Genomic DNA, 461,373 nt, shown 5'->3' with positions numbered 1-461,373 from the left:
AAGGGCGACGATGTTACGGTTGGCCAAGTGCTGATCGAATTTGAGGTAGCTGATGGTCAAGGTAATGTTGATGCCAGTGCCGAAGCGGAAAGCGATGCCAGTGATGCTCCGGAGCCAAGTGCCGCACCAGCGCCAAGCACTGCTTCAGCTGCCCCAGCATCAGCGCCAGCCGCTCCTGCTCCAGTGGCTGCTCCTAGTGCTGCCGACCACTCCCTGCCAGTCCTGGCAATGCCAGCCGTACGTCGCTATGCACGTGAAAAAGGTGCTGACCTGGCTCAGATTGCCGGAACCGGTCGTCATGGCCAGATTCTAAAGACTGATGTTGACGCCTTCTTGGCTGGTGGTACCAAGGCTGCCCCAGCTGCCGAACAAGAAGCTCCTCAAACGGCAGGTGCGGTTGCCATTGAACAGCCAGCACTGCCAAAGGGTTCCGCTGAATGGCCATTGCACGACGAGAAGATGACACCAGTTCGCAAGGCGACAGCTAAGGCAATGATCCGTTCCGTACAGCAGATTCCAATGATTCATGTCTTTGATGACGTGGTGGTTGACAAGCTTTGGGATCACCGCAAGAAGTACAAGGAACTGGCTAAAGAGCATGGCGTTCACCTGACGTTTATGGCCTACCTGACCAAGGCGCTGGCCGTAATCATGAAGGAATACCCAATCTTTAACTCGATGGTGGACATGGCTGACCAAAAGATCGTCTACCGTGACTACATCAACGTTGGTATTGCTACGGACACGGATCGCGGTTTGTTCGTACCAAACGTTAAGCATGCTGATTCTATGAGTCTGTTTGACATTGCGCGTCAAATCAGCGCCAATACCGAAAAGGCTAAGGAAGGCAAGCTTTCTGGCGATGACATGAGCCACACTGGCATGTCGATCACCAATATCGGCTCAATTGGCGGCGGCTTCTTTACGCCAATCATCAACTGGCCGGAAGTAGCCATCCTGGGTATGGGACGCATTGTTGAAGAACCAGTCGTTGTTGATCACGAAATCAAGGTTGCCAAGGTCTTGAAGCTGTCGCTGGCCTGCGATCACCGAGTAATTGATGGTGGTACGGCACAACGGGCAATGAACCGGCTCAAGGAATTATTGAGTGATCCAGAACTGTTATTGATGGAAGGGTGATCAGACATGGTTGTTGGTGATTTTGCAATTGATTTGGATACCATTGTTGTTGGTGCGGGCCCTGGCGGTTATGTTGCTGCCGTTCACGCTGCTGAAATGGGACAAAAGGTTGCCGTTGTTGAAAGTACCTATCTTGGCGGGGTCTGCTTAAATGTCGGCTGTATCCCATCAAAAGCCTTGATTCAGGTTGGTCATAACTACCAAACTGCCAAAAATTCAGCCGATCAAGGCATTGAAGTTGCTGATGCCAAGCTCGATTTTGAAAAGGTTCAGGCATTTAAGAACAGCGTCGTTAAGCGTATGACCAATGGGGTTGGCTTCTTGTTCAAGGAACACAAGATTGATGTAATCAACGGAACGGCCTACCTTAAAAATGATCACAGTCTGCGGGTTATCAGCGGTCAGCATGGTCAAACCTATACGTTCAAGCACTTGATTCTGGCAATGGGCAGTCATCCAATTGAGATTCCTGGCTTTAAGTTTGAAGGCCGCGTTCTGGATTCAACGGGTGCATTGGCATTAAAAGAAGTACCAAAAGAATTGGTCATCATTGGCGGCGGCTACATTGGCAGCGAACTGGCCAATGCTTATGCCAACTTTGGTGCCCACGTTACGATTCTGGAAGGTACCAAGTCAATTCTGGGCAACTATGAGCCAGACTTGGTCAAGGTTGCGCTCAAAGACTTTAAGGCCAAGGGAATTGACGTAATTACCAATGCGATGGCCAAGCAGGCTGAGCAAACCGCAGATGGCGTCAAGGTTACCTATGCCGTTGGTGACCAAGAACATACTGTAGATGCCGATTATGTCGTTGTTTCGGTTGGTCGGCGTCCCAATACTAAAGACATGGGCCTTGAACAAGCCGGTATCAAGCTTGACAAACGCGGCTTAATTGAAGTAGATGCCCAGGGTCGGACCAGCGTCAAGAATATCTTCGCAATTGGCGATATCGTTGCCGGAGCAGCTTTGGCACATAAGGCCAGCTATGAAGGCAAGGTTGCTGCCGAAGCAATCTCTGGCAAGCCAACAACCGTCGACTACCACGCAATGCCAGCGGTCTGCTATCTTGACAATGAGATTGCCACGACGGGTCTGACTGAATCTGAGGCAAAAGAAAAGGGATTGGACGTCAAGACTGCCAAGTTCCCATTCATGGCTAATGGTCGGGCCGTATCCATGAAGGCAACGGAAGGCTTTGTTCGGCTGGTATTTATGAAGGACACGCATGTCATGGTCGGTGCTCAGATCGTGGGGCCGGATGCTTCTGATCTGATCAGTGAGCTGACTTTGGCAATCGAATCAGGAAATGAGATTGATGACATTGCATTGACGATTCATCCGCACCCAACTCTTTCAGAGACATTGATGGATGCTGCCGATGTCGGCCTTGGAATGCCAACCAATATTTAAATTGGATGAAGGGAACAGTGGTGTCGAATGCAATATTTAGCAATGCCTAGTGAGGATATCCGTCGCAATCTGGCAACTGAGCAGTATCTGATGAACAGCGACAAGATGAAGCTGCCATTTATGCTGTTTTATATCGAAAAGCCTTGCATTATCGTGGGACGCAATCAAAACACGATGGAAGAAATCAACGCCGAGTACTGTCGTGAACATGACATTACGATTACGCGGCGTCTGTCGGGTGGCGGTGCGATGTATCAAGATCTGGGCAACATGTGCTTTAGCTTTGTCGTTCCTGCCGATGAGATTCGATTCGGCGACTTTAAGAACCTGGTTAAGCCAATCGTTGATGCACTGCATGACATGGGCGCAACCGGGGCTGAAACCACTGGACGCAACGACATTGTAATTGATGGCAAGAAGTTTTCTGGTAATGCCATGTACACGCGCAACGGCCGGACCTTTTCACACGGGACGCTGATGTATGACGTTGATACCAGCGCGGTTGCTTCTGCATTGCACGTCCCGAAAGACAAAATCGAGTCAAAAGGTATCAAATCGGTACGGGCGCGCGTTACCAACGTTAAGCCATATCTCAAGCCAGAATTTCAGAATCTGACGACGCAGCAGTTTAGAGATGAATTGATCAAACGCATCTGGCATGTCGATTCGATCGAAGAGGCCAAGCAGTTTGAATATCAGCTGACGCCTGAAGATGAAGCAGCGATTTCTGAATTGGAAAAACGCTACTACGATAATTGGGACTGGGTATATGGCAAGTCACCAAAGTTCTCAGTAAAAAAACGGCAGCATTTCGATGGCGGAACCATTGATGCCCGTTTCCTGGTTGAAGATGGTCGCATCAATGACTTGAAGATCTATGGCGATTTCTTTGGTACCGGTGACGTAGCTGATGTCCAAAACGCCTTGATCGGGCAGCCTTATGATCAGGATGCCATGCAGCAGGCACTGGCCAAACTTGATCTGAAACGCTACTTTGTTGGGATTGATCCCGAGGCCGTTATCAATCTGCTGACCAAGCAGCATTAAAATTTCCAGCACCCAGCGACTGTTTTGAACGCCTTAAAGCGGTGAAAGGCAGTCATTGGTCAGCAGGTAAAAGACCGGCGTATTACAGCGTCGGCCTTTTTTATGACATTAAGACTAGAAAGAAGGTGGCCAGATGGGATGGCAGATCGCCAGCAGCCGCTTGACTCATGATTTCAGCGCGCTGCCTTTTAAGATGAAGGAACTCACTTTATTGATCAAGATTACGCCTCAAGTCGACGGCAGCGGTCTGCGCTTGATCCTGCAGAACCGGTTTAATCATACGGCGCTGCTTTTTGATGAGTTTACCGTCAGCCATGATGAAAAGATGAGCGATGCAAAGTCAATTACTCGCGGCAAGCAAAAGCAGATTGCCATTGTCGGCAACGGGGCAGTGCATACGGACGCGCTGCCGTTTGAAGTCATTGCCGGCCAGCCGCTTTATTTTAGAATGCGGGCGTTGCAAAAACAGACCTATGCCGATTTCAGCTGTGTCTATGACGAAACGTTTTATAACGCGATCATGGCAGGAACTAAGAACGCTGCGCCGCATTTGCCGCATAACTGGCAGGCACGCAAAGGCTGGTTCTGCATCAGCTGTTTAGAGGTTTGGACGGATAAAAAAACACCCATTATTGAGCTGACCGGCGATTCCCTGGCAGAAACGGGAATGATTGAGACAGGGCTGATTAAGCAGCTTTTAAATCAGGCTGTAGTAGTCAATACGGGCATCTCCGGCAATCGGCTGCTGCATGATGCCCCGCAAGATGGTCCACTGTATCAGACTTTTGGTCAGTCGCTGATCAAAAGAGCCGCTCAGTCAACCGATCCGCACCCGCATCCAATTGTTGCCTTGATTGGCAGCAATGATCTGGTTTTGCCGCTGATTGACGGTCAGTCGGCTCATGAACTGGTAACACCGGGGCAATATCTAGCCGGGGTCAGTCAACTAAAGCAAATCTTGGATGATCGGCGGTGTCCATTGATTCTGACAACGATTCCGCCATTTTCACCGCATGTGGCTCCACAACAGGAAAACATACTGCTTGATGCTCAGCAGCGGCGGCTTTTGATCAACCAGGAACTGCGGCGGTTTGAGTGGGTCGTTGATCTTGATCCGTGGCTGCTCGGCAACGATGGCGGTCTTAAAGAAATTTATGATTTTGGCGATCATCTGCACTTGAATGCGGCTGGGGGAATGGTTGCAGCACAGGCAATCATGCAAAAACTAAGCCAGCTTGGTTATGATAAAAGATTTTAATGGCTACAGCTGATTTTATTGCCGCTGGTCATAACGATTTGAGGGCATCATAAAAGCCGTCACGGTAAATTCCGTGGCGGCTTTGTTTTTTATCCTAAACTTCAGCGGGCATCTCAATCTGTAAGTCAGCAGCAATTTCCTGCATTTGTTCAATCGTCTTGGCATCAATGTCAACGCCTTGTTTTTGATTATTGGCATAGTTCTTGTATTCACGATCACCAGGGACCCAGATTGTCTTGCCAGGAACATGGTTAAGATGACGAATTCGGTCAAGCATGCTGGTTGCGTTGGCTTTAAGCGTTTCAACGTCACCAAAGAAGGCTGGATCAAACGCAAAGACAAACTGGCTAAAGTCGTGCTTGCCTGTGTTGGTGTCGGCTGAAATGGATCCTTGTGCCAAAATACCGGTCAGAATCTCAACGACAATCGAGTTGCCCATGCCCTTGTAGTTGGAGTTGATCTCAGTGCCGCCCAGCGTCAAGAGGCCGCCGCCTTTTTGTTCTTCTTCAAAGGCCGCGGTTGCCAGGATGCTCTCAGCTTCTTTGGGATCCTTGACGACTTGACGATTCTTGTCAACGACCCAGTCACCGGGCAGCTCAATGCCTTTTTTGTCCGCTAGCTGAATCTTGCCGCCAGCAACCACGGAAGTAGCTCCGTCAAAAATGAAGGGATGCGGTGAGGCCGGGAAGCCAAACGCAAAGGCATTCGATCCTAGAAATGCTTCAGTGGCATTGGTTGGGACTACCAGCGGCCGCGTGTTGGTCAGGGCAATCCCAGCCAGCCCCGCAGCCAGTGCTTTACGAACGTAATAGCCGGCAATGCCGAAGTGGTTGGAGTTGCGAACGACCCCGATGCCGACCCCAATCTGCTTAGCCTTTTCAATTACTTTATCCATTGCCAGACTGGCTGCCAGATGCCCCATGTTTTGGTTGGCATCGACTAAAACGGCGCCGGGCAGCTCTTTTAAAACTTTGGCATGATTTTGAGGTACGATGATGCCGTCATTGATCATGCTGCGATACCAGTATAGTCTTTGGATCCCGTGTGAGGAGATTCCACGCAGGTCAGCGTCAACCAGCGTATCAGCAATTAAGGCGCCATCCTCTTTTCGAAAGCCTAATTTATCAAAAACGTTCTGTAGATAGCTGCGTTCATCTTCCGCGTTGATTCGCATATTCTTTCATCCTTTCATTAAAAAAACGCCCCTGAGCCGGCTGCTCAAGGGCGTTTGTGTTCGCTGTACCACCTTGGTTTGTCATTGCATAACAATGACCTCCATGATTGATAACGGTAATCAGCCGGGGACGTAGCTTGCACCCGTTCCATTTAACAATGAGTTCATTTCGCCGCGTCTGCCAATGCGTGCTTGCACCAGACCACGCTCGCTAAGATTAGAAAAGACGGCTACTATTCTCACTAACTTTTCATTATTTAAATATAAACTAATTTTAGAAACAGATCGTTAATTTGTCAAGCGGCGCAATTAAATTAATCTAAGTAGGGTAAAACTGGTGCTGTTTTGTGCAAACGCTTGCTCAAATCTTGAAAGGGCTTTATAATAAAGTTAACTAAAAGCTGGGAGGCACTAAAATGCAAAAATTTTCTGTCCGACATCCTTTCATGGCTGGGTATGCCGCAACTTTAGCAACTGGTCTGATCTTTTGGGGGATTCGCGGTGTAGTTGGCGCAAATCTGCTGAATCTGTTAGGGATGCTCGCGCTGGTTGGTTTGGCTTTTTATTGGAATAAATTGAATTCCTATGCCAAGCTGGCCTGTGAAAAATATGACCTGCATTTTAATCTGGGCCAAAAGCAGCGGTACAATCCGCACTGGCCGCTGTACTTCAATACGGTACTGTTCGCCGTGGCCGCGGTAACGATCTTGTTTTTGAACGTTTCGTTTTATGGCGCGCGGATCATTGGAGTAGTGATGGCTATTATCGCTGCCAATGCATTTATTCCGCTGCCAACGCGCAAGCTGGCTCAAAACCATGAGATCAGAGAATTGGTCAAGCAGCTCAATGCCAGACGAGAAGCTGAGTTTTACGGTACGGCTAAAGATCGTCAGACCGTCCAGGCAATTGCCAAGCTGGCCAAGTCGGAAAAATAAAATCAATCAATAAGTTAAGCGTCACTAAGCAGGCAGGCTTGGTGGCGCTTTTAAATTACAAGGCATTAGCCTCTCATATAACAGTATAAATTTACCTTAACTAATAACTCAAAAAAATTCAGTAAAATAATCCAATGCCCTTTCTTTGTCAATTAATTATTGCCACACCCTGTCAAAAGGGCTACAGCCATCAATTAATCAAGGTTCACATCGCCGACTAAAGTTTAGCGATGTTGCCGCTGATTAGAAATGTGGTGAATGATAACCTTGTGAAGCAAAGCAATTCTTGAACGACATTTGGGAGATAAATTACCTACTTGGCACGGCTTTTTAGCTAAGAGTAGGAAGTGTATATTTCGGCTTATATAACTTTACCTATTTATGATGTCTTTTTCCGAAGACGATGGTATATAGATTACAGCAGCAATAAAAAGCCCCAATTGAAGGCAACTCCAATCAGGGCAAACGTTTATTTCAATTTCAAGATCTGGGCAATCAAGTTTTCCATATCATCAGGTGCGATTACTGATTCCTTGCGCGGCTGATGATCAAACAGTTCCTTGACTCCAGCCGTTAGTTCACCGCCAACCAGATCATGCAGCTGCTTGATGGCTGGCAGACCTTGCTGTTGAGTATCCTGTCCGGTCAAAGCATGATAGACGGTTTCTGGGAATTTATACGGGCTGGCGGTTGAAACGATAACCATTGGCGTCTGATCATCACTGTTCTTTTGATATTGACGAGCGACAAATGATCCCACAGCGGTATGCGGATCAATCAAATAGCCGCTGGTTTCATAGACATATTTAATCTCACCCGCGACCTGGCTCTGCGTAGCGTAACCAGCCGCAAATTCGGAATCCAGCTTGGCTTTGGCGGCAGCAGTAATCTGGTACCAGCCATCATTTTGTAGCCGTTCCATTAATTCCTTAACGCTGGTAGCATCCTCATCATAAACATCAAACAAAAGCCGTTCTAAGTTGCTGGAAACCAGGATATCCATGGCGGGCGCGGAGGTTAGATGAAAGGCGCGCCGACGATCATATCTGCCAGTAGTGAAGAAATCAGTCAAGACGTTGTTTTCATTTGAGGCACAGATCAGCTTTTTGATTGGCAGCCCCAGTTTCTTGGCGTACCAGCCGGCCAGAATGTCGCCAAAGTTCCCAGTTGGCACGGTGAAGTTGATTGCATCGCCAAGTTTGATCTGGCCTTGTTCCACCAGCTGACCATAAGCGGCGAAATAGTAGACAACCTGTGGAATCAGCCGGCCGATGTTCATTGAGTTGGCAGAGGAGAACTGGTAGCCATTGTTGATCAAGCGCTGGTTAAAGGCCTGGTCGTTAAAGATCTGCTTGACTTGAGTCTGGGCATCGTCAAAATTACCCTTAACAGCCACAGCGGTAAGGTTTTGCCCCGGCTGCCCCAGCATCTGCTTTAGCTGAACTGGACTGACGCCGCCATCTGGATAAAAGACGATTACCTGCGTGCCATCAACATTGGAAAAACCGCGCATAGAAGCCGTGCCGGTGTCGCCAGAAGTAGCAGTCAGAATTACGATGTCGCGATCAACACCATTGAGCTTGATTGCTTTGGTCATTAACTGCGGCAGCATTTGCAGGGCAATATCCTTGAAAGCCAGGGTCGGGCCATGATATAGCTCCAGATAGTTAAAACCGGCTTTTTGTCTACTCAATGGTGCGATTGAATCGTCATCCCATTGGTCAGCGTAGGCCTTGGTTGTGCCATCAGCCAGCTGTTCTGCAGGATAGTCGTTAAAAAACCATTGCAGAATCGTCTGTGCCAATTTCTGATAAGGCAGTTGGATCAATTTTTCCAGATCGTACGCTGGTTTGGGAAAGTCAACCGGAACGTACAATCCGCCATCCGGAGCCAATCCTTGAACAACGGCGTCACTAGATTTTAATGCATCTTTAACATTACCACGCGTACTGCGATAGTTCATTGTGATCCTCCATTCTTAATACAGTAGTGGTTTGGTAGAATTCTTTTAAATATTGTAGCCTATGGATAGTCCATGTTACAATCATAAATATGAAAATTTAATTAAAAACTACCGAGAATGGAGCAGCACTATGGAAACTGTCAAACTGGGAATGCTGGGGCTGGGTACCGTCGGCTCTGGCGTTTTAGAAATGATTGAAAACAATGAGAATAAGATTCGTAATATTATTGGTCGGGAACTGTCAGTCAAGACGGTCGTGGTTCGTCATCCAGAAAAGCATCAAAACGCAGCCACGGTTACCAAGCTGACGACTGAATTTGAAGATGTGCTTAATGATGAAGAAATTCAGATCGTGGTTGAGCTGATTGGGGGAATCCATCCCGCCAAAGAGTATATCGAACAGCTGTTAAGAGCACATAAAAACGTGGTAACTGCCAACAAAGACCTGATTGCATCGTATGGTCCGGAACTGGCAGCGCTGGCTTATGAAAATCACTGTGATCTGATGTATGAAGCCAGCGTGGCGGGCGGGATCCCGATTCTGCGCACGATCGTCAATAGTTTTGCGGCTGATAATATTCTTGAGGTCAAAGGAATCGTTAATGGTACGACCAACTATATTCTGACTCAGATGAATCAAAAGCACTGGACTTATGAAGAAGCACTGAAGAAGGCACAGGAGCTGGGGTTTGCCGAGGCGGATCCAACCAACGACGTGACGGGTAAGGACGCGGCTTATAAAATGATCATCCTGAGCTATTTTGCCTTTGGAACACAGCTTAAGATTGATGATTTCAAAACAGAAGGAATTGATACTCTGAATGCCTATGACGTCAGCCAAGCCGAGTCACTAGGCTACGTTATCAAGCTGGTCGGTTCAGCCAAGGTCATCAATGGCGGCGTGTTTGTTGATGTAGCGCCAACCCTGGTTCCAGAAGATCATCCATTGGCAACGATCAACAATGAGTTCAATGCCGTGATGGTTACTGGCAAGGCTGTTGGGGATACGCTGTTTTATGGGCCAGGTGCCGGTGGTCTGCCAACTGCCAACAGTGTCTTGAGTGATATTACTTCAGAAGTCAAGAATCTGATCATGGGTACCAGCGGCCATGCGTTCAATACTTATCAAAATGAGTATGTACCGGCCGATCCCGACAACGTGCGCTACCCTTACTATCTTTCATTGACGATGCCGGACGTTTCTGGGCAGATGCTTAAATTTACCCGAATCATGGCTGACATTAAAGCCAGCTTCAGTCAGATCGTGCAGGCGCCAATTAAGGATGAAGGCATTGCTCATGTAGCCGTAATCACGCACGAGCTGTCACAAAGTCAATTGGCTGAGCTCAAAAAACAACTGCAGCAGGCCGACTCGATTAAGCTTAATGCGGCTTACAAGGTTTTGGAAAACTAGGGGGAATGATTATGCAGATCAAGGTACCAGCTTCCAGTGCCAATCTGGGACCGGGATTTGATTCAATCGGGATGGCTGTTTCGCTTTACCTTACGCTGGACGTACTTGAACCCAGCGACGAATGGGTTATCGATCACGATTTTGACGATCTGCCGCATGACCAGTCCAATATGATCATCGATACGGCATTGAAAATCAAAGCCGACCTGCCGCCGCATCATTTGAAAATGCAGTCGGCTATTCCGGTAGCTCATGGTCTGGGCAGCAGTTCCAGTGCCATTGTTGCTGGGATTGAACTGGCCAATGCCTTAGGCAAGCTGCAGTTGAGCAATGATGAGAAAGTAGCGATTGCCTGCGAGATTGAGGGCCATCCCGATAACGTTGCGCCGGCAATCTTAGGCGGCCTGGTGATTGGTACCAACGTTAACGGTCATTTCGATGCTATTCAAGCGCCATTGCTTCCTTACGCGCTGGCTGCCTATGTGCCGTCATATAATCTAAAGACTGCCGATGCCAGGGCAGCCCTGCCAGCCAGCCTGACATTAAAACAGGCAACGCATGGCAGTGCAATTGCCAACGTCTTGGTAGCCGGATTGTTTGCCAATCGCTATGATCTGGTTGGTGAATTGATGGAGGCTGACGAGTTTCACGAACAGCCGCGCGCCAAGCTCGTACCGGAACTGGCCAAGATTCGCGAAATCGGCCATGAAGCCGGTGCGCTGGCTACCTATCTGAGCGGCGCTGGTCCGACCGTCATGACGATTATCGATAAACAGGGGATTCCGCGGTTTAAGCAGCTGCTTTTACAGGCCGGCCTTAGTGATCCATTATTGGAAATCGAACCTGATACGGAAGGTGTTCAGGTAGTTGATTAGTTAAAAATGAGAATTAGCTGCTGTTTATTTGTTCGAAAAGACTAAAATACCGAGGAATCAAAAATAATCAATCTTTTTTATGATTAGATGTTGACGAGATAAGATTAGAGTGTTTTAATGTTAACAACAAATTATTGAAAGGAGAAGTAATTATGAAACTTCAATGCCAAAATCGACCAGCGTTTTATTTCGGCTTTGCTTATTATGCTTTCGGATAGCGTTCGTGCTGCTCAGGCGCGAACGCGAGACGTTTAGCGCTTGAGCAGAGTCGCATTTTGGCGCGTCTTTGCCGGGCAACTCAAAATCCAGCAAAGACGAAGCTTACTTCTTCTTTAAATAACCAACCTTAAGTACATCCCTTCATAAAAAGTATTGTGCAGAAGGTCAGCTGGATTGATGAGGCAGACGTCTCAAAACTGGCTGACTTTTTTTTTAGTACCTGACTAAGGGGGATTATTTATGGAGATTGCAAAAAATCAGATCGATACAACCGCTAAAAGACGTCTTTCCGTCAGTCTGTACCTCAACTACTTGGTACACGGAATGGGTTTGATTATTTTGGCACAGAACATGAACAGTCTGGGCACGGCCTGGAATCAACCCATCAAAATCGTTTCTTTCGTAATTTCGGGGATCGGGATTGGCCGTTTGATCTCATACTTGATTACCGGCTTTTTGTCGGATAAGATCAGCCGCAAGTTTTTCGTTGAATTAGGGATGTTCTGCTACGCGGTATTTGCGCTTGGCATGCCAATGACGAAAAACATCTGGATTGCCTACTTCTTTGCCATCCTGGCGGGGGTCGCCAATTCATCGCTTGATGCCGGTACTTACACGACTTTTGTAGAGATGAATGGCGGCAACGGAGCCTACACGATTCTGATCAAGGCCTTCGTTTCCGTTGGTGAGTTCATCTTGCCAATTCTGGTTACGATCCTGGCTGGCCAGGGAATGTGGTTTGGCTGGAGCTTCATGGCAATGGTCATTTTGCTGGCCATCAACTTTTGTCTGATTCTGCCGCTTAAGTTCCCAGTCGCCAATCAAGCTGATGGCAGTGCCGTTAATGAGCGGGAATCTGAGATCAAAGGAGTTGCCAAAAAAGTCATGACTGGCGCGCTGGTTGTCTACGGCTACTCTTCAATGGCTCTGATGATCTGGTTTACGCAATGGATCACGATGTTTGCTCAGCAGACGATGCACATGTCAGATGGCGCGGCCCATTTCTTGCTTTCGCTTTACAGTATTGGATCAATCACTGGGGTTTTGGTACTGTTTGCCTTATTGGGACGCAACGTTAAGGAATCGCGCCTGCTGCTGATCGTAAACGCAATTGCCTTAGCAGCCCTGTTGGTGATCATGCAAAGTGGACAGCTGCTTTTGATGCAGGTTGCCTCGTTCGCATTCGGTTTCAGCGCGGCCAGCGGAATCATGCAGACCGGCCTGACGATCTTCATGAAGCTTTACCCAACGCACCGCGGCATGATTACTGGCGTCTTCTACTTCTTCGGCAGCATTGCTTCGTTTACGGTCCCAATCATTACCGGGATGCTTTCCGACATCAGTATGGCCGCAGTTATGGCTGGTGATCTGGTAATGGCTGGAATTGGGATTTTAGTCGCTGCAATTGTGATGGCTGCTGAAAAGAAAGGGTAACCAATGGAAAATCCAGAATTAAACGATCTGCGCACACAGATCAATCATATCGATGAACAGCTGCTGCAATTGATCGTGCAGCGATTCGACGTTGTCAGAGAAGTAGGGCGAGTCAAACAAACCGCCCATCTGCCAATCAAAGACGCAGCACGAGAGCAAGCGGTTTTGAACCGACTAAAAGCAAAAGTCGATGATGAAGCGCTGCAGCCAGCAATACAAGCTATTTTCCAAACGATTATGGATGAGGCAAAAAAGCTGGAATAATGTTTAACAATAGTCTTTAACTGCTTAACTACGGAACAGGAAAATTAGAAAAGAGGAACATTTATGAATTACTTGACTGCCGGTGAATCGCATGGACCACAGCTGACGGGGATCTTAGAGGGAATCCCTGCTGGCCTGCACTTGGATGTCGATCAGATCAACCAAGCGCTGGCCGCTCGCCAAGGAGGGTATGGACGTGGCAACCGCCAAAAAATCGAACATGACACGGTTGAGATCGTCGGTGGCGTCCGTCATGGCGTAACGCTGGGCTCGCCAATCGCATTGACAGTCAAAAATCGTGATCATGCGCATTGGTCAGAAATTATGAATCCGACATCGCCGGCCACACCAGAAAATACCGTGCGCAAGGTTAACCATCCGCGCCCTGGACATGCTGATCTGGTTGGCGGAATGAAGTACAGACATCGTGATCTGCGTAACGTTTTGGAGCGATCATCAGCACGAGAGACGGCCATGCGGGTTGCAGTCGGCAATATCTGTGAGCAACTGCTGGCCGCATTGGATATTTCGATCGTTGGTTACGTACAGCAGGTGGGCTTTATTGATGCGCGCGGCAACCAACCTGATAACGTCAAGGCAATTGAAATGCTGATTGCCCAAAATGATTTAAGAATCATTGACAACACCAAAGTTGAGGCAATTCATCAATTGATTGATCAAACCAAGCGCAATGGCGATACGCTGGGCGGAGTGATCCGTGTTGTTGCCGAAAACGTGCCAGCTGGTCTGGGGAGTCATGTCAGCTGGGATACCAAATTAGATGGCAAACTGGCCGCAGCCGTAATGGGCGTCAATGCCATGAAGGGAGTCTCAATCGGTGACGGATTTGAAAACGCGGTGCGGCTGGGCAGTCAAGTAATGGATGAGATCAGCTGGGATCAAGAAACCGGCTACTCACGCCTGAGCAATCATCTTGGTGGTTTTGAAGGCGGGATGACTAATGGGATGCCAATTATCATCAACGCAGCGATGAAACCAATTCCGACCTTATACAAGCCGCTGCAGACCGTTGACGTCATCAGCCATGAACCGGTTAAGGCCAATGTCGAGCGCTCGGATACGACCGCGATCGTGCCGGCATCTTTGGTGGTTGAAAATGTCGTTGCCATCGAACTGGCCAAGGCAATTACGGATACGTTTGAATCTGCTAGTCTGGAACGCCTGCAAGCGGAAGTCGCAGCCTGGCGTCAGGAAATGCGCGAATACTAAGGAGGAAACGTCATGAAAAAACTAGTCACGGCACCCCATGGACTGCACGGATCATTGACGGTTCCTGGCGATAAGAGCATCTCACATCGGGCGGTCATGCTTGGTTCAATCAGTCAGGGCAAAACGGTAATCCATCATTTTTTGGCTGGTGACGACTGTCTGTCAACTTTGGCGGCTTTTAATGCCATGGGGGTCAAAAGTGAGCGGGATGGCGAAACCGTCATTATCTACGGCAACGGAATCGACGCGCTTAAAGAACCTGCTCAACCACTTGATATGGGCAACTCGGGGACGACTACCAGATTGCTGATGGGGATCTTGGCGGGCCGTGACTTTGAGACGCGACTCTTTGGGGACGCCTCGCTGCAGAAGCGTCCGATGAAGCGGGTCAGTGAACCTCTGAGTCATTTAGGAGCGCGAATCGAGCTGACCGATAATGGGACGCTGCCGGCAACAATCCACGGACAAAAGCTGCATGGCACTCATTATCAAATGCAGGTAGCCAGCGCCCAGGTCAAAAGCGCGCTGATCTTTGCTGCACTGCAGGCTGATACGCCATCAACCATCATCGAGAAGCTGCCAACCAGAAATCACACTGAGATCATGCTGAATCAGTTTGGGGCCAATATCGAAACCGCCACGGATCAAAAAACGATTCGCGTCGTGCCAAAACCGAAATTGACGGGACAAACAATTGAAGTACCTGGGGACATCTCATCAGCAGCCTTTTTCTTGACGGCAGGAGCAATCGTTGCGAACTCTAGAATCAGACTGGAACGCGTCAACCTTAATCCCACGCGAACCGGTATCATCACTGTATTGCAGAAAATGGGCGCGGATCTGCAGATTGAAGCACTGCCAACCGATGGCGAGCCGTTGGGCAATATTACGATTGCGACCAGTCAGCTCAAGCCGATTCAGATCGAAGCCGAAGACATTCCGGCCGTGATTGACGAGTTGCCATTAGTGGCGCTGTTGGCGGCTTGCGCGGATGGAACCAGCTCGATTCGCGGGGCTGAGGAGCTGCGGGTAAAAGAAACGGATCGAATTCAAACCGTAGTCGCCGAACTGCGTAAACTAGGCGTTGAAGTGGAAGAACTGACGGATGGCATGATCATCAAGGGAAGAAGTCAGTGGGCAATCAATGATGATCAGCTGGACAGCTACGGTGATCACCGCATCGGTATGATGGATGCGATCGCGGCTCTTAAGGCGGATCGACCGCTGCAGCTCGCTAATGCTGATGCAGTCAGCGTTTCTTACCCTGGATTCTTCCAGGATCTAGAACGACTTTTGGGAGGCGACCTGGCATGACGACGGTGTTTGTCAAAGGATTAGGGCTGATTGGCAGTACGCTGATTCGCGCGATTCGGCAACAGCATCCCCAATATCGCATTGTGGGCAGCGATATTTCAACGGCCACGTTGGATTTTGCCATTGAACAAGGACTGATTGATGACGCGGGAACAAATCTATACCAAGCGGATCAAGCCGACTTTATCATCCTTGCCGGGCCAGTCTCAGCAATCGTAAAAGACCTGCATGATCTGGCGCGGTTAGAACTAAAGCCAGGAGTGATCATTACCGATGTCGGCAGTACCAAGCAGACGATTATTGATGCTGCTCAGCCGCTGATTGAGCGCGGCGATATCTTTATCGGCGGGCATCCAATGGCCGGTTCACATGAATCAGGCATTCAAGCTGGTCGAGTTGATCTTTTCAAAGACGCCTACTACTTTTTGATTCCAACCAGCGGCTCAAAGGGCGTTAGCGAACTTAAAGATCTTTTAAGCGGTCTGAACGTCAACTGGTACTTAATTCATGCTCGTCAGCACGATAAGATCGTCGCGCAGCTCAGTCATGTTCCCCACGTAATTGCAACTGCTCTGATGACTCAATCGGCGGCTACTTTTAAGGACCATCGCGAGCTTTTGAAGCTGGCGGCGGGGGGCTTTAAGTCAACGACCAGAATTGCCAAGTCAGATCCGACCATGTGGAGCGCGATCATGCACAACAACCGTGAGCTGATCATTCAACAGCTTGACGAATATCTAAACGAGCTGCAGTCACTGCGGCAGGCAATCGCCGCAGATGACCAAGAAAAGCTTTTTGCCGTATTTTCAAAAGCCAAGGCTGACCGAGAAAAACTCGATCATTAGGAGGAAGCAAAATGGAACTGATTTTGATAGGATTTATGGGAAGCGGCAAAACTACCGTGAGTCGGCTGCTGGGTGAGATGCTGAACACACCAGTTACTGATTTGGACGTTGAAATCGTTCGGCGCGCGGGCATGCCGATCGCAGACATTTTTGCCCAAAACGGCGAGCCATACTTCCGTCAACTGGAACATGATACCTTAGCCGAGATTCTGAAATCTGACCAGGGAATTTTGGCAACTGGTGGTGGAACGCCGATGCGCCCTGACAACCTGGCCATGCTTAAAGACACGCCAACGCCGGTGGTACTTTTGAAAGCCAGCGCGACTGAAACGCTTCGGCGAATTGGCGGTGACAATGATCGGCCGCTGGCACAGTCGCTGGACGAAAAGGGCATTGCCGACATGCAGGCCCAGCGCCAGGTCAACTACAATGCCTGTGCTGATCTGACCATTAAAACGGATGGCTTGAGTCCAGCTGCCATTGCTGAAGAGATTATCAGCTTTTTGAATCTGCCGGTATCAGCGAGTTAAACTTTGGAGCCTTTGTCAAATCGTATCGGCAAGACCAATTCCCTGCTGCCAAAATGAAGTGGGGAATTTTTAATTTTACGAACATCTGTTTGACAAAATTGAGCTGATGCGTTAAGATAATTTTTGAAGATTTTGTGAATTTGTGGATTTCGCCAAGCATAAATGCGACAACGAATGATTCAAAAATTTACAGATTTGCGGAGTGCCGGTCTAAACGCTGTTATTTGCAATGCTCCATGCTGTGAGGTTCGATTCCTCACCTCCGCGATTGCCAAGCACAATTGTTTGGCAGGGGCAGCTAGCCCTCAGTGGTTAAGGAATCTCATGTCAGTGGGCATGGGATTTTTAAAAACAATTTGCATAAACCGCTTACAAAAACTTGATAAAGTGATATCCTGTAGTTTAATCGATTCAGAGGGGGAAGCGAATATGAAGAAAAAAGACATCCGTAAACGACTGGAAGCCCGTTTTGAAGAGCTGAAAGACAATTCTTATGATTCTTATCAGGCAATGCATAAACTCACTAATGACCTGGGTGAAAAAATCGGTCAGGACAACCTTGACTTCTTTGCCCGTCATGTTAAGGGTGGGCTGACCAAAAAGAAGATGACGAATCTGATCTATGCTGCCGCACACCAAAAGCCGCTGGAAGAAGCCGTTAAATTAGATCCGGCTGCCAAGCTGGCCTATCGCATCATCAAACTGCGCCAAGATAAAGGCTGGACACGAGAAACCCTTAGTCATGCAGCTGGCGTTCCGTTAGCTGAGCTTAATGCATTGGAGGAAGCTAAGGCGCCAACCGTCAGCCTGGTTGATCTGCAAAAGCTTAGCAATACTCTTGGTGGCAAGATCAAGCTGTCGTTTAAACCGGAAAAAGAATAGCTGAACTGGGCAAAATAAAAAAGAGATCAATTACTTCGTTGATCTCTTTTAATTATGGTCAGCCAGAAACTTGGCAATCTTAGTCTTGGGATGACCGCTTGCTTACCTATGCTTATCAAAAGCAATCGTTTAGTCAGTAGTCGTGGATTCAGTCATTTCCTCATCAATCAAGGATCCTGGCTTAAGCACGAACGCGTAGACCAGCAGCGAAATAAATACTGCACCGGATACATACCAGAAGAAGGCAGATTCGAGGTGAATCGAACGCAGCCATAAAGCAATGTAGTTTACGGTACCGCCAAACAGGGCCACGGTTAGTCCATAGGGCATCCCTACGCCCAATGCCCGAATTTCAGATGGGAAAAGCTCGGCCTTGACGATGGCATTGATTGAAGTGTAGCCAGAAACGATAACAATGCCTACAATCATTAATAGTAGTGCTTCCAAAGCAGTTGATGCACCAGCCATCAGCGTGAATAGTGGAACCGTGCACAGCGTACCGCCAATCCCAAAGAAAATCAGCAGTGGCTTACGGCCGATTCGATCCGACAGGTGTCCAAATAGCGGCTGCAACACAACCATCACCAGCAACGCCACAAAGTTGATCATGGCTGCCGTTTTTTTAGAAAGACCGGTCGTGTTGATCATGAACTGCTGCAGATACGTAGTGTAGGTATAGAAGCTGATCGTACCGCCAAGCGTCATCCCGACAACCGTCAGTACCTGTTTTGGATAATGGGCTAAAAGACGCAAGGTCCCAGCTTGGCGATTGTTGCGATTACTGGACTTAAACTGATCAGATTCTTCCATTGAAAGCCGCAGCCATAATACAACCATCGCACCAGCCGCGCCAATGGCAAATGGAATCCGCCAGCCAAAGGCATACAGCTGTTGGCTGGTATAGATGGCCTGCAGAATAATCTGTACAAGCAGTGCACTTAATTGACCGCCAATCAGCGTGACATATTGGAAGGATGAGTAAAAACCGCGCCGATTTGGGGATGCCATTTCTGACATGTAGGTTGCCGAGGTTCCATACTCACCACCTAATGAAAGACCTTGTACCAATCGAGTTGCAATCAAGATGATCGGTGACCAGATACCGATTTGCGCATAGGTTGGGACCAACGCAATAACCAATGAACCGGTTGCCATGATCGAAACCGAAAGCGTCAATGCGGCGCGACGACCTTTCCGATCTGCAAAGCGTCCCATGATGAATGATCCCAGGGGCCGCATGAAAAAGCCAATTGCAAAAACACCAGCAGTTGCTAAAAGTTCAGCTGTTTGGTTATTGGCTGGGAAAAAGGCCCCCGAGAAATAGATGGCGAACGAGGCATAGACATACCAGTCAAACCATTCAATCATGTTGCCCAAAGAACCCTTTAAAATGTTGCTAGCAATTTTGCGTTCGCTTCGTTTCACCGTTGTTTGAATCGTTGCTTGCATGTAAAAAACCTCGCTTTCAAATTGATTTTTAAGATTGGGCATAGCTTAACGCATTAAAAAGCATAAGTTAATAGTCTTAAACCAATAACACTGATAATTAAGCATTTAGCGAACCAGACTGATCAATCACTCGCGTTGGTGGCGCTTACGACTGATGATTTTGAAGTGGCAAAGTTTAATGATTCTGAATACCTGCAAAATATAAAACGCCCTGACCAAGCCAAGCAGCTTAGTCAAGACGTTTGTAAAAATTGATTTTGAATTAGGGCGTTATGGGTAGCTAACGCCTTGTTCAATATTATTTTTGAGAATCAAAATATTTTTTTCAATCTGCTTGATAACTTTAATAAACTCATCATCGGCTTGGCCAGTTGGATCGTTTAGCCCCCAATCAACCCGCCATTTAGCCGGTAGATAGGGACATTTCACGCCGCAGCCCATGGTAACGACACCGTCAACGGCTGGCAGTGCGTCAAGCGTCTTGTTAGATTGTCCTGATGCTTGCATATCAATGCCGTAGATTTTCTTCAGCAAGCGGATGGCATCTGGATTGATTTCATCTTTAATATGTGTACCTGCCGAATAACTTTCAAAAACATCCCCGGCAAGTTTTTTGCCTAGCGCCTCGGCAATCTGACTGCGGCAAGCGTTATGCGTACAGATAAACGCAATCTTAGGTTTGGTCACGGCAAGCGCCTCGTTTCTTTTAATTGATCGTAATTTAACTTTCTGAATCATTGTAATTGGTCAATCAGACTTTGACAACCAATCTTATAACTTGTCGTTGAATGATTTTAGCAGAATCCTGCCTGTAACCCCTATCATCTCTGCAGTGTCAATGTTATGCTTATGTTGTAATAGTTGTTGTAAAAAAGAAGTATCAAATACAGAGAGGGGTTTAACGTCCATGAAAGACCAATTTTATCGTCAAACCACCTTGCAGGTTTTAGAACGACTTCACGCAACGCCACAAGGGCTACTGACAACTGAGGCCATGGAACGGCTGCAGAAAAATGGTCCTAATGAACTACCGCAAGGGAAGAAAGTTACGCTTTGGCAAAGAATCATTGCTCAGTTTAAAGACCTGATGATTTTGATTTTAATTGTAGCGGCAATTGTAGCGGCTTTTGCTGGTGAACTTTCGGATACGATTATTATTTTGTTAGTCGTGGTTTTAAATGCTGCATTTGGTGTCTTTCAAGAAACTAAGGCCGAGAATGCTATTGATGCGCTGCAAAAAATGAGCACGCCAACCACGCGCGTCAGACGAGATGGCCAAATTGCCCAGCTTTCCAGCAAGGAACTGGTCGTTGGCGACGTAATTCTTTTGGAAGCCGGGGACATTATTCCAGCTGACGTTCGTTTCTTAAAGACGCAAAACGTTAAAGTCGAAGAAGCAGCGATGACTGGCGAATCTGTTGCCGTAACCAAGGATGAAGCGGTAATTGATGCTGAATCGGCTGCCTTAGGCGATCAGCATAATATGGGCTTTATGAATACCAGTATGACGGCGGGTACGGCCGAGGCAGTCGTAGTTGCTACTGGTAAGGATACCGAGGTTGGCAAGATTGCCCAGATGCTGAACAGTGCCGAACAGACCGTCACGCCGCTGCAGCGCAATATTACTCATCTCAGTAAGATTCTCAGTGTTCTGGTGTTGGCAATTGCCGTCATTATTTTCGCGTTGGGAATGCTGACCAAGCGCGAAACACCACTGGATATGCTGCTGACTGCCATCTCACTGGCGGTTGCCGCAATTCCGGAAGGGCTGCCAGCAATTGTTACGATTACGCTGGCTTTAGGAACCCAAGCCATGGCTAAACGGCACGCGCTGATTCGTAAGCTGCAAGCCGTTGAAACGCTGGGAGCCACTGAAATCATTGCGTCTGATAAAACGGGAACGCTAACTAAAAATCAGATGACGATCGAACAGCTGATGCTGAATGGTCAAGTTACAGCTGCACCTGATTTTAAAATTGATGCCGACTCACCATTGACCAAGGCAATGATCCTGGCTAATGATGCTGAGCGAGGCAGTCAAAAAGAATTATTGGGCGATCCGACTGAAACGGCGCTGTGGCAATTTTATATTGATAAAGGGCTTGATATCGATGAGTTTAGACAGCGCTATCCACGCCTTAATTCATGGCCGTTCGATTCTGAACGTAAATTAATGTCAGTAGCCGTTAATGATAAACAGCCAACTCTTTACCTAAAAGGCGCGGTTGATGAACTGCTAACGCGTGCCGATCGCATTCTTGATGGTGAGCAGGTACGTGAGATGACGGCCGCGGATCGTGAGCAGATTCTTAAAACCAACCATTATTTAGCTAAACAGGCATTACGGGTACTTGGTTATGCTTATCGGCCGCTGACGGATGCTGAGAGTCAAAGTGCCGATCCGGCTGCAGTTGAGCAGTCGCTGATCTTTATTGGACTGTCGGGGATGATTGATCCGCCACGTCCTGAAGTCAAAGCGGCAATTCAAGAAGCTAAGGAAGCCGGTATTCGTCCACTGATGATTACTGGTGATCATAAAACAACGGCACGGGCGATTGCTGAACGATTGGGAATTATTGAGCCAGGTGATGAAAACGGTGCGATTACCGGTCAAGAGCTGAATGAACTCAGCGATCAGGAGCTGAAGGATCAAGTCGCCCAATACTCGGTTTATGCGCGAGTTGCCCCTGAACATAAAGTCCGGATCGTCAAGGCTTGGCAGGCACATGATAAAGTCGTTGCCATGACTGGTGACGGGGTTAATGACGCACCAGCGCTTAAGACGGCTGACATTGGCGTTGGGATGGGGATTACCGGGACTGAGGTTTCTAAGAACGCGGCTGATGTGGTCCTGGCTGATGACAACTTCGCTACGATTATTGCCGCGGTCAAAGAAGGGCGCAAGGTTTTTGCCAATATTCAAAAAGCCATTCAATACCTACTTTCGGCCAATCTTGGCGAAGTCTTGACGCTTTTGATCATGACGATGATGAACTGGTCAATTTTGGCACCGGTCCAGATTTTGTGGATCAACCTGGTTACTGACACTTTTCCGGCGATTGCACTAGGAGTTGAGCCAGCTGAGGGTGACGTTATGAAACATCGGCCACGGGGCAATCAAGGCAGTTTCTTGGCTCATGGCGTCGGTTTCAACATCATCTACCAAGGCATTTTGGAAGGACTCTTGACGCTGGGCGTTTACGCTTTGGGTATTCTCTACCCAGTTCATCAAGGATCCGAGTTGATTCATGCTGATGCATTGACCATGGCCTACATTACCCTAGGCCTGATTCAGCTGCTACATGCCTGCAACTGCAAGTCGTTACAGGGAACGATCTTTAAGACAGGAGAATTTAGGAATCGCTACTTTAACTGGGCAATCCTAAGCTCAACGCTGCTTTTAGCTGGTACGATCTTCATTCCAACTTTAAATCCAATTTTTCATACTACGGAATTGGATCTTGCTCAATGGGGCATCGTAATAGCAGCTGGCCTTTTGATGGTTTTGATTGTTGAAATCGTCAAGGCAGTGCAGCGTCATCAAAAAAATTAAACGTGAAAAAAGCCTCAAGCACTGATTAAATTCAGAACTTGAGGCTTTTATTGGCTTGTCAGTCGTTTTTAACGATCAACGTGCTGCCATTTAGCCGTTTTATCTTCATTGTTGGCAATTCGCTTCATGTTGAATAAGCAGCGCATCAGTGAGATCCAGTCAACGATATTGATCACGTATAGAATCAGGTAGGCTAGCGGCGCGACCATCATCAGTCGGATTCGTTCCCAGAATTTAAGCTCTTCTGGTATAAACGTTGCCATCGCAAAGAGATAGTAGAGGCCAAAAATCGCAAAGATCGTTGAAAAATCGGCAAAGTGATGAATAATGCCGATAATCCAAAGCAGCAGCAGTGGGTCAATCAGCATTAAAAATTCTTCAAAGAAAACTTTTGGCAATTTCCAAAAAGCGAGTGAAAAAGTGTACTTGGCATCGCGATTGAAAATAACGCGGCGATGCTTGAACAAAGCCTTAAAACGACCTTGTTTCCACCGATAGCGTTGTTTGAGCAGCTGAGAAAAACGGCTGACCGGCGGCGTATAGGCGATAACGTCATCCGCATAGCCGAATTGACGATTGCTGTTGCCGAAATGATCGATCATCTTCATCGTAAAGTCGATGTCTTCAGTGATCGAATCAGTGTCATAGCCATCGACTTCCAGCATCGCTGACTTGCGAAAAGTGGAGCCAATACCGCCAATGATATACTCAATTCCCAAAAGCTCCTCAGATCCTTTTAGCCGGTAACCAAGCAGGTATTCGACTTTTTGGACGTATTCCAATAGATTATGGGGACGCGTAATGCGAACGTTCGCACTGGCTCCCAATAATCCAGGATCATCAAAACGCCGGGCCATGTTTGTCAGTGCGGTTGGTGTCAAATAAGAGTCGGCATCAAGCACCATAATCAGATCACCGGTTGCAAATTCTTTTAAGGCATGATTGATTGCAACCGACTTGCCTTGATTATGTTGATGGATGACACGCAGCTTAGGATGTTGTCTGGCTAATTGATCCAAAATCATCCCTGTTTTATCACTGGAGCCATCATCAACCGCGATGACCTCAAAATTAGGATAAGTCTGCCTTAAGACTGATTCAACGCCCCGCCGAATAAACTTTTCTTCGTTAAACGCGGGAATTATCACAGAGAAACGGTGGTCAGCTGGCTTTTTGCTAAGCTGCTGCCGATCAATGCTGTTGATCTGATGCAGATTTGATACAATCAAGCCAACTAAGATGCGGCCGACTGCCAAAATACTGAGCGCAAATACCGTAATAGCGATGATCAATGTCGGGCTGAATTTCATGATGATCCTCCTTTTTAAACGTTAGGAGGAACGTTTCTTGATCTCAACCACAATCAGCGTTATGGCCAGAATCGCCATCAAAATACCAATGGCAGTGGCAAAAATCATACTTACGGTATTGCCTGTCTGTGGTAAAACGGCTGCTAGCGGAGTGGCCATCAGACCTTTGGATAGGTTAGAGTACATAGATTAAAACCTCCTTGTCATTGCTGTTTCGACTATGACTAAAGTATAGCGAGAATATTTGAATTAATTTTGAACTAAAGTTTAAATATGTCTTAATAGTGAATTAAATCACATTATGGATTAAAAATTAAATTGACAAATTGGATATTTATTGGAAACTACTGATTGAGATTCGTTGAATAAAGATGTCTTTGCACAAGCAAGCGCTTTTATGATATTTCATAGATAAACTTATAAAAAAACGTATAGATTAGTATACTGAATATATATTTCAACTTCGCAGTCCTTAGCATTATACTAAAAGTAAGTAAGACGAAAGGGGTTGACTATTTTGAGCAAAAGTATCGTATTTTACTTTTCGGCTACCAATACGACCAAGCAGCGCGCAGAAAAAATCGCATCAAAGCTGGGCGCGGATCTGTTTGCGATTCAAGCTGAAAAGCCTTATTCAGCCACTGATCTGGACTGGCATGATCCTAACTCGCGCACGTCCATTGAACAGCATCAGCATGCCAGCCGGGTTGCAATTAAAGACGATCTGCCCGCCATCAATAACTATGATACGGTATTGATCGGTTTTCCAATTTGGTGGGGAATTCCACCCCGCTTGATTGCCGACCTGATTGATCGTCTGCCGCTCAATGGCAAGCAGCTGGCTGGATTTGCAACTTCCGGCAGTTCTGGTTTTGAACGCGCCCAAAGCTATCTGGAACGAACCGTCAAGGAAAACAACGCTGACGTTCAGGTCTTACCAGGCGCGGTTTTAAATAATGATGCCCAGATGGATGCCTGGTTAAAGCAGCTTAATCTTAATTAATTGGTATTCTGAAATGATGCTGAGCCGCTCTTTTATAAGAGTCTGGCCTGGCATCATTTTTTGTTGGCTATTTTTGAGCAGATTGGTTGCTTTTTAAAAGTCACTTATTTATAGTAAGTGAAACATTAATTATTTTGAATTGGCGAAAGGATGATTGGCAATGGAAAAATTTAAAAACGTGGTAATTGGCTTTGGTAAGGCGGGTAAGACACTGGCTAAGTTTTTGGCACAGCATGATGAAGAAGTGCTGCTGATTGAGCGCTCGGATCAGATGTATGGCGGCACCTGCATCAACGTTGGCTGTCTGCCATCCAAAAATATGATTATCAATGGTCAGCGTCATCTTGAGTTTGCTGACGCGGTTGCCAAACGAGGCACGATGACCAAGCAGCTGCGGAACAAGAACTATCACATGGTTGCTGATGAGCCGCTGGCAACGGTTTGGAATGGTCAGGCCAGTTTTGTCAGCAATCATGAAATAAAAGTCGCCATGGCTGATGGCACTGTGCGACAAGCTACTGCCGAGCGGATCTTTATCAATACTGGTGCCACGCCGGTCTGGCCAAAAGTTCCAGGGCTGGATCCCAGCGAGCGCATCGTCAGTTCCAAAGAAGCCATGGAACTTGCCAAAAAGCCGGCCCGCTTGGCAATTATTGGTGGTGGCTATATTGGGCTGGAATTTGCCGAAATGTTTAATTCCTTTGGCAGCGAAGTAACCATCCTTGACCACCATGCTCAGCTTTTGGGACGCGAAGACGCAGACATCGCGGCTGAAGTAACGAATGATCTTGTCAGCCTTGGGATTAAGATTGAGCTGAATGCTGAATTAACCAGCGCGGCAGATGATGGCCAGCAAGTCTTATTGACCTATCACCAAAACGGCCAAAAATGGCAGACCGAGTTTGATGCCGTGCTGGTGGCTGCCGGGCGACGTCCCAACATCGATGGACTGGGACTGGAAAACACCGATATTGCCCTGACCGAGCGCAATGCCATTCAAGTTGATGATCGGTTGCGAACCACGGTGCCAGATGTCTGGGCTTTAGGCGACGTCAATGGCGGGCCAATGTTTACCTACATCTCGCTTGACGACTTTCGGATCGTTAAAGACCAGCTGTTTGGCCAAGGCAAGCGGACGACTGCTGATCGCAATGTGGTGCCGACTGCATCGTTTTTGACGCCGCCGCTGGCAAACGTCGGAATCAACGAGCGCCAGGCCCAGGCTGCCGGTAAGGACTATCTGGTCTTCAAACTGCCGGTCAAGGCCATTCCTAAGGCGCGCGTTCTGGAGGATCAGCGGGGAGTCTACAAGGCAATCGTTGAGCGTGATACGCATCGGATTCTGGGTGCAACGCTTTATGCTGCTGAGGCCCATGAAACGATCAACCTGATTGCGCTGGCGATGAAGGCGGATCTGCCATACGAAACGCTGCGCGACATGATCTTTACGCATCCAACCATGTCTGAGGCACTGAATGACTTATTCAAGACGCCAGTAAAGTAATTGATTTTTAGGGAAAGCCCCGCTTATCCGTGCTGATTTTGGTACAATAAGAGGAAAAAGCGAGGTCCATGCCATGCCGACTAAAGACGAATATATTGAAAAGCTCAACCTAACGCCACATCCAGAAGGCGGTTGGTATCGTCAGGTCTATCACAGTGCCAAGACGCATTATGACGCTACATCCCTGGCCAGCCGTTATGAGTACACTTCAATCTACTTTATTCTGGATGGAGGCTCGCCATCGCATCTGCACCGGCTGCTTCATGATGAACTATGGTATTTCCATGATGGCTCATCAATTGTCGTCCACTGCTTTTATCCGGATGGCACCTATGAGGCCGTACATTTAGGCCGTGATATTGAACGGGGCGAACAGCTGCAGTTCCGGGTGCCGGCGGGAACGATTTTTGGCTCGGAGGTTTTGGATGCTTCATCGTTTGGGCTGGTCAGCTGTGCCGTGGCGCCCGGCTTTGACTATCACGACTTTGAACTGTTTACCCAGGATCAGCTGCTGGCTAAGTATCCGGAGCAGGCTGAAGTAATCAGGCGGGTCGCGTACCAAAAGCTGCCAGCCGAATAGTAAAAACAGCGCGGAATCAAGTTCGATTCGGCGCTGTTTTGGGTTCCAAGCGTGACGGTGCTTCGTCTAACATTGAAAACGGAACTGTCGCCAGCATGATTATGAGTGCAATACTTCACGATTTCGGGCCTGACTTTGTGAAGAAAATCAGGTTTTAGCTGACAAGGGCCTTAAGTTTACCTACGATTCGCTGCTTTAGGGCCGAAAGTAGGTAAATGTATATTCAGCCGACTTAATTTTACCTATCCAAGTTGTGTGATTCAGTTGCCTAATATTGACGCGCCCACGCACCAGTCATTAGTTTTACCCAGCAACGACTGCCAGCTGGAATCTTATGAAGCAAAAACACTCAGTCAGTTCAAAACTGCTGAGTGTTTTTTGAATATTAAAACAGATCGGTTCTAGTTGCGGCGTGTACGCAGCAAAATGACTGAATAAATCAAGCTGTCAATCAGCGCTGATAGTTTTGCCGCAGAAACTGGTCCATTGGCATTGGCTCATGACCAGTAATGTGCTGGAAATCATCAGTGACGGCATCCATCAACCCCATTGCGGCCGCATGATACATCGAGGCCAGCTCATCGCCATCCCCTTCAGCCCGATAGATGTCTGCAAATTCCGACAAAGAAACCGGAGCATAGCCAATCTCCTGGCCCGTTGCCTCAGACATGATCCGGCTGAGTTCAACCATATTGTAATTCTGCTTTTGCGTCAGCAGATAGATTTGCCGATGATCACGCAGGTAAGGCTTGACGGCAACATTGGCAATTGCTTCGGCGCTGTCATCGCGGGTAATAAAACTCATGGCCTGATCGCCGACTGGATAGATGACGTTTTGCCGCTCAATTAGTTCTGGCAGGTAGGGCACCAGCGGATCGGCATATAATGAGTTTTTGATGACCGCGTAGTTCAGTTTGGTACCAGCGAGCCGAGCGGGCAGGTAGGCATAATATCCTGCCATCTGGAAAGGATTATTGGGCTGATCGGCAATAAAACTGACATCGACCAGATTTTTTACGCCAGCTTTCTGCATTGCCTTTAGCGAGTTTTCAAATTCCAGCACGCGGTTGGCGACGTCATAGGTGATGCTTGGGATGTAGATCAAGACATCGGTATCGGCAAACGCTTTGGTCATTGATTGAACATCATAATAATCGCTTTTAACGACTTCATAGCCCTGATCCAAAAAAACCTGGGCCTTGCTAGGCGTATGGACGGCCAGGCGAATATCTTGGATGTCAACCAAACGGCTCAATTGTTCAACGACTTTGCGGCCTAGATGCCCAGTAGCTCCGGTAATGGTATATTTCATGATTGCTTCTCCTTTTCTGCCTGCTTAACCAAAATCGTATCAATAACGTCTTGCAGCGTGATCTGCTGCAGTTTGGCTTTGGCGGCTGTTTCAGCATGACGATAATAGTCTTCCAGCGTTGATTGAATATTGCCGCCCACGATGCACTGCGGATTGGTATTGTGATCAATGGTAAAAAGCGGCATCTGTCCCTCGGTTGCCAGATAGACATCCAAAAGCGTGATTTTTTGAGGATCTACCAGCAGCTCAGGGTCGGGGGTGCCATGCTTGGTCTTGATGAAACCAGCTTCCTTGAGGGATGTCATTAAACGACGGACGACCACCGGCGATGTTTCCAGCGAGCCAGCAATGTTGGTACTGGAAAGCGTGATTTTTCCTTGATAGATGCAGATGAAAGCCAAGATATGAATGCTGTCGCTGAATCGAGTGGAAACCTTCAAATAATCATCTCCTGTTGTAACTTTATTAGTTATATCTAATATAAATGATTCAAATTTAAAAAGCAACGACTATCAGTAGAATGTTCGAAATGAATTGTTTATTTAACGGAAGTCAAAGCATATCGATTTACAAAGCAGTAAAGATCGAGTAGAATGCAAAAAAGAAACTTTAATGGTTACAGCAAGCAGAGAATACGGTGATTAGATTGATTAAATACGAAAACGTGGGCATGAGATATGGTCAAAACGTCATCTTAAAAGACATTACGCTGACGATCAATGATGGCGAATTGTTTGTCCTGGTTGGTCCCAGCGGCAGCGGCAAGACTACGCTGCTTAGAATGATCAACCGGCTGACGGCGCCAACTGCCGGCAACGTCTATTTGGATGAAAAACGCGTCAAAGACTATGATTTGCGCGAGCTGCGTCTGCATATGGGGTACGTATTGCAGAGCAGCAGTCTGTTCCCTAATCTAACGGTTGGCGAAAACATTGCCATTCAGCTTGAGCAGCAGGGCGTCAATAAAAACGATCGGCGCAAGCGTTCAATGGAGCTGCTTGATCAGGTTGGTCTGCCCGCCAGCGATTTTATCGATCGGCATCCCGATGAGCTTTCGGGTGGTCAGCAGCAGCGCGTGGCGATTGCTCGTTCAATGGCTACTCAACCGCAGCTGATCTTGATGGATGAATCATTCAGCGCGCTGGATCCGGTTTTGCGTGCTCAACAGCAGGATCTGTTGTTAAATCTGCATCGCCAGTCAAGGACAACGGTTGTTTTTGTAACTCATGACATGCAAGAGGCACTGCGGCTGGGCGATCGGATTGCCGTGATCAATAATGGTCAGCTGCAGCAGGTTGGATCGCCAAATGAGATTTTAGAACAGCCGGCCAATCAGTTTGTCGCTGACTTTTTTGCAACGGCGCGACCAAGATTGGGAACCATGACCGCACTTTTATCATCAAAACTAGTGCAAAAAACGTCAGCCACTGATCAATCTGTCGCCGTTGCTACGGTAGCAGAACTGGCAAGTCTCACGCCTGATTCGGCTGGCTGGCTTCATTTTCAATATCTGGGGCAGGATTTTCGAATTCAGACAACTGATCTGCTGCATTATTTAGGACAAAGAGAGGATCGGTAACATGACTGAATTGCTTAATACGATCGTGGCGCAAAAAAACCAGATTGAACAAGCACTGTGGGAGCATCTGTCGCTATCGTTTTGGGCGCTGGTGATTGCCATATTGATCGCGATTCCATTGGCAGTGTCGCTGAAAAACAGTCGACATGCCGGCGAGATTGTCTTGCAGCTGGCCGGCGTGATGCAGACAATCCCCAGTCTGGCGCTACTGGGACTGCTGATTCCGCTGGTTGGGATCGGCAGCGTTCCAGCTTTGATTGCCTTGGTCGTTTACGGCATCATGCCGATCTATCAAAATACCTATTCTGGACTGCGCAGCGTTGACCCGAATCTTGAAGAAGCCGCGACGGCATTTGGCCTTTCGCGCTGGAAAAAGCTGACGCGGCTGGAATTGCCCATGGCGCTGCCCGTGATCTTATCTGGAATTCGCATCTCGTTGGTCATGATTATCGGAACGGCTACTCTTGCTGCTTTGATTGGTGCCGGTGGGCTGGGAACCTACATTATGCTGGGGATCAATCAAAACAACAACGCCTATCTGATCATTGGGGCGGGACTGTCAGCATTGTTGGCGCTTTTGATGTCGGCACTGCTAAAATATGTCGGTGCTTCTAAGAAACATTTGAAACAGGGAATCGTCGTCGCCACGCTTGCTCTGGTCGGATTTGGTGGCTGGCGAGGCTGGAGCAGCTTTCAAAGTAAATCGGAGCCAATCGTGATTGCCGGTAAGCTAGGAAGCGAACCTGATATTTTAATCCACATGTACAAAGATTTGATTGTAAACGATGATCCGCATGCCAAGGTCGAATTAAAGGCTAACTTTGGCGGGACCAGCTTTTTATTCCGTGCGCTGCGCAACGATCAGATCGATATCTATCCTGAGTTTACCGGAACCGTTTTACAGTCGCTGGTTCATGACCAACGATCGACGCCGCATGATCCGGTTAAGACCTACCAGCGGGCGCGGCGTCTGTTGAAGCAGGAGTATGATCTGACGTATCTGAAGCCGATGAAGTATCAAAATGGCTACGACCTGGCCGTCACTGCTGATTTTGCCAAGGAACATCAGCTTACCAAGCTCAGCGATCTGGCTAAAATCAATGATCAGATCACAGCCGGCTTTGATCCGGACTTTGCCAATCAAAAAGACGGCTATCTCGGCCTCAAATCAGCATACAGCTTAAACTTCAATCAGGTAAAGACGATGGAGCCCGCGCTGCGCTATCAGGCAATTGCTGCTGGCCGCGTTAATCTGGTCGATGGCTATACAACGGATCCGCAAGTGCGCCAGTATCATCTCAAAGTACTTAAAGATGATCAGCATTTCTTCCCGCCTTACCAAGGAGCACCATTGATGAAAGCCTCGTTTGCCAAAAAGCATCCCCAGGTTGTTAAAAGTCTGAACAAACTGGCTGGTAAGATTACTGAAAAAGACATGCAGGAGATGAACTATCAAGTAACGGTTCAGCATCGAAAAGCCAGTCAGGTTGCCCATGAATATCTGGTTGAGCATCATTTGATTAAAAAATAACATCATAAATAAAAGTCAGCCGCCACTAATGGCAGCTGACTTTTATGTTTCTTATATATAGATGTTGGTTATTTATAGCTACTGGTATCTTTTTGTAAACATTTTATATAATAATCAACGAAGAAAATTGAATTAGAACAATTTTAATCAAGTCAAACATTTTAATTAATACGAATGGCACCGTTAAGACCGTTGCGCAGTCAGTTACAATCAGTCGGCCAGTCCAGGTTGATAAAGCAATTGGCACCAAAGTTTACGGGCAATGGTCACAGGTTGCTTGGCAAGCGGTTCAGGTTCCAGATCGCGCGGGATACTCACCAAACCAAGCCGTAATTGCTGCTAGGGTTGGCAGGAATGCTGAGCGGCTTAGGCCTTAAAAAGAAGAAACGAGGGGATAGATAACGCCGTACAAAAGAAAGGCCAGTCGCTATCAAGACAAACAGTCGGAACTGCTTGAAACGATTCTTAAGTTAGAGCAGGAACACAACTGGACCCTGGGCTATTTGGCAATGACGACCCAGCTGAAATTTGAAAACTGTTTGAGCTTTACAGCAATCAAGCCGTATAATCAAATTTTATCTATTTACCTTGTATACTTGACAGGATATAGTGCCAAATCACTTGATCTTCCAACCGGCTTTTTAGTTTTAAATAAGGCTGTGTCGAACAGGCGACGATAGCAAAAAAATAAACTGATTTTGAATAACAAAAAAATTAATAAGGAAACCAGATGATCATGCTAAAATAAAGCGCAGAGAAATGGATTAGGAGGGATGAAATGACCCCAGTTGAACAACAAGTATGGGACGCACTTACTGCTGTAATCGATCCTGAGCTTAACGTCAGCATTGTTGATCTAGGTCTGATATATGAAGTTGAAGTCGATGAGCAGGGCCATTGCTGCATTAAGATGAGTTTAACGACGCCTGGCTGTCCGCTAAGCAGCTTTTTGCAAAATGACATCGAAAAAACCGCTCAAAACGTGCCTGGTATTCGTGATGCCCGCGTCCAGCTGGTCTGGTATCCAGTCTGGAGTATTGCCAGAATGTCGCCCAAAGCACGCCGTCAGTTAGGAATTGGAGGTAGCCTGCATGACCATCAAAACCGTTGACTTTAGCCGGCCAGTACACGATCTGGCCCAACAGGATCCTGATTTTGTCGCTATCATGGTCGAAGCCGGCTTTGATAAGATCAAGATTCCTGGGATGCTTGACACGGTTGGCCGTTTCGTCAATATCAATCGGGGCTGTCTAGCGATGAATATTGATAAGCACCTTGTAATCGACACTTTTAAACGACATGGGTATGAGGTGATTAACCATGACTGAACCGCATAATCTCCATCAGCGTCAGCAGCAGCTGGTCAAGATTCTGACTTTTTTAAGCAATGGTGGCAATTTTGATCAGGCCAAGCAGTTATTTGATCAAGAATTTGCCAACGTTGACGTGGCTGAGATTACGGCAGCCGAAAGAGAACTCATTGCCAATGGTCTGGACCCACGTGAGATTCAAAAATTATGCAACGTGCATGTAGCACTGTTTAAGGATGCCATCGCGCCGGGCAAGCCAACCGCTGCTTTTGATACTCCTGGGCATCCCGTCTACACACTGAAACTGGAGAACAAGATCATTGACTCTTTAATCAATGATGAACTGCTGCCCTGTCTTAAAAAGTGGCAGCAAGATGGCGGTGAGAACGAATATCTCAAGCGAATGCAGCAGGCCCTAAAAGATCTGATGACCATCGATCGGCATTATGCCAGAAAAGAAAATACCTTGTTTCCACTAATGGATAAATATGGCATTACGGCACCGCCCAAAGTCATGTGGGGCGTTGACGACGACATTCGCGGCTATATCAAAAAAGCCTGCCAGCTGGTCGCCCAGCAGCCGTTGCCTGATAAATACGTCATTGAGGCAGCCGTAGAAAAAGCCACTCAGGAAGTCTTGGCAATGATCGTTAAAGAAGAAGACATCATGCTGCCAATGCTTGCTGAGGTTGCCACGCCTGCTGACTGGGCCCGCGTACGAGCAGATGAGAATTCAATCGGCTACACGCTGATCTCACCGCCAATCAATTGGCAGCCTACTGAACAGGAGCTTGCTGATGCGGCAAACAAGCCCACCAACTCCGCACTGGGCCGGCAGTTTAATGAAATCGCCAAACAACTGGCAGCCACTGACGCGCAGGTTAACCAAATCACTCAGCCAAATCATCAAGAACCAGCAGCTAACTTGCCAGTTGATCCGCAAGCCAGAATCGATCTGGCAACCGGTCAGCTGAGTCCGGCAGAATTGATCGCGATCTTTAAGCTGCTTCCAGTTGATCTGACCTTTGTCGACGCGGCTGATCAGGTCCGCTGGTATTCAGATATTCCTGATCGCATCTTTCCGCGGACCAAGAGCGTGATTGGGCGATCCGTCTACAACTGCCATCCGCCCAAGGCCCAGCCTAAGGTTAAGAAAATTCTTACCAGTTTTCATGAGGGGACCAGTGATCGCGAAGAGTTTTGGTTTAGTCTGCATGGTGAGCGTTTTATCCATCTGGAATACATTGCCGTTCGTCGTGAAGATGGCACTTATTTGGGCTGTCTGGAGGTTGGGCAAGACGCGACTTATCTGCGCAGCCTCAAAGATGAGAAGCGCCGTTAAGAAAGCAGTGCTGATTTATTGGTTGGCGATAATTTAACATAATATATAAACTGTAAAATTAAAAGCGACTCCTAAATGTAGATAGGGGTCGCTTTTTAGCAGTTCAGTATTTAAAAAAGGTCTGCCTAATCGCAGCAATGTCGTTAGTCTGGGTCAGACAAAGCATCAGCAGAATTCTGGCTTTATAAGAGGTGAGGGTATTGACCCCAACGAAGTGATCGTGCGGGTCAAAAATCGGTTCGTCAAAAACGATTGAATTTGATACCCGTGAGCTGCGTACGATAACCACGCCCTGTTCAGCCAGCGCATCCAGTTTCTGGCGCCAGGCTTGGGAATAGTTGCCGCTCCCAGTTCCAATTACTACCAATCCATCACAGTCTTGTCCTAGTCGTTCTAAAACCTCAACCGGGGCCCCAGCGTAATAGACCGCCACGCCAACTTTAGGCAATGCTGAATATTCAAGCTGCGAAAACTTGGAGTGAATCGTGTGTTTTGATACCGGCCGACTGGTAATAAAGACCTCAGCGTCACGCATGTATCCCAGCGCGGCATGATCGTTCAGACTGCTGAAGGCATCGATTTTATAGTTGTTGATCTTGGCAATATCGCGCGCCGAGTAGATCGTACTGGAAAACAGGCAGACCACGCCGCAGTCATAGGTCTGATCATCTGCTGCCAACGCAACGGCTTGGTAGATGTTGAAAGGACCATCAGCACTGGTAGCAGTTGCCGGCCGCATTGCCCCCGTCAAAACGACTGGCTTGGCGGTATTGACCGTCAAGTTTAGAAAATAGGCCGTTTCCTCAATCGTATCAGTACCATGCGTAACCACGATGCCATCCACATCATCGCGAGCAGCCTGCTGGTTGATGACCTTGCGCAGCTGCAGCCATTTCTGCTCGTCCATTTCATTGGAATCAACGCTCATTAAAGAAATCATTTCAATATTGGCCAATTTTCCTAGTTGGGGCACGCTCTTTAAGATATCAGCTACTGCTACCGTTCCTGCCCGATATTCAGTAGTTCGGCCAGCTTCGCCACTGCCGGCAATCGTACCACCAGTTGCAATAATCACGATATTCCTCAAAATCTCACATCCTTGTTTGATTAATGGTTTTAATGATACAAGAAAGCCATGAAAATTAAAAGCCGATATTTATTTACATAATATTGTAGACGTTAATTATACCGAGTTGACCGGCTGTCTGCTTTTAAATCCGTCTGATTAACAGCTAAAAATCAACAAGCCGATTTTTCAAAATAATCATATAACAGTCTTACGCGTTTTTCTACTGATTAAAAACCTTGATTTAACGGCATTTATGGCAGTTTAGTGTAAGATTCTTTTATCAAAAGTGTCTTACAATTATCGTTTTAACACTAAAAATCAGCCCAAAACAGGGTAAATGCAAAATTTGGCTCTCAGACGCACTGAAATTAATCTGCGTGGGTAGTTGGTCGTTTGAATGTGGCTGAGCGGCGATTATCGAATGAGCGTTTCGTAAGCATTTTAATCAGTTGCCTTGAACGCGTCTAAGCAAGCATGATCAAAATCAACTTGTGAATTAGCGACTTTCTTGACCAGCTGGAATCATAAAAGACGACAGCGATCTGATTGCAGAATTTATAAAGAGCAGTCGAGCAGCCATCATCAGTTCCAAAACAAGAACCAGCTGAAAGCATCTCGATTGAATATTACGTTTTGGATATTATGTAAAGTCAACGCTAATAAAAAGCTTCTGTCTGGCGATGGCTAGACAGAAGCTTGATTATTCATTTTGCGGCGCTTGGTTTGACTGCTCGCTGATTTCTCTTAACGCTGCCTTTTGCTCTTTTTGATCAACGTGCGTGTAGAGATCGGTAGCCGAGGTGCCTTTTTGTCCCAATTGCTGAGAGACCAAAACCTGATCCTTGGTTACGTCATACAGCTCCGAGGCCAAAGTGTGACGCAGCTTGTGCGGGGTCAAGGGATGACCGAATGCCGTCGAATATTTTTTAACCATTCGTTCAATGGCATTGGCAGTGATCCGTCGCGTTTTTCCTTGATAGATCGTCAAAAAGAAGGCCTGGTCCTTTTTAGTAGCCCCGTAGCGCTGAACTCGTAGATCGCGATAGTCCTGTACGTATTTGACTGCCCACGGAGCAATCGGCACGCTGTCTTTTTGGCCACCTTTACGGGTAACGTCCAACATCTGCTGCTGCCAGTTGATATCATTAACGTTGACGTTGGCGGTCTCAGAAACTCGGATTCCAGTCCCCAAGATCAAGGCAACAATCGCGATGTCGCGTTCCTTATTACGCCGGTACGCGGGCAATGAGCGCTTGTCGCATACTTTTGGATAACGGTTTTCAATAAAATCAATAAAATCAAACTTCATCTGACCGCGATACATATGCGCGGCCAAAGCATGGGCGCGATAGTTCAAGGTCTTGGTATCATTTAACGAATTGATCTTGAGCATGACGTTGCGCTCAAAATAGGGTTCGCCATCGTTGTTGTCAGCAGTGATCGTCAAAAACTTGAACAAACTGCGCAGGGCATTGATTGAACGATTGATTGAGGTCGGTGAATTGACGCGTCCCTGAGCATTGGTAGTATGGCGCAGATGATCGATATAAAGCATGATGTCATTGCGACGCAGGTGTTCCAAAACTGAAGTCGGAATTTCTCGGTTTGACTTGGCATCAACCAGGCCGCTGGTGCGCAGCCAATCCATAAACCGACGAATCTCAGTCAGATACTGATAGGTCGTCGTAATGGCATGATTGGTTCCAAGGCGATATTCATTAACATAATCTGGGAGCCGCGACAGTTCCTCATCGATCAGTTTCAAATACTTATCGGCTTCCATGTGTTTCCTCTTTTCTATTTGTTTCTACTATTATATAGTATCAGATTTGCCAGAAAGATTCTTGCTAAGTTTTGAGCATGGTTTGACATAAAATGTGGAAATCGGTAAAGTAAATATTGAGATTGGTTTGACCACCAACTTGTTTGATAAGGGAGTAATCTAAGATGAAGAATCAACATTTAAAACAATCGGTCTTAACGGCAGGAGTCATTGCCGGTGCGGCGTTTTTTGGCGGCGGCTGGCAGGAAGCTCATGCCGATACCGTCAACAATTCCACTGCACAAATTACAACGACTAATCCAAATGTCGCAACTTCGACTACCGATGCGCAATGTGCCGTTGCCAGCGCGCAGGCCGCCGTTTCCCAGGCTCAGCAAAAAGTCGATTCAGCTTCTGCCGCCGTGGCCTCAGCTTCGGCAGCAGTAAATTCAGCGACAGCGGCCCAAAGCAGCGCGGCCAGTGCCGCCAGTGTCGCACAGAGTAATTATGCCATTGCCAGTGCGGTGGCTCAATCACAAATGCCATCCAGTGCTGAACAGGCCGCCACTTTAAACGGCAGTACGATTGATATCAAAAATGCCAATTTAAGTATGTTTGACAATCCATCATCTGATGCGTCAGCCAACGTTAAGAATCAGATTGGTGAAGTCAACGTTACCGAAAACTGGCATTTCAATCAAGCAACACAGAAATACGAAATGGATCCTAGTCTCAAGGATGCTTTAACCGTCGTGCCGACACTGGACGATGAAAGCATGACGCTTGATCCTACTAAGCTGACGCAGGCTCAGCAAAGCGAGATCAGCGATTATGTGGCTGCTTTGATCAATCAGATTCGGGCTAAGTTTGGGCTGACGGCTTGGATCTATAACGATATGACTCTAGCCCAGGCATTGGCAATCGTTAATTATGCCTATAATAGCCAAAACTGGAATACCAACGTAACCCGTGATCATAATCGCGAGCTGGTTTTTAAAACCGTTAATTATCAATACGGTGAGGGAATTGATTCCGTAAAGGCTGATTGGGAAAATATCGGTCTAATGAGTGCTAACGAAAAGCAGCCCAATGTCATCAGTCGAATCGTTAAGACCATGGGCGATTTAAAACGTGTTGCCACGGTCTCGATTTGGGATATGCTGTTTAACGATGCTCACTCGCAAAACAGCCATGCCCGAATGCTGCTGAGTACCAATACTGAATACGTTGGCGTCGCGATGGACAACTATGGAGTCTTACATATCTATGGGCTGATTCCATCGGCACTGCAAAAGGTCAATGAAACACAAACGGCTTTAGCCAATGCCAATAAAGACGTCGAAACGCAAAAAGGAAACCTGAGCAATGCGGAGAAAGAATTAAACGATGCCGTCGATGCCTTGAACAAAGCGCAAGATACCTTAGAGCAAGCCAATCTGCTGATGGCGATTGAAGCCGTTGCCAAGGATGCTAATCAGACGTCATCCTCCCAAAGCACCGCTTCCAGCACCAAGCCGTCCAACAGTAAATCGAACAAGCAGAGCAGCCTTAAAGACGTTACGGTCAAGGCAACCAGTGAGCCAACAAAGGTCAGTCAGTCTAAGCACGGCGACAGTCAGCTCTTAAGCACGTCCAACGCCATTACGACTGCTGAGCCATCGATTTTTGAACGGCTTCTGCCACAGACCGGCAATCGCAATGGCTTGGGCATGACGATTCTGGGCATGTTGATGGGGATGCTGAGCTTTGGCTTTTTAGGTCTGCGCAAGCGTCGCTATTAATCAGAATCATCATTATCGTCCTCAATCGATTGAAGGGAGGATCGCCATGTATCGCTATATCGCAACCGACGTCGATGGCACCATGCTTGACAGTCGGCACCAGCTAAATTCCGCTGCTTTGAATACGGCATTAGGCCAGCTGCAACAGCAAAACGTTTCTTGGATCGTGGCCAGTGGTGACAGCTATCGATTTTTAAAGAAGTGTTTTGCGCCTTGTCCATTGATTGACACGTTTATCTCAATCAATGGCGCGCTGATCGTCCAAAAAGGGCAGGTCGTTTTTGAAAGAACGCACGCTAAGTCACAAGTCAATGAGCTGATCAAAGCAGTCAACGCGTTGCCGGTCACGCCTGACGTAATTTTGCTGACGGGTTGGAACCATACCTGGGGCACCAGGATTTCTGACCTAAAAGCCTGGCCGTTTGGGATCAATATCGATTTCATTGACGATCTGACTCAAGTTAACGATAAGATCTATAACGTTAATCCAATCTGGCTCAATCATCAAGTCACGCCAGACCAGATCCGCGGTTTTGCCCAACAGATGATTGAGCGCTATCCGGTTTATGCAACCTATAGCGGCTTTGGCTGTATGGACGTCTTACCTTTGGGCGTCAACAAAGCAGCCGGACTAAAAGAGCTGATTATCAATGACGATCATGATCAGCTAAAGAGTGTCGTAGCCTTTGGCGATTCGTCAAATGACCGGCAAATGCTGCAGGAAGCCGGTCTGGGGGTGGCCATGAAAAATGCCAGTCCCGATATTTTAAAGCTTGCCAACCGCATCACCAGTTATGATAACGATCATGACGGCGTGCTGCGCGAGGTTCAGTCGATTTTCAACCTATCATGATCGACAAAAACAGGCCCAGCATTGCTGCTGAGCCTGTTTTTCATTAAGCAACGTTATTTAACAAAGAATGCGGTCGGCGCCAGGGCTTGATCCAATTCTGCCGCTGTTAGACGATCACCAACCAGTTCACGAATCGGCCGCTGTTCTTTTAAGGCCTTTTTAACCAGATGGCTGACGGTTTCATAGCCTAAAAGCGGGGAAAGGGCAGTCGCGGCTTCCGCGGAAGATTCAACCATCTGCCGACAGCGCGCCACGTTTACGGTAATTCCCATCAAGCAGTTCTCGTTAAATGTCTGCAAGGCACCATTTAACAGGCGGGCATCGTCAAACAGATCAAAGAACATAACCGGCTCAAAAGCGTTGAGTTCCAGCTGTCCGGCTTCGGCAGCCATGGTGATGGTTGCGTCATGACCGATCACCTGGTAGGCAGTCTGGGTTACGAATTCAGGGATGACCGGATTGACCTTCCCCGGCATAATTGAAGAGCCGGCTTGACGCTGTGGCAGGTTTAGTTCGCCCAAGCCGTTTTGCGGACCCGATCCTAACAGGCGCAGGTCGTTGCACATTTTAGAAAGATCAACGGCCAATGACTTGTAGGCACCCGAAAGCTGAACGTATTCATCAGTGTTTTGCACGCCGTCAATCAGATCTTCACAGCCTTTTACCGGCAGCAGCGTGGCATTTTGCAGCTCAGAGATTACGTTTTTGAGATACTCATGCGTAGCAGTCAAGCTGGTGCCAATCGCCGTTCCGCCCAAAGGCACCGTCAACAGCTGATCACGGGCGGCTTTCAGACGTTTGAGGTCGCGTTCCAACAGTGAGGCATAAGCATGAAACGAGCGGCCAAACGTGGTTGGAATCGCATCTTCCAATTGAGTACGCCCCATTTTAAGCGTGGTTTGGTATTTTTCAGCCAGCTGCTTGAACGTTGCAATTACTTTTTTCAGCGTCAGCGACAGACGATCCGTAAGCTGAATCATGGTCAGATGGCCCGCGGTTGGGTAGGTATCATTGGTTGACTGTGATTTGTTGACGTCATCGTTGGGGTTGACCAGCTGATAGTCGCCTTTTTGGCCACCCAGCAGCTCAATCGCCCGGTTGGCAACGACTTCGTTAACGTTCATGTTGGTACTCGTGCCAGCACCGCCTTGGATCGCAGGGATGGCAAATTCATCTTCATATTCCTCAAAGTGTGCCAACAGATCCTGGCAGGCTTTGACAATCGCCAATGGAACACGCTCATCATCCCAACGACCCGCTTTTTGGTTGGCGCGGGCACAGGCCAGCTTAACGCGCAGGAAGTTCTTGATCAGCTCTCGATCATTGACGCTGCTGACGGCTGGAAAGTTGCCGCGAGCCCGGACAGTATGAATGCCATAGTAGGCAGTTTGTGGGACGCTTTGAATACCAAGTGAATCGTGTTCTTTTCTCATTATTAACACACCTTTCAAAAACCAATTTGCTTTCTCTTTATGGTTTAAGACTTTATCACCAGCTGCCCAACGTGTAAACCAATTTTGGGGACAAACGAATAATCACAAGTTTTGATCGATTTTAGTTGCTTAAAGAAGAAAAAACGGGCCTTTTTTATCTTTATTTTAATCATTCGTTGGATTTCTAATCAGATTCATCGTTTTAAACTAAACTAGACCAATTAAAAACAGTGCCGTCTTGAAAACAAGCTGACACTGTTTTGAGCTGTATTATTTTTTCCACAAAAAGTTGATCAGTAGGGAATCAACCTGTGAGTTGCTGTGTAATTTACTGTGCTGAGCCCGTGCACCTTTAATTTCATGCTCAGTATACGATTTGGCAACTGGCGACACCAGATAGCGCAGCGATTTGGATGAGTTGTTAGGAACCGTGCCATCAGAATTAGAGCCATCCTGCAGATTACCATAGATATTTAAGATCTTGACGCCGGTTGGATAGGTCGTTCGCAGCTTGGTCAGCTCACGATAGAAACGATTGGTTACGGCCGGCTTGCCATCCGCGGCCAGCTTTGATGATGCCTGGTTCTCGCCATTCAAGCCATTGAAATGTCCGGCAATGTCAACTTGTTTTTGCAGTTTCGGCAGCTGTTGGCTATTGGGATGATCCAAAAGGCAATACATAATGTCCATATTGCCCATTGAGTGACCAACCAGATTCATCTTTTTGAAACCCCACTTTTGCTTAGCTGCGCTCAAAACGTTGAAAGCCCACTGTCCATCAGTATGATAGTTGGTTTCCCGCGGGTTTTCATAGTTGACTTCAATAATTGGATTAATGGCGTTGACCTTGATCTGACCATGGAAGGTAACCTTGCCAGTACGGTCGACATTTGCCCAGATAATCGTATTGGTCGCTCCAGCTCGTTTGGCCGCGTTAGCCATGTGTTCTTCAGCATGACGGCTGCTGCCATAGCCATGGAAAAAGAAGGTTGGCGTTTTGGATTGAACGAACTGTTGAGCTGCTCGTGCTCGCTGCCACCAGCAAAGTCCACCGCTAATTACTGCCAATACCAAAATCGTCAGCAGCCACCGCCACTTTTTCAAAAGAAATTCGTGCATCTTCAAGTCCCCCAATTTGAATTTCTTTTAGCATAGCGGTTTTTAATTATTAAGTAAAATAACTTTTACTGATAGTAGGATACGAATTTTTAATCGTAGTAAAACGGGATGACTATTGCTGCTCATTGCCCTTGACAAAGCCAATCATCAGCCCGCCCTGTTCAGCATAAAAACTGCATAGTCCGCGGCATTCGCCAATTACTACGCTGGCATGGGGATACTCAGCCAACAGCAGCTTTTGAAACTGTTCGGCAGCTGCTCGATTCTGCACGTGATCGATTCTGACCGCGCCGCCTTGATAGCCTTTTTGTTCCATCTGGCTGATCAGGGTTTGGCAGCATTTCTTCGGACCACGTGCCTTGGTCAGCATTTTAAAGCTGCCTTGATCCGCCGTACCAATCACGCGCAGGTTCATCAAGTGTGCCACTTTAGCCAATACGGGACTGATCCGACCGTTTGCCGCGAGATTATCCAGTGAACCCAGTGCAAAGATCAGCTCAACTTGCGACATAAATTCATTTAAAGCCATCACGACCCGGTCAAACGACAGGCCGCTATTGATCAGCTCAGCCAGTTTTTCAGCCATTAAATGCATTGCCGGTCCAGCCGAAAGCGAGTCAAAGACCTGAATCTTAGCAGCGGGATGCGACTCAAGATAAATTGCTGCGGCTTGCTGAGCGGTACTATAGCTGCCCGACATTTTGCCAGTAATCGTCAAGACGTAGATTTCATCAGCATCCCCATAAGCGGCCAGCCACTGGGCCAGATTAGGACATGAAGAGGCGGCTGGCTGGCTCGTCTGCTGCAGGGCGGCTGTGAAAGCGGGCAGGTTGAGGGCTTCATCGTCAGACCAGACTTGATCTTCAATTGTCAGGGTGAGCGGAACATTAACGCATGCAACGTTTTTGATGGATTTTTCCAGCAGGTTGGCGCCGGAGTCAACGACGATCTTTTTCATTAATAGTTACCTCGATTACATTAGCGGTTTTTCGAAAACTCTTTACTTGAAGTTTAGTTGATCCAAATTCCAACGTCAAGTTTTTTAAAAACCGGAAAGAGAATATAAGATACTATTAGTTTAATTATCAAGCCTGAGCTATAATATTTTTAATTGATTTGTGAAAGGAAACCATGATGACTAAGAGAGAAGAAAGAATGGCCCAAGACCTGATTGATTTTAAACTGCCGCGCTATCAAGAGTTGCCTAACGTTGGCCTTTATCTGGAACAGACGACCAATTATCTGAATCAGTGCCTCAGTCCATTAGGCGACGTTAAGCTGACCAGCTCCATGATCAGCAACTATGTCAAGCATGGTTTGATCTCGCGGCCGCAAAAGAAGCTTTATCAAACAGAGCAGCTGGCCGAGCTGATGTTTATTGCCGTGGCTAAAAATGTCCTGCAGCTGGATAATCTAAAACTGGCAATTCGGATTCAGCGACAAAGCTATGACACGCAGACGGCCTATGACTATTTTTGCGAAGAGCTGGAAAACGTTTTGAGATATGTATTTGGCTTGCAAAACGAACTGGCCGTAGTTGGACATGACGATACCGAGCAAAAACACATGCTGCGTAACCTGATTATGACGGTCAGCCACAAAGTCTATCTCGACAAGTATTTTCAGACATTATCAGCTGGCGAATCAGTGCTCTCATCGCCCAAACAGTCACAACAATAGCGTCATGATAGTGAAGCAGGCGATCATTCGGCGTTAATGGCAGCTAAAAACTTCTCAAGTTGGACTCTTATGCAAAAAATGCAGTTCAAGCAATCGTCAAAAGTTACAAAGCATCGATCCGGTACCGTTTTGGAATTTACGCGGGGGATCGATCAAGCACTGCCGTAATCATCAAAAAAGCGCTGAATCATCCTTGAGACGGGTAATTCAGCGTTTTAATTATTTCCATAAAAACTTGATTACGGCAGTCTGTACTTGCGGGTTGCGCGTCAGCTGATCATGACCTGCACGCGCGCCCTTGACTGCTTGTTCTTGATAACTCTTGGCTCGTGGCGTTACCAAATATTTCAGCGCGCGTGATGAGTTATTGGCAACTATTCCATCCGAATGACTGCCTTGATTGCCATAAATGTTTAAGACGGCGGTTGACTTGGGGTAGGTCTTTTTTAAGCCAAGCAGCTCATGATAAAGCATGTTCATATGATAGGGGCGGCCGTTTTTCATCAGCTTTGAATCGGCGTTTGGCTGAATATGCGTGCCGTTAAATGGACCAGCAATGGCAACCTGTTTGGCAAGGATTGGCAGCTGACCAGTATCGGCATATCTCGTCAGGCAGTTCAGCAGACCCATATTACCAGTACCAATTCCCACCAGATTCATGGTCTTAAAATGCCACTTTGCCCGTGCTTGTTTGATAACTTGATATGACCATTGCGCAGTTTTAGAATAGCTGCCTTCATGCTTGGCAAACTCGACTTCGATTACGGGCGCCGTTTCTTTTGTCAATTGTCCGCTTAGCCTGACCTTTCCTTGAGCACTGACCTTGGCATGCAAAACGCTTAGCTTCACGCCGTCTTTTTGCGCGGCGGTAACTAATGGCGTCTCGTCACGCTGACTGCCGGTTCGATCATGAAAAATAAACGTTGCTGAATTCGTAGCCGCACGTGCTGGAATCGTCAGCATCATCATTCCCAGTATGATTCCTAAAAGCAGGCTCCATTTCTTTTTCTGCATCCCACTGCCTCCCAATTTAATTAACTTCTATTATATCGTTAAACGGCGTGATTTGACTAAACAACCGGTTTGCATCTAGAATTTAGTTATTTAATCAGCTACCTGGCATGGGAAGCTGAATTGATCGAACATGACTTAAGAAAGGCGGGTGATGCAATGCTCAAGCAGGCATCGACCAACAAAGTAAGACTGCTGGATCTGTTGATGATCACGATCGGCTGCGGCATTTATGCACTGGGATTCGTTAAGATCAATATTGCCAATCGATTAGCGGAAGGCGGGGTTACCGGGATCTCTTTGATCATCTATCATCTATTTCATGTTGATCCTTCCATTTCGACTTTTTGCATCAATATTCCACTGATCGTCATCGGCTATCGGCTATTGGGACGGCGCGCTTTGATCTATACCGTCTATGGCACCATTTGGCTATCAGTATGGATCTGGATTTGGCAGCGCGTCCCATTCACCCTGGATATTCAGCATGACCTGTTTATTTCTGGGGTCTTAGCTGGTCTGATCGGCGGCTTTGGCTCAGGAATCGTCTACCGTTTTGATGGTACAACGGGTGGGTCAGATGTCGTCGCACGGATGTTTGAAAGGCATCGCGGCGTTCCCATGGGGCGTTCGCTTTTAATCTGTGACGCGATCGTTTTAACGGCATCGCTTTCCTATATCGATATCCGTAAAATGATGTACACGCTGTTAGCATCCTATGTCTTTTCCAAGGTGGTCAATTTTACGCAGGCTGGTTCCTATCCTGCACAAGGTTTCATCATTATCTCGACCCAAACCGAGGAGATTAGCAATCAGATCATGTGGCAGCTGGAACGGGGCGTCACGCTGCTGAAAAGCGAAGGTGCCTATTCGCATCAGCCAGGCCAAGCCGTCTATTGCGTAGTGGCCTCTGAAGAAGTCGTGACCTTGAAGCGCTTAATCAATGATATCGATCCGCATGCCTTTATTACTACGTTTGACATCGCTAGCGTGGAAGGCGAGGGCTTTACCTATGATCTGCCCAATCGGTCGCATTAACTGCATTCTCCTAGAACCGGCATGAGTTTTAGGAGATTTTTTTGTTTTGGTTTATACTGATCATATCAACAATAAAGAAGGCGTTAAATTATGCAGACGATTAAAATTGGCGCAACAAATTGGGAAGTCTCAAACGTTGCCTTAGGGATCATGCGGATGGGGACACTGCCCGTTGCTGGGGCTGTTAAGACGCTTCAGGCCGCTCATGAAGCTGGCATCAACTTTATCGATTCCGCTGACATCTATGGCCGTGATCCCAAACTTGGTCGCGGCTCATCCGAAATTCATTTTGGCCAGGCACTCAAGCAAAGTGGGCTACGACGAGATGATTTCTACATTCAATCCAAGGCTGGGCTGTTTGCTGATGAAACGGGCCGCATTACGCGCTATGACTCTTCTAAAAAGCATCTGCTGACTGCCGTAGATGGCATCTTAGAGCGGATGGGCATTGACTATCTGGACTCGTTCTTGATTCATCGGCCTGATCCATTGATGGAACCTGAAGAAGTAGCCGCGGTTTTTGATGAGCTGCAAAAAGCCGGCAAAGTAAGGCACTTTGGCGTTTCCAACTTCAACCCGCAACAGATTGAATTGCTGCAGCATGCCTGCTCACAGCGGCTGTTGGTTGACCAGCTGCAGTTTTCGATCATGCACACGGGGATGATTGATTTTGGCCTGCATACCAATATGACTGATCAAGCCTCGCTCAATCATGATGGGGGACTGTTGGAATACACGCGGCGCAAGCAAATGACGATTCAAACCTGGTCGCCGTTTCAATATGGTACATTTGCGGGAACCTTTATCGACAATGAGGAGTTCCATGAATTAAACGTGGTGTTAAAGCAGCTTGCCGATAAGTATCATGTTTCTAAAAATGCGATCGCGGTTGCTTGGATTCTCAAACATCCCGCAAAAATGCAAGTGCTTTTGGGGACGATGAATCCGCAGCATATTATCGATAGTGCTCAAGGCAGCGAGATAACCTTGACCAACCAGGAATGGTACGATATCTATCTGGCAGCCGGCAACTCACTACCATAAAGGAGAATTGAATTGAGCAAACAGATTACGATTGGCATGATCGCACATGTTGATGCCGGTAAAACAACGCTGTCTGAGGCCCTGCTTTATCAGACGGGAATCATTCGCCGTCTGGGACGTGTTGACAATGGGGATGCTTTCCTGGATTCCGATCAGCTTGAAAAAAAGCGTGGCATTACGATTTTTTCCCACCAGGCCAAGCTTGAGTATGACGACCTGTCCATCACGCTGCTGGATACCCCTGGCCACGTTGACTTTGCCGCTCAGACTGAACAGGCGCTGCGGGTTTTAGACTATGCGGTTTTGGTAATTTCAGCAACCGATGGCGTTAAAGGCTATACCAGAACGCTTTGGCAGCTGCTGACTGAAAACCGCGTTCCGACTTTTATCTTTATCAATAAAATGGATGCTGATACGGCTGATGGTCAGGCTGTCCTTAGTCAGCTGCAGACCGAGCTTGCGCCAGGCTGTTTTGCATTGACGGATTTTAATGGCAATCTTAAACCATTTGATCATGAAGAACTGGCCATGCAAGATGATGATGCACTGTTAGAATACCTGGATCAAGGTCGGCTTTCAGATGAGCGGATTCGGCAGATGATTCAACACCGGCAGCTTTTTCCCTGCTGCTTTGGTTCAGCATTAAAGCTGCAGGGGATCGATGCCTTGCTGGCTTCACTTGCTCAATGGACTCAGCCCCGTGAATTTCCCAGCGAGTTTGCGGCGCGGGTGTTTAAGATCTCACATGATGAACGGGGTGAACGCTTAACCTGGGTGCGGGTGATGGGCGGCAGTCTCAAGGCAAAGACTGCGATTTTACCGGATCAAAAAGCCAATCAGCTGCGGGTATACAATGGCAGTAAGTTTACCATTGTCAATCAGGTTGCATCAGGCGCTACCTGTGCCATTGCCGGACCAACGACAACCTATCCGGGGCAAGGGCTGGGAAAGCTTAAAGACGACACGCAGACGCTTATGCAGCCCGTGTTGAGCTATGCGGTAGACCCGAAAGAAAATGACGTTCACCAATGCTTAAAAGCCATGCAGACGCTGGCTGACGAAGATCCACTGCTGCACGTGGTCTGGAATGAGCAGCTGCAGGAGATTCGCGTTCAGATCATGGGGACCGTACAGCTCGAGATTATGCAGCAGCTGCTTTTAGAACGATTTGATATAGACGTCGACTTCATCAAGGGCGGCATTTTATATCGCGAGACCATCACCGCGCCAATTGAGGGAGTCGGCCACTTTGAGCCATTGCGGCACTATGCCGAAGCCCATCTCTTGCTGGAACCGGCCAAGCGGGGAGCGGGGATGCGCTATGCCAGCCAATGCAGTATCGACGTGCTGAATAAAAACTGGCAGCATCAGATTATTACCAGTCTGGAGCAGACCAGTCCCAAAGGCGTTTTGATCGGTGCCCCGCTGACTGATGTCAAAGTAACGCTGGTCGGCGGCCGCGCGCACGTTAAACATACTGAGGGCGGGGACTTCCGTCAAGCTGCCAGTCGCGCGCTGCGGCAGGGACTGATGACTTTAAAAGCTCGGCAGCAATGTCAGCTTTTAGAGCCGTGGTATCGTTTCCGCCTAATAGTTCCAAGTACTCAGGTTGGTCGCGCGCTTAACGATCTGCAGCGGATGCATGGCGAGGTTGACCCGCTTGGTGACCAGACGACTGACAGCGTTTTGCTGACCGGTCTGGCGCCAGTTGCCCAAATGAGCGACTATGCCACGGTGCTGCGCGGCTATACGCATGGCCAGGGACAGTTGGAGTGTCTACCGGCTGGCTATCGACCATGTCATAATGCTGACGAGATCATTCAGCAGGCGGACTATCTGCCGACTGCCGATCTGGCTAATACGCCGGATTCGGTTTTCTGCGCGCATGGTGCCGGCTATCCAGTCAAATGGGATCAGGTTCCGCAAACCATGCATTGTGACTACTACTGCGACTTTATGCATGTATGAACGTAATCACACCATTAACTGATCTATTATCTTAAAAAGGCCTCAGCAAACACGCTGGGGCCTTTCTGCTTATTTATGATAATGATACTTTAGTTGGATGATTTGAATAGCCGTCTCAGTTACCGCGTATACCATGCGATGCTCGTCATTAATTTTTTTAGACCAAAAGCCTTGCAGATCATGTTGTAAAGGCTCTGGCTTTCCCAATCCGGAAAAGGGATGCCTAATTGTATCACTGATCAGCTTGTCAATACGTTTAACCATTGATCGGTTGGCCTTTTTCCATTCCAAATATTCTTCCCAAGCATCTGCTGTAAAAACAATATTCAGCTTATTCACGACTGTTTAAGCTCTCAAATTCTTCTGGCGTTAAAAAATGTTCCTGCTTGCCGAGCTGTTCAATCGAATGCTTTAAAGCAGCCCTGTTCGCCTCGCTTTTTAGCAGATAGTTAGTTTCTTGCCAAGAGTTGTACTCTTTTTCAGAAATCATTACAACATTCTTATTTTCTGGTCTTGCAACCAAAACCGTATCACCATATTCAACTATATCATCAGCATACTTCTTGAAATTTTTCCGCAATTCTCGTGTCGTTACAGCTTCAATCACGATCATTCACCACCTTGGTTTGTTGGTTTAATTATAACATTTGTGTACACAAAATAGTACACTTTTAATAATCATCATAGTTTTCAGCGACCACTGCAGCTAAGCTATCAATGCTTTTGCACAGGGTTGTTATGGTGTGCTTACGGATGAATGACAACTACTGATAAATAAAAAGCTCTCTGCCGGGGCTATTTGCCTGAGCAGGGAGCTTTGTCATCTTTGCAACGTACCATCGCGGCAGTCTGACTGCTTGAGCTGGTCTAATCGTGCTGATCCAGCCAATCCTGCAGTACTGCTTGATATTCCAAAGGCTTTTCGACAAACGACATATGCCGCGTGCCGTTAAACAGATGCCATTGCGAATTGGGCAGGGCGTCGGCCATCGTCTTGGCAACCAAGGGCGTACAAAGGTCGTTGGTCCCACTGGTGATCAGCGTTGGCACGTGTAGACTGTGCAGCTTGGCGGTATAGTCATAGTCCTTGAGATTGCCGGTCGGCGTAAACTCATTGGGTCCCCAGGCCGTTTGATAGGCCAGTTCGCCAACGTTTTTCTCGCGCCACAGGTATTCAGGAGCATTTTCATCAGGTGCTGCCGCTACGTGCAGTTCCATAAACCGGGTATTGACCCGCTGATAGGCATCACCAGTGAAATCATTGGCTGCTTCAGCTTGAGCAATGACTTCTTGATCTTCCTTGCTCATAAAACTGATCAAACGGTGCTGTTCTTGACCCCATAATTGGGCATCAGAAAGGGTACTTGAAAGAATCAGGCTCTTAATTCCAGCCGGCATTTCATCACAAAGATACATGATTGCCAGCATTCCGCCCCAAGACTGGCCCAACAGATGGATCCGATCCAGATGCAGCCGTTCCCGCAGATTCTTTAGTTCCCGCAGCCAGGTCGCAGCCTGATAGACCTGGGGATGATCGGGCATTGAGGAAAGGCCGCAGCCAATCTGGTCGTACATGATCAATTGCCGCTGATCACGCTCCGCCAGCTCATCTAAAGCCTCAAAGTAGTTGTGTGTCGATCCCGGTCCGCCATGCAGCAGCAGTAAAGGTGCCTTATCGCTGGGCTTGCCAACGATCCGATAATAAGTTCGGTAAGGGCCAAAAGGGATAAAGCCGTCTTTAATCATTAAGATCACTCCTCAAAAACGAATTGACTGCTTTTATTCTAAGATTCATTTTGTCCAGTGACAAGCCGCAGTTAAAGATTGAAATCGCTGAAATGCTAACCAAGGGGCTGCGGTTGGCTGGGCAAAAGCTTGGTCATGTTGTACCAGACTTCACCGGCATGCGCTGACGCTGCGATGCCTTGATTAACATAGCCGTTTTTCTCATAAAATGGCACGCGATCCAGTAAACAGGTCAGCGCGATGTGATGCCGCTGGTTTTGAATTGCCTGTTTTTCTATGGCCTGCAGCAGACTGGAGCCAATCCCTTGGCCACGATAATCAGGATCAACGGCAATCGTTTGAATCATCTGGTTGCCGCCAGGTTGAGCGCGATTTTGTACGTTAGCTTCATACATCCAGTCTTCAATATATTTAAAACGCGCATCAACGACTGGACCGACGATAAAGCCAACGAGCTGATCGGCGTCGCGTGCTGCCAGAAACGTATCGGCAAGCTGATTGATCCGTGCCTGATACTGAGCAGCAGTTCCAGCTTCGGCCTCGTTAAAGCCAAGTCGTTCGATGCGCAGGATGGCTGGCAGGTCTTGGGGATCAACGGCAGTAATTTTAATCATGGCAAACTCCTTAGTTAAATAGATCATGTTAGATATAGATAAATATAGGCATCCAAAACGGTTTTAAAATACAAACGCATTAAAACTAAAATTTTAATGCTACTTTCAAAAAACAGAGAGAACCAGCTACCTTAAAAATGCCCGCAAGTTTTAAACAGCTTGACGAGCATTTTTTAGCTAATCATCGGTCTCGACACTGATCACCTTTTTGTTGACAGCATTGATTTTAACTTCGGTTTTTTGATGACCGTCAACCACGTCAACTTGCCAGATCGTTTGACCATGATCGGTTTCCAGCGTCCATTCGCGGCCTTGACCGGATTTAGCGGCTTTTTCAGCTAATTGATTGGCTTTTTGACGACTGATGACCTGATTAAGCTTGATTGCCGTCTCATGGTCGTCAGCATCAAGTTTTTCAGTTTTGGCAGCGGATAATTTGCCAGTCTGTGCATCGATCTTAGCTGAATATTCCTTTTGTGAATCAAAGCCGGAAATCTCGTACTGATAACAATTATGGTGCTTTTCCAGACTGATTTCGCTGATCTTGGCCTTGGCATATTTTTGCTTGAATTTAGCCAAAGCTTGTTTTTCGTTCAGCTTAATGGTCTGCGCAGCCTGGGCAATTGGCGACGATTTGGTGGTAGCGGCAATTGTACCTCCTGATACCGCGGTCGCCAGCAAAACGGCGGCTGCCAAACGGGTTATCATGCGCGTCATCATTCTTCCTCCTTTGGCTGTTTTAAACTAATTGCTGAAGACAACATCTTTAACTTAATTATACAAAACCGGCGCTGGCTTTTAAATAACCGTGCCTCAGTCATCTGACGGGTTATGGCAGCCATTTTTCGATGATTTCGTCGTTATTGAACTCTTTATTCTGACCATTGAAGACCAGCCAGTCGTTTTTCAGTTTCATGCGCACCAGCTGCCTTAAAATCCGTGTTTCAGAATATGGCAGCGTTTCACGGTTGCTTTCGTTGAGCAGACGCAGCAGCCGGTCAATTTCAAAAAAGATGCGCAGATCCAGCGACTTTTCGCCTTTGTCCAGTTCTGCAAAGTGATCCAGTTCGTGGCGCAGCTTTTCAAACGATGGCTGCTGTGAATCATCGGTACCAAAACAGCGATGCTCATAAAACGCCAGAATCTTTAAGTTCATACGGTTGCGGATTTTTTCCAGGTCAGCTGCCGTCCAGCGCGGATTGTCGATTGCCTCAAATAATGCCTTGCGCCAGGCTGATTCACCATGAAAGGCAATGCGATGCGTGTTGCGGACGATCTGCCAGCTAACCGTAATTGCGACCAGAGCAATCAAAATACTCAAGATCTGCAGTAGAATTCCCATTTTCTTTCAACCCCTTTTAATTTATTATAGCCGGTTATGAAACTAGTGATTCGCTTAAATTAATGCTAGAATTGCCGTGAAGTTTAAGAAAAAGGCGTTGATAGCATGTGTACGGCAATCAGTTTTACAACCAGACAACGGCATCGCTTTGTCGGGCGCACGATGGACTTTCCAACCCGCTCCACGCCATGGCAGCTGGGATATCTGCCAATCGATTATCAATGGCAGAGTCTGCCGGAATGCGACTCATTTGCCAACGATTACGCGATCTTAGGCGGGATGCGCAAAATCAATCACCACTATCTGATTGGCGATGGCTTGAATTCGGCGGGCTTATGGGCAGCTGAGCTATATTTTCCCGGTCCGCAGGTTTATTATGACCATCCCCAAAGCCATCATCTGAATCTGTCGCCACAGGACTTGATCGGCTGGCTGCTGGGCACGCACGCATCAGTTGCCGAAATCGCTGCAGAATTGGACTCGGTAGCACTAAATGGCGTAATCTGGCACGATCATGACATCGTCCATCCATTTCATTGGCTTTTAAGCGATGCCACTGGTACCTATCTGATCGAGCCTACCCAGCTTGATTTAAAGATTCAGCCCATCCAGCTGGGTGTCTTAACCAACAGTCCCTGCTATGCAAAACAGCATCAAAAACTGACTGACTATCTAGGAATCGATCAAGCGGCCAGCGATGCCGAAATAATCATGGCGATTCGCGACTCCAAAACTCCCCCACCCTTAAAGAGAACGCCCACTTCGCGTTTTATCAATGCCTCGCTCAATCTTTGGCAGACATCCCCGATTGAGGATCAGAAAGCTATCAAGCAGGGAGACGAGCTTTTAAAACAAGTCGTGCTTGATCAATTGGCAGGTCATGAGGTTTATACTCATTATCTAGAGATGGTAGACGTTCAAACCCAGACCAGTTATTTTTATGATCTGACCGCGCAGCAACGATTGAAACAGCGGCTGCCAGACTTAATGGTGCGTTTTGATCAGCCGTATCTGTTTGAAAGCTGAATCAAAAAAGCGTCTGGCGGGCTGCCAGACGCTTTGGTTTTGATTGAATGTTTTCTTAAATGCTGTACTGCCCCATAATCGCCATTTCATCCAGAACCTCGCCAATCGTGGCCTCATGCAGCTTGGCATATCTGGGTGCTCCCATCAGCCCATCATCCAGATAATAATCAATAATGTTGCGATAGCCTTCCCCTGGCTGGACTAAAGGATTGCGCTCAATCTGAATGCGCGATTCACGGGTCAGTGGCGGATACTGCCCACGATAGTTTTCATCAAAGACTGCCCGATTCAAGTCGTTGATCATCACGTGATAGTTGCAGATCAACCGGTGCTGATTCATTTTAGCCAGGTCCTTTTTATAAACGTGCTTTTCTAAATACTGCAAAGTCTGAGATGCCACTTTTGGGTCCCATTCTCTTACAAAAGACTGGCCTTTGCGTACCTGCTTAATGGCTTTCTTGGTTGCATCGGTATGCTTACACACTTTTTTAAGTTTCTTTTTCGGCAAGACAACGATGATTGATTCTAAAAGCTGCCAATCTGCTCCAGTAAGTGTCACGTAGATCCCTTCTTTACTTAATTTCAATCATAGTCTTATAAAACTTAAAGTATTATAACATGCTCAAAGTCAAATGGGCTTCAAAATAATTTAATCAATCTTTGATTACGGTCATCAATGCTTAGTAAGCCGGCTGGGCGCTCCTTATATAAGGGCGCTCTTTTTTTATGACTTAATGAGAACTTCTTTGTAAGACATGCTGGCGATTTTAGGTGCAAGCTGGTTAAGTCGGGATGCCGTAAAAGAAAGCCAAATGATTTAATTCAGTTCAGTCCTGCACATAATTTTACATAAGATATCATATCGTCAATAAATTATCGGGATAATAAAGTGCTTGTCGGTATCCGCAGTCTGGTCTGATCAGTTATAATTAAATAAATTAATATTGGGAGGAACCTTATGACCACTGTCTATATTGTTGGCCTGCTATTGATAACCGTTGTGGCGGCCAACATCATTCATCTGCTCTGGCCGGTTTTGCCATTGGCGATTTATCAGATCCTAGCCGGCATCATGCTGAGTATCTTGCCGATTGATACGCATGCCATCGTTTTAGAGCCGGAGATTTTCATGCTACTGATTATCGCGCCATTAATGTTTAACGATGGCCAAAACGTTTCCTTTCGCCAGCTTTCGCAAAATATTCGCCAGATTCTGTCAATGGCAGTCGGCCTGGCCGTTGTCACGGTAATTCTGGTTGGTGGCGGCCTCAAGCTGGCTTTACCGCAGCATTTCACTTATGCGCTGGCCTTCATGCTGGCAGCTATCATTACGCCTACGGATGCCGTTGCGGTTAAGTCTTTGACGACCAATGTTGAGATGCCGAAAAACGTTAATGAGACGCTGGAATACGAATCGCTGTTCAACGATGCTTCCGGACTGGTCTTGTTCAGTCTGGCTACCGGGACCTTGACTTCTGGGGAATTTTCGCTGGGCCACGGCGTCTTAACCTTTTTATACGTGTTCTTTGGCGGGATTATTTTTGGATCACTGATGGGTTGGATGCTGATCGCGCTGCGAACGACGCTGATGCGAACCCACGTCGATATCGGCTCCATCGTTATTCCAATCAACGTTATGACTCCATTTGCCGTCTACTGGCTGGCTGAGGAAATACATCTTTCGGGAATTCTGGCAGTCGTGGCAGCCGGAATCGTGCACAGTATCTTGTACGACCAGCTGCGGCTCACTTCTTCGCGCGTACAGAACGCTACGACGACGCTTTGGAATATCATTGCCAGTCTGTTAAACGGTTTTGTGTTCGTACTGCTGGGGGTTATGCTGCCAGAAGTCGTTCGCCAGACTTTGACCGCCACGATCTTGAAACTGGCTCTCTTAGCACTGGGTCTTTACCTGGCAATGAGCTTGATTCGCTATCTATGGGCACGTTTCAAATTAGTTGATATGCACTCTAAGAATCCGAAACGTGACGGCCTGCTGCTTGCTTTAGGCGGAATTCACGGTACGATTACGCTGGCAATGGCCTTTTCCATCCCCGTGCTAACCGAAAGCGCGCAGCTGGCAACCCGCAATCAGCTGATTCTTTTGGCCGCCATCGTCATTTTGATCAGTCTGACGGTCGGTACATTGGCTTTTCCGCGTCTGCTGCCAGCCAAGACTAAGAACTATACCAACGATGAGTTCCAAGATCAGCTGATTCATACCGTGCAATATGCAATCGATGAACTGAGCGAATCGCCAGAAAACAAAAGAACAGGCGCTTTTGATTGACCAGCTGAGCAGTCAGATGACGCTGACCTTTAAGATCAATCGCAACGTCTATGATCGACTTGCCAGTCAGGCGCGCGGCGTTGAAATGCAGACCCTGGCTGAGCTGCGCGAAAATGGCGTCGTCACTGCCAAAGAAGAGCAGGTTTATAACCGCATGATTGGTCGCGATGCCTTAATGCACAGTCAGCATGGCCTGTTTGCCTTTTTAAGAATCTGGCATTACCGGTTTAAGTGGAAACGTTTGAGTCATAAGCTGCATAAGCATCATCCCCAGACGTTTGCACAACTCCAGAAAATCCACGACGATAAAACCTTACAGGATAAATCCAAGGTCGTTCGTCAGCAGTACTTTGATCGGTTAGAGTCAATCTTTAACATGACCATGACCGATGTCAACGAGTTTCTCGATGAAGTGCAGACGTCCGACAACGTCCATGAAGTCGCGATGGTCCGCCGCATGTATCTGAATCGCCAGCAGACTTTGGATCGTTTCCATTCCCGAGGCGAAATGGACATCAACGTTTTGCGGACATTAGCCATTGAGGCGTTTCAAGATGAGCACAGCTATGTTCAGCAACAGGCTGCCGCTGGGGTAATCTCTAGTGATCTGGCCAACGCATTGAATGAGCACATCTCAAACGATCAATTGGTCTGCATCCAATCATTTGAAGACTAGTTATCCGTGCGACGTCGCAAATCCTTGTCGCATCAAAGTTTTGTTAATGGGATGTCAGATAATATAACTAAGATGATGATTAGGCCGCGTGCAGTTGGTGCTTTCTAGCCAACCAGCCGGCTAGGCGCTCCTTACCAAATAAGAGCGCTCTTTTTATTAGCTCACAGTGTTAGGCTGTAGGCTTTTTATTTATGCTCTGTTTAACAATTAATGATTGACAGTTGACTCTTCTAAAAATTATTTACCCACTTAAAAACATTTAGTTGCAATCGGTGTCATTTTAATTTTATTTAACGTTAAGTATTAAAATCTTTGAATATTTTCTAATTGATTTTTAATTTTTTCAGTACTAGTATTGGTAGCAAGATTATTAATGAATTTGAAAATAAATTAAATAGTGATCGGTTTTTGTTACTTGTCAGATCTGGGGGGTTGATAATATGGATCTGTTTCGCAAAGAGAGTCTAGCCAGCTACATGAAGACTGACGGCCAAATGCCCAAGACCATGAATGCCGGAGATTTAATGGCAATGGGGATCGGCGCTGTCATCGGCAGTGGGATCTTCATCCTGCCGGGAACGGTCGCGGCCAATGATGCCGGTCCAGGCGTGACGCTTTCCTTTTTGGCCGCCGCGGTAGTGTGCGGCTTGGCTGGGATGTGTTACGCCGAGTTCTCATCAGCCATTCCGGTAGCCGGCAGTGCCTATTCATACGGCAACATCATCTATGGCGAGTTCATCGGCTGGATCATGGGCTGGGCACTGGTTTTGGAATACTTGTTGGCCGTTGCCTGCGTCTCGACTGGCTGGGCGGCCTACTTCAACTCGCTGCTGGCCAGCTGCGGCGTCAACATTCCCAAATCGCTGTCTGGTCCGTTTAATCCCGCTGGCGGTACCTATATTAACCTGACAGCGATTCTAAGCGTGCTTTTGATCACCTGGCTGCTTTCATATGGGATGCATGAATCGGTTCGCGTCAACAATATCGCCATTGTGGTTAAGCTTTTAATCATCGTTGCGTTTATTGTGATTGGCATCTTCTTTGTCAAAAAGGCCAACTACCATCCGTTCCTGCCATATGGGGCGCACGGTGCGTTCAAGGGGGCAACAACCGTTTTCTTTGCCTTCTTAGGTTTTGACTGTATCTCGAGTTCCGCGGCTGAAGTCAAGCATCCCCAAAAGAACATGCCGATTGGAATCATTGGTACGCTGCTGATCGCCACGGTGCTGTACATGGGGGTATCGCTGGTTCTGACTGGCATGGTCAACTACAAGCATTTGGACGTTGCCAACCCAGTTGCGTTTGCTCTGCAGTCCGTCCACCAAGGCTGGCTGGCCTCTCTGCTTTCGATTGGAGCGCTGATTGGCATGGCTACCTGCATGTTTACCGCGATCTACGCTTCATCTCGGCTGATCTACTCGCTTAGTCGTGACGGCCTTTTGCCAACCTCGCTGCACCAGTTGGACAAAAAGTCGCACACGCCAAAAATCGCTTTATGGGCCGTTGCCATTGTAATTGCCATTATGGGCGGTTTCGTATCCTTAGATAGTCTTACCAATCTGGTTAATATCGGTACGCTCTTGGCCTTTACGATGGTTTCGTTTGGGATCATCCCACTGCGCAAGCGTGCTGACATTCTTAACGAAGGCGGCTTCAAGGTTCCTTTGTATCCAGTTCTGCCATTGCTATCCGGTTTTGCCTGCCTGTTTATGATGTCGTTTCTATCAAAAGAAACCTGGATCGGGGCCGGCATCTGGTTTGTGATCGGCATGGTACTCTATTTCGGTTATGGATACCGCCACAGCAATATCAATAATTCCATTACCTTACAAGCTTGATTTATTTCAGCAAATCCCGAACTATTTCAAAACAAAAAAGGATGCGGACGATATCGCCTGCATCCTTTTTATCATTTAAATAATTAAAACTTAATGAAAACAAATTAGCTGATCTAATCAAATACTTTTAAAGCTACATAAAGCGTAGTTGACATTATGATCAATCTGGTTAGTATTTGATGGTATTGGCATATATGAAAGATTTTTAGAACTCAGATGCATTGGACGATCCAGGGTTAAATCATCCAATTGCTATTATTTAAACAATCTTTACGGCTAAATTAACTTGTAAGAGTATTTTGAAAAATGAATCGTGAAATCAAGCAGATGCTAAAACTCAGCATCAGCATTGTTTTGATTGAACTAGTCTTCGTTAATCTAGGTGGGATCTTTAATCAACCGCCTACTGAACTAAAAACCAGTTATGCCAGCTGCGCGTCCATACCAATCGATTGCGGACCCTTCAAATTGACCAATCCTCGGAAAAAGGCGCCTATCCCAAAATTAGCGGTCGGCATCTTACCATGGCTGCCTTTCCTAAACAAAACAAGATCTACATTTTAAACAGTAAAAAGGTTGTCTATATTCTCAACGCCAGAGTCAACCTTGCTGCTGGACAACATCAGCTTTTGGTTGGCGATCTTAGAGGTCCATCGATCTTTCATTACGATACTGATGGCAAAGACATTAAGTCCATCAATTGGTTAAGCGTTGGCCAGAATACCGACATTGAGGCGGAACCTAAGCTGGGCAATCATGTTGACGATACGATTCAAGTTTCCAAAAAAGACGCGACCTGGCTCTACAATAATCTGCCCAAAGACGTCCAGCTGAGAATTTATTGATTGGGGAGTGATTAATTTGAAAGAACTGAAACAACTGGTTAAGCGGCATAACTGGCTCAAGCATTTCGGTGTCTGCAACCTTCTAATGTTTTTATTTTTAGTGCTTTATAATTTCACGACTTATTTGGTTCCTTTGATTCACTTAAGTTTGCCAGCAATTTTAGTTACGATGATTCTAGCTGACGTTTTATGCATTACTGGCCAAGTTATCGCTGAATAGCTGCAATGCTTCTCGGATCGATCTGACTTTTCACAGCCTGCAATCAACACAAACATCAATTCAACAGTCTCAGCCTGGTAATTTCCGGCTGGGGCTGTTTTATTTTTCAAGAAAGGTCGTAAAAAATCTCATTTAACCATTGACTTAAAGTTAACTTTAAGGTTTAGCATAAAGACATCAGCTGATGAAATGAAAGGAGGCTGGGAAATGTCATACACCATCTCTCAGGTTGCTCAGATGATGGGCGTTACCCCTTCCACGTTGCGCTACTACGATAAGGAAGGCTTGCTGCCCAACGTTAAGCGCGTCAATGGCATCCGTGTTTTCGAAGATACCGATTTCCCCTGGCTGCGTATTCTAAACTGCCTAAAAGGTACCGGAATGCCGATTCGCCAGATCAAAAAATACGTTGATCTGTGCGCGGAAGGCGATGCAACGCTGGAACAACGCTATGCCATTATTAAAGAGCAGCGTCAGCACGTCCTTGATCAGATTGAGCAGCTCAACTTCTATCTCAAGGAACTCGACTATAAAGACTGGTACTACAAAGAAGCAATCAAGGCCGGTACCGAAAAAGCCGTCTATCATCCCGACAGCATCTCTAATTTACCCCTGGACCAGATTCCAGGAATGAACTATCAAGCAAAACCACCAAGGAGTGATCTTAAGTGACGATTCTTAATGAAGACTACCAGCTAAACAATGGCGTCAAGATTCCCAAACTTGCTTTAGGCACCTGGCTTTTAGATGACGATGCGGCTGAAAAAGCAGTGACTACGGCTCTGCAGCTGGGCTATCGTCATATTGACACTGCTGAAGCCTACGAAAACGAAAAAGGCGTTGGCCGCGGCATTCAGCAATCTGGCAAGGCCCGCGATGAGATCTTTGTAACCACCAAGCTGGCAGCTGAGCTCAAAGACTACGAGTCAGCTGCCCAGGCAATCGAAGAGTCGCTGCAGAAACTGGGACTGGATTACATTGACATGATGATCATTCACAGTCCGCAGCCTTGGAAAGAAGTCAATCAATCCGCTGACCGTCATGAAGCCGGCAACCTGGCCGCTTACCAGGCATTAGAGGACGCCTACCATGCCGGCAAGCTGCGCGCGATTGGCGTTTCCAACTTCAACCAGCACGATCTGCAGAACATTCTGGATCACGCAACGGTTCGCCCAGCCGTCAATCAGGTTCTGGCCCACGTCACGAACACCCCATTTGAACTGATCGACTTTTGTCAGCAGAACGATATTTTGGTTGAGGCCTACTCACCAGTTGCGCACGGCGCCGTTTTAGCCAATCCAGTCTTAAATGAGCTGGCTGACAAATATGGCGTTTCCGTAGCTCAGCTGTGCATCCGCTATGATCTGCAGCTTGGTCTTCTGCCGCTGCCTAAGACGGCCAACCCCGACCATATGAAGCAGAATGCTGATGTTGACTTTGTTATTGGGGCTGATGATCTGGAAACGATGAAGCATCTGGAACACATCAAAGATTATGGGAAAGATGGCTTTTTCCCGGTTTATGGAGGTAAAATCTAATGAAACAAACTGCAGGACACGATGCACTGGGCGAGTTTGCCCCAGAATTTGCTCATTTAAACGACGATGTGCTGTTTGGCGAGGTCTGGTCACGTGAAGACAAACTGTCGCTAAAGCTGCGCAGTATTGCCACGATCAGCGCACTGATTGGCAAAGGCATTACTGACAATTCGCTGCATTATCACCTGGCCACGGCTCGTAAAAATGGCGTCACCAAACAAGAAATGGCTGAACTGCTGACTCACCTGGCTTTCTATGCTGGCTGGCCAAATGCCTGGGCCGCCTTCAATCAGGCCAAAGAAGTCTATGCCGAGGACTTAAAGGATCCTGCCAATGCTCACGGCGGGATGTTCGGGATTGGTCAGCCAAATGACGCCTACGCTCAATACTTTATCGGCCAGTCATATCTTAACGTCTTGTCAAAACCAGGCGATCCTTTGGCAATCAGCAACGTTACTTTTGAACCAGGCTGCCGCAACAACTGGCATGTTCACCGTGCAGCCAGTGGCGGTGGTCAGGTGTTGATCTGCGTTGATGGCGAAGGCTGGTATCAAGAAGCAGGCAAGCCGGCTCAAAGTTTGAAGCCTGGCGATGTCGTTGAGATTCCAGCCAACGTCAAGCACTGGCACGGCGCTAAGAAAAACAGCTGGTTCAGTCATCTGGCATTTGAGATTCCAGGTACCAAAACATCTAATGAATGGCTGGAACCAGTTGATGACGAAGCATACGGAAAACTTGATTGAGCTGATTTCTGTCATATAAAGTAAAGCCAAACTTCAAACAGGCTTCGACTTTAGATCTAAATCCTGCCTTCAGATAATACGAAATAAAAAATGGCCCGGATTGCTCCGCGCCATTTTTATTTATCTAATTATCACTTATGTCGTTTTTGACGATAGCTTATTTTGAGGCCTGGACAAACTGATCATAGCAGTCCAATGCCTTGCCGCCATAAACCGTTGCTGGACCGCCACCCATCATGACAGCAATGCCAATCGTTTCAACCAGTTCATCTCTGGTAACGCCAGCTTTCAGGCACGCCTTGGCATGTTGAACGATACATCCCTCGCAGCGCATGGCAATCGCGATCGCAATCGCCTCTAGCTCCTTAGTCTTTAAATCTAGCGCGCCATCCTTGACGGCAGCATCATGCATAGCGTTAAAGCCTTTGCCGGTCTCGCCCAATGCACCAAACAGATTGCGATTGTTGGCCCGTGCTTCATTCAGCTTTTCTTGATAATCCGTCATTAAAATCACCTCATTGCAGTTCTTTTACCTTCAGAATAGCACGCTGAGGTAGGGATGCAAATAAACTGCCCGCCATTATTGTAAACGCCATCAAAAAACACCGACTATCATAGTAGATGTAAATTTATGCTGTCAAAGCCAGTTTGATCATGCTTACAGCGACTTCCCCAGCCAGCAGGAACGCTCATGTCCGTTGACCACGCCGACTGCCTGCAGATAGGCATAAATCGTAGTCGTGCCCACAAACTTCATCCCGCGCTTTTTTAGATCTTTGGCAATATCATCAGACAGCTGTGATCTGGTTTGACCGATTTCGCGAATTGTCTCCTCTTGCGTCCAATGCCACAGATAATTTGAAAAAGTACCCCATTCTTGTTGAATAGCCATAAAGATCTGGGCATTGCCAACCGCCGCGCGAATCTTTAAACGATGCCGGATGATTCCTGGGTTTTGCAGTAGCCGCTGACAGTCCTCATCATTAAATTTAGCGACCCTGCCAACATCAAATCCCGCAAATGCCTGTTTGAAAGCAGCTCGTTTATTTAGCACCGTTTCCCATGACAAGCCGGCTTGAAACGACTCAAGAAGCAGCATTTCAAACAGCCGGTGATCGTCATGAATCGGTTTGCCCCACTCACAGTCATGATATTTCACGTAAAGCGGGTTTTGCAGGTTGACCCATGAACAGCGCGGACGATCGGTTTTTAAATTATTGTTTGGCATCGACTTCTCCTTAACTTTAACTTTTAAATCTTAAACGCAAAAACAGCGTATCAAAAATCATTTGGCAGGTCAAAACAGGCTGCCACCTTAAAAGTCAGTCGAAGGCTCATTTTCATAAATCCTGCCGCCTTTTAATCGTTTGACGAGATTAAGTGGTCGCTGTTTATTTTTGGGATGCTGATTTTGTAGTCAATTTGCAATCAAGCTAATTTGCATCCCCTGGATAAGCGCTTTCGAAAATATCTAGTCCTAAATTATTTTAGGTAGATTTTACTTTTACAAAACGCGATCAATCCAGTAATGGCAGCGATCGCATAATTGTTAACTGGTTTGGTAAATCGCCAAATAAAACTTGTATTCGGCCGCCAAAGGATTACACTTGATCACAATAAAAGTAACTAATACTTTTTTAATAACTGGTTAAGGGAGAAGTAAAATGGATCAAGGCATTAACGTTAAAAAGACTGCATTTACCACGTTTTTAATTATTGGTACGGCATGGATGTTTGACGCGCTGGACGTGGGACTGCTGTCATTTATCATGCCGATTGTTCGCAGGGCTTGGGGACTGGCTAATTCACAGACCGGATTGATCAGTTCGGTCAGCACTATTGGGATGATCTGCGGCGGCTTTTATTTTGGTCACCTGGCTGATCGAATTGGCCGCAAGAACACGCTGATCATTACCCTGCTGATGTTTTCGCTGGGGAATGTGGTCTTAGCAGCCGCGGTTGGCTTTAAAAGCTTTTTGGTAATTCGTTTCTTTGTTGGAATGGGACTCGGTGGCGAACTGCCAGTAGCTGCTACTTACATTTCTGACTTATACCAGGGCAACAAGCGCTCACAAATGCTGATTATGGCTGATAGCTTTTGGGCGATTGGCTGGCTGATTGCCTCATTTCTGTCGTTTTTGCTCAGCACCACGATTGGCTGGCGGGGTCTGTTACTGGTTACTGCACTGACTGGCTTTTTTGCCATCATGATGCGCCGCAACATTCAAGAAATCAGTCACGTCCAAACGCAGCATGTTGCTTTGGGCCAAGCCTTAAAAAAGTCGTTTCATGGCAAGACCGTTCTGCTATGGATTGCTTGGCTGATGGTAATGTTCAGCTACTACGGGATGTTTATGTGGCTGCCAAGCATTATGCTGGCACGGGGCAACAGCGTCATCGAAAGTTTCGGCTATACGACGATCATTGTGGTGGCCCAGTTGCCTGGATACTATCTGGCGGCTTGGCTTGCCGGCAAAATCAAGATTAAGTATGTTTTTGCCATCTACATGTTGGGAACAGCGCTGGGAGCAATCATGTTCGGCAATGTTTCCAGCAGTACACTGACGGTTCTTGCCGGCTGCATCTTATCGTTCTTCAACTTGGGAGCTTATGGTGCCATTATCGCTTTGACGCCAACATTGTATGAGACTGATGTTCGCGGGACGATGACCGGGATGGCGCAAGGAATGGGCCGAATTGGTGCCGTGGTTGGACCGCTGCTGGTTGGGGTTTGGATTGACCAACACGTCAGCATCAATATGATTTTCTTGATTTTCATGATTTCGTTGATTATTGGTTCGGTGGCTGTCTTGGCATTGCCGGAGCCAGGAAAGAATGAGGGCGCTCATGCTGAATGATTTTCTTCTCAAACAAAAACTGACTGCCTTTTTAAAAGAAGATCTGGAATTTGGGGATGCCAGTCTTGCTCCCCTACCCGATCATGTCATTGAAGGAACGTTTATTGCCAAGGCAGATGGAATTGTCTGCGGTCTGCAGGTTATCAATGCCGTCTATGACCTTTTAGGCGGTGCTGAAGTTGAACTATTGGTCAGCGATGGTGAAAAAGTCGCCAAAAAGACCGAGCTGGCACACGTCAAAGGATCAGCAACCGTTTTGCTGAGCGGTGAGCGCGTTATTTTGAATCTGCTGCAGCACATGAGCGGGATTGCTACTAAAACTGCTCAAGCCGTCCAGCTGTTAGCTGATCCAACCATCAAGATCGTGGATACACGCAAAACGATGCCTGGACTAAGAATGTTCGAAAAAGCGGCCGTACGTGCTGGTGGCGGGTTTAATCACCGTATGGGACTAACGCACGGGATTATGTTAAAAGACAATCACCTGGCATTGGCAGGCAGCGTTGGCAAGGCAATCGATCTGGCCAAGCAAAGCGTTGGACCAATGACGCGCGTTGAAGTTGAGGTCGAAACAGAGAGTCAGCTGCGGACCGCGATTGCTCATCATGCCGACGCGATCATGTTTGATAACCAGGTACCGGCCACGATTAAAGAATGGCAAAAGCTGGTCCCTGCTGGAATTCTTACCGAGGCGTCCGGTGGTATTGATTTGACTACGATTGCATCCTATCGCGGCTGTGGCGTTGACTTTTTGTCTATCGGTGAACTGACCAACCGTGTCGTTCCACTGGATATCAGTTTTTTGGTCAATGGCGCGGTTAAAAGCTGAAAAATAATTTAAAAACAGCATTGTAAACCTTACAGTGCTGTTTTTTCATTTACTGAGGATTTAAATGCCTACTCCATCGTCACAACGGCTTTGATAACCTTGCCAGCGTTGGAATCTTCTCGAGCCTGTTCCAACTGTTCAAATGGATACTTGGTAATGATCTTGTCGATTGGGAACCGCCCTTCTTTGTAGAGTTGAACCAACCGCGGAATAAAGATCTTTGGATTGGAGTCACCTTCACAACAGCCAATTACGGTCCGATATGCCATCAAGACGTCCTTACCAAAGTCAAAGTTCTCAACTTCACCAGATGGCGCCAGCAAAACGATTTTACCATTCAGACAGGTACTTTGAATGGCGTTTTGGATCATGTTGCCATTGCCAGAGGTATCAATGGCATAGTTGACGCCGCCATTTGAGATTGCCTGGACTGCCTGGGCCATCGTTTGACCAGCCGGCAGCTGCTTGCGGTTGATTACGTCGGTTGCGCCCAGTTCCTTGGCCAGTGCCAGACTGTGCTCATTGCCGCCAACCGCAATAATCTGACGGCAGCCCGCCACCTTGGCAGCCATGATCGCGCTAAAGCCAACCGCACCACAGCCAAAGACAGCCAACGTTTCGTCAACGTGGGGACGCAGCGTGTTTAAGACGGCCCCGGCACCAGTCTGAACGCCACAGCCAAATGGTGCAATCATGGCCAGATCAACGTCTTCATCGATTTTTACGATGCTTTCTTCACTGATCGTAGCATATTGAGCAAATGATGATTGGCCAAAAAACATTGCTACCGGCTGACCGTTTTGCGACAGCTTGCTCTGACAATCAGCACCCACGCCGCCAAAATTAATTTCGTTAAATTTTTCACAGTATTGAGGACGGCCTTGAACGCAGCTCTTGCAGTGACCGCAAAAGGCGTATGAAAAGGCTACATGATCGCCAACCGCAAAGTCTTTGACGTTTTCGCCCAGTTTTTCAATGATGCCGACCCCTTCATGTCCCAAAACAATTGGCGACATGCCAAGCGTGCGGCCAAATTCATCAGTGTGGCAAAGACCGCTGGCAGTGATGCGTACCAGGACCTCGTCATTTTTTGGCTCAGCAAGTTCGACTTCTTCAAATTTGTATGGATCCGTAGCTTGACGAACAATGGCAGCTTTCATTTTCATAATCGATTCTCCTTATCTTTACCATGCTCACTAATCTGCTTTGATATGACTAACTGCTTTTGCATCCAGATAACAATATATGTGCTAAGACAAGTGACCATCAGACTTTCCGAATTTAGATAAAACAGCATTATGGTCCTACTAACGTTCGGCTGTATCTATAAAAACTAAGACTCGCATTCACTGCTTAAGTAATGGTTTTGAGAAATGCCGATTAGTACTGGGCCAGTCTTGCACCTATTGTTAATCATTTAACAAGATAAGTTTAGCATTGAACTTGTAGCCTAAGTAGTGCTAAAATATGCCGACACCCGAACTATTTCATTCGGCAGGCAGGAGGGAAAAACTTGAATCTCGATCAGTTAAGAATCTTTATGGAAGTCAGCGAGTTGGGCAGCTTTCAAAAAGTCGCGCAGGCACATTACGTTTCACAACGGGCCGTTTCAAGACAGATGAAGCGTTTAGAAGATGAACTCAACGTCAAATTGTTTACGCGTGGCAAGAATCAAGTTACTCTGACAACGGCTGGCGGTTTCTTTAAGGAGCGCTGTCAGGTTATCTTGAGAATGATCAACGATACCAATCAGGCTGTTCAGCATTTTGACGAACGATCGCGGCATCGCTTAACGATTGGGTACTTCTCACCTTTTGACACTTTGCTGCTGCGCGACTTGATCTTTGAACTGGATGCCAACATTGACGTTTTTATTGCTGAAGCTGGTCCCGAACACGTCATTACCGATGTCTTGATGAATGATCTGGATTGCGCTGTGGTGATGGATCATTACGGCTTTGACCAGGAATTTTCCAAGATGGGCCTAAAAACCGCGTTGCTGCACACGGATCAGATGGTGATCGGCGCCAGTGAACGACTGCCGATCAAAGATGCCGTTTCCATTGAACAGCTGCGGCGCTACCCGATCATCTATTACAGCAATGAAGAATCATCCTATCTCAAGCGGGCCTTTCTAGAAAGTCTGGGATTAAATAGCCAGGCTTTAAACGTCGAGCGCGTCTTTTCGTTTGAACACATGCAGATGCTGGTCAGTCTGGGCAAGGCACTAGCATTTTACCCCCGCGAGCTGATCAAGGCTTACGATAGGACCAGCCGCCACATCCGCTATTGGCCGATCAAGGATGCCTCTGACCAACGCTTTACCTTCAACCTCGTCTACCGCAGCGATAATCATAATCCAGCCCTGCGTCAGCTGCTCGATCAGATTAAAATTACCGATGGGATGCCTAAGCAAGCGTGATTCCATAGTCGTCTGATTGATTAAAAGACGACCCAGACCGCGCCAATTACCAGTGCTGGCAAGAGATTGGCCACGCGAATCTTGTTGCCCCACAAAAGATTGATGCCAACGCAAAAGATCAATACGGAACCGATATAGGAGATGTTGTTCATCACAGCCGTTGTCATCAGTGGCTTAAGCAGCTCGCTAAACAGCGTCACCGTTCCCTGCAGAATCCCGACTGGCACCGCCGCGAATCCACAGCCGCGTCCCATTGAAGCCGCCATTACCAAGACGATTACAAAATCAAGAATCGCCTTGGCAAACAGAATCGAATGGTCGCCCAAGATCCCATCCTCAATTGAGCCAACGATTGCCATTGCCCCGATACAAACGGTCAGCGACGCGGTTACGAACGCTTCGATAAATTCTTGATCATTGGCATTGCCGGTCTTTTTCTTGAGCCATTCGCCAAAATCGGCAAAGCGATCCTCAATCCGCAGCCACTCGCCGATTAGTCCGCCAATCGCCAGGCTGCCAATCAGCATCATGGTTCCCTGCGTTGAAAAGCTGCCATGCTTAAACGTGAGCATCTGTGCCATCGTCCCGCCCAGTCCTAAAAACAAAACGGCAATTGCGGTCGCTTTCATCAAGGTGTCTTGAAAACGAGGCGCGATTCTTTCACCAGCAAGACAGCCGATTATGCCAGCAGCAGCAATTGCAATTACGTTCACGATAGTTCCTAATCCCGGCATTTTTATCCCTCCATTTAAAACCGCCATCCCAGTTCGGAAATGGCGGTTTCTAATTTAATTCTAATAATCACTTTATATCCTAACAAATCATTCAGCTGCTGACTAGTCCAAATTAGCATCCATCAACTAAACCAAAGTCTTGCATCGATACTGCTCCCAATTGTCATCGGCACGTCTTTAGCGTATGATCGATATAAATCTAATTGGATACAATCGACTGCGAGGTAATTATATGCACGATAAACTTTCATTTGCTTCTGACTATCTAGAGGGCGCTCATCCCAGCATCTTAAAACGGCTTGCTGATACCAATTGGCAAAAGCTGCCGGGCTATGGTTTTGATGAGATCTCACTGACGGCTAAGGATAAGATTCGCCAAGCCTGCCACGCTCCCAACGCTGAGGTCGAGTTTTTGGCTGGGGGCACGCAGGCCAATGTCGTGATGATTGATGCGCTGCTGCAGCCCTATCAGGGAGTAGCAACCGCAGATACTGGCCATATCAGCGTTCATGAAGCCGGCGCGATTGAAGCAGGCGGTCACAAGGTTTTAACGCTGCCTGGTCATGAAGGAAAGATTACTGCTGCTCAGATTGCCGAATTGGCTGGTGATTACGCAGCCGATGCCAACCACGATCACATGGTTATGCCAGGAATGGTTTATCTGTCACAGCCGACTGAATTTGGAACGCTGTATACTAAATCGGAATTACAAGCCATTCACGACGTCTGTCAACAATATGATATGAAACTTTACGTTGACGGTGCGCGCTTATCATATGCACTGGCCTGCACGGTAAATGACGTTACCATGGCAGATCTGGCAACGTTATGCGATGCGTTTTACATTGGCGGAACCAAATGCGGCGCCTTGATCGGTGAAGCCGTCGTTATTCCAGACCCAAAACTATTGCCGCATCTGTTTACGATGATCAAACAGCATGGCGCGCTCTTAGCCAAGGGCCGTCTTTTGGGTATTCAGTTTGATGAGCTTTTTAAGGATAACCGCTACATCGACATTGCTCGGCCCGCGATTTTATATGCCGATCAAATTCGCGATTGTCTCAAGCAAAACGGCTACCAGCTCTATGGATCATCACCAACCAATCAGACTTTCTTTGTTATTGAAAATCAGCAGCTGGCTCGTCTTGAAAAGCAAGTTGAATTCAGCTTTTGGGAAAAATACGATGAAACGCATACCATTATTCGGTTTGCCACCAGCTGGGCCACGCAAAAGCAAGACGTTGATCAGCTCTGCAAACTCATGCGTGAGCTTGCTTAATTGCTGTTTAGGTTTCGGGAATGGTTTAGTTGCTACATTAAAATCGGCCATGTTGATGACTCCTAAATTGTTAAAAATCTAAGACTATTACTTTTTAATTTGGCTAATGTTATAATTAATACCCTGCCTTAGTTACTGTAATTTTAATCAAGGGGAAGATTTTAAGATGACTAACAAAACCATTTATTTTTGCGCCGGCTGGTTTACTGACAAGCAAAACCAGGCCTATCAAGCGGCCATGACGGCAATCGAGCAGAATCCAACCATTGACGTTGAAAACAGCTACGTTCCTCTGCAGCATCAGTACAAGAACATTCGCGTCGATGAGCACCCAGAATACCTGCACGACAAGGAATGGGCCACGGCTACCTTTAAGGGCGACTGCCTGGGCGTTACCACGACCGACGTTACGCTGGCCGTCTACATTCCGGATGAAGAAGACGTCGGCATGGGAACTGAGATTGCCTGGGCTAAGGCGCATGGCAAGTACGTGCTGCTGGTAATTCCAGATGAAGAATGGGGCAAGCCGATCAACCTGATGTCATGGGGCTTTGCGGACAACGCCATCAAGATGAGTGAACTGGCCAGCTTTAATTTTAACCAGCCTTCGTTCAACTTCTATGAAGGGGCCGTCTACTAAAATCATTCATATAAACGGCAACAGCGCCAAATTCGGCTTACAAAGCATGAATCTGACGCTGTTTTTTTTACTCTAAGTCAATGTTTTATTTGCGGTAGTTTGCCAGCAGTTCATCAAACGGCTGATACTCTGGCTGCCAGTGCATTGCCGCAACGGCCTGTTCTGCACTGAGATCAGTCTGTGCCAGGCCTTGATCAATCGCTGACTGGGCCACGGCGATCGCGACTTGCTTGGAAAAATCAGTCAATTGGCTGACCGGCGGCAGAACCGGTGCCCCAGGAGCCTTGACGTCAACCAGGCCGCCAAGTGCATGCGCGGCAGCAGCCAGCATCTCATCATTGATAACCCGTGCATTAACGGCCAAAGCACCAAATCCTACGCCGGGATAGATCAAAGCATTGTTGGCCTGGCCAATCTGGTAGTCGATGCCTTGGTATGCGACCGTAGCACTAGGAATTCCCGTTGCCACCAACGCCTTGCCATTGGTCCATTTAATCAGGTCAGCTGGTATGGCCTCGATCTTTTCAGTTGGGTTGGAAATTGGGAAAATGATTGGGCGATCAGCATGTTTGGCCATCTCTTTAATGGCAGCTTCGGTAAAGGCATTGTGAACCGTTGACGTACCAATCATTACCGTCGGCTGAACGGCCTTGATGATTGCCGGCAGATCCGTAAGCTCGCCCGCGTCAACAAACTCATCTCGCGAACGGACAAATGCCTGTTGTTTAGGCGTCAGTCCCGGCGTATCCTCAAAGAGCAGTCCTTGACGATCCACCAGATAGAAATGCTGCTTGGCTTCTTTGGGACTCATTCCCTGCTTGATGAGCTCGTTGTACAGCATCTTGACGATTCCCATCCCGGCAGTACCGGCACCAAATGTCAAGAAACGCTGCTCAGCAATCGACTGTCCAGAAATGTTAAGCGCGCCCAGAACACCAGCCAGCGCGATGACGCCAGTTCCTTGAATGTCATCGTTAAACGTCAAAATCCGATCCTGATACTTGTCCAGAATCTGGGCAGCCGTACCGCGACCAAAGTCCTCAAAATGCAGCAGGCTCTTGGGAAACAGTTTTTCAACCGCGGCAACGAATCGATCAATATACGCAAAGTAAGCCTCACCGCTCAGACGCTGGTGCCGCATCCCCAGATATTCATCATCGGCCAACAGCTGCTGATTATCTGTCCCTGCGTCAATTACAACCGGCAATACCTGCTGCGGATCAATGCCGGCTGCTGCCGTATAGACCATCAGCTTGCCAACCGCGATATCCACGCCGTTAACGCCCCAGTCGCCGATCCCCAAAATGCCTTCTGCGTCAGTAACCACGATCAGACGAATATCCCGCTGATCAGCCGCATTCTGCAGACGCTGTTCAATCGTATCTGGGTCGTCAACCGTCAGATAAGCGGCATCTTGCGGTTGCATGAACCGTTCATTATAGCGTTCGATCGCCTCGGCAATTACTGGATCATAGACGATCGGCATGAATTCATCAATGTGCCGAACCATCAGATTGAAAAACAGCGTCCGATTATGGTTGAAGATTTCCATTAAGAAATGACGCTTTTCAATCAGTGATCCCTTGCTTTGGTACAGTGCATACATCTCGGCAGCCTGCTCATCAATCGTTTTGACACGGGGCGGCAAGAGGCCAATCAAGCCATATTGACGCCGCTCATCTTCAGTAAAAGCAGTACCGCGATTTAAAAACGGATCATTAAGTATTTGAAATCCACGCATTACACTCCATCTTCTTTCAACAAAATTCATCTTTATCTCATATCTCGCAATCGATTATAAAAACTGGCCAACTGCATAGTCAAATATACCCAAATCCATAAATTTTTTTGATATGATAAATTTAAATCCTATCAGGACGGTGTTTGTCGATGAATATTAAAGAATTATATTATTATCATGATTTGGTTAGGACCAAAAATTTTTCCCAGGTCGCAGCAGATTTCAACATCAGTCAGCCAACCGTCACCATGGCTATCAAACGACTTGAAGAAAGCTTTGGAACGACTTTTTTCATGCGTGATCGCTCGCATCATCAATTAACGGTTACCAGTACTGGTCTTCAATTTGACCAGCACGTTCAGCGTATAATTGAAGAACTTGAGATTGCCCAAAAAGAACTGACCCGCGCCAAACAGGAACGCATCAGTTTTGGCCTGCCGCCAATCATCGGCAGCTGGTACTTTCCCCGCTTCACCCCGGCGCTGCTGCAGGCAGGACTGCTCAATCGGCTGGAAGTCGTTGATCATGGTTCGGCCTCACTGCTGCAGCTGCTGGCAAAAGGCGAGCTTGATCTGGCGCTGTTAGGCTCACTGCAGCCATTTCAACAGCCGAGTCTGCGAGCCTGTGTGATCGATAAGGCACCGATTAGAATTATTGTGGCTAAGGATCACCCTTTGGCAGCTTTTGAAGATGGCGTATCATTTGCTCAAGCCGCACAGTATCCGTTTATTACGCTTGATGACGAATACGTTCACGCTCAAGCTTTCCGCCAGGCTGCTTGTCTGGCTCGTGTGCGTCCCAAAATCGTTTTTAAAACCAGCGATGTGCAGATTTTAAAAGCGTTGGTCGCCAATCATTCCGGAATCTCTTTTTTGACGGATCTGGCGCTGGATGACAATGATGGGCTGGCAGCCTTACCATTGACGGATGGCAGTCAGCCTGAGTTTATTATTTCACTGGCGGCCCGTGCTAATCGGCTGCTGACGCCTAACGCCCAAAGACTATGGTCGATTCTGGAAACGCCGCTTTATAAATGACTAATATCGCAATCTGAAAGGAGATGTCTAAATGAATCTACTGACGTTACCGGCCTATCGCTTGGCAGAAATGATCCGCCAGCACCAGCTTACCAGTCGTGACCTGGTTGAAATGGCACTAAATAAGATTCAAGTAGAAAATCCTACCCTCAATGCCGTTGTTCATTTAAGAGCAGCAGCCCTAAAAGAAGCCGACCAGCTAAAAGATCACGGGCAGCCGTTTTTAGGCGTCCCCTTGCTGTTAAAGGGACTCGGTCAGCGAATGAGAGGCGAGCCTGATACTAACGGCAGCCGACTGTTTCGCAATCAACTGGCTGCTGAAACCGATAATTTTGTCAAAGCACTTCAAAATGCTGGCTTTATCATTATTGGTCAGACAAATTTTCCGGAATTTGGCTATAAGAACATTACTGATGCCAAACTTTTTGGTCCAGCCCGCAATCCTTGGAATCCGCAGTTCACGCCCGGCGGCTCATCAGGTGGTGCCGGCGCGGCCGTGGCAGCTGGCTGGGTACCAATCGCTGCGGGCAATGATGGCGGCGGCTCGATCAGAATTCCGGCCAGCTGGTGTGGCGTCATTGGCTTGAAACCAACTCGTGGCCGCATGCCGGTTGGTCCTGGCAATTGGCGGTCATGGCAAGGCGCATCGATCAATTTTTCATTGACGCGGTCGGTTAAAGATACCGCGCTTTTGCTGGAGAACCTCCAAACCGTTCAGCCCGCTGCCGTCTTCCAAACCCCGCTACTCAATCCAGATGCCTTTAAACCAAACGATCACTCACGTCTAAGAATCGGCTGGACCACTACCTCGCCAGTAAAAACCCCGGTTACAGAAGATGCCGTGCAAGCCGTCAAAAACGCGGTCGCTTTTCTTCAAGACCTGGGCTATGACTGTCAGCCCTATGAAGATCCGATTGATGGCCGGCAGCTGATTGATAGTTATTATTTGATGAATGAAGGCGAAACGGCTGCCATGTTTGCCAGCATTGAACAATCAATCAAACGTCCCGTCAAACAAAATGAGATTGAATTGGTTACCTGGGCACTCTGGCAAGCCGGTAAGAACGTCACCGCTACTGAATATATCAATGCATTGCACATCTGGGATCAGGCCAGTGCTCTCCATGCTAAACTGCACGAAGAATTTGACGTGCTTTTGACTCCGACAACGGCTGGCCGCCCTTATCGCATTGATGAACCGCAGCATGCTGCTGTCTTCGATGAGCGTCTGCAAAAGATCAATCAACTGACAGCACAAGAACAACGCCAGCTGATATATGATCAATGGCTTGACTCGCTAAGCCGCACGCCATTTACGCAAGCCGCCAACCTGACTGGTGAGCCTGCAATCTCATTACCCACTCACATTGCTAAAGACGGTCTGCCGCAGGGAATTCAATTAACTGCCAATAAAGGTCGCGAAGATGTTCTGCTACAGCTGGCTAAATTATTTGAAGACTATGGGATGCTTAAAACGCTCAGCTGATTCATCGCTATAAAAATACAACAGCCCTCAAAACACCTTAAACATCAGGTGCCTTGAGGGCTGTTTGATATCTAACCCAGTCGCAAGAATCGAACTTGCATCGTTTGGCAACCGCTCTTCCTTTGAGCTAGACTGGCATTCAGACTTGCGCATTGGTTTGCGTGGCGTGAAGTTAATAGTTGATTAGGCAACGTGCTCGACAAGGCTTAGCCAAGACCCATCGATCATGACCTCTTGTCGCTTAAACAAGGCACGGGCTGGGATCGGTACCCACCAGCTTTTGGTCAGCATAAGCATTCATCAAGTATTGATTGGATGCCGCCGTTTGACCGACTCGGACCGACCTCGATGCTTATAGCTGCATCACTGCAGCATCACGGCGAACGTTTTTAGTGACGTTCCACTTTGGGTCTTAGGTTGTCAGGTCTAATTGACTGTGGATGGGATATTGCAAACGCGCATCGGATCGTGCCTTAACTTATTAACCTCTTACCTGACTGACTGGGAACACGGCTTTTTTTTCACCGCGATCAAGACTCACTACAAGCCTTGATGCTAGGAATCAAACAGCTATCGTTGCCTGACGCCTTGGTTCATTGATAAGCCAGCCAGCTGGGCGACTCTGCCAAAGCCTCATGCACCAGTTTCAAGTCAATCCTCAAAATAAATTGAGAAATTAGTATAGGCTACAGCTGATAATCCATTATGTCAATAAAAAAGATCATCTATCGAAAGCAGATGACCTTCCATAAATATTTTGATTTGAGAACTAAAAGTCCAGCTGCAGCTTTTCCAGTTCGCTCCAGGCAGCGTTCTTGGTTTCGTCAGTCGGTACGGCCTCGCCATCAACTGAGATGTCGGCCCGCCGCAACAAGACCTTACCATCATTCAAGACTTTTTGAATCAGGTAGGCTTGAGCACAGCGCCAGTCGTTGATGCGAACCAATACTGCATCATTCATGGCTTTTACGACTTCTTTCTTTGTCATGATATCAATTCCTCTCTCTGATGATCAACGATATCCCGATGACGATCATCAAGTCATTGCCTCAACGCCAGTTTTTTCAGTTGTCAAGACGTTTTGAGATATCGGAATCAAATTATTCCATCTTTGCTGCTGAAAGTCAAATTAAAGTTGTAAACGTAGCCGATTCTTAAGCTGGTTTATGAATAGCTAAAGCCGGTGGTGTCTTATTTTGTTTTTGTAGTTTAGTTAAGGTAAATTACTACTAGTTTATTAAATGGAAATTGATTTCAATTTCTCACTCCCCTGCTCACAATTGAGACTATAATAAAAGCAAGTATTTGATTAAAGGGGGATCCATTATGCGCTATGACTATGATGGTAAAAACGTTATCGTAACCGGTGCGACTGGCGGAATCGGTAAGGAAGTCGCTAAAGGCATCATTGCTGGCGGCGGCTCAGTTGCCTTGATTGGCCTAACGCTTGATGAAGCAAATAAAGTCGCTGCTGAGCTTGGCGAGCACGCCCATCCTTATGCCATGGATCAAAGCAATCGCGATGCCGTTGATGCAGCCTTTCAGCAGATCTTAAATGACTTTGGCCGCATTGATGTCTTGATCAACGTAGCCGGCATCATCAGCGCCAAATCGTTTGATGAATTATCGCCAGCTGAATGGGATCGGACGCTGGCCGTCAATCTAACTGGCCCTTTCAATACCGTTCATGCTATCTGGGAACACTTCAAGAATAATGGCGGCGGCCGAATCGTCAACGTTTCTTCCGTAGCCGGTAAAATTGGGGGCGGCTTGTTGGGAACGACGGCCTATGCATCGTCCAAAGCTGGTTTAAACGGCTTTACCAAGGCAATTGCTAAAGAAGGCGCTAAGTATGGCATCTACGCCAACGCGGTCTGTCCTTCCTTTACCCACACTGGCATGACGGCCGCATTGGAAGCTGATCCCCAAAAACGGCAACGGGTCTTAAGTATGATTCCGCTTGGCCGTGGCGCGGCACCAGCTGAAATTGCTCAAATGATCCTGTTCTTTGGCTGTGACGCGGCCAGCTTTATTACCGGCGAGATCGGCGACTGTGATGGCGGGATCGTGATGGACGGCTAGTCTTGATCAACTAAAAGGCACTAAAAAGAGGCACTCGGCTGCTTTGAGCAGAATGCCTCTTTTATTTATTTGATGCGCCATCTTAAAGTCCTGCAACTATTGGGTTCGCCCATCATCGTTACGGTGCTGCCGTTTCCAGTTCTTGATCTGAGCCAGGCGCCGTTTAAAGCGAATCTCATTGCCCTGCTCGGTTGGGTAATAATACTGATGCCCCACGAGATTAGCCGGCATCGTTTCCATCGCAGTCATTTTAGCCGCCGTATCATGCGCGTACTGATAATCTTTGCCATAGCCCAGTTCTTTCATGAGTTTGGTGGTTCCATTGCGAATCTGCAGCGGTACTGGCTCATTGGCCGTTTTTTCAACGTCTTCTTGGACTTTTTGCGTGGCAGCATAGACCGCGTTGGATTTAGGCGTAGTCGCCAGATAGATTACGCATTCCGTCAAGTGAACGTTGCATTCCGGCATTCCCAGAAACTGACAGGCCTGGTAGACATTGACCGCGACGTTTAACGCATTGGTATCGGCCAGGCCAATGTCTTCACTGGCAAAGCGTACCAAACGCCGCGCAATATATAATGGGTCTTCGCCACCATCCAGCATGCGCGTCAGCCAGTAGATGGCCGCGTCAACATCAGAGTTACGCATGGATTTATGCAGTGCCGAGATTAGATTATAGTGCTGCTCGCCTTTTTTATCATATTTAAGCGTTTTATGACCAAGCAGCTGCTCCAACAGATTGTCCGCTGCCGTAAGCCGACCGTTTTCATCAACCTTACCATTATCAACCAGCATTTCCAGTGTGTTGAGAGCTGTACGGGCATCGCCATCCGCAAAAATCGCCACTTGTCTCAATAAACGATCATCAATCTGAATCGGACGCGCAAAGCCAGTCTGAGCCGCGCGCTGCAGCATCTTTTGCAGATCATCCGTTGACAGCGGCTGCAGCACAAAGACACGGCAGCGCGAAAGCAGAGCAGAATTGATCTCAAACGATGGATTCTCAGTCGTCGCGCCAATCAACACGATGCTACCATTCTCAACGTAAGGCAAAAATGCATCCTGCTGTGCCTTGTTGAAGCGATGAATCTCATCGACAAATACGATCGTTCGCTGACCATAAGCCGCGTTTTGCTGCGCTTGGACCATAAGCTCTTTGATTTCTTTAATGCCGCTGGTAACGGCACTGAACGAGATGAATTCCGACTTGGTATGCCGTGCGATTACCCGTGCCAAAGTCGTCTTGCCCACGCCAGGCGGCCCCCAAAGAATCATTGAGGGCACGCGATCAGCATCAATCAAGCGACGCAGCATCTGGTTAGGTGCCAAAAGATGCTGCTGGCCAACGATCTGATCCAAGGTCTGGGGACGCATACGACTAGCCAGTGGTTCGTGCGTTGCCTGTTCAAAAAGCGATTCTTGATGCATTTGATCACCTCTTAAAAAAGCCTTCCGCATGACGTTATGCAAAAGGCCATTCATATTTGATTAATTATAGATAGGACTGCAGAACATGCAAAACGGCATCATGATTGTTGTCTTCATCAGCCGTAAAATCAGCTGCCTGTTTGACCGTTGCACTGGCATTCCGCATTGCCCAGCCGACTCTGGCCATTTTAAGCATGGTCACGTCATTGCCGCCATCACCAAACGCCACCAGATCATCAGCCGTCAGTTGCCATTGAGTAAGCATCTTTTGCAGCGCTTGAGCCTTATCAACACCAGGAATCATTAAATCAACCGAACCGTTGCCGCTTGGCGTGATCTTTAACCGCTTGCCAAACCGGCTGCGCAAGGTCTGCAGCTGGCCTTTCAGTTTGTCTGGCTCAACAACAAACGATATCTGATAGAAACGATCGGCTGGCAGCTGCTTGAAATCTTCAATAAAAATATGATTGGGAAAATAAAACTGCAGCCGCTTGAGCCGTGATGCTGAAACGTTTGGCGAGATATAGCCGTGCTGATGACCTGAAAGCGACGGCACCAGATCCATTTTCTCGACCATAAACGGAATCAGTTCGTCAATTACCGTAGGATCCATGGTCTGCACCATCAGCTCCCTGTCATGATCAATAACGTGCGCGCCGTTTTCACTGATAAAGGTCAGCTGTTCATGCCGAGTTGGAAAGTATTTCAACAGACACTCATACTGATCACCGCTAGCCACGATGACATGTACGTCTTGGGCCAATAGTCGATCCAACAGCTGGCTGAACAGTTTGCGATCAAAAGTCTTGTCATCACGCAGAAACGTGCCATCCATATCAAAGGCCACCGCTTTAAAAGGAAATGCCATTTTCTTCTCCTTCAAATTATCGTTTATGTCAATTATGACACAAAAAAGCTACTTATCCAAATGAGCCGTGTCAAACAGATAGCCAAAGCCACGTGCCGTCTTGATCCATTCAGGGCGATGCGGATCTTTTTCGATTTTATCGCGCAGGTGACTAATGTGAATGTCAACCATGCGGGAAGTGCCTAAAATATCGTAGTTCCAGACGCCGTTCAACAATTGTTCGCGGCTGATGACCTGATTGCGATTATCATAAAGGTATTTAAGCAGCTTAAACTCTTTCGGGGTTAAAATTACTTTTTGATCATTGACATAAACACAGCGATGATCAAAATCCAGTCTTAAATTACCAATCGTAACGTCATCACGGTGAGGGCGTCGTGGCTTGTTGTTAGATGATTCTTCTGAGTTTAATTGACTATAGACCCATAAGCGCTGTCTGATCAGTGGTACCAGCAGTTCAGCATCATTGAGCGATCTTGGCAGGCAGTCATCGGCATGAAAACGAAACAGCTTGCGTCGCACCTTAGGCTTATACGCCTCGCCCATGATGATGATCGGGCCATTCATCATCTGACGCATGACGTCCAGCGTTGCTAAAATCGTGTCCAGCGGTGTAGCGTCAAAATCCCATAGAATTCCACTGTATGGGTGCTTTTTGATTTTGGCTACCCCTTCTACCGCGGTGGTCGTCTGGTGCAGCAGCCATCCCTCATCCGCAAACGCGGCGGCAATTGCTCCATATAAAGCCATGTCTTTGCTAATGAGCAGAAAGTGTCGCTGCTCCATGATTCTCCATCCCCTTTTCTCTTCCAAGTCTAATCAAGTCTAATTAAAACGCAATATTTACGAAATTTCGATAAAATCCGATAATTTTACCTCAGATTTACATATTTTTTACATTAGACAAGTATAGTAATGAAAGAAAAATGCCCCATAAAGGAGAGAGATCATATGAACGAGATTTTTAACGACGAGCTAAAAAAACTGCGTGGCCGGTTTATGGAAATGGGGATCAACACCTCCGAACAGATTTATAAGGCAACCAAGGCGTTCATTGATCGCGACGTGGCACTAGCCAAAGAAGTCAGTGAAAACGACCGATTGATCAATGATGGCGAAACCTATCTGGAAAAGCACGCCTTTAAACTGATGAATATTCAGAGACCAAAAGAAAGCGAGTTCCGTTCAATCATGAGCATCCTCAAGGCCAGCTCAGATTTGGAACGAATGGCTGATCATGCCTCTCATATTGCCAGAGACGCCATCCGCATCAAAGATATGGACCAACACTGGCCAGATATTGAAAACGACATCGCTCAAATGGCTGAAACCGTGCGTCACATGTTGGAAAAAGCCCTTGATGCCTATGTCTACACTGATGAACAGACGGCTTATTCTGTTGCCAACATGGATCTGGAAGTTGATAAACAATACGTGCAGGTCCATGAAAAAATCATCAACCGCATGCACGCCCATCCTGAACTGATTAAGGATGGCAGTCACTACATTACCGTGATTCATCTGCTGGAACGGATTGGCGATCACATTGTCAACCTGGTCGAATGGGTAATCTACGCGGCAACCGGTAAAATCACGGAGCTTAATCCTGGCAAGGCTGATCCCGAACTGGTCAATCGTGAGCTTCAAAAACAGGCTGAAGAACAGGAAAAGTGAGCCAACCAAAATAAAAAATCTTGATTCTGCGACCGTAAAGCTGTTTACAACGATGGCTTTGCGGTCTTTTTGCGGCTTAATGATCCTTGATTGATTGGGTGATGTGTTATTATAATCATATTCAATACGATTAAATGCATGAAGAGAGAGGGATTGCAATGCTTTACAACGCGGCATTAGTTTTGGAGGGTGGAGCTTTTCGCGGCCAGTACACAGCTGGCGTCTTGGATTGCCTGCTCAAGCATCACATCGAGTTTAAAAGCGTGATTGGCGTTTCGGCCGGGGCCTTATGCGGTGCCTGTTACGTGGCCAAGCAGTATGGGTATGTAAATCACGTCAACACCAGCTACCGTCATGATTCTGACTATGTTTCGCTCAAACGCGGCCTGCATCACGAAGACATTCTCAATCTGGACTTTTTGTTTGATGACCATGGCTGGGACTGGCATCAATTTGACCATCATGCCTATGAGCGCTCCGCATCGAACTTTACAGCGGTGGCAACCTCAATTGAAACTGGCGAGCGAATTGACTTTGTAAACTACCGGCGGGAAGGTTTGGTAACTGCTCTGAAGGCTTCCAGTTCAATGCCGTTTTTAGTTGAGCCGCAGCTGACTGATCAAGGACCTTGTCTAGATGGCGGAATTGCTGATTCGATCCCGACTGATCTGGCTAAGGAACAAGGATTCGATAAGATCGTCGTCGTCAGAACGCGTGAGGCAACTTATCGCAAAAAGTCTTCCAGTCCCCTGGTCAAGGCGCTTTATCGTCGCCAGTACAAAGATTATCCGGTTTTTGCCGAAGAAGGCATCAACCGGCCAGAAGTATATAATCAGCGATGCAATGAGATTGACACTGCTTTTGCCAATCAAGAGCTTTACTGCATTACGCCACAAAAACCGGTTAAGGTCAGCCGATTTGAAAATAACGTCAAAAAACTGGCCGGCTTTCATGATGAGGGATTGCTTGAAATGGAACAGCAGCTGCCTCAGTTGATTGCCTACCTTGAACGCTAAACTAAACGTCGTCTTCTTTAGAGGCGGCTTTTTTTGTTGACAGAGCTGTTTTATCGTGACTGATTCTCTACTTGAAAGCCGCGGTCACCAGCTTTTTTAATGAATCATTTCTTTTATCTGTGTGGCCGTTGCCTAATCACGAAAATAGTATTGACTGCCCAATGACGGCTCTGACAGCAGAATGTTCAAGAACTGCTGAACATCAAATGACTTAGCCAGCGCCAATAAGATGATCTTAAGGTCTTTAATCTGACGACGTGCCCGCCGATTTGTCTGCAGACTGGCAACCAGCCGCTGCGCATCGATCTGGTCAAGCTCAGTCAGTTCAATTACGTGCAGATAGTCCTGCAGAATCGATTGGTCAAAAACTTTCAGCTGGCGTTCAGCAGTTGCTTTAAGCCGTAATGCATCGATCAAATAGTCAATGGCCTCGAGAATCTTCTTTAAATTGAATCTTTCAAAATCGATCGTTTCAACCTCATGCCGTGCTGCCTTGGCCAGACTCATCGTTGACGCTGCCGGACCTTTATCATCTACATGGGCACTGATTTTTTGGCGGAACCGATCAATCAGTTCTGGCTCTGGCATCGGTAAGCCATCCCCAGCCAATTACGGCCAGATTCGTTCGTCATCCTCGACTCTGACCAACCGCAATGTTGCACGGTCATATTCAGCATGACCAAGCCAAAATGAATCATTGATTGCCAATTCTTTACCCACATCGATAGCAGAGTCGCGCCGGTCCCAGACTGAGGCGTGCTCATTGACCTTGACCACGAATTTTTTTAGTGTCCGACTGTAGTAGCAAGACGCATTGTTTTTGCCATCTACCATTAATGCAAAATGTTCTGGTGTTTTGGGATCATTCCCCTGCTGTTTGGACGTGCTTGTTTGCAAAGCCATTGAATCAACAGCTGTCGGTGAATCAATGGCGATTGTTTTATCATTTTTGGTTTCTGCTTGGGGGCATCATCAGCTGGCACATCAGCACTGTCAGCTGCAGCAAGCGATAATTGCGTTGCATCATCATGCGCGAGATCATAAATCCAAAAGGCCTCGGCACGTTTCTTAGCAAACAGCGTAGGGTAGTGGGACCTCAGTTTAGGATAGTCGGCAGCCAGATCCGCAGCCGACTCCCAGGTAAACTGCCGCTCGCTTTTTTGGGTAAAATTTTGGCTGACTGACCAATACCAGCGCGTGTGACTAAGCGATCGATACAGCAACGCAAATGACATCTTGATTCCTCCTTAAGCTCTATCAAAACATATGTTCGCTATTTATATTTTAACAGGCGAACATACTTTTAGCAATCTTATTTTTGAACAGCCGATCAGCTTGATTTGAGAGCGCTGCAGACTAACCTGATTTAAAAACCAGTAATTCATTAAAATACCTTAATATTTTCAGTGGCAAGGTTTACAAAAATCTATAGTAAAATAGAAAGGTGTACTTTTTATTTTAAGGAGCAATTTCAATGAACTTCTCATTCGAAAAGCGTGATCATCGCATGCTGTATCTGAAATATACGATAATGTTTGCCTTGATTGCGCTGTTCATGTTCGGCAGCTATGCTATCACCGGACATACGTTGATCTGGAATAAGGATGCCTTAAATCAGCACGTACCGCTGCTCGGCGAATATCGTAAAGTCGTTCTGGGCTGGCTCCATCACCCAACACGGCCATTAAACTGGTGGTCTTGGAACATGGGACTGGGCACCGATACTTTCCAGGTCTTTTCCTACTATACGATTGGTGACGTTTTCGCCTATCTGGCATTATTATTCCCAGCAGTTAAACTAACGCTGGCCTATCAAGTCATTACCGTTGTGCGAACGTACTTTGTCGGTTTGACGTTCTGCTGGTTTGCTGGCCATTTTTCTTTTCGCGACCACGTTATTCTAGGTGGTGCCATAGTCTATATGGTGAACTCATACCTGTTGTATGCCAGCATCGCCCAACCGTTTTTCATGACGACATTTATTCTGTTTCCGATTCTGGTCGTCCAGCTTGAGCGCGTCCTGCAAAACGGCTCAGCCTGGCCGCTTACCTTGGCTTTTTTGTGGATGTTGGTCAACAACTACTATCTAGCGTATGTTTTAGGAATCGGCACTTTTATCTATCTGGTACTCCGCGTGGCAACTCATTATCGAACCACGCTTAGCTACGGCAAAACCCTGGCTAAGCTGGCCTTTGCCTCAATTACCAGCATTCTAGTCGCAGCCTGCCTTTTGGTTCCAGAAATCATGGCCGTTATGAATTCCACTCGTGCCGGTTCTGAATTTGCCAATGGTCTTAAACACTATCCGCTCTACTACTATCTGTTTCTGCCCAAACAGCTGATCAATGGTGACCAGTGGACGTTTATGTTCTGGTCGGCATTAGGCTTGGTCAGCATTGCCTTTATCGCGATCGTCTATCTTTATACGCGAACCCGCGAATTTCCGCTTTTATCAATCAGTCTGGCACTGGCATTGGTTATGCTGCTGATTCCGGCAGTGGGGGCATTTTTCAATGGCATGATGGCGGCCTCCAATCGCTGGACGCTGCTGATCTATCTGCCGATTGCCATGACGGTCTGCCTGCTTTTGCAGAATGCGACCCGTCTTGATCGGCATACGCTTTGGATCTTAACCAGCGCGACCGGCATCTATCTGGTCGTCTTGGTGGCAACCTATATTTTCCAAAACGATACGACCATGTTTATGCCGATCATCTTTTTGATCATGTCGCTGTTAATGCTTTGGATTATTAACCTGCATGGCACGCCGCATCCTGATCGCTGGCTGGTTACGATTATTTTGGCCAACGCTGCCTGCAACGCGCTGTATGTCGGTACGCCTTATAACGGTAATTTCGCCAACAGTACATTGGTGCGCGGTCAGTATCAGTCGATTGCCGAAAATCGCTATGGCGGCTTGGAAAAAGGCTTAAACGACGGCTCATTTTTCCGGGTCTCCACGATCTCCAACAATCAAATTACTTCTGGTGGGCTTTTGGATAATGATCTGACCTCAGGGATGCACAATATCGATTCATACTACTCCCTGCAAAACAAGTACTTGGGACAGTTCAGCACCTCGCTGCAAAACACTCAGTACCAAGCCAACGTCCCTTTGCGTCAGGTTGATGACCGAACCGTTTTGAATAATTTCTTTGGCGTCAAGTATCTGTTCGTACAAAGCAACAGCGAGAACGCCAATAAGATTCCAGGCGGCTATTTCCTTGATGCTACTACCGAACCCAAAATCAACTATGACGTCGGGCAGCCTACCAACCCGACCGATCAGACACAGCTGGTTCCAACCGCGACTAATCGCTATCGGACGAGTAATGCCTTTCCGCTGCTTTATTGGCAGGATTCCTACATCAGCCAAAAGACCTACCAGAAACTGTCGCCTACTGCCAAAGAACGTGCCTTGGCCAGTGGGGTTACGGTCAGCTCTAAAAACAGCGGCGCTACTAACGGAATGAAGACTGCCAATTTGAAAGGCAACGTCATCAAACTTAAGTCGCAGCTGGTTTCAAATCGTTTGAACAAGATCAAGTCAACCGGTCTTAAATATACTGACAGTCTGGAAACCTATCAGCTGCAGCTGCCGCAGTTGACCAGCAAGGCATTCAAAAAACAACTCAAAGACAGCGAACTGCACGTTGAGTTTGCCTCGATCAAGTATCAGCCATTTTCAATGAAACAGCAGATTGCCTATGAGCAAAAGCATGAAGAGCAGCAAGCTACCAATCCGGGCGATATCGTCAATCATCGCTTTAACCAATATAAATTCTGGCGCTATCACATTTTAAACGGCTCACCGGATATGAGTTTTGCCATCAAGATTTCCGGTCGTTTGGGCTCAGAAACCATAGAACAGCCTAAACAGAGCAAGCTTTCATTTTTCAAGCTGGTCAAAAACGGCACGATGAACATTGGCTACTTTGCTAAAGGAATGCCAACCTCTTTAACTCTCAAGCCTTCTAAGCTGGGGACCTATCAATGGCAGTATCAAGTAGTTGCCGAAAAACTGGGGACCAAATACAATCAAGAAGTTCGCCAGATTCAAAAACATGCGCTTAAAAACGTTAAATTCAAGCGCAATCAACTTTCGGGAACGATTACGACTTCGCGGGTCGGTATTCTGACCTCTTCGATTCCTTATTCAACGGGCTGGACGGCGACCGTTGATGGCAAAAAGGCCACTCTGTTACGGACCAACCAGGCTTTTGTCGGTCTGCGCCTGCCTGCGGGAACTCATCGCGTTGTCCTGCACTACCACGTACCAGGTTTAGCCCTAGGATGTAAGATAAGTCTGTTTGGTTTGATCTGGATGCTTTTGGCTGCAGTTGCCAGTTGGCTGATCAAACGTCACGATGCCAACAAAGCTTCAGCATAACGGTTCAATCAACAGGTCTAAAACTGCCAATAGCGCTATACCAGGCTTCAAAGCTTGATATAGCGCTATTTTGATTATCAATCAGTTTCAGTTGAGCAGACTGCCTCTACATACATGGGGAATACAACCACTAAAATTCAACGCAAAATTGAAGCATTGATCACGCCAAACTATTGTCACTTTGCCACAAACGAATTATTATTTAATTAATTACTATACTATTGGGAAAATTAACTATGAATCCTCTATTGGGAAAATTAACTATGAATCCTCGCAAACACAAAATTCTGTTACTCTATCAGCTGTTTATCGCGCTGATCGCCTTAATTTCAATTCTGCTGCTGTTGTTTGACTGCGCTCATGCCATTAATCTCAGCCAGTCGCCTTACGTTTGGATCGATCGCGGTATCTGGGCAATTCTGGTAGTTGACTACTTTGCACGTCTGGCAATCGCAAAAGACAAAATTCAATTTTTCAAGGAAAATATCTGGGATCTGCTCTCAATCATCCCGACCAACTCAATCTTCACGCTATTCCGTTTTGTCCGTGTCGCCCGCGTCTTTCACATGCTGCGTGTCTTGCGGCTTTTACGCCTGGTTGGTCTGACGGTCCGCTTAAAACGATTCTTTCACACGGATGGTCTGATCTACTACCTTTACCTTAGCTGTGGAATTCTGTTTATCGCGTCCGGCATGTACAGCATCTCAGAGGGCGTTTCGTTTTCAACGGCCTTTTGGTGGGCTTTGACGACTGTTTCAACCGTGGGCTATGGCGATGTCTCGCCGACTACGCTCTGGGGACGGATTGCCGCAGTTTTGCTGATGGTCGTAGGCGTCAGCATCATTGGACTTTTGACCAGCACGATCACGACTTATTTTGAACCAACCAATCCGCATGAGGTCACCAAAAAAGAAATCGCCAAGCTGCACGCCGAAAATAGGCAGCTGCATCAGGAACTGTTGGAAATCAAACAGATGCTTAAAGAACAACAGCACCATGACGTTAAATAAAAAACAGTACCGTATTGAACATTTTATAGGCACTGTTTTCTTCTAAAATTGCATGATAAATCAAATTCATTGATACGGTTTGGCAGCAGACTTTCCTGCGGTCAGGCCGTTTTTTATCTGAGTTCATTTGAGATATGATTGCTGCTTTGTTTCTTATCATTATATGGATGCCTTTCTTACCAGATCTGCTTAAAATCGTTTTATCAGGCTTCCAACACAAGTTTTCTTGAGGCACTAACTATGAATTGCCACTTTTTTACTCTCTCGTTATAATCAGCATCATTTTCTTGGTCGCTGTCATTATTTTATTGACGCCAAACATTCACTTAATTATTGGTTCGAATTTGATCTATTATTTTTAGTTAATGTAAATTAATGCTGTTGCTATTTAGTTTAACATTACGAAAAGTTTGAATCATAATCGGGCGTAACTCATCACAGAGCAACTGATGAATCTTGCGCGAATGCTAAGATCTTCTGCACCCATTTTACGAAAATATAAAATCGTCGGTGCCAATTCAATTTATCAAAGACATCAAAAAAGGCCATCCAAAAGTGATTGCCTCACTAATCAGATGACCTCAAATGGCTAATAATATTGTCAAGCTCAGTGCTTAATGACATTGCATTGATCGAACAGGACATTTTTGACATTATTAACTGACTACCAGTATAAATTAATTATACGATATTTAATGTTTATTAAAAACCCATCATGAAACTGTTAAACAAATTTTAATAAAACGTATATTAGGTTATCGATTGAAATAGCGAACATACTCTTCAGCCGCTACATCTCGGTCTGAATTAATCAAAGGCGAAAACAACAGGCCAAGTCCAACATAAAGCATGATGCAGGCCCAGACGATTGGCTCCCAGCTCTTGATTGGCCAGCTGCCAAAACAAATACCGACTACAAAAGCAGCCACGATCAGCAGTACAGCAACGGCCAAAGCAGCATTGCGCATCCGCTGCCAGTATTTGCCATAGGGGTAGACAAACTGCGAGATCCAGATTTCTAGTTCCTGACCAGTAGCCCCGCCTCGCCAGATTCGCAGCATTTTCTCATGAGTCTCATCCCAGACAAACGTATCAACCCGCTCATAGCTAACAGCAGCCGGTTTGCCATCGGGACGCTGCTCGTGACCATTTTGGCGCGTCGTCAACTCAAAAATCGTTCTTTGACCTTCCAGCTTGACTTCACGACAGCGCACCAGATCTAATTGCATGTCTAATTCACGCCGACTTTCATACACGCGCTGCTCGCATTCCCGCAAAAAGGCCTTGGATTCCAGTGGCGTCATGTACTGATCCATGATTCCCTTAGCTGCATCACGATTATTATTGGCCAGATGCTCGCTGGCAGCTTCAAGCGTTTTGTGAAAACCGTTAAAGATCCGCAAGCCGCGCAGTGCCTCAGGCGAATCCAACGGGAGAATCTGCCAAGAGATCGGATGCCGCTGCGACAGCACGTCTAGCCGATGGCGCCGCATCCGTCGACAAAAATCGCCCCACAAAAAGCCAACTGCCAGCATTAAAAACAAGCCTAATACTAAAAGGCAGAAAAGCCCCCAGCCGTCAGACATCATTAATAAACTTGTCATAGTCTCACCTTCCGCATGGTTTGATTTAATTATAGTCGATTATTAGATTTGCTGGCTAGAGAAATAGGCAAAATATTCAAGATCTAAGTTATCAGTGCGAAACCGTTAAAATCATTAAACTTAACAAACGTCTTTTCATCAATCAACAATTTGCTATTCATAATTCACTGTTCACAATTCATTCTTTACAATTCACTATTTACATTGATACAGGTTACTGAGCGATAGATAAAATGCCTTAATATCAGTGATTTTCACTATTATTATACCTATTGTTAACTGTTTATTTTTTACAATTCACTGTTCACAATTCATCATTTATATTGTATTAGTTTATTTCAAAAGAAAACAGCGAATCCGCGTTCAAAACTGAACATTGGATGCGCTGTTATTAATTCAACAGTATTAGGCAGCTGCTGACTCTCTCTTTACCAATCATCTAATCACGATTTTAGCCAGTCTGTCCTAAAACCGGCTATCATTCTCTGACTAACTATGCTGGTTTAATTCTACTGATTCTCGTCTTATTTTCAAGTATTTAGCCTTGGCATGAAAATAAGATCTTCATTTTGAAAATTCGAAAGCCTATCGTTTAACCACACGAAAAGAAAAATCATTTATTTTGAAAGCGATTTCTTGACAAAAGTAGGCGATATGATATGCTAATAACATAATTTGTTAAAGGGAGGCCGCTAATATGGTCGAAGATGAATACACTTTGGTTTTGGTAAAACCGGATGGCGTAAAGACGCGTCACATCGGCGACATTATTACTCGCATCGAACGCAAGGGATATCGGATTGAAGCGTTGAAGATGATCAACGCTACCCAAGATGAACTTGAGCGCCACTATTACGATAAGACTGACAAACCGTTCTGGCCGGAAATCCTTACTTACATGATGGAAGGCCCGATCGTCGGCATGGTCGTTTCCGGAACCAATGTCGTTGAAGCCATTCACAATATGGCCGGGGCTACCAATCCTGGTCAAGCTGAATGGGGGACGATTCGTGGTGACTTCGGTCGTGAATGGCCAGATGGCGTTTTGCGAAACGTTATTCACACTTCTGACACCGTTGATGGCGCAGCGCGTGAGATTAAGATCTGGTTTCCCGAATTTAAATTCTAATTGATTTCAATCCCGGCTTGATCTTTGAAGTCGGGATTTTTGATTGCGATAAGGCGCCTCAAGACCGTTGAATCAGTCCTAAGGCGCCTTTTCTCTTGTGCCAATCAATCGTTTATTTTGTTGAATGCTTGCGGCTATTGTGCATCCCCTGCCAGCCGCGCTTTAGTTTCTGCGTAAACGTCAACGCTCTGACCATATGCTGAGGATCAACGTGTTTGCGAACAGCGCGCAAAGTTGCCTTGGTATTCTTGGCGGCAAAGATAAACTCACCGTTATGCCGTGTTCGAATCTTAAAGCGAGGAATCCAATGCCCGCCAAATACCAATGAGGCAATTACCAAGTCAATCTCATCCCAAGGAATCTGGATAAAATTGCGGACGTCACGGTCATCATAAAATTCAAAGCCGCGATCGCCAATCATAATCTTGCCATATGATACGGGCCCCATAAAAGATGTGCCGTCTGTTACGTATTCAACTTTGGCATTGATTGATTCAACCATTTCACTCACCTTACAGCAGGCCGCAGACGTGACCCAAGATCCCTAAGACAAACAAGCCAATGATAATAACGATTGGCGAGACTCGTTTTTTAAGCAGCCACATGCAAAGGAACGTCAGCAGCAGTCCAGCCAGCCCAGGAATCAGCTGGTCCAGATTATCCTGCAGCGTCGTAACCTTATAGCTGGTCAATGACAGGCCCTTGCCCATGTTCCATTCAGTCAATACTTTTTGTACCGAATGAATATTGTTTGGCAGCTTGCTCCAGTCAATGTAGGCGCCTTTTTGCAGCGGCGTCTTGGAAACGACTGGCGTAAACTTGATCGTAACCCAGCGCTCAATCAGGGTCCCTAAGATAAACATCCCCATCATCGCCGCGCCACGCGTTACCTTTTGCAAAAGACCGCCAGAAACGTCATCAGTGATCTTAGAGCCGGCATGGTAGCCAAATTCCTGCGTGTACCACATAAAGGCAATCCGCATGGCGTTCCAAAGCAGGAAGAACAGGATTGGTCCAACGATATTGCCAGAAATTGCCATTGAGGCCCCCAGACCAGCAATAATTGGCCGTGCCGTGTACCAAAAGACTGGATCCCCGACACCTGCCAATGGTCCCATCATACCGACCTTGACCCCTGAAATAGCAACGTCATCAACAGCAGTCCCATTAGCCTTGTCTTCTTCCAACGCCAGGGTAACCCCAATAATCGGCGAGGCCAGATAAGGGTGCGTGTTGAAGAATTCCAAATGGCGCTTCAAAGCTGCTGCCTGATCGTCCTTGTTCTTGTAAAGCTTTTTAATGGCGGGAATCATTGCGTAGGCATAACCACCATTTTGCATTCGTTCATAGTTCCATGATCCTTGGAGAAACGTTGAGCGCCAGCAGACGTCCCAGCGATCGCGCTTGGATAGTCTAATTTTGTTTTCCGTCTTATCTGCCATAATCAGTCGCTCCCTTGAATTTTAATAGTCATCTAAAATGTCGCCCAATGGATCACCGGTATCGTTGCCCGAGCCGCCATTGCTGCCAGAACCGCCCTTGGATTCCAAAGACAGGTACATCAGCGTTAATGCCAGACCAATCGCCCCAATTGCGATCAAGGTAAGTTCTGAAACGGCAGCCAGGGCAAAACCAATCATAAAGAACGGCCATACTTCTCGACTGGCAATCATGTTGATAACCATTGCATAACCAACGGCAACCACCATTCCACCACCAATCGTCATCCCATCAGTCAGCCAGGCCGGCATGGATCCCAGAAAGGCGCGGACGGCACTGGCAGGAACAAACAGCATGGCTGCTGCTGGAATCGCAATCCGCAGCCCTTGGAGACTGACGGCCAGCATCTGCCATAGATCAACACCGCGGAAGTTTGCTTTAGCGGCTTCTTTGTCCATGATATGAATAATTGCAACGGAAATCGTCCGAACGATCATCGTTAAGAATAAGCCAGCTACCGCCAAAGGAATGGCAACCGCAATCGCCGTTCCGATCTGTTTGATCTCACCGCCACTTTGAATAAAAATAATCGTCGAGGCCACGGCTGCCAAGGCTGCATCCGGTGCCACCGCAGCCCCGATGTTGGCCCAGCCCAGAGCAATCATCTGCAAAGAGCCGCCCAGCATGACGCAGGGAACCAAATGGCCAGTTACTAAACCAATTAATGTGCAGGCAATCAGTGGCTGATGGAATTGAAATTCATCCAAAACACCTTCCATACCAGCCAAAAATGCCACAATCACAACTAAGATCATTGAAATCGCAGACATAATCAAAACCCCTTATTTCTTTTGTTCATCGATCAGCTTTTGAGCCTTGTCCAGCAAAGCGTCCATGTCCTCAGCATTGCTGGAGGGAACCTTTTTGACAATGAACTTAATTCCCAGCTGTTTGAGCTTTCTAAAGGTATCAACGTCTTCTTGGTTCATGGCCAAGACCTGGTTCACGTTGACCTTTCCTTCTGAATAGGCCATTGAGCCGATATTAAGCTCTTTGATGCCGACCCCGCCCTCAATTGCACGCAAGGCATCCTCAGGCGTCTCAAACAGCAGCATGGCCCGCGTATCGCCAAAACGCGGATCCTTATCGACCTTGATCATTTTGGCAATGGGGACCGTATTGGCATGAACGCCGGTTGGAGCTGCCTGTTTGATCATATTCTTGCGCAGCTTGTCTTTAGCGACGTTATCAGAAACAACGATAATACGGTTGGGATTGGTTGCCTTGGTCCAACCGGTTGCTACCTGACCATGCAAAAGTCGGGAATCAACCCGTGCCAGAACGTATTTGATCTTACCATCGCCGATAACGGTACCTTCTGGAATAGCTCCCTTGATGGCTGGCTTGGCACTGGCTGGTGCAGCTGGCGCCTTGGTCTTTGGCATCAGTTCTTCTGGCAGAGTCTTGATGCCATCCTTAGCCGTTTCAACGATATGTGTAGCAATTTCTCGGGCTGAGTTCATGGTCATTCGCGAGGCCAATGCTTCAATCACCATCGGCAGGTTCATCCCCGTTACGATTGCCCAGGTATCCTGATGCTTTTCAAACAGACTCGAGGCTTGATTAAATGGCGTACCACCCCACAAGTCAACTAAAAATAAAACCTGCTCTTGATCTGAAAAGTCCTTAATGGCATTTTCAAGCTTGGCATGAATATCATCCGGTCCCTCATCCGGCTTCAAAATTACATGCGCCACATCCTGCTGCTGACCAAAGATCATTTCCGCCGATTGATTGATCCCGTCAGCAAAACCACCGTGACTTGTTAATACAATTCCTACCATATGAATCCCTCTATCACTATCAAATTATTCCAAATCGATCTACAGCACTGACCACAGTTTATAAAAACATCTGGTCATGAAGTAAATATTCATCACTTCCCTTTTAAAAATCCCACTTACCAATATCATGTAAGCGCGTTCTTATATAAATTATCATTTTAAATGCAATTTGACAATGTGCCATTAAACGTTCAATTGCATTTAAGATTCCCTAAAGGCATGCAAAATAAGCGCTGATGAACCTTATCATGCCGGTCAAAAAATTTTTTTGCAAACGTTTGTAATGAATCGAAGCAACCGCTTGCAACTAATTCAGAATCAGATTTGAAATTTTTATTCATAAAATTATGCAAAAAAAGGTCATGTTCAATTTAATTGAACATGACCTTTTTAACAGAGGCGGTATGTGGGATTCGAACCCACGCATGTCGGACCCACAAACCGATGTGTTAACCAAACTTCACCAATACCGCCATAAGTGGAGGAGGGTGGATTCGAACCGCCGAACCCGAAGGAACGGTTTTACAGACCGTCGCGTTTAACCACTTCGCTACTCCTCCATAATAAATGGCGCGGGACGGAATCGAACCGCCGACACACGGAGCTTCAATCCGTTGCTCTACCAACTGAGCTACCGAGCCATTTACGGTCCGTACGAGACTCGAACTCGTGATCTCATCCGTGACAGGGATGCGTCCTAACCAAAACTAGACCAACGGACCAAGAATAATCGCGGCAGGGGGGATCGAACCCTCGACCTCCCGGGTATGAACCGGACGCTCTAGCCAGCTGAGCTACACCGCGATAATCCTAAATCGGGAAAACAGGATTCGAACCTGCGACCCCCTGGTCCCAAACCAGGTGCTCTACCAAGCTGAGCTATTTCCCGAAAAATGCACCCAGAAGGAGTCGAACCTTCAACCTTCTGATTCGTAGTCAGACACTCTATCCAATTGCGCTATGGGTGCAGAATAATAATTGGGCTAGCTGGGTTCGAACCAGCGCATGACGGTACCAAAAACCGTTGCCTTACCACTTGGCTATAGCCCAATCATGATAAATGGAGGATACAGGGCTCGAACCTGTGACCCTCTGCTTGTAAGGCAGATGCTCTCCCAACTGAGCTAATCCTCCAACAATGACCCATGCGGGATTCGAACCCACGATACCAGCGTGAAAGGCTGGTGTCTTAACCGCTTGACTAATGGGTCATATCAGCATGGCAATGCCCTATCCTCGCAGGGAGCGATCCCCCAACTACTTTCGGCGCGTTGAAGCTTAACTTCTGTGTTCGGCATGGGAACAGGTGTATCCTTCAAGCCATCATCACCACACTAATCCTTTTCAGGATTGAGAGCTTGCACTCTCAAAACTAAACAATATCTATTCTTCTCACGTTCAATCGAAACACCCTAAACTTGGTTAAGTCCTCGACCGATTAGTAATGGTCCGCTCCATGCCTCGCGGCACTTCCACTTCCATCCTATCTACCTCATCATCTCTGAGGGGTCTTACTTCCATAAGGAATGGGAAATCTCATCTTGAGGCGAGTTTCACGCTTAGATGCTTTCAGCGTTTATCTCATCCATACATAGCTACCCAGCGATGCTCCTGGCGGAACAACTGGTACACCAGCGGTATGTCCATCCCGGTCCTCTCGTACTAAGGACAGGTCCTCTCAAATTTCCTACGCCCGCGACGGATAGGGACCGAACTGTCTCACGACGTTCTGAACCCAGCTCGCGTACCGCTTTAATGGGCGAACAGCCCAACCCTTGGGACCGACTACAGCCCCAGGATGCGATGAGCCGACATCGAGGTGCCAAACCTCCCCGTCGATGTGGACTCTTGGGGGAGATAAGCCTGTTATCCCCAGGGTAGCTTTTATCCGTTGAGCGATGGCCCTTCCATGCGGAACCACCGGATCACTAAGCCCGACTTTCGTCCCTGCTCGACCTGTCTGTCTCGCAGTCAAGCTCGCTTGTGCCTTTACACTCTGCGAATGATTTCCAACCATTCTGAGCGAACCTTTGGGCGCCTCCGTTATCTTTTGGGAGGCGACCGCCCCAGTCAAACTGCCCACCTGACACTGTCTCCCACCACGATCAGTGGTGCGGGTTAGAGTGATCATAATGCAAGGGTAGTATCCCACCAACGCCTCTGCCAAAACTAGCGTCCTGGCTTCTATGGCTCCTACCTATCCTGTACAAGCAGTACAAGCACTCAATATCAAGCTACAGTAAAGCTCCATGGGGTCTTTCCGTCCTGTCGCGGGTAGCCTGCATCTTCACAGGCAATTCAATTTCACCGAGTCTCTCGTTGAGACAGTGCCCAGATCGTTACGCCTTTCGTGCGGGTCGGAACTTACCCGACAAGGAATTTCGCTACCTTAGGACCGTTATAGTTACGGCCGCCGTTTACTGGGGCTTCAATTCAGGGCTTCGCCGAAGCTAACTCTTCCTTTTAACCTTCCAGCACCGGGCAGGCGTCAGCCCCTATACTTCATCTTACGATTTTGCAGAAACCTGTGTTTTTGATAAACAGTCGCCTGGGCCTTTTCACTGCGGCTGATCTTGCGATCAGCACCCCTTCTCCCGAAGTTACGGGGTCATTTTGCCGAGTTCCTTAACGAGAGTTCGCTCGCTCACCTTAGGATACTCTCCTCGACTACCTGTGTCGGTTTGCGGTACGGGCAGTTGATTATTCGCTAGAAGCTTTTCTCGGCAGCGTGACATCAACGACTTCGCTACTATAATTTCGCTCCCCGTCACAGCTTGTCAACCCGCTGATAAGCATTTGACTCATCAACTGACTTGCTGCTTGGCCGGACACTTCCAATCGTCCGGATCGCTTAGCCTTCTGCGTCACTCCATCACTCAAGCACAATCAACTGGTACAGGAATATCAACCTGTTGTCCATCGTCTACGCCTCTCGGCCTCGACTTAGGTCCCGACTAACCCTGGGAGGACGAGCCTTCCCCAGGAAACCTTAGTCATTCGGTGGACAGGATTCTCACCTGTCTTTCGCTACTCATACCGGCATTCTCACTTCCAAGCGCTCCACCAGTCCTTACGGTCTGACTTCATCGCCCTTGGAACGCTCTCCTACCACGCATCCTGATGGATGCATCCATAGCTTCGGTAATATGCTTAGCCCCGGTACATTTTCGGCGCAGAGTCACTCGACTAGTGAGCTATTACGCACTCTTTAAATGATGGCTGCTTCTGAGCCAACATCCTAGTTGTCTGTGCAATTCCACATCCTTTTCCACTTAGCATATATTTAGGGACCTTAGCTGATGATCTGGGCTGTTCCCCTTTCCACGATGGATCTTATCACTCACCGTGTGACTCCCGAGTAAAAATCAATGGCATTCGGAGTTTATCTGAAGTCAGTAACCCATGACGGGCCCCTAGTCCAAACAGTGCTCTACCTCCATGATTCTAAACCTCGAGGCTCCCCCTAAAGAGATTTCGGAGAGAACCAGCTATCTCCAAGTTCGTTTGGAATTTCACCGCTACCCACACCTCATCCCAACCATTTTCAACTGATACGGGTTCGGTCCTCCAGTGCGTTTTACCGCACCTTCAACCTGGACATGGGTAGGTCACCTGGTTTCGGGTACATAACTGCGTACTTCGTACGCCCATTTCAGACTCGCTTTCGCTACGGCTCCGGTTTTTCCACCTTAACCTTGCACGCAATCATGACTCGCCGGTTCATTCTGCAAGAGGCACGCCGTCACACGTAAATGTGCTCCGACAGCTTGTAGGCACATGGTTTCAGGAACTGTTTCACTCCCTCCCGGGGTGCTTTTCACCTTTCCCTCACGGTACTGGTTCACTATCGGTCACTAGGGAGTATTTAGCCTTGCGAGATGGTCCTCGCGGATTCCGACGGGGTTTCACGTGTCCCGCCGTACTCAGGATCCTGAACTGAGAGTGTGACGTTTCGTTTACTGGGCTATCACCATCTTTGGCGTCGCTTCCCAACGACTTCAACTACGTCGCACTTTGGTAACTCAAATGTTCAGTCCTACAACCCCAACAAGCAAGCTCGTTGGTTTGGGCTCTTCCCGTTTCGCTCGCCGCTACTCAGGGAATCGAATTTTCTTTCTCTTCCTGCAGCTACTTAGATGTTTCAGTTCACTGCGTCTACCGCCTGACAGCTATGTATTCACTGCTCAGGCAATCATCGACTAAGATGATTGGGTTTCCCCATTCGGAAATCTCCGGATCAAAGCGTACTTACCGCTCCCCGAAGCATATCGGTGTTAGTCCCGTCCTTCATCGGCTCCTAGTACCAAGGCATTCACCATGCGCCCTTCATAACTTAACCTTGATGATCTTACGATCACCTCAGTTATTGAGTATGCGATTAATTTCGTTAATAAAACTCAAATAACGCGGTGTTCTCGGTTTAATTGTGAATAAAGAAATAAATATTATTTAGTTTTCAAAGTACAAGCTGAGGGTAGACCCCTCAAAACTGAACGCAGTTTCAACGAATGTGCAGGTTTCCGATTAATTCCTTAGAAAGGAGGTGATCCAGCCGCAGGTTCTCCTACGGCTACCTTGTTACGACTTCACCCTAATCATCTGCCCCACCTTAGGCGGCTAGCTCCCCGAAGGGTTACCCCACCGACTTTGGGTGTTGCAAACTCTCATGGTGTGACGGGCGGTGTGTACAAGGCCCGGGAACGTATTCACCGCGGCATGCTGATCCGCGATTACTAGCGATTCCGACTTCGTGCAGGCGAGTTGCAGCCTGCAGTCCGAACTGAGAACGGTTTTAAGAGATTAGCTTGCCCTCGCGAGTTCGCGACTCGTTGTACCGTCCATTGTAGCACGTGTGTAGCCCAGGTCATAAGGGGCATGATGATCTGACGTCGTCCCCACCTTCCTCCGGTTTGTCACCGGCAGTCTCACTAGAGTGCCCAACTGAATGCTGGCAACTAGTAACAAGGGTTGCGCTCGTTGCGGGACTTAACCCAACATCTCACGACACGAGCTGACGACGACCATGCACCACCTGTCATTGCGTTCCCGAAGGAAACGCCCTATCTCTAGGGTTGGCGCAAGATGTCAAGACCTGGTAAGGTTCTTCGCGTAGCTTCGAATTAAACCACATGCTCCACCGCTTGTGCGGGCCCCCGTCAATTCCTTTGAGTTTCAACCTTGCGGTCGTACTCCCCAGGCGGAGTGCTTAATGCGTTAGCTGCGGCACTGAAGGGCGGAAACCCTCCAACACCTAGCACTCATCGTTTACGGCATGGACTACCAGGGTATCTAATCCTGTTCGCTACCCATGCTTTCGAGCCTCAGCGTCAGTTGCAGACCAGACAGCCGCCTTCGCCACTGGTGTTCTTCCATATATCTACGCATTCCACCGCTACACATGGAGTTCCACTGTCCTCTTCTGCACTCAAGTCTGACAGTTTCCGATGCACTTCTTTGGTTAAGCCAAAGGCTTTCACATCAGACTTATCAAACCGCCTGCGCTCGCTTTACGCCCAATAAATCCGGATAACGCTTGCCACCTACGTATTACCGCGGCTGCTGGCACGTAGTTAGCCGTGACTTTCTGGTTAGATACCGTCACTGCGTGAACAGTTGCTCTCACGCACGTTCTTCTCTAACAACAGAGCTTTATGAGCCGAAACCCTTCTTCACTCACGCGGTGTTGCTCCATCAGGCTTGCGCCCATTGTGGAAGATTCCCTACTGCTGCCTCCCGTAGGAGTATGGACCGTGTCTCAGTTCCATTGTGGCCGATCAGTCTCTCAACTCGGCTACGCATCACAGCCTTGGTAGGCCGTTACCCTACCAACAAGCTAATGCGCCGCAGGTCCATCCCAAAGTGATAGCCGAAGCCATCTTTTAAATTTGAATCATGCGATTCAAATTGTTATGCGGTATTAGCATCTGTTTCCAAATGTTATCCCCCGCTTTGGGGCAGGTTACCTACGTGTTACTCACCCGTCCGCCACTCGCTGGTAAACCAACGTCAAGTCCGTGCAAGCACGTCCAATCAGTTGGGCCAACGCGTTCGACTTGCATGTATTAGGCACACCGCCGGCGTTCATCCTGAGCCAGGATCAAACTCTCATATAAAATATAAGAACTTGAAAAGCTCAAATTTAAATTAAGCGAATTGACTTCGCAAATGTTTTTGCATCAATCGTAATAATTGATGACCCTGCACATTTGTGTTCGTCGAAACTGTATTCAGTTTTCAAAGGTCTACCGTTGCTCGCTTATTTCAAGCAAGCAACTTTATTATTTTAACAGGTTGTCATTTCAAAGTCAAGAGCTTTTTTTATTTGAAGGCATTAAAGATAATTCAAACAAATTCAAGCAAAATGACTTTAAAAATTTTAAGCGTTCATCAACGCGACAACGATATATTACTATACCGACTAAACTTGCTTAAGTCAATAGCTTTTTTACATTATTTTTAGCTAAACCGGATTTTTATCGACAGCTCGTCTTGAAACGCAAGAAAACTGTCGATACCGCAGCCGAATTCAGCCAGTCAATAATTACTACAAGATTGATTACCATTTCAAGCTGCCGACAGGCTTTTAACGCCGTCTCCAGTTGATTTTTTACGTCAGCATTCCAGCGGCGCGTCAAAGCCCGATTAGCAGATAGTCTGCCATGCTGAGCTGATAGTGGCTGACAAAAATGAAAAATGATGCAGCATTCAGCTTGGCGAAAGTTTAAATGTCACATCATTTTTATCAAGTCGTTGATTGATCTTATAAATTTCGATTACTGCTTAGAATCAGGCTCCAATGATTTTAGTCAGCCTGCAAAACGGCACCGTTGGATTCAATTAAAACTTGATTAAAACTTGGGCAGGAATCCCACGATTTTAATCGGGGGAGGAATGCCCCTTTATTAGTGCAGTAAGGCGCTATTTTCTTTTGAGAGGTGGTCTGCCAGCGTTACTTTTAGTCGTCCTCTGGTTGGCAATATAACGCTCTACAACCTCTTTACTCATGTTTCCCAGTGTCCCCATGTAATAGCTACGTGACCACAAATGGCCGCCTCACCCAGTATTGCCTTTGCTTGATTTCTGGATGATTACGTAGGAATATTCGCGCGCTGCCCCCCTTCAGTGCCTTAACGATATTAGTTGCTGAATACTTGGGCTTAAAACTGATCAACATATGAACATGATCTGGCACCACTTCCATTTTTTCTATCGTAATATCATGAAGATCGGCAATGCGCCTAGAATATCTTTCGTATCGTTGACTAGTGCTGGCGTTGTAAATGTGGCATTCCGATATTTAGTAGTACAATTGAAATTAGTAAAGGGGGTGAAATGACATGCCGAAAAAAGATGATTTGCCATATATGATGGGGCTAAAGTTACGCTTATACCCAAATTGGAAACAAGAAAAGATTTTGTGGAAGAATCTGAATGCTTCACGGTTCATTTATAACCAATTGTTAGCTAATAGTTGGACTGATAGTAGAATTATCAAAAACAAACTTGATAAGCGATACCCAATTCCAGAAGCATATTGGCGTTATGACAAGAACGGTAAGGTAATTAAGAAGAGCCAAAAACGGCCGACTGGTTTAGCTCGTATCACTGCTCAACGATATCCTTGGCTTGGTGATGATGATCTTGATAGTGATATGTTCACCAATACCGAAGTTAATTATAAGGCCGCTTGGAATATGTTTCGGAAAGTACACACTGCCGGAAAACCAAAGTTTAAGCGAAAAAGCCGTCCTGTTCAGTCATATTCGACTTCCAATCATTATTCGAGTGCAACCGTAAAGAAACACGGGGGCGCTCCTTCGCTTTATAATGGGTCAATCAAATTTTTAGATCATAACCATATCCAGCTACCGAAGTTAGGTCCTATTAAGGTGAAATTACACCGTTCATTACCAACTAATCGGTTGGTACGGATTGCCACTGTTACAATTAAGCACTACGCGACCGGGCAATGGACTGTTTCATTACTGCTTAAAAGTGATGAGCCGTTCCACCAAGCTTTACCCAATACCAATCAAGCAGTTGGTATTGATCTAAACACCGAAAACTTTCTTACTACCAGTGATCAGAAGCAGGTTGCTAATCCCCACTATTATCGTGCCCTCAAAAAGCACTTGGCAAAACACCAACGGATTCTTTCTCGCCGGGCAAGGCGTGCCAAAAAAGAGCATCGTCCTTTGTGGGCAAGCAAGAATTACCAGCAGGAGAAGCTGGTCGTCGCCAAAATCCATCAACGGATTCGTAATCGGCGCCTAAACTTCCTTCATGAAACCTCGACTGCACTAATCAAGAGCCACGATTTGGTAGTTGCGGAAAACTTGAAGAGTAAAAATATGCTTAAAAATCATGCCCTGGCAATGAGTATTTCCGATGTTGGTTGGCGGACCTTTTTGGGTATGCTGGAGTATAAGGCCCCGCTGTATGGGCGCACGTTTGTCGAAGTTAATCCAGCTTACACAACCCAAACTTGTTATGATTGCGGCTTCGTGATGGGCAGCAAAGGTACCAAACGATTGACTCTTCATGATCGTGAATGGACTTGTCCTAACTGCCATGTTCATCACATTCGTGATCACAATGCTGCTTTGAATATCTTAGCGAAGGGTCAACGCTTGCTAACCAGACCCGACCAAAATCTAGAAGCAATTTATTAGTTTTAGAAAAGGACGTTTGGAAACTTGCGCCCCTAGATTAAGCGTTAGCTTGATCTTAAATGGCCTAGTTATTGGCTGTAAGACATAGTGCCATCCGAAGATAATTTATTATCTGAGATGTTGCTACGCTGGCTTTATCTAGGCAAATTGTAGCTAGTAACTCATTCAGCGATGAACTGATAGGTGAAGTCTACAAGCCCCCGAATTTTATTCGGGGGTAGCTTGACCCTTATCGTAGGCACCCATTCCAAATACCATGATATCCCAAAGTTGTGCAGCGTTAGGACGGTCTTTTTTGTAATCTATGCCTTTAGCGAGTCCGGTCCTGGCTCAGAAGCGATAATCATCATATCGCCTTTGATCGTCCATTGGTCTGCCAGGGTAGTAATAATAAAGTGCTGCCCTTTCTTTAATGGATATACCTTACCACCAACCGTAATTGATCCTTGATCGTCCAGAACCGCGACCAGCGCGTAGGGACTCTGGACGCATTTGAATGTGGCCGTGCCATTCTTAAGCAGTCAACGATAGACAGCAAAGTAGTTGGTTGATACAAAACGCGTTACTTTAGCATCGCCAACCTCATATGCTTCTGTACTCAGCACTGGATCGTGGAAAGACACCGTCGTACATCGATTCCTTAATCTGCAGCGGCCGCTTTTGGCCAGTCGTTTGGTCAACACGATCCCAGTCATAGAAGCGATAGGTCGTATCACTGCTCTGCTGTGTCTCTAAAACCATGATGCTCTTGCCAGAATTTTTATGCCTAAGCTGAACAAATTGAAACAATGCAAATCGTATGCAAAGCTTATCAGACAATTGAAGCCAAGATTGTCATCTTTTTTGACTGAATTGTTAAAATCTGCCTGCCGAGGTATCGCTTTCATGGTATATTTAACTTAGCTAAGCGAGCTTTTGCATCTGAAAGGAGCTGATGAAAATGAGTCTCAATATGTTTGGCAGTCCTGCTTCCTACATTCAAGGAAGCGATGTTTTATTTAAGAGTACTGAATATCTGGCACGACTTGGCAATCGAATCCTGCTGCTGGCTGGACCTACCTCATTGCGCATCGTTGGCAATGAGTTTGGCGATTATTTGATCAACAACGACTTTACCGTTACCAAGGTTCAGTTCAATGGCGAATCATCCGAAAATGAGATCAAGCGCGTCTCTAAAATCGGCCATGACAACCATGTCGAAATGGTGATCGGTCTGGGAGGTGGCAAAACGATTGACGCCGCCAAGGCCATCGCCGACAATCTGAGTGTCAAAACCGTTATTTTGCCGACCGTGGCCTCAACTGATGCGCCTTGTTCGCGGCTGTCAGTTATCTATCAAGACAATGGCGAGTTTGACCATTATCGTTTCTATAATCAGAACCCCGACCTGGTCATGGTTGATACCAAAGTCATCGCCACGGCACCAGCCAAGTTTTTGGCATGCGGCATGGCTGACGCCTTGGCAACCAACATTGAAGCCCAGGCCGTCAAAAAATCGCATGGGCTCAACATGCTAGGCGAGCATCAGACGCTGGTTGGCCTGGCAGTTGCCCAGGAATGCGAGAACACGCTGTTTGCATATGGCGACGAGGCTTATGCCGCTGCCATTGCCCATGCCGACACCAAAGCATTTGACCGGATCGTTGAAGCCAATACGCTGATGAGCGGTGTTGGCTTCGAATCTGGTGGTCTGGCTGCGGCTCATGCCATTAATGATGCTCTTAGCGTTTTGAATGGTCCGGTTCATGAGCGGCTGCATGGCGAAAAAGTTGCATTCGGTCTGCTGACGCAATTGATGCTGGAGGGCGCGGCAACCGAACGTTTCGAAAAATACTTCCACTTCTTAAAGAAGCTGCATCTGCCAACCAACTTTGTCGAGCTGGGAATCGAGGACCCAAGCGAAGCAAACCTGCTGAAAGTCGGCAAGGCAGCCTGTGCCCCAAACGACACCATGAATCGCATGACGTTTGAGGTTACGCCGCTGGACGTCGTTAATGCCATGCGCGGCGTTGACGCCTACAGCATTGCCAAATACAGTGCCACTCACCATTAAGTGTTTTGATATACAAAAAGCACCGTGCCGACATCAGTCAAGCGCGGTGCTTTTAGTTATGCTAAGTCCTTATCCCATGACTTCAACAATGGGGTAAGGACTTTTAATATTCAGTCAGCACGCTGCAGCCATCGCGGCATGCTGTTTCTGACGGCTATTTAGGCAGCTGCTAAAACGAATAGTGCTGATAGTTGCCAAATTCGACATCAGCTCGTGAAATACTGATAAAGCTGTCCGGATCAACGTTATGAACCATCTTGCGCAGCTCGTTTAACTGAGCCTTGGGCGTACATACCAGAATAATATCAGTGGGTTCATTGGTATAGACGCCAGTTCCATGCAAAAGCGTTGCCCCATGCACGAAATTGCGCAGCTGTTCCGAGACGGCAGCTGATTTCTTGGTATAGATCGTAACCGAGACGTCTTCTTGCAGGACGAAGGTATGATCCATCATCAGGCTGGTCACCAGCATCCCGATCAGACTATAGACGATCCGGCTGGGACCAAAGCATAGGACGGTTACCACCAGAATCGCGCCATTGATCAGGTTGTTCAGCATCCCGACTTTTTTATGCAGCTTTTTTTGACAATAAGTTACGACGATATCGGAACCACCAGTCGTAAAGCCCTGGTTAAAACACAGCCCAATCCCGATTCCCAAGATTGCCGCACCGATAATCGTATTGGTCAGCGGGTCGTTTACCAAGGTGGCCGTTGGAATAAACTTTAAAAAGACAACGTTAAAGCCAACCGCCAGCATTGAAAATAAGATATAGCTAAAGCCGAATTCATACCAAGCAAACACAAACAGTGGCACGTTCAAAACCGCGACCAGTAGACTCATACTGATATGCAGACCACTTTGTAAAAATAAAGCCTGCAGCAGCTGTGAAACCCCCAACAGACCAGCCGAATATGAGTTGGCATGCGACAAAAACATATTGATTGCCATTGCCGAAAGCACCCCATAACATAGCGCCACGGCAATTTTAATCAGGATTTTTTGATCGCGTTTTTTTGCGTTACTGCTCATAAAATCCTCTCCCATTTCGTTAATATATCGACAATGCTATTTTAACTTTTTTTAGACCAGTTTAATACCTGTGCACCAAAAAAAGCCCGACGAAATCGTCAGACTTTTTCAAGCAAATGCAAAATCAATCAGCCGGCAATCAAGACTTCAGTAACCAGCAGCGCGCCACCAAAGACCAGCACGAAGACAACGACTGGCCAGACAAACCGGAGCCAGTGCGAGTACTTCATGTCAAGCATCTGCAAGGTTGCCATTACCAAACCAGTTGGCGCTAAGAACAGCATTGCGTACTGACCAAATTGGTAGGCAGTTACGACAATATAGCGTGGAATGTGTACCGTATCAGCCAACGGAGCCATGATCGGCATTGCTAATACAGCCAGACCGGATGAAGATGGTACGATGAAGCCCAGCACAAAGAAGATCATCATCATCATTAAGATAAAGAAGACCCCGTTCATGTGCGATACCAGCTCGGAAGATACATAGAGAATCGTATCAGAAATGTAGCCATTGTTTAGTACCATATTGATCCCGCGCGCCAGCCCAATAATCAGGGAAACGCCGACCAAGCCGGATGATCCTTTAACAAAGGCATCAACAATCCCAGTCTCGCCAAGACCATCTTTACCAAAACAGTTAATAAACATTAACGTAATGGCAATTGCCAAGAAAGAAGAAGCCATCTGAGGGAAACCCCATCCCTTAGCCATAACGCCCCAGATCATAATTGGAAAGGCGCAGGCAAACATCGTCAGGGTAATCTTTTTCTTAAAGGTAAAAGTCAGGTCCTTTTCCTCGTCAGATACCACTGACCACATCTTGTCAAACTTCTGCTTGTCTTCATATGAGTATGAAAATTCTGGATTAGCCTTAACCTTGCTTGAATACCAATACAGGTACCCGACCAAACAAACTGCCGCCACAATCAGACCGATTACCCGGCCCAGCAGACCTTGAGTAAACGTTGTTCCGGCAGCATTCGAGGCAATTACGACTGAAAACGGATTGATCGTTGAGAAAGTCGTACCTACCGAACTGGCTAAGAAAATTGCCCCGACACAGACAATCGAGTCATACCCCATAGCAATAAAAATCGGCACCAGAATTGGATAAAACGCCACGGCTTCTTCTTCGATTCCGCAAAGCGTACCCCCCAGAACCAGCAAAATGGCAACCAAGAAGACCAGAATAAATTCATGTCCCTTGGTTTTCTTGGTTAGGGACATCAACCCCGATTCAAAGGCCCCGCTTTCTTTAACGACACCAATCAGGCCACCCAGCACAAAAATAAAAATCATAATATCAGTTGCCTGCATCGTTCCTTCAACCATGCTGGTGAAGATCGTGTAAAGCTTGGCTGGGTGCTGCTTAAGACGTCGATAGGTATTGGGAATCGAAACCGGCTTGCTGATGGCGCCCGATGTAAACTGCTTAATATCAATCTTAACGTTTAATCTATCAAGCGTTTTTTGCGTAGCCGGCAGCGTTTTTTTCTGTCCCAATGAGGTCGTTTCTTGAAGATGTCCGCCAGTATACTGCAGCTTAGAATAACTGCCGGCTGGTACGCACCAGGTGAGCATTACGGAAATTACCGTCAAGAAAAACAGGATCGTAAATGCTCCCGGCATCTTCAATTTAAATTTTTTCTTTTTTGGTGTTGCTGCTGTGTCCATTCTTATCCCCCCGAATACATAAATTTTATCAAGCAGCCCGATTTGACAGTTTTTAAGATAAATTTTCCACTGTCGCGTCGATATTATCTCATCACGCCCCTTTGTAAACGATTTCAATAAACATCTAGAGCATACCAGGCTGTTTCAACAATCTTCAAGCTTAATCAAGAATCTTCAGCAAAGAAATTATTTCGCGTTTTAAAACAGTTTAAAGCCAATCGCTCCGTTGTCCTATTCTCAATGTTGATTCGCTCAACTTCAAAAAAACTCAAAAAATTGATCAAAAACGGCTGTCTGCACCGCTAGCGCTAACAATCCTCGCTGCCCGGATCAAACAACTAAAAAGCATCAGCCAATGAATCATCCTGCTGATGCATGGCAAGTTATTAAGTTAGTCAGCATCTATCATTGAGCGGGCATACCAAAAGTCGGTCTGTTGATCTGGTCCAATTGTAAACGTATGCGTGCCAGCCTTTTTAAAACCGTACCGCTCATAAAAATGCCGTGCTCGCTCATTATGTTCCCAAACACCTAGCCAGACCGTTGCGACGCCAGTTTGACGCGCCTCATCCAGTGCTTTTTCCATAAGCTGACTGCCCAGGTGCTGATCCCAGTATTCAGGAAGCAGGTAGATGCGCTGAAGCTGCATCGCATTGTCAAAGAGCTGATCGGTTTGTGCCGCACGCCAATTCAGCTTCATATAGCCAATCGGTCTGCCATCAAGTTTCAAAAAATAGGTCCGACTGTCGGGATTACTGAGCTCGGTGCGCAAAATCGTTAAGGCATATGCCTCATCAGTATATGCTTTAACGGCTTGGGGTTCATGGTATGGTCCAAACATGGCAGTAAATGATTTGGTGGCAATTTTTTGAAGCGTGATCACGTCTTTTTCATTGTCGGCTGCTACTGGAATGATTTTTGTTTTCATAATCGGTATTCCTTCCAAAGATTTAAAATACACGCTCTCATTGTATGCGCTTTCTAAATCTTTGACAATCTGCAACCGATTAGGCCAACCGTACCTTGTCTTACCCTGGCCAGCACGCTAAAATAAAGGCAAACTTCAGTCGAAATGAGGGATAAACATGATCAATCCATTTAACCCAGGCTTTGGCAATATCTCACCCAGCTGTATCAAACGGCCAGCCATGCAGCAAAAACTGCTTGATCAAGCCGATCAGCTGCAGCAAGGATTTCGCTCAATCTTCATCGATGGTCCGCGTGGCTGTGGTAAAACCGTTTTTTTAAATGATCTTGGCGATGCAATGCTGGATCGTGATGGCTGGATCACGGTTGATCTAGAGCTGCACGATGATTTTTTAAGCACACTGGTCGGGGCAATCTATTATCAAGCCAGTGCCGCCATTACCAAGGAACTGGACGTCCTGGACTACGATACTCCCAGCGAGATGTTCATTCAATACGTTGAAACGCTTACCAAGTATCAGCAGCGCCTTTTTATCACCGTTGATGAAGCCAATCAGCCAACCGAATCACTGCTCACTCTGCTTCAGCTATGCCAGCAGCTGGGCAATCACGGTAATTCGATCATGGTCGTGCTGGCCGGAATCACCAGCCGGATGCCGCAGTTTTTAGGCGATGACAACTTTGCCGCGCTGGTTCAAAAAAGCAGGCGGCTGACCTTGCCCATGCTTGATCTGGATACGGTGGCCAATCAATATCAGCAGATTTTTACCGAGGCCCATCGCGTCATTGAACCTGAAGTCCTGCCAAACATAGCGGCAGCAACTGGCGGCTATGCCTACGCGTTTCAGATTCTTGGCTCGCTGCTGTGGGAGTCTGGTGTTAAAAAAATCAATCCGGCTGCGTTTGAAAAAATTATGCCCGACTATCAACAACAGCTATTCAGCAATGCCTACCTACCGATCGTTGATGAACTGACAACCGGTGATCGTGAGGTAATCGAGATTCTGGCCCATGAGATCAGCAGCGTCGTTGATGAAGGCTTTTTAAAAGAGCAGATTGACGATACCAGCACAGCCGCACCAGTCTGCCTGCAGCATCTGATTGAAAACCAGATCGTCAGTCTTCCCCAGCCAGGCCAGGTCGCGTTTGCGCTGCCATACTTTCGGGAATTTGCCATTAAAAACGAGGCACGTATTGCTTAAACGGCGCTTAATGTCAAATTCCGCTATCCAGCCAGGCTAGCCAGCGATGACAGTAAGCCATGAATACTTTTGACGGGACTGAAACAACGACACGGAAAAGAGGATCCTTATTGAATGCAGATCAATTAAGCGCGGCTAATAACATCAGACTGAATCGTCAGGCCAAAGAACCGCTCTATGCTCAGCTTTATGATGCACTGCGCAGCCGGATTGTCAATGGTCAGCTGGCTCCCGATCGTCGTCTTCCGGCGGTTCGAGTTTTGGCTAAGGCGCTAGGAATCAACCCTGGGACAGTCGTCAGTGCCTATCGTGAACTGGAGAAAAATGGCTATATCATCAGCCGGCGTGGTTCTGGCAGCTTTGTTCAGGAAGGCATGGCGGATTCGTTACCCGGCCAAGCTCAGATTCCATATCTGTCGCATTTTCCGGCTGACCGTTCTGACCAGCCGCTGATCGACTTTGCCAGCTACTCGCTCAACCCCGACCGTTTCTCAACGACGGCCTTTAAGCAGGCGGTCAACTACATCCTGGATCGCGATGGCGGACACGCTTTTGTAATCGAAGACGAGATGGGCTATTATCCCCTGCGCGAATCGCTGGCTGCCGAACTGGCCCAGCGCTGGATTAAAACCACGCCCCAAAATATTCAGATTACCTCAGGATCACAGCAGGCGATTGATATCTGTGCGCGCGCGCTGATCAGACAGGGCGACTGCGTGATGGTCCAAAATCCTACCTATCCCGGGGCCGTGGATGCTTTTAAGGCTTGCGGCGCCAAAGTAATTGGTCTGAATTTTGATCATGGCACGCTGATTGACGAACTGGAAAAAATGCTTAAAATCATCCAGCCTAAGATTCTCTATCTCATGCCCAACCTGCAAAACCCCACCACAAACTCGTTGAGCCGCTTAGAAAAAGCTCGCATCATCGGACTGGCTCATCGTCATAATTTTTGGATTATTGAAGACGATTATGGCTCTGGCTTGGCGTATGACAGTAATACGCTTCATACCATGAAAGAACACGATCCCGATGACCGCATCATCTATGTCCGCAGTCTTTCACAGATTTTCGCCTCGGGGATGCGGCTGGGCTATCTGGTATCGCCGACTCGACTGATCGAAAGCTTTGCCGGCGTTAAGCGGATTGCCGATATCTCAACTTCGGGACTGTCCCAGCGCATCTTTGACTATTACCTGCGAAACCGACTCTGGCGCAAGCACCTTACCGGCCTAAAACTGGCCTATCATCAGCAGTATCAGGCAGCCGGCAAACTCTTGGCTGAATCATTTGGTGATCGTTTAAGCTGGCAGCCGGCTGATGGTGCCGTGTGGTTCTGGCTACAGCTCAATCTGCCCATGACGGCAGCTGAATTCTGCACGGCCGCGCAAAATTCAGGCGTCTTGATTGAAAATGGCGACCGCTACTACATTCATGCCGCCCCGCATAACCGGATTCGCCTGTCCTTGGCTCCAGTTAAAGAAGCCGATATTGCCGTGGGGATCAAGCGGCTGGCTGAACTTGTATCCCAATAAGTCATTTCAAAAATAAAACAGCGCCGAATCAGTGATCACGCGCTGTTTTTTTATAGTCAATAAATTCTCGGTCGTCGTGGCAGGAACCGCGGCGGCCTTTAACGGTTAGCTAAACCGCAGTGACAGGCAGGTCAGGCCCCCATCGATCTTGGCAAATTCTGACATGTCGGTCTCGTAAACCTTAAAGCCGTTTTCAACCAACAATTGATGGACGCCAGGGAAACCAGCCGGCATTATCACGCCATTGCCAGTGTTGATACAGTTGACCGCGTAGTCTTCACCAACCGGTACCTTAAGCTGATCAAAATCCTTAAAGTAGGGACTATCAATATATTCACCAGCTACCAGCAGCTTGTTGTCACCCATATAAGTCGTGCCGGTCTTTAGATGCAGAACCTGTTCAACCGGTACCGCCTTGACCGTCTTGCCAAAACGCGCGGCAATCTTAGCAAACTGATCAATGCCGGCTTGATTGGTCCGTGCCGAAAGCCCCACATAGATCAGATCATCGTCAACTGGCATGACATCCCCGCCTTCCAGAGTTCCTGGAGCAGTAATCTCAAAAATCTGGTCATGCTCAAAGAACTGATCAAGGACTGGGCGGATGAATTCACGTTCTTTTTGTCGCGTACTGCGGGCTGGATTGGTAACGACCGCAAAATCATCAAAGACAACGGCCGGATCCTCAACGAAACATGAGTCCGGAAACTGCTCTAATGGCTCGAGAACCGTGACCGCGATCCCCAGCTTTTTGAGCAGCTCAACATAGGCATGGTGTTCAGCCACTGCCTTTTCATAGCTTGGCTTGCCAGCATCAGCATAGTCGTCAATTCCATCCACGACTGACTTGCCTGGCGTTCTGACAATTGCCTTATCAAATAGCATGATCATTCCTTCTTTCCAAATAATGCAATGCGTTCGATAAGCCAAGTATATCTTTTCAAAGAAACGCTTTCAAGTTTGTTTTCTACCGAATCTTATGCGGAATTGACAGGCCATAATACTGATGCATCGCCATTTGATCAGCCTGCTTGATTTTTTGATGCTTGATTCGCGTCGCCGCTTCTTCATAAGAGCAGCCCAGCAGCTGAACGGTTTCGATTAAGGCATCCAGATCCTCGCTGCCCAGTCTGATCGTGGCCAGCGGTGCTTCTTCCAGCCGATATTCGTTAAACGCCGTCCCATTGGCCTGTGCCAAAGCCTCAGCAATCCGGTTGACCTTTTTTAACAGCTGCCGTCCAACTGCTTCACTAACGATCAGCGCCTGCTTTTGATCAACTGTTCTTAAAATATGGTCATCAATAGTCAAATAACGATGACTGATTGAATTAATCAGCCTAAATTGACGCTTACTCACGATATCCCTCTTTTGATGCCACCTGCTGAACAAACGTCGCTGTCAGATCAATTGCAGCCGGTTGGCGAGTTTTCATGAAAATATCATAAGCAAACACGTTGTGCAAATTCGATTTTGATTGCTTTAATCAAACCAGCTGCGGCTGATATTTTTGGATCCGTATCCAAGTTTTAGATAATGAGCGTTTCTGGCTAAGTCATTTAAAAATTGACTATTTTATTATCACCTGTCCCAGCCGCTTTTCGTTTCAGCAATCAATTTACTTATGAAGTTTTTTTCAGATATCATTGTTTTTTCAGCTCGGCACTGTCTATTTATTCCCGTCAACAATCCTTGTCAACTGTCATTTTGCCCTAGTCAGCCATTATCTTTTGTCGATTCTGCTAATTATCGATTAGTGATCTTTGTCAGACCCGAACTTCATGATTTCTTCAAATTTGTGGTTTAGGGCATTTTCTGCTAAGATAGCGGCAAAATCTTTCAAGGAAAGGACCACCATGCTCAGGCGTGGCTCAAACCTATTTTTAAATGAAGTCGTCATCTACTATTATTTTGTCTTACGTCCTTTGCATCGCGACGCTTGTCTTAGCGAGTGCCATTATCTTTTTTGTCCGCCGCCAGCTGCCTGCCCGCAGTCTAAAGCACTGTCAAAAACTGGTCGATCATGAGCGGGCACTGCTCACGATGGGATTTGTGGCCTTTGCTGCCAGCTTGGGACTGTTTTTTATCAATTATACCTGTGCACTGTTGGCCAACGTTTTTTCAGAAGGTTTTATGATTCTGGCATTAATGACCACGATCTTAATTACGATTCGCAGCTCGTTTTAAAAAAAGCCCTCGTTCCGTTATTTTGGAACGGGGACTTTTTAACTGCCGCTGAGCATTAAAATTTACACTTACTAAAAATAAGTATAAACTGATAAAAAAATCAAAAGCGAGGTTCTAATCATGAAACTTACCTTTACTCCTCAAGCTCAGCAGCGACTGCAAAAATACCTGCAGCCTGATTCCAAACTGATTCTGGACTTTGATGATGGCGTCGGTCCATTTTCCAAGCTAGGCAACTGCTCTTTGGATGCCAATTTCAAGTTGATCATTGTAAGCAAAGACGCCAAGCTTCCTGACTTTAACGCCCAACTCGACTCAAACCTAGGGCCGATCTGGTATAAGGATTACACAGCATCGCAACTGGATGAAAAAATGGAAGTCCGTTTCAACCAAACTTATTTCACGATGCCTTTGGTCAGTGAGCAGCGCACGATGACGGACAACCTGGAGTTTTTGGATCTGCAGGAAGGCTTTCGTACTGAATCAGCATTTAATGGCGCCCACGACTGCTAGCTGCGATTTGCTTTCGACTGATTCTGGTGCTGACGACGATACTCCGAGACGCTTTTGCCGGTCCACAGTGAAAAGGCTCTTAAAAATGAGTTCAGTTCCTGATAGCCAAGCAGAAACGCAATCTCGTTCGTGGTAATGTCAGTATTGATTAAATAATGAACGGCTAAGCTTTCTCGCGTACTGTTAAGCTGTTTTTGGAAAGTCGTCTTTTCTTCTTTGAGCTTGCGCTGCAGAGTTCTTTTGGAGATTCCCAGCTCACGGGCAACGTCATCAATCGTCGTTTCGCCGCTTGGCAACAGTTCAGCTAAAGCACTGCGCACCCGTGACGAGGTAGAGTCATCAATTTCAAGGTCGGCCAGGCGTTTGGTCAGCTCCGGCTCAAAATAGTTCCACATCGCGGCATTATAGCTGACAAACGGCCACTGCAGGTCTGCTTTGGAAAAACTGATCTGATTGATGCTGCCTGATTCAAGCTTGATTCCTGCCAACTCAGCCAAGGCAGAATCAGGTTTAGCTGCATTCAAGACTACTTTGACCGGCGTTACTTCCTGCTTTGTCGCGCGCCTAAAAAGGCCCATTCCGCGACCGCTAAAAACGCGGGAATCTTTAAGCTGGCATCCCCGGGCAGCAGCTCAACCGTAACTTGATCGGCTGATGACGTGATCTGATAAGTCATCGGGCCGATCAATTTTTTATATTCAGCCAGCCTTTTAATGCACTGCTCGCCATTATGACTGCAGTAGGCGGCAAAAATCGGTGGTGAAAAAGTCTCGATCTGGTCTGCCGTCGCCATCTTTACCGCCAGATCGTCCATCGTCTTTAATTCATCAATTGCCTGCATAAAGCGATAGTACTGTTCCTCTTTCATGGTGATCCGGTCATGATTCAAAGTGTCTGCCGGCAGCTCTGCCTGGCGCAAAACGGCCTGAGGATCCAAGCCATAGTGCCGTAAGAGATCATCATAGCGGCCATCAATCAAAAAATAGTTCATTTAAATTCCCGCCTTTGCTTAACGTTTAGTGAATGACTATATGATACACGCCTACTCTGTCATAATAAACATCGAAACGCGTCATCTATTTATCAATTCGTGCCACTTTTGATTAAATTTTCTGACAGCTACCACCCACTTACCAATCAGAGCTCCGAGCCAACCACCATCGACTAAAGTCACGAGATTTCCGGCTAGCAATAATTAAAACAGCGCGGCATCAAGCTTTAAAAGACCTGGTATCGCGCTGTTTTTTGCAGGTTTATTCTTTTAAGAAGTTGGGATCTTCATAAGCCGGGTGCGGGTAGGTGTAAAATCCTTCACCGGCTTCAACGCCATAGTGACCGGCATCGATCATGGCCTTAAGCTTGTCGGCAATTACCTTTTGCTCTGGCGTATCAGCATGGGAGCTGAAAATTGCCCAAACCGTCCGCAGACCAATCACGTCCATCGACATAAACGGCCCCATTGGCGAACCAGTTGAATTCATCCAGTCCTTGTCAATCGTGATCGGATCAGCCACGCCCTTTCCCCAAAGGCCCAATGCTGCGTTTAAGAATGGTACGGACAGCGCGTTCATGATGTAGCCATGCTGTTCCTTTTTCAAAACGATCGGCAGCATCTTGATTCCCTTGGCAAAAGCCACGACTTCTTGAATTACCGCCGGATCGGTCTTGGCATTGCCAACGATCTCAGCCGTATTGAAGACCCAGATATGGTTGGCAAAGTGCAGATGCAGGAACTTTGTCGGCCGATCAACCAGTTGAACCAGCTGACTTGGCACATAAGTCGATGAGTTGCTGGCAATAATCGCTTCTTTTGGCAGGACCGAGCAGAGCTGCGCGTAGAAATCCTTTTTCATGTCCAGATTTTCTGGTACGGCTTCAATTACCAGATCGGCATCCTTAAATGACGTTTCCCAATCATTGGTAATCGAAACGATATTTTTCAAGCCGGCGTCAAACTGTTCGTCGGTCAGCTTTAGGTCATGCTTATAAAATGGCCGCAGCGCCGCAATTCGTTTTTCGGCCCGTTCTGGATGCGGATTCCAGATGCGAACCTGATAGCCGCACAGCGCACTTTGATAGGCAATCTGACTGCCCAGCGTTCCGGCACCGGCAATCGTTACGTTTTTAATTGACATAATTAACAACCTCGCCTTCTTTTGATAGTTCAAAATGTATTTTTATTATAAACCTACTTGTGAATTTTTGAAAGCGTTTCAAACGATACAAAATGTTGATAATCGATTGACATTGTTGACTTTTTACTAATAATTCAAGTTGACAAAGCTTGTGAAGAATGATTACTTTTGATGCTGACACCGACCTGCAGCTCGATGATCAGTTTTTTTCCTGGTACCCAGCATGATAGCTGTCCGCTTTAGTTATGCGGTCTGCTTAACATCCTTGACATTGGTGCGTGCCTGTCAGTTGAAACGTTTGCGGTTGCTGCACTGTCAAGCAATGTTAACAGCACTGGTTAGTCGGATTTAATTATCCTTTTAAAAAATTTTTGACTTTTTTCTGATTTTTACTGGCATTTTCTAAATTATGTGTTAATATAATTAAGTACTTATTTGTTAAGTCATTCCGGCATAGCTCAGTTGGTAGAGCACCTGACTGTTAATCAGGTTGTCGTCAGTTCGAGTCTGACTGCCGGAGTAATTAAAAACAGCAGTGTCTGAAGCGGCACTGCTGTTTTTTTGTATCAACTATCAGCGGACTGGCGGCAAATGATCATTAGCCAACTAAGTGTTCGTTTAATAACCTTCTAATGCAACTTCTTGGTTTTGGCCATTTCGTTGGGAATCGGCTCCTTTTGTAATGTATAATCAATGCTGAATTCATTAGGGTTTCCTAATGCTCAGTGCCGCATTCAAAATTCAGTATTCTAATAATATTAAGGGGAAAAATTCAATGCAGACACCAAGATTGCCAAAATACTTAATGCTGTCCAGTTTTGCACTTTTAACGGCAACCACCAGTCTGATTTTCAACGATCATGAAATCAAGGCTGATACTGCTGAAAATACGGCAGCTACCGCCGTGAGCACAACCGTCAGCAATACCGTTGTCTTAAACAGCACTGCACAAACGGACATCGCAAGCAGCGCGGTCGCCGATGATACCGCTAGCCTCAGCGACTCCGCCTCGTCAGCAGCCGGCGAGCAGCGCGCCAGTTCTTCAGCCGACGTCTTGACTGAGGTCACGACACCGGATACCGGCAACGTAACCCAGTCCGATGCCAGCTGGACGTTAAAGGGGCTTGGCAACTACACTTTTGCTCAGGTCGATTACTACAACTCCAATCAGACTGCCCAGCCGGCTGGTCAATTATCAATCAATGCCAGCGGTCAGCCGCACAGCTACTTTCCAAACGCTCAATATGCTCGCATTACGGTCAGTCGCGGCTCAGAAACGCTTTTTGATCAAACCTTTATCGGCGATCAGAACTATCGATTCAAGCAGACACTGCAGCTTCAGGCCGGCGATATCTTAAGCATTGAGCATGCCGAAGCCAAGACGCGCTACACTACCAATAACGATGCCACGATGAAGACCTCGGCTTTGGGTGATTTGAGCCGCTTCGTTTTCGTCGTGGCTAATAATCTTTCGTTAAAAAACATCAGCGACTATGCCTATCTGGATGTCAAAACCAAACAGCTGATTGATAATGGCGCGCTGGCTTTTGGCGCATCGGCCAGCGATGTTGCGACCCTGCAGAATCAGCTTGATAACCAGCAGGCTGATTTGACGACCGAACAAAGAGCACTGCTGCAGACACGCCTGGATCAAGCTAAAGCACTGCTTGCCAACACCACCAACAGCATTAACGTTGGCCAGACCATGACCTACCAAGGCTTCGTATTGTCGCCTGATGCCAGCATTACGCAGACCAACAAGGAAGGCCGCTATATGGGAACCTACCATGATCGGCAGTCATTAGGCATGGTACTGTCGGATGGCGCTACGCTCAAGATCCGGCGCATTAACAACGGCTACTCGGGCAGCGTTTCAATTCAGCTGATTGGCGATTCTTCTAAAAAGATCGTGACGCAATCGATAGGTACCGACTGGGTCGAGATTACGGCCAATGGCGATGCCGCGGTTTTCCTGCGTACACCTGAAAACGCGCAGACGACCGGACCGCTGTTGGAATATGAGCTGGTTTCCGGAACGGCCAAGGAACTGCCCGTCTTTACTGCTGACAGTGACCAGGCTGCCGTCTTAAAGCAATGGGACCAGAGCAAAGCCGCTTTTGCCTTGATGGATGCCAACAACATTGAGATTCTGATTCCTTATCAAGATATCAAAACGGTTAAAAATACCGATATGAACAGTCTGATTGATCAGTACGACAATCAGGTCTTCAAGCTTTATGATGAACTGACCGGCATCCCAACCAATACCGTTCGTGATCAGCCGGTCAAGGGACGCTATTTTGCCTTTGCCGATCAAGATGGAATCGGTGCTGCCTACTGGTCGGTCAACTACACGGCCGCCAACAGCAGCTCAATTGCTTCTTATCTAACGATCAACTGGCTGCCGCTGCATGAAATCGGCCACGGCTATGAAGTCCCAGCCAGTGATATGTACATCATCGACTCATTCAACAACATTTACGGTACGCTTTATCAAAGTCAATTCAACAGCAACTTCACTACTGGCAGCTGGATCTTCGGGACTTCCAAAGACAGCATCGTGCAAAGCGTGGTGGATTCAGTCCTGACCAAAAAGCAAAGCTGGGCGGATCTCGGCTATCGAGAACGACTCGTACTGTGGATGAATCTAGCCTACAACCTAGAAGGCACGGACGCGTTCAAGTACTTCAACATTGATCATCGCGCCAATGCCATTGCCGGAAAGACGGTTAACCAGATCGGCAAGGACTGGATCAGCGTCTATGCTCAGCACTATCAGCTTAACGTGACGCCTTTCTTTGCAACGATGGGCGTAAGCGTTGATGACGTAACGGCGCTCAATTCATTGAACTACCCCGCCGTAGCCATGCTTACTCAAGTCGTACCGGACGATCAATTGACGACGGTCATGCAAAAGCTGGGCTGGGATCAGGATTTTCTAAAGTCTAAGGTCGCCCTGATTACCAATGAGCAACTCGCACAAACCGGCCTGACCAGCCACATTATCTTAAATCTAAGCAATGCCGACAAGCTGATTGGCTCTTCCATCAAGCTGATGAACGGTACGCAGACGATCGCGACGATTCCAGTCACTTCAAATACGGTTGATCTGGGAACGCTGGCCAACGGAATCTATACACTGACTACTGACAATCCAAACGTCAAGCTGACTGATCAGTACCTCTACGTTAAAGAAGATGCGACGGTCAATGAAACCGTTGCATCATCCAGCCAGATTCTGCCAAGCATTGCCAGTCTGTTTACCGATGATACCTACCAAAAACTGGCCGATACTGCCACGGTTGAGCTGATCAACAATGCGCGCAGCATGCTTGACGACCTGCAAAACGAGACGATCAAAAACGCCAACGAGCAGCTTTTGGAGCGCGCGGACGGCCTGATCGGTCAATGGGAGTTTAACGGCTACGGCGGCTCATTTGCCTCCTATCGCTATTTGAATAACGATGGCACGCTTTTGGCAACCTTTACCAATCGCCAGCCAAATACCAACTATGGCGCTAATACCTACGTTACGGTGACCGTGACTGACGCCAATGGCAATCAAACCTACCAAAAGATCTTCTATGGCAACGTTGCTGAAACTGCCGGTACGACTGCAATCAAGCTTAATGCCGGCGATATCTTAACGTTTGACACTCATGACGGCATGCAGCTGGTCGCGCCGGAAAGTCTTAAAGGCAGCAATTCGCGCAAATTCGTCTATGAGGTTACCAAGAATCTGCATCTGCGGCTGGCCGGTACCAATTCCCAACCGATCATCACCGCTCCAGCTACAGTCACTATCAAACAAGGGGGCACGTTTGACCCGTTGGCAGACGTTATGGCAACCGATGCTGATGATGGTACGATTACGCTGACTGCTGCCAACGTAGCCGGCACGGTAGACGTCAATACGCCTGGCACCTACTCCATTACCTATACCGTTACCGACAGCGATGGTGCAATCAGTGAGCCGGTCACGACCATCGTCACGGTTGAAGCAGTTAAGACTCAAATTACAATCAATTATGTTGCTGATGATCAAAACGAGACTCAAGTTGCCAGCCAAACCTTAACTGGTGATATGGGTACTACGCAGTCCTACACGATCAGCATTCCAGAAAACTATGAACTGGTCGGAAGCGATCTGCCGGCGGACGGCTTACTGACCTTTAATAAGCAGCCGACTACCTACACCGTACATCTAAAGACCGCGGTGAAGGCATCTGATACGCCTGCTGATCCTGGCTCCAATACCACGAGCGATTCTGATTCGCAAAGTGCTGCTCTCCCTAACGATACTCCGGCTGATTCAAACGGTTCGGCCGCTGACAAGCCAAGCGTGCCTGATTTCAGCAGTTCAGTCGCCGATACGCCTGCTCTCCCTGGCGATACTCCGGCTGATTCAAACAATTCGGCCGCTGACAAGCCAAGCGTGCCTGATTCCGGCAGTTCAGTCGCCGATACGCCATCCCCATTGGTTATTGCCGACAATTCAACTAACCCAACCGTTGCTATTGATCAAACATCCGAAGCCAGCACCTCAAACCGACCAGCTAACCAAGCCACCGCTAATCAGCAGCTGCCACAGACCGGTAATAAGAATTCGGCTCTGCTCGGTTTAGGACTCTCTGCTTTAGCTGCTATGTTGGGAATTGGTGGCAAACGATTGAAACGGGATTAAAAACATTAATAATCCAACTCGATACGGGTATTTATTGATGATTTTGAGACCTAACTATGGCATTCTGAAGTCAGTGTGATATAATGCAAACATAAATCATGACGAACGCACCTCGTCTGGTTTGGGCATGGAACGATTGCCTGCTGATGCAGACAACAACGCGACGATTGGTTGACAACCCCTGTGATGGCTGTGAGTGGACAGCTGCATTCAACCAATCCTCCCCATAATAAAAAGTCGCGCAATCCATTGTCAAAATTATCAGGACCCCCCCTGGTATGAGAAAGAGCCGCTAAGAAACTCCCCTGTTTCTTAGCGGCTCTTTTGTTAATCATGAATTACGGCTTTAATATCGTCGTAATCAAAGTTATCAGCAGGCATTATACAAAAAATCCTGTATAACACATATGATAAAAGGGTGTGTCAATAGTTTTATGTAAAAAGGAATCTTCCCGTGCGGATAAGGAAGCCTGGTTTTCAAAACATTGATAGGCTGCTGTTGCAACGCAAGAGAATTTTCGTTCAATGCTCCTCGGCCGCGTTGCCATAAAATCCTGCTAAGCACTGATTACGGTAACGATTAAAAAAAACTGCAACCAGATTAGCCTTGCATTGAATCAACGCCGCTAGCCATGAGTAACGTTCCCTCTCAAAAGCAGTATTCGGACCAGCTCTTTAAGTCATGATCATTGACCATCCCTAATGCTGCCCAGCATCAGTCAAACGTCATGGCAACAACCGATGTATTTAGTCGTCTCAATCTTGACTGCTTTTCACCAGCTTAAATCAATCACCTCTCTGCCGCATCGATTTTGAGGCAGAGGGGATTGATTTTATCAGTCATCATGATCATCAGTAAGCAGCCGTGCCAGTTTTCGAGCCAGATTCTGCCGCTGCAAGGGCGTCATCTTAGCCAGCAGCTTATCAATCAGTGCCGGCGTCTGATTAAAAACGTCGGCCAGCGCATCAACCAACCGCTCATCATCGGCCAGCGCCATCAATTCCTGTACCAGCGTATCCACCTGACTGCCGGCAATCTCTTGACGGCTCACTGGTGCATCGTCTTTAGCTTCCAATTGGGCCTGGGCTGCAGCTGCCTTAAAAAAAGCCCTTACCCGATCGCCGCCGTCACGAACCGCTTGACGATACAGATCCTCATCCAGCGTGGAATAGACGCCTGCCACTTTAATGAACGCCCCAAACGCCAGCATGGCATCAATTACCAGCTGCACGTTCTCGGCTTTGACCTGCCCATGCTCTAACAGCCATTCAAACAGATAGGCCGTGGGGGCGGTCAAGTCGCTGGTCAGGGTTTCTGGATGGCTGGCAATCAGATAGCGATTCAGATAAACATCAGCCAAACGCAGATACTGCTGCATCCTGGTATCGTCAACCATTTCCGTCTGTTCCAGGTAGTCATGATAGCGCCGTAAAAAGACATCATTGACCTGGCGCATTTCCCGTACGATCGCGGCATACCCCGTCCAAGCAGGCGTTTTTTGAATCTGATCATCCCATTGATGGAACAAGCGATAATCAAACTCCCATGCCGATTTTTCTGCCATACTGCCTTTTCTTTGAGCCGGCAGACGCCATTCTTGGTTGATCTGATCTTTAAAACGAACAGCTGGTGCGATTTTAGGTTCTCTTAGATCGCAAAAGACCTTCGTACTGCTGCCCAGCGTTAAGGAAAGAATCCCCAATTGATTGAGCAGCTGGTCATCATCCAGTCTTTCAACGTCAATCTTGGCCAGCTCGGGCGCGTATGCACGAAAAGCTTTTTCAACCAGGAAGTCGGCGGTCATGTTTTGATAGCTGACCTCACCGTGCGCAATGCAGTTGACGTATTCAGTAAGCTTGATGGAACTGATTCCCATCCCAGCCATTACAAACATTAAAACCTGTCTTAAAACCGAAACGGGACTGACTTTTAGAAACTCGGCACCCGGCAGCACGATTGGCATCTGCGTATTGCGGTTGATACACAGCAGCATGCCATAATCCTGCATGGCTACCTCACGAATGATCCAGTCGCATAATGACGTTTCTGGAACGTATTGCGGCTTTGGAGCACTAATCAGCGTCTTTTTAAATGCAGGGGTGAGTCTTTTGCTGACAATTAGCATTTGTTAACACCACCTCTTGTTTGATTTATCAAGATATTACTACCTATTAAGGATAACGCAATTCAGGAAACATTTTCAACCGCTTTCAGCAAAATCTGTCGTATATTCTGGTAAAAGAAAGACAAAATCTGCTTTTAAGCCATTTTTCATTCCAACAAAAAAAGCATCAGCAGTTTCAGCTGATGCTTTTGAATGTTGACGGTTGGCTAATTAAACAAATGCAGCTTCTCGATTCGCTCAACGGCTTCAACCAGGCGCTTAGGCTTAATCAACAGACCAATCCGGACATATCCTTCGCCATGCTCACCAAAGCCATTGCCCGGTGCTACCGCCACGCCTGCCTTATCCAACAACAGATCGGCAAACGTCTCACTGGTAAAGCCTTTTGGCACCGGCATCCATGCATAGAAGGTTCCCTTTGGCACATAGGCATGCCAGCCGATCTTTTCAGCTGCTTGAACGAAGGCATTGCGCCGTTTTTCGTAGCGGTGCACGATCTTTTTAATCTCGGCATCACGCTCCGGCTTCTTTAAGGCATCGATCGCAGCATACTGCAGGGCCGGGAATAGGCTGACAAACAGGTGATCCTGAATCAGGTTCAACGCATGAATGATATCTGCATTGCCCACTGCAAACGCGATTCGCCACCCGGCCATGTTAAACGTCTTGGAGTAGGTATAGAATTCAACACCGACTTCCTTGGCACCAGGCGTCTCCATAAAACTGACCGGTGCCTGATCATCAAAGCCCAGCGCACCATAGGCAAAATCGCTGATAATGCCAACGTGATACTTCTTAGCCCATTCAACCAGCTTGACGTAAAATTCCTTGGTTGCCACGGCGCCGGTTGGGTTGTTGGGATAGTTCAGATACATAAACTTTGCCCGCTGTGCCGTGGCTTCTGGAATCTTATCCAGGTCCGGCAAAAAGTCATTTTCAGCCAGCAATGGGAAGGTTTCAAACTTAACCTCGCCTAAAGCCGCTCCCGACCAGTAGTCAGGATAGCCGGGATCAGGCAAGAGCAGCGTGTCGCCTGGATTCATCAGCGCCCATGGCAGTTCAACCAATCCAATCTTAGAGCCGCCTAGAATCGCAACCTCGGTATTGGGATCAAGATGCGCACCATATTTTTCTTGATAAAAATCAGCTGCAGCCTGCTTAAACTCTGGCAGCCCTTGAAACGGCGAATACTTGTGCGTCTTCGGATCTGCCACCCACTTTTGGGTACTCTTGACGATATATTCTGGCGTTGGCTTATCTGGATTGCCCTGTCCCAGGTTGATGACGTCCACGCCTTCTGCTACCTTGGCATTTACTTTGGCAACCAGATTGGCAAAGAACTGTTTTGGCAGCGTGTCCAGTAGTTTTGATTGTTGAAATTCCATTATGATCTTCCTTTCAAAGTTTAGTCATGTCAATACGGCAAGATTTAGTCATACAGATCTGGACGCCGATCCTTAAATACCGGAATCGGACCACGCACCGTCTTTAATTCGTCCAGATCCAGCTCAGCAAGCGTTAGGCCTGCTTTTTCACCTGCATCGGCAATCACGTTCCCCAACGGATCAACGACCAGCGAGTGCCCATTGTAGCTGTTTTCGTCGTCATGACCAACGCGATTGACCGCAACGACAAAAGCCTGATTCTCAATTGCGCGGGCCTTGACCAGTGCCTCCCACTGTTCAATCCGCGGCGTCGGCCATTCAGCTACGACATAGATTACATCGGCACCCTGTTTGGCTACCGTCCGAAACCATTCTGGAAACCGCAGATCATAGCAGATGAAACTGGCACTCTTGACGCCTTTTAGTTCAAAAAAGCTGCCTTGACTGCCTGCTTGAATGAATTCGTCTTCATGCATCAGACCAAACAGGTGCACCTTGTCATAGCTGCCGGTTAGGTTCCCGTTTTGATCATAGATATAGGTCGTATTGTAGTATTGACCGCCAGCACGCACGGTTGCCACGGATCCACCCACGATGGCAATCTGATTTTCCTTAGCGGCACGAGAAAGCGTCTGCTTGGTTCGCCAGCCATCCTGATCAGCCAGCCGTGCCAATTCAGTCAAGGCATAGCCGGTATTCCACATTTCAGGAAATACCACCACGTCTGCGCCTGCTTTAGCCGCGTCTTTGACTGCCTGCGTAACCGTCTGATAGTTGCGGTCAGGTTCGCCCAATGCAATATCGATCTGGGCAACAGCTACCTTGAACGTCATAAAATCACTCCTTTTAATAAAAAAGCCCGCCCTGGTTAAAGGACGAGTTTTTTCGTGATGCCACCTTTATTTGCCGTCTTGTCGCCAAAACAGCCTTATCAAGTCATTGACTCAGCGAGATAACGGTCGCTTGCCGGTACTGACTACTCATTTCGCCAATACGCCATTAATCCAGGACCATCTTCATTGCCAAAGTCTGCTCTTTTCCACCAGCCAAGAGCTCTCTGAAAGGCTTAAAGCGACTACTCATCCCAGGGGCATCGTTTCGTTTTAATTATGAGTTAATTCTAATCACTTTTTAATGAATGTCAAGGCTTATTTTTAAAATCAACAAAGGCTCATTGGCAGTCGTCATTTTGCTCAGTCAGTACCATGTTTTTGATTGATGCGGTTTAAGAAAATCATCAATCCACAGGCAACCCCGGCATAAACAGCACCGCCTGGCCCAACCGCGCTCAAGCCATGCATCTTAACCAACAGACTGCCCGTTGCCGATCCTAACGCAATGCCAAAATTGGAAAAAATCGAGTTGATCGAAGACGCCATGACTAAAGAAGCCGGATAGTCATGAGTAGCGATATCGATAAAATGCAGCTGAATCGGTGAATTGATCAGATACATCAGCATGCCGATCAGCATAATCACAATCATGGCAAGCCACCGCCAGTCAAGGCTGATCGCCAGCATGGCCAGCAACATGAGCTGCAGACCATGCACAAGCGGCATTTTGCGCAAGCCGCCCAGTTCAACCAGCCGGCCAGAGAACTGATTGCTAAACAAAGACATCAAGCCATACAGAAATAAAAGCAGCGTGATCGCGCCGGTCTTAAAATGCAGTGGTCCTGCCAGCAGCGGTCTTAAATAGGTGTAGAAGGTATACGTCGCGGCTAGGTTAAACATTGGCAGCAGCATCCCGATATAGATGCGGCGATCACCAAAGATTCTAAACTGATCGCTGAAACGCTGCGATGCCCCCTGTCTGAGATCAATCGGCAGACTGGCCCGCATCATAAATAAGATGACTAGGCTGACGATAACGATCACACCAAACGTGGCCCGCCAGCCAAAGTGCATTGAAATCCAGGTACCCACTGGAACGCCAAAGACTGAGGCAATTGAAAAACCAGAAAAGATCCAGGCAATCAGCCCCGCCCTTTTTTCAAGCGGCGCCAGACTGTTGGCAAATGTCGTTGCAATCGAGATGATTACCCCAGAAACGATTGCCGTGATCACCCGCGCAGCTACCAGAATCGGATAGCTGGGCGCGGCCATCACCATTGCATTGCCTAGAATAAAAACAATCCATAATACCAGCTCGACTTTCAGCAGACTGCGCGTTCCAATCAGCATCGTAATCAAAGGCGTACTGATTGCATAAACCAGCGCAAAGATCGTTACCAGCAGTCCGACAATGGTTACCGGCTCATGAAACGTCTTGGCAATGTCAGGCAGGACGCCGACGATAATAAATTCGCTAAAGCCAAGCGCAAAGGCAATCAAGACCAATACCAGGCTTTGCATTCGATAATTCTTCACTTTTTTCTCCCTACTCCATAAATTCAAATTATTTTTAGTCTAGTCCTGTTTGAGTTAGTTAGCCAGTCCATCAATAAAAAAGATCCCAGCTGCCTAAAGCTTGAGACCGGGATCATCTTAAAATATGTATCAGTTTTTGGCATTTAAGAACTGCTTGCAGATGGCAACGATGCGCTCAGCAGCATGACCATCTCCATATGGATTAGGAGCCTGCGCCATTTTTTGATAGACGGTCTGATTACCAAGCAGCTCCTCCATTGCCTGGGCGACACGGTTCGGATCCGTCCCTACCAAACGCAGCGTGCCGGCCTTGACGCCTTCTGGACGCTCGGTCTCGTCACGCAGCACCAGCACCGGCTTGTTTAACGAGGGCGCCTCTTCCTGCACGCCGCCTGAATCGGTCATAATCAGATAGCTGCGCGCGGCCAGATTATGAAAGTCAACCACGTCTAAAGGAGCAATCAGATGCACACGGGGCTCGTCTTTAAATACCGCCTGGGCAGCCTGCTGCACCTTGGAACTTAGATGCACGGGATAAATGACCTCAACATCGGGATGCCGAGCAACTTCTTTTTTTATAACCTCAAAGACTCGCTGCATGGGGGCGCCTTGGTTTTCGCGCCGATGCATCGTCAGCAGAATGATGCGCTGCTGGGGCGAGATCTTAGCCAGAACGTCATGGTGATAATCGCTTTGAACCGTATACTGCAGAGCATCAATCGCGGTATTGCCGGTCACGAAGATCCGACTGGCACGATGATGCTCCTTTAGCAGATTGGCTTGACTGAGCTTGGTTGGCGCAAAATACAGATCGGCCAGGTCATCGGTCAATTGGCGATTCATTTCTTCTGGATATGGCGAATACTTGTCCCAGGTACGCAGACCAGCTTCCACATGACCAATTGGAATCTGATGGTAAAACGCACTAAGGCTGGCCGCCATGGTCGTACTGGTATCGCCATGCACCAGAATCAAGTCGGGCTTTTCCTGCTGCAAGACGCGCTCCATCCCCAGCAGCACCCGACTGGTAATCTGGGTCAGCGTCTGATTGGGCGCCATAATCTTTAAGTCGTAGTCAGGTTGAAAATCAAACACTTCAAAAACGGTCTGCAGCATTTCACGGTGCTAGCCAGTCGTTACGACCACTGATTTTAAAGCCGGGTCTTGGGCCAGCAGCTTGATTACTGGCGCCATCTTGATTCCTTCCGGCCGCGTGCCGATTACCGTCATAATCTTCATTTTAGTTCAGTCCTTCCAAAGTCGCGTCATAATAGTTTTTACGCGTCAGGGGGTGGCTGAAGATGTACTTTTGACTGTCAAACAGATTGTCATAGCCTTCGCCACGATGATGACTGACGGCCAAAAAGATCGGTGCCGAAAAGCTGGCCGACTGATGCTTAACCAGACGTTGGCCGCTTAACGAGTAGCCGGCCGTGACATATTGCTGATGACTAAAGAAACGCAGCATCTTCTTTAATACTTTTGAGCGCGTGGATCATCAGAAGCCGCCAACATCATTGGTACCCGGCAGGCATTAAAACTATAATTGCCGTCCTGCTTGGTAGAAATCGTATTGGGTTTGACTGGTTTGGCCGAGTCGCGCGTAATCCAGGCAAAATCAGGAACCAAGCCGGTGTGATGCTGACGGCTCAGATCAACCAGCCGATCCAGCATTGTATTGTTGACGGTCTGCCAGCGCGAATCGCCCGTTGCCTTAGCCAAGATCTTAAACACATAGGGCATTACATCAGAAGTACGCATCAGCCGCCAATACGCTGAGTCTTTGGTCACCCAGTCGCCAACCGTCAACGCTCTGGTCTGTGGATTATACTCATAGGCCAGAATGTCGCTGCTCAGTTTCTTAGCCAGGCTGCGATAATAGTCTGCTTTTGACGGCCACTGTCGAGCTGCTGCCACTAATGCCACGTCAATATATACATCGCCATCGGTTGCACTGTTGACGTCTGCTACCCACTGATGATGCCGGTTATAGTACTGTCGCCAAGACATCAGATAAGTGGGCGTCTGATGCTGATCGCCAACGTAATCACGATGCGCCAGCCAGTAATTGACAAAGCGATCAAAATCTTTTTGACTCGCCCAGCCTTTTTTAGCGGCCATGATCGTAATCCACATGCCATAGCCCCGTGATTCGGACAGTGCGACCGGTTTTTGATGGTTGTTGTTCGTACTGGTATTGACAAACGACTGATCAGCTCTGGGATGCATGACATAGCTTTTTTCCCAGGTCCGATACATGTTCTGCTGCAGACAGACTGGATTGGTCACCCGCACCCACAGCAAGGTTCCCAGATAAACCGCGGCAATCAAGCCAACAAAGATTCAGGTATATTTATTGAGCTTCATTGCAATCTCCCATCATCAATCATCAAAGCGCTTGGTCTTTACCCAGACGTTGCCGTTACGGTGCAGGATCGCATCTAAAGTTACCGAGATGACCGCATGAACGGAAACGACGATAAACAGCTGCGAATAGGTAAAATAAGAGGCAAGGGCAAGCCAAAGCTGACTGGTAGTCGCCTGACCAAACTGCGACGACATGGCAATACTGATCTGTAAAACGTACAGGTTGATCATCAAAAGCCAGTTGAATAAAAGCAGCTGCGCAATTAAGATGTTGCTTTCGCCAAAAGTAAACGGCACCGTCAGACTAGGCACTACCAACCGCAAAAGCAGCGTGACCACGTTGGCAAAAAAGATCACATCCGATAAAACGATCGCCACATTGAACCAAAAGAACGTCTCCAGCTTAACGCGCCAGTTGCTGCGGTCAAACAGATGTCTAAAATTATGGATCACCACCTGATAGTTGCCCTTTGCCCAGCGCAGTCGCTGAAAGTAGTAGTCATGCACTGTCTCAGGCTCCTGCTGAAAGGCCTCCGAGTTATAGGCCAATGCAATCAAGCGGTTCTGCTGCATAATCTTAAACGAGATGTCGGTATCTTCTGTCAGCGCCCCATTGCGCCATCCGCCAATTGATTTGACGAAGCTGGTCTGAATGATGAAATTGGTTCCCGGAATCCGGCCAATCTTAAACATGTGCCAGATGCCGCAATGCTGGATTCGCTGGGTTACGACGATTTCTTGATTAATACAGCGCGTCAGAAAGTTCTGCTGTGCGTTTCGCGTTTTGTTGCGGCCAAACACCGCCACATAGCGTTCAGGTTTTTCTAGCGCTTTTTGTACCAGAAAATACAGGGCATTACGCTCGGGAATGGCATCCGCATCATAAACACCAATATATTCGCCATGTGCAATCTTTAGAGCATCGTTGAGCACCCCTGCCTTGCCGCCCGTACCGTGACGATTGATGATCTTGACGTTGCGGCCAAAATAGCGGGGCTGCGCAATTAATTTATGCATTTCTTTTAACGTGTCGTCGCTGCAATTATCGGCATACAGCAGCAGCTCGGCCTTGTCCTGGGGGTAGTTGAGCTCCAAAATCGCCTTGGCAGTCTGGGCAATCACGATTTCTTCATTATGAGCCGGCACGACCAGGGTGATCATGGGATAGCGTTTCAATGGCAAGACATCAGCACGAATCTGGCTGTGCTTGAGCCAAAAACTGGTTGCTCCGCTCAGCGTAATGATCGACATCAACAGTGAAAGCCAGATTGACACCAACGTCACGACCATCATTATTTCACTGATCATCAGCCGACTTCACCCCCAGTTCCTTTAATCGCCGCTTGATGTGTTCTTTAGGCGGCAGCTTTAAAAGATCATCTTTGGCCTGCGTCAAATCGTTTTGACCAAGCCATGCGTTTCCATCTCTTCAATGCGATAATAGATGATCCAGTTACAGATAAACAAAACAACCATTGCCAGTAAAAAAAGCATCGTAATTACCGTGGCCAGCAAAAAAAGATCCTAACCATCGATCACATTTCCTTTCAGATATTCGGTCACAATGTCAGTCTCCATCTCACGCTGCAGGTGCCGACCAACTTTTTCAAACGTCATGAAGTGCGCCACGTTTTGACGATCGATTTTTTGCGTTCCCAATTTATACTGAGCCGCGGCCCCATTGACTTCAATCTCGCCAAGCAGTCTTTTGGTTTGATCATTCAGCTGCTTTAAGACCCGATCCGACAGTTCATTCGAAATAATCATGAACGTGGCGTTGCCAAGATAGTAAAGCGATTCAGAGGGCAGCCGATCAAGCTTCAGAACCCAGGCAATCTCTTGGAGCATCTGATTATATTCCTGCTCATGAAACTGTTGAAACTGGGTGCTGTGTGCCCAATGAATGGCTGATACGTTGATCCAGAGGTTGACGTCGTCGCGATCATGAATATACAGTATGCACTTTTCATACAGCTTGACCGCATTATAGCGAGTCAGCAGCTTAGTGACGGGATCATAGTGGGCCGCGTATGACTGAATCTCGCTGCGGTTTTTGTCCAGCCAGCCCCAGCCAGTGATCATTTCTCTGGCGACTAAAGTTAACGAGGCAATCACGGGAAAAGTGAACAGCAAGGCCAGCTTGATCGGTGCCGCGATCACTACATAACCAAGCAGCAGAATTGCACTGCCCAGCGTCGTTAATGCAATGATCAGCCAACTGATTAAGATGCTGGGAATCATCATCTCTACCAAAACGCCCAATCCAATCATAACGGCCATGGCAATCATCATATTGGTCTGGTAAAGCGATGACCAGATGATCAAGGCCATCGAAGCAATGATTACCATCATAATCGCCAATTGAAAAACAGAATCGAATGTCGGCGAAACATTGTCATCCCTCCATACTAGTTTTTGATTGATAAAGATAAAACGTACTATTAATATAATTATTTTTACTAAAAGTTACATCGGTATACTTACTGATCAAAAGCTAACTATAAGTGATAGCAACGATCTGATAAAATCCAAACGGCCTTATTCCTATAATTATTTTTATAAATAAATTTTTCCTAATTTTTGATTAAGCAAGCTGTAAGCAATGGCTTGATTTTATTGTGTTTCCGAATTCTTATCCGGTTTTATCGATTACGTAAATATGGTTCGCTGGGTCTGGCCGGCATTGGCGATATTTGTCGCGGATTTTAATCAATCAAAAAAACTGCCAGCTAAGCAGCTGACAGTCCGTATTTCATTAATTATAAAACGTTGGCTGAAAAATTAATGAAACTAAACTCAATAATCGTTCGCATTACTTGTTTTCATTAACAGCATCAGACAAGGCCTTACCCAGACGCTTCAGACCTTCTTCGATCTTGTCTTCCTGCATGTTGGAGTAGTTCAGACGGAAGGTGCCTGGTTCTGGCTTACCGGCAAAGAATGGATCACCGGGCACGAAGGCAACCTTTTCCTTCAAGCACTTCTTGAACAGCTCAACCGTATCCGTAACCCCAGGAACCTTAACCCAAAGGAACATCCCGCCTTCTGGATTCGTGTACTTGACACCTTCTGGGAAGTACTTCTTCATGCCTTCAATCATCAGGTCTTTGCGCTTGCCATACAGAGCACTGATTTGGTCAACGTGCTTGTTGATGTCGTTTTGCGCAAAGAATTCAACAACCGCCCATTGTGCCAATTGATCAGTGTGCAGGTCGGTTGACTGCTTCAGAACCGTCAGCTTGTCGATAATTTTCGGATCACCCAGAACCCAGCCTAAACGGAAACCTGGTGCCAGAATCTTGGAGAACGTGCTCATGTACAGTACATGGTTGGTGGTGTCAAATGACTTGATGGCTGGTACGTGTTCACCTTCAAAGCGAATATCGCCGTATGGGTTGTCTTCCAGCACCATAACATCATATTCAGCAGCCAGTTCGGCAATCCGCTTCCGACGATCAACCGGCATCGTCTTGCCAGTTGGATTTTGGAAGTTGGAAACCGTGTACAGCAGTTTGGCCTTTGGGTGGTTCTTCAGCGCTTCTTCCAGGGCATCGACACGCAGCCCTTGATCATCTTGAGCCACAGAAACAAACTTGGCGCCATAGGAACGGTAGACATCCAGCGCACAAAGGTAGGTTGGATCCTCTACCAAGACTTCATCGCCTTCATCAATAAAGGCCTTGCCGACCAGATCCAGCACTTGTTCAGAACCAGTCGTTACCATGACGTTTTCTACCTTTGAATCAATACCTTCACGTTCCTTAACGCGCTTGGTAATCAGTTCGCGCAGTTCCGTTACCCCGCGCGATGCACCATATTGCATGGCTTCGCGGCCGTGTTCGTCAAAAACCGTATCGACCGCTTTTTTCATTTCTGCGACGGGGAACAGTTCTGGCGCTGGCAGGCCCCCAGCAAATGAAATTACTGATGGATCAGCCGCTGCTGCCAGGATTGCACCAACTGCGTCCGTACCATCTGCTGGAACCCGTTTTGAAAATTGAACCATTCCGATCACTCCTATTCATTCTTAGAAACAAATTATTAATGAATCTCATTAAATTTTAATATGGCTATTATAATAGTCGCATTTTTTTAATTCTGCAAGTCCTTTTGCTAAAAAAATTAAGTCGTGGCGATCTATCAGTTGACATGACGGCGCAGACTCTGCATCAGTAGTTGTTTGGCAGTCGCTGAAACCGTCATGCCATGGTTTTGGGCATACTGCTGCAGTTTCTGATAGGCAGCCATTTCTTCCGGTGTTTTCCAAATGATTCCCGTTACTTGGCCATGTTCTTTTTGCATTTTTTCACCTTCTGTTGGTTTTTGTCTATTTTAACATTTTTATGGCTCAAAAATTATCGTGAGTGGTTTCACAAAATCTTTTGAAATGCTTGAACCACTGCCTGGCTTTTTTTATACTTGTATTTAGAAACTAGAAATGAGGGGATCAAATGGATTACTTGATCGGCGTAAACATTGGCACCACCTGCACCAAGGCAGTTTTATATGACCAGGACTTCAATGCGTTGGCAAGCGCGTCTCGTTCACATCATCTATTCCGCGATGAGCCGGAAATGTTAGAAGAAGACCCAGACGAAATCTTCGACACGGTCGTTGACACGCTGCACGAGGTCGTTGGTAAGGCAGATCTAAACAACGGCACGCTGCGGGGCGTCTCTTTCTCAAGCATGATGCACAGTCTGATTGGCCTAAACCGCGTCAATAAGCCACTGACGCGCGTATTGACCTGGGGCGACAATCGTGCAGCCAAGTACGCGGCCGAAATGAAGCAAAACGGCGCAGGACTAAAGATCTATCAGCGTACGGGCATGCCAACTCATCCAATGGCCCTGCCCTATAAACTGATCTGGCTTAAAAATGAGCACCCCGAGATTTTTGAGCGCACGACCTGCTGGCTGGGCATCAAAGACTATGTTTTCTGGCGGCTGTTTGGCGTTTTGAAAACCGATATCTCATCAGCCAGTGCTTCAGGTCTGTTAAATCTAAAAGAGCTTGACTGGGACAAGGAAACCCTCAAGCTGATTGGCATTTCGGCCGACCAACTGCCGCAGCTGGCCAGTCCATACGAACAGGTACGGGGACTGCGCAGCCAGATTGCCGCTAAGATTGGTCTGCCAATAGATACGCCATTTATCCTGGGCGCAGCTGACGGACCGATGGATAATCTAGGGGTTGGCGCTTTGGATCAAGGAACCACGGCTATTACGATTGGCGATACTTCCGGAGCGGTCCGGGTAATTACTGATCAGCCGCGCTTTGACATCGAAGGGCGCTTGTTCTGCTATGCCCTGGATGAGGAGCACTGGGTCGTTGGCGGTCCCATCAATGCCGGCAATACGGTATTCAGTTGGGCTGGCGACAAATTGTTTGCCCCAGAAAAGCAGCTGGCCAACATGATGCATGAAGAAAGTCTGGATGTTGTGGCCAAGATTGCTAAAACGATTCCTGCTGGTTCAGACGGTCTGATCTTTCACCCCTTCTTAAATGGCGAGCGGGCCCCCATGTGGAATGCCAACGCCCGGGGTTCATTCTTTGGTCTGACGCCGCACCACACTCGGGCACACATGGCACGGGCCGTTTTGGAGGGAACCGTCTATGAGCTTTACGCGATCAGTCTAACTCTGGAAACGGTCGTCGGCGAACCACGGCAGATCATGGCAACTGGTAATTTTGCCCGGTTTGGCCTGTGGCGGCAGATCTTGGCCGATGTCTTTCAAAGTCCCGTGGCCATTCCGCAAGAACAGGACAGCCGAACCTTGGCCGCCGTAGTCATGGGTATGAAGAGTCTGGGAATGATCAAGAAAATCGATGTCATTAAAGAACACCTTAAAAAGGCCGCAACCTGTCAGCCTGATCCGGTTACCTATGATATCTATCAAGCGCTGGTACCAATCTATGTTCAGCTCAGCAGCGATCTGCAGCAGGAATACAATGCCATTGCCGACTTTCAGCATAAGTACTGTCACTTTAACTAATTACAAAAAAGAGCGCGTTTTACCGTGCTCTTTTTTTGTCAGCAATGCTATTTCCCCCAAAGTGTCTGCATGACGTAATCCAGGATCGCCTTTTTTTCATGCAGCTGACGATGAGTGGTTTTGGGATACCAGCGCTGTACGTATTTGACCGGGGTATTTTTAAACAGCGTTGCCATCATTTGCGACTGGATGTTGGGAACCTCGCCATCCGTCTTTTGATCAGCCTCTTTACCCATAATATTGTAGACGGCCTCATTTTTAGCAAACCGTGCTTTTTTTACCTGCCGCAGCAGCTGCTTGAATTTCGCGTCCCGCGACTTTTTAAACAGCCAGGCCGTATACTTGGTATTGGTGCCAAAGCTTTCTTCTACCGGCACGCCCAACAGTACGATTTTTTGAAACGCGATTTCTTTTTGTAGTCTCTGATTGCTTAGATAGGCGTGGAGAAATTCCGTCCCACCATAAGAATGCGCGACGATATTCAAACGCTTGACGTGATAGCGCTGATGCAAAACGATCAGAACCTGCGTCAGCTGATGCATCTGCGGTTTGAACGAAACGTTATAATTCCAGTCATACAGAATCTGGATCAGCGGATTTTTCTTACCCTTGAGACTGCCCTTAACGCGCACCTGACCAGTCGGCGAGACGCGCACGACCATGGCACTTTGCGCGATATTTTCATTTTGAGCACGCTTGATAAACGTATTGAAGGTAATCGTGTTGCCGCCCTGTCCTGGGATCAAAAGCGTCGGCGTATCGGTATAGCTGACATCGGAGCGTAGCTGATGCATGTTCAAGGGCTGGCTGGGCGTTCCCTTCAATAAATAAAGCTGAACGGCCATCGCAATTATGATAATGCCAAAAACCAGGTACCACACCCGTTTTAAGACTATCTTGATCACCAGCTGCTTTTTATTCAGCATTACCATCATCCCTTATCATCAAACTAGCCTAATTATAACGCACCGCTGGTTGAGCAAAGATTAAAAAAGACTCAAGGCCGATTCGTTTTCAATGCGTTTTGAAGCCAAACGTGCTATAATCTTGCCAACAAAATCAAGTCGCGTTTATAAAGGAGATGACCGTATGCTGATCATTTTGGAGAAAATTGGCTGGGGAATGCTGACACTGACCGGTTTTGTCGGTGGCATTATTGGGTTGGCACTGCCCGTAATCCCTCAAGTACCATTTTTCCTGCTGGCGCTGTTTGCGCTCTCTAAGCTGTCGCCTCGCTTCCATCGCTGGCTCACGAGTCGCCATTGGTATCAGCGCATGGTCGTTCCAGTATTGGAAAAGTTCCATACCAAGCGCCAAACCAAAAAGCGCGTACTGATCAAAGCGGAACAAGACTAAGCAAGCTGATCAAACAAAAAGGATTTTAGCCTCATGCTAAAATCCTTTTTATCTTGACTGTTTGTTTTTAGGGACGTCATGGCTAACCATAGTCATCGCTGCCAATGCCAGACCGAAAACGATCAAGAAGACATCAAAATAGCCAAACCAGGTTGACCAGCTGCCTTGATATAAAATCGCTGACAAAAAGATCAGTACTCCGCCCCAGAAGAAAACGTCCTTATAAAATTCTCGATTAAAACGCATCTGACAAACCTTCCTTGAGTTAATTGTTTAATTAAACTATCTCTAGAAGATATTGTAAACCCTTTCGACCGCTAATTTCAATTCAAAACTAAAAGCGGCTGTTCAAAGATGATTGCCTAGCCAAACAGTCGTGCCCAAAAGCCCTTCTTTTTTCTTGGCGGTTCGGCAGCTGCTGAACGTTCCGGCTCCGCTGCTGCTTCCTTGGCAAAGTCGGCGTCTTCAAGATAGGGATCGGGCTCGCCAATCCACTTGAAAAAGGCATCCTCTTTGATCTCCATAAACTTGCCGCGTTTGCCGTTGATGCCATCGACACAGATCTCAACCGGCAGCGCGTTACGATACTCTTCAATACTATCAGCACTGAAGCCGTTAAAGGTATTGAGCTTAGAGATGTCAAACAGCAGACTGTGCTTATCGGCATAGTGCTTAAAGTCCTCAGTCTGCGTCAGATACAGCTTGGCCCACCGACTCCGCGCGCTTTCGCGAAAATCGTCGCAGATGGCATCGGCAAAGAAGTCAGGCAATGGCAGATCCGCCATCTCATAATATTCTTTGAAAAGCTTGCGCGTATTGGCCAAAAAGTCCAACCGCCCCGTCTGTTTATCAAAAGTCCGCCATGGCGTCTCGTCGTCACTGAGCAGCGTGGCCATCCGAACGACAAAATCCTTGAAGAGCGTGTTGTTTAGGGTCTGCCGGACGTTGTAGATATATTTGTTGGCCTCGCCTTTTTGCGCCTCGTCAATCACCTTGTCGATCTGCAGGTAGTAGGTCCGGCGCGCCGTTTCTCGCAGCATGGTGAACCCGGAGTCATAATTGGTCGTACCAATCAAAGGCGCCACGGCATGTGGATGGTTGACCAGATCATTCATGGTGTCAACGATCAGATGCCGACTGTATTGATCCTGCTGGAAGAAATAGGGCTCGATCTCATCGACCAAGACTGGGTAGGTACTGCCGGTTTTCATATAGTGCTCTAACGCCTGAACCGTCTTCAGCTTCTTTTGCGGCGTCTCGGTTGGATAGATCGTACCAAAGTCAATCAGCGAGCGGTCCGTATTCCAGGTCAGCTGATTGATGATTCTAAGCAGCGTTGACTTGCCTGAGCCTGCCGTAGCTCCCAACACCAAAAAGTTGGGAACGTCATTGCCGTCTTCCGGATTGAGACTGGCCTTAGAGCGAATCTCCCATAAAAATGGCGCCGTAAAGCTGTATAAAATAGCCTCATAAAAGCGCCGGCCATAATCAGGCGTGTAGTCGACCACGTACTTGGCATAGCCCTGCATAACGGCATCAATGCTCTTTAAGCCGTCGCGGATCTCGCTGATGGTGGCCAGCTTGCCAAATGGAATTGGATAGGTTCCCGCATCGTTTGGCACGTACAGGCCGCTGTTGTCATTGGCCAGATTCCGCTCCATTGGCCGATCATACAAAAACGTGGTGTATTTTTTCTCGGCGGAGCGTTCCTGCGGCGTCATATCAGTCATCAGCGTCTGCCGCACTCGTTTATAGATCTTTTCGCGCGTCTTGAGCGTTGGCTTGGCAGCTCGTGGCGAGACCGAGTCCTTTTGCAGGTTGAAGATGGCATCCTGTTGATGAATCGAACGCTCCAGCTCATCTTTTACCAAGGCTCGATCAGTCGTAATGTCGCGCATGGCCTTGGTAATCTCCTGGCCAACGATTCCCCGGTCGATCTGCTGCTGGACGTCATGTGAGATCAGCTCGGTCATATCAGCAATCGCGATTTGGTCAGTCGTCTCATTGCCAAGAATGATCACGTTACCGACGTCTTTACCAGCTTTTTGATCCTTTTTCATGGCATCCAGCTGTTTTTGCGCGGCACTCAGCAACTCAGTGGAAAAATAATTTTTTAAAACTGGTTTAAGATCGTTCTTAAACCGTTGCATAAAATTAGCATATAAGGGACTATTATCAAACACCAGTATTTCTTCAAGCTGATTATGATGCTCATCAAAAGAAGCCGCGGTCAGGTTGATGCTGCCCAGAATTACCCGCGTTTGAGCGCCGGTATCATCGCTAAGCAGATAAAAGCGTGAATGAATGGCCTGCACGGGAGCCTGCTCAACCGTGTACAGACCATTCAGCACGTTCAGCTGATTCTGCCCGCTCAAAGCCTCAAACAAACGCGCCGGCTGCTTATTGGCAACGGCCAGCAGTGCATTCGTCAAAGCACCTTTAGTGGCCGTCTCATCCGCAGTCTGTGGCGTTGTCTGTTCTGGAGCACCTAGGGCAATTTCAACTTGGATAAAGTCGCTGAGATGCTGATTAAAAAAGTCGGCATCCAGCTCCCCGGTAACCGCCGTCAAGCGACTGAAGCGGCGAGTGTCAAACAGCTGACGAATCGTCAAGCGTGGCACCTCTTGATTATTAAAAACGTAGTGGACCCGTCGTCTTTGACTGGCCGAATTTTGCGTCGTCGTACTCATAAACTGGTTCCTTCTTCGTCATCGTTTTATACTATGTTCCATTTTGCTGTATTTTTATAACGTTTGCAAGTTTTGGCCCTAAAGAATGACAAGCAAATTTGTGTGCACTCACCAGGATTTTATTTTATGCAAAAACCAAATTACTCAAAAATTCTGTGAATTCTATAATATGTGCATTAATTGTAAAAATTGTTTCTTGAAACCGTTTATTCGTAACGTTAAAAATTTCAAATTTTTTAGTTAGATTTAAAAAGAGGGGGTGCCGGAAATTTTAAATATAGGCGAGAATATCAGAGCCTTCCGTAGAAGCCTCGGGATAACACAGGAAAAACTTGCTGAAGAAAGCGGTTTGTCTGTCAATTTCATCTCACGATTAGAGAGAACAAGTGATCAAAACGTCAGCATCAAAACGCTTAACAAGATTGCCCACGCCATGCAAATCTCAACTGCACAATTGGTCGAGGACAGTCAGCGTGACCGCGAAACCTCTCTTTCAGTTAATCAGTTAATCTACCAGCTAAAATCGATGGATCCACAGCAGGCTGATAAAGCAGCCTATGCGATTTTACAGTTGATTGACGCGATTAAAGATACACAGTAAAAAAACAGTCGACGTAATTTTTCGTCGACTGTTTTTTATTAATTGCTTGCCGTTACGGCGCCAGTTGCGTAATTGACTACAATATTATTTTGAACGTTGGGCACGAAGACATTAAACTCAAGACTGCCGTCACTGGACTTAGCTTCAATATGTGCGCCTGATGGAACCAGATTGGCACCATCATAAATATCGGTTACCCGATAGCGCACCTTCTTGTTTTGATCAAGTGCCTTTCTAACCAGTCCTTCATAGTAGTTCTGCCCGGTTGAGCTCTCGCTGGCTGCCTCATTGGCCCAAGCCGTCTGCGTGGCGATGTTTTTCGGATTCGACTCTGAGGCATCAAATCCTGAAATTCCGCCAACCAGCGCGTAACCCAGCAAGTGGCCGCGGTCATAGGCATGCGATGGACCATTGGTAAGATTCGTTGCCTGTAAAAAGCCCTCTGGTTTCCAACTGGTAGCGCCGTTGCCGGTCTGGTCACGACTGCGATACTGACGCGTCGTCTTGTTCAGCCAGGCCTCGCCTCGCCAGGCTCGCCCGCGGCTGTCGGTATAGTTGACGGCATATGGCGCGCTGCTGACGCTGGCATTCAGCTGGGTCTGGTTATTATTGACAATGTATGCACCATGCCCATTCCAGGTCAGACTGCCGCCCAGCTGCTGTTTAACGCCTTCTGACAAAACCGAGGCGGCCTTGGTCTGACTGGGCGTGATCAGCGTACTGGAACCCTGCTGACTGCCAGTTGAGCTGCTGGTCTTGTTAACCAGGCCATTCAGCTTTTCTTTTAACTGACTGGCTAAAACGGCTGAACTACTGGAGGTGCTGGTAGCCGTGGCTGAATTGTCAGTCTGCGTCCCCGGCTTGATCAGACTGCTGAGGGCAAACAAAACTACGAAAGCCGTCAGCCAATGCAGGACTCGACGCGTTTTCTTCTTCATTTATTTCTCCTTGACTATCAAATGATTATTAATATTGCAGTTTCTCATGTTTAAAGGCTTCTTTGACCATCCTGCCCAACAGCTTGGTACTCTCGGTCAGCGAGATCTGCGCCATCTGATCGTTGACTTGCGTCAGTTCGGCACTGATCTCATCGATTGTCTGTACGCGCGCGTCGGTTTGGGACTGCAGCTGACGACAGGCCGCCATAACCGTCTGCTCAAAGCCTTCTTCCATCATTTCATAGCGTTGATAGTTCTGATCGCCCAGCGCCGCCAGCGTATGCGTCAGCCAATACATATTCTGCAGATCAAAGTCGCTGGTCGTATTCTTATATGGTGCCGGCGTGTCTTCAACGTTGGCGTAAAACGGCACCACGGCATTAAACGTATTGGGACCGAATGCCAGCCAGTGCACGCCCGCAATCGAGGCCGGTACATGGTTTCTGATCTGCAGCATGTGAATTTCAAGATTGCGGTTTAACGCGATCGGTCGATATTTGTGCTGATCGTTTGCACATCCCTGACCATATGGATCAAAGTCGGTATGCTGAAAATGCATGCTCATTGCCTGCTTGATGTCTTCAATCGCCAGTTTGCGCTTTGGATGACAGACAAACGGCAGATCCTGGTCAGTCGGAAGTTTTTGTTCCTCATCGCTCAGCAGCTTTTGTACGTACCAGGCGCGCGGATAATTATAGCGGGCATCGCTGGCCGTACGACTGCCAAAGATCTCGCGCAGGTTCAGGCCATGTTCAGGATTCAAGTGATAACGATTGATAAAAGCCGGCAGATCAGCGGCATACATAGTCGCATCGCTTTCAAAGTCATAATCGGTAATGTTGAACTGATTGGGCGCGATCACATAGGCATCATCGGGAATCTTTAAAGCCGCCCAATGATGACCGCCAATCGTTTCAAAATACCAGACCTCATCTTGATCACTAAACGCAATACCATTGGATTCATAAGTGCCATATTTTTCCAAAAGATGGCCCAGCCTTTTGACGCCTTCGCGAGCCGATTTGATATAAGGCAGTACCAAGGTGACAAAATCCTCTTCGCCAATCCCGCTGTCCGAATTGTACGGGTCGGCTCCCAGTACACGGGCATTGGTCGTAGCGGTTTCGGTTGCGGTCATGGCAACATTGGCGGCATTGATACCACCGGCCGCAAAAACACCAGCACTATCGTCAGCATCGGGCACGGCCGTATACTTGAGCGGATTTTCCGGCAGCTCAAGCGTAAAGCTGGTCGTCTTAGAGGCATAGTGGCGCGGCTGCTCCTCTGGCTTGACGACAACAAAGCGCTGTGGATCAAACGCGTTGCCATAGTCTTCTTGACGACAGATCAAAGTCGATCCATCAATCGTGGCTGCCTTTCCAGCCAAAAAAGTCGTACAGGTATGTTTCACTGCGATCCCTTCCTTAATTTCATAATTATTAAAAATTATAGCATACTGTCCCTGCTAAAAAGCGCCTGGCCAATTGACCAGACGCTAATTTAATTTCCATTAATGTTTCTTTAAATGATGCTCATTTTCAAAATCAGCTTCTTCGCTGGCCTCGGGTTCTTCATGCTTGCGGACCCGAATAAAGTAGATCAGCGACATGATTACCAAGAAGACTACCCCGACCGAAACTGAAACCCGCGTATCTGGATTGATAAACATGAATGCCAGAATAATCAGCAGGGCTGCCGTGGCAAAATAGTTGTAGAACGGATACAGCGGCATCTTAAATGGGTGGTTATTCATTAGATCGGCATTTTGTTTTCTAAACTGCAATTCAGAAAGCAGGATAACGAACCAAGGCACCATCCCGGGCAGAACCGAGGCACTGTAGACGATAACGAACAGGTTGGAAGCCGTTTTGCTCATCTGCGTCAAAATGGTGTTAAGGATAAAACCAATTAAAATCCAGCCGGCAATCGTCAAAATCGCGACGTTTGGCACCACGCGCTTGGACAGCTTAGAGAAGAATGGCGAAACCTCATGATCAACCGACAGCTTAAACAGCATCCGGCTGGCACTGTAGATTCCCGAGTTGGCACCCGACATTGCTGCCGTCAACACGACAAAGTTGATCAGACCAGCTGCTCCCGTGATGCCGACTTTTTCAAACGTTTCAACAAATGGGGAGCCAACCGCGCTCAGCTGATTCCAAGGATAGATGGAAACGATCACGAAAATAGCTCCAATGTAGAAGATCAAGATTCGCCAGATCACGGATTTAACCGACTTAACGATGGCTTTTTGCGGTGAGGCCGTTTCCCCTGCCGCAATCCCCAGCAGCTCGATCCCTTGATAAGAGCCAGCAATCACTGCCAGCGAGAAGAAGAAGCCTTTCCAGCCATTCGGGAAAAAGCCGCCGTGCGACCAAAGATTGGACAGACCGACTGGATGCCAGTTGTTGCCCAGACCAAAGACGATCACCATTAAGCCGACCACGATCATCAAGATAATCGTAACGACCTTAACCATGGCAAACCAAAATTCCAATGATCCATAGGCCTTTGCCGAAACCAGATTGGCCAGCGTCAAGATAACGATCAGAATAATGCCGGAAAGCCAGTCTGGCAGATTTGGCCACCAATAGTTCAAATACTGCGACATTGCAATGACGTCCGAGATCCCGACAATAATGAACTGAAAAACGTTGCTCCATTTAACCAGATATCCCGACAATGGATTGATGTATTTAGTACCATAATCGGCAAACGATCCCGTACCTGGATTTAAATAGATCATTTCCCCCAAAGCCCGCATCATGGCATATAAAACCAGACCAACTACGGCATAGGCCAACAGAACGGATGGACCGGCCCATTTAATGGTTGAGGTGGCCCCCATAAACAAACCACTGCCAATCGTCCCACCGATAGCAATCATTTCCATCTGTCCAGTCGTCATTGACCGGCGCAGATGATTGTTGTTCTGCTCTTCCATAATAAAACTCCTTTATTTTTAACCAAACAAAAAGCCGATCGAATCCACCTATCTCAATCCCACTTAAGATTTAGCAAGTGGTTGAGCGGATTCGATCAGCTGTTGGCTGCATTATTGATATCCAGATTGAAGAACTCAACCACTTTAAATTGTTGTGGTTGAGGTGGAGGTTAGCTGAATTAGGTACATTTCACATAGCATGTTTAGCATTTCAACTTCCTCCTTAAAACTTAGTACGCTATTAGAATAGCATTAGAAAACAATTTATGCAACTCATTTATCCATGTTTAAGAAATTAGCGACGAATCTGGCCATTACCGATGATCTGATACTTGATCGTCGTCAGCTGCTCCAGCCCCATTGGTCCTCTGGCATGCAGCTTTTGCGTACTGATGCCGATCTCAGCCCCAAAGCCAAACTGACTGCCATCCGTAAACCGCGTTGAAGCGTTGATATAAACGCAGGCTGAATTGATTCGGTTCAAAAAGGCCTGACCACGTTCTAGATTATCAGTAATAATGGCTTCTGAGTGGTGAGTACTGTGGGCATTGATATGCTTGACGGCATCATCAAACGAATCAACGACCTTCACTGCCATGATCAAGTCATTATATTCAGTATCCCAATCGGCTGCACTGGCTGGCTGCATGTCAACGATCGCCTGGGCCCGCTCATCACCACGCAGCTCGACGCCATGAGCCCGTAGACTCTTGGCCAGGACCGGCAGATAAGCAGCGGCCACGTCTTGATGGATCAACAGCTTTTCGGCCGCGTTGCAAACAGATGGCCGCTGCACCTTGGCATTGACCACGATTGCCTGTGCCATTTTCAGCTGCGCGTCCTTATCGACATAGATGTGGCAGTTGCCGGCGCCGGTTTCGATTACCGGAACGGTTGCCGTCTTAACTACGCGCTGAATCAAGCCGCGGCCGCCCCGGGGAATCAAAACGTCCAGATAATCGTCAAGGTGCATCAAATCGCCAGCCGTTTCATGACTGGTATCCGTTATCAACTGTACGCTGTCTTTTGGCAGATCCTGGTCTGACAGTGATTGCCGCAAGACATTGGCCAAAGCGGCATTGGTATGCAGTGCTTCCTTACCGCCCCGCAGAATTACGGCATTGCCGCTCTTAAACGTCAAGGCTGCAGCATCAACGGTAACGTTTGGCCGCGCCTCAAAGATAATACCGATTACGCCTAAAGGAACGCGTTTTTGCAGAATCTGCAGTCCATCAGCCGTATACCAGCCCTTATCAATCTTGGCAACGGGATCTGGCAGCTGCGCGACTGTCTTTAAGCCGGCTGCCATGTCTTCAATGCGCTTTTCATTGATCAGCAGCCGATCGGTAAATTTCTTGGGCATATCAACGGCCTGCTGCATATCAAGCTGATTGGCCGCGATGATTGCTTCTTTAGCAGCTAAAAGGTCCTGGGCCATCTGCAAAAGTGCCTGGTTTTTGGCAGCCGTATCCAGTAGCATCAGTTCCTGTTCGGCTGCCTGAGCACGCTGGCCCATTTTAATCAATGTCTCGTTCATTTAAAATTCCTCCTTGTCAGTTGCTAACGGCTTGATTGAATGCCGGCCAAAATGCGTGCCAATTGGCTGACCATTGACCACCTTTAAGATTACCCGCGGATCCTGACCATTGCACAGAACCATTTGCCGATCCGCGTTTAAAATCGTTTCGGCAGCTTTAAGCTTGGTCACCATTCCGCCCGTGCCAAAGCGCGTTGACGAACCGGTCGCGCTCAATCTGATTGCCGGGGTGAGTTCTGCAACGTTTTCAATCAGCTTGGCATCGGCATTTTTGTGCGGATCCTTATCAAACAGACCATCAATATCCGACAAAACGATCAGCAGGTCGGCCCCGATCCGCGTGGCTACTAAAGCCGAAAGCTCATCATTGTCGCTGAAGGTCGTGTGATGATCCAGCTCGTCGACACTGACGGGGTCGTTTTCATTAATAATGGGAACGATCTTTTGCTGCAGCAGGGCCTCAATCGTATTCAAGACGTTGGTGCGATTAAGCGGATATTCCAGATTGTCGCGCGTCAACAAAAGCTGCGCGATTCGCGTCTGATAGTCCAAGAAGCGCTGAGAATAGATGCGCATCAATTCGACTTGGCCTAAAGATGCCAACGCCTGCTGCTCAGCAATAGCTGCCGGCCGCTGCGTTTTATTCAGACTGGCCAGCCCCGCCCCCATGGCCCCCGAAGATACCAAGACGACCTGGTAGCCGGCATTGTTCAGTGCAGACAGCGAATAGGCCAAGCGATCAATTGAAGGCAGATTGATCCGCCCGTTTTTCATTACCAGACTGCTGGTCCCTACTTTGACGACCAGCCGCCGAATCATTTTTGCTTCCATATGCTTACCTCGTTAAGACAAAAAACACGCCCTTAATCGAGACACCAGTGACGGCGGTACCATTCTCGTTTAAAGACGTGCTTTACCCTTTTAAAAAAATATTTCAATGTAGTCAGCTCGCGACAGGATTTCGGATGCTTGCTCGCCTTTGCAGCTACCGGCGATTCTCTGAACGATCCTTAATTGATTCGCGATGATATTATCTGAACTATAAAATGCTTTTTGCCAATTGTCAAGCAGATGGCTTAGTAAATTGCCGAGTGGACGACGCGTTCGATATCATCAACGATCTGTTCCGGCGTCAGATGATACCATTCATAGAGTACTTCCAGCGGCACGTTGTCAGCAAACTCACGTGGCGCGCCAAAGTTTAAGACTTTCATGTTGGTTGGTCCATAGTAGCGGTCGATCGTTTCGCCAAAGCCGCCGCTTAAATTACCGTCTTCAATCGTAACGACGATGTCATGATCCTCTTGCAGATAGTGCAGATCACGCTGGTCAATGCTGGTAACTGACTTAGGATTGATCAAGGTGGCATCGATATTGAGCTTTTCCTTCAGCTGCCGACAGACCTCTTCACCCAGCTGCCAGAAACCGCCCACGGCCATGATAGCAACCTCGCTACCATGATGAGCAATGTCATAGTCAATCGTCGCATAGCTGTCTTGGGAAGGCGTGCCGTGCAGCAGTTCGTGTTCTGGCTGCCGGATAACCACTGGCGTATCGTTTTGCTTTAATGCCCAGCGCAGCATGGAGATCATTTCTTCGACGTTGGTTGGCGCCAGATATTCAATGTTTGGCAGACTGCTGATGTATGAGATGTCAAACGTGCCTTGATGTGTGGCCGATCCCGAAGAAATCGTGCCCCCACGAACGATCATGACAATTGGATATTCGTTTAAGGCCACGTCATGTACCAATTGATCATAGGCGCGCTGTAAAAACGTGCTGCTCTCAAAAAGAACCGGCCGCGCGCCGCCAGCTGCCATAGCCACCGCTGTCGTTACCGAATCTTGTTCAGCAATTCCAACATCAAAATAACGATCAGCATGGGCAGCTTTAAAGCGACCGAGATCAAACATCCCAGGAATCGCAGCATTAATGGCAACAACCGGCTTACCAGCTTCAACCTGGGCGTTAAGCTCATCAATCACGGCCGCGCTGTAGCTTTCTTTTGGTGCCGACTGCTTGCTTTCACCGGTCTGCAGGTCAAATGGTGCCCGCCAGTGGTATTTCTTTTGATCATCGATGGCTGGCTGATAGCCCTTGCCTTTTTGCGTATTAACGTGCAAAACGATTGGATGGTCGATGTTTTTGACCTCTTTAAAGACATCAATCATCGTCTTTAGATCGTTGCCGTCTGCCACGTAGCGATAATCCAGCCCCATGAACTTAAAGATGTTGTTGGCCGATTGTCCCTGCGTGTCGCGTAATTCCTTTAAGCCGCGGTACAAGCCGCCTTGATCTTCATCAATCGACATCTGATTGTCATTGACCAAAATGATCAGATTGCTCTTAAGCTTGGCAGCGTTATTTAGGCCTTCAAATGCAAGCCCACCGGAAAGTGAACCATCGCCAATGACGGCTACCACGTTTTCATGACTGTCAGGACTTACCAGATCACGAGCCTGCGCCATCCCGACTGCCAAAGCGATTGACGTGGAAGTATGCCCCACCTTAAAGAAATCATGCGGACTCTCACTTGGATCGGTGTAGCCGCTGACATCTTCATAATGATCAGGATCCAAAAATCCCAGTTTGCGGCCCGTCAGCATTTTATGTGCATAGCTTTGATGCGAAACATCCCAGATCACTTTATCGTGTGGGGAGTCAAACACATAATGAAACGCAATCGTCAGCTCCATCACGCCCAGGTTAGGACCGACATGCCCGCCGACTGCACTGTCACGTTCAAGCACCAGCTGCCGCATTTCTTGAGCCAATTCCTTGAGCTGATCCAGGTTCATCGATTTGATGTCTTGGGGCTCATTGACTTCGTTTATCAGGAAATCCGGATGTTGATTCATTTCTTCCACCTCTCAAATTTACAAACGATCTTCTTAGCTATCTATTTTACAACACTTCATGAAAGAAAGAAAACGGTTGGTAATTCCTTTAATTTGACGGCAACCAAAAAGATTCGTAACATTAAGTAAGCATTGTTTTAGAAAGGAGGAGCAGGATGTCAAACCAAGCCATCGAAAAGCTGTCACCATTTAAAAACCTGACTGACGAACAGGCTCAGCTGGTCGATGAGGTGATTTTTTTTGCCAAGCAGCACTTAACGCAGGATTTTCCCGCTGTCTATACGATCCTGGGTGATGCCGGCACCGGTAAGAGCGTCGTCTTGTCGCACCTGTTTGCTCGTCTGCAGCAGGCCGCCCGGGTTCAGTCAGACAGTCCTTTTTACGGGACGCACAACTATTTTTTGGTCAACCATCCCGAAGTCCTCAAAGTCTACAAACAGATTGCCGGACCGATCAAAACTTTGTTAAAAAAAGACTATCAGCGGCCAACCTCGTTTATCAATCAGCTGGACAAAAACAACGCCAGTGCCGACATTGTAGTTATTGACGAGGCGCATCTATTGTTAAGCAAGCCTGATCACTATAATAATTTCTACCATGAAAATCAGCTGCTTGAGATCATTAAGCGCGCTAAGGTCGTTGTTTTGGTATTTGATCAGTATCAGGTTCTGCGCATGAAGAGCTTTTGGACTTTGGATCGCTTAAATGAGCTGATCGCGCCTTATCCACACCAAAGCTATCAGCTCAAGCACCAGTTTCGCATGACGGCTTCTGACGATCTGATTGCCTGGTTCAACCAGCTGACCAACGGCTTGATTGAGCCCCTGCCTAAAAACGCTTGTGATCACTATGATTTTCGTATTTTTGACGACGCGGAAAAGATGCGGCAGCTGATCGTCAAGCGCAACCAAGAAGTCGGCCTGTCCAGAATTCTTTCAACATCTGGCTATCCTTCAACCCTTGATGGCGGCAAGCACTACATCTGTGAAGGCGACTTTAAAATGCCTTGGGACCAGTACAACTTTACCGCCACACCATGGGCTGAGCTGCCGCAAACCATTGACGAGGTCGGCTCAATCTATACCTGCCAGGGTTTTGATCTCAATTATGCCGGCATCATCATTGGGCCAGTAATCAGCCAAAAGCCTGGTACCAATCAGCTGCAGGTCAATCTGGATCGCTTTACCGATACCGAGGCCTTTAAAAAGCGTGCTGACTTGACGGATCCCGACCAGATCATTCATTATGAGAAGCGAATGATCCTAAACGCCTTAAACGTAATCTTAAAACGCGGCGTTAAAGGAACCTATCTGTACGCTCATGATCCGCTGCTGCGCCAAACGCTTTTTGAGCTGAGCCAGGCACTGAACGCCTAACCGATAGAAAGAAGATGCCCCGATGCCTCAAAAACTACATCTTAACAGTCGCTGGCTGACGATTCTGGCCGGCATCTTTGCCATGATCGTCTTGATTAAGGTCGGTTTTGACTACTGGCCAGAAATCAAGCTGCTGATGCATCCGACCCACGAACACCGCGTCATGCTTACTAAGATGATTCGTGATCACGGGGCCAAGGACTTTCTGCTTTTAATGATGGTCATCGCGCTGCTTAATGCGATCCCAGGCATGTCGATTGCTGCGGTATGTATTTTAGCCGGCGTCTGCTATGGACCTTGGATCGGCCTTTTGATCAGCTGGAGCGGCAACATCCTGGGAAATCTGGCAGTTGCCTTGCTGTTTAGCCGCGTGCACCTGTCACAAAAACTCAAGAAGCATCAGCTGCTGCAAAAACTGCTCAACCAACCCCACCCGCGTCTCGGCTTGATTATCGGCTATATGATTCCAGCCATTCCCAACGCACTGGTCAACTACTCGGGAGTCCGGCTTAAGGTCTCACCGACACAGATGCTACCCTTGATTGCGCTGGGAATGCTGCCGTGCTCGTTTGTCTACTCGTTTGGCGGCAATGCAATTTTTAGCGAGAACCTTGCTCAGCTGGTGGTTTTCGCGATCTTAATCATCATTTTGGCGCTTGTTTCAGTTGGTGCCCACCAGCATCATAAACGCGCCAGCAGTCAAATCAAACAAAAACAGCTGAGCGACTAAAACGGAAATGCGACCCAGCGTCCATTCCCGCTTTCTTTTTGCCAAATTATTTTAATAAGGAGTTTTTTATGAGTTCGCAATCAAAACGGACCATCTTGATTTTATTGGTCTGTCAGTTTCTAATCTGCCTTGGCATGAGTCTGATCTTCCCCGTCATGCCATTTATCAAAAAAGAGTATGGCTTTTCAGCCTTTGAAATGGGATTGATGTCTTCGTTGTTTGCCTTGGTTCAATTCATTGGCTCCCCAATCGTCGGGCGCATCTCTGACAAAATCGGTCGTAAGCCGTTGATCGTCTGGGGACTGTTGGTTTTCGGCCTGGCCGAGTTTGTTTTTGCTCTGGCTGGTCACCTTTTCTGGTTCAATCTTTCACGGGCGTTTGATGGACTGTCAGCAGCCATGGTCGTGCCGACTTCAATGGCATTGGCTGCCGATCTGACCTCATTGAAGGACCGTGCCAAGGTAATCGGCTGGCTGTCGGCTTCCTTTAGCGGTGGGCTGATTCTTGGGCCCGGCCTTGGCGGCATCTTAGCCAACTTCGGCTATAAGGTGCCATTTTGGATTGCCGGTATTCTTGGACTGATCAGTACTCTGGTGGCCTGGCTTTTACTGCCAAGCGATCAAAATGAGGAATTCAAATCGCATACCGAAGACGTTCAAAAGGATCTGCAGGACAGCACTTGGACGCAGGTTAAGTCGCTGCTCAGTCCGGCAATGACGACCGCGTTTTTAATGATTTTTGTCGCGGCATTTGGACTGGCCGGCTTTGAAAGCATCTACAGTCTTTACGTCAATGAGGTTCACCAATTCGGGCTGGGCGCAATTGCCACCGTTCTGACGCTAAACGGGATCATCTCTTTGATTCTACAGGTCTTTTTCTTTGAACGCATGGTACTCTGGCTAGGCGAGGTCAAGCTGGTGCGCTGGGCTTTTTTGCTGAGTGCAGTTGGAACGGTCGTTGTCATTTATGATCACTCGCATTGGCAGATCATCATCGCCACCCTGGTCGTATTTGAAGCCTTTGATTTGCTGCGGCCCGCAATTACGACGCTTTTGACCAAAATGAGCGAGCAGAATCAAGGTCTTTTAAACGGCATCAACATGTCACTGACCAGCGTTGGCAACATTATCGGTCCTTTGATCTCTGGGGCGCTGCTGGATATCAACTACCAGTACCCGTACCTGGTCGTGGTAATGTTTTTGGTAGTTGCCTTTTTGATCAGTTTTGTTTTGAGCAGAATGATTGCTCGCCATCAGTTTGGCTAATATAACACTAAAAATGGCACTGGCTGCAGATCCAGTGCCATTTTTTAATCAAGGTCGCTGCTTTGCTAACGGCGACCATCAATCAGGTTATGCCAGTTATACGCAACGTTGAGCTGAGCTGCCAGCCGTGATGCGTAGTCGTGATGGCGTTCGGCATCTTTTAGCGCTATGTCTAAGGCCTTTAGATTATCCGTAACGATGCCATCGACTCCCATTAAGGCAGCCTGACGCATGGTATCAGGATCATCAACCGTCCAGACGCAGATTGGCTGGTGCTTAAAATGCAGCTGCGCAATCAGCAGTGGATTGAGCATCGAATATTCAACGTTCCAGCCGACATGTCTTGATGGCCAGCCTAAAACGTAGGGCTGAATCGCCATGACTGCAAGCTTGGGATTCAATCGATGCAGCTTTTGGACCGCGTAAAGATCCATTGAGTGCAGCCAGGCATGATTCTGCTGCAGCTGTCTGCCATAGCGTTGGTTGAAATGCTGCAGCATCCGTGGCGAATCAGCCGGGGTCGTTTTGATCTCAACCAAAAGTTTTTGCCGGTGTTTTTGGGCAAATTCCAAGTACTGATCGAAACTAACCAGGTGTGCGCGGTGCCCGTTTTCATCAGCCGCCAGCCCCTGCAGCTGCTTAAGAGTTAATTGACGCGGCTTGCGGTTGATCCCCGTCAACTGGCGCAGATTCTCGTCATGCATCACTACGAATTTCTGATCGGCCGTTTCGTGAACGTCAATCTCAATATAATCAGGATGCAGCTGCCGTGTTTTTTCCGCAGCCGGCAAAGTGTTCTGCACGCCATCTTTCTGCGTGACGCCCCGATGCGAGATAGCCACGGGCTGATGCCAAGCGGCCGGCAGACTGACGACACTGGTCATTAAGATCAACACTGTAATCACCAGCCAGCTTCCTTTGCCCAGCCAGATGGGAAAATCAGCTGCCGGCAGATTTTTAAACCTTTCATCTGATGATTGCCGGCTAAGCACCATGACCACCAGCGCGCCGGCCAACAGCCAAAAACCGCCGCCAAGCATCAACGAGCGAAAAATGATCGCGATTCCCCACACCCATTTCCCAGGAAATATTTCCAACCCGCTTAAAATCAGCAGCAGCAAATGATTAAGTCCCCAGCCAAGCAGGCTCAAAATCAGCACTCCGCCCAACGTACTCAGCACGTTTGCTAATCCTTGCCAGCCAGCGTTTGGGTTTTGCCGTGCCTGTTTAAGCGTGATCTGATCGGCTGCCATTGCAACCAAGTCAGGCAGCGTTAAAAAACCAATCGTCAGCACCACCAGATAGAGCAGCACTGCTATGATCAGCAGCCAGGTTTTGCGCGTCAAAAAATCAAGCATCAATGCCGGATAATTTAGGTGTCCCCAACGCAATGCACAGAACAACCCCTGGCCCAGCGGCATCAGCCATAAAAAATTGACCAGCACCAGCATTTCCCAGTCTGGTCGCAGCCAAAAGGACATGTCTTTCAACAACACCGACCAGGCAAAACGGCGCTGACTAAGCAGAGTGATGCCGTAAATAGCCAGCCCCCAGACGATGCTTAGCCAGACCAGCCATAGACAAAGACCGCCAAGACTCCCCAGCAGGACCAGGGGATGCGCCGCTAAAAGCTCCATGGCCGTCAGCTTGGAGACGACTGGTACCCGCCCTTGCTGCATCAGACTAGTCATGATCAGTTTAAAAAGCGGCCCGACGATTACTTGATCAATCAGCACGATCATCAATAAAAAGCCGCTATAGCTCAGCCAATGACCAGTATATTCGGCCAGATTGGCTTTGATTTTTCCCATCAACAAATATCCTTTCAATTATGATTCATTATCATCTTAACCCAGGCCGTCGCAAAGTAAAAGGACTCGCTCGTTTGATACGAGGAGTCCTTTGCTGTTTTTCTTAGTTTTGCTGTTTTTCTGCCTTGAAGCCATGCTTTTGTGCATTTGCATAAAAGGCCCAGGCAACCAGGCCAAAGAAGATTGGTCCAAATACCGTCCAAAATGCGGTTTGATAGTCATGATCCAAGATTGGCTGCAGACAGGTAAAGATAATGCCGATCGCTACGACTAGCCAAACGATCGCTGAAGCCCAGTTGGCCGCCCGCTGCGTCTTAAAGAACACAAATGGCCGATCCAGGTCCTTGATCTTCTTAAAGAATGGGAAGGCCCCGACTAAGAACAGGTATGGTGCCGAGGTTGCCACGTTGGACATATCAGTCAGAATCAGATAAAACTGTTGCGCGGCCGAACCACCAAAGCTGACGGCAAAGATGATCACACAGATGACGATTGCCTGCATCCACATGGCAAAAGCTGGCATATCATGCTTGTTGAGCTTAGTCATCTTAGCTGGCCAAAGTCTTGGATCAGAGCCCATGATAAAGGACTTGATCGGTGAATAGACCATCACGAAGAATGAGCCAATGTAAGCCAGCCACATTGCCAGACCGGTAAACCGCGTGAGGAGATTGCCCAGCAGCACCGCCGTGGCATGCGACAGCCCCAAAGAACTGCCCAAGACCAGCCCGACGTTGTTCATCAGGGCGTAGGAGATGTTGCCAAGGTTGACGTTTTCTTTACCTAAAACGCGCTCCCAGTTGGTTGACATCCCCCACATAAAGATCATCAACGCATATAGAACCGTAATTACGATCATGCCGATCATCAATGCTCTTGGGAACGTCTTTTCTGGTTTTTCAACCGAATCCATGACGCCCCCCATTGACTCCATGCCACCATAGGCAAAGACGGCATAGACCATGAACGAAACGACGGCGACTCCAGATTGGAACTGTGGATTAGGCGAAGCAACAAACGAGTGCAGGCCATGAATCGGCTGCATCATCGCGCCATGATTGCAGATCCAAATGATTAGACTGGCGACAATAAAGACACCGCTTAAGATCATGACGAAAGTTCCGCCCACGGCCCCAACCTTGGCAATCTTGTCGACCCCGCGGCTGCCCATGTAGGTAACGAAAATCATCCACAAGATAGCCAAAATGCCGACAAACTGCGTGGAGGTCAAGCCAAAGAAATTCCAGTTCTGCGTTTTGTCTGAACCAAAGAAAAAGGCTGACATTGGAATCCAAACCTTGGCAGCTGTCGAGACCATCCAGACAACCCATGAACACAGCCAGATAAAGGTTCCGATAAAGGCCATCTTTTCGCCAATTGAAACCTTCAGCCATGAATAGATGCCCCCTTTGGCACTCTTCAAAGCCGAGCCGTATTCAGCAAACATCAAAGACGATGGCAGGAAAAAGAACAAAGCTGCCAGAATATACCAAATAATCGAGGCATAGCCCATTTGATCATAAGCAACGGTCGTATTGGCGAAACCAAATACGCACGTAAAAATCATCATGGTCAAATTAGCCAGCCCGATTTTCTTTTTATCTTGCTCCATTGCAAAATAACCCCTAACTTAATGAATAATTGCTGCCTAAACCAGTTAAGCTTATATGCATAATTATACTACTTTTATTTGATTTTAGGGGCAAAAGCAGAAAACAGATCCCACTTTTTGTTTAAACCAACAAAAAAATCTTAGATGAAACGAATATAAAATGTATTTTATACGCACATTCCCAGCCAGGCAAATCCCAGCCCACCCAGTACGCTGATCAGCATGTATCCCCACCAGCGAGCGGTTTTGCCTTCATCAAGCATCGCCAGCAGCTCTGTATTAAAGGTCGAAAAGGTCGTATAGCCACCCAATAATCCAGTCGTTAAAAAAAGGCGCAGACTGTCTGTCATTGCAATGTTTGACAGCCACCCAATCAAAAAAGAGCCGGTCAGATTAATGAATAAAGTTGCGATTGGCCAGCCAGATCGGCCCCATTTTTTCCAAGTCAGCGTCAAGATCCAGCGCAAGGCTGCCCCCAAGCTGGCTCCCAAACCGATTAAAAGTATTTCCGTCATGGTTTTACTCCTGATTCAAGCGCAGTGCCAGTTTAAAGCCGCCTAGTGCCATCAAAAAGCCGCCCAGCAGGTTAATCGTCAAAAAGCCGACGCCAGCCAAAAAAGAATGCTGCAGCAGTTGAACCGACTGCAGCGAAAACGTGCCAAACGTCGTAAAAGAACCGACTAAACCAGTACCGATTCCTAGATTCAGCCAGCCGGTCAGCTGCTCTTTTAAGACGGCATGATAGGTTAGAAAAGCCAGTAGAAAACTACCAACCAGATTAACCAGAATCGTCCCCCAAAAGCTGCCCCAGAGCTGACCGCAGCCTGCGCGCAGACAGCCACCGACAAATGCAAACAGCATCACGCTAAGCAGATTTTTAGTCAAGATTACTCACTTCCCTTTTGAATTCAAACAGTCTGTTTAAGCTTATCATAGACTGTTCAAGCCAGATCATGAGTTCTATAATTAATTCGATCAATAAATTGAAATGAGGTCTCAACCTATGAAAATGCGTCGTATCGATCACGTCGTCCTAACCGTCAGTGATCTTGAACAGTCCCGCCGTTTCTATCATGAAGTCTTTGACATGCCGGTAATCGACCAGCAGACCAAGCCTGGTGTCGTTACCCTGCGCTGTGGGCATCAGCTGATTCGCCTGCAAAAAGCCGATCGTGATGCCCTGGTAGCCCGCAAGCCAACCATTGGCAGTGCGGATCTCTGCTTGGTTGCCAATGACCCGATTGATGCTATTTTGCACCACTTAAAAAGCTACTATGTCGATGTAATTGCCGGCCCAGTTGATCGGCTTGGCGCAGAAGGTCCCATGCAGTCGATCTACCTGCACGATCCCGACCAAAACCTGATTGAAATTGCAGTTTATGAAAATAAATAATTTCTACTTGGCAAATTAAAAAAATAGGCTTAAACTTTTAAAGCTTATCTTAAATTTCAAGAGGTGAAGAAAAGTGAGTGAAGCTATTTACATGCGCAAGGCTACTTTAAACGATCTGGATACGGTAATGGAAATCGTTGAAAATGCCCGCGCGCTTTTGAAGGCTGACGGTAGCGAACAATGGCAGGGAGAAGACGGCTACCCGACGCGCTTGACCTTTCAAATGGATATCGAAGGCGGCTGCTGCTGGCTTTTGATGTATGGCAACGAAATCGTTGGGACGGCAACTCTGATGACGCAAGGCGATGCTCATTACATGCATATCGTCAATGGTAAATGGAATCGTCCTGGTCACCCGTTTGCCACGATTCACCGCGTTGCAATCTCTGGCAAATACCGCGGTAAGCATTTTGCCAACTACATTATGAGCCATATGATCACGCTGGCTTATGACGCTGGGGTCCGCAACTTCCGCATTGCTACTCACGATAAAAACGACCGTGTTCACAACCTGGTGCAGAACTTCGGCTTCGTTAAGCGGGGACAAGTCTACACCGGCCCAACCGATCGCGACCTGCGCAACGTCTATGAACTGAATCTCGACTAAAAACAAGTACTCTTCGTCAACGCGGGGAGTGCTTGTTTTGCTATAATGAAGCTAATGATTTATCAAATAAGGACGTGATTTTTCTGAATGAAGAAAATACAACGATCAGCCAAAAGACTCGTCTCAAGCAGATCATTAAAGTCTTAAATCAACATTCGTTTCTAACCAACTTTTATCGGCAAAAACACCCAGAAGAGATCCGGCAGGCTTTAGAGGAGCTGGGGCCAACCTTTATTAAGATCGGTCAGCTGCTGTCGACTCGCCCCGATCTGGTCTCACCAGACTACATCAAGGAACTGCGTCAGCTGCAAGATCAGGTTGACGTTGACTCATATGCGACCGTTGAACAGACTTTTGAAGAACAGACCGGCAAGCGAATTGAAGATGTTTTTCAGACATTCGATCAGACGCCTTTTGCCTCAGCTTCAATTGGACAAACGCATCATGCCACGCTTTTTGATGGTACGAAAGTCGTCGTCAAGGTCCAGCACCCTGCCGTTACTCAATTAGTGCAGACCGATCTGGCATTGTTTAAACGCGCGTTAGGCATGGCCGAGCACGTTCCAATTGATTTTTCGGTAATTGATCCTAAACGAGTTTTAGACGAGCTGAGTACATCTTTGCTTCATGAGATCGATACGACGACTGAGGTTCAAAACGGCCAGGAATTTTACCGGCTCAACAACGGCTTTGATATCATCGAAGTGCCCAAAGTCTATCCTCAGTACTGCACGCAAAAGATTCTGGTCAATGAAGCCATGCCGGGAAAAAGCATCAAGCATTTGATGAACGAAAAAATGCCGCTTGATGAAACCAGCGCGGCCAGGCTTAAAGAACGCAATCATTATCTGGCGCATGTTCTGGTCGAAAATTTTATCAAGCAGGTTTTCGAGGATCATTTTTTTCATGCCGATCCGCACCCAGGCAATGTTTTGTTTTACGACCTGCCCAAAGATGATCCCAAGCGCAATGCAATGGCAAAGGATCTCAATTACCAAAAACAGCTGGGCCGTCACGAAATCGAAATTCAAAAGGATCATCCCTTGCCGCCCTATCGCTTGGTCTACCTTGACTTTGGCATGATGGGACGCCTTTCACCTAGTTTAACGGACGGCATTGCTCAGGTTGTAATCGCCCTTAACACCAAAAGCGCCCGCCAGGTTGGTCAAGCAATTCTCGGCATCTGTAATCGGACTGGCGAGGTTGATGAGCAGGAATTCTATAGTCAGCTGACCGGTTTTTTGGCTCCTTATCTCAACACGGGCTTAGGCGGTATCGATCTGCCGGCAATGCTGTTTCAGATCATCTCGCTGTGCCGACAGAACAATCTGCAGGTCAAGCCTGAAGTCACGCTTTTGATCAAGGCATTCAGCTCAATTGAAGGCATCGTAGCCGCGCTTGATCCTGAAATGTCATTGATGGAGGTTGCCAAGCCATTTGCCAAAAAATATCTGCTCAAGCACTTCAACTGGAGGGACTCACTAGAAAGCAGCATTTGGCAGGCCCGGCAAACCGCCCTCGATTCGATAGCTATTCCTTCGCGCATCAATGATCTGCTGGAGGTTTTAAGTACTGGTCAAGCTAAGATCAACTTCCAGTACAAAGATCAGGCTCGTGTCTTACGAAATCTGGAGCGCATGCTGAATCGGCTTTTGATCGTCATCGTCTTAGCGGCAATCATCTTGGGCTCTTCAATTCTGGTTGAAGGCAGTGCTGGTCATCCCGCCATCTTCAAGCTGGGGACGGCCGGCTACACGATTGCCATCATTATCATCATTGGCCTTTTTTTAGGCGAGCTGTACCGCTATCTTAAGAAACATCATAAAAAACGCTTCTAACGAAAAATTCCCGCTCAGATCGAACGGGAATTTTTTAATGCAGAATTTTATTTAAATCCAGCGCGTAAAACTGGAGAATCTTATCAATCATCAAGACGTCATGATCGGCCAAATGAGGCTTAGGATGCTGCAGCTGCAAGAGATCGCACATCCTGGCCAGACTGATGCCTGAGCTTTTCTCAAATACGTCGCTGCTGATGATCTTCTCTAGATCCAATGGCTGAATTCTGGTCCAAGAACGACTGGTTTCCGCCAGCTGCAGGCGATTGGCCTCTTGATTGAGCACGCTAAGATCCAAGCGATTGTCCCAGCTGACCAGGTAGTCGGGCTGCACACGATCGATAAACCTTAACACCTTTTTCAAAACGCTGGCTACCGTAAGCCGTTCTGCTTCTGAATAGCGCAGATCAAGGCGTTTCAACAGACTCAGCTGATCTTTGGGCGTCATTTTGCTGCTGAACACATAATAATTGAATGTATCATTCTGACCATAGACACGGCCGGCAATCTGGCCCAGCCGCGTGGTTCCCGGCATCTGGGGCTGGCCATCGCAATAGAACTCCAGATCAAGACTGAGCAGCCTGGCTGGACCATTAACGATTTCGTGAACCTGTTTGAGCGTCGTGACCGCGTTGGCAGCTGACAAGGCGTTTTTCGGCTGGTGCTGCCAATTGGGCCGTTCCAAACTAATCAGTTCGCTTAGGCTGGTTTTACTGTTTTCCACGCCATCCCCTCCAGTCGTCTTATTGCCGATGCCTGGACAGTCCCTTCTTGACCGCCTTGACCAACAGTCCGATTCCCGCAAACGCATCGACCATCGTACCGCGCTGATTGCCTGACAGAATGGTTCCCGGCGTGCGCTTGTTTTGCTGATCAAATTGAATCGAGACGTTTTGACTGGGTCCTTTTTGCTTTACCGGTCGCGGCAGCACCTCGATTGGCACCTTGACCGCTGCTTGTGAGGCATCTGGATACTCAACCATGATCGTTGCCTGCGTCAGTCCCGGCGTTTCTAGCACCGGCTTTTTCTGCCAGCTAAATCTGGTTTCTGGCGGCAGCTCGCTTAAATTGGCGATTCCTTCTCTGGGAGCCAGCGAATCACCTGACATATAGACGATTTTACGCGTTTCGATTGCAAACTTGCCGGCCATCGCAATTCTGGTCATAAAAATTCTCCTTTCAGTATTCAAGCGTCAAAATCTTGACCTGACTGCCCTCACCCAAAAGCCAGGTCAGCATTCGCTTCTGCATGGCCAGTTCTTCGGGCGGCTCGCCTTGAAAGACGAACAGAATTACCTGCTTGAGCTGATGAGCCGTCTTGAACAGATCACTTAAGATGCCGTGATCAGCCCGCAAAGAATGGCCCATGATAACAATCGTGGCAATGTCTTCTGGATAGACGTCATTGGGCAGTTTGATCTTAAACGGCCGAAATGCATTTGCCGCGGTATAGGCCAGCACCTGAGGATCAATGCGTTTTTTAGCACAGCGGCTGGCAATCGCATCAATCAGCCACTGGCGCCGCGTTTGCCACTGCTCAAAAAAGCGGGTTGCAAAATAGCGGCTGGTAACGGGCATATCGCTGTCAAGCGTATAGAGCAGCGAGATAATCTCTTGATCGCCAAAGACCGGATACAAGCGCCGCCAGCCATAATAATAGGCATCATAGTTTCTAAAGGCAGCCAGTGTTTTTTCATCAAGCGGCTGCCAGCCATTCTGCTGCCAGGCCCAGCGTTTAAAATCAAGAATGTCGCGTCGGTAGCCCTTGGTCGTACTGGCATATTCATAAGGCTCGCGTGCCAACACGTCATCATTGTCAACCCCAAGAATGGTCTGACCTTCCAAAAGCGACCCATGCAGATAGTAGATATTCGCTGGCCAGACGTCATATAGCTGCTGTGCCGTATCAGTATAGTTAAAGTTTAAAACCGCGCCAGCCTGACTTAAAAATTCCCGCGCGGTTTGTGAACGCGTAGGGTCGCTGACTAAGACGCGTTCTCGCTCCGTCCGCAGATAACGGGAGAATTCATGCTCAAAGCGGCGAATCGCCCGCGTGCTGCGCTGCTGAACCATCACGCCCGCTCCTGGCATCTTACGCGTCGCACTTAGCTGATAGGCATTTTCAGCCGCCACGCGAATCTGGGCCTCGACATCCGACCAGCGGACCTGCTGACTGCGGGCGCGGCGATTAAAATGAACGATCTCATCCAGCGGCGTCGTTCCCACGTGCTGCCAAAAATCCTGATAGCGGCTCTTAAAGCCATGAAAAAGATCAAAGCCATTGCCAAGAACTACCAGCAGCTGATCTTGATCATGGTGCTGGTCAACGAACAATGACTGATCCAGCTCTGGGGGCACGATCACCAGCGACACTTCCTTTCAGCGCGTCTTGCCGATAGCATCATTGTTTAGACAAGACTTGACGGTATCAGTTCATATCCTCACAGCGCATTCCCGGAACACAGTCGCAGGGAACCTCAACCGGTGCCACTGCGGCTTTTTGGGTCAGCAGTTCCTGCAGCTGCCTGATGTCTGCTTGGCTGAGCGTGGCCCTTTCAATCACATGTGCCAGCGTCTTGCCAACGTGCATATCGCACAGATTATCGAACAGATCATCCGCAGCTTCGTTCATCGTCGGCTGTTCTTCAACGCATGGCTCATAGACAAACGCCCGCCCAACCCGCGTAGTTTTTAAGGCGCCTTTTTGAACCAGCCGGCGCAGCAGCGTTTTGACCGTGGCCGGTTTCCAAGCTACCTTGCCCTGCAGAATCTCGATCATCTGCGTACTTGTAACATGCTTGAGCGTCCAAGCTACCCGCATTACCTGCCATTCTGCCGGCGTTATCGAATTTTCCAAAAAGATCTTCCTTTCTCTACTTTAAATTGCGTTTAAAGCCCAGCATGCTACTCAACGCCGCAGTAGCCGGCTTGCTTTTTTTGGTTGAATCTGGTTTTGCTAATGTCGCCGTCTGGACCACTCCTGATTGGCCTTGAGTATGGGACGCATCATCATGACTGTTTTGAGCCGGCTTAGTTTCAGCTTCGGTATCGTTTTGATCGTCATCATTTTGAAGCATCCCGGCATCGTCATCCCTTGATTCAGCTGTGATCGGCGAAGCAGTTGAACCCTCAGACATCGGCACGAACGCCTCGATTTCTTCGCCATTTAACGTTTCATAGGTTACATCAAGCTGACTGACCAGGCGATCAGCCAGCATCTGCGTCGTCTGCGGATCAGCCAAGGCAGTCTGAGCCTCCTTAAATGCCAGATCAAACGCAGCCTGTCTGGAGTCATAGGACGCTTGATAGCGCTTGGTTTGATCAACACCGGTCATTTTAGCGACTGCTTTTTTCAGCTGCGTCAAATCACTGGTCTTGCCATTAAGGGCCTTGCGCGCTTTTAACAGTTCACTGGTCGTCAGGTCAATCGTCTCTTGGGCTGCCGACTGGAAATCAGGCGCGAGCTTTGACAGATCAGCAACCGTGACGTTCAGTTCATGGTTGGCCGCGGCTTGACTCAGCAGCTGCTTAGCCTGATCAAAGCTGGCTTTAAAGGCCTGCCGGTGTTTGGCATCCGCGTTCAGATACCGCAGCGTGGTCAGATCGTTTTGAGCGTTTTTGAAAACCAATACTAATTGACTAAAGTCGCTTTCAATCCCACTGAGTGCCGTTGCTGAATGCTGCAGCTTTTCAACGGTTTGATCAACCTGCGACTGTAACACGAATTCATCGGTCTGAATGATTTTTCGCGCGGCCGTCAACGCTTTGTTCAGCTCTTCTTTTGCCAACGGACTGGCATTGACATAACGAGCCGTCTCCATCAACAGCTCAGCGTCACTGATTGCCTGCCGCAAAACAAAAGTCGTCGTTTCTTGACCATCGAGCTTTGTAACGGCATGTGCCAGACTTTCCTGTACTTTTAAAAACTGCTTGAGCGTCACGTCGCGGTTCTGCTCCAGATCCTGCAGCTGTGCATAGGCGGCATCGAATGGCGCTTTTTGGCTGGCATTTTGATAGCGCGCGCTTTGTTTCAGCTGACGCGCTGCCGTGACCAAGATCTGCCAGTGCGCATCATCAATCAATCTAGCCGTCATCTTTTCACCATCTTCCTTTTGTATGAATGCTTTTATTCTATTATGGACCATTTCTTACATAACAAAAAGCGATTTTGCTGAATGCTGACCTTTTTATTTGCTATAATGATTGCAAAGCTAATTTTGAAAGGAAAATTGCAAAATATGGAAGTTAGTACCAGTCCCATAACACTTTTTACAATTATATTCATTCTGCTTTTAGCAGCGCTGTTTACCCTGTTGGAATATTCCTTGATCAAGGTTCGTCCAACCGAATTAAAAGAGCTCAAACAGACATCCAGCGTTCGGCGCGCCGAAAATATGATTGAGCACCTGACGGAATACCTGTCTACGGCTCAAGTCGGGGTCACGATGACGTCACTGATCTTAGGTTGGATTGGTGAGGCCTACATCACTGAATTGTTGGAAAAAGTCAATATCTTCCCTAAATCAGTGGCCAATGATTTCAGTTCGATCATCGGGATTCTGCTGTTTACTTTCCTGCACGCGGTCTTTACCGACTTGGTTCCTAAAAACATGGCAATTGACCAGCCAGTTAAGATTCTGTTGGCGATTGCCCACCCAATGACGTTTTTCCACGTAATCTTCTATCCTTTGATTTGGCTGTTTGACTGGACGGCTAAGATCATTACCAAACTGCTTGGTTTCTCAGTCAACCCAGACGAAGATATCTACACCCAAAACGAAATCGTCACCTTATCACAGGAATCCGAGCGTGCTGGTGAGATGGATAAAGAAGACGTCGTATTTATGGAACGCGCCTTTCGCATGAACGACAAGGTTGCTGATGACGTCATGGTCGACCGGACGCAGTTGAGCGTAATCGACATTACTGCTACGGTTGCAGACGCCGCTCAGCTTTATTTCCAAAAGAAGTACACGCGTTTCCCAGTCGTTGCCAATAACGATAAGGATCACATCTTAGGCTATATCTTCAGCTATGACATCATGCGGCAAAATCAGATCAACCCTAAGCAGGCTATTCGTTCGATCATGCGTAAGATTCCAATCGTCTACCAAAGCGAGGAATTAACGGACGTCTTACAGATCATGATGAAAAAACAGGTGCCAATCGTTGTTGTTCAAGACGAATATGGTGGTACGGCCGGGATTATTACCGACAAGGATATTTATGAAGAATTGTTCGGTACGGTTGGTGAAGAAATCGATCATGTTTCTTCTGACATGATTGAAAAGAAAGAGCCGGATTCAAAAGGCAACTCAACCTACCTGGTATCCGGTAAGATGCCGCTTGACGACTTTGAACGCTACTTCAACGTCCGGATTCCCCAGTTTGACCAAACCGACGTCTCAACTTTGACTGGCTTTTTCTTGGAACGTCAATACGACTTAAAGGTGGGACAACCCGTTAGAGTCGAAGATTTCAGCTTCACGCCATTGGATTTGAAGAATGCTTACGTCAGTCAGTTCAAGGTAGTTCAAATCAAGCCGAAAAAGAAGCCGGCCAGCACTGATGAAGCTGATACCGATAAAAAGCGGCGACTAAAGCGCGATCGCAAGGATGATTCTGCAAACGACAGTGATGACTAGCCAAAATTTACAAAGACTTTACTCGTGAAAGCGGGTCAAAGTCTTTTTTTGATGCTAAAATTGAGATGCTCCAATGGTTTTGCCACATCAGTAGTTTATTCATGACTACTTCCCCATTTTAGGGGGTCATTTTATGCACGATCGAATCCTTATACCTGTTACCACATGTTCTTTTAACCGTGAAATCGATCCAGCATTTGCCAATCATCTCAAACGGCTGATCCAGGCTCATTCCAATGCCAGCTTTATGCTTTTGTACATTTTTGAGCCACGCGACTGCCGCAGGCTGGCCGCCGGATTGCCAAATCTTGATCCAGACTTAATGATAAACCTGGCCGCGCACCAACTGACGCAAATTGAACGCTTGCTTCAAGGTGTCGGTGCCCACCAGATTGAGCATCAATTGGCAGTTGGCGATCAATATTTGGTTGTCAGCCAGTTGATTCAAGAAAACGGCTTTGAGCCGGTCGTTGCGCCTTGGCAGCCAAAGTGGTGGCAACGCGGTTGGCGGCATCTGTCCCGTCCTGCTCACTTAATTACCAATGACCTTTTGCTCTTAAACGTCCAATAATCATCAAATAATTTATCAGCATCGTCGACTCGGATTGTTTCGGGTCGGCGATGTTTTGTTTTAAATTCTGTAAACTGCCACGACCAACATCCAAACAATCGCCATTCAATCATTGATCTGTCGCGCCTGCTTGCCCTGGTTAATTTTATTAAGCAGTTTCCTTTGTAATTTTTAGGTTATTTTAAGCTTTTTAGCGTTAATTAAAACTATCTACCTGCCAACGTTTAGCGATAATTCGAACTATTATAGTTTTAACACCGGTTATTGTTCGCTTAATAGTGTGAAATAAAGCTGATCAGCCGTCTTTATTTAATTAGTTGTTTGCTTTGTATCGTTTTTGTAAATTTGAACCTTACGTGTTTTTTACGGAAAACCGTCTTTTTTCTTTACGTTTCTGCCTTAAATTATAAATCGTACTCAGGTACATGCTTTATTCATGGGATTTATTCATGGGATATTGAGAAAGGAAGCAAATAACATGAACAAGAAGTCACTTATCTCTTTAGCTGCCGTCGCTACTTTAGGTTTTAGCCTGTTTGGCGGTACGGTAGGCACGGTCCACGCTGCATCTGACAGCAATAAGATCAGCATTGTCGGCTCAACGGCTCTGCAGCCACTTGCCGAAACGGCGGCACACAGCTACATGAGCAAAAACTCTGGCGTCAACATCGATGTCCAGGGTGGTGGCTCCGGTACTGGTTTGAGCCAGGTTCAATCTGGTGCCGTTTCAATTGGTAATTCTGACATCTTCGCTGAACAGCAAAGCGGCATCGATGCCAAGAAGCTGCAGGATCACAAGGTCGCCGTTGTCGGGATGGCCCCAGTCGTTAACAAGAGCCTGAAGGTCAACAACCTGTCAATGAGCCAGCTGCAAAAGATCTTCACTGGTAAGATCACCAACTGGAAGCAAGTCGGCGGTCCAAACGAAAAGATCACCGTTATCAACCGTGCTAAAGGCTCTGGTACGCGGGCAACGTTTGAATCAGCCGTTTTGAAGGGCAAGACGGCCATGAAGACTCAAGAACAAGACTCCAACGGCACGGTTCAAAAGCTGGTTGCCAACACGCCTGGTGCCATCAGCTACCTGGCCTTCTCATACACCAAGTCTGACAAGATCAAGGCTTTAAAGGTTGACAACGTTGCGCCAACTGACAAGAACGTTGAAAACAACTCTTGGAAGATCTGGTCCTATGAACACATGTACACTAAGGGCGCTGCCAAGGGTCAGACCAAGAAATTCTTGAACTACATGAACTCCAAGGAAGTTCAAAGCAAGGACGTTAAGAACCTTGGCTACATCAGCATTCACGACATGAAGGTTACCAAGAACGCTGACGGTCAAGTTACCAAGAAATAACCACCGCGTCAATCAATAAAGGAGAGAAACTGGAGGAAGCAAGATGAATGAACAAGATCAACTGATGCAAAGCAGTTTTCAAACCAGGCAGGACCATTGGGGCAAATTGGTCAGCTATTTCTGCATTACGGTAATTGGACTGCTGGTCATTTCAATTATTTACTTCATCGCCGCACGAGGCTTGAACATGTTTATTAAAGATGGCGTCAGCCTCAAGGACTTCCTAACCGGTATGACCTGGGATCCAACCGTTACTGACGCGCATGGCAAGCCAGAAGTCGGAGCCTGGTCAATGATCTTTACCTCATTTGCCGTTACGATTCTGGCCACGCTGGTCGCAACGCCGCTCGCTTTGGCCGTTGCCATCTTCATGACTGAGCTGGCCCCTAAAAAGGCAGCCTCATTCATGCAGTCGGTCATTGAGCTTTTGGTGGGGATTCCATCCGTCGTTTACGGGTTCGTCGGCTTAGTCGTCGTCGTTCCCTTTATCCGCCATCTTTTCGGCGGTACCGGGAGTGGGATCTTGGCAGCCGTTACGGTGCTGTTCGTCATGGTGCTGCCAACGATCACTTCCATGTCAATCGACAGTCTTAAAAACGTGCCCAAAAACTATCGTGAAGCTTCAATCGCATTAGGGGCCACGCTTTGGCAGACGATCTACAAGGTAATTCTGCGCTCAGCCATTCCCGGGATCTTGACCGGCGTTATCTTCGGGATGGCACGAGCATTTGGTGAGGCCCTGGCCGTTCAAATGGTTATCGGTAACGCGCCTTTGATGCCAGAAAACCTGATTTCGCCAGCCTCAACTCTGACCAGTACTTTAACGGTCGGCATCGGCAACACCGTTATGGGAACCTTGCCAAACGATGCACTCTGGTCTTTGGCGCTGGTCTTGATGCTGATGTCTTTGGCCTTCAACCTGCTGGTAAAACTGGTCAACAAGAAAGGAGTCTCACGCAATGCTTAATGCCAAAAAAGCCAATCAGCTGGCAATGGGCATCATTTATGTCTTAGTCGGTCTGGTGGTCTTGATTCTGTTTGGTCTGCTGGGCTATATCATCTTAAGCGGTCTGCCGCACATCAGCTGGAAGTTTTTGAGCTCAGCTGCCCAAAGCGTTGGTGAAGGCGGCGGGATTCGCGACCAGCTGTTCAACTCGCTGTATCTGTTGGTTCTGACGCTTTTGATCTCCACGCCGCTTTCAATTGGCGCTGGGATCTTCTTAGCCGAATACGCGCCTAAAAATGGCGTTACAGAAGTCTTTAAGACCGCGATCGAAATTTTAAGCTCGCTGCCCAGCGTGGTAGTTGGTCTGTTCGGCTATCTGTTTTTCGTAATCAAGCTGCACTTGGGCTTTTCGATTATCTCAGGTGCCATTGCCTTAACATTTTTCAACCTGCCGCTTTTGACGCGAAACTGCGAAAACGCTCTAAATGACGTCTCACCGCTGCAGCGCCAAGCCGGTCTTTCACTGGGACTTTCTCGCTGGAAGACCATGACTAAGATCATGCTGCCCGAAGCCTTGCCTGGTATTTTAACCGGGGTGATTCTGGGGGCTGGCCGAGTCTTTGGTGAAGCCGCTGCTTTGATCTACACTTCTGGTCAAAGCGCACCAACCGTCGACTACAGCAACTGGAATCCATTTTCCGCAACCAGCTTCTTAAATCCGACTCGTCCTGCTGAAACGCTGGCCGTCCACATTTGGAAGCTGAATACTGAAGGGCTGGTTTCCAATGCCCATGCAATCTCCAGTGGGGCTTCGGCCGTACTGATTATCGTCATCTTATTGTTCAACCTGGGTGCTCGCTACTTGGGCAACCACGTCTACAAAAAGATGTCGGCTCGCAAATAAACTAGAGGTGAAAACAGATGGCTGAATATTCTTTTGAAGATACCTACACGCTGCCTGTCAAAGAACCATTGGCAATGCAGACTAAAAACGTCAGCGTATACTACGGCAAGCAGGAAACGCCCTCGCTTCATCAGGTCAGCATGGACTTTGCCGAAAACAAGATTACGGCTTTGATCGGTCCATCCGGTTCTGGGAAGTCTACTTATCTGCGCTGCCTTAACCGAATGAATGATGAGCTGGGCCGCATTGATGGTGAGATTCTGTATCGGGGAATCAATCTGAACTCCCCACAGGTTAACGTTTACGAAACCCGGCGTGAAATCGGCATGGTTTTCCAACATCCAAATCCATTTGCCAAATCGATCCGTGAAAACATCACCTTTGCGCCGAAGCTTTATGGCATCAAAGACCAGCAAAAGCTTGATCAGATTGTGGAAGAATCGTTAAAAAGCGTGGCCCTCTGGGATGAGGTCAAAGATTCGCTTGATCGCAGCGCGCTTTCCCTTTCTGGTGGTCAGCAGCAGCGGCTTTGCATTGCCCGCTCACTGGCCATGGATCCTAAAATCATTTTGATGGACGAGCCAGCCAGTGCCTTGGACCCAATTTCGACTTCTAAGCTGGAAGAAACGATGCAGACTCTGAAAAAGGACCACACGATCATCATCGTTACGCACAACATGCAGCAGGCCGCGCGCTGTTCTGATTACTGTGCCTTCTTCTACCTGGGACATGTCCTGGAGTTCAACTCCACTAAAGACATCTTCAGCAACCCTAAGATCAAGGCAACCAATGATTACGTATCCGGTAACTTCGGCTAGGAGGGCATCATGGAAAAAATTCTTAAATGTAAAAACGTGGTGCTCAAATACGGCACTAAAGAAGCACTGCATGGCATCAACATGGAGATTGAGCAAGACAAGATCACGGCTTTGATTGGTTCGTCTGGCTGTGGCAAGTCGACACTGTTAAAATGCTTTAACCGCATGCACCTTGATGATAATGCCACGGTTGAAGGACAGATTCTGTTTAATGATCAAGACATTTATGATCCAAAAGAAGATATGGTTGAGCTGCGGCGACGGATTGGCATGGTCTTCCAACAGCCAGTTCCCTTCCCGCTTTCCATCTATGATAATGTCGCCTATGGACCACGCATCGGCGGCATCAAGGATAAGGAACAGCTGGATCAGATCGTCGAAGAAAGTCTCAAACAGGCTGCCTTATGGGATGAAGTCAAAGATGATCTGAAAAAAAGCGGTCTGGGTCTTTCCGGTGGTCAGCAGCAGCGACTCTGCATCGCCCGCACGCTGGCCGTCAAGCCGCAGGTAATCTTACTGGACGAGCCAACCAGTGCCTTGGACCCGATTTCCAGCGGTTTGATTGAAGAGACGCTGATGAAGCTAAAAGATGAATACACGATCGTCATCGTGACGCATAATATGCAGCAGGCTGCCCGAATCTCTGACTACACGGCATTTATGCTCAATGGTTCTTTGATTGAGTTCAACTCAACTAAGCAGATGTTTGAAAAGCCAGACAACCAGCTGACTGATGACTACTTGAATGGGCGCTTCGGCTAAAAGGAGTTTATAATGGGAGATCAAAATCTAGCAGAAATCTTAAAGGTAAAAAAGCAGTTCGTTGCCATGGGGACACTGGTCAGCTCGCAGATTCACCAAGCAACCAAATCCTTTCTGGAACATGATACGATCCTAGCCAAACAGGTAATCTCCAAGGATCAGCAAGTCAATCAAACTGAGGTCGAACTGGAAAAGAACGTTTTTGACGTCTTGATTCGCAAAAATCCCATGGCCTCTGATTTTCGGGAAACCATGTCAATTCTAAAGGCCAGTTCTGACATGGAGCGAATTGGCGATGCCGCGATCCGCATTGCTCGTCAAACGCTGCGCATGTCTGACAAGCCAACCTTTACTGCCGCTGAAAAGCTGATTCAACAACTGACCTACCAAGTGCGTCAGATGCTGGACAAGGTTGATGAGGCCTACGTCAATGATGATAGCGACGCTGCCTATGCCGTTGCCAGCGAAGACATCAAGGTTGACCGCCTCTACCTGCAGCTGCGGCAACTGGTTTTGAGTCAGCAGGTTAAAGACAAGCAGCAGCTAAAGGCCTCTGACGTCTACTTGATCATTAGTCGTCAGTTGGAACGCGTCGGCGACCATATCGTCAACGTTGCTGAATGGATCGTTTATGCGCAGACCGGCAAGATCGTTGAATTGAATCCCGGTAAAAACGACCCTGAACTGATCAAAAAATAATCCACCTTCCCCTGTTTTCCATCCTAAACCACGAACGACAAAGGCCATCTTCAGCTGTTTGAAGATGGTCTTTTTTGCTAGTCACGATTTTATGGCACCGGATATTCCTGTTTTGTTTGCCTGTAGACAGGATCCAAATCAATTTTCAAGGGTATCGGACATCCCCATTTTGCTCATCATCGCGCTGCGTTTTTAATGATTTTTCTAACCTTAGACATTGGCTGTCTAGCGATATCGACTGCTTTTGTTACTGAGTTATGGCAATATCCGTTTACTCACAAATCATAAGTCTGACAGCGGTTTTACGACTATCTGCCTGCTGACTTTGTAAAGAAAATCAGTTTTTAACTGGCTGCGGATCTGCAACTACCTACTATTCGCTGATTTTGAATCGAAAGTAGGTACCTGTATATTTTGGTCTACCTATAGTCCCTTGCCAACTTTTTTAATCAGCTGATGATGGTAGGAATTAACCCGCAGGCGAGGCACTTGGTCAAAAATCGCCGCCAAATGCGTATCCTTAACCAGCTTGACTTGATGCGTCGCCTGCCACCATGGCGTATCGCCCTGCCAATGCTTGAGCGTCTGCACCGGATAGTACTTAAGATCCTGATAGAGCGAGCCGCCGTGAAAGACGTTGATCAGCTGAGCGCCCCGGCAGATGCCCAGCACCGGGATGCCGCGCTTTTCAGCCAGCTTTAACAGCCGCATGTCAAACTGATCGCGCGCCTGCCAGACCGTGCCTTGTTCAGGCTGCGGCTCTTTGCCATAACTTTCCGAATCAATATCTTAACCGCCCGAAAGAATCAAGGCATCAACCAGTTCCAGCTGAGACTCGGTTACATCGGCATCCTCATTGAATGGAATAATCATCAGAACACCGCCATTTTTGATGACCGCCTCGCTATAGTCCTTGTTGACGTAGCTGCGGCGATAGCCAACGAAAGGACCGACATTTTTGGTCAGTTCGCTGCCTGAAATGCCAATTATCGGCTTTTTCATAATTTTTCTCCTTTACAAAATAAAAGGGACTACCAGCTCACCGCCAGTAATCCCTTGACTCGATCAGCAACCTGTCACGGCTGCATCATTTGGTCATGCAATCTGATGGCAGAGCAAAAAACACGCGGCAATGCATGCAGCATGAACAGCCCATTTTTTGCATCATCATTTGAATTGCCATCAGTTCACCTCATTATTTTTTAATAATCTAAGAATATCCTAACCAGCAGCGTTTGTCAATTCAAACCAGGTTAGTCCTTATCATGATGATCATCTTGTTCTTTCGGCATTCCCTGATGATCGCTCAAGTCGATTACCATGGAACGCGTTTTTTTCGATTGATTGCTATCTTGCGGCGGCTGCCAGTTAAAATGCCGAATCACCAGCGAAAGCGGCGGAATCAGCAGCATGTACAACAGGGCCGTCAGCAGCGTCGCAGGCAGGGCCAGCCGCATAAAAGGCATGATGCCCATTCCATGAGCAAATGCATCCCCTGCAATGCCGCAAAGCACCTCGGCCGTAATCCATTGTGAGATGCCGGCTGCCACGCCGACTCCAATCGCCTGCCGATGGGTTACCTTAACGTCGCGTGGCAGCTGCCAGCCAATCAAGGCACTGACCATCACCATGTCAACGGCCATATCCAGAACCGTCATCCAATCGGCCTTGCCAAGCAAGAGCAGAATGACCGTTCCCATCGTCGTAATGCCGGCACCCCAGCGCAGATTCAAGCCAACCATTGCACTCAGCCCAATGACTCCGGCCAGCTCAATGGCAACCTGTCCGCTCGGCAGTGGCGTTGACAGACGCAGCAGACCAACGATCACCATTAAAGCCGTTAGTCCAAGTGCCCAGAGACAGTCTTTTGTTCGCTGCTGCATAGGCTTAGTCCAGTGGCTTTTTAGCCGTATCCTGCATCCAAGCCAGTGCCAGCGCGCCCTGCCCCAGGTGAACGCCGATTACTGGGCCAAAATAGCTCAATTCAAAGCGAATGTTGGGGTGATCAGCCTGCAGCTTGTCCAGCCATTTTTGCCCTTCTTCAGGACAGTTGGCATGCAGCACCATTGCCCGTACCGGATAGTCGAGCTTGGCCACGTCTTCGTCAAAGATCTGTTCACAGCGCGCCTTGGCCTTTTTCATTGAGCGCACCTTTTCAAATGCTTCAATGGCATAGTTTTGCGTGTGCATTGTCAAAAGCGGCTTGATCTTTAGAATTGAGCCGATAAAAGCCGACGCATTGGAAAGACGGCCGCCCCGCACCAAGTTCTGCAGATCGTCAACGACAAAGACATTATTGAACGTATCCTGATATTCGCGCAGCTTTTTTAAGATATCATCCAGATCATCGCCTGCCTGAGCTAATTGAGCGGCTTCCAAGGCCAGATAGCCCATCATCTTGACCGTCAAGTGCGAGTCAAACGGGATGATCTTGATCGTATCCTGCATGTCTTGGGCAATCTGCGTAATCGTGTTGAGCAGGCCTGAGATCGCCTTGGTCAGGTGAATGCTGATGACGGCATCGTAGCCTTCATCAGCCAGCTTTTGATAGGTTTCCATCAAAAGACCGATCGATGGCTGCGAGGTGCTTGGAAATGACTTTGAATGAGCCAGTTTGTCGTAAAATTCTTCAGTCGTAATGTCGACGCCTTCTTGATAGCTCTGGCCGTCGATCACCAGTGGAATCGGCACTACCGTAATCTGATTCTCCGCAGCTTCTTGTGGGGTTAAATAAGCGGTACTGTCGGTTACAACCGCGATTTTCATTTAGTTTTCCTCCAGTATGATTGCAGATTTAAAATAATATTTTAGAAAAATAATAGCATGTTAAAAACTGCCGGCCTCAAAACAAGGTCTGCATTTTAATAGGATAGCACATTCAACTCACAAAACCAATTATCCAGTAATTCCAGTTGCCTTAATTTCATAAATCGTTGGTCTGATTTGGTTTTAGATGGCAATCAACGTTATAATAGACTAGTTATGCAAAACAAAGGAGGAACGCAAAAATGCCATTTGACGGTTTCTTTACTCATGCTATGGTTCACGAGCTGAATCAAACGCTGCAGGGCGGCCGCGTCTCCAAGGTCAACCAGCCCTATCCTGCCGAAATGGTGATGGTAATCCGCGCCAATCGCCATAACTACTCCCTGCTGATCTCGGCCAATCCATCCTATCCACGCATTCAGATCACGCAGATTCCTTATCAAAATCCCGCTGTTCCCAGCAATTTCGCCATGACCATGCGTAAATATCTGGAAGGAGCGCTGGTGAAAGAAGTCGCCCAGATTGAAAACGACCGGATCGTTAAGCTGACCTTCTCGACTTTAGATGAGCTGGGCGACCCATTGGAACTGGTGATGATGGTCGAAATCATGGCGCGCCACAGCAACGTTACGCTGGTTAATGCCAAGACCGGCAAGATCATTGATGCCATCAAGCATGTCGGCAGCGACGTCAACCGCGTCCGCCTGCTTTTACCGGGAGCAGTCTTCATCATGCCGCCTAAACAGCCGCGGTTCAATCCTTACCTGCCCAACCAGATTTATTCTGACCTGGTTCGCGAGCTAAAAGATGATCCGGCTCAGCTTGCCAAAAAACTGCAGGCCAGCTATCAGGGACTGGCACCGGAAACTGCTAGCGAACTGGCGGCCGAGCTTGTGGCCAGCGACAGTCTGCCAAGCGCCTACCAAGCCTTTTTGCGCCATTTTGAGTCACCGACACCGGTCTTGATTACCAATGAAAAAAACAAGACCAGTTTTGCCGCGTTCGCCCCAATTGATACCCAGAAGCTAAGACTACAGTCGTTTGCCACGCTTTCTGAGCTGCTCGATGCCTACTATGTCAACAAGGCACAGTCTGATCGTACCAAGGAATTAGCCGGTCAGGTATTAAAAGTGGTGCATAGCGAACTCAAAAAAGACCAGCGCAAGATGAAGAAGTTTCAAAAAGAGCTGGCTGATGCTGCTGACGCCGACCGCTATCGAATCCGAGGCGAACTGCTCACTACCTGGCTGCATCAGGTTCCCCGTGGCGCCCAGTCAGTTGAGCTGCCTAATTTTTATGATGAGAATCGACCGCTTAAGATCACGCTGCAGCCTGATCTGTCGCCTTCTCGCAACGCTCAGAAATACTTCACGCGCTATAACAAGCTCAAGGCCTCAGTTAAATACGTCAATGAGCAGATGGCCATTACACAAAAAGAAATTGATTATTTTGAAACGATTCTCAGTCAGATCGACCTGGCCAATCCCAGCGATGTTCAAGAGATTCGGCTTGAGCTCCAGCAGCAGGGATACATCAAGACTAAGCATAAAAAAGGTAAAAAGCAGCGCAAGATTCCCGTTTCCAAACCTGAAGTCTTCCATGCCACTGATGGTACGGTCATTTTGGTCGGCAAAAACAATCTGCAAAACGACCGGCTGAGTTTTAAAACGGCCAATAAAAACGAAATCTGGCTGCACGTCAAGGATATGCCTGGCTCGCATGTCGTGATTCGCGATACCAACCCTAGCGAAGAAACGATCCTGCAGGCGGCTCAGCTGGCAGCCTGGTTCTCTAAGGGGCGTGACTCTGCCCACGTACCGGTTGACTATCTGCCGGTAAAGAACCTGCATAAGCCAAGCGGTGCCAAGCCTGGTTTTGTAACCTTCCGTGGCCAAAAAACGCTGTCGGTAACGCCAAAAAAGCTGCCGAACTAAATAAAAGGACTTTGATGCATTGCCACCAAAGTCCTTTTATTTTAATAATTGCCGACAAACATGCCCTCAGCTTTTGGTGGTTGATATTCGCCAAAGTAGTCGGCAAAATCCAGATCCAGGTAATCGCATAAATCCTTGACCTCAGTCATTGTCTTATCAATGACCGGAATCCCGTTTGCCTTACGATCAGCCATGGCCAGGATCTCTTTTTCACCATGCGTATAGATCTTGTCGTGACCATTTGCCTTAGCAGAATCGCGTAGCTTTTGCAGATATTCAGAAAGGTGCTGACTGATTGCTTCACCATCACCAAATGCGTTGAGATTGATGGCCATAAAGCCGTGGCAGATTCCTGACTTGCCATTTTGCATGGTTGATTCAGAGGTCGTACCCATTGAAAGAATCGATGAGAAGATCTCGGCGACCATCCCATTGCCATAGCCCTTATGCGACCCCAGCGTTTCCGTATTGCCACCCAAAGGCATGATGCCGCCGCCGTTTTTGTGAACGATATTGTCCAAGACTATTGCCGCATCGTTGGTTGGCTCGCCTTGTGCATCCAAGGCCCAACCGTCTGGCAATGGCTGATCCAGCTTATTGTACATCTCCAGCTTGCCCCGGGTAACGACCGTCGTTGAGGCATCAAACAAAAAGTCATAAGGCCATGCTGGCACGCACCAGGCTTGTGGATTGGAACCGATCATTGCTTGTCTGCCAAACGTTGGGACCATGATGGCCTCGCTGTTGGTGCAGGAAAAACCGAGCATGCCTTCTTTAGCGGCCATTTTGGCATAGTACCCGGCAATACCGTAATGATTTGAATTACGAACCGAAACGATCCCAACGCCCGCTTTCTTGGCTTTAGCGATTGCCAGTTCCATCGCGAAATGCGCATTAAGCTGTCCCATGCCATCATGGCCGTCAACTACCGCCGAGACTGGAGTTTCAAAAACGATTTCTGGCTTGGCATCAACTTTCATCGTCCCTTTTTGAATTCCCTTATAGTAGCGGACCATTCGCTGCATGCCATGACTTTGAATACCATACATATCGGCAGTTAATAAAACGTCGGTAATGATGGCAGCCTGTTTCGCGTTAAAACCAAACTTTTGAAAGGCATCCATGCAAAGACGATCAAGCTGTTCGTAGGAAAATTTTACGACTTTATTTTCATTCATTTTGCAAGCTTCTTTCTGTTTATAAAACGCTTCACGACTTAACATGGTTAAATCATAACATATTTTACGGATTAATTTAAGCGCTTTCGTTAATAAACATCAAATATTTTTGTATTTATTTATAAATTTAAAAACGTTTGCAAAATTAAAAGAACCAGACATCTTGACCTGCCCGGTTCTTTTAGTTGCTATTCAAAATCATCATCACTCAAAAACTGCATCTGACCACCCAAAACTCGGTTGATAGTTGGCTTTTCATGAACAAGATGCAGCGACTTGAACGGAAAGACTGCCCGATAGACTGCCATTTTGGTTTCGCCTTTAGGAACCAGCGCTTCATTTAAGGCATCGCCATCCAGCCGGCCCAATGCCATGCGTACCGTAATTCCCGGCAGATTCAACTTTAAGACCTTCGACAAAAAGGCAATTTCCGGCAATGGCATATGCTGAACCAAAAGCTGCTTAAAGGTACCATCGAAACGACGTACAAAAACAACTTGATAAAGTCCTGGTGCCTTCTGCTCACTAATAGCCTGACCACCTTGCTTTTCCAGCAAAGCAAAATCATGCGGCGTCAAGCGGGCCGGAAAACGCTGCGCAGTCGGCTGATAGCTCAGATCATCGGTTGACTGCAGATCTGCCGTAATGCCCAGCGGATAGATGAGCTGACCGTCAAACAGTGCGTTAAAACTGTCCAGCGGCTCACCGACCGTTAATGAAGTTGGGCGCTGATCTTCAGGAATCTCGGCAATCTGGATGTTTTTGGCAATTGGTCCCAGCTGGTCGATCAATTCATGACGACTAGCCGGAATCAATACGACTTCCGGATGCTCAACGTCCAAAACCGCACGAATGTTTTCTGACTGCAGCGGCTCCAGATAGCGCTTGCGAGCCAGCATCGGCGCCAAGGTTACCGAGCTGGGATTGTCATTGATGATGACGGTCTGGTAGCCATGGTCGCGCAATTCACGCAGCGTGTTGGCAACAAAATAGTCACAGGAAGTTCCGTTGCCCAGCCGCAATGGTCCCGTGCCTACAACGACTGCGGTTGGCGAAGGGCTTGGATTGGCCTCATCCTCCATTTCATACGTGGAATAAAAAACGTTAGTGTGCTGATCAAATTCGCCCGCAGAAGGCTCCAGCTCCTTAAAGGTTCGGTGAATGACATGCTCGTCTCGCATTGCTACCACCTTAGTCGTTGGCCATTGCCAGATCTTAGCAATGCTTTCATCGCTCATGCCGCAGTATTTGGCCTTGACCAACAGCTCTGCATCGCCAGGATGGCCCTTGAGCGCATCTTCAATCGCCTGCATCTGACGCAGACAGGCAAAGTAATAGGCATCGATCTTAGTCAGCTCGGTCAGCTCATCATCAGTGTAGCCGCGCTGCAAAGCTGCCAACAGCGTAAACAGACGACCGGCATGCGGATGGATCAAAAGCTGCACCAGCTCATCATCGGAAAGCTGATCCTGTTTTGCCAGGCGTGAATCCTGCTCTATTCTTGGAAAGTCACTGATTGCCTTAAACATGGCTTCAGTCAGACTGCGACCAACGCCAATCATCGTCCCCGTTGACTTCTTGCGCGTGCCAAGCTGCCGATCTGCATCGGGCAGTTCGGCAAACGGCCAGACTGGCATCCGGACGGCAACGTGATCCATAACCGGTTCCGTCACGGCCGCGTGCTTATAGTAGCCGTGGTCAAGATGAACGTCACGCAGCGTCTTGCCGGCATATAATTCGCCACAGACGACCTGCAGGGCATAGCCGGTTGCTGTTGCCGCAAAAGCCGTTAAGCGGTCAAAATAAGGATTGTTTTTGATCACGTAGAATTTTCCGTTAGCTTGATCAAGCGCAAATTGAACGTGATTGACGCCGACGATCCGCAGTTTGCGCGTTATGGCAAATGCCGTATCGCGCATGTCTTGAATCTCGCGGTCAAGCAGCGTCTGGGCCGGAAGTACTGCAATTGAATCGCCAGCATGAATGCCAATCGGATCGATATCTTCGACGCAGGCCAGCTGCATCATCGTCCCAAAGCCGTCTCTTAAAACTACGATCTCGATTTCCTTAAACCCAGCCAGGCTCTGCTGAACTGTAATCTGACCCGAGCGTGACTGTCTGAGACCAGTTGCCACGGCCCGCTTAAGCTCATCTTGATCATGTACCAGCGAACGCCAGCCCGCTCCTTTGGGTAATACAGAGCGCACGATAATCGGATAGCCGACCCGTTGGACCATCTCCAGTGCATCAACGTAATTATCGACTTTAGAGATGGCCTTGGTAGGCACGTTGAGATTATGCAGCGTCTTGCCGAGCAGCATTGGGTTGTTGATCTGACGAATCGTAGCTTCAGGTACTCCCAAAAGCTCAATGTCATCGGCCTGCAGAATGCCGGTCTCGCTGACTGCCTGAATCAGCTCAAACGCACGCCGACCGCCCAACGTTGGCAGGATTGCATCAGGATGATACTGCTTGATCGTGGCAACGACATTTTCAACCGTCAGTGACTTGATGCAGGCATGATCGATGGCATCCGGACAATCCAAGGTAAAAGAAAATGGATTGTCATCAATGAGGATCGTCTCCCAGCCCTGCTCTTTTAAGACGCTGGCAACCTGAAAAGCCGCGGCATCAAGCTCATCGCCATGCTCAATGCTGTCGGCGCCGGCCCCAATCAGAAGAACCTTTTTCATCGCTATCCCTCCTCACGCTGCTTCATAATGTCCATGAATTCATCAAAAAGATTGTTGGTTTCATCCGGACCAGGCGCGCCATCAGGGAAGAACTGCACCGAAAAAGCCGGATAGTGACGATGCCGCAGTCCTTGAACCGTGCCATCAAGCATGTCGACATAGGTAATAAAAAGCTGCGAACGATCGACTGAGTTGCGCCGAATCACATAACCCTCACCTTGAAAGGCAAAAACAATGTGATCGGTGATGATCTCTCGGATTGGATGATTCATGCCATGATGCTCGGTTGCCAAACGCTCAACCTTACACCCATTCGCTAAGGCAAACAGCTCGTGCCCCAGTCCAATGGCAAACATAGGGACCTTAGCCTCAACCTGCCGAATCATTTCCAAGACTGATCGTTTCAATGATTCAGGGTTTCCTGGGCCGCTGGAGAGCACTACGCCATCCGGATCCAATCGCAAAATATCATCAACGCTGGCCGTATATGGCAGCACGGTAACATTGCACTTACGCCGCGAAAGCTCCCTTAAGATCCCGTTTTTAAGGCCAAAGTCAATCACGACCACGCTGCGGCCAATATCTGGATTGGGAAATGGCTTTGGCGTGGCAACCTGAGCAACCTGCTGATTGGTCAAAACGGTAGCGTGCAGCTGATCAAACGCATGATCATCAGGGACTGGAACGATACTGCCCTTCATTGGCTGGCCAACCTTTCGCAGGTGCCGCACGATGGCCCGCGTGTCAACGTTGGTAACCCCAGGAATATTCATCTGCTTTAAATACTGATCCAGAGTCGTTCCATGACGCCGTTCCTTTAAGGGTGCCAAATTACGGCAGATGACGCCTTTGATTGAAGGTACGATTGATTCATAGATATTGCGCTGAATTCCATAATTGCCAATATTGGGGTTGGTAAAAACGACAATTTGATTATGGTAGATTTGGTTGGTAATGATTTCTTGATATCCCGTCATACTGGTATTAAAAACCATCTCGCCAAAAGTTACGGCAGGCGCGCCAAATCCCTCACCCTCAAAGATGGAGCCATCCTCAAATATCAAATATCTTGCTGTCATCCAATCTCATCTCACTTTTTAAGCCGTCTCAAAACTATTCATCACGGCGGTCGGTTTTGTCCAAATGTTCAAGCATCTTGGTAAAGTAGTCCGGCAGCGGCGCGGTAAACGTCATCTCTTGACCGCTGCGGGGGTGCCGAAAGCCCAACAGACCAGCATGCAGATACTGTCCCGGTCCAGCCAGGGTTTTGCGTGGCCCATACAGTGGATCGCCAGCCAAGGGATGCCCGATATAGGCCATATGAACGCGAATCTGATGTGTTCGTCCAGTCTCCAGCCGACATTTGACCAGCGTATAGTGCTGATAACGCTTCAGTACTTTAAAATGCGTTACGGCATGACGGCCATCCAAGACAACTGCCTGTTTCTTGCGGTCTTTTTTGGAACGACCCAGCGGCGCATCAATCGTTCCCTGTTCCTCTTTGATCACGCCATGCACCAAGGCGACGTACTCACGCTGGTTGGTCTTGGACTTCAGCTGCGCGGCCAGACTGCGGTGTGCCAGATCATTTTTGGCCACCATCAACAGGCCCGAGGTATCCTTATCGATGCGGTGGACGATTCCTGGCCGAAACTCACCATTGATCGTCGACAGCGGCGAATGATACAACAGTGCGTTGACTAGCGTATGACTGGGATGCCCAGGCGCGGGATGCACTACCATTCCGGCCGGTTTATTGACGACGATCACATCATCATCCTCATAAACGATATCCAAGGGAATGTTTTCTGGTTCCAGATCAATGGTTTGCGGTTCTTCAGGTATGATGCGCACCATATCGCCCACTTGAAGCTTGTACTTGGTTTTAACGGACTGCCCATTAACGGTAACGTGACCATCCTCAATCCATTTCTGCAGCTGCGAGCGGGAAACATCACTTAGAAAATGGCCCAAAACCTTGTCAATGCGGCCGGTCAGATCAGTATCAATCTTGATTTGGCGTTCTGAGTTCATTTGTGATCATCCTCTTTCAAAACTACGATCAGCATGATAAACACGCCAACCGTTAAACAGGCATCGGCAACGTTAAATACTGGAAAATTGACGTTTCTTAGGGCAAACATATCGACCACGTATCCTTGACTGAGCCGGTCGATAAAATTACCGACTGCACCAGCCATAATCAGCGAAAGTCCTGTCATTATCCAGGCAGAGCGGCGATTTTTCCACATCAGATAAGCTACCACGATAATTGCAGTTACCGTTACGACCGCAAAAAACCACTGCCGCCCTTCCAACATGCTCCAAGCTGCCCCGGTATTATGCAAATTATCCAGATCCAGCAGTCCCGGAATGAACGTTCGGCTACTATTTAACGGGATATTGCTGGTTACCCAGTGCTTGACGATTTGATCGACAATGATCAGACCAACGCTTAAAATCAAAGACCATGGCAGCAGCGATTGTTTTTTCAATTGATTCTTTTCTGTTTTATTCATGTTCATTTTTTACTGCATTACCCAGCGTAATCTTTAAAGAGTCGATTGAGCGCGCGGAAAATGAAAAGGTCATGACCTCGCCATTAACCGTGATCGTCATGGTATGCTTGGTAAAGCGAGGCTGGCGAATATCTTTAAGCGGAATGACCAAAAAACGATTCTGCAGCATACGATCAAATACCATTTTGGTCGGCGTTACCAAAACCGTGCGCCGGCCAATCGCCAAAACTGCTAAAATAATAAAAAGCGCTAAAAGCAATGCCGTAATCCAGTTAAAATGGGTAATCTCCAGCCAGACCACGACACCGGCAATGCCAATCAAAAGCATCCAGCACCATTGAATGATTGCCGAGGTTAGATCCGGCTGGTAAAAGTAGCGTTTTTCTTCTTCCAAAATATCACTTCCTAATGTCAATGAGGTAATCAAATGATCAAACTATATACCGATGCTGCCACCAAAGGCAATCCTGGCCCCACCGGACTGGGAATGCTGGTTGTCAAAGACGGCCAGCAGCAGCAGCTTAAAGCTTTTTTGCCGCGGGCTTCTAATCATCAAGGCGAATTTGCCGCGGCGATTGAAGGCTTTGCCTATTTAAAAAAACATTTTTCCAATCAAGAAACCGTGCTGTTTTATACCGACAGCCGCCTGCTGAGCGACGCTGTGGGCAAAGAGCATGCGCGCCATTATGAAAACGAGCTGAACGAGCTGTTAACCAGCATGGACGGTTTTAAAACCGTCGTAGTCCAGTGGGTCCCCGAAAAAGAAAATCAAGGCGCCCACCAGCTGGCCAATCAAGCTCTGCACGAACAGATCAATCAGTCTGACCATCAGTAACCAGTATATCAAACTTTCTTACGGTCTGATCAACAATCCGTCAGTCGCTAAAATTTCTTAAATGCCCTCATCTTACTATATGTAAATTAAGAATTTATGCATTATTTTTAGTCAAAAAATCGCCCTGCCTTGCTTCAGACAGGACGATTTTTTTGCGACTATTTGGGTTACTCAATTACAATGTAGGATTTGATCGTCTTACGGTCAGCCATATCACGATAGGCTTCGTTGATCTGATCCAGCGTGTAGGTTTTGGTAAACACTTTGCCTGGATTGATCTGCCCATCCAAGACCGCCTTTAAAAGCACGTTTTTATCATAGGTCGTCACACTTGCCGAACCACCAGCCATTGCAATATTGTGGGCAAACAGCGTGAATGGATCGACATTGCTGTGCGGCACGCCGATTCGACTGACGTGAGCGCCATTGTGAACTACTGCCAGACACTGATTGATTGAAGCTTCTGTACCGACACAGTCTAATGCCGCGTCAGCACCACCGCCAAGCAGCTCCTTGACCTTTTTTACTCCTTCATCGCCACGTTCAGCAACATACGCCGTCGCGCCAAATTCCTGGGCCAGTTTTTGCCGATCCTCATGACGACTCATGATAACGACCTGCGAGGCTCCCATCATTTTAGCAGCAATTACGGCACATTGACCAACCGCGCCGTCACCAACGACAACAACACGATCGCCATGCTTAACCTCAGCCGTTCGTGCGGCATGATAGCCAGTTGCCATCACGTCGGCCAACGTCATAAACGACTTCATCATGCCTTCGCTATAGTCTTCTGGCTGACCAGGAATCTTAATCAAAGCCCAGTTGCCATGCTTAAAGCAAATATATTCGGATTGAAAACCCTCGCTCCAGTTATCATAAAGAACGCGCTCGTCGCAGGTGCCATCATAGCCGGCCAGACAGGCAGCACAATGTCCACAGCCATGCGTGAATGGAGCAATAACAAAATCACCTGGCTTGACCGTTGTAATCGCACTGCCGACCTCTTCAACGATCCCAAGCGCTTCGTGACCGCTGTTAACTGAGTCGTTGGCTTTTTGATCACCTGCTGAGTAGGCCCATAGATCTGAACCGCAGGCACAGGTCCGAATCACGCGAATAATTACGTCATCATCGGCCTGCAAGGTTGGCTTGGCAGCCTCTTTAATCACCATTTTACCGGGTTCAGCAAAAATTGCCGTTTTCATCCAAAATTCCTCCTTACGATTTCAGCAACCGGATACATCGACTTAGGTACAGCTTAATCCTTAAAGCGTACTTTAAGTCAACCCGTTCAGTCGTTAAAAACAGCACGATTCGAATCATCTGACTTTAATCTTAGGCTATTGATAGCGTCCCGTTACGCTGGATCGCTTTTAATATCAGCTCGGAAATTTTTCAAAAATAAAAACCGACCACCACCACGGGCAGTCGATTCTGCTTAATAAATTTAATGATTGAGCCTAAAGTGCCTGCGTAGCAAATGAACGACTCTCCAAAGCCTTCAACAGGGCATTGACCGTATCAAGCGCCGTCAAAAGCGGGATATTGTGCTCAATTGCCGTCTGCCGAATCACAAAGCCATCCGAAGCCTTTTCATAGTCATGTTCCATGGTATTGATAACCAGATCCACGTCATTGTTCTTTAAGACGTCCAGAATGTTGGCCCGCTTGGTGTCCTCTTCATGCAGCTTGCCAACCGTCGTAACGTGCAGACCGTTTTGCTTCAAGAAGTCTGCCGTGCCATCCGTAGCCAAAATCCGATAGCCAATCTTGGCAAAGCGCTTGGCCAGTGGCAAAATCGTCTCTTTATCACGGTCCTCAATCGTCAGTAAAACATTGCCATAGTCCGGCAGATGCATCTTGGCACCTTCAAATGCTTTATAGAGTGCCTTTTCAAACGTGTAGTCGCTGCCCATGACCTCGCCGGTAGATTTCATCTCAGGTCCCAAGTAGCTGTCAACGTCATCCAGCTTGTTGAAACTAAAGACTGGTGCCTTAACATGAATGGTCTTTGACTCGGGGTAGAGACCATCTTGATATCCTTGACTGGCCAATGACTCGCCCAGGATTACGCGGGTTGCTACCTGAGCCATTTCAATTCCCGTAATCTTGCTCAAAAACGGTACCGTCCGGCTGGCCCGTGGATTGACTTCCAAGACGTAGGCCTCGTGGTTATGAATAATAAATTGAATATTCATGATGCCCACGCACTTCAAAGCTACGCAAAGCTTCTTGGTAGCGGCCACGATCTGCTGCTTAATATCGTCATCAAAGCTTTGTGGCGGATAGACGGCCATTGAGTCGCCAGAGTGCACGCCGGCGCGTTCGATATGCTCCATGATCCCCGGCAAAAGAACCTCTTTGCCGTCACAGATGGCATCAACCTCACATTCACGCCCTTCCAGGTAGGCATCGACTAAAATCGGGTGATCTTCAGCGGCTGGCGCGTTTTGGCTGAGATATTCATGCAGTTCTTTTTCATTGTAGACGATCTCCATTGCCTTACCGCCTAAAACGTAGCTTGGCCGTACCAGAACTGGGTAGCCGATCTCCTTGGCCGCTTTTAAGACGCCTACTCCAGTCGTGGCCGTTAACCCAATCGGCTGCTTGAGCTGCAGATCCTTGATGACTTGATCAAAGACTTCCCGGTCCTCGGCCGCATCCAGATCCTTAACCGTGGTCCCCAGAATCTTGACGCCATGCTCAGCCAAGCCCGCAGCCAGATTGATCGCTGTCTGACCGCCAAATTGAACGATCACGCCCATTGGCTGCTCCAGATCGATCACATTCAGCACGTCTTCCAGTGTCAACGGTTCAAAATAAAGCTTGTCAGAAACCGAAAAGTCAGTTGAAACCGTTTCGGGATTGGAATTCATGACGATCGCCTCATAGCCCAGTCGTTGAATCGCCTTGACGCTGTGGACGGTAGCATAGTCAAACTCTACCCCCTGACCAATTCGAATCGGACCCGAGCCGATAACCAAGACAGACGGCCGCGCGCTTTTGATGCTTTCATTTTCATGATCATACGTACTGTAGAAATATGGTGTCTGCGACTCAAATTCAGCCGCGCAGGTATCAACCATCTTATAGACTGGTACGATGCCGTTTTGCAGCCGCAGCTGACGGACGCTGTCGGCATCAGTCTGCCAGAGGTCGGCAATCGTTGGATCAGAAAAGCCGTACTGCTTAGCCAGTTTTAACACGGCGGCGTCTTTAGGGCTGGCCTTGATCTGATCTTCCAGTTCCACGATATGTTTTAAGATATCCAAAAAGTAGACGGTAATCTTAGTCAGCTCATGCAGGTCTGCTAGGCTGTAGCCACGCCGCAGCGCCTCAGCCAGATAAAAGATTCGATCGTCTTGAACGTGCACCAGCTTATCTTCCAGCTCAGTATCAGATGCGGACTGCGCCTCCTTTGAAAACAGGTCCTTTTGATCGATTTCCAGGGAGCGAACGGCTTTTTGAACGGCCTCCTCACAGTTGCGGCCGATTGCCATAACTTCACCGGTTGCCTTCATCTGACTGCCCAGACGACGATCAGCATGCGTGAACTTGTCAAATGGCCAACGCGGAATCTTGCAGACTACATAGTCCAGTGCCGGTTCAAATTCGGCAAACGTCGTCCCAGTAACCGGGTTCTTGATCTCATCTAAGGTCAACCCCACCGCGATCTTGGCTGCCATCTTGGCGATTGGATAACCCGTTGCCTTGGAAGCCAATGCTGAAGAACGCGAAACCCGCGGATTGACTTCGATCACGTTATATTGATAGCTGTTAGGATCAAGGGCTAATTGCACGTTGCAGCCACCTTCGATCTTGAGCGCCCGAATCAGTTTGAGCGCGCAGTCACGCAGCATCTGATATTCACGATCAGAAAGCGTCTGGCATGGAGCAAAAACGATTGAGTCACCCGTATGAATACCGACCGGATCAAAGTTTTCCATACAGCAGACTACCATGGCGTTGTCCGCTGCGTCACGCATCACCTCAAACTCAATCTCCTTATAGCCAGCAATTGATTTTTCGATCAGACACTGAGTTGCCGGCGAAAGATCCAGACCATTAGCAGCAATCGCTTTTAGCTCGTCATCATTATGACACATGCCGCCGCCAGTACCACCCATTGTAAAGGCCGGCCGCACGATCACCGGATAGCCGATCTCATGAGCAAACTCAAGCGCTTCTACAACCGTGCCCACTGTCTTGGAAGCAGGTACCGGTTCGTTTAAGCGCTGCATCAGCTCTTTGAATTTTTCACGGTCCTCAGCCTCATCAATTGAAGCCAGCTTAGTGCCCAGCATCTGGATGTTAAGTTCATCTAAGATACCGGTCTTGCCAAGTGCTACGGCCAGGTTTAAGCCAATCTGCCCACCCAGCGTCGGCAGAATTGCATCTGGATATTCCTGGCGAATAATTCGTGATACCGATTCGACCGTTAATGGCTCAATATAGACGTGATCGGCAATTTCCGTGTCCGTCATGATCGTGGCGGGATTGGAATTGACCAGCACCGTTTCATAGCCTTCCTCGCGCAGGGCCATGCAGGCTTGAGTTCCTGAATAATCGAATTCCGCGGCCTGACCAATAATAATTGGCCCCGAGCCGATTACCAAAATTTTATGAATATCTGTCCGTTTAGGCATTGGTGCGTGCTTCCTTTCGTTGATCTACCATGCTGATAAAGTCATCAAACAAACCATCGGCATCATGCGGACCCGGCGCGGCATCCGGGTGGAACTGAACCGAAAAGGCCGGATATTGACGATGACGCAAACCTTCAACCGTCCCATCATTGATCTCGACATGCGTGATCATCAGTTTTTCTTTATCAACTGAAGCGGGATCAACCGCGTAGCCATGATTTTGTGAGGTAAAGACGATCTGACCGGATGCAATGTCTCTGACCGGATGATTAAATCCACGATGACCAAATTTCATCTTGTAGGTGCTGGCCCCGTTAGCCAAGGCAAAAATCTGATGACCCATGCAGATGCCAAATACTGGCAGGTGTTTCTCAATCTCAGCCACCATTTCAGCTGCGGCCGTCATTTCTTCGGGATTGCCGGGACCATTGGAAAGCAAAACACCATCTGGATGCAGATTCAAGATTTCTTGAGCCGTTGTTGAATATGGCACCACGATCGTATTGCAGTCTCGTTTGGCCAGTTCCCGCAGAATACTGTGCTTGGCGCCAAAATCAACTACTACGATATTGCGCTTGGTTCCCGGATTAGGATAGAGCGTCTTGGTTGAGACCTGACTGATGATGCCTTTAGTTGGATTTTGACGCTTTAATTCTTTAACCACGCTGTCAGCATCGGTGATTGAATCGGCAATTCGTCCGCGCAGCGTGCCAAAATGACGCAGCTTGCGAACCAGCTCACGCGTATCGATTCCCTGCAGGCCTGGAATGTTCATTTTTTCTAAAAAGCCAGGCAACGTGTCCTGCATGCGCCAGTTGCTAGGAATCCGCGCCACCTGTCGACAGATGACGCCTTTGATCTGCGGCTGCAGTGATTCAAAATCATCCAGCGTGACACCGTAATTGCCGATCAGCGGGTTGGTAAACACCAGGATCTGATTGGCATACGACTGGTCGGTAATGGCCTCTTGATAACCGGTCATCCCCGTAGTAAAGACGACTTCGCCAGTGGTCTGCACATCGGCACCAAAGCCCTCGCCCTCATAGATCGAGCCATCCTCCATAATCAAATAACGTTTCATTGCAATCTCCCTTTTCTAAACAATCTCACTCAATCAGGCCTGTGCCAATTCACCCTGCTTGATCAAAACGACGCTGTCTTGTCCATCAGTCTCGCTGACGTTGACCTTTACTCGTTCCTGCATGGACGTTGGAATGTTTTTGCCGACAAAATCAGGCCGAATCGGCAGCTCACGATGACCACGATCAACCAAAACCGCAACCTGGACGCGCTTGGGCCGCCCTTGATCCATAATTGCATCCATGGCTGCCCGAATCGTCCGGCCGGTAAAGAACACGTCATCGACCAACACCACGCGCTTATCATTGATGTCAACGCCCAGCCTTAGATTTTCCTTAGCGGTGTCTGGTCGTCGATCGTCGCGATAGTTGGTAACGTCCAGCTCACCAACTGGTACCGCAACGTTTTCCAGTTTCTGCAGCTGATCAGCAATGCGACGCGCCAGATAGACTCCGCGCGTCTTAATACCGATCAGGACCAAATCCTGGGTTCCTTTGTTGCTTTCGACAATTTCGTAGGTGATTCGCGTTAAGGCGCGTTTCATGGCCATCGCATCATAAAATTCTTTCATTTCGCCAAACTCCTTACAAAATTTGTCCAATAAAAAAGCACTGCTCCACGACTCGTGAACCAGTGCTCCAACATATTGTTTAAAAGCGCGACCAAAACGTCGACCAAATTTAAACGATGCTGCCTTGCTAGCCTCACGGGACTAAATTTAAAGGACATATAGATTGTTATTTAATTTAATGGATAGCTATACGTTTGTCAAGCATATTTTCTAAATTTCTGTTTATTGTTTCAAAATCAAGCGCTTACATATTAATCAAAGAAATGCTTTTTTTAAGGTTAAAACTACTGGATTTCGGCTATTTTAACGTTTATCACTGCCGATATTCCCTTTTATTTAAATAAATTAAATCATTTTACTTTAATGGTTTAATAATTTTTATTCATTTTTTATACATATTCAGCAATAAAAAAGTCCGATGCGATCTGGCATCAGACTTGCTGACTATTCAGTATAATAAAGCAGGCAACAGGCACCCAAGCCCGTATGCGTTGCAATAATCGGCACTGTTTCGCGAACGACGATCGGCAGCTCTGGACAGATAGCCTGAACCCTTTCTTTAAGCCGCTCAACTTCACTCATGCCTTCAACATGCGAGATGCCAACACCCAAAACCTTAGGACCATTGGCCATCTCATCTAAGATCTTATCCCATTCCTTATGGATCGCTTTCATGCCGCGACCCTTGGAAGCTACGTGGATCTCGCCATCATAAACCTGCAACATAACCTTGATGTTCATAAACCGAGACAGCGCACCGGCAAACTTGCTGATTCGACCACCCGCTACCAGGTTGTCGAGATTATCGATTGCCAGATACAGCTTGCTCTTTTGCAAAACGTCCTTCATCTTGGCAATTGCGTCATCAACCGTTCCGCCGTCTGCAATCACCTTGGCGGCTTCAATGATTTGAAAGGCCATGCCGCGGTCAGTTGACTGGCAGTCGTATACCGTTACCTTGGTCTTGGTTAAGTTGGCAGCCTGTTCAGCAGCATGAACCGTGCCACTGATCGATGCCATCATCGTCACGCACAGAACCTCGCTGCCATCTGCCCCCGCCTGATCAAAGGCATCAACGAACTTGCCAATTGGCGGCTGCGAGGTTTTCGGCAGCGACTTGGCATTTTTCATCATCATTGGGAACTGATCGTTGGTGATCGTTTCGCGTTCAACATAAACCGTCCCGTCAATCATTACTGACAGTGGTACGATCGTAATATCATATTTTTTAATTTCTTCATCGGTAAGGCCAGCTGAAGAGTCAGCCACAATTTTAATCTTTGACATGGAAATTACCCACTTCCTGATCAAGTTTGATATAATGTATCTAGTATCGTAAACTAGATACATTATTTTAAAGACTAAATACATTATAAACTTAGTCTGCCGGGCATGCAAACTGCCTTGATAATTAACTTTAGTATAGCAGAAATAACGGCTGATTTCATTGCCGAGCACTTTTATGAAAGGAGTATTCAGCTTGCATATGAAAAACTCAACCTCACGTCGCCAAACTCTTTTAATCGAAATCGCCAATGCCATTACTCACGGTGTTGGCGCGGCCCTGGCCATTGCCGGATTGGTGATCTTGATCGTGCGGGCGGTACATACCGGCAGCCCCATGCGCATCGTTACTTTTTCAATCTATGGCGCGGCTTTAGTCCTGTTCTTTTTAGCCTCAACACTGTTTCACTCGCTGATCTTTACTCGTGCTAGACGGGTCTTTCAGATTCTGGACCACGATATGATCTACCTGGTCATTGCCGCCAGCTACACGCCGTACTGTCTGGTGGCCATTAAAGGCTGGCAGGGCTGGACGCTGTTTGGCATTATCTGGGCCATGGCGATTTCCGGCATCATCTATAAAAGCATCTGGTTTCAAAAAAAGAGCAAATGGTCGACGATTTTCTACGTGATCATGGGCTGGATGTGCGTACTGGCATTCTGGCCGCTTTGGCACGCCTTGGGACCAGTTGGCTTTGGCCTGCTGCTGGCGGGAGGCATCACCTATACGCTGGGCGCCCTGCTCTACAGCATGCCAACCCGTTACACGCATCTGATCTGGCATCTTTTCGTCATGGTCGGTACGGCATTCATCTACTTTTCAATCTTGTTTTACGTCTAATCTTTAATCCAATGCTCAAAGCGACAGTCGGGAACATCCGGCTGATCGCTTTTTATTTTCTCCACATCTGCCAAACGCCATCCCCGATAGTCAATGGCCGGCATTTTGGTATCGCCGCCAAAGCGCCGTTCAACCACCGTCCGATAAAGGTCGCCAGCTAATGGCAGCAGCGTTTGATAGATCTGTGCTCCGCCAATGACAAAACAGCGCTGGCCAGCCAAACGATCCGCTAGCAGCTCCTTTAGCTCTTCGACACTGTGTACCACCGTAATCTTGGCATCGTCTAGTTTTTGATGCGTCAAGACGATATTTTCGCGCTTCGGCAGCGGCCGGCCGATCGACTTGAACGTATTGGCACCCATAATTACCGGATGATTGAGCGTCACGGCTTTAAAATGCTTCAAATCGGCAGGCAGATGCCATGGCATAGTGCCGTTTTTGCCGATATAGCCGTCTGGATCCTGCGCCCAGATAAAGTCCAGCTGATTCATAAAAACACCCCTTAAACGGCAACTGGGGCCTTGATCCCGGCCTCGTGCTCATAGTTTTCCAGCTTAATGTCTTCCATTTCATACTGATCAACTGGTTTTGGATCGGCCGGCAGAATCAGTTTTGGTGCTGGATGCGGCGTCCGTGAAAGCTGTTCTTTAATCTGCTCAATGTGATTGCTGTAGATGTGCGCATCTCCTAAAGTATGCACGAACTCGCCCACGCCCAGGCCGCACTCCTTGGCAATCATGTGCGTCAAAAGCGCATAGCTGGCGATATTGAATGGCACGCCTAAGAAAATATCGGCACTGCGCTGATACAGCTGACAGCTCAGCTTGCCATCATTGACGTAGAATTGAAACATCGTGTGGCAAGGCGGCAGTGCCATGCTGTCCACGTCTTCTGGATTCCAGGCCGAAACGATCATCCGGCGTGAATCTGGCGTGGTCTTGATCTGTTCGATGACTTTGGCAATCTGATCAATGTAGTGGCCATCGCTGGTTTTCCAGTGCCGCCATTGTGAGCCATAGACCAGCCCCAGATCGCCATATTTTTGCGCAAACTCATCATCATTCAAGATGCGATCGCAAAAGGCCTTTTTTTCTTCAAGATAGACCTTTTTAAATTCGGGATCCTTAAGCCAGCGGTGACCAAAATCCGTCATATCAGGGCCTTGGTATTCTGGACTTTCCACCCATTTTTTAAAAGCCCATTCATCCCAGATATGATTCTTGTGCTGCAGCAGGAAGCGAATGTTGGTATCGCCGCGCAAAAACCACAGCAGCTCGCTTTTGACCAATCCAAATGGCACAAATTTGGTGGTTAGAATCGGAAAACCGGCGTTGAGATCAAAATGCATCTGATAGCCGAAAACCGAGCGCGTTCCCGTCCCCGTCCGATCGCTCTTTTCGTGCCCATGCTCTAATACGTAGCGGGCCAGATCCAGATACTGCTGTTCATTGTCATTGATTGCCATGTCTAATCTTCCTTTCGCTGTTCAAATAAGTTCCATTCTAACATATCGTCGGCTGACTGGCTCTTGATTAGAACCGCCTATTCATCCACAAACTCGCTGAGGTATTCCCAGCGTGCGGTTTTTTCTGCCAAAGCTTTTTGAACCCCATTCAGTTCTTTTTGCAGTTCCGCCAGTTTGGCGTAGTTATCGCCATTAACTGCCATTTCTTCTTCAATCTGCTTTTGGCGTGTGTCCAGCTGATCGATTTCTTCGTCAATGTGATCCCATTCCAGTTTTTCGGCATAGGTCAGCTTGGTCTTTACCTTGGCAGTGTTGGCCGTTTTAGCAGGGGCGGCCGTTTTCTTGGCGGCTGCCTTGGCCGCGGATTTAGCTGCCTGAGCCGCCTGTGCATCAGCTTGGGCCTTTTTGAGATATTCAGTGTAGTAGCCGCGGTAGCGCTCAATCTTGCCTTGACCACGGAAGATCAGCAGATTATCAGCCACCTTGTCCAAAAAGTAGCGGTCATGCGAAACCGTAATGACCGTTCCAGCGAAATCGTCCAAATAGTCTTCCAATACCGTCAGCGTGCCAATGTCCAAATCGTTGGTCGGCTCATCCAAAAGCAGGACGTTTGGCTGCTGCATCAAGATCTTTAACAGATACAGTCGCCGCTTTTCACCACCAGAAAGCTTCCGAATCAGCGTTCCATGCATAAATCGCGGAAACAAGAAACGCTCCAGCAGCTGCGTAACGTTGACCCGATTGCCGTTTTTATCGACCACGTTGTCAGCTACTTCAGTCAGATAGCTGATCATACGCTTGTCTTCATCAATGCCTTCCGTCTGTTGCGTGTAATATCCCAGCTTAACGGTCTCGCCAATCTTCAAAACGCCAGAATCAAGCTTGGTGCGGCCAGCAATCACATTTAAAAGCGAAGTCTTGCCGGCACCGTTTTCGCCGGTAATGCCGATTCGATCGCCGGCCTGCACCAGCCAGTTGAAGTCGTCTAAAATTTCATGATCGTCATACTTAAGATTGGCATGCTGCATTTCAATGACGTCTTTGCCCAGTCGCTGCGAGCCCAGTTCAATCGAGATGTCCTCATCAACTTTAAGCTTGCCCAGGTTGTCCTTGAGTTCGTTAAAACGATTGATCCGGCCCTTTTGTTTGGTTGAGCGCGCCTTAGCTCCATGCCGCATCCAGGCCAGCTCTTTTTTGTAAAGGGCCTGCCGCTTGCGCTCGCCTTCCTGTGCCAGTTCAACCCGGGTCGCTTTTTGGGCTACGAAGTCCTGATAGTTGCCGTCATAATGATAAAGCTTGCCAAACGACAGCTCCCAGATATGATTGGCAACCTGATCCAAAAAGTAGCGGTCATGCGTAACGACCAGCACGGCCCCGCGATAGCTGGCCAGATAGTCCTGCAGCCACATGATCGAGTCGATGTCCAAATGATTGGTTGGCTCATCCAGCATCAGCAGATCAGGTTCTTGAATCAAAACCTGGGCCAGGCCAACCCGCTTGCGCTGACCACCGGAAAGCTCCTTGATTTTTTGGTTGGCGTCATTGATTTTCAGCTGCGTTAAAATCGTCTTGACGCGGCTGTCGGCTTCCCAGGCGTCCTCTTGATCCATAGCAGCCTGCATCTTGATAAATCGATCGCTTAATCTGGAATCTTCAGGATGCGCGCTATAATCCAGCAACGCTTTTTCATATTGCCGAATCGTTTGAAAGACTGGCTGCCCGCCAGCAAACACGGCATCCATGATCGTTTTTTCTTCATCCAGGTCCGGCTGCTGTTTCAAAAAACCAATCGAATAGTCGCTGGGTTTGATGATCTCGCCGGCCTCAGGACTAACCGCACCACTGATAACGTTTAAAAGCGAGGTCTTGCCGCTGCCGTTGGTGCCGATCAAGCCAATGCGGTCCTGTTCGTTGATAATGAACGAAACGTCTTTAAACAGTGTCTTTTCACCATACGTACTGGTTAAATTTTCAGCTCTTAATGTTTTCATTGCCATCCTCTTTTGTTAATTGTGCCGCTGCCGCTAATAACGCGTTTTGATCGTTGGGCAGCTTGCGATCCAAGACCTGCTGCTGAAGCTGATGCAGAATCCAGCCCATCTTCGGCCCCGGTTTGACGTGCGCCAGCTTAATCAATTGGCCGCCATTGACTGCCAGTTCCTTGGCGCTTTTGATCGGCAGTGCCTGGTAGCGATCACGCAGGTCAAGTTCTTCTTGCGACTGACCAAATAATGCCGCGACTCGATTGGCACTGATCAAAAGCTTTTCTCCAGTAGCAAACAGAATTGCTGGCGTCAGCTGATCATTTAAAATCGCATCGGCTGCCAAAACGATTTTCTGCACGGCGCCGATCAAATCATTGGAAGTCTTCCAAGCTTTTAAAAAGGCATTGCGCTGGGCATGATCCAGCTGCATGACCAGCATCAGCACCGCCCAGGCCTCAGCTTCTGTTTTCAGCTGCCATGGCTTTAGGTCCAGCAGCTGATCAAGAGCAGGCTTTTGATCAGCCAGCTTTGGACAATAACGGTAAAGATCGGTCTCAATCAGATCGGTCAATCCGGCCACGGGGTTCTGTCCTAACAGCAGTTTTTCAAATTCAACCCGAATCCGTTCCACGGCAATCTTTTCCAGCAGTGGCGCGTTGTCTTTGATGCCCTGTTTGGTTGGTTCGTCAATCTTAAAGTTTAGCTTGCTGGCAAAACGAACGGCCCGCATCATCCGCAGCGCGTCTTCATGAAAACGTTCAGCCGGTTCACCCACCGCCTTGATCAAGTGCCGCTTTAAGTCGCCCAGCCCATCAAACAAATCGATGACCTCGCCGTTTTCCTTCAACGCCAGGGCATTGATCGTAAAGTCGCGCCGCTTTAAGTCTTCTGCCAGTGAGCGGACAAACGTTACCGAATCTGGACGGCGAAAGTCCTGGTAGCCAGATTCAGTTCGAAAAGTGGTCGTTTCGTAGCCAACGCCATGATCTAATATCATGACCGTCCCATGCTCAATGCCAGTATCAACCGTACGATTAAAGATCTGCTTGATTTCGGCCGGATAGGCGCTGGTGGCAATGTCGATGTCATGAATCGGATCGCCCAAAATCGTATCGCGCACGCAGCCGCCGACAAAATAGGCCTCATAGCCAGCCTGTTCAATTCGCTGCAGAATCGGCCGTGCTGGTTCAAAGACGGCCGGCAGTTTTTCGATTTTCACGGATATCATTTCCTTGTTTCGTGGATTTGGTTGTCATAACCAGTCCTAACCATTTTAGCAAACTTTCCAGGACTCGAAAACGAGATCTGCAATTTAGCCAACTTTATCAATCTCTCCCTAGTAATTATTATCTAAGAACATTGATTCGACCCAGTCGACTTGAAATCAATCCCAACAGCCCGGATTGGTTTATAACGGCAGCTGCAATCGGTTATACTTGCTTTCGGTTAGGTTTCGCGTTATTGTTAAGGTAAATCATTACTACCTAAAATAAATCAGAAAGGATCTTTTTATGGATCAATATCCTTACCAGACTGCCTTTCATCGAGAGCTTAAAGCCATTGGCCGCGCGCAGATGACCATTGATGCCTATGATGCCACGCTGCGTCAATTATTTAACTATCTCGAGGATCAGCGTCCGATCTATGCTCATGATCCCAGTGCCAACAACGTAACGGAAACCGATGTCCGAGCCTACCTGAACTGGCTGCGTGACGAGCAGGACATTACCCTGGCGACTTTTAACAAGGTGCTTTCTCAGCTCAGCCGCTATTTCCGCTTTTTGTTTACTCATCAGCTGATCGACAACTATCCCACGCTGACGATTCATGGCAAGGCAACCAAGCCCAATCAGCATCTTTCCACTAAATGGCTGCTCAAGCTGGACGACATTCTCGCCGACGATCAGCTGCAGCTCTACACGCGCGCCGTTTTGTTTTTAAGCAGCCGCGGCTATACGGTTGCTGAGTTTCTGCAGCCAGGATTTGGCGACGTATGGCGCAGCCTGCAACCAAAAAACGCCGTCGAACGAGATTTTATGAAGACCTTTGCTGCCTATATCGCACCGATCCAGCAGCTGCAGAACTGCCAGGATATTTTTTTAAAGCAACGGCTGAACCGCGAGCATCCCTGGATCAGCAATGCCGGTTTGTTTAAATACCTCAAAGCCGATGAGGACTACCTGGGCTTTAAGCTGGCTCCCAAGTATCTGCATCAAAGCTATATTCTTTATGAGATTGCTCGGCATCGCGATGCCACGCCCCAAGAGCTGCAGACTCGACTCAGATTAAATCCACAGTCCCTGCTCTATTATCAGCGTCTCTTGCTGCAGCTAAAATAAAAAGGTTCCGCATGATACGGAACCTTTTTTATTTAGAACATTTCTTGATCCAGGCGCTCCTGCATTTCAGTATCAGCGGGATTAAGCCGTACGTAATGCTCCATTTCATCGATCATCAAGTCACGCTGCCCAGTTTCTTGGTAAAAGCTGATCAGACTCTTTAAAAAATCAACGTTTTCATTATAGCTTGGCATCGCTGCCTGATAGAACCGCTCGGCCAGGTCGTATTTTTCCAATGCCTGATAGGAGACTGCCAGATTCCAATCCAGCTGGGGATCGACTTCATCTGCCTTGACCAATGGGGCCAGCAGCTTGACATTGACCTGGTGCTCGCCCAGCTTGATCAGCAGATTGCTGTATTCCAAAGTAATCGTCAAATTGTCCGGATCCAGCTCATGAGCCTGCTGCAGATATTTTTGCATCAGTTTAAAATCGCCAACGTGACTGGCCATTCTTGCCGCCAATGCAAAAAGATTCTCATTGTACTGATCAACGCCCAGACCTTCTTGAACGGCTTTCAGACCGGCCTCATACTGCTGCGTCTGCTCATAGGCCCGCGCCAAGGCAGGATAAGCCGAGGCGTACTGGTCATCGTCTTTGATCAGATCAGTCAGCGTTTCAATGGCATCCTTGAATTCACCCAATTCCAGCTGCGTCAGTCCGGTTTGAAAACGAACGTCGCTGGTCTGATATGCTGGTGCAACCTGTTTGAGATAGCCCAGTGCCTGCTCATAATGACCGCTTTGTGCGTAGGCCATTCCTAAGCGCGCCGCAATATCAACCTTGGCAAACTCTACGGCACCGGTTTGAATCAGTGCAAAATAAAACGGCACTGCTTTGTCAAATTGACCCACCAGATAGTAGAACTCACCCATGGCAAACAAAACGGCCGGCTCTTCTGGGGTTGCTTGATAGGCTTGTTTGAGCTTGGCTTCCGTTACCTCAAACTGCCCCTCGGTTTGGTAAAGGTCTGCCGCCACCAGCAGTGCCTGGACATAAGCTGGCGAATCAGGCGCAATCTGCGTCAGATAGGCCAATGCCTCATCGTTATGACCATTATCGATCGCAATCTCAGCCAGCGCGGTTCGCAGCTCATCTTCATCCGGATAGCGCTCCAGCAGCTTCAGATAGGCGCGGCGGGCTTGCGGCATCAGGCCCAGCGCGTATAGCTGTTCCGCCAGATTGAACAGAATCTCATCATCATCTTTGCGCAACGCCCAGGCAAATTCTTTTTGGGCTTCTTCCATGTTGCCATCTTCAATTGCCTGCAGACATTTTTCGGAAAAGGTCACGCTATTTTCCCCCTTAATTTAATCATGCCTTTTTAGTTTAACATAAAACAGCGTCAGCACTCGTGATAAAGTCCTATCAGTCAGAGATACCAACTTTGAGTGCTTTATCAAATCCAAATAGTGGTCATTTTAAATCCATGATAAGAAAAGCGACGACCGTTAAAAACGATCGTCGCTTCATTTTTTTATCGTCGTTAATTACTTAACGGCGTCCTTCAAAGCTTTGCCCGGCTTGAATGCTGGAACCTTGCTTGCAGGGATTTCAATTTCTTGTCCAGTTTGTGGGTTGCGACCTTTACGTGCGGCGCGTTGCCGTACTTCAAAGTTACCAAAACCGATTAATTGAACCTTTTCACCCTTGGCCAGAGATGCTTGGATGGAACTGAAGACAGCGTCTACAGCAGCCGTAGCATCCTTCTTCGTCAGACCAGTTGCCGTAGCAACGTCGCTAACCAGTTGTGCTTTGTTTGCCATGTGTTTCACCTCCCACCATTGACGATGGAAATTCCCTCGTCATAGGATCAGTTAATTTTGAGTGGTCCAAAATTAACGAAACAATAACGTGCTCACGCATCATTTCAAAAACTAGATTAGCATAGTGAAACCGCGCTGACAAGCGGTTTAACGGACTTTTTAAATGAAATTTCAATTAAACGCCGATTTGCGAACGTTATCATTAAAATTTAGCTGATTTAGCCGTTTCCAATTGCCAAAAGCTGATAAAAGCCAACATCATCTAAGATTAGTCCGGTTTGGTTTTAGGAACAAAAACCGCTGTCGATCCTATGGCACAGCCTACTTTCGCTTCCGTTTGATCAGATGAATCGGCGTACCTGAAAAATCAAACGCCTGCCGAATCCGATTTTCTAAATAACGGGCATAAGAGAAGTGCATCAGGTCGGGATCGTTTACAAAAATAACGAACGTTGGCGGCTCAATTGCCACCTGAGTTGCATAATAGACGCGCAGACGGCGACCATTCGTGCTTGGCGTTGGATTAGCCGCAATCGCATCCATAATGACGTCGTTGAGCACGGATGATTGAATCCGACGACGACAGTGATCATAGACCTCTTCAATCATCTTTGGCAGCTTGATCAGCCGCTGGCGGGTTTTGGCTGAGACAAAGATAATCGGCGCGTAGCTGAGATACTGGAACTCTTGGCGAATCAGATTGGTAAAGTCAGTCATCGTGCGCTGGTCGCGATCTGGAATCGTATCCCATTTGTTGACTACGATAATGATCCCCTTACCAGCCTCATGCGCGTAGCCGGCAATATGCTTGTCCAGCTCGCGAATGCCCTCTTCGGCGTTTAAAACGACCAATACCACGTCACTGCCATCAATCGCCCGCATCGAGCGCATCAGAGCATAGCGTTCGGTATTTTCATAAAGCTTGCCTTTTTTCTTGATCCCAGCCGTGTCAACCATCGTAAACTCACGACCATCAGCCTTAAAATGAGTATCGATCGCATCACGCGTCGTCCCAGCAATATTGGATACGATTACCCGGTCTTCACCCAGCATGGCATTGACGATTGAGGACTTGCCAACGTTGGGCCGGCCAATCAAGCTGAAATGAATCGTGTCATCTTCTTCATTAGCGGCATTTTCGGGGAAGTTTTTGATGACGGCATCCAAAAGATCCCCGACCCCGACGCCATGGACACTGGAAACAGGGTATGGTTCGCCCAGACCCAGCGAGTAGAAGTCATAGACATCCGAGCGTCGTTCTGGATTGTCAACCTTATTAACCGCCAAAACGACCGGCTTATCGGAACGATACAGAATCTGCGCAACCTGCTCATCGGCATCAGTAACCCCACTGCGCACGTCAACGACCATTACGATTACGTCGGCTTCATCAATGGCTACTTCAGCCTGTTCGCGAATCTGAGTTGACAATGGCTGATCAGACATTTCAATCCCACCAGTATCAATCAAGCTAAAATGCTTGCCCAGCCATTCGCCGTGGGCATAGATACGGTCACGCGTAACGCCTGGCGTATCTTCAACAATTGAGATTCGTTCGCCGGCAACCCGGTTGAACAGCGTGGACTTGCCAACATTGGGGCGTCCAACGATGGCAACGATTGGATTTGCCATAAAGCGGCACCTTCTTTCTAATTAGATTTAATCTGTTCTTAAATAAAACTTTCCGACTTGCGCCTAAAAAGTCTTGATGAAAAAACAAAGCTGGGAAAAATCCCAGCTTTGCTCTTAACGCAATGTTAAATTACTTGCGAGCGTTCTTCAGTTCATCACCGATCAGATCGCCCAGCGTAAAGCCGTTTTCTTCTTCTGGCATGTTGGCCTTGTAGTCGTTGTTACGACGACGAGGACGACGGTTGCCGCCACGGTGGCCTTCGTTGTTGTCAGAACCAGCTGGCTTTTCTTCCAATGCCTTGATGGACAAGCCAAGACGTTGGTGTTCAGGGTCAACGTTCAGAACCTTAACCTTGACTTCTTCACCTGGCTTCAGAACATCAGCTGGCGTAGCGATGTGCTTGTGGGAGATTTGGGAAATGTGTACCAAACCTTCAACGCCAGGGAATACTTCAACAAAAGCACCAAAGCTGGTCAGGCGCTTAACAGTACCAGTCAAGACAGCACCAACTGGAGCCTTGTCTTGAATGTCATCCCATGGTCCAGGCAGCGTTTGCTTGATGGACAGAGAAATCCGTTCGCGTTCTGGGTCAACGCTCAGAACCTTAACCTTAACGTCTTGGCCAACTTCCAGTACGTCAGATGGCTTGTCAACGTGGTCGTAGGAAATTTCGGAAACGTGAACCAGACCGTCTACGCCGCCAAGGTCGATGAAGGCACCAAAGTTAGTCATCCGAGCTACCTTACCTTCGACAACGTCGCCAGGTTGCAGTTCAGAGAAGACCTTCTTAGCAGCTTCTTCGTGTTGAGCTTGAACGATTTCCTTGTGAGAAAGGATCAGGCGGTTGTCGCTTGGTTCAATTTCAACAATCTTGAATTCAAGTTCTTGACCCTTGAATTGGTTCAAGTCTTCAACGTAGTGGTCAGTAATCATTGAGGCAGGTACGAAACCACGAACGCCAGCATCTACAACCAGACCACCCTTAACAGCTTGGGTAACCTTAGCCGTGATCGTTTCACCAGCTTCGAATTTCTTTTCCAGATCGTCCCATACCTTCATGGCTTCCAAGCGCCGGTGTGAAAGCAGGTAGCTGCCGTTTTCCTTGTCGCTGCCAATCTTGGAGATGACAACCAGGTCCAGTTCGTCGCCGACCTTCACAACCGTGTTGATGTCTTCAACGGGCTTGGAAGACAGTTGGTTAGCCGGGACAACCCCTTCAACACCTGAGTCTTCAATACCAACGATCGCTTGACGATCATCAATTTGCAGTACCTTGCCCTTAACAACATCGCCAACCTTAACTTCTTTGATGCTGTCGAGCGCTTCTAACATCGCGTCTTTGTTTTCGTTTTCAGCCATTAAAAAAAATCCTCCTTGCAACAATCAACTCTAGCCACTATTTTACTAGAGTTGAACCAAGTTTACCAGTGTTTAGAATTAATTGTCCTGATTTTTTTTAATCAGTGCGCTAATTTCATCAACTACCTGATCAATCGTTAAGCTCGTCGTATCAATTAAAATCGCATCTTTAGCCTGGGTCAGTGGCGAGACCTTGCGCGTTGAATCTTTTTGATCACGCAGTTTGATGGCTGCTTCCAGCTCGTCCAGTGATTGCGTTGCCAGACCTTTTTGCAGATTTTCCTCATAGCGACGCCGGGCTCGCTCATGAGCACTGGCAACCAAAAACACCTTGACCTGAGCGTCTGGCAAAACCGTCGTGCCAATATCGCGACCATCCATCACGATCCCGCCAGCCTGAGCAATCTGCCGCTGCTGTTCAACCATTTGAGCGCGGACTTCTGGAATGGCGGCAACCGCTGAAACGTTGGCCGCGATCTTTTCTGTTCGAATATCTTTAGTGACCTCATGACCATCAACGAAAACACGCTGATCAGGCTGACCGGGCTCAAACGTGATCTTGATTCGGCGGGCCAGATCGATTACCTGCTTGGTATCGCTGACGTCAATTCCATTTTCCAATGCTGCCCACGTTACCGAACGATACATGGCACCGGTATCGCAGTAGACGTAGCCAAACCGCTTGGCAATAATTTTTGCGACCGTGCTTTTTCCTGATGAGGCTGGACCATCAATGGCCACTTGCAATCCTTTTTCCATAAGTTTTCAAATTCTCCCCTTATTTGACCCGCAGTCGCTGACCTGGATACAGCGGCGTATTGGGTGATATGTTGTTAAGGCTGGCCAGCTCCGCAACTGTCAGCCCATTATTGGTTGCCACGCGATAGATGCCCTGTCCTGAGCCAACCGTCGTATACTTTGCACCACTCTCACTGGTTGATGAGGTACTGGCAGCCGCACTTGAAGATGAGCTGCTCTGGGCACTGGTAATGCTGGTTGAATCCGCTTGACTGCTGCTTTTGGCTTTAGCCGTCTTGGTTTTGGCAGTCTCAGCAGCGCTTGACTTGGACTTGGTTTTAGACTTCGCGTGGCTGGATGCTTTTTTTGCCTTGCTCGATACAGACTGAGCAACCTTTTCCGTCTGCTGCGGATGATTGAATGACTGCTCATGATGAACCCAATAAATAATTGGGGTTGCTGCTAAAATCACGATCAAGACGATCAGTATCGTCGTGATGCGTGAATTATGCGAGCTTTGTTTGCGATGGGCCGTTCGCGACAGGTGACCGGAATCATCAAGATCTTGATTGTCTTCAAAGGTCTTGTCCCAAAGTTTGCCGGCCTCTTGGCGATGGTCTTCACGTCGTTCACTCATTAACGAACGCTCCTTTATATTTCAGTGATTGAATCGATTGTAGCGCAAAAAAGCCATGCCTGTCTAGCCAGTTTTCGATTCCTTAGCAAACAGAAACTGCAGCCGCTTTTGCCAATCCAGCTGATCGCTGACGACCGGATCCACCGCGGCCGGCAGCTTAAGATCATTCAGCTGCCAGTCGTTTTGATGACAATCACAGCAGTTGGGACAATCAGCTGGCGGTTCGCCAAAATAACGCATGATATTGGCACGACGGCACTTTTTTTCACTAACGTAGCTCAGCATGGCTGCCAGCTGCTGATTGACCAGGTGGCCTCTTTTTTTGAGCATCGCGGTTAATCGTGCATAGTCCCAGCCATGGCTAAGATAGAACTCAATCAATTCGGCTTGCGGCCCCAGCGCATTTCCCGGCAGCTTTTTTTGCTGGATTTTTTCCACGACTGCTTGGCTTGGCAGTTCAATCTGACTGAGCTGTCTTTGAATCTGCTCATCACCTGGCGAATACATCAACAGCGCGAGGGCTGGTTTTTGATTGCGACCCGCCCGTCCGATCTCTTGTACGTAGCTTTCCAGACTGCCAGGCAGATGATAGTGAATCACATAGCGAATATCGTCTTTATCAATGCCCATGCCAAAAGCACTGGTAGCACAAACGACCTGCAATTGTCCCTGCATGAACTGCTGCTGAATGCGAAAGCGATCAATTGCCGAGATTCCAGCGTGATATGCCGCAACCTCAAGTCCAGTCATTTCACCCAGCCAGTCTGCCAGCTCATTGGCCAGCTTGCGGCTGGAAAAATATATAATCCCGCTGCCACCCAGCTCATGCAGCCATTTAGCCAGCCGCTGCCGCTTTTGCTGATCATTTTCAACCTGATCGACTGCCAAAAAGATATTGGGACGGTTGACCGAACGAATCACCCGCCTGACGTTTTTTTCATCAAGCCCCATTTTTTGGAGAATATCATTTTGAACCCGCGGCGTGGCAGTGGCTGTCAATAACAGGATCGGCGGCCGCCTCAAATCATTTTTGACTTCTTTTAGCAGCAGATACTCGGGACGAAAATCAGGACCCCACTGCGAGATGCAATGTGCTTCATCAATTACCAACAGACTGATCCGACACTTTCTTAATGCATGCTTGATTGAAGGCTGAGCCAGGATTTCCGGCGAGGCGAAGATAAAGCGATAAGCCGCCAGCCGGTTTAAGACCTGCTGACGCGAGCGGCCCGTTAAAGTAGCGTTCAACATCACGACTTGGCGCTCACCATGCTGACGCAGGCGGTCGACTTGATCCTGCATTAAAGAGATCAGTGGCGAAACGATCAAGACGCTGCCCGGCATCAGATAGGCTGGCAGCTGATACAGCAGCGTCTTGCCGGCCCCCGTTGGCAGAACCGCCAAGACGTCATTTTGATTCAAGACGGCTTGAATCGTTTCCTTTTGGCCTGGCCGAAATTCATCAAAGCCAAACTGCTGCTTCAGTGTTTGATACAGCCGCTGCTCATCCATTGTGCTCACCTCCCTTAATAATCTGAAAGAGCCGGTATTCAAAGAAGCTCTGTTCATTTTGCAATTTGTCGGCTGGTGATTGCGGCTCGAGGATCGGCGGCAGAAATTCCCAGGTAGCTGGTTTGCCATGATACTGCGCGGCCAGCCGGTCAATTTGTGCTGGAGTCAGCAGGCGGTCAAGCGGCAGCGCCTCTGGCATAAAGATTGCTGCTTCCAGAATATGTTCACGAATGGTCCCCAGCTTCAAACGCCTTCTTTGACTGATCTGTTCAAGCGAAAGCCCCTGTTCAAACATTCTTAGAGTAATCGTGGCACTGTGATTGAGCGGCGTATCATGCAGATGATCGTACAGCAGACTTCTTAACAAACCTGCTGGCTGACTGGCTGCCAGATAGCCGATTCCCAGCCATACATCCCGCTCCATGATCATGACTTCATCGACTGAGATTTTTAAAGCCTGTGCTGCCTGATCAATCGTCCAGCCGGTCGTTTGATAGCCGGGCAAAGAAAACACCAGCAGCTTGGCCAGTCTTTCATCCATTTTAGCCAGCGCAGCGGCGGCCTGCTGCAGTTCTGCTGCCCAGTCGTCAACGATCCGATTTCGATTTCCATAAAACCATTGACGGACAAAATATAACTCAGCCGGGGCCAGATTCAAGGGAACGTAATGCCTTTGTCGGTAGGCATACTGACTGACCGCCTGTGTTGCCAGCAAGACGCGTGGCGCCAGCTGATCAGGCCGCGCCAGCCAAGACCAGTTTCCAAACCGCGGCTGATAATGCGTTTTTAAAAATTTTTCTTTTTCAGCAATGCCGCTGGGAGTAAGCCATGCCGTCTGATCATTCATTTTGATCAGGCCAGCCTGTCGCGTTTGAACGAGCCATTGCTCAAATTCGTTGACCGTGAGTCTTGGATTGGACCCCAGCCACTTTAAGACGCCATATTCGCGAGCCCAAAACAAAGTTGCAACGGTGCGCTTGTTTTTGACGGTATTGCGCAAAACCGCCGTTCTCCTGGGCTGATCGGTCAACATCTCAATAAAATAGCTCTTCAATTTTTCACCCCCTTGAAATACTATATGTAAATTATACGAAATTTCACCAAAATAAAAAACGACTGCAGCTGATCGATCCCCGCAAGCCAATTGCAATCAGTTCGCGGATCATCATTAACAGTCGTTTTATTGATCAATCTTACATTTGATGCTTAGCCAGCCAATTGGCAAGCCGCATTGCCAACAGCGAGGAGACCCCGCCAACCAACAGACCCTTGATAATATTGAATGGGACGACCCCGATTGCCACCAAGGAAGCAATCGGCATCGTTGGCTTCCAGCCCCAGATTTTCATATAAAGCGGCGTCAAGACCCACAAGTTCAAAAGCGACATAATCACCGTCAAGGCCAGCATTCCCGCGCCGGTTCCCAGTAAATAGCGCTGTGCCGGCTTAAGCGACGTTCTCTTGGCCGCCCATGCAAATGGCAGCAGCAGCGCCAAAGATGAAATAAAGTCGCTGCCCACGCCCAAAAGCTCGCCAATTGAAAAGCCATAGACCAAGGCATGGATCAAGCACTTAACGGCTGCAATAATGATGCCGCTGACCGGTCCATAGATCAGCGTTCCCAATAATACTGGCACGTCAGAAAAGTCCAGCTTTAGGTATGCGGCAACTGGAATAATTGGAAACTCCAGCATCATCAAAACAAATGCCAATGCGCTCAAGCAGGCAATCCCGGCCAGGCGCTGAATACGAATGCTAGAAACTGTCATGATTAAAACCTCCTAATAATTGAAGGTCATCTCCGGGGCTGATCGCCCAACAAAAAAGCCGCAGATGAAAACGGTTCATCTGCGGCAAACATTGCTTTCGTTTGAGCGAAAATCTTCTATATACCAGACTGTACTGTCGGCACCTGGAATTGCGCCAGGTTCCACCGATAACGAAGGACGTCATCGGGTTGCGGGCTTTTACCGCCGGTCGGGAATCGCACCCTGCCTTGAAGATAAACCTATGATTAAATTAATTTCATGATCGACTAAACTATAGCATAATCATTCCGCGTCTTCAATCAAAAGTTTACAGTTTTTTTAAGGCATTGATCTCATCCATTTTCAGCTCACGCCACTGACCGCCAGGCAGCCCCTTAAGATTTAGAATGCCATCGCTTTCTCGCGTAAGTTTTTCAACTGGATGACCAACTGCCTTGAACATCTTTTTGACTTGATGATAACGACCTTCATGAATCGTCAGGCGCACGATTGAGACGCGATGCTGCTTGTCAACGCTCAAAAGCTTGGGCTTGGCTTCCTTGGTCCTTTTACCGTCAATCACAACGCCATGACGCAGCTGTTCCAGATCGTGGTTGGAAATCAAGCCCTTGACCTTGGCAACGTACGTTTTCTCAATCTCGAAGCTGGGATGCATCAGCTTGTTTGCCAAGGCACCATCATTGGTTAAAAGCAAAACACCGGTCGTATCATAGTCCAAGCGGCCAACCGGATAGATGCGTGCAGTTACGCCACCTTCTTTTAAGATATCGACCACCGTCTTGCGGCCGCGCTCATCATGGGCCGACGTGATTACGCCGCGGGGCTTGTTAAGCAGATAATATTCCGGCTGCTCGCGCTCCAACGGTACCCCATCAACCGTTACCTGATCACTGGAGCTGACCTTAGTGCCCAGTTCGGTGACCAGCTTGCCGTTGACCTTGACGTGACCTTCGACGATCAGTTTTTCCGAAGCCCGCCGACTGGCTACCCCAGCTTCAGCCATTGCTTTTTGGAGTCTTTCCATCTTCATTTTCTAACGATTCCTTTCTCATTTGTCGTGACTGCAGAGCTCTTAAAAAGATATCACCATCCAGATCTTCTGGCTGTAGATTCTTATCAAGTTCTGGCAGCTCGTCTAAAGTCGTCAGCCCAAAGTAGTCCAAAAAGGCCGGCGTCGTAACATATAAAAACGGTCGTCCCGGAACTGCCAGCCGACCATGCGTCTCAACCAAGCCGCGAGCCGTCAGTTTCTGCAGCGAACCAGAGCTCTGCACGCCACGGATCTCGTCAATCTCAAGCCGCGTCAATGGCTGCTTATAGGCAACAATGGCCAGGACCTCTAACAGCGTCTGCGTCAATGGCGTCGTCAGCGGTTCCTCAAAATAATGCTGCATGACGTCTGCAAGCTGGGCCTTGGTTGCCAAACGATAAACCGAGTCGCTGTCCAAAAGCGTCAAGGCACAGTTTTCGTCTTGTTGATATTTTTCTTTGAGCTGAGCGATCATTTCCAAAATCGCGGGTTTTAGATATCCCGTTACCTTGGCCAGATCGCCCAGTGAGATTCCTTCATCGCCACTGATAAACAGCAGCCCTTCAATTTCAGCTAATGGATTCAAGCTTAATCTTCCTCACTTAGTTTTCCTGGCGTCAGAATCAATGGAGCAAAACGCGCTGCCTGATGCAAGACGATGCGACGATGCTTGGCCAGTTCCAAGACTGCCAGAAAAGTCGTTACCAGATTATCACGCGTCTTTAAGTCGGCAAACAGCTCTTCAAAAGCAACTGCCCCTTGGCTGACACGCTGCATGACAAAGCGAATTCGTTGCTCAACGGTGGTTTTTTCCGGTGCAACGGTAGCCGTCTCTGGTTCAAGCGACTGATGTTTTTTTAGAACCTGCTCAAAGGCTTCCTTAAGCTGTTCAATCGTCGTTCCTGGCGCCGTATGCGGATGGATGAATTCTGACGGGACCGCCATTGCCGTGCGCGTAAACTCTTTTTGACGAAAGGCTTCTTTATCCTTAAGCTTTTCTGCCGCCTGCTTATAGCGCTGATATTCCAGCAGCTGCTCAACCAGTTCCTCACGCGGATCTTCTTCAATCGGTTCCTCATCTTCTGACACCGGTGATTTGGGCAAAAGCATCTGACTCTTGATGGCCATCAAAGTTGCCGCCATGACGAAATATTCCCCTGCAACTTCCAGCTGATGGCGCTGCATCTGCCGCAGATACTGCATGTATTGGCCTGTGATCTCAGCAATCGGAATATCATAAACATCCATCTCCGACTGCCGAATCAAGTGCAGCAGCAGATCCAGCGGGCCTTCAAAGTCAGCCAGTTTGATATTGGGCTGATAAGGATGCTGCAGCAGCTGATTTTCATTGTTTTTCATGCATCTTCTCCCAGTTCGTAATCAAAGGCTGCGTTGCCATGGTTCCCATCAAGCGACGATTGGCATATTTCTGATGTAGGGCCGTCAAAAAAGCATAAACGTTTTTGCCAGAACGCTCACTTGGCAGGAAAGAAATCCGCCGAATCAAGACATACTCTGGCCCTAATTCAACAATCGCCGCGCCGCTAAAATCGCCATTCTCATCATTTTGCCATAGATAAATCGGATTACCAACGCCTAACGACCAGTCGACTTCTTCAGCCACGCGGTCATAGTCATGCAGTCCTGGAATAAATGACAGAATACCCAGAATGATTTTACGATAATCTTTACGATACGGTACCAGCATCATCTATTCCTCCTTGTCAGCTGATCGCGGATGATACTGACGGTATTGGGCAGCCAAATGAATATCGGCAGCTGGTGCATAGCGTTCCGTCGTATTTAGCGACTGATGACCAAGCATCACTCGTACGGCTCTTAGGTCGGCACCATTGGCCAGCATCTCATGGGCAAACGTAGCCCGCAAGACATCTGGCGTCACGTCTAAGTCAATCCCCGCCTGACTGCCAGCCGCCCGCAGTTTTTGCCAGATTGCCTGCCGCGTCAATGCTCGGCCACGATTATTCAAAAAGAAGACATCGGTATCATCACGTATCAATTCCAGCCGTGCCTCGCTTACATAACGCTTCAGCCAATTGCCGCAGGTATCACTGATTGGCACGACTCGCCTGCGTCCAGCGCGATCATGCGGCATGACCAGCTGAGCATTAAGATCAATGTCAGCCATTTTTAAACTCAGCAGCTCATTGACGCGCATTCCGGTTGCGTACAATAGCTCAAAGATTGCCCGATCACGCAGTCCAGTCCGATTTTTGACATTGGGGATGCTTAAAAGACTGGCAGCCTGAGCAGCAGATAAAACCGGCGTTGGCTTAGCCGGAGCTGCCGCAGTCGTCAGCTGTGCCAACGGATTACTGTCGACCTGACCCGTCTGACGTAAAAACTTATAAAGCTGACGCAGACTAACGATATGACGATTAATAGTTTCTTGAGCCACGCCTTGTTTTTTTAGTTGATCCAAAAAAGCCAAAATCGCGGTTTGATCAACTTCCTGCCAATCTGCATGCTCATCTCGCAGATAGCGGATGGCATCCTGAAGATCCCGCTGATAGCTGGCAATGGTGTTTTGGGCCAGTCGCCGTTCAATACGCAGCTGTTCGATATATTCAGCAGCAGCTTGCTGCAGCGGTGCTTTATTCATTATTCATCATCTGGATCCTTGATTAATATCAGCTTGCCATTGACCATGCTGACCAGCCGAGCTTTCAACAGATGGCCGACCGCACGCTTGAACTGGCCCTTGCTGATGCCAAACTCTTGACGAATTGCCTCAGGATCGCTCTTGTCGGTAAATGGCAGCGTGTGGTCTGGCGTCCGGCGCAGCATTTCCAAAAGCATCTGGGCATCTTCGCCAATTGCCTGGTAGGCACGCGGCTTTAGTGAAAGGTTAAGACTGCCATGACTAGATAGACCGATTACTCGTGCCGAGACCTGCTGACCCAGCCGCGGTTCTTGATCCCGCTCGCTTGGGTGAATAAAGCCCAGGCAATAGTCATCGGTAATAGCAAACGTCCCCGCCATCTTCAAGCGGTAGACAGTTGCCTTAACGTCCTTGTTTTTCATCCGAGGATCCGGACGGTTGGCAATGGCTTCGAAAACGCCTTCATCTGCCAGCTGGCCCCAGATTCGATTTTTTTCGTCAACCTTAAGCGCCATCATCAAGCGGTCGCCTTTTTGCGGCCATAGATGCTTGAGACTTGGCAGATCATCCAGTGACACGACGATATCTTTATTGGGCAGACCAATATCGACAAAAACGCCTAAGTCGCGGCGAACACCGACAACCGTCCCAAAATCATAATGGTCGACTTGAATCGTTGGAATATGCTGGCAGGTCATCTGCAGCTGGTGATTTTCATTTTCATAGACAAAGCCACGAACGGAACCGCCAATATGCAGGGCCTGGGGACTTTCATCCTTTGGCAGGCGATAGGTTTGACCGTTACGCGCAGGCTGTACGAAATAATCATGGTCGTTTTCGTCAATCATTACGGCATCGACGACTTTGCCAAGTACTGAATTTATCATTTTATCATCCTTAATTTTCTCAGTTGGGTATCTAGCTTATTTTACATAATATTAGAACAAAATAAAAGCAAAGGAGTAAAAAAACCGCCTGTCTAATGACAGACGGTTTTTTTGGATGAAATAATCAAGACTACTTGATCGTTTCAACCCGCATCAGGTTGGTTGCACCTGGCGTGCCCATAGGAACACCGGCAACCACGATGATCTTGTCGCCCGACTTGGCAAAACCAAGTTCAACTGCCTTCTTAGCAGCCAGAGCAAACATTTCATCAGTGTCAGCTGGCTTGTCAACAACGTATGGTTGAACACCCCAGTTAACCATCAGACCGCGTTCAGTCCGTTCATCAAACGTCAAAGCCAGAATGTCGGCGTTTGGACGGTACTTGGAAATCATGCGGGCCGTGTAGCCTGAAGAAGTAGCGGCTACGATAACCTTGATGTCAAGGTCCTTAGCGGCTTGAGCAACTGCAGAACCAATCGTTTCCGTAACGTCGCTCTTGTCAAAGTTGAACGTTTCCGTACCGAACAGGTCCAGGTTGTTTTCAGCCTTAACATCGATGCGAGCCATCGTAGAAACGGCTTCTACTGGCCAGTCACCGTTGGCACTTTCACCAGACAGCATCGTTGCATCAGTACCATCAAAGACAGCGTTGGCAACGTCAGAAACTTCGGCACGCGTTGGACGTGGGTTTTCTTCCATGGAGTCCAGCATTTGGGTAGCCGTGATAACTGGCTTGCCCATTTCGTTGCAGCGGCGAATCATCTTCTTTTGTACCAATGGCACGTTTTCAGCTGGGATTTCAACACCCATGTCACCACGTGGAACCATCAGACCATCAGCAACTGCCATGATTGCTTCGAAGTTGTCGATACCTTCTTGAGATTCGATCTTAGGGAAGATTTGAACGTCTTCCATGTTCTTTTCCTTCAGCAGTGCACGAATGTCTTCGATATCTTCTGGCTTACGAACGAAAGAAGCGGCAATGTAGTTGATACCTTGTTCCAGACCAAAGCGAATGTCGCTGGAGTCCTTTTCCGTGATACCTGGCAGGTTGATGGAAACGCCAGGTGCGTTGACACCCTTGCGTGAACCCAGCAGACCATGGTTTTGAACCGTGCAGACCAGTTCATGGTTGGCTTCGTCCTTTTCGTCGATGATCATGTCGATCAGACCGTCATCAAACAGAACGTGGCCGCCAACGTGAACGTCGTCGTACAGACCTGGGTAGGTAACAGCAATCTTTTCGTGCGTACCTTCAATAGAGTCGTCCATTGAGATCCGAACCTTGTCACCAGCATTGAATTCGATCTTACCGTCTTTTTCAACAGTAGTACGAATTTCAGCACCCTTAGTGTCCAACATCAGACCAACGTGCTTACCGGTGATTTCTTGAGCCTTCTTAACATTGTTCATCCGGCCCAGGTGTTCTGGGTGATCACCGTGTGAGAAGTTGAAACGGAAAATGTTGGCACCAGCATTGATCAGCTTTACAATCGTGTCAACATCAGTACTTGCAGGACCAAGGGTACTTACAATCTTGGTTTTCTTCATAAGTGACATCTCTCCTTTGCATTAATGCAGAAACTGCGCCATTGCGCACCTCATTTGCACAACACTTATCATAGCACTTTTTAAATTCGTTGTCTTTACTAATTACATCAAGAAAGCGCTAACAATTCAATTATTTTTGACGCTGGCGACAAACCGTTTTACGACGTGGATTGATAGACCACGTTGCTGACTCCCAAAAGATCAATCAGCCCTTTTTTAGTCGCCTCATCCCCACTGAGCCACTGACTGCGCGGAAGCAGACGCGTCTGCCGCGTTTCGGGATAGTAGACCATCACCGGCACGTTGCCATGGTGACTGCTGATAAATTCCTGCAGCTGGGCGGTCAAGCGCGGCGTCAGCGCATTCTTTCTCAGCTGCAAAAACCAGCGCGTCTTAGCTGGCGCCGATCCACGCTCACCAGCAGAAGAGGCCAGCTGAATGTGACTGGCCAGCAGCTGCAGACTGCCATTACGATTTTCCACTCGGCCGCTGATAATCAAAACATTACGTGCAGCGATCAGTTCTTGGTAACGCTGAAACTGTTTGGGAAAAACCGTTACCTCAATGCTGCCCGTTTCATCTGAGGCACTGACGAATGCCATCGGCTGACGCGTTTTTTTGGTATTGATCGTTTTAACGTGGCTGACGTAGAGAATCAGGGTCGCGTTCATCCCTTCTTTTAGCTGGGCGACCGTAACCGCGTGCAGCTGACCAGCCAATGATCGATATTGACTGACCGGGTGTCCTGACAGATACACGCCCAGATACTCATGCTCTTTTTCCAGTCGCTGGGCCAACGGATACTCAGGACGAGCCGGAATCATCGTTTGAAAGGTGTCGCTGCCTAAAAGCGCCTGGTTGAACTCGGCACCTTCAATTAAATCAGCCAAAGCATCAATCATTTCAGCACGATTGCTGCCCAAACGATCAAACGCACCGGCATAGATCAGCGGTGCAATCAGCTCAGGCTTTCTAAATCTGACGTCAATGCGGCCGATAAAATCAGCCAGGCTGGCAAACTGGCCATCCTTTCTTTTTAGGAGAATCTCGCTGATCAGATCACGACGCACGCCCTTGATCATGGACAGACCAAACAAGACGCGTCCTTGGTACAGACTAAAATCAGCCTGACTAAAATTGATGCTGGGGCCGGCAATGACAACGCCAAATGATTTGGCATCCTCAAAATAGGCCCGCATCTTTTCTGATCCCGCGTGAGCATTCAAAAGCGCGGCAAAAAAAGCCGGCGCAAAGTGACATTTAAGATAGGCCATTTCAAAAGCCATCATTGAGTAGGCCACGGCATGTGAACGGTTGAAACCGTAATTGGCAAACCGATCAATATATTCAAAAACCTGTTCAGCAACCGGTCTGGAATAACCATTGGCAACTGCTCCGTTAATAAAGCGTCCCCGCATCCGTTCCATCACATCGGCTTTTTTCTTACTCATGGCACGGCGCAGCAGATCGGCCTGTCCTAAAGTGAAACCCGCCATTTTAGCGGCCAGCTGCATTACCTGTTCTTGATACACTAGAATGCCATAAGTCGGTGCCAGAATCGATGCCAATGAAGGATCAGGCAAAGTGACCTTTTCACGCCCTTCTTTCCGCGCAATAAAATGGGCAATGTTATCCATTGGACCGGGCCGATATAAGGCATTGACTGCTACGATCATCTCAAAGTTTTCTGGATGCAGCCGAATCAAGACCTGACGAATCCCACTTGACTCAAACTGAAAGATCCCTCCCGTTGCTCCTTTTTGAAACAGCTTTAAAGTCAGCGGATCGTTGAGATTGATCTGATGCAGGTCAAAGTCAGGCTGGCTTTTTTCAATCAGCTGCAGGGCTGAATCCATGATTGACAGATTGCGCAGGCCCAAGAAATCCATCTTCAAAAGTCCCAGTGCCTCAACCGTGTCTTTAGGAAACTGCGTCATTAAGAGGCCATCGCTGCCGTTTTGCAGCGGAACCAGCTGATTCAATGGTGCTTGCGACAAGACGACTCCAGCCGCATGCGTCGAGTAGTGTCTGGGTAGTCCCTCAATGCGGAGTGCCGTCTTCATCAAAAGTGCATTCTGCGCAGAATCACTGAGCAGATTATTAAGAGCCCGTGATTCGTTCAATGCCTGCTGCAGCGTAATCTTAGGCAGGTTGGGAATCGCTCTGGCTAATTCATCGATGGCATAGACCGGCATACCGAAAACGCGGCCCACGTCTCTGACGGCCTGCTTAGCACCAAACGTCCCAAAAGTAATGATCTGAGCAACTCTGGCATGACCATACTTTTGATGAACGTATTGCAAAACCTCATCACGCCGATTATCTGGCAGGTCCAAGTCGATATCCGGCATCTGAGCTCGTTCTGGATTTAAGAACCGTTCGAAAAGCAGCTGGTATTTTAGGGGATCGACTTCAGTAATCTCCAGCACGTAGGCCACTAGCGAACCAGCTGCCGACCCACGCCCTGGGTCAGTCGCCAGCTTTTTTTGGTGGGCAAAGCGCATAACGTCCCAGACAATCAGAAAATAATCATCAAAGCCCATTTCATGAATCGTGGTCAGTTCACGCTGCAGGCGCTTCTCATAATCGGTTGGCGAATAACCAGCTGCCAATGGACGCTTTTTCAGACCTGCCAAACAAAGCTGCTTTAGATAATCGGCCGCGCTTTGCTGGTTTGGCGTAGGAAACTTAGGCAGGATAGGCGTTTGAAACCTGATCTCAACATTGCATTCCTGCGCGATGATTGCTGTCTGAGCAGCCGCACCTTCAAATTCAGAATCCAAAAAGGCCTGCTGCAGCTGTTCTCTGGTTGGCAAGGCGTGACTGATCGTATTCTGAGCCTGGAAAAACGGGTTGGTCATTTTGGCACCCTCATTAATATGTCTTAAAACATCGGTCGCAAAGGCATCATCATTTTCCAGATACTCGATTTTAGGGGCTGCTACCAGTGAAACGGCATATTGTCGCGCCGTTTGTCTGATCTGTTCGCGCTGAATGGCATCAAGCTCCAGATCAACCCCCAGCCAGCAATGTCCTGCCGTCTTCTCAATCAGTGCCGGCAGCCATTGGTCAATCATCGTTTGATCAAGCGTCAGCGGCTGAGCAGGCAAAATCAGATCCAGGTCCATTAAAAACGGCTCGATCTCCTGCTGCGTCAAAAAACGTCCCTGTGCTTGTGTCTGCTTTAAAGTCGACAGCTGCATCAGGTTAACGTAGCCAGCCTGCGTACGGGCCAAAAACAAAACTTCCAAGCCCTGCGTGGTCATTGCCATGGTTTTCAAATGCAGCCGCAACCCCAGCAAAGGCTTAATGCCCGCCGCTTTGGCAGCATTATAAAAATCAATTGCCCCATACATCACGTTCCAGTCCGCCAAGGCAACCGCCCGATAGCCCCTGCTTTTGGCTCCTTGAACCAATTCAGTCGGGCGCAGCGGACTCTGCAGGAGACTGTATGTGCTGATCACGTTGAGCGGCACAATTTCCATTTGGCATCCATCCTTTCCTTAAAAATTATAGCAGAAGCCAATGCCGAAAAGCGCGCTGCAGCGTTAATAAAAAGCCAGTTGACTGGTGTGTATCCAATCAGCTGACTTTTCATTGATTTAGCCATGTTTTTTCATCCAGTCCAAAATTTCTTGATAAACTGCCAGCCGCCGCGATGGCTCATTTAATACCTGATGTCTTAAAAATGGATAGATGTGAAGCTCTTTGTCGCGCGACGAAATCTCACGGTAGCTGTCCATTGAATCCGTGACGCTGACAACGCCATCTTCGGCACCATGCAGAATCAAGACCGGATCGACAAAATCGGCCGCATGTGTTCGATTAAAAGTCACCAGATCCATCGCCGCATTCAGCAGCGAGCCTTTAATCTCAGTCAGGTTCAATGGATCGTCTTGATAGTCTTGCCGCATCCAGGCACTGCTGTTGCTGCGATCACCAAAGCTGCCACTGATCGTTTCATCATCGCCAAAATGACGAACCGGACCAAAAATCTGATGGTGATAGCGCGTCAAGGCTCCTACCGAAATAATGCCATTGACCGTCTGGGGATATTTGGCGCCAAATGCCATCGCCGTACCGCCGCCCAGACTGTGTCCAACCACAAAGATCGGCAGATGAGGCGTGTTTTTCTTGGCCCAGTCAACGACGGTTTTAAGATCATCAGGAAAATGATTGAAATCGCCATAAACGCCATGTGGTCCAGGTGTCTGACCGTGACCACGATGATCATAGCGATAGACGGCAACATGGTGACGAACGAAATAATTGGTCATATAGTCATAACGACCTTGATGCCCCCCCAGGCCATGAACGATAACCAATACGGCAGCCGGCGCCACGGGTAGGTTTTGGCGAACGAACAGCTGTTGATCATCGATAGTCTCTAACAGCAGCTGCGAGTCACCGAGCGATGCTGACATAGTTTCTTCCTCCCTTAATTAGAAAATTATTGGAATTATAACATCATTTTCACATTCAAAGCGCCATTTTATGGATTTATTCGGCTTAAAAGCGTTCCGCCAAATCTGATCTGAATTCCGCAAGCTCAGTCAGTCCTGGAACCATGAGTCAGTGAACCGACCTGGGAACGCTTTTTCTTTTCTTACCAGGCATCTTGGCACCTGAGTCAGTTGCTTAATAATGCCTTAGATTATCAATACTCAAGTCAGATTTTTTATGTTAGAATAGTTTTGTATCCAACTAAGGGGTGAACTAAAATGCGTACAATTGGCAAAGAAATTATGATCATTATCTGGAGCTTTATTCTGGGTGACGTTTTGGGCTACATTGCCGGTCAACTGGAAAGCTGCACGGTTAATTACGTAACTACTGGTATTGTTGCCGTTGTTGTAGCATTATTGGCAACCAACTGCATTTCCCTGATTTCAAAGCAGGCTAACCCAGAAAAGGCTGCTAAATAATTTTACTCAGCAATTATAAAAAGAGCACTGAAAGTCTTCAGTGCTCTTTTTGTTTTCTGCTTAGCGCTCAAAGCCGCAAAGCGTATAGCCATCAGCAATTGCCTGTCCCTGCGTCATTGAATCAACGGTTTTGGAACGGGCCAGGGCGCGGCAGTTGCGGTTCAGATGATATTTGGTGCCATTAGGCGTGACATAGACGGTGGTCTGGTCATTATTGCCTTGGCTGGGTGCTTGACTGTTTGCAGTTTTAGAAACGGCCGGCGTTGAGCTGACGTTCTGGGCACTATTGTCAACCGTACTGGTCCCATCAGCATAGTTGAGCGTTACGCCATCCTGCACGTTAAAGATATAGACGTTGAACTTGATGGCCTGACTGTTGACTGACTGAGCCTGCATGTGCACGCCCCGCGCCAGCAGCTCATCGCCCCGAAAAATCGGCGTCACCTGATAGCGGACATAGTCGTTAGGATGCGTCCGCAGATAGTCGGCAACCTCATCTTCATAGCGAACCATCTCAGGATCATTGAGCGAGCGCGTTCCAGTAATCAGATTTTTCCAGTTGTTGTTTTGACCCGTCAGCTGATAGCCGATCAGATGCGAGCGGTTATACAGATAGCCGCCCTTGATCTTTTTGTTGTGCCAGCCAGTGGGCGTGACGTTTAACGGCTCGCGCTTGGCTTTGGGCATCAAAGAACGATTCAGCAGCGCGTTGGCTTGCGTTGCGCGATTTAAGCGATCCAGATTGCCGTATTGCTGCCAGGCGCCATGACTGGTATCCAGATCCTCACTGGTAAAATCCGGCTGACCATTATTGACACTGATGGTCTGCGTTCCTTGATAGTTAAGCTGAGCCAGCTGCTCATCAGACTGGCTGGAAGACGCAGCGGCCTGTTTTTTTACGCGCTGCGACTGATGTTTTTTGGCTGCCTTAACGACTGTTGACTGCACCGGATGCGATCCAGTCGGCATTAGTGGCGTCTGGATGCCGATTCCCAGTGCCAGCAGCGGCATCAGCAGCAGCTTTAGTATTTTTTGTTTCATTAACTACTCCCCCAATAATAAAAGGAGCGATTTCATTCAACCGCTCCATCCTTAAAACCATAGTAACACGTTTTAATTAGTGACGCGACGCCTTTTACATCATTTTCAAAGTATAAAGTCAGCTAAACTTTTCTTGAGCTGCTTCCAATTGCAGTGACTAAATCGTGGCCAGCGGCTGTTTTTGGCGCGGTGATGGGAAGGCTTGTTCCAGCTCCAACAACTCCGCGTCACTAAATTCCAGCTCGCCAGCCGCTACGTTCTGCCAGGCATGCTCAGGGTTGCCGGTCTGAGGAATCGTCAGCGTATTGCCGCAGCGAATGGTCCAGGCCAGCATGATCTGATAAATCGTGGCCTGATGCCGAGCAGCCAGTTTTTGCAGCGTTGGATCAGCAGTCAGCCGACCACTCAAAGTATCGCCTTGTGCAACCGGCGAATAGGCAATCAACGGCAGTCCTTGATCTTTTTGCCAGGCCAGCAGATCATATTCAATCCCCCGCCGATCAAGATTATAAAGATCTTCGTTCGCCGCGCAGTTATCGCCGTTTGGCAGGGCATACAGCTCTTTTAGATCAGCCACGTCAAAATTAGAGACGCCCCAGGCTCGAATCTTGCCAGCCTGCTTGACCCGCTCCAGTTCGGCCACGGTTTCAGCCAATGGGACCTGTCCGCGCCAATGCAAAAGATATAAATCAAAATAATCCGTGCCAACGTTTCTTAGACTGCGATCCAGACTCTGCTCCAGCTGCGCGTGGCTCGCGTGCTGTGGCAGGACCTTGTCAATGATAAACAGGTCTTGCCGATCAAACGGCTTGATGGCTTCGGCAACCAGACGCTCGGCCCTGCCATTGCCATACATCTCGGCCGTATCGATGACCTGCGCACCGGCTTTAATGCCTGCCTGCAGCGCTTGAATCTCCATCGTACGCTTAGCAGGATCATCTCCCATGTGCCAGGTGCCCAGGCCGACTGCCGGTAATACGCGCTGATTGATCGTAACGGTTTGCATGACTCATCATCCTTTCCAATTCAGGCTGTTTCTTAAAGCATATCACCAATGAATCAATCATCACAGCGCTTTCAACCAATTCCAATTAAAAATCCCTGCCACTCAGCTGCGACAGGGATTTTATGCCTTAAACAACGAAAGCTATTTAATCGACGACTGGGCCGTCAGTTTAACGATCTCCAGCAAAACATCCAAGGCTTTTTCCATAGTCTACAAAGAAACGTACTCAAAGCGCGAGTGCATGTTCTCGCCACCCGCAAACAGGTTTGGCGTTGGCAGCCCCAGATAAGAGATCGTGGAGCCGTCCGTACCGCCCCGCACTGGATAGATCACTGGCTCAATATCCAGATTCTCCATCGCCTGCTTGGCAATTGCAACGACTTCCATGTGATCCTTGAGCGCGTCCTTTAAATTATAGTATTGATCGTAAAGCTTCATTTGAATCCGCTCTCCACCCAGCTGTTCGTTTAGCTGTGCAACGATCTGTTTGAGATTCTGCTTGCGCTCTTCGAATTTTTGGCGATCATGATCCCGAATCAGATAGGTCATTTCGGCATGGTCAACGCCGCCGTTGAACTTGTAGAGATGGTAAAAGCCTTCGCGACCGGCCGTCTCCTCAGCACGATCGTGTTCTGGCAGACGGTTGTGCAGATCGATGCCGACTTGAATGGCATTGATCATCGTTCCCTTGGCAACCCCAGTGTGGACGTCCTTACCAGTAATCGTAATCTCGGCTTGAGCAGCGTTAAAGGTTTCATACTCTAACTCTCCCAGTGGACCACCATCAACCGTATAGGCAAAATCAGCCCCAAAGTCCTTAACGTCAAAGTGGTCGGCACCAGTACCAATCTCCTCGTCCGGCCCCAGACCGATCTGAATCGTGCCATGCTTGATTTCAGGATGCTTCAGCAGATATGACGCCATCGTTACGATCTCAGCCACGCCTGATTTGTCATCAGCGCCTAAAAGCGTGCGGCCATCCGTCGTAATCAGCGTCTGATGCGCATATTTTTTCAATGATGGGAACTCGGCCGGTGAAAGCTGGTAGCCGCTGTCCGACAAGGCAATGTCAGATTGACCATCATAATCGTCAATCACCTGCGGCCGGACATGGTCGGCATTAAAGTCCGCCGTATCAATATGGGCAATCAAGCCAACAACCGGCGCGTCATGATCAAGATTGCTGGGGATCGTTGCCAACAGATATGAGTTTTGCGGATGAATGCGCACGTTGCTCAGTCCCAGGTCTTGCAGCTCTTGCGCCAGCTGTTTTAAAAAGGCCGTTTCTTTAGGACTGGAAGGCACCGTGGCTGATTGTGGATCTGAGCGCGTTTCAACTTGAACGTATTTCAAAAAACGCGGCAGCAGTTCAGAATATTTTTCTTCAGTCAAATCGATCACCTTTTCTTTATGAATTAGTCATTACTACCAATACGTCAACTTTATCACTTTTTCAATAAACAGAGCAGGCAAAGTCAGCCTATTTGACGATAAACTTAAACGGCTCCGTATTGATCTCAGAGGTTATGATCTCAAAATCCCAGTCGTTTTCCTGGCGCCATTTTTTAAGCAGACTGGCCAGCTGATCCTGACAGACGGCTTCGATATGATGACCGGCATCAACCACCGTTAAATGGCTGGCAATCATGTCATGAGCAAAGTGATAGCTCACATCTCCAGTTACATACGCATCAGCCCCGCGCTTTTTCGCCAGCTGCCAAAAATCCTGTCCGGAGCCGCCCAAAATCGCCACTCGCTTGATCAGCTGCTTTTGATCGGCTGGATTAACGATCAAACGGGCCCCATTAAGCTGAAACTTTTCCAGACACCATTGACCAAACGCCGCTGGACTCATTGGCTGCAATAAGTCGCCCAGCCGTCCCATTCCACAGTCGCGTCCCGAGATCGGATCAATCCCCGTAATCTGCAGCGGCTCAACGTTGGTCAGCTCTAATTGGGCCGCCAGCCAATCGTTCATCCCGCCATTGGCATTGTCAAGGTTGGTATGTGCCGCATAAACCGTAATACCATGCTCCAAAAGCGTTTGATACATGGCAATCTGCGGGTCGCGCACATCCAGGGTCTTAACGGCATGAAACATGGCTGGATGGTGATTGAAGATAAAGTCAACGTTTTTTTCAATTGCTTCTTGAACGACTTCTGGGCGGCAGTCCAACGCTGTCATGACCCGTTTGACCGGTCGTTCGGGATTACCCAGCTGCAGGCCGACATGATCCCATGATTCAGCCAAAGCCGGATTGGCAAACATTTCAAACCGTTGAATAATGTCGTTTCCAGTCGTCATTTGATCACCTCTTTAATCATCTGCATCTCGCGTTCAAACTCCTTGATCTTGGCAACTGGTGGCTGGGCCGCTTTTTTCATCTGTTCAATGGCAACTTGCTCTCGCTCAAGCTCGGCCAGCCATTCTTTTCGAAAAGCAGGCTGATCCTGTTCCAATAAGAAAGGACCAAACTTAAGCTCACGGTCGTTATAGGTAAATGGAACGATCGAAGGCTCAGCCACGATGATCTCATAAATATGGTCATCTTCTTCAAGCACTTCTTCAGCTATGATCTGCCATTGATTAGCCAAGAGCCATTCTCTGACGCGCTCACCACCAACGTTGGGCTGCAGGATCAAGCGCTTGACTCCGGCAAGTTTTTGCGTGTCGGCAGCCAGAATCTTGGCAATCAAGGTTCCGCCCATCCCAGCAATCGTAATCGTATCAATGCGATCATCAGCTTGAATTGCCGCCAGTCCATCGGCAAGCCGCGGCTGAATCACGTTGTCAAGCTGCAGCTGCTTGATCTCATGCGCGGCGTTTTCAAAAGGTCCTTTGACAACCTCCCCAGCAACGGCATACTCAATCTGTCCGTTTAATGCCAGGTGTGCCGGCAGATAGGCATGATCAGAGCCAATATCGGCCATGCGGGCTCCTTTAGGTACATAGCTGGCAACGCGCGCCAATCGTAATGAAAGATGGTTGGCATCCATAAATAAATCTTCCTTCCTGGTTCCAAATTATATTTCCAGTATAACAAAAAATCCGTCCCGCAATCAGCCAGACGGATTTTCAGTTTAAGTTGATTCTAGTTTCAAGACATCGCTTAGACCAGACCCAGTGCTACCAGACGCTCGGCATTTTCAACCGTATTCCAGGCAGCGCCCTTCAACAGATTGTCAGCAACGACCCACATGTTGAAGGCACCCTTGTTTTCATAATCAGGACGAATCCGGCCAACAAACGTCTCCCGCTTGCCGACTGCGTTGATTGGCTGTGGGTAGATCTGATGAGCAATATCGTCTTCCAAAACGTTGCCAGGGAAGTCAGCCACTACGCGCATAATATCTTGAGCCGTAGCCGATTCATCCTCAACCGTAAAGTAGACGCTTTCGCCATGCGCGATTGGCACCGGTACGCGGACACAGGTAGCCGTAACCTTAATGTCTTGTGAATTCATGTCGCCAAGCATGATCTTCTTGGTTTCATGAATCATCTTCCATTCTTCATGCGAGTAGCCTGATTCCTCCAAAACGTCAATTTGCGGCAACAGGTTAAAGGCCAGTGGATAATGCTTCTTGTCGCCCTTGGTTGGCAGAATATGAGCATCCGCCTGCATGTCCTTGCCATCCAAAAAGTCTTGGGCTTCTTGATACATTTCGTTTAAAGCGGATTGACCAGCACCCGAAGCTGCCTGATAAGTGGAAACCACGATCTGCTTTAAGCCAAAGTTGCGGCGAACTGGTTCCAAAGCCATTACCATTTGAATCGTCGAACAGTTGGGATTGGCCACGATGCCATGATGATCCTTCAGAGCGGCTTCGTTGACTTCTGGTACGACCAACGGCACATCCGGCTCCATCCGAAAGGCGCTGGTATTGTCAACACAGATTGCCCCGCGCTTAACGGCTTCTGGCAGAAACTTCTTGGAAACCGATCCGCCAGCAGACGACAATACAATGTCAACACCGTCAAAGGATTCAGGGGTCGTTTCCTCAACGGTTACCGGCTGACCCTTAAACTGCAGCGTCTTACCGGCCGATTTTTTGGATGCCAAAAGCTTAACATGCTTAACGGGAATCGTAGACTGGGCTAATTGTTCAATCATCCGCGTGCCGACCGCCCCCGTGGCACCCAGAATTGCGACATTGTATTGCTTACTCATAATATAATCGCTCCTTTAGTTCTTTGCGTTAACCTTTTCAATAAATGGCTTCATGCGCTCCATGGCAGTATGCAGGTCCTCATCAGAAGCCGCGTATGACAGCCGTACCCAGCCGGCACCACCAGCACCAAAGGCATTACCTGGCGTAACACCGACCTGGGCTTCCTTGGCCAGATCCAAGGCAAACTGCATGTCATCCGTACCATAGTTGGCTGGAATCTTGGCGAAGATGTAGAACGCGCCTTGTGGTGGAACCGTTTCGATGCCCATGTCGTTTAAAGACTTCAAAACATAGTCACGCCGTTTTTGGTAGATGGCCCGTGCCTTAACCGGATCCTCATCCCCATTGGTGTAGGCTTCAATGGCTGCTGCCTGTGTTGAGTCGGTAATTGAGGTTACCAAGAATGAATGCAGCTTGGTGATGTTGTCGATTGCTTCTTTAGGACCGGCAAAATATCCCATTCGATAACCAGTCATGGCATGCGACTTGGACAGGCCAGAGATAAAGATGGTCCGGTCCGGCAAAAGCGTAGCCATTGACGTGTGTTCCACACCATAAACCAGATCACTGTAGATTTCATCAGCAAATACGTACAGATGATGATCGGCAATAACCTTAGCCAGGCCTTCCAGCACTTCGCGTGGATATTCACGGCCGGTTGGGTTGACTGGGTAGTTCAGCAAAACGGCTTTAACCGCTGGACCTTCTTTTTTCAAAACGTTTTCCAGCAGCTCAGGCGTCAAGACAAAATCGTCCTCAGAAACGTCAACCTGCACCGGCGTCCCACCTGCCAGAGAAACCAGCGGGAAGTACAGCGAGAAGGCTGGTGTTGGAATGATCACCTTGTCGCCTTCATTGATCAGAGAAAAGATCGTCGCTGCCAGAGCCTCGGTTGCACCAACCGTAGCAACGATTTCGGTTTCTGGGTCATAGTGCACGCCGCGCGTCCGTTCCAGATAGCCGCTGATGGCTTTTCGCAATTCAATCTTGCCGCGGTTGGAGGTATAGTGCGAATCATTTTCAACAATACTTTGCACGGCTGCCTGCTTAACGTGTTCAGGAACGTTAAGATCAGGTTCGCCAATCGTCAGTTTAACGATGCCTGGAATCTTGGAGACGTGAGCATCAAAAGAACGAATTCCAGATGGTGAGATTGCGGCCACGCGTGGGTTGACCGTTTCATTAAGATCTTTTGCTAGAGTTGGCATAAACAAATTTCCCCTTTACATCAAAGAATATTTTCCAAACCGACAACCAGTTCATTCAGCGACGCAACCTTTTGCAAGGCTACCTTAACGCCGCTCATAAACGAGCCCCGATCAAATGAATCCTGGCGAATGGTCAATGCCTCGCCAGTGCCGCCAAACAGCACCTGCTCATGGGCAATGTAGCCCGGCAGACGGACCGAGTGAATGCGAATGCCTTGATAGTCGCCACCGCGGACGTTGGCCAGCGTTTCGACCTCATCTGGATTGCTTTCGTGCGGCTGACGATTTTGTGCCATCATCTTAGCCGTACTCAATGCCGTTCCTGATGGTGCGTCTTTCTTATCGGCATGGTGCATTTCAATAACCTCGACGTCTGGGAAATACTTGGCGGCTTCCTGGGCGAACTTCATCAGCAAGACCGCCGACATGCCAAAGTTAGGTGCGATCAGGCCACCTAAATGATTGGCTTTGGCAAGGGCCTTGAGTTCGGCTTCCTGTTCATCAGTCAGACCAGTCGTGCCAACCACGGGGCGCATCCCGTGATTCAGCGCGAATTTGACGTTTTCATAAACCGCACTGGGAACAGTAAAGTCGATCCAGACATCAGCTGCTTGATCGGGAATCGCTGCTAAATCATTAAAGATCTGGACATCGTCATTTAAGTTATAGCGTTCCGGATCGTTACGGTCGGCTTGTGGCGAAAAAGCGGCAACGATTTGAAAATCCGCCATGCCATTGACCAGATCAACGGCCTTTTGTCCCATTGCACCAGCAAACCCGGCGATCAGTACACTAGTCATCAACATCACCCTTTCCAAGATTCAATGGCAACTCATGAGCCAGCGCATCGGCAGGCAATGACAGCGCCTGTGCCAGCTGCTGCTTTTCGTTGTCGTTCAGAGTAGCAATCGGCAGACGGCAGCCACCCACGCCAAAGCCTTGCGCGTTTAAGACCGCCTTGACTGGTGATGGTGATGGGTACATGAACAGCGCGGCCATTCTTGGCGTCAGCCAGCGCTGCAGACGTGCGGCCGCCTGCCAATTACCATTATACAATTGATCATACATTTCCCGCATCTGGGCACAGTAATTATGCGAAGCAACCGAGATCACGCCATTAGCTCCTAAGACGCGCGCCGTCAATGCTTGAGCGTCTTCGCCGGTAAAGACTTGGAAATCCTCGTCCTTGTGATCGATCACGTACTGCATCTCTTCCAGCGAGGCACATTGCTTAACGGCCTTGATGTTTTCATGATGTGAAAGCTCCACGATCGTTTCGGCAGCCATCTTAACGCCGGTTCGACCAGGAATGTTATAGATCACGATTGGCAACTTGGACTGATCTGCTACCGCCGTAAAGTGGGCAATCATGCCACGCTGATTAGGCTTGTTGTATGGCGGTACCACGACCAGCGCATAGTCAATGCCTTCGATCTCAGCCACCTCATTGGTAAAGGCAATAGTTTCGGCAGTATTGTTGCTGCCAGTGCCGGCAATCACCGGAACACGGCCATCAATGATCTTAGCAAACTCACGATACAGCGCCAGCTTTTCGTCATGGCTGAGCGTTGGCGTCTCACCAGTCGTACCGCCAATGACAAAACCGTTGCTGCCCTGTTCGATCAAATGGTTGGTCAGCTTGGCCAAACTGGCAAAGTCCAATTCATTTTGTTCATTAAATGGTGTTACGATGGCGGTTAACAAATCAGCATCTTGTAAATTCATAGTTAAATCCCCCTAGTTTTGCATACGATAGTTCAAAAATCCGGTAATAGCATCCACGCCCCGTTTAATAGCGCGTTCATCCGGTTTTAAGGTCGCCGAATGCAACTGTGAGTCATCTTCAACTCCCAGCCAAAACATGGTGCCGGGGAACTTGGCCAGCAGATAGCCAAAGTCTTCACCGGTCATTGCCGGCGCAGTTTCGATAAATTCAACGCCAGCAGCCTGTTTCATATATTCAATAAAGCGTTTGGTCAGTTCGGGATTGTTTTCAACGGGCCAGTAGCCACCTTGATTCAACTGCAGGTCGACTTTAACGTTAAAGCTTTTGGCAATTCCTTCGCAGACGTCTTTTAAACGCTGATCGATCTTCAAAATCATTTCCTGCGTCAGACCGCGAATCGTGCCTTCCAGATGGGCATGACCGGCAATCACGTTGCGGATCGTGCCGGCTTCAACCTTACCCAGCGTGATCACACCGCTTTGAATCGGATCAATGCTGCGTGAAATGATCGTCTGAACCTGCATGATCAAAGACGCCATCGCCACGACCGTATCATTGGCATCCTGCGGAAAGGCCGCGTGACCGCCCTTACCGGTAATATCAATGTTGACTTCAGTCGTGCCGGCAAACAGCGTGCCCATGCGACAGCCAATCGCGCCAGCCGGCAGGTCCGGATTATCGTGCAGACCGTAGAACTCATCTGGTCGCCACTTGCCATCAAACAGTCCCTGCTCATAGGCCAGCTTGCCGCCGTTTTCGCTTTCTTCGGCTGGTTGGAAGAAAAACAGCAGATTGTCTTTTGGCTGATGCTCACTGAACCAGCTTAAAACCCCCAGCGCAACCGTCATGTGGATGTCGTGGCCACAGGCATGCATGACGCCGGGATGCTTGGAAGCAAACGGCAGGCCGGTCTGTTCTGCTACCGGCAGCGCGTCGATATCGGTTCGATAGCCGATCGTTCTAGTTGGCTGACTACCGTGTACCAACACCATCAATGCAGTTGGCAATTTTTCCGGTTGGCGAATCTCCAGATGAGTCTGGTTAAACCCTTTAATCGTATCCAACAAATAGGCATGCGTCTGTTTTTCCTGCAGCGCCAGTTCTGGAATCTGATGCAGATCGCGGCGAATCTTGATTAATTGTGCTTCATTTAATTCTGTCATCGATCATCACAGCTTCCGCAAGTCTTCTTCCAGGCCCGTCTTTGATTCGGTCTTGTCATCAACGTTCTTGATAAACTTAGCAGGCACACCGGCGACGACCGTGTGAGGAGCAACGTCTTGGGTTACGACGGCACCGGCAGCAATCACAGCCCCTTCGCCAACATGCACGCCTTCAATTACTACGGCATTGGCACCAATCAAAACGTTGTCATCGATTCGGACCGGTTCAGCTGAGGCTGGTTCGATCACGCCGGCTAAAACCGCGCCCGCGCCGACGTGACAATGCTTGCCGACGATTGCCCGGCCGCCCAGCACCGCGCCCATGTCAATCATGGAGTCGGCACCGATTTCTGCACCAATGTTGATGATTGCCCCCATCATGATAACGGCATTGTCGCCAATCAAAACCTGATCCCGAATCAAGGCACCAGGTTCGATCCGCGCGTTGATTCCCTTCAGATCCAGCAGCGGCACGGCTGAATTGCGGGCATCGTTTTCCACGCGATAGTCTTCAATCTGCGCAGCATTGGCAGTCAAGAATGGCTTAACGTCGGCCCAGTCGCCAAACAAAACGCCGGTACGGGCTTCTAAAAAGCTTTGAATAGATTCCGGAACGTCTATGGCAGCCAGATCACCCTTGACAAATACCTTTACGGGCGTCTTCTTGGGTGCATTGCCGATGTAGTTGATAATGCTTTGTGCGTCTAATTGTGCCATTTAGATTAACTCCAATCTTTTTTCTACTATATTATTAATATCTTATTTTAAAAGTGATTTAGGCTTGTGGGTAGGAACGGTCAAGATGAACCAGATCGTCAAGCGATTCGCGTTCAATTACCAGGTGAGCCTGACCATTTTCAGCAAAGACCACTGCCGGCCGCGGATTGCGGTTATAATTAGAAGCCATCGCATATCCATAGGCTCCCGTATCCAGCATTGCCAAAACATCGCCTGGCTTGGTTTTTGGCAGTGGCTGATGCTGACTGAGAATATCGCCTGATTCACAGTACTTACCGGCCAGCCGCACCGTTTCAGCGTTTTCCGCCTGCGGATCGGCAGCCAGCACCGTTTCGTATTCCGCCTCATAAAGCGCTGGCCGAATGTTGTCGCCCATCCCGCCATCGATCATGACATATGGCAGCAAGCCGGGAACGTCTTTACGCGAGCCCACTGTATAAAGGTTATAGCCGGCGGGACCAGCGATTGAGCGGCCTGGTTCGATCCAGACAGCCGGCATCTTCAGATTCAGCTTTTGCGTTTCTTCCTTAATAGTTTCGATGATCGCTGCCACAAAATCTTCTGGCTTCAATGGATGGTCGGCGCTGACGTAGCGAATCCCGAAGCCGCCACCGACATTGACGATTTCTGGCTCATAGCCAAACTCGTCGCGCCAGTGAGCTGCAATCTCAACCAATTTAGCAGCCGCCATCTGAAAGCCATTTAATTCAAAAATCTGCGAACCGATATGGGCATGCAACCCTTTCATATGCATTCGTGGACTGGCCAGAATCTTTTGCAGGGCTTCATCAGCCTGACCGGACTGCAGATCAAAGCCAAATTTGCTGTCAACCTGACCAGTTTGAATATACTTATTCGTATGTGCGGAAATCCCCGGTGTGATCCGCATCATAACGTCGATTGACTGATCACGACTGGCCAGTACTTCATTAAGCAGCTCAATTTCATGGAAGTTGTCGATCACAATCATGCCCACATGGTGATCAACGGCCATCTCTAATTCGGCCCGCGATTTGTTGTTGCCATGAAAAGATACGTTTTCCATTGGGAAGTTGGCTTTGATTGCCGTATAGAGCTCACCGGCCGAAACCACATCAACATGACCGCCTTCATGAGCTACAACCTGATACATGGCAATCGCGGCAAACGCCTTGCTGGCATAGCTGACCGCGTAGTCAACCTGGCGCTGCTCAAACACCTTTTTAAAAGCACGAATCTGGCGGCGAATCTGGGCCACGTCGTAGACTACCAGCGGCGTGCCATATTCCTTGGCTAGTTCGAGCGAGTCAACACCGCCAATCGTCAAATGACCTGCTGCGTTGATCTGATCCGGTGCAATCTGAGAATTCATAATCTAAAACCTCCGTTGTTCTGACGGGGAAAACGCTAAGAAAAAATCCATTGTTCGTGCGCACACAAACAACGGATCCCATTTTCAAAAAGCCACCCACTGCGGCTGTTGTCAAATTTAATCTGATTGGTCGATAGCGCTCCGCGAAGTTTTTCTCCGCGACAGTCCGTGACTTGTTCAGCCACGCCCCAGCAATCAAGCCGCGACCCGGTCTGAAAGCTTCGGCAATCGCCCCTTTCCTGTACGATCATTGTCTGGTCTGCGACTAACATACGGTACTCATGTTGACTGCGCCTCTTCGATTTAATAGTTAGTCTATAATTAAGTTTAATAATCGTCAAGTAAATTCTGATAATTTTTCTCATTTATTTTTTCTACTATGATTTGTAAAACGTTTATGCTATCGAATTTTAAAAAAGCAGACTTGCAAGGATGTCAATAAATGTTAGAATCCTATTAAATTAATTTGCGTTCTTTATTATTTTCAACGCACAAAGGAGTCTGTAATATGAAAGTTGTAAAGTTCGGTGGTACCTCATTGGCTACGGGGGCTGCCGTTAAACAGGCATTGAACATCATCACGGCTGACCCAGCTCGTCAAATCGTTGTGGTTTCGGCTCCTGGTAAACGACACGACGGCGATATCAAGGTAACCGACCTTTTGATCCGCTATGCCAATGAAACGATCAACGGAGAAGATACCGCCAAGACGGTTCAAGAAATTTTCGAGCGCTACGAAACGATCGGTCACTTTTTTGATCTGCCAGATGAAAAAATCAAGATCATCAAGGAACTGCTGGTTGATCTGCCTAAAAAAGACTACCCAAACGATGAATATCTGCTGGCCGCTTTCAAGGCCCACGGTGAGCGGCTTAATGCCCGGCTGATCGCAATGATTATGAACCACCTGGGCATCAAGACACGGTTCGTTGATCCAACTGAAGCCGGCATCATGGTTACAGGGGCACCCAACGACGCAATCGTCAATCCAGAAACCTACCGTAATCTGGCCGGTTTCAAGTATGAGGTCTATGATCGGCTGGTCTTTCCAGGATTTTTTGGCATCACGCCTTCTGGTCATATCGCAACGTTCTCACGGGGCGGCTCTGACATTACCGGCGCGATCCTGGCCCGGGGCTTTCACGCGCGACTGTATGAAAACTTTACCGACGTGGATGCAATCTTCTCGGCCAATCCAAACGTGGTCGACGATCCTGAGCCGATCCGCACAATGACCTACCGTGAGATGCGCGAGCTTTCCTACGCCGGCTTTTCGGTCTTCCACGATGAGGCCTTGATTCCTGCTATTCAAGGGCAGATTCCCATCAACGTCAAAAACACGCATGCCCCAGAAAAGCCTGGTACCATGATCGTTCCCGAAAAGGGCTTCAAACCAGAAAACATCATCACTGGCGTCGCTTCAGGCAAGCATTTTTCAGCACTCTATCTGCACAAGTATCTCTTGAACAAAGAAGCCGGCTTCACCCTGCGCATTCTGGATATTCTGGAAAAGCACAACGTTCCTTATGAGCACATGCCATCTGGGATCGATGATATTTCGATTATCTTTGACAAAAAGTTTTTGAATGATCAATTGATTGACGTTTTGTGCGATGAGATTCAAAATAAGATCAATCCCGATCGTCTGGAATGGATTGACGACTACTCCATTACCATGATCGTCGGTGAAGGAATGCGTGATCGCGTTGGCGCTGCTGCCGGCATTCTGCAGCCATTAGCCGATGCTCACATCTCGCTGCAGATGATCAACCAAGGGGCCTCTCAGATCTCAATCATGCTGGGGACCAAGCGGGCAGATGCCGATAAAGCCGTCCAGGTCATCTATCATCAATTCTTCGCAAATTAATCAGACAAAGAGGTATTTTTATGACGGAACTACTAAAGGTTCATGGATCGCAAAACCAATTCTTTATCCTGGATCAGACAACGCTGGAACAACCACTCACCGATGCTGAGCTGCAGACACTTGCTCCTAGAATCACCAATCCCCAGACTGGCCTTTTAGGCGGCGCGGATGGCATTCTGGTTGTCAATCAGCCAACTAAAGCCGGAGCCCTGGCGCAAATGCGTGTCATCAACGCCGATGGCAGCGAAGCATCCATGTGCGGCAATGGGCTGCGTACCGTGGCCCGCTATCTGGCCGAAAAATTTGATCAAGACGAGTTCCAGGTTGATACGCGCGATGCCAACCTGCTTGTTCGGCGCCAGCCTGATTTTGCGCCGGGCGTACCTGCTTTTGCCGTTGAGATCTCACCCGTCCGCTTTAACAAAGAAGCACTACCGTTTGACAATCTGGGCCATGAACGGCTGCTTGATACGCTGGTTCCCGAGTTTATTCCTGGACTGCGTTTTACCAGCATCGCGGTTCCTAATCCACATCTGATCAGTTTTGTTTCAGCCGCTGAATTGTCCGATAACGTTTTAGGCGTCTTAGGTGAACGACTGAATGGTCAAAACCCATATTTCCCTGATGGCGTCAACGTAAACTTTGCCCAGATTCTGAATGAAAACGAGCTGTTCGTACGGACGTTTGAACGCGGTGTCGGCTTTACCAATGCCTGCGGGACCGGGATGTCAGCAACCTCATTGGCCTTCGCGCTGACGCATCCTGAACTGGCGCATTTCGACGTGCCAATGACCATCTACAACCCTGGCGGCATGGTCAAGACCATCGTTCACCACCAAGCTGATCACTACTGGATTGAACTGGTCGGCAACGCCACCTTCACGCATCATGTTACGGTTGCCGAAACCGAGCTGCATCAAGCAAGCTTTGCGGATGCTCAGACCAGCGCAACTGGCGAAGAAACGGCTTATGAAAAGTTTGTCGCAGATTTACCGCACGTTAATGATCTACAAATTGGAAAATAAGCATTGACAACGAACATTAATATTGTTTACACTTAGTTTATCAATTATTATTCAACCTTTAATCTGGTCCCGTGAGGCCTCCAAGGATGTTCGTTAAAATAAAATCTTCTCCCTTTTTTAGGGAGGACATTATTTGCATCGTCACTGGTCTCACTTGGCCAGTGACGATTTTTCTTTGGGGGTAACACCATGCAAAACGACAATGATCAGATTACCAGCATCGCGATGCATCAACGCAAAACCTCAACCTGGGATATGTTTGCAACCTGGGTTGGTGCCAATGCCAATAACGGCACGTGGTTTGTCGGCGGGGTTTTGGCAGCTTGCGGTTTTTCAGTCGCCATGAACGTGCTGGTTCTGTCATCGGCACTTTCTTACGTCTTCTTGAGTCTGATTGGCTACATCGGCTATCAGACCGGTGTCTCGACCATGGCCGTCAGCCGGGCATCATTCGGGGTGCGCGGCAGCTATCTGCCATCTTTGGTCAACCTGACGCAGTTTATTGGCTGGACAGCCGTCAATACGTTTATTGCTGCCCAATCCGTCAGTCTGCTTTTAAACGACCTGCTTGGCTGGCCAGTCTGGGGTAAGCCAGGCGGTTGGAAAGGCATCGTGGCTGGGATCGTGGTAATGAGTATTTTACATATCATCAGTATCGCCAGCGGCTCGCGTTCCGTTCAGATGATTGAGCGTTTGGGAATCATCCTGGTTTTGATCTTTGTCATCTGGGAATCGGTAGTCGTCTTAAAGACCGTCCCATTCTCGCATATCGTTAAATGGCAGGTCCCAGCCAGCGCCAAAATGGCTACCGGAGCCGCCATCGACTATGTAGCGGCCTTCAATCTGGCCTGGGTTACGGCAGGGGCTGACTTCACTCGTTTCACGCCAAAGAAGCACAATGCGACGCTGACGCCATTTTTCGGTGCCATGGTCGGGGTAATCTGGTTTGCCTTTATCGGCTTGATCTCAACCATCAGTATCGCCATTACCTCTGGTGCCTATAATGCCAACAACTCCGATCCAAGTACGATTGCCAGTCGGCTGGGGCTGGGGGTCGTTGCGCTGCTGGTTATCATCCTGACTTCGATGACCGCCAATGCCGTTAACCTGCTGGCAGCCGGCTCGGCACTTTCCAACATCTTCACCAACATCAAGCTGAAGTACTCGCTTTGGATCGTTGCCATCGTCGCCACCATCGTTACCTTTATTCCAATGATTGTTGGCAGTTTCCTTGACACGTTTACCGCTTTCTTGGATTATGTAGGTATGGTACTGGGACCAATCATCGCCATCATCTGTACCGACTTCTATCTGCGCTGCCACCAGAAATACGACGTCACGCAGCTGGCCAAGAAAAACGGCAGCTACTGGTACTCGCACGGAATCAACTGGTCAGCCGTAGTTACCTGGATCATCGGTACGGCACTGTTCTTAATGCTGCATAACGTTGCTGCACTCAAGAACACGATCGGGGCAACGTTTTTGGTCATGCTGATCAGCGGTGCCATCTACTATGTCTTAATGCTAATTTTTAATCGAAAGGTCGCTTAATCTATGCTGATTCAAAACGTTCATGTAGATAACCAAAAAGATGCCGTTGACGTTCGGATTGAAGATGGCAAGTTTGTAGCCATCAAGCCTGGTCTGAGCACTAAACCAGGCGAAGAAGTCATCGATGGCCAAGGCAAGGTGCTGCTGCCGCCATTTATCGACTCTCACGTTCACCTGGATGCCACGCTGACGGCCGGCCAGCCAGAATGGAACGAAACCGGTACCTTGTTCGACGGGATTCGCATCTGGTCAGAACGCAAAAAGGATCTCACCATTCAAGACGTCAAGCAGCGGGCTAAAAAGACACTGCTCAATATGGTCGGTCACGGAATTCAACACGTGCGCAGCCATGTTGACGTAACTGACCCGCATCTGATCGCACTACAGGCCCTTTTGGAATTAAAGCACGAGATGCAGGATGTGGTTGATCTGCAATTGGTTGCCTTTCCACAAGAAGGCATTCTCTCCTACCCGCATGGTAAAAAGCTGATGAAGCAGGCCGTTAAGGAAGGCGCCGATGTCGTTGGTGGTATTCCGCACTTTGAGTTTACGACTGAATACGGCTGGAAATCAGTTAAGTTCCTGGTCAAGCTGGCTGAAAAATACGACAAGCTGGTTGACGTCCACTGTGATGAGATTGATGATCCGGCTTCTCGCAACCTGGAAGTCTTAGCAACAATGGCTTATAAGACCGGTCTTGCCGACATGGTCACCGCCAGCCACACGACGGCGATGGGATCATACAATGATGCTTACACCTACAAGCTGTTCCGGCTGCTGAAGATGTCAAACATCAATTTTGTCTCCAATCCACTGGTCAACATGCACCTGGGCGGCCGTTTTGACACCTATCCAAAGCGGCGCGGTCTGACCCGGATTAAAGAGCTGGATGCTGCCAACATCAACGTTTCGTTTGGTGAAGACGACATTCAGGATCCATGGAACCCGCTTGGTAATGGCAACATGCTGGACTCTGTTTCAATGGGAGTCTATGCGGCTCATCTGATGGGCTACAGCCAGCTGCAGGACTCATTCAAGTTCGTAACCTACAATGCCGCTAAGACGCTGCATATTGCTGATCGTTACGGCATTAAAGAAGGTCTGGAAGCCAACTGCATCCTGTTGAACGCTGAAGACTTCTACAACGCTTTAAACAAGCACGTTGAGGTTCTCTACAACATTCGCCGTGGCAAGGTGCTGGCCAAGACCACCCCGGCTGAGACGACGCTTAACCTGCCTGACAGTCTGAAATAAGAATCATTAATACGATAAAAGGTCTGCTCCTCAATTCAGGAGCAGACCTTTTATTATCGATTATGAAGATAAGCTGATTATTCCAAGAAGTCCTTTAATTGCTTGGAACGTGATGGGTGGCGCAGCTTACGCAGAGCCTTAGCTTCGATTTGACGAATCCGTTCCCGCGTAACGCCAAAGACCTTGCCGACTTCTTCCAGCGTACGCGTTCGCCCGTCATCAAGGCCAAAGCGCAGCCGCAAAACGTTTTCTTCACGATCGGTCAGCGTATCCAAGACGTTCTCCAGCTGCTTTTTCATCATTTCATAAGCAGCATGATCGGCAGGACTGGTAGCATCCTGGTCTTCGATAAAGTCGCCTAAATGCGAGTCATCCTCTTCACCAATCGGCGTTTCCAAAGAGACTGGTTCTTGGGCAATCTTGAGAATTTCGCGGACCTTCTTGGTTGGCATGTCCATTTCAGCACCGATTTCTTCAGGCAGCGGTTCCCGACCCAGATCCTGCAGCAATTGACGCTGAATCCGGATCAGCTTGTTGATGGTTTCGACCATGTGCACTGGAATTCGAATCGTCCGCGCTTGATCAGCGATCGCCCGCGTAATAGCCTGCCGAATCCACCAGGTCGCGTAGGTTGAGAACTTGAATCCCTTCCGGTAGTCAAACTTTTCAACGGCCTTCATCAGACCCATGTTACCTTCTTGAATCAGGTCCAAAAACTGCATGCCGCGGCCAACATAACGCTTGGCAATGGAAACCACCAGACGCAGGTTGGCTTCCGCCAGTTCCTGCTTAGCCTGCTCATCGCCTTTTTCGATCCGTTGAGCCAGAGCAATTTCTTCGTCCGCCGTCAGCAGGTTAACCCGCCCGATTTCCTTAAGATACATCCGTACGGGGTCATTGATCTTGACGTTGGTTGGGGCAGCGGTATCCTTTAAGGCCTTGTTGGACAGTTTTTCCGTGGCCTTCAAAGCGCGCGGATCTGGATCACCCTTTTCGTCAACGACGCTGATCCCGGCATCTTCAACGTTTTGAAGCAGATTATCCATTCCTTGGGCATTCAAGCCAAACGGAGTCGCGATCTGGTCAGTCAAGTCATCGTATTGAATTTCCTTGGCTTTCTTATAGCTTCTGATCAGCTTGCCCACGGCTTTGTCGTATTCAGTCTGATCAAAGTCGGCTTTGTTGGAAATTACCATGTCTTTCTTTTTGCTGTTTGCCATTATTAACTAGTCTCCTCCGTTTTTAATCGTTGCTGCTGACTATAAAGCTGAATGAGCTCAATCGTCAGCTGGGTGATTAGTTCGTGATCGCTCCGTGCCTTGGCTTCCTGCAGCGCCAATTTGGCTTGAGCGATCTTCTGTGTTAAAGGTGTCTTTTGCATGATGATGCGCAGACAGTCGTCAATTGCAGCCGGTGGAACTGCTGCTGCATTCAAGCCATCCAGCTGTGTTAAAGTCGCTTTTAAAGCCGGATCGTCCACGTAGTCTAAAAAACTGGCTAAATCATACTCATCATGCTCGGTAAAGTAATTCAAGGCCTGCTGATAGAGTTCCTGATATTGATCATGAACAAAGGCAAAATCAGGCATTGCCTTTAGCTGAGCCCTGGTACCATAGTCATGAAGCACAGCCGTCAGCAATAAGCGCTCTGCCCGCTCAGTCTGATCAAGTGCCAATGACTGCTGCTCGGCTGCCGTCAGCGTGACTGCCTGTGGTGCTGGTTGTGCTTGAGCGCGCCGCTTTTGGCCGTAAGCCGGTCGCTTGTTAAACGACCGACGCTTACGACGCTTAGGGGCAGCCGGCGGATTATCAGGCCATTGTGATGCTGACGGTGCCGTACCTGGCTGAGCAGCCGGCTGTGTTTGAAGCTGAGTCGTTAGCTGCTGCTGAAGATTTTGCGGATTGACCTGAAACTCCCTGGCCAATTCCTGTACGTACAGATCTCTGGCAACCGGATCACCGACCTTGGCAATTACGCCGATTGCTGCATTCAAATAGCTCAAAAGCTCGGCCTGATTGCTCAGATTCAGTCCTTGCCGCAGATAGCGCAAGCGAAATGCAGTCGGTGTTTCTTCGGTATTTTTCAGATAATCGCGAAACTTAGCCCCGCCATTTTGCTGAATGTATTCATCAGGATCTTGTCCGGTTGGCAGCTGCACGACGCGAATCTTAAGCTGACTGGCAACCGCACTGGCCTCGATCAGCTTCAGCGCCCGCTCAATGGCGTTTTGTCCCGGTGCATCGCCATCGTAGCAAATGTTCAGCTGATCGGTCGTCTTGACGATCATCGCCAGCTGCTCATCGGTTAGACTGGTCCCCATAGAAGCAATGCCATTATGAACACCGGCGCCATATGCCGAAATAACATCCATGTAACCTTCAAAAAGCAGCAGTTTCCCATTTTCTCTGGCTGCTTTTCTAGCTAGATCAAAATTAAAGATCAAACGACGCTTGTTAAAAATCGGCGTTTCTGGACTGTTGAGATACTTCGGCGCGTCAGTATTTTTTTGCAATAGCCGCCCTGAAAAGGCAACCGGTCGTCCCTGCCCATCCTTGAGCGGAAACATGACTCGATCATGGAAACGATCATGCAGACTGCCGGAGCGATCCTCGGTAAACAGTCCTGATCGGCGCAGCAGCTGATAGTCATGTCCTTCTTTTTCCAAAACGGCCTTTAAGACCTCTTCTTTAGGAGCATAACCGAGATTAAACTGATCAATCTGCTCTTGAGTCAGGCCGCGCTTTTGCAGATAGCGGCGGGCAGGCTCGCCAGCTGGCGTGTTCATCAAAATATGATGATAGAGTCGCATGGTTGTTTCATGCAGCTTAATCAAGCGCCCCTGCTGCGAATCCGGTGCCTGTTCCGTTTTAGGTTCGGCACCGGCTTGAAAATCAGTTGGCAAGGCCACGCTGCCCAGCTTGGCAACCTGCTCAACGGCTTGCGGAAATGATAGGTGATGCAGCTCCATCAAAAAGTCGAAGACTGAACCTGAGCGATGACAGCTAAAGCAATAAAAGAACTGCTTTTGCTCACTGACTGAAAATGATGGTGTGTTATCTTCGTGAAACGGACAGTGCCCAACCAGGTTCTTGCCTTGCCGCTGCAGCTGAACGTCTTGACTGATGACATCAGCAATATCAACGGACTGCCGCACCTGATCGATCAGTTCCTGTGAAAGTCGCGCCATTCGTTCACCCCATTTCCCGCGAATAGTAGCAAAAGGTCGCCTCCAGATGGAATGCGACCTTCAACGACTTCAGGCAGCATCTGCTTTTAGACACTACCTAATATACCTATTTAACATGATACCACAAGTCTGGGACAATACAATTCATTTGCTTGATAAACCGCAACTATTTAACGATCAACTTGTCAAGATTACCAAGTGCATACACATCATCAGCCAGCTGCTGCAAAAGGGCCAGCCGGTTGCTACGGATGCTTTCGTCTTTGTCCATGATCATGTTCTCTTCAAAGTAGTTGGTGATTACTGGTGCCATTGCTCGCAGGTCAGCAAAGTTTTGTGCCAGCGTCTGCGTATCCCACTTCTTGTCTAAGGAAGCCACCAGATCAAACAACTCGGTTTCCGATGGGTTTTGGAACTTGGCCGGATCAACTGCTGGTACGCCATCCTTAAAGTCAGCCTTCTTGGCAATCCGCAGTACCCGCGTCAAGGCTTCAACGTCTTCTTTAAAGCCATCATCGTCCTTGTGCGCGTCAAGCGTCTCGGCTGCTGCCAGAACGTTGGCAATGTCAGCCGATTTGGTATCCACAACGGCATCAATCACGTCATAGCGCAGATCCTGCGTGTTGAAGAACTGCTTGAGCCGATCCAAGAAGAAGGCGTGTACCTGATCAGCATTGTGCGAAACGTCAAATTCCGGCGTCAGTCCTTGAGCTGCCAATGCTTCTGCAAATTCATCGGCCATCCCCATTACCGGCAGATGCCAGCCGCGCGCAGCAATGATCCGTACGATCCCGTAAGCTTGTCGCCGCAGTGCATATGGGTCATTGGAGCCGCTTGGAATCATATCAACGGCAAAGAAGCTGATGATGCTGTCCAGCTTGTCGGCAATTGCCAAAATCGCGCCGATCTTGCCGGCTGGCAGCTCGCCTTCAGCAGAGATTGGCATATAGTGTTCCTTAATGGCTGCAGCGACGTCAGCTTTTTCACCAAGCAGCTTGGCATAGATCTCACCCATGATCCCTTGCAGCTCGGCAAATTCACCCACCATCTGCGTCGTCAGGTCAAACTTGTAGATGTGAGCGGCTCGATCAAGGTCTGCCAGCTCTTCATCACTAAGGTTCAGCTTTTGACCAAGCAGCTTGGCCAAGACCGCCGTCCGTCCCATCTTGTCATACATGGAGCTGATCTTGTCATGGAAGCTGACCTTCTTTAAACGAGCCACGTATTGGTCAATCGTAATCTTTTGGTCCTCTTCATAGAAGAACTTGGCATCTTCCAGACGTGGTACCAGCACCCGTTCGTTACCCTTGATCACGTTTTCCAGGTATTCGCTGTTACCATTGCGGACCGCGATAAAGTGTGGCAAAAGCTTGCCCTCATGATCACGAACACAGAAGAAGCGCTGGTTGTCCTTCATGGAGGTAATCAGGACTTCTTCAGGCAGGACCAGATATTTTTCATCAAACGAACCGGCAAATGAGGTTGGCCATTCAACCAGGTTGTTGACTTCTTCCAGCAGGTCTTCATCCCAGTCGATGATCCAGTCGTTTTCCGCCAAGATCTCGTCAATCTGAGACTTGATCAGGTTCTTGCGCTGTTTTTGATTGGCAATCACAAAGTCGTTGTTCAGTTCAGCTTCGTAGTCTTCGGCATGCTTGATCTCCACGTCATGACCCAGGAAACGGTGACCACGCGTCATGCGGCCAGCTGTTACGTCCAGGATCGAAAATGGCACGATTTCATCATCCAAAAGCGATACCAGCCAGCGAATCGGCCGAACGAACTGCAATGAGTGACGACCCCACTTCATCATCGTTGGGAAGTTCATGGCTTCGATGACGTCCTTTAAGCCAGGCAGAACCTCAGCAACCGGCTTGCCGTCAACGTGCTTTTCAACGTAGACGTATTCAACGCCCTTGATCTCTTTAAACTCGATGTCATCAACACTGACGCCTTGACCGCGCGTAAAGCCAATCGCTGCTTTGGTCCAGTTGCCATCTGCATCCTGAGCAATCTTTTTAGCCGGGCCCTTAACGGATTCGTTGACATCAGGCTGTTTGTCGGCTAACCCGGTAATCAGAAGAGCCAAGCGACGCGGCGTGGCAAATTCTTGAATCTTTGCAAAGTCAATGCGCTGTTCCTTTAAGTATTGAGCAACGCGTTCGTGCAGCTGCTTGATGCTTGGCGTTACGACATGCGCAGGCATTTCTTCCAGCCCAATTTCCAACAGATATGAATGTGCCATTTACTTGTCCTCCTTCTTGGCCTTGGCAGCTTGCTTGGCCGCCCGTGCCGCTGCTTTTTCAGCCAGCTTGGTGTATTTTTCGACCGTTGCCTGGCGTTCCTTTTCATCATGAATCAATGGGAAGCCCCGTTTGCGCCGTTCTTCGACAAAAGCCTTGGCAATCGACTTGGCCATGATCCGAATTCGGTGCAGGTAGCCGGCCCGTTCCGTTACTGAAACCGCCCCGCGTGCATCCAGCAGGTTGAACGTGTGGCTGCACTTCAAGACATAGTCATATGCCGGGTGGACCAGTCCCAGTTTGATCAGACGCTTGGCTTCGGCTTCATAGTCATTGAATTCTTGAAGCAGCATGTCTTGGTTGCTTTCTTCAAAACTGTACTTGGAGTGCTCATATTCTGGTTCCTTGAAAATGTCGCCATACTTGACGCCGTCTGCCCATTCCAGATCATAGACACTGTCAACGTTTTGAATGTATTCAGCCAATCGTTCCAGGCCATAGGTAACCTCGGCAGCTACCGGATCCATCTGCAGCTCACCAACGACTTGGAAATAGGTAAACTGCGTAACTTCCATCCCATCGAGCCAGATTTCCCAGCCAACACCGGCACAGCCCATTGATGGGTTTTCCCAGTTGTCTTCAACAAAACGAATATCGTGTTCCAGCGGCTCAATGCCCAGCTGCTTCAAACTGCCCAAATAGAGCTCTTGAATATTGTCTGGTGATGGCTTCATCAAAACCTGGAACTGGTGGTGCTGGTAAAGACGATTGGGGTTTTCGCCGTAGCGCCCATCGGCAGGCCGCCGAGAAGGTTCAACGTAGGCAACGTTCCATGGTTCAGGTCCAATTGCCCGCAGGAAAGTGTATGGGCTCATCGTCCCGGCACCTTTTTCGTTGTCGTAGGCCTGCATCAGCATACAACCTTGGTCGGCCCAATATTTTTCAAGAGTAAAAATAATCTCTTGAACGGTGAGTTTCTTTGACATAATCTGACTCCTTTCAACGTAAAAAGCCCCTACAATGGCCAGCTGGACTGGTCATTGCAGGGACGAAGTTAATTCGCGGTTCCACCCTGCTTTTCTGCACCTTAGACATGCAGAACAGCTTAATTAAGCGACTGTTAAAGTGCCACGCTGCTTGATCGTTATCATGGCTTCCACCATCCCATGATCGCTTTGGTTCGACAGTAAGCAGCGATTCTTTGTCATCGTCGATTAGATTTAAATTTAGTTGCTCTTTTATCATAGACAACTACTTTACACTTGTCAATTTTCAGAGCGAAGATTTTTCAATTGATTTTCCCAGGTCGCCATTTGATCGATGAACCGCTTGCTCTTTAAGTGCAGCCCGAGCTCATCGTCATAAATGCGATCCAGCGTATAGCGCAGCCGATTCTTAACGCTTTGATCAACCTGAATCTGATTGACCTGCGCCAGATTCAAAGAGGCAAACAGCTGCAGATAGCCAACCGTCCGGCGATCCAAGTGAAACCGACGCTCATCCAGGTTCCAGTGCCGACTGCACAGCATCCCCCCATTGGCTTCGGAAAAATCCAGCGGGCGATCGTTCAACCCACAGATCGTGCAGCAATCCCAAGTCTGCGCGGCTCCTAGCAAAGGCAGAAACTGCACTTCTAAGACGTTAGCCACGATCTGAGGGTCCTGTCCTTTATCGATCAGCTCGAGCGCGGCCGCCACTTGATTAAACCAACCGCCAATCGATCGGCCCTCTTCAAACGTCGCGTCTACCAACTCGAGAATATAGGTAGCATAGGCACTGCGCAGGGGATCTTCGCCCAGATGAACGTATTGACGCGTATCACGCGCGGCACTCAAATAGCTGAGCGAGCCATCATCAGCCAGCCAGCCGGTATACTGTCCATGCGTAAAAGGCAGAATATCGCTGGTGATCTTGGCATGCGAACGATTGCCGCCTCGGACGAAAAACATCATCGGTCCGCGCTTGTCAGTCAAAAACTTGACCAACAGATCACGTTCTTTATACGGGCGCCGATACATTACGATGCCGGCAAAGGAAGTATTTTCCCGCGCCATGCTCTCAGCTCCTTTTAATAGTCGTTGCTGCGGTAGCCGTAGTCTTTGAGCATTGCCGATTTATCGCGCCAGCCGGGAACCACCTTGACCCACAGCTGCAGATAGACCCGATCACCCAGCAGATGCTCGATGTCTTTTCTGGCCATGGTCCCGATTTGTTTAAGCATCTGCCCTTTTTTACCGATGATGATGCCCTTTTGTCCCGGCCGCTCAACGATGATATTGGCATTGATGTGTACCGTCTCATCATCTTGACGCTTGACCGACATGACATCGACGGCAACGGAATGCGGCACTTCCTGACGCGTCAGCATAAAGACCTTCTCACGAATCATCTCGGCAATAACGAAACGTTCAGGGTGGTCGCTGATCTGATCGCTTGGGTAATATTGCGGACCATTTGGCAGCTGGTCGACCAACTTGTTGATCAAAGCATTGACGTTGTTGCCATTCAATGCCGAAACCGGAACGACATCGGCAAACTTAACCGTGCCATCCTCAAACTGCTTGACGATTGCCGGCAGCTCATTTGGATGCACCTTATCGATCTTATTGACGACCAGATAGATTGGCTTTTGTACCTGCTTAAGCCGTTCCATGATGAAGTTGTCGCCAGGACCGCGCTTTTCATCAGCAGCGACCACATACAAGACCGCGTCGACCTCATCCAAAGCCGAAAGCGTTGAGCGCTCCATAAAGTCGCCCAGCTTGGTCTGCGGTTTGTGGACCCCCGGCGTGTCGATGAAGACGATCTGAGCCTCATCAGTAGTGTAGATCCCTTGAATCTTATTACGCGTCGTTTGGGCAACGTTGCTCATGATGGCAACCTTTTGTCCGACGACATAGTTTAAAAGCGTTGACTTGCCGACGTTGGGCCGACCAATCAGAGCAACGAAACCAGATTTATAATTTGGATTATCCATATTTTTCCCTTTCCTAAATGCCTAACAAATTCTTGAAGCGCGGCCAAAAAATCAGCAGCCCAACCAAAACCGCGTAAAAAGCCGCCAGCAAGACGACCCCAGCGGCAATATCTTTAGCATATTTAGCATCAAGATCATAGTGATGGTGCACGACCAGATCAACCAGCTCCTCAACGATCGTATTGGCAAACTCAGCCGCAAACACGACAAAGATTGCCGACAGCAGCCACAGCCACTCAAAAACGTTGACCTGCATCAAAAAGGCCACGATAATCACCAAAACGGCCGCGATGATATGGAACCGCATGTTGCGTTCTTTTTTAACCACATCTTTGACTCCATCCCAGGCATGTCCCAACGCCTGGATGAAATGACGATTTTTTTCGACCTGATGCTTATCTTGGGAGCCCATAGCCATTTAAAATCTCCTCTTGCAGCTTAAACATTTTTTCTTCATCGGCTTTTTCTTCATGATCATACCCATTCAAATGCAAAAAGCCATGCACGATCAAAAAGCCCAGCTCACGATCATTAGAATGACCCAAAAACTTAGCCTGCTCGCCAACCTTATCGATTGAGATGAACAGGTCCCCGAGGTTTTCCGGAATCTGGGCCGCCAGTTCTGGATCCAGCAAGATCGGCGAGTCGTCGCTGTCATCCTCTAAGGCAAAGCTTAAAACGTCAGTCGCCCGATCAACGCCGCGATATTGAGCATTCAGTTCTCTGATTTGCGGATTGTGAACAAACGTCAGGGAAACCTCCGTATTGTCCTTTAACTCAAGGCACTTGGCCGCATATTCCAAAATATCGTGCGCCAGCTGCAATTGATCTTGGCTGACGGCATGGTCACCGGTTTGGTCGTAGATTTCAATATTCATTATTTTTTCTCCAAAGTCTGTTGCTCATCATTTTCATAGGCCGTAATGATGCGGGCGACAACTGGATGCCGAACCACATCTGCTGCGCTGAATTGAACGAATTCGATTGAGGGTACGTTCTGCAGAATTCGGGGTGCCGAGATCAAACCGCTGCGAGTTCCCCTTGGCAAGTCAATCTGCGAGACGTCACCGTTGACGACCATTTTCGAACCAAAGCCAAGCCGCGTCAGAAACATCTTCATCTGCGCATTGGTGGTGTTTTGTGCCTCGTCTAAGATTACAAAGGCATTATCCAGCGTCCGTCCCCGCATGTATGCTAATGGTGCGATTTCAATCGTGCCGCGATCGATCAGGCGTTCCACGTGGTCAGCGCCAAAAATCTCATTTAACGCGTCATAGATTGGCCGCAGATATGGATCAACCTTTTCCTTCAAGTCACCAGGCAAAAAACCTAGACTCTCACCGGCTTCTACGGCTGGCCGCGTCAGGATGATTCGCTCAACCTCGCCACGCTTTAAAGCAGCTACGGCCATGGCAACTGCCAGATACGTCTTCCCCGTTCCGGCTGGTCCAATCCCAAACGTAATGTCATTATCCTTGATGGCATGCACATACTGACGCTGACCAAAGTTTTTGACGCGAATCGACCGGCCTTTGCGATCCTTAATAATCGTTTCACTGTACAGATCGCCAAAGTACTGCAGCGTACCGCGACGAGCCATCTTCATCGCACTGACGATATCCGTGCTGCTTAAGCTGATGCCATGATGCAGCAGATCTACAAGCTGCTCTAAAACGTCATAGGTCAGATGAACGTCCTCATCTTCACCGCTGATTTTCAGATCGGTACCAAACGGATTGATGGTTACGTTCATGCCTTCTTCTAAAAGCACCACGAATTTGTCTTGCGCGCCCAAAAGTCCCAATTCAACTTCAGGGCTTTCAATGCGAAAAGTCATTTCTGTCAAACGAAGATTTCCCCTTTGCTTTTGATTTAATCAATACCATCAAAAATTATAACATAGCCGGCTGCAATGCGCATAAACCGCAACACGGCAAAAGAAAATCGTTGATAGCACTTGACTTAGAGCAGAAAAAAAGCACTGCCCAAGTCGGTACAGTACTTCTTATCTGGAGCAAACCCGCTACTGTCAGCAGTCCGGTATCTCAATTCTTATTTTTGCAGGGCATCCTTAACGGTTTGGTTGACTACTTTGCCATCAGCCTTGCCCTTAACCTTTGGCATAACCGACTTCATTACCTTGCCGAAGTCCTTCATGCTGTCAGCACCCGTAGCTTGAACGGCCTCGTCAACGATTTGCTTGATTTCGTCATCAGAAAGCTGCTTTGGCATGTACTTTTCAACAACGCTCATTTCAGCCTTGGTCTTGTCAATGAGATCCTGACGCTTGGCAGCAACGAATTCTTCCAAAGCTTCCTTGCGCTGCTTGTATTCACGCGCCAACAGCGAATTTTCTTCTTCTTCGCTTAATTCATGACCCAGCTTGATCTTTTCGTTTTGAACCGAAGCCTTAAGCATCCGGACCGTGCTCAAGGTTTCCTTGTCCTTGGCTTTCATTGCGGCAACCATGTCTTTAGTCAGCTTATCCAATAGACTCATTTCAAGTTCCTCCCGTTTTTCTAAATTATACAAAAAAGCCCCTGGTGAATGAGACATTCGCCCAGGAGCTGCAGCATTCTAGTGACGGCGCTTGTTCTTGCGCTTCCGAGCTGCTTCAGATTTCAACTTACGTTTTACGCTTGGCTTTTCGTAAAATTCACGCTTGCGGTATTCTTGCAGCGTTCCGTTCCGTGAAACCGTACGCTTAAAGCGTCGAAGAGCGTCGTCTAACGATTCATTCTTGCGAACGATAGTCTTTGACATTGTTGATTCCCTCCCTCCGAGCTTAGAATTCCGTACTGTTGCGATTAAAAGCGTCTAATTGACTGCTTCAATCTTATCACTACGAATGATATTATACTTAATCCAAAAAAGAGCGTCAACTGCTTTTTTGAAAAAATTTCAACTAATTTTCAGAATGGCTTAGTCGTTCTACAAACTTTGAATCAAACTGATTGTTTATGATCATCTTGATCTCTTCACCATACGGAGCGACTTTCTTTTTAGGATTATCGGCCAGTGGAACCCAGGGCGTCTCCATAATTTTAGGCACCTGTTCCAATTGCGGATGATGGGCAATATAACTGAGCGCCTCAAAGCCAATCGTTCCCATCCCCAGGTTTTCGTGGCGGTCTTTATGGCTGCCCTGTGGATTCTTAGAATCGTTTAAGTGAATGACCTGCAGCTTTTCAAGGCCCAAGACATGATCAAATTCTTCCAAGACGCCATCAAAGTCGTTTTTGACGTTATAGCCGGCATCATTGGTATGACATGTATCAAACGTTACCGAGAGCTTTTCGTTATAGACAACCTGATCCATGATCTCGGCAATCTGCTCAAATGAAGTGCCGACCTCAGTTCCCTTACCAGCCATGGTTTCAATCGCAATCTGCGGCTTTTGATCGGGCGTGATGATCTCATTTAATCCTTGCGCAATCTGATGTAAGGCTGCTTTGGCCCCAGCACCGACATGAGCTCCGGGATGCAGCGTAATCTGCGTGGCACCAATGGCCGCGGCCCGTTGAACCTCTTGACGCAGGAACTCAACGCCAAAAGCAAAGTTCTGCGGCTTGAGCGTGTTGCCCAGATTAACGATATAAGGCGCATGCACCACCAGATGACTGAAACCGTGCTCTTCAATGTAGGCCCGACCTTCTGGAATCTTCATTTCATCAAGCGGCTTGCGTTTGGTATTCTGCGGCGCACCGGTATAAACCATAAACGTATTTGCCCCATAGCTGGCTGCTTCTTGAGCAGAACCAAGCAGCATTTTGGGCGCTTTAAGACTGACGTGTGAGCCAATCAGCATTTGATCGCATCCTTTCTTTAATAAGCGAGTCTCTTTATTTTAGCGTATTTTATCGCTACAATAAAATTATTGACTCGTTCGCTGTTAAGGAGGAATTTCTATGGCGAAAAAACGCATCTACGTTCCCAAAAACAAGACCAATGGCGAAAAGAAAGGCGACCGTAAGATCTGGGTGGAAAACGTCAAATTTTTAACAACCGCCGAGTATCACGAACTGCAAGAAGCCATTCGCCAATATTCACGTCCCGAATTGGTCAACCGCAATCTGCTTTTGATCTCGATTGCGCTAAACAACGGACTGCGCGCCTCTGATGTCGTGACGCTGCGAGTTGGCCACGTTAAAAACAAGACCCAAACGCGGATCATCGAGCAAAAAACCGGTAAGGCCAAGACGCTTTACTGGAACAACTGTCTGGCTGAGATCATAAACTACTTAAACGAGCTGGACTTCAAAGACGATAACGATTGGCTGTTTCCCGGCCGCCAAGACGGTCACTTCTCCGTGCATGGCTTTTATCAAATGCTGCAGCGAATCGCGCGTAAAACCGGCAACGAAAAACTGGTGGCCAAACTGGGAACGCACTCGTTTCGTAAGACGTTTGGCCGTCAACTGTATAAAGATGGCGTCAATATCGAAATCATCTCGCAGCTGTTCAACCACTCTTCTGAACGCAATACCCGCCATTATCTTGGAATCGAGCAAGAGGATCTGGACAAGGTCGTCCGCAACTTCAAGCTTGAATAATCGTAGTCAAGATCCGCTATTGTAAGGCTGTAAGGCGCGCACCAGCTTCATAAGCTTACATCCACTGCTGGCTGATTCTTGTTAATTATTGGATCACAGCCAACTTTAGGCGGGGCTGATTAACGCTGATCATTTTAAGGCCAACTCATCATAAGTCCAGACTCTTGCCGCGGTTCTTTCAAGGTACTTTGGGCTGTACTTTGCTGGCTAAAGATTCTTGACTTAGTGAAGAAAATCCAGTTTTGAACGATTGCCCGCTCTTAATTTACCTACTTTGCGCCGATTTTTAGTCAAAAGCAGGTAATTGCATATTCCCCCACCTTAATCAAAAAGGATCCGCTAAACCAGCGGATCCTTTTTAATAACTGATTCGGTTAGTCTTCTTTATCTTCATCTTCAGCTGGAACTTCCAGACGCAGCTCTTCCAACTGTTGTTCACTGACGCGAGCTGGTGCCGCCGTCAAAGGTTCAACGGCCTTTGAGTTCTTAGGGAAGGCAATCACATCACGAATGCTGTCAGCCTGCGACAGGAACATTACCCAGCGATCCAGGCCAATTGCCAGACCACCCTCTGGAGGCATTCCCAGTTCCAATGCCTTGATCAAAAAGCCGAAGCGTGCTTGAGCCTTTTCTTTGCTGTAGCCCAGGGCCTTAAAGACCTTTTCTTGAATTTCAGGGTCGTGAATACGGATAGAACCCCCACCGATTTCCTGACCGTTCAAAACGATGTCATAGCTTTGCGCGTGCGCCTGATGTGGGTCTTCGCCATCTTCCAGATAGTGCAGATCCTCAGGGTTAAGCATCGTGAATGGGTGGTGAGCCGCGATCCACTTACCAAAGCCTTCATCATATTCAAACATTGGCCAGTTAACGATCCAGACGTAGTTCCATTGGTTAGGGTCTTTTAAGCCGAGTTCTTCAGCAAAGTGGTTTCGTAGGTAGCCTAATGAATCGCAGACCACGTGGAACGAACCGGCAACGATTAAGATCAAGTCGCCTTCCTTGGCATCAAGCGCCGCATTTAATTCAGCAGCTTGGTCGTTTAAGAACTTGGCAACGGGACCATTGTAGCCATCCGCGCCTACCTTGACCCAGGCCAGTCCCTTGGCATTGTAGCGCTTGATGTAGTCTTCCTGCTTGCTGATGTCTTTACGGGAGTATTTGTCAGCTCCACCAGGTACGACAATGGCCCGGACATAGTTGCCAGCTGCCACCGTACTGCTGAATACCTTAAACGAGCTGTCCTTCACCAGATCACTGATATCATGAATCAGCATTTCAAAACGCGTATCCGGCTTGTCGGTACCGTACTTGTCCATTGCCTCTTGCCATTCCATACGTGGGAAAGGCGTCTTAACGTCAATGTCCAAGACTTCTTTCATGACGTCTTTGATCAGGCCTTCTGTCATCGCTTGAATGTCTTCTGGCGTGGCAAAGCTCATTTCAGTATCGATCTGCGTAAATTCTGGCTGCCGATCGCCCCGCAAATCCTCATCACGGAAGCATTTGGCAATCTGGTAGTACTTGTCGACCCCAGCTGCCATCAACAGTTGCTTAAACAATTGTGGCGATTGCGGCAAAGCATAGAAGCTGCCTGGGTAGACCCGTGAAGGCACGATGTAGTCACGCGCCCCTTCTGGAGTAGAGCGCGTCAGTTCTGGCGTCTCAACGTCTAAGAAGCCGTTCTTTTCAAAGTAGCGGTGAACGACATGCGTAACCTTGCTCCGCAGCATCAAGCGCTTCATCATCTCAGGACGGCGCAGATCAAGGTAGCGGTATTTCAGACGCAGTTCTTCAGAAGCATCAACGTCGTCCACGATTTCAAACGGCATTGGCTTGGACTTGGCCAAAATGCTGGCTTCTTTAACTTCAATCTCGATCTTACCCGTCTTCATGTCAGGGTTGACTTCCTTACGAGCCCGCACCAGACCATGCGCTTCAATAACGTATTGGTTCCGTACCTGGTTGGCGATCTCAAATGCCGCTGGATCAATCTTTTCATCAAAAACCAGCTGCACGATGCCAGAGCGATCCCACAAGTCGATAAAGATCAGACCACCCAGATTGCGTCGCTTGGCAACCCAGCCTTTTACGACGACTTCTTGGCCAATCTGCTGTTCGCTGGTCTCACCAGCATAATTGGTACGCTTCATTTTTTATTACCCCTTTGTCTGTTCTTGATAAACGGCTTTAAAATCGGCAAAAACGCGGTCCAGCGGTAAAGTAGTCTCTTCACCGGTGGCCATTACTTTAAAGTGAACCGTACCGCTTTCCAGTTCTTTTTGGCCAATCGTCAAAACGACTTTGGCATTTTCCTTGGCCGCCGTCTTAAACTGCGCTTTTGGCTTACGGTTCAAGTAGTCGCGTTCGGCAACAAAGCCGGCATCCCGCGCTGCTTCAACCAGTTTAAAGCTGGCAGTGTTGGTTGTCTCGCCAATGCCCACGACATAAACGTCTAAATCAGGATCCACTTTTTTAAGCAGTCCTTCTTCGTTAAGCAAAAGCATCAGCCGTTCTAAGCCAATCCCAAAGCCAACCCCTGGCGTATCCGGACCACCAAGCTCTTCAACCAGTCCACTGTAGCGGCCGCCGCCACAGATCGTCGTATAGCCTTGACCAAGCGACTTTGCCTGAACCATAACCTCAAAGATCGTGTGGTTGTAGTAATCCAGTCCCCGCACCATGGTTGGGTCAACCGTGTAGTCAATGTCCAGCTCATCCAGCATTTCCTTGACCAGATCAAAGTGCTTTTGGGCATCATCAGTCAAATAGTCCAGAATCGATGGCGCATCGTCAACAAACTGCTTGTCGCGTGGATCCTTGCTGTCTAAGACCCGCAATGGATTCTTTTCCAGACGTTCTTGAGAGTCTTCGCTCAGTTCATCGTAGTGCGGCTTTAAGTAGTCGATCAGTGCTTGACGGTAGGTATCGCGCGTTTCTTGATCGCCAAGCGTGTTGATGGCTACGCGCAGACCCGTTAACCCCAGCTGCTTGAACAGGCGCAGCGCCATGGTCATAACTTCAACGTCAACGGCTGGATTGTCGCTGCCGAATGCTTCAACCCCGATCTGGTGGAACTCACGCTGCCGACCAGACTGCGGCCGCTCATAGCGAAACATTGGTCCCATGTAGTAGACCTTGTAAGGCTTGTTGTATTCAGGGCCGTACAGCTTGTTTTCAACATAGGCCCGGACCACGCCGGCCGTACCTTCTGGGCGCAGTGCCACGTGACGATCGCCCTTGTCTTTAAAGTCATACATTTCTTTGGTAACGACATCAGAAGTCTCACCAGCCGAGCGGGCAAAAATATTGTAGTTTTCAAAAATTGGCGTGCGAATTTCACGGTAGCCATAGCGCGCAAAGATTTCACGAGCCAGTTTCTCAACGGCTTCCCACTGAGCGGATTCGCCCGGCAAGATATCAGCCGTGCCTTTTGGGCGTTGATAGCGCATTGTATCTCTCCTCCATTGATCAATCAGTCGATTTAAAAAAGCACCCCTGCTGCTGCAAGGGTGCTTGAATGCACGGTACCACCTTGGGTTTACTCTTGGGTAACGTAGCTTCGACGGGGTCATGACCCTGCCTCCAAAGCGTCACTCGGCAGCCAATCGACAGGGCTTGCACCAATTCCCCGCTCGCTGAAAGCTATGGCAGACCGAACATTCTTTTTCATCGGCATCTCTAAATTTAATTACCTACTTAGCCTACTAGGCTTGAGCTGTTTAGTCAATAGGCCAGCCCCGAATTAGTCTTGATTTTCCAATTGATGCTTTCTAAACTTATCTTAATGATTCATGATAAAGGAGCAAAAATCTTGAAGTTTCATCGTCCTGCCAAAGCTGTCCTGGTTGCGATCAGCATGGCATTAATTGCAATTGTCATGGTGGTCGCGCTGACGTTTTCGCGGACGACCACCATTGAAACCAGTGGGCTCAACGTCCGTACCGGTCCTGGGCTTGACTATGCTACGATCGGCACCGTTAAAAAAGGCCAGCGCGTAACGATTCTCAAAACACGCAACTCATGGTACAAGATTCGGCTCAGCGATCAGCGTTTTGGCTGGGTTGCCAGCTGGCTGGTTCATCCCAAAAACAATCTCAAGCACGTCTCAAGCCTTTCCGAAGCTACGATCGTAATTGACCCTGGCCATGGTGGTTCTGACTCTGGTGCCGAATATAAAAACAGTACCAGCAAGCGCTACATGGAAAAGACCTATACGCTGCAGCTGGCCAATCGCGTTGCGCAGGAATTGCGGCTGCGGGGCGCGCACGTAATCATGACGCGCGACTCGGACCGTTACGTTGGCCTCAAACCGCGACCAGCCCTTGCCGAAAGCATGCATGCCGATGCCTTTATCAGCTTCCATTTCGATTCTTCGCCGGCTCGCAACGAAGCCTCGGGATTTACGACCTATTATTACCATAAGGGCGCGTCCAAAAAGCTGGCCAAGGCACTGAACAAGCAGCTGAACAACCTGCCATTGACTAATCGCGGCATTGAATTTGGCAACTTTCTGGTCATTCGCGATAACACCCGTCCAGCCGTGCTTTGCGAAATGGGCTATATCAATTCAACTAAAGACTTTAATCAAATCAAAAACGCCAGCTATCAGCAAAAGATCGCCCGCGATATTGCCAAGGGATTAAATAACTACTTTAAAAACTAGACAGAAAGGATGTTGGTCTTATGTCTGCATATCAGCTTAATCAAAAATGGCTCAGCCAATTGCCGTTTCGCCAGGTTGAGGATTGGCGACCGGTTGCTGGTGGCGACATCAATGCCGCCTATCAGATCAAGGCTGATCAAAGAACCTATTTTTTAAAGGTCCAGCCGCGTCATCCGGCCAGCTATTTCAATCACGAAAAACGCGGTCTGGAAGCAATCGGCGCGCTCGTCAAAACCCCGACGCCGCTTGCTCAAGGACAGATTCAAGGCGATGCCTACCTGGTGCTTGAATGGCTGGAAAGCGGCAGCGGCTCACAGGCTGATCTGGGGCGGGCAGTTGCCAGAATGCACGCCCAGCATGCCAAGCAGTTTGGCTTTTATGAAAATCACACCACCAGAGCGTTGGTTAAAAACAATGCGTGGAATGACAGCTGGCGCGACTTTTATCTCAAACAGCGGCTGGATCCAGAAATTACCGTCGCTAAGAAAAACGGGCGCTGGAATGACTGGCGCGAGACTCACTATCAAAGAATGTGCCAAGCCTTCAGTGACTATTATGATCAGCACCAGGTCATCCCCAGTCTTTTGCACGGTGATCTCTGGGCAGGCAACTATATGTTTGATGATACCGGTCAGCCAGTCTTGATCGATCCGGATGCCGTCTATGGTGATCGTGAGTTTGATCTGGCTATGACCACGATTTTTGGCGGCTTTGAGCCTGCGTTCTACCAAGCCTATCAGCAGGAGTATCCATTGGCAAAAGGCGTCAATGAGCGACTGCCATGGTATCAGTTCTACTATCTGTGCATGCATCTGATCTTGTTTGGCGAAACTTATGGCCCAGCAGTCGACGGCATTTTGGAACGCTACTGATAAATTGATCAATGTGTAGATTTTCTAGTCCCGATCGATTCAAGTATGATTTGCAAAGCGATGTTGTTTTTAACGTTGAACTGACTGTAACCACTGATTGTCATGACAACGGCGCCAGTACCCTGCCTGATTATCGATCAGCTATTCAAGAACCTAATTAAAAAGCGAGTAACGGTCTAACCGCTGCTCGCTTTTTAAAAACTATTTTTCATAAAGAATCGTAACCGGACCGTCGTTTTCCAGCTCAACTTTCATATCAGCGCCAAAACGACCGGTTTCAACATGCACGCCGGCTTGACGCAGTTTTTCGTTGAAACGGTCATATAAAGGCGCGGCAATTTCCGGCTTAGCAGCTTTTGAAAAACCAGGCCGATTGCCATGTTTGACGTCAGCATACAGGGTAAACTGTGAAATCGACAAAATCTCGCCATTGACATCAGCCAGTGCTCGGTTCAGCTTGCCGTTTTCATCTTCAAAAACACGCAGATTGACGATTTTGTGTACCATCCAGTCCAACTGCTCATCAGTATCTTCCGGTGCCAGGCCGACCAACAGCAGGTAGCCTTTTTGAATCTGGCCGACCGTTTCACCATCGATTCTAACGGCAGCATGATTGACTCGTTGCAATACGACACGCATTTGATCACCTCTTAACGAATTACCCGTTTGACGACATAGACATCTGGAATGTTTTTCAGACTGTCCAAGATCAGCTGCAGATGCTGACTGTTGCGCACGCCAATCGTAGCTGAAATCGTAGCCATCTTGTTGTGGTCGACCTTACCATTGACCGACGTTAAAAAGCGCGTGTTGTTGTTGATCGAGCGCAGCACGTCATTCAACAGGCCATTGCGATTGTAGCCCTCAACTTCAATATCGGCATTGTAGTTGGTCTTATCGCCGGCTGGATTAGCCCAAAAGACCGAGACCAGCCGTTCGCCGTTCTTTTCGGCTGCCTTGACGTTGGGACAATCGGCACGGTGAACAGAAACCCCGCGGCCCTTGGTAATGTAGCCAACGATCTCATCGCCAGGCACGGGACTGCAGCAATGGCTGAGCCGCGTCAAAAGATTATCAACGCCTTCAACGACCACGCCTTCTGAACTCTTGGCAAACTTGCGTTGATTATTAACGTTCTTGTTTTCAAAAGTCTGGTGATCTTCCAAAACGGCTTTCTGGGCGGCCCGTTGCTTGTCATCAGCCTCTTTTTTACGAATGTCGGCCGTAAAGCGATTGCGCACCCCAATTGGCGGCACGTCACCAAAACCAACCGCGGCAAACATGTCATCAGCCGTCTTGTAGTGCATCTGATCGGCAATCTGGTTGTTCTTTTCCGTGGTCATCAGCTCATTAGGATCATAGCCAGCATCGCGCAGCTGACTGGCAATAATCTGACGGCCGCTTTCCACGTTTTTGTCGTGATCATGGGCTCTGAAGAACTGACGAATCTTGTTGCGGGCCCGCCGCGTAAAGACCAGATCCAACCAGTCGCGACTTGGCCCCGCCGAACTGGATGAAGTTAAAATGTCGACGATATCACCGTTTTTGATCTCATAGTTCAAAGGTACGATGCGACCATTAACCTTGGCACCAGTCGTATGATTACCGACTTCCGTATGAATCTGGTAGGCCATGTCCAGCGGCCCCGCGCCCTTTGGCATTTCAATAACATCGCCTTTGGGAGTAAACGCGTAGACCTTGTCGGCAAAAACGTCGCTTTGAATGCCCTGCAAAAATTCATCGGTGCCCTGCGATTCGCTCTGCAGCTCCAGAATTTCTTTGACCACGTTGAGTTTTTTGGAGTCCTGCGTCTGCTTGATGCCATTGGTCTTGCCTTCTTTATAGGCCCAGTGTGCAGCAACCCCGTATTCAGCAACCTCATGCATATCGTGAGTTCGAATCTGAATCTCCAGCAGCCGGCCTTCTGGACCAATCACCGTGGTGTGCAGCGACTGATAGCCGTTTGCTTTCGGCATAGCAATATAGTCTTTAAAACGGCCCGGCATTGGCTTCCAGTTGGTGTGAACCGCGCCCAAAACGGCATAGCAATCCTTGATTGAGTCAACCACGACCCGAATCGCCAACAGGTCATAAATCTGCTCAAACTGTTTATGCTGTGTGACCATCTTGCGGTAGACCGAGTAGATGTGCTTCGGGCGGCCATAAATCTCGACGTTGGGTCCCAATTCCAGATCGCTGATGGCTTTTTTAACGTCGACAATGGCCCGATTAATGTATTCGACCCGCTGATCACGCCGCGAATTCATCAGATGCACGATGCGGTAGTACTGCTGCGGATTGAGATAGCGCAGCGACAGATCCTCCAGCTCCCATTTGATGGTGCTGATCCCCAGTCGGTCGGCAATCGGCGCGTAGATTTCCAGCGTTTCGTTGGCAATCCGCCGCTGCTTGTCGGGACGCAGATGTTGCAGCGTCCGCATATTGTGCAGGCGGTCAGCCAGTTTAACGATCATCACGCGGATATCCTTGCTCATTGCCAGCAAAAGCTTACGGTGCGTTTCGGCCATCTGTTCTTTGTTGGACTTGTAATGAATCTTAGAGATCTTCGTGTCGCCATCCACGATCATGGCAATCGTCGGGCCAAAAAGCTCGCGAATATCATCCAAAGTGGCCCCAGTATCTTCAACGATATCGTGCATGTAGCCCGCGCATACCGTTTCTGGATCCATATGCAGATTGGCCAGGATGCCGGCAACTTGAATCGGATGGATGATATAGGCCTCGCCCGACTTGCGATGCTGGTCAGCGTGCGCAACCGCGGCAAAATGGTAGGCGCGCTCAACCATTTCAACATGCTCTTCATTCATGTATGAAGAAACGATCTTTTTAACGTCTTCATGCGTTAGTTCATTGTTTTTTGACATCCTGCATCAACTTGCTTTCTTTAGATTGATTTTTGACGGCATCTTGAGTCATGGCCTTAGCCAGATATTCGATGCCTAAATAGACCAGTGCGAAATAGTAAGTGTAGCGTGATACTTGAAAAAGTCGGACGCCGATCAGATAGCCGATTGGAAAGACCAGCAGCTGCCAGGAGCGATCCTGCTGCTTGGCGACTCTTCTGCCGGCCCAGACAACGTAACAGAAATTAACCAACAGCAAAAGCCAAATAATGATCTGAACGCGCGATACCAGATGCTGCTTTAAAAACAGCGGGTTGATCATCAAAGATAGCACCAGATCGCTGATTAAAAGCCGGCGATCGGTCGTCCGCCAAAATTGCTGCAACTTCTCCATTAAAATCTCCTCACTCATGCCAAATTGATTGACATTTATTGTAACACAATGCTTGGCAATGCGCTTAACGAGCCAGTTCCAACTGATAGGAAACCGCAGCCAGCAGATACAGCGGTGCCGTTTCCGTACGCAGAATCCGCGGCCCCAAGCCAGCCGGCACGACGCCTTGCTCTTTCATCTGATCAACTTCGGCCGCGCTGAGTCCGCCTTCTGGACCAAAGACCGCTAACAGCTTTTGGCCTGGCTGCAGCTGCTTGAGCGTTTTGGCCAGATTAGCCTCTTCACCCTGCTTGGCTGATTCTTCCCAAGCCACGATCTTAAAGTCGGCCGGCTCGTTTTTTAAGACGTTACTGAGTTTGCCGCCATAAACGACTTCTGGCTGACGATTGCGATGCGACTGCTCGGCCGCGGCATTAGCAATTTTTTGCAGGCGCTCGATTTTTTTGGCCTGCTTTTGTGGATTCCAACGGCTGATGGAACGCTGCGCCGCAAAAAAGACAATTCGGCTGGCTCCCATTTCAGTAGCCTTCTGCACGATCAGTTCCGGCTTCTCCTTGGTCTTAGGCAGCCCGCAAGCCAAAATTATTTCCACCGGCAATTCAGCATCAGTCCCCAGATCGCTTTGCAGCTCAACGGTGGCTGGATTCAGACTGACAAGCCGGGCCAGATAGACTTTTTGATCATTAAGCGCAACTTCCAGCTCATCATTTTGCTCCGCGCGCAAAACGTCAACCAGATGATGGGCAATGTCTTTTGGTAAGACGAGCCGTTGATCTTCAGGCACCGGTTCATTGATAAAATAGCGTTGCATATGGGCCTCCTATTATTCTGCCGGCGTTGGCTTATGGGCGATAATGCCATACCAGTCCTTAATCCGCATCGTCTCATCGATTTTAAAGCCGCCATCGCGCAATGCTTGGGCCACTTCATCAAATTTGTCGTTGATAATCCCAGAAGTCAGAAAATGACCGCCTGGCTTGAGATTTTCGTAAGCCTGTGGAATCAGCGGCAAAATAATCTCAGCCAGAATATTGGCAACGATCAGATCAGCATCTTGATCATGAATGCCATCCAAAAGACTGTTTACGCCAATCTCAACGTCTTTAGCAGCCGGATTGAGCGCCAGATTCTTTTTAGCAGAGCGGACAGCCACCTCATCAATGTCATAGGCCTTAATCTTACCAACGCCCAGCAGTTTAGCAGCGATACTGAGCACGCCTGATCCGGTACCGACGTCCAGCATGCTTTCACCGCCGCGCACCGTCAGCTCCAGGGCCTGCAGCATCAATTGCGTGGTTGGATGCGTTCCCGTACCAAATGCCATGCCGGGGTCTAAAATCAAAAGCTTTTCATCTGAGCTCGGCTGATAGTCCTCCCATTCCGGCACAACCGTCAAAGTCCGCGTGACTCGAACTGGATGATAGTACTTTTCCCAAGCGGTTTTCCAGTCCTGATTTTCGATTGCTTCGCTTTTAACCGTGGCAGGCATTGGATCCAGACCGAATGCCTGCAGTTTTAAAACCCGCTGCTTGATGCCGGGCAAAAGCTCTGGAACAAAAACATTGCTGGGATAATATCCCGTAACCGCGGCTCCCGTTTGGCGGTGAGGAATCGAGCTGGGATCAATAATCTCATCGCCATAGCGGCCAGGTTTCAATTTGGCAAAATCCGCGGCATCCTCAATCTGAATTCCCGCCGCGCCGGTATCGGTCAAAATATAGCTGACCGCGTCAACCGCCTCTGTACTGGTTTCGACGGTTACTGCCGTCCAATCATTCATCTTTTTTCCTCCTTTGTATGGCAAAAAAGCGCCCTAAAAGGCAAGGACGCTTCAGTTGTGCTTATTGATTTTGCGGATCGTCATGCTTGACTGCCTGCTTGGCAATCTTTTTCTGCTCTTCTTTTTCCATGTGCTGCTGCAGATACAAGATCAGATCCGTTTCCGTCTTAAAGATTCGCGGATGATGCTGATGATGCAGCCGAACATCAATCTCATTGATCTTTAAGCGACCCGTCCATGTATGGGAGTAGCGAACGATCACTCGGTTATTGAGCTTGTGCCGCCCAAAACGGAAAATATAAACGTGTTCCGGTGTCATCATCGGTCGAATATATTCACGTTTGTAATCCAGATCATTGTCGCGCATGAATTTTTTAGTTCGATTTAAGATGGCAATCCCTCCCCTACAATAGATTGGAAAAAATTTCCTTAACTAGTACTAACCATTTTATCATATTTAGCTTGACTTTGAACGTTTCAAGCCTAACAAAAATCAAACAATTAAAGTAACAGTCTATCATAAGTTGGAAAATAATAACAGAATATTTTTTGCTTTTTAAATTATCGAAATCTCGGAAATTTTCAAGCAGCATTATGGACAGTTTTTTCGTTTCGGAATTCCTTTGTTGATCTGGTTTGCGCAGGGTGGATCATCAAATCTAAATCTGCGTTTCCAGCAGCTGCTGCTTGTCAACTGCTATCACCTATCTTATTTATCAGATTAGATTAAGAAAGCATAAATACCAGACCTTTTTGGTGCTTTGGCCGCTGTTGAAATGGTAAAATCAGTCATCATCAATTATCAATGGAGGAAAACACGATGGAACTGCTGTTAACGCTGGTCGGTCTGTGGCTGCTTTGGAAACTGTTCAAACTTTCATTGCATCTGCTGTTTTGGATCGCCATCATTGCCGTCGCCGCTTTCTTTGTCAAAACGCTGATTCTGCCAGCTATTTTGCTGATCGGTGGCATTATCGGCTGGGGCGTTTTACGCGGCTAACGCAATTTTAGCTGAAATCAGTCATAAAATGATCAAAAACACAATTTTTTTATCATTTGCCTGGCTTTATTTACGCATTATTAACAAATTTCAAATCAGAATGCTATAATGAGTCTTGCAATATGCAATACTACTTTAAGGGAGACTTTACTTATGTCTAAGAATCATCAAAAAGTTGTCCTCGTCGGTGACGGCGCGGTAGGTTCAAGCTACGCATTTGCGATGGCACAACAAGGCCTGGCTGAAGAATTCGCGATCGTTGACATCATCAAGAAGCGTACGGAAGGTGACGCTCTTGACCTTGAAGACGCTACCCCATTCACGGCTCCAAAGGCTATCTACTCTGCTGACTACGACACCTGCAAGGATGCCGACCTGGTAGTTATCACTGCCGGTGCTCCACAAAAGCCAGGTGAAACTCGTCTGCAACTGGTTGACAAGAACCTGAAGATCATCAAGTCCGTTGTTGAACCAATCGTTAAGTCTGGCTTCAACGGTATCTTCCTGGTTGCCGCTAACCCAGTTGACATCCTGACCTACGCCGTTCAAAAGCTGTCCGGCTTCCCACGCAACAAGGTCGTTGGTTCCGGTACTTCTCTGGACTCCGCTCGTCTGCGGGTTGCTTTGGCTAAGAAGTTCAACGTTAGTCCAGTTGACGTTTCTGCCAACATCATGGCTGAACACGGTGACTCCGAATTTGCTGCCTACTCATCTGCTACGATCGGCGGCAAGCCACTGCTGGACCTGGCCAAGGAAAAGGGCGTTTCTGACGAAGAACTGCTGAAGATTGAAGATGACGTTCGTAACAAGGCTTACGAAATCATCAACCGCAAAGGCGCTACCTACTACGGTGTTGCTACTGCCCTGACTCGGATTTCCCGCGCTATCCTGCGTGACGAAAATGCCGTTCTGCCAGTTGGTGCCCCTGTTGATGGTGAATACGGTCTGAAGGGTATCTACATTGGTACGCCAGCCGTTGTTAACGCTTCTGGTGTCGCTCAAGTTCTGGAAGTTCCTCTGAACGAACGCGAATCCAAGGCTATGGCTGACTCTGCCAAGACCCTGCAAGAAGTTGCCGAAAACGGTATGGCTAAGCTGATGGGCGAAAACTAATCCGTTCTAGTATTGAATGCGAGAAAAGCTGCTGGTTATCCAGCGGCTTTTTTTTGTACTAAAAAAGCCCGCACAGTGGCGAGCTTAAAAATTGGTATCTTGGCTTAATGCTTTAGTGCTGAGAAGCCCCACTGGTAGCATCAGTGTCTGCTGGTTCGGGAGCGTCCTCTGATGCGCCGGTCGTGGTGTCGGCAAGCGGCTGATTGTCGGCTTCATCTTCCACACTGGCTGCTGAAGCTCCTGAGAAGGCGTCAATTTCTTCGCCATGTGCTTCCTTAGCGGCCTTTAAGAAATAGCTGAATGGCTTCAAGGCTTGGGCCTGGTACTTTTCAACGTATTCGTCAACCAGTTTTGGATCCTGGGTCTCTTTGTCTAAGAACATGTGGTTGGTCGAAAGCGGCATCTCATGGGTGAGCTTAACGTCAATTACTACTGGCAGATCCGTCTGCTGAGCCTCAACCATGGCCGCTTTGAATTCAGCTTTGGTGCGAACCGTAAAGGCCATAGCACCCATCCCTTTGGCAACGGTTGCCCAGTCGGTTTCTGGCAGATCAACGCCTGACAGTGGCTGGTGCGAGTCATCAAGCTGTTCTGCCACAATGTAGCCCAGGCATTCATTGCTGAAGACCACGTTGATGATGTGCATGTGGTACTTAACCTGAGTCAGGATTTCTTCCATCAGCATCGCAAAGCCGCCATCACCAGAAAGACTGTAGACATCACGATCAGGATAGTTGACCTTAGCTGAGATCGCAGCCGGCAGACCATAACCCATCGTTGCGTACTGACCAGAAGTACACCACTTTTGATCGTCGTGAATCATCAGCAGCCGCTCAAAGTTGATGTTGACGTTGCCGACATCAACCCCAAAGACGGCCTTGCTGGAAGCCATTTGATTGATCACGTCAAAGATTGGCTCTGGACGAACTGGCATCTCTTCGCTGTCATTAAAGCTGTTTTGCCAGTCCAGCCAGTTCTGCTTGTCGGCCAGTGCCGCATCATAAAAGGCAGATGGCGATTTTTCATCTGCAACGTCGGCCAGCGCTGCCAAAGCCGTTTTAGCATCACACAGCAGTGGCACGTCGATGTGATGACGCTTGCCCATCTTCTCTGGATCAGTATCGATTTGAATAACCTTGGCATCCGGATTAAACAGGAAGATACTGAACGGAACGTCGGTACCAACCCAAACGATCAAATCAGTACTAAAACCAATCTCGGCACCAGGCTTAGGCGCAACCCGACCAGCCGAGCCCAGATAGGCGGGATACTTTTCATCCAAAATTCCCTTGGCCAAAACTGAGGAAACCAGCGGCATCTTGTACTTTTCTGATACGCGCTTTAATTCCGCAGCGGCATCCTTAGCCCCAATCCCAAAGTAGATCATTGGCGCCTTGGCATCCTTGATCAGCTTGCCGGCCTTAGCCAACAGATCCTGGTCAACGACATAGTGTGCTTTAACGTGGTTGGCAACGTTAGGAACAAAGGTGTCAGGAATCTTGGCCCAACCAAAGTCTTTTGGAATCGTAACCGTAGCTGGACCATGATGCTTGTAGGCCTGCCGAATCGCTTCATCAATCATGCGGGGCAGACTTTCCGCCGTCATTGCCGTCTTGTTCCAAACCGAAACGTCTTCAAATGCCGGTTCCTCATCCATTGCTTGGAAAAAGTCCAGATTCATACGCGTTGAAGGAACCTGAGCAATGATTGCCAAAACCGGAACATGATCATGCTTGGCATCGTACAGCCCATTGAGCAGGTGAATGGCACCCGGGCCGGCAGAGCCAAAGCAGACCCCGATCTTGCCCGTTAATTTGGCATCAGCGGTTGCTGCCAATGCCCCCGCCTCTTCATGCCGCACCTGGATGAATTCCAATTCTTTACGTTGGTTGTAGATTGCGTTCATCGTGGAGTCAAAAGAACCACCAGGATAACCGTAGATGTGCTTAACGCCCCATTGCCGAATTACTTTTAAGACTGCATCGGAGCCACTGATCATTTTTGCCATCTTAATCTTCCTTCCATCCTTTAAAAATCATCCCGCCTGTACTTAACAGCCGGTCTCAATTGACGTTTTATCTCAGGCCGCTCTCTACTTCAGCCCTCATAGGATATGATAGCGCTTTTATGCATAATTACAAGTAGATTTTAATGAACATTTTTCACAATAAATAACAAGTCCCTTGATATCAGCATTTATATCAATCAAAATTTTTATTTTTCTTTGATAAAAGTTAAATTTAACGTTGATTTTTAACATTTTTAAACCAGTCATTATCAAATTATAATATGATGTCATGATTTAATAATAGTAATTGTATTTTATTTTCAATTAACAATACATTTCAATTTATATCGACTATTTATCACAAATATCGTAATGCTTGCTCACTATTTTATAAGCGTTTTATGCATATTTATCGGCATAATTTTGTCGTAAACGGGCAAAGGAAAAAGCCGGCTGCCAATCGCAACCGACTTATTACATCATTGATTTAGCATTCATCTAAAGCTGAATTACACCATTGATTTATAAACGCGTGAGAAAATCGTGGGAAAAAGCTAAAAAAATCAGTCTAGTTTTTGGCATCCCTAAAACACAAATGCCGTCATAGCTACTTCTTCTTTTCGTCGATTTCCTCATCGGTCTTCAAAACTGCCATGAAGGCTTCTTGTGGGACCTCAACGCGCCCAACTGCCTTCATCCGCTTCTTACCACGTTTCTGCTTGTCCAAAAGCTTGGCCCGCCGATCAGGATCCCCAGTATGAATCCGTGCCGTAACGTCCTTGCGGTAAGCCTTGATATTGGTCCGTGCAATGATCTTGGAACCAATGGCGGCTTGAATTGGAATTTCAAAGTTTTGCCGCGGAATAATCTTCTTGAGCTTGGTCGTGATTTCGCGTCCCCGTTCTTCGGCAAAGTCGCGGTGCGCAATGAAGCTTAAGGCATCGACCTTGTCACCGTTAAGCAGGATGTCGATCTTAACCAGGTCACTGACGCGATAGTCATCAATCTCATAATCAAGCGAGGCATAACCATGCGTGGAACTCTTCAGCTTATCAAAGAAGTCAAAGATGATTTCGGACAACGGAATATGATAGATTACATTGACCCGCGTCTCGCTCAGATATTCCATCGTGTCAAACTCGCCCCGCTTACGTTGGCAAAGCTCCATAACCGGGCCGACATAATCGTTTGGCACCATGATTGACGCTTTAACGTAAGGCTCTTTAATATCCTTGATAGAAGACGTATCTGGCATTTCAGCGGGGTTTTCCACTTCCTTCATCGTGCCGTCATGCAGATCGACATGATAGGTTACGGAAGGCGCCGTGGTAATCAGATCCAGATTGAATTCTCGTTCCAGACGCTCTTGAACGACATCCATATGCAAAAGTCCCAAGAAACCGCAGCGGAACCCAAAGCCCAATGCTTGTGAGGATTCTGGTTCAAATGTCAAGGCCGCGTCATTAAGCTGCAGTTTTTCCAAGGCATCCCTCAGATCATTGAACTTAGCGTTGTCGGTTGGATAAAGCCCCGCGTAAACCATTGGCGTCATTTGACGATAGCCGGCTAATGGCTTGTCAGTTGGGTGCTTGGCATCGGTAACCGTATCACCCACCCGCGTATCCTTAATATCTTTAATAGCCGCGGTAATATAGCCAACGTCACCAGCCATCAGAAAGTCGCGGGCCAGTGGCTTAGGCGAGTTGATCCCGACTTCAGCGACTTCATATTCAGTACCAGAGTTCATCAGTTTGATGCGATCGCCTTTCTTGACGGTTCCTTCAAAGACACGGACACTCAAGACCACGCCGCGATAGTCATCGTACTTGGAATCAAAAATCAGTGCCTTTAGCGGAGCCGTCAGATCACCAGTTGGCGCCGGTACTTCGGCAACGATTTTTTCCAGCACCTTTTCAACGCCCAGACCGGTTTTAGCACTGACGTCACAAGCATCACTGCAGTTCAGACCAATTTCTTCTTCGATCTGCTTTTTCGTTCCCGCAACGTCAGCGGAAGGCAGATCGATTTTATTGATGACTGGCAGGATCTCCAAGTCGTTGTCCAATGCCAGATAAACGTTGGCCAGCGTCTGTGCTTCAACCCCCTGCGTCGCGTCAACAACCAGAATAGCTCCTTCACAGGCTGCCAAAGAGCGTGAAACCTCATAGGAAAAGTCGACGTGCCCTGGCGTATCGATCAAATGGAAAATATAGTCCTCGCCGTCTTTGGCATGGTAGGTCAGCGCCACGGCATTTAATTTGATGGTAATGCCACGCTCCCGTTCCAATGGCATGTCATCAAGGATCTGGGCCTTCATTTCCCGCTTAGAGATCGAATCCGTCATTTCCAGGATCCGGTCCGCCAGCGTGGATTTCCCATGGTCGATATGGGCGACAATCGAAAAGTTCCGAATGTGCTTTTGGCGTTCTTTCATTTCTTCAAGATTCATTGATTTTTTGTGCTCACTTTCTGCGTTAAATGTCTATCTACCAGTATATCAAATCCCGTTGGCAACTCAAACTGGGGCGGTGCAAATATCGAAAAAAGAGCAATTCGCCGCGCACTGCAGCGTCTTGCTCTTTAAGTCTTTAGGCTTATTTTTCTTCAAAGCGATCCTTGAGCTTATCAAAGAAACCGCCCTTGTAGCCGGCAACATGTTCGCCACTGGCTTCAGCAAAGGCCAGCATTGCTTCTTTTTGCCGCTTGTTAAGATTCTTAGGCGTCTTAACGTGGACCGTCACATGCTCGTCGCCGTTGCCATTGCCATTGATGTGCGGTACCCCTTTGCCGCGCAGCCGGAATGAGGTTTCTGATTCCGTACCAGCCGGAATCTTTAAGTCAACATCGCCATGCACGGTCTTGACCTTGATTTTATCACCCAATGCGGCTTGCGCAAACGAGATATCCTGATCAACGTAGATCGTGGAGCCCTCCCGTTTAAAGTCGCGGCTTGGCGTTACCGTAAAGACAATGTATAAATCACCGTATGGGCCGCCATTGGTTCCTGCCTCGCCTTGGTGCTGCAGACGCATCTGCTGGCCATCATCGATTCCGGCCGGCACCTTGACCTTGAGCTTGTGCTTTTCTTGAATATGACCTGAGCCGTGGCACTTGTCACATTGATCTTCTGGCTTGATTTCCTTACCGGTACCATGACAGGTTGGGCAGACGGTCTGGGACTGCATCATCCCCATCATCGTTTGCCGCCGCTGCATTACAACCCCAGAACCGCCACAGGTGTGACAGGTCGAAGGCGACTTGCCTGGCTTGGCGCCTGAACCGTGGCAGACGTTACATTCAGCTTCCCGATCGTATTTAATAGTGGTTTCCTTACCAAAGATGGCATCCATAAAGTCCAGCGTCATGTTGTACTGCAGATCGCGTCCCTGGCGAGGTGCCGTGGGGTCGCGACGAGCACGGCCGCCACCGAACAGATCGCTGAAGATATCGCCAAAATCGCCAAAGCCGCCTTGACTGAAACCGCCCTGACCGAAGCCGCCGAAGCCTTGACCGCCACCAAAGCCGCCTTGAGGGCCAGCGGAGCCAAACTGATCATATTGAGCCCGTTTCTGCTGATCATGCAGTACTTCATAGGCTTCATTGATTTTTTTGAATTTTTCTTCGGCTCCCGGCTCATGGTTGACGTCTGGATGATATTTAGCCGCCAGCTTCCGATAGGCCCGATTGATTTCAGCGTCTGAAGCATCCTTTTTGACGCCTAAAATGTCGTAATAGTTTTTCTCTGCCATTTAAATCCCTCGCAACGCAATTTTTCTCTCTTACTTTATAGCATAGTCACGATAAATAAGCAAAAGCCAAAGTCCGTTAGGGGGGCTTTGGCTTTTTGCTTATCTAAATCGGCTTCGGCTGACTGGCCTACTTGTTGTCGTCATCGTTGACTTCAGTAAAGTCGCCATCAACGGTCTTGCCGTCGCCCTTGCCGTTATTGTTGTCAGCACCGCCATTGTTGCCGTCAGTACCATTTTGTTGGTTTTCTTGTTGAGCTTGTTGGTAGAGCTTGACTGCCAAGTCTTGAACGATCTTGTTTAATTCGTCCTTCTTGGTCTTCATCGCATCGAAGTCCTTGGCATCCTTAGCCTTTTGCAGAGCATCGCGAGCGTCCTTGGCCTTCTTGATCTCATCTTCAGAAACCTTGCCGTCAAGTTCCTTAATAGTCTTGTCGGTTTGGAAGATCAGCTGGTCAGATTCATTCATCAGATCAACTTCTTCTTTCTTCTTCTTGTCGGCTTCAGCGTGTTCTTCAGCGTCTTTGCGCATCCGTTCGATTTCTTCATCAGACAGACCAGAGTTGGACTTGATCGTAATGTTTTGCTTCTTGTGCGTACCTTGGTCTTCGGCAGAAACGTTAACGATCCCGTTCTTGTCGATGTCGAAGGTAACCTTGATTTGAGGAACGCCACGTGGTGCAGGTGGAATGTCCGTCAGTTGGAAGTTGCCAAGCGTCTTGTTGTCAGCTGCCATTGGACGTTCACCTTGCAGAACATGGATATCAACGGCTGGTTGGTTGTCAGCGGCCGTAGAGAAGATCTGGCTCTTGGAGGTTGGGATCGTCGTGTTGCGGTCGATCAGCTTGGTCATTACCCCACCCATGGTTTCAATACCAAGGGAAAGCGGCGTAACATCAAGCAAAACAACGTCCTTAACGTCACCAGTCAGAACCCCACCTTGAATGGCAGCCCCCAGCGCAACGGCTTCATCAGGGTTGATAGAGTGGTTTGGTTCCTTGCCAGTCAAGTCCTTAACCAGTTCTTGAACGGCTGGAATCCGCGTTGAGCCACCGTTTAGGATAACTTCATCAATGTCGTTGAAGTCCAGGCCGGCATCGTGCAGAGCGTTCATAACTGGCTGCTTGGTCTTTTCAACCAGGTCGTTGGTCAGCTGGTTGAACTTAGCCCGCGTCAGCGTTTGGTCCAGGTGTACCGGTTGACCGTCTTTTTGCGCGATAAATGGCAGGTTGATTTCAGCAGATTGTGAGCTGGAAAGTTCCTTCTTAGCCTTTTCAGCAGCATCCTTCAACCGTTGCAGCGCCATCTTGTCTTGAGACAGGTCAATGCCTTGTTCAGCCTTGAAGCCATCGATCAGCCAATCCATGATCTTTTGGTCAAAGTCGTCACCACCCAGATGAGTGTCACCAGAAGTGGAAAGAACTTGGAAGACACCATCGCCCAGTTCAAGGATGGAAACGTCGAACGTACCACCACCAAGGTCATAAACCAGGATCTTTTCGTCTTTGTCCTTCTTGTCCAGGCCATATGCCAGTGAGGAAGCAGTTGGTTCGTTGATGATCCGCTTAACTTCCAGACCAGCAATCTTACCAGCATCCTTGGTAGCTTGACGCTGAGCATCGTTGAAGTAGGCTGGTACCGTGATAACAGCTTGGGTTACCGTGTCGCCAATGTAGTCTTCAGCGTACTTCTTGATGTATTGCAGAATCATTGCTGAGATTTCTTGCGGTGTGTACTTCTTGCCATCAACGTCAACCGTGTAGCCTGGTTCGCCCATGTGACTCTTGATTGAAGTAATGGTGTTTGGGTTCGTAATTGCTTGACGCTTAGCCGTTTCACCGACTTGAACCTCACCATTCTTGAAAGATACGACAGAAGGAGTCGTCCGGCCACCTTCTGGGTTGGTAATAATCTTAGGTTCGTTACCTTCCATAACGGCAACGGCGGAATTAGTGGTACCAAGGTCGATACCGATAATCTTATTGCTTGCCATAAATGTTTTCCCTCTTTTTATATTGGTTTATTTAAGTTATTGTGCAACAACGACCATTGAAGGACGCAGCACCCGGTCCTTCATTTCATAGCCAGCCTGCAGAACCTGAACAATAGTGTCGGCTTTTTGATCATCCGAAGCTGGCGCGGTTTGAACCGCCTGATGCTTGGTCGGATCAAAAGGCGTGCCTGGCTCAGCTGGAATCTCAACAATCCCATGGTCCTTGAGCGCCTTTTCCAAGTGGTCGTGAACCATTTGAATGCCCTTCTTGAACTCTTGGGCCTGCTTGTCATCCAGTTGAGTTGCCAAGGCCCGCTTCAAGTTGTCCAAAACAGGCAGGATGTCTTTAGCCAGTCCTTGACCATCGTATTTGATCAATTGCGCGCGTTCTTTTTTAAAGTGGTTGTTCATATTCTGAATTTCCGCTTGCGCCCGCAGATACTGGTCGTCTTTTTCATCCAGCTGCTTTTTCAGATCGGCAATCTGCTGCTTGAGTGCGGCAGTTGGATCTCCCTTGGCAGCTGACTTGGCATCCTTGGCTTCTTCGGCATTCTTAGCCGCTTGGTCAGCCGCAGTCTGTTCAGCTGCTTGAGCCGCCTTTTCTTCCTTGGCAGCTGCTGATTTCTTTTCAGCCATCGAACCCCTCCTATAAATCGTAATAATTGTGATAGTAGTCGAGCAGTCGTTTAGCCAGCTCGCGTCTGAACGCGTCAACCAGGCCAATCGTCCGCGAATAAGGCATCCGCGTTGGCCCCAGCACAGCGATAATGCCCTTGCCGTATTGGTTGACGTCGTAGGTAGCGGTGATCAGACTGTAGTCGTTGAGCACCTGGTTGTCGGCAATCTCACTGCCAATCTTGACGTTGACCCCATCATTTGGTGAATCGGCGTCAATGATGCTTGACAGATTATCGCTTTGATCGAGCAGTCCATACAATGCCCGCAGCGCCTGTGGATTCTGCCGATCAGAATAGCCGAGAATGTTGAGCCGACCGCCAACGAAGTATTTTTCGCGAGCTGCCTGCCCCAATACGCTGTCAAAGATCTGCAGAAAGCCGTCGGGACTGTGCAGATACTGACTAACCTTTAATGGTATATCAGTCTGCAGATGCTTGACAACCGTGACCAGCGGCAAGCCTACCAGCTGGTCATTAATCAAGCGTACCACGGCCTCCAAAGCCTGCGTATCCAGATTCTTAGGCAGGGTGAACGATTGACTCTCCACCTCGCCACTGTCCGTAACCAGAATGGCAATAACTTTTTGATTACCCAACGGCACCAAGCGAAAACCGCTCAAGTGCACGTCTTTTTGTTCTGGCTTCAACGTAAACGCCGTGTAAGACGTCAGCGCTGAAAGAATATCAGCTGAATGCGAAACGATCTCATCAATTTTGTGAAAATCGGCACCCAATGAATTTTGGATTACCATCAGATCACTGTCGGTAACGGCTGCCGGATCAAGCAGATGGTCAACGTAATAGCGATAGCCTTGCTTGGAAGGAACGCGACCAGAACTGGAATGCTCTTTTTTCACGAAACCTTCTCGCTCCAGCACTGCCATTTCGTTGCGGATCGTGGCTGAGCTGACCTTAATTGGGAGCTTGTCAGCCAAGACCTTGCTGCCGACCGGTTGACCAGTCGCCGTATATTGACGTACAATCGCTTGCAGGATTTGCTTTTGACGCTGTGTTAGCATTGGCATCACTTCCTTTTAGCACTCTAACTGCCTAAGTGCTAAACACAATTTATAATATACCAACCCCACCGATAAAAGTCAACAATAGTCAAACTTTTTTTCGATAAAAATGTCAAGATTAGTCAAAAGCCGCTGCCTCTTGATTATCAAGGCAGCGTCCCCCAAGCAAAGGAGTCACTTATGAACGAAGAAAATCGCTATGTCCAGCCCCAAAACGCCAAAGAAGCCATGGAGCTGATTCAAAAACTGTTCAACCAGTACCGCAACGCGCCATTGACCGCGGAACTGCTTCAGTATCACAATAATTTGATCATGCGGCTGCAGACCGACATCAAGCAGGCAGCCGAAGCAGAAGGCCAGACCGCGCTTTTAAAGGACCTGCATGAAATGACCGAACTGATGCGCCGCTGGACGACGATTCGGCTCAGCGGGCGTCCGTTTGCCGGTAAGATGCGTCATTTCCGCTTTGCGCCAGCCAACGGACAGAAATTTAAGCGCCAGGTGCACAAAATTGGTGGCAGCAGTGCATACCGCGCCAGTCGTCATTAATTAAATCATTGACAAGGGCTTGAGCTACGAGCTGCCAAGCATGAAGCAGGCAAGCAGTTCCATTAATTGGCAAATCCATCATCAAGACTTACTCGGGACCGACTTTAACTTTCAATGGAATTTGAAATCACTTTAACCAAAACATCCAATCAAAAATCCCCGTTTCAAAATGAAATGGGGATTTTCAGCTATCTTAGTCTAAATTTATCAGTCGCGTTCCTTTTCTCGTAGCGAACGCGGCATTTTATTTTCCTGATACGTCTGCCAGACATTGATGCGGTCTTTTTCATCCAGTTGACGAATTACGCGCGCAGGCACACCGGCTACCAAAGAATTAGCTGGCACGTCTTTGGTTACCACAGCCCCGGCCGCCACAATGCTGCCCGCGCCAATCGTGACCCCACCGACAATCGTTGCACTTGAGCAGATCCAGCAGTTCGCGCCAATCACAACTGGTTTGGCGTACTCCAAGTCATGACGGCCATCTGGATATTCTGTCACCATGCGTTCTTCTTTCAACAGTGGATGACATGGCGTGGCAATCGTAACCCCACTGCCAATCATGACGCCATCCCCTAAAGTAATCGGCGCGTCATCCAGAAAAGTGCAGTTGTAATTAATAAAGCATTCGCGACCAACATGAATATTGCTGCCATATTCACAGTAAAACGGCAAGAAGATTCCCAAATCATTGCCCTTGGCGGAAGGAATCAATTCTTCTTTCAGATGCTCAATCGCCGCCTGATCCGTTATCAAAGTCTGGTTTAAGCGCTGACACAACGCCATCCGTTCCATATGATAAACGCCAAGCTTTGAATCAAATGCATTATACAGTCGACCACTGATCATTTTTTCAAATTCATCCATTGGAATAAATCCTTTCTTAATTGCTGATTAGGTTCTGCCCCATAACCTGGCTGCTGCCGGCTGACTACATTGATCCCAACATTTTTAACTATGTCTTTGATCCAGCGCTGCCCGTTTTAAGGCCGCCTGCAGCTGCGGATCGACCGCGTGCAGATATAGGCCGTGCACGCCCCGCGTCAGCAAAACGTTCAATTCGTTGTGCAGCAACTGCTCACCAAATCTTTGCTTAGAGTGATCTTTCATCGTCCGACGCTGAACGGCTTTTTTATTGGCACTGGCGCTCGGATCAAAGATGACCTTGCCATCGCGATACTTCACCGATGGACCGATAACCACGCCAACATGATTTAAATCAAAGCCCTGGACGGTATAAGTTGAGCCGATCTCGTGAATCGTATGCGGCTGTTCGGCCCAGGAAAGGTCGCTGTATTTGACACCATTGATTTTTTTGACGTTGCTTTTCAGCTGCAGATTCCAAGGCATCGACCAATTCCCTTCACTGACGCACCAGTAGCTGCCATCTTTGGGCTTGCTGCTAGAATATTTCCAGTCAAACGTTGCCACCATCCGACTGATGCCATGGCCATGATCCTCAGCGTTAAACCTGGCAATTGCCTGTTCCATTGCGCGTGGATCATCAAAAATCTGCAGATCATAGCTGTCGTCGACTGGAATCGGATAGATGCGGCGCTGATCCACGAAGTCGCGAATCCAGCGAATCGTTTCATCCGAGGCCGCAATCCGCATTTGATTTTTCAGTCGAATTACTTTGTCACCAGCCAGTCGCTTGAGATGCTGCCAATCTTCATTTTCCATGATCTCATCGGCCGTCAGTACCTGCTTGTGATCATAAACCGCCAAGACGACTTTGGCCCGTTTGAGAATATCGAGCAGCTGATTGTTGCCATGGCCGTGATAGCCTTGATTCTGCTGGGTCCACAACAAATGTGCCTCATCGATAAAGGCCACGTCTGCTTGATGATTTTCATCATAGCGATTGATGAAGCGAGATGGCTTGATGACCGTTTCATCATCACCTATCCCCAGCTTTTTGACGATCTGCTGGTAAACCTTGAGCTGCTGGGGATGATTGACCATCATGACGGCATTGAGATGATCCTGCTTGGCCAACTCATAAAAGATATTGCTCATCAAAACCGTCTTCCCTGCACCAGCCTCGCCAGTCACCAAAACCAGCTGACCGGTCTGATTTTTAGCCAGTGCCTGCTCAACGGTTTTGAGAATCTTTTTCTTGGCCTGATTCTGCTCGTCAGTCAGTTTATTGAACGGCGAGGCCTTAAAGATTGCCGACTTTTCTAGAAGCTGACGCGGCGGAAACAGGTTGCGGTACTGCTTATTTTCACCCAGCTTGTCCCAGATGCGGTTGAAAATTGGAATGAACTCCTCGCTCGTGTAGTACTTGCGTTGGGCATTTTCACGGCGATTGTTCAACTTCGAGATCACGTCCACGCTGCTCAGGTACTGCATCATGCGGTTTTCGATGTCTAATGCCAACGATTTATTAAAATGCTCATGACCGATCACAAACATGTGCGCGTTTTTGGCATTGCGCAGCTCCTCCCAGTCTTCACGCGTTTCTGGGTCGGCATCCAAGTGCTCCAGTGTCCGGCGCTGAATATCGATGGTCTCGCCGACATAAACCGTGTAGTCCTCTTTGTAGTCGCTCTGCTTGCCTTGATTGTCGATAATGTAGACCGTTGGATAATCCGTTAACAGTTCCTGCTCATGGTATTTACCCGGATAGCGTTTTTCGATCTCCTCATCCAGATGCGCGGCCGTGTCTTTACGATAGGACGTTTCAAATATTAATGGATCCTTGACTTGTTCGCTCATAATCATCCCCGCTTAATCATGATTGGCTGATGTTTCATCGTGCCGTTTCTTCAATTATATTATAGTTGATTCGCTATTGCGGTCCTAATTGAATCTTTTGGCTGACACCGTCTTTCACTTGAATGAAAGGCGGTTTTTAAGATTATCTTGACATTTGTCGATAATCAGTTTAATAATGTTCTAGTAAATTGCCTTTATTTAATTAGTTCTGTTATTTAATGTTCGTGTTTTAGGAGGAGATTATGCACTGGTTCGCTGACTTGATCGCTGCAATCGGCGTGGTCTTAAACGGAATTCCCCAAGGTATCATGGCACTGAGCCTTGGATTCGCGGTGTTCCCAACCACGTTTTCATTTCTGTTGGTTTGCGCGATCAACTTTATCTTTAATTCGGTCGCCCCGGTTTCTTTTCAGGCTGAATCGCTGGCACTGACCGGCAATCTGGGCCGCAATACCAAGGAATACACGTCAATCATCTTTGGCGGCTCGATCATCATGGCCATTATCGGTCTGACCGGCACCTTGACCAAGATCGTTGGGATTCTGGGCAACCATATCATTACTGGAATGATGGCCGGCGTTGGTATCATGCTGGCAAAAATCGCGCTCGAAATGACTCAAAACAATCAGAAAAGCTTCACTGGCTGGGTTTCAATTGCCATCGCGGTGGTTACTTATTTAATCTCAAACGACCTGGTCTGGACGATCTGTCTTTCAGTTATTGGCTCCAGCCTGTATGCCGTCTTTGGCGAGCACTACCGCAACGAGCTGCCTGCCAACGTGACGATGCGCCGCTTTATTTTCACCAAGCCGACGTTTAATCCACGAATCGTGCGGGGCGCGCTCAGTCTGGCCTGCCTAAACATTGGCGCCAACCTTTCATATGGACTGATTACGGGGCAAATGACCGGTATCAAGCCCAATCCCGTCAACTTAAACCTGCTGACGACCTCACAGGCACTGGCCGACATGGGAACCAGTCTTTTAGGCGGGGCGCCGGTGGAAACCATTATCTCGGCAACTGCCAGCGCGCCGGAGCCAGTCATTGCTGGGTGTCTGATGATGCTGATCATGGCCGTGATTCTGTTTGCCGGCTGGCTGCCTAAGATTGGCAAGTACGTTCCGAGCGCATCAATCGCCGGGTTCCTGCTGGTTTTGGGGATGTTTGTCACCTTCCCCGAAAATGCCGCCACCGCACTGGCTGGCAAAGAACAGCTGGTAGCCGCCGCCACCATGATCATTACTGCCCTGGTTGATCCATTCGTAGGTCTGTTGTCTGGTGGCTTGCTGAAAGTCATTTTGCCGCTGTTAGCTGCGCTTTAGGGGGAGTCATTATGAAAAAATATCGTATTACCGTTGGCGACCAAACTCGTGACCTGCCACTGATTCCGATCAGTGACGACACTGCCATTGCTTCATTCGTGCTGCTGGGCGACGACGCCATGTCCAAAACGGCGGCTGAACTGCTTTTGCCTAAGCTGCCTAAAAAGTTTGATTATGTCGTAACCGTTGAAAGCAAGGGAATCACCTTGGCACATGACATCAGTCTGTTGTCCGGGCATCCTCGTTCATTCGTGATCCGCAAGTCAATCAAGGGCTACATGGAAAATCCATTGACGACTGCGGTTGACTCCATTACGACCAAGGGACAACAGCTGCTCGTGCTTGATGGGGCCGATGCTGCCGAGCTTAAGGGAAAGTCGGTCGTCTTAGTCGATGACGTGGTCAGTACCGGGGGCTCGTTAAAATCAGCCGAAAAGCTGCTCAACCTGGCTGGCTGCCAAATCGTTGCCAAAGCTACTATTTTAGCAGAGGGCGCTGCTGCTGATCGGGATGACGTGACGTTTTTAGGCAAACTGCCACTGTTCAACCTGGATGGCACGATCAAATAGTCCATTCATTTAGATAAATACCAATAATCGCCGACCCAGATGTCAAAAGCATCCAGGCCGGCGATTTTGATTTTGCTGATATATGGGAAACGGCTGTGTGCCCTACTTTTGAGAAAATATCGCTGCAGGTACGCAACATCGCCAAGATCGCTACAGCTTATTCCAAAACTTTAATAGGAAAAGGCTGGCTGAATGCCGGATCCGCAGTCGGTGCGATTGTCTTGGCCAATGAATTTAGTGATCTGTTGGGCAAAAGCCGCAGTCAAACGTCATTAGCACGCTTTATGCAAGAAATCCTGCATATTAACGTATGAAGAATTCATCATTACCTACTTTTTTCAAAAATCGACTGCATAGTAGGTAAAAATCAATGTATATCAAGTTAGGCCGACTGAATATACTACCTACTTCTGATCCGAAATCAGCGAATAGTAGGTATTTTTAAGATTGCTAGCTGATCAAGCCATATTTTTATCACAAAGTCAGCCGCCAAATGGTTGTTATTATGGCAGTTATAATATCACTTCCGGCTCCTATAGCATTGAGAAAACTCATCTATGGAAACTTTTTAATAAAATAGACAAAAAATCGGAGAGCATATCAATTAATAAAATAGTTTGTCCCCTTTAGCGAGGATCATTTCATATCGGCAGTAAAGGCCGAGCGTGGGTCAAGCGTGAAATCTTTGAGTTTCCGTCCCCTTTGAACGAGGATCATTTCATATCGCGATCGAAAAACTGTTTGCTTTGAAAATTGGCGGTTAGTTTCCGTCCCCTTTTAACGAGGAGCATTTCATATCGATATGGCACACGATACGACGATCATCGGCCAGCGCTAAGGTTTCCGTCCCCTTTCATTTCATATCACGATGAGATTGATTGGACAGCAAAGGAGGTGAGGTAGTTTCCGTCCCCTTTTAACGAGGATCATTTCATATCGACGTATACAATGTTTTTCATTGGTGGATCGATTAGTTTCCGTCCCCTTTTAACGAGGATCATTTCATATCGACGTATACAATGTTTTTCATTGGTGGATCGATTAGTTTCCGTCCCCTTTTAACGAGGATCATTTCATATCCGACAAGTTCCCGGAAACCGATTTTGCAAACGGCGGTTGGTTTCCGTCCCCTTTTAACGAGGATCATTTCATATCAACCAACTAATCAGCCACAATCTAAAATTGAATCAGATAAGTTTCCGTCCCCTTTTAACGAGGATCATTTCATATCATTAAATGAAAGGAAGTGATGAGGGCTATAAAGTCCAAGTTTCCGTCCCCTTTTAACGAGGATCATTTCATATCAATAAAAATTAACTTAACAAGGTGATTATAACATGATTGTTTCCGTCCCCTTTTAACGAGGATCATTTCATATCTCAGACTAGAGATAAATATGAACGCAATTTGAAAGTGTTTCCGTCCCCTTTTAACGAGGATCATTTCATATCTAAGTTGAGTGCGTGAAAAACATTCAATCAAGGAACAAGTTTCCGTCCCCTTTTAACGAGGATCATTTCATATCTATGCTGCATCAAAATGCCGATATATCAAGCATACTTCTTACTTTTGCCTGCCCAATATTTGGACGGGACAACCATCAGACAAGTCAATTCTGTCCAATTTTCGGACATTTCAAGCTCTAACATAGGTATATGTTTATATACTACCACTACCATACCTGTCTCATCAATTATGAATATATAAAAATCCTCATCGCTGCACACGATGAGGATATAATTCTAATTCTTCTTTTGCAGTTTAAAGCCACACTTACCCATTTCGTAATAATGGTCGTCATTATTGATCAACATGTACTTTACCTGCTTGCCATTCTCGATCTGCTTTAAAGATTGGCGTTTGTAACGAGTCAGTTTCATAACCCCTTTACCTTTCAACTTCATCTTCCAGTAAGATCGTCTCTGAATCCCCCTAAGATCAACATGTCCATAATCTACCTTAGTCCAGAGTCCGCTACCGGCACCTAAGTATAAAGGAGCCAGGAAATAGTTAGGCTGCACGTATTTATCGGGAAAATCGCACAAAAACTGCCTTTCATAACGTTCATAAAAACGCTTAGCCATTTGTGGCAATTGATCAATCAGTTTTTCCGCTCGTGCAGTCGTTGTTGTGATTGTAAAATCAATCTTGGTTTGTGGCCGAATTGCTTCTCTGAAAAGCGGCAACCCCTTAGGCTCAAATTTTTTTCGGTTCAAATCCCATTTTTGAACAATTCTCAATTTATCAACAGGGATCGGTTCACTATCAGAAACTCGAATCTCATTAAAGATATCGTCAACACTACCCCAAGCAATATTGTCGTTGCCAAAGTGTTCATTGACTAGAATCGTCCGCAAAGCGCCTTTAAGCGAAGAGCCTGGGATATATGCATTGCCGTATCCATCTTTAACAAAAGCATGAATCTCATTTAAACGGCCTCTTTTTACACTTTCATAACCTGTCTCGGGAATTTTATAACCTCCAAAATCCCGATCCATGATTTTATATTGATGCAGAAAGTCAACCAAACGATTGCTGCGGCGACTTGGATTTACCAAAAACTTTTCAAATGCCTCGACTACGCCAGGATATTGACGCAGCTTCAAATACATTTTCCCCATATTAGGAAAATAATAGTTTTCATTTTCATAAATATAATTTTTAGCAGTATACGTTTCACCACTACCAATATGAACTGGCGCCATCGCAATCAGCCGTAGCCTATACTCATGATATCCCGCAGTCATTTAGCCGCCTCCAATCCATAAAACATCCCTTTGGCATAGTTCCATACTGGATGAGCAAATCCATTTGGCCGTACATCTGCAATCACTCCGGCATATCGTCTGGTAAAGACCGAACCACTCGCAAACTTATAGAGATCTTCTTTTCTCAGCTGCTCACTGGTATCCGGACTGTAGGTAAAACCACTGCTTTTTACCAAACGATAATTAGCATCATCAACTACTAGCCCTAATTCATTGTCATTAGGCAAGCTCGTTGTCAGTAATACCTGCTTATCAGCTTTGTCATCAGCCAGCATTTCCCCCATTAAAGATGGGACCGGTAAAATCTCCATTTCAAAGCGTCCATAGCCACTAGTTCGTTTCCCGCCTAAGCCGCTAAACTGCAAACTAGTCATTAATTGTTCAAATAATGGATCACTGCTTGCCAATACATACAGTGAGGAACGATATTCAGTTACCCCAACTTCATAGGGATCAGCACCTTTTTTCATTAAAACGGTCTGCTGCGCAAGATTCATTTCAGTTTTAAGCAGTTCTTCAGCAGACACCTTTCCATTTAATAGATCCAAAAGTCGATCTACTGGAACAAACCTTAAAGCTCGAACCGCCTTATTTGCTTGATTATCTTCAACAAGCGTCCGTAAATCCATTTTAAGAGCTATCTCACCAACTGGCACTGGCAAATATGGCTGTTCTTGATAAGGAAAAGCATCACTGATTTTAAATTCATCATTCTCAGCAACTGTCATCCATTCTTTCAAACAATCATTTTTCAATGCTTCAAGGCATAACGCGCTAAATAAACGACTTGCCGTAAAAGTAGGTACGCTGGTGTTAAGATAGCCATCGCCAAAATGTGCATTACGGAAACGCAAACGGTAAATTTTTGTTTCCATCACTTGCTAAGCTCCTAGTTCTTCGTTGATCGCACTAGCATCGTAATCACCAAAAACGGTTTCAGCATGCAGATTAATGAACTTAATCTTGCCGTAGCCACGACTGCCGCTACCCCCAAGATAATCTAATTCCAACAGCTTAAAGCCATCTAGCAGTGTCTGCATATCTTCATCAATTTCTTGTTCATCGGTTAAATCATAAATCAATTCAAAATTAAATTCGCTGCCACGAATTGCACGTTCAATCTGCCGAGGATTTGCAATTGCGGTTGTGCGATCAATTGTATTTTCAAATTTGGCTTCTGTATATCCTTCAGCACCTTTATCTAAAAGTTCTTGGGCATTATTTAAAAACGAGTCACGAAAAATCAAACGCGCTGGTACTGGTTGATCACCATTTTCACCGCCACCATCACTTGCACCAAAAAGACGAGTAATTCGCTCATCATCATCATTAGGCGTTTGGGCAATCGTTTCATTATAAGCCTTAGCTAAAAGTGAGCGCATTTTTCCTTTCAGACTGGAGCCTGGAATAATTGGCAGGTTAGTCAATGGGTCTTTGATAACTGGCGAATCAATTGCGCCAATCGCTGCAAAAGCATCACTTCCCCCAATATGCAAACCACTTTCTAATTCAATCGTTCCCGAAATCTTAATCTTTGATAACATGATTGTCCTCCCTATTCATTGTAGTACTTCAAGTAGGCTACCAACGCTTCCATATAGTGGCAAAAACGGATAATGTCCTCTCGCTCTTTCTTCTCATCGTTGTTTTCAATCTCATTTTGAATTGCAAACAAAATATCTAAAATCTCCGCTTCATCAACCAGTTTTTTTACAGCCTGATTGCGACCGCTTTGATAGATAAATTGAATTCTCAAGTAGGCTAAACGTTCCTCAGCTGCTTTAACGCCTTGATTGATTACAATGTTATAGATCGTGCTGGTCATTGCTAATAAATTGCGCAGCTGCGTCGAGGTCAGCTTATCATGACCAACCTTGAAATCAACGTCTTTTAAATTTAAAATCACTGACTCTGCTTCATCAACATAAGTGTCTTTCTTAAATTTAACGTTCATTTATAACTAGTCCTCCCGAATTTCATAAATGTATAGTGACAGCGCCGTTTCAACTTTTTTAATTTCGAGGGCATTGTCATACCAACCAAGCATGGATTCCTTAAATTGCTGAAACGCCTCTGTATCTTCAGCGTCATCTTCAAGTCGAGATAGGAAGTAGGCCAGTCTGGCAAAAGAAATCCGATCTTCTTCATTACGCGACCGCAACAGTGATAATAGCTTGTAGGCAAATGACTTGCCACGATTGCTTTCCTTTTTAAAGAACTGGCGAATTTTCACTAATTTATCGTAATAGACATCATTGATAAATTCATCCACATCAAAAATCATTGATGAGTCAAATAATGCAACGCGATGTTTTCCTGCTAACTTGGCTTCTTGCAGCAGTTGATTGGTTCGCCTTGCCACGATATTAATCGGCATTGTGGCTTGATACATATAAATTCCTGCTGAGAACGTCATCTTTTGATCGGTCCAATCAGCAAAATATCCTCTTAAGCGTGCCAGCAGCTTCAAAATATCATCCCAGGCCCCAATGATAAATGCATCATCACCACCTGAATAGATCACTGTAGCATGACATCCCTCAGCAAAGGCATTTAAATGCACGTTAAAGAAACTGGCAAGGCGCCGTGAAAGAGATGCATAGCGACTAATCGTTGTATACATTCCGTCTCCTTGATTGGCAAAGCCAGCCAAAAAGCCAGCATACAGATCATCGACATCAATTCTTAAGGCCGCCAGTCGCTTAATCCCAACTGCACTTTGATTATCTTCTTTGGTCCAGTCACGATCGGCATATTTGCTGAATTCATTATTGGTTAAGTCAGAATAGTCGCCTACCCAAAGATAGGTTTGTTGCTTAAAGCCAGTATTCAATTGATTTTTAGAATAGATCCTGCCGCTGACTGCTCCTTTTTGAATCGTTTCTTTATCCGTAACGCTAAGAAATGCTCCTGGTCCGACTGGCAAGCCTTCTTCATCAGCATTAACCACAAAGAAATCATCTTGCTGAATATTTTTAGAGAAGCTTTCCAATTTTTCACAAAGCTTACATTTATTTGTTTCGGGATTCAGACTGGCGACAGCATGGCAGACAACACATTCTCGTCCTGCATGCTTGCCTTGCTGGTTTAGTTCCATAATTTGACGAGCATCAAACTGCCGCAACTCAGAACGATTGATTTCACGATCAATATCTTTAAAAATCCTACTATAAGAATCAAAAGTATTGTCCTTTTCAACCTGGAGTGACATAAATTGTGACGTTCCTACCGAAACATGAATCTCAGCACCAAATTGTTCCTGGAGAAATTCATTAAATTCTTCACAATGACTCGCTATCAGCCGACGATTTTTTGGTGTGTTCCCTAAGAGAATGTATCCTTGGCCTGCAGACTCAAACAGTACGTTGGCGCGAGTCAATTCTGTATCACTCAGCAGCGTATTGGTCCCCTGTCAATAAAATAGACAATTTAAATAGAGACTTTTTTGTCCTATGCCACGACTAAATTTTGAATTTGAGTTTGATACTCATCTTCAAGTTGCTTTGGTGATTTGAATCCACAGTGACTGTGAATTCTAACTGTGTTGTAAAACGTTTCAATGTACTGAAAAACTAGTCGTTTAGCTTCGGAGTATGAATGGATTTTAAACCGATTTATCCATTCACGCTTAATCAAGGCGTGAAACGACTCAATGCAGGCATTATCCCAAGGATAAGCTTTCTTTGAATAGCTTAATGTCATGCTAGCTGTAACTTGATTGTAAGCTTCAGACGTAAACTGACTACCACGATCACTGTGCATGATTAATGGCTTGCTAATATGGCGACTGTGCTTAGTCTTTTCAATAAGTGGGATGACATTCGATACCTCCAAGGTTTCAGATAAGTCCCAACCAATGATCCGTCGGGAGTACAAGTCCATAATACTGGTTAAATAAACGAATCCGTCATGAACTGGAATATAAGTGGTGTCAATGCACCAAACGGCGTTTGGTCGCAATGGATTGAACTGCTCGTCTAAAATATTTATTAGCTGTTTATCAAACTTAGAATTGCGAGTGGTAGTCGTCCAAGGGGTTAGGTAAACGGCGTGAATGCCAAGTTCACGCATATACTTACCAACAGTTCGTTCAGCGATCTTATATCCTTTTGAGCGAAGTTCTTGGGTGATTTTGCCGGCACCGTAAATACAAAGGCTTTTGAGCCAAATTGCTTTAATTTCACCTTGAATAAACTTCTTCCGAAGCTTTCGCGGTGATTGGTGATTATGACGCTTTTCTCGTTGATAGTAACCACTTCTTGAGATTCCAACATAATCACACATACCATTGATGGAAGGGTGGGATTCCAAAGCGTGCTGAACGTCCATTTCTTGGTATACCTTTTCGGTAGTTACTTGCTCAGAATCCCGATTGATTTTTTTAATACTTCGATCGCTCCTTCAGCGTCACGAAGTTGACGCTTTAGTCGTGCAATCTCCTTGTCCTTATCGCTGGCAAAATTACCAGAGCCACGGCCAAACTCCCCAGTCTCAGTAAACAGCTTAATCCATTTATGTAATGTACTAGCCCCAATACCTAGATTCTTACTTATTTCATTCATGGTCATGTGATCCTTGTTATCTAAGTAATACTGAACGGCCTGTTCCTTAAATTCCTTGTCATAACTGTGCTTCGTCATTATTTGATCCTCCAATTTACTTCCTTAATTATACTAAATCAGAGTCTCTATTTAACTTGTACACTTTTTATTCTAGGCCCATATCAATGAACCATTCGCTCAGCATATTGGCATAGAAAGCCCGACTGCGCAGCTGCTTATGTGCCCCTTGACTAACGATCGTATAGATGAATTTTTCCAAGCCAGTGAATTTAAAGCCCATCAGCAAGAAGGCCATTTCTTTATAGAATTTTTGCGCACCAGTATATAGGCGTCGCTTATAATTATGCTCATCGACAAAGTCCAAGTATTGCTGAATAGCCATGGCGAAAGCCGCCGTCAGCTTCATGTGGTCATAAAGCGAAATGTCAGCAACTTCTTCCATGTTAGTTGAACTTGGCATAAACGACATGGTAGCTTCCATCAAATTCAAGGCACTCTGCATATAATCTTCGGTAGGCTTGATTGCCATTAAGCCTTCTCTAAAACGTTCAACACCCCGACTGTAATCAGCATGAGTGTAATCATGGCGCTCATCAGTTGGTATAATTGAATGAACATCATCAAGTCGTAGTTCTCCCGGTTTTAGATAGCGTTTTCCTGCATGTTTCCCGAATCGATTAAAAACATCTTGCAGAGGGGTTTTAGCATCCCATTTGTAATTAACGTCTTCATCATTCGGCCGCCGATCAGTACCACTGGCAATATTGTCTGCGATATAGGTGATATAGGATAAATCATCATCAGCCAAATTATCATTACGTAAATTAACGTGGTGATACTTTAGACAATTTAAAATCGGCTTTTCATTCATGTAGGGCTTAAGAAATTCAGCACCAACCAGTTGATGTTTCTTTTTTAAACCGGTCGTTCGCTGTACTGCTTTACCGATATCATGAAATAAAGAACCATAATATAAATCAACTTTACGCTTTTCCATTATTCTCCTCTTTTTGATTCTTAAGCTGGATTGCTCCCAGTCCTAGACTTGCCTTGGCACCGACCCCAGAAAACTCTCCAAAGCTCAGCAATGCACCGAGATAGTCTTTTAGGGTCTGGCTTCCATAACATCTAAAAGTTAAATAACCTAAAAATCCGGTTACAAAACCGCCATGAATAAAACAACGCTGAGTCCGCAATCGATAATTGGTAATCTGGGTTCTTTTACAGATCTCATCCAGCAGTTCAACATCAATCTGCTCGCTATTTTCAATTGCTTGATTATATTTGCGCATCAAGCTTTGAAAAAACAAACGGACATCAGGAATAAACTGGTAATGTCCCTGCGATTTAAACGTCATTGGCGAAACGATTTTTAAGTCATACCATCCTGTAGCTTTGCCAAGGTAAAACTGCTTGGACAGATCCTTTTCTGTTAAGACGCGCACATTACGATCCAGGATTACAAATTCTTTTTGACTGGCACTGACAAATTCAAATTTTTTCAGATCTGGATTTAGCAATAACTCATCAAAGATAGTTTCCATTTCAGCATCTAATGCATTAAACACCAGCTTTACAGTTGTTGGCTGCTCATCAATATATACAGAGAAAGGATTATCACCAGTTTGATGAAACTTATCGACCAGATCAGAGTCTAAGCGCTCCATTAGCCAGCCATTTAAAAAGACTGCCAACTTTCGGTCTGTGCGTGGGATCGTCTTTGCACAGGTCAAAACATATTGTTTCAAATACCTCTCCTCCCAATAATTAGGCATTTTATTCTAAAACGTCTTTAATATCTATTTTAATAAAAATAACTAGGCAAATAAATACTAAAAAAGCGTTTTCTAATCACCTTAGAAAACTATCAAACGAGGTCTGCCAATCGTATAGTGGGGTGCATTTTTGCCTAGAATCGTAACTTGTTTATCGTTCACTTCATCTGGAAGCAAATAAAGCGTTATTAAACCAGCATTAGGAATTTCTTCATTCAATGTTTGAATCAATTTGTTTTTAGTATTGATTGACAGAACCTCTCGCTCATAGAGACTAAATTGCTTCATGGAAAATCCCAACTCCACTAAGCGTTTACGATATAGATTTGCCTGCTTGCGTTCCTGTTTGGTATTGCGTGGCAAATCAAAGCTTAACAGCAGCACCAATTTAATCACCGCCTTCAATAAAGGTTGGCAGCTTGATTCTTCCCGAACTGCCAGCCTCAATGCTTGAAACGAATGAATCGATAGTCAATTCAATAGCATCCTGCAGATACATCACATGATTATCGATAACGCATTTGTTCAATAAAACCTTGATAATGTTTTTTCGATCATCAGATTCCAAGGTTTCATGTTTGGTAGGCAAAATATTTTTAAAGACATAGTAATCAACAAATGGGCGATAAGGTTCAATAATATCATCAGACAGATTAAATGGGTTTTCAGTTGAGGCATGGTGAATCCCGATACTAGGCTCGAATCATTTTAATACTAGATTACGCCTGATTAAAGCCCGCAGGATGGCATAACCATAATTTAAACCGGCATTTTCTAAATCAGTAGTGCGTCCTCTTTTAAAGTCATCGCCGAATAACTTTTTAAAATATAATCGAGCTGCACATGCTTCATTGTTATGCACATCATGATCAGTCACTGTCTTAGTCATGGATTTTAGAACCTCAGTCGATTCCTTTTCAGTACCAATTTTTTCAAGACAGACTGCTTGGTTGATGATTTTAGAAATAACGATTTTTCTCCATAATCTTCCTTTAACTTTACTTGATGCCGAAAGTTGACATTTTAACCGTTCAAAGCGATTCTGCTGACCATATACTGATTCCAACACAGATAACGGCGAATGACCACGATCACAAAAAAGCAGCCCAATCTTATTATCTGCACATTTTTCAATAACTTTAGCCGACAAATAGCATTGTGAGTTATCAAAAATCAATATCTCAACATCCTCAAACGAAAGATAGTGCTTCTCTTTCGTTTCAAGGTTGGTTAATTTGAATCCATTATGTGTCACTGCGACAAAATATTTATTTTCTACATAGACAATGTTTTTCAATTAAACCATTCCCGCCTGTTTCTCGTTCTCCCCTACCACTTATCTTTAAGTTTAGCGCATTTTTTGAAACCGGATTCACTTAATTTAAAAATACTGAAAATCCTCAGAGGTTAAAGCCATCATCACTGAGCAGCGTCAACGGAAATAAGCAGCCGGTTTTCGCAATTTAGCAAAAGCTTTTGCGGCTGTTACTTTGCATAGATAACTCTCATAAAGCTTTGCCGCCGAACATGATTCAGCTAGCAAAAAACTGCCAAACTAAAAAGCATAACCTATTGGCTGCTAAACAACCAACAACTCAGCATCGTTATATGTCCGTTGATTTTCTCAGTGTTGTCGTTTTAATACGCATAAGTTCAATTAAAAAATCGCATCATCCTTGGCCCGACACAGGCTGCGGATGGTGCGATCTTTATTTGTGGTATTTTTTCTACTATTATATAGGAAGTTTTAAGTTAATTCGTTTCAGGAATTATCCAAAGGAAGAAAGATTGACTGTGAGGAAAGAGTGCAGTGCTTTAGAAATGGGCAGCTAAAATCGGTAACAGCCAGATCCAGAAAATGCAGGTCGCTGCAAATGCCACTGTAGAAATCGCCACTGAACTGGCACCTTCTCTGACATAGATGTTGTAGCGACTGGAAATAATGATCCCAGAGAATGCAGGTGGCAAGGCATTTGCCAAGCAAAGCATTGAGATCTTGGCTGGATCGGAGCCCATCCCGCAAAGGTAGGCAACCAAAACAATAATGGCTGGCGTCAAAAGCAAACGATAGAACGTGTTCCAAAGCGATTCCTTGTCGATTGAGAACTTAACCGTTGAAAGTGACAGACCAGCTGCCAATACGGCAACTCCGGAGTTGGCTTTGGCAATCAGATCAAAGCTTGGGGCAAACGAAGCTGGAATCTTGATGCCCAGCAAAACCAGGACGAAAGCCAGCAATGGAGCTGCAGCAACCGGCTTTTTGATGGCATTGATAATTGCAGACATCGTTGAGTTGCTGGTTTTCTTTTCGCCATTGCCCAAATGATTGTGAGCCTCAGCTCTAACCAGATCGATTTCACGAATAATGCCTTTTTCGCGCAATGCCTTGGCTTCAGCATCGGTAACCGGAATCCCGTCAGCGACGGTAACTTCTTTTTCTTTTACCGGTGCCACCTCATCAGACTTTTGCGGCAGCTTGATCTTAACCTTTTCGCCATCAGTCTTAGAAGCCTTGGCCCGAGCTTCGGCTTGACCTTTGTTGATCAGTGCCAGCCCAATTGGAATCGTCACTGCGTTAACTACGATTGAAACGATCCCGATAACCAGGTTGGTATTGGCATCATTGCCATAAATCGGATCCAAAACCGCAAAACCCAGGAACCCGATCGTTGGTGAACCAGCGATCATTGCGCAAATGGCGGCTTCCTGCTTGGTCCGGTGAAACATGATTCTGTCCAAAAAGTAGCTGAGCAAGAACAGACCCGTAACCCCGAAAAAGGCAATCAAGGTTAAGACGATATCTTTAGCAAACATTTCACGCGTTGCCGAAACGATTGAGATGAACAATGCCGCCGGTAAAGCAATGTTTAGCACCAGCTTGTTTAGCCCTTGTCGTTGGTCATCGTCAAAGAATGAAAACTTACCACACAGATAGCCCAAAATCATGATAACCAAAATTGGAACAATATCATCAATTAATATTTTTTCCATGTCTACCCCTCCAATTCTCTTTTTGGCATGCCTGGCAATAAAAAGGTGGGATGCGGTCAATGCCGGTCATCCCACCCAAGCCATGGCAAATGCCTTTAGCTTATTTGCCCTTGATTACTTCCCGACGTGGGTTCTTAGGGCCACGAGCCTTTGAGATGACGCCTTTTTCAACCAGGTCGTTGATTTCATCGGCATCATAGCCTAAAGCAGAAAGGACTTCGACGTTGTTTTCACCCAGATCTGGTGCCCGCTTGTAGTCTGGCTTATAGTTGCTCAGCGTAAACGGCATCCCAATCGTCTTGAAGTTGCCCCGGTTGCCGCCTTGGTCAATCGTGACGATCGTGCCATCCTCGTTTAAGTCCGGGTCGTTTTCCAATTCGTGCCAGTCAATGACCGGGCCAACCGGAATTCCGGCTTCACCAAGTTTTTGCGTCAATTCATATTTGTCGTATTGCTTGGTATAGGATTCAATCAATGGGTAGATTTCTTCCTTGTGTAACTGCCGGTGTTCCCAATCACTGAAACGCTCATCGTCAATCCATTCTGGGTGTCCCATCGTATTGGCAATGGCTGCCCAGCTCTTGTTGGAGTCTTGGATTACGATGTAGACATAGGCGTTTGGATCGGTTTCCCAGCCTTTTGCCTTGTAGGTCCAGCCAATTACCTGACCGCCTTCCGTATTTTCAGCCCGTGGTACGGCCTTGCCCCACTTGTAGTTAGGGTAGACGGCATAGTGCGGCAGCGCGCCCAGGTTATCCAGCATGATCTGGTCACGCAGCTTGATCCGGCAAAGGTTCATGACCGCGTTTTGCATTGATTGATAGACCAGCGTTCCTTGACCAGTCCGTTCCCGCTGCATCAAAGCCGCCAGAATCCCAATGGTCAGGTGCATGCCCGAGTTGGAATCGCCCAGAGCAGCTGCGGATTGCGTTGGTACGTTGTCAGCGCCCTTGTTCCAGCCAGTCGTCGAAGCCGCGCCACCAGCAGACTGGGCAACTGGTTCGTAGGCCTTGACATCAGCAAAGCGTGATCCTTGGTTAAAGCCTTTCAGCGAAGCCATGATCAAACGCGGGTTCAGCTTGTGCACGTCTTCCCAGCCAAAGCCAGCCCGATCAGCTGCACCTGGCCGCACGTTTTCAACAAACACGTCCGCCTTTTTAAGCAGGTCCGTCATGATCTGTTTGCCTTCAGGAGTCTTGATGTTGAGCGTCAGTGACTTCTTGTTGGCATTCAGCTGCAGGTAGTAGAGACTCCATGAATCCTGAATGTCCAATAACTGATTACGGGTTGGATCACCGGTGTCTGGCCGTTCGATCTTGATGACTTCAGCACCCAGCCAAGCCAACAGCTGCGTACAGGAAGGACCGGATTGTACCTGCGTCCAGTCAACGACTTTGATTCCCTTTAATGGTGCGTATTCATTCGTCTGTTCTTCAACCATAATTCTCTGCCCCTTTCACTACTTTTTCAGGTCCAGCTTTGGATTCAAGTTGCCAATGTGACCAGATTCCTTACCCATGGATGGGTCGATCTGGACGTTGATAATGTTTGGCCGCTTGGATTCAACCGCCTTTGCAAAGATAACCTTCATTTCCTGGTAGCTGCTTACAAAGTAGCTGTCGCCGCCAAATGCCTTAGCAATATATTCGTGCCTTGCCTGAGCATCCAGCATTGTTGGGCCTGGCTGATCCTCAACTTCACGGTCCGTACCATTGTAGATCCCACCATTGTTAATTACGACGACGGTAATTGGCAGGTGGTAACGACAGATGGTTTCCATTTCCATGCCATCAAAGCCAAACGCGCTGTCGCCTTCCAAAGCAACGACTGACTTGCCAGTTTCAACAGCCGTGGCAATCGCATAGCCCAAACCGACGCCCATGACGCCCCACGTACCGGTGTCCAGACGGTGACGCGGCAGTTTCATGTCAATCATGTTCCGGCCAATGTCCAACGTGTTTGCACCCTCAGAAACCAGGTAGGTATCAGGATGCTGCAGGAAGTACTCTTTGATTGGTTCCAACGCACCATAGTAGCCAAACTTGGCGTTAGTTTCACCAGCTTCAACGCGCTTAGCAAACTTGGCGGCATTTTCAGCCGTCTTGGCACTGATTTCATCTAGCCATGCCTGTGGCGTTTGGTAGCCAGTCTTTTCAAGTGCCGGTACCAGTTTAGCCAGGATTGAGTTCAGATCGCCTTGCAGCGGTGCGTCAATCTTTTGGTTGGAATCAAATTCAGTTGCCTCGATTTCCAGCTGTACGAATTTAGCGTTCGGATTAAACGTAGGTGCCGCACCATGTGAAAGCATCCAGTTGAGCCGCGCACCGATCAGAATTACGACGTCCGCGCCGCTTAATGAAAGTGAGCGCGCCGCAGCTGCAGAGTGCTTGTCCTCATCAGAGATCAAACCCTTTGCCATTGACATTGGCAAGAATGGAATATCGGTTTCAGCAACCAGCTTTTGCACCAGTTTTTCGCTTTGCGCGTATGCCGCCCCTTTACCAAGAATGATCAGCGGCTTTTTAGCACCCTTAATTACCTCAACAGCCCGATTGATTGCTTCATCGCTTGGTGCCTGTTTTGGTGCTGGATCGACAACTTCATAAATGCCGGCATCAGAGTCATCGGTGACCTCAATTTGTTGGCCAATTGTGTTGGCTGGCAGATCAAGGTAGACCCCACCAGGACGACCAGATAATGCCGTTCTTACGGCTCTGGCAACTGCCAATCCCATATCCTGCGCCCGATCGACTCGGTAGGCGGCCTTACAGAACGGCTTGGCAACGTTGTATTGATCGAGACCTTCATAGTCACCCTGATCCAGGTCAATAATGTGGCGTTCCGAGGATCCTGAAATCATGATCAATGGGAAGCAGTTCTTGGTTGCCTGAGCCAGTGCAGTCAAGCCGTTCAAAAAGCCTGGCGCTGAAACGGTCAGTGCCACCCCAGGTTTTTGCGTCAGATAGCCGGCTGCCGCAGCTGCATCAACGGCAGCGTCTTCACGCCGAAAGCCGAAGAACTTCATACCACGCAGCTGAGCTAAGCGCGCAAAATCGGTAACTGGAATCCCTACGACCCCATAAATGTTGTTTAAGCCATTTTTTTGGAGAGCGTCGATCAAAAGGTCGGCACCAGTTTTCATTGATTCATTTGCCATAAGTTTTCGCCTTCATTCATTAGATTTTTAAAAACGAGATTATGCAGACTGCACTGAAAAAATGCAAAGACGTCGATTGTTTAAGGTGGACCTTTTATCATTAATGATGCCATTGCCATTACCTACCTTGATGCATGCCAGAGCGTTTGCGATTTGCGTCAAAGCCCAGCCAGCCGCCAATCGTCGCCAGCAACAGTCCCAAAATACCCAACGAGTCATCGCGCCGATTCCCGGTTTGAGGAAGATGCTTGATTGGTGCCGCTTCGTTAGGGGTTGAAGCAGTACTGTTATTAGAGTTGTTAGTTAATTGGGTAGCAGATGTAGTTTTATTATTGGAAATTACGGTGCGATGAGCTTGAACCACCTGACCGACATGACTGCTGGACGTTTGCTCAATCTGTGAATGGCCCGCTTGATTGCCAGTCGTTTGAGAATTGCCAACAGCCGATGCCGTACCTTTCCCTTGTTGGTCAGTTGGTTTTTGCGATGGCTTATTGTTGGAACCGCTGGAGTGATGATCGGTAGCCGACTTGCGCTTTAGCTTGATCACATAGGTCTTTTTACTGGTATTATCAAAGCTCAGGATCTGGCCATTGGTTGGATCATCAACGAGCTGATAGCCCTGCTGCTCTAAAGCCTTGATCGTATCAGCCGTGCTGTAATCAGAGCTTGATCCATACTTTCCCGTCAGTACCCTGTCATACTTGCCGAGGCTTTGCGGATCAGTAGTGCTGATATCCTCATAGACGACCTTGATCTGTTCGGTGCATGGCTGATAGACCACCTTGATGACTGGATTTTCACCCTGTTTGGCCGTGGCCTCACCAACAACTTGCGGATCGGCCTGATAACCTGGAATCACTGGCGAATCAACCGCGTCATACTTATCTGTTGAAGCAGACCAAGGCGTGTAGGTAACATCGCCGGTAACCTCATCAATATCAGCGCTTCTGGTGTAGTTCACCGTCTGCGTTTTGGTTGGTGCCGCCTGCTTACCGTTTGCAAATTCGTATTTGATTGTCCGCGTCGATTGCTGGTTCAGATCATCCTTTTCAACACCTTGATAAGTCTTCTCAGCATTGTTTGGCAGTGGCGTGCCGTTTGGCTGATAATCATTGGGCCCAATCGTAATGTGACGATGCGTCAGCGTCACGGTGTAGCTTTGATCAGCATTACCATAGTCCAAGACTTTGCCATGGGTTGGATCATTGACTAGTTGATAGCCCTTGGCCTCCAGTTTTTTGATCGTGCCAGCCGTGCTGTAGCCAGAGCTTTTACTCTCGGCACCCGACAGACTCTGATCATACTTGCTAAGGTTTTGCGGATCGGTTTGGCTAATATCTTGATAGTTAACGGTGATCTTTTCGGTGTGGCCGTAAACGTAGATGACCGTACCGTTAAGGCCTTCCTTACTCAGCGTCCCGCTTGGTGCGATACTGCCTTTACCCAGACCAATGTAGGTGTAGCCAGGCAGATTCAGCTGATCCGTTGAGTATGTATTGCCGATTACTGGTGCTCCATTGTAATGAACGGTAGCTTGGTGAATCACCTGACCCTTTTCATTAACGTATTTAACGGTGACTGAAGCGGCAGGAGAGAACGTGAAGCTGGTCAGTTTAAACTGCTGCAAGTTGGTCAGCTCACCGGTCGTAGCCATCAGATTCAAAGCCATCGCAACGTTTCCGTTACCAGGAATATTTGGAATCTGATAGGACCATTCCACCCATTGCTCACTTTCAGGCGTTTGGGCACTGTCATTAAGATGGCCAGCCGGTTCTTGTAGTCTGATCGTCAAAACATGCGTCTGGCCGTCATACTGCATCTGAAAATTATGGAACTTGCCATCCATTAGACTCGTCGTTAATGGCTTGACCGTGCCATCTTGATTATTAACCCACCAGCGCCAGGCCGGCTTACCATCAGTGGTTCGAATTTTTTCGTGGCTGGTCGTAACAATGTCGCCATATGGTACTGCGGTAGTTGGGTCTTGCGACTGTCCATGTTTTTCATCACCATGCCCATTGGTTGGCAGTGGAATCTCATCACCAGGCAGATCGGAAGTCGGCTCGTTATAGTAATCAAAATAAGAATCCAGCTTAAAACCAACCGCATTGGGCAGCCCAGCAATTCCCAGATTGCCGCCAGGACGCCCTAAGGCATCAACTGAGCCGGTATGAAAAACAATCCCCATCCCGTCAGCGCCACCAAAGTCACCGAGATTAATCTGACCATTGAGCGTAAAGCTACTGTCCATGTTGATCTTTTCTTTTAAAGAAACGCCCCCGGCTGAGTATTCCTGACCTTTTTTGGTAAAGGTGATCGTAACCGAGCCATCCGGATTCAATTGATATGTCGCCGTGCCATGCGCATCAAAATATTGGCTGAAGTTTTTGGCATCAACGGTCACATCTTCAGCCGGCAGTGATGAATTCGCACTATCACTGGCTGCCAGGACCGTTGGAATAACTTTACTTGCCGCGCTGTTTACGTTCTGAACCGAAGCAGCGGTTTTGACTGCTGAATTTGTTGTTTGGGCCGGCTTTTTAACTGGCATGGCAGCAGCCGCTTGCTTATCGTGCAATCCAGCATCACTGCCAACTGGTGCACTTATTTTCATACCTTGGGCTGGTAAAAGCTTGCCTGTTGAGGTCCTTGCTGCAGCTGTTTGTGCAGATTCCAAATTTTTGGCGGGCACAATGTTGGCTGAAGTTGATGTTGACGTCTGAACAGGCACAGCACTGGTGGCAACGGATACCAAATGTTTGACTTGTTCAGATGAAACTGAATCTGCAGCTGTGGTATTCTCGCTTTTTGATGTTGAAGCTGCGTTTTTGTTTGCTGCCAAATCAGCTGCTTGACTGGCTGTGTTTGGTGCCTTAACTGCACTTGACGCTGCTGTTTGAGTTCCCGTTGCAGCGCTCGTCGAAGCTGTTAGGCCAGAGTCGGCAGTCGTATTTGAAGCTGAATTTAACAACGTATTCATTGAAGATCTTAAAGTTAAGGCATTCGTCGAAACAGTCGTCTGAGCATTTGGGATGGTTGCTGCCGCCTTGTTATTTTGATCTTGACTAGTCAGCGTATCTGCCTTGGCAGTCACTCCATTGGCACCACCAAGGAAAAAACCGACCGCAATCAACATCGAGACACAGCCAAGCTTTGTTTTACGCAGAGCATATCTTGGCAAAATCGACATTAATTGCCTTTGCCGATCATTTAAATTATTTCTCCCCATTTCAATCCCCACCTTGTATCTTTAATTAACAAAAAAGGCATTAAATAGACTTCCAAATTTCACTGAGTGATTATAGACACGTATTTAAAAAGCAACAACAAAAAATCGTTTACACAACTCAAATCAGGCTGATTTCATCCGTTATAAAATTAAAAATCGATAAGTATAATTTATTTAATATTTCAGAGCGCCGATATAATAAGATTTATTGTTCGTGTTTTTACTTTGCTGTTTTTAACAATTTAATAAATTAATATTTGTTAAAATGAACAAAAATATTTTAATATGAGTTTTTCTTCATGTTATAGGCAGACAGTCAATGGTATTTCAGCCGTTATCATGGGTATTTCAGTATTAACAGGTAGCCTTTTATTGCCAGCCATCCATTTTTAATTATGCCTAGCCGAAAATCCCGTGACTTTAGTCATGGGATGGATAGGCTCACTCAACGTCCATTTGGACACTTTTTCTTTTGGAGTGCATTGTATTTTTGATTGTTGATATAGTTTTCCACTACATCTTTACGCATATTGCCAAGCATACTCATATAGTTGGGCCTAGAATAAAAAGTGTACAAGTTAAATAGAGACTCTGATTTAGTATAATTAAGGAAGTAAATTGGAGGATCAAATAATGACGAAGCACAGTTATGACAAGGAATTTAAGGAACAGGCCGTTCAGTATTACTTAGATAACAAGGATCACATGACCATGAATGAAATAAGTAAGAATCTAGGTATTGGGGCTAGTACATTACATAAATGGATTAAGCTGTTTACTGAGACTGGGGAGTTTGGCCGTGGCTCTGGTAATTTTGCCAGCGATAAGGACAAGGAGATTGCACGACTAAAGCGTCAACTTCGTGACGCTGAAGGAGCGATCGAAGTATTAAAAAAATCAATCGGGATTCTGAGCAAGTAACTACCGAAAAGGTATACCAAGAAATGGACGTTCAGCACGCTTTGGAATCCCACCCTTCCATCAATGGTATGTGTGATTATGTTGGAATCTCAAGAAGTGGTTACTATCAACGAGAAAAGCGTCATAATCACCAATCACCGCGAAAGCTTCGGAAGAAGTTTATTCAAGGTGAAATTAAAGCAATTTGGCTCAAAAGCCTTTGTATTTACGGTGCCGGCAAAATCACCCAAGAACTTCGCTCAAAAGGATATAAGATCGCTGAACGAACTGTTGGTAAGTATATGCGTGAACTTGGCATTCACGCCGTTTACCTAACCCCTTGGACGACTACCACTCGCAATTCTAAGTTTGATAAACAGCTAATAAATATTTTAGACGAGCAGTTCAATCCATTGCGACCAAACGCCGTTTGGTGCATTGACACCACTTATATTCCAGTTCATGACGGATTCGTTTATTTAACCAGTATTATGGACTTGTACTCCCGACGGATCATTGGTTGGGACTTATCTGAAACCTTGGAGGTATCGAATGTCATCCCACTTATTGAAAAGACTAAGCACAGTCGCCATATTAGCAAGCCATTAATCATGCACAGTGATCGTGGTAGTCAGTTTACGTCTGAAGCTTACAATCAAGTTACAGCTAGCATGACATTAAGCTATTCAAAGAAAGCTTATCCTTGGGATAATGCCTGCATTGAGTCGTTTCACGCCTTGATTAAGCGTGAATGGATAAATCGGTTTAAAATCCATTCATACTCCGAAGCTAAACGACTAGTTTTTCAGTACATTGAAACGTTTTACAACACAGTTAGAATTCACAGTCACTGTGGATTCAAATCACCAAAGCAACTTGAAGATGAGTATCAAACTCAAATTCAAAATTTAGTCGTGGCATAGGACAAAAAAGTCTCTATTTAAATTGTCTATTTTATTGACAGGGGACCAAGTAGCTGGGAGACCATAAATGACCACCCCAATATTGTGATTGTCGAATTTCTGGATGTCGTTTGAGAAAGATGAATGCACTACGCCCCTTTAGTGCTTTGATAGCGCTGGTTGGCGCCTTGCTAGGTGGAAAACACTGATCAGTACATGAACATGATCTGGCATTACTTCCATCTTTTCGATTACAATTTCGTTATCTTTTTGCAACCATTCGCAATATGTCTTTCATTTCGTCTGCCAATTCCTTAGTTGAAAAAGTCTGGTAACGATACTTAGTTGCCCAGATTAAATGGTAATGGAAATTATAGATATAACGGCGAGTATAAATAGCGTCTTGAATCTTTTCTTTAGTCATTAAGAACACCTCAATCGTTATAGTCATTAGCTGATGATATAATCCAATTAAAGGAGGTGAAAAAATGAAGTCAATGGCACAGCTAGAATATCATTATGGATTGAAGGTTCGCATCTATCCGAGTGATTACCAAAAACAAATAATCAAGGTTAACAGCGATGCGAGTCGTTTCATCTATAATGAGATGGTTGCAATCGGTAAAGAACTTTGGCAATTAAATCGAGTAAAACTGTCGATTGATACGGTTCAGGATCGGATCCAACAGCTAAAGCTTCGTCAAAACGCTAAGCAGATGTCAAATCATTTCCAGTTTTTAGAAGATAAGCGTATTGACAGTCTTGCTAAGGCTAATGCAATTCAAAACTATCACAAGGCTTGGAACGCTTTTCGCAAGGTTCATGAAGCCGGTGTGCCAAAATTTCATCGTAAAAGCTATGCCTGGCGATACCAGACCAACTGTCAATATCCAAAACAAAAGACGGCCCGGCTAGACAACGGTACCGTCTGCTTTGAAGACCGCAAACATATTGTGGTGCCTAAACTAGGACGTTTGCGGATCAAAGGCGCTCAACAGCGGCTATTGGATCGTCAAGGCGAAACACGCATTGGTACGGTAACCATTTCCAAAGATGCTGCCGATCGATTCTTTTTGTCGCTGCAATTAGGTTCCGATACACCGTTTGTTCCTAAGCTTAGCCGCACTAATCGGCAAATTGGCATTGATCTAAATACAGAAAATTTTCTGACTGCCAGTGATGGTCGAACCATCGCTAACCCGCGCTACTATCGAACAATCAAGGGAAAATTAGCTAAAGCACAGCGTACTCTTTCACGCCGCCAGCGCCGGGCTAAAAAAGAGCAGCGTTCTTTGCGAGAAAGCAAAAACTACCAGAAGCAACGTTTGTTAGTTGCTAAGATCCATGCACGGGTATTTGACCGACGCCATGATTTTCTCCAACGCACGTCTACAGCACTGATCAAGAACCAAGATCTCGTTGTAGCCGAAGAATTGAGGAGTAAGAATCTGCTAAAAAATCATGCCTTGGCAATGAGCATCAGTGATGTTGGCTGGCGGTCTTTCTTGGGGATGTTGTCATACAAAGCCGACCTCTATGACCGTCAATTTATCACGGTCAGCCCTAAAAACACGACCCAAACCTGTCATGACTGTGGTTTTGTAATGGGAAGTGACGGGACCGAAAAGCTGACACTGGCAGATCGTGAATGGATATGTCCACAGTGCCATGTTCATCATATCCGTGATTACAATGCAGCACTAAATATTTTAGAAAAAGGACTCCAGAAACAACAAAAAGCCTAGTCAAAAAGCTAGGCTCATTCCTATGGCAACCTGGGAATGTAAAAGGCATTGGTAATTAGATGATCACTGCTCAAACAACTGCGGCTGTTTGAGCAAATCGTCCGTATCTATGCAAATTGTGGTTCAGGCACTCAATATCGCGGTGTTTGCCCACAAGTCATCGACTTTAGCCGATGGTGGTTGACTTACTAATTCATTTCACTGCCGTTCAACCAAAATTTTATTAAAACTGCTCCGAATCTAGGCTGCCATTTTATGATCTGAAACAGAAAACAGCTGCTTGCTGATAATTTGGCTAAAAGACGCGATCAATCAACTGCGGATTAGTTTACTGAAAAACCGGACCGTTGATTTCAGAATGGTTTTGCTCAGCAGCCAGCTGAAAATCTTAAACTTTCTTACCCAAGTCCAGCCTAAAAAATATTGCATCATCAAGAGACCGGCAGTTAATAATTGCTTATTTCATCATTCAGCAGCCATCCTCCAGAAAGCAGTCATTCAACGGCTGACTATGTGAAGAAAATCGGGCGCGACCAGATTAAGCGGGCCAAATTTACCTACTTTACACCGATTTTTGATCAGAAGTAGGTAATGCATATTCAGCTGGCTTAACTTTACCTACTTTCAGCATCTTTTTCCGAAATAGTAGGTAAAGATGTATATTTAAGAGCTGATTGGGGTTGATTGGGTTAGACCGACTTTGTGAACTACCTACTATTTGGTAATTTTCCGCTAATAGTAGGTAATGTTAGGGAACCCTAACTCGATATACATTAATTTTTACCTACTATGCAATCGATTTTTGAGAAAAGTAGGTAATGATCTTTTTGTCATATGTTTTATGCATATTTTTTTGCATAAACCGCATCATTGATCCCCGCCTTTGACTTTATGACTGCTGAGCAACTTGCTTATCAATGAAACCAAGTCCTTGCCTAACTGCAAATTTCTGATTGCTTCGCTTTTTTCTACCGCTAGTCAAAAACGACTGCGGTAAGAATTGACACACCCCATTTATCGACTGTTGAAACTGACTGCGTGCGGTATCTCTGGTTAGCGATCCTGAGTCCTGCGCAAAAAAACTCGCCTGGCAAAATCTGCCAAGCGAGTTTTGGGATTCAGTAATTAATCAGGAATTTTCTTAATTGAGGTGTCAGAACGTTAATTCGAGAAATGCGTCACGTAGTTTCAGTGGTATGAACGGAACAGCCGCGTTTTAGTTTTTGAAGTGCGTTATCTTTTAAATTTAAGGAGAGTTATAAGAGTACTTGTATTGGAAATTTAGGATTTGACTGATCCGTTTCGCTTTCCCGCCCACTAGTTTTCACGCAGAATATCGTAGCATGGCCGATCCGCTAGCGGTTAAGACTTGGTTTAAGCGCCCCAGACTTCTTCGGCAACGCTCTTGACCAACGCGAGCTTAGCCCATTGCTGCTCTTCAGTCAGAATATTGCCTTCTTCAGTTGAGGAAAAGCCGCATTGTGGACTCAGGCACAGCTTGTCCAAATCATGGTATTGCGCAGCTTCATGAATACGATCCAAAATTGCCTGCCGCTCTTCCAATTCACCAGACTTAGAGGTAACCAGCCCTAAGACCACGTATTTGTCAGCTGGTACCTTGGCCAGGGGTTCAAAGCCGCCCGCCCGTTCAGAATCATATTCCAGATAAAAGGCTGCCACGTCTTCTTTGGCAAACAGGTAGTCGGCAACTGGACCATAACCACCCTTGGCCGCCCAGGTTGAATGATAGTTCCCGCGGCAGACATGGGTCGTAACCGTAAGATCAGCCGGCAGATCAGCCAAAGCCGCATTGTTGATCTTGAGATAGGTTGCCTCCAATTTTTCCCGATCCGCGCCTTCTTTAGAACGAGTTGCCCAGTAGTCTTCATCTACCAGCAGTCCCCAGGTACAGTCATCCAGCTTGACATCGCGACAACCGGCATCATACAGTGCCAAGATCAGATCATGGTAGGCAGCGGCTACGTCTTTGATCAGGTCATCTTCAGAATCATAGTGTTTTTTGATGGCCGCCACGTGCTCATCATCCCGGAAAAGTTCAGAATAAAGCTGCGCCGGTGCCGGAATGCTTTGGCGTGGGATCAGGTCCGTGCCATCCGTTAAGCGCTTAAGGTACTTAAAGGCTTCCAGATCGGGGTGCGTGCCGTTAAAGCGAATCTTGCCTTCAACCTGAGCAGAATCAGCCCGCGTTTCTTCATCATGGAAACGGTAGCCATGTGCCGGCTTAGTATGCGCGATCCCTTCAAAGCCCCAGAACGTGTCCAGATGCCAGTATGAACGCCGGAATTCGCCATCAGTAACCGCGTGCAGCCCAGCTTGTGCCTCTTTTGCGACCAGCTCCTTGATACACTTGTCTTCAACGGCTTTCAGTTCGGCTTGGTCAATTTCATGGTTGGCAAATTTTTCCCGAGCTGCCTTTAGTTCGGCTGGGCGCAGGAAACTGCCCACAATGTCATAACGGAATGGTGAAGTCGTGCGGTTGGTAAAAGTTAAAGCTTGTGCTTGCGTCATATGTGATAACTTCCTTTCGAAAATGCTTGTTTGGCAGGACTTCTCAGGAAATTAAAAATCCCTGGGAAAAGCACATCCTGCACTTTCTCCCAGGGACGTTGACTGCTTATTCAACGTGTTACCACCCTGATTCAGCTAGACCTCACAATCTAGCCCTTACTGAGTACTCTAAAAATTAGAAGACCCGGACCGTGATATCGGACGTCACTCCGCGGCCGGCTTACCAAACGGCTCGCCTGCCGACTTGCTCCAAGACCATCTTCATCGCGTTTCACGATCCCGGCTCTCACCTACCCCGGTTCTCTTTAAAGGCTGCCCGCGACTACTCATCTCTTCTAAGCAATTTCTAATTTTGTTGTAATCATACTATAACGATCAGTACTGATTGTCAACCATAAATTGAGATTTTTTGCTAATCCCACCATAACTTGATCAAAGCCTGCGTGCCATCATTGCCCAGCTGTTTTTCATCAACCAGAATTTCATACAGACGCGCTGCTTCCTTAGTCGCCGGTAGCTCTAGCTTCATCCGCGCAGCCTCATCAAGCGCAATTCGCAGATCCTTTAAGAAATGCTTGGCGAAAAAGCCCGGCGTAAAGTCGTTTTTAAGAATACGGGGCGCATAGTTGTCCAGACTCCAATTGGCCGCGGCACCCCCACCGACCGTCTTGATCACCGTTGCCAGATCCAGACCGGCAGCCTTGGCATACGCAAGCATCTCGCACATCCCAGTCATCGTTCCCGCGATCATGATCTGGTTGGCCATCTTGGCATGCTGACCACTGCCGGCAGGACCAAACCAGTTGACGTCTTGGCCAATCTGTTTAAACAGTGGCGTTAAATATTCGCAATCAGCCTTTTGACCACCCACCATGATCGTCAGCGTGCCGTTTTTTGCTCCCAGATCACCGCCCGAAACTGGTGCATCCAAAATATGCACGCCAGCTGGAGCCGCAGCGGCAATTTTTTGGTCCAGAGCTGGCCGACTAGTGGTCATATCAATCAGGTACTGACCAACAACTGCTCCGCTCAGCAAGCCATCTTCGCCAAAATAGATCTGCTCAACGTCTTTTGGATAGCCAACAATCGACATCACGACTTCACAGTTCTGCATTGCCAAAGCCGGCGTGTCATACCATTTTGCGCCCAGGTCCAAAACTTTTTGAGCATGCGCCTTGGTTCGATTATAGACCTGGACTTGATTACCCGCCTTAAGCAGGTTGGCAATCATTCCGGTTCCCATTACACCGGTGCCAATAAAGCCAATTTTCATCATATCACCTCGCGATTGATTTGCGTTTATTGTAACACGTTGCTGACTTAAAATTGGCAGTTCTTCATGATCAATCACAAACCATTCCGACCCCTACAGGTAGCAAAAAACGGTGCCGGTAAAAAATCGGCACCGTTTACTTTTAATTTATTGCAAAATCTGACCTGGCAGGGCCTTGAAATTTTGCAGCGTCAGTTCCGAATGATGCTGATCAAGTCGCATCTGGGCAATCAAATCATCCGCACTGTTAAACTTGACCTCGCCGCGCAGCCGTTTGATCCAGCGCACCTGCACGTTTTCGCCATAGATCAGTTGATTAAAGTTGAACAGGTAGATTTCCAGTGTCTTTTCATTATGATCGCCAAACGTAACGTTGCGACCCACGCTGGCCATCCCATTATACCAGCGCTCACCGATTTTCATCTGCACGACGTAAACGCCGATTGATGGCAGCCACTCTGCTTCAGGCCAGGCAACGTTAGCCGTGGGAAAGCCCAATGTTCGGCCCCGCGCAAACCCATGCACGACCACGCCGGAAGTCTGGTAAAAGTAGCCTAAAAGCTCATTGGCCGATTGCACGTCACCAAGCTCCAGCAGCTCTCGGATGCGTGTTGAGCCAACCTTATGATTATCCTGCAGCGTCAATTTTTCAACGGTTACTACCTCAAATCGTCCTTTGGCAAACTCTTTTAGATGCGCCATATTGGCCACACTGGGATCAGCTCCATAAGTATGGTCATAGCCAGCTACGGCAACCTGCGTATGAAAGCCCACCATATATTGATCGACAAACGTCTGCGGATCTAAAGCCGACAGCGCCGAGGTGAGATTAACCAGATAAACGCGATCGACTCCCAGCTGCTTTAGCAAATCCAATTTGCGCGGCAGTGGCGTTAGATAATGCACGCCGCCAGCTGGATACTGCTGATAGACGATCTCAGGCCGATGATCATAAGTCAGGACTGCTAGCGGTAGCCCTTTTTCATCAGCAATGCGGCGCGCCGTTTTGATTACCGCCTGGTGGCCACGATGAATACCGTCAAAAAAGCCCATTGCTAAAACGACCGGCCCCGCTGGAATCAATTCTGGATCAAATGGATGATGAATCTTAATAACCTGCATCTATCCCACCTACTTTGTCGACAGCATCTTCAGCGGTTTATAGAGCTGATCTTTTGCCTGATACAGTGCCTTGACCTCACCTTGATAAGTCAGCGCGATTTCAGGTTCTTGGGTGTTCAGACCACTTAGCCAGCCGCCATTTTGAACCTTTTTCCATTGCGCTTCCGTCAATTCAAGATGTGGATAGTTCTGCAAGGCATAGTCCATTGGATAGACATAGCGATTCATAATCTGGGCTTCCATGGCATCTTGAATATCGCTTAGACTCAGGGTCTGATCCAATTCAAAGCCGCCACTCTTAGTTCGTGTCAGACTGCTCATTACGCCAGGATAGCCTAACTTTTCTGCCAGATCATAGGCCAATGTCCGCACGTAGGTTCCCTTGCTGCAGTCGACCACAAAACGAATCCGCTGCTGCTGCTTTTTTTCATCATAGCTGGAAGCCGTCATTTCAAAGCGCGCAATGTGAACGTGACGCTTGGGACGTTCAACGGTTTCGCCAGCGCGGGCATATTCATAGAGCTTCTTGCCATTAACCTTGATTGCCGAATACATTGGCGGAATCTGAACAATGTCACCGGTCAGCTCCTGCATGGCCTGCTTGATCGTGTCTTCATCAATTGGTGCCGTGACTGGCTTTTGGGCCACGACTTCGCCATCCAGATCTTGAGTCGTCGTCGCCTGACCAACTAAAAGCTCGCCAACATATTGCTTACCCGAGGCCATCAAAAACTCAACGACTTTGGTAGCCTGACCCACGCAGATCGGCAAGACGCCATCAACGTTTGGATCCAGCGTTCCAGAATGACCGATTTTTTTCGTGTGCAGAATTCGCCGCAACCGACTGACACAGTCAAAGCTGGTCATGCCGCGTTCTTTGTACAATGGAATAATCCCGTCCAAAAATTTCACCGCTTTCATTTTTTGAAATAATAAAAGGGGGCCGCAAGCTGGGCTCCCTTTTAACTGATTATCGCTCCTGCTTGTGCAGCTGGTTGATCAATTGGTCGATCCGACTGCCATAAGCAACCGATGGATCACGCTTAAACGTGAGCTCTGGAGTCTTGAAAATGTTAAGACGACTGCCCAGTTCGCTGCGAATCAGCCCTTTTGCCTTGTCCAGACCTTGTTGAGCCTTCTCGCCATCGCTGGCCTTGTCAGACAGCAGGCTGTAGTAGATCGTCGCCTGCTGCAGGTCGCCCGTAACGTCAACGCCCGTGATCGTGATGTCTTGAACTCGTGGATCACGCACGCGCTTTAAGAGGATGTCATCAACTTCACGCTGAATCTGTTCAGCCAGCCGATCCACCCGATAGCGTTTATTTGGCATGTTTTTCTCCTTTAGCGACTAGAAGCTACTTAACGGGAACTTCCTTCATCTGGTAAGCTTCGATAACGTCGCCTTCCTTGATGTCATTGTAGTTTTGAATTGTCAGACCACATTCATAGCCCTGCTTGACTTCCTTGACATCGTCTTTGAAACGCTTCAGACTGCCCAGTTCGCCTTCGTAAACGACCACGCCGTCACGAATCAGGCGGACCTTGGAATCACGCGTAATCTTGCCGTCGATGACCATCCCACCGGCAATCGTACCAATCTTGGAAGCCTTGTAGATTTGCCGAACTTCAACCTGACCAACCGTTTCTTCCTTGTAAACCGGTTCCAGCATCCCTTTCATGGCATCTTCAACTTCTTCAATCGCGTTGTAGATGACCCGGTGCAGCCGGATATCGATGTTGTTTGATTCAGCCATGGACTTGGCCAGTGGCGTAGGGCGCACGTTAAAGCCAATGATAACGGCATTGGAAGCCTCTGCCAGCGTGACATCGGATTCAGAAATGGCACCAACGGCCTTGTGGATGATGTCAACGCGAACGCCGTCAACCTTGATCTTTTCCAACGACTGAGCCAGGGCTTCAACGGAACCTTGCACATCGGCCTTGATGATAACCGGCAGCGTCTTCATCTGACCCTTCTTCATCGTGGCAAACAAGTTGTCCAGCGTAACATGACTAGTCTTCTGCCGTTCTTCAACCAAGGCGCGCTTTGCCCGTTCCTCACCAGCTGCGCGGGCCGTCTTTTCATCGTCAAAGACTACGAAGCGATCCCCGGCTTCTGGCACGTCGTTTAAACCAGTGATCTCAACTGGCGTAGATGGCGTAGCTTCCTTGATGCGGCGACCGTTTTCGTTGGTCATCGTCCGGACGCGGCCAAACGTGTTGCCGACAACGATTGGGTCACCAACATGCATCGTACCTTGTTGAACCAGCAGCGTGGCTACGGGACCGCGACCTTGATCCAGCCGGGCTTCAACAACGGAACCCGCTGCGTTTTGATCTGGATTGGCCTTCAATTCCATCATTTCGGCCTGCAGCAGAATCATGTCGAGCAGTTCATCGATGTTCTTGCCAAACTTAGCTGAGATATTGACAAAGATCGTGTCGCCACCCCAGTCTTCTGGGATCAATTCATACTGGGCCAGTTCTTCGATAACCCGGTTTGGATTGGCACCTGGCTTGTCGACCTTGTTAACAGCGACGATGATTGGCGTGTGGGCAGCCTTGGCGTGGTTGATGGCTTCAACCGTCTGTGGCATGACCCCGTCATCGGCAGCTACAACCAGGACCGTGATGTCGGTAATGTTGGCCCCACGCGCCCGCATTTCGGTAAAGGCAGCGTGACCTGGCGTATCCAAGAACGTGATCAGCTTGCCATTGTAGTCAACCTGGTAGGCACCAATTGCCTGCGTGATCCCACCAGCTTCAGAATCCGTAACGTGGGAGTGACGAATCTTGTCCAAAAGCGTCGTCTTACCGTGGTCAACGTGACCCATAACCGTAACGACTGGTGGCCGCGATACCATGTGTTCCGTATTTTGGTTTTCTTGATCAAAGAATTTGTCCAAGTCGGCAATGTCTTCTTGAACCTTTTCCTTGGCTTCGATGCCATAATCAGCAGCCAAAAGCTCAATCGTGTCCGTATCCAGGGATTGGTTTTGGTTAACCATGACGCCAAGCATAAACAGCTTCTTGATGATTTCAGCTGCTGGGCGGTGCAAAAGCTTAGCCAGATCCTGCGCGTTCATGCCTTCCGTGTATTCAAGAACATCTGGCAATGGACGATCCTTACGCTGAGTTGGCTGCTGCTTTTTCACTTCGCGCATCCGTTGATTCTTGTTGTGCTTGTTGTTTTTATTGCGACGGTTCTTCTTGTTGTTCTTGTTTTTGTTGAAAACGTGAACGCCACGGCTATTGTCATCATTACCGCCACGGTTGTTGTTACTGTGGCGATTGTTGTTTTGAGACTGCTGACCGTTTTGCGGACGGCTGTTGTGTTCTGGGCGCTTTGGCTGTTCCTGCTTTGGCTGACTGGCCTTAGCAGCGGCTGGCTTATTGGTACCCTTGGCCATGCTGCGCAGACGGTTGGCTTCTTCTGAGGTCACGGAGGACATATGACTTTTCACCGTGATTCCCTCCTTTTTGGCCATATCCACCAAGTCCTTGCTTGGCATTTTCAGCTCTTTGGCTAGTTCGTAAATTCGTTCTTTGGCCATCGAATCACGCTCCTTTATTTATTTTGTTGTTTCTTCAGCGTCGTTTGACAGTTCGATCATGCGCTTGGCAAAACCGGCCTGTTCAACGGCAACCACCGTTCGTGCCTGTCCAATCGCCTGACTTAGCTCGGCTTTATTGAATCGGCAAATCAGTGGAATTTCATAATAATTACACTTATTGATAAACTGCTTGACCGTGGAATGACCGGCGTCAGCTGCCAAAAAAACCAGCTTGGCTTGATGGTTGCGGATCGATTTTAAAACCAATCCTTCCCCAGCCGTAATCTGACGGGCGCGCCGGGCTAATCCCAAAAGGTTCAAGATCTGCTGTTCTGAAGCTGTCATTAAACGTGACCGAACAGCTTGATCCGTTCCTGCAGGTGATCAGCATAGTCAATCAGCTGATCATAAAAGGCATCATCCAGCTTAACGCCGAATGCCTTATCAAAAGTGCGTTCCTTCTTTGCCCGCGTGGCAATCTTTACATCTGCGGCAATGTAGGCGCCGCGACCAGCCTTTTTACCGGTTGGGTCCACGCTGACTTCATCTTCTTTGTTGCGCACCACGCGAATCAGCTCTCGCTTGGGCATCATTTCGCCGGTAACGATGTCTTTGCGCATCGGTACTTTTCTCTTTTTCATTGTTTCACCCCGCTGCTCAATTTATTCCATTCAATCTTGCTTCAATTTCTTTTTCTATTGTAGTCTTATTCGCCATCCATTGCATCGTTTTGAGCATCATCAGCGAAATCATCAGTTTGATCTTCGACAGCCGGTGCCTCACTGGATGGCTTGATGTCAATCTTGTACTTGGTCAGCTGAGCAGCCAGACGAACGTTTTGACCACGCTTGCCGATTGCCAGCGACAACTGATCGTCCGGTACGTAGACCGTGCAGCCATGATGAACCTTGACGATCTTGTTGCCTTCGTGATCAACGCTGCCCGTATCCTCTTCTTCACCGTTGTTGTCGTCAAAGTCCAGGCGGTCAACCGTAGCTGGCTTCAAGGCATTCTTGATGAAGATCGCTGGGTCAGAGCTGTATTCGATGATATCGATGTTTTCGCCGCCCAGTTGGTTGACGATTGCCTGAACCCGGGCGCCTCGTGGACCAACACAGGTACCAACCGGATCGATGTTCGGGTCTTTTGAAGCTACGGCAACCTTGGAACGATCGCCGGCTTCCCGTGCACTGCCCTTCCATTCGATTGGGCCGTTTTGTTCCTTGAGTTCGGGAACCTCTTTTTCAAACAAGCGCTTGAGCATGCCTGGATCCGTCCGGCTTACCAAGACCAGCGGACCACGGTATTGACGCTTTTGCGTGCCATCTGGCTGCTGAATTGGCTTGGCATCGGCTACCTTGTAGATGTAGACCTGGACGCGATCGTGAATCCGGTACTCTTCGTTAGGCATCGTCTGACGCTTGCTCAAGCCGGCTTCCACACCATCGCCAAGGTCAATGTAGATAAAGCGGTTGTCTTCACGAGAGACTTCCCCTTCAACCAATTCATTCAGCATTTTGTCATACTTGTTGATGACCCGGTCGCGTTCAGCCTCACGCAGTTTTTGCAGGACGATGTTTTTAGCCGTTTGCGCTGCCAGGCGGCCAAAGTCATGCGGCGTCACTTCTTCTTGGAAAGTGTCGCCCAGGCTGTAGCCATGGCTCTTTTCCCAGGCATCGTGCAGACTGATTTGTTCTTTAGGGTTTTCAACTTCGGCCACGACCGTCTTGTCAGAAAAGACCTTGAACTCACCCGTGTTTTCATCGATCTTTACTTCAACGTTGCTGGCGTTGTAGTTGGTCTTGTAGGCCTTTTCCAAAGCATCCGTCAATGCTTCGATAACGACTTCCTTCTTGATGCCCTTTTCCTTTTCCAGGACGTTCATGGCATCAAGCAGTTCTTGTGCTTGCTTTTGCTTCTTAGTGCTCATTTTGCTGCTCCTTTATTAAAACTTGATTGCTAAGCGAGCCTTGGCAATTTTTTTACGATCCAGCGTAATCGTCTTGTGTCGCGTCTTATCCAAATAATCCAAGGTTAAGCTGTCAGGCGTCAGATCAGTCATCGTACCCTCATAGACCTTGCGGCCGTCAACTGCCTGGTACAGCGAGACATGAATATATTCGTTCAGTGCCCGCTGATAGTCGCTTTCCTTTTTTAAAGGCCGTTCCGCACCTGGTGAAGATACTTCTAAAAAGTATGCCTGGGGAATCGGGTCTGGGTCGGCATTATCCAGCGCCTCGCTCAGCTGATCGCTAACCGTGGCACAGTCTTCCAGCGTAATGCCGCCGTCTTTGTCGATGTAGACTCTTAAATACCAGCTTTGTCCTTCTTTGACAAATTCGATATCATACAGCTCAAAGTCATGCTCGGTCAAGATCGGCTCAACCAGCTTTTCGACCGCGTCAACCACCGTACTGCTCAAATCCGCCACCTCCAATTTCATTGCAATAAAAAGAGCGAGCATTGCTGCTCACTCCCTAACGAGTTATTCACTATTGATAGTATAGCATCTTTATTCTGGCTTAGCAACCATGAGCAGCATTTGCCCACTGATCAGACTAAAATCAAGATCGTTAAAAACCAGCCTGAAACTAATTTGATCAGATTACCAGCCATGGCAGTCAACGATTCAGCCGTGGTTAAAACAGACTGAGCTGATTTTCATCCGGCAGATCGTCTAAGACGTGATTGGCTGTCATGAACTGAATCAGCGTCTGCGAGACCTTTCCCCGCTCAGAAAGATCCTCTTTGGAAAGGAATGGCCGTTGTGCTCGAGCGGCAACTATCTGCTTGGCAACGTTGACCCCCAGACCCGGAATCGCTCTGAACGGTGCAATCAGCGAATCACCGTCAATCAGCCAGTCAGTGGCATCGGAACGATTCAGATCAACCATTTCAAAGTTGTAGCCCCGCTCCAGCATCTCGTTGGCCAGCTCCAGAATCGTCAGCAGGCTCTTGTCCTTGGCACTGGCCTCATTGCCCTGATCATTGATCTGCTGCATCCGCGCTTTGACGGCATCCTTGCCATGAGCCATGGCCACGACGTCAAAGTCATCCGCCCGCACGGAAAAGTAGCCCGCGTAATAAACCAACGGGAAGTAGACCTTAAAGTACGCAATCCGCAGCGCCATCAAGACATATGCCGCCGCGTGCGCTCTTGGGAACATGTACTGAATCTTCAGACAGGAATCCAGATACCATTGCGGCACGCCGGCCTGCAGCATCTTTTCCTGCCATTCATCGGGGATCCCGCGTCCTTTACGCACGTGTTCCATAACCTGAAAGGAGGTTTCTGAATCCAGGCCATAGTGAATCAAGTCGGTCATGATGTTGTCACGACAGCCGATAACGTTGGCAATCGTGGCCGTGCCGTTTTTGATCAGTTCCTGGGCATTATCCAGCCACACGCCAGTCCCATGCGAAAGACCAGAAATCTGCAGCAGCTGCGAGTAGTTCTTGGGGTGCGTGTCATCAAGCATCCCCCGTACGAACCGCGTCCCGAATTCCGGCAGCCCCAAAGTTCCCGTCTTACTTTGGATCTGTTCTTCAGTAACGCCTAAAATGTCAGGGCTGGAGAACAGACTCATTACGCCCGGATCATCCATCGGTATTGTTTGGGGGTTGACGCCTGAAAGATCTTGCAGGAACCGAATCATGGTCGGATCATCGTGTCCCAGAATATCCATTTTCAAAATGTTGTCATGAATCGAATGAAAATCAAAGTGCGTCGTTTCCCAGGCCGCGTTTTGATCATCGGCTGGATACTGAACCGGCGTAAAGTCATAGATACTCATGTCATCAGGCACGATGATGATTCCAGCCGGGTGCTGACCGGTCGTCCGCTTAACGCCGGTCGCGCCTTTTGCCAAACGGTCTTCTTCGGCGCCTCTAAACTGCTGCTCGGTGTCGCGCTCAAATGCTTTGACGTATCCATAGGCAGTCTTATCGGCCACGGTTCCAATCGTCCCAGCTCGATAAACGTTCTTTTCGCCGAACAGCACTTTCATATAGTTATGCGCGATTGGCTGGTAGTCGCCAGAGAAGTTCAGATCGATATCGGGAACCTTATTGCCCTTAAAGCCAAGGAAGGTCTGGAAAGGAATGTCGTGACCATCTTTGATCATCAAAGTACCGCACTTGGGACAGTCTTTGTCAGGCATATCAAAGCCCGAGCTGTACTCACCTTTTGTGTAGAAATGGCTGTATTGACAGTTGGGACAGCGATAGTGCGGCGGAAAGGCATTGACTTCCGTGATCCCTGCCAGATTGGCCACGACCGATGAGCCGACCGATCCCCGTGAGCCAACCAGATAGCCGTCTTTATTGGACTTGGCTACCAAACGCTGAGCAATCAGATAAATAACCGCGTAACCATTGCCAATAATTGAGTTAAGCTCCAGTTCGACCCGATCCTTGACCAGTTTTGGCAACGGATCGCCATACCAGGCATGGGCCGTATCCCAGGTTCGCTTGGCTAATTCTTCATTGGCGCCCTTCATGTTCGGCGTGTGCAGCGAGTCTTGTACTGGCCGCATCTCATCCATTTCAGCGGCCAGCCGATTGGTATTTTCCACTACGATCTCATGCGCCTTTTCCTCACCCAAAAACGCAAACTGCTTGAGCATATCATCAGTCGTGCGGAATGGAACGTCAGGCCGGCGCGTGCGATTAAGCGGATTGGCGCCGCCTTGAGAATTGATCAGAATGTGACGATAGATCTTGTCTTCTGGATTAAGATAGTGCGCGTCGCCAGTTGCCACGACCGGCTTGTCCATATCTGCTCCCAGCTTGACCATGTTTTTGATAATGTCTTCTAGATGCGCGGTATTTGAGATGATCTGCTGCTCGATCAATGGCGCGTAGTTAGGCTTGGGCTGCACTTCAATAAAGTCATAGTACTGCGCTTTTTGCTTGGCATCCGTATAGCCCTTTTCCATCATTGCAGTAAAGACCTCGCCTTTTGAGCAGGCCGTACCGATCAGCAGGCCCTCGCGATAGTGGTCGAGCACGCTGCGCGGAATCCGCGGTACCCGGTAGAAGTATTTGACGTTAGCCAATGAGACCAGTTTGTAAAGATTCTTCAGCCCCGTGTGATTCTTGGCAAAAATCGTGGCATGAAACGGTCGGCCATGACGATAGGCGCCATTGTCCGCCATATGCTTGTTTAAGTCATCAACGTATTTGGCATCATAGCGCTTCTCGGCATCCCTTAAAAAGATGTGCAGCAGATGTCCCGTCGCCTCGGCATCATGGTCGGCCCGGTGGTGATGATCAAGTCCGACTTTAAACTTACGACTCAGCGTATCCAGCGTGAACCGGTGCATTTCTGGATGCAAGAAGCGCGCCAGCGGCAGGGTATCGATAACCGGAGCCGTAATGCGCGGCAAGCCATCGCGTTCATAGCCGGTATTCAAAAAGCCCATGTCAAAGCTGACGTTGTGTCCAGCCAGCAGACAGCCTTCACAAAAGTCCTGGAACATCTGAAAGACCTCAGTTTCCGATTTGGATCCCTTAACGTCCTCATCTGTGATCTTGGTCAGTTCCTTAGTTTGTTCAGAAAGCGGAAAACCTGGATCGATAAACTGATTAAACGAGTCCAACACCTCGCCATCCCGCATCTTAACAGCCGACAGCTGGATCACCTTGTCATAGATGGCTGAAAGTCCCGTCGTTTCCACGTCAAAGATGACATAGGTATTGCCTAAAAGCTCATCATGGTTTTCGTTATAGACCAGCGGAATCCCGTCATCAACGACATTCGCCTCGACTCCATATAAAATCTTGATCTTGGCATTGCCCTTTTTGTCGTGGCCGGCATTAAACGCTTCGGGGAACGCCTGGACGCCGGCATGATCGGTGACCGCAATTGCCTTCATTCCCCATTTTTCCGCCTGTTTGATGTAATCAGAAATCGAGTTGGTGGCATCCATCGTGCTCATCGTAGTATGCAGATGCATTTCAACCCGCTTCTCGCCTTCTGCAGTATCCTTTCTGGCAGGATGACTGACCTGCTGGATGGCATAGGCCATGATCGTCAAATCACGCATGTAGGTGTCTTCTTGAACCGGACCGCGTGCCTTGATCCACTCGCCTTCTTTGATTGCCGCAAACTTGGCCTCGTCTTCTTTGTTGTTGGAGAACTTCTTAATGGCAAACGATGACGTGTAGTCGGTTACTTCCAAAATCAGCAATTGCCGGCCACTGCGTAGCTCACGGACTTCTTTTGAAAAGACGTAGCCTTCCACGACCACGTTGCGCTCTTCTTCAGTAATCTCAGCCATCCGTCGTACCGGCTCTTTGGGATTGATCGGCTTGCCAATGACCAGCGGACCATCGCCCAGATCAGGCAGCGCGGATTCCTGCTGCTTTTTTTCGGCCTTTTGCTGCTGTAGGCGCTCCATAGCTTTTTTAACCAGCTCCTGGTCCTGCTGCTGCTGTTTGGCCTTGAGTTCCTTGATCTTTTGCTCGGAAGCTGACTGATCGACCAATGGATGAATCCGAAACTGTGGAAAACCGACTTTTTGATAGCCTTCTTCAATTGCACTTAAAAGGTTCTTGACGAAAAAGTCTTTGATGGCCTCGTTTTCCAGCAGCAGCTGCACTCGGTTGCCATCGACTTCAGGAATCGTCTTGGCGCAGACCTCGCGTGCCATTGGGGATTCACCGACTTCGGCATCGACTACGTATGACCAATAGTCGCCGATCGCCTTAGCATCCAATTCATCAGTCGGCGTATCGATTCTGACTTTGGCATCCACGCCCGCCAGCTCGCGAAAACTGATCTGCAAAGCTGAGACGAACTGGCGAAACAATTCATAAGGCATTACCTTGCGCAGGACGATATCAAATTCCCAGCACTTGGACTTGCGGTGAACGATTACCTGCTTGATCTTGCCGTCCTTAAAAGCAGGATCGTCTTTAGCCATGTTCAGCTGATCCAGCAAGTGCTCAAACAGTTCATGTCGTGATAACTCCACTCCAATGCTCCTCTCTGATTTCATTAAAAAAAGCGGCTAAAAGCAGAATCTATTCTACCTTTAAACCACCTTTTGTAAAGTCTGCCGCTCGATAATTAGTCAGCGGCTGTCTCGGTAGCTGGCGTCAGCTGCTTAAGCAAAATGCCAACCGTGTTTTCAATTTCTTCCTGCTTGATCTCAATCGTCTCGCCGGTCTTGCGGATCTTGACTTCAACGATCCCTTCGCTGGCTTTCTTGCCGACCGTCACCCGCAATGGCAGGCCAATCAGATCAGCATCGGCAAACTTAACGCCAGCCCGTTCCTTACGATCGTCGAGCAGTACTTCATAACCAGCTGCTTCCAAGGCTTTGGTGATGCTTTCTGCCATCTGCATCTGTTCTTCGTTTTTAGCGTTAACCGGAATTACATGCACGTCAAATGGCGCGATGCTGTCCGGCCATGCCAGCCCATGTTCGTCAGCCGTCTGTTCGGCAACCGCCGAGAGCAGCCGTGAGACGCCGATGCCATAGCAGCCCATTACCATATCGGTTTGCCGGCCGTTTTGATCCAGCACCTGCGCGCCTAAGATCTTGGAATAATGCGTACCAAGCTTGAAGATGTGTCCCAGCTCGATCCCACGCGTAAACTTGATTGGCTGACCATCTGGCGCGATTTCGCCTTCTTGAACGTTACGGAAGTCGCCGAACTCATCAACGCGGAAGTCGCGATCTAAATTGGCGTTGACGTAGTGGAAGCCGTCTTCATTGGCACCGCAGGCCATGTTGACCAGGACTTTGACGTAGTTGTCGGCCAGGATCTTGACTTCTTCACCCACGCCGACGGGACCAAGCGAACCAGGATGCGCACCCAGATATTTTTCCGCGTCTTCTTCAGTGGCTAGACTAAGCTCTTCGCAGTCCAGCGCGTTTTCGACTTTGGTTTCGTTGACCTCGTCATTGCCGCGCATCAATACCAGTACCGGCACCGTTTCTTCTTCATCCATCTTAGCCATGTACAGCATCGACTTGATGATCTGACTACTTTCCAGCCCCAGACTTTCGGCTGCCTCATCAACGCTGTGCGCACCTGGCGTAGCCTGTTTTTGCAGTTCAGCCGGGTCAGCCGTTTGCTGGACGCCGACAAACTTGCTCGTGGCTTTTTCCAGGTTGGCAGCATAGGTTCCATCCGTGTAGGCAATCGTATCCTCCCCAACCTCAGCTGGTGCGGAGAATTCCTGGGAGTTCTTGCCGCCCATCGTACCAGAATCAGCCAGGATCACCTTGTAGTCCAGGCCAATCTTGTCGAAGATATTGCGGTATGCCTTAGCCTGCAGACTGTATGCCTCATCCAGACCAGCTTGATCAGCAGAGAAAGAGTAGCCATCCAGCATTTCGAATTCCTTACCCCGCAGAATGCCATAGCGTGGCCGATCCTCATCACGGAACTTGTCTTGCAGCTGGTAGACGACCAAAGGCAGCTTCTTATATGACTGCACGCTGTCACGCAGAATACTGGTAATCGTTTCTTCATGCGTTGGTCCCAGGATAAATTCACGATCGCGGCGGTCCTTGAGCTTAAACAGGTTGTCGCCATAGCTTTCGTAGCGGCCCGACTTCTTCCACAGATCAGCAGGCAGCAGTGCCGGCAGCATCATTTCAACGGCACCAGCCTTGTCCATTTCTTCGCGAATGATGTTTTCAACCTTGCGAATCACGCGGTAGGCCATTGGCAGATAAGCCCAGACCCCGGCAGAGACCTGATAGATGTAGCCAGCCCGCACCATCATCTTATGACTGAGCGCTTCGGCATCAGCTGGTGCTTCTTTTTTGGTAGGAATCAAAATCTTTGATTGCTTCATAATTTAAAAAAATACTCCTTTGAACGGCTTCATGAAACGGAGCCAAGATTTTTAATGAATAAAGTAGCGTTGAATATCGTTCCAAGTAACCAGAATCATCAACAGCATCAAAAAGGCAAAACCAATAATCGTAACGATCCCCTCAGCTTTTTCGGGAATCGGCCGCCTGATGACTGCCTCGATAATGTTCAATAACAGCTTACCACCATCAAGAGCAGGAATTGGCAGCAGATTGACGATTCCCAGGTTGATCGACAAAAGGGCCAGGAAATTAAGCACGCCATTGATCCCCAATGCAGTCGCCTGCGAGGTGCCGGCATAGATCGCGACCGGTCCACCTAAGTCGTTGAGGCTAAAGCCGTGTGTAAACATGTGGCCTAAGACGCTGAAGATGAGAGTTCCGGCCTGGACGAACCGCTGCCAGCCAAACGTGATTCTTGATTTGACATCGGTTTTTTGTTCTTCAATAATGCCGACCTGACCAACCGTCTCATTCCCCTGCTTGACCTTTTTAGGCGTCATCGTCGTGGTATGCTGATGACCATCGCGCTGATACTCAACCGTCAGCTTTTTGCCGGGATTACCCGAAATTTCAGTTGCCAAAGCAGTCCAGTTCTTGGTTTTTTTACCATTGATCTGAGTAATTCGATCACCGGTCCGCAAACCTGCCTTAGCCGCTACCGAGTCAGAACGAACCGCGCCCAGTCGATTGCTGTTGGTTGGAATACCGCTAAGCGTAAAGCCCAGAATAATAAAGACGACCAAAGACAGCAAGAAGTTGTTGAACGGCCCCGCGAAGTTGGTCAGCATGCGATTACCCAGACTGGCAGAACGAAACTGCACGTCTTTAGGCGCAATCTGAACAACCGTGCCGTCATTTTCGATAATCGTAGCGTCATGATCGACAGCGTATGTTTTGACCGTGCTTTCATCACCATTGACATACCCTTTGATCCATAAGCCTTCATTCAGGTCATGATCAATCAGTTGCAATGGGATGCCTTGAAACAGCGTGTTTTTATCACTGGTATTGATGCTGGTGACTTTTTGCTGGTCATTGAGCTGAATGGCAACCGGCGTTCCGGGACGCAGCGACTCTTCATCTTCTTCATCAGCACCTGCCAGCCGGACATACCCGCCCAATGGCAGAATCCGGATCGTATAGGTCGTGCCATTTTTGCGATGCCACCAGATCTTGGGACCCATGCCAATCGAAAATTCACGAACCAGAATCCCGGCCCGCTTGGCAAAGTAGTAGTGGCCATATTCATGCACCAAGACCAGCAGTCCAAAGACAATAATAAAGGTAATAATCGTTAATATCACAGAATCGCCTCACCTTTCGGCCAGCTTAGATAATCCCCAGCAGGTACAGAGCCGGCATGACCAGCAGCATACTGTCAAACCGATCCAAAATACCACCATGGCCAGGCAGGATCTTACCAGAGTCCTTAACGCCGTAGAATCGCTTGAGTGCTGATTCGACCAGGTCGCCGAATTGACCCAGAATCGAGAGCAGCAGCGTCAAAAAGACCATCAAGCCCCAGTTGTGATAGCCAACTGGGAAGAAGTAGAGGTAAACGGCCAGAACCACCGTGGCCAAAAGCGTGCCGCAGATCGAGCCTTCCCAGGTTTTATTCGGACTGACACGCGGTGCCAGCTTGTGCTTGCCCAGCTTGCGGCCAAACAGATAGGCGCCGCTGTCAGTCAGCCAGACGATCAGCATGGCATACAAAAGCGTCGTAAAGCTGACGGCCCGGGCTGCCAAGAAATTGTTAAAGCCAATGCCGATGTAGAGCATGCCCAAAGCCAAGACGCCGGCATCGTCAAAGCTGAAGCGCTGTTTATGCACAACCGTATGCAGCAACAAAAGCAGCACCATTACGTACATGGCAAACAGCCGCGTGATGTGACTCGGCAAAAAGCCCAGCCAGCTGTTAGGCAGGACCATGATTGCCACGCCGATGTAGCTGACGATCGCTGGAAAAGACGTCAAAAACATCTTTTTCATGCTCAGAATCTCGCCCATTGCAATCATGCCTAATGCAACTGCTGCAATCGTTAATGGCCAGCTGCCGTAGACAATCAATGGAATAAAGATCGCCAAGGCAACGATCGCCGTAATAATCCGTGTTTTCACTAATCTTCACCCGTTTCTATTTATTTACCAAACCGCCAAAACGACGGTGTCGCCCTTGAAAATCAATCAGACAGCGTTTCAGCGTCTCGCCATCAAAGTCTGGCCAGTGTTCCGGCACGAACAGCAGCTCACTGTAGGCAATCTGCCAAAGCATAAAGTTCGAGATCCGCTCTTCGCCGCTGGTCCGAATCAAAAGATCAGGATCGGCAAACTCGCCCAACTGTGCTGACATCAGATGTCCGCTGATCGTGTCTTCCGTGATGGAAGCAGGATCAAGTTCGCCAGCTGCAGCCTGTTGCGCGATTGACTGCACGGCCCGTTTGATTTCATCACGTGCGCCATAGTTAAGCGCGAAGTTTAGAATCATGCCGTCACAGTCCTTGGTATCTGCCATCGCATCGTTAACGGCTTTTTGCGTTTTTTCCGGCAGCTTGGTGATATCGCCCATAACCGTTACCTTAACGTTATGCTTAACCAGGTCTGGCACGAACGTATTAAAGAAACGAATCGGCAAATCCATCAAGTAGCTGACTTCGCTTTCTGGCCGTTTCCAGTTTTCCGTTGAAAAAGCGTAAAGCGAGAGTACTTTTACGCCAAGGTCGCTGGCAGCAATCGTGACTTTCTTCACCGTCTGCATGCCCTGCTTGTGACCCGCCACGCGAGGTAGGTATCGTGCCTGCGCCCAGCGACCATTGCCATCCATGATAATGGCGACATGGGCTGGGATGCGGGACATATCCAATTGCGGCTCGTCTGCCGCCTGGTGATTCTTGTTAAACAAGAACAACCCTCCATTTCCGCATTGTTTTTAATTGCAACACTTTTCATTTTACCAGAAATCTAGGCCTGACTCTACATTTGTCACCAACTATGCATAATTTTAAAGCTGGTTTTTGCATTCTGAGTCTTCTTTGTCAGTAAAAATAAAAAGAAACCAACGCGAAGTGCGCTGATTTCTCTTTCGAATTAGAATATAGAACTTAACCTTCCATTAGTTCTTTTTCTTTTTCGTCGGCAATCTTTTCCAAGTTCTTGATTCCTTCATCAGTTTCTTTTTGAACCTTGTCTTCCAGCTTGTGGAATTCATCATCGTTAAAGTCGCCGTTCTTGTTACCCTTCTTCAGGTCGTCCATGGCTTCGCGCCGCACGTTACGAACCGCAACCTTGGCCTTTTCCAGTTCCGCCTTGACCTGCTTGACCAGTTCCTTACGCCGTTCTTCAGTCAGCTGTGGAATTACCAGCCGAATTGCCGAACCGTCGTTTTGTGGCGTCAAGCCCAGATTGGAAGCATAGATTGCCTTTTCGATTTCACCAAGCAGACTTTCATCATATGGTGAGATCAGCAGTTGCCGTGCTTCTGGAATCGTAATCGAAGCAACCTGATTCAAAGGCGTTGGCACACCGTAGTACTCAACTTTAACCGAGTTCAGCAAGCTGGCGTTGGCGCGACCGGCCCGAATATCAGCTAGTGCCCGCCGCAATGCGTCCCCAGACTTACTCATCTTTTCTTTAGCTTCTGCTAGGATTTGTTTACCTTCAGCCATTATTTATTCCCCCTCAATCGTGGTCCCAATCTCTTCGCCTTTAACGACACGGACAATGTTGCCAGGCGTGTTCAGATTGAAGACTACCAATGGAATGTGATTGTCCATTGACAGCGAGCTGGCAGTGGAGTCCATCACTTGCAGGTGTTTGTCCAAAATGTCCATGTGCGTCAGATGATCAAACTTAACGGCATCCTTGACCTTGTTTGGATCAGCAGAGTAGACGCCGTCAACGCCATTTTTAGCCATCAAGATTGCATCGGCATCCATTTCGGCAGCCCGCAATGCAGCCGTCGTGTCAGTCGAGAAGTATGGCGAGCCCGTACCAGCAGAGAAGATTACCACACGACCCTTTTCCAGGTGACGAATGGCCTTGCGACGAATGTATGGTTCGGCAATCTGACGCATTTCAATGGCAGTTTGAACTCGTGTTGGCACCCCAACTGATTCCAGCGCATCCTGCAGCGACAGACCGTTCATGATCGTACCCAACATGCCGATGTAGTCAGCTTGAGCACGTTCCATTCCCATTTGTTCACCGGTAACGCCGCGCCACATGTTGCCACCGCCGCAGACGATGCAGACTTGAACGCCCAAATCGCAGACCTGCTTGATTTCTTCAGCGATCTTCTTGATTACCGGCGGATTGATACCAAAGCCTTTTTCACCCGCTAAAGCTTCACCACTGAGTTTCAAAACGATCCGGTTGTATTTTACTTTAGACATTTGAAATTCCTTCCTGCTATGCATGATTTTGCAAAAAAAGCGCACCGATGTCATCGACCAGTGCGCAATTTCGTCAATTAACGAATTACTTCAGTTGTTCCTTGACTTCAGCAGCCAGGTCGCTTTGCTTCTTTTCGATACCTTCACCGACTTCGTAGCGGATGAAGCTCTTCAGCTTGCCACCCTTGGATTCAACGTATTCAGCAACCGTTACGTCTGGGTCCTTGACAAAGTCTTGGTCTGCCAGGCAGATTTGGGACAGGAACTTGTTAAGACGACCTTCAACGATCTTGTCAACGATCTTTTCAGGCTTACCTTCGTTCAGCGTTTCTTCCTTGAAGACTTCGCGTTCGTGAGCCAGACGATCAGCTGGAACTTCTTCGCGCGTCATGAATTCTGGGTTAACGGCAGCAACGTGCATGGCAACGTCTTTAGCCGTTTCTTCGTCAGCGCCTTGCAGAACGACCAGCGCAGCAATCCGACCGCCTTGGTGCAGGTAAACACCAAAGTTGTCGCCGTCTTCCTTGTTAACGAAGGCGAAGCGACGCAGAGAAACCTTTTCACCAGTCTTTTGCGTCGTGGAGATCAGGTCATCGTTCAGCGTACCGTTGGCCGTCTTGGAAGCCAAAGCAGCGTCCAGGTCAGCTGGCTTGTTTTCCAGCAGCACCTTGGTAACGTCAGCCAGTGATTCCTTGAATGGATCAGAAGCAGCCACAAAGTCCGTTTCTGAGTTCAATTCAACGATAACTGCCGTGTTGCCATCAACCGCAATGTTGGTCAGACCTTCAGCAGCGATACGGTCGCTCTTCTTGGCAGCCTTGGCAATCCCCTTTTCACGCAGCCAGTCCATTGCCTTGTCCATGTCGCCATCACTGGCAACCAGGGCCTTTTTAGCGTCCATGATTCCGGCACCGGACTTCTTCCGCAGTTCCATTACTTGCTTAGCTTTGATTTCAGCCATGAGTACGTCTCTCCTTAAAAATAGTTGTTTTTAATGAAAAAGGCTGTTTTGCGCTTAGGCCAAAATGGTCCAAACTGCAAAACAGCCCAAGCGTTAACTAATTTGGTTAGTTGTTGCCTTCAACGCTGTTCTTCAGATTTTGCAGATCGTCTGAAGAAACTTCCTTTGGTTCGTCAGCAGTTTCAACGACTGCTTCGGCTTGCTTGGCATCGTCTTGGCCTTGCTTGCCTTCGATGACAGCATCTGCCATCTTAGCCGTGATCAGACGAACGGCACGAATAGCATCATCGTTGGATGGGATGATAACATCAACATCGTCAGGGTCAGTGTTGGTGTCAACCATGGCAACGATTGGAATGTGCAGCTTTTGAGCTTCCTTAACAGCGATTTGTTCCTTGTGTGGGTCCACAATGTACAAAACGTCTGGGATGCGTGGCATGTCTTCAATACCGCCCAGGAAACGTTCCAGCTTTTCGCGTTGCTTAGTCAGCACGGAAACTTCCTTCTTTGGCAGTACGTCGAACGTACCGTCTTCGCTCATCTTCTTCAATTCCTTCAGGCGAGCAATCCGAGATTGGATCGTCTTCCAGTTGGTCAGGGTACCACCCAGCCAACGGTGGTTGACGTAGTATTGACCTGCACGCACAGCTTCTTCTTCAACAGAGTCTTGTGCTTGCTTCTTCGTACCAACGAACAGAACAACGCCGCCCTTAGCAGCAACGTCCTTCATGTAGTCGTAGGCCGTGTCGATCATCTTGACCGTCTTTTGCAGATCGATAATGTAGATGCCGTTGCGTTCCGTAAAGATGAATGGCTTCATCTTAGGGTTCCAGCGACGAGTTTGGTGACCAAAGTGGACACCGGCTTCAAGCAATTGCTTCATGCTAACAACAGACATGAATCATACCTCCAAATAGTTTTTTCCTCCCTGTCGTTCATCTGTCAGGGGCACCAGCTGGCACTTCCTCTGACATCCCGCCAGGTGTGAATTGGGCATTTAGCACCGACTGATAGTATACAAAAAAAGGCCTGCCATCGCAAGCCTTTTTTCTTCAATTATTTGAATTAGTCAAACTTAACCAGCTTATCAGAGGTCCCGGTTTCAATCAGGTCCTTATTGGCTGACAGACTGAATTTAACCATGTTCTGAACGGCAATGTTGGTGTAGAAAGCCGTGTGTGGCGAAATCAGAACGTTTTCACGTGAATTGAGATTCCAGAATTCTGGATAGGTCATGTTCTTGCCCACCATATTGTGGTTAAAGACTTTGGTTTCATCTTCCAAAACATCCAATGCTGCCCCGGCAACCTTGCCAGAGTCAAGTGCATTGATCAAAGCCTGCTCGTCAATCAGCGGACCACGCGAGGCATTGACGATAAAGACACCATCACGCATCTTATCGAAGGCTGCTTTGTTCAGCATGTGCTCAGTTGATGGGAACAGCGGAATATGCAGCGTAACTACCGTGGCCTTGGCATAGAGCTCGTCTAAAGTGTCAACGTAAAGGCCTTCTTTTTCCAGTTCTGGGTTGTGATAAACATCATAGGCGATCACTTTAGCACCAAAGCCCTTGTAGATATCGATTGCAACACGACCAATGTGACCAGTCCCGATAACGCCGACCGTCTGCTGATTCAGTTCTTGGGAAATCTGTGGGGCCCAGCGGAAGTCGCCACGCTCAAACTTGTGGAAGTATTCCTTGGTCCGCCGCAACAGATTCATCAATTGCGTAACGGAAAATTCTGCGATGGCAGCTGGTGAATATACCGGTACGTTGGTAACCTTAAACCCATACTTCTTAACCGTAGCTGGGTTCATGTTGTCAACCCCAACATTACGCAGGGAAACATTATGAATGCCATAGGAGTCCAGCTTTTCAAAAACCGCATCGGTATATGGCTTTTGCTGGTAGACAACTACCCCATCAAAGCCTTTTGCCATTGCGACCGTTTCTTCATCCAGCAGCTTGTCGGTAATTTCAACTTCAACTTCTGGGTTTTCTTGTTCCCATTCCTTAACGAAAGGTTTTTCATCTTCACGAATACCATAAGCTAAGATCTTCATTGATTTCATACCTCCGATTGGCTTAGTTGTTTTTCATCGTTACTTCCAGTATAACCCAAAAGTTCATAGTTTAACAATTTTAGCTATTTTTGTTTATGAAAGCTCTTCAAAAGAAACCTAAATGATGAGAAAACGCTTCTAAAATTCCAATTTCATAATCAAAAAAACACGATGTCTGCAAAACATCGTGTCAAAATTATTATCCTAGTTTAACCAGTTTGTCGCTGGCTCCCGTCAAGATCAATTCACGACTGGCATCCAGACTCTGCTCAACCATATTGCGCACGGCTTCATCGGTATAGAATGCAGTATGCGGTGTAATCAAAACGTTCTCGCGCGATTCAAGATTATCAAATGCCGGATAGTTGGATGGCTGATTGGCCATATCCTTGTTAAAAATCTTGGTCTCATCTTCCAAGACATCCAGAGCAGCCCCACCAACCTGGCCGCTATCAAGCGCTTCAATCAGATCCTGCTCATCGATTAAAGAACCGCGCGACATATTAATGATCAAAACACCCTTTTGCATTTTGGCAAAGGCATCCCGATTGAGCATGTGGTAAGTTGATTTAACGGCTGGCACGTGCAAAGAGATCACCGTCGACTCTTTATACAGCTCATCTAAAGAATCAGTAAACACGCCAGCCTTAACCAGATCTGGCTTAGGACGATGATTGTAGACCATCACGCGGGCACCAAAGCCCCGGCAGATATGCGCCATAACTCGGCCAATATGACCCGCGCCAACAATGCCGACCGTCTGTTGATTGAGCTCGCTGGCAATGTTTGGCGCCCAACGATAGTCGCGCTTGGCAAACTTATTCTGAAATTCCTTAGTTCGCCGCAATAGGTTCAGCAGCTGCGTGACGCCAAATTCAGCAATGGCAGCTGGCGAGTAGACCGGCACGTTGGTAATCTTAAAACCATACTTGACTGCCGCTTCAGCATCGATGTTGTCAACGCCAACGTTACGCAAAGAAAGGTTGTGAATGTTCATCTCATGCAGCTGTTTTAAAAGGTCAGCCGAGTAGCTTTTCTGCTGGTAGGCAACCACACCATCGCAGCCCGCGGCCAATTCAGCCGACTCAACGTCCAGCGGCTTGTCCGTACAGATCAGCTCAACGTCTGGATTGGCCCATTGCCAGTTTTTAACATAAGGACGTTCATCTTCACGAATCCCGTACGCAATAATCTTCATATCTCAAATTCCTCCACTACATAAACAAATCTTTATCTCCAAAAAAGATTATACAGACAGATTTAATTGAATGGAAGAATCTTTAATCAAATTTTAATATTATGTGCTCGCAAGTAAGCAATTTTCTTAGCGCGCGACTGATGTTTAAAATGCCATTCCGCACTCAGCGCATCATGCTGATTATCGAACTCCTCATAGTACAAAAGCTTGAGTGGATGGCGTTTCTGCGGTCGGGTATACTTGGCTCCCTTGCCAGATTGATGCATCGCAAACCGGCGCCAGACATCCGTAGAGTAGCCGCCATAAAGCGTGTGATCCGCGCAATAGAGCACGTAAAAATAATAATGCTGCTCAGATATTTGAGCCATTAAGCATCGCCTGCACTTCCGGACCATACTTACCATCTTCGCCCGCCACGATCAACGGCGGCATAATCCGCGTCCCATTCGGCTTGCCGTCTTTAATTGCCTCAATCAGCACCATATTGGCCTCCATGCCTGGTTTGGGATATACGAACTTGATCCGCTTGGGTGCCAATCGATGAGCCGTCATTGTCGCTAAGATTTCCGGCAGGCGGTCCGGTCGATGAACCAGATAGCCGCGTCCATTCATCTTCAAAAGGCCGCTCATCCGATCGCAGACCATTGCCAGATCAATCGTCAATTCATGACGGGCAATGGCCAGATAGCGATTTGGATTTTTTTGACTGGCCGGCGCGTTCTTAAAATAAGGCGGATTGCACACGACCACATCGGCTCGGTCCTTGGCTACGTATCGGTAGACGTTGGCAACATCATCATTGATCACTTCATAGCGGGCTGTCAGATCATTTAAGGCTACTGATCGCCGAGCCATGTCAGCCAGCCGTTCCTGCAGCTCGATTTCATAAAAATGTCCCCCCAGCTTATGGTGCAAAAACAAACCGATTGCGCCATTCCCGGCACACAGATCCACGATTTTGATTTTTTGACGCTGATTTGGCCGCACAAAATCTGCCAGCAAGACGGCATCTAATGAAAAAGCAAAAACTTCACTGGATTGAATGATTTGTACTCCTTGCGCGCTGAGCTGATCAATGCGCTCGTTTGGTTTAAGCTGAACGGTTGTCATATTTTTCCTCACTTGGTTGCTAATAATTTACTGTAGCTGTATATGTTTGCTTGCATGTTTGAGTATGGTTCGTCATACTAAATATATAAAATTACTTTAAAAATTGGGAGTTGTTTAAATGCTCTATGATTTCTTGGTTCATCTGGTCAATCCGCTGTTAACGCTGTTTAACGGTCGGCCTCAGATTGAACATAAAGATCGCCTTCCCGAGGGCAACTACATTATCGTCGCACCACATCGTACCTGGTTGGATCCGGTATTGTTAGCACTGGCAGTCTATCCTAAGAAATTTACGTTCATGGCTAAAGAAGAGCTGTTCAAAGGGCGGTTTGCCAACTGGTTTCTGCGCAAGCTGGGGGCTTTTCCCGTCAACCGCAAAAATCCCGGCCCTTCTGCTATTAAAACACCGGTCAAACTGCTTAAAAATGGTGATCGCTCAACTATCATCTTTCCGACCGGCTCGCGTTATTCCAGCAAGATCAAAGGCGGCGCGCTGATCATCGCCAAAATGGCCAACGTGCCGCTGGTGCCAGCCGTCTACCAAGGGCCATTGAAACTAAGCAGCATCTTCAAGCGACAAAAACGCAAGATCAATTTCGGCGAGCCAATCTACATTGACCGTAAAATGCGCCTGACTGATGAAAATCAGCAGGAATTGGAACGACAGATGCAGATGGCATTCGATCAGCTGGACAACGAGCTTGATCCCAATTATCACTACTACATGCCCGAAAAACCAAAAGACGACGATTTTTAATCGGGCTTATCAATTTTAAATTAAGTCTTGACTTTAGCCTGACAGCTGGCCACTAAAAATCAGTCAGACTGACCAGGATTTTCGTCAATATTAATCAAAAAGGATCGATGCAGTGCACCGGTCCTTTTTAATTGCTATTTGCCTGCCTTGCGCGCTTGAGCCTTCATCGCTTGCATCATTTGGTGCAGTTTGCGATCTGAAGGTTTTTGGCCCATTTGCATCATCATCGTCCGCAGCATATCTTCAGAAATCGGCGGATTGTTACGCAGGTAGTTTTCCATGTATTTCCGAGCACCAAAGAAGCCAACCAAAAGGCCAACCAGCAGTGCCAGGATGATCAACATGATACTAAGCCCAGTACTCATGGATGTTTCCCCCTTATTTTAGATAACGATACTAATGTTACACGATATCGGCGTCAAATAAAAGACGCATTCGATGAATTAATCATTGAATTAGTCGTCACGCAGCCCTTTTTTGCGTTGAATCTGCCGAACTTTTTCCGGTGTAACCTCTTTGCCATCCTTATCAAAGATCCGCATCATCTCAATATTTGAGCGAAAAGCCTCTCGGAAATTCTTGAGATATTGATCGCGCAGCTGTTTGCGTTCAGCTTTTTCGGCCGCGGTCAGTCCTTCCGCTTTGTTTTTGTGTGCCAGCTCATTGATTCGTTTGAGCAGCTTTTCTTGTGCTTGTGAATCAGCCATAATTTTCTTCCCCTCTGCCTTAAACAGCGATTTTTACGTTACTTAGTGTAGCGAACGCCGCATTATTTAGCAAGCAATCCGCGCCGTTAAGTTTCAACGAACGTATGTTTGAAAATATTTGGCAAGTATGATATAATTGCTCCAAATCTGAAAATGAGGTGGCAACATGGTAAAAACAGCAGCCAGCAAGCAAATGGCCGTTCTCAGCTACATTCATCAACAGGTCGCCACTCACGGCTATCCGCCAACTGTTCGCGAAATCTGTAAAGCTGTCGGCCTTTCATCTACGTCTACCGTTCACGGGCATATCAATCGGCTTATCAAGAAGGGGTACCTGCAAAAGGATCCTTCCAAGCCGCGTGCCCTAGAGATTACGCCCGCCGGCATGGATGTCTTGGGAATTGCGCCAAAGCAGGAAAAAATTCCATTGTTAGGAATCGTTGCTGCCGGTGAGCCGATTCTCGCTGTCGAAGATGCAACCGATTATTTCCCGATCCCGCCTTCGATTCCGGACCATAACGATCTGTTTATGCTGCAGATTCAAGGTAATTCCATGGTCAACATGGGGATCTTAAACGGCGACAAGGTTATCGTTCGTAAACAGGATACCGCTAAAAATGGCGATATCGTAATTGCCATGAATGATGACAATGAGGCTACCTGCAAGCGTTTCTTCAAGGAAAACGGTCATTATCGCCTGCAGCCAGAAAACGATACAATGGCCCCAATCATCCTGGACCGGGTAACCATTTTAGGCAAAGTCGTTGGTCTTTTCCGCGATAGCATCTATTAAAAAAAGAGATGGGAGTTTTCCCATCTCTTTTTTAATCTTTATTATCAGCATTAGACTTTTGACTGCTGGCAGTTACTGCATCAGTAGTTTCAAGGGGATGCCCCAGCTGTTTTAAAATCATTTGCCAATCATGATCCGGATTTTTCACCTTACATGAAACCTCATCCAGATCCACGCGCCAGACATGAACCGGATCAACCATTGCTGCAGTCAGCGGATGCGGCATTCTGGCCACATAATGATGCATCATCACGGTTAAGGCATGCACCTTGTCAGCCGCATCAGTCAGCTCTTTAACCGTTCCTTTGCCAATCAAGCTGCGAAACCGGGCGCTAAATGCACTGTCTTGCGGCGCGGGAAGCAGTTGATAGTCGCTTTCCATCTCAACACCAATATGCGAATTAGCCTGCATCAAACGAGCGCGCTGACCGGCCGCATTCCCATGAAAGTAAAGATGAAAATGTTGCTGCTCATCCAATTCATAGCCAAAGTGGACCGGAACGACATACACCGATTCGTCATCCTGTACGCCGAGCCGCGCAATATCGCAATGCGCCATCACCCATTCAACCGTCATCGGATCAAAATAGATATCATTTCTCATCAAAAAGCGCCTCTTTTATAATCGTTTTTTAATAAATTATAAAAAAGGCAATGACGAATTGCAATCTCAGTCAGCTTGAAAATTTTACAGCTGCTGCTTATCAACGTATTGGCGCTGATGATTCTTTTGACCGGCTAAGACGAAACGAGCCGGATCCGCACTGATGTCGTACTCAACATCTGCTTTATTCATTCCTAACTGGTCATTGAACTGCTGCTCATAGGCCGCAATCGAAATCAGCTGGCGTTCACTGAGATCTCCAGCCACGTTGCTCAGCTGTTCTTGATAGCCAGGCTGCAGAATCCCGCTGTAAAACTCGCCTTCCGCACCGGATCCATAGCTAAACAGGCCGACGCGCTCACCTGCCTTTAGATCAGGGTCGTTTTGCAAAAGCGACATCAAGCTTAAATAAAGCGAACCGGTATAGAGATTGCCGACCCGGCGGCTGTAGTTTTGGCTGGCCAGCAGTGCCTTGCGCAGACGCCAGGCCGTTTGATCATCCCGTTCACCCAAGACAGCTTCCAAAGCTTTTTTGCCCATTTTAGTGAATGGCAGATGAAAAGCGATTGCCGCAAAATCATCCAGCTTGCGATCCGTTAATTTTTCATAGCGACTCAGCGTATGCTTGAAAAAGTCAATGTAGACGTTGGTCGAATACTTGCCATCGACCATGGCTTCAGTAGCATAAAGCGGCCGCCAAAAGTCCATCACGTCTTGCGAATAAGCAACGCTAGTCCGTTCAATTGCCAGGATCCTCGGTGCAGCCGTAATCAGCATGGCAACCGCTCCAGCACCCTGCGTAACCTCGCCAGCCGTCTTTAAGCCATAACGCGCCACGTCAGCTGCAATTACCAAAACCGCCTTTTCTGGCTCCAATACCACCTGTCCTCTGGCAAATTGAATCGCAGCCGTTGCTGAATAGCAGGCTTCCTTAACTTCAACGGTCCTTACGTAGTCATCCAGATTCAGCAGCCGCTTAACATAGATTGCGCTGGCTTTAGAATTGTCGATTCCTGATTCGGTAGCAACGATCACCGTGGCAATGCGCTCTCGATCACGTTCATTCAGCATTTTGTCGGCAGCAGCAGCTCCCATTGTCACGATATCCTGCGTAGGCGGTAAAACTGCCTGCTCGCTTTGACCAATCCCAATTAGATATTTATTGGGATCGACACCGCGCACTTTAGCCAGTTCAGTCAAATCAATATATTCCGACGTTGTCGCAAACGCCATCTTATCAATTCCGATCTTCATCTGCACTCACCTAGTCTACATCGGCAATCGGATTTTCTTTAGTCAAGTAGTGTGGTGCGCTCGGCTTTTGACCAAAGTAGTGTTCAATCAGCTTTTGCAGCTCATCCATCGCCTCATGCGTCCGCAGAATCTGATCCTCATTAACTGCTTCCATAACGATAACCACGTTTTTAGAATCGCTGGTCAGCATCGTGCGTTGAGCATCACGCCAGTTTAGACTGCGGCAAACGGCACCCTCATCGTCATAATAGAGAATCTCGCCTTCCCGAGCTGGATCATCTTTGTCAGCGCCAACTGGTTGGAAGCTTTCGCCGCCCTTAGCCTTGCCCAGATGCATGTCACCGGCGATCTTATCACGATCCTCGATACCAACAGGAACGCCATAGCGCAGCGAGATGCTGTTGTAGACGTCAACCAATGGCTCAATCGGTTCAAAAACGTGTCCTTGGCTGGCCCGCTTAAGCAGTGCCTCAATTGATGCTCGGGCACCCTTACGCTTAGGGAACTTGGCATAGGCTTCACGCCACTGTGCAACGACTGGATTATCACGGAAAGTTTCTTCTTTGGTGAACTTGGCTGATTCCGCGGTTGCCTGTTTTAATAATTCAGCACGTTCGGCCTTGTTTTCATCCGTATCATGGTTATCAATCCCATCAACGTACATAATTGCAATCTCTGCATCTGGAAAGACTTCCCAAAAACTTTCATCTACTACGACACGTTTCATAATAAAACTCCTTTACTCATTTAATGTCTTTATTATCTCTTAAATATCGTTAATAATTTCTTTGACCGCCTGCTTTAACAAAATCCCAGTCTTTTTCCAGATTTTGGCGCATCCGCTGCAAGTAGTCGTGAGCCTGCTGCGCTTCTTGAGGTGAAAAGCCTTGTAAAGCAACGTCATTTGAATGCTCGTTTTCACGAATGATAAACGGGTATAATTCCGCTCCTTTTTTCGTGACGTACATTCGCTTGATACGATGATTGGCCGGATCGGACCGTCGCACGATCAAGCCGTTTTTTTCCAGTTTGGCAACTGCTCTGGCAATCGTTGTTTTATCCATCAAGATTAATTTTGCCAAATCGCGTGCAATAATGCCAGGGTGCTCATAGATTCGAACCAAATATACGAATTGACCGCGTGCCAGATCCAGCTTCTTAAATTCCGCGTTAGCCATGGCATCTAGGGCTCGCGATGCCATTCCCATCTCGCGCAATACATCGATCAAAGCTTCCCCCCCTTTCTTGCTCAATATTATATCGATAATCGGTTGCAATTGCAACTTTAAACCAAAACATGAAAATTATTCACAAATTTTCTTATAAAATTTCAGATTAGGGGTTTTCTTTTACACGGCAGTATAGTAATATAATTAACCGTAAGGAGTGCCGACATTCACTTCTTTCTTGACTACCAGCTATTTGGTACGGTTCCGTTTCTTTAAACTGCGGGGAATCGTTATCTGATAGCTTTTTTTATTTATACATATTGAATAGTCACCATCAACTATAATCAGCGTCAAACTGCTGGCAGGTTAATTCAGGAAAATCCTCGTGGTCGCAAACCTACTGGACCTGTGAAAATTCAAATCTGGAGCGGTTGCGAGGGTTGCAACTACCTACTTCGCTCCGATTTTTGGTAAAAAGTAGGTAATGATTTTCTCATCATATGTTTTATACCGATTTTCGTGCATAAAACCGTAAGTAAGACTGCACAGAACACTGAGCAGCTTAACGTTCCTGTCCAAGACTGCGTCAAGTTCAGCCTGGCTACTTAAAAAGCACTGGCGGTCACGATCCGGTTTGAGTCTCTTTGATCGCCGCATTTCGTCATTAAAACTGCAAAAAACTCGTTTGATCCGCCATAACGCGCGACCAAACGAGTTTTATTTTAATCAAATTTAAGCTTTAAGATTGTCCATCGTTGAATTCAGCAGCTGGTCGACCGTAACGTTGCCGTGACTGTTGGCATGTCCCTTGGTCCATTTAAAGCGCAGCTGCTTGAATTTAGGCAGCAGCACGCTCACCTCGGCCCAGAGTTCTTGATTGGCAACCGGCTTGCCGCCAGAAGTCTTCCAGCCGCGCCGCACCCAACTGTACAGCCACCCTTTATTGATCGCATTTAAAACGTATTGCGAGTCGAGAATACCCTCAATCGGCTCGTTTTGCAGGTTTAACTCAAGCAGACGCTGTAGACACTTTAAAAGCCCCATGACCTCCATGCGATTGTTGGTAGCACCCAATTCACCAGCCGTATCGGTGATTTTTAAGCCATCCTCAAACCGAATCAGATAGGCCCAGGCTGCGAGATCATCTTGGTGAACGTGATCGCCCCGTCGATTGCCGCGATTGCGTGAACCGCCATCCGTATAAAAAACAATCGTCGGAATAAATCGGAGGCCCTGTTCCTCGCCGAATAGATCCAGACTGGTCTGTGTTGCATGCTTGACGGCCCGCGGCTTGCTCTTTTCCGGCTGCTGCAGCCATGCCAAAGCCTCTTCTCTGGTCATAAATCCCTTGAAGCGCGCATTAGCAAAGCCAGCAACCTGTTTTTGGCATTCCGGCCAGCTGGTGTAGATGCCGGGCTTCTTGCCACGGCGCACGGCATAAAACTTTTTTGAAGCCAAATCAATTCCCCCTGCTATTGTTCTACTGAAGCGCCAGAAACCGCGTCCTGCGTCTTGTCCGGCGTCTGGATGTCGGCAAGCTGCTCGCCTTTTTGCAAACGATTGGCATGGATTGAAGCCGCCGATACGCCATCAATTATTTTACCATCAACTATCCCATGTTCAAAATCATGGGCTTCGCAAAGCTCGCAGATTCGCTCAACGTCCTCGGTAACCTGCAGCGCCCCCAAGTACTGATTTTGAGCATCACGAATTGCATAATAGCGAATCAAAACACGATGCCCGTCCATGACCTGTGGCGATTCAACCACGTCTTTTGTACCGGTATGCAAAGCTTTTAAAACCTGCTTGACCAGTGGCTGTACAGGCTTAGGATGACAGCCCAGCACCGAATGCGTCAAGCGTTTCTGCAGCCGGTTGTTGTCGCGCCACGGGTTAGGCGAGTACCAGACATATTCATCATTTTTGTTAACGTAATCCAATTCATATGGCATGTGGGCAAAAATTGCTGCGGCTTCTTTTAGCGTCAGCCGGCCGCTTAAAAACGTGATTGCGCCGCGTTCAAAAGTCGGTTCTGTGCTCATATCAACCATCCTCTCAAAATCATTCTTAATTTATCTTAAAGGTAACCGTACCAAATCGCAAAGAATGCTAAAATAAAATTAGAATTTAAGCAGAAAGGGATGATTGTATGCGCAGACATCATCAACAGTCAGTAACCGCTAAAGATGAACGGATTGAGCACTTCAATGCCGCTCCTGATACCGGCTTAACTAAAGATCAGGTGGCGCAGCGGACCCAGGCAGGCTTGACCAACACCGCAATCAATACGACCTTTAAAACCACGCGGCAGATCATCTACAGCAACACGTTTACTTTTTTTAACCTGATTTTCGTCGTTTTAGCCGTTTTATTGGTCATGGTTCGCTCATTTAAGGACATGACTTTTCTGCCCGTCATCATCGCCAACACCGTCATTGGCATTATCCAGGAATTACGGTCCAAAAAAGTGCTGGAAAAACTGACAGTGCTGAATGCTGCCAAAGCAACGGCAATTCGTGATGGCAAATCAGTACAGCTGCCGACTGATCAACTGGTTTTAGATGACATCATCGAACTGAAAACCGGGCAGCAGATTCCAGCTGACGCCCAGCTTTTAACCGGCTCGCTTAACGTCAATGAGTCGCTGCTGACCGGAGAGGCTGATGAGATTGCCAAGCATCCCGGCGACAGTCTGATGTCAGGCAGCTTTGTCGTTTCCGGTTTGGCGCGCGTACGCTTGACGCATGTCGGCGCTGATTCATATGCGGCTAAGCTGACAGCCAAGGCGCAAAAAATGGATACGACCGAAGAATCAGCCATGATCAAATCACTCAATCGGCTGATCAAATTCGTCGGCATTATCATCATTCCAATTGGTGCCGCGCTATTTTATGAATCATACGTGCATAATGGCAATCCGCTCAAACAAAGCATCGTTTCTATGGAAGCAGCTTTGATCGGTATGATTCCAGAAGGGCTCTATTTATTGGCAACCGTTGCGCTGGCTTTAAGTGCCATGAAACTGGCGCAGCAGCGGGTCTTGCTGCACAGCATGAAAAGCATTGAGACGCTGGCCCGCGTTACGGTACTTTGCGTTGATAAAACCGGGACGATCACCGAAAATCAAATGCAGGTCCAGCGCTTCTTTTCTGCTCAGCAAGCACAGGTTGACGAAAATCGGCTGCGTAGTCTGATCAGTGATTTTTGCGCGGCCATGCCTGGTGACAACTCAACGATGAAAGCAATGAAAGAATACTTTACGCAAGGCAGCGGACGCCAGGCGGATCAGATCGTGCCGTTCAGTTCAGCCTGGAAGTACTCGGGCGTGGGCTTTGGCAATGAAAGCTACGTCTTAGGCGCGCCGGAAATGGTGTTAAGAGAAAATGCCGCCATGTTTAGCAGCGAGTTTGAGCCCTATGCCAAGCAAGGCTTCCGGGTCCTGGTATTCGGTCAGTATCAAGGGCAGCTGACCAAAGCCAGTCTCAGTGCGCCGGTTAACCCATTAGGATTCATTTTGCTGAGAAATCCCGTTCGTAAGACTGCTCCAGCCACTTTCCGCTATTTTGCCGAACAAGGCGTCAAGATCAAGGTTATTTCGGGTGACGATCCATTAACGGTTGCCAGCGTAGCCAAACAGGCACAGATCGAAGGCGCGCAAAACTGCGTCAGTGCAGCTGCTTTAACCGATGATGAATACGAAAGTGCTCTGCAGCGCTACACCGTTTTTGGTCGGGTCACGCCAGATCAAAAGCAAAAATTCGTCACCGCGCTGCAAAAGCAAGGTGAAGTCGTTGCCATGACTGGAGATGGCGTCAATGACATTTTAGCCATGAAACGAGCGGATACCAGTATTGCCATGGCTTCAGGCAATGAGGCCACCATGAATGCCGCTCAGATGGTGCTGCTTGATTCTGACTTTGCCAAAATGCCACAGGTCGTAGCCCAGGGACGGCAGGTTGTCAATAACATCGAACGATCAGCCAGTCTGTTTTTGGTCAAGAACATCTTCTCACTGCTCTTGTCCATCTTTACGCTGATCTTTGCCTTCAACTACCCGCTCGATCCTTCCCACATCACGCTGATCAGTCTGTTTACGATTGGGACGCCTTCATTCCTGCTGGCGTTGGAAACCAATCATCAGCGTATTCATGGCAAGTTTCTGCCCAACGTTATGCGGCGTGCCTTGCCTGGTGGGATTACCGATATGTTTACCGTTGGCGTCATCGTAGTCTGTGGAGCTCTGTTTGGCCTCAGCCGCCAAGACATTTCAACGGCCTCAACCATGATTCTGGCTGCGGTTGGCTTCATGGTGCTCTACCAGATCTGTCATCCGCTCAATAAGTTCCGCAGTATCATCTTTTATGGCTGCATCATGGGGCTTTTGGTCTGCGCATCGCTGTTTGGCAGTCTGTTTGGCATCGACCACGTCTCGGCAGTCGCCCTGGGGTTTGCCTTTGTCCTCTCTTTGACGGGCGATTCAAGTCTGACACACCTGACGCGTTGGACGGATCTAGTTTATGAGCACTTTTTCGCCAATCTTGGTCAAAAGCCTAAACACGCCATGCAAAAACAAGCCTAGCAGCGTTTCCAACAGTTCAGCCAACCATTTTGACGGCTGCGCTTAAAAGTCAGCAAACAATTAAAGACGGGTCCCGCATAACGCGTGATCCGTCTTTTTGATACTTAGAATCCTTGAGTGGAACGGTTGTAATAGATCAGATGCTGCTCAAGCGTATTGGGTTCAACGATTAATTTGGTAACACTGCAGTTTTCTGGTTCCAGAATCGTCAAGCCTGGCGCATGCGTGGCACTGGCCGCAAACGAGCGGACCGTAAAGCCATGCGTAACGACTACGACTCGCTCGTCTGGATGCTGAGCCGTAACGTCTTTAATAAAGTCCTGGACCCGTTTTTCAACATGTGTAAACGTCTCGCCATGGGCAACGGCAGCATATTCAGGACGCACATCTTTAACAAACGTCGAAAACAATTCTGGATATTGATTCATCAGCTCATCATTGGGCTGGCCATCCCAGTCGCCATAAGAAATCTCCAGCAACCGCCCGTCTTCGATGACTGGCAGCTGTGCCTCCTCATTTAGAATTGCCGCGGTCTGCTTGGTGCGTTCCAAAGGCGAAACATAAAGCGCGTCAAAATCACGCAAATCAAAATTCTGGGCCAAAAGCTGCGCCTGCGCCCGTCCCTCATCAGTGAGATAGGTCTGCGGCGTATTAATGATTCCCTGCTTAAGCCCGGCCGCATTGGCAAAGGTGCGACCATGGCGAACGATATAAAATTCGGTCATATTCTTTTCCTTTCGACTTTGGTTTTTGGTCATTATACCAGAATCAAATTTATTATTGACGTTTTTTTGTAATCAGATTATAATTTTGTTAACGATAAATAATAATTTGATGAGGAGGGAACTGAACATGCTGTTGAATAATTTTGAATTTGCATTGATGGTTTCCTCATCATGGTCTTCCTTGATTTAGAAGGCCATATTTTGCGTTGGCCTTCGCGATAAGTGAGGTCAATTCAAATCCTGAACCGAATTTGAAGGGCACTCACTTAATCAAGTGGGTGCTTTTTTAGTTTATGATTTGGAGGAATGACAATGACTGTCTACAATTTTGCTGCTGGTCCCGCTGTGCTGCCCAAAGAAGTCTTGAAAAAAGTCCAGGCTGAATTATTAAATTTCAACAATTCTGGCATGAGCATTCTGGAAATCTCGCACCGCTCTCAGCTGTTCGTTGATGTTTATGAAAATGCTAAGGCACAAATCTATAAATTAATGAACCTGGATGATCAGGAATACGACGTTTTGTTCATGCAGGGCGGTGGTACCACGCAGTTTACGGCCGTACCATTAAACCTTGCCTATCAATATCATCGCGCCGCCTATATCGACACTGGTCACTGGTCTGAACGCGCCGTTGAAGAAGCACGCTTGATCAAAGGCGTTCAAGCTGACGTTCTGGCCTCTTCTAAAGACCAGCACTACACCACGCTGCCAAAAGTACCAGCCATTCCCCAAGATACCTATGACTACGTACACATCACGACCAACAACACCATCATGGGTACGGCTTGGCAAAAACTGCCAGAAACTGACGGTACGCCGTTGGTTGGCGACCTTTCTTCCAACTTCTTAGGCCAAGACTACCCGTTTGAAAAATTCGATCTGATGTATGCCGGGGCGCAAAAGAATCTGGCTCCCGCTGGCGTAACGATCGTAATCTTGAAAAAATCGCTGCTGGGTCATGTCAAGGGACTGCCAAGCATGCTCGACTACACCAAGCAGGCCGCTAAAAAGTCCGCGCTCAACACGCCGCCTGTCTTCCAAATCTATGTTGCCGGGCTCGTTTTGAAATGGATCGATGAACAAGGCGGCGTTAAGGCCATGGATGCTCGCAACCGCAAGAAGGCCCAATTGCTGTACGACTGCCTGGATAACTCCAAGCTGTTTAAAAACAACGTTGACCCACACTATCGCTCGTTGATGAACGTGCCATTCGTAACTGGCGACGCGCAGCTGGATGCTAAATTCGTCCAAGAGGCCCAGGAACATGGTCTATTGAATCTAAAAGGTCACCGACTCGTTGGTGGCATGCGGGCAAGTATCTATAACGCCATGCCATATGATGGTGTTATTGCTTTGTGTGACTTTATACAGCAATTCGAAAAAGAAAATCGCTAGGAGGAATCTTTCATGTACCAGATCAAAACCTATAACGCTATTGCCCAAGCCGGACTTGACGAATTTACGGCTGACTACCAGATCAATAATCCTGAAGCCCAGCCCGATGCCTACATGATTCGCAGCGTGGATCTGCATGATCATGAGTTTCCCAAGAGCCTGAAAGTCATCGCGCGCTGTGGGGCTGGTTTTAACAACATCCCATTGGACAAAGCCCTTGAAAACGGCACGGTCGTCTTCAACACGCCCGGCGGCAATTCCAACGCCGTTAAGGAACTGGTCGTCGCCTCGATGATCATGGCAAGCCGGAACATCATCGCTGCCGTACAATGGAGTGCCAACGCCAAGCCTGGTGCCGATATTACGCTGCGAACCGAAAAGCAGAAGACCAGTTTCAATGGGACTGAGCTCTTGGGCAAGCGCATCGCCGTTATTGGTATGGGACACGTGGGCTCGCTGGTTGCCAACGCCGCCGTTGATCTAGGCATGGACGTCATCGGCTATGATCCATACCTTTCCGTTGAATCGGCTTGGCAGCTGGATAGTCAGGTCAAGCGCGCGCAAACGATCACTGATGCCATTAAGGATGCTGATTTCGTAACGGTTCACGTTCCTAAAAATGAAGAAACCACTGGACTGATCGGCACGGCAGAATTAAAGCATTTCAAGCACGGCGCCGTTTTGCTCAACTACTCGCGGCTGGGAATCGTTGACAATGCCGCTGCCGTAAAAGCCCTGGCTGACGGTACGCTGAAAAAGTACTACACCGACTTTAGCGAGGCTCAGATTCTGAATAATCCTGATATCGTCATCATGCCGCATATCGGGGGCTCGACGATTGAAGCTGAGGTCAAGTGCGCGCAGATTGCGGCTCATGAAATCATGACCTATCTGGAAACCGGCAACATCAAAAACTCGGTCAACCTGCCAGATGTAGCCGCACCGTTTGCCAGCCCAGATCGTTTTACCTTGATTCACCAAAACATCCCTAACATGCTGGGGCAGATTTCGACGTTTATGGCCGATGAAGGCATCAACATTGAAAATCTGGTCAACCGTTCGCGCGGCGGCTATGCCTATACGATGCTAGACGTTTCAAACCTCACGCCGGCAACCGCACAAAAAGTAATTGACCGGTTAAGCCAAGTCGATGCCATCACCCGCGTCCGCTTGATTCATCATGACTAGTCGCTCAATCAGCAGCCATAAGTCTGATCATTTAGCTTAATTTATTTACTCAATAGCAAAAGACCACCCGCAAATCAGCGCTGGTGGTCTTTTGACGTTCTGGTTATATAAATTGCTTTAATCAGTCAAGCAGATGCTGCTCTTTGAGAATTTCTTCGATCCAGGTTCCCTTCAGTTTGCGCAGCGCCGTCTTGGCAGCCAGCTTCGGTACTGGCAGATCCATCTCCGGCAACGTCTTCTTGTCGCTTAAGTAGTACAGTGCCCGCAGCTCTTGGCGAATGTCAAAGACGGAATCAAAGACTTCAGGAACGCCGCGATCAACGTTAAAGAGTGTGTAGACGGCTTCCATCGCGGTCCGAACCGAGTATTCCGTGGTAAAGACCGTGTCACGAGTTGGCGATTCGGCAAAGTTGCCCAAGAAGGCCAGGTTTTGCGATCCCTTTGGCACGACTGCCGGCCGATCACCCTTTTTACGCAGCTGGAAGTAGCTAGTAACGTAAGGCATGTAGACTGGTACGGTATTGACGTCATTTTCCGCATAGCCTTCGATGTCGTCAACGGGAACGCCCAGGTGGTAGAGCAATTCTTCAGTAATCTCTTTGCCTGAGCAGTCCACGACCCGTTTCTTGATGTAGTTGCCTTCCGTGTCGGAATAAAGCGCGTAGATCCAGACAACCGTTTCATCCGGCTTTTGGTCCTTAAAGTGCGGCTGTCTGTGGATCGTAAAGCTCAACATCCAATTCGAGTCGGTAACCGTGATGATCCCACCGGTATTGACCTTGCCATCATAAAGACTGCGCTTGGTCAGCCGTTCAAAATATGGCGCCAGCTTGCGGTTTTTGAGCGTTGCCGTAGCCGAGATGAACCAGGCACGGTCAGGAACGTTCTTGCAGAAGACATCGGGGTGACCAAAATCGGCATCCTGATAGGAAAGATTCTCCCACAGCTTCCAACTAGGCCCTAAGCTGTGCGTAATCGGTGCCGGCGTGTTCTGATCGCCATAAGTTGAACTCTCGGTAATTGAGCCATTGGTAACAAAGACATAATCGTTGTCGGTCAAGACGATTTCTTCATCCTTGCCATCCTTGGTCAGCAGAATCTTTTTGGCAATCTTCTTGTCATTGCTGGTATCAACCAAGACATTGTTGACCACGGTGTCGTATTGAATGTCGACATTGTGATCCTGCAGATATGCCAAGACTGGCTTAGTCATTGACTCATACTGGTTGTATTTATTGAATTTCAGGGCACTCAGCGTTGGCAGCCCATCAATATGGTGAATATAGCGCATGCAGTAGCGCCGCATTTCAATCAAGGAGTGCCACTTTTCAAAGGCAAACATGGTTGACCAGTACAGCCAGAAATTGGTGTCGAAGAATTCATCTGGGAACCAGTCGCCAATCGTTTTGCCCTCTAACTCATCTTCTGAGGTCAAAACCAGCTTAACGATATATTTTGAAAACTTCTCAACGCCATACTTGCCATCACTAGGTACCCGGTCGCCGCGATTATGAATCAGGCGACAGTTTGACGAGTTGGGATCATCCTTGTCCAGCCAGTAGTATTCATCCAGATAAGAAGCGCCTGGAATCTCCAGTGAAGGAATTGAGCGGTACATATCCCAAAGACATTCAAAGTGGTTTTCCATTTCACGGCCACCCCGAATGACATACCCAACGCCAGGACGCTTCTCGCCATCCAGTGAGCCACCCGCAACCGGCAGTTCTTCTAAGATATGAATGTTTTCGCCAGGCATCTGAGCATCACGAACCATGAAGACGGCCGCTGCCAAACCAGCCAGCCCGCCCCCAATAATATAGGCGTGTTTCTGTTCGATTCCCTCAGGCTTGCGAGGACGTGCAAATGCTTCATAATTACCGTTGGAATAATACATAAAAACCCCTCCAGTGTAAAATAATCCTTGCGAAAGCGATAACATCAGTTTATACGTTTAGTATAACGCTTACAAAATATTGGAACAAGTTCAGATTGCCGATCTGTCTATTGATGAATCAGATTAACTAAAATGTGCAGAAATCGTCCTAAAAAGCAGCCCAGACTGCATTATTGCTAATGAATAATTGCGTTTTTCTGTTTTAGACCAAAAAAGCACAGAACGGCGGTAAAATTCCGCGCATCTGTGCTTTCAGGTTTTAGCCCTTAAACTAATTAATGAATAAATTCTGCAATAGCCCCAAAAACAATCCCTACTTTTGAACGTATTAGGTGTCCATCAGGTGTCCTAACTTTTCAATTTATAGTAATTACTAAAAGCCCCAAAGCCTATCATATCAAGGCTTTGGGGCTTCTAGTCAGTTATAGATGTTTCTGAAAAAGGAGAGTACAGGATTTGAACCTGCGCGCCCGCTCAACACGGGTTCGCCGGATTTCGAGTCCGGTGCATTACCACTCTGCCAACTCTCCATAAGTCAACGCTAACTAGTATAGCGAATTTTTACAGATTTGACAAGAGTGATCAGTAATTATTTTTGAATTTCGGTAAGCCAATTCATAAAGCGCTCTTTTTGCGAGTTGGCGACCAGCCACCAGCAAAGCGCCAGCAGCAAGCCGGCCAAGACGTCACTGGCATAGTGAACGTGCAGATAGACGCGCGAATACATGATCAGCAGGATCCAGCAGACGCCAAGAATGCAGCCAAACAGTCGGCTCCAGTTTGACTTGAGGTGCGGCCAAAGCAAAGCCAAAATCGTTAGGACAAAAATTACGGTTGCAAAGGTATGGCCACTGGGAAAGCTGTAGCCGCCGATCTTTTCTAATCGATGAGCAGGACGCGGCCGCATTACGCTGGTCTTAAAGAAAATCACCAGCAGATATCCTACAAACTGCATGGCGCCATACCACATGCTGCTGCCAAGCTGTTTTTTCCACCATAAAATCAGCATCATTACCAGCGTTACCGGTCCTAAAAACTGGGGCGAGCCTAATGCAGTGATAAAAAGCATAATACGAGTTTTCATGGCGGTAATTGGCATCGTTAAAGCAAACCCAGCCTGGTCCATGGTTTTGATCTGGGAGTCATGACGCAAAACGGCAAACATGAAAGCCAGAAAAAACAAACCGCAGACAACACCAAAATCAATCCAACGCGACTTTTTCATAATCAAAATCCTCTCAAAACTTTGCATCTAAGATAATATTTTACTATTTTTTCATTCCTTTACCAATGCCTAATCCGCGCCAATTATTCCTTCTGATCGTAATTTTGCTAAGTCAACACCCGTTTGACCGCCAAACTAAAAAACAGCCAGATTCGTCAAAGACGCGTCGGCTATTTTAAGATCTTATTACGCCTTTTCAACCAAACAGGCCACGCCCATGCCGCCGCCAATACACAGACTGGCAATCCCGGTCCGTGCATCAAGATCCCACATTTCATGGATCAGCGTTACCAAGATCCGCGCTCCCGAGCAGCCCACCGGATGACCCAGCGCCAGTGCACCGCCACGCGGGTTGACGCGCCGTTCATCCAGCTTGAGTCGGCGCAGGCAGGCAACCGATTGTGAGGCAAAGGCTTCGTTGATTTCATACAGATCAACATCCTCACGACTGATCCCCGTCTCGTTGAACAGTTTTTCAATTGCATAGGCCGGTCCCAATCCCATGTATGCCGGATCAATACCGACCAGGGTTGTCGCCTGCCACTCTGCTAACGGCTGCAGCCCATATTCCTTGACTGCCGATTCAGAAGCCAGCATGACGGCCGCCGCCCCATCGTTAAGTCCCGAGGCATTCCCAGCTGTAACCGTTCCCTCACTGGCAAAAGACGGCTTTAATTTCTGCAATGCTTCAATTGAGGTGTCCGCGCGCGGTGCCTCATCATCTTTAACGATCATCGTACCTTTGCGAGTCTGAACCTCGACTGGGACGATTTCGCGATCAAAGGCATGATCTTTTTGTGCCGCCACTGCTTTTTGATGACTGCGCAAGGCAAATTCATCTTGAGCCTGACGACTGATTTGATCAAGTTCAGCCACGTTTTCCGCGGTAATTCCCATTGGATAGCCGTTTTCGACATCAATCAAGGCATCTTTTTGCAAGGCGTCAATCAGCTGACCATCACCAAAACGATAGCCGCCACGAGCCTGATTTAAGATATACGGTGCTCGCGACATGCTTTCCATCCCACCAGCAATCACAATGCGGGCCTGATTTGATTGAATCAGACCGGCCGCCAGACTGACACTGGACAGACCTGAGCCGCAGACGTCATTAATCGTAATTGCGGGCGTGGCATAGTCTAGGCCTGCCTTGATCACGGCCTGACGAGCTGGATTCTGGCCAGCACCGGCTTGAATCACGTTGCCCATTAAAACCTGATCAACGGCCTCTTTGGTTACGCCGCTGTCTTTGACGACGGCGGCAATTGCAGTTGCACCAAGCTCTACAGCAGAAACACCAGCCAAAGACTTGCCAAATTTGCCGATTGGCGTTCGCCGAGCAGCAACGATATATGTTTTTTCCATCAAATTCCCCCACAGCATGAAATCTTGCAAACGTATCCTAGTTTATCGATTTTCACCGTTTAGTGCAATTAATTGCCCCATAAACTGGTGGCTACCTTTTGAGCTGAGGCTTTATCAATCGCGAATTGTCCAAAAGATGATTAATGATTGTTAATCTCAGCTGAATATATGGTAAAGTTTTTTATGAATACGTGAGGTGAATAATATGTTTTGGATAATTGCAACCGGCTGTGTGCTGCTGGCCGTTTTAATGCCGATATACTGGAAAAGTCATCCAGAAATCAAGACCACGCCTAAGGGACTGCGAATCTTTAAAGTAGTTGCCTGGGGGCTGGCTGCCGTCATGATTATCTGTGCTCTGTTATTTGAGCAGAAATAATCAAACCAGCATCCCGTTGCCAGCCGATTTCAGCAATATAAAAAACAGTGCCATTGCAAGCTTAATCATCAGCCTGCCGTGGCACTGTTTTTGATTTGGCTTAGTTGCGTTTGCGCAGTTCAGCCCGAATATTGGCAACATCACTGGCTTTACTGGTAAAGATCAAGTGGTCGCCAGGTTCGATCACCGTCGTCCCCCGTGGAATCAGCCACTGCGTCCCGCGGCGAATCCGACTGACCGTCATCTGATCGATAAACGGCAGAGCCTGCAATTGCTGACCTGTATAACGACGATTGCGGACTACGACTTCATAAAGCCCGGCTTCGGTACTGTTAAGCATCGTCATAATAGATGGCGATTCAATCAAAGCCCGTAAGACACTGGTTTGTACGTTGTAGACATTAAAGATCTCAACACCCATCTTTTGCAGCTTGTTGCGCTGGTCCTCATCCAGATTGCGCTGATTTTGACCGGCGATTACGCGGTTGACGTGATGCGCTTTGGCAAGTTTAGCCAGCCGGAAATTCTTGGCATCATCCAGATAGTCAATCGCCATAATGTCACAGTCAAAAAACTTGCCCTTTTCTAAGGCGGCTTCGCTTAGTTCCGGCAGATAGGTCAGATTTTTAACTTCACTGTCATAGGTTTTATAATTGTCCTGACTGTCCGTAACCATTCGTACCTCATACCAGTTACGCGACAACTGCTGAGCGACAGGAACACTGAAGACGTTCGTACCCAAAAAGACGACGCGCTGTTTGAGCTTGTCTTCTGGTGCGAGACGGTAGACCGAGTTAAAGACGATTGGCGCAATAATGCAGACAATTACTGCCGCCAAGACAAAGGCATCTGACTGTGTCGCGGTAATGGCATGCAGATTGCGTGCGACCTGCAGCGTTGGCAGAACCAAGGTGATCGTCGTAACCAGCAGGAAACCGCCAGCAAATGCATTCCGCCCATTGAAGCGCTGCCGAAAGACCAGCATTGGCGTAATCTTTGCCATAATAAAGCAGACTACCAGTACTGGAATCAGCGCCAGAGCATGCGGATTGGTCAGCAGCGTGCGCAGATTCAGTTTGACACCGGTCATCAAAAAGAAGATCGGGATGAAAAAGCCGTAGCCGATTGAGGTGAGCTTGTCTTGAGTGGCCTCACTGGGCTCAAGCAGTTTCATTACCATCCCGGCTAAAAAGGCACCCAGGATGTTTTCGGCTCCCACCGTCTCTGCCAGCGTCACCAGCGTAAAAATCAGAAAGAAAGCCAATCGAATGTCCAGCTGCGTTGTTGCTTTGGTAACCTTGTTAAACCAGATAAATGGCTGCTTGAAGCGATGCAGCAGCAGAATCGCCGCCAAAAACAGCAGCACGATCATCCATAAGCGCTCAGCATTGCCACCGTTGATCGAGGCATATACCGTCAGTGAAAGCATGGGAACGACCTCGCCTAAGACCGCCGTCAAAAGAATCGTCTGTCCCATCGGCCGGCTGAGGATTTCTTTTTCCTTCAGCGTAGCAATCACTACGCCAAGCGCCACTGTTGAAAAGATGATCGTCGCCAGCAGAACGTCATTGAACATCCCAGTTGCCTTCAATGCCATTCCGAGAATAAACGCCGTCAGCATGATGCCGACAAATGAGGCAACCGCCAAATTAACCGGTGACTTTTTGTCTTTGGGTGCCCCAGGTCGCTTTTTGAACAGGCTGAAGTTGATCTCCATCCCTGACAAAAACATCAAGACGATCACGCCCAGACTCGATAAGAAAGTCAGGTCACGGGTTTGCACGACCAGATTAAAACCGCTTTTACCCAAGATGATGCCCACGATAATCTCGGCCACCGCGGTAGGTACGCTGGCAACCCTAAAGCGCGCCATCAATATTGGAATCAGCAGGGCTGAAAACATAATAATAAACATTGAAAGCTGTTCCATTATTTAATTTCCTCCACTTTTTGTTTAATTTTATTGATTGTTTGGGTTAAAATAAATACATAAAGTTACAAAATTCAAATAAGGGGACTTGAAAATGTCACAAAAACTATCGGCATGTACCAGCATTCTGATTGGTAAAAAGGCCAGTCGTGATGGCTCAATCATGATCGGCCGCAATGAAGATGCCAAGGCAGCCTGGCCAAAACGCCTGGTTGTTCACGCGCGCGGCGAGATGCCATCTCAATTCGTTTCTAAAGATACCAAACTTGAGCTGACGCTGCCTAAGATCAGTGCTCGCTATACGGCAACGCCAGAATGGACCGACAAGTACGGCCTGTTTGAAGAAGCCGGCATCAATGAATACGGTGTAGCCATGAGTGCAACCGAAAGCGCCTATTCCAACGATCTGGTGTTAGGCTATGATCCACTCGTTAAAGAAGGCTTAAACGAAGAGGCCATGGTTACGGTTGTTTTGCCATACGTCAAGACTGCTCGCGAAGGGGTGCAAAGACTTGGCGAGCTGGTTGCCAAATACGGAACCGGCGAAACCAATGGCATTTTGTTTGCTGACGATGACGAGGCCTGGTATCTTGAGACTGGCGCTGGTCACTACTGGGTTGCCCAGCGGATTCCCGATGACTGCTATGCTGTCGTTGCCAATCAATTAGCCATCCAGGAGATTGATTTTAACGATCCAGACAACTTCATGTACCATCCTGGCATTCAGGAATTCGTCGAAAAGAACCATCTCAATCCGCACCCTGGTACCTTTAACTTCCGCCAGATCTTTGGTACGGCTGACCGTTCAGATGCCGTCTATAGTGAGCCGCGCGTTTGGTATGGTCATCAAATGTTCAGTCCCAAAGCTGCGCAAAACGAACAGCCAGAAGCTGCTGACCTGCCGTTTTTGATGAAGCCTGAACGCAAGCTGTCAATCTTTGACGCCCAGGCCTACCTTGGCTCCCATTATGAAGGGACGCCGTTTGATCCAATCGGTACCGGTTCGGATGAAGAAAAGCATCGCTACCGTCCCATCAGCCTGGCTAAAACACAGGAAGCCCACATTCTGCAGACGTCCCGCGCCTCCAAAAACAGCATTCACTGGATTGCCATGGGGGTCGCCAATGAATCAACGTTTGTTCCATTCTTCAGCAACATCAACGACACTCCAGCACCATACAAGCGAGGCAAGCTACCGGCTCAGCTCAACTCGGCATACTGGATCTTTAAGCATGCCAGTGTTTTAGTCGACAGTCACCTGCACGATTTTCTGCCAATGCTTCGCGATGTCCAAAAAGACTGCAACGCCAAGGCCATTGCCATGATTCAGGCAACCGACGAAAAGGCAGCTGGTCTGGCCGGCGCTAAACTGACCAACTATTTGACGCGTCAGTCAGAAAACTTCGCAACCGACGTTTTAAACGCCTACCGTCAGCTGAGTCTCGAATTGATCACCAAAATGACTGATTACTGTCCTTTGAATTTTAACACAGATGAAAACCTGTAATAAATAATATAAAAGACTGACGGTGTCCTGCACACATGTCAGTCTTTTTTAATCAGCACTCAACTTCTTGACTCCTTGATTGATCGTTTCAGAGTCTGTGGTAATTTCTTTTTTATGACGATTAAATAAGCTAAAATAGTTAAGTATGTTCAAAATGTCTGGCTGATACTGCTCAGTCTGGCAGATTAACTTAAAGCGAGGTTTTTTAAAATGATCGGAATCTGGGCCAACGTTGGCGCGGTAGTTGTCGGTACTGCAATCGGCTGTTTTTTTAAGCAGTTCTTACAGGAAAAATACATTGAGACCCTCTGGATAGCATTAGGCTTTGCTGCTCTTGGCGTTGGACTGCAGTCGGTCATCAGCAACATGCCGAAAAGCAACTACCCGGTCCTTTTTATCATCAGCCTGGCAGTTGGGATCCCGCTAGGTACTTATTGGCAACTGGATGACCGTTCCAACCACTGGCTCAGCACGCGTTTTTCCTCTAAGCTTGGCGAGGGCGTGGCCACGGCAAGCTTTTTAGACTGCATTGGTGCTTTAGGGATCTTAGGACCAGTCGTTGCCGCAACCAATGGCAATCAGACGATGCTTTATACCAACGCCATGCTGACGCTGGTCTGCGGCATTATTTTTGGGACCGGCTTTGGCTGGGGGATGCTTTTGGAAACGCCGATCGTTTTAGTCTGGTTTGGCGGCATCTATTTAATCGCCAAGTTTCTGTCCGCCAGTTTCTTTTCCAATGCCTTCGTGGTTGAGGAATCAATCGTTGGTGGCTTTCTGATTGCCGCGTCTGGCTTCTCGCTGTTAAAAATCAAGGAGTTCAAAACGCTGGATATGCTGCCATCCTTATTGGGACCGCTGGTGTTCTTTTTATTTAAAAACATCTTTTAGCCAAATTGGCAGCGATCGGCTTAAATCTGTTCAGCTCACCTTCATTGATTGAAACCATCACCATTTAAAAACTCGCCTCAAGCGGCTATTATGCCCTTTGAGACGAGTTTTTTCTAGCAGTAGCATCCATAAAATGAGTGCCAGCTGTGGTGTACGCGTGGCAGCCAATGCATGGAGCAGCTTTGGCGGTAGTTATAGCCATACCAGCCAGAGTAATGAACATGAACGACAATGACAACCACTACCCGCTTACAGCCAGAGTCAGTCAGTGCGGTTGGTGCCGTAGCCGCTGCACCCGCCGTGCCCGCGATCGGTGCCGAATGAAGGGGCGGGCCTTGGCGATGGCTTCTTGGTATGCCAAAGCATCACTGGCATATTGTGTTTTTTTACCCTGCATCAAAAAACGCGTACTGAATTCAAAATCTTCTAATAATGCATTGCCCCATGGCCGCGAACTGGCAACGGAGCCGACACGGATAAACTGTCCATTGCCCGAAGCTGCCGCATTGCCAAGTCGGTTGCGGGTGTTTTGAATCCAATCATTGACTACGGTGAATTCAATATCTTGCATCAGCTGCAGCCAATTATTGGTTTCAAGCATGCCTACCCGTGTCTGCAGCAGATCCAAATCCTCATCATCGGCAAAATACTGCAGCACCTTGCGATAGCTTTTTTCCGTCATGTAGGCATCCGCATCCAGAACGCCGCAGATTAGGCGCTTTGGATCGCCATCCTGCAAAGCCAGCTGATGATAGGCCCAGTTAAGTGCATTTCCCTTGCCGGTTTGAGCGTTGGGGTGCTGACGCTGCAAAAGCTGAATTCTCTCTTGGCCCGTTTGACTAATAAATCGCTTGACGACAGCTGCGGTCTGATCATCAGAAGCATCATCAATAATGACCATTTTAACGTTTTCAAGCTGATGAGCCTCTTTTAAAAACAGCTGCATGGTCTGTTTGATGACAGCCTCTTCATTCATCGCCGGAACCAAAATCACCAGCCGATACGACTGATCAAATCCCAGCTCGACTTTATCTGATTGACTGTTTTGACCTAGCGCAAGTAAAAAACAAACCCAGACTAGATAAATTATCAAACCAGCAAATGACGTTTCAAAGATTATCTGACTGATCAATCAGCACCCCCTTTGCGGCTTATTATGGCTATTTGGCTTTTACCGCTACGGAAGCTGGCGAAACATCAAAGGTCTCCAAAACCTGATCGAGCATTTGTCGATGCTGTCCGGTCACCACCACGATTGGCTTAAATTCAGCCGCCTTCTCCAATACTTTAATTACCGGAACCATTTTGATTGCTTCGGGTCGCGTCCCGAAAATCACCATGATTCGTTTTTTGCCCATAAAAATCATTCCTAATTCATCTGTCAATTGAAAAGCTTTTTAATAAAATCAGCTTTTATGATTTTAATTTCATTTTAATATATGCAAACAATCTAGCCTCTTAAATGAATATATACAAACAGTCAACGTTAAAAAAATAATATTTAGTATTCCTACCTAATGTACGAAATGTAAATTAATCAATTCGATTTCTGCAAATAAGCCATGAATTTGCGAATTATTATACAAAAAATTAAAAAAGCACCTGAATGATTCAGATGCTTAGTATAGTTATTTAGTTTTGTACAGTAAGTGTTACCCAAACCTATGGCAGACAGCTGACTGCCTGTTTAGTAGCATGCATTGAGGTCAGCTTTAACGAATCGTTTACTGTCTGCCCTAAATCATGCCGATCTGATTGAGCAACCCAAGCCTGCTTGTTTGTCTGAACATAGCTCTCGCCAGCCGGGACGTTCCCCAGATCAAGCTGCAGCTGATGGTGACGAACCAGATAGTAAGTTCCATTTTGATCAAAAGCTGCTTGATAGGCTTGCCGATGATTTAAAATTCGGCGCAGCTGTTTTTGATTATCAACTCTGATGTATTTTCCCCGATATCTGCCAGCGCCAAAAACCACATACTGGTAGTCATTTGGCGTGCTGGTCAATTCTGCTTTGGCTGCGGATGATGCTTGATAGCGATAGACGCGATTGACCAACGGATGCGCCTGCATAAATCGATAGCCGCGATACCCCCAAAACGAAACCACTAAAGCCAGCAACAATAATAGAATGATCTCGACAAAACGCTGTTGTCTTTTCATTGTTATCCCCCTGTTTATTTCGGTGCCAGACTATGCGTATCCAGTCTGCACGTCACATTTAGAATAACCTTTTGCAGAGGGATTTTGCAAACATAATTTATGGATTGGAAACTGAAGAGCTGTGACTTATTCGTTTGTTTTTACTATTGACGGCATTAGGCTGATCACTGTCCAGTAAATATTCCTCAATCAAATTAATGATCTGGCGATTCTGCGGCAGTGACGAGTGCTGCGCCTTGCTGCCGGTAACCGTCATCTCGGTATAGTGCTTGACCTGTTTTTGATAGATATAGCGCCCCGCTCTTACGCTGCCTAATTTAACGATGCCGTCTTCAGTATAGGTATCGGCACCGGAAACTGAATAGACATCCAGGCTGGACGGCAGCCGGTCACGATGCTTCAAAAAGTAGGTGTACATCTGCGTCGGATTGCTGGTTGAGCTTTCATTAAGATTAAATGGCGAGCCAACCGTCATCAACCGTTTGATTTTTACATAGTCTGAATAATCTGAGTAGTATTTTTCCAGCCATAGAGTCCAGATCAAACCACCGTTGGAATGACCAAATGCTTTAAAATTATTAAACTTATATTGATCAATCAGTTCATTAAAGGCTTCATCAAACATTTTGGCCTGTTTCTTGATGTTGTCATAGCCATCATGATTGTTTTGAAAACCCACGACAATAATCGGCTCGTTGTCGCCACTGCTGATCTTGCCAGTATATGTAATCTTACCGCTGTTGTAGACCTCCAGTTTTAATAGACTGTGCTTGTGACTGGTATCTTTATTAAGCAGCGTCACCATTTCATCAAAGCGATTCTTGGTTGCCGAACTGCCCGGAATCATAATGATCGGTGACATCTGAGCCTTGCTGCGCTGTGCCAGATAATGGTTGTTGTCTTTCATCCAAAAGTAGGCCGGAAACGCCAGGACAATCAGCAAGACTACGACAAAAATCAATAAGCGCATGCTGCGTCGGCGCTCTTTATCATTAATAATCAGCATTATGCCACCGCCTCGATTTGTTGTGTTTTAAGTTCAGCACCAAGCGCCAACCGAACGAATGGGATATATACCCAGACATCAAAAATCAGCAGCACCAATGAAAACAGCAGTGCCTCCCAATCACCATTGGAACCGATAAATGCCGCCAGTGGCCCAGGAGTCCCCATTGGCAGAGGATAGGGCGTTGCCGGGATCAGATGCATTAAGGTTGCCAAAGCGCCCAACAAAAGATTAGCCAAAGGCAGCAGCAGATAAGGCAGCAAGAAGACGGGATTTAGGATTACTGGCAGACCGGTCATCAAGCCATAACCGCTGTTAAACAGGGTCGGCAATAAGTTCCAACGTGCCAACCGTTGAATTTCCGGCTGTCGGCCAACGATGATCAAGGCAATCACTAAAGCCAGCATGACTCCATCACCGCCAAAGTTGGCAAATGAGCTGTAAAGCGTAGAAGTTAGGCATTTGTATGGTACGTTCCAGCTTGAGCCATGCTGAAAAGCGTAGTTCAGATTGGCCGCCGCCGCGCCGGTCAATCCCTGAGCAGCCGTGTTGATCGTTGGTCCGCCAATGCCCAGCCAGCTCATCAATAACGAAACGGCAATCAAAGGAAGTGCCACCCATAGCGACTGATTGCCCTGACCAAAGTTCTCCAACCAGGTATAGGCGAGATCCAGCCAGGAACTTAACGTCAGCCAGTTGAACAATGCTCCTAAGGCCGCGCCGACTGCCAGCGAAAAAAACAGCGGCCGGATAGCATTCAGAGCACGCTGCTGCATTTTTTCCAGCGTCTCAATCGTCTGATCGCTGGGCTCGCCGCCTTTTCCCAGCCAACGATAGACCTGCCCAACACCATAGCCAACGATCAGCGCAAACAAGACGCTGCGCACGCTCAAAAGATTCCAGTCAAATGAGATCATGTTGGGGCTGCTCGTACGCGTATAGCGAAATGCCAACAAAAGCATAGTGGCAAAACCGGTCATTCCTGCCATCGGCGCATCCTGATGATATAGTTTGGCGGTATAGCGGGCCGCAGCATAGGCAGCCATCACGCCAAACATCCCAAACGTAATCTTGGCCAGACCGCCCGTGAGCCCCGTAATACCAGTCCAAAGCCAGTCTGGCATGATGTCGCCCAGATCGGCAACATTAAAGAAAAAACTATCCGTGGCAAAGAAGGCTTTTTTCAGCATCACTGCCAAGGTCCCGACATAGGCGATTGGAAACAGCAGCATCAATGTCTGTCGGGTAATTTTGATAAAAGAGCGCTGATTGAAACGCACCGTCCATTCCACTAATCTGTTCAGCATAGCTTCACTTCACTTCTTAAAAGATTGTTTAGACTTAGTATACCGCGAACCGGCTGATAACAGCATGTTCGCAAAAAGAAAAAGGTTCATGGCTGACTATTTCAGACCATGGACCTTTTTTAGTTACCAGCTGGCTTTTTTGACGCCCGGCAGCTGACCTTTGTGTGCCAGTTCACGGAAGTTCAGCCGTGACAAGCCAAATTTGCGCATATAGGCATGCGGACGGCCATCCAAGCGGTCACGGTGATGCAGGCGCACCGGTGCCGAATTGCGCGGCAGCTTGGACAGGCCGATATAGTCACCGGCCGCTTTCAGTTCAGCACGCTTGGCTGCGTACTTTTCAACCAGCGCTTCTTGATGCTTGAGCTTGGCAATCTTAGACTTTTTGGCCATTTTCTACCCTCCATATTTAATGTAGATTTTGATTAAAAATAAGATTTTTACATTTGCATAGTCATTCGTTGGTTATTATGCCAATTTGCGTTTTTGAATGCAAACTTTTTGCCTTACTTTTTGTAATCAAATTAGATTATGGGAATCAGGCAAAAAAGCGGCCATTAGTTGGTCAATATGTGGCCATTAGTTGGTCAATATGTCAGGAATGTTTCTTAACTCGTTTGGCATAAGCTTGGTACTCAGCCAGATAGTCCCATTTGCGATTGATCTGATCAAGCAGCTCTTGATCATGCGTATTGACCCGGCCAGTTTCAAGCGTCCGCTTATAAAGTTGCAGGTAAGGAATATCTGATTCAACAGCCAGCTCATATTCCGATTCACGATCATAAGGTACGTGCCGATAGTCCAATTCGGCAATCCCATCATCGTCAACCTCCAAGATCAGATAATGAGCCCGCGTATCGTGCTGCAGCGGCCACCAGCCATTAAACGGCTCCCCGACCGATCCCGGGTTCAAGATCAAGCGCTCATCACTGGCATAGCGCATCAGACTGTGATGAACGTGAGCATAGATGGCCACGTCTTGCTGATCGAAATTTTCAAACAGCTGGTCAAAATGCTCGACTGGATTGGTGGGAAACAGCGCCTGCCCCATGTTGAGCGTTGGCAGATTATGCGAAATGCCAAACGTTAATTTGCCAGCCTGCTTTTGAACATGCAGCGGCCAACTGGCAATCTCATCAATCACAGCGGCGGAAACATGCTCGCCAACGTACTGGGCCAAACGAGCAAAATAGATTCGCGAGGGCTTTTCAAGATCCATCTGTCCCCGCACGCCCTTGACCGTTAAATCATCCCAGTTGCCGCGTACCATTACGCTTGGCTGCATTTTTTTAATCAGCTGCCAGATCTCCATTACACCTGGGCCGGGCATCAACAGGTCGCCAATAAACCAATATTCATCAACACTATGGCGCAGACTGTCAGCATACATTGCCTGCAAAGCATGCAGATTGCCATGTACGTCAGAAAATACCGCGATTCGCTTGCTCATCATGTCACCTCATTATTTATTCACATGAATAATCATATCAAACCTGGCTGAACTCTGTGCAAAAAAATCGAAAAATCATCATTGCGGACTTGTTTTGCATGGCGCTTTCAATGCTAGACTAGATTGGTATGAAATTATATCTTTAATCTACTTTTGTTGCTTGATATTTTATGAAAGGAAGTCTGTTATGTCCGCAACCAATGTCGACGCGCGCACTCGCCGCAGCGTAACGATCATCCTGCTGGTTGCCAGTTTCATCAGTCTGGCAAGTCAAACTATGATGGTTACCGCCTTGCCAGTGATTAAAAACGATCTGCACGTTTCGCTAAATGCCGCTCAGTGGCTGACGACCGGCTATACGCTGCTGATCGGGGTTATCACGCCATTATCGTCAAACATCTACGAACGCTTTACCAACCGCAGCGTCTTTTTATCAACGGTTGGGACCTTCATCATCGGCACGCTGATTGGCTGCTTTGCAAATAATTTCTGGCTGCTGCTATTGGCACGCTTGGTTCAGGCCTGCGCTGGCGGAATCTTAATGACGTTTCAGATGACGACGATGATTACTATCTATCCACCTGAAAAGCGCGGTTCCGTTTTGGGAATGTCTGGTCTGGTGATTGCTTCTGGACCAGCTTTGGGACCTTCTTTATCGGGACTGATTCTGGAATACTTCTCATGGCGCTATATCTTTATTTTTGTCTTGCCATTAATGCTTTTGGTCTGGCTGGGCGCGTTCTTTAAGATGCCAAACTTCTCTCAACCACGCCCTATTAAGATCGATCTGGTGTCGGTCTTGATCTCATTAATCGGATCATCACTGATTTTGGGCAGTCTGACCGTCTTTGAGCTCAACTTGATGATCGGGCTGGCGATGCTGCTGATTGGGCTGCTGATTATCTGGTTCTTTATTAAACGCCAGCTGCGAATGGCCGATCCAATGCTGAAAGTCCAGATCATCCGCTACCCTTCATTTCGAATGATGACGGCAGTCGGCTGCTGCGCATTTATGATTCTGCTGGGAACCGAGCAGCTGTTGCCAATCTTTACCCAAAACGTGATGCACATCGGCAGTTTTAAATCCGGCTTGATTCTGCTGCCTGGCGCCATCTGTAATGCTTTGTTTGCGCCAATTGCTGGTCGGCTCTACGATCAATACGGTCCTAAATGGCTGATAACGACTGGCGGCATCTTGACGCTTTTGGCTTCTGTTCCCTTGGTTCGTATCAATGCTCAAATGCCAATCTGGGTCTTAACCGTTGCCTACATGCTTCGGCTGATTGGTAATGCATTTTTGTTTAATCCCGCGCTTTCGGAGGCATTCTCCCAACTGTCACCGCAGGAAAACAGTCATGGAACGGCGCTTAACAATACACTGCGCCAAGCTTGTGGGGCTGCTTCCGTCACGCTTTTGGTGGTTATTTCCGGCTTGCCGGCTTCGTTAACAACTGGCGTTCAGTCCGCCATGTGGGTAACCGTTGCTTTAGCCGTCTTAATGCTGGTAATCTTTTATCGCTACCTTGGCTGGAAGAAGCGTCAGTTGGGCTAATCCGGTTCATTTATACAATCAAATTGGAAGGTGATCATTTGGAAGACTCGAATATCGGCACCCATCATGAACTGCCCAGCAAATGGCATCAAACTTTTTACACTCTTTGGTTTGGCTGTTTTATTACTGGAATGGGCTACTCGATGACCATGCCGTTCATCTCACTTTTTATCAATGAACTGGGGCATTTCTCGCGCTTTGAGCTTAATATTTATTCTGGTATGGCGTTTGCAGCAACTTTTATTTCCCAGGCAATCGTTTCACCATATTGGGGCAGTCTTGCCGATCGTAAAGGTCGCAAGCTGATGTGCATGCGGGCTTCTGGCGTCATGGCCTGTACGATTTTTTTGACTGGACTTTCAGTCAATGTCTGGATGATTATCGGCATGCGCTTTTTACAAGGCGCATTCTCTGGCTATATCAACAACTCAATTGCCTTGATGGCTGGTGAGACCCCCCACAGCAAATCTGGTTGGGTAATGTCAGCCATGACGACAGCTGGCGTTACCGGCAACCTGATCGGACCGCTTTTGGGCGGAACCCTATCAAGCGCCTTGGGATATCGAATCCCATTCTTTATTACCGGCGGATTGATGTTTGGTGTTTTTATCGCTACTTCGATTCTGGTTAAAGAAAAGTTTACGCCGATTAAAAAAGAAAATATGAAGCCCATGCGCGAATTAATGGGCCAAATCGACAATGTTCAATTAATTGTGGTTATGTTTGTCACAACCATGCTGGTGCAGTCATCGGTAATGTCAATCAACCCTATCGTTTCTCTCTATGTTAAGGAAATGATGCATGATACCGGCAATATCGCATTTGTCGCGGGGATTGTCGCTGCTACCCCAGGGCTGGGAAATCTCGTAGCCGCTTCTAAAGTTGGCCATACCATGGATCGCATTGGTCCGCAAAAAGTCTTAACGGCTGGCTTGCTTATTGCGGCCGTCCTTTTTATCCCGATGACCTTGACCAATTCGCCTTGGATGTTAGCGTTCTGGCGCTTTTTGCTTGGGTTTGCCAACGCGGCTTTGATGCCGGCTGCCCAGACAATTCTGACCTTAGAAGTGCCAACCGAGGCTTTTGGCCGAGTCTTCAGCTATAATCAATCATTTCAAGCGGCCGGCTCCGTACTTGGCGCGCTGCTTGGCTCCACTATTTCCGGTTTGTTCAGCTATTCGGCCGTCTTCGCTATTACTGGCTGTACCCTGCTGCTGGACTTTCTGTTGGTCTATCTGACAAGGCATCATCATAAAATTGCCATCTAATTATAAAAAAACATCACTTGACTTCATCGTCAGGTGATGTTTTTTTATTGACCTGAGTTGTCACTGGCCTAATAGCTAATTTTTGGCAATGCCTTGCAGTACCAGACTTGCCCCTTCATCAGCTGCCGTATGCGGATCAAAGTGCTGACCAAATAAAATCATCCTGGTCGTATAGCCCAAAATCGTTGAAATCATTAACTGAACGATACTTTCCATCGTCAGGCCTTCACGAATCTTGCCCTGCTTTTGATAGTATTCAAATACTTCAATGAAGGGCGTGGCAACTTTGGCAAAGGCATCAACTACTTCTTGGCGCAGATGTGGCTGTTCCAAAAACGATCCATACATTAACCGAGCAAAGTTGCGATTGTTATCAACCAACTCCAGCCGATTCAAAAAAATCTCATGAACCAGGTCGCTTAATTCCGGATATTGCCGCGTCAAGACATTTTGTGCGAAATCAACTGCTACTTGAGGAATCACCAATTCGCGAATCGGTGTCAGAATCGCCGTTAAAATCGCTTGTTTGGTCTTAAACTGCTTATAGACCGTTCCTTCAGCAACACCGGCTTTTTGGGCAATCTGCCGCGTACTGGTCTGGTTAAAGCCCTGCGTGGCAAACAGCTCCATGCTGGCTCGTAATACTTCCCGCTGACGCTGGGTTATATCCATCTTAGCCAGCATGTTTTCAAAAATATCTTCAGCCATCTCAACAGCTCCTTTAAACTGGACGATATTTTCTCAAAGATACCACATTCAGACAGATAAATAAAACGGCAAATACAATGAGACTGCCCAATTCATTGCCAACCTGCAGCAGACCAGCACCTTTTTCAATAATATCGGTCATCGCCGTGGATCCATAATAAAGCGGAGTGCAATATCCGATCAGCTTCAACCAATGCGGCATGGTATCAAACGGAATCAAGCCTGAGAATAAAAGCTGTGGAATAACGATGATTGGTACAAACTGCATCATCTGGAACTCGGATTGAGTAAATGCCGAGATCAAAAGGCCTAAGGTGAGCGCAACCAACGCAACTAGAATATTGGTTAAAAAGACACCGCTGAGACTGCCCAAAACCTGCATTTTAAAAATCCAGATGCTAAAGCCAACGATAATCAAGGTCTGTACGATCGCGAACGTGCCATAGCCAAGAATATAGCCGCTGATCAATTCACCACGACGAATCGGTGTTGCTAAGACTCGATCCAGCGTGCCGCGTGTCCGTTCTCTAAGCAGTGCAATTCCTGAAATTAAAAAAACAAAGAAGAACACGACAAAACTGATCATAATTGGAAAAATCGCATCGAAATAAGTCGAAGCGGTACTGCCATATAGATACTTAACCGCAACTTTTTTCTCGGCCGTTGACTGACTGCCTGTCGCTGGTAGTTGAGCAAGCAGTGTTTGGAGCATTGCTTGCTGCTGTTTGATTATTCGCGTCTGGTTCTGCAGTGCCAGTTTGATCTTAGCCAGACTGAGGCCTTGGCGAATCAGCTTGCTTTGCGACGGGTTGTTATTCGCCAATGTCAGCGTTAATTTATCATCATGTTCTTTTAAAACGCCCGCGTAATCATTTTTCCTGATCAGCTGGCGGGCCGTTTGCCGTTCGTTTTTGGCAAGTTTGACGACCTTGAGATGTTTGGTGCCGTCAACTGCCTTAACCAATGAAGCATCGACATTCTGTGTCGCCAGGACGGTCGTTTGCGTGGCATTGGTCTGAAACATCGCCCAAATCAAAGACAACATCAGCAACGGTCCAAACATCATTAAAGCCAGCGTGCGTCGATCACGCAGCATTTCCAAAATAACTCGCTTAAAGACTGCTAAGATGCGCATCTTGAATCCTCCCTGCTTTTAAGAATACTTCTTCAACATTATCAACGGCATACCGCTGTTTCAGATCAAGCGGTGTGCCGGCAGCAATCGCCTCGCCATTTCGAATCATCAAAAGCTGCGTGGCCTGTTCAGCATCCTCCATTACATGCGTTGTCATCAGAATCGTTTTGCCGGCTGCTGCCAGCTGCTTTAACTCCTGCCAGATCTGGATCCGCAGCTCGGGGTCAATCCCCACGGTCGGTTCATCCAAAATCAAAAGCTCACTGGTTCCCAACAGCGTAATTGCCAATGAAAGCCGCCGCTTCATACCGCCAGAAAAGTCAGCCACGCGTCGATCCAGAAACGACTGCAGACTAACCACCCGCGCAACTCGCTCAATCTCCGCAACAGTCTGCTGATGCGGCATTTTGCGCAGGCTGGCAAAGAACTGGAGATTTTCACGGGCTGTAAGCGTATCGTATAAAGCATCCGTCTGTCCCATATAGCCAATCTTTTCCAGCAGATGTCGATTCGGCATGGCTTGGCCAAAAACGCGTACCGTGCCGCTCATTGGCTTGATCATCCCCATAATTGCCCTAATCAAGGTGGTTTTGCCCGAACCACTGGGACCAAGCAGCCCAAGAATCTCACCAGGACGAACGATAAGATTGATGTTTTTGACTACGGGTTTTTGCTGATAGCCAATCTGGAGGTCAGTAATTGCAATCGTATTTTCCATTGTTTCCCTCTTTTCATTAAGTGAGTATGCACTCATTATAGCGGACGTTAAGGTGAGTTGCAACTCACTTTTCAGCAAAAATTAAAACGGCTGGTCGCCGAATGCTTTAATCTAGCGAATCGCTCAGCCGGCTTGATCAGCAGCAGGTTTCTGTTGACTTTTTCTGTTGACCAAAATAAAAAAGTAGCCGGAAAGCCTTTACATCAAGGTTTTCTCTAGCTACTCTCGGAATTAGGAAAATTTGAAGTGTGCCAGCGCTTGCCGACGCTGACAGCTAATTAGAAGTCTACGTTCGCAGATAGATTTCTAACTATACGCAATATTATACGAATAAAATCACCGCTTGTCATTAGGCATGTCAACTAAAATTTTCCATTGCACTTGTTTTATTCGCCTAATTCGCCTGGGTCATCATTGCCGCGCAAAAGCCGATGGACGCCTAAAGCCTGGTAGAGCTCGAATGATTCAGGCATGACGCCGGGAACAAAGCCATATCGATTGCTGATCTTATTCAGCCGGTATTTGATCGTATTTCGGTGAACGTAAAGCAGATCACCAGCCTGCTCTATATTCTGCGGCGTGTCAAGCAAAAAGGCCATTAGTGTTTCTACCAGATTATGCTGCATGGAGTCCAACCGTTTTTGCCAACGAATGACCTCAGTGCCTTCTTCCTGCAGCTCTCTTTGACAGCCCCGCGCAAACTCTAAATCAGCCTGATTCAAAAACAAGCGATATGGCAAGATCGTACGGGCTGCTGGCAGGTATTGAGTGACCAGCTGATACAGTCTTTGAATGCCACCAACGCCATCAACCAAGGCGGCTTCGACTACGACACATTGAGCAGCCAATTGATGATCGTCCTTCTTAAAGTCAGTTTCCCAATTCTGCCAGTTTTGATAGGAAGGCGTCTTTTCCAACAATACGATCAATTGGTCATTATACCAGTCACTGATCAGCTGGTCGGTATATTGCTCAGTCAGTTGATCAACCCATTTTTTCATCTTAGCTTTGTTAACGTCATTCGGACAGCTGACAATCAAGGCAGCCTGCGTATTTTTAGGCTCAAAACGGTACTGGCGACCAAGTTTGGCGGCCCGAACGATCTGTCCTTGAATGATGGCGCGAATCAGATTTTGATCATCCTGATTCTGCCCGCCCCAAAGATTCAAGGCCGTCTGCAGCGTTTCAGCCACTCGCTCGCACGTCAGATTGGTTACCGTCTGGCGGCCAACGAACAAGACCGTCTCCTCACTGTTTGGCAAGCGCCAATGCGTAATCTTCATACCATCAGATGTAGTTACCGGCAGCTCGCCATTCATATTAATTTTTTCAACCACGTTCAAGAGACTTTCCCAGTTGACAACCGCTTCTTTAGGCCAATTTTCACGATACACGATCTCGCCTTGGTCATCGATAACTGCCAATGAAGCCTGTATCTGTTCGGCCAAAAGCTTTAGGACCTCGCCAACGCTGCGCCGATATTCCGGCATTGCCGAAACGCGACCGATAATTGTCGGTGCAAAGCTGGGATGACGCATCCGATCTTGGAAAATCGCAAACATGATTTCAGAGATAACGGCACTATAGGTCATGTTCTTTTGCGTTTCCTGGGCAAAAATCATCAAGAAGTTGAGACGATCAGCCGTTTCCTTGATTTCAGCAGGGAGACTTGGCACCCGCTCACCAACATAATAAATTACCACGCCAACACAACCAGTTTTGGCCAGCTGTTCGATTTTAGTGCAATCCGTTACCAGATCATAGTTGTCTTGTTCAATTGAGGTCAGCAGCAGCTGTTCATTAGCCGAATTTTCCGGCTGATAGAGTTCTCGTTGGGCCACCGACGTCGCTGTAAAGTCGATTACCGATACTGTTGAAACTATTCGATCCAGCCCTGCTTCGCCTGCTGCGATGTGTGATCGCGACAGGGTTGGCAGTTTCAATAGGTCGCGAACCCGGACACTCATATTCTCCACTCCCAATTCTAAATTAAAAAAATATTAGAATTATGATACCATATTCTAAATAAATCCGCAATTTCTCATTTAATAATAAAAAAAAGACCGTTAATTGTCAATTTAACCAGACAAGTACGATCTTTAACATTATCGTTAATTTTTAAAACTGTGAACCGGTGCCGGAATCGTGCCGCCGCGACTGATCATGGCTGCTGAAGAGGCATGACTGACATCCATGATTGGCGCATAGCCCAGCAGACCACCAAATTCAACCGTATCGCCAACCTTTTTGCCAGGAACCGGAATGACTCGGACCGCCGTCGTTTTGGCATTGATCATCCCAATTGCGGCTTCATCGGCAATCATCCCGCTGATAGTTGAAGCTTCGATATCACCCGGTACCGCAATCATATCAAGCCCGACCGAGCAGACCGCCGTCATGGCCTCTAGCTTGGAAACGTTCAAGTAGCCAGCATTCACGGCTTTGATCATCCCAGCATCTTCAGAAACCGGAATGAAAGCGCCGGAAAGTCCGCCGACATGACTGCAGGCCATAATGCCGCCTTTTTTAACAGCATCGTTAAGCATTGCCAAAGCTGCAGTCGTTCCATGCGCGCCAACGCTTGAAAGCCCGATTTCTTCCAAGATTTCGGCAATTGAGTCGCCAATCGCTGCCGTGGGGGCCAATGAAAGGTCAACAATTCCAAATTTGGCGCCTAGACGCTTGGCCGCCGTGGTACCAACCAATTGCCCCATCCGAGTAACCTTAAAGGCCGTCTTTTTGATGGTTTCGGCTACGACGTCCATTGATTCGCCCTTAACCTTTTCAAGGGCTGCCTTGACAACCCCTGGACCCGAGACTCCACAGTTGATGACGACATCCGATTCGCCAACGCCATGAAAGCCCCCTGCCATAAACGGATTATCTTCGACCGCGTTGCAGAAGATCACCATCTTGGCATTGTTCATGTAGTCCAGTTCGGAAGCTTCTTTAACGACTTCCCCCATTTCCTTGACGGCATCCATGTTGATCCCCGTTCTTGTGGAGCCAACATTAACGGATGCACAGACCAGGTCAGTCTGCGTCAAGGCTTCAGGCAGCGACTTGATTAGCGTCTTGTCGCCATTTTGGTAGCCCTTTTGAACCAGTGCTGAATAGCCGCCAATAAAATCAACGCCTACCGTTTTGGCAGCTCGATCCAAAGCCAGGGCATACTTGACATAGTCGTGATCACCAGAGGCCGCGGCAATCAATGAAATCGGCGTCACCGTGATACGCTTGTTGGCAACTGGAATTCCGAATTCAGTTTCGATTTCCTCGCCAACCCGCACCAGATCCTTGGCCTTTTTCGTAATCTTGTCGTAAATTTTTTGACAGGCCCGATCACTGTCGCTGTCGATACAATCAAGCAGCGAGATCCCCATCGTAATCGTTCGCAGATCAAGTTTTTCCTCAGAGACCATGCGAACCGTTTCCATAATCTTTTCAGTTTCCAAAACAGGCCTCCTATAGCTGGTGCATAGCGTCATACATTTCTTGGTTGCGAATGTTGATGTCAACGCCCAGTTTGGTGCCTAAAGCATCCAGTTCTTGGGTTAGCTTTTCAAAATCAGCAGCATCATCGTCTACATCGACCATCATCATCATCGTAAAGTATCCATCCATAATAGTTTGAGAGACGTCTACGATATTAATGTCATTTTGAGCCAGATAGCTGCTGACCCCTGCAATGATCCCGGTTTTATCCTTGCCAATCGTGGTTAAAATCGCCCGCATAATGTTCCTCCTAAAATCTGCTTAGAAAATGATTATATTTATCTTAACATATTGAACGAACATTTTTAACCATTCAATCATTAATAGAAGTGAATTTTAATGATTTTTAATAGCGTTCCGATATTTCAGACGGTTAAATCAGAAAAACACGAATGTTATCGCTGTAAAAGACTATTCACCTTTAAAACGGCGAAACGCTTGGCCAAACCGCAGCTTGAACCTAGCCAATAGCTTGGGATCCAGCTGCATTGTTGAAATCAGCGGACTGGCTGGATCATCAGCATCTAATGGCGCCATAATGCCGGTAGTCAATGGCCAAAAAAGTGCAATCTCATCGGGCAGATTCGGATCATCGGGATGGCTGGCCACGTACTCATCGAAAAACAGCGCGATTTGCTGCGTCTGCTCCATAAAATCATACATAGCGGATTCAACTGCCCGCTGCTCGGCATTCTGACGATAGATCACCGCACTGCGCTCCCAGTCATAAAGTCCTGATTTGGTAATCTCATTGAATAAAACAGCCAGCCCGGCCATAAAATCAGTATCATCATCGATTGCTACGCGCATCCCCAAAATCTCAGCATAGGAGAGCTCCGCTACGCCAATCATCTCTTCATCAGCAACCGGATTATAGATCGTGATCGTCCAGCGAGAATCAAACTGATCCGGCTTGGCACTATAATCAACCTTTAAAATCTCATCACTGGCAACCGGCTCTTGATTGATCAGTTCCGCAATCACGCAGCGCGCCATAAAAATACCAATCAAAGTTGCACTGTCAGGCAGCGGCAAGCTCGTGTAGTCCGACAGATCATCCTGCAGGTCCAGCAGTTCGTTTTGATATTTGCGAATCATGGCAGCCTGCTGTTCGGAAGTTAAAAAATCGTTTCCCCATTTACGACCTAATTCATATAAGTAGACATCACTGTTAAGCATTCGGATGATGTCTTGCCAAGTTATCGTTTTCAAAGCTTTCACCATTTTCTTTTCCTAATTCTGGATTGGTATCTCATTTTAACACGTTTCTCAATTGCGAACAAATGTTTGAGAAGTAAAAAAAACCAGACCGCTCTTTTCGATCTGGTTTGAATTTAATAGTTTTATCGCTGATAGACAACCTTACCATCAACCAGCGTCAGATCAGCCGTGCCATAGACCTGCTCACCGGTAAACGGATTGTTGACGCCTTTGGAAAGATAATCAGCTTCATTAAGCGTTCGCTGCGTGGTCAAGTCGAAGATCACGATATCGGCCGGCTTGCCCGGTTCCAGATGTCCAGCTTCATGCAGACCAAAAATGTCAGCTGGATTGGTGCTCATCCAGTTCAGCAGCTGTTCCAAGGTGCAGATGCCACCCTTGACGAATTTGGTATACATCATCGGAAAAGCCGTCTCACTGCCAGTAATACCGTTAGCTGCCCCCCGCATGTCATCTTTTGGCTTTTCAGCTTGTGAATGCGGGGCATGGTCAGTCGCAATCATGTCAACCGTACCATCAAGCAGTCCCTCAATCAGCGCCTGCCGATCATCTTCATGACGCAGCGGCGGATTCATCTTGTAATATGAGTTATTGGCCGGAATGTCTTGATCAGCCAGCAACAGATGATGTGGTGATGCCTCACAGGTTACGTTGACGCCCTGTGACTTGGCAAACCGTACCATCGCAACGCTTTCCTTGGTAGAAACGTGACAGATATGGTAGTGAACCCCCGTCGCGTTGGCTAAGACCAGATCCCGAGCCACCTGAGCCGATTCCGAAACGCTGGGTGCACCCGGCAGTCCCAGTTCTTCAGCTCGTTTGCCAGCATTCATGATCCCGCCAAACAGCAGCGAATCATCTTCAACATGTGCCGCCAAGATCATCTTTTCTTTGGCAATGCCTTCCATGGCTTGATACATGGTGCCAGCCGTCTGGACACCGCTGCCATCGTTACTGAAGGCATAAGCGCCTGCCTGCTTAAGGCCATGAAAGTCAACCAGTTCCTCACTGGTCCGTCCATGCGTGATTGCACCATATTGAAAAATGTGGACGACCCCTTCTTTTTGATTCAAAGAAGTCTGTGCTTGCATGCGTGCTGGCGTGTCCGGTACCGGATCAACGTTTGGCATGGCGCCAACCGTGGTAAAACCGCCATGAGCAGCTGCCTTGCTGCCGGCTTCGATCGTTTCCTTATAGGTTTGGCCCGGTTCTCTGAAATGCACGTGAACGTCAACCAGTCCTGGTGCTACTAATTTATTGGTGGCATCAATCGTTTCATCGGCGGCCGGCAGATCGTTGCCAATCGCTTGAATTTTGTCATCAGCAATCCGGACATCCGTTTTAACCAATTGGCCGTTTACAAAGACCGTACCACCCTTGATCAGTTTTGTCGTCATCTTATTCCAAACCACCCAACTTACGACCGCGCAGAACTGCTTCAATCATTGCCATCCGCATGAAGACCCCGTTTTGCATCTGACGGAAGAAGACGGACTTAGGCGCCTCAACCAGTTCACTGGCCAGTTCAACGCCACGGTTGATTGGACCTGGGTGCATGATGATGGCATTGTCTTTCATCTTATTGTAGCGATCTTGGTTCATGCCGTACTTTTCATGGTAGGCTTCTTTGCTGAAGTCCTTTTCGTGAGCATCATCATTGGAAAGCCGTTCATGTTGAACCCGCAGCAGCATGATGGCATCCATCTCGCCAATCAGTTCGTCAACCGGCTTGTATTGACCATACTGCGTAAAGTCTTCATTAAACCAGTATTCTGGACCAGAGAAGTAGACTTCAGCCCCCAGCTTATTGAGCAGCTGAGCATTGCTGCGGGCAACGCGGGAGTGGCTGATGTCACCGATAATGGCAATCTTCAGGCCCTTAAAGGTACCAAACTGTTCATGGATCGTCATCACGTCCAGCAGACATTGTGATGGGTGTTGGCCCGAACCATCACCGGCATTAACTATTCCAATGTTGGCCTGTTCGTTTTCTTTGGTGTCGATCAGTGGCTGGTAGTAGTTGTTTTCACTGTGACGGATAACTGCCAGATCAATTCCCAGCGCCGTCATCGTCAGCATCGTGTCGTACAGCGTCTCACCCTTTTTAACTGAAGAATGCGTTGGATCAAATGGAATCTCCGTCAATCCCAGCTTACGTTCAGCTACGGCAAAGCTGGTGTGCGTCCGCGTGGAGTTTTCAAAAAAGCCGTTAACGACATAGACTGGTTTGTTCAGCTTTGGTACGGCACCACCACGCTTGAAGTATTCAGCACGAGCAATCAAAGCGTTGACTTCATCAGCCGACAGATCTTCTACGCTGACAAAGTTTTCTAAGCGGACAAGGTTCATAGGTTCTAACATTTTGACAAAATCCTTCCTTAAATTCACGAGTAACCGTTTGGACGCTCACTGTCGTCCTTTAAATGGCGGATCAAAAATCCTCCTTTGTGAATTTGTCCTTAAAAAAAACACCACCCTTATTTGAGGGCAGCGTTCAACGAAAACAGCATTCACCATGCCGCAATTTAATTCGTTTCCTTGCTAGCCTCTCTGGACTAAACTTAAAGGACATTCATTCATTGCAAATAAAGATACTCGCTGTTGGTCGCTTTGTCAATTGCGTTTTTTGGGTAAATCGTTATGAAAATTCAGCTTTCTCGTCACCAAATGCCGTTATGTCGGCGATTGTAACTAATTTGCAAAAAATTTAATCACAGCGGCCAACTAATACTGACCGTTTCATTAATCGCTTTATCATCTTTTTTTAATATTTTTCAGCATTTAACTGTACTTTTTCTGATTAAGTATGATAAGTTCATTCTAATAAGATTTTTGCAAATGGGGGATTTTTCTAATGAAACCAAAAATTGCGATTCCAGCCGCAACCTTGACTGAAGCCACCAACGTTATCAACGAGCGCAATGCTCCATTTGCGCCGCGGCCGATTATTGAAGCCGTTGTTAAATCAGGGGGCGTGCCGATTATTTTTCCAAGCGTGCAGCCCGACTTAGCGCCTGAATATCTCGAGACTTTTGATGGGATTGTCTTTGCTGGCGGGGCCGATGTTGATCCAACATTTTACGGTCAAGAGCCACACATGAATCTGGGAATGACCTACCGTAAACGAGACCTGTTTGAGATTGCGCTGCTCAAGGGGGCGGTTCAGTCCGGCAAGGCCATTTTAGGAATCTGCCGCGGTATGCAGCTGATCAATATTGGACTGGGCGGAACCGTGTATCAAGACCTTTCTGAGAATCCAGACGCTCATTTAAAACATGTTCAAGGCGCCCCAGGCAATCTGCCTTCGCATCATATCGACGTTGACCTGGACAGCCGCCTCTACAAGCTGATCGGCAAGCATCCTTACATCAACTCGCGACACCACCAGGCCATTGATCGGGTAGCGCCTTCGCTTAAGGTCGCTGCCCGCGCGCAGGATCTAGTCATTGAAGCCTTAGAATCAAATGACAGTGATCAGATTCTGGCCGTGCAGTGGCATCCTGAAAACATGTACAAGCATTACCGCGAATCACAGGCCTTGTTTGGCGACTTTATCCGCCGCTCAGCCAAGGTGGCAGCCAAGCGTCATCATACCGATAATCAAAACAACTAGCATAAAAACGACACTGCGCAAGCTTCAAGCTGGCAGTGCCGTTTTTTATGTCTAATCTTAAATTCGTCTATTTATCAAGTTCTCGCTTCAGCTCGTCGGCATTTGGAATATGATCACCGGCAAATCCCTGGAACGGATGCAGCGATTCCATGGCCGCTTCTTGATAGCGACGCGCCCGCCGCAGTGCATAGCTTTCTAAAGAATCATTTTCGACGTAGTTCATCAGCTTAGCACTCGGTGTGGTTTTAGGATTGATAACCCGGTCTTCCAGATCTTCCAAAATCTCAGAAAATTCTGGTCCCAGTTGAATCTGGTTGGCATAGCGCTCCAGACTCTTGATCATTGCCAAAGCCTTGTTTTGATAATGGCAAGGTTCAGTTGGCAGTTCTTTAGCCACCACATCATTCATCTCGTCGGCATTATCCAGGACTCGATTAACCTCAGCAAGCGGCAGGGCTGGGTGCATAATAAAATAACTGGCCAGCAGACGAATAAAACGCAGCGTATCCGTTCTGACACCAACTGAACTGCTGGGATCCAGATCCAGCATGCGCAGCTCAATATATTCCACCCCAGTCTTGGGCAGCTCTTTTAGGTTGGCATTGCCCTTGAACCGCACGCTGCCATGAAATTCATAATCTGAGGTCAAAATTCCCTGCTTAACCCCGTCTTCAATTCGATCAACGTAGCTTTGGACATCCGTATAGTCACCTTGAAATTTGGTCCCAAAACCATATGAGCTTTGGCGAATGCTGCGAACTGGATGGTCAATCCCCTGCCCTTTTTCAAAATAGTTGGCCTCAGCAATTGGGCTGGCACCAAACAGATAGGTAATAAACCAGCGATAGCGAACGAATCCTTGCGCCAAAACCGCGTACAGATAGTTGCGTACTGCTTTTTCGTCCTTAAACTTATCGGGAAAGCCTGCTTTGACCAGATCGATAATATGCTGATCAATGCTTAGATTAATGTGCACTCCGCATGGCGTCCCCTCTGAATAGCTGTGACGCTTGGTCCATTCTTTCAAATAGGCCTCTTTTTTGGGTCCCATCTTTGCCAAACGCAGCTGTGATTTATCAGCTGGCAGCTTAGGCGGCATTGACAGTGGCCAGAGCAGTTCACCAGGAGCCAGGGCCGCACGCAGCGCATTATTGATTTTATAAAGATAATGCATTGCATCCAATGAGTGGCTAGCGGCCGGCGTCACCATTTCAGGCATCGTCTCCAAATAGTCATTGGTCAGCCAAGGATTGGTCTTTTCATCGCCAATCGCGGCCGGATACGGTTCTTGACTGACATTGCCGGTTTCATCCACGCGCTGCATCTCGACTTCCAATCCCATTGTAAAATCAGAAGTCTTAGCAACGGCCTCATTATTAAAAATGAGTTCACCAATTTGACTGAACATAATTAGAATTCCTCTCTTAAATTAAAAATTTCTAATATTATACAATCAACCTTCTTAATTTTACAAGCAATAATTAGTCACTTGATTAACTTTAATAACTATAATATTTTTAATTATATGGATACTAAATTTAATTTTTAATTGCTCAATTAGTTGATTTAGCATATAATCTTACTGTTGCTCTAAGAATAACAGGAGATACTTTAATGAAAAAAACGTTGCAGGAATTCAAGGAATTTATTTCACGCGGCAATGTCATGGATATGGCCGTCGGGGTAATCATCGGCTCGGCCTTTACGTCAATCGTCAATGCGCTGGTTAAGAATCTGATCAACCCATTGATTGGGATCTTCTTAGGCAAGATTGATCTTTCTAATCTGGTCTTTAGTTTTGGCGACGCGCACTTCCGCTATGGGGCCTTTTTAAACTCGGTCATCAACTTCTTAATCATTGCCTTTGTTGTCTTTTTATTGGTGAAGTTTGTCAATAAGCTGATGCCAAGTCACGATGAAGCACCAGCTGATCCTGAACCAAGTGCTGAGGAAAAATACTTAGCTGAAATCGTTGAGCTTTTAAAAGACAAGCAGAAATAATCCAGCAGCCAAAAACACGCTGTTCTAGCCATACCAAGGTTAGGACAGCGTGTTTTTCATTATGTTATCGTGCAAAAGCTGCTGATGGATAGTTCACCTAAACTATTTGGACATCAATCTTTCAATAGCGAATTCGTATTTGACGCTTTCATAAGCATAAAAAACATCGGTGATCATTTACTGATTGCGTCGTTTTACATTTTTGGAGAAAAAGAAAAAATCGTTCAACCCCATTATCATAACGTGGCTGAACGATAATAAAATGGCTAGTGGCGCGGGACGGAATCGAACCGCCGACACACGGAGCTTCAATCCGTTGCTCTACCAACTGAGCTACCGAGCCATTTACGGTCCGTACGAGACTCGAACTCGTGATCTCATCCGTGACAGGGATGCGTCCTAACCAAAACTAGACCAACGGACCAAAATTGCGGGGGCTGGATTTGAACCAACGACCTCCGGGTTATGAGCCCGACGAGCTACCAGGCTGCTCTACCCCGCGATAATAAATTAAGTGACCCATGCGGGATTCGAACCCACGATACCAGCGTGAAAGGCTGGTGTCTTAACCGCTTGACTAATGGGTCATGATCATAAAAGCAACTTTTGCAAGTTATGGGTCTAAGTGGACTCGAACCACCGACCTCACGCTTATCAGGCGTGCGCTCTAACCAACTGAGCTATAGACCCATTTATCGCGGCAGGGGGGATCGAACCCTCGACCTCCCGGGTATGAACCGGACGCTCTAGCCAGCTGAGCTACACCGCGATAACAATTTTCATTGTTAATCGGGAAAACAGGATTCGAACCTGCGACCCCCTGGTCCCAAACCAGGTGCTCTACCAAGCTGAGCTATTTCCCGAAAAGTGCACCCAGAAGGAGTCGAACCTTCAACCTTCTGATTCGTAGTCAGACACTCTATCCAATTGCGCTATGGGTGCATGATAAAAGCGGAAGACGGGATTCGAACCCGCGACCCCCACCATGGCAAGGTGATGTTCTACCACTGAACTACTTCCGCATAACTATTAAGTTGATGAGCCGTGACGGGTTCGAACCGTCGACCCTCTGATTAAAAGTCAGATGCTCTACCGACTGAGCTAACGGCTCAAGTTGGGCTAGCTGGGTTCGAACCAGCGCATGACGGTACCAAAAACCGTTGCCTTACCACTTGGCTATAGCCCAATCATGGTAAATGGAGGATACAGGGCTCGAACCTGTGACCCTCTGCTTGTAAGGCAGATGCTCTCCCAACTGAGCTAATCCTCCAAAAAAATAAAAGGGCTAACCAAAGGTCTTACCCTTTTAAAACGTCTGCATGGCAATGCCCTATCCTCGCAGGGAGCGATCCCCCAACTACTTTCGGCGCGTTGAAGCTTAACTTCTGTGTTCGGCATGGGAACAGGTGTATCCTTCAAGCCATCATCACCACACTAATCCTTTTCAGGATTGAGAGCTTGCACTCTCAAAACTAAACAATATCTATTCTTCTCACGTTCAATCGAAACACCCTAAACTTGGTTAAGTCCTCGACCGATTAGTAATGGTCCGCTCCATGCCTCGCGGCACTTCCACTTCCATCCTATCTACCTCATCATCTCTGAGGGGTCTTACTTCCATAAGGAATGGGAAATCTCATCTTGAGGCGAGTTTCACGCTTAGATGCTTTCAGCGTTTATCTCATCCATACATAGCTACCCAGCGATGCTCCTGGCGGAACAACTGGTACACCAGCGGTATGTCCATCCCGGTCCTCTCGTACTAAGGACAGGTCCTCTCAAATTTCCTACGCCCGCGACGGATAGGGACCGAACTGTCTCACGACGTTCTGAACCCAGCTCGCGTACCGCTTTAATGGGCGAACAGCCCAACCCTTGGGACCGACTACAGCCCCAGGATGCGATGAGCCGACATCGAGGTGCCAAACCTCCCCGTCGATGTGGACTCTTGGGGGAGATAAGCCTGTTATCCCCAGGGTAGCTTTTATCCGTTGAGCGATGGCCCTTCCATGCGGAACCACCGGATCACTAAGCCCGACTTTCGTCCCTGCTCGACCTGTCTGTCTCGCAGTCAAGCTCGCTTGTGCCTTTACACTCTGCGAATGATTTCCAACCATTCTGAGCGAACCTTTGGGCGCCTCCGTTATCTTTTGGGAGGCGACCGCCCCAGTCAAACTGCCCACCTGACACTGTCTCCCACCACGATCAGTGGTGCGGGTTAGAGTGATCATAATGCAAGGGTAGTATCCCACCAACGCCTCTGCCAAAACTAGCGTCCTGGCTTCTATGGCTCCTACCTATCCTGTACAAGCAGTACAAGCACTCAATATCAAGCTACAGTAAAGCTCCATGGGGTCTTTCCGTCCTGTCGCGGGTAGCCTGCATCTTCACAGGCAATTCAATTTCACCGAGTCTCTCGTTGAGACAGTGCCCAGATCGTTACGCCTTTCGTGCGGGTCGGAACTTACCCGACAAGGAATTTCGCTACCTTAGGACCGTTATAGTTACGGCCGCCGTTTACTGGGGCTTCAATTCAGGGCTTCGCCGAAGCTAACTCTTCCTTTTAACCTTCCAGCACCGGGCAGGCGTCAGCCCCTATACTTCATCTTACGATTTTGCAGAAACCTGTGTTTTTGATAAACAGTCGCCTGGGCCTTTTCACTGCGGCTGATCTTGCGATCAGCACCCCTTCTCCCGAAGTTACGGGGTCATTTTGCCGAGTTCCTTAACGAGAGTTCGCTCGCTCACCTTAGGATACTCTCCTCGACTACCTGTGTCGGTTTGCGGTACGGGCAGTTGATTATTCGCTAGAAGCTTTTCTCGGCAGCGTGACATCAACGACTTCGCTACTATAATTTCGCTCCCCGTCACAGCTTGTCAACCCGCTGATAAGCATTTGACTCATCAACTGACTCGCTGCTTGGCCGGACACTTCCAATCGTCCGGATCGCTTAGCCTTCTGCGTCACTCCATCACTCAAGCACAATCAACTGGTACAGGAATATCAACCTGTTGTCCATCGTCTACGCCTCTCGGCCTCGACTTAGGTCCCGACTAACCCTGGGAGGACGAGCCTTCCCCAGGAAACCTTAGTCATTCGGTGGACAGGATTCTCACCTGTCTTTCGCTACTCATACCGGCATTCTCACTTCCAAGCGCTCCACCAGTCCTTACGGTCTGACTTCATCGCCCTTGGAACGCTCTCCTACCACGCATCCTGATGGATGCATCCATAGCTTCGGTAATATGCTTAGCCCCGGTACATTTTCGGCGCAGAGTCACTCGACTAGTGAGCTATTACGCACTCTTTAAATGATGGCTGCTTCTGAGCCAACATCCTAGTTGTCTGTGCAATTCCACATCCTTTTCCACTTAGCATATATTTAGGGACCTTAGCTGATGATCTGGGCTGTTCCCCTTTCCACGATGGATCTTATCACTCACCGTGTGACTCCCGAGTAAAAATCAATGGCATTCGGAGTTTATCTGAAGTCAGTAACCCATGACGGGCCCCTAGTCCAAACAGTGCTCTACCTCCATGATTCTAAACCTCGAGGCTCCCCCTAAAGAGATTTCGGAGAGAACCAGCTATCTCCAAGTTCGTTTGGAATTTCACCGCTACCCACACCTCATCCCAACCATTTTCAACTGATACGGGTTCGGTCCTCCAGTGCGTTTTACCGCACCTTCAACCTGGACATGGGTAGGTCACCTGGTTTCGGGTACATAACTGCGTACTTCGTACGCCCATTTCAGACTCGCTTTCGCTACGGCTCCGGTTTTTCCACCTTAACCTTGCACGCAATCATGACTCGCCGGTTCATTCTGCAAGAGGCACGCCGTCACACGTAAATGTGCTCCGACAGCTTGTAGGCACATGGTTTCAGGAACTGTTTCACTCCCCTCCCGGGTGCTTTTCACCTTTCCCTCACGGTACTGGTTCACTATCGGTCACTAGGGAGTATTTAGCCTTGCGAGATGGTCCTCGCGGATTCCGACGGGGTTTCACGTGTCCCGCCGTACTCAGGATCCTAAACTGAGAGTGTGACGTTTCGTTTACTGGGCTATCACCATCTTTGGCGTCGCTTCCCAACGACTTCAACTACGTCGCACTTTGGTAACTCAAATGTTCAGTCCTACAACCCCAACAAGCAAGCTCGTTGGTTTGGGCTCTTCCCGTTTCGCTCGCCGCTACTCAGGGAATCGAATTTTCTTTCTCTTCCTGCAGCTACTTAGATGTTTCAGTTCACTGCGTCTACCGCCTGACAGCTATGTATTCACTGCTCAAGCAATCATCGACTAAGATGATTGGGTTTCCCCATTCGGAAATCTCCGGATCAAAGCGTACTTACCGCTCCCCGAAGCATATCGGTGTTAGTCCCGTCCTTCATCGGCTCCTAGTACCAAGGCATTCACCATGCGCCCTTCATAACTTAACCTTGATGATCTTACGATCACCTCAGTTATTGAGTATGCGATTAATTTCGTTAATAAAACTCAAATAACGCGGTGTTCTCGGTTTAATTGTGAATAAAGAAATAAATATTATTTAGTTTTCAAAGTACAAGCTGAGGGTAGACCCCTCAAAACTGAACGCAGTTTCAACGAATGTGCAGGTTTCCGATTAATTCCTTAGAAAGGAGGTGATCCAGCCGCAGGTTCTCCTACGGCTACCTTGTTACGACTTCACCCTAATCATCTGCCCCACCTTAGGCGGCTAGCTCCCCGAAGGGTTACCCCACCGACTTTGGGTGTTGCAAACTCTCATGGTGTGACGGGCGGTGTGTACAAGGCCCGGGAACGTATTCACCGCGGCATGCTGATCCGCGATTACTAGCGATTCCGACTTCGTGCAGGCGAGTTGCAGCCTGCAGTCCGAACTGAGAACGGTTTTAAGAGATTAGCTTGCCCTCGCGAGTTCGCGACTCGTTGTACCGTCCATTGTAGCACGTGTGTAGCCCAGGTCATAAGGGGCATGATGATCTGACGTCGTCCCCACCTTCCTCCGGTTTGTCACCGGCAGTCTCACTAGAGTGCCCAACTGAATGCTGGCAACTAGTAACAAGGGTTACGCTCGTTGCGGGACTTAACCCAACATCTCACGACACGAGCTGACGACGACCATGCACCACCTGTCATTGCGTTCCCGAAGGAAACGCCCTATCTCTAGGGTTGGCGCAAGATGTCAAGACCTGGTAAGGTTCTTCGCGTAGCTTCGAATTAAACCACATGCTCCACCGCTTGTGCGGGCCCCCGTCAATTCCTTTGAGTTTCAACCTTGCGGTCGTACTCCCCAGGCGGAGTGCTTAATGCGTTAGCTGCGGCACTGAAGGGCGGAAACCCTCCAACACCTAGCACTCATCGTTTACGGCATGGACTACCAGGGTATCTAATCCTGTTCGCTACCCATGCTTTCGAGCCTCAGCGTCAGTTGCAGACCAGACAGCCGCCTTCGCCACTGGTGTTCTTCCATATATCTACGCATTCCACCGCTACACATGGAGTTCCACTGTCCTCTTCTGCACTCAAGTCTGACAGTTTCCGATGCACTTCTTTGGTTAAGCCAAAGGCTTTCACATCAGACTTATCAAACCGCCTGCGCTCGCTTTACGCCCAATAAATCCGGATAACGCTTGCCACCTACGTATTACCGCGGCTGCTGGCACGTAGTTAGCCGTGACTTTCTGGTTAGATACCGTCACTGCGTGAACAGTTGCTCTCACGCACGTTCTTCTCTAACAACAGAGCTTTACGAGCCGAAACCCTTCTTCACTCACGCGGTGTTGCTCCATCAGGCTTGCGCCCATTGTGGAAGATTCCCTACTGCTGCCTCCCGTAGGAGTATGGACCGTGTCTCAGTTCCATTGTGGCCGATCAGTCTCTCAACTCGGCTACGCATCACAGCCTTGGTAGGCCGTTACCCTACCAACAAGCTAATGCGCCGCAGGTCCATCCCAAAGTGATAGCCGAAACCATCTTTTAAATTTGAATCATGCGATTCAAATTGTTATGCGGTATTAGCATCTGTTTCCAAATGTTATCCCCCGCTTTGGGGCAGGTTACCTACGTGTTACTCACCCGTCCGCCACTCGCTGGTAAACCAACGTCAAGTCCGTGCAAGCACGTCCAATCAGTTGGGCCAACGCGTTCGACTTGCATGTATTAGGCACACCGCCGGCGTTCATCCTGAGCCAGGATCAAACTCTCATATAAAATATAAGAACTTGAAAAGCTCAAATTTAAATTAAGCGAATTGACTTCGCAAATGTTTTTGCATCAATCGTAATGATTGATGACCCTGCACATTTGTGTTCGTCGAAACTGTATTCAGTTTTCAAAGGTCTACCGTTGCTCACTCATTTTGAGCAAGCGACTTAATTAGTTTAACAAATTGTCAACTACATGTCAAGAACTTTTTTAATTAACTTATCTTGACAATTATGCGAAAAGTCACCAATTTTAAGTGATCAGCAACTTATCGCCGCGACAACGTTATCTAATATACCGAGATTGCAAGTAAATGTCAACGACAAAAATAAAACTTTTTTATTTATTTAAGAAACATGAACAATAATCAAAGAAACCATTTGTTAATCAAGAAAATGTTGAACTTTTTGGCAATATTTAAGAACAAATCATCGCTTTTTCAAATAGAACCGTCCTGCAAAAAAGCAAACAGCGATCTTCCAAGACTATGAGTCATAAGAAGGCCGCTGTTGCATCAATTCATAAACTATTACCAATGCTGTTGGTTTTATTTAAAAAGAATCAACTGCATGGATGCGACACCACCGATCGACTAATGGCTTTTGTCAGAAGCATCGATCCAACAATCCGTTTAAAGATCACTTAAGACAGGCTCGATTTGCCATCCTAAAAACCGATATCTAATCATTTTAAGGATAGTCGTTCAATCAGTCAGTCTATTTTTCAATTAACAGCAGAAAAACTGCCTTGCTTAAACAAGGCAGTTCATCGCACGCTTAATTTAAAAAATCAGCCATAATCTGCTGCATCGCTAGATTGTCATTTGGCAGACCAATCGTGACTCGCAGCCAGTCATCAGCAAATCCGGTGCGAATCTGGTAGCCATTTTCCAAGAATCGTTTAGCCAGCTGATCGGCACCCGGCAGCTTAAAGTAGATGAAGTTAGCCTGGCTAGGATAGTAGAAAACATGGTGCTGTTTTAAAAACGTCTCCCATTTATCACGCTCTTGAGCATTTTTAACCGCGACCTGCTCGACAAACTCTTGATCAGCAAATGCTGCCTGGGCCGCGACCTGCGACAGCGTATTCAAGTTATATGGCAGGCGCACCGTCTGCAGATAGCGTGCCCACTGATCATCGACGATAATATAGCCAATCCGATAGCCGGCCAGTCCATAGATCTTGGAGAAGGTCCTTAAAACAGCCACGTTGTCAAACTCTTTGAGCAGCGGCAGTGCCGAGGCTGGTTGCGCTGACCTGACGAAATCGATATATGCCTCATCGATCAGCACCAAAACGTCTTTGGGAACCTGAGTCATAAAATCACGCAGAGCAGCGGTTTGATTATATCCACCGGTCGGATTGTTAGGATTGCACAGCCAAATCATTTTGGTATTTGACGTAATGTTGTTTAAAAAAGCATTCAAATCATTGGCGCCGCTTTGCGAGTCAACAGGCACGCTTTTGACGGTCGCGCCTTCGATCTGAGCATTGAGACCGTATTCGGAAAACGTTGGCTCAGCAACCAAGACCTCATCTCCTGATTCCAAAAAGACTCTTGAAACCAAGGTAATGATTTCATCCAGGCCACAGCCAAAGACGATATTTTCTGCTTTAACGGCCAGTTTTTGAGCAATCATTTCTCGCAGCGCGGTTACATTGCCATCTGGATACCAATTGCCGCTTCCCTGCTCCACGGCATCAATAACCGCCGCGGCAACCTTAGGCGAGGTCCCATATGGATTTTCATTGGCTGAAAGCTTGGCAACGCGGCTAAGACCATATCGTTTGGCAATCGTTTCCGTCGGCGTTGGCGGTACATAGCTTGCCAGTTGCTTAATCGTTTCCTTCATCGTATCACCTCTAAAGTTTTTTGATTGGGGCACGATCCTTAAACTGGCTCATCTGACCAACGCGCGAGCCCAGCTCTTCTTTGATTTTTTCAAATGGCAGATCGCATTCAACGAGCAGGACCATTAAATGATACAGCAGATCAGCCGTTTCGTACTGCAGTTCAGCCGGGTCGCTGTTTTTGGCGGCGACGATGACCTCAGTCGTTTCCTCGCCGACTTTTTTCAAGATCTTATCCAGGCCTTTTTTAAAGAGATAGTCAGTGTACGAACCATCAATTGGATTTTCTTTCCGTTGTTTAACCAGTTCATAAAGTTCATCAAGATTCTGCTGTGTCATTAGCATTGCCTTCTTTCATGATTTCAATTGGATTAAAAAAGCAGCTGTATCGTCCGGTATGACAGGCTGGCCCTTTAGGATCAACCGCTACTAAAAGCGTATCGCCGTCACAGTCAAGCGTCATGCTGACCACCCGCTGCGTATTGCCGCTGGTAGCTCCCTTATGCCAGAGTTCTTGACGGGAACGAGACCAAAACCACGTCTCGCCACTGGCCAGCGTTTTTTGAAAGCTTTTTTCATTCATCCAGGCCACCATCAAAACGGCTTTGGTATTGACATCAACCACCACCGTCGTCAGCAGACCATTCATTTTTGAAAAATCGGGTTTCATTGACGAACCGGCACCCCTTCCTTATCCAACACTTGCTTAACTTGGGGAATCGTCAGCTCTTTAAAGTGAAAGACTGAGGCGGCCAAAGCTCCCGTCACTGGCGTCTGCTTAAAGACATCAACAAAGTCCTGGATTTTACCGGCCCCGCCAGAAGCAATGATCGGCACGTTGACGACCCGGCCAATCGTCTGGTAGAGCTTGAGATCAAAGCCATCTTTGGTCCCATCGCAGTCCATGCTGGTTATCAGCAGTTCGCCAGCGCCCAGCTCAACGGCTTTTTTAGCCCAGGCAACTGCCTCAAGATCCGTTTTTTGCTGACCGCCATGCGTATAGACAAAGTATTTGCCGGCTGCTGGATCCCAGCGAACATCAATCGCCACTACCACGGCTTGACTGCCAAAGCGTTCGGCACCCTGGCTGATCAATGCTGGATTGGCAACCGCTGCCGAGTTGATCGCGGTTTTATCAGCCCCCGCTTTTAACAGGCGCTCCATGTCGGCCAGATTTTTGATGCCGCCGCCAACCGTTAGCGGCATGAAGACTTGTTTGGAAACCGCCTCAACCACGCTGCTCATGGTCTGCCGCTTTTCATTGGTTGCAGTGATATCCAAAAAAACCAGCTCATCAGCACCTTGCTTTTCATATGCTGCTGCAATTGCAACCGGATCGCCGACATCTTTTAAGTTGACGAAATGAACGCCTTTTTTCACCCGTCCGTCAGCTACGTCCAGACACGGAATGATTCGTTTAGCCAGCATCCTCATTCACCTCCGCAATCTGCTCTAAGGTTACCTTGCCCGCTGCAATCGCCTTGCCAACGATCACGTCTTTTAACCCAGCCTGCTTAAGCTTTTTCAGATCAGCAAGACTGCCAACGCCGCCTGAGGCCACAATCCGTACTTCGGGAAACTTTTGCTGCAGTCCTTCAAGCAGCTCAATATTCGGTCCCGTCAGCGTACCATCTGTTGCCGTGTCAGTAACGATAAAGCGTTTGGCCCCAGCATCAGTCATCGCCGCAATCAGATCAGCCATTGAAGTCGTGGACTGATTGAGCCAGCCATCAGTCGCTACTTGACCGTTGCGGCCGTCAACGCCGATCGTAATTGCTCGACTGCCGAATTTTTCCAGCATCTGCTTGGTAAATTTAGGATCTTTTAGAGCTACGGAACCAAGAATGACGCGATCAACCCCGCTTTTTAGGTAGCGTCTGATCGTCTGCTCGTTTCGAATGCCACCGCCAATTTCAGTTTCACCGGCAAACACCTTAACGATCTGACTTACCAGTTCAAAATTCTGCGGCTGGCCAGTTTTAGCGCCATCCAGATCCACCAGATGCAGCCCACCGATCCCGGCTTCTCTGATCAAGCGCGCCTGTCTGATTGGATCGGCACTGACCAGCGTTTCTTGTTTGAAGTCGCCTTGATAGAGCCGCACGCTGCTGCCGTTTTGAAGATCAATTGCTGGATAGATCATGCTCTCACCGCCTTTTCAAAAAAGGTTTGCAGCAGTTTCAACCCGACTTGACCGCTTTTTTCAGGGTGAAACTGGAAACCGTAAACGTTGTCTTTTTGAACGATCGCCGGCACGGCCACGCCATAGTCAACCGTTGATACGATATATTCATCAGCACACTTGGCATAATAGGAATGAACAAAATAGGTATACTGCTGATCGATTGACTTAAAGATGCTTTCCGACTGTTGCAGCTTGTTTTGATTCCAGCCCACCTGCGGAACGATCCTTTGCCCATCATCATCGGGAATCCGCACGACCTGCCCGGGAATCAAGCCCAGGCCGGCTGCACTGCCAAATTCGGTTGACGAGTCAAACAAGAGCTGCATGCCCAGGCAAATACCCAAAAATGGCGTCCCATTGGCAACCGTGCTTTTAATTACTTGATCCAGGCCGGTTTCTTTTAAACGCGTCATTGCAGCGCCAAATGCTCCCACGCCTGGAAACAGCACCACGTCAGCCTGCGAAATTTTTTGCGGGTCAGCCGTCAGCTCAGCTTTTTGGCCCAAATACTGGCAGGCCTTGAGCACGTTAAAGACGTTGCCTGCTCCATAATCGATTACCGCGATCATCAAATCATCCCCTTGGTTGAGTTAACTCCTTGAATGGCTGGATTGATCGTGACCGCTTGCCGCATTGCACGGGCCGTTGCCTTGAACAATCCTTCAATCTTGTGGTGCGTGTTGCGGCCATATAATACTCTGGCGTGCAGGTTCATCTCGGCATTAAAGGCCAGTGCCTGGAAGAAATCCTCGGTAATTTCCGTTTCATAGGCACCCAGCCGCGGATTGGTCAGCTCGGCATCAAATACCAGATAGGAACGCCCGCTTAAATCAACCGTCACTTGTGCCAGCGTCTCATCCATCGGCACAAAAGCATTGCCATAACGCTCAATCTGCGCCTTGTCGCCCAACGCTTCTTTAAAGCACTGACCTAAGACGATGCCGGTATCTTCGACCGTGTGATGAGCATCAACATTCAAATCGCCTTTGACCTCCACGACCAGACCAAAGCGGCCGTGCTTGGCAAACAGCTCCAGCATGTGATCAAAAAAGCCCACGCCGGTATTAATGGCAACCTGACTTTGATCGTCAAGATTCAATGCGACTTTGATCTGTGTTTCTTTCGTAGCTCGGTTTATCGTTGCCTTGCGCATCTGATCAGTCCTCCTTGTCAAATCTGGCTTCAATAGCGCGGGCGTGGGCTTCTAACCCTTCCGTACGCGCCAGCTTGGTGATAGCTTTCAGATCGGCTTTAAGATTTTGACGATCAAACTGAATAAACTGAGTCCGCTTGACAAAATCATAAACCCCCAGCGGTGAGGCAAACCGCGCCGTTCCACCAGTCGGCAGCACGTGGTTTGGTCCGGCAACGTAATCTCCCAAAGGCTCGCTGGCATAGCGGCCCAGGAACACTGAGCCGGCATTTTTGATCAGACCCAAGTACTGCGTTGGATTTGCCAATTGGACCTCTAAGTGTTCAGGAGCCACGTCGTTCATCAGCTCAAACATCTCAGCCGTATTTTCCATCACCGCAATAAAACCGCGATCCTCAATGGAAGTCCGGGCAATCGCTTGACGCGGCAAAGTGTTCAATTGACGATCGACCTCTTTAGAAACGGCTTCGGCCAGCGGCTTACTGTTGGTGATCAGCATGGCCCGGGCTCGCTTGTCGTGTTCAGCCTGTGACAAAAGATCAGCCGCGATTTCTTTAGCATTGGCACTTTCATCAGCCAGAATACCGATTTCAGACGGACCAGCCACCATATCAATGGCTACCTTGCCAAACACCTGCTTCTTGGCCGTTGCCACGAAGATGTTGCCAGGTCCCATAATCTTATCGACAGCAGGAATGGTTTCCGTGCCATAGGCTAAAGCAGCAATGGCCTGAGCACCGCCAACCTGATAGACCTCATCAACCCCGGCCAGTCGGGCAGCTGCCAAGACCGCCGGATTGATCCCAGCTGGCTGTGGTGGCGTTACCATTACAATTCGTTTAACTCCAGCCAGCTTAGCCGGAATGCCGCACATCAGAATAGTTGAAGGATAGGCTGCCGTTCCGCCTGGCACATATAGTCCCACGCTGGCCAACGGCGTAATTTTTTCACCGCGCATGATTCCTGGTGTGCTGACGTCAACAAAGCTGTTTTCAATTTCTTGTTTGTGGAAACTGGTAATGTTTTGCTTAGCCAGTTCCAAAGCCGCCCGTAAGTCTTCATCGATTGAATCCAAGGCCTGGTCAAGCTGAAAGGCCGGAATGGAAAAATCTGCCAGGTTGACATTATCAAACTTGCGCTCATAGTCGCGAACTGCTTGATCACCGTTTTGTGCTACATTTTGAATAATCTCGCTGACGGTCTTTTCGATTTCAAAATCAATGGTTTGTTCAGTGTAGCGAGCAACGATTTTTTTCATTTCATTCAGTGACTTTTCGTAAATCTTCATCATACTCTTCCTCCATTGCCTGTCTTAATTGATTCGTCAATGTAAATATCTCATCACGCTTCTGCTTTAAAGCAACCGGATTAGCCACCAGCCGGCTCGTGATTACGTCCAACCAGTCATGAACGACTAAGTGATTAACCCGCAGCGTCGTTCCAGTCTCAGTCAGGTCAACGATGGCATCGGCCAAGCCAGTCAGTGGTGCCAGTTCAACCGAGCCGGCAATCTTGATGATCTCGACGTCTTCGCCTTGGCTGGCAAACCAGCGGCGCGCCACGTTGGGATACTTGGTGCCAATTACCTTGCGGCGGGGCTGGTTCCAGTCAAAATCGCTTTTTGAGGCGACGATAAACTGACAGCGGCCAGTGTTTAAATCAAGCAGCTCGTTTACCTGCTCATCGGCACCTTGTTCTTCCAAAACATCGCTGCCAACCACGCCCAGATCAACTGCTCCTTTTCTTAGATAGGTGCAGACGTCTTCACCTTTAACCAGAATGATCTGATACTGATCACCCAGATTGATAATTAAGCGGCGCTGCTTATCGATCAAGGGCTGACAGTCAATATTGCATCTTTGCAAAAGCGGAATGAACTTCTTTTCAACTCTTCCTTTGGTCAGCGCGATTCTCAGCATTCCTTCATCCCCTTTTCAGCATCCAAGGCGACCAGTTTCGCTCCCGCTGTTTGGGCCTGCTGCTGAGCCTCCTGCAACGAATCAGCCAAAGCCAGCGAGTAGTTGCCATGCTTTTCAACCAGTGCCGCTGCCTGTCCGAGAAGCTCAAACGGCGCGTAGACAAAGACCGGCTGTTTTTTGACAGGTTTGAGTGCTGTCGCCTCGGCCAAGGCGTCAATGTTGATTCCCAAGCCAACCGCGGGCTCCAACTGTGACTGAAAGTTGGCCAAAAGGCGGTTGTAGCGTCCACCGCTGATCAAATAGGCACCGGTCGTCTTTTCCACATAGCCTTTCATAATGATACCCGTATAGTATTTTTGCGGCACCGCACTGCTGAGATCGACAATTACCTGCTGATCAGCCAGCTCACCAGCGAATTCAGCCACCGTCTTGAGCTGATCAAGCAGCCGACGAGCCGGCTCAGGAACCTTGACTTCTGCCAGCATGTCGTTGACCTCCGCCAGCGTGCCAAACAGCCATGGCCATTTGCGCAGAAACGGCATTGTCTGGGGGGCATCAACCTGTTTGAGCAGTTTTTCATAGGCCGGAAAGTTTTTATGATAAAGTGCCTGGGCCAATTGCTGCTGCAGTTCTTCATCCAGTTCAAGTGCATCAAGGATCGTATCGACCAGTCTGGCATGTCCCAGCTCAATCGTTAACTGGTTGTCCAGCAGGTGGCGGTTCAGCTGATGCATTAAGATCACGCCTTCCATTTCTGCTTTCAATGAACCATAGCCGATCAATTCGATGCCAGCCTGCGTCTGCTCGCTTTGCCCGCCTGAAAGCTCAGGTGCCGCTTGAAACCGCTCGCCCAGATAATAAATCTTTTGGGGGAGCTTAACGCTGGTCGTCGCCAGAAACCGGGCAACCGGCAACGTCAGATCCGGCCTCAAGACCAGCTCATCGCCAGCCGGATCAATTACCCGATACTGCTCGCTTTGCATATTGAACTCGGCAAACAGATCCCGCCGTTCCACGATTGGCGTAATAATACGTCGATAGCCACGATTGCGCAGATTTTTCATCAGCCAGGCACTGATTTGATCCTTTGATTCTGCCTCCGTGCCAAACTGATCACGCAAGCCAGCTGGTAAAGCAATGCTGCTCATCATGATAATGCCTCCTCTCATTTTTTACTCATTTATTTTTTATATAAAAAAGCGTCCTCTCTGCCTATCTGGACAAAGAGGACGCTTTTCGCGTGGTCCCACCTCAAATTCGATCGCCCCTTGCGAAACGATCCTCATGCTGGATAAAATTCAGCCCTGATAACGAGTGGTCCCGGAACAGCCTACTTATAACCTTTCAGCTGGTCGGCTCACCGGTGTGGTTCACTATCGCAATCAATCTCTTCCCAACTTTGCGAGACTCTCTTAATAATCCACGATAGCTACTCTCCGGTTCATTACCATTAAAAAATAATGAGATTCATTTGGTGTTGTAGTTATATTATTCTCATCTTTTAAGAGTGTCAAGAACTTTTAAAAAATTTTTCATACCGTGCCAGCCACGACCAACCTCATCAACACTATGCGCATCCGACCCAAAAATCAACGGTACTTCGGCATTTAATGCTGCCAATGCAATCTGACTGCCGGGGTAAAAATCATTGCAGTATTTTTTGTAAAGACCAGCCGAATTAAAATCCAAGCTCAGCTGCCGTTTGCGGGCAGTGGCCATGATCTCATCAATCAGCCGCTGACATGACTGATCAAAAGCTTCCGGCAGACTGAAATAATCTTGATATTTTTTGATCAGACTGATATGGCCGAGCTTATCGGGACTAAAACTTCCCAAATCGCAGCGGGCACTGGCCAAGACCGTTTTTAAATAACGCTGATACAGCAGCTGCGGCGTCTTCAGCTCATTGGCAAACCCAGCCTGCAGCTCATCTGTGGAGTAGTCAATCCCCCAAAATTTTCCTTGATCATCCTGAAGATAATGCACCGATAAGATGTTGTGCTGGGTATTTTTTCCGTATTGATCCAAAAAGGCGCGCGTTGTTTCTTCAAAGCCCGCCAGATACTCAATCTCAAAACCGATACTGATCTTGATCTGATCGGCGTATTCACTTTGCAGCTGCTCAGCTAAGTTTAGATAGTCGTCAACCTGCTCCCAGCTGAGTCCTTCCGTTTGCCAATCATCGGCTGGACCGGCAAACCGTTGAACAAAATCTTTTGGCATGGGTGCGTGCTCAGTAATCCAATATTCGTCAAAGCCAAGCTCAATGGCGCGTTCAACCATCGCCCGCGTGCTCTCGTGACTGCCGTGGGGACAAAGCTCAGTATGGGTATGGCCATCAATTTTAAGCATTCTAATCATTCCCTTTTAAAATTTTTTCCAGTTTAGCGACTAGCTTAAAATTCGTCAAGGCATTAAAAAAACAGCGGTCGAAACAACCACTGTTTTTGAGTTTATTTTTAGATTTTTGGCATTTTGATAACCACAAAACTAGCCAAAGTACATAAAGCGATGACGATGGCAAAACACCAAATCTGCATGATTCCCAGCGGACTGCTTTTAAAAGCCAGACCATAAAGCGCTGGACCAAACGATGCTATCAGATAACCGCCACTTTGCGTCAAACCGGAAAGCTGTGCCGTTCGGGTTGGTGAAATCGTCTTAAGTGGAAAAGTCGTTAGCGCCATAATGAAGTAAAAAGCCGTCATTGCACCAGTAATGATTGACAAATAATACCAGTAAACAAGTGGCATGGACGACTGCCAAAACATCAAAACGGCCGCCAACAGCGTCAACAGTCCAACCACGATCGACATTACGATCTGGCTTCGATACGTGGCTGTTTCAAGAAAACGGGGCAGCAGCAATGACACCGGCATGCCTGCTGCTGAATACATTGCCAAGACAATACTGATCTGACCGCCAGAAATACCATTAAAACGCATCAATTCTGGCAGCCAGGCCACTAAAGTATAGTTAATAAGCGACTGTGTACCAAACATCAACAGGCAGCACCACGCATATCGATTCTGCCAAAGCGGCGCGGCAGTCGTTTTTAGGTCTGGTTCATGAATTGATTTGACTGACTGATTATCAGCGCGCTTTGCTTGAGAACGTACTGGTACCGGCAACCTGAAAAGTATCCACATCAGCCAAGGAAACATCGTTAACATTAATAAAACGACCAAGACGGACCACCAGCCGAAAGTACTCGATAACGGATGCGTCAGCAGGCTGAATACTGATGAACCAACCATAATCGCCAGTGAATAAGCTGTAGTATAAAATGCGGTGTGATCGGGCTCATACGTGGCAACCACGGAAGGCGTCAAAACGTTTAAATGGGTAATTCCCAGCCCAACCAAAATCGTTCCCGCCAAAAGCATTGGCCAGGTCACATGAAGTCTTAACAGTGCTCCTAAAACCAGCGCCGTCAAGCCAAAGTTCAAGGTTTTGCGCAGGCCAAAGCGAGTCATTTCCTTAGCGGCAACAATTGAGAACAACAAAAACATTATCAGCGGAATGGTTGTCAAGATTCCGAGGTTGCCGACTGCCGTTTTTAACTGACGAGCAAGTTGATCAATTATCAATGGAATGGTGACGATGGGCGCACGCATGGCCAAGCCAAACGCAATCACCGTTACCAAAACCAATCGATCATGATTTTTCATTATCCCACCTCTTACTGATTGACAATACTATAAGTCTGTTTACCATCCTTTGCGGTATATAATGCCGTCTGATCATCGTTGGGCTTCATCATGCTCAGCGAGTAGCCACTCCCCACGATTTTTTTAATCTGGGCCGAAGTCTGATTAAGCGAGCTGGTTAGATTCGACCACCCCGCCTGCTGGGCCTGATCGGGATTTTGCGCAATATAGTTCAGGGCCTCAACCGTATTTTCATTGGTTGGCATAATCTGATATGTTTTTGAGCTGCTGTCATAATTAACAGTCCCCATCTTACTGTAGGCTTTCTGCAGTTGGCGCAGCAGATACATTTCTTTTTGTTCCTGAGTGGCGCCGCTGTCCTGCTGGTTGAAGACCGCGGTAGCGCCATTGACTGAGAAGCTAGAACTTGAACTTGAATCAGCTTTCGAATCGGTCGCAGAACTAAGCGACGATCCTGAACTGGCAACACTCGTCGTTTGCTGTGCCGATTGACTATGGTGCCAATATGGCAGATTGATCGTACCATAAACCGTAGCTGCCAGACTTAACACCAGCATGATCGTTGGCACTACCCATTGGCGATACTGCTGCCAGGAATTAACCAGATAAAAGGCACTCAAGATCAGCATCAGTGCGCCGAATACAACTAAGAAAATCATGGAAAGCTCCTTTGTAATCATTAAATAAAAATCTATTTCATTACTACTTTACAATAATTTTTTACGGATCGTACTTTATTTCAATCATAATTTGAGATTTTTGACTGATCAGATGCATGATCATTATAAAAAAGCCGTATGACAATAAAAAGGTCCTCCACTCCATGAGCGTTGGACCCTTTTTGTACGAAAAACCAACCGATCAGCGACTAAAATTCCATCAGCGTCTTCGTATCGATACCGCGCAGATGCTTACGGCCTTCCAGCTCTTTTAATTCAATCAAGAAAGCTGCACCAACGACCTTGCCGCCCATTTGCTCAACCATGTCGACCGTAGCACCAATCGTACCGCCAGTAGCCAGCAGATCGTCAACTACCAAAACGCGCTGACCAGGCTTAACAGAGTCGTTTTCCATCTGCAGCGTTGCCTCGCCATATTCCAGCTGGTAAGAAGCACTGACCGTTGCCCGTGGCAGCTTACCCTTCTTCCGTGCTGGCGCAAAGCCAACGCCTAATTCATAGGCAACCGGACAGCCAACGATAAAGCCGCGCGCTTCAGGACCAACTACCATGTCAACCTGCCGTTCGCGAGCAAATGCCGTGATTTCGTCAGTAGCCTGCTTAAAAGCCTCGCCATCTGCCATCAGCGGCAGGATGTCTCGGAAGATGATTCCTTTTTCAGGGTAGTCAGGAATACTTGCAACATATTTATAAAGATCTAGAGCCATTTAAAATTCTCCTTATTCGTTTGCTATCAGCCAGTCAGCAACGTATTTTCGCAGCGTGCGCGTGTCGCTATACAGCAGCACCTGATCGCTTTGCAGATGAGCTGCATGCTGACGATAGCATTTCGTCTGTTCTAAATCAACATGGTCGGGATGATCCGCCAGCTTTAGAACGCCATCGTTTATTGTAACAAATTTTGCCTCATAAAACACCGTAATCATCCAATTTAGTTGTTCAACCGGCATCTGCAGCGAACGTGCCATTGCCGGCTGCTGTTGGCGATAGTTGGCAATCTTAGGATACTGACGCAAGAAACGATACAAAACCGCAAACTGCTGGCGCGTCGGCAGACCAAAGCGGACTGGATTTCTTTCCCAAAGCAGCAGCCGAATCATTGCCGGCTGCCCACCATTTTGCCAAAGCGAACTGAGCATCTCTAAACTTGGCGGACAGTCCACGATCGTCACCTGCTGATCCTTAAAGTCGGTTTTGACGGCCGTCTGTGGACTTAAAACCGTCCCCTGTGCATGACCGGCAATATTTTCCCGCAGCGTCTGATCAAAGGCGACATAATAGCCGGTTTCTGTAAACATGCTTGGCAAAAGCTGCCGCGTTCTTTGATCCAGAATTGCCGTCCCCTGCGTTTGGATGTCCTTTAGCATCAATTGCGCGGTCCGCTTGCCACGCCATTCATTAATCCCCACCGTAGCCGCGATCGTCACCGGTACGCCAGCCAGCAGCAATGGCGCCAGCTCAGCCTTGCCAAACGCCACCACGGCCGCGCTGCGTTTTTGTCCCCGCAGCTCAAACTTTAGATGTTCCTGAGCCTTGCCCATTGTTTTGACGTTGTTGATTCGATCAGCATGAATTGCAAAAACCGGTTCTGGATTGCCGGGACCAAACGGCGCTAGACACTGCAGCTGATCATAAAGATCTTCGTTGATGTCATCAGGTCCCAGTTCAGCCGCCAGCTCCAGTTTAGCCGATCCTGCTTCGAAAAGTCCCTGCTCAACGGCTTCCTGTTCCAAGGCCTGCCGCAGTTCATCAACCTGGTCAATGGTAAATGACATCCCGCATGCCTGTGCATGACCGCCAAATGCCGTCATCAAATCACGATGCTTTTGCAGTGCCATAAATAGATCAAAACCGTCGCGACTGCGTCCAGAACCCTTGACAATCTCATCGCCATCATTAACGCTGGCAACAATCGTGGGCTTGCCGGTTTCTTCAACAACGCGACTGGCAACGATGCCTAAAACGCCTTGATGCCATTCATGCCCAAGCAGCACGAGCGTCGATCGATCAGCATTTTCGGCTGAACGGGCCTGTTTTAAAGCCTCATCAGTGATCTTTGCCACCAGCTGTTGGCGCGTTTGGTTGGCATTTTCGACTTCTTGAGCAATCTCTTTGCCTTCGCGATCATCCATGGTCGTTAAAAGCAGCACGCCTTCGCTGGCATCGTCAATTCTACCCAGTGCATTCAAGCGGGGTGCGATGCCAAAGCCGACGTCTTGATCAGTCAGCCGATCCTCATTGAGCTTGGCCAGTTTAACCAGCTGATGGAGTCCCGGCCGCATTCCCTGACGCAGCTGCTTGAGGCCCCAGGTAATCAATGCCCGATTTTCACCGGTAACGTCAACCAGATCGGCCAATTCGCCAATTGCTACCAGATCCAGCATCTCTTGGGGAAACTCTTCCGTCAGTGCCCAGGCCGTCTTAAAAGCAACGCCGACTCCCGAAAGATCACCGCCTTGATACTCACTGCCAGGAAACTTGGGATGAACGATTGCGGCGGCTTCAGGCAGCTGGGCCGGCAATTCATGGTGATCGGTAATCACAACGTCAACGCCGCGTGAATTGGCATACTCAATCTCCTTGGCACCGGAAACGCCATTGTCGACCGTAACGATCAGCTGAGCACCGCCATCAATCAAGCGCTGGTATTCATCAAGATTGGGACCATAGCCGTCAGTAAACCGATTAGGAATAAAAAATTCGACTTGAGCTCCCACCTCATCCAGCGTTTCATACATAACCGCCGTACTGGTAATGCCATCTGCATCATAATCGCCATAGACGACGATCTTTTCACCATTGGCAACGGCGGCTTGAATTCGATCAACTGCTTTTTGCATATCATGCAGCTCAAACGGATCATGCAGCTCTGCCAACTGAGGATCCAAGTACTGCTTGGCTGCCTGGACCGAATCAATGCCGCGCTGGACCAATAATTGTGCCAGCAGCGGTGAAAGCTGACATTGTTCTTGAAGCTCTTTTGCCAGCTGCTGGTCTTTATTTTGGGACAATTCCCACGCATAGCGCGCTTCCATTATTTCACCATTCCTTTAAAACATGACAACCGGAACCTGTTTCAGTCCCGGTCGTCGTCTGTTTATAGACTGCGCTTGTCCTGCTGATAGTCAAAGAACTTTTTGATTGCCCAATCGCCAAGTCCTGGCCACACCTGATAGCCCCATGAAAGCCAGGAGGTCCAGCCTGGTACGTTGATCTCACGGGTCTCATAGCCAACATGAGCCCAAACCTGCTTAGCCAGTTCCGCCGGCTGCACGATCATCCAGCGCGGCAGTTTGCTTAGATAGCTGCCGTCAGGATCCGCCTTGTCAAAAAACGACGTGGCAACCGGGCCTGGATTGACTGTCAACACCTGGACGCCATAATCGGCTACTTCCATGCGCAGAATATTGTCGAACTGAATCACGCCAGCCTTGGTTGCTGAATAGGCAGCCGCATTCGGGGTCGGAATCTTGCCATCCAAAGAGCCTAGATTGATAATGGCGCCAAAGCCTTGATCCATCATCTGCTTAGCTACGCAGCGGCTCAGATACATCAATGCCAGTAAGTTGACGTCAACCATGCGTTTCATGACCGTGCGCGACTGGCTTTTAACCGCAGTAAAGTCGCCCAGCCCAGCAGCATTGACCAAAACATCAATCTCGCCAACCTCGTGTCGAATCGTGTTCAACACCTCGTCAACTCGGTCTGGATCCGTAACGTCCAACTGATAGGCAAATGATGGGCGACCAGAAAGAATCAGGCACTGCTGGGCAACCTGATTGAGCTTTTCCAGATCACGCGCGCAAACCACAACGATTGCCCCGCGGCGAGCTGCTTCTAAAGCCAGTTCTTTGCCAATGCCGCTGGATCCGCCAGTAATCAAAACAACCTTATTGCGCAGCATCCGTAATGCCTTCATTCGCTTCATCATTGCCATCACCTCTATTTAAATGGTACGTCAACTATATCAAAATCATTAACGACGCGCGTGTCAGGGAATATATCGCGAACCTGGTAGGCCAGCTGATAGGCCGCTTTGCCGGTATAGCGTGCCGAGATGTGCGTCAGCAGCAGTTTCTTAGCATGCGCCTTTTTTGCCGTCATTGCCGCCTGACCACTGGTTGAATGGTAGTAGCTGCGCGCCATCTTGGTCTCGTCCTTGGCAAAGGTGCCCTCATGAATCAAGACGTCGGCATCCTTAGCCAGTTCAATGGCCGCTGGCGTATGACGCGTGTCACTGATAATCGTAATCACCCGACCTTTTTGCGGCGCGCCGATAAAGTCATGTCCATCCAGCACTCGTCCATCCGGCAGCTCAACGACCTTACCGGCTTTAAGTTGCCCATAGATTGGTCCTGATGGTACTTGGGCAGCCCGCAGCTTTTCGACCTGTAATTCGCCTGGATGATCATGCTCAACCACCCGATAGCCAAAGCAGGCGATCTTGTGATTGAGCTTTTTGGTATAAACCGTAAACGTCTTGTCGCTAAAAATCTCGCCATCATCACGCAGCTCAACGAATTTCAAGGGATAGCTCAAACGCGATTCGCTGACTTTTAACGCGGTCTTGACAAACTCCTTGATACCAACGGGACCATAGATCGTCAATGGCTCATTGCCGCCTTGAAACGATCGCGAGCTAAGCAGACCCGGCAGGCCAAAAATATGGTCACCGTGAAGATGGCTGATAAAAATTTTTTCAATCTTGCGGGGGCGAATCGTCGTCCGCAAGATCTGGTGCTGAGTAGCCTCACCGCAGTCAAACAGCCAGACTGCATTGCGTTCTTCCAACAGCTTTAAGGCAATGCTGGAAACGTTGCGCTGCTTACTTGGCGACCCGGCACCGGTTCCTAAGAATTCAATCTGCATAAATCATTTTCCTATTCTGTCTTCTATTATCGTCGATTATTGGACAAATTCAAAAACAAACTTTTCAATTCGTACCAAATCCCCATTTTCGATGCCCTTAGCCCGCAATGCATCGTCAACGCCCATATGCCGTAGCTGCCGAGCAAATCGCAGCTGACCGTCTTCATGATCAAGGTTGGACATCTTAAACAGGCGCGTCAGTTTTTCGCCGCCTAAGACCCAAGTGCCGTCATCGTCACGCGTAATCGTAAAGTCTGGTTCGGCTTCCTTAGCACGATATTCGACGCTTGTCAGCTTGTCATGGTGCTCGCTGTCAAAGGCTGGCGTCTGATCAAGCAGATCCGCCGTCATCTGCATCAGCCCCTGCACGCCTTGATGCGTAATCGCACTGATTGGCACGACTGGCGGCATCTTAGCAAACGTATCGTCTTGAGCAAGCATCTCCTTAAAGTGCGCCAGGTTTTCTTGAGCGTCCGGCAGATCCATCTTGGTAGCAACAATGATCTGCGGGCGTTTCAACAGCTCCGGATCATACGCGGCCAACTCATGATTAATCTGATGATAGCGTTCAATAGCCTGTTCGGGGTCCTGGCTGCCCATATCGATCAAGTGCAGCAATACCCGCGTGCGTTCGATATGACGCAGGAACGTCAAGCCCAGGCCAACCCCTTTCGACGCGCCTTCGATCAGGCCAGGCATATCAGCCATTGCAAAATCACGACCGTCCGGCAGCATGACCATCCCTAGATTAGGCACCAGCGTTGTAAATTCATAAGCGGCAATCTTAGGCTTAGCACCAGTAACGACCGAAAGCAGCGTTGATTTGCCCACGGATGGAAAACCAATCAGCCCAACATCGGCCAGCATCTTTAATTCTAGTTCCAAGTAGCGGTCCTCACCCGGCTCGCCATTTTCAGCAATTTCCGGTGCTGGGTTTTTGGCTGAGGCAAAGTGAATGTTGCCGCGACCGCCACGACCGCCCTTGGCAATTACCAATTCCTGGCCAGGCTGAGTCAGATCACCCATGATCGCACCCGTATCCAGATCGCGTACCGTGGTTCCCTCGGGCACGGCCACGACCAGATCAGAGGCGGCTGCTCCCGTCATCTGCTTGCTCATCCCGTTTTGGCCATTTTTAGCCTTAAAAATCCGGTGGTAGCGAAAGTCCATCAAGGTTCGCAAGCCCGGATCGACCTTTAAAATAATGCTGCCGCCGCGACCACCATCGCCACCGGCTGGACCACCGTTGGGAACGTACTTTTCGCGCCGAAAAGCCACCATCCCATTACCGCCTTTTCCGGCATGGGCTTCAATTTTTATTTGATCCACAAACATGTTAGCCATGAAAAATATTCTCCGTTCTTAAAATAGTGACTACTAGGTCTAGTATAAGGAAAAATGTTGCGGGCGTCAAAATCAGTCATGACTGCTGCCTTTTGCCACATCTGCCTTGCCCTGCAAAGATATTTTGATCAATTGAGCCGTCTTTTGATTGATCCCTAGTGCCTGGATATCCTCAACCTTGGCATCAGCAATCCGATCCAATGAGCCGTACGCTTTTAACAGCTTGTTGCGCGTTCTTGGTCCCACACCCTTGATCTCGTCCAATCGGGAACTCAGTGAATGTTTGGTATGCACGCTGCGATGAAAGGTAATTGCAAATCGATGCACCTCGTCTTGAATCCGCTGTACCAGATAAAATCCCTGACTGCGCGGATCAAGATGCACGTGATGATCGTCTTGACCATATAAAAGATCAGCCGTTTTATGCTTATCGTTTTTGACCATCCCCACGACCGGAATTGCCAGATTCAGCTCATTTTCCAAGACATCGCGGGCCGCGTCCATCTGAATCTCGCCCCCATCCATAAAGATCAGATCGGGCAGTGACTGGTCTTCCTTGAGTAGCCGGCTGTAGCGACGCCGAATCACTTCGCGCGTGCTGGCCGCTTCATCCGCATGATTGATTACCGTTTTCAATTTATACTTGCGGTACAGCTTTTTGATCGGCTCGCCATCAATAAAGACTACCATAGCGCTGACCGGATCGGCACCTTGAATATGCGAGTGGTCAAAGGCCTCGATCTTATGACATTCTGAAAGGCCTAAAGCATCCGTAATCTCTTTCATCGCGCCGCTAGTTTTAGCCTGATCCATTTCCAGCAGCCGAAATTTCTCATTCAGCTGCAATTGGGCATTTTCATAGGCCATGTGCATCAGATCGCGTTTTTCTCCCCGCTGCGGCGTTCGCACCGGTACGCCCAGAATCTCGCTGATTTCATGATTGGGCAGCCCGGCCGGCAAGAGAATCTCTTTAGGCAGAATATTGTTTTTACGGTTATAAAACTGCAGAATAAAGCTGGTCATTTCTTCAGCTGCCGTGTCGACTACCGGAAACAGTCGCTTTTCTCGTTTCATCAGTCTTGCCTGGCGAATAAAGAACACTTGAATACTCAGCCAGCCTTTGTCCATATAAAAGTTGAACAGATCACGCGGCGTTTTATCGTTGGTAATGATTTTTTGTTTTTCAACCGTCACCTCGATATAGTGCAATTGATCGCGAATCTCGGCCGCTCTTTCAAATTCAAGATCAGCACTGGCCTGTTTCATTTTGGCCAACAGCTGCTTTTTGACGCTGGCAGTGTTGCCATTTAGAAACGACTTGATTTTTTTGATCTGAGCATCATAGTCTTCCCGCGGAACTTCTTTAAAACAGGCACCCAGGCACTGTCCCATGTGATAGTAAAGGCAGGGCCGTCCTTGATGTCCTCGGCAGCGGCGCAGCGGATAGACCTTTTGAATAAAGTGCAGCGTTTCTTCCGCTGCGTAGACGTTTGGATAAGGGCCAAAATAATAGGCACCATCTTTTTTTATCTGACCGGTAATCTCAATGCGCGGGTCACGCTCATTGGTGATCTTGATGTAAGGATAGCCGGTTCCCCGCTTAAGCTTGATGTTATAGTAAGGCTGATGTTTTTGAATCAGCGTAATCTCAAGCAGAAAGCTCTCTTTGTTAGAATCGGTGGTAATGATATCAAAATCCGCGACCTGATCAACCATTGCCGCAACCTTCCCCGTATGACTGCTCTTAAAATACGAGCGGACCCGGTTCTTGAGATTCTTTGCCTTGCCAACATAGATGATCTGACCATTGATGTCTTTCATTAAATAGCATCCGGGCTTATCCGGCAGCAGCATCAGCTTATGCTCCACTCGCTGTGTGGTCATTGAACGCCTCCAATTAGTTAATTATCTTTAATTCTAGTACAGACTGGCAGCTGGTCGCAAAAGAATCGCCTGTAAGTTGATTTACGTCATTTCCAGTTTGTGATAGGATATTTGCAAGCAGCAATTAAAGGAGGGCCAGCCATGGGTTTGGTAACACAACGCAATCAAAAGCTGGAAAAACTGTTCAACGACTTGGCAATCGATCCAAAAGAAAAAGCCAAGGAAAAGGCCAAGTCGGCTGACCAGACAGAAGCCAACGACAAAAACAAGCAATAATCGTTTTGCATCATAAGAAAGCAAGAGGGTCCCGTATCCGGTCAGTTCCGGACATGGGGCCCTTTTTGCTGATTCATGACTGATTGATCAAAAACTGCTATTTTTGATCGTGCATGCGAGCTTCAATCCATTGCCAGACTTCATCCTTGCCGAATTTAGTCTCAGCCGAGAAAAGCTGCAGTGGCGTGTCAGTCATCCCCAGCGTCTTGGTAATCTGCGAGATCGATTTCGTTCGTGCGCTAGGTTTGACTTTATCGATCTTGGTGCCGACTACCAAAAGCGGTACCTGGTAGTATTTCAACCACTGATACATGGCTACGTCATCGTCGCTTGGTGCGTGACGGGCATCAACCAATTCAATTACACCCTTTAACTGCGGACGTGTGGTCAGATAAGTCTCAATCATCTTGCCAAATTTTTCGCGCTGCTTTTTGGAGACCTTGGCATAGCCATAGCCAGGGACATCGACAAAAAAGAGCTGATCTTCAACGTTATAAAAGTTCAGCGTCTGTGTCTTGCCGGGCTGACTAGAGGTATGAGCGAAGTTTTTGCGATTGATCAACACATTGGTCAAAGAAGACTTGCCGACATTCGACCGACCAACCAAAGCAATCTCTGGGTAGTCGGTCTTCGGATACTGTTCTTCAGCAACCGCGCTGATCGTTAAGTCAACGTGATGAACTTCCATAATCTGTTTTTCCTCCGTTAAAAAAGGGTCACTGCTGACCCTTTCTGCCTGTTATGAAGCTTTTTCGTCCTTTAATACGTAACGCGGCTCGCCATGGCTTTCCACGCAGCGCTTGTCAATTACGACCTTGGCAACGTCATTGCGGCTTGGCAGATCAAACATGACGTCTCGCATTACGTCTTCAATGATCGAACGCAGTCCACGCGCCCCAGTATTTCGCTTGATTGCCAATTGAGCCATTGCCCGCAAGGCACCATCCGTAAACTGCAGCTGACTGCCATCCAAGCGGATCAGTTCCTGATACTGCTTGACCAGAGCATTCTTTGGCTCCGTTAAGATGCGGACCAGATCATCTTCATCCAATTTTTGCAGCGCCGTCAAAACTGGCAAGCGGCCGATAAACTCAGGAATCAGCCCAAACTTAAGCAGATCTTCTGGAATGACGTGTTGGAGGATGTTCTTTTCGTTGACGTCCTGCAGCTCGCCAGTATCCGTTCCAAAACCAATCGTCTTATCACCCAGGCGTTCCTTGACAATATTTTCAATTCCATCAAAGGCCCCACCAACAATGAACAAAATATTGCTGGTATCAACTTGAATAAACTCCTGTTGCGGATGTTTACGGCCACCCTGCGGCGGAACGTTGGCAATCGTGCCTTCCAGAATCTTAAGCAGTGCCTGCTGAACCCCTTCGCCGGAAACGTCACGAGTAATCGAGACGTTTTCGCCTTTTTTGGCGATCTTATCAATTTCATCAATGTAGATAATGCCTTTTTCAGCTCGTTCAACATCAAAGTCAGCGGTCTGTAAAAGCTTCAAAATGATGTTTTCAACGTCCTCACCGACATAGCCGGCTTCAGTTAAGGTAGTCGCATCAGCGATCGCAAATGGCACGTTCAAAATCTTTGCCAGTGATTGTGCCAGATAGGTCTTCCCAGAACCAGTCGGCCCAATAATGGCAATGTTGCTCTTCTGCAGATCAGTTTCGTTGTTGTCGCCCGTCATCATGGCGTTGACCCGTTTATAGTGATTATATACCGCTACGGCCAGCGTCTTTTTAGCATCGTCTTGCCCGATTACATAGTCGTTAAGCTCCTTGACGATTTCGGCCGGCGTTGGTACGCGGAAAGTTTCATTAGCGTGATCTTCGGCCAGCTCTTGTTCAATAATCTGCTGGCAAAGATCGACACACTCGTTGCAAATGTAGACGCCAGGACCGGCAACGATCTTTTTTACTTCGTCTTGCGACTTGCCACAAAAAGAACAGTGCACGGCATCCATGCCACTGGTATCTTCAAACATCTTGCGTCCTCCTCTTAAAATGATTGTGTTTATCATACCAAACTGTCGGCCAAATTTCGAATAATTCAAACCATCATCGATACGACAGGTAGGCTTAAATAAAAAATGATCGACTCAGTACGACAACAGGGCCCAGCACCCGGATAACCGAACGCTGGGCCCCTATGTTGTTTTAACAGTGCTGATCGCAGCTGTTTTTAACGCAATTTCAAAGATTACTTGTCTTCTTCTGCGTCCTTGGATTCAACTTGCTTAGCAGAATCCGTAACCAGGTCAACGGCCTTCTTGATTTGAATGTCGTGACTCAGCATATCCTTGGACAGAGCCTTCTTAACGGCATCTTCTTCCATACCGTATTGAGCAGCCAGGTCCTTGATTTCAGCATCGATGTCTTCATCGGTTGCTTCCAGGTTGGCATCCTTAACGATTGCTTCCAGAACCAGGTTGGTCTTAACCCGCTTAGCAGCATCGTTGGCGAATTGCTTGCGCAGGTCGTCTTCAGTAGTACCAGTGATTTGGAAGTACATCTTAGGATTGATGCCTTGTTGCTGCATGCCCATCAGGTATTGTTGTACTTGACGGTCCGTGTCGTCGTCCAGCATTGCTTGTGGAATTTCTTCCGTTTCAGCGTTGTTAACGGCAGCTTCAATAGCAGCATCTTCAATGGCAGCGTGAGCAGCGTCTTCTTTTTGTTCTTGCAGCTGCTTCTTCGTCTTTTCCTTCAATTCGTCAAGCGTGTCAACGTCTTCGTCAACGTCCTTGGCAAATTCGTCGTCCATTTCTGGCAGTTGCTTTTCCTTAACTTCGTGCAGCTTGACTTCAAAGACGGCTTCTTTACCGGCCAGGTCTTGTGCATGGTATTCTTCAGGGAAGGTTACCTTAACTTCAACGTCTTCGCCAGACTTGTGGCCAACCAGTTGGTCTTCAAATCCTGGGATAAAGGCGCCTGAGCCCAGTTCCAGCGAGTAGTTGTCAGCAGAGCCGCCGTCAAACTTTTCGCCATCAACGGAACCTACGTAGTCGATAACGACCGTGTCGCCGTTTTCAGCTGGTTGGTCTTCCTTCAGAACCAGTTCAGCTTGTTGTTGACGCTTGGATTCCAATTCGTCTTCAACTTCCTTGTCGGAAACCGTCGTGTCTTGAGCTGGAACTTCCATACCCTTGTAGTCGCCCAGCTTAACTTCTGGCTTAACGGCAACTTCGGCAGTCAGTACCCATGGCTGACCCTTTTCCAGACTCTTAACATCGATTTGTGGTTGGTCAACTGGTTCGATACCGGTTTCTTTAACAGCATCTTCGTAAGCCTTTGGCAGCACGATGTTTAAAGCATCTTGGTACAGAGCTTCTTCACCGTACATTTGGTTAAACAGTTGACGTGGCACGTGGCCCTTACGGAAACCAGGAACCGTGATCCGTTTTTGCGTACGCTTAAAGGCTTGGTCAATACCCTTCTTAGCCGTTTCAACGTCGATTTCAAAAGTTAATGTCCCTTTGCTGGCTTCGCTGTCGCGTTCCCATTTTGCTGACATTTCATTTCCTCCAATAACTTGCAGTTTTCAACTGGTCGCTGCTCATATCACAAATGACAGCGACCCGTACATACTTTAATAGTTTACCGTACAGTGCCCTGGATTTCAACTATTCGCATTAATTATCGCCAATTTAAGCCTGATCATCGACTTCGAGCGTGACAAACCGACCATTGGCAACGTCAAAGAGCCCCTCATCCGTCAATTTCAATTTTGGAATTACTGCCAATGGCAAAAAGCTCAGTGACATGACTGGATCAATATTTTCTGGAATTCCCAGCTCTTGGTGAGCAGTCTGATTGATCTGATTTTGGGCCGCCACGACCTGTTCAGCCGGCTGATCACTCATCAAACCAGCAATCGGCAGCGCCATGCGGGCAATTGGCTTTTGATCTTTTACCATGACAACGCCGCCGCCCTGTTTGATCAGTTCAGCAACAGCTGCCAGCATCTCAGAATCACTGACCCCGGCTGTCATGATATTGTGAGAGTCATGACCGATTGAGATGGCAATCGCGCCATGCTTGATGCCATATCCGCTGACCAGTGCCGTACACATTTTGCCGGTGGCGTGATGACGCTCAATAACTGCTAATTTAACCACATCTTGACTTGGATCGTAGACAAAATCACCGGTTTCATCATGACTGACTTGACGGATTGCTTCATCAGTCAAGACCTCCCCCGGAATCACCTCAATCGTCCGCACCGCTTTGCCAGTCAGATGCAGCTTAAAACAATCGCTGGCTAACGGCTTAACGTGCATCGAGGCTGCCACCGCATCAATTGGATAGCGCTGAACCTTTGGCAGATACTGGCCAGCTTGAGCCACCTTTTCGCCTTTGATCCAAGTCTGTTCCACATGAAAACTTCTCAAATCGTCTACGACTACTAAATCAGCTCGTCTGCCGGGGGCAATGGCGCCTCGATCATTTAACCCGCAGTATTCAGCTGCGTTCAGCGTTGCCATCTGAATAGCCGTAATTGGTGAAAGACCTTGTTCAATACAGATGCGAATACTATTATCCAGATGGCCCAAAGTCATTGCCGTAACAGCTTGGACGTCATCGCCAGCCAAAAGACAATGGCGAGCAGTTTGCGGGTTTACGACCGGCAAGAGATTTTTCAGATCATGTTCAGTAGTTCCTTGCCGAAGCAGAACATACATCCCGCAAGCCAGACGATCTTTGGCTTCTTGAACCGTTGAGCATTCATGATCATTAGCTACGCCCGCGGCCGCATAGGCATTCAGCAGTTTGCCAAAGACTTGCGGCGCATGACCATCGATCCGCCGATGATACTTTTTGGCCAGCATAACCTCGTCAATCATCTTATCATCATTATTGACGACGCCGACATAATTCATTAATTCAGCCAAGCCATCCACGGTACCATTTTTTAGCGCCGGTTCCATATCCAAAGCACTAAGATTGGCGCCGGCATGCTCAAAAGGAGTCGAAGGCACGCAAGAAGGCATCAAGTAACGAATATCCATTTTTGCCAGTTTGGCAGCCTGCTCCATGTATTCCAAGCCTTTTAAACCGGCAACATTGACAATTTCATGCGGATCGCATAAAGCAGTTGTCGTTCCGCATGGGACAAAAATCCGACTGAATTCTTCCGGCGAAACATAGGAAGATTCCACATGAATGTGAGCATCAATCAACCCTGGCAGCAAGAAGCGCCCGGCCAGATCAACCACCTGCTGTCCTTCATAACGCTCACCGATTCCAGCAATATAACCAGCTGCCAAGGCCACGTCGCCTCGCCGAATGGTTCCTAAAAAGACATCCACAATCTGCGCGTTTCTAATCACTACGTCAGCTGGCACGCGACCAGCTGCCACATCAATCAAGTGTTTTAGTTCTGTTTTTTTTATCATGACTGAAGCCTCTTTCATTTCTGTCAAAATATTATAAAAAAGGCACGACCGCTTTCGATCGAGCCATTCTAATAGTCGTTATGGTAATACGTTTAAGACGTACAGCATCAAGATGAAGACAAAGAGCAATGTCCACATGATCCAATTGATTTCTTTGCGCCGTCCTGCAACCGTCATCGTCAGCGGGTAGAGAATAAAGCCAAACGCAATCCCGTAAGAAATATTGTAGGTCAAAGGCATACCGGCAACCACCATGAATGCTGGAAAGGCAATTTCAAAATGAAGCCAATCGATACCCGCCAATGAACTGGCCATCAGCGAACCAACAATAATCAGTGCAGGTGCCGTAACCTGGGTCGTAACCACCGTCAGCAGCGGACTGAACAGCAGACTGAAAGCAAACAAAACGCCGACCGTCAACGCAGTCAATCCTGTTCGACCACCAACTGCAATCCCAGCCGATGATTCAACGTAGGCAGCCGTTGGCGTAGTCCCCATTACCGAACCACTCAGCATGGAAATTGAATCTGCCATCAAAGCCTGGCCAATCCGCGGCATCCGGTCGTTTTTCATTAAACCAGCCTGTTGTGCCAAACCCACCAGTGTTCCGGCCGTGTCAAAGAATGCCACCAAAAGGAAGATCAGCACCACGGCCCACATCTGCGGCGTATTAACCTTACCCAGGTTGGTCAGCGCCACGCCAAAAGTTGGCTTCATGGAAGGAGCTAACGAAATAATATGAGCAGGCATCTTAATCAGGCCCGTAAACAAGCCCAATAGCGTCGTCAGAATCATCCCGATAAAGATTGATCCAGGAACTCGTTTAGCCATCAACAGTGCAATCGCTAAGACCCCAAAGATCGTCAGCCAGGTCGTTGGTACCGTCAGTGAACCTAATTGAACCAATGAGCTCTTGCTGGCAACGACCAGGCCACCGCCCTGCAGTCCAACAAAAGCAATGAACAGACCAATCCCAGCCGCAATGGCCAGTTTCAAATCATGCGGAATCGCGTTGATTACGGCTTCACGCACCTTCATCAAAGAAAGGATCGTAAAGATTACCGATGCTACAAAAACACCAGCCATCGCGGTCTGCCATGAGATCCCCATTGCCAGAACCACCGAGTATGTAAAGAACGCGTTATCACCAAGACCAGGCGCAATGGCAATCGGATAATTGGCTAAAAATGCCATCAATAAACAGCCGATAATTGCAGATAATGCCGTTGCCGTAAAAACCGCGCCCTTATTCATGCCGGCCATTCCCAAGACGCTGGGATTGACAAACAGAATGTAGGCCATTGAAACAAAAGTCGTCAAACCCGCGAGCAGCTCACGCTTGATCGTCGTGCCCTGCTCGCTTAAATGAAACCATTTCTCTAAAATATTGGTAGAAGCAGGCGAGTTATTCGTGCTTTGACCCATTAAAATTCATCTCCTATGCATTTAATCCAACAAACAAGATTTGATTATGCAACAATTTTCGGATTTTTGCAATAGATTAAAACGATAAAATTACGAATGTTCGCATTTGATTTTTAAATTGGCTTTTGTAAAAGGGTTTAAATGCGATTGTTCGGAAATTTTAAAAAACCTGGCCATCAATGTGCAAGCCTGGTAATAATAAATCAAAAATGATTTTCAATTGTTTTCCTAGCTGCAGCTAATCAATCCATCTCTGACTGAATGTCATTGCCTTTATTTTTAGCAGCTATTTATATCAGTGATTTCAGTCTTTCTTTTGCGGCGCTTTGACTGTATCCGTACCTAAAAAAATTCCCCACTTCATTTTTGAAGCAGGGAATTGATCTTCACCAATCTGATTTGACAAAGATCCAAAAAAAGAGCAAGCAGAAATCTGCTTGCTCTTTGATTAATTGCACTAATTTGAAATTAGTCCAGGATGTCAGAAACGACACCGGCACCAACAGTGTGGCCACCTTCACGAATCGTGAACTTCAGACCCTTTTCAATGGCAACTGGCTTTTGCAGGGAAACAGTGAACGTAACGTTGTCCCCAGGCATAACCATTTCTACACCATCTGGCAGTTCGATCGTACCCGTAACGTCAGTAGTGTGGAAGTAGAATTGTGGACGGTAGTTGGAGAAGAATGGCGTGTGACGGCCCCCTTCTTCCTTCGTCATAACGTAGACTTCACCCTTGAAGTTCTTGTGCGTTTGGATGGAGCCTGGTTGTGCCAGAACTTGACCACGTTCTACTTGGTCGTGGCCGATACCACGCAGCAGAACACCAACGTTGTCCCCGGCTTCACCAAGGTCCAGCGTCTTGTGGAACATTTCAACACCCGTAACAGTAGACTTCAGGATTTCGTCCTTCAGACCAACGATTTCAACTTCGTCGCCGACCTTAACGGTACCACGGTCAATACGACCGGAAACAACAGTACCACGACCAGTGATAGTGAAGACGTCTTCGATTGGCAGCATGAATGGCTTGTCAGTAGGACGCTTTGGAGTTGGGATGTATTCGTCGATAACATCCATCAGGTGCAGGATAACCTTTTCTTGTTCAGGGTCACCTTCCAGAGCCTTCAAAGCAGAACCACGAACAACTGGAATGTCATCGCCAGGGAAATCGTATTCGCTCAGCAGGTCGCGAACTTCCATTTCAACCAAGTCAACCAGTTCGTCGTCGTCAACCAAGTCAGTCTTGTTCAGGAATACAACGATGTATTGAACACCAACTTGACGAGCCAACAGAATGTGTTCACGAGTTTGTGGCATAGGACCGTCAGTAGCAGCAACAACCAGGATAGCACCATCCATTTGTGCGGCACCAGTGATCATGTTCTTAACGTAGTCGGCGTGGCCAGGGGCATCGATGTGTGCGTAGTGACGCGTTTCCGTTTCGTATTCAACGTGGGCCGTGTTGATAGTGATACCACGTTCCTTTTCTTCTGGAGCGTTGTCGATATCAGCGTAGTCTTCAGCCTTTGCCAGACCCTTTTCTGCCAGAACCTTCGTGATAGCAGCAGTCAGAGTAGTCTTACCATGGTCAACGTGGCCAATAGTACCAATGTTTACATGGGGTTTAGTACGTTCATAATGTTCTTTTTCAGCCATTAATGAAATCCTCCTGATAAATTACAAGTATAATGCCAGACAACCAAAACATTGTCTGACACACCCTTAATGAAAATTGTACTACTTCCGGGAGCCAATTAAAAGTTTAAAAACCGGTTTTCCGAAAGAATTCTTAATTATAATATCAGCTCTCCCCTGATTTGTAAATGAATTTAACCGAAACTTTTTAATGCATGCCTAGTTGCTGAGCCAGACGTGCAATCTGATTCTGCCACTGCTTAGCCAAAATAACGTCCTGATCCTGATCAGTACTTTTAGAATAAGCCGTCAAAGCCTGATACCAAGCGCCTGCATCAGGAATCGCCAATTCAACCAGGGGATATAAAAAGGCCAGCTGCAGGCGAAACTCTTGGTCAAACATCTGATATGACAATGGATCCTGCTGGCTGAAATCTCGTTTGATCATTTCTTCAACCTGTGAAACAACCGGTATCGCTTCAACATCCGACAGTTTTGCCAGATCAATCAAATGCTCTCGTTCATCCAGCCAATAGATATCAATCTTTCCCGTAAGATGCAATCGCTGCAATATTTGCATCAGACTTGATCTGATCAACGGATTGACAAACGGATCACGAACCAGAAACTTGGCCCCAATCAGATACTGCTTAAGCGGCAGGTGACTGGCAGCTCTAAAACGACGCTGCTGTTCGCTAAAACTGCCATCGCCCAAGTGGTAGAACTGTTTTAGCTGACTGTTCAGCGTCGTCTGATAGTGAGCGGCAAACTCATTTTCGGCCTGCTCGACCTGACCAATAAACTCATCATGCCATTTTGGCAGAGCATTCAGCTGCACGCGCACGTCAATAAACGCTTGGGCATGCAGCTCAACGTTGATCAATAGCTGCATCAGCTCTTTAGAAGTCACATAGTCATTGAGATGCTCAATTGCATAAAAAGCGGCCTCAGCATACTGCTGATCTTCATATAATGCTCTTACCAGCTGGCGATTAATAGCAAACTCGTCAACCTCTTCATACAAAGCGGCAAACCGTTGGGCGGCCTCATGATAGTGCTGCTGGTCAAGCAACTGATCTGCTTGATGAAACTGCTCTTGTTGTAAAGGCGTCATAGTCTTAAAATTCCTTTCTAAAAGTCAAACAGCGCGAGCATTGGCTGATGCTCACGCTGCTGATTATTTGCCTGCCTTGGCTTCGGTCTTACGCTGACGCTTGGCTCCGCGGCCTCGTCCGCGACGCTTAGCGACAGTCTTTTTGGCCGTTGATTCTTCATTGGCCTTATCATTAGTCTTTTTAGAGTGATTTTTGCGCTTTGGATGCTGATTGATTTCCATGATCACCGGCAAAATTACCGGATGACGCTTCGTTTGATTGAAGAGGAAACGATTCAGCTTTTCGCGCACGTCAGATTTAAGATGCGTCCAGTCAAACTCTTTTTGATCAAGGTTTTCCTGCACGACTTTTTCAACCAGATCGGCACTTTGCTTCATCAGCTGCCGGTTGGTCTTAACGAAAACAAAACCGCGCGAGGTAATCTGCGGCCGCGCCACGATCTTCTTCTTTTTACGGTCAATCGTTGCCACGACTACAAAGATGCCGTCCTCGGACAATACGCGGCGATCACGCAGCACGATATTGCCGATATCACCAACCCCGGTACCATCAATCATGGTATTGCCAACCTCAACGTGGGCCCCTAAATGAAATGCCCCGTCTTCATAGGTCAAGACATCACCCTTATTAGTCAAAAAGATGTGGTCAGCCGGAATGCCAACTTCTTCAGCTAAAATGGCATGCTGATCAAGCAGGCGATATTCCCCTTGAATCGGCATAAACCATTGTGGCCGCATAAAGTTAAGCATCAGCTGCTCATCATTTTGGTTGGCATGACCGGATGGATTCAGATCAGCCGCAATAAACTTGACGCTGGCACCAGTCCGGTAAAGCATGTCCTCAGTCTTTTGCACCGTTGTTTCCATCGCGTACGATGGCGTCGTCGTAACAAAAACCAGGTCGTTCTCGTTTAGCGTGATGTTTTTATTGTCGCCATTGGCAATCTGCTGCAGCGCCTTGATTGGCTCACCCATCTTGCCCGTTTCTAAGACAACCAGTTCCTCTGGCGGCAGTTTCTTGGCTTCTTCCAGCGTAATCAGCAGGTCGTCTTCTGGCATCTTCAGCTTATTAAGAGACATAGCCGTGTCAATGATCTGTTCCAGGTCATGGCCGGAAAGAATCACCTTGCGTCCCGTTGCCGCTGCCGCGTTTAAAATCTGCTGAACGCGCATAATATTTGAGGCTACGCTGGCAACCACCACGCGTCCTGGAGCAGCTTCAAAAGTATCTTGAATGTAGGCTGCAATATCTTTTTCCTTGGTATTCATGCCGGTAATCCCAGAACCGGCCGAATCAGACAGCAAAAGCAAGACTCCCTGCTGGCCAATCTGAGCAAGCCGAGCCAAGTCGGTCCGATAGCCTTCAGCAGCCGTTTGATCAAACTTAAAGTCACCGGTATAGACAATGTTGCCTTCTGGCGTCTGCAAAACAATCCCCATGGTATCAGGAATCGAGTGCGTGGTCTTAAAGAATGAAACCGTAACGTCGTTGAAGTCGATTTCAGTAGCAGCATCAACAACATGGAAGTCATTGAATTTTTTGACTTTCTTGTCGGCACTGTCTTTAACGGCCAGCTTAGCCAGGGCAATCGTCAATTCGCTCCCAAATACCGGTACGTTAAAATCAGCCAGGAAATACGGCAACCCACCAATTGCATCGGCATGGCCCTGGGTTAAAAAGACCCCGACGATGCGATCGGCACTGTCCTTTAAAAATGACCAGTCCGGTACGACCACATCAATTCCCATCAGTTCGTTTTCCGGATATTTTAAACCGCAGTCCAAAATAAAAATCTGTTCGTCAACCTCGACGGCATACATGTTTTTGCCGTTTTCGTGCACGCCCCCAAAAGGCGTAATCTTAATCTTGCTCATGTTTGCTCCTTTATGATTGTATTTAAACGCGCCACGGTCCTGGACGGCTCATGGCAATTTATTCGTTCATAATTGCTGTTATTCATCTTACCACAGAATCAACACAGATTGATAATTAACCATTCTATCCATGAAAAATTTTAATTAAAAAGAGCAACAAAAAAAGCCCCGACATTTGTCGAGACTTAAGATCTGAGCAGACGTTAGAATTAACGACGCAGGCCCAGACGCTTGATCAGTTCACGGTAAGCTTGCAGGTCAGTACGACGCAGGTAAGCCAGCAGGTTACGACGGTGACCGATCTTCTTCATCAGACCACGTTGTGAATGGTAGTCATGCTTGTGCGTACGCAGGTGGTTGTTCAGTTCGTTGATGTCAGCAGTCAATACGGCAACTTGAACTTGAGTTGAACCCGTGTCGCCTTCGTGCGTAGCGTATTCCTTGATGATTTCGTTTTTGCGTTCTTTAGAGATAGCCATGTTGCTATTCCCACCTTTCAAATTTTAATGCGCCGAGTTCTAGGTAGAGCGTCGGTGAGGATCGCTGAACCGAGAAGAGGCATGGGCCGTTTTTAGCAGCCTTTGATAATATAACGGATTCTGAGCAAAATTGCAACCAACAAAGCCTTTTTTCAAACGATAGGACTAAGACTATTGCAATCGCCAACTGACTTTTGTATAATGACAAATGTTGAAAAATTCTGGTCAACTAATTAAACCGGGTTAACGGAGGTGAAATTCATGCCAATCATCAAATCAGCAATCGAACGTGTACGGACCAGCGAAAAGGCCCAAGCACGCAACGCTTCCCAAATGAGCGAAATGCGCACGGCTGTTAAGAAGTTCGACAAGGCTAAGGTAGCCGGCGCCGAAAACCTTGACGACCTGTACAAGGCAGCTATTTCCGCTATTGACCGTGCCCACTCCAAGGGCCTGATCAAGGCAAACAAGGCTGCTCGTGACAAGTCCCGTCTGACGGCTCGTTACAACAAGTAGTGCTTAAATAAAACAAAAAACCGATGTCTCAACGGCATCGGTTTTTTGTTTTACCCAGCTTTTTTAGCAAACTGCAGCATAAACAGCTGAAACAGCAGTTCTGGCTCGCGCGAAGTCGTTTTTAAGGCTTTTTCACAGCGAATAAGACCTAAATAGGCTCTTACCAAATCATTCATTTGGAAGCGACGCGCCGTCTGCATACCAAGCTTAACCCGGTATGGATGCACTTTAAGCCGACTGGCCAGCGTTCCCTGGCTCAGCCCCCGCTTGCTCAATACCTTAATCTGAATCAGCAGTCGAAACTGACTGACCAACAGTGCATTCAGCTGCAGCGGCTCGTGATTGGTTTCCAAAAGCTGCTGGTAGATATCCAACGCCTTGGCCTGGTCTCTTTTTAAGACTGCCGTAATCAGATCAAAGACGTTCTCATCCAATGACTGTGGTACCAGCCCCATCACGTCATCGCGTTTGATGCGTTTGCTTTGGTATGCCAAAAGCTCTAGTTTCTCAACGTTCCCCATCATCAAGCCATAATCGGCATTGGTACGTCTGATTAGTTCATCCATCGCACCGTTTTCCAAGCGGTAACCGTCACCTAAGAGCTTTTGTTCAACCTGATGGCGGGCATCCTGTTCGCTTAAAGGCGCCGCACTGACCTCAACTGCGACTTTTTTCAGTTCTTTGACCAGTCCCTTGCGATTGTCAAGTTTTTCATAAGGTGCCATTAATACCAGTACCGTTGACGGCTCAGGATGCTCCAGATAGTTTTTAAATGCGTCTAAGTCATGATTGACCTTGACCTTGGCAGGATTACCCGTTAAAAAATATGGCTTGTTGATCAAAACCAAGCGCCGTTCGCCAAAAAAAGGTGCCGACATTGCATCATCAAGCGCAACCGAAAGCGGCGTCGTCTCCATATCGTAGCTGCCAACGTTCATCACCCGCTCTGCTTCAGGAATCAGATTCATAAAAGCATCACGCGCCTGCTGCTGCAAAATTCCTTGCGTTCCCAATATTACATAGATCATTGCCGGCGTCTGGCTGCTTAGCTGTTGGCGTAAGGTGGCAACATCCATTTTAATTCATCCCCTTTTAGTCTGGTTTTCCAGTATCCTTGATTTTGATAGTAACAATAGCTGATCATCCCATACTGCTGAGTCGAAACCGGCGTAATCCCCAAACGCCGCAGATTTTTTATCGTCACGGAATTAGGATGACCATAGCGATTAAAGCGACCGGCTGAGATGATACCGTAATGCGGCTGCAGACGGCTTAGAAATTTAGGATCGCTACCAGTCCGGCTGCCATGGTGGCTTAATTTCAGAACGTCGGCTCTCAGCTGTGAATAGCGATCAATAACGGCCCGTTCTCCTTTGCGATCCAGATCACCGGTAAAAACAAAGTCAAGTGATCCAAAGCGTCCTGCCAGCACCATTGAGTCTTCATTTTTGCCCGTCCCAGATTTAAAGGGATGCAGCACCTTTAAGGGCAGATCATTGGGCTGATGATCGGCTCGCACCGGTATGACTTTAAGCGGCTGGGTGACTAGGCGCTTGAATTTCGGATTACGCTCCATTCCACTGGGGACCAGCACCTCTTTTACGTGCATTGATTTGAGTACGGTTGGCAGATAGCCGATATGATCAGCATCGCTGTGGCTTAGACAAATAGCATCAAGTCGCGTGATGCCACGACTCTTTAAATAGCTGATCGAAGTTCTGGCTGCCATATCGCTGGTCGTCTGACTCTTGGCCCATTGCGGCAGACGATACTGCAGTCGACCACCCGTATCAATCATCACTACTTGGCGGTTAAACGGCGTCCGCACAATCGCACAGTCGCCCTGACCAATATCTACAAACGTCACCTCACCAGCTGGCGCTAGATGAATCGACATAAAAGCCACACAATAAGCAGCAGCCAAAATATACCAGCTGCTTTTTTTAGCTGGCTCTGCCAACAGCCACAAAGTCAAAAGCAGAATTATAATAGCCCCAGGTGAAGATAGTTGACCAAACACCAGCATGCCTGGCCCAGCAGCCAATTGGTCCAAAATCCGATGCAGCAGCTTCAGCATTTGATTAAAGCTGTATGCCAAAAGCGGCAGCCAGCTGGCAGTCAGAGCCGCCAGCAGCGTAAGCGGAAACAGCACTGTGCCGAATAATGGTATCAGAAGCCAGCTGACCAGCGTGCTTAATAAGTGTACCTCATAAATATAATGAAACAGGCTGGGCAGACTGACCAGATTCAGCCAAAATGCTCTTTTTAGATCCGAAACGTTTCTTAGCGACAACGGCATCAGCAAAGACATCAAATAGCTCAGCTGTCCGCCAAGCGTCAACAAAACGTATGGATCAAGCAGAATGCCGATCACTAGGCTGATCGACCAGGCATCAACTCTTGAAAAGCGCAGCCGGTGACTCAAAAGGCGCACTTCAGCCATAATCGATGCTCGAATCAGACTAGCCGCACCACCGCCAATAATCAGATAAAACGGCAGCAGAGCAATTAAAAGCCAGTCGATCGTTTCAATATTAAACCGCAACCGGATCAAAAGTCCTCTTAAAATTGCAATCAATAAAACCACGTGCATGCCTGAGATGCAAAATAGATGAATCACACCCAGTTTTTTGACTGAACTCAACAGCTGCGTGGTCTTAAAGGTATTAAGGCCAATGATCAGACTATCGCAATACTCGCTCAGCGGCGAGGGCAGCGTCTGAAAATACTGATGCAGACCAATTCTTAGACAATGACAGCGTTCAATCAGCGTATGCGGTTTTTGCGGCTGCCAACGCCATTTTTGTGCCCGAATCTCATTATAGATATGATGTCGCCACTGGTACTTTTGGTAGTCAAACTGGCCAAAATTGGTCGGACCGACGATTGGCTGCTCTTGGCCTTTGATCTGCCAAAGCAGCACGGCTTGGTTGTGAACCAGCGCCGCCTTTTCTTGTGAAGAACGCAGTCTTAGGACCACTGATTCACGCTCGCCTGAATTCAGATTGGTTCCCTGCATCTGAACTAAATTGCCATTAACTACGATCTGATCAGGCAGTACCTTAAAATTGCATTCAATCGGCTGCGGCGTTGTCAGCGGCTTAGTCCGAGCATTATAAAGCGCATAGCCGCAAATCAGGATCGTCGTCAAACCAGCTAAAAGCACCAGCTTGATCGTTGTAAAATCATGCAGCGTCCAAACGCGAAACAGCAAATAGAGCAGCAGCAGACACAGCCACAGCTGACTGCCCAGGATAATCCCGGTAACCAAAGCAGCGGTTAGGGCAGGAAAAAGCCACCGTGAATCAATCAATCCTTAAATGGCTTTTGCGGATTGATGTACTGGTCCAAATGGGCTTCTTCCAAAATGTTGGTATCAAGCTTGATCTGGTGTAAAGCGACATGTTTCAAGCGAATCAGCTTCATTGCATAGTCGTCGTTATGATAATTGCGGATATAATTGATCTCTTTGATTCCAGCCTGTAAAAGACTCTTAGTGCACTGCAGGCAAGGAAAATCGGTGACATAAAGGCTGGCGCCATCCGTTGAGGCACCAAACTTGGCACATTGCAGAATTGCATTCATTTCAGCATGAATCGTCCGCACGCAATGACCGTCACGTAAATAGCAGCCCGCGTCCAGACAATGATCATCGCCTGAAACCGAGCCATTGTATCCGCCAGCGATAATCCGCTTGTCACGAACCAAGACGGCTCCAACCGACAGTCGCTGGCAAGTACTGCGGGAAGCCAGTAAGGCCGCCTGCATCATAAAATACTGATCCCAATCAATTCTATGTTCCACTTTTATCATCCTCTTTTTTGTTCTGCTAACCAGTATACCAGATTCAATCTCAACACCAACGTCAATTTTAAACCGCCACTTGGTCTTTTAGCTTGGCAACCGTCTTATCACCAAAGCCATCGACGTTTTTCAGCTCATCGATGCTTTTAAATGGTCCATGCTGCTGCCGATACTGGATGATCATATCAGCTTTTTTATCGCCAATTCCGTTAATCTGACATAATTCTTCCTTGCTGGCCTGATTAAGATTAATCTTGGGCGTATCCTGTCCCCCAGTCGAAGTACTCGGCCCAGTTTGATCAGCTGCCATCCCTGTCGTCAAACCGCCTGGCAGCTGTTCTCCTTGAGCTGGAACATAGACTACCTGCTGATCCTGCAGCTGCTTAGCCAAGTTGACCTGGCGCATGTCGGCATCGGTATGGACGCCTCCCGCTGCTGCAATCGCTTCTTGAACCCGGGCATTTTTTCCCAGCGTGTATACTCCCGGCCTATTGACCGCTCCTTTTACATCAACACAGACTTTGGCAGGCGTTGTCGCTGCCTTGCTTTTATCAACAGCTGCCGGCTTGGTGCTGACAGCCGTGGCAAAAGTTGGATTGGCTGGCGTCGGTCTGGAATACAGCCAGCCACCGATCAGCAGTGCCACCCCACCTAAAACGATCAAAATCGTCTTGCGGTGCAGCTCCCAAAATTCTTGCCACTGCATTTTTTCACCCCCTCAATATGCTTTATGCCAAAAAGACTTATTTGCATTAAAAAAGCCGAAAATTCTTAAAATTTCCGACTTTCACATTATTTCTTTATTGATGAGTTCTCAGATACTCAACAGCGTCATTGAAGCTCTTGACCGGTACGACCTTCATCCCTGGCGCATACTTTTTGGCCGTCTTTTTAGCCAATTGGTAGTTGGTCTGATGGCCTTCTTCATATTTAAGGATTGTTTTGGTTGGCTTGACGTAAGGAGCGAAGAAAATCGTCGCGCCGGCTTTATGAGCGGCAATGACCTTCTTATCGATGCCGCCAATCTCACCAACCGATCCATCTGGGGCAATCGTTCCCGTCCCAGCGATTTTGCGGCCATGCCGTAGATTCTCGCCAGATACCTGCTGATAGATCTGCAGACTGAACATCAAGCCGCCGGATGGTCCGCCCAATTGTCCTGGATCAACCTTCACGGGAATCTTGGTATGAATCTTGACGTTGTCAGTCAGTAAAATTCCAATGCCGGCACGATCGCCCATTATCTTGATCAGCTTGTGCGTTGTCTGATGCTTTTTGCCGTTGTGCAGGTAGGTAATCGTAAGGTCTTGACCTACTTTCTGATTGGCAATGTATTTTTGATAGCCTTGAGCAGTATCAAAATGCCTGCCGTCAACCTCGGTGATCGTGTCGCCAACCTTTAGATCATTTTTGAACTTGGATTGCTTTTCAACCTCGAGAACGTAAATCCCTAGATACTGCTTGGTGTATTCCTGATGAGCAGCCTTGTAGGCAACGGCAATCGCCTCATTGATGGCACTCTTCATATAAAAATTTTGTACTTTGTTATAAGTGGCACCGCTTTGACCGCCCGTAACGTCAGAAGCCTTCTCAATCGTTGCCTGCGGATCAAAATGGGCCCAGATATAGGTTGCGGGACGGGCCTGCTGCAAGTAGACGGAGGTAATCATATAGCTTCCCTTGTGCTTATCTGGATGCCCCTTAACCGTTACATATGATTTTAGATTATCGGCGGTCCCCGGCGTCTCAATATAATAGTTCAGTGGCCAGAACAAAAACCAGCCAACAAACAAAACCGCGGCCAGAACCCCCGCAATCCGCTTGAGAATCTGCTTATCTTGTCTGCTCATTTTGTTCTTTTACCTGCTCCAGTTTTTGTTCCCGCAGCCGTTTCTCCAAAGCCTTATTGATATTGCCTGGCAAATAAGCAGAAATATCGCCACCAGCTGCGGCGGTCTCCTTTAAAAGGCTGCTGGAGAGATGCTGATATTTAGGATCAGCTAAAAAGAAAATCGTTTCTGCCTGATCGTCTAAAAACTGATTCATCGCTGCAATATCGCGTTCGTATTGAAAATCAGTAACGTTACGCAGTCCACGCATCAAATAGTCGGCGCCAATCTTGTTCATCAGATCAACGGTCAAGCCCTCAGCCGTGATTACCGAAACATTGGAAAGTCCGGCTACTGCTTCTTTAACCTGGGCAACGCGTTCCTCAACCGTAAACAGCGGCTTTTTGGAATCATTGCTCATTACTGCAACCGCCAGCTGATCAAACAGCGCGCTGCCGCGACGAATAAGATCTAAGTGGCCCAGAGTCAGTGGATCAAATGACCCGGGAAAAAGTGCAATCTTCATTAGGCTTCATCCTTTCTAAAACGATAAATCGTCAATACCGTAATACCATAAGTCTGCTGTCGCAAAAACTCAAAGCTGCCCCAATTCTCAGTCGGCAGCTGAGCTTCTTGATTGGTCTCAGCTACGATTAAAGCTTGATCGTTCAATAGATTCAAGTCAACCATTTTTTCCAGATCATCAATAATATGCTGCTTGGCATATGGCGGATCCAAAAAGACCAAATCAAAATGCTGTGTTTGCCGACTCAAAAAATGCAGGGCTTTTTCGGCATCCTGTTTATAAACACTGAAACGCTCAGGGTGCTTGGTAACCTCAATATTTTTTTTGATGGTTTTGATGGCTGCATACTGCCGATCAATCAAGGTCGCATGATCGATTCCCCGCGAAACGGCTTCAATACTCAGCCCACCGCTGCCGCCATATAGATCTATACTGGTCCCGCCTTCAAAATAGGGGCCGATAATATTAAACAGCGACTCTTTGACCTTATCAGTCGTTGGTCGCGTTGCCATTCCAGGTACGGCATTCAAGCGCCGTCCACGAAACTCGCCTGAAATAATTCTCATTCTTTTTCATCCTCATCATGTTTTTTGTACAGTCCCGTCACTTCCAGATCGGTCAATTCAGGATCAATTTCCGGCCAGTGTGACTGCATTACTTTTCTGACATTACGCAGCTGCCGCAATTTTTCAATTGTATTGGCAATATTTTCTTCATCAACGTACAAAACCACGTAATGCATCCGGCGCGATGAATATTGAACATGACCATACCGCCGCAGCGACTTGACCGTCTTCATGCTGTTCAGGTAGACAATCAAGCCGCGCCGGGGACGAATCTTAAAGCTCATTACCCGATCCCCCTTTGTCTAATTGCCTGTAGGCGCCGCTGGTTTTTACGCCGCAGCTTTTGCCGAATGCTGACATTCATCGCCAAACCAAGCGCAATGCTTAACGCAAGCATACTGGATCCCCCATAACTGATAAATGGAAACGTTACCCCCGTAATCGGCAGCAGACCAGTAACCCCACCAACGTTAATTGCAGCTTCAACGGCAATAAAAGTACCCACTCCATAGCAGAGCAGTCCCTCATACATATTGTCAGAGCGGACCCCAATCCGAATGATCTGGCAGATGATGACCGCCAAAAGCGCCAGGATCAAAAATACACCAATAAAGCCAAGCTCCTCGCTGACAACTGATAGGATAAAATCGGTATTAGGCTCTGGCAGATAGCCCATTTTTTGAACACCATTGCCCAGACCAACACCTTTTAGCCCACCATTGCTGATTGCATAGTATGAATTAACCAGCTGACTGCCGGCACCGCTCTGGGTCCCAAACGGATTGACAAACGCTACGAATCGCGCGACCTGATAGTTTTTGATATGACCAGTTGCCACAACCTTAGCCAAGCTGGGCAAGGCAATTATTCCAATCAAAAGCAGACCGTCAAAAATCAGAATCGTCCAGCGTGAATTATAGCCCGATGCCATGATCATCACGGCAGCAACGGCAAAGTTGATTGAAAAACCACCGACGTCAGGCTGAATAATGATTAAAATCAGCAAAATTGCAGTCAAAATCAATCCTGAAACATAATCCTGCATACTGGGACGATGCAGCTCGTCATTGACTTTGGTACAGCGATCGGCCCAATAGACAATCATAAAAAGCTTGGTGAACTCGGCCGGCTGAATGCTGATCGGCCCCAGATTGATCCAGCCATTGGCACCATTAACGGCACGACCGGCAAACTTAACAAAAAGCAGCGCCAAAAGCAAAACCCCAAAAGACAATCCTAAAACGCCTTTAGTTCTTAGCTTATCTAGATTGAGTGAAGCAAAAAATCCAAATACTCCCCAGCCCATCAAGACAAACACGATCTGCTTGATCAGATAGCCAACCGGCGACCCGCCCGTCTGCATTCTGATTGCGGCACTGGCCGAATAAACCATGACTACGCCGATTAGACACAGCACCAAATACGGAATCAAAATCCAATAGTCGATGTTGCGCATTTTTCGATAGATTTTTTTTAACGTCGTCTTCAACTAGCCATTCCTCGCTTTTTGATAAAATCAAGTAACATTATACACCACTATTCATGCAAACATGCGGCAAATCACAGGCCGGCTGAAAACTGAACAGCATTTAAAAAAGACTCATCATCCGGTCACTAGGCCGAATGATGAGTCTTTATCAAATCTTAATACATGCATCAAGCACTGACTACTTGCGTGAAGCTGCCCGACGACGCTTGGCTTCCTTTTCACGAGCATTCGTGTTCAGAATCTGCTTACGCAGGCGCACGTTTTCAGGAGTAATTTCACAGTATTCATCATCGTTCAAGAATTCCAGTGATTCTTCCAGTGAAAGGTGCGTTGGCGTCTTGATCCGCGCCATTTCATCAGAACCAGCAGCCCGCACGTTGGTCAGGTTCTTACCCTTGGTGATGTTAACAGTAATGTCGTTTTCACGGTTATTTTCACCAACGATCATACCTTCGTAGACTTCCGTACCTGGGTCGATCAAAAGCGTACCACGCGATTCGATCCCCATCATTGCATAAGTCGTAGCCTTGCCAGCATTCATTGATACCAGCGTTCCCTTAGTCCGGCCTGGGTTCCAGTTCTTGATAACTGGACGGTATTCCTTGAAGGAGTGGCTCATGATCCCATAACCGCGAGTCTGTGACATGAATTCAGTCGAGTAGCCAATCAGACCACGGGAAGGAACTTCAAAGATCATCCGCGTTTGACCGTTCTTGGAAGGTTCCATGTTCTTCATTTCACCCTTACGCTTTGCGAGTGAGTCAATGATGCCACCAGTGTATTCATCAGGAACGTCTACTTGGACTTCTTCAAATGGCTCGCAGGTCGTACCATCGATTTCACGGTAGATAACCTGTGGACGAGAAACCTGCAGCTCGTAGCCTTCCCGACGCATCGTTTCGATCAGGATTGACAGGTGCAGCTCACCACGACCAGAAACCGTCCAGGCACCTGGTTCGTCAGTTGGATCAACCCGCAGTGAAACATCCGTGTGCAGTTCAGCGTTCAGACGGTTTTCCAGTTGACGAGACGTAACGAACTTACCTTCCCGACCAGCAAATGGTGAGTCATTGGTCCGGAAAGTCATTTGCAGCGTAGGCGGATCGATCCGCAATGGCTTCAAGGCTTCAGGATGTTCAGAATCCGTAATCGTTTCACCAACGTTGATGTCTTCCATCCCAGAAATGGCAATCAAGTCACCCGCCTTGGCTTCTTGAATTTCTTCACGCTTCAGACCAAAGAAACCAAACAGCTTGGTAACCCGGAAGTTCTTCTTGGAGCCATCCAGCTTCATAACAGAAACATTGTCGCCGACCTTGATCTTGCCACGGAAAATCCGACCAATCCCAATTCGGCCAACAAAGTCGTTGTAGTCCAAAATGGCAACTTGGAACTGCAGTGGTTCATCGGAGTTGTCGATTGGCGCTGGAATCGTCTTGACGATCGTGTCAAACAATGGCTTCATCGTGTGTTCCTGCGTTGAGACATCAGAGTCGTAGCTGGAAGTACCGTTCATAGCTGAAGTGTAGATAACTGGGAAGTCCAGCTGATCTTCATCGGCACCCAATTCAATGAACAGATCCAATACTTCATCAACAACTTCTTCTGGACGCGCGCCTTTACGGTCAACCTTGTTGATAACCACGATTGGCGTCAGGTGTTGTTCCAGAGCTTTTTGCAGCACGAACCGCGTCTGTGGCATCGTACCTTCAAAGGCATCGACAACCAGCAGCACGCCATCAACCATTTTCATAACCCGTTCAACTTCACCACCGAAGTCGGCGTGGCCTGGGGTATCCAAAATGTTGATCTGGTACTTACCGTACTTAACGGCCGTGTTCTTGGAGAGGATGGTGATACCACGTTCACGTTCAATGGCGTTGGTATCCATGGCCCGATCCTGAATTTCGAAGTGTTCTGGCAAAGTGTCAGACTGCTTCAACATTTCATTGACCAGAGTAGTCTTACCATGGTCGACGTGGGCAATGATCGCAATGTTGCGAATATCATCACGTGTTTTCAAAAGTTATCTTCCTTTCGTCTAATCAATATTCTAAATTTTGTGGGGCAGCGGCCTTGTCATAAAAAAACTGTGACCACTGTCACAGTCTTGGGCTATTCAGCGATGGTCAAAAGATCTTGACCGGCTTGCTTCGTCGCTACTAATACAAGGTTAGATGATAACACATTGAGATGATCATCGTCAATTGGTTTCACAACTAATCCCAGTTCTTCGGCCAAGACGCGGCCAGCCGCCAAATCCCATGGATGCAGGTGCGAAACGTATGCACCTAAGCATCCGGTCAGCACATAGATCATTTCAATGCCGGCACTGCCATACATTCTCAGACCACGCGCTTTGCGAGCGGCTTTTTGCAGTCCATGAATGTTATTCATGGTCAAATACCCATTCATTACCATCAGACTATCGGCCAGTGATTTGTTTTCGGGTGTATGCAGCCGCTGCTGGTTGGCAAATACTCCCATGCCTTTGCCGCCATGATAGAGCGTTCCCTCGACAACATCCATGATATAGCCCAAGATTGGCTGACCATCAACGTATAGTCCCATCATAATCGCAAAATTACGCTTTTGCATAACAAAATTCATCGTGCCATCAATCGGATCGACAATCCAAACATGCCCCTTTAAATCATCAACCTGATCGCCAAAGCCTTCCTCACTGACGATTCGACAGGCAGGATCAATTGTTTTGAGCCGTTCATCAATCATTTTTTCATTCTGCTTATCAACAGTCGTCACCAGATCCCTGGCACTGGTTTTTTCAGCAACGTTAAATTTTTTGGTCATCAGCTGCAGCGTTTGCTGACGGACTTCCCACATCAGCCGCTGCGCCTGCTGATCAATTTGTTCGAGCATTCCTACACCTCTAATGTTATTTTACGCTTAGCTTGATTTGTCCTGCTTTTTGCTCACGAGCGGCTTTGATGACATCATAGAGCTGATAGCCACCCGTCACCTTGGCAAATTCTTTACCCAGCCTTTTTTCCTCGCTTTTAGCTGGTACCACGTTCTTAAAATCTCGATAACAGTCCATGATCTGCTGACGATTGATGCCTGTTTCGTAAGCATCCTCCACAACTCGAAACATTGCAATCACGGTTTCAATCTCAGCTGTACTCCAGCCTGGATCCAGTGGATAGGAATAATTTTTATCGTGCACTGTCTTCACTTCCTTTTTACGGTATTCTGCTTATCTCATCTAGTATATGCCTTCATTATCAAATTGACAGGCTTCTGTCCGCTTTTTTTCGAGTTTTTATGATAGACTATTCTTTGAATGTTTAATATGGAGGCGAAACCAAGTATGTTTTTAATGAAAGACATTGTTCGTGATCCCGACCCCGTTCTGCGCAAGCGGGCGGCCAAAGTCGAGTTCCCTCTTTCTGAAGATGACCAGAAATTGGCCAAGGACTTGATGGAATACCTGGTGGTCAGTCAAGATCCTGAACTGTGTGAAAAATATAAGCTGCGGGCCGGCGTCGGGCTGGCGGCTCCGCAAGTCGGCGAATCCAAACAGATGGCCGCTGTCCTGGTTCCTGGTGAAGAGCCAGATGACAAGCCGGTTTTTAAAGACGTTATTATCAATCCAGTAATCATCAGCGAATCGGTTCAATATGGCGCTTTAACTGAAGGCGAAGGCTGTCTCTCGGTTGATCGTGACGTTCCCGGCTATGTACCGCGTCATGATCGGATTACCTTGAAATACCAAGACACGACCGGTGAAACGCACAAGATCCGGCTCAAGCATTATCCAGCCATTGTCTGCCAACATGAAATCGATCATCTGCATGGGGTCTTGTTCTATGATCACATCAATAAGGAACATCCTTTTGAGGCACCTAAAGATACGATTCTATTCGACTAGGCTTAGCCGATTCAAGAAGTCTGAGCACACCGCTTTTCGTGCGCTTGGGCTTTTTATGTTGCCCAAGTTACGTCTGACAAGCGATATCAATTGTTCTGATTCAATTTGCGCAGATCCATTACGTATTCGCGCGTGGCTTCATTATAGATATAGGCTACGTCAATATGCAGCATTTGTTCGTAGGTCCACCAATCAGTCACGACAAATGTTTTGGCTGCCGTTGGCAGATGATCCAGATGCTTTTCTTTAGCATAGGTATTCAGCGCCATTTCAACGTCTTTTTCTTTTAGTTCCGTAACTTTTTTAGCTTTGAGCGTATATTCAAATGCCAGCACGCCTTTCCCCCAAACATCGGCTACCAGCTGTGATTCCGGCATCGATGGCAGCTGCAGCAGATTTTGCTTCAATGCATAAGCCATCGCCGCATCGGTTGCCGCTTGGGCTTGTTTGCGCAGCATGAGGGTTGCTCGGTTGATCATCGTCCGGTGAATCAGCAGATAGATTGTAATGACAATAATTGCCGAGACTAGAATCATGATAAACAGTCGCATTTTAAATTCCTCCGTTTTATTATTCTTATCTTAAGAATACCACATGGTTCATTAAGAATGGCGACACTGCTCGTTAGTTGTGATAAAATAAATTGGTGATTTATCGAGATCCAATATCTAAGGAGAGAAAAAATGACTTTTAAAGTTTACTATCAACCAGATAAAACCATGACTCCTCGACGTGAAAACACCAAGTCGCTTTACTTGGAAGCCGACTCTGAAGCAGCGGCACGTCAGCTCGTGGAAACTAAGACCGAATATCAAATTGAATTCATTGAACTGCTGGATGAAAAGTCTTTGGCATACGAAAAGCAGAATCCAGACTTCAAGATTACCGAATTTTAGGCTGAATGGTCTTTAATGGCTGGGACGGCAAGTCTGTCTCGGCTTTTTTATTATTTTTAAGGAGCGTTGCATGGAGTATTCAATCATTGTTAATCCATTAGCAGGCAGCGGCCGTGCTAAAAAAATCTGGCAGCAGCTGCAGAGCCGTCTAAACGAGCTGAATATCGTGTATCAAGTCGTTGAAACCCGCTATCATGGACATGCCGTCGATTTGGCCGAGCGAATTGCTCATCGTTTTGCTTCTGCTGCGGCTACGCATGTCGTAATGGTGGTTGGCGGCGATGGAACCTTGCACGAAACACTCAATGGGCTGATTAAGGCAAACTCTTCATTACCGCTGGCCTATATTCCGGCTGGCAGCGGCAATGACTTTGCTCGCGGCTATGGTCTGTCGCAAGATCCAATGACCGCCTTGCAACAGGCATTGGACGCTCAGCACCCGACACCGATCAACGTTGGTCATTATTATGATGCGATCAAGCAGGAAGAAGGCTACTTTTTAAACAACCTTGGAATTGGCTTTGATGCCGCCATTGTCAGTCAGGCTAACGCATCAAGAGCCAAAAAGCGGCTGAATCGCTGGCATCTGGGCAACTTATCGTATTTGTCGCAGGCTTTAGGCGTTTTATACAATCAAGAGCCCTTTGAGACGATGGTGCAAGAAAAAAACGGTCATCATCACCTTTTCCCCAAAACTTTTATTCTGATTGCCAGCAACCATCCCTATATCGGCGGCGGTTTTAAGATTGCTCCTGACGAATCCTTGCATTCATCAACTCTAGAGCTTTTAGTAGTTGAAAGACGCAACTGGCTGATTACGTTTTGGTGTCTGCGGCAGTTTGCACGCGGCAGGCTGAATCATTCTCGTTTTGCCAAATGCTTCCGTGCATCCAGACTGCATTACGTTACGACCTCACTAGAATTTGCGCAAACCGATGGCGAGGAGATGGGCAGTCGTTTTATGGATCTGACGCTGGATACTTGTCAATATCCGTTTTGGGGTACTTCACTAAAGGAAAAAAAAGTTTAATTAAAAACGTGCGAACAGCAGGCATTATCGCCGCAGCTCGCACGTTTTTAACATCCTCTAAAGTTGGAAACGAAAAACGATTACTCAAGCGGACTTGAAATAATCGTTTGTTTTTATATTTATTTTAACCAGATTAATCCTCAGAAGCTTCCATCGCCTCAAGAATAATGCTTAGCTGACTGCATTCCTCGCGCAGACGCTGCATTTCATCCCCAAATTGAGGTTCGATCGTTATTGTTTGCGTACCGGATTGAGCGGCATTAGCCTTAGATTCTGCCTGACATAACCGGTTAAGCTTGTTTTGGGCTTCAACTAAATCATGTTGAATTTCAAACTTGTTGCTCACTTTAAACAACCTCCAATAATGAAAATATTTAAAGCTGATCCGGATTGGATAAACATAATTTAACACTCTCTTTAAAAAATGTTAACCTTTTTCGTTTTACAAGTTTGTTACGTTTCAATAAGAAATCTTTTAGTATTTTGTACTTTCAAAACAATTGCTTAATCGACGCAATTAGAAAAGCAGCCCGCAGATCAAGCCGGCTGCTCTTTTATTTTATGGATCAGCGAATTACCGTCCCCGCAAAGCTTGGCATAAAGTAAGGACTGATCGTCTCAATCTCAACGTTTTGCCCAGGCTGTGGTGCAGCTACGTACTGATTGTTGCCGATGTAGATGGCACAATGGTAGGTACTCCCATGATTGCCCCAGAATAAGATATCACCTGGCTGAGCTTCAGCAACTGAATGCTGACTGACGCAGCTTTCCAAAGATACCGTATAGTGTGGCAGCGAGATTCCTTCCGCATTTTGGAAAACATAGTCGACCAAACCAGAACAGTCCATTCCGGAAAGCGAAGCCCCGCCCCATACGTATGGAATGTTGGCGTTGGCCAGCTTAACCGCCAGACTTACTACCGAACCAGTCGTCAGATCCGAACTGCTGTTGGTTGAAGCAGCAGTGTCTGCAGCAACAGTCGTACTATTGGCACCTGCCTGTTCTGACGTACTGGATGAACTAGTTGAAGCAGCCGCAGTGGAATAGTCAGTAGTCGCAGTCTGAGTACTTGCCGCTGACGAATTGACGGCTGCCAGACTGGTCGAAGAAGCTGCTTGCTGATTGGTTGATTCTGCAACTGATGAAGCCACTGTAGACTGCGTTGGTTGTTCAGCCGATGCGCTTTCGCTGATTGCATCTGCCGAACTGATTGCCGCCGCGGTCGTTGCCGTGCTGGATGCAGCAGTCTGCTCAACGGGTACCGTTTCACTGGTTGAGCTTGCAGCCGTCGTTGCAGCGGATTGATCATCAAAACTGGAAACTGTATCTGCCGAAGCCATATCAGCAGCTGACGATTCCGCAGATACCATCTCTGATGATGCTGCTGCAGATGATTGTTCAGTGCCGCTGGTCAAATCCTGCGCTGAAGTTGCTGCAGGAGTGGCCGCTTGACTTAAAGCAGCTGCAGGTTCATCGGCTTGACTTGCCTGTGATGCCGCATTACTGTTTGAATCCGTACCATCTGAGGCGGTCGATTCAGCTGAGACAACCGGTGCTGTCTGAACGACTGTTTGACTGACGGAACTGGCATTAGCCGTTGCTGGTACGCTGACAGCAGTATTTGATGCTTCAGCGGCTGAGGTTGAAGCTGGCGTTTGACTGGCAGCCGCCGTTCCTTTGACGATCAGTTGCTGACCAATCACCAGCTGATCAGGATTGCTCAGATGATTCCAGCTTACCAGGTCAGCAAGCGATACATGCAGCCGTTCACTGATCTGACTCAGCGTGTCACCGCTTTTGACCGTGTAGGAGTCACTATCAACAGCTGAAGTTTGACTGACAGTACTGTTTTTTGACAGTTCCAGCTGTTGGCCGGCATAGATCAGATCAACGCTGCTGCTGATTTTTTTAACATGAGGATTGGCATCTTCAATTGCGTTAACGCTGGTTTGGTATTGATTGGCCAGATCCCAAACAGTATCACCATCTTTAACGGTAACCTGATCAGCTTTGGCATGAGCCGTTGCCAGCAGGCTCAATGCACTGACCGTTCCCAACAGCCATTGCCGGCCATGCCGCTGATGCTGAGCTTTGATCCGTTTAACCATGAATTTAACACCTCTTTGAGCTTTACTCGATTGACGTCAAGACGCCACGGAAAAAATTTATACTCCTTTAATTTAACATTTTTTACCGCATATTTGAAGACGCCACCTTGTTCGCTTTATTGGTGATAATCAGTCAATCGCTTGCTAAATGCCGTGTTAAGCCTTTTCAAAAAGATTAAGACTTTCTAAAAAAAGTCATATTTGATAAATTTTATTTAACAATTGGTCAATTAGTCTTTATATTATTGTCAAACTTGCTAAAATGTCTTTTAAAGCACATAAAAGGTGGTTCGTTCAAATGGTTAATCTGTATTTTCATACTAATGATCCTTCCAAGCGCAAAGCCGTTCAATGGTTTGCCAAGCATGATATCGCGTTGACGCAGCGTAACATTGAGAAAGAACCATTGAGCGCAGCCGAAATTCAGCAGCTGCTGACGATTTCTTTAAACGGCACTGACGACTTGGTATCTCAGCGCTCTCGTGAAACCAAGGCCTTAAAGATTGATCCCGATCAAATGACACTCAACGAATTAACCGCAGCTATTCAAAAAAGTCCGCATATCTTAAAAAACCCGATTATTTTTAGTGAGAATAAGTTGATTACGGGCTTCGACAAAGAAAAAATGGGACTCTTTATCTCCAAACAGCAGCGGCGCATCGAGTTAAAACGACTTCTACAAAGTTTCGCCACGCCAAGCCCGCAGGCTAAACCGGCTTAGGCTGCCCAATACTTAATATAACTAAAAAGGATTCAGCATTGAAGCGCTGAATCCTTTTAGTTTAGTCTTCAACCGGCTTAACTTCCGGCATGTTGTAGAGATAGTGAATCGATTCGTGATTATGAATGCTTGCAACGGCGCCGGCCAATAGATCAGCAATCGACAGCCGCACCAGCTTATCGATCCGTTTTTCTGCCGGCAGATCGATCGTATCGGTAACCACCATGTTTTTAACGGCCGAGTTTTGAATTCGTTCAACAGCGCCTTTTGATAAGACTGCATGCGTGGCAACGCCATAGACTTCTTTGGCGCCACAGCTCTTGAGCAGTTCTGCTGAGTTGGCAACTCGGACACCGGTATCAACGATGTCGTCAACTACCAGGGCCGTCTTATTGGCAACGTCCCCAATGATTGAGGTTGGCGTTTCCGTAGTTTTGGCGCCGCGCTGCTGTTCAAGATTACGATTATCAATAATGGCAATCGGCGTCCCTAAAAATTCAGCAAAACGCCGTGCCAACGTAACCCCAGCATGATCCGGCGCTACAATGACCGTATTTTTCAAGTCAAGATCACTTTGCGCAAAGTAGGAAGCCAAAATTGGTGCAGCCTGCAGGTGATCAACCGGAATATCAAAGAAACCTTGCAGTTGTGGTGCATGGAAGTCAATCGCAATCAAGCGGTCAATTTGATCCATCTCCAACAGGTTGGCAATCAGCTTGGCCGTGATCGGTTCCCGACTGCGGGCTTTTCGATCTTGACGAGCATAGCCATAGTAAGGCATGATCACATTGATTTTTGCCGCACTAGCCCGCCGCAAGGCATCGACCATGATTAAAAGCTCCATCAGATTAGTGTTAACCGGCTGAGAAACGGATTGCAAAACATATACTTCGCGACCACGAACGCTTTCATTGATGGTAATCGAGATTTCGCCATCCGCAAAGTGCGTAATCGTAGCATCCGACAGCGGCAATCCTAATTTTTCAGACAATCGCCGTGCCAGTGGCTGATTGGAGTTCAGCGCAAACAGACGAACGTTTTCTGCATTTTCAATCTTGCTCATTTAAATCCTCCACGCAATTATGTTAAACATTAAGAACATTATCGCAACAAATCCCTTGTTGTGCAAGCCGTATCTGATTTAATCGTCATTAGGCGTAACGTTTTGCATTCCAATCATCGGGTCAATCGTCTCTTGTTCAATCAGCCGTGCAGTCAAACGATCAGGCAACTGTACGGCTGGCTGCGACTGGGCCTGAGAATCGTTGTTTTGGTGATGATGCTTTAAAAAATCAATTGCTTCTGCTTTAGGAACGTTGGCAAACAGATTGATTCCCTCATCATCACTGACTGGCTCAGGTGCTCGGTAAAAGTCTGGCTGCTGCCAAACCTTGAGCATGCGATCAGGCAACATCGTGTGCCGAGCCAGGGCCGGCTGCTGAATACAATCCTGAAAAGCTTCTGGTTGGCCAAGCAGCAGCAGGAAATCAGTCGCCCGTGTGACTCCCGTATACAGCAGATTACGCTGATACATCAAGCGGTAGTTGGCCAGCATCAATAGGATCACCATTTTAAACTGACTCCCCTGTGATTTATGAATCGTTACACAGTACGCCAGCTGTAGATTGGCCAATTCTTTGCGATTATAGCTAACCTCGTTGTCATTGTTAAAACGGACGGTTACCTTGAGCGGCTTTTTGGCTGATTTGGTCTGCGGAGCATTGTCGCCTCCTTCAATCGCGGCAATGATTCCCATGTCGCCATTATAGACGTTGTTGCTTGGATCGTTGACTGTTTGAATTACCTTATCGCCTTTACGAAAAACTGTCTCACCAAATTTAACCTCCTGCCGATTTGGACTGGCGGGATTCAAATGATCCTGTAGATTGCGGTTTTGCTGGTCAATGCCGGCAATTCCCTTATGCATTGGGATCAAGACCTGCACGTTCATTAGATCACATCCCGGCTGGCTTAGCCCCCAATCCATCAGCTGATTGATAAACCGGCCAGCATTTTGAGCATCAGTTGGAATAAACGAGCGATCCGGCAAGGCCTGCTTAAACAAGTCTGCTGGTACCTGGCCTTCATTAATGCTTTTTGACAGCGGAATGATCGTTGATTTAGCTGACTGACGATGAATCTGCGTCAAGCGAACCTGCGGCAGTTGGGCAAAGCTTAAAAGATCCCGAAAAACCTGTCCTGGACCAACTGAAGGCAATTGATCCTGATCACCAACCAAAACCACATGCATCGTTTGAGGAATCGCGGCGACTAAAGTCTTAAACAGCAATGTGTCAACCATCGACATCTCATCAACGATCAGCAGACTGCCTTTCAAACGGCTAGCTGTCATTTTAGATGGCGTTTCTTGGCCAGTCAGTCCCAACAGATGGTGAATCGTGCTGGCTGGCATCTTGGTTGCAGCCGCCATTTGCTGGGCAGCTCGACCGGTTGGCGCCGCTAAAATGATTTCTTCATCATCAACACCATGCAGCTGAGCAAAGCTGTTAACGATCCCCCGAATAATGGTCGTCTTCCCTGTCCCTGGTCCTCCAGTAAGTAAAAGCACCTTGGATTCAAGCGCCATTTTGATTGCTTTTTTCTGCTGCTGGTCATAATCGATCCGGGCTGCCTTTTCTGCAGTCTGGACGGCCTTATCAACCTGTTTTTCGTCAACTTTGGCTTCAGTAAATAAAATTCGATGCAGATGCTCAGCAATCAGCCATTCGGAATTATACAAGAAGCGGGGATAGATATGTTCGGCATCCTCAGCCTGCAGTTGATGGGTTTTAATCAGCTCAGCCAGCTCGTTTTCAAACAGCGCTGGATCGGATACGTTGCCAAGCTGCCCCATTGCACGTGCGATCAGTGTCTTTTGACTGACATAGGTAGCACCTTGATTCATGGTTTCTTGATTTAAGACTTCCAGTAAGGCTGCCGCAAGTCGCCGCGGATCATCTGGTGCAATTCCCAAGGCCTCGGCAGCAAAGTCAGCCCGACCAAAACCGATGCGATCAATATCCAAAACCAGTTGATAGGGATTCTCTTTGACGACCTTCATTGTATCGGCACCGTATTTATTAATGATCCGCTCACTGAGACGATCCTTAAAGCCGAGTTTGGCCAGCCATTCTACAAGTTCATCATTCATTTGGTGCTCATCATGGCGGGCATTGAAATAATCAGCAGCCAGCTTTCGATCAGCCTCATTAGAAATCTTGATCTTCTCCAGCCGCTTAGGATCATCAACGGTTTTGGCGACCGCTTTTTTACCAAACTTCTTAAACAAGCGGTGGCTGATCTCGGCCGCATCCGTAACCGCAATCCCAACCTGGTTTAAGGTTCCAGTCAGCTCATCTTCTGACTGCGGTAGGGCAATCTGACATCCCGTAGCTTCGAATTGCCGACCATAATTGGCATTGTCGACCAGCCGACCGGTAAATTCGTACATTTGGTGTTTTTTAATGTCTCCCAGTGGTCCCTTGACCGTAATCTCCATTTCTGACCAGGGAAAACTGGCCTCTTCCACATCAACTACGCAGATACGAAAAGCCCTAGGTCCTTCTTCTTTAGCAAACTTGATAAAATTAACCGTCCCCCGCAGACTCTCTTTAGCTGATGCACTTTTACTCTTGGCCATGCAAATCCTCCCTTACTTCCTGGTAGTCGACGGCACGAAACTGATTGCCAAAACGGGCGCGCGTCTGCCAGTAGCCAATGAAGCGATAGGCCTGACCGACTTTTAGCTGACCAAAGCGTCCAACCACGGTAATCTCAGCCTGCTTCTTGGCAAACGGCGCTTCTAAAACCTGCACGTATAAGACTTGATAAAAACTGTTCGGCGCAACAAAAGCCGCCCGACGCAGAACGCCGATAAATGACGTTGCTGCCGGACGGCTATTTTTTTGAGCAGCAATCATTTATCTTGACCAGATTGCTTTTGCAAAAAGTGCTCAATATCTGAAATACGTTTTTCGCTTTGTGCATAATAGTCTGGATCAAGCTGCTGTGACTGATTCAGGTAATCCTGGTAAGGCTCGCCTAAGACCATTGCCACCAGTCCTCGGTTGAACTGCGTATCAGCACGGCCTGGGTGACGCTTTAAGATCAGGTCATAGTAGTTTTTAGCCTGTTTAAACTCGCCCAGTGCCAATAGCGAATCCCCAATTGCCTGATTGATTTCAGGATCTTGCGGACGCAGATCATGGGCCGTCAAACCATATGCCACCGCCTGCTGATAGTTTTTCTGCTTCATGTAGCTTTGTGCAAGCATCAAATAAGAATCGGCCTTCAGCTTGGCATCATCGATTTTATTGTACTGCTTGATTGCTTCATTGATCTTGCCGACTGAGTAATAGACGTTGCCCAAGCCATAGTTTAACAGGTTGACGGCTTTGGCATCATTTTTCTTTTCAAAGATGCCCAAAGCCTTCATAAACAGCTCTTCTGCCTGCTCAAAGTCGTTAAGACGCGTCAAGAGTGCACCCAGGTCATAGTAATTGTTGAATTTGTCTGGTTCTTCATCGATTGCCATTACCAAGCGGTGAACCAGCTTTTGAGTCTGTTTTTTCTGTTCTTCGCGATTGATTTCTTGGTTGCTCATATTATTCACCCCATTAAATCGTATCAGTCGGATCTAGATGTTCTTTATGCAGATAAGTGGTATCGTTCCATTTTTCCAATTCAAAATGCTCAGCATCATCGGTTCTCAAAATCGTAGTCGACGTATTGCTAAGTCCGCCGCGATCCTTTAGATGGGCCATTGGAACTGCAAGCAGGCCATTAATGGCGGCATTTAAAGCGGCCCCATGGGAAACGATCAATAGATTTTGATTGCCAGAATAGCAGCGCGCGTACTCTTTAACGGCCTGACCAACCCGCGCAATCACCTCAGGAAAACTCTCGCTTTGTACGATTGAAGCATCATAGCGATCAGGATGATGCCGAAAACTGTCCAAAACTGCGGGCCACTTTTCAGCAACGGCGCTGAAATGCATTCCTTCCATCAGTCCCAGATCAAATTCACGCAGCCGACTGTCAATCGTAAACGGCACCGTCTGCTCCAGATTGTCAAGCAGCGTCATTGCCGTAACGCGGGCTCGTTTAAGCGGACTAGCATAAACATGAGCAAAAGCGGTGTTATTTAATGATTTCGCTAACAACTCAATTTCTTGATAACTGCTTTTCAAGAGCGGTGAATCGCCATGGGCACCTTGATAGCGCGATTGGAGGTTCCACTGAGTCTTACCATGTCTGATAAAATAGATCCTTGTCATTTTTCTCTTCCAAATGTCTGCCTTTTTTGATGTGTCTGCTTATATGATACCAAAAATAACTGGGAGATAACCAATATTTATCATTATAAATATAAATAAAGATATCATTAAAGTACTCAATGATAGCAAAAAACCGCTCGCGGGTAACTGCAAGCGGCTCTGTCAAAGACAGTCTTGATTATACGTATTGAAGTTGATGATCATGATTGTAGGCACGATCGATAATTGCACTGCCCAAGCATTCCTGACCGTCATAGAAAACTACGGCCTGGCCTGGCGTAATTGCCCGTGCCGGTTCATCAAACTCGACCGTTACCATCTGATCGTCATCACTGATTGTTACCGTAACGCCCTCATCGATCTGACGATAGCGGAACTTGGCCGTACAGTGGAAATGGCGGCCATAGCGACTGACCACGTCATCAACCCAGTGAATGTCGCTGGCTTCCAGATGAGTAGCATACAGATGCTCATTTTCATAACCTTGACCAACATAAAGCACGTTTTTGGTAATATCCTTGCCGATTACAAACCAAGGCTCATTGCTTTCCTTATTGCCGCCAAGGCCCAAACCACGTCGCTGACCAATCGTGTAGTACATCAGACCGGCATGCTGACCAACTACCTTGCCATCAACGGTTTCCATGTTGCCGGGCTGTGCTGGCAGATACTGGCTCAAGAATTCACGGAAATGACCATCTTCTCCGATAAAGCAGATTCCTACCGAGTCTTTCTTATCAGCAACCGCTAGTCCTGCTTCCTTGGCAATCTCGCGCACCTGCTTTTTGGTGTAGCCAGCCAGTGGGAACAAAACATGATCCAGCTGAGCATGATCCAGCTGACTCAAGAAATAGGTCTGATCTTTATGCGGATCAGCCGCCCGCATCAAGTGCATATTGCCATCAGCATCTGCTTTCAAATCAGCATAATGACCGGTTGCAACGTACTCGGCACCTAGCTGATGAGCATATTCAATAAAAGCCTTGAATTTGATCTCTTTATTGCAGATAACGTCAGGATTAGGCGTGCGGCCTTTCTTGTATTCTGCAATGAAGTACTTAAAGACCCGGTCCCAGTATTCCTTTTCAAAGTTTACTGAATAATATGGAATGCCAATCTGCGTGGCAACCTTAGCGACGTCCTTATAGTCCTCAGTTGCAGTACAGACGCCGTTTTCATCAGTGTCATCCCAATTCTTCATAAAGACGCCCACGACATCATAGCCCTGCCGTTTCAGCAAAAGCGCCGTGACTGAGGAGTCAACGCCGCCGCTCATGCCAACGACAACGCGAGTCTTAGAGTTGTCTGTCATTTTATCACCATCATTTTCAATAGATTCTGGAACAATCTACGAGTGAAGGTCGCGTGTTCACAGTGCTTTTCATTGTAACAAAGACACGCCCGGTTTGACCAGTAAAAACCATTATTGACGATCAAAGATATGCCGCTCGACCATTTCATTCAAGATGAAGTGATACTGAGTCGTCAATTCATCAGCACGCGGATGCTTAAAAATGTTGACTTCACGAAAGCCATTGGTATTGACGGTTTCCATTTTAAAACCAGTCATTTCTGGATTGATGCGAATCTTCAAACGAGCAACCGGTTTGAATGGATTTTGCCGATCCAGGCTGCCTAAGTAGGTATAGACGCCCCGCGCCGACTGTTCAAATCCTAGATCAAGCAACGTGTATTTTTTTATCTCCGGACTGATTGAATATGTGTCAGTATCGCCGGGAAGCTTTAGTTTAGAAACGAATTCAGCCATCTTATCCCTCCTGAGCGTTTAAATCGCTAAACAGCTGCAAAAGCATCTTAGCTGAGCGCTTACCGGCTTCGATGATAAACTCATCAAATGAGACATTGGCCTTTTCATCACCAGTATCAGACATTGCCCGCACAACAACGTAAGGAAGCTTGTGATCACAGGCCACCTGTCCCACAGCAGCGCCCTCCATTTCAGCGGACAGAGCATCTGGGAAGTGCTGCTTGATCTTGGCAATCGCAGCCTGACTGGCAACAAATTGATCACCTGAAACGATCAGGCCGCGCTTGACGTTCAAGCCAGTCTTTTCACCCGCCGTCATCAAGGCACTGCCCCATTGCTGTGAGGCTTTGAAACGAGGCGTTTTTTGCGGCAGCTGGCCGTATTCATAGCCAAATGCTGTCGCGTCAACATCATGATAGGCCGTCTCTGAAGAAACCACCACATCGCCAACATGCAGGCCTTCGCCAATCCCGCCAGCTGAACCAGAGTTGATAATGACGTCAACGGCAAAGTCCACTGCCAAATGCTCAGCAGTAATCGCAGCCTCAACCTTGCCTATTCCAGATTCAACCAGTACGACGTCTTGACCATCAATCTGACCGGCAAAGTACTCTTTATCGCCCAGCATCTTGGTCTGATTATTTTTTAGAGCTGCTTTTAGTTCCTTAATCTCCTCTTGCATCGCACAAATAATTCCAAACTTCATTCAGATCTTCCTTCCATCAACCTACAAAAAACAAAATTAGATAAACGACGACAATCGCCAGACTAAGCCCTAGAATTGCCCAATTCAGCCGGCGCTTTAAACAAGCAGTCTTTTCTTCAGCCAGCAGCTGTGCCTGAGCCTTTTTTACCGTTTGGCGCGGTTGCAGCGACGTTGGCTCACTGACATCATCAAGCGGTGGTTCAGGATTTTCCTGAATTCGCTGCTGCTGTTTTTGCCATTCACGATACTGCTGGCGCGTCATTTTTTCTGGATCAATCTGCTGGTTTTTCATTATTTTCCTTTAATTTCTGGGCCAATGTCTGCGCCTGCCAATAATAAACCGCTACGATCGTCTTGGAGTCTTGAATCTCACCATTGGCAATCATCTGCAGAGCCTCCTCAAGACTGAAGCGGTAGAGCTTGATGTCTTCATCTTGGTCTTGCGGCAGGGCACGTTCAACCGGTTTGAGGCCCTTAGCCAGATAAAGCGTCAAGAATTCATCGCAAAAGCCTACGGAACTGTAAAAAGACGTAATCTTGGTCAATTTATCAGCTTTAAGGCGCGTTTCTTCGTTCAGCTCACGAACGGCCGCGTGTCTTGCATCGCCTTGATCGCGTTCATCCAGCTTGCCGGCCGGAATTTCCCAGGTAATATTCTGCACTGGGGATCGCCACTGTTTTTCCAAAATCATTTTTTGATCATCATCAATTACCAACAAAGCAATTGCCGGGGCATGACGAACGATCTCACGCACAGCGGTATTTCCCTGCGGTGTTTTGACGTGCTGAAGCTCAACGTCGACTACATGGCCTTTGAAGACCGTCTGTCGATCAATCGTTTTTTCTTCTAGATCCATTGTCGTCCCTCATTTCTAAAAATTATCCAATGGTCGAACATGAGCAGCTTGCGGCCCTTTTCTTCCCTGTACGACAACTAAGGAAACCAGCTGTCCGGGCTTTAGCTCACGATGGCCGCTGCCTTCAATGCCATTAAAGTGAACAAAGACGTCTGGCTCGTTTTCAACCTCAATAAAGCCCCAGCCTTTTTGGGCATCAAAATTTTTTACGCGTCCTTTTAGCAATTTTTTCACCTGCCATTTCACTGCAAAATAAAAATGCATCAAACAGTTAAATGCTGCTTGATACATTTTACACCGTTTATTAAACCTTGTCTTTAACCGGTCAATAAAGGTTCGTTTAAGATTACTTTTCTAGGCCGGTAGCAACCGTTTCAGGGAAGTTTTCCCGCACCAGCTTTGCACAGCGCGCACAAAGCATTGGATAAACGGCATCCTCGCCAACGTCTTCTTTTACCATCCGGCAGCGTTGGCAGGTTTCGCCAGCAGCGACGGAAACCTTTACGGCAACGTTGTCGTTGAACTTCTCGGCATCAGCTGGTGCTTGGTCAGCATCATGAACGTGCAATGCCGATACGCCAAAGAGCAGACCGGCATCAGCGTTCATGCTGTCCAAAAGCGTCTTTTGACTGTCGGTTAAGTACAGATCAGCCTGTGCTTCCAGCGACTTACCAATCAGCTTGGCATCACGCGCTTCTTCCAAGGCCTTCAGAACATGAGAGCGAATCTCCATAAAGTCGTCCCACTTGTTCAGCAGTTCTTCTTCATTGGCGTAGGTCCGTGGCTCTGGAATTTCAGTCAGCTGGACGAACTGTTCTGGCTCATCCATGTATTCCCAGACTTCTTCGGTCGTGTGCGGCAGAATTGGCGTCAGCAGCTTAACCAGCGTTACCAAGATGTCGTAAAAGACCGTCTGCATTGAACGACGCGCATGAGAATCCTTGGCTTCGACGTACAAGACGTCCTTGGCTACGTTCATGTAGAATGCCGACAGATCATTGTTCACAAAGTTGATCAGCTTCTTGTAAGCCGTCATGAAGTCATACTCATCAAACAGATCGCGCATTTCCTTTAAGAAGCGGTTCAGCTTAACGACCATGTATTGGTCAACACTTTCCAGCTTTTCATAGGAAACCGTGTCATCATTGGCATCAAAGTCAGCCGTGTTGGCCAAAAGGAAGCGGAAGGTATTGCGCAGCTTCCGGTAGGCATCCGAGATCTGCTTGAACGTATCCATCGAAACCCGCACATCAGCTGAAGTATCGGCACTCATTACCCAAAGACGGATAATTTCGGCCCCCATCTGCTTAACGACCTTGTTTGGATCAATAACGTTACCGATCGACTTGGACATCTTCTTGCCGTCCTTGTCCAGCGTAAAGCCTTGCGAAACGATGGACTTGTATGGAGCATGACCAGAAAGTACGACGCTGCAGATCAGGCTGGAGTTGAACCAGCCACGGTATTGGTCAGAACCTTCCAGATACATGTCGCATGGGTAGGTCAGGTAGTCACGCTCTGCCAATACGCCTTGGTGACTGGAGCCAGAATCGAACCAAACGTCCATGATGTCGGTTTCTTTCTTAAACTGACCATGTGGCGAATGTTCACTGGTAAATCCTTCTGGCAGCAGGTCCTTGGCATCGCGTTCAAACCAAACGTTGGAGCCATACTCACGGAACAGGTCGGAAACATGGTTGATCGTTTCTTCAGTCATGATTGGCGTGCCGTCTTCAGCGTAGAAGATTGGCAATGGCACGCCCCAGACCCGTTGACGCGAGATGACCCAGTCGCCGCGATCCTTGAGCATGTTGTGCAGCCGAACCTTGCCCCAGCCTGGATAGTATTTAACTTCATCAACGGCATTTAAGATTTCATCACGCATCTTGTCAATTGAGACGAACCATTGATCAGTAGCCCGAAAGACGATTGGCTTTTTGGTCCGCCAGTCAAATGGATAGCTGTGTTCCAGCGGTTCCTGCTTTAAGAGTGCATGATGCTTTTTCAAAAGATCCAACGAAATGTCGTCAGCATCCTGATAGAAGACGCCATCAAACTCAGGACCGTTTTCAGAAGTCAAGACACCTTGATCGTTCATTGGTGCAAAGATTGGCAGGCCATACTTCTTGCCGACTTGATAGTCATCATCACCATAGCCAGGCGCGGTATGAACCAGCCCTGTCCCTGCTTCAAGCGTGACGTGATCACCATTAACGACCAGCATTTCCTTGTCGTTGTATGGGTGCTTGCTGGTCATGCGATCCATGTCTTGACCAGACAGCCGATCAACGACTTCATATTCATCCCAGCCGAACTTTTCAGCACATTTGGCAACCAGCTCATCGGCAATTACAAACTTACGATCATCATTAGCCGGCTTAACTACGGCATAGATAATCTTAGGGTTCACGGCAACGGCTTCAGAAGCTGGAATCGTCCAAGGAGTAGTCGTCCAGCCAACCAGGTACGTATCATTGTCCAAACGTCCCTTGCCATCAATAACCTGTTCACAGAAGTAGGCCGTCTTGGCTACAACGTCATGATATTCAACTTCGGCTTCTGCCAATGCAGATTCAGATGACCATGACCAGTAGACTGGCTTTTTAGCTTGGTATAGCAGACCTTTCTTGGCAAAAGCACCAAAGACTTTGATCTGTTGTGCTTCAAACTCCTTAGCCAGCGTCAGGTATGGGTTGTCCCATTCGCCAGAAACTCCCAGCCGCTTAAAGTCAGTCCGCTGCTTGTCGACCTGTTCCAAGGCAAACTTGCGGCACAGATCCCGAAATTCAGTCGTGCTCATCTTCTTGCGGTCATAGCCCATCTTGGTCAGTTGATGCTCAATCGGCAGACCGTGCGTATCCCAGCCTGGTACGTATGGTGCCCGAAAACCAGCCATCGACTTGTAGCGAACGATAAAGTCTTTGGAGATCTTGTTCATGGCATGGCCAATGTGGATGTTCCCGTTAGCATATGGAGGGCCATCGTGAAGAATAAAAGTTGGCTTGCCCTGATTCAATTTTTGCCGCTGTTCGTAGACTTTGTTGTCTTCCCACAGCTTTTCGCGTTGTGCTTCGGTTTCCGGCAAGCGTCCACGCATAGGGAACTTAGTCTTGCCGATGTTCAAAGTGTCTTTGACCCGCATCTGCGAATTCCTCCTTGTCAATTCTCTAAACTTAAAAATCGCGTCCAAACGACAAAACGCTCCGTCCGCAATGGGACGAAGCGTTTTCGTGGTACCACCCAAGTTCAAATCAGTTGTCTGATTCCTTAAGTCATTTGGTAACGGCAATGAGCCGGCCAATGCTACTGAGTTCGCATTGACGTTCAGAGATGATAGCTGCCCAGGCCTTAATTGCCAACCTCTCACCATTCGTTGGCTCGCTGAAATACGACGCTGGGGGCGTGATTCTCCTCAACAGTTTGTTCGCGATTAATTATCAACTAGTGTGCCGAACTGTCAGGAAAGACAACGACCGTCTCGCCATCATTTTTAGCAGCAGGCTTGGCCGCAGCTTTTTGATCCTGCTTTGGTGCTTGACTTTCCTGCGACTTTTCAGCAGCTGGTTGATCGATTGCTTGTGATTCTACACTGTTTGTCGAATGATTGTCAAGACTGCTTCCCAAAATCTTTTGAATTTCGTCATATTTGCTCAGATCGTCATTAGCCAACAGCTCATCCCAATCCTTGCTCTTAACGACTTCCAGCTGTGATTCCAGCATTACCTGCAGTCGCTGTCTGAAAATCCGTGTCTGTTTTTTAAGATCATTGGTTTCCGTAGTCAGTTTCCGCGTTTCATCGGCACTGTTTTCAACAACTTGATTTGCCTTGGCATTGGCCTCTGAAACAATATCGGTTGCCTGTTTTTGCGCCTCGCGAATCATGATTTCGGCTTCGCGTTTGGCATTGTTCTTAACCTTGTCGGCTGCTTCTTGCGCGACCAGAATCGACTTGTTTAAAGAATCCTTCAAGTCCGTGAAGTATTTTAGTTTTTCTTCATTGGCCTTGATAGTTTCCGTTAATTCATGATTCTTAGCCTGCAGTGCCTGAAACTCACTGGCCACTTGACGCAGAAATTCATTGACCTCGCTGGGATTATAGCCCCGCATTTTGTTGTCAAACTGCTTTTTGCTGATTTCTTCAACGGTTAACGTCATTTGCTTTTCCTCCAAACTAAGCATGCACCACTGACATGGCGACGCGAATCTTATTTTTTCTTGTAGTTCCTTGGATCTCATCAATCCGAATTCGACCTGCATGCCGTACTGAAAGCAGATCATGAGCAACCAGCGGATAATCGGGACGCATCTCAGTCTCCCAGTTTACCCGCGCATCGCCATGTTCAATCAGCTGCTTGGCACGGTTGCGTGAATAGTTAAAGCCGGCTGCAATCACAGCATCCAAGCGCATTGATGAAACCGTATCAGTCATGGTTTCCCAATCTTCTTGGGGCGTCACGATCATTTCTGGTTCAACCGGCTTCATTTTAACGTGGATCTTGCCAATCTGACCAACCTGCTGCCGCAGATAGTTGGTTAGACTGCGGCTGACTACTACTTGCCAGCGCATTCCCTCGTTGAGCACGTCACCAAATGATGAACGCGCCAAGCCAGTGCCAATCAGTGTTCCTAAGATCTGCCGATGATGCAGCTCGGTGAATTTGGTTGGGTAGTCGATTTCAATCAGCTGCAGCTCAAAGTCAGTCTGCTGCGGCTCATAATAGCTGGGATAAAACAAAACCCGCTGCATCTCAGCATGCTCCCAGCCGCCATTGGCCCGCATTTTAACATCATCACGTCGATTGGTCAGCGTTTGAGCGATATAGACCTGGCGTGGATTCAAAAAATCAGTCAAAATCGGCCGGTATTGATCAGCGGCCATATTCAGCCAATCCTCAACCTGAGCAATCAAGGGCGCTTCATCAGGACGAAAATGCTGCTTAATGTTTTCTTCATCCGTCATTTTTCTGCTCCTAATAGCCTATTATTCTGGTCAGCATAATAATGCCATACTGTACCAGATAAAGCACGAATACGGCCACCACCGGTGCAAAACTGATCCCTCCCAGTGGCGGAATGTGTTCGTCAAAAAAACGCAGATACGGCTGAACCAGCTTAGTGATCAATTCACCTAAACGGCTCTGCATTGCACCCGGAAACCAGGTTAAAAGACACCAGACAACAATCAGTAAAATGTAAGCATCAATAATTTTATTGATCAGCCATGCAAGATAAGCAACCATATTTCTCCTTAAAGTCGTTCACTGTTATTGGAATTAAGATCACCGGCCAGCTTGCCGGCAACATCAACGTCACGTGGCACGCATAGAAAGATCTGCTCGCCAATCCGCTTAATTTCACCATCAATTGCATAGACGGCCCCATTTAAAAAGTCCACGACCTTGTTGGCAGCTTTGTTGTCCATCTGAGTGAAATTAACGATAACGGCATGATGACTCAGCAACTCATCAACGATTTCCTTGGCCTCGCCATACAACCGCGGCTCAAACAGCATGATCTTGCCATTTTCAACCGGTGCTGACTTAGCCGCAGCATGCTGTGCTCGATCAATCGGGACCACCTTTTTGCTGATGGCTGGCGTTACGGGAGCTGCTGGTGCGACCGGCTGCGGCTCGTAATCTTCAGTTTCTGATTCAGAGCCGATTCCAAAAAAGTTATTTAAAAAATTAGCCATTTTTGCTCCTCCTTTAATTCTGAGCTGAAGATACAGCAAAAGGGAGCGCCTTTATTCAGCTCCCCCAAATCACTAATTAATCATGACGACGATTCTTGAAGAATGGCGGCATCGTCAGATTATCATCGTCTTGTTCGTCGGATGCAGCTACATCCCCATGAAAGACATTGAATTCTGGCTTTTTAACGTGATTGAACTCATCGTTTTGTTCACGCGTATCGGTTAAATGAGTACCAGCGGTTGGATCATCCCAGCCAGCAAATGGATCCTGAGAAGCTGCTCGTTCACTCCGTTGATTTTCGACTGGACGTTCTTCTACAGGCTGTTCAGCAGGTTTGCTTTCAGAAACTGGCTTGGCCTCTGGTTCAACACGGGCAGCGTGCGTTTCACTGGCAGCTGGCGTGCTTACTGGCCGAGCAGCGGCTGCCTGTTGGCGCTGCTGTTTGGCCTTATCGATACCAGTAGCGATAACCGTTACGCGAACCTCATCGCCAAGCGTGTCATCCATGGCCATCCCAAAGGCAATATCAACATTGGTATTAGCAGCCTGACTGATGACGTTGGAAGCTTCCTGGGCCTCAAACATCGACAGATTCTTACCACCAGTAATGTTCATCAGGACATGTTCAGCCCCGTCAATCGATACTTCAAGCAGTGGTGAGGAAATGGCCTTCTTCGTGGCTTCGGCAGCCCGGTTTTCGCCTGTCGAAGAACCAATTCCCATCAAAGCAGAGCCCTGGTTTTCCATCGTATGACGAATGTCGGCAAAGTCCAGATTGATGTAGCCAGGATTGGTAATCAGATCGGAAATCCCTTCTACACCTTGACGCAGAACGTTATCAGCCTCTTTAAAGGCTTCCATCATCGGCGTCTTCTTGTCAATCATTTCTAACAGTCGATTATTGGCAACGACGATCAGCGTATCAACGTTTTGCTTTAATTTTTCAAGTCCTTCGCTGGCCAATTTGGCACGGCGCTGACCTTCAAAGGTAAATGGACGCGTAACGACACCAACCGTCAGCGCACCAGAGTCCTTGGCAATCTTAGCAACGACTGGAGCAGCACCAGTCCCGGTACCACCACCCATGCCGGCAGTTACGAATACCATGTCAGCACCTTCAAGGGCTTTTGAAATTTCAGACTCGCTTTCTTGAGCAGCCTTGGAGCCGACTTCCGGATTAGAGCCGGCACCCAATCCTTTGGTCAGCTTGGGGCCTAATTGAATCTTGGTTTGGGCGTGTGAGGCATCCAATGCCTGCAGGTCAGTGTTGGCAACGATAAAATCAACGCCGGACACTTTATCATTGATCATTTGATTAACTGCGTTGCCGCCACCGCCGCCGACACCGATAACCTTGATCTTCGCACCCTCTAATTGCATTTGGTCAGTTTCATTAGTTAAATTGTCCATTCGTTGGTTCCTCCGTCACTTTAAAAGTTAGTCTAATTAGTCAAAGAAGTTCTCTAAGAAGCGCTTAATGCCACCCTTGCTCTTAGGCTTTTTGACGGGCTTTTCCGGCGTCATTGGCTCCTCTTTTGCTTGCTGAGGTTCTGACGAGGCATCAGGCATTGGTTTTTGATATGACTCTTGATAGTAGCTGCGAGTCGTTTCCAGCTTGCGCGGCTGCTCGGCTTGATGAGGGCTCATAATCAAGGCACCTTGCTGAACGGTTTGTTTCAGCAGACGATCAATATCGTTTAGGTGATCCTCATACATTCCCAGAGCAATTGCCAGTGCAAAGCCAGGATGACGGACTCCCATCTGTTCAGGAACAAAAGTCTTTACATTGGTCGTAAAATATTCTTTGGCCAACTCAACCACACCAGGCAAGGCCGTCACGCCGCCAAGCAAAATGACGCCACCAGGCAGATTAGGCGCATGCACCTCTTTTAAACGATTGCTGATACGTTGGAAAATCTGCCGAATCCGAGCCTCGATGATTTCTGCCAGATACTTTTCAGAATATTCGACCGGCTGATTTTGACCAACGACATCAACTGCCAGCTGCACGTTTTCATCAGCCATGCGACTGTCGGCATAGCCATGATCTCGCTTGAGGCGCTCAGCATTGCGCATTGAGGTATTTAGCACCGTCGAGATGTCGCGCGTTACTAATTGACCGCCTTCAGGATCAACATAGACAAACTTCAGCTGATGGTCGTGAATGATGCTGGCCGTAGTCTGACCGCCACCCATGTCGACGACCAGCGTACCAAAGTCCTGCTCGCCATCGTTGAGAAGGTTAAAGCCAGTGGCAATCGGTGAGACGACCAGATCTTGAATCTGCAGCCCCGCTTGTTCAACTGCCTTCTTAGTGTTGTGAACGATCGTCTTGGGGCCAGTATAAAGAGTAGCTGCCAATTCCAAGCGAACGCCAACCATTCCCCGTGGATCCTTAATTCCCTTAAAGCCATCGACCGTGAATTCTTGTGGAACCAGGTCAATGATTTCGCGTTCAGGCGGCAGATTCTGCGTCAGCGTTGACTGAGCAACGTCGATTACGTCTTGATTGACGATCTCACGCGACTGGCCTTGACTTGCGATCGTAATCATACCATGAACGTGACCCATTTGCAGATAGTTGGCTGGCAGAGCAACGACGACCTTTTTGATGTCAATGCCCGACTTGGCCGCGGCCTCAGCAACCGCTCTTGAAATTGCCTGCGCCGTTTTGTCAATATCAACGATCACGCCACGATTCAGCCCAGCAGATGGTTGAACGCCAGTGCCTACGACTTTTAATTGTCCTTTTACGTTTTCGCATACCAATACTTTAATTAAAGTGGTTCCGATATCTAAGCCTACGTAGACTTGTGAATTTTCCATCTGCCTGGAACCCTCCTGTTTTCTAAAATTCAACCCGGATTCAGATTGTAGCCATAAACTGTACTAAATTTTACCACACTTAACACGATACAAAAAAGGTCCAAACCATGTTTATTTGGCGCTTGATCAACGAACCTACTCGTCTTTGGTGCCATATGAGTACGAGAAAGCCCCATATTGCAGATCAACTACGCCGTTTGCCTTCATTTTAGAGGCAATTGAAGGATAATAGCGCATTTTTTGATTCAGATTGTCAGAACGAACCAAAATCTCGTTGCCATCATTCATATAGATGCGCAGACGCTTAGTATCTGATGTCGTTGGGGCAAAGGTTACTTCTGAGATGCCACCCCGGATCGCGGCGGGAAGCCTGCCAATCTGACGGGCTGTCTGCTGCATGATCTTTTCATGATGCTCAAAACCGGCATAGCGGACAAAATTAGAGATTGAGCGATTCTTGACTGGAGTCAGCCGACCATTGCCAATCAGCAGCTGATTGACCCCATTATGCTCAATTACGCCAATAATCGGATATTCAGTGACCTTGATTTTGATCGACTGCGGTCCAGTTAGACTAACCTTGAGCGTTTTAACCTGCGGATTGGCTTTTTGAGCCGTCTGTTCAAGTTTTTTTTGCTGAAACAAGACTCGCCAGATCAGGGCTCCCTTTTTGATCTGGGCTGCCGATTCAACTTTAGCAGCCGACAGATCTTGATTGCCAGTTACCTGGATTTTCTTAATCTTGCTTAAAGGAGAAACGATATACGAGGCCAGCAGCATAATGATCAAAAAAGGAACCAAGATGCTGAGTACGCGCCGTGAGTTGTCAACGCGCTGTGCACGCTTGATACCCATGACACGACTGCCAATGCCCTGTTCTTGATAGCGACGACGACGATCAAAAGCCGCGGCACTCTGCGCTTCTAATTTGGCCAAACGTCGTGCATATCGCTGATGCTCTTGATTTCGTTCTTCGTCGCTTTTCATGTTTTTCCCCCTTTATTTTTGGTGATCGGCAATCGCTTTATGCAGAATCTTAATCAAGCGATCAGCTGCATCTGGACGGCCCATCTTTTTTGAGGCCTGTGCCATCTGATCACGGGCAGCCTGATCTTCCATCAGACGATCAGCTTGAACCAGCAGTGAGCGGCCATCAAGCTGATCTTCGGTAATCATGGCCGCGGCACCGTTTTTAACCAGCGCCATGGCATTTTTGACTTGGTGGTTGGCCGTTACGTAAGGACTTGGAATCAAAATCGTTGGAATGCCCAGTGCCGTAATCTCAGCAATCGTGGTTGCACCGGCTCTTGAGACCAGGCAGGCAACTTTAGGCATTTTAGCCGGCATATCTTCAATATAAGGAACGACCTTGACGTTTGAGCCAACCTTAACGTCTTTAAGTGCCTCTTTAACCTGATCATAGCGCTTTTGACCCGTGGCAAAAACAACCTGATAATCGCGCTTGCTGAATTCAGGAATGGCCTGGACCACACTGGCATTGATCTTAGGTGCTCCTTGGCTGCCCCCAAAGATCATCAGAACCGGCTTGTCATCACTTAAGCCGTAGCTGGTCCAAGAAAAATCGGAATTCGCATTAGCGGCTGCCTGCTGCGCACGTGGATTGCCGCACATCGTAACCTTGGCTGCTGGGAACTGATCTCTGGCAGCATCAAAGGCAATGGCAATCTCATCAACGTAACGGCTCAAAAATTTATTGGTAATACCGACAACGCTGTTTTGTTCATGGATAACCGTTGGTACGTGCAGTTTGGCTGCCGCATACAAAACGGCGCCGCTGACATAGCCGCCCGTTCCCAAAACCACGTCCGGCTTAAATTCCTTAATAATTTTTTTGGCATCATGAACGGCTTTTAAAAACAGATAAGCCGTCTTAAAATTTTCCAGCGACAATGAACGCTTAAAGCCCTGCGTATGCAAAACCTTTAGTTCAAGTCCTGCTGCTGGAACGATTTTGTTTTCCAGACCGCGATCAGTACCGACGTAAAGGACCTGGGTATCTGGCTCCACTTGCTTTAGGCGCTCAATCAACGCCAATGCTGGATAGATATGGCCACCGGTACCGCCACCGGATACGATGATTCTCATTAGTTCTGCTCCTTTTGTCCAGTCAGTTCTTCAACCGCCTTGATGAATTCGTCGCCGCGTACTTCAAAGCTGGGGAACTGATCCCAGCTGGCATTGGCTGGCGAAAGCAGGATGACGTCACCAGGCTCGCTAAGTTTCCAAGCTTCTGGAACTGCCGTAATGGCATTTTCGGTTTCAACGATTTTGGCAATGCCAGCCTGCTCAGCAGCATCCTTCATCTGCTGCTTGCATTCACCAAAGACGATAATTGCCTTAACGTGTTTCTTGAAATATGGTACCAGACGCTCAAACGTATAGCCACGATCCAGGCCACCTGCAAGCAGAATTACCGGCTGCTCAAAGCCCTGCAGTGCAACTTCAGTGGCTTCGATATCGGTCGACTTGGAATCATTGTAAAAACGCCGCCCTTGATAGTCCATTACGTACTGCAGACGATGACGCACTCCAGAAAAAGTCGTCAACACGGCAACGATATCCTCATTGGAAACGCCGCTCAGCTTAGCCGCGGCAATTGCTGCCAGTGCATTTTCAACGTTTTGCGGTCCAATCAGGCGAATATCCTTGGCTGCCATGATTGCTTCATCCCGCCAATAAATCATGCCATCTTGCTCATAGGCTCCCTCATGGCTCTTGTTAAGCCGGGAGAACGGAATAATCGTTGCATTGGAGCGTCGCGCAACTGCCTGCCATTCATCACGATCCCAGTTGATGATCAGGTAGTCATCCTTGGTTTGGTTGCGCGTAATGTTGAGCTTGGCATTGATATAGTTTTCCCGATTTTTGTGATAGTCGAGGTGATTGGCAAAAATATTGGTAATAACGGCAATATGGGGATGAATCGTTGGCGCGCCCAGCAGCTGAAAACTGGACAGCTCCGCGACGATCGTATCATCGGCTCCCATCTTTTCAGCGGTCTTGCTGAATGACACGCCGATATTGCCTGCATAGGCGGTCTGGTGCGGATTGCTCTTGGCAACCATTTTTTCAATCAAAGTCGTGGTCGTGGTCTTTCCATTGCTGCCCGTAACTGCAATCAGATGACCCGCAAAAATCTCGCTGGCCAGTTCAGCTTCAGTAATGATTGGCGTTTTTTGGGCCATGAATTTTTGAACCAGCGGAACATCATAAGGGATTCCAGGATTTTTAACGACGACATCAAAGTCCTCATCAGCCAGCCATAAAGGATTCTCACCCGTAATTACCTCAATGCCGTCTGCTTTAAGATCAGCTACGACCGCCGGATCCTCAGGCGTCTTTTGATCATTGGCTACCACCTGGGCTCCCAGCTTGACCAGCAGATGCGCAGCGTTAATGCCACTAATGCCAAACCCCAATACTAATGCCTTTTTGCCTTGATACTTCGTTACTTGTCGCACGAAAATTCACCTCGTATTTTCATCAATTATAAAAGCAAAAATTATTTTACCTGGTCTTTAATCATAAAAATAATCATAGACCACTTATACTGATTTATATTTAAAGTTATCGTTAAAAACCAGCTGACTATTCAAACAGCATGATCGTACCAATCGTCAGGATCGAAAACAGCAGCGTAACGCTCCAAAAGACGATATCAATCTTCCATTCACTCCAGCCCTTCATTTCAAAACTGTGGTGAATCGGCGTCATCGGAAAGATTCGATGACCGGTTGTCTTAAAGGCTGCTACCTGCAGAATCACGCTCAAGGTCTCGGCAACATAGATGATCCCAATAAACAAAAGCGACCATTCATGATGAAGAAGCAGCGCAACGGCAGCCAACGATCCTCCGATTGCCAAAGAACCCATGTCACCCATGAAGATTTTAGCCGGTTTGTGATTATAAGGGAAAAAGCCGGCCAAAGCCCCCACCATTGCCAGACAGAACAAAGCAACCTCATATTGACGCTGCATAACCGCCAAGAACAGGTAAGCTAAAAAGGATACGATACCGCAGCCAGTTACCAAGCCATCCAAGCCATCAGTCAGGTTTACGGCATTGGAGAAGCCAACCATCCAGAAAATAATAAACAAGCCATAAAACCAACCGATCTGTGAGCTGCCAAAACCCATTTGAAAGCCTTCATGCTGATAGATTACCGTAAAGATCATGGCAGCAACAATTTGGCAAAGTGCTTTTTGCCATGGCTTAAAGCCCTCATTTTGATGATTAAAGATTTTGATCGAGTCATCCCACATGCCAATCAATCCATAAACCACCAAAACAAACAGCAAAGCCCACATCGTATTGGTTAAGACTCCTTGCCAGACTGCAACCCACAAGCAGGTTACCAAAGCGGCAATGATAAACAAAAGCCCGCCCATTGTCGGCGTCCCGGCTTTTTTAGCATGCCAGGTCGGACCTTCTTCCCGAATCTGCTGTCCTTCTTTTTTAGCCCGGAAATAGCGAATCAAAGACGGCATCAGCAAGAACGTAATCAAAAACGAGCTGAGCAGCGTCAAAATGACAACTAATATACTCATAATATCCTCCTAGAATCAATTCTCATATGATTTTATTTTGCCTTGTAGCGGACCTGCAAGGCATCTCCCTCTTTAAGGACCGTATTGGCCTTGATGCTTTGTGAAACGGCATAGCCACCACCAGTCGATTTTAATTTAAGCCCCAGCAACTGAGCAAAACGGCTGACATCGGCCTGTGACCAGCCAGAAATATCCGGCATCGTAACCTGCCCGCCCGTCAGCAGAAAGACGCGCTCATTGATAATCACGCTGCTGCCTTTAGCGGCCGACTGCTTTTTGACTTTTTTGCCATTTCCTAAAACAACCACGTTCAGTTTCTTGTTCTGCAGCTTTTTTTGCGCATCAGCCGCACTCATTCCTACAACGTTTGGCAGCTTGACGACGCCTTGGTGCTTAGAATCCTTAGCCGTTGCCCGGTCCAAAAGCTGCTTAGTGACTGGATTGACTACCTCGGCCATGTACTGCTCGGCGGCTTTGGTAATGTGCTGCGGCTGTTTCATCGTAATATAGACAACATATTTTGGATTTTTAGCTGGTGCCATCCCGACAAAAGAGTACAGATAGTTGGTGCTCCCGGTTTCATAACCATGCGAGCTGCCGATCTGAGCCGTCCCAGTCTTCCCAGCAATCCGATAGCCGCTGATCTTATATACTTGACCAGTCCCATTCTTGTTATAGATGACACCTTGCATATAATGGAGCACCTTTTTTGCCGTTGCTTGACTGACTGGATGGCCGATTGTTTGCGGTTTGGTTTTTTCAAGCATCTTTCCATCACTGGCTACGATTTTTTTTATGAAGTAGGGCTTGACCATTGTGCCATTATTGGCAATAGCTGAAAAAGCCTGCATCATCTGCATTACGTTGACGGTAATCCCTTGACCAAATGCCGTGTTGGCCTGTTCCAACGTCCCCTTATAGCTGGTATAGCCTTTGGACTCGCCGCTCATGCCGTAGATGCCGACATTTTTAAGCAGGCCGAACTTTTGGATGTACTTTTTCCAGGTAGCTGATCCCATGTCCTGTTCGATGTGGGCAAAGGCAACGTTACTGGAACGATAAAATCCTTCCTTATATGTAATATTGCCCCAGCCAGCCGTATTCCAGTCAGTGATCTTACCGCCGCCAAGCTCCCAGGTCCCCGACTTGTACACGGCCTCGGGGTTAAAGTTGCCAGAATCAATCGCCGCCGCCAGTGCTAAAACCTTCATCGTTGATCCCGGCTCATAGGTATCTTGTACCAAGGCATTGCGCCAGACCGGGGTTGATGAATTGACATTAGGCCGCTGCGTTGCTGCCAGGATCTTGCCGGTCTTGGCCTCCATAACCACGGCAGTCATCGAACTAGCCTGTGTTTCTTTTTCAGCTTTGGCAATTAAAGTCTCAAGCTGCTGCTGCGTTCGATTGTCCAAAGTCGTATAGACGTCGGCACCATCTTTGGCGGGGCGGCCCTTTACCTGACTGTCAGCCAGCTGATAGCCGTAGACGTCCTGCTTGATTTCCTTTAGGCCGTTGATACCGGTCAGGTTCTTATTGAAATAGCTTTCCAATCCCAGTCGCCCAACCAGCTTGGTCTGACCCGTCTTGTCATTGGTCTTGGCAGTAGCCAGACCAATCAATTGACTGGCAAATTCACCGGCCGGATATTGACGAGCAGGCGTTGACGTAAACTGCAGTCCCGTAACGTGCTGAGCCTTGATTTTTTTCATCGTGCTGACTGAAATACCGCTGCCAGCCGGACCGAACTCAACCTGGTAAACGTTCTTGCGCTTTGGCGACATGATCGACAAGGCCTTTTTTTCCGTGATATCCAGATACTTAGCCAAGACCTTAGCTGCTTTTTTCTTATTGGTTACGTAATTAGGCTTTCCCTTGGCAGTCAGACTTTGATGACTCAAGACCGCTGTTACGGTATAGGTTTTGGTATCCTGAGCCAGTGCATTGCCCTGCGCGTCATAGATCGTACCTCTTTTGACCTCAATAATTCGTTTCGAGGTGTACATTCGACTGGCCATCGTCTGTAAATTTCGATTTTGGACATCCTTGGTCGTTGCAATGACAAAAAAACGAACGACAAACAGAACAAAAATACAGAAAAATGTTAGGAATAATGCGATACCGAACATTTTGCGATTTTTTTGATTCTTTCCAATCGTTCGTTGTTGTTGGTTTTTCATTACTTATTAACGTTCCTTACGCTTGAATTCGCATCCGTGAGGCCATATTTCTGCGCGATCTGCTCCAATCGCGCTTGACTGGTCAGCGTAGTAACTTCCTGCTGATCGCTGACATTTTGCTGTTTAACATTGGCTACCTGCGTTTGCAGATTCTGCAGACGGTGCTGCTGCTTAACGACTGACAGCTGGGTAGTTACGACCATGATCATCATCGAAAATGCAATGAGAGCGCCAAAGATCATCAAAATCTTTTCAAACGGCGAAAACGGCAAGCGATGCTGATGAGACTTTACTTGTGGCGTCGGCTGATTAGGGCGCGGCGTCAATTGAGGCGTTGGTTGATTTAATTTTCTTGCCGCATTTGAGGCCATATAAAACACGTTCCTTACTGATTTCTACTTAGTTTTTTCAATAATCCGCAGTTTGGCACTGTGTGAACGATGGTTGTCGCGCAGTTCCATATCGCTTGGCAGGATTGGCTTTTTATTTACCAATTTAAAGCTGGGTTCCATGTCCGGTGGAACTACTGGCAATCCTGGCGGTAATTCTGGCAATGATGCCTGTTCTTTAAACATTGTCTTGACCAATCGATCTTCCAGTGACTGAAAGGTAATCACACTGATGCGGCCACCAACGTTAAGCATCTCAAACGCCTGCTCCAATGAGTCCTCCAAGGCGCCCAGCTCATCATTGACCGCAATGCGAATCGCTTGAAAGCTCTTTTTGGCCGGATGTCCGCCGTGCCGCCGAGCTGCCGCTGGGATTGCATTTTTAACGACTTCAGCCAGTTCAAGCGTGGTCTTGATCGGAGCCTGTTTGCGCTGTCGTTCGATTGCCCGCGCGATCTGCTTGGCAAACTTTTCTTCGCCATAGCGGTGCAGAATCTTGACCAGACGTTCATATGGCCATTCATTAACGACTTCCATAGCTGAAAGCGACTGGCTCTGATCCATGCGCATATCCAGCAATGCATCGTGCTGATAGCTAAAACCACGCTTGGCATCGTCAAACTGTGGCGAAGAAACGCCAAGATCATAGACGATGCCATCAATCTTCGTTACGCCCTGCGCGTTTAAAGCCGATTTTAAATGGCGGAAATTGTTCTTAATAAAGGTTTCTTGGCCAGCCTTTAAGTACGGCTTAAGATGCTCCTGATTATAGTCAATTGCAGTCTGATCTTGATCAAACGAGTACAGATGTCCTGTCGTAAGCTGTTTTAAGATTGCCTCACTGTGACCGCCACCACCAAGCGTTGCATCAACGTAAATGCCAGTTGGCTTAATGTTTAAACCAGCCACTGCTTCGTTAAGCAGCACCGTAACGTGGTTGAATTCAGTCATTAATATACCTCCTTTCTGACAAGCTACAGATCGAAGTCAAGATCCTCGGCAATCTGATCAAAATCTGCAGCCGTATCGTCCATATACCGCTGCCAGCGTTCTGTATCCCAGATTTCCAAATGTTCTGATACTCCAACGATCGTGCACTGTTTATTTAAAGCAGCATGCTGTCGCAGTGCTATTGGCAAATTGATCCGTCCTTGCTTATCGAACTGGCATTCGGTCGCGGCAGCATACAAAAAACGCACGAAGGCTCGTGCATTGCGTTTTGTCATTGATAACGACTTTAATTTTGTTTCCAATTCATGCCAGACACTCAGCGGATAACCAGTCAAACAGCCATCCAAGCCACGAGTAACGACGAATCCGTCTCCCAGTTGCGAACGAAATTTGGCGGGGATGATCAGACGACCCTTATCGTCAATCGTATGTTCATATTCACCCATGAACATACTAATCCCCCCTTTTGGACCAATGTTACAGATACAGTCTACCACAATCCCCCACTTCTCACCATGGATTTTAATAATTTTGTACAGCCTAAAAAAGCCGCTGTCCCTTGAAGCGAGACAACGGCTTTGAAACCCTAAACATATCTTCTTTGCTAAACGACCGGCAGATATGATCCGGCTAAAGAAACCAAGAAAGCTGCAACTGATACGACCAGCGTTACGCGCCAAAAAGCCGGCCAATACTGTCGATAGATGAACTGATGCGCGGCCGCCAGCTGTAAAAAGATCAGGCCGATACTCAGCAGCATCCAAACAATCAACACGTAGCAGTACCAATAAAACCCCAGATTCCAAAAGCTCAAGACCATCAGCAGTGTGGCCCAAAGCCAGGTACTACGCTGCTTAGGCAGTTTAAACAGCTTAATCGTTAACCGTTCCAGCATACCATAGCCAATCAAGATAATGAACTCCATGATCAGTTGTCTTATCATTCAAACTGCCTCCGCAAAATTTAGTCAAGTCTCATTCTATCACAGATCAACAACAGATTTGAATTTGAGTGCTAAGATGTGTAAACTGATAAGGATAAATTGAAAGGCGGGATTAGTTACCGATGCAACGCAAGAAAAAGACCCGATTCCAAAAAATTACTATGGTGGCCGTTTGGCTGATGCTGATCGCAATGCTGGGCTCCTTGATTTTAGGGGCCGTTGCTTCACTCGGCTTCTAGCTGATCGGTATAAATATAAAGAGGTTTTGGCCAAACAGCTAAAACCTCTTTTTTTCTAGATTAAATTTTAAGCAGCTTAGCCCTATTGCGCCGGCAAGTCTGGTTTCTTATAGACTTCACGCGGTTTAGAGCCATTAGCTGGACCGATATAGCCACGCTGCTCCATATCATCAATAATTCGCGCCGCTCGATTATAGCCAATGCGGAAACGACGCTGAATCAGCGAGGTTGAAGCTTTTTGCTCTTGGGCAACAAACTGCAGCGCTTCGCCAAACAGCTCATCTTCGTCTTCTTTTTGTTCTTCTTGCTGCATCTCAGCATCGCTAACCATCATCTGATCATCATACTCTGCTGGCCGCTCATTTTTGATGAAATCAACGACTGCCTCAACGTCATGATCAGAAATAAAGGCGCCTTGAATTCGAATCGGCTTGTTTTGATCGATTGGCTCAAACAGCATGTCGCCCCGGCCAAGCAGCTTTTCAGCTCCATTGGTGTCAATAATCGTTCGCGAATCGACCCCACTGGAGACCGCAAATGCAATTCGCGAGGGAACGTTGGCCTTGATCAAGCCGGTAATGACATCAACGCTGGGCCGTTGGGTTGCCAAAATCATGTGAATGCCGGCGGCCCGCCCCATTTGCGCAATTCGTACGATGGCATCCTCAACGTCTTTAGAAACAGTCATCATCAAATCAGCCAATTCATCAACGATTACCAGAATCAATGGCATTGTCGGCTGCTGTTCATTCGGATCGGTATGATTTTGATTTTCTTTTTCAACCATTCGATTATAGCCATCCAGATTGCGGACGCCTAAAGCAGCAAACAGCTCATAGCGCCGTTCCATTTCACCAACTACCTTGCCTAATGCCCGCGCTGCTTTTTTCGGTTCGGAAACCACTGGACTGAGCAGATGCGGAATCCCATTATACACGCTTAGCTCTACTTTCTTAGGATCAATCATCAGCATCTTGACTTGACTGGGCTTAGCCTTTAACAGGATGCTGGTGATGATCACGTTAATGGCAACCGACTTGCCGCTCCCGGTTGCCCCGGCAATCAACAAGTGCGGCATCTTGGTCAGGTCAGCCGTCATTACCTGACCAGTAACCGTGCGACCAAGCGGCACGTCAAGCGGTCGATCATCATGGGGAGCAGCTTCGATCATATCACGAAAGCCTACCGTGGCAATCTGTTGATTAGGCACCTCAATCCCGATCAATGACTTGCCAGGAATCGGTGCCTCAATCCGAATATCTTTGGCAGCCAGCGCCAAGGCCAGATCATCAGCCAGATTCGTAATCCGACTGACCTTAACTCCTACGGCTGGACGCAGCTCATATTTAGTTACGGAAGGTCCCAGGTTCACGTTTTCAACCGTGGCATCGACGCCAAACGATTTTAACGTATCCTGCAGTTTTTGCGTATTGGACTTAATCGAATCAAGATCAGCACTTTGATCCGTTGGCTTCACTTTGGTCAAAAGATCCAGCGGCGGGAATTGATAGTCCTGATCCTCTTTAGCCTCAACCCGATTCAAGGACAGTTCAACATCGGTCTGATCCTTGGCATTCAATGATGCTGGCCGCTCATTCTCGCTGGCTACGGTAATGCGGGGCTCGCGGCTTTGCTGATCAGGTGCAGCGATTTTATCAGCCGCTGATTGACCAATTTCAAATTCTGGCAGCTCTCGTGATTGTTGCTCACGTTTCCGTTCAGCATGCGGCGTTGGCAGATCCTTTTCATCGCTCGGCACTGCCATTGGCTCTTCTGGCTGACGTTGCCGACGCTCTGCTTGCCGAGCCTGCCGATCAGCATTTAATTGATGGAAGCGTTCTTTAAGCCGCTTTAGCATTTGTGCAATCGCCAAACGCAGCTTTTGCACTGGCAGATTAAAAAAGACCACAACGCCGATAATCATCAGCAAAACAGCCGCTGCCTTGGTTCCAGTACTGCCAAGCAGATACCCGCTGCCAGAATATAGCGCTGCCCCCAGCATGCCGCCGCCAATCGGCATACTGGAATCATCATTTAAAACTGCCGCAGTTACGCTGCTCCAGGTCTGATTCCAAAAATCGATGTGGCGGCCTAATTGATCAAACATCCGCGCATGCAGCATCAATAAGAGTCCCAGATAAAAAATCAGCATTCCCCAGACCCAGCGTTTTCTAAAGCGCGGCCATTGCGCATAGATCGTCAGTCCCAGACTGTACAGGATTACGATGGCCATTAACAATGGATAGCTTTGACCAACCAAAACCTTAAAAATATCCTGCACGCCGGCACCTAAGACTCCCAGTTTAAACAGACCGGTCAGCGTTAAAAGAATGATGGCCAGGCCGCTTAAGCTGCGAATAGCTCGCTCGTCACGCGCTGGTTTTCTTGATCGCCGCTTGGCAGCCGTTTTATTGGAACGGCGGCGGGTCGTATTTTTTTTGCGGGCCATGCAATTCCTCCTTTTACCTTACCGATTATTTCAGCTTATCGTCCGAATAGCGATGCACACGGGCTAATTTAGGAAATCCTTGTTGACGAAGCGCTTCATAAATAACAATCGCCGCGCTGTTAGAAAGGTTAAGCGCACGAATGTTATTGTCGTCTTGCGGAATCCGAATGCAGTTTTGCGGATAGCGTCGCATAAACGGTTCCGGCAAGCCAGTCGTTTCTTTGCCAAACAAAAAATAGTGGTCGCCAGGCAAACGGTAGTCAACTTCAGTATAATCGCGTTCGGCAAACTTTGAAACCAGATACAGCTGGTCAAGGTTAGGCACCGTTGCCATAAAATCAAGCAGATCCTCATGATAGACAACCTTAACCTTGTCCCAGTAATCCAGACCGGCACGCTTCATATGCTTGTCATCCGTTGAAAAACCAAGGGGCTTGATCAAATGCAAAACAGTGTCGGTTCCGGCGCAGGTTCTGGCAATATTGCCGGTATTAGCTGGAAACAAGGGTTCAAACAGCACAATATGATTAGTCATAGTCAGTCTTCTCTCTCCTAAAAAAGGCAATAAAAAAAGCAGGGTCTCGGTGTGGGCACGGCGAAACGCTGCTTTAATGAAGTACTCTTTGACCAATGCCAACGATTAAATCGATGTCTTCAGTCAAACGATTTCTATAAGATAATATACTACCATCACTTAAAAAAAACAATTAATTAATCAAATTTTTTTACCGATTAACAAGCTGACGTCAACGGTAACTTGTTTTAATGATGATAAATCGCTTTCATCAAGCTGTTTCGCATTGCGACCCCAATGCAGCGGCGACATCTCTACCAAATCCTCAGCCAGCCCCAGCGGAATCTCAAACTGATATTGAAGCGGTACGATCCTGGCCTGCTGGTAATGCTGCATAAAACGCTCGACTACTGGTGTATTGTCGTAGGCAGCATGCTGATCGTTTTGATCGTATAAAAGGTGACGCAGCTCGATCAGGTAGTTGGCGTTGGGAATGATTTTTAAAAGCTGACCACCTGGCTTGAGGATCCGATCGAATTCTTGATAATCAGATGGTGAAAAAAGCTCCATCACCTGATCAAACGACTCGTCCGCAAACGGCAGCCGGCGCAGATCAGCTACGCAAAAAAACAACTTACCTGGCAGCTGAGTGGCTAATTGCACACCGGCCTTTGAAATGTCAAAACCAATGGCAGCATCTTTTTGATCCCGCAAAGTCTCTAATTGAAAAAGCGGCGTTCCCTCACCCGTGCCAACGTCTAGAATCGTCTGTGGCTGGTCTGGCATCACGGCATTGATCTGCTTAAGCATTGGCAGGAAAAGTCCCGCGCTCAGCATGCGGCGTCTGGCTTCAAACATCGCCCGATCATAGTCGGTACCATTGCCATTATTCAAAAAATAAAGATACCCATGCTTGTTAAAATCAATAGCATGCCCCTGCTTACAGACCAGACTGTTTTCAAAAACGCCCTTGATTGGTGCCTGGCAGACTGAGCAGCGAAACAGCCGTCGATGCTCATTGACCCATTGTTTCTTAATTACGATTTTTTTCATTGATGATCCTTTCAATTTGCTCATAATTTCTCAATTCTAAGCGAACAGTTTCTGCTATTATATAGGTGTACATTTTTAAAGGAGGGCTTCGTTTTGACTGAAGACTTTTTAATTGGAACCTACACCAGTAAATCCAGCCGTGGCATTTACGGCGTAACCTTAGACACGGAAAAAGAAGAATTGACCAACGTTCGCCTGGTGGCTGCTTCCGGCAAGCCAGCCTACCTGCAGTACGGTGAACAAAAACGCCTGTATGCCTTAAAACAGGATGGCGAGCGTGGCGGTGTAGCGTCATACGATCTGTCCGGCGACAAGGCTGAACTGATCGATGCCAAATTAGAAAAAGGACCTACCCCTGCCTACATTGGCGTTGATGACCAGCGTCACTTGTTGTTCTCTGCCAATTACCATACCGGCGAACTCAAGGTCTTTAAGATTGCCGCTGATGGCAAGCTGACCCAAACTGATTCCGTCGTTCATCAAGGAGCAACCGGCCCCCAACCAGAACAGGATGCGCCACACGTTCACTATATCGATTTAACGCCGGACAATCGTCTTATCGTCTGCGACCTGGGAATGGATCTGGTCGTTGTCTATGACGTATCCGATGAAGGCAAGCTCACGGCTGCATCCCGCTACCAGTTCGAACCCGGCTTTGGTACGCGTCACCTGGTCTTCCATCCAAATGGCAAGATCGTCTATGTGCTGGGTGAATTAAGCAGCAAGCTGGCCGTAATGCGCTACAACGCTGCTGACGCTTCCTTGACTCAACTGCAGACCATCAAGACCATTCCGGCTGACTGGACCGCTCATAACGGAGCCGCAGCCATTCACATTTCTGCTGATGGTCGATTTGTCTACACTTCCAACCGTGGTGAAAATACCATTGCAGTTTTTGCCGTCCAGCCAGACTTTACGGTTGCCCACGTTCAATCCATCAGTACAGAAGGCGATTTTCCACGCGACTTTGAATTGAGCCATGACGACGCCTACCTGGTAGGTTCAAATCAAAATAGCGATAACCTAACGCTTTACAAACGCGATGCTCAATCTGGCCTGCTGACGCTGCTGCAAAAAGACGTGGCTTGTCCAGAACCAGTCTGTGTCAAGCGCTGGCCTAAATAACTGCTGACAATTCAATAAATAAACGGGGTGCTTAATCAGCGTCCCGTTTTTTATTGCGTCATTTTTTCAATTACGGCAGTCATGTCGCTTGGAATTGGTGCTTTTAGCTCAATCTGCCGGTTTAAAAATGGGCTATAGAAGCTCAGCCACTGACAGTGCAGTGCCTGCCGAGCCATTACGTCTGGTCCGCCATACATGGCATCGCCCAACAGCGGATGACCAAGATAGCTGAAGTGAACGCGAATCTGGTGAGTACGCCCGGTATGCAACCGAATCTTGACGATCGAGGCATTCAAGCCCGGATATTTCAGCCAATACTCGGTAACGGCCGCTTTACCATCCGAACCGACTTGACGCTGAACAAACGATTCTGGATCACGCTGGATCGGTGCATCGATATAGCCATGCCTGGTTGCCACCTGCCCACTGACTAAAGCAACGTATTCCTTTTTTACTAAATGCCGCTTGAGCTGATTATCCAAGACGGCATGAGCAAAACGATGCTTAGGAAAGATCACCAGGCCGCTGGTGTCTTTATCCAGACGCGTGGCGACATGAGTTACCCGATTTTCATAGCCTTGTTTTTGATAATAGTATTTAACGCGATTGACCAAGCTGTCTTGTTCGGCAACGTTATGAGCCGGTACTGTTGCCACGCCGGCAGCTTTGTTGATCACCAAAAAATCCCGATCTTCATAAACGATATCAAATGGTTTGGAACAGATCGGAACATGATCATTAGGTACTTCTGGCGGTAGCTCAATGGCAAAACGGTCACCCGGCTCAACCAGATCGACGGCCCATTTCACCTCATGATTGATCGTCATCTGACCACCATGAAAGATGGCTGCTTTGATCAATGAACTGGTAACGCCCTGCTGTTTGAGTGCCGAACGCAGCTTGATCGGCTTTTCTCCGGTATAGACCCAGGAAAACTCCATTATTGGATGCCTCCAATAAACGAATCCTTAACGCGGTCCCAGAAGTTGGTATGCCGGTACTTGGCAAAACGAATCACTTTGTCGGATACGCGATAGGATACGTCGACCAACCGATGCGACTGCGAATCCATCATAATCTGATCGCGATCACAGCTTAGCACCGTCCCGGAATCATCAGGCAGCCGCAGCGTCAGTTTGGTATCTGAGCCAAAAACGACCGGCGAGCCCAGCGTTCGAAAAACCCGGTTGTTTAACGAGGCCATCTCACCCAGCTGGAAACCGATAATGCGCGGATCCAAAATTGCGCCGCCAACTGATTTATTATAGGCCGTTGATCCAGTCGGTGTTGAAATGACCAGTCCATCACCGCGAAAACGCTCAAACAGCTGATTATTGATGTATACGTCGCAAACCATGGTCTTGACGATATTGCGCAGCGTTGATTCATTCAGCGCCACGCGTCGTTCAATCTCACCATCATCATAAGTAGCACTCATTTCCAGCAATGGATAGCTGACGGATTGACCACTGTCGTTTTGCAGACTTTCGACCAGATCCTCGACCTCAAAATTGCGCCAATCGGTATAAAAACCCAGGTGTCCAGTATGAATACCAACAAAACGAATCGTCGACAAGCGATCCTCATAGTGATGAAATGCCGAAATCAGCGTGCCATCGCCGCCAATCGTGATAACGACATCTGGCTGCTGCTCATCATAGGTAATTGCCGTTTCCTCTTCCAGACGATTCAGCAACAGTTTGCGTACGCGCAATGACTCCGGCGATTCATAGTTAAAAATGGCTACCCGCATTGGTTAATCCGCTCCTTTTTTATCTTCCAGCGATGAGTTCAGCAGTTCATCAGGTGCTTGCTTGCGGCCAAACAACGTCTGTGCCTCTTGAATTTCTTCTCTAATCTCAGACATCTCCTCATCCAGCTTAAAAGCAGCCTCTGCCGCCCGCTGCAGACGATCAGAAAGTTCTTTAGGAAACGCGCCTTGATATTTGTAATTTAATGAATGCTCAATCGTCGCCCAAAAATTCATCGCCAGCGTTCGTACCTGGATCTCAGCCAAAACCTTTTTTTCACCAGTAACCAGCTGAACGGGATACTCGATCACGATATGATAAGATCGATAACCGCTTGGCTTAACGTTGGTTACGTAATCACGCTCTTCTAGAATCGTCATGTCATTGCGCTGACGCAGCAGGTCAACGACTTGATAGATATCTTCGACAAACTGACACATGATTCGCAAGCCAGCAATATCTTGCATGTCTTGCTCCAGGCGTTCTTCTAAGACATGCCGCCGCACCATTTTTTCTTTAATACTGTCAACCGGCTTAACACGGCCAGTAACGAATTCAATCGGTGAATGCTGATCTTGATCTTGGAATTGTTTACGCATCCCCCGCAGCTTGACTTTTAATTCATTGACTGCTTGTTGATAAGGTAATAAAAAATGCTGCCAATCTTCAATCATTGCAATCCCACTTCCTTGACAATCTCTGTTTATTTTATCATAGTTTCGTAATGACTTAACTAAAGACTGCCTGGTTCAACTGAAAAACAAGTCTAGTATTTTCACAGATATCGTAACTGATTAGCTAAATGATTGCTTCAAATTATTTTATGTAAATTCATCCAAAACAGATCGCTTTACATCGTGCTCATTCTTTGTAAAAATAGCATTGTTCAATAACCGATAATTCTGCAACGAACAGGAGGAGCGGCTGTGCTCGAAATTCATCTTTTTGTTAATCCATTAGGCATGCGCTGTTTTCGCTGCGAACAGGATGTTTTGCGCATTGACCAGCAATTGCGCACTAAAGTCAACTATCAATTTATTCCGCTGTTTAATATGGACACGATTCAGCAGACTATGAAGCTTTATCATCTCAACGATCATGATCTCAATGTTCGGCAACAGACTTCGGCTACGCTTTACCAGATTATCTTGGATTATAAAGCAGCACTGTTTCAAGGACGCAAGCGTGGCCGACATTATCTGCTGCGGCTGCAATCTGCGCTGATCAATGAAGGAGCTGATTATTCAGAAGCCCTTGCCCAAAAGATTGCTCAACAGGCGCAGCTTGATTTGGACATGTTTTGGGAAGATCGTAAATCAGAACTGGCAATCAAAGCATTCAAAAAGGATCAATACATGGCTGATGAAATGGGCGTTACCCAAACTGCCACTGCAGTCGTTTTTGATTCCGAACAGCCTGTCTATGGATATATGATCAACAACTTTGACTATGAATCGCTGATTGAATCATACCGTAATCATCAGTTTTGCCTGCAGCAGACTCCCGAAGAATTTGCGCAAAGTTTTAATGATAAGCATCATCAATCAACACTGCGGATTCTTTAGCTGGCTGCCATTTTTTTCAAGTAGGCCAGCTTGCGTTCATAGCTGCTGAACCATCGCGGCGGCTGAATCAATTCAACGACCTGCTGCTGGTAGCGGATCACGCCAGCCAGATTCAGCTCTTGGGTATAGCAGGCCAGGCTTCGATGACGAACCTGCTCGACTTGAAGATCACTCAGACATGGCAAAGGAAGCCAATTGGCACTTTGATTTAAAAAGTCATGCCAGGCTGGCCAATTCCAACATTGATGCGCGGGACACTGCTCAAGCCTTAAAATAACGGATATGCGCCATTCTAATGGGGTCTCATTCATCAAGCTCCATTGAAAATGCGTATCATGAGCAACCAAGGGACAGGTACTGATTGCTCCGTGGCCCATTAGATAGGTTTGATTGGCTAATTCACAAAGCCGCGGCGTTGCCAAACGAATCTGTCGCTGCAGCTGCTGAGTCTGCCAAATTAAAATCTGCCAGACATCTTGACGACTTTTTCCCGATTTGGGGCCAAAAAGCCGTCTTTTTTGATAGTCAGGCTGCTGTCGTTTTAAATTCCAAAATGGTAAGATCAGCTGCTGATGATGCCATTGTAAAAACTGAGCTGCTTTTCCCGGCTGCAGCCGATGCGCATAGGTTGGCCCCAAAAACCAGCGATAGGCAATTCCCAGCCGCTCGTATCCTTGATTGCGTTCAATCAGCCGCGTCAAGCCAAGCGGACTGCACTGAAACTCAATGGCTGCCCACTGATCATTAATCTTGGTCAATATGTCTGGGCGCTGCTTGATTGTCGGTAAATAAACCTCAGAATAGCTCGGCCAGCCTTGCTGATTCAGCCACCTGCCAATCTGCTGCTTACCCAACTGATGAATAGCGGTTTCATTGGCATCACATCTGCTTTGGGCATAATGCGCAAAATAGGGACGATGATCGGTTCCCTGACATAAATGAACTTTTTGACCACAGTCCGGGCACCAATACGTTCGCTGCGCTTTTTTAGCTTCAGTTTGGGCCCAGACCAGTTGACCATTCCACAAAGCGGTCTGCATAATTACACCTCCACTTTGCTATATGCCAAAAAACTGTAATTGTTATTAAAAAAGCTGAGTCATTGAAATGTCCAATGACTCAGCTTTCCAATTTAACTATTCAAAATACGTTCGCACCAGTTCTAGGGCAGCCTGTTTCATTAATGGCTTACCGTGTTCTAAAATGACATCGGGCGTCAGATTGGTTTTTTGACCATACTCATATGCCAAAGCCAGCTGATCCTTCAACTGACTCGCTGACAGTGAGCCATCATCAATAAACGTCAAGAGCAGGTAGTCATTGTTCTGATAACGATAAAGATCAGATACCGCATTGATGTTGTCACGTGCTGATTTGGCCAGGGCTACCAGATCCTCAAAATCATCAATCCTTAAGACACAAACGTTTTTTTCAATGTCTGGATTATCGATGGCAGCTTCTGGCTCATCACCTGCGGACACATTATTTTCTTGATTATGATCTGGATGCGATTCCTGACGATCTCTGCCAACCAGCTCTTTTTTTATCAAGTTGGTAATCTGGTCTTGATCCAATGGCGGCTGACCAGCGGGCGTACCTTTTTTTAGGCTGGCAGGATCCGTTTTGGTAATATAAAGCTCTAAACCATCTTGTTGGGGACGAACTTGGAACGTAACCAGATCATTATCCTGAAATTGATGATCAGCATCGACTTCTTCTAAAATACTGTAAAAAAAGTCTTCAATCTGTTGATTATGATTCAGCAAATCAAGTACGGTAATACCGCGCTCATTTAGATCTTCATTATTGAGCAGCACGCGAATCGTATTTTCGTTAATGCGTTTCATTTCCATATGCATCGCGCCCCCTTTGATTCGCTAATTTTTCATACGGTCGCTCCGGCTTCGATTTAAGTTTAAAAAGCCGAACGATATTAAACGTCTAGTTTTCATTATAGCATTCTTTTCCCGATAACAGTTCGATAAAAAAATAAAGGCGACGAAAAATCGCCACCCCTTTAGTTCAAGTTTGCTTTTCGACGTGCTTCAGCCAGCTCCAATGCCCGAACTTCACGTGGCAGGAACCGACGAATCTCATCTTCGTTATATCCAATCTGCAATCTTTTATCATCCATAATGATTGGTCGTCTTAACAGGCCTGGATTTTTACGAATCAAATCATAAAGCTCGGTCATTGACATCTCATCTAGATTAATGTTTAAACTTTGATAAGCTTTCGAACGTTTTGAAATGATGTCTTCAGTGCCGTTTTCAGTCATTCGTAAAATGTTTTTTACCTCGTCCATACTCAGAGGTTCAGAAAAAATGTTGCGCTCGGTGAAAGGAATGCCATGCTCCTTCAACCAGGCCCGCGCCTTACGGCAAGATGTGCAACTTGGAGACGTATATAGTGTAACCATTTGTTGGGCCTCCTTTAAATCAAAAACATGTTTAACCTTGATCACTCCATAAATAATTATAACTTATTTTAGAATGATTTTGAACCACTGTCAGCAATTTTCTTGACTTTTTGTAAGTGGAATTGAAAATGACGTCTGGTTTGCTCATCAACAATTATTAAACTACCATCGCGAACAATACATTTATTGATATAATGGGCATCATTGATTAATTAATTGCGCTTTCCAACTCGTTATTCCCAATTAATGTTAATGAGCGGTATAATTGAGACAATTAAGATAAGGAGGAGACAATCATGCTATCACAAATTAGTTTTACTTTTGGCTCAATGCCAGTTCTGCTTGAAATCATTAAAAAGCACCCAAATCGTGACTTCCGGCTGCTGCAGGCAACTGGTGACAACAGCAAGCTGGCCCTATTTGACCTATCAGGTAAGCCAACCATCTTTAACAGTCCAATTACCTTAGAGACTTTATACAGTGTTGGTAATGACAAGTTCAAAGGAATTCTTCATTTTGAATCATTTGAGCTCGGCACTGAAGATAAGAACCTGCTGCGCAAACAGGCAAAAATTGCTCTTGATAGTGCTGACCATTCTAAAATGACGACTGGCTATATGTTCTCACGTTCTGATCAAACCAATGCAACTATTTTGATAACGACTTGGACAAATGCAGTTGCCATTGATGACTGGACCAGCAGTACCGACTTTGCACCGCTCGCCGGATACATGGATCACAGTCCGCGCAGCGTTTACTACTATGAGGATTATCGTCCAGCTGAATAGAAAAAGTGCAATGCAGTTCAATGCATTGCACTTTTGTTTTACCTAGAAATCTGAATTTGCAATAATTGCAATCACCCAAATATCCTGACTTTACGCGGGTTTACGAAACCTATCAGGGGCTTCAGTCGGCGCAATGTTGACGAGTTTAACAGTGCCATTTTTGCCTATGAGAACACCAAAACCGCGATGGATCAAACCTTCACTCCGCCCATTATATCGCCAACAGTGCCAAATACGACTATTCCAACGGGCCACTGAAAGGCATCAATCGAAAAATCAAAAACTTAAAACGCAGCTGTTGTGGCTTCCGCAA

At 47.7% G+C, this 461,373-nt stretch carries 413 protein-coding genes, 25 tRNA genes, 6 rRNA genes, 10 pseudogenes, 1 CRISPR repeat array, 2 riboswitches and 2 other annotated features (2 of these 459 only partly in view); of the genes and pseudogenes, 120 read left to right on the top strand and 334 right to left on the bottom strand.

The window, feature by feature from the left end; translation table 11 throughout:
* The 4 genes from H0G69_RS04985 to H0G69_RS04970 all read left to right on the top strand — a co-directional run.
* Positions 1-1,140: the 3' portion of a dihydrolipoamide acetyltransferase family protein gene (locus tag H0G69_RS04985; protein WP_180304278.1), read on the top strand. Its footprint begins 189 nt before the window's first position; only the last 1,140 of its 1,329 coding nucleotides appear in the window; the start codon falls outside the window, past its left edge; it ends in the stop codon at positions 1,138-1,140.
* Positions 1,141-1,146: 6 nt separating this feature from the next.
* On the top strand, positions 1,147-2,550 hold the full coding sequence (gene lpdA / locus H0G69_RS04980) for a dihydrolipoyl dehydrogenase (protein WP_006499816.1): 1,404 nt from the start codon (positions 1,147-1,149) through the stop codon (positions 2,548-2,550).
* A 27-nt stretch (positions 2,551-2,577) separates the two neighbouring features.
* Positions 2,578-3,597, top strand: coding sequence for a lipoate--protein ligase (locus H0G69_RS04975; RefSeq protein ID WP_180304277.1), 1,020 nt, complete (start codon positions 2,578-2,580; stop codon positions 3,595-3,597).
* Between the two features lie 133 nt (positions 3,598-3,730).
* Positions 3,731-4,855 (top strand): GDSL-type esterase/lipase family protein, encoded by a 1,125-nt coding sequence (locus H0G69_RS04970; RefSeq protein ID WP_180304276.1) that lies wholly within the window; start codon positions 3,731-3,733, stop codon positions 4,853-4,855.
* 94 nt (positions 4,856-4,949) lie between these two features.
* Here the strand turns inward: H0G69_RS04970 and H0G69_RS04965 are convergent, their stop codons facing one another.
* Positions 4,950-6,029 carry an Ldh family oxidoreductase gene (locus H0G69_RS04965; protein WP_180304275.1) on the bottom strand — a complete coding sequence of 360 codons (1,080 nt, stop codon included), beginning with the start codon at positions 6,027-6,029 and terminating at the stop codon, positions 4,950-4,952.
* A gap of 416 nt (positions 6,030-6,445) precedes the next feature.
* On the opposite strand from H0G69_RS04965, the gene H0G69_RS04960 reads away from it, so the two are divergent.
* Complete coding sequence (locus H0G69_RS04960) at positions 6,446-6,964, top strand: hypothetical protein (protein WP_180304274.1); 519 nt, start codon at positions 6,446-6,448, stop codon at positions 6,962-6,964.
* 469 nt (positions 6,965-7,433) lie between these two features.
* Here the strand turns inward: H0G69_RS04960 and thrC are convergent, their stop codons facing one another.
* Positions 7,434-8,927, bottom strand: a complete 1,494-nt coding sequence (gene thrC / locus H0G69_RS04955) for a threonine synthase (protein WP_180304273.1) — start codon at positions 8,925-8,927, stop codon at positions 7,434-7,436.
* 130 nt (positions 8,928-9,057) lie between these two features.
* Here thrC and H0G69_RS04950 point away from each other — a divergent pair, with 130 nt between their 5' ends.
* The 9 genes from H0G69_RS04950 (at position 9,058) to H0G69_RS04910 (ending at position 17,934) form a co-directional block, all read left to right on the top strand.
* Complete coding sequence (locus tag H0G69_RS04950) at positions 9,058-10,341, top strand: homoserine dehydrogenase (protein ID WP_180304272.1); 1,284 nt, start codon at positions 9,058-9,060, stop codon at positions 10,339-10,341.
* Between the two features lie 11 nt (positions 10,342-10,352).
* A complete protein-coding gene (gene thrB / locus H0G69_RS04945; RefSeq protein ID WP_180304271.1) occupies positions 10,353-11,216 on the top strand; it encodes a homoserine kinase in 864 nt (287 codons plus the stop codon).
* A gap of 459 nt (positions 11,217-11,675) precedes the next feature.
* A complete protein-coding gene (locus tag H0G69_RS04940) occupies positions 11,676-12,869 on the top strand; it encodes an MFS transporter (RefSeq protein ID WP_180304270.1) in 1,194 nt (397 codons plus the stop codon).
* A 3-nt stretch (positions 12,870-12,872) separates the two neighbouring features.
* On the top strand, positions 12,873-13,133 hold the full coding sequence (locus tag H0G69_RS04935) for a chorismate mutase (RefSeq protein WP_180304269.1): 261 nt from the start codon (positions 12,873-12,875) through the stop codon (positions 13,131-13,133).
* Between the two features lie 63 nt (positions 13,134-13,196).
* Positions 13,197-14,363 carry a chorismate synthase gene (gene aroC, locus H0G69_RS04930; RefSeq protein ID WP_180305355.1) on the top strand — a complete coding sequence of 389 codons (1,167 nt, stop codon included), beginning with the start codon at positions 13,197-13,199 and terminating at the stop codon, positions 14,361-14,363.
* A gap of 12 nt (positions 14,364-14,375) precedes the next feature.
* Positions 14,376-15,677 carry a 3-phosphoshikimate 1-carboxyvinyltransferase gene (gene aroA / locus H0G69_RS04925; protein ID WP_180305354.1) on the top strand — a complete coding sequence of 434 codons (1,302 nt, stop codon included), beginning with the start codon at positions 14,376-14,378 and terminating at the stop codon, positions 15,675-15,677.
* Positions 15,674-16,522, top strand: a complete 849-nt coding sequence (locus tag H0G69_RS04920; protein WP_180305353.1) for a prephenate dehydrogenase — start codon at positions 15,674-15,676, stop codon at positions 16,520-16,522. The genes aroA and H0G69_RS04920 overlap by 4 nt, the downstream gene beginning before the upstream one ends.
* An 11-nt stretch (positions 16,523-16,533) precedes the next feature.
* Positions 16,534-17,052, top strand: a complete 519-nt coding sequence (locus tag H0G69_RS04915) for a shikimate kinase (protein WP_180305352.1) — start codon at positions 16,534-16,536, stop codon at positions 17,050-17,052.
* Positions 17,053-17,481: 429 nt separating this feature from the next.
* Entirely contained in the window at positions 17,482-17,934 is a 453-nt protein-coding gene (locus H0G69_RS04910; protein ID WP_180305351.1) for a helix-turn-helix domain-containing protein, read from the top strand.
* Between the two features lie 129 nt (positions 17,935-18,063).
* Here the strand turns inward: H0G69_RS04910 and H0G69_RS04905 are convergent, their stop codons facing one another.
* Together H0G69_RS04905 and H0G69_RS04900 are read right to left on the bottom strand one after the other, a co-directional pair.
* A complete protein-coding gene (locus H0G69_RS04905) occupies positions 18,064-19,383 on the bottom strand; it encodes an MFS transporter (protein ID WP_180305350.1) in 1,320 nt (439 codons plus the stop codon).
* A 270-nt stretch (positions 19,384-19,653) separates the two neighbouring features.
* On the bottom strand, positions 19,654-20,070 hold the full coding sequence (locus H0G69_RS04900; protein WP_180305349.1) for an arsenate reductase ArsC: 417 nt from the start codon (positions 20,068-20,070) through the stop codon (positions 19,654-19,656).
* 220 nt (positions 20,071-20,290) lie between these two features.
* On the opposite strand from H0G69_RS04900, the gene H0G69_RS04895 reads away from it, so the two are divergent.
* On the top strand, positions 20,291-22,936 hold the full coding sequence (locus H0G69_RS04895) for a cation-translocating P-type ATPase (protein ID WP_180305348.1): 2,646 nt from the start codon (positions 20,291-20,293) through the stop codon (positions 22,934-22,936).
* Positions 22,937-23,004: 68 nt separating this feature from the next.
* On the opposite strand, the gene H0G69_RS04890 is transcribed toward H0G69_RS04895, so the two are convergent.
* Together H0G69_RS04890 and H0G69_RS04885 are read right to left on the bottom strand one after the other, a co-directional pair.
* Positions 23,005-24,246: a glycosyltransferase family 2 protein gene (locus H0G69_RS04890; RefSeq protein WP_180305347.1), complete on the bottom strand. Its 1,242-nt coding sequence runs from the start codon at positions 24,244-24,246 to the stop codon at positions 23,005-23,007.
* 21 nt (positions 24,247-24,267) lie between these two features.
* Positions 24,268-24,432 (bottom strand): LPXTG cell wall anchor domain-containing protein, encoded by a 165-nt coding sequence (locus H0G69_RS04885; protein WP_080749628.1) that lies wholly within the window; start codon positions 24,430-24,432, stop codon positions 24,268-24,270.
* A 331-nt stretch (positions 24,433-24,763) separates the two neighbouring features.
* Between H0G69_RS04885 and H0G69_RS04880 the strand changes: the two genes are divergently transcribed.
* From H0G69_RS04880 to H0G69_RS04870, 3 genes are all read left to right on the top strand, one after another.
* Entirely contained in the window at positions 24,764-25,249 is a 486-nt protein-coding gene (locus H0G69_RS04880; RefSeq protein ID WP_180305346.1) for a flavodoxin, read from the top strand.
* 160 nt (positions 25,250-25,409) lie between these two features.
* The gene (locus tag H0G69_RS04875) at positions 25,410-26,753 is read left to right on the top strand and encodes an FAD-dependent oxidoreductase (protein ID WP_180305345.1); all 1,344 of its coding nucleotides are present in this window, start codon (positions 25,410-25,412) and stop codon (positions 26,751-26,753) included.
* 73 nt (positions 26,754-26,826) lie between these two features.
* On the top strand, positions 26,827-27,333 hold the full coding sequence (locus tag H0G69_RS04870) for a cupin domain-containing protein (RefSeq protein WP_180305344.1): 507 nt from the start codon (positions 26,827-26,829) through the stop codon (positions 27,331-27,333).
* 451 nt (positions 27,334-27,784) lie between these two features.
* Here the strand turns inward: H0G69_RS04870 and H0G69_RS04865 are convergent, their stop codons facing one another.
* Both H0G69_RS04865 and H0G69_RS04860 read right to left on the bottom strand, forming a co-directional pair.
* On the bottom strand, positions 27,785-28,645 hold the full coding sequence (locus tag H0G69_RS04865; RefSeq protein WP_180305343.1) for an SDR family oxidoreductase: 861 nt from the start codon (positions 28,643-28,645) through the stop codon (positions 27,785-27,787).
* The gene (locus H0G69_RS04860; protein WP_180305342.1) at positions 28,642-29,085 is read right to left on the bottom strand and encodes an Rrf2 family transcriptional regulator; all 444 of its coding nucleotides are present in this window, start codon (positions 29,083-29,085) and stop codon (positions 28,642-28,644) included. Before H0G69_RS04860 ends, H0G69_RS04865 begins: the two co-directional genes overlap by 4 nt.
* Positions 29,086-29,291: 206 nt before the next feature.
* Between H0G69_RS04860 and H0G69_RS04855 the strand changes: the two genes are divergently transcribed.
* The 6 genes from H0G69_RS04855 (at position 29,292) to H0G69_RS04830 (ending at position 34,407) form a co-directional block, all read left to right on the top strand.
* Positions 29,292-30,224, top strand: a complete 933-nt coding sequence (locus H0G69_RS04855) for an ATP-binding cassette domain-containing protein (RefSeq protein ID WP_180305341.1) — start codon at positions 29,292-29,294, stop codon at positions 30,222-30,224.
* A gap of 1 nt (position 30,225) precedes the next feature.
* Positions 30,226-31,755: an ABC transporter permease/substrate-binding protein gene (locus H0G69_RS04850; RefSeq protein ID WP_180305340.1), complete on the top strand. Its 1,530-nt coding sequence runs from the start codon at positions 30,226-30,228 to the stop codon at positions 31,753-31,755.
* A 131-nt stretch (positions 31,756-31,886) separates the two neighbouring features.
* Positions 31,887-32,132 (top strand): mucin-binding protein, encoded by a 246-nt coding sequence (locus H0G69_RS11155; RefSeq protein WP_180305396.1) that lies wholly within the window; start codon positions 31,887-31,889, stop codon positions 32,130-32,132.
* A 401-nt stretch (positions 32,133-32,533) separates the two neighbouring features.
* Positions 32,534-32,866, top strand: a complete 333-nt coding sequence (locus H0G69_RS04840; RefSeq protein ID WP_180305339.1) for a metal-sulfur cluster assembly factor — start codon at positions 32,534-32,536, stop codon at positions 32,864-32,866.
* On the top strand, positions 32,847-33,083 hold the full coding sequence (locus tag H0G69_RS04835; protein WP_080749627.1) for a DUF1858 domain-containing protein: 237 nt from the start codon (positions 32,847-32,849) through the stop codon (positions 33,081-33,083). Before H0G69_RS04840 ends, H0G69_RS04835 begins: the two co-directional genes overlap by 20 nt.
* Entirely contained in the window at positions 33,076-34,407 is a 1,332-nt protein-coding gene (locus tag H0G69_RS04830; protein ID WP_180305338.1) for a DUF438 domain-containing protein, read from the top strand. The genes H0G69_RS04835 and H0G69_RS04830 overlap by 8 nt, the downstream gene beginning before the upstream one ends.
* 103 nt (positions 34,408-34,510) lie before the next feature.
* Here the strand turns inward: H0G69_RS04830 and H0G69_RS04825 are convergent, their stop codons facing one another.
* Together H0G69_RS04825 and xerS are read right to left on the bottom strand one after the other, a co-directional pair.
* Positions 34,511-35,494, bottom strand: a complete 984-nt coding sequence (locus tag H0G69_RS04825; RefSeq protein ID WP_180305337.1) for an asparaginase — start codon at positions 35,492-35,494, stop codon at positions 34,511-34,513.
* 682 nt (positions 35,495-36,176) lie between these two features.
* Positions 36,177-37,259: a tyrosine recombinase XerS gene (gene xerS / locus H0G69_RS04820; protein ID WP_180305336.1), complete on the bottom strand. Its 1,083-nt coding sequence runs from the start codon at positions 37,257-37,259 to the stop codon at positions 36,177-36,179.
* A 164-nt stretch (positions 37,260-37,423) separates the two neighbouring features.
* Here xerS and H0G69_RS04815 point away from each other — a divergent pair, with 164 nt between their 5' ends.
* A complete protein-coding gene (locus H0G69_RS04815) occupies positions 37,424-39,019 on the top strand; it encodes an LPXTG cell wall anchor domain-containing protein (protein ID WP_180305335.1) in 1,596 nt (531 codons plus the stop codon).
* A gap of 46 nt (positions 39,020-39,065) precedes the next feature.
* The gene (locus tag H0G69_RS04810; protein ID WP_180305334.1) at positions 39,066-39,872 is read left to right on the top strand and encodes an HAD-IIB family hydrolase; all 807 of its coding nucleotides are present in this window, start codon (positions 39,066-39,068) and stop codon (positions 39,870-39,872) included.
* A 53-nt stretch (positions 39,873-39,925) separates the two neighbouring features.
* On the opposite strand, the gene H0G69_RS04805 is transcribed toward H0G69_RS04810, so the two are convergent.
* The 3 genes from H0G69_RS04805 to H0G69_RS04795 form a co-directional block, all read right to left on the bottom strand.
* On the bottom strand, positions 39,926-41,305 hold the full coding sequence (locus H0G69_RS04805) for an aspartate ammonia-lyase (protein ID WP_180305333.1): 1,380 nt from the start codon (positions 41,303-41,305) through the stop codon (positions 39,926-39,928).
* A gap of 270 nt (positions 41,306-41,575) precedes the next feature.
* A complete protein-coding gene (locus tag H0G69_RS04800; protein WP_180305332.1) occupies positions 41,576-42,424 on the bottom strand; it encodes an alpha/beta hydrolase in 849 nt (282 codons plus the stop codon).
* A 112-nt stretch (positions 42,425-42,536) separates the two neighbouring features.
* Positions 42,537-43,382 carry a DegV family protein gene (locus H0G69_RS04795; protein ID WP_006500960.1) on the bottom strand — a complete coding sequence of 282 codons (846 nt, stop codon included), beginning with the start codon at positions 43,380-43,382 and terminating at the stop codon, positions 42,537-42,539.
* 173 nt (positions 43,383-43,555) lie between these two features.
* Between H0G69_RS04795 and H0G69_RS04790 the strand changes: the two genes are divergently transcribed.
* The gene (locus tag H0G69_RS04790; protein ID WP_147648891.1) at positions 43,556-44,104 is read left to right on the top strand and encodes a DUF1836 domain-containing protein; all 549 of its coding nucleotides are present in this window, start codon (positions 43,556-43,558) and stop codon (positions 44,102-44,104) included.
* A 219-nt stretch (positions 44,105-44,323) separates the two neighbouring features.
* On the opposite strand, the gene H0G69_RS04785 is transcribed toward H0G69_RS04790, so the two are convergent.
* Positions 44,324-45,118, bottom strand: coding sequence for an alpha/beta hydrolase (locus tag H0G69_RS04785; protein ID WP_180305331.1), 795 nt, complete (start codon positions 45,116-45,118; stop codon positions 44,324-44,326).
* Positions 45,119-45,274: 156 nt separating this feature from the next.
* Between H0G69_RS04785 and H0G69_RS04780 the strand changes: the two genes are divergently transcribed.
* The 3 genes from H0G69_RS04780 (at position 45,275) to H0G69_RS04770 (ending at position 49,165) form a co-directional block, all read left to right on the top strand.
* Positions 45,275-46,153 (top strand): YitT family protein, encoded by an 879-nt coding sequence (locus tag H0G69_RS04780; protein ID WP_056968276.1) that lies wholly within the window; start codon positions 45,275-45,277, stop codon positions 46,151-46,153.
* Between the two features lie 90 nt (positions 46,154-46,243).
* Complete coding sequence (locus H0G69_RS04775) at positions 46,244-47,197, top strand: aldo/keto reductase (protein WP_180305330.1); 954 nt, start codon at positions 46,244-46,246, stop codon at positions 47,195-47,197.
* 12 nt (positions 47,198-47,209) lie between these two features.
* On the top strand, positions 47,210-49,165 hold the full coding sequence (locus H0G69_RS04770) for an elongation factor G (RefSeq protein WP_080749626.1): 1,956 nt from the start codon (positions 47,210-47,212) through the stop codon (positions 49,163-49,165).
* Between the two features lie 69 nt (positions 49,166-49,234).
* Here the strand turns inward: H0G69_RS04770 and H0G69_RS04765 are convergent, their stop codons facing one another.
* From H0G69_RS04765 to H0G69_RS04740, 6 genes are all read right to left on the bottom strand, one after another.
* Positions 49,235-49,504: a Txe/YoeB family addiction module toxin gene (locus H0G69_RS04765; RefSeq protein WP_006500967.1), complete on the bottom strand. Its 270-nt coding sequence runs from the start codon at positions 49,502-49,504 to the stop codon at positions 49,235-49,237.
* Positions 49,497-49,778, bottom strand: a complete 282-nt coding sequence (locus H0G69_RS04760; protein WP_180305329.1) for a type II toxin-antitoxin system Phd/YefM family antitoxin — start codon at positions 49,776-49,778, stop codon at positions 49,497-49,499. Before H0G69_RS04760 ends, H0G69_RS04765 begins: the two co-directional genes overlap by 8 nt.
* A gap of 254 nt (positions 49,779-50,032) precedes the next feature.
* The gene (gene pepI, locus H0G69_RS04755) at positions 50,033-50,911 is read right to left on the bottom strand and encodes a proline iminopeptidase (RefSeq protein WP_180305328.1); all 879 of its coding nucleotides are present in this window, start codon (positions 50,909-50,911) and stop codon (positions 50,033-50,035) included.
* 95 nt (positions 50,912-51,006) lie between these two features.
* Positions 51,007-51,525 (bottom strand): GNAT family N-acetyltransferase, encoded by a 519-nt coding sequence (locus H0G69_RS04750; RefSeq protein WP_240164383.1) that lies wholly within the window; start codon positions 51,523-51,525, stop codon positions 51,007-51,009.
* 177 nt (positions 51,526-51,702) lie between these two features.
* The gene (locus H0G69_RS04745) at positions 51,703-52,242 is read right to left on the bottom strand and encodes a PepSY domain-containing protein (protein WP_240164382.1); all 540 of its coding nucleotides are present in this window, start codon (positions 52,240-52,242) and stop codon (positions 51,703-51,705) included.
* A gap of 112 nt (positions 52,243-52,354) precedes the next feature.
* Positions 52,355-52,867, bottom strand: coding sequence for a hypothetical protein (locus H0G69_RS04740; protein ID WP_006500972.1), 513 nt, complete (start codon positions 52,865-52,867; stop codon positions 52,355-52,357).
* A gap of 105 nt (positions 52,868-52,972) precedes the next feature.
* Here H0G69_RS04740 and H0G69_RS04735 point away from each other — a divergent pair, with 105 nt between their 5' ends.
* Entirely contained in the window at positions 52,973-53,893 is a 921-nt protein-coding gene (locus tag H0G69_RS04735) for a linear amide C-N hydrolase (RefSeq protein ID WP_180305325.1), read from the top strand.
* A 55-nt stretch (positions 53,894-53,948) separates the two neighbouring features.
* Here the strand turns inward: H0G69_RS04735 and H0G69_RS04730 are convergent, their stop codons facing one another.
* Complete coding sequence (locus H0G69_RS04730) at positions 53,949-54,452, bottom strand: hypothetical protein (RefSeq protein WP_180305324.1); 504 nt, start codon at positions 54,450-54,452, stop codon at positions 53,949-53,951.
* A gap of 399 nt (positions 54,453-54,851) precedes the next feature.
* On the opposite strand from H0G69_RS04730, the pseudogene H0G69_RS04725 reads away from it, so the two are divergent.
* The 7 genes and pseudogenes from H0G69_RS04725 to H0G69_RS04695 all read left to right on the top strand — a co-directional run bounded on the left by H0G69_RS04725 (position 54,852) and on the right by H0G69_RS04695 (position 62,043).
* Positions 54,852-56,859, top strand: a pseudogene (locus H0G69_RS04725) (cation:proton antiporter).
* A 440-nt stretch (positions 56,860-57,299) separates the two neighbouring features.
* Positions 57,300-58,697, top strand: coding sequence for an APC family permease (locus tag H0G69_RS04720; RefSeq protein ID WP_180305323.1), 1,398 nt, complete (start codon positions 57,300-57,302; stop codon positions 58,695-58,697).
* Between the two features lie 524 nt (positions 58,698-59,221).
* The gene (locus tag H0G69_RS04715) at positions 59,222-59,542 is read left to right on the top strand and encodes a hypothetical protein (RefSeq protein WP_180305322.1); all 321 of its coding nucleotides are present in this window, start codon (positions 59,222-59,224) and stop codon (positions 59,540-59,542) included.
* Positions 59,543-59,558: 16 nt separating this feature from the next.
* Entirely contained in the window at positions 59,559-59,762 is a 204-nt protein-coding gene (locus H0G69_RS04710; protein ID WP_033935496.1) for a hypothetical protein, read from the top strand.
* Positions 59,763-59,969: 207 nt separating this feature from the next.
* On the top strand, positions 59,970-60,434 hold the full coding sequence (locus H0G69_RS04705; RefSeq protein ID WP_180305321.1) for a MerR family transcriptional regulator: 465 nt from the start codon (positions 59,970-59,972) through the stop codon (positions 60,432-60,434).
* Entirely contained in the window at positions 60,431-61,300 is an 870-nt protein-coding gene (locus tag H0G69_RS04700; protein WP_180305320.1) for an aldo/keto reductase, read from the top strand. Before H0G69_RS04705 ends, H0G69_RS04700 begins: the two co-directional genes overlap by 4 nt.
* A complete protein-coding gene (locus H0G69_RS04695; RefSeq protein ID WP_180305319.1) occupies positions 61,300-62,043 on the top strand; it encodes a carboxymuconolactone decarboxylase family protein in 744 nt (247 codons plus the stop codon). The genes H0G69_RS04700 and H0G69_RS04695 overlap by 1 nt, the downstream gene beginning before the upstream one ends.
* Positions 62,044-62,200: 157 nt before the next feature.
* Here the strand turns inward: H0G69_RS04695 and H0G69_RS04690 are convergent, their stop codons facing one another.
* Both H0G69_RS04690 and H0G69_RS04685 read right to left on the bottom strand, forming a co-directional pair.
* On the bottom strand, positions 62,201-62,548 hold the full coding sequence (locus H0G69_RS04690) for a carboxymuconolactone decarboxylase family protein (RefSeq protein ID WP_033935493.1): 348 nt from the start codon (positions 62,546-62,548) through the stop codon (positions 62,201-62,203).
* Positions 62,549-62,701: 153 nt separating this feature from the next.
* A complete protein-coding gene (locus H0G69_RS04685; RefSeq protein WP_180305318.1) occupies positions 62,702-63,271 on the bottom strand; it encodes a DNA-3-methyladenine glycosylase I in 570 nt (189 codons plus the stop codon).
* A gap of 436 nt (positions 63,272-63,707) precedes the next feature.
* Between H0G69_RS04685 and H0G69_RS04680 the strand changes: the two genes are divergently transcribed.
* Both H0G69_RS04680 and nadC read left to right on the top strand, forming a co-directional pair.
* Positions 63,708-64,901, top strand: coding sequence for an MFS transporter (locus tag H0G69_RS04680; protein WP_180305317.1), 1,194 nt, complete (start codon positions 63,708-63,710; stop codon positions 64,899-64,901).
* Positions 64,891-65,730: a carboxylating nicotinate-nucleotide diphosphorylase gene (nadC, locus tag H0G69_RS04675; protein WP_180305316.1), complete on the top strand. Its 840-nt coding sequence runs from the start codon at positions 64,891-64,893 to the stop codon at positions 65,728-65,730. The genes H0G69_RS04680 and nadC overlap by 11 nt, the downstream gene beginning before the upstream one ends.
* 68 nt (positions 65,731-65,798) lie before the next feature.
* Here nadC and H0G69_RS04670 read toward each other — a convergent pair whose 3' ends face one another.
* The gene (locus H0G69_RS04670) at positions 65,799-66,896 is read right to left on the bottom strand and encodes an NAD(P)-dependent alcohol dehydrogenase (protein WP_180305315.1); all 1,098 of its coding nucleotides are present in this window, start codon (positions 66,894-66,896) and stop codon (positions 65,799-65,801) included.
* A gap of 347 nt (positions 66,897-67,243) precedes the next feature.
* On the opposite strand from H0G69_RS04670, the gene H0G69_RS04665 reads away from it, so the two are divergent.
* Positions 67,244-68,152, top strand: a complete 909-nt coding sequence (locus H0G69_RS04665; RefSeq protein ID WP_180305314.1) for a LysR family transcriptional regulator — start codon at positions 67,244-67,246, stop codon at positions 68,150-68,152.
* A 20-nt stretch (positions 68,153-68,172) separates the two neighbouring features.
* Here the strand turns inward: H0G69_RS04665 and H0G69_RS04660 are convergent, their stop codons facing one another.
* Positions 68,173-68,886 carry a DUF554 domain-containing protein gene (locus H0G69_RS04660; protein ID WP_180305313.1) on the bottom strand — a complete coding sequence of 238 codons (714 nt, stop codon included), beginning with the start codon at positions 68,884-68,886 and terminating at the stop codon, positions 68,173-68,175.
* A gap of 232 nt (positions 68,887-69,118) precedes the next feature.
* Here H0G69_RS04660 and H0G69_RS04655 point away from each other — a divergent pair, with 232 nt between their 5' ends.
* Complete coding sequence (locus H0G69_RS04655; protein ID WP_180305312.1) at positions 69,119-70,165, top strand: threonine aldolase family protein; 1,047 nt, start codon at positions 69,119-69,121, stop codon at positions 70,163-70,165.
* Between the two features lie 166 nt (positions 70,166-70,331).
* Positions 70,332-70,805, top strand: a complete 474-nt coding sequence (locus H0G69_RS04650; RefSeq protein WP_180305311.1) for a nucleoside 2-deoxyribosyltransferase — start codon at positions 70,332-70,334, stop codon at positions 70,803-70,805.
* 85 nt (positions 70,806-70,890) lie between these two features.
* Here the strand turns inward: H0G69_RS04650 and H0G69_RS04645 are convergent, their stop codons facing one another.
* Positions 70,891-72,546, bottom strand: a complete 1,656-nt coding sequence (locus H0G69_RS04645; protein ID WP_180305310.1) for a malolactic enzyme — start codon at positions 72,544-72,546, stop codon at positions 70,891-70,893.
* A 149-nt stretch (positions 72,547-72,695) separates the two neighbouring features.
* Between H0G69_RS04645 and H0G69_RS04640 the strand changes: the two genes are divergently transcribed.
* Positions 72,696-73,583, top strand: a complete 888-nt coding sequence (locus H0G69_RS04640; RefSeq protein WP_180305309.1) for a LysR family transcriptional regulator — start codon at positions 72,696-72,698, stop codon at positions 73,581-73,583.
* A gap of 31 nt (positions 73,584-73,614) precedes the next feature.
* Positions 73,615-75,069 (top strand): amidase, encoded by a 1,455-nt coding sequence (locus H0G69_RS04635; RefSeq protein ID WP_180305308.1) that lies wholly within the window; start codon positions 73,615-73,617, stop codon positions 75,067-75,069.
* Positions 75,070-75,143: 74 nt separating this feature from the next.
* On the opposite strand, the gene H0G69_RS04630 is transcribed toward H0G69_RS04635, so the two are convergent.
* Both H0G69_RS04630 and H0G69_RS04625 read right to left on the bottom strand, forming a co-directional pair.
* Positions 75,144-75,206 (bottom strand) — tRNA-OTHER (locus tag H0G69_RS04630).
* A 632-nt stretch (positions 75,207-75,838) separates the two neighbouring features.
* Positions 75,839-76,057 carry a hypothetical protein gene (locus tag H0G69_RS04625; protein ID WP_180305307.1) on the bottom strand — a complete coding sequence of 73 codons (219 nt, stop codon included), beginning with the start codon at positions 76,055-76,057 and terminating at the stop codon, positions 75,839-75,841.
* Positions 76,058-76,395: 338 nt separating this feature from the next.
* Between H0G69_RS04625 and H0G69_RS04620 the strand changes: the two genes are divergently transcribed.
* Positions 76,396-77,151 carry an SDR family NAD(P)-dependent oxidoreductase gene (locus H0G69_RS04620; protein ID WP_180305306.1) on the top strand — a complete coding sequence of 252 codons (756 nt, stop codon included), beginning with the start codon at positions 76,396-76,398 and terminating at the stop codon, positions 77,149-77,151.
* Between the two features lie 96 nt (positions 77,152-77,247).
* Here H0G69_RS04620 and H0G69_RS04615 read toward each other — a convergent pair whose 3' ends face one another.
* The 3 genes from H0G69_RS04615 to H0G69_RS04605 all read right to left on the bottom strand — a co-directional run bounded on the left by H0G69_RS04615 (position 77,248) and on the right by H0G69_RS04605 (position 80,233).
* Positions 77,248-78,579, bottom strand: a complete 1,332-nt coding sequence (locus H0G69_RS04615; protein WP_143113296.1) for a replication-associated recombination protein A — start codon at positions 78,577-78,579, stop codon at positions 77,248-77,250.
* Positions 78,580-78,643: 64 nt separating this feature from the next.
* Entirely contained in the window at positions 78,644-79,447 is an 804-nt protein-coding gene (locus tag H0G69_RS04610) for a Cof-type HAD-IIB family hydrolase (protein ID WP_180305305.1), read from the bottom strand.
* A 48-nt stretch (positions 79,448-79,495) separates the two neighbouring features.
* Complete coding sequence (locus H0G69_RS04605) at positions 79,496-80,233, bottom strand: winged helix-turn-helix transcriptional regulator (protein WP_180305304.1); 738 nt, start codon at positions 80,231-80,233, stop codon at positions 79,496-79,498.
* 165 nt (positions 80,234-80,398) lie between these two features.
* Here H0G69_RS04605 and phoU (H0G69_RS04600) point away from each other — a divergent pair, with 165 nt between their 5' ends.
* The gene (phoU, locus tag H0G69_RS04600; RefSeq protein WP_180305303.1) at positions 80,399-81,121 is read left to right on the top strand and encodes a phosphate signaling complex protein PhoU; all 723 of its coding nucleotides are present in this window, start codon (positions 80,399-80,401) and stop codon (positions 81,119-81,121) included.
* A gap of 158 nt (positions 81,122-81,279) precedes the next feature.
* Positions 81,280-82,137 carry a patatin-like phospholipase family protein gene (locus tag H0G69_RS04595; protein ID WP_180305302.1) on the top strand — a complete coding sequence of 286 codons (858 nt, stop codon included), beginning with the start codon at positions 81,280-81,282 and terminating at the stop codon, positions 82,135-82,137.
* A gap of 132 nt (positions 82,138-82,269) precedes the next feature.
* On the opposite strand, the gene H0G69_RS04590 is transcribed toward H0G69_RS04595, so the two are convergent.
* From H0G69_RS04590 to H0G69_RS04580, 3 genes are read right to left on the bottom strand one after another with little or no spacing between them, the layout of a single operon-like run.
* A complete protein-coding gene (locus H0G69_RS04590; RefSeq protein ID WP_180305301.1) occupies positions 82,270-82,725 on the bottom strand; it encodes a hypothetical protein in 456 nt (151 codons plus the stop codon).
* Between the two features lie 21 nt (positions 82,726-82,746).
* Positions 82,747-82,971: a hypothetical protein gene (locus H0G69_RS04585; RefSeq protein WP_180305300.1), complete on the bottom strand. Its 225-nt coding sequence runs from the start codon at positions 82,969-82,971 to the stop codon at positions 82,747-82,749.
* Positions 82,971-83,372, bottom strand: a complete 402-nt coding sequence (locus tag H0G69_RS04580; protein WP_180305299.1) for a hypothetical protein — start codon at positions 83,370-83,372, stop codon at positions 82,971-82,973. The genes H0G69_RS04585 and H0G69_RS04580 overlap by 1 nt, the downstream gene beginning before the upstream one ends.
* 239 nt (positions 83,373-83,611) lie before the next feature.
* Between H0G69_RS04580 and H0G69_RS04575 the strand changes: the two genes are divergently transcribed.
* Together H0G69_RS04575 and H0G69_RS04570 are read left to right on the top strand one after the other, a co-directional pair.
* A complete protein-coding gene (locus tag H0G69_RS04575) occupies positions 83,612-86,527 on the top strand; it encodes a YfhO family protein (RefSeq protein WP_180305298.1) in 2,916 nt (971 codons plus the stop codon).
* Positions 86,528-86,790: 263 nt separating this feature from the next.
* Positions 86,791-87,537, top strand: a complete 747-nt coding sequence (locus H0G69_RS04570; RefSeq protein ID WP_180305297.1) for a potassium channel family protein — start codon at positions 86,791-86,793, stop codon at positions 87,535-87,537.
* 755 nt (positions 87,538-88,292) lie between these two features.
* Here H0G69_RS04570 and H0G69_RS04565 read toward each other — a convergent pair.
* Entirely contained in the window at positions 88,293-89,141 is an 849-nt protein-coding gene (locus H0G69_RS04565; protein WP_033935663.1) for a hypothetical protein, read from the bottom strand.
* Between the two features lie 697 nt (positions 89,142-89,838).
* On the opposite strand from H0G69_RS04565, the gene ndk reads away from it, so the two are divergent.
* Positions 89,839-90,270 (top strand): nucleoside-diphosphate kinase, encoded by a 432-nt coding sequence (gene ndk / locus H0G69_RS04560; protein WP_006499667.1) that lies wholly within the window; start codon positions 89,839-89,841, stop codon positions 90,268-90,270.
* Positions 90,271-90,382: 112 nt separating this feature from the next.
* Here ndk and H0G69_RS04555 read toward each other — a convergent pair whose 3' ends face one another.
* The 18 genes and pseudogenes from H0G69_RS04555 to tnpA (H0G69_RS04470) all read right to left on the bottom strand — a co-directional run bounded on the left by H0G69_RS04555 (position 90,383) and on the right by tnpA (H0G69_RS04470) (position 100,916).
* Positions 90,383-90,772, bottom strand: coding sequence for a DUF956 family protein (locus H0G69_RS04555; protein WP_034540959.1), 390 nt, complete (start codon positions 90,770-90,772; stop codon positions 90,383-90,385).
* A gap of 10 nt (positions 90,773-90,782) precedes the next feature.
* Positions 90,783-91,712 carry a PTS system mannose/fructose/sorbose family transporter subunit IID gene (locus H0G69_RS04550; RefSeq protein WP_180305296.1) on the bottom strand — a complete coding sequence of 310 codons (930 nt, stop codon included), beginning with the start codon at positions 91,710-91,712 and terminating at the stop codon, positions 90,783-90,785.
* A 21-nt stretch (positions 91,713-91,733) separates the two neighbouring features.
* Positions 91,734-92,540, bottom strand: coding sequence for a PTS mannose/fructose/sorbose transporter subunit IIC (locus H0G69_RS04545; RefSeq protein ID WP_034540962.1), 807 nt, complete (start codon positions 92,538-92,540; stop codon positions 91,734-91,736).
* A 12-nt stretch (positions 92,541-92,552) separates the two neighbouring features.
* Positions 92,553-93,554 (bottom strand): PTS sugar transporter subunit IIB, encoded by a 1,002-nt coding sequence (locus H0G69_RS04540; protein ID WP_033935660.1) that lies wholly within the window; start codon positions 93,552-93,554, stop codon positions 92,553-92,555.
* 398 nt (positions 93,555-93,952) lie between these two features.
* A tRNA-His gene (locus H0G69_RS04535) sits at positions 93,953-94,027 on the bottom strand.
* 6 nt (positions 94,028-94,033) lie between these two features.
* Positions 94,034-94,114 (bottom strand) — tRNA-Tyr (locus H0G69_RS04530).
* An 8-nt stretch (positions 94,115-94,122) separates the two neighbouring features.
* Positions 94,123-94,195, bottom strand: a tRNA-Phe gene (locus H0G69_RS04525).
* Positions 94,196-94,200: 5 nt separating this feature from the next.
* Positions 94,201-94,276: transfer RNA gene (locus H0G69_RS04520), tRNA-Asp, on the bottom strand.
* Between the two features lie 8 nt (positions 94,277-94,284).
* A tRNA-Met gene (locus H0G69_RS04515) sits at positions 94,285-94,358 on the bottom strand.
* An 11-nt stretch (positions 94,359-94,369) separates the two neighbouring features.
* Positions 94,370-94,443, bottom strand: a tRNA-Pro gene (locus H0G69_RS04510).
* Positions 94,444-94,448: 5 nt separating this feature from the next.
* A tRNA-Arg gene (locus H0G69_RS04505) sits at positions 94,449-94,522 on the bottom strand.
* A gap of 10 nt (positions 94,523-94,532) precedes the next feature.
* Positions 94,533-94,604: transfer RNA gene (locus H0G69_RS04500), tRNA-Gln, on the bottom strand.
* A gap of 11 nt (positions 94,605-94,615) precedes the next feature.
* Positions 94,616-94,688 (bottom strand) — tRNA-Val (locus tag H0G69_RS04495).
* Between the two features lie 5 nt (positions 94,689-94,693).
* A tRNA-Glu gene (locus H0G69_RS04490) sits at positions 94,694-94,765 on the bottom strand.
* 6 nt (positions 94,766-94,771) lie between these two features.
* Positions 94,772-94,888, bottom strand: a 5S ribosomal RNA gene (rrf, locus tag H0G69_RS04485).
* A gap of 84 nt (positions 94,889-94,972) precedes the next feature.
* A 23S ribosomal RNA gene (locus H0G69_RS04480) occupies positions 94,973-97,893 on the bottom strand.
* A 197-nt stretch (positions 97,894-98,090) separates the two neighbouring features.
* A 16S ribosomal RNA gene (locus H0G69_RS04475) occupies positions 98,091-99,667 on the bottom strand.
* Together the 16S, 23S and 5S rRNA genes with 10 tRNA genes alongside form the textbook arrangement of a ribosomal RNA operon.
* Before the next feature lie 805 nt (positions 99,668-100,472).
* Positions 100,473-100,916, bottom strand: a pseudogene (tnpA, locus tag H0G69_RS04470) (IS200/IS605 family transposase).
* Here tnpA (H0G69_RS04470) and H0G69_RS04465 point away from each other — a divergent pair.
* Entirely contained in the window at positions 100,892-102,226 is a 1,335-nt protein-coding gene (locus H0G69_RS04465) for an RNA-guided endonuclease InsQ/TnpB family protein (protein WP_034539283.1), read from the top strand. The pseudogene tnpA (H0G69_RS04470) and the gene H0G69_RS04465 sit on opposite strands and share 25 nt — an antisense overlap.
* Before the next feature lie 302 nt (positions 102,227-102,528).
* Here the strand turns inward: H0G69_RS04465 and H0G69_RS11150 are convergent, their stop codons facing one another.
* Positions 102,529-102,684: a hypothetical protein gene (locus H0G69_RS11150; RefSeq protein ID WP_333493007.1), complete on the bottom strand. Its 156-nt coding sequence runs from the start codon at positions 102,682-102,684 to the stop codon at positions 102,529-102,531.
* Between the two features lie 124 nt (positions 102,685-102,808).
* Positions 102,809-102,967, bottom strand: a complete 159-nt coding sequence (locus H0G69_RS04460; RefSeq protein ID WP_180305295.1) for a hypothetical protein — start codon at positions 102,965-102,967, stop codon at positions 102,809-102,811.
* A 199-nt stretch (positions 102,968-103,166) separates the two neighbouring features.
* Here H0G69_RS04460 and H0G69_RS04455 point away from each other — a divergent pair, with 199 nt between their 5' ends.
* Complete coding sequence (locus tag H0G69_RS04455; RefSeq protein ID WP_180305294.1) at positions 103,167-104,279, top strand: glycerol dehydrogenase; 1,113 nt, start codon at positions 103,167-103,169, stop codon at positions 104,277-104,279.
* Between the two features lie 169 nt (positions 104,280-104,448).
* Here the strand turns inward: H0G69_RS04455 and H0G69_RS04450 are convergent, their stop codons facing one another.
* The 3 genes from H0G69_RS04450 to H0G69_RS04440 all read right to left on the bottom strand — a co-directional run bounded on the left by H0G69_RS04450 (position 104,449) and on the right by H0G69_RS04440 (position 107,916).
* Positions 104,449-105,312, bottom strand: coding sequence for a YitT family protein (locus H0G69_RS04450; protein WP_148313145.1), 864 nt, complete (start codon positions 105,310-105,312; stop codon positions 104,449-104,451).
* Positions 105,313-105,440: 128 nt separating this feature from the next.
* Complete coding sequence (locus H0G69_RS04445; RefSeq protein WP_045025355.1) at positions 105,441-106,988, bottom strand: YfcC family protein; 1,548 nt, start codon at positions 106,986-106,988, stop codon at positions 105,441-105,443.
* A gap of 391 nt (positions 106,989-107,379) precedes the next feature.
* Entirely contained in the window at positions 107,380-107,916 is a 537-nt protein-coding gene (locus H0G69_RS04440) for a GNAT family N-acetyltransferase (protein WP_180305293.1), read from the bottom strand.
* A gap of 157 nt (positions 107,917-108,073) precedes the next feature.
* Here H0G69_RS04440 and H0G69_RS04435 point away from each other — a divergent pair, with 157 nt between their 5' ends.
* Together H0G69_RS04435 and pdxR are read left to right on the top strand one after the other, a co-directional pair.
* Entirely contained in the window at positions 108,074-109,117 is a 1,044-nt protein-coding gene (locus H0G69_RS04435; protein WP_180305292.1) for an AAA family ATPase, read from the top strand.
* A 110-nt stretch (positions 109,118-109,227) separates the two neighbouring features.
* Complete coding sequence (gene pdxR, locus H0G69_RS04430; protein WP_180305291.1) at positions 109,228-110,652, top strand: MocR-like pyridoxine biosynthesis transcription factor PdxR; 1,425 nt, start codon at positions 109,228-109,230, stop codon at positions 110,650-110,652.
* 105 nt (positions 110,653-110,757) lie between these two features.
* On the opposite strand, the gene H0G69_RS04425 is transcribed toward pdxR, so the two are convergent.
* A complete protein-coding gene (locus H0G69_RS04425) occupies positions 110,758-111,537 on the bottom strand; it encodes a dimethylarginine dimethylaminohydrolase family protein (RefSeq protein WP_143113242.1) in 780 nt (259 codons plus the stop codon).
* A gap of 82 nt (positions 111,538-111,619) precedes the next feature.
* A complete protein-coding gene (locus tag H0G69_RS04420; protein WP_056968560.1) occupies positions 111,620-112,009 on the bottom strand; it encodes a hypothetical protein in 390 nt (129 codons plus the stop codon).
* Between the two features lie 528 nt (positions 112,010-112,537).
* On the opposite strand from H0G69_RS04420, the gene H0G69_RS04415 reads away from it, so the two are divergent.
* Both H0G69_RS04415 and H0G69_RS04410 read left to right on the top strand, forming a co-directional pair.
* A complete protein-coding gene (locus H0G69_RS04415; protein WP_034539312.1) occupies positions 112,538-112,837 on the top strand; it encodes a hypothetical protein in 300 nt (99 codons plus the stop codon).
* Positions 112,838-112,957: 120 nt separating this feature from the next.
* Entirely contained in the window at positions 112,958-113,350 is a 393-nt protein-coding gene (locus H0G69_RS04410; RefSeq protein WP_180305290.1) for an iron-sulfur cluster biosynthesis family protein, read from the top strand.
* On the opposite strand, the gene H0G69_RS10895 is transcribed toward H0G69_RS04410, so the two are convergent.
* From H0G69_RS10895 to H0G69_RS04400, 3 genes are all read right to left on the bottom strand, one after another.
* The gene (locus H0G69_RS10895; RefSeq protein WP_240164379.1) at positions 113,347-113,928 is read right to left on the bottom strand and encodes a helix-turn-helix domain-containing protein; all 582 of its coding nucleotides are present in this window, start codon (positions 113,926-113,928) and stop codon (positions 113,347-113,349) included. The genes H0G69_RS04410 and H0G69_RS10895 overlap by 4 nt on opposite strands.
* Positions 113,892-114,341, bottom strand: coding sequence for an AraC family transcriptional regulator ligand-binding domain-containing protein (locus H0G69_RS10890; protein ID WP_205311108.1), 450 nt, complete (start codon positions 114,339-114,341; stop codon positions 113,892-113,894). The genes H0G69_RS10895 and H0G69_RS10890 overlap by 37 nt, the downstream gene beginning before the upstream one ends.
* Positions 114,342-114,603: 262 nt before the next feature.
* On the bottom strand, positions 114,604-115,485 hold the full coding sequence (locus tag H0G69_RS04400; RefSeq protein ID WP_180305289.1) for a 3-hydroxyacyl-CoA dehydrogenase: 882 nt from the start codon (positions 115,483-115,485) through the stop codon (positions 114,604-114,606).
* A gap of 447 nt (positions 115,486-115,932) precedes the next feature.
* Between H0G69_RS04400 and H0G69_RS04395 the strand changes: the two genes are divergently transcribed.
* Positions 115,933-116,005 (top strand) — tRNA-Asn (locus H0G69_RS04395).
* A gap of 255 nt (positions 116,006-116,260) precedes the next feature.
* Entirely contained in the window at positions 116,261-120,169 is a 3,909-nt protein-coding gene (locus H0G69_RS04390) for a putative mucin/carbohydrate-binding domain-containing protein (protein WP_180305288.1), read from the top strand.
* Between the two features lie 836 nt (positions 120,170-121,005).
* Here H0G69_RS04390 and H0G69_RS04385 read toward each other — a convergent pair.
* The 11 genes and pseudogenes from H0G69_RS04385 to H0G69_RS04340 all read right to left on the bottom strand — a co-directional run bounded on the left by H0G69_RS04385 (position 121,006) and on the right by H0G69_RS04340 (position 132,718).
* On the bottom strand, positions 121,006-122,295 hold the full coding sequence (locus H0G69_RS04385; RefSeq protein ID WP_180305287.1) for a hypothetical protein: 1,290 nt from the start codon (positions 122,293-122,295) through the stop codon (positions 121,006-121,008).
* Positions 122,296-122,501: 206 nt separating this feature from the next.
* Positions 122,502-123,680: a pyridoxal phosphate-dependent aminotransferase gene (locus H0G69_RS04380; RefSeq protein ID WP_045025365.1), complete on the bottom strand. Its 1,179-nt coding sequence runs from the start codon at positions 123,678-123,680 to the stop codon at positions 122,502-122,504.
* 44 nt (positions 123,681-123,724) lie between these two features.
* Entirely contained in the window at positions 123,725-124,513 is a 789-nt protein-coding gene (locus tag H0G69_RS04375) for a carbon-nitrogen family hydrolase (RefSeq protein ID WP_180305286.1), read from the bottom strand.
* A gap of 35 nt (positions 124,514-124,548) precedes the next feature.
* Positions 124,549-124,781: a binding site (T-box leader), on the bottom strand.
* A gap of 92 nt (positions 124,782-124,873) precedes the next feature.
* Positions 124,874-126,049 (bottom strand): MFS transporter, encoded by a 1,176-nt coding sequence (locus H0G69_RS04370; RefSeq protein ID WP_180305285.1) that lies wholly within the window; start codon positions 126,047-126,049, stop codon positions 124,874-124,876.
* Positions 126,050-126,178: 129 nt separating this feature from the next.
* Positions 126,179-127,288, bottom strand: a pseudogene (wecB, locus tag H0G69_RS04365) (non-hydrolyzing UDP-N-acetylglucosamine 2-epimerase).
* A 1-nt stretch (position 127,289) separates the two neighbouring features.
* A pseudogene (locus tag H0G69_RS04360) lies at positions 127,290-128,353 on the bottom strand (glycosyl hydrolase family 8).
* 78 nt (positions 128,354-128,431) lie between these two features.
* A complete protein-coding gene (locus H0G69_RS04355) occupies positions 128,432-129,724 on the bottom strand; it encodes a glycosyltransferase family 2 protein (RefSeq protein WP_180305284.1) in 1,293 nt (430 codons plus the stop codon).
* Between the two features lie 84 nt (positions 129,725-129,808).
* Positions 129,809-129,931 carry a hypothetical protein gene (locus H0G69_RS11055; RefSeq protein ID WP_275691268.1) on the bottom strand — a complete coding sequence of 41 codons (123 nt, stop codon included), beginning with the start codon at positions 129,929-129,931 and terminating at the stop codon, positions 129,809-129,811.
* A gap of 9 nt (positions 129,932-129,940) precedes the next feature.
* Entirely contained in the window at positions 129,941-130,768 is an 828-nt protein-coding gene (locus H0G69_RS04350) for a hypothetical protein (protein WP_180305283.1), read from the bottom strand.
* Between the two features lie 460 nt (positions 130,769-131,228).
* Entirely contained in the window at positions 131,229-132,422 is a 1,194-nt protein-coding gene (locus tag H0G69_RS04345; protein ID WP_370817807.1) for an aminotransferase-like domain-containing protein, read from the bottom strand.
* 134 nt (positions 132,423-132,556) lie between these two features.
* Complete coding sequence (locus H0G69_RS04340) at positions 132,557-132,718, bottom strand: hypothetical protein (protein WP_180305282.1); 162 nt, start codon at positions 132,716-132,718, stop codon at positions 132,557-132,559.
* Positions 132,719-132,867: 149 nt separating this feature from the next.
* On the opposite strand from H0G69_RS04340, the gene H0G69_RS04335 reads away from it, so the two are divergent.
* Positions 132,868-134,412: a gluconokinase gene (locus H0G69_RS04335; protein ID WP_180305281.1), complete on the top strand. Its 1,545-nt coding sequence runs from the start codon at positions 132,868-132,870 to the stop codon at positions 134,410-134,412.
* A 47-nt stretch (positions 134,413-134,459) separates the two neighbouring features.
* Here H0G69_RS04335 and H0G69_RS04330 read toward each other — a convergent pair whose 3' ends face one another.
* The gene (locus H0G69_RS04330) at positions 134,460-135,338 is read right to left on the bottom strand and encodes an alpha/beta hydrolase (protein WP_240164376.1); all 879 of its coding nucleotides are present in this window, start codon (positions 135,336-135,338) and stop codon (positions 134,460-134,462) included.
* 163 nt (positions 135,339-135,501) lie between these two features.
* Here H0G69_RS04330 and H0G69_RS04325 point away from each other — a divergent pair, with 163 nt between their 5' ends.
* The gene (locus H0G69_RS04325; RefSeq protein ID WP_180305280.1) at positions 135,502-135,768 is read left to right on the top strand and encodes a DUF454 family protein; all 267 of its coding nucleotides are present in this window, start codon (positions 135,502-135,504) and stop codon (positions 135,766-135,768) included.
* A 48-nt stretch (positions 135,769-135,816) separates the two neighbouring features.
* Here H0G69_RS04325 and H0G69_RS04320 read toward each other — a convergent pair whose 3' ends face one another.
* The gene (locus H0G69_RS04320) at positions 135,817-136,014 is read right to left on the bottom strand and encodes a hypothetical protein (protein ID WP_143113316.1); all 198 of its coding nucleotides are present in this window, start codon (positions 136,012-136,014) and stop codon (positions 135,817-135,819) included.
* 116 nt (positions 136,015-136,130) lie between these two features.
* Positions 136,131-138,458: an Aq_aa27 family P-loop NTPase gene (locus H0G69_RS04315; RefSeq protein WP_180305279.1), complete on the bottom strand. Its 2,328-nt coding sequence runs from the start codon at positions 138,456-138,458 to the stop codon at positions 136,131-136,133.
* Positions 138,459-138,717: 259 nt separating this feature from the next.
* On the opposite strand from H0G69_RS04315, the gene H0G69_RS04310 reads away from it, so the two are divergent.
* Positions 138,718-139,059 carry a helix-turn-helix domain-containing protein gene (locus H0G69_RS04310; RefSeq protein WP_045025376.1) on the top strand — a complete coding sequence of 114 codons (342 nt, stop codon included), beginning with the start codon at positions 138,718-138,720 and terminating at the stop codon, positions 139,057-139,059.
* 38 nt (positions 139,060-139,097) lie between these two features.
* Here H0G69_RS04310 and H0G69_RS04305 read toward each other — a convergent pair whose 3' ends face one another.
* The 6 genes from H0G69_RS04305 to H0G69_RS04280 form a co-directional block, all read right to left on the bottom strand.
* Positions 139,098-139,997: a DNA/RNA non-specific endonuclease gene (locus tag H0G69_RS04305; RefSeq protein ID WP_180305278.1), complete on the bottom strand. Its 900-nt coding sequence runs from the start codon at positions 139,995-139,997 to the stop codon at positions 139,098-139,100.
* Positions 139,998-140,025: 28 nt separating this feature from the next.
* Positions 140,026-141,408, bottom strand: a complete 1,383-nt coding sequence (locus tag H0G69_RS04300; protein ID WP_370761039.1) for a C69 family dipeptidase — start codon at positions 141,406-141,408, stop codon at positions 140,026-140,028.
* A 99-nt stretch (positions 141,409-141,507) separates the two neighbouring features.
* Complete coding sequence (locus H0G69_RS04295; protein WP_180305277.1) at positions 141,508-142,941, bottom strand: amino acid permease; 1,434 nt, start codon at positions 142,939-142,941, stop codon at positions 141,508-141,510.
* A 295-nt stretch (positions 142,942-143,236) separates the two neighbouring features.
* Entirely contained in the window at positions 143,237-144,478 is a 1,242-nt protein-coding gene (locus tag H0G69_RS04290) for a glutamate-5-semialdehyde dehydrogenase (protein ID WP_180305276.1), read from the bottom strand.
* On the bottom strand, positions 144,479-145,309 hold the full coding sequence (proB, locus tag H0G69_RS04285; RefSeq protein WP_045025381.1) for a glutamate 5-kinase: 831 nt from the start codon (positions 145,307-145,309) through the stop codon (positions 144,479-144,481).
* A gap of 245 nt (positions 145,310-145,554) precedes the next feature.
* Positions 145,555-147,336: a 1-deoxy-D-xylulose-5-phosphate synthase gene (locus H0G69_RS04280; protein ID WP_180305275.1), complete on the bottom strand. Its 1,782-nt coding sequence runs from the start codon at positions 147,334-147,336 to the stop codon at positions 145,555-145,557.
* Positions 147,337-147,491: 155 nt separating this feature from the next.
* Between H0G69_RS04280 and H0G69_RS04275 the strand changes: the two genes are divergently transcribed.
* The 3 genes from H0G69_RS04275 to H0G69_RS04265 are packed head-to-tail and all read left to right on the top strand — an operon-like array spanning position 147,492 to position 150,707.
* Positions 147,492-148,712 carry a DUF2075 domain-containing protein gene (locus H0G69_RS04275; protein ID WP_180305274.1) on the top strand — a complete coding sequence of 407 codons (1,221 nt, stop codon included), beginning with the start codon at positions 147,492-147,494 and terminating at the stop codon, positions 148,710-148,712.
* A 22-nt stretch (positions 148,713-148,734) separates the two neighbouring features.
* Positions 148,735-149,442 carry a TVP38/TMEM64 family protein gene (locus H0G69_RS04270; protein ID WP_180305273.1) on the top strand — a complete coding sequence of 236 codons (708 nt, stop codon included), beginning with the start codon at positions 148,735-148,737 and terminating at the stop codon, positions 149,440-149,442.
* Positions 149,443-149,480: 38 nt separating this feature from the next.
* Positions 149,481-150,707: an MFS transporter gene (locus H0G69_RS04265; protein WP_275691267.1), complete on the top strand. Its 1,227-nt coding sequence runs from the start codon at positions 149,481-149,483 to the stop codon at positions 150,705-150,707.
* A 65-nt stretch (positions 150,708-150,772) separates the two neighbouring features.
* On the opposite strand, the gene H0G69_RS04260 is transcribed toward H0G69_RS04265, so the two are convergent.
* The 4 genes from H0G69_RS04260 to H0G69_RS04245 all read right to left on the bottom strand — a co-directional run bounded on the left by H0G69_RS04260 (position 150,773) and on the right by H0G69_RS04245 (position 155,015).
* Positions 150,773-152,518, bottom strand: coding sequence for a glycerophosphodiester phosphodiesterase (locus tag H0G69_RS04260; RefSeq protein WP_180305271.1), 1,746 nt, complete (start codon positions 152,516-152,518; stop codon positions 150,773-150,775).
* A 103-nt stretch (positions 152,519-152,621) separates the two neighbouring features.
* Positions 152,622-154,130, bottom strand: coding sequence for a glutamate/gamma-aminobutyrate family transporter YjeM (yjeM, locus tag H0G69_RS04255; protein ID WP_180305270.1), 1,509 nt, complete (start codon positions 154,128-154,130; stop codon positions 152,622-152,624).
* A gap of 167 nt (positions 154,131-154,297) precedes the next feature.
* Positions 154,298-154,645, bottom strand: coding sequence for a fluoride efflux transporter FluC (locus tag H0G69_RS04250; RefSeq protein WP_240164375.1), 348 nt, complete (start codon positions 154,643-154,645; stop codon positions 154,298-154,300).
* A gap of 4 nt (positions 154,646-154,649) precedes the next feature.
* On the bottom strand, positions 154,650-155,015 hold the full coding sequence (locus H0G69_RS04245) for a fluoride efflux transporter FluC (RefSeq protein WP_052669285.1): 366 nt from the start codon (positions 155,013-155,015) through the stop codon (positions 154,650-154,652).
* Between the two features lie 118 nt (positions 155,016-155,133).
* Between H0G69_RS04245 and H0G69_RS04240 the strand changes: the two genes are divergently transcribed.
* The 3 genes from H0G69_RS04240 to H0G69_RS04230 all read left to right on the top strand — a co-directional run bounded on the left by H0G69_RS04240 (position 155,134) and on the right by H0G69_RS04230 (position 157,968).
* Positions 155,134-155,523 carry a VOC family protein gene (locus H0G69_RS04240; protein ID WP_180305269.1) on the top strand — a complete coding sequence of 130 codons (390 nt, stop codon included), beginning with the start codon at positions 155,134-155,136 and terminating at the stop codon, positions 155,521-155,523.
* Between the two features lie 73 nt (positions 155,524-155,596).
* The gene (locus H0G69_RS04235; protein ID WP_225431116.1) at positions 155,597-156,130 is read left to right on the top strand and encodes a GNAT family N-acetyltransferase; all 534 of its coding nucleotides are present in this window, start codon (positions 155,597-155,599) and stop codon (positions 156,128-156,130) included.
* Between the two features lie 77 nt (positions 156,131-156,207).
* Positions 156,208-157,968: an ABC1 kinase family protein gene (locus H0G69_RS04230; protein WP_370761433.1), complete on the top strand. Its 1,761-nt coding sequence runs from the start codon at positions 156,208-156,210 to the stop codon at positions 157,966-157,968.
* 34 nt (positions 157,969-158,002) lie between these two features.
* Here the strand turns inward: H0G69_RS04230 and H0G69_RS04225 are convergent, their stop codons facing one another.
* Genes H0G69_RS04225 through H0G69_RS04205 form a run of 5 tightly spaced genes read right to left on the bottom strand, consistent with a single transcriptional unit; the run spans position 158,003 to position 162,062 of the window.
* Complete coding sequence (locus tag H0G69_RS04225; protein ID WP_180305268.1) at positions 158,003-158,692, bottom strand: 3'-5' exonuclease family protein; 690 nt, start codon at positions 158,690-158,692, stop codon at positions 158,003-158,005.
* A gap of 19 nt (positions 158,693-158,711) precedes the next feature.
* Positions 158,712-159,134 (bottom strand): Rib/alpha-like domain-containing protein, encoded by a 423-nt coding sequence (locus tag H0G69_RS04220; protein WP_180305267.1) that lies wholly within the window; start codon positions 159,132-159,134, stop codon positions 158,712-158,714.
* A 13-nt stretch (positions 159,135-159,147) separates the two neighbouring features.
* Positions 159,148-160,341, bottom strand: coding sequence for an AbiH family protein (locus tag H0G69_RS04215; protein WP_180305266.1), 1,194 nt, complete (start codon positions 160,339-160,341; stop codon positions 159,148-159,150).
* Between the two features lie 55 nt (positions 160,342-160,396).
* Positions 160,397-160,825, bottom strand: coding sequence for a CopY/TcrY family copper transport repressor (locus H0G69_RS04210; RefSeq protein ID WP_033935354.1), 429 nt, complete (start codon positions 160,823-160,825; stop codon positions 160,397-160,399).
* Between the two features lie 16 nt (positions 160,826-160,841).
* A complete protein-coding gene (locus H0G69_RS04205) occupies positions 160,842-162,062 on the bottom strand; it encodes an FIVAR domain-containing protein (protein WP_180305265.1) in 1,221 nt (406 codons plus the stop codon).
* A 144-nt stretch (positions 162,063-162,206) separates the two neighbouring features.
* On the opposite strand from H0G69_RS04205, the gene H0G69_RS04200 reads away from it, so the two are divergent.
* The 8 genes from H0G69_RS04200 (at position 162,207) to phoU (H0G69_RS04165) (ending at position 169,670) form a co-directional block, all read left to right on the top strand.
* A complete protein-coding gene (locus H0G69_RS04200) occupies positions 162,207-163,613 on the top strand; it encodes a hemolysin family protein (RefSeq protein ID WP_180305264.1) in 1,407 nt (468 codons plus the stop codon).
* 133 nt (positions 163,614-163,746) lie between these two features.
* Complete coding sequence (locus H0G69_RS04195; RefSeq protein ID WP_180305263.1) at positions 163,747-164,184, top strand: hypothetical protein; 438 nt, start codon at positions 163,747-163,749, stop codon at positions 164,182-164,184.
* A gap of 478 nt (positions 164,185-164,662) precedes the next feature.
* Positions 164,663-165,541, top strand: coding sequence for a phosphate ABC transporter substrate-binding protein (locus tag H0G69_RS04190; protein ID WP_033935351.1), 879 nt, complete (start codon positions 164,663-164,665; stop codon positions 165,539-165,541).
* Positions 165,542-165,584: 43 nt separating this feature from the next.
* Positions 165,585-166,508, top strand: a complete 924-nt coding sequence (pstC, locus tag H0G69_RS04185; RefSeq protein ID WP_180305262.1) for a phosphate ABC transporter permease subunit PstC — start codon at positions 165,585-165,587, stop codon at positions 166,506-166,508.
* Entirely contained in the window at positions 166,501-167,391 is an 891-nt protein-coding gene (gene pstA, locus H0G69_RS04180; protein WP_180305261.1) for a phosphate ABC transporter permease PstA, read from the top strand. Before pstC ends, pstA begins: the two co-directional genes overlap by 8 nt.
* A 17-nt stretch (positions 167,392-167,408) precedes the next feature.
* Positions 167,409-168,209: a phosphate ABC transporter ATP-binding protein PstB gene (pstB, locus tag H0G69_RS04175; protein WP_180305260.1), complete on the top strand. Its 801-nt coding sequence runs from the start codon at positions 167,409-167,411 to the stop codon at positions 168,207-168,209.
* 9 nt (positions 168,210-168,218) lie between these two features.
* Positions 168,219-168,971 carry a phosphate ABC transporter ATP-binding protein PstB gene (gene pstB / locus H0G69_RS04170; protein WP_180305259.1) on the top strand — a complete coding sequence of 251 codons (753 nt, stop codon included), beginning with the start codon at positions 168,219-168,221 and terminating at the stop codon, positions 168,969-168,971.
* A gap of 12 nt (positions 168,972-168,983) precedes the next feature.
* Positions 168,984-169,670, top strand: a complete 687-nt coding sequence (gene phoU / locus H0G69_RS04165; RefSeq protein ID WP_180305258.1) for a phosphate signaling complex protein PhoU — start codon at positions 168,984-168,986, stop codon at positions 169,668-169,670.
* Positions 169,671-170,093: 423 nt separating this feature from the next.
* On the opposite strand, the pseudogene H0G69_RS04160 reads toward phoU (H0G69_RS04165), so the two are convergent.
* The 3 genes and pseudogenes from H0G69_RS04160 to H0G69_RS04150 all read right to left on the bottom strand — a co-directional run bounded on the left by H0G69_RS04160 (position 170,094) and on the right by H0G69_RS04150 (position 172,436).
* Positions 170,094-170,672, bottom strand: a pseudogene (locus H0G69_RS04160) (gamma-glutamyl-gamma-aminobutyrate hydrolase family protein).
* A gap of 251 nt (positions 170,673-170,923) precedes the next feature.
* Positions 170,924-171,553: a hypothetical protein gene (locus H0G69_RS04155; protein ID WP_180305257.1), complete on the bottom strand. Its 630-nt coding sequence runs from the start codon at positions 171,551-171,553 to the stop codon at positions 170,924-170,926.
* A gap of 4 nt (positions 171,554-171,557) precedes the next feature.
* Entirely contained in the window at positions 171,558-172,436 is an 879-nt protein-coding gene (locus H0G69_RS04150) for a DegV family protein (RefSeq protein WP_034540872.1), read from the bottom strand.
* Between the two features lie 242 nt (positions 172,437-172,678).
* On the opposite strand from H0G69_RS04150, the gene H0G69_RS04145 reads away from it, so the two are divergent.
* Entirely contained in the window at positions 172,679-174,370 is a 1,692-nt protein-coding gene (locus H0G69_RS04145) for an NFACT RNA binding domain-containing protein (RefSeq protein WP_180305256.1), read from the top strand.
* Positions 174,371-174,411: 41 nt separating this feature from the next.
* Here H0G69_RS04145 and H0G69_RS04140 read toward each other — a convergent pair whose 3' ends face one another.
* The 6 genes from H0G69_RS04140 to H0G69_RS04115 form a co-directional block, all read right to left on the bottom strand.
* The gene (locus H0G69_RS04140; protein ID WP_180305255.1) at positions 174,412-175,548 is read right to left on the bottom strand and encodes an Ldh family oxidoreductase; all 1,137 of its coding nucleotides are present in this window, start codon (positions 175,546-175,548) and stop codon (positions 174,412-174,414) included.
* Between the two features lie 188 nt (positions 175,549-175,736).
* Positions 175,737-178,241: a carbamoyl phosphate synthase preATP-grasp domain-containing protein gene (locus H0G69_RS04135; protein WP_180305254.1), complete on the bottom strand. Its 2,505-nt coding sequence runs from the start codon at positions 178,239-178,241 to the stop codon at positions 175,737-175,739.
* Between the two features lie 2 nt (positions 178,242-178,243).
* Positions 178,244-179,320, bottom strand: a complete 1,077-nt coding sequence (locus H0G69_RS04130; RefSeq protein WP_180305253.1) for a carbamoyl phosphate synthase small subunit — start codon at positions 179,318-179,320, stop codon at positions 178,244-178,246.
* Positions 179,321-179,354: 34 nt separating this feature from the next.
* A complete protein-coding gene (locus H0G69_RS04125) occupies positions 179,355-180,275 on the bottom strand; it encodes an RluA family pseudouridine synthase (RefSeq protein WP_180305252.1) in 921 nt (306 codons plus the stop codon).
* Positions 180,272-180,760: a signal peptidase II gene (gene lspA, locus H0G69_RS04120; RefSeq protein WP_180305251.1), complete on the bottom strand. Its 489-nt coding sequence runs from the start codon at positions 180,758-180,760 to the stop codon at positions 180,272-180,274. Before lspA ends, H0G69_RS04125 begins: the two co-directional genes overlap by 4 nt.
* On the bottom strand, positions 180,753-181,154 hold the full coding sequence (locus tag H0G69_RS04115; protein WP_034540880.1) for an EbsA family protein: 402 nt from the start codon (positions 181,152-181,154) through the stop codon (positions 180,753-180,755). The genes lspA and H0G69_RS04115 overlap by 8 nt, the downstream gene beginning before the upstream one ends.
* Positions 181,155-181,187: 33 nt before the next feature.
* On the opposite strand from H0G69_RS04115, the gene H0G69_RS04110 reads away from it, so the two are divergent.
* Positions 181,188-181,595, top strand: a complete 408-nt coding sequence (locus H0G69_RS04110) for a ribonuclease HI family protein (protein WP_180305250.1) — start codon at positions 181,188-181,190, stop codon at positions 181,593-181,595.
* 167 nt (positions 181,596-181,762) lie between these two features.
* Here the strand turns inward: H0G69_RS04110 and H0G69_RS04105 are convergent, their stop codons facing one another.
* The 5 genes from H0G69_RS04105 to H0G69_RS04085 all read right to left on the bottom strand — a co-directional run bounded on the left by H0G69_RS04105 (position 181,763) and on the right by H0G69_RS04085 (position 189,182).
* Complete coding sequence (locus tag H0G69_RS04105) at positions 181,763-182,803, bottom strand: zinc-binding dehydrogenase (protein ID WP_180305249.1); 1,041 nt, start codon at positions 182,801-182,803, stop codon at positions 181,763-181,765.
* Between the two features lie 255 nt (positions 182,804-183,058).
* Entirely contained in the window at positions 183,059-186,244 is a 3,186-nt protein-coding gene (carB, locus tag H0G69_RS04100; RefSeq protein ID WP_180305248.1) for a carbamoyl-phosphate synthase large subunit, read from the bottom strand.
* Positions 186,237-187,325 carry a carbamoyl phosphate synthase small subunit gene (locus tag H0G69_RS04095; protein ID WP_033934743.1) on the bottom strand — a complete coding sequence of 363 codons (1,089 nt, stop codon included), beginning with the start codon at positions 187,323-187,325 and terminating at the stop codon, positions 186,237-186,239. The genes carB and H0G69_RS04095 overlap by 8 nt, the downstream gene beginning before the upstream one ends.
* A gap of 33 nt (positions 187,326-187,358) precedes the next feature.
* Positions 187,359-187,895: a bifunctional pyr operon transcriptional regulator/uracil phosphoribosyltransferase PyrR gene (gene pyrR / locus H0G69_RS04090; protein ID WP_034540882.1), complete on the bottom strand. Its 537-nt coding sequence runs from the start codon at positions 187,893-187,895 to the stop codon at positions 187,359-187,361.
* 444 nt (positions 187,896-188,339) lie between these two features.
* The gene (locus H0G69_RS04085) at positions 188,340-189,182 is read right to left on the bottom strand and encodes a DegV family protein (protein ID WP_180305247.1); all 843 of its coding nucleotides are present in this window, start codon (positions 189,180-189,182) and stop codon (positions 188,340-188,342) included.
* A 199-nt stretch (positions 189,183-189,381) separates the two neighbouring features.
* Here H0G69_RS04085 and trhA point away from each other — a divergent pair, with 199 nt between their 5' ends.
* Positions 189,382-190,020 carry a PAQR family membrane homeostasis protein TrhA gene (gene trhA, locus H0G69_RS04080; protein WP_180305391.1) on the top strand — a complete coding sequence of 213 codons (639 nt, stop codon included), beginning with the start codon at positions 189,382-189,384 and terminating at the stop codon, positions 190,018-190,020.
* On the opposite strand, the gene H0G69_RS04075 is transcribed toward trhA, so the two are convergent.
* The 4 genes from H0G69_RS04075 to H0G69_RS04060 all read right to left on the bottom strand — a co-directional run bounded on the left by H0G69_RS04075 (position 190,017) and on the right by H0G69_RS04060 (position 194,689).
* The gene (locus tag H0G69_RS04075; RefSeq protein WP_180305246.1) at positions 190,017-190,511 is read right to left on the bottom strand and encodes a dihydrofolate reductase; all 495 of its coding nucleotides are present in this window, start codon (positions 190,509-190,511) and stop codon (positions 190,017-190,019) included. The two genes, trhA and H0G69_RS04075, sit on opposite strands and share 4 nt — an antisense overlap.
* A gap of 11 nt (positions 190,512-190,522) precedes the next feature.
* Positions 190,523-191,485, bottom strand: coding sequence for a thymidylate synthase (locus tag H0G69_RS04070; protein ID WP_180305245.1), 963 nt, complete (start codon positions 191,483-191,485; stop codon positions 190,523-190,525).
* A 77-nt stretch (positions 191,486-191,562) separates the two neighbouring features.
* Positions 191,563-193,476: an ABC-F family ATP-binding cassette domain-containing protein gene (locus tag H0G69_RS04065; RefSeq protein WP_180305244.1), complete on the bottom strand. Its 1,914-nt coding sequence runs from the start codon at positions 193,474-193,476 to the stop codon at positions 191,563-191,565.
* Positions 193,457-194,689, bottom strand: a complete 1,233-nt coding sequence (locus H0G69_RS04060; protein WP_180305243.1) for a CCA tRNA nucleotidyltransferase — start codon at positions 194,687-194,689, stop codon at positions 193,457-193,459. Before H0G69_RS04060 ends, H0G69_RS04065 begins: the two co-directional genes overlap by 20 nt.
* Before the next feature lie 292 nt (positions 194,690-194,981).
* Between H0G69_RS04060 and H0G69_RS04055 the strand changes: the two genes are divergently transcribed.
* Positions 194,982-195,809, top strand: coding sequence for a site-specific integrase (locus tag H0G69_RS04055; protein ID WP_180305242.1), 828 nt, complete (start codon positions 194,982-194,984; stop codon positions 195,807-195,809).
* 32 nt (positions 195,810-195,841) lie between these two features.
* Here the strand turns inward: H0G69_RS04055 and H0G69_RS04050 are convergent, their stop codons facing one another.
* The 18 genes from H0G69_RS04050 to H0G69_RS03965 form a co-directional block, all read right to left on the bottom strand.
* Positions 195,842-197,101, bottom strand: a complete 1,260-nt coding sequence (locus tag H0G69_RS04050; protein WP_180305241.1) for a tetratricopeptide repeat protein — start codon at positions 197,099-197,101, stop codon at positions 195,842-195,844.
* A 198-nt stretch (positions 197,102-197,299) separates the two neighbouring features.
* Complete coding sequence (locus tag H0G69_RS04045; RefSeq protein ID WP_033934753.1) at positions 197,300-197,575, bottom strand: non-specific DNA-binding protein Hbs; 276 nt, start codon at positions 197,573-197,575, stop codon at positions 197,300-197,302.
* A 321-nt stretch (positions 197,576-197,896) separates the two neighbouring features.
* Positions 197,897-199,207: a ribosome biogenesis GTPase Der gene (der, locus tag H0G69_RS04040; RefSeq protein WP_180305240.1), complete on the bottom strand. Its 1,311-nt coding sequence runs from the start codon at positions 199,205-199,207 to the stop codon at positions 197,897-197,899.
* Between the two features lie 130 nt (positions 199,208-199,337).
* A complete protein-coding gene (gene rpsA, locus H0G69_RS04035; protein ID WP_033934755.1) occupies positions 199,338-200,567 on the bottom strand; it encodes a 30S ribosomal protein S1 in 1,230 nt (409 codons plus the stop codon).
* Between the two features lie 78 nt (positions 200,568-200,645).
* Complete coding sequence (gene cmk / locus H0G69_RS04030) at positions 200,646-201,326, bottom strand: (d)CMP kinase (RefSeq protein ID WP_033934756.1); 681 nt, start codon at positions 201,324-201,326, stop codon at positions 200,646-200,648.
* 19 nt (positions 201,327-201,345) lie between these two features.
* On the bottom strand, positions 201,346-201,942 hold the full coding sequence (locus H0G69_RS04025; RefSeq protein WP_045025415.1) for a LysM peptidoglycan-binding domain-containing protein: 597 nt from the start codon (positions 201,940-201,942) through the stop codon (positions 201,346-201,348).
* 63 nt (positions 201,943-202,005) lie between these two features.
* On the bottom strand, positions 202,006-203,454 hold the full coding sequence (locus H0G69_RS04020; protein ID WP_180305239.1) for a RecQ family ATP-dependent DNA helicase: 1,449 nt from the start codon (positions 203,452-203,454) through the stop codon (positions 202,006-202,008).
* Entirely contained in the window at positions 203,447-204,508 is a 1,062-nt protein-coding gene (locus tag H0G69_RS04015; RefSeq protein WP_180305238.1) for a helix-turn-helix domain-containing protein, read from the bottom strand. Before H0G69_RS04015 ends, H0G69_RS04020 begins: the two co-directional genes overlap by 8 nt.
* Before the next feature lie 139 nt (positions 204,509-204,647).
* Entirely contained in the window at positions 204,648-205,223 is a 576-nt protein-coding gene (locus tag H0G69_RS04010; RefSeq protein WP_180305237.1) for an ECF transporter S component, read from the bottom strand.
* 107 nt (positions 205,224-205,330) lie between these two features.
* A riboswitch (FMN riboswitch) is annotated at positions 205,331-205,462 on the bottom strand.
* Positions 205,463-205,530: 68 nt separating this feature from the next.
* Positions 205,531-206,247, bottom strand: a complete 717-nt coding sequence (locus tag H0G69_RS04005) for a pseudouridine synthase (RefSeq protein WP_180305390.1) — start codon at positions 206,245-206,247, stop codon at positions 205,531-205,533.
* Positions 206,219-206,839, bottom strand: a complete 621-nt coding sequence (gene scpB / locus H0G69_RS04000) for an SMC-Scp complex subunit ScpB (protein WP_179944444.1) — start codon at positions 206,837-206,839, stop codon at positions 206,219-206,221. Before scpB ends, H0G69_RS04005 begins: the two co-directional genes overlap by 29 nt.
* A 2-nt stretch (positions 206,840-206,841) precedes the next feature.
* Positions 206,842-207,612, bottom strand: coding sequence for a segregation and condensation protein A (locus H0G69_RS03995; protein WP_180305236.1), 771 nt, complete (start codon positions 207,610-207,612; stop codon positions 206,842-206,844).
* Positions 207,599-207,964 carry a reductase gene (locus H0G69_RS03990; RefSeq protein ID WP_321065852.1) on the bottom strand — a complete coding sequence of 122 codons (366 nt, stop codon included), beginning with the start codon at positions 207,962-207,964 and terminating at the stop codon, positions 207,599-207,601. Before H0G69_RS03990 ends, H0G69_RS03995 begins: the two co-directional genes overlap by 14 nt.
* Positions 207,965-208,876, bottom strand: a complete 912-nt coding sequence (locus H0G69_RS03985) for a tyrosine-type recombinase/integrase (RefSeq protein ID WP_180305235.1) — start codon at positions 208,874-208,876, stop codon at positions 207,965-207,967. It lies immediately after the preceding gene.
* A complete protein-coding gene (locus H0G69_RS03980) occupies positions 208,876-209,760 on the bottom strand; it encodes a CvfB family protein (protein WP_180305389.1) in 885 nt (294 codons plus the stop codon). The genes H0G69_RS03985 and H0G69_RS03980 overlap by 1 nt, the downstream gene beginning before the upstream one ends.
* A gap of 133 nt (positions 209,761-209,893) precedes the next feature.
* Positions 209,894-211,315: a pyruvate kinase gene (gene pyk, locus H0G69_RS03975; protein ID WP_034540901.1), complete on the bottom strand. Its 1,422-nt coding sequence runs from the start codon at positions 211,313-211,315 to the stop codon at positions 209,894-209,896.
* A 158-nt stretch (positions 211,316-211,473) separates the two neighbouring features.
* On the bottom strand, positions 211,474-214,800 hold the full coding sequence (locus H0G69_RS03970; RefSeq protein WP_180305234.1) for a DNA polymerase III subunit alpha: 3,327 nt from the start codon (positions 214,798-214,800) through the stop codon (positions 211,474-211,476).
* 117 nt (positions 214,801-214,917) lie between these two features.
* On the bottom strand, positions 214,918-215,739 hold the full coding sequence (locus H0G69_RS03965; protein WP_180305233.1) for an alpha/beta hydrolase: 822 nt from the start codon (positions 215,737-215,739) through the stop codon (positions 214,918-214,920).
* Between the two features lie 297 nt (positions 215,740-216,036).
* On the opposite strand from H0G69_RS03965, the gene H0G69_RS03960 reads away from it, so the two are divergent.
* The gene (locus H0G69_RS03960; RefSeq protein WP_033934762.1) at positions 216,037-216,240 is read left to right on the top strand and encodes a YjzD family protein; all 204 of its coding nucleotides are present in this window, start codon (positions 216,037-216,039) and stop codon (positions 216,238-216,240) included.
* Between the two features lie 285 nt (positions 216,241-216,525).
* Here H0G69_RS03960 and H0G69_RS03955 read toward each other — a convergent pair.
* The 12 genes and pseudogenes from H0G69_RS03955 to lysA form a co-directional block, all read right to left on the bottom strand.
* Positions 216,526-217,281 (bottom strand): annotated as a pseudogene (locus H0G69_RS03955) (DNA/RNA non-specific endonuclease); the annotation flags it as partial.
* Positions 217,282-217,438: 157 nt separating this feature from the next.
* Entirely contained in the window at positions 217,439-218,287 is an 849-nt protein-coding gene (locus H0G69_RS03950) for an aldo/keto reductase (protein WP_180305231.1), read from the bottom strand.
* A 213-nt stretch (positions 218,288-218,500) separates the two neighbouring features.
* A pseudogene (gene pepT / locus H0G69_RS03945) lies at positions 218,501-219,679 on the bottom strand (peptidase T); the annotation flags it as partial.
* Positions 219,680-219,767: 88 nt separating this feature from the next.
* On the bottom strand, positions 219,768-220,592 hold the full coding sequence (locus H0G69_RS03940) for a Nif3-like dinuclear metal center hexameric protein (protein WP_180305229.1): 825 nt from the start codon (positions 220,590-220,592) through the stop codon (positions 219,768-219,770).
* Positions 220,589-221,284 carry a tRNA (adenine(22)-N(1))-methyltransferase gene (locus tag H0G69_RS03935; protein ID WP_180305228.1) on the bottom strand — a complete coding sequence of 232 codons (696 nt, stop codon included), beginning with the start codon at positions 221,282-221,284 and terminating at the stop codon, positions 220,589-220,591. Before H0G69_RS03935 ends, H0G69_RS03940 begins: the two co-directional genes overlap by 4 nt.
* A 113-nt stretch (positions 221,285-221,397) precedes the next feature.
* Positions 221,398-222,456, bottom strand: coding sequence for an aspartate-semialdehyde dehydrogenase (locus H0G69_RS03930; RefSeq protein WP_180305227.1), 1,059 nt, complete (start codon positions 222,454-222,456; stop codon positions 221,398-221,400).
* A 15-nt stretch (positions 222,457-222,471) separates the two neighbouring features.
* The gene (locus H0G69_RS03925; RefSeq protein ID WP_180305226.1) at positions 222,472-223,665 is read right to left on the bottom strand and encodes an aminotransferase class I/II-fold pyridoxal phosphate-dependent enzyme; all 1,194 of its coding nucleotides are present in this window, start codon (positions 223,663-223,665) and stop codon (positions 222,472-222,474) included.
* A gap of 20 nt (positions 223,666-223,685) precedes the next feature.
* Positions 223,686-224,468, bottom strand: a complete 783-nt coding sequence (gene dapB, locus H0G69_RS03920) for a 4-hydroxy-tetrahydrodipicolinate reductase (protein WP_179944447.1) — start codon at positions 224,466-224,468, stop codon at positions 223,686-223,688.
* Positions 224,458-225,390, bottom strand: a complete 933-nt coding sequence (dapA, locus tag H0G69_RS03915) for a 4-hydroxy-tetrahydrodipicolinate synthase (RefSeq protein WP_045025431.1) — start codon at positions 225,388-225,390, stop codon at positions 224,458-224,460. The genes dapB and dapA overlap by 11 nt, the downstream gene beginning before the upstream one ends.
* Positions 225,391-225,402: 12 nt before the next feature.
* Positions 225,403-226,554, bottom strand: coding sequence for an N-acetyldiaminopimelate deacetylase (locus H0G69_RS03910; RefSeq protein ID WP_048345158.1), 1,152 nt, complete (start codon positions 226,552-226,554; stop codon positions 225,403-225,405).
* 6 nt (positions 226,555-226,560) lie between these two features.
* Positions 226,561-227,271, bottom strand: coding sequence for a 2,3,4,5-tetrahydropyridine-2,6-dicarboxylate N-acetyltransferase (gene dapD, locus H0G69_RS03905; protein WP_180305225.1), 711 nt, complete (start codon positions 227,269-227,271; stop codon positions 226,561-226,563).
* A gap of 58 nt (positions 227,272-227,329) precedes the next feature.
* Positions 227,330-228,643: a diaminopimelate decarboxylase gene (lysA, locus tag H0G69_RS03900; protein ID WP_128512872.1), complete on the bottom strand. Its 1,314-nt coding sequence runs from the start codon at positions 228,641-228,643 to the stop codon at positions 227,330-227,332.
* A gap of 125 nt (positions 228,644-228,768) precedes the next feature.
* Positions 228,769-228,950, bottom strand: a riboswitch (Lysine riboswitch).
* Positions 228,951-229,151: 201 nt separating this feature from the next.
* On the opposite strand from lysA, the gene H0G69_RS03895 reads away from it, so the two are divergent.
* The 4 genes from H0G69_RS03895 to codA all read left to right on the top strand — a co-directional run bounded on the left by H0G69_RS03895 (position 229,152) and on the right by codA (position 234,340).
* Entirely contained in the window at positions 229,152-230,510 is a 1,359-nt protein-coding gene (locus H0G69_RS03895) for an aspartate kinase (protein ID WP_180305224.1), read from the top strand.
* A 20-nt stretch (positions 230,511-230,530) separates the two neighbouring features.
* The gene (gene dapF / locus H0G69_RS03890; protein ID WP_180305223.1) at positions 230,531-231,535 is read left to right on the top strand and encodes a diaminopimelate epimerase; all 1,005 of its coding nucleotides are present in this window, start codon (positions 230,531-230,533) and stop codon (positions 231,533-231,535) included.
* A gap of 189 nt (positions 231,536-231,724) precedes the next feature.
* Positions 231,725-233,086: a cytosine permease gene (locus tag H0G69_RS03885; protein WP_180305222.1), complete on the top strand. Its 1,362-nt coding sequence runs from the start codon at positions 231,725-231,727 to the stop codon at positions 233,084-233,086.
* Positions 233,087-233,089: 3 nt separating this feature from the next.
* Positions 233,090-234,340 carry a cytosine deaminase gene (gene codA, locus H0G69_RS03880; RefSeq protein ID WP_180305221.1) on the top strand — a complete coding sequence of 417 codons (1,251 nt, stop codon included), beginning with the start codon at positions 233,090-233,092 and terminating at the stop codon, positions 234,338-234,340.
* Between the two features lie 77 nt (positions 234,341-234,417).
* On the opposite strand, the gene rpoD is transcribed toward codA, so the two are convergent.
* From rpoD to H0G69_RS03820, 12 genes are all read right to left on the bottom strand, one after another.
* On the bottom strand, positions 234,418-235,560 hold the full coding sequence (gene rpoD / locus H0G69_RS03875) for an RNA polymerase sigma factor RpoD (RefSeq protein WP_033935602.1): 1,143 nt from the start codon (positions 235,558-235,560) through the stop codon (positions 234,418-234,420).
* Between the two features lie 2 nt (positions 235,561-235,562).
* Entirely contained in the window at positions 235,563-237,527 is a 1,965-nt protein-coding gene (dnaG, locus tag H0G69_RS03870; RefSeq protein ID WP_180305220.1) for a DNA primase, read from the bottom strand.
* Positions 237,528-237,693: 166 nt separating this feature from the next.
* On the bottom strand, positions 237,694-239,772 hold the full coding sequence (gene glyS, locus H0G69_RS03865; RefSeq protein WP_180305219.1) for a glycine--tRNA ligase subunit beta: 2,079 nt from the start codon (positions 239,770-239,772) through the stop codon (positions 237,694-237,696).
* Positions 239,773-240,756 carry a glycine--tRNA ligase subunit alpha gene (gene glyQ / locus H0G69_RS03860; protein WP_033935605.1) on the bottom strand — a complete coding sequence of 328 codons (984 nt, stop codon included), beginning with the start codon at positions 240,754-240,756 and terminating at the stop codon, positions 239,773-239,775. It abuts the gene before it with no gap.
* 279 nt (positions 240,757-241,035) lie between these two features.
* Positions 241,036-241,824 (bottom strand): DNA repair protein RecO, encoded by a 789-nt coding sequence (gene recO / locus H0G69_RS03855; RefSeq protein WP_143113382.1) that lies wholly within the window; start codon positions 241,822-241,824, stop codon positions 241,036-241,038.
* 14 nt (positions 241,825-241,838) lie between these two features.
* Complete coding sequence (gene era, locus H0G69_RS03850) at positions 241,839-242,747, bottom strand: GTPase Era (protein ID WP_180305218.1); 909 nt, start codon at positions 242,745-242,747, stop codon at positions 241,839-241,841.
* 13 nt (positions 242,748-242,760) lie between these two features.
* A complete protein-coding gene (locus H0G69_RS03845) occupies positions 242,761-243,165 on the bottom strand; it encodes a diacylglycerol kinase family protein (protein ID WP_370760978.1) in 405 nt (134 codons plus the stop codon).
* Entirely contained in the window at positions 243,143-243,625 is a 483-nt protein-coding gene (gene ybeY, locus H0G69_RS03840; protein WP_180305217.1) for an rRNA maturation RNase YbeY, read from the bottom strand. Before ybeY ends, H0G69_RS03845 begins: the two co-directional genes overlap by 23 nt.
* Positions 243,625-244,584, bottom strand: a complete 960-nt coding sequence (locus H0G69_RS03835) for a PhoH family protein (protein WP_033935638.1) — start codon at positions 244,582-244,584, stop codon at positions 243,625-243,627. Before H0G69_RS03835 ends, ybeY begins: the two co-directional genes overlap by 1 nt.
* A gap of 215 nt (positions 244,585-244,799) precedes the next feature.
* Positions 244,800-245,246, bottom strand: coding sequence for a GatB/YqeY domain-containing protein (locus H0G69_RS03830; RefSeq protein WP_033935610.1), 447 nt, complete (start codon positions 245,244-245,246; stop codon positions 244,800-244,802).
* A 78-nt stretch (positions 245,247-245,324) separates the two neighbouring features.
* Positions 245,325-245,510, bottom strand: coding sequence for a 30S ribosomal protein S21 (gene rpsU, locus H0G69_RS03825; protein ID WP_033935611.1), 186 nt, complete (start codon positions 245,508-245,510; stop codon positions 245,325-245,327).
* A gap of 142 nt (positions 245,511-245,652) precedes the next feature.
* Complete coding sequence (locus H0G69_RS03820) at positions 245,653-246,555, bottom strand: deoxyribonuclease IV (protein WP_180305216.1); 903 nt, start codon at positions 246,553-246,555, stop codon at positions 245,653-245,655.
* Positions 246,556-246,655: 100 nt separating this feature from the next.
* Between H0G69_RS03820 and H0G69_RS03815 the strand changes: the two genes are divergently transcribed.
* On the top strand, positions 246,656-247,300 hold the full coding sequence (locus H0G69_RS03815) for a site-specific integrase (RefSeq protein WP_033935613.1): 645 nt from the start codon (positions 246,656-246,658) through the stop codon (positions 247,298-247,300).
* Between the two features lie 374 nt (positions 247,301-247,674).
* Here H0G69_RS03815 and aspS read toward each other — a convergent pair whose 3' ends face one another.
* Together aspS and hisS are read right to left on the bottom strand one after the other, a co-directional pair.
* Entirely contained in the window at positions 247,675-249,453 is a 1,779-nt protein-coding gene (gene aspS, locus H0G69_RS03810; RefSeq protein ID WP_045025443.1) for an aspartate--tRNA ligase, read from the bottom strand.
* A gap of 6 nt (positions 249,454-249,459) precedes the next feature.
* Entirely contained in the window at positions 249,460-250,752 is a 1,293-nt protein-coding gene (gene hisS / locus H0G69_RS03805; RefSeq protein WP_180305215.1) for a histidine--tRNA ligase, read from the bottom strand.
* 407 nt (positions 250,753-251,159) lie between these two features.
* Here hisS and H0G69_RS03800 point away from each other — a divergent pair, with 407 nt between their 5' ends.
* Together H0G69_RS03800 and H0G69_RS03795 are read left to right on the top strand one after the other, a co-directional pair.
* The gene (locus H0G69_RS03800; RefSeq protein WP_370796322.1) at positions 251,160-251,966 is read left to right on the top strand and encodes an N-acetylmuramoyl-L-alanine amidase family protein; all 807 of its coding nucleotides are present in this window, start codon (positions 251,160-251,162) and stop codon (positions 251,964-251,966) included.
* Positions 251,967-251,986: 20 nt separating this feature from the next.
* The gene (locus H0G69_RS03795) at positions 251,987-252,838 is read left to right on the top strand and encodes a fructosamine kinase family protein (protein WP_180305214.1); all 852 of its coding nucleotides are present in this window, start codon (positions 251,987-251,989) and stop codon (positions 252,836-252,838) included.
* Positions 252,839-253,039: 201 nt separating this feature from the next.
* Here the strand turns inward: H0G69_RS03795 and dtd are convergent, their stop codons facing one another.
* The 6 genes from dtd to H0G69_RS03765 all read right to left on the bottom strand — a co-directional run bounded on the left by dtd (position 253,040) and on the right by H0G69_RS03765 (position 258,243).
* Entirely contained in the window at positions 253,040-253,477 is a 438-nt protein-coding gene (dtd, locus tag H0G69_RS03790; RefSeq protein ID WP_033935617.1) for a D-aminoacyl-tRNA deacylase, read from the bottom strand.
* A gap of 11 nt (positions 253,478-253,488) precedes the next feature.
* Positions 253,489-255,723, bottom strand: coding sequence for a RelA/SpoT family protein (locus H0G69_RS03785; RefSeq protein ID WP_045025446.1), 2,235 nt, complete (start codon positions 255,721-255,723; stop codon positions 253,489-253,491).
* A complete protein-coding gene (locus H0G69_RS03780) occupies positions 255,707-256,096 on the bottom strand; it encodes a hypothetical protein (protein ID WP_180305213.1) in 390 nt (129 codons plus the stop codon). Before H0G69_RS03780 ends, H0G69_RS03785 begins: the two co-directional genes overlap by 17 nt.
* A gap of 64 nt (positions 256,097-256,160) precedes the next feature.
* Positions 256,161-256,907: a 16S rRNA (uracil(1498)-N(3))-methyltransferase gene (locus H0G69_RS03775; RefSeq protein WP_180305212.1), complete on the bottom strand. Its 747-nt coding sequence runs from the start codon at positions 256,905-256,907 to the stop codon at positions 256,161-256,163.
* A 12-nt stretch (positions 256,908-256,919) separates the two neighbouring features.
* Positions 256,920-257,876 (bottom strand): 50S ribosomal protein L11 methyltransferase, encoded by a 957-nt coding sequence (gene prmA, locus H0G69_RS03770; RefSeq protein ID WP_180305211.1) that lies wholly within the window; start codon positions 257,874-257,876, stop codon positions 256,920-256,922.
* 61 nt (positions 257,877-257,937) lie between these two features.
* A complete protein-coding gene (locus tag H0G69_RS03765; RefSeq protein ID WP_006499807.1) occupies positions 257,938-258,243 on the bottom strand; it encodes a hypothetical protein in 306 nt (101 codons plus the stop codon).
* Positions 258,244-258,696: 453 nt separating this feature from the next.
* Between H0G69_RS03765 and H0G69_RS03760 the strand changes: the two genes are divergently transcribed.
* Both H0G69_RS03760 and H0G69_RS03755 read left to right on the top strand, forming a co-directional pair.
* Positions 258,697-258,876, top strand: coding sequence for a hypothetical protein (locus tag H0G69_RS03760; protein ID WP_034540933.1), 180 nt, complete (start codon positions 258,697-258,699; stop codon positions 258,874-258,876).
* Between the two features lie 153 nt (positions 258,877-259,029).
* Entirely contained in the window at positions 259,030-259,989 is a 960-nt protein-coding gene (locus H0G69_RS03755) for an L-lactate dehydrogenase (protein ID WP_180305210.1), read from the top strand.
* Positions 259,990-260,101: 112 nt separating this feature from the next.
* Here the strand turns inward: H0G69_RS03755 and spxB are convergent, their stop codons facing one another.
* From spxB to hrcA, 6 genes are all read right to left on the bottom strand, one after another.
* The gene (gene spxB / locus H0G69_RS03750; protein WP_180305209.1) at positions 260,102-261,997 is read right to left on the bottom strand and encodes a pyruvate oxidase; all 1,896 of its coding nucleotides are present in this window, start codon (positions 261,995-261,997) and stop codon (positions 260,102-260,104) included.
* Between the two features lie 607 nt (positions 261,998-262,604).
* Positions 262,605-264,446, bottom strand: coding sequence for a translation elongation factor 4 (gene lepA, locus H0G69_RS03745; protein WP_180305208.1), 1,842 nt, complete (start codon positions 264,444-264,446; stop codon positions 262,605-262,607).
* Positions 264,447-264,591: 145 nt separating this feature from the next.
* A complete protein-coding gene (gene dnaJ, locus H0G69_RS03740) occupies positions 264,592-265,746 on the bottom strand; it encodes a molecular chaperone DnaJ (protein WP_180305207.1) in 1,155 nt (384 codons plus the stop codon).
* Positions 265,747-265,873: 127 nt separating this feature from the next.
* Positions 265,874-267,736, bottom strand: a complete 1,863-nt coding sequence (gene dnaK, locus H0G69_RS03735; RefSeq protein ID WP_180305206.1) for a molecular chaperone DnaK — start codon at positions 267,734-267,736, stop codon at positions 265,874-265,876.
* Between the two features lie 36 nt (positions 267,737-267,772).
* Positions 267,773-268,372, bottom strand: a complete 600-nt coding sequence (gene grpE / locus H0G69_RS03730; RefSeq protein WP_180305205.1) for a nucleotide exchange factor GrpE — start codon at positions 268,370-268,372, stop codon at positions 267,773-267,775.
* 10 nt (positions 268,373-268,382) lie between these two features.
* Entirely contained in the window at positions 268,383-269,432 is a 1,050-nt protein-coding gene (gene hrcA, locus H0G69_RS03725; protein ID WP_180305204.1) for a heat-inducible transcriptional repressor HrcA, read from the bottom strand.
* Positions 269,433-269,612: 180 nt separating this feature from the next.
* On the opposite strand from hrcA, the gene H0G69_RS03720 reads away from it, so the two are divergent.
* The gene (locus H0G69_RS03720; RefSeq protein WP_180305203.1) at positions 269,613-269,981 is read left to right on the top strand and encodes a hypothetical protein; all 369 of its coding nucleotides are present in this window, start codon (positions 269,613-269,615) and stop codon (positions 269,979-269,981) included.
* 207 nt (positions 269,982-270,188) lie between these two features.
* On the opposite strand, the gene H0G69_RS11050 is transcribed toward H0G69_RS03720, so the two are convergent.
* The gene (locus H0G69_RS11050) at positions 270,189-270,848 is read right to left on the bottom strand and encodes a sugar O-acetyltransferase (RefSeq protein ID WP_180305202.1); all 660 of its coding nucleotides are present in this window, start codon (positions 270,846-270,848) and stop codon (positions 270,189-270,191) included.
* A gap of 84 nt (positions 270,849-270,932) precedes the next feature.
* On the bottom strand, positions 270,933-272,702 hold the full coding sequence (locus H0G69_RS03710) for a DUF2075 domain-containing protein (RefSeq protein WP_420890832.1): 1,770 nt from the start codon (positions 272,700-272,702) through the stop codon (positions 270,933-270,935).
* A 242-nt stretch (positions 272,703-272,944) separates the two neighbouring features.
* On the opposite strand from H0G69_RS03710, the gene H0G69_RS03705 reads away from it, so the two are divergent.
* From H0G69_RS03705 to H0G69_RS03695, 3 genes are all read left to right on the top strand, one after another.
* Positions 272,945-274,024, top strand: coding sequence for an NCS2 family permease (locus H0G69_RS03705; RefSeq protein ID WP_180305200.1), 1,080 nt, complete (start codon positions 272,945-272,947; stop codon positions 274,022-274,024).
* 11 nt (positions 274,025-274,035) lie between these two features.
* Positions 274,036-274,593, top strand: a complete 558-nt coding sequence (locus H0G69_RS03700) for a phosphoribosyltransferase family protein (protein WP_180305199.1) — start codon at positions 274,036-274,038, stop codon at positions 274,591-274,593.
* Positions 274,594-274,688: 95 nt separating this feature from the next.
* Entirely contained in the window at positions 274,689-274,907 is a 219-nt protein-coding gene (locus tag H0G69_RS03695; RefSeq protein ID WP_180305198.1) for a hypothetical protein, read from the top strand.
* A gap of 587 nt (positions 274,908-275,494) precedes the next feature.
* A CRISPR array of direct repeats spans positions 275,495-276,118; the repeat unit is 36 nt; unit sequence GTTTCCGTCCCCTTTTAACGAGGATCATTTCATATC.
* Positions 276,119-276,335: 217 nt separating this feature from the next.
* Here H0G69_RS03695 and csm5 read toward each other — a convergent pair.
* From csm5 to H0G69_RS11125, 17 genes and pseudogenes are all read right to left on the bottom strand, one after another.
* Entirely contained in the window at positions 276,336-277,340 is a 1,005-nt protein-coding gene (gene csm5, locus H0G69_RS03690) for a type III-A CRISPR-associated RAMP protein Csm5 (protein WP_180305197.1), read from the bottom strand.
* On the bottom strand, positions 277,337-278,236 hold the full coding sequence (csm4, locus tag H0G69_RS03685; RefSeq protein WP_180305196.1) for a type III-A CRISPR-associated RAMP protein Csm4: 900 nt from the start codon (positions 278,234-278,236) through the stop codon (positions 277,337-277,339). The genes csm5 and csm4 overlap by 4 nt, the downstream gene beginning before the upstream one ends.
* A gap of 6 nt (positions 278,237-278,242) precedes the next feature.
* Positions 278,243-278,908: a type III-A CRISPR-associated RAMP protein Csm3 gene (gene csm3, locus H0G69_RS03680; protein ID WP_180305387.1), complete on the bottom strand. Its 666-nt coding sequence runs from the start codon at positions 278,906-278,908 to the stop codon at positions 278,243-278,245.
* An 8-nt stretch (positions 278,909-278,916) separates the two neighbouring features.
* Positions 278,917-279,315 (bottom strand): type III-A CRISPR-associated protein Csm2, encoded by a 399-nt coding sequence (gene csm2, locus H0G69_RS03675; RefSeq protein ID WP_180305195.1) that lies wholly within the window; start codon positions 279,313-279,315, stop codon positions 278,917-278,919.
* A 6-nt stretch (positions 279,316-279,321) separates the two neighbouring features.
* On the bottom strand, positions 279,322-280,755 hold the full coding sequence (gene cas10, locus H0G69_RS03670; RefSeq protein WP_275691269.1) for a type III-A CRISPR-associated protein Cas10/Csm1: 1,434 nt from the start codon (positions 280,753-280,755) through the stop codon (positions 279,322-279,324).
* Positions 280,756-280,811: 56 nt separating this feature from the next.
* Positions 280,812-281,690 carry an IS3 family transposase gene (locus H0G69_RS03665; protein WP_180304329.1) on the bottom strand — a complete coding sequence of 293 codons (879 nt, stop codon included), beginning with the start codon at positions 281,688-281,690 and terminating at the stop codon, positions 280,812-280,814.
* Positions 281,691-281,713: 23 nt separating this feature from the next.
* Positions 281,714-282,001: a transposase gene (locus H0G69_RS03660; protein WP_003688751.1), complete on the bottom strand. Its 288-nt coding sequence runs from the start codon at positions 281,999-282,001 to the stop codon at positions 281,714-281,716.
* Positions 282,002-282,068: 67 nt separating this feature from the next.
* The gene (gene cas10 / locus H0G69_RS03655) at positions 282,069-282,920 is read right to left on the bottom strand and encodes a type III-A CRISPR-associated protein Cas10/Csm1 (RefSeq protein ID WP_180305194.1); all 852 of its coding nucleotides are present in this window, start codon (positions 282,918-282,920) and stop codon (positions 282,069-282,071) included.
* Positions 282,907-283,671 carry a CRISPR-associated endoribonuclease Cas6 gene (gene cas6, locus H0G69_RS03650; protein ID WP_180305193.1) on the bottom strand — a complete coding sequence of 255 codons (765 nt, stop codon included), beginning with the start codon at positions 283,669-283,671 and terminating at the stop codon, positions 282,907-282,909. Before cas6 ends, cas10 (H0G69_RS03655) begins: the two co-directional genes overlap by 14 nt.
* Positions 283,672-283,779: 108 nt before the next feature.
* Positions 283,780-284,085, bottom strand: coding sequence for a CRISPR-associated endonuclease Cas2 (gene cas2 / locus H0G69_RS03645; RefSeq protein WP_180305192.1), 306 nt, complete (start codon positions 284,083-284,085; stop codon positions 283,780-283,782).
* A 1-nt stretch (position 284,086) separates the two neighbouring features.
* Positions 284,087-284,227, bottom strand: coding sequence for a hypothetical protein (locus H0G69_RS10905; protein ID WP_240164370.1), 141 nt, complete (start codon positions 284,225-284,227; stop codon positions 284,087-284,089).
* 174 nt (positions 284,228-284,401) lie between these two features.
* Positions 284,402-284,995, bottom strand: coding sequence for a type II CRISPR-associated endonuclease Cas1 (gene cas1, locus H0G69_RS03640; protein WP_240164369.1), 594 nt, complete (start codon positions 284,993-284,995; stop codon positions 284,402-284,404).
* Positions 284,996-285,513: 518 nt separating this feature from the next.
* Complete coding sequence (locus H0G69_RS03635; protein ID WP_048345186.1) at positions 285,514-286,689, bottom strand: AEC family transporter; 1,176 nt, start codon at positions 286,687-286,689, stop codon at positions 285,514-285,516.
* 100 nt (positions 286,690-286,789) lie between these two features.
* Positions 286,790-288,130 (bottom strand): formyl-CoA transferase, encoded by a 1,341-nt coding sequence (frc, locus tag H0G69_RS03630; protein ID WP_180305191.1) that lies wholly within the window; start codon positions 288,128-288,130, stop codon positions 286,790-286,792.
* Between the two features lie 18 nt (positions 288,131-288,148).
* A complete protein-coding gene (oxc, locus tag H0G69_RS03625; protein ID WP_180305190.1) occupies positions 288,149-289,846 on the bottom strand; it encodes an oxalyl-CoA decarboxylase in 1,698 nt (565 codons plus the stop codon).
* 118 nt (positions 289,847-289,964) lie between these two features.
* The gene (locus H0G69_RS03620; RefSeq protein WP_180305189.1) at positions 289,965-293,078 is read right to left on the bottom strand and encodes a lectin-like domain-containing protein; all 3,114 of its coding nucleotides are present in this window, start codon (positions 293,076-293,078) and stop codon (positions 289,965-289,967) included.
* Positions 293,079-293,523: 445 nt separating this feature from the next.
* A pseudogene (locus H0G69_RS11125) lies at positions 293,524-293,643 on the bottom strand (IS200/IS605 family transposase); the annotation flags it as partial.
* A 68-nt stretch (positions 293,644-293,711) separates the two neighbouring features.
* Here H0G69_RS11125 and H0G69_RS03615 point away from each other — a divergent pair.
* Both H0G69_RS03615 and H0G69_RS03610 read left to right on the top strand, forming a co-directional pair.
* Positions 293,712-293,999: a transposase gene (locus tag H0G69_RS03615; protein WP_003688751.1), complete on the top strand. Its 288-nt coding sequence runs from the start codon at positions 293,712-293,714 to the stop codon at positions 293,997-293,999.
* A gap of 23 nt (positions 294,000-294,022) precedes the next feature.
* The gene (locus tag H0G69_RS03610) at positions 294,023-294,901 is read left to right on the top strand and encodes an IS3 family transposase (protein WP_180304329.1); all 879 of its coding nucleotides are present in this window, start codon (positions 294,023-294,025) and stop codon (positions 294,899-294,901) included.
* Positions 294,902-294,950: 49 nt separating this feature from the next.
* On the opposite strand, the pseudogene tnpA (H0G69_RS03605) reads toward H0G69_RS03610, so the two are convergent.
* Positions 294,951-295,304: pseudogene (gene tnpA / locus H0G69_RS03605) on the bottom strand (IS200/IS605 family transposase); the annotation flags it as partial.
* Between the two features lie 64 nt (positions 295,305-295,368).
* On the opposite strand from tnpA (H0G69_RS03605), the gene H0G69_RS03600 reads away from it, so the two are divergent.
* Positions 295,369-296,625, top strand: coding sequence for an RNA-guided endonuclease InsQ/TnpB family protein (locus H0G69_RS03600; RefSeq protein ID WP_180305188.1), 1,257 nt, complete (start codon positions 295,369-295,371; stop codon positions 296,623-296,625).
* Between the two features lie 1,374 nt (positions 296,626-297,999).
* On the opposite strand, the gene H0G69_RS03595 is transcribed toward H0G69_RS03600, so the two are convergent.
* The 23 genes from H0G69_RS03595 to H0G69_RS03485 form a co-directional block, all read right to left on the bottom strand.
* On the bottom strand, positions 298,000-299,154 hold the full coding sequence (locus tag H0G69_RS03595; protein WP_180305187.1) for a 5-methyltetrahydropteroyltriglutamate--homocysteine S-methyltransferase: 1,155 nt from the start codon (positions 299,152-299,154) through the stop codon (positions 298,000-298,002).
* Positions 299,155-299,566: 412 nt separating this feature from the next.
* Positions 299,567-300,427 (bottom strand): NAD(P)-dependent oxidoreductase, encoded by an 861-nt coding sequence (locus tag H0G69_RS03590; RefSeq protein ID WP_180305186.1) that lies wholly within the window; start codon positions 300,425-300,427, stop codon positions 299,567-299,569.
* A gap of 147 nt (positions 300,428-300,574) precedes the next feature.
* Positions 300,575-301,549 (bottom strand): riboflavin biosynthesis protein RibF, encoded by a 975-nt coding sequence (gene ribF / locus H0G69_RS03585; protein ID WP_180305185.1) that lies wholly within the window; start codon positions 301,547-301,549, stop codon positions 300,575-300,577.
* Positions 301,550-301,558: 9 nt separating this feature from the next.
* Positions 301,559-302,452, bottom strand: a complete 894-nt coding sequence (gene truB, locus H0G69_RS03580) for a tRNA pseudouridine(55) synthase TruB (RefSeq protein ID WP_056968512.1) — start codon at positions 302,450-302,452, stop codon at positions 301,559-301,561.
* Positions 302,453-302,519: 67 nt separating this feature from the next.
* Positions 302,520-302,879, bottom strand: a complete 360-nt coding sequence (gene rbfA / locus H0G69_RS03575) for a 30S ribosome-binding factor RbfA (protein WP_006499123.1) — start codon at positions 302,877-302,879, stop codon at positions 302,520-302,522.
* A 25-nt stretch (positions 302,880-302,904) separates the two neighbouring features.
* Positions 302,905-305,103, bottom strand: a complete 2,199-nt coding sequence (gene infB, locus H0G69_RS03570; RefSeq protein WP_180305184.1) for a translation initiation factor IF-2 — start codon at positions 305,101-305,103, stop codon at positions 302,905-302,907.
* 18 nt (positions 305,104-305,121) lie between these two features.
* Positions 305,122-305,448: a YlxQ-related RNA-binding protein gene (locus H0G69_RS03565; RefSeq protein WP_034540120.1), complete on the bottom strand. Its 327-nt coding sequence runs from the start codon at positions 305,446-305,448 to the stop codon at positions 305,122-305,124.
* On the bottom strand, positions 305,448-305,744 hold the full coding sequence (rnpM, locus tag H0G69_RS03560) for an RNase P modulator RnpM (RefSeq protein ID WP_033935056.1): 297 nt from the start codon (positions 305,742-305,744) through the stop codon (positions 305,448-305,450). Before rnpM ends, H0G69_RS03565 begins: the two co-directional genes overlap by 1 nt.
* A gap of 65 nt (positions 305,745-305,809) precedes the next feature.
* Positions 305,810-307,033 (bottom strand): transcription termination factor NusA, encoded by a 1,224-nt coding sequence (gene nusA, locus H0G69_RS03555; RefSeq protein WP_180305183.1) that lies wholly within the window; start codon positions 307,031-307,033, stop codon positions 305,810-305,812.
* Between the two features lie 15 nt (positions 307,034-307,048).
* The gene (gene rimP, locus H0G69_RS03550) at positions 307,049-307,546 is read right to left on the bottom strand and encodes a ribosome maturation factor RimP (protein WP_006499128.1); all 498 of its coding nucleotides are present in this window, start codon (positions 307,544-307,546) and stop codon (positions 307,049-307,051) included.
* Positions 307,547-307,742: 196 nt separating this feature from the next.
* Positions 307,743-312,080: a PolC-type DNA polymerase III gene (locus H0G69_RS03545; protein ID WP_180305182.1), complete on the bottom strand. Its 4,338-nt coding sequence runs from the start codon at positions 312,078-312,080 to the stop codon at positions 307,743-307,745.
* Positions 312,081-312,175: 95 nt separating this feature from the next.
* Positions 312,176-313,918, bottom strand: coding sequence for a proline--tRNA ligase (locus H0G69_RS03540; protein WP_180305181.1), 1,743 nt, complete (start codon positions 313,916-313,918; stop codon positions 312,176-312,178).
* Positions 313,919-313,969: 51 nt separating this feature from the next.
* Positions 313,970-315,244: an RIP metalloprotease RseP gene (gene rseP / locus H0G69_RS03535; RefSeq protein ID WP_180305180.1), complete on the bottom strand. Its 1,275-nt coding sequence runs from the start codon at positions 315,242-315,244 to the stop codon at positions 313,970-313,972.
* A gap of 25 nt (positions 315,245-315,269) precedes the next feature.
* Positions 315,270-316,058: a phosphatidate cytidylyltransferase gene (locus H0G69_RS03530; protein WP_180305179.1), complete on the bottom strand. Its 789-nt coding sequence runs from the start codon at positions 316,056-316,058 to the stop codon at positions 315,270-315,272.
* A 16-nt stretch (positions 316,059-316,074) separates the two neighbouring features.
* Positions 316,075-316,845, bottom strand: coding sequence for an undecaprenyl pyrophosphate synthase (locus tag H0G69_RS03525; protein WP_420890831.1), 771 nt, complete (start codon positions 316,843-316,845; stop codon positions 316,075-316,077).
* Between the two features lie 193 nt (positions 316,846-317,038).
* A complete protein-coding gene (frr, locus tag H0G69_RS03520) occupies positions 317,039-317,602 on the bottom strand; it encodes a ribosome recycling factor (RefSeq protein WP_143113427.1) in 564 nt (187 codons plus the stop codon).
* Between the two features lie 3 nt (positions 317,603-317,605).
* A complete protein-coding gene (pyrH, locus tag H0G69_RS03515; protein WP_006499135.1) occupies positions 317,606-318,328 on the bottom strand; it encodes a UMP kinase in 723 nt (240 codons plus the stop codon).
* A gap of 85 nt (positions 318,329-318,413) precedes the next feature.
* Positions 318,414-319,289, bottom strand: coding sequence for a translation elongation factor Ts (tsf, locus tag H0G69_RS03510; protein WP_006499136.1), 876 nt, complete (start codon positions 319,287-319,289; stop codon positions 318,414-318,416).
* Positions 319,290-319,395: 106 nt separating this feature from the next.
* Entirely contained in the window at positions 319,396-320,187 is a 792-nt protein-coding gene (gene rpsB / locus H0G69_RS03505; RefSeq protein ID WP_180305178.1) for a 30S ribosomal protein S2, read from the bottom strand.
* Between the two features lie 167 nt (positions 320,188-320,354).
* Positions 320,355-321,353 carry a D-2-hydroxyacid dehydrogenase gene (locus tag H0G69_RS03500; RefSeq protein WP_180305177.1) on the bottom strand — a complete coding sequence of 333 codons (999 nt, stop codon included), beginning with the start codon at positions 321,351-321,353 and terminating at the stop codon, positions 320,355-320,357.
* 199 nt (positions 321,354-321,552) lie between these two features.
* On the bottom strand, positions 321,553-322,551 hold the full coding sequence (locus H0G69_RS03495; RefSeq protein WP_180305176.1) for a D-2-hydroxyacid dehydrogenase: 999 nt from the start codon (positions 322,549-322,551) through the stop codon (positions 321,553-321,555).
* 86 nt (positions 322,552-322,637) lie between these two features.
* Positions 322,638-322,919: a GIY-YIG nuclease family protein gene (locus H0G69_RS03490; RefSeq protein ID WP_180305175.1), complete on the bottom strand. Its 282-nt coding sequence runs from the start codon at positions 322,917-322,919 to the stop codon at positions 322,638-322,640.
* Positions 322,903-323,661 carry a tRNA1(Val) (adenine(37)-N6)-methyltransferase gene (locus H0G69_RS03485; protein ID WP_180305174.1) on the bottom strand — a complete coding sequence of 253 codons (759 nt, stop codon included), beginning with the start codon at positions 323,659-323,661 and terminating at the stop codon, positions 322,903-322,905. The genes H0G69_RS03490 and H0G69_RS03485 overlap by 17 nt, the downstream gene beginning before the upstream one ends.
* Positions 323,662-323,779: 118 nt before the next feature.
* Between H0G69_RS03485 and H0G69_RS03480 the strand changes: the two genes are divergently transcribed.
* The gene (locus H0G69_RS03480; protein WP_074504013.1) at positions 323,780-324,418 is read left to right on the top strand and encodes a lysophospholipid acyltransferase family protein; all 639 of its coding nucleotides are present in this window, start codon (positions 323,780-323,782) and stop codon (positions 324,416-324,418) included.
* 134 nt (positions 324,419-324,552) lie between these two features.
* Here the strand turns inward: H0G69_RS03480 and H0G69_RS03475 are convergent, their stop codons facing one another.
* Positions 324,553-324,783 (bottom strand): YneF family protein, encoded by a 231-nt coding sequence (locus tag H0G69_RS03475; RefSeq protein ID WP_034540131.1) that lies wholly within the window; start codon positions 324,781-324,783, stop codon positions 324,553-324,555.
* Between the two features lie 90 nt (positions 324,784-324,873).
* Complete coding sequence (locus H0G69_RS03470; RefSeq protein WP_033935047.1) at positions 324,874-325,125, bottom strand: DUF896 domain-containing protein; 252 nt, start codon at positions 325,123-325,125, stop codon at positions 324,874-324,876.
* A gap of 166 nt (positions 325,126-325,291) precedes the next feature.
* Here H0G69_RS03470 and lexA point away from each other — a divergent pair, with 166 nt between their 5' ends.
* Positions 325,292-325,918 (top strand): transcriptional repressor LexA, encoded by a 627-nt coding sequence (gene lexA, locus H0G69_RS03465; protein WP_006499147.1) that lies wholly within the window; start codon positions 325,292-325,294, stop codon positions 325,916-325,918.
* A gap of 31 nt (positions 325,919-325,949) precedes the next feature.
* Here lexA and H0G69_RS03460 read toward each other — a convergent pair whose 3' ends face one another.
* From H0G69_RS03460 to H0G69_RS03435, 6 genes are all read right to left on the bottom strand, one after another.
* Positions 325,950-326,522, bottom strand: a complete 573-nt coding sequence (locus H0G69_RS03460) for a pyridoxamine 5'-phosphate oxidase family protein (protein WP_180305173.1) — start codon at positions 326,520-326,522, stop codon at positions 325,950-325,952.
* Between the two features lie 84 nt (positions 326,523-326,606).
* Positions 326,607-327,776 (bottom strand): hydroxymethylglutaryl-CoA synthase, encoded by a 1,170-nt coding sequence (locus H0G69_RS03455; RefSeq protein WP_180305172.1) that lies wholly within the window; start codon positions 327,774-327,776, stop codon positions 326,607-326,609.
* A gap of 10 nt (positions 327,777-327,786) precedes the next feature.
* Positions 327,787-328,503 carry a B3/B4 domain-containing protein gene (locus tag H0G69_RS03450; RefSeq protein ID WP_006499149.1) on the bottom strand — a complete coding sequence of 239 codons (717 nt, stop codon included), beginning with the start codon at positions 328,501-328,503 and terminating at the stop codon, positions 327,787-327,789.
* A gap of 49 nt (positions 328,504-328,552) precedes the next feature.
* Positions 328,553-329,005: a MarR family winged helix-turn-helix transcriptional regulator gene (locus tag H0G69_RS03445; protein WP_033935042.1), complete on the bottom strand. Its 453-nt coding sequence runs from the start codon at positions 329,003-329,005 to the stop codon at positions 328,553-328,555.
* Between the two features lie 672 nt (positions 329,006-329,677).
* Positions 329,678-330,403, bottom strand: a complete 726-nt coding sequence (locus tag H0G69_RS03440; RefSeq protein WP_180305171.1) for a ribonuclease H family protein — start codon at positions 330,401-330,403, stop codon at positions 329,678-329,680.
* A 14-nt stretch (positions 330,404-330,417) separates the two neighbouring features.
* The gene (locus H0G69_RS03435; protein ID WP_240164368.1) at positions 330,418-330,987 is read right to left on the bottom strand and encodes a PAS domain-containing protein; all 570 of its coding nucleotides are present in this window, start codon (positions 330,985-330,987) and stop codon (positions 330,418-330,420) included.
* A 107-nt stretch (positions 330,988-331,094) separates the two neighbouring features.
* Between H0G69_RS03435 and H0G69_RS03430 the strand changes: the two genes are divergently transcribed.
* Positions 331,095-333,524 carry a cation-translocating P-type ATPase gene (locus H0G69_RS03430; protein WP_180305169.1) on the top strand — a complete coding sequence of 810 codons (2,430 nt, stop codon included), beginning with the start codon at positions 331,095-331,097 and terminating at the stop codon, positions 333,522-333,524.
* Positions 333,525-333,628: 104 nt separating this feature from the next.
* Here H0G69_RS03430 and H0G69_RS03425 read toward each other — a convergent pair whose 3' ends face one another.
* Positions 333,629-334,249 carry a histidine phosphatase family protein gene (locus tag H0G69_RS03425; protein WP_180305168.1) on the bottom strand — a complete coding sequence of 207 codons (621 nt, stop codon included), beginning with the start codon at positions 334,247-334,249 and terminating at the stop codon, positions 333,629-333,631.
* Between the two features lie 312 nt (positions 334,250-334,561).
* Here H0G69_RS03425 and serC point away from each other — a divergent pair, with 312 nt between their 5' ends.
* Both serC and H0G69_RS03415 read left to right on the top strand, forming a co-directional pair.
* On the top strand, positions 334,562-335,644 hold the full coding sequence (serC, locus tag H0G69_RS03420) for a 3-phosphoserine/phosphohydroxythreonine transaminase (protein WP_180305167.1): 1,083 nt from the start codon (positions 334,562-334,564) through the stop codon (positions 335,642-335,644).
* Between the two features lie 12 nt (positions 335,645-335,656).
* Entirely contained in the window at positions 335,657-336,832 is a 1,176-nt protein-coding gene (locus H0G69_RS03415) for a phosphoglycerate dehydrogenase (protein WP_180305166.1), read from the top strand.
* 121 nt (positions 336,833-336,953) lie between these two features.
* Here H0G69_RS03415 and H0G69_RS03410 read toward each other — a convergent pair whose 3' ends face one another.
* From H0G69_RS03410 to H0G69_RS03395, 4 genes are all read right to left on the bottom strand, one after another.
* The gene (locus H0G69_RS03410; protein ID WP_006499157.1) at positions 336,954-338,726 is read right to left on the bottom strand and encodes an oleate hydratase; all 1,773 of its coding nucleotides are present in this window, start codon (positions 338,724-338,726) and stop codon (positions 336,954-336,956) included.
* Between the two features lie 441 nt (positions 338,727-339,167).
* A tRNA-Ser gene (locus H0G69_RS03405) sits at positions 339,168-339,256 on the bottom strand.
* Between the two features lie 59 nt (positions 339,257-339,315).
* Positions 339,316-339,951, bottom strand: coding sequence for a phosphatase PAP2 family protein (locus H0G69_RS03400; protein ID WP_180305165.1), 636 nt, complete (start codon positions 339,949-339,951; stop codon positions 339,316-339,318).
* Between the two features lie 186 nt (positions 339,952-340,137).
* Positions 340,138-341,316 carry a thiolase family protein gene (locus tag H0G69_RS03395; RefSeq protein ID WP_180305164.1) on the bottom strand — a complete coding sequence of 393 codons (1,179 nt, stop codon included), beginning with the start codon at positions 341,314-341,316 and terminating at the stop codon, positions 340,138-340,140.
* A 205-nt stretch (positions 341,317-341,521) separates the two neighbouring features.
* Between H0G69_RS03395 and H0G69_RS03390 the strand changes: the two genes are divergently transcribed.
* Positions 341,522-341,695, top strand: coding sequence for a hypothetical protein (locus H0G69_RS03390; RefSeq protein WP_180305163.1), 174 nt, complete (start codon positions 341,522-341,524; stop codon positions 341,693-341,695).
* Positions 341,696-341,795: 100 nt separating this feature from the next.
* Here H0G69_RS03390 and H0G69_RS03385 read toward each other — a convergent pair whose 3' ends face one another.
* On the bottom strand, positions 341,796-343,625 hold the full coding sequence (locus H0G69_RS03385) for a monovalent cation:proton antiporter family protein (RefSeq protein WP_180305162.1): 1,830 nt from the start codon (positions 343,623-343,625) through the stop codon (positions 341,796-341,798).
* A 94-nt stretch (positions 343,626-343,719) separates the two neighbouring features.
* Between H0G69_RS03385 and H0G69_RS03380 the strand changes: the two genes are divergently transcribed.
* Together H0G69_RS03380 and H0G69_RS03375 are read left to right on the top strand one after the other, a co-directional pair.
* Positions 343,720-345,132: a C69 family dipeptidase gene (locus H0G69_RS03380; RefSeq protein ID WP_006499930.1), complete on the top strand. Its 1,413-nt coding sequence runs from the start codon at positions 343,720-343,722 to the stop codon at positions 345,130-345,132.
* 210 nt (positions 345,133-345,342) lie between these two features.
* The gene (locus H0G69_RS03375) at positions 345,343-346,023 is read left to right on the top strand and encodes a DUF554 domain-containing protein (RefSeq protein WP_128513246.1); all 681 of its coding nucleotides are present in this window, start codon (positions 345,343-345,345) and stop codon (positions 346,021-346,023) included.
* 265 nt (positions 346,024-346,288) lie between these two features.
* Here the strand turns inward: H0G69_RS03375 and H0G69_RS03370 are convergent, their stop codons facing one another.
* The 7 genes and pseudogenes from H0G69_RS03370 to H0G69_RS03340 form a co-directional block, all read right to left on the bottom strand.
* Complete coding sequence (locus H0G69_RS03370; protein ID WP_240164367.1) at positions 346,289-347,155, bottom strand: glycosyltransferase; 867 nt, start codon at positions 347,153-347,155, stop codon at positions 346,289-346,291.
* A 55-nt stretch (positions 347,156-347,210) separates the two neighbouring features.
* A pseudogene (locus H0G69_RS03365) lies at positions 347,211-347,381 on the bottom strand (UDP-N-acetylglucosamine 2-epimerase (non-hydrolyzing)); the annotation flags it as partial.
* Positions 347,382-347,685: 304 nt separating this feature from the next.
* Entirely contained in the window at positions 347,686-348,183 is a 498-nt protein-coding gene (locus H0G69_RS03360) for a hypothetical protein (RefSeq protein ID WP_180305161.1), read from the bottom strand.
* Between the two features lie 97 nt (positions 348,184-348,280).
* Positions 348,281-349,189 carry an alpha/beta hydrolase gene (locus H0G69_RS03355; protein ID WP_180305160.1) on the bottom strand — a complete coding sequence of 303 codons (909 nt, stop codon included), beginning with the start codon at positions 349,187-349,189 and terminating at the stop codon, positions 348,281-348,283.
* On the bottom strand, positions 349,189-350,496 hold the full coding sequence (locus H0G69_RS03350; RefSeq protein WP_180305159.1) for a PTS sugar transporter subunit IIC: 1,308 nt from the start codon (positions 350,494-350,496) through the stop codon (positions 349,189-349,191). The genes H0G69_RS03355 and H0G69_RS03350 overlap by 1 nt, the downstream gene beginning before the upstream one ends.
* A gap of 123 nt (positions 350,497-350,619) precedes the next feature.
* Positions 350,620-350,889 (bottom strand): 30S ribosomal protein S14, encoded by a 270-nt coding sequence (rpsN, locus tag H0G69_RS03345; RefSeq protein WP_006499939.1) that lies wholly within the window; start codon positions 350,887-350,889, stop codon positions 350,620-350,622.
* Positions 350,890-351,091: 202 nt separating this feature from the next.
* Complete coding sequence (locus H0G69_RS03340; RefSeq protein WP_180305158.1) at positions 351,092-351,946, bottom strand: metallophosphoesterase family protein; 855 nt, start codon at positions 351,944-351,946, stop codon at positions 351,092-351,094.
* Between the two features lie 187 nt (positions 351,947-352,133).
* Between H0G69_RS03340 and H0G69_RS03335 the strand changes: the two genes are divergently transcribed.
* Both H0G69_RS03335 and H0G69_RS03330 read left to right on the top strand, forming a co-directional pair.
* On the top strand, positions 352,134-353,498 hold the full coding sequence (locus H0G69_RS03335; protein ID WP_180305157.1) for a DHA2 family efflux MFS transporter permease subunit: 1,365 nt from the start codon (positions 352,134-352,136) through the stop codon (positions 353,496-353,498).
* 23 nt (positions 353,499-353,521) lie between these two features.
* Positions 353,522-354,766 (top strand): MFS transporter, encoded by a 1,245-nt coding sequence (locus H0G69_RS03330; RefSeq protein WP_240164366.1) that lies wholly within the window; start codon positions 353,522-353,524, stop codon positions 354,764-354,766.
* A 75-nt stretch (positions 354,767-354,841) separates the two neighbouring features.
* Here H0G69_RS03330 and H0G69_RS03325 read toward each other — a convergent pair whose 3' ends face one another.
* The 9 genes from H0G69_RS03325 to H0G69_RS03285 all read right to left on the bottom strand — a co-directional run bounded on the left by H0G69_RS03325 (position 354,842) and on the right by H0G69_RS03285 (position 364,404).
* The gene (locus tag H0G69_RS03325; RefSeq protein WP_180305156.1) at positions 354,842-355,474 is read right to left on the bottom strand and encodes a TetR/AcrR family transcriptional regulator; all 633 of its coding nucleotides are present in this window, start codon (positions 355,472-355,474) and stop codon (positions 354,842-354,844) included.
* Positions 355,475-355,487: 13 nt separating this feature from the next.
* Positions 355,488-356,609 (bottom strand): ABC transporter permease, encoded by a 1,122-nt coding sequence (locus H0G69_RS03320; protein WP_180305155.1) that lies wholly within the window; start codon positions 356,607-356,609, stop codon positions 355,488-355,490.
* The gene (locus tag H0G69_RS03315) at positions 356,587-357,327 is read right to left on the bottom strand and encodes an ABC transporter ATP-binding protein (RefSeq protein WP_006499945.1); all 741 of its coding nucleotides are present in this window, start codon (positions 357,325-357,327) and stop codon (positions 356,587-356,589) included. The genes H0G69_RS03320 and H0G69_RS03315 overlap by 23 nt, the downstream gene beginning before the upstream one ends.
* Positions 357,328-357,713: 386 nt before the next feature.
* Positions 357,714-359,294 (bottom strand): PucR family transcriptional regulator, encoded by a 1,581-nt coding sequence (locus tag H0G69_RS03310; protein ID WP_180305154.1) that lies wholly within the window; start codon positions 359,292-359,294, stop codon positions 357,714-357,716.
* Positions 359,295-359,438: 144 nt separating this feature from the next.
* Positions 359,439-360,815: a PFL family protein gene (locus H0G69_RS03305; protein ID WP_370799867.1), complete on the bottom strand. Its 1,377-nt coding sequence runs from the start codon at positions 360,813-360,815 to the stop codon at positions 359,439-359,441.
* Positions 360,793-361,062, bottom strand: a complete 270-nt coding sequence (locus tag H0G69_RS03300) for an ACT domain-containing protein (RefSeq protein WP_033935031.1) — start codon at positions 361,060-361,062, stop codon at positions 360,793-360,795. Before H0G69_RS03300 ends, H0G69_RS03305 begins: the two co-directional genes overlap by 23 nt.
* Positions 361,063-361,233: 171 nt before the next feature.
* Positions 361,234-362,034 carry a hypothetical protein gene (locus H0G69_RS03295; protein WP_180305153.1) on the bottom strand — a complete coding sequence of 267 codons (801 nt, stop codon included), beginning with the start codon at positions 362,032-362,034 and terminating at the stop codon, positions 361,234-361,236.
* 131 nt (positions 362,035-362,165) lie between these two features.
* Positions 362,166-363,440, bottom strand: a complete 1,275-nt coding sequence (locus H0G69_RS03290; protein ID WP_128513442.1) for a dihydroorotase — start codon at positions 363,438-363,440, stop codon at positions 362,166-362,168.
* Position 363,441: 1 nt separating this feature from the next.
* Positions 363,442-364,404, bottom strand: a complete 963-nt coding sequence (locus H0G69_RS03285) for an aspartate carbamoyltransferase catalytic subunit (protein WP_420890830.1) — start codon at positions 364,402-364,404, stop codon at positions 363,442-363,444.
* A 493-nt stretch (positions 364,405-364,897) separates the two neighbouring features.
* Here H0G69_RS03285 and H0G69_RS03280 point away from each other — a divergent pair, with 493 nt between their 5' ends.
* Entirely contained in the window at positions 364,898-365,656 is a 759-nt protein-coding gene (locus H0G69_RS03280; protein WP_006499952.1) for a gamma-glutamyl-gamma-aminobutyrate hydrolase family protein, read from the top strand.
* A gap of 67 nt (positions 365,657-365,723) precedes the next feature.
* On the opposite strand, the gene H0G69_RS03275 is transcribed toward H0G69_RS03280, so the two are convergent.
* Positions 365,724-367,064: a glutamate--cysteine ligase gene (locus H0G69_RS03275; RefSeq protein ID WP_006499953.1), complete on the bottom strand. Its 1,341-nt coding sequence runs from the start codon at positions 367,062-367,064 to the stop codon at positions 365,724-365,726.
* A gap of 206 nt (positions 367,065-367,270) precedes the next feature.
* Here H0G69_RS03275 and mscL point away from each other — a divergent pair, with 206 nt between their 5' ends.
* Entirely contained in the window at positions 367,271-367,657 is a 387-nt protein-coding gene (mscL, locus tag H0G69_RS03270; RefSeq protein ID WP_006499954.1) for a large-conductance mechanosensitive channel protein MscL, read from the top strand.
* A gap of 270 nt (positions 367,658-367,927) precedes the next feature.
* Here mscL and H0G69_RS03265 read toward each other — a convergent pair.
* From H0G69_RS03265 to uvrC, 34 genes are all read right to left on the bottom strand, one after another.
* Positions 367,928-368,000 (bottom strand) — tRNA-Phe (locus tag H0G69_RS03265).
* A gap of 5 nt (positions 368,001-368,005) precedes the next feature.
* A tRNA-Asp gene (locus H0G69_RS03260) sits at positions 368,006-368,081 on the bottom strand.
* 4 nt (positions 368,082-368,085) lie between these two features.
* Positions 368,086-368,159 (bottom strand) — tRNA-Met (locus H0G69_RS03255).
* Positions 368,160-368,172: 13 nt separating this feature from the next.
* Positions 368,173-368,244 (bottom strand) — tRNA-Glu (locus H0G69_RS03250).
* Positions 368,245-368,273: 29 nt separating this feature from the next.
* A tRNA-Ile gene (locus tag H0G69_RS03245) sits at positions 368,274-368,347 on the bottom strand.
* A gap of 5 nt (positions 368,348-368,352) precedes the next feature.
* A tRNA-Met gene (locus H0G69_RS03240) sits at positions 368,353-368,426 on the bottom strand.
* A gap of 20 nt (positions 368,427-368,446) precedes the next feature.
* A tRNA-Pro gene (locus H0G69_RS03235) sits at positions 368,447-368,520 on the bottom strand.
* A gap of 5 nt (positions 368,521-368,525) precedes the next feature.
* Positions 368,526-368,599 (bottom strand) — tRNA-Arg (locus H0G69_RS03230).
* An 8-nt stretch (positions 368,600-368,607) separates the two neighbouring features.
* A tRNA-Gly gene (locus tag H0G69_RS03225) sits at positions 368,608-368,679 on the bottom strand.
* A gap of 16 nt (positions 368,680-368,695) precedes the next feature.
* Positions 368,696-368,768 (bottom strand) — tRNA-Lys (locus H0G69_RS03220).
* A 3-nt stretch (positions 368,769-368,771) separates the two neighbouring features.
* Positions 368,772-368,843: transfer RNA gene (locus tag H0G69_RS03215), tRNA-Gln, on the bottom strand.
* An 11-nt stretch (positions 368,844-368,854) separates the two neighbouring features.
* A tRNA-Val gene (locus tag H0G69_RS03210) sits at positions 368,855-368,927 on the bottom strand.
* A gap of 47 nt (positions 368,928-368,974) precedes the next feature.
* Positions 368,975-369,091: ribosomal RNA gene (gene rrf, locus H0G69_RS03205) — 5S ribosomal RNA — on the bottom strand.
* 84 nt (positions 369,092-369,175) lie between these two features.
* Positions 369,176-372,096: ribosomal RNA gene (locus H0G69_RS03200) — 23S ribosomal RNA — on the bottom strand.
* Between the two features lie 197 nt (positions 372,097-372,293).
* Positions 372,294-373,870: ribosomal RNA gene (locus H0G69_RS03195) — 16S ribosomal RNA — on the bottom strand.
* Positions 373,871-374,640: 770 nt separating this feature from the next.
* Positions 374,641-375,717: a histidinol-phosphate transaminase gene (hisC, locus tag H0G69_RS03190; RefSeq protein WP_180305152.1), complete on the bottom strand. Its 1,077-nt coding sequence runs from the start codon at positions 375,715-375,717 to the stop codon at positions 374,641-374,643.
* Positions 375,718-375,727: 10 nt separating this feature from the next.
* On the bottom strand, positions 375,728-376,054 hold the full coding sequence (gene hisE / locus H0G69_RS03185; RefSeq protein ID WP_033935686.1) for a phosphoribosyl-ATP diphosphatase: 327 nt from the start codon (positions 376,052-376,054) through the stop codon (positions 375,728-375,730).
* Positions 376,035-376,385: a phosphoribosyl-AMP cyclohydrolase gene (gene hisI, locus H0G69_RS03180; protein ID WP_033935685.1), complete on the bottom strand. Its 351-nt coding sequence runs from the start codon at positions 376,383-376,385 to the stop codon at positions 376,035-376,037. Before hisI ends, hisE begins: the two co-directional genes overlap by 20 nt.
* A complete protein-coding gene (gene hisF, locus H0G69_RS03175; protein ID WP_180305151.1) occupies positions 376,382-377,143 on the bottom strand; it encodes an imidazole glycerol phosphate synthase subunit HisF in 762 nt (253 codons plus the stop codon). The genes hisI and hisF overlap by 4 nt, the downstream gene beginning before the upstream one ends.
* A complete protein-coding gene (gene hisA / locus H0G69_RS03170) occupies positions 377,133-377,858 on the bottom strand; it encodes a 1-(5-phosphoribosyl)-5-[(5-phosphoribosylamino)methylideneamino]imidazole-4-carboxamide isomerase (RefSeq protein ID WP_180305150.1) in 726 nt (241 codons plus the stop codon). The genes hisF and hisA overlap by 11 nt, the downstream gene beginning before the upstream one ends.
* Complete coding sequence (hisH, locus tag H0G69_RS03165) at positions 377,855-378,469, bottom strand: imidazole glycerol phosphate synthase subunit HisH (protein WP_180305149.1); 615 nt, start codon at positions 378,467-378,469, stop codon at positions 377,855-377,857. The genes hisA and hisH overlap by 4 nt, the downstream gene beginning before the upstream one ends.
* Positions 378,469-379,053 (bottom strand): imidazoleglycerol-phosphate dehydratase HisB, encoded by a 585-nt coding sequence (gene hisB / locus H0G69_RS03160; RefSeq protein WP_006499764.1) that lies wholly within the window; start codon positions 379,051-379,053, stop codon positions 378,469-378,471. The genes hisH and hisB overlap by 1 nt, the downstream gene beginning before the upstream one ends.
* A gap of 4 nt (positions 379,054-379,057) precedes the next feature.
* Complete coding sequence (hisD, locus tag H0G69_RS03155; protein WP_180305382.1) at positions 379,058-380,341, bottom strand: histidinol dehydrogenase; 1,284 nt, start codon at positions 380,339-380,341, stop codon at positions 379,058-379,060.
* Positions 380,313-380,972 (bottom strand): ATP phosphoribosyltransferase, encoded by a 660-nt coding sequence (gene hisG, locus H0G69_RS03150; protein ID WP_006499762.1) that lies wholly within the window; start codon positions 380,970-380,972, stop codon positions 380,313-380,315. Before hisG ends, hisD begins: the two co-directional genes overlap by 29 nt.
* Positions 380,966-382,123: an ATP phosphoribosyltransferase regulatory subunit gene (locus H0G69_RS03145; RefSeq protein ID WP_180305148.1), complete on the bottom strand. Its 1,158-nt coding sequence runs from the start codon at positions 382,121-382,123 to the stop codon at positions 380,966-380,968. The genes hisG and H0G69_RS03145 overlap by 7 nt, the downstream gene beginning before the upstream one ends.
* 71 nt (positions 382,124-382,194) lie before the next feature.
* Positions 382,195-382,426 (bottom strand) — a binding site (T-box leader).
* 40 nt (positions 382,427-382,466) lie between these two features.
* Entirely contained in the window at positions 382,467-383,324 is an 858-nt protein-coding gene (gene hisJ / locus H0G69_RS03140; RefSeq protein ID WP_180305147.1) for a histidinol-phosphatase HisJ, read from the bottom strand.
* A gap of 107 nt (positions 383,325-383,431) precedes the next feature.
* Positions 383,432-384,643, bottom strand: coding sequence for an MFS transporter (locus tag H0G69_RS03135; RefSeq protein ID WP_180305146.1), 1,212 nt, complete (start codon positions 384,641-384,643; stop codon positions 383,432-383,434).
* Positions 384,644-384,654: 11 nt separating this feature from the next.
* Positions 384,655-385,302 carry a DUF308 domain-containing protein gene (locus tag H0G69_RS03130; protein WP_180305145.1) on the bottom strand — a complete coding sequence of 216 codons (648 nt, stop codon included), beginning with the start codon at positions 385,300-385,302 and terminating at the stop codon, positions 384,655-384,657.
* A 209-nt stretch (positions 385,303-385,511) separates the two neighbouring features.
* Complete coding sequence (locus H0G69_RS03125; protein ID WP_006499757.1) at positions 385,512-386,030, bottom strand: adenine phosphoribosyltransferase; 519 nt, start codon at positions 386,028-386,030, stop codon at positions 385,512-385,514.
* A 12-nt stretch (positions 386,031-386,042) separates the two neighbouring features.
* A complete protein-coding gene (gene recJ, locus H0G69_RS03120; RefSeq protein ID WP_240164365.1) occupies positions 386,043-388,358 on the bottom strand; it encodes a single-stranded-DNA-specific exonuclease RecJ in 2,316 nt (771 codons plus the stop codon).
* 62 nt (positions 388,359-388,420) lie between these two features.
* On the bottom strand, positions 388,421-389,254 hold the full coding sequence (locus H0G69_RS03115) for an SDR family NAD(P)-dependent oxidoreductase (protein ID WP_180305144.1): 834 nt from the start codon (positions 389,252-389,254) through the stop codon (positions 388,421-388,423).
* Between the two features lie 11 nt (positions 389,255-389,265).
* Complete coding sequence (gene rnz / locus H0G69_RS03110; RefSeq protein ID WP_006499754.1) at positions 389,266-390,192, bottom strand: ribonuclease Z; 927 nt, start codon at positions 390,190-390,192, stop codon at positions 389,266-389,268.
* Positions 390,193-390,228: 36 nt separating this feature from the next.
* Complete coding sequence (obgE, locus tag H0G69_RS03105) at positions 390,229-391,536, bottom strand: GTPase ObgE (protein ID WP_006499753.1); 1,308 nt, start codon at positions 391,534-391,536, stop codon at positions 390,229-390,231.
* 72 nt (positions 391,537-391,608) lie between these two features.
* Complete coding sequence (gene uvrC, locus H0G69_RS03100) at positions 391,609-393,420, bottom strand: excinuclease ABC subunit UvrC (protein WP_180305143.1); 1,812 nt, start codon at positions 393,418-393,420, stop codon at positions 391,609-391,611.
* 141 nt (positions 393,421-393,561) lie between these two features.
* Between uvrC and H0G69_RS11045 the strand changes: the two genes are divergently transcribed.
* Entirely contained in the window at positions 393,562-393,696 is a 135-nt protein-coding gene (locus tag H0G69_RS11045; protein WP_270635447.1) for an SPJ_0845 family protein, read from the top strand.
* A gap of 97 nt (positions 393,697-393,793) precedes the next feature.
* Here the strand turns inward: H0G69_RS11045 and yihA are convergent, their stop codons facing one another.
* The 9 genes from yihA to rpsO all read right to left on the bottom strand — a co-directional run bounded on the left by yihA (position 393,794) and on the right by rpsO (position 405,628).
* The gene (yihA, locus tag H0G69_RS03095) at positions 393,794-394,384 is read right to left on the bottom strand and encodes a ribosome biogenesis GTP-binding protein YihA/YsxC (protein ID WP_006499750.1); all 591 of its coding nucleotides are present in this window, start codon (positions 394,382-394,384) and stop codon (positions 393,794-393,796) included.
* Positions 394,385-394,435: 51 nt separating this feature from the next.
* The gene (gene clpX, locus H0G69_RS03090) at positions 394,436-395,686 is read right to left on the bottom strand and encodes an ATP-dependent Clp protease ATP-binding subunit ClpX (protein ID WP_180305142.1); all 1,251 of its coding nucleotides are present in this window, start codon (positions 395,684-395,686) and stop codon (positions 394,436-394,438) included.
* 215 nt (positions 395,687-395,901) lie between these two features.
* Positions 395,902-397,215 (bottom strand): trigger factor, encoded by a 1,314-nt coding sequence (gene tig, locus H0G69_RS03085; protein WP_006499748.1) that lies wholly within the window; start codon positions 397,213-397,215, stop codon positions 395,902-395,904.
* A 133-nt stretch (positions 397,216-397,348) separates the two neighbouring features.
* The gene (gene ade / locus H0G69_RS03080) at positions 397,349-399,094 is read right to left on the bottom strand and encodes an adenine deaminase (RefSeq protein ID WP_180305380.1); all 1,746 of its coding nucleotides are present in this window, start codon (positions 399,092-399,094) and stop codon (positions 397,349-397,351) included.
* Between the two features lie 81 nt (positions 399,095-399,175).
* Positions 399,176-400,522: an NCS2 family permease gene (locus H0G69_RS03075; protein ID WP_006499746.1), complete on the bottom strand. Its 1,347-nt coding sequence runs from the start codon at positions 400,520-400,522 to the stop codon at positions 399,176-399,178.
* A gap of 468 nt (positions 400,523-400,990) precedes the next feature.
* Positions 400,991-402,181, bottom strand: coding sequence for an elongation factor Tu (tuf, locus tag H0G69_RS03070; RefSeq protein ID WP_006499744.1), 1,191 nt, complete (start codon positions 402,179-402,181; stop codon positions 400,991-400,993).
* Between the two features lie 187 nt (positions 402,182-402,368).
* Complete coding sequence (locus H0G69_RS03065) at positions 402,369-403,274, bottom strand: aldo-keto reductase family protein (protein WP_180305141.1); 906 nt, start codon at positions 403,272-403,274, stop codon at positions 402,369-402,371.
* A gap of 63 nt (positions 403,275-403,337) precedes the next feature.
* Positions 403,338-405,149, bottom strand: a complete 1,812-nt coding sequence (locus H0G69_RS03060; protein WP_006499742.1) for a ribonuclease J — start codon at positions 405,147-405,149, stop codon at positions 403,338-403,340.
* A gap of 209 nt (positions 405,150-405,358) precedes the next feature.
* Entirely contained in the window at positions 405,359-405,628 is a 270-nt protein-coding gene (rpsO, locus tag H0G69_RS03055) for a 30S ribosomal protein S15 (protein WP_006499741.1), read from the bottom strand.
* 261 nt (positions 405,629-405,889) lie between these two features.
* On the opposite strand from rpsO, the gene rpsT reads away from it, so the two are divergent.
* A complete protein-coding gene (gene rpsT, locus H0G69_RS03050; protein ID WP_006499740.1) occupies positions 405,890-406,144 on the top strand; it encodes a 30S ribosomal protein S20 in 255 nt (84 codons plus the stop codon).
* A 50-nt stretch (positions 406,145-406,194) separates the two neighbouring features.
* Here the strand turns inward: rpsT and holA are convergent, their stop codons facing one another.
* From holA to H0G69_RS02990, 12 genes are all read right to left on the bottom strand, one after another.
* Entirely contained in the window at positions 406,195-407,220 is a 1,026-nt protein-coding gene (gene holA, locus H0G69_RS03045; protein ID WP_006499739.1) for a DNA polymerase III subunit delta, read from the bottom strand.
* Positions 407,190-409,457 carry a DNA internalization-related competence protein ComEC/Rec2 gene (locus H0G69_RS03040; RefSeq protein ID WP_180305140.1) on the bottom strand — a complete coding sequence of 756 codons (2,268 nt, stop codon included), beginning with the start codon at positions 409,455-409,457 and terminating at the stop codon, positions 407,190-407,192. The genes holA and H0G69_RS03040 overlap by 31 nt, the downstream gene beginning before the upstream one ends.
* The gene (locus H0G69_RS03035; RefSeq protein WP_033934904.1) at positions 409,454-409,948 is read right to left on the bottom strand and encodes a ComE operon protein 2; all 495 of its coding nucleotides are present in this window, start codon (positions 409,946-409,948) and stop codon (positions 409,454-409,456) included. Before H0G69_RS03035 ends, H0G69_RS03040 begins: the two co-directional genes overlap by 4 nt.
* A gap of 67 nt (positions 409,949-410,015) precedes the next feature.
* A complete protein-coding gene (locus tag H0G69_RS03030) occupies positions 410,016-410,654 on the bottom strand; it encodes a helix-hairpin-helix domain-containing protein (RefSeq protein WP_180305139.1) in 639 nt (212 codons plus the stop codon).
* Between the two features lie 94 nt (positions 410,655-410,748).
* On the bottom strand, positions 410,749-411,798 hold the full coding sequence (locus H0G69_RS03025) for a SepM family pheromone-processing serine protease (protein WP_180305138.1): 1,050 nt from the start codon (positions 411,796-411,798) through the stop codon (positions 410,749-410,751).
* The gene (gene coaD / locus H0G69_RS03020) at positions 411,782-412,303 is read right to left on the bottom strand and encodes a pantetheine-phosphate adenylyltransferase (protein WP_006499734.1); all 522 of its coding nucleotides are present in this window, start codon (positions 412,301-412,303) and stop codon (positions 411,782-411,784) included. The genes H0G69_RS03025 and coaD overlap by 17 nt, the downstream gene beginning before the upstream one ends.
* On the bottom strand, positions 412,303-412,869 hold the full coding sequence (gene rsmD, locus H0G69_RS03015) for a 16S rRNA (guanine(966)-N(2))-methyltransferase RsmD (protein ID WP_143112972.1): 567 nt from the start codon (positions 412,867-412,869) through the stop codon (positions 412,303-412,305). Before rsmD ends, coaD begins: the two co-directional genes overlap by 1 nt.
* Complete coding sequence (locus H0G69_RS03010) at positions 412,866-413,153, bottom strand: YlbG family protein (protein ID WP_006499732.1); 288 nt, start codon at positions 413,151-413,153, stop codon at positions 412,866-412,868. The genes rsmD and H0G69_RS03010 overlap by 4 nt, the downstream gene beginning before the upstream one ends.
* The gene (locus tag H0G69_RS03005; RefSeq protein WP_180305379.1) at positions 413,153-414,325 is read right to left on the bottom strand and encodes an FtsW/RodA/SpoVE family cell cycle protein; all 1,173 of its coding nucleotides are present in this window, start codon (positions 414,323-414,325) and stop codon (positions 413,153-413,155) included. Before H0G69_RS03005 ends, H0G69_RS03010 begins: the two co-directional genes overlap by 1 nt.
* 211 nt (positions 414,326-414,536) lie before the next feature.
* A complete protein-coding gene (typA, locus tag H0G69_RS03000; protein ID WP_006499730.1) occupies positions 414,537-416,381 on the bottom strand; it encodes a translational GTPase TypA in 1,845 nt (614 codons plus the stop codon).
* A 92-nt stretch (positions 416,382-416,473) separates the two neighbouring features.
* On the bottom strand, positions 416,474-417,238 hold the full coding sequence (locus tag H0G69_RS02995) for an inositol monophosphatase family protein (RefSeq protein ID WP_180305137.1): 765 nt from the start codon (positions 417,236-417,238) through the stop codon (positions 416,474-416,476).
* A 16-nt stretch (positions 417,239-417,254) separates the two neighbouring features.
* Positions 417,255-417,542, bottom strand: a complete 288-nt coding sequence (locus H0G69_RS02990; RefSeq protein WP_006499728.1) for a UPF0223 family protein — start codon at positions 417,540-417,542, stop codon at positions 417,255-417,257.
* A 144-nt stretch (positions 417,543-417,686) separates the two neighbouring features.
* Between H0G69_RS02990 and def the strand changes: the two genes are divergently transcribed.
* Positions 417,687-418,247, top strand: a complete 561-nt coding sequence (gene def, locus H0G69_RS02985) for a peptide deformylase (protein ID WP_006499727.1) — start codon at positions 417,687-417,689, stop codon at positions 418,245-418,247.
* A gap of 86 nt (positions 418,248-418,333) precedes the next feature.
* On the opposite strand, the gene H0G69_RS02980 is transcribed toward def, so the two are convergent.
* Positions 418,334-418,798, bottom strand: a complete 465-nt coding sequence (locus H0G69_RS02980; protein WP_180305136.1) for a hypothetical protein — start codon at positions 418,796-418,798, stop codon at positions 418,334-418,336.
* A 132-nt stretch (positions 418,799-418,930) separates the two neighbouring features.
* Here H0G69_RS02980 and H0G69_RS02975 point away from each other — a divergent pair, with 132 nt between their 5' ends.
* Both H0G69_RS02975 and H0G69_RS02970 read left to right on the top strand, forming a co-directional pair.
* Positions 418,931-419,143: a DNA-directed RNA polymerase subunit epsilon gene (locus H0G69_RS02975; protein WP_006499725.1), complete on the top strand. Its 213-nt coding sequence runs from the start codon at positions 418,931-418,933 to the stop codon at positions 419,141-419,143.
* A gap of 70 nt (positions 419,144-419,213) precedes the next feature.
* On the top strand, positions 419,214-420,173 hold the full coding sequence (locus H0G69_RS02970; RefSeq protein ID WP_180305135.1) for a diacylglycerol/lipid kinase family protein: 960 nt from the start codon (positions 419,214-419,216) through the stop codon (positions 420,171-420,173).
* A 133-nt stretch (positions 420,174-420,306) separates the two neighbouring features.
* On the opposite strand, the gene H0G69_RS02965 is transcribed toward H0G69_RS02970, so the two are convergent.
* Both H0G69_RS02965 and H0G69_RS02960 read right to left on the bottom strand, forming a co-directional pair.
* Positions 420,307-420,519, bottom strand: a complete 213-nt coding sequence (locus H0G69_RS02965; protein ID WP_006499723.1) for a hypothetical protein — start codon at positions 420,517-420,519, stop codon at positions 420,307-420,309.
* 220 nt (positions 420,520-420,739) lie between these two features.
* Complete coding sequence (locus H0G69_RS02960; protein ID WP_180305134.1) at positions 420,740-422,281, bottom strand: C40 family peptidase; 1,542 nt, start codon at positions 422,279-422,281, stop codon at positions 420,740-420,742.
* Between the two features lie 298 nt (positions 422,282-422,579).
* On the opposite strand from H0G69_RS02960, the gene H0G69_RS02955 reads away from it, so the two are divergent.
* Positions 422,580-423,002, top strand: a complete 423-nt coding sequence (locus H0G69_RS02955) for a transcriptional regulator Spx (RefSeq protein ID WP_006499721.1) — start codon at positions 422,580-422,582, stop codon at positions 423,000-423,002.
* A gap of 61 nt (positions 423,003-423,063) precedes the next feature.
* Here H0G69_RS02955 and H0G69_RS02950 read toward each other — a convergent pair whose 3' ends face one another.
* The 27 genes from H0G69_RS02950 to H0G69_RS02820 all read right to left on the bottom strand — a co-directional run bounded on the left by H0G69_RS02950 (position 423,064) and on the right by H0G69_RS02820 (position 449,157).
* Positions 423,064-424,065 carry a ribose-phosphate diphosphokinase gene (locus H0G69_RS02950; RefSeq protein WP_074504803.1) on the bottom strand — a complete coding sequence of 334 codons (1,002 nt, stop codon included), beginning with the start codon at positions 424,063-424,065 and terminating at the stop codon, positions 423,064-423,066.
* A gap of 78 nt (positions 424,066-424,143) precedes the next feature.
* A complete protein-coding gene (gene recD2 / locus H0G69_RS02945) occupies positions 424,144-426,642 on the bottom strand; it encodes an SF1B family DNA helicase RecD2 (protein WP_180305133.1) in 2,499 nt (832 codons plus the stop codon).
* Positions 426,629-426,922 (bottom strand): YrrC family ATP-dependent DNA helicase, encoded by a 294-nt coding sequence (locus H0G69_RS02940; protein ID WP_180305132.1) that lies wholly within the window; start codon positions 426,920-426,922, stop codon positions 426,629-426,631. Before H0G69_RS02940 ends, recD2 begins: the two co-directional genes overlap by 14 nt.
* A complete protein-coding gene (locus H0G69_RS02935; protein ID WP_074504800.1) occupies positions 426,919-427,605 on the bottom strand; it encodes a tetratricopeptide repeat protein in 687 nt (228 codons plus the stop codon). The genes H0G69_RS02940 and H0G69_RS02935 overlap by 4 nt, the downstream gene beginning before the upstream one ends.
* 13 nt (positions 427,606-427,618) lie before the next feature.
* Positions 427,619-428,278, bottom strand: coding sequence for a histidine phosphatase family protein (locus H0G69_RS02930; protein ID WP_034539864.1), 660 nt, complete (start codon positions 428,276-428,278; stop codon positions 427,619-427,621).
* 178 nt (positions 428,279-428,456) lie between these two features.
* Positions 428,457-429,590 (bottom strand): tRNA 2-thiouridine(34) synthase MnmA, encoded by a 1,134-nt coding sequence (gene mnmA, locus H0G69_RS02925; RefSeq protein ID WP_006499715.1) that lies wholly within the window; start codon positions 429,588-429,590, stop codon positions 428,457-428,459.
* A 111-nt stretch (positions 429,591-429,701) separates the two neighbouring features.
* Positions 429,702-430,046 carry a cysteine desulfurase gene (locus tag H0G69_RS02920; RefSeq protein ID WP_006499714.1) on the bottom strand — a complete coding sequence of 115 codons (345 nt, stop codon included), beginning with the start codon at positions 430,044-430,046 and terminating at the stop codon, positions 429,702-429,704.
* Between the two features lies 1 nt (position 430,047).
* Positions 430,048-430,752: a 5'-methylthioadenosine/adenosylhomocysteine nucleosidase gene (locus tag H0G69_RS02915; protein ID WP_180305131.1), complete on the bottom strand. Its 705-nt coding sequence runs from the start codon at positions 430,750-430,752 to the stop codon at positions 430,048-430,050.
* Between the two features lie 16 nt (positions 430,753-430,768).
* Positions 430,769-431,044, bottom strand: a complete 276-nt coding sequence (locus H0G69_RS02910; RefSeq protein ID WP_180305130.1) for a hypothetical protein — start codon at positions 431,042-431,044, stop codon at positions 430,769-430,771.
* Complete coding sequence (locus tag H0G69_RS02905) at positions 431,025-431,609, bottom strand: NUDIX hydrolase (protein ID WP_180305129.1); 585 nt, start codon at positions 431,607-431,609, stop codon at positions 431,025-431,027. The genes H0G69_RS02910 and H0G69_RS02905 overlap by 20 nt, the downstream gene beginning before the upstream one ends.
* Before the next feature lie 15 nt (positions 431,610-431,624).
* Entirely contained in the window at positions 431,625-431,834 is a 210-nt protein-coding gene (locus tag H0G69_RS02900; RefSeq protein WP_033934937.1) for a cold-shock protein, read from the bottom strand.
* Positions 431,835-431,955: 121 nt separating this feature from the next.
* On the bottom strand, positions 431,956-434,751 hold the full coding sequence (ileS, locus tag H0G69_RS02895) for an isoleucine--tRNA ligase (RefSeq protein ID WP_180305128.1): 2,796 nt from the start codon (positions 434,749-434,751) through the stop codon (positions 431,956-431,958).
* A 299-nt stretch (positions 434,752-435,050) separates the two neighbouring features.
* A complete protein-coding gene (locus H0G69_RS02890; protein WP_033934918.1) occupies positions 435,051-435,764 on the bottom strand; it encodes a DivIVA domain-containing protein in 714 nt (237 codons plus the stop codon).
* A gap of 16 nt (positions 435,765-435,780) precedes the next feature.
* Positions 435,781-436,569 (bottom strand): YlmH family RNA-binding protein, encoded by a 789-nt coding sequence (locus tag H0G69_RS02885; RefSeq protein ID WP_180305127.1) that lies wholly within the window; start codon positions 436,567-436,569, stop codon positions 435,781-435,783.
* 10 nt (positions 436,570-436,579) lie between these two features.
* Positions 436,580-436,849, bottom strand: coding sequence for a YggT family protein (locus H0G69_RS02880; RefSeq protein ID WP_109588025.1), 270 nt, complete (start codon positions 436,847-436,849; stop codon positions 436,580-436,582).
* Positions 436,850-436,857: 8 nt separating this feature from the next.
* Positions 436,858-437,301 (bottom strand): cell division protein SepF, encoded by a 444-nt coding sequence (locus tag H0G69_RS02875; protein WP_180305126.1) that lies wholly within the window; start codon positions 437,299-437,301, stop codon positions 436,858-436,860.
* 76 nt (positions 437,302-437,377) lie between these two features.
* On the bottom strand, positions 437,378-438,712 hold the full coding sequence (gene ftsZ, locus H0G69_RS02870; RefSeq protein WP_006499704.1) for a cell division protein FtsZ: 1,335 nt from the start codon (positions 438,710-438,712) through the stop codon (positions 437,378-437,380).
* A gap of 36 nt (positions 438,713-438,748) precedes the next feature.
* Positions 438,749-440,128, bottom strand: coding sequence for a cell division protein FtsA (gene ftsA / locus H0G69_RS02865; protein WP_033934922.1), 1,380 nt, complete (start codon positions 440,126-440,128; stop codon positions 438,749-438,751).
* Positions 440,129-440,263: 135 nt separating this feature from the next.
* A complete protein-coding gene (locus H0G69_RS02860; protein WP_143112990.1) occupies positions 440,264-441,115 on the bottom strand; it encodes a cell division protein FtsQ/DivIB in 852 nt (283 codons plus the stop codon).
* Positions 441,116-441,127: 12 nt separating this feature from the next.
* Complete coding sequence (murG, locus tag H0G69_RS02855; RefSeq protein ID WP_180305125.1) at positions 441,128-442,234, bottom strand: undecaprenyldiphospho-muramoylpentapeptide beta-N-acetylglucosaminyltransferase; 1,107 nt, start codon at positions 442,232-442,234, stop codon at positions 441,128-441,130.
* Positions 442,234-443,610, bottom strand: a complete 1,377-nt coding sequence (gene murD / locus H0G69_RS02850; RefSeq protein WP_128513148.1) for a UDP-N-acetylmuramoyl-L-alanine--D-glutamate ligase — start codon at positions 443,608-443,610, stop codon at positions 442,234-442,236. The genes murG and murD overlap by 1 nt, the downstream gene beginning before the upstream one ends.
* 127 nt (positions 443,611-443,737) lie before the next feature.
* Entirely contained in the window at positions 443,738-444,697 is a 960-nt protein-coding gene (gene mraY / locus H0G69_RS02845; protein WP_033934926.1) for a phospho-N-acetylmuramoyl-pentapeptide-transferase, read from the bottom strand.
* A gap of 32 nt (positions 444,698-444,729) precedes the next feature.
* On the bottom strand, positions 444,730-446,874 hold the full coding sequence (locus H0G69_RS02840; protein ID WP_180305124.1) for a penicillin-binding transpeptidase domain-containing protein: 2,145 nt from the start codon (positions 446,872-446,874) through the stop codon (positions 444,730-444,732).
* Positions 446,874-447,245, bottom strand: a complete 372-nt coding sequence (gene ftsL, locus H0G69_RS02835) for a cell division protein FtsL (RefSeq protein ID WP_180305123.1) — start codon at positions 447,243-447,245, stop codon at positions 446,874-446,876. The genes H0G69_RS02840 and ftsL overlap by 1 nt, the downstream gene beginning before the upstream one ends.
* A 24-nt stretch (positions 447,246-447,269) precedes the next feature.
* The gene (gene rsmH / locus H0G69_RS02830; RefSeq protein WP_180305122.1) at positions 447,270-448,214 is read right to left on the bottom strand and encodes a 16S rRNA (cytosine(1402)-N(4))-methyltransferase RsmH; all 945 of its coding nucleotides are present in this window, start codon (positions 448,212-448,214) and stop codon (positions 447,270-447,272) included.
* A gap of 23 nt (positions 448,215-448,237) precedes the next feature.
* A complete protein-coding gene (gene mraZ, locus H0G69_RS02825) occupies positions 448,238-448,666 on the bottom strand; it encodes a division/cell wall cluster transcriptional repressor MraZ (RefSeq protein WP_033934927.1) in 429 nt (142 codons plus the stop codon).
* Positions 448,667-448,818: 152 nt separating this feature from the next.
* On the bottom strand, positions 448,819-449,157 hold the full coding sequence (locus tag H0G69_RS02820; RefSeq protein ID WP_045025452.1) for a hypothetical protein: 339 nt from the start codon (positions 449,155-449,157) through the stop codon (positions 448,819-448,821).
* Between the two features lie 122 nt (positions 449,158-449,279).
* On the opposite strand from H0G69_RS02820, the gene H0G69_RS02815 reads away from it, so the two are divergent.
* Positions 449,280-449,396 carry a DUF4044 domain-containing protein gene (locus tag H0G69_RS02815; protein WP_006499693.1) on the top strand — a complete coding sequence of 39 codons (117 nt, stop codon included), beginning with the start codon at positions 449,280-449,282 and terminating at the stop codon, positions 449,394-449,396.
* Between the two features lie 82 nt (positions 449,397-449,478).
* Here H0G69_RS02815 and H0G69_RS02810 read toward each other — a convergent pair whose 3' ends face one another.
* From H0G69_RS02810 to H0G69_RS02800, 3 genes are all read right to left on the bottom strand, one after another.
* Entirely contained in the window at positions 449,479-451,845 is a 2,367-nt protein-coding gene (locus tag H0G69_RS02810) for an FtsK/SpoIIIE family DNA translocase (protein WP_180305121.1), read from the bottom strand.
* Positions 451,846-451,870: 25 nt separating this feature from the next.
* Positions 451,871-452,380: a tRNA (cytidine(34)-2'-O)-methyltransferase gene (locus tag H0G69_RS02805; RefSeq protein WP_006499691.1), complete on the bottom strand. Its 510-nt coding sequence runs from the start codon at positions 452,378-452,380 to the stop codon at positions 451,871-451,873.
* Between the two features lie 180 nt (positions 452,381-452,560).
* Complete coding sequence (locus tag H0G69_RS02800) at positions 452,561-453,412, bottom strand: methyltransferase domain-containing protein (RefSeq protein WP_180305120.1); 852 nt, start codon at positions 453,410-453,412, stop codon at positions 452,561-452,563.
* 93 nt (positions 453,413-453,505) lie between these two features.
* Here H0G69_RS02800 and H0G69_RS02795 point away from each other — a divergent pair, with 93 nt between their 5' ends.
* Positions 453,506-454,537 carry a lactonase family protein gene (locus H0G69_RS02795; protein ID WP_180305119.1) on the top strand — a complete coding sequence of 344 codons (1,032 nt, stop codon included), beginning with the start codon at positions 453,506-453,508 and terminating at the stop codon, positions 454,535-454,537.
* 50 nt (positions 454,538-454,587) lie between these two features.
* Here the strand turns inward: H0G69_RS02795 and H0G69_RS02790 are convergent, their stop codons facing one another.
* Genes H0G69_RS02790 through yjbM form a run of 3 tightly spaced genes read right to left on the bottom strand, consistent with a single transcriptional unit; the run spans position 454,588 to position 456,962 of the window.
* Positions 454,588-455,478, bottom strand: a complete 891-nt coding sequence (locus H0G69_RS02790) for an RluA family pseudouridine synthase (protein ID WP_180305118.1) — start codon at positions 455,476-455,478, stop codon at positions 454,588-454,590.
* Entirely contained in the window at positions 455,478-456,290 is an 813-nt protein-coding gene (locus H0G69_RS02785; protein ID WP_034539851.1) for an NAD kinase, read from the bottom strand. The genes H0G69_RS02790 and H0G69_RS02785 overlap by 1 nt, the downstream gene beginning before the upstream one ends.
* A 3-nt stretch (positions 456,291-456,293) precedes the next feature.
* The gene (gene yjbM / locus H0G69_RS02780; RefSeq protein WP_006499686.1) at positions 456,294-456,962 is read right to left on the bottom strand and encodes a GTP diphosphokinase; all 669 of its coding nucleotides are present in this window, start codon (positions 456,960-456,962) and stop codon (positions 456,294-456,296) included.
* Between the two features lie 252 nt (positions 456,963-457,214).
* Here yjbM and H0G69_RS02775 point away from each other — a divergent pair, with 252 nt between their 5' ends.
* A complete protein-coding gene (locus H0G69_RS02775; protein WP_006499685.1) occupies positions 457,215-457,853 on the top strand; it encodes a DsbA family protein in 639 nt (212 codons plus the stop codon).
* Here H0G69_RS02775 and H0G69_RS02770 read toward each other — a convergent pair.
* The 3 genes from H0G69_RS02770 to spxA form a co-directional block, all read right to left on the bottom strand.
* Positions 457,850-458,893, bottom strand: a complete 1,044-nt coding sequence (locus tag H0G69_RS02770; RefSeq protein WP_180305117.1) for a competence protein CoiA — start codon at positions 458,891-458,893, stop codon at positions 457,850-457,852. The two genes, H0G69_RS02775 and H0G69_RS02770, sit on opposite strands and share 4 nt — an antisense overlap.
* Before the next feature lie 96 nt (positions 458,894-458,989).
* Complete coding sequence (locus H0G69_RS02765) at positions 458,990-459,706, bottom strand: adaptor protein MecA (protein ID WP_143112999.1); 717 nt, start codon at positions 459,704-459,706, stop codon at positions 458,990-458,992.
* Between the two features lie 164 nt (positions 459,707-459,870).
* Positions 459,871-460,272 (bottom strand): transcriptional regulator SpxA, encoded by a 402-nt coding sequence (gene spxA, locus H0G69_RS02760; protein ID WP_033934933.1) that lies wholly within the window; start codon positions 460,270-460,272, stop codon positions 459,871-459,873.
* Positions 460,273-460,568: 296 nt separating this feature from the next.
* On the opposite strand from spxA, the gene H0G69_RS02755 reads away from it, so the two are divergent.
* Positions 460,569-461,060 carry a hypothetical protein gene (locus tag H0G69_RS02755; RefSeq protein WP_180305116.1) on the top strand — a complete coding sequence of 164 codons (492 nt, stop codon included), beginning with the start codon at positions 460,569-460,571 and terminating at the stop codon, positions 461,058-461,060.
* 215 nt (positions 461,061-461,275) lie between these two features.
* A protein-coding gene (locus H0G69_RS02750) for a transposase (protein ID WP_080890516.1) crosses the window boundary here: on the top strand, positions 461,276-461,373 show its 5' portion. 43 nt of this gene lie beyond the right edge of the window; 98 of the gene's 141 nt are visible here — the first part of the coding sequence; its start codon is at positions 461,276-461,278; its stop codon lies beyond the right edge, outside the window.

Source organism: Limosilactobacillus mucosae, assembly GCF_013423865.1.
GTDB lineage: Bacteria > Bacillota > Bacilli > Lactobacillales > Lactobacillaceae > Limosilactobacillus > Limosilactobacillus mucosae.
This window is presented reverse-complemented; position numbering and strand designations above follow the sequence as displayed.

Coding starts and splice junctions, on each gene's coding strand:
- dtd (WP_033935617.1), bottom strand. CDS start 253,477: ATGCGTGTCGTATTGCAACGAGTCAATCATGCTGCCGTTAGAATCGAT.
- H0G69_RS03460 (WP_180305173.1), bottom strand. CDS start 326,522: ATGAGAAATGATATCTATTTTGATCCGATGACGGTTGAATGGGTGATG.
- H0G69_RS11050 (WP_180305202.1), bottom strand. CDS start 270,848: ATGGATGAATTTGAAAAAATGATCAGTGGTCGACTGTATAATGCATTT.
- H0G69_RS04150 (WP_034540872.1), bottom strand. CDS start 172,436: ATGAAAATCGCGGTTGTAACCGACAGTACCGCTTATTTAACCCCACAA.
- hisC (WP_180305152.1), bottom strand. CDS start 375,717: ATGAAGGAAACGATTAAGCAACTGGCAAGCTATGTACCGCCAACGCCG.
- H0G69_RS02755 (WP_180305116.1), top strand. CDS start 460,569: ATGCTATCACAAATTAGTTTTACTTTTGGCTCAATGCCAGTTCTGCTT.
- yjeM (WP_180305270.1), bottom strand. CDS start 154,130: ATGGAGCAAGATAAAAAGAAAATCGGGCTGGCTAATTTGACCATGATG.
- H0G69_RS04950 (WP_180304272.1), top strand. CDS start 9,058: ATGGAAACTGTCAAACTGGGAATGCTGGGGCTGGGTACCGTCGGCTCT.
- H0G69_RS04250 (WP_240164375.1), bottom strand. CDS start 154,645: ATGACGGAAATACTTTTAATCGGTTTGGGAGCCAGCTTGGGGGCAGCC.
- H0G69_RS04450 (WP_148313145.1), bottom strand. CDS start 105,312: ATGAGCAGTAACGCAAAAAAACGCGATCAAAAAATCCTGATTAAAATT.
- era (WP_180305218.1), bottom strand. CDS start 242,747: ATGGATAATCCAAATTATAAATCTGGTTTCGTTGCTCTGATTGGTCGG.
- H0G69_RS03885 (WP_180305222.1), top strand. CDS start 231,725: ATGCAAAACGACAATGATCAGATTACCAGCATCGCGATGCATCAACGC.
- H0G69_RS04460 (WP_180305295.1), bottom strand. CDS start 102,967: ATGGTTTTAGAGACACAGCAGAGCAGTGATACGACCTATCGCTTCTAT.
- H0G69_RS03390 (WP_180305163.1), top strand. CDS start 341,522: ATGTTTTGGATAATTGCAACCGGCTGTGTGCTGCTGGCCGTTTTAATG.
- H0G69_RS04055 (WP_180305242.1), top strand. CDS start 194,982: ATGGATCAATATCCTTACCAGACTGCCTTTCATCGAGAGCTTAAAGCC.
- H0G69_RS04345 (WP_370817807.1), bottom strand. CDS start 132,422: ATGGTTCAATTTTCAAAACGGGTTCCAGCAGATGGTACGGACGCAGTT.
- lpdA (WP_006499816.1), top strand. CDS start 1,147: ATGGTTGTTGGTGATTTTGCAATTGATTTGGATACCATTGTTGTTGGT.
- H0G69_RS02930 (WP_034539864.1), bottom strand. CDS start 428,278: ATGACAAGGATCTATTTTATCAGACATGGTAAGACTCAGTGGAACCTC.
- H0G69_RS03135 (WP_180305146.1), bottom strand. CDS start 384,643: ATGAAAAATCATGATCGATTGGTTTTGGTAACGGTGATTGCGTTTGGC.
- H0G69_RS04325 (WP_180305280.1), top strand. CDS start 135,502: ATGCTGATCATTTTGGAGAAAATTGGCTGGGGAATGCTGACACTGACC.
- rbfA (WP_006499123.1), bottom strand. CDS start 302,879: ATGCCAAATAAACGCTATCGGGTGGATCGGCTGGCTGAACAGATTCAG.
- H0G69_RS03435 (WP_240164368.1), bottom strand. CDS start 330,987: ATGAGCACAGAACCGACTTTTGAACGCGGCGCAATCACGTTTTTAAGC.
- H0G69_RS04440 (WP_180305293.1), bottom strand. CDS start 107,916: ATGAAAACAAAAATCATTCCAGTAGCAGCCGACAATGAAAAAGACGTG.
- H0G69_RS03775 (WP_180305212.1), bottom strand. CDS start 256,907: ATGCAACGCTATTTTATCAATGAACCGGTGCCTGAAGATCAACGGCTC.
- H0G69_RS04465 (WP_034539283.1), top strand. CDS start 100,892: ATGCCGAAAAAAGATGATTTGCCATATATGATGGGGCTAAAGTTACGC.
- H0G69_RS03795 (WP_180305214.1), top strand. CDS start 251,987: ATGTCTGCATATCAGCTTAATCAAAAATGGCTCAGCCAATTGCCGTTT.
- csm2 (WP_180305195.1), bottom strand. CDS start 279,315: ATGAACGTTAAATTTAAGAAAGACACTTATGTTGATGAAGCAGAGTCA.
- H0G69_RS04045 (WP_033934753.1), bottom strand. CDS start 197,575: ATGGCAAACAAAGCACAACTGGTTAGCGACGTTGCTACGGCAACTGGT.
- H0G69_RS04580 (WP_180305299.1), bottom strand. CDS start 83,372: ATGTCATTTGCGTTGCTGTATCGATCGCTTAGTCACACGCGCTGGTAT.
- H0G69_RS03410 (WP_006499157.1), bottom strand. CDS start 338,726: ATGTATTATTCCAACGGTAATTATGAAGCATTTGCACGTCCTCGCAAG.
- xerS (WP_180305336.1), bottom strand. CDS start 37,259: ATGGAAGCCGATAAGTATTTGAAACTGATCGATGAGGAACTGTCGCGG.
- H0G69_RS04355 (WP_180305284.1), bottom strand. CDS start 129,724: ATGATCAGTGAAATAATGATGGTCGTGACGTTGGTGTCAATCTGGCTT.
- H0G69_RS04425 (WP_143113242.1), bottom strand. CDS start 111,537: ATGCTATTTGATAAGGCAATTGTCAGAACGCCAGGCAAGTCAGTCGTG.
- dnaJ (WP_180305207.1), bottom strand. CDS start 265,746: ATGGCAGAGAAAAACTATTACGACATTTTAGGCGTCAAAAAGGATGCT.
- H0G69_RS04290 (WP_180305276.1), bottom strand. CDS start 144,478: ATGAACGAGACATTGATTAAAATGGGCCAGCGTGCTCAGGCAGCCGAA.
- rpoD (WP_033935602.1), bottom strand. CDS start 235,560: ATGGCAAACAGCAAAAAGAAAGACATGGTAATTTCCAACAAAGCCGAC.
- H0G69_RS04155 (WP_180305257.1), bottom strand. CDS start 171,553: ATGCAGCAGCGAACAAAAGACTGTCTCTGGGCACTTGGACTAACGGCT.
- H0G69_RS04280 (WP_180305275.1), bottom strand. CDS start 147,336: ATGAATCAACATCCGGATTTCCTGATAAACGAAGTCAATGAGCCCCAA.
- H0G69_RS04190 (WP_033935351.1), top strand. CDS start 164,663: ATGAACAAGAAGTCACTTATCTCTTTAGCTGCCGTCGCTACTTTAGGT.
- coaD (WP_006499734.1), bottom strand. CDS start 412,303: ATGAAGATTGCACTTTTTCCCGGGTCATTTGATCCACTGACTCTGGGC.
- H0G69_RS04940 (WP_180304270.1), top strand. CDS start 11,676: ATGGAGATTGCAAAAAATCAGATCGATACAACCGCTAAAAGACGTCTT.
- H0G69_RS02770 (WP_180305117.1), bottom strand. CDS start 458,893: ATGCAGACCGCTTTGTGGAATGGTCAACTGGTCTGGGCCCAAACTGAA.
- mscL (WP_006499954.1), top strand. CDS start 367,271: ATGAAAAAAACGTTGCAGGAATTCAAGGAATTTATTTCACGCGGCAAT.
- H0G69_RS03030 (WP_180305139.1), bottom strand. CDS start 410,654: ATGCAGTGGCAAGAATTTTGGGAGCTGCACCGCAAGACGATTTTGATC.
- H0G69_RS04565 (WP_033935663.1), bottom strand. CDS start 89,141: ATGACAAGTTTATTAATGATGTCTGACGGCTGGGGGCTTTTCTGCCTT.
- H0G69_RS03360 (WP_180305161.1), bottom strand. CDS start 348,183: ATGAAAAGACAACAGCGTTTTGTCGAGATCATTCTATTATTGTTGCTG.
- spxA (WP_033934933.1), bottom strand. CDS start 460,272: ATGGTTACACTATATACGTCTCCAAGTTGCACATCTTGCCGTAAGGCG.
- nusA (WP_180305183.1), bottom strand. CDS start 307,033: ATGAGCACTAAGAAGCAAAAGCAAGCACAAGAACTGCTTGATGCCATG.
- rpsU (WP_033935611.1), bottom strand. CDS start 245,510: ATGTCAAAGACTATCGTTCGCAAGAATGAATCGTTAGACGACGCTCTT.
- H0G69_RS04720 (WP_180305323.1), top strand. CDS start 57,300: ATGGATCTGTTTCGCAAAGAGAGTCTAGCCAGCTACATGAAGACTGAC.
- H0G69_RS04685 (WP_180305318.1), bottom strand. CDS start 63,271: ATGCCAAACAATAATTTAAAAACCGATCGTCCGCGCTGTTCATGGGTC.
- rnz (WP_006499754.1), bottom strand. CDS start 390,192: ATGCAGATTGAATTCTTAGGAACCGGTGCCGGGTCGCCAAGTAAGCAG.
- H0G69_RS03990 (WP_321065852.1), bottom strand. CDS start 207,964: ATGATGCTGGTACCGTATCGTAAAGATTATCGTAAAATCATTCTGGGT.
- rpsO (WP_006499741.1), bottom strand. CDS start 405,628: ATGGCTATCTCTAAAGAACGCAAAAACGAAATCATCAAGGAATACGCT.
- trhA (WP_180305391.1), top strand. CDS start 189,382: ATGAAAAACTCAACCTCACGTCGCCAAACTCTTTTAATCGAAATCGCC.
- H0G69_RS03700 (WP_180305199.1), top strand. CDS start 274,036: ATGAAAAAATATCGTATTACCGTTGGCGACCAAACTCGTGACCTGCCA.
- rpsB (WP_180305178.1), bottom strand. CDS start 320,187: ATGTCTGTTGTTAGCATGAAGCAATTGCTTGAAGCCGGTGTCCACTTT.
- H0G69_RS03010 (WP_006499732.1), bottom strand. CDS start 413,153: ATGAGCTTTAAGATTCGTCCCCGGCGCGGCTTGATTGTCTACCTGAAC.
- pyk (WP_034540901.1), bottom strand. CDS start 211,315: ATGAAGAAAACCAAGATTGTAAGTACCCTTGGTCCTGCAAGTACTGAT.
- hisF (WP_180305151.1), bottom strand. CDS start 377,143: ATGCTGGCTAAACGAATCATTCCGTGTCTGGACGTAGCTGACGGACGG.
- H0G69_RS03540 (WP_180305181.1), bottom strand. CDS start 313,918: ATGAAGCAATCAAAGATTTTGATTCCTACCAAAAAAGAAGCACCAGCT.
- ileS (WP_180305128.1), bottom strand. CDS start 434,751: ATGCGGGTCAAAGACACTTTGAACATCGGCAAGACTAAGTTCCCTATG.
- H0G69_RS02935 (WP_074504800.1), bottom strand. CDS start 427,605: ATGAGCAACCAAGAAATCAATCGCGAAGAACAGAAAAAACAGACTCAA.
- H0G69_RS02805 (WP_006499691.1), bottom strand. CDS start 452,380: ATGACTAATCATATTGTGCTGTTTGAACCCTTGTTTCCAGCTAATACC.
- H0G69_RS03415 (WP_180305166.1), top strand. CDS start 335,657: ATGTACCAGATCAAAACCTATAACGCTATTGCCCAAGCCGGACTTGAC.
- pyrH (WP_006499135.1), bottom strand. CDS start 318,328: ATGTCTAAAGTAAAATACAACCGGATCGTTTTGAAACTCAGTGGTGAA.
- H0G69_RS04620 (WP_180305306.1), top strand. CDS start 76,396: ATGCGCTATGACTATGATGGTAAAAACGTTATCGTAACCGGTGCGACT.
- H0G69_RS04335 (WP_180305281.1), top strand. CDS start 132,868: ATGGATTACTTGATCGGCGTAAACATTGGCACCACCTGCACCAAGGCA.
- frc (WP_180305191.1), bottom strand. CDS start 288,130: ATGGTTGAAGAACAGACGAATGAATACGCACCATTAAAGGGAATCAAA.
- H0G69_RS04910 (WP_180305351.1), top strand. CDS start 17,482: ATGAAGAAAAAAGACATCCGTAAACGACTGGAAGCCCGTTTTGAAGAG.
- aroC (WP_180305355.1), top strand. CDS start 13,197: ATGAATTACTTGACTGCCGGTGAATCGCATGGACCACAGCTGACGGGG.
- H0G69_RS03380 (WP_006499930.1), top strand. CDS start 343,720: ATGTCACAAAAACTATCGGCATGTACCAGCATTCTGATTGGTAAAAAG.
- H0G69_RS04275 (WP_180305274.1), top strand. CDS start 147,492: ATGTCAAACCAAGCCATCGAAAAGCTGTCACCATTTAAAAACCTGACT.
- H0G69_RS04655 (WP_180305312.1), top strand. CDS start 69,119: ATGCACGATAAACTTTCATTTGCTTCTGACTATCTAGAGGGCGCTCAT.
- H0G69_RS03565 (WP_034540120.1), bottom strand. CDS start 305,448: ATGACAGCTTCAGAACAGCAGATCTTGAACCTTTTGGGATTAGCCCGG.
- H0G69_RS02800 (WP_180305120.1), bottom strand. CDS start 453,412: ATGAAAAAAATCGTAATTAAGAAACAATGGGTCAATGAGCATCGACGG.
- H0G69_RS03615 (WP_003688751.1), top strand. CDS start 293,712: ATGACGAAGCACAGTTATGACAAGGAATTTAAGGAACAGGCCGTTCAG.
- H0G69_RS03590 (WP_180305186.1), bottom strand. CDS start 300,427: ATGAAAATTGGCTTTATTGGCACCGGTGTAATGGGAACCGGAATGATT.
- H0G69_RS03820 (WP_180305216.1), bottom strand. CDS start 246,555: ATGCTGATTGGCTCACACGTCAGTCTTAAAGCGCCCAAAATGCTGCTT.
- H0G69_RS02790 (WP_180305118.1), bottom strand. CDS start 455,478: ATGGAGTTTTCCTGGGTCTATACCGGAGAAAAGCCGATCAAGCTGCGT.
- cmk (WP_033934756.1), bottom strand. CDS start 201,326: ATGGAAAAAGGATTGCAAGTGGCCATTGATGGTCCAGCCTCATCAGGA.
- H0G69_RS03950 (WP_180305231.1), bottom strand. CDS start 218,287: ATGCAAACCGTTACGATCAATCAGCGCGTATTACCGGCAGTCGGCCTG.
- H0G69_RS03075 (WP_006499746.1), bottom strand. CDS start 400,522: ATGGGTCAAAGCACGAATAACTCGCCTGCTTCTACCAATATTTTAGAG.
- H0G69_RS04645 (WP_180305310.1), bottom strand. CDS start 72,546: ATGCGTGGATTTCAAATACTTAATGATCCGTTTTTAAATCGCGGTACT.
- H0G69_RS04850 (WP_180305340.1), top strand. CDS start 30,226: ATGACTGAATTGCTTAATACGATCGTGGCGCAAAAAAACCAGATTGAA.
- prmA (WP_180305211.1), bottom strand. CDS start 257,876: ATGAATGATTGGACGGCAGTAACCGTCGAAACCAGTACAGAGGCGGTT.
- H0G69_RS03425 (WP_180305168.1), bottom strand. CDS start 334,249: ATGACCGAATTTTATATCGTTCGCCATGGTCGCACCTTTGCCAATGCG.
- H0G69_RS02860 (WP_143112990.1), bottom strand. CDS start 441,115: ATGAAAAGCGACGAAGAACGAAATCAAGAGCATCAGCGATATGCACGA.
- frr (WP_143113427.1), bottom strand. CDS start 317,602: ATGGCTGAAGGTAAACAAATCCTAGCAGAAGCTAAAGAAAAGATGAGT.
- spxB (WP_180305209.1), bottom strand. CDS start 261,997: ATGGCAAAAATGATCAGTGGCTCCGATGCAGTCTTAAAAGTAATTCGG.
- hisS (WP_180305215.1), bottom strand. CDS start 250,752: ATGCGCTATCAACGCCCAAAAGGCACGGCTGATATCTTGCCGGGCGAA.
- hisA (WP_180305150.1), bottom strand. CDS start 377,858: ATGATCTATCCAGCAATTGATCTTCAAAACGGCAGCAGCGTGCGGCTC.
- H0G69_RS04305 (WP_180305278.1), bottom strand. CDS start 139,997: ATGAAGAAGAAAACGCGTCGAGTCCTGCATTGGCTGACGGCTTTCGTA.
- H0G69_RS04705 (WP_180305321.1), top strand. CDS start 59,970: ATGTCATACACCATCTCTCAGGTTGCTCAGATGATGGGCGTTACCCCT.
- H0G69_RS02960 (WP_180305134.1), bottom strand. CDS start 422,281: ATGGTTAAACGGATCAAAGCTCAGCATCAGCGGCATGGCCGGCAATGG.
- phoU (WP_180305258.1), top strand. CDS start 168,984: ATGGGAGATCAAAATCTAGCAGAAATCTTAAAGGTAAAAAAGCAGTTC.
- H0G69_RS03930 (WP_180305227.1), bottom strand. CDS start 222,456: ATGAGTAAGCAATACAATGTCGCAATTCTGGGTGCCACGGGGGCGGTC.
- H0G69_RS03300 (WP_033935031.1), bottom strand. CDS start 361,062: ATGCGGGCGATTTTAACCACGATTGGCAAGGATAAAACCGGGATCATT.
- recJ (WP_240164365.1), bottom strand. CDS start 388,358: ATGGAAGCGCGCTATGCGTGGGAATTGTCCCAAAATAAAGACCAGCAG.
- H0G69_RS04715 (WP_180305322.1), top strand. CDS start 59,222: ATGGCTGCCTTTCCTAAACAAAACAAGATCTACATTTTAAACAGTAAA.
- H0G69_RS03385 (WP_180305162.1), bottom strand. CDS start 343,625: ATGGAACAGCTTTCAATGTTTATTATTATGTTTTCAGCCCTGCTGATT.
- H0G69_RS03495 (WP_180305176.1), bottom strand. CDS start 322,551: ATGAAGATTATTGCGTACGGGATTCGTGAAGATGAACGTCCTTATGTT.
- H0G69_RS04145 (WP_180305256.1), top strand. CDS start 172,679: ATGCCATTTGACGGTTTCTTTACTCATGCTATGGTTCACGAGCTGAAT.
- H0G69_RS04890 (WP_180305347.1), bottom strand. CDS start 24,246: ATGAAATTCAGCCCGACATTGATCATCGCTATTACGGTATTTGCGCTC.
- H0G69_RS03005 (WP_180305379.1), bottom strand. CDS start 414,325: ATGCGCAACATCGACTATTGGATTTTGATTCCGTATTTGGTGCTGTGT.
- serC (WP_180305167.1), top strand. CDS start 334,562: ATGACTGTCTACAATTTTGCTGCTGGTCCCGCTGTGCTGCCCAAAGAA.
- thrB (WP_180304271.1), top strand. CDS start 10,353: ATGCAGATCAAGGTACCAGCTTCCAGTGCCAATCTGGGACCGGGATTT.
- H0G69_RS04400 (WP_180305289.1), bottom strand. CDS start 115,485: ATGTCAATTAAAAACGTAACGATTGCCGGTGCCGGAACGCTGGGCAGT.
- H0G69_RS04640 (WP_180305309.1), top strand. CDS start 72,696: ATGAATATTAAAGAATTATATTATTATCATGATTTGGTTAGGACCAAA.
- H0G69_RS11045 (WP_270635447.1), top strand. CDS start 393,562: ATGGGTTTGGTAACACAACGCAATCAAAAGCTGGAAAAACTGTTCAAC.
- H0G69_RS02970 (WP_180305135.1), top strand. CDS start 419,214: ATGGAGTATTCAATCATTGTTAATCCATTAGCAGGCAGCGGCCGTGCT.
- ybeY (WP_180305217.1), bottom strand. CDS start 243,625: ATGAATATTGAAATCTACGACCAAACCGGTGACCATGCCGTCAGCCAA.
- infB (WP_180305184.1), bottom strand. CDS start 305,103: ATGGCCAAAGAACGAATTTACGAACTAGCCAAAGAGCTGAAAATGCCA.
- H0G69_RS04590 (WP_180305301.1), bottom strand. CDS start 82,725: ATGCCAGAGCCAGAACTGATTGATCGGTTCCGCCAAAAAATCAGTGCC.
- holA (WP_006499739.1), bottom strand. CDS start 407,220: ATGGATGTTGCCACCTTACGCCAACAGCTAAGCAGCCAGACGCCGGCA.
- rimP (WP_006499128.1), bottom strand. CDS start 307,546: ATGAAATTGGAGGTGGCGGATTTGAGCAGTACGGTGGTTGACGCGGTC.
- H0G69_RS04320 (WP_143113316.1), bottom strand. CDS start 136,014: ATGCGTTTTAATCGAGAATTTTATAAGGACGTTTTCTTCTGGGGCGGA.
- H0G69_RS04615 (WP_143113296.1), bottom strand. CDS start 78,579: ATGCATCAAGAATCGCTTTTTGAACAGGCAACGCACGAACCACTGGCT.
- pstB (WP_180305260.1), top strand. CDS start 167,409: ATGGCTGAATATTCTTTTGAAGATACCTACACGCTGCCTGTCAAAGAA.
- H0G69_RS04140 (WP_180305255.1), bottom strand. CDS start 175,548: ATGAATGAAAATAAAGTCGTAAAATTTTCCTACGAACAGCTTGATCGT.
- H0G69_RS03275 (WP_006499953.1), bottom strand. CDS start 367,064: ATGTTCAGTCAAATTGGTGAACTCATTTTTAATAATGAGGCCGTTGCT.
- hisB (WP_006499764.1), bottom strand. CDS start 379,053: ATGCGCAAGGCAACGATAAACCGAGCTACGAAAGAAACACAGATCAAA.
- H0G69_RS04435 (WP_180305292.1), top strand. CDS start 108,074: ATGATCAATCCATTTAACCCAGGCTTTGGCAATATCTCACCCAGCTGT.
- H0G69_RS02950 (WP_074504803.1), bottom strand. CDS start 424,065: ATGAGCAAGATTGAAAATGCAGAAAACGTTCGTCTGTTTGCGCTGAAC.
- H0G69_RS03970 (WP_180305234.1), bottom strand. CDS start 214,800: ATGGAAATTGTGCCGCTCAACGTGATCAGCACATACAGTCTCCTGCAG.
- H0G69_RS03335 (WP_180305157.1), top strand. CDS start 352,134: ATGTCCGCAACCAATGTCGACGCGCGCACTCGCCGCAGCGTAACGATC.
- H0G69_RS03125 (WP_006499757.1), bottom strand. CDS start 386,030: ATGGCTCTAGATCTTTATAAATATGTTGCAAGTATTCCTGACTACCCT.
- H0G69_RS04135 (WP_180305254.1), bottom strand. CDS start 178,241: ATGAAAAAGGTTCTTCTGATTGGGGCCGGCGCCGACAGCATTGAGCAT.
- H0G69_RS04375 (WP_180305286.1), bottom strand. CDS start 124,513: ATGACGTTCAAGGTAGCTGTTGCCCAGATCGATATTGCATTGGGCGAA.
- H0G69_RS04095 (WP_033934743.1), bottom strand. CDS start 187,325: ATGAAACGTTATTTGATTATGGAGGATGGCTCGATCTATGAGGGCGAG.
- aroA (WP_180305354.1), top strand. CDS start 14,376: ATGAAAAAACTAGTCACGGCACCCCATGGACTGCACGGATCATTGACG.
- clpX (WP_180305142.1), bottom strand. CDS start 395,686: ATGTTTGAAGATACCAGTGGCATGGATGCCGTGCACTGTTCTTTTTGT.
- H0G69_RS03480 (WP_074504013.1), top strand. CDS start 323,780: ATGCTCTATGATTTCTTGGTTCATCTGGTCAATCCGCTGTTAACGCTG.
- H0G69_RS04650 (WP_180305311.1), top strand. CDS start 70,332: ATGACTAACAAAACCATTTATTTTTGCGCCGGCTGGTTTACTGACAAG.
- H0G69_RS04625 (WP_180305307.1), bottom strand. CDS start 76,057: ATGACAAAGAAAGAAGTCGTAAAAGCCATGAATGATGCAGTATTGGTT.
- H0G69_RS04970 (WP_180304276.1), top strand. CDS start 3,731: ATGGGATGGCAGATCGCCAGCAGCCGCTTGACTCATGATTTCAGCGCG.
- H0G69_RS04695 (WP_180305319.1), top strand. CDS start 61,300: ATGAAACAAACTGCAGGACACGATGCACTGGGCGAGTTTGCCCCAGAA.
- H0G69_RS04690 (WP_033935493.1), bottom strand. CDS start 62,548: ATGACGGATTATCAAGAAAAGCTGAATGAAGCACGGGCCAACAATCGC.
- H0G69_RS03665 (WP_180304329.1), bottom strand. CDS start 281,690: ATGGACGTTCAGCACGCTTTGGAATCCCACCCTTCCATCAATGGTATG.
- H0G69_RS10895 (WP_240164379.1), bottom strand. CDS start 113,928: ATGGGCCTTTTTAGGCGCGCGACAAAGCAGGAAGTAACGCCGGTCAAA.
- H0G69_RS04805 (WP_180305333.1), bottom strand. CDS start 41,305: ATGAGAAAAGAACACGATTCACTTGGTATTCAAAGCGTCCCACAAACT.
- H0G69_RS03315 (WP_006499945.1), bottom strand. CDS start 357,327: ATGGAAAATACGATTGCAATTACTGACCTCCAGATTGGCTATCAGCAA.
- H0G69_RS03285 (WP_420890830.1), bottom strand. CDS start 364,404: ATGTTAGAACCTATGAACCTTGTCCGCTTAGAAAACTTTGTCAGCGTA.
- pyrR (WP_034540882.1), bottom strand. CDS start 187,895: ATGAAAGAATTTTATGATGCGATGGCCATGAAACGCGCCTTAACGCGA.
- H0G69_RS04260 (WP_180305271.1), bottom strand. CDS start 152,518: ATGGGAAAAATCAAAGCCAATCTGGCCGAATATACTGGTCATTGGCTG.
- rsmD (WP_143112972.1), bottom strand. CDS start 412,869: ATGAGAATTATTTCAGGCGAGTTTCGTGGACGGCGCTTGAATGCCGTA.
- H0G69_RS04130 (WP_180305253.1), bottom strand. CDS start 179,320: ATGACAGCAAGATATTTGATATTTGAGGATGGCTCCATCTTTGAGGGT.
- pepI (WP_180305328.1), bottom strand. CDS start 50,911: ATGATTAAAGACGGCTTTATCCCTTTTGGCCCTTACCGAACTTATTAT.
- H0G69_RS04330 (WP_240164376.1), bottom strand. CDS start 135,338: ATGCTGAATAAAAAGCAGCTGGTGATCAAGATAGTCTTAAAACGGGTG.
- pstB (WP_180305259.1), top strand. CDS start 168,219: ATGGAAAAAATTCTTAAATGTAAAAACGTGGTGCTCAAATACGGCACT.
- H0G69_RS04965 (WP_180304275.1), bottom strand. CDS start 6,029: ATGCGAATCAACGCGGAAGATGAACGCAGCTATCTACAGAACGTTTTT.
- rpsT (WP_006499740.1), top strand. CDS start 405,890: ATGCCAATCATCAAATCAGCAATCGAACGTGTACGGACCAGCGAAAAG.
- H0G69_RS03965 (WP_180305233.1), bottom strand. CDS start 215,739: ATGTCAGCATCGCTCGGTGACTCGCAGCTGCTGTTAGAGACTATCGAT.
- tuf (WP_006499744.1), bottom strand. CDS start 402,181: ATGGCTGAAAAAGAACATTATGAACGTACTAAACCCCATGTAAACATT.
- H0G69_RS02890 (WP_033934918.1), bottom strand. CDS start 435,764: ATGACGTTAACCGTTGAAGAAATCAGCAAAAAGCAGTTTGACAACAAA.
- H0G69_RS03755 (WP_180305210.1), top strand. CDS start 259,030: ATGTCTAAGAATCATCAAAAAGTTGTCCTCGTCGGTGACGGCGCGGTA.
- H0G69_RS04810 (WP_180305334.1), top strand. CDS start 39,066: ATGTATCGCTATATCGCAACCGACGTCGATGGCACCATGCTTGACAGT.
- H0G69_RS03830 (WP_033935610.1), bottom strand. CDS start 245,246: ATGAGTCTATTGGATAAGCTGACTAAAGACATGGTTGCCGCAATGAAA.
- H0G69_RS03815 (WP_033935613.1), top strand. CDS start 246,656: ATGGCGAAAAAACGCATCTACGTTCCCAAAAACAAGACCAATGGCGAA.
- dapD (WP_180305225.1), bottom strand. CDS start 227,271: ATGGCACAATTAGACGCACAAAGCATTATCAACTACATCGGCAATGCA.
- glyS (WP_180305219.1), bottom strand. CDS start 239,772: ATGGCACATTCATATCTGTTGGAAATTGGGCTGGAAGAAATGCCTGCG.
- H0G69_RS02875 (WP_180305126.1), bottom strand. CDS start 437,301: ATGGCTAATTTTTTAAATAACTTTTTTGGAATCGGCTCTGAATCAGAA.
- H0G69_RS04085 (WP_180305247.1), bottom strand. CDS start 189,182: ATGTCAAAGATTAAAATTGTGGCTGACTCTTCAGCTGGCCTTACCGAT.
- H0G69_RS03355 (WP_180305160.1), bottom strand. CDS start 349,189: ATGCTGATTATTAATGATAAAGAGCGCCGACGCAGCATGCGCTTATTG.
- H0G69_RS04315 (WP_180305279.1), bottom strand. CDS start 138,458: ATGAGTACGACGACGCAAAATTCGGCCAGTCAAAGACGACGGGTCCAC.
- H0G69_RS04875 (WP_180305345.1), top strand. CDS start 25,410: ATGGAAAAATTTAAAAACGTGGTAATTGGCTTTGGTAAGGCGGGTAAG.
- murG (WP_180305125.1), bottom strand. CDS start 442,234: ATGAGAATCATCGTATCCGGTGGCGGTACCGGTGGCCATATCTATCCA.
- H0G69_RS02810 (WP_180305121.1), bottom strand. CDS start 451,845: ATGGCCCGCAAAAAAAATACGACCCGCCGCCGTTCCAATAAAACGGCT.
- H0G69_RS04885 (WP_080749628.1), bottom strand. CDS start 24,432: ATGTACTCTAACCTATCCAAAGGTCTGATGGCCACTCCGCTAGCAGCC.
- H0G69_RS04785 (WP_180305331.1), bottom strand. CDS start 45,118: ATGCAGAAAAAGAAATGGAGCCTGCTTTTAGGAATCATACTGGGAATG.
- ndk (WP_006499667.1), top strand. CDS start 89,839: ATGGTCGAAGATGAATACACTTTGGTTTTGGTAAAACCGGATGGCGTA.
- obgE (WP_006499753.1), bottom strand. CDS start 391,536: ATGGCTAACATGTTTGTGGATCAAATAAAAATTGAAGCCCATGCCGGA.
- H0G69_RS03785 (WP_045025446.1), bottom strand. CDS start 255,723: ATGTCAAAAAACAATGAACTAACGCATGAAGACGTTAAAAAGATCGTT.
- H0G69_RS04775 (WP_180305330.1), top strand. CDS start 46,244: ATGCAGACGATTAAAATTGGCGCAACAAATTGGGAAGTCTCAAACGTT.
- H0G69_RS03910 (WP_048345158.1), bottom strand. CDS start 226,554: ATGACAGAATTAAATGAAGCACAATTAATCAAGATTCGCCGCGATCTG.
- H0G69_RS04610 (WP_180305305.1), bottom strand. CDS start 79,447: ATGGCATTTCCTTTTAAAGCGGTGGCCTTTGATATGGATGGCACGTTT.
- H0G69_RS02820 (WP_045025452.1), bottom strand. CDS start 449,157: ATGATAAGACAACTGATCATGGAGTTCATTATCTTGATTGGCTATGGT.
- phoU (WP_180305303.1), top strand. CDS start 80,399: ATGAACGAGATTTTTAACGACGAGCTAAAAAAACTGCGTGGCCGGTTT.
- H0G69_RS04895 (WP_180305348.1), top strand. CDS start 20,291: ATGAAAGACCAATTTTATCGTCAAACCACCTTGCAGGTTTTAGAACGA.
- H0G69_RS04390 (WP_180305288.1), top strand. CDS start 116,261: ATGCAGACACCAAGATTGCCAAAATACTTAATGCTGTCCAGTTTTGCA.
- csm5 (WP_180305197.1), bottom strand. CDS start 277,340: ATGACTGCGGGATATCATGAGTATAGGCTACGGCTGATTGCGATGGCG.
- H0G69_RS04915 (WP_180305352.1), top strand. CDS start 16,534: ATGGAACTGATTTTGATAGGATTTATGGGAAGCGGCAAAACTACCGTG.
- thrC (WP_180304273.1), bottom strand. CDS start 8,927: ATGAACTATCGCAGTACGCGTGGTAATGTTAAAGATGCATTAAAATCT.
- hisE (WP_033935686.1), bottom strand. CDS start 376,054: ATGACACAGCAGAATCTTGATGAACTTTATGAACTGGTTAAACAACGG.
- H0G69_RS03400 (WP_180305165.1), bottom strand. CDS start 339,951: ATGAAAAAGTCGCGTTGGATTGATTTTGGTGTTGTCTGCGGTTTGTTT.
- H0G69_RS04070 (WP_180305245.1), bottom strand. CDS start 191,485: ATGGCAATCAATGACAATGAACAGCAGTATCTGGATCTGGCCCGCTAC.
- H0G69_RS03430 (WP_180305169.1), top strand. CDS start 331,095: ATGCGCAGACATCATCAACAGTCAGTAACCGCTAAAGATGAACGGATT.
- H0G69_RS03600 (WP_180305188.1), top strand. CDS start 295,369: ATGAAGTCAATGGCACAGCTAGAATATCATTATGGATTGAAGGTTCGC.
- H0G69_RS03470 (WP_033935047.1), bottom strand. CDS start 325,125: ATGGCTGATTCACAAGCACAAGAAAAGCTGCTCAAACGAATCAATGAG.
- H0G69_RS04240 (WP_180305269.1), top strand. CDS start 155,134: ATGAAAATGCGTCGTATCGATCACGTCGTCCTAACCGTCAGTGATCTT.
- H0G69_RS03280 (WP_006499952.1), top strand. CDS start 364,898: ATGAAACCAAAAATTGCGATTCCAGCCGCAACCTTGACTGAAGCCACC.
- lspA (WP_180305251.1), bottom strand. CDS start 180,760: ATGAATAAAACAGAAAAGAATCAATTGAAAAAACAATCGCTGCTGCCA.
- H0G69_RS04340 (WP_180305282.1), bottom strand. CDS start 132,718: ATGCAAAAAGAACATGGCCAAGTAACGGGAATCATTTGGAAAACACCG.
- def (WP_006499727.1), top strand. CDS start 417,687: ATGTTTTTAATGAAAGACATTGTTCGTGATCCCGACCCCGTTCTGCGC.
- H0G69_RS03705 (WP_180305200.1), top strand. CDS start 272,945: ATGCACTGGTTCGCTGACTTGATCGCTGCAATCGGCGTGGTCTTAAAC.
- H0G69_RS04840 (WP_180305339.1), top strand. CDS start 32,534: ATGACCCCAGTTGAACAACAAGTATGGGACGCACTTACTGCTGTAATC.
- H0G69_RS04455 (WP_180305294.1), top strand. CDS start 103,167: ATGAGTCTCAATATGTTTGGCAGTCCTGCTTCCTACATTCAAGGAAGC.
- grpE (WP_180305205.1), bottom strand. CDS start 268,372: ATGGCTGAAAAGAAATCAGCAGCTGCCAAGGAAGAAAAGGCGGCTCAA.
- H0G69_RS03985 (WP_180305235.1), bottom strand. CDS start 208,876: ATGAATAAAGCACCGCTGCAGCAAGCTGCTGCTGAATATATCGAACAG.
- H0G69_RS02785 (WP_034539851.1), bottom strand. CDS start 456,290: ATGCGGGTAGCCATTTTTAACTATGAATCGCCGGAGTCATTGCGCGTA.
- oxc (WP_180305190.1), bottom strand. CDS start 289,846: ATGGCAAATGAATCAATGAAAACTGGTGCCGACCTTTTGATCGACGCT.
- H0G69_RS04795 (WP_006500960.1), bottom strand. CDS start 43,382: ATGAAAAAGATCGTCGTTGACTCCGGCGCCAACCTGCTGGAAAAATCC.
- H0G69_RS04635 (WP_180305308.1), top strand. CDS start 73,615: ATGAATCTACTGACGTTACCGGCCTATCGCTTGGCAGAAATGATCCGC.
- mraY (WP_033934926.1), bottom strand. CDS start 444,697: ATGAGTATATTAGTTGTCATTTTGACGCTGCTCAGCTCGTTTTTGATT.
- H0G69_RS04445 (WP_045025355.1), bottom strand. CDS start 106,988: ATGGACACAGCAGCAACACCAAAAAAGAAAAAATTTAAATTGAAGATG.
- aspS (WP_045025443.1), bottom strand. CDS start 249,453: ATGAAGCGTACCAATTATGCTGGTGAGACCAGCGAACAGCAGATTGGC.
- H0G69_RS03940 (WP_180305229.1), bottom strand. CDS start 220,592: ATGACGACTGGAAACGACATTATTCAACGGTTTGAAATGTTTGCCAAT.
- H0G69_RS03375 (WP_128513246.1), top strand. CDS start 345,343: ATGATCGGAATCTGGGCCAACGTTGGCGCGGTAGTTGTCGGTACTGCA.
- H0G69_RS04380 (WP_045025365.1), bottom strand. CDS start 123,680: ATGGAATTTCAACAATCAAAACTACTGGACACGCTGCCAAAACAGTTC.
- H0G69_RS02915 (WP_180305131.1), bottom strand. CDS start 430,752: ATGAAGTTTGGAATTATTTGTGCGATGCAAGAGGAGATTAAGGAACTA.
- rpsA (WP_033934755.1), bottom strand. CDS start 200,567: ATGGCTGAAAACGAAAACAAAGACGCGATGTTAGAAGCGCTCGACAGC.
- pstC (WP_180305262.1), top strand. CDS start 165,585: ATGAATGAACAAGATCAACTGATGCAAAGCAGTTTTCAAACCAGGCAG.
- H0G69_RS03320 (WP_180305155.1), bottom strand. CDS start 356,609: ATGCGCATCTTAGCAGTCTTTAAGCGAGTTATTTTGGAAATGCTGCGT.
- H0G69_RS03455 (WP_180305172.1), bottom strand. CDS start 327,776: ATGAAGATCGGAATTGATAAGATGGCGTTTGCGACAACGTCGGAATAT.
- H0G69_RS02905 (WP_180305129.1), bottom strand. CDS start 431,609: ATGGATCTAGAAGAAAAAACGATTGATCGACAGACGGTCTTCAAAGGC.
- H0G69_RS03720 (WP_180305203.1), top strand. CDS start 269,613: ATGAACGAAGAAAATCGCTATGTCCAGCCCCAAAACGCCAAAGAAGCC.
- H0G69_RS04410 (WP_180305290.1), top strand. CDS start 112,958: ATGAAACTTACCTTTACTCCTCAAGCTCAGCAGCGACTGCAAAAATAC.
- H0G69_RS03305 (WP_370799867.1), bottom strand. CDS start 360,815: ATGACGCTATGCACCAGCTATAGGAGGCCTGTTTTGGAAACTGAAAAG.
- H0G69_RS02995 (WP_180305137.1), bottom strand. CDS start 417,238: ATGCTCGAACAAATTGATCAGCAGGCGCAGCGGCTGATGTGGGAAGTC.
- H0G69_RS04270 (WP_180305273.1), top strand. CDS start 148,735: ATGCCTCAAAAACTACATCTTAACAGTCGCTGGCTGACGATTCTGGCC.
- H0G69_RS04540 (WP_033935660.1), bottom strand. CDS start 93,554: ATGGTAGGAATTGTATTAACAAGTCACGGTGGTTTTGCTGACGGGATC.
- proB (WP_045025381.1), bottom strand. CDS start 145,309: ATGGAAGCAAAAATGATTCGGCGGCTGGTCGTCAAAGTAGGGACCAGC.
- H0G69_RS04790 (WP_147648891.1), top strand. CDS start 43,556: ATGATGACTAAGAGAGAAGAAAGAATGGCCCAAGACCTGATTGATTTT.
- tig (WP_006499748.1), bottom strand. CDS start 397,215: ATGTCAGCAAAATGGGAACGCGACAGCGAAGCCAGCAAAGGGACATTA.
- recO (WP_143113382.1), bottom strand. CDS start 241,824: ATGGCGCGGGAAAATACTTCCTTTGCCGGCATCGTAATGTATCGGCGC.
- H0G69_RS04800 (WP_180305332.1), bottom strand. CDS start 42,424: ATGCACGAATTTCTTTTGAAAAAGTGGCGGTGGCTGCTGACGATTTTG.
- hisI (WP_033935685.1), bottom strand. CDS start 376,385: ATGAAACCCGATTTTTCAAAAATGAATGGTCTGCTGACGACGGTGGTG.
- H0G69_RS04835 (WP_080749627.1), top strand. CDS start 32,847: ATGACCATCAAAACCGTTGACTTTAGCCGGCCAGTACACGATCTGGCC.
- H0G69_RS03845 (WP_370760978.1), bottom strand. CDS start 243,165: ATGGCTATGGGCTCCCAAGATAAGCATCAGGTCGAAAAAAATCGTCAT.
- cas10 (WP_180305194.1), bottom strand. CDS start 282,920: ATGGAAAAGCGTAAAGTTGATTTATATTATGGTTCTTTATTTCATGAT.
- codA (WP_180305221.1), top strand. CDS start 233,090: ATGCTGATTCAAAACGTTCATGTAGATAACCAAAAAGATGCCGTTGAC.
- H0G69_RS03595 (WP_180305187.1), bottom strand. CDS start 299,154: ATGACGCAAGCACAAGCTTTAACTTTTACCAACCGCACGACTTCACCA.
- H0G69_RS04005 (WP_180305390.1), bottom strand. CDS start 206,247: ATGGAAAGACTCCAAAAAGCAATGGCTGAAGCTGGGGTAGCCAGTCGG.
- rnpM (WP_033935056.1), bottom strand. CDS start 305,744: ATGAAAAAGAGAAAAGTACCGATGCGCAAAGACATCGTTACCGGCGAA.
- H0G69_RS03325 (WP_180305156.1), bottom strand. CDS start 355,474: ATGGCTGAAGATATTTTTGAAAACATGCTGGCTAAGATGGATATAACC.
- H0G69_RS04295 (WP_180305277.1), bottom strand. CDS start 142,941: ATGGAAGAGCAGAACAACAATCATCTGCGCCGGTCAATGACGACTGGA.
- H0G69_RS03660 (WP_003688751.1), bottom strand. CDS start 282,001: ATGACGAAGCACAGTTATGACAAGGAATTTAAGGAACAGGCCGTTCAG.
- H0G69_RS02840 (WP_180305124.1), bottom strand. CDS start 446,874: ATGAAAAACCAACAACAACGAACGATTGGAAAGAATCAAAAAAATCGC.
- H0G69_RS03780 (WP_180305213.1), bottom strand. CDS start 256,096: ATGGAGAAGTTGCAGCAATTTTGGCGGACGACCGATCGCCGGCTTTTA.
- rsmH (WP_180305122.1), bottom strand. CDS start 448,214: ATGACTGAATTCAACCACGTTACGGTGCTGCTTAACGAAGCAGTGGCT.
- ribF (WP_180305185.1), bottom strand. CDS start 301,549: ATGCAGGTTATTAAGATTCATCATCCATTTGATCCAGAATTGATTCCA.
- H0G69_RS04125 (WP_180305252.1), bottom strand. CDS start 180,275: ATGAACTCAGAACGCCAAATCAAGATTGATACTGATCTGACCGGCCGC.
- yihA (WP_006499750.1), bottom strand. CDS start 394,384: ATGGAAGTTCATCACGTTGACTTAACGATCAGCGCGGTTGCTGAAGAA.
- H0G69_RS03485 (WP_180305174.1), bottom strand. CDS start 323,661: ATGACAACCGTTCAGCTTAAACCAAACGAGCGCATTGATCAGCTCAGC.
- ftsL (WP_180305123.1), bottom strand. CDS start 447,245: ATGGCCTCAAATGCGGCAAGAAAATTAAATCAACCAACGCCTCAATTG.
- H0G69_RS03620 (WP_180305189.1), bottom strand. CDS start 293,078: ATGGGGAGAAATAATTTAAATGATCGGCAAAGGCAATTAATGTCGATT.
- H0G69_RS04605 (WP_180305304.1), bottom strand. CDS start 80,233: ATGGAGCAGCGACACTTTCTGCTCATTAGCAAAGACATGGCTTTATAT.
- hrcA (WP_180305204.1), bottom strand. CDS start 269,432: ATGCTAACACAGCGTCAAAAGCAAATCCTGCAAGCGATTGTACGTCAA.
- glyQ (WP_033935605.1), bottom strand. CDS start 240,756: ATGTCAAAGAAACTCACCGTTCAAGAGATTATTTTTACTCTTGAAAAA.
- tsf (WP_006499136.1), bottom strand. CDS start 319,289: ATGGCTGAAATCAAAGCTAAGCAAGTAATGGAACTGCGGAAGAAGTCC.
- H0G69_RS04415 (WP_034539312.1), top strand. CDS start 112,538: ATGAAGTCGTCATCTACTATTATTTTGTCTTACGTCCTTTGCATCGCG.
- ftsZ (WP_006499704.1), bottom strand. CDS start 438,712: ATGGACAATTTAACTAATGAAACTGACCAAATGCAATTAGAGGGTGCG.
- H0G69_RS04575 (WP_180305298.1), top strand. CDS start 83,612: ATGAACTTCTCATTCGAAAAGCGTGATCATCGCATGCTGTATCTGAAA.
- H0G69_RS02955 (WP_006499721.1), top strand. CDS start 422,580: ATGGTTAATCTGTATTTTCATACTAATGATCCTTCCAAGCGCAAAGCC.
- H0G69_RS03025 (WP_180305138.1), bottom strand. CDS start 411,798: ATGAGCAGACAAGATAAGCAGATTCTCAAGCGGATTGCGGGGGTTCTG.
- H0G69_RS04595 (WP_180305302.1), top strand. CDS start 81,280: ATGCTTTACAACGCGGCATTAGTTTTGGAGGGTGGAGCTTTTCGCGGC.
- H0G69_RS03290 (WP_128513442.1), bottom strand. CDS start 363,440: ATGACGACAAAACTGATCAAGGGTGGTACGGTCTTTGTAAACGGCCAA.
- nadC (WP_180305316.1), top strand. CDS start 64,891: ATGCTGAATGATTTTCTTCTCAAACAAAAACTGACTGCCTTTTTAAAA.
- H0G69_RS04740 (WP_006500972.1), bottom strand. CDS start 52,867: ATGGGAATTCTACTGCAGATCTTGAGTATTTTGATTGCTCTGGTCGCA.
- H0G69_RS04660 (WP_180305313.1), bottom strand. CDS start 68,886: ATGCCGGGATTAGGAACTATCGTGAACGTAATTGCAATTGCTGCTGCT.
- H0G69_RS03935 (WP_180305228.1), bottom strand. CDS start 221,284: ATGGATGCCAACCATCTTTCATTACGATTGGCGCGCGTTGCCAGCTAT.
- H0G69_RS03765 (WP_006499807.1), bottom strand. CDS start 258,243: ATGCGCGACAATGATCTGGATTACAAACGTGAATATATTCGACCGATG.
- pstA (WP_180305261.1), top strand. CDS start 166,501: ATGCTTAATGCCAAAAAAGCCAATCAGCTGGCAATGGGCATCATTTAT.
- lepA (WP_180305208.1), bottom strand. CDS start 264,446: ATGAATCTTGAAGAAATGAAAGAACGCCAAAAGCACATTCGGAACTTT.
- rpsN (WP_006499939.1), bottom strand. CDS start 350,889: ATGGCCAAAAAGTCTAAGATTGCCAAGCTCAAGCATCAAGAAGCGCTG.
- H0G69_RS10890 (WP_205311108.1), bottom strand. CDS start 114,341: ATGAACTATTTTTTGATTGATGGCCGCTATGATGATCTCTTACGGCAC.
- H0G69_RS04065 (WP_180305244.1), bottom strand. CDS start 193,476: ATGAAAACATTAAGAGCTGAAAATTTAACCAGTACGTATGGTGAAAAG.
- H0G69_RS04110 (WP_180305250.1), top strand. CDS start 181,188: ATGATCAAACTATATACCGATGCTGCCACCAAAGGCAATCCTGGCCCC.
- H0G69_RS03350 (WP_180305159.1), bottom strand. CDS start 350,496: ATGCTGAACAGATTAGTGGAATGGACGGTGCGTTTCAATCAGCGCTCT.
- H0G69_RS03490 (WP_180305175.1), bottom strand. CDS start 322,919: ATGGCTCAAATATCTGAGCAGCATTATTATTTTTACGTGCTCTATTGC.
- H0G69_RS04975 (WP_180304277.1), top strand. CDS start 2,578: ATGCAATATTTAGCAATGCCTAGTGAGGATATCCGTCGCAATCTGGCA.
- H0G69_RS03895 (WP_180305224.1), top strand. CDS start 229,152: ATGAAAGTTGTAAAGTTCGGTGGTACCTCATTGGCTACGGGGGCTGCC.
- hisJ (WP_180305147.1), bottom strand. CDS start 383,324: ATGCTTAAAATTGATGGCCATACCCATACTGAGCTTTGTCCCCACGGC.
- H0G69_RS04010 (WP_180305237.1), bottom strand. CDS start 205,223: ATGACAGTTTCTAGCATTCGTATTCAGCGCCTGGCCGGGATTGCCTGC.
- H0G69_RS03340 (WP_180305158.1), bottom strand. CDS start 351,946: ATGAGCAAGCGAATCGCGGTATTTTCTGACGTACATGGCAATCTGCAT.
- H0G69_RS04205 (WP_180305265.1), bottom strand. CDS start 162,062: ATGACGGCTAGATTGATTGATGATGCGCACTGGCAGATCTTGGTCACG.
- H0G69_RS03060 (WP_006499742.1), bottom strand. CDS start 405,149: ATGAGCAAGATTAAGATTACGCCTTTTGGGGGCGTGCACGAAAACGGC.
- H0G69_RS04550 (WP_180305296.1), bottom strand. CDS start 91,712: ATGGCAGATAAGACGGAAAACAAAATTAGACTATCCAAGCGCGATCGC.
- H0G69_RS04555 (WP_034540959.1), bottom strand. CDS start 90,772: ATGGTTGAATCAATCAATGCCAAAGTTGAATACGTAACAGACGGCACA.
- H0G69_RS04830 (WP_180305338.1), top strand. CDS start 33,076: ATGACTGAACCGCATAATCTCCATCAGCGTCAGCAGCAGCTGGTCAAG.
- uvrC (WP_180305143.1), bottom strand. CDS start 393,420: ATGACCACACAGCGAGTGGAGCATAAGCTGATGCTGCTGCCGGATAAG.
- H0G69_RS03760 (WP_034540933.1), top strand. CDS start 258,697: ATGGAACTGCTGTTAACGCTGGTCGGTCTGTGGCTGCTTTGGAAACTG.
- H0G69_RS04680 (WP_180305317.1), top strand. CDS start 63,708: ATGGATCAAGGCATTAACGTTAAAAAGACTGCATTTACCACGTTTTTA.
- recD2 (WP_180305133.1), bottom strand. CDS start 426,642: ATGGCCAAGAGTAAAAGTGCATCAGCTAAAGAGAGTCTGCGGGGGACG.
- H0G69_RS04920 (WP_180305353.1), top strand. CDS start 15,674: ATGACGACGGTGTTTGTCAAAGGATTAGGGCTGATTGGCAGTACGCTG.
- H0G69_RS04870 (WP_180305344.1), top strand. CDS start 26,827: ATGCCGACTAAAGACGAATATATTGAAAAGCTCAACCTAACGCCACAT.
- H0G69_RS02940 (WP_180305132.1), bottom strand. CDS start 426,922: ATGATTGCTGCTCAAAAAAATAGCCGTCCGGCAGCAACGTCATTTATC.
- dapA (WP_045025431.1), bottom strand. CDS start 225,390: ATGAATTTACAAGATGCTGATTTGTTAACCGCCATCGTAACACCATTT.
- H0G69_RS04935 (WP_180304269.1), top strand. CDS start 12,873: ATGGAAAATCCAGAATTAAACGATCTGCGCACACAGATCAATCATATC.
- H0G69_RS03115 (WP_180305144.1), bottom strand. CDS start 389,254: ATGATGAAGCGAATGAAGGCATTACGGATGCTGCGCAATAAGGTTGTT.
- H0G69_RS02920 (WP_006499714.1), bottom strand. CDS start 430,046: ATGGCTGAATTCGTTTCTAAACTAAAGCTTCCCGGCGATACTGACACA.
- H0G69_RS04105 (WP_180305249.1), bottom strand. CDS start 182,803: ATGAAAACGGCAATTTTTGCTGAACCCGGTAAAATGGTGATTAAAGAG.
- H0G69_RS04815 (WP_180305335.1), top strand. CDS start 37,424: ATGAAGAATCAACATTTAAAACAATCGGTCTTAACGGCAGGAGTCATT.
- H0G69_RS03995 (WP_180305236.1), bottom strand. CDS start 207,612: ATGAAAAACAATGAAAATCAGCTGCTGCAGCATCCTTATCAGCCCAAT.
- H0G69_RS02765 (WP_143112999.1), bottom strand. CDS start 459,706: ATGGAAATGAAACGCATTAACGAAAATACGATTCGCGTGCTGCTCAAT.
- H0G69_RS04585 (WP_180305300.1), bottom strand. CDS start 82,971: ATGGTAGATGGCAAAAACAATGCGTCTTGCTACTACAGTCGGACACTA.
- H0G69_RS02910 (WP_180305130.1), bottom strand. CDS start 431,044: ATGAAAAACCAGCAGATTGATCCAGAAAAAATGACGCGCCAGCAGTAT.
- H0G69_RS03710 (WP_420890832.1), bottom strand. CDS start 272,702: ATGAGCGAACAAGTCAAGGATCCATTAATATTTGAAACGTCCTATCGT.
- mnmA (WP_006499715.1), bottom strand. CDS start 429,590: ATGACAGACAACTCTAAGACTCGCGTTGTCGTTGGCATGAGCGGCGGC.
- H0G69_RS03635 (WP_048345186.1), bottom strand. CDS start 286,689: ATGGAAAAAATATTAATTGATGATATTGTTCCAATTTTGGTTATCATG.
- carB (WP_180305248.1), bottom strand. CDS start 186,244: ATGCCTAAACGGACAGATATTCATAAAATTTTGGTAATCGGCTCGGGG.
- H0G69_RS03925 (WP_180305226.1), bottom strand. CDS start 223,665: ATGCCAACTCTAGCAAAAGATCTTAATGAAACGGTCAACCCACGCGTG.
- H0G69_RS03475 (WP_034540131.1), bottom strand. CDS start 324,783: ATGAGTACTGGGCTTAGTATCATGTTGATCATCCTGGCACTGCTGGTT.
- H0G69_RS03065 (WP_180305141.1), bottom strand. CDS start 403,274: ATGACGCCTTTACAACAAGAGCAGTTTCATCAAGCAGATCAGTTGCTT.
- H0G69_RS04750 (WP_240164383.1), bottom strand. CDS start 51,525: ATGATTAAAATTACTGCCGTTGATCCCCAAGACCTGCCAGCCATCCTG.
- H0G69_RS03960 (WP_033934762.1), top strand. CDS start 216,037: ATGCGTACAATTGGCAAAGAAATTATGATCATTATCTGGAGCTTTATT.
- H0G69_RS03395 (WP_180305164.1), bottom strand. CDS start 341,316: ATGGAAAAAACATATATCGTTGCTGCTCGGCGAACGCCAATCGGCAAA.
- H0G69_RS04025 (WP_045025415.1), bottom strand. CDS start 201,942: ATGAGTGAACGACGTGAAGACCATCGCCAAGAGGCCGGCAAACTTTGG.
- H0G69_RS03610 (WP_180304329.1), top strand. CDS start 294,023: ATGGACGTTCAGCACGCTTTGGAATCCCACCCTTCCATCAATGGTATG.
- H0G69_RS04780 (WP_056968276.1), top strand. CDS start 45,275: ATGCTCAAGCAGGCATCGACCAACAAAGTAAGACTGCTGGATCTGTTG.
- H0G69_RS03450 (WP_006499149.1), bottom strand. CDS start 328,503: ATGAAACGTGTCGTAGTAGATGAAAGTTTTTGGGAAGTCTTTCCAGAT.
- H0G69_RS03835 (WP_033935638.1), bottom strand. CDS start 244,584: ATGACTTTTCGCATTGAAAGCCCTGAAGTTGAATTGGGACTTTTGGGC.
- H0G69_RS03500 (WP_180305177.1), bottom strand. CDS start 321,353: ATGAAGATCTTAGCTTATGGTATTCGTGAAGATGAAAAACCTTTCGTT.
- H0G69_RS02815 (WP_006499693.1), top strand. CDS start 449,280: ATGCAACGCAAGAAAAAGACCCGATTCCAAAAAATTACTATGGTGGCC.
- H0G69_RS02885 (WP_180305127.1), bottom strand. CDS start 436,569: ATGACGGATGAAGAAAACATTAAGCAGCATTTTCGTCCTGATGAAGCG.
- dnaG (WP_180305220.1), bottom strand. CDS start 237,527: ATGGCGCGACTTTCACAGGAACTGATCGATCAGGTGCGGCAGTCCGTT.
- H0G69_RS04220 (WP_180305267.1), bottom strand. CDS start 159,134: ATGACCAGAATTGCGATGGCCGGCAAGTTTGCAATCGAAACGCGTAAA.
- H0G69_RS03130 (WP_180305145.1), bottom strand. CDS start 385,302: ATGATTTTCTTAGTTGTATTCGGCGCACTGATGCTGATCTTGAGTGCC.
- H0G69_RS04200 (WP_180305264.1), top strand. CDS start 162,207: ATGGAAGTTAGTACCAGTCCCATAACACTTTTTACAATTATATTCATT.
- H0G69_RS04745 (WP_240164382.1), bottom strand. CDS start 52,242: ATGACGCGCATGATAACCCGTTTGGCAGCCGCCGTTTTGCTGGCGACC.
- H0G69_RS04760 (WP_180305329.1), bottom strand. CDS start 49,778: ATGATCGTGATTGAAGCTGTAACGACACGAGAATTGCGGAAAAATTTC.
- H0G69_RS02980 (WP_180305136.1), bottom strand. CDS start 418,798: ATGCGACTGTTTATCATGATTCTAGTCTCGGCAATTATTGTCATTACA.
- hisH (WP_180305149.1), bottom strand. CDS start 378,469: ATGATCGCGGTAATCGATTATGGAGCAGGCAACGTCTTTAACGTGCTC.
- der (WP_180305240.1), bottom strand. CDS start 199,207: ATGGCAAATCCAATCGTTGCCATCGTTGGACGCCCCAATGTTGGCAAG.
- H0G69_RS03800 (WP_370796322.1), top strand. CDS start 251,160: ATGGCATTAATTGCAATTGTCATGGTGGTCGCGCTGACGTTTTCGCGG.
- H0G69_RS03145 (WP_180305148.1), bottom strand. CDS start 382,123: ATGATGAGCAGCATTGCTTTACCAGCTGGCTTGCGTGATCAGTTTGGC.
- H0G69_RS04570 (WP_180305297.1), top strand. CDS start 86,791: ATGAATCCTCGCAAACACAAAATTCTGTTACTCTATCAGCTGTTTATC.
- hisD (WP_180305382.1), bottom strand. CDS start 380,341: ATGAAGATTTACGAAAAGTCACTGAATGAAATGAAAAAAATCGTTGCT.
- H0G69_RS04670 (WP_180305315.1), bottom strand. CDS start 66,896: ATGAAAATGAAAGCTGCCATTGTTCGTCAAGCTACGGATCCATACAAA.
- H0G69_RS04385 (WP_180305287.1), bottom strand. CDS start 122,295: ATGCTAATTGTCAGCAAAAGACTCACCCCTGCATTTAAAAAGACGCTG.
- H0G69_RS04545 (WP_034540962.1), bottom strand. CDS start 92,540: ATGTCTGCGATTTCAATGATCTTAGTTGTGATTGTGGCATTTTTGGCT.
- H0G69_RS04350 (WP_180305283.1), bottom strand. CDS start 130,768: ATGATGGTAATCATTGCTTCGATGGCCTTGATCATCTGGTCATCGCTT.
- lexA (WP_006499147.1), top strand. CDS start 325,292: ATGGTAAAAACAGCAGCCAGCAAGCAAATGGCCGTTCTCAGCTACATT.
- H0G69_RS04020 (WP_180305239.1), bottom strand. CDS start 203,454: ATGGATGAGCAGCGGCTGTATCAAACACTGAAGCAGCAGTTTGGCTTT.
- csm4 (WP_180305196.1), bottom strand. CDS start 278,236: ATGGAAACAAAAATTTACCGTTTGCGTTTCCGTAATGCACATTTTGGC.
- H0G69_RS02975 (WP_006499725.1), top strand. CDS start 418,931: ATGACTTTTAAAGTTTACTATCAACCAGATAAAACCATGACTCCTCGA.
- yjbM (WP_006499686.1), bottom strand. CDS start 456,962: ATGATTGAAGATTGGCAGCATTTTTTATTACCTTATCAACAAGCAGTC.
- dnaK (WP_180305206.1), bottom strand. CDS start 267,736: ATGGCAAGCAATAAGATTATCGGTATCGACCTTGGTACCACTAATTCC.
- H0G69_RS03310 (WP_180305154.1), bottom strand. CDS start 359,294: ATGAGTGTCCGGGTTCGCGACCTATTGAAACTGCCAACCCTGTCGCGA.
- hisG (WP_006499762.1), bottom strand. CDS start 380,972: ATGCTGAGAATCGCGCTGACCAAAGGAAGAGTTGAAAAGAAGTTCATT.
- H0G69_RS04075 (WP_180305246.1), bottom strand. CDS start 190,511: ATGAATCAGCTGGACTTTATCTGGGCGCAGGATCCAGACGGCTATATC.
- H0G69_RS04905 (WP_180305350.1), bottom strand. CDS start 19,383: ATGCAAGCAACGATTCAAACAACGGTGAAACGAAGCGAACGCAAAATT.
- ftsA (WP_033934922.1), bottom strand. CDS start 440,128: ATGGAAAATTCACAAGTCTACGTAGGCTTAGATATCGGAACCACTTTA.
- H0G69_RS04195 (WP_180305263.1), top strand. CDS start 163,747: ATGCACGATCGAATCCTTATACCTGTTACCACATGTTCTTTTAACCGT.
- H0G69_RS04735 (WP_180305325.1), top strand. CDS start 52,973: ATGTGTACGGCAATCAGTTTTACAACCAGACAACGGCATCGCTTTGTC.
- dapF (WP_180305223.1), top strand. CDS start 230,531: ATGACGGAACTACTAAAGGTTCATGGATCGCAAAACCAATTCTTTATC.
- H0G69_RS02880 (WP_109588025.1), bottom strand. CDS start 436,849: ATGGTTGCTTATCTTGCATGGCTGATCAATAAAATTATTGATGCTTAC.
- mraZ (WP_033934927.1), bottom strand. CDS start 448,666: ATGTTCATGGGTGAATATGAACATACGATTGACGATAAGGGTCGTCTG.
- H0G69_RS04960 (WP_180304274.1), top strand. CDS start 6,446: ATGCAAAAATTTTCTGTCCGACATCCTTTCATGGCTGGGTATGCCGCA.
- lysA (WP_128512872.1), bottom strand. CDS start 228,643: ATGAATTCTCAGATTGCACCGGATCAGATCAACGCAGCAGGTCATTTG.
- H0G69_RS04865 (WP_180305343.1), bottom strand. CDS start 28,645: ATGAAATATACCATTACCGGAGCTACTGGGCATCTAGGCCGCAAAGTC.